The sequence below is a fragment of the Hydrogenovibrio halophilus DSM 15072 genome (genome assembly GCF_000384235.1).
Classification (GTDB): Bacteria; Pseudomonadota; Gammaproteobacteria; order Thiomicrospirales; family Thiomicrospiraceae; genus Hydrogenovibrio; species Hydrogenovibrio halophilus.
Window position 1 is genome coordinate 1,892,625 of the sequence record NZ_KB913033.1, and the last position, 461,373, is coordinate 2,353,997.

At 55.1% G+C, this 461,373-nt stretch carries 419 protein-coding genes, 16 tRNA genes and 1 pseudogene (2 of these 436 running past the window's edge); 226 read left to right on the forward strand and 210 right to left on the reverse strand.

What is annotated here, in order from left to right; all coding sequences use genetic code 11:
- From nuoE to A377_RS0109170, 11 genes are all read left to right on the forward strand, one after another.
- On the forward strand, nt 1–473 hold the 3' portion of the coding sequence (nuoE, locus tag A377_RS0109120) for an NADH-quinone oxidoreductase subunit NuoE (RefSeq protein WP_028485432.1). 22 nt of this gene lie to the left of the window's left edge; only the last 473 of its 495 coding nucleotides appear in the window; its start codon lies off the left edge, out of view; its stop codon occupies nt 471–473.
- A 3-nt stretch (nt 474–476) separates the two neighbouring features.
- Nucleotides 477–1,757, forward strand: a complete 1,281-nt coding sequence (nuoF, locus tag A377_RS0109125) for an NADH-quinone oxidoreductase subunit NuoF (RefSeq protein WP_019896023.1) — start codon at nt 477–479, stop codon at nt 1,755–1,757.
- A 45-nt stretch (nt 1,758–1,802) separates the two neighbouring features.
- Nucleotides 1,803–3,920, forward strand: coding sequence for an NADH-quinone oxidoreductase subunit NuoG (nuoG, locus tag A377_RS0109130; RefSeq protein ID WP_028485433.1), 2,118 nt, complete (start codon nt 1,803–1,805; stop codon nt 3,918–3,920).
- Nucleotides 3,921–3,956: 36 nt separating this feature from the next.
- A complete protein-coding gene (nuoH, locus tag A377_RS0109135) occupies nt 3,957–5,021 on the forward strand; it encodes an NADH-quinone oxidoreductase subunit NuoH (RefSeq protein WP_019896028.1) in 1,065 nt (354 codons plus the stop codon).
- A gap of 12 nt (nt 5,022–5,033) precedes the next feature.
- Entirely contained in the window at nt 5,034–5,525 is a 492-nt protein-coding gene (gene nuoI, locus A377_RS0109140; RefSeq protein ID WP_019896029.1) for an NADH-quinone oxidoreductase subunit NuoI, read from the forward strand.
- Nucleotides 5,526–5,569: 44 nt separating this feature from the next.
- Nucleotides 5,570–6,208: an NADH-quinone oxidoreductase subunit J gene (locus A377_RS0109145; RefSeq protein ID WP_019896030.1), complete on the forward strand. Its 639-nt coding sequence runs from the start codon at nt 5,570–5,572 to the stop codon at nt 6,206–6,208.
- Entirely contained in the window at nt 6,205–6,510 is a 306-nt protein-coding gene (nuoK, locus tag A377_RS0109150; protein WP_019896031.1) for an NADH-quinone oxidoreductase subunit NuoK, read from the forward strand. Before A377_RS0109145 ends, nuoK begins: the two co-directional genes overlap by 4 nt.
- Nucleotides 6,511–6,516: 6 nt before the next feature.
- Nucleotides 6,517–8,493, forward strand: a complete 1,977-nt coding sequence (gene nuoL / locus A377_RS0109155; protein WP_019896033.1) for an NADH-quinone oxidoreductase subunit L — start codon at nt 6,517–6,519, stop codon at nt 8,491–8,493.
- A 77-nt stretch (nt 8,494–8,570) separates the two neighbouring features.
- On the forward strand, nt 8,571–10,085 hold the full coding sequence (locus tag A377_RS0109160; protein ID WP_019896034.1) for an NADH-quinone oxidoreductase subunit M: 1,515 nt from the start codon (nt 8,571–8,573) through the stop codon (nt 10,083–10,085).
- A gap of 58 nt (nt 10,086–10,143) precedes the next feature.
- Nucleotides 10,144–11,580: an NADH-quinone oxidoreductase subunit NuoN gene (gene nuoN / locus A377_RS0109165; RefSeq protein WP_019896036.1), complete on the forward strand. Its 1,437-nt coding sequence runs from the start codon at nt 10,144–10,146 to the stop codon at nt 11,578–11,580.
- A 77-nt stretch (nt 11,581–11,657) separates the two neighbouring features.
- Complete coding sequence (locus A377_RS0109170) at nt 11,658–11,972, forward strand: DUF2818 family protein (protein WP_019896037.1); 315 nt, start codon at nt 11,658–11,660, stop codon at nt 11,970–11,972.
- Nucleotides 11,973–12,032: 60 nt separating this feature from the next.
- On the opposite strand, the gene hrpA is transcribed toward A377_RS0109170, so the two are convergent.
- From hrpA to A377_RS0109185, 3 genes are all read right to left on the reverse strand, one after another.
- A complete protein-coding gene (gene hrpA / locus A377_RS0109175; RefSeq protein ID WP_019896038.1) occupies nt 12,033–16,007 on the reverse strand; it encodes an ATP-dependent RNA helicase HrpA in 3,975 nt (1,324 codons plus the stop codon).
- A gap of 95 nt (nt 16,008–16,102) precedes the next feature.
- Nucleotides 16,103–16,930 carry an OmpA/MotB family protein gene (locus A377_RS0109180; protein WP_019896039.1) on the reverse strand — a complete coding sequence of 276 codons (828 nt, stop codon included), beginning with the start codon at nt 16,928–16,930 and terminating at the stop codon, nt 16,103–16,105.
- Nucleotides 16,931–16,945: 15 nt separating this feature from the next.
- Nucleotides 16,946–17,740, reverse strand: a complete 795-nt coding sequence (locus A377_RS0109185) for a motility protein A (protein ID WP_019896040.1) — start codon at nt 17,738–17,740, stop codon at nt 16,946–16,948.
- Nucleotides 17,741–17,921: 181 nt separating this feature from the next.
- Between A377_RS0109185 and cls the strand changes: the two genes are divergently transcribed.
- From cls to A377_RS0109210, 4 genes are all read left to right on the forward strand, one after another.
- Complete coding sequence (gene cls / locus A377_RS0109190; protein WP_019896041.1) at nt 17,922–19,394, forward strand: cardiolipin synthase; 1,473 nt, start codon at nt 17,922–17,924, stop codon at nt 19,392–19,394.
- Between the two features lie 8 nt (nt 19,395–19,402).
- Nucleotides 19,403–20,170 (forward strand): endonuclease/exonuclease/phosphatase family protein, encoded by a 768-nt coding sequence (locus A377_RS0109195; RefSeq protein WP_019896042.1) that lies wholly within the window; start codon nt 19,403–19,405, stop codon nt 20,168–20,170.
- A gap of 111 nt (nt 20,171–20,281) precedes the next feature.
- Nucleotides 20,282–20,902, forward strand: coding sequence for a biliverdin-producing heme oxygenase (locus tag A377_RS12830; protein ID WP_157760816.1), 621 nt, complete (start codon nt 20,282–20,284; stop codon nt 20,900–20,902).
- Between the two features lie 102 nt (nt 20,903–21,004).
- On the forward strand, nt 21,005–23,719 hold the full coding sequence (locus tag A377_RS0109210) for a diguanylate cyclase (RefSeq protein WP_019896044.1): 2,715 nt from the start codon (nt 21,005–21,007) through the stop codon (nt 23,717–23,719).
- A 6-nt stretch (nt 23,720–23,725) separates the two neighbouring features.
- Here the strand turns inward: A377_RS0109210 and A377_RS0109215 are convergent, their stop codons facing one another.
- Together A377_RS0109215 and A377_RS0109220 are read right to left on the reverse strand one after the other, a co-directional pair.
- On the reverse strand, nt 23,726–24,085 hold the full coding sequence (locus A377_RS0109215) for a hypothetical protein (protein ID WP_019896045.1): 360 nt from the start codon (nt 24,083–24,085) through the stop codon (nt 23,726–23,728).
- A 105-nt stretch (nt 24,086–24,190) separates the two neighbouring features.
- Entirely contained in the window at nt 24,191–26,773 is a 2,583-nt protein-coding gene (locus tag A377_RS0109220) for a methyl-accepting chemotaxis protein (protein ID WP_019896046.1), read from the reverse strand.
- 128 nt (nt 26,774–26,901) lie between these two features.
- Here A377_RS0109220 and A377_RS0109225 point away from each other — a divergent pair, with 128 nt between their 5' ends.
- Entirely contained in the window at nt 26,902–27,741 is an 840-nt protein-coding gene (locus A377_RS0109225; RefSeq protein ID WP_028485436.1) for an MYG1 family protein, read from the forward strand.
- A gap of 67 nt (nt 27,742–27,808) precedes the next feature.
- Nucleotides 27,809–27,899 (forward strand) — tRNA-Ser (locus A377_RS0109230).
- An 89-nt stretch (nt 27,900–27,988) separates the two neighbouring features.
- On the opposite strand, the gene A377_RS0109235 is transcribed toward A377_RS0109230, so the two are convergent.
- The 4 genes from A377_RS0109235 to A377_RS0109250 are packed head-to-tail and all read right to left on the reverse strand — an operon-like array spanning nt 27,989 to nt 32,205.
- Entirely contained in the window at nt 27,989–28,933 is a 945-nt protein-coding gene (locus tag A377_RS0109235) for a DMT family transporter (protein ID WP_019896050.1), read from the reverse strand.
- Nucleotides 28,930–30,096: a hydroxymethylglutaryl-CoA synthase gene (locus tag A377_RS0109240; RefSeq protein WP_019896051.1), complete on the reverse strand. Its 1,167-nt coding sequence runs from the start codon at nt 30,094–30,096 to the stop codon at nt 28,930–28,932. The genes A377_RS0109235 and A377_RS0109240 overlap by 4 nt, the downstream gene beginning before the upstream one ends.
- Entirely contained in the window at nt 30,093–31,139 is a 1,047-nt protein-coding gene (fni, locus tag A377_RS0109245; protein WP_019896052.1) for a type 2 isopentenyl-diphosphate Delta-isomerase, read from the reverse strand. The genes A377_RS0109240 and fni overlap by 4 nt, the downstream gene beginning before the upstream one ends.
- Nucleotides 31,132–32,205 carry a hydroxymethylglutaryl-CoA reductase gene (locus A377_RS0109250; RefSeq protein WP_019896053.1) on the reverse strand — a complete coding sequence of 358 codons (1,074 nt, stop codon included), beginning with the start codon at nt 32,203–32,205 and terminating at the stop codon, nt 31,132–31,134. The genes fni and A377_RS0109250 overlap by 8 nt, the downstream gene beginning before the upstream one ends.
- A 149-nt stretch (nt 32,206–32,354) precedes the next feature.
- On the opposite strand from A377_RS0109250, the gene A377_RS0109255 reads away from it, so the two are divergent.
- The 4 genes from A377_RS0109255 to vapC all read left to right on the forward strand — a co-directional run bounded on the left by A377_RS0109255 (nt 32,355) and on the right by vapC (nt 35,258).
- Complete coding sequence (locus A377_RS0109255) at nt 32,355–32,636, forward strand: peptidylprolyl isomerase (RefSeq protein ID WP_028485437.1); 282 nt, start codon at nt 32,355–32,357, stop codon at nt 32,634–32,636.
- Between the two features lie 110 nt (nt 32,637–32,746).
- On the forward strand, nt 32,747–34,537 hold the full coding sequence (ggt, locus tag A377_RS0109260; RefSeq protein ID WP_019896055.1) for a gamma-glutamyltransferase: 1,791 nt from the start codon (nt 32,747–32,749) through the stop codon (nt 34,535–34,537).
- Nucleotides 34,538–34,623: 86 nt separating this feature from the next.
- Nucleotides 34,624–34,860, forward strand: a complete 237-nt coding sequence (locus A377_RS0109265; RefSeq protein ID WP_019896057.1) for an AbrB/MazE/SpoVT family DNA-binding domain-containing protein — start codon at nt 34,624–34,626, stop codon at nt 34,858–34,860.
- Nucleotides 34,860–35,258 carry a type II toxin-antitoxin system tRNA(fMet)-specific endonuclease VapC gene (gene vapC / locus A377_RS0109270; protein WP_019896058.1) on the forward strand — a complete coding sequence of 133 codons (399 nt, stop codon included), beginning with the start codon at nt 34,860–34,862 and terminating at the stop codon, nt 35,256–35,258. Before A377_RS0109265 ends, vapC begins: the two co-directional genes overlap by 1 nt.
- Before the next feature lie 6 nt (nt 35,259–35,264).
- Here vapC and A377_RS0109275 read toward each other — a convergent pair whose 3' ends face one another.
- Genes A377_RS0109275 through A377_RS0109295 form a run of 5 tightly spaced genes read right to left on the reverse strand, consistent with a single transcriptional unit; the run spans nt 35,265 to nt 39,839 of the window.
- A complete protein-coding gene (locus tag A377_RS0109275; RefSeq protein ID WP_019896059.1) occupies nt 35,265–36,149 on the reverse strand; it encodes a 3'-5' exonuclease in 885 nt (294 codons plus the stop codon).
- Nucleotides 36,146–36,589: an HIRAN domain-containing protein gene (locus tag A377_RS0109280; protein WP_019896060.1), complete on the reverse strand. Its 444-nt coding sequence runs from the start codon at nt 36,587–36,589 to the stop codon at nt 36,146–36,148. Before A377_RS0109280 ends, A377_RS0109275 begins: the two co-directional genes overlap by 4 nt.
- Nucleotides 36,590–36,628: 39 nt before the next feature.
- Nucleotides 36,629–37,168, reverse strand: a complete 540-nt coding sequence (locus A377_RS0109285) for a hypothetical protein (protein WP_019896061.1) — start codon at nt 37,166–37,168, stop codon at nt 36,629–36,631.
- A complete protein-coding gene (locus A377_RS0109290; RefSeq protein WP_019896062.1) occupies nt 37,165–38,058 on the reverse strand; it encodes a 2-oxoacid:ferredoxin oxidoreductase subunit beta in 894 nt (297 codons plus the stop codon). The genes A377_RS0109285 and A377_RS0109290 overlap by 4 nt, the downstream gene beginning before the upstream one ends.
- Entirely contained in the window at nt 38,055–39,839 is a 1,785-nt protein-coding gene (locus A377_RS0109295) for a 2-oxoacid:acceptor oxidoreductase subunit alpha (RefSeq protein ID WP_019896063.1), read from the reverse strand. Before A377_RS0109295 ends, A377_RS0109290 begins: the two co-directional genes overlap by 4 nt.
- A gap of 228 nt (nt 39,840–40,067) precedes the next feature.
- Here A377_RS0109295 and A377_RS0109300 point away from each other — a divergent pair, with 228 nt between their 5' ends.
- The 8 genes from A377_RS0109300 to A377_RS12840 all read left to right on the forward strand — a co-directional run bounded on the left by A377_RS0109300 (nt 40,068) and on the right by A377_RS12840 (nt 44,966).
- Nucleotides 40,068–40,475, forward strand: coding sequence for a hypothetical protein (locus tag A377_RS0109300; protein ID WP_019896064.1), 408 nt, complete (start codon nt 40,068–40,070; stop codon nt 40,473–40,475).
- A gap of 3 nt (nt 40,476–40,478) precedes the next feature.
- Complete coding sequence (locus A377_RS13140; protein WP_019896066.1) at nt 40,479–40,661, forward strand: hypothetical protein; 183 nt, start codon at nt 40,479–40,481, stop codon at nt 40,659–40,661.
- Between the two features lie 37 nt (nt 40,662–40,698).
- Nucleotides 40,699–41,601, forward strand: coding sequence for a M48 family metallopeptidase (locus tag A377_RS12835; RefSeq protein WP_019896067.1), 903 nt, complete (start codon nt 40,699–40,701; stop codon nt 41,599–41,601).
- 169 nt (nt 41,602–41,770) lie between these two features.
- Nucleotides 41,771–42,049, forward strand: a complete 279-nt coding sequence (locus tag A377_RS0109315) for a hypothetical protein (RefSeq protein ID WP_019896068.1) — start codon at nt 41,771–41,773, stop codon at nt 42,047–42,049.
- Nucleotides 42,050–42,313: a hypothetical protein gene (locus A377_RS13145; RefSeq protein WP_157760818.1), complete on the forward strand. Its 264-nt coding sequence runs from the start codon at nt 42,050–42,052 to the stop codon at nt 42,311–42,313.
- A gap of 74 nt (nt 42,314–42,387) precedes the next feature.
- Nucleotides 42,388–43,683, forward strand: a complete 1,296-nt coding sequence (locus A377_RS0109325) for an SIR2 family protein (protein ID WP_245546853.1) — start codon at nt 42,388–42,390, stop codon at nt 43,681–43,683.
- Nucleotides 43,684–43,806: 123 nt separating this feature from the next.
- Entirely contained in the window at nt 43,807–44,301 is a 495-nt protein-coding gene (locus A377_RS0109330) for a hypothetical protein (protein WP_019896071.1), read from the forward strand.
- Nucleotides 44,280–44,966 carry a transglycosylase domain-containing protein gene (locus A377_RS12840; RefSeq protein ID WP_019896072.1) on the forward strand — a complete coding sequence of 229 codons (687 nt, stop codon included), beginning with the start codon at nt 44,280–44,282 and terminating at the stop codon, nt 44,964–44,966. Before A377_RS0109330 ends, A377_RS12840 begins: the two co-directional genes overlap by 22 nt.
- Before the next feature lie 217 nt (nt 44,967–45,183).
- Here the strand turns inward: A377_RS12840 and A377_RS0109345 are convergent, their stop codons facing one another.
- Genes A377_RS0109345 through A377_RS0109365 form a run of 5 tightly spaced genes read right to left on the reverse strand, consistent with a single transcriptional unit; the run spans nt 45,184 to nt 50,424 of the window.
- Complete coding sequence (locus tag A377_RS0109345) at nt 45,184–45,900, reverse strand: c-type cytochrome (protein ID WP_019896074.1); 717 nt, start codon at nt 45,898–45,900, stop codon at nt 45,184–45,186.
- Nucleotides 45,901–45,934: 34 nt separating this feature from the next.
- The gene (locus A377_RS0109350) at nt 45,935–47,266 is read right to left on the reverse strand and encodes an NAD(P)/FAD-dependent oxidoreductase (protein ID WP_019896075.1); all 1,332 of its coding nucleotides are present in this window, start codon (nt 47,264–47,266) and stop codon (nt 45,935–45,937) included.
- Nucleotides 47,263–47,682, reverse strand: a complete 420-nt coding sequence (locus A377_RS12345; protein ID WP_019896076.1) for a c-type cytochrome — start codon at nt 47,680–47,682, stop codon at nt 47,263–47,265. The genes A377_RS0109350 and A377_RS12345 overlap by 4 nt, the downstream gene beginning before the upstream one ends.
- A gap of 13 nt (nt 47,683–47,695) precedes the next feature.
- Nucleotides 47,696–48,943, reverse strand: coding sequence for a hypothetical protein (locus A377_RS0109360; RefSeq protein ID WP_019896078.1), 1,248 nt, complete (start codon nt 48,941–48,943; stop codon nt 47,696–47,698).
- Nucleotides 48,943–50,424 (reverse strand): c-type cytochrome, encoded by a 1,482-nt coding sequence (locus A377_RS0109365; protein ID WP_019896079.1) that lies wholly within the window; start codon nt 50,422–50,424, stop codon nt 48,943–48,945. The genes A377_RS0109360 and A377_RS0109365 overlap by 1 nt, the downstream gene beginning before the upstream one ends.
- Before the next feature lie 239 nt (nt 50,425–50,663).
- On the opposite strand from A377_RS0109365, the gene A377_RS12350 reads away from it, so the two are divergent.
- The 3 genes from A377_RS12350 to chrA all read left to right on the forward strand — a co-directional run bounded on the left by A377_RS12350 (nt 50,664) and on the right by chrA (nt 53,841).
- The gene (locus A377_RS12350) at nt 50,664–51,344 is read left to right on the forward strand and encodes a TetR/AcrR family transcriptional regulator (RefSeq protein WP_019896080.1); all 681 of its coding nucleotides are present in this window, start codon (nt 50,664–50,666) and stop codon (nt 51,342–51,344) included.
- Nucleotides 51,341–52,441, forward strand: a complete 1,101-nt coding sequence (locus tag A377_RS0109375) for an MBL fold metallo-hydrolase (RefSeq protein ID WP_019896081.1) — start codon at nt 51,341–51,343, stop codon at nt 52,439–52,441. The genes A377_RS12350 and A377_RS0109375 overlap by 4 nt, the downstream gene beginning before the upstream one ends.
- A gap of 170 nt (nt 52,442–52,611) precedes the next feature.
- Nucleotides 52,612–53,841, forward strand: a complete 1,230-nt coding sequence (chrA, locus tag A377_RS12355; RefSeq protein ID WP_019896082.1) for a chromate efflux transporter — start codon at nt 52,612–52,614, stop codon at nt 53,839–53,841.
- On the opposite strand, the gene A377_RS0109385 is transcribed toward chrA, so the two are convergent.
- A complete protein-coding gene (locus A377_RS0109385; protein WP_019896083.1) occupies nt 53,836–54,195 on the reverse strand; it encodes a putative quinol monooxygenase in 360 nt (119 codons plus the stop codon). The two genes, chrA and A377_RS0109385, sit on opposite strands and share 6 nt — an antisense overlap.
- 105 nt (nt 54,196–54,300) lie before the next feature.
- Here A377_RS0109385 and A377_RS0109390 point away from each other — a divergent pair, with 105 nt between their 5' ends.
- From A377_RS0109390 to A377_RS0109400, 3 genes are all read left to right on the forward strand, one after another.
- Entirely contained in the window at nt 54,301–57,249 is a 2,949-nt protein-coding gene (locus A377_RS0109390; protein ID WP_019896084.1) for a PD-(D/E)XK nuclease family protein, read from the forward strand.
- Nucleotides 57,246–60,974, forward strand: a complete 3,729-nt coding sequence (locus tag A377_RS12360) for a UvrD-helicase domain-containing protein (protein ID WP_019896085.1) — start codon at nt 57,246–57,248, stop codon at nt 60,972–60,974. The genes A377_RS0109390 and A377_RS12360 overlap by 4 nt, the downstream gene beginning before the upstream one ends.
- A 74-nt stretch (nt 60,975–61,048) precedes the next feature.
- A complete protein-coding gene (locus A377_RS0109400; RefSeq protein ID WP_019896086.1) occupies nt 61,049–61,594 on the forward strand; it encodes a chemotaxis protein CheW in 546 nt (181 codons plus the stop codon).
- 49 nt (nt 61,595–61,643) lie between these two features.
- Here the strand turns inward: A377_RS0109400 and nadB are convergent, their stop codons facing one another.
- Nucleotides 61,644–63,260 carry an L-aspartate oxidase gene (nadB, locus tag A377_RS0109405; RefSeq protein ID WP_019896087.1) on the reverse strand — a complete coding sequence of 539 codons (1,617 nt, stop codon included), beginning with the start codon at nt 63,258–63,260 and terminating at the stop codon, nt 61,644–61,646.
- Between the two features lie 141 nt (nt 63,261–63,401).
- Here nadB and A377_RS12845 point away from each other — a divergent pair, with 141 nt between their 5' ends.
- The 10 genes from A377_RS12845 to htpG all read left to right on the forward strand — a co-directional run bounded on the left by A377_RS12845 (nt 63,402) and on the right by htpG (nt 73,816).
- Nucleotides 63,402–63,890, forward strand: coding sequence for a SoxR reducing system RseC family protein (locus tag A377_RS12845; protein ID WP_157760820.1), 489 nt, complete (start codon nt 63,402–63,404; stop codon nt 63,888–63,890).
- Nucleotides 63,887–65,389 carry a DegQ family serine endoprotease gene (locus tag A377_RS0109415; protein WP_019896090.1) on the forward strand — a complete coding sequence of 501 codons (1,503 nt, stop codon included), beginning with the start codon at nt 63,887–63,889 and terminating at the stop codon, nt 65,387–65,389. The genes A377_RS12845 and A377_RS0109415 overlap by 4 nt, the downstream gene beginning before the upstream one ends.
- A gap of 180 nt (nt 65,390–65,569) precedes the next feature.
- Nucleotides 65,570–67,375: a translation elongation factor 4 gene (lepA, locus tag A377_RS0109420; protein ID WP_019896091.1), complete on the forward strand. Its 1,806-nt coding sequence runs from the start codon at nt 65,570–65,572 to the stop codon at nt 67,373–67,375.
- Between the two features lie 92 nt (nt 67,376–67,467).
- Nucleotides 67,468–68,235 carry a signal peptidase I gene (gene lepB, locus A377_RS0109430; RefSeq protein WP_019896093.1) on the forward strand — a complete coding sequence of 256 codons (768 nt, stop codon included), beginning with the start codon at nt 67,468–67,470 and terminating at the stop codon, nt 68,233–68,235.
- The gene (gene rnc / locus A377_RS0109435; protein WP_019896094.1) at nt 68,235–68,945 is read left to right on the forward strand and encodes a ribonuclease III; all 711 of its coding nucleotides are present in this window, start codon (nt 68,235–68,237) and stop codon (nt 68,943–68,945) included. Before lepB ends, rnc begins: the two co-directional genes overlap by 1 nt.
- The gene (era, locus tag A377_RS0109440; RefSeq protein WP_019896095.1) at nt 68,935–69,843 is read left to right on the forward strand and encodes a GTPase Era; all 909 of its coding nucleotides are present in this window, start codon (nt 68,935–68,937) and stop codon (nt 69,841–69,843) included. The genes rnc and era overlap by 11 nt, the downstream gene beginning before the upstream one ends.
- Before the next feature lie 36 nt (nt 69,844–69,879).
- Complete coding sequence (gene recO, locus A377_RS0109445; RefSeq protein WP_019896097.1) at nt 69,880–70,608, forward strand: DNA repair protein RecO; 729 nt, start codon at nt 69,880–69,882, stop codon at nt 70,606–70,608.
- A 10-nt stretch (nt 70,609–70,618) separates the two neighbouring features.
- Nucleotides 70,619–71,356, forward strand: coding sequence for a pyridoxine 5'-phosphate synthase (pdxJ, locus tag A377_RS0109450; RefSeq protein ID WP_019896098.1), 738 nt, complete (start codon nt 70,619–70,621; stop codon nt 71,354–71,356).
- A gap of 3 nt (nt 71,357–71,359) precedes the next feature.
- Nucleotides 71,360–71,755 (forward strand): holo-ACP synthase, encoded by a 396-nt coding sequence (gene acpS / locus A377_RS0109455; RefSeq protein ID WP_019896099.1) that lies wholly within the window; start codon nt 71,360–71,362, stop codon nt 71,753–71,755.
- A 168-nt stretch (nt 71,756–71,923) separates the two neighbouring features.
- Nucleotides 71,924–73,816 (forward strand): molecular chaperone HtpG, encoded by a 1,893-nt coding sequence (gene htpG, locus A377_RS0109460; protein ID WP_019896100.1) that lies wholly within the window; start codon nt 71,924–71,926, stop codon nt 73,814–73,816.
- A gap of 74 nt (nt 73,817–73,890) precedes the next feature.
- Here the strand turns inward: htpG and A377_RS0109465 are convergent, their stop codons facing one another.
- A complete protein-coding gene (locus A377_RS0109465; RefSeq protein ID WP_028485442.1) occupies nt 73,891–74,172 on the reverse strand; it encodes a hypothetical protein in 282 nt (93 codons plus the stop codon).
- 75 nt (nt 74,173–74,247) lie between these two features.
- Here A377_RS0109465 and A377_RS12550 point away from each other — a divergent pair, with 75 nt between their 5' ends.
- Complete coding sequence (locus A377_RS12550) at nt 74,248–74,520, forward strand: NGG1p interacting factor NIF3 (RefSeq protein WP_322785810.1); 273 nt, start codon at nt 74,248–74,250, stop codon at nt 74,518–74,520.
- A gap of 306 nt (nt 74,521–74,826) precedes the next feature.
- On the opposite strand, the gene A377_RS0109480 is transcribed toward A377_RS12550, so the two are convergent.
- Together A377_RS0109480 and trxB are read right to left on the reverse strand one after the other, a co-directional pair.
- On the reverse strand, nt 74,827–75,534 hold the full coding sequence (locus tag A377_RS0109480; protein ID WP_028485443.1) for an FKBP-type peptidyl-prolyl cis-trans isomerase: 708 nt from the start codon (nt 75,532–75,534) through the stop codon (nt 74,827–74,829).
- A gap of 235 nt (nt 75,535–75,769) precedes the next feature.
- A complete protein-coding gene (gene trxB / locus A377_RS0109485) occupies nt 75,770–76,729 on the reverse strand; it encodes a thioredoxin-disulfide reductase (RefSeq protein ID WP_019896104.1) in 960 nt (319 codons plus the stop codon).
- Between the two features lie 149 nt (nt 76,730–76,878).
- Between trxB and A377_RS0109490 the strand changes: the two genes are divergently transcribed.
- From A377_RS0109490 to A377_RS0109520, 7 genes are all read left to right on the forward strand, one after another.
- Nucleotides 76,879–79,440, forward strand: coding sequence for a DNA translocase FtsK (locus A377_RS0109490; protein ID WP_019896105.1), 2,562 nt, complete (start codon nt 76,879–76,881; stop codon nt 79,438–79,440).
- A gap of 39 nt (nt 79,441–79,479) precedes the next feature.
- Nucleotides 79,480–80,139 (forward strand): outer membrane lipoprotein chaperone LolA, encoded by a 660-nt coding sequence (lolA, locus tag A377_RS0109495; RefSeq protein ID WP_245546812.1) that lies wholly within the window; start codon nt 79,480–79,482, stop codon nt 80,137–80,139.
- Nucleotides 80,140–80,141: 2 nt separating this feature from the next.
- Nucleotides 80,142–81,530, forward strand: a complete 1,389-nt coding sequence (locus tag A377_RS0109500) for a replication-associated recombination protein A (RefSeq protein ID WP_019896107.1) — start codon at nt 80,142–80,144, stop codon at nt 81,528–81,530.
- A complete protein-coding gene (gene crcB, locus A377_RS0109505) occupies nt 81,530–81,934 on the forward strand; it encodes a fluoride efflux transporter CrcB (RefSeq protein ID WP_019896108.1) in 405 nt (134 codons plus the stop codon). Before A377_RS0109500 ends, crcB begins: the two co-directional genes overlap by 1 nt.
- Nucleotides 81,935–82,046: 112 nt before the next feature.
- Nucleotides 82,047–83,333 carry a serine--tRNA ligase gene (serS, locus tag A377_RS0109510; RefSeq protein ID WP_019896109.1) on the forward strand — a complete coding sequence of 429 codons (1,287 nt, stop codon included), beginning with the start codon at nt 82,047–82,049 and terminating at the stop codon, nt 83,331–83,333.
- A gap of 100 nt (nt 83,334–83,433) precedes the next feature.
- Nucleotides 83,434–83,524, forward strand: a tRNA-Ser gene (locus A377_RS0109515).
- 86 nt (nt 83,525–83,610) lie between these two features.
- A tRNA-Arg gene (locus tag A377_RS0109520) sits at nt 83,611–83,687 on the forward strand.
- Nucleotides 83,688–83,852: 165 nt separating this feature from the next.
- Here the strand turns inward: A377_RS0109520 and A377_RS0109525 are convergent.
- Entirely contained in the window at nt 83,853–84,119 is a 267-nt protein-coding gene (locus A377_RS0109525) for a TIGR03643 family protein (RefSeq protein WP_083919145.1), read from the reverse strand.
- Nucleotides 84,120–84,546: 427 nt separating this feature from the next.
- Nucleotides 84,547–85,155 (reverse strand): TetR/AcrR family transcriptional regulator, encoded by a 609-nt coding sequence (locus tag A377_RS0109530; RefSeq protein WP_019896111.1) that lies wholly within the window; start codon nt 85,153–85,155, stop codon nt 84,547–84,549.
- 125 nt (nt 85,156–85,280) lie between these two features.
- On the opposite strand from A377_RS0109530, the gene A377_RS0109535 reads away from it, so the two are divergent.
- The 4 genes and pseudogenes from A377_RS0109535 to A377_RS12375 form a co-directional block, all read left to right on the forward strand.
- A complete protein-coding gene (locus A377_RS0109535) occupies nt 85,281–85,814 on the forward strand; it encodes a carboxymuconolactone decarboxylase family protein (protein WP_019896113.1) in 534 nt (177 codons plus the stop codon).
- A gap of 11 nt (nt 85,815–85,825) precedes the next feature.
- Nucleotides 85,826–86,161 (forward strand): hypothetical protein, encoded by a 336-nt coding sequence (locus tag A377_RS13210; RefSeq protein ID WP_019896115.1) that lies wholly within the window; start codon nt 85,826–85,828, stop codon nt 86,159–86,161.
- A gap of 34 nt (nt 86,162–86,195) precedes the next feature.
- Nucleotides 86,196–87,422 carry an RNA-guided endonuclease InsQ/TnpB family protein gene (locus tag A377_RS0109545; protein WP_019896116.1) on the forward strand — a complete coding sequence of 409 codons (1,227 nt, stop codon included), beginning with the start codon at nt 86,196–86,198 and terminating at the stop codon, nt 87,420–87,422.
- A gap of 46 nt (nt 87,423–87,468) precedes the next feature.
- Nucleotides 87,469–88,509, forward strand: a pseudogene (locus A377_RS12375) (glutamate synthase-related protein); the annotation flags it as partial.
- 203 nt (nt 88,510–88,712) lie between these two features.
- On the opposite strand, the gene A377_RS12380 reads toward A377_RS12375, so the two are convergent.
- From A377_RS12380 to A377_RS0109570, 4 genes are all read right to left on the reverse strand, one after another.
- Nucleotides 88,713–89,552 (reverse strand): HvfC family RiPP maturation protein, encoded by an 840-nt coding sequence (locus A377_RS12380; protein WP_019896118.1) that lies wholly within the window; start codon nt 89,550–89,552, stop codon nt 88,713–88,715.
- A 2-nt stretch (nt 89,553–89,554) separates the two neighbouring features.
- A complete protein-coding gene (locus A377_RS0109560; RefSeq protein ID WP_019896120.1) occupies nt 89,555–90,406 on the reverse strand; it encodes an HvfB family MNIO-type RiPP peptide maturase in 852 nt (283 codons plus the stop codon).
- Between the two features lie 87 nt (nt 90,407–90,493).
- Entirely contained in the window at nt 90,494–90,952 is a 459-nt protein-coding gene (locus tag A377_RS0109565; protein WP_019896122.1) for an HvfA family oxazolone/thioamide-modified RiPP metallophore, read from the reverse strand.
- A 79-nt stretch (nt 90,953–91,031) separates the two neighbouring features.
- Complete coding sequence (locus tag A377_RS0109570) at nt 91,032–91,634, reverse strand: HvfX family Cu-binding RiPP maturation protein (protein ID WP_019896123.1); 603 nt, start codon at nt 91,632–91,634, stop codon at nt 91,032–91,034.
- A gap of 158 nt (nt 91,635–91,792) precedes the next feature.
- Between A377_RS0109570 and A377_RS0109575 the strand changes: the two genes are divergently transcribed.
- Complete coding sequence (locus tag A377_RS0109575) at nt 91,793–92,845, forward strand: NADP(H)-dependent aldo-keto reductase (protein WP_019896124.1); 1,053 nt, start codon at nt 91,793–91,795, stop codon at nt 92,843–92,845.
- Nucleotides 92,846–93,404: 559 nt separating this feature from the next.
- On the opposite strand, the gene A377_RS0109580 is transcribed toward A377_RS0109575, so the two are convergent.
- Together A377_RS0109580 and A377_RS0109585 are read right to left on the reverse strand one after the other, a co-directional pair.
- Complete coding sequence (locus tag A377_RS0109580) at nt 93,405–94,928, reverse strand: class I SAM-dependent methyltransferase (protein WP_019896125.1); 1,524 nt, start codon at nt 94,926–94,928, stop codon at nt 93,405–93,407.
- A gap of 91 nt (nt 94,929–95,019) precedes the next feature.
- Nucleotides 95,020–95,469 carry an acyl-CoA thioesterase gene (locus A377_RS0109585; RefSeq protein WP_019896126.1) on the reverse strand — a complete coding sequence of 150 codons (450 nt, stop codon included), beginning with the start codon at nt 95,467–95,469 and terminating at the stop codon, nt 95,020–95,022.
- Nucleotides 95,470–95,536: 67 nt separating this feature from the next.
- Here A377_RS0109585 and aroC point away from each other — a divergent pair, with 67 nt between their 5' ends.
- The 4 genes from aroC (at nt 95,537) to gloA (ending at nt 99,753) form a co-directional block, all read left to right on the forward strand.
- A complete protein-coding gene (aroC, locus tag A377_RS0109590; protein WP_019896127.1) occupies nt 95,537–96,667 on the forward strand; it encodes a chorismate synthase in 1,131 nt (376 codons plus the stop codon).
- A 16-nt stretch (nt 96,668–96,683) separates the two neighbouring features.
- Nucleotides 96,684–97,862: an MFS transporter gene (locus tag A377_RS0109595; protein ID WP_019896128.1), complete on the forward strand. Its 1,179-nt coding sequence runs from the start codon at nt 96,684–96,686 to the stop codon at nt 97,860–97,862.
- A 144-nt stretch (nt 97,863–98,006) separates the two neighbouring features.
- On the forward strand, nt 98,007–99,278 hold the full coding sequence (locus A377_RS0109600) for an O-acetylhomoserine aminocarboxypropyltransferase/cysteine synthase family protein (RefSeq protein ID WP_028485449.1): 1,272 nt from the start codon (nt 98,007–98,009) through the stop codon (nt 99,276–99,278).
- 79 nt (nt 99,279–99,357) lie between these two features.
- The gene (gene gloA / locus A377_RS0109605) at nt 99,358–99,753 is read left to right on the forward strand and encodes a lactoylglutathione lyase (RefSeq protein WP_019896131.1); all 396 of its coding nucleotides are present in this window, start codon (nt 99,358–99,360) and stop codon (nt 99,751–99,753) included.
- Between the two features lie 239 nt (nt 99,754–99,992).
- On the opposite strand, the gene A377_RS13150 is transcribed toward gloA, so the two are convergent.
- From A377_RS13150 to A377_RS0109620, 3 genes are all read right to left on the reverse strand, one after another.
- Entirely contained in the window at nt 99,993–100,130 is a 138-nt protein-coding gene (locus tag A377_RS13150) for a hypothetical protein (protein WP_019896132.1), read from the reverse strand.
- A 92-nt stretch (nt 100,131–100,222) separates the two neighbouring features.
- Nucleotides 100,223–103,369, reverse strand: a complete 3,147-nt coding sequence (locus A377_RS0109615) for an efflux RND transporter permease subunit (protein WP_019896133.1) — start codon at nt 103,367–103,369, stop codon at nt 100,223–100,225.
- A 31-nt stretch (nt 103,370–103,400) separates the two neighbouring features.
- Nucleotides 103,401–104,552, reverse strand: coding sequence for an efflux RND transporter periplasmic adaptor subunit (locus A377_RS0109620; protein ID WP_019896135.1), 1,152 nt, complete (start codon nt 104,550–104,552; stop codon nt 103,401–103,403).
- Nucleotides 104,553–105,115: 563 nt separating this feature from the next.
- Between A377_RS0109620 and A377_RS0109630 the strand changes: the two genes are divergently transcribed.
- Genes A377_RS0109630 through A377_RS0109650 form a run of 5 tightly spaced genes read left to right on the forward strand, consistent with a single transcriptional unit; the run spans nt 105,116 to nt 112,686 of the window.
- Entirely contained in the window at nt 105,116–106,666 is a 1,551-nt protein-coding gene (locus A377_RS0109630; protein ID WP_019896137.1) for a type I restriction-modification system subunit M, read from the forward strand.
- A complete protein-coding gene (gene fic, locus A377_RS0109635; protein WP_019896139.1) occupies nt 106,663–107,268 on the forward strand; it encodes a protein adenylyltransferase Fic in 606 nt (201 codons plus the stop codon). Before A377_RS0109630 ends, fic begins: the two co-directional genes overlap by 4 nt.
- 1 nt (nt 107,269) lies before the next feature.
- Nucleotides 107,270–108,505: a restriction endonuclease subunit S gene (locus tag A377_RS0109640; protein ID WP_028485450.1), complete on the forward strand. Its 1,236-nt coding sequence runs from the start codon at nt 107,270–107,272 to the stop codon at nt 108,503–108,505.
- On the forward strand, nt 108,506–109,558 hold the full coding sequence (locus tag A377_RS0109645) for a virulence RhuM family protein (RefSeq protein WP_019896141.1): 1,053 nt from the start codon (nt 108,506–108,508) through the stop codon (nt 109,556–109,558).
- Nucleotides 109,555–112,686 (forward strand): type I restriction endonuclease subunit R, encoded by a 3,132-nt coding sequence (locus tag A377_RS0109650; RefSeq protein WP_019896142.1) that lies wholly within the window; start codon nt 109,555–109,557, stop codon nt 112,684–112,686. The genes A377_RS0109645 and A377_RS0109650 overlap by 4 nt, the downstream gene beginning before the upstream one ends.
- A 78-nt stretch (nt 112,687–112,764) precedes the next feature.
- Here A377_RS0109650 and trpS read toward each other — a convergent pair whose 3' ends face one another.
- On the reverse strand, nt 112,765–113,769 hold the full coding sequence (trpS, locus tag A377_RS0109655) for a tryptophan--tRNA ligase (protein WP_019896143.1): 1,005 nt from the start codon (nt 113,767–113,769) through the stop codon (nt 112,765–112,767).
- A gap of 201 nt (nt 113,770–113,970) precedes the next feature.
- Here trpS and pcnB point away from each other — a divergent pair, with 201 nt between their 5' ends.
- The 6 genes from pcnB (at nt 113,971) to A377_RS0109685 (ending at nt 119,318) form a co-directional block, all read left to right on the forward strand.
- Nucleotides 113,971–115,428, forward strand: a complete 1,458-nt coding sequence (gene pcnB / locus A377_RS12385; RefSeq protein WP_019896144.1) for a polynucleotide adenylyltransferase PcnB — start codon at nt 113,971–113,973, stop codon at nt 115,426–115,428.
- Nucleotides 115,415–115,909 carry a 2-amino-4-hydroxy-6-hydroxymethyldihydropteridine diphosphokinase gene (gene folK, locus A377_RS0109665; RefSeq protein ID WP_019896145.1) on the forward strand — a complete coding sequence of 165 codons (495 nt, stop codon included), beginning with the start codon at nt 115,415–115,417 and terminating at the stop codon, nt 115,907–115,909. The genes pcnB and folK overlap by 14 nt, the downstream gene beginning before the upstream one ends.
- Before the next feature lie 19 nt (nt 115,910–115,928).
- The gene (panB, locus tag A377_RS0109670) at nt 115,929–116,702 is read left to right on the forward strand and encodes a 3-methyl-2-oxobutanoate hydroxymethyltransferase (RefSeq protein WP_019896146.1); all 774 of its coding nucleotides are present in this window, start codon (nt 115,929–115,931) and stop codon (nt 116,700–116,702) included.
- 11 nt (nt 116,703–116,713) lie between these two features.
- Entirely contained in the window at nt 116,714–117,601 is an 888-nt protein-coding gene (gene panC, locus A377_RS0109675) for a pantoate--beta-alanine ligase (protein ID WP_019896147.1), read from the forward strand.
- A 90-nt stretch (nt 117,602–117,691) separates the two neighbouring features.
- A complete protein-coding gene (locus A377_RS0109680) occupies nt 117,692–118,459 on the forward strand; it encodes a motility protein A (protein WP_019896148.1) in 768 nt (255 codons plus the stop codon).
- Complete coding sequence (locus A377_RS0109685) at nt 118,452–119,318, forward strand: OmpA/MotB family protein (protein WP_019896149.1); 867 nt, start codon at nt 118,452–118,454, stop codon at nt 119,316–119,318. The genes A377_RS0109680 and A377_RS0109685 overlap by 8 nt, the downstream gene beginning before the upstream one ends.
- A gap of 169 nt (nt 119,319–119,487) precedes the next feature.
- Here the strand turns inward: A377_RS0109685 and panD are convergent, their stop codons facing one another.
- The 5 genes from panD to A377_RS0109715 all read right to left on the reverse strand — a co-directional run bounded on the left by panD (nt 119,488) and on the right by A377_RS0109715 (nt 126,301).
- The gene (panD, locus tag A377_RS0109690) at nt 119,488–119,883 is read right to left on the reverse strand and encodes an aspartate 1-decarboxylase (RefSeq protein WP_028485451.1); all 396 of its coding nucleotides are present in this window, start codon (nt 119,881–119,883) and stop codon (nt 119,488–119,490) included.
- Between the two features lie 96 nt (nt 119,884–119,979).
- Nucleotides 119,980–122,769, reverse strand: a complete 2,790-nt coding sequence (gene ppc / locus A377_RS0109695) for a phosphoenolpyruvate carboxylase (protein WP_019896152.1) — start codon at nt 122,767–122,769, stop codon at nt 119,980–119,982.
- 85 nt (nt 122,770–122,854) lie between these two features.
- Nucleotides 122,855–123,793 (reverse strand): lysophospholipid acyltransferase family protein, encoded by a 939-nt coding sequence (locus A377_RS0109700; protein ID WP_019896153.1) that lies wholly within the window; start codon nt 123,791–123,793, stop codon nt 122,855–122,857.
- On the reverse strand, nt 123,786–125,525 hold the full coding sequence (gene msbA, locus A377_RS0109705; protein WP_019896154.1) for a lipid A export permease/ATP-binding protein MsbA: 1,740 nt from the start codon (nt 125,523–125,525) through the stop codon (nt 123,786–123,788). Before msbA ends, A377_RS0109700 begins: the two co-directional genes overlap by 8 nt.
- 98 nt (nt 125,526–125,623) lie before the next feature.
- Nucleotides 125,624–126,301, reverse strand: a complete 678-nt coding sequence (locus A377_RS0109715; protein WP_019896156.1) for a fused DSP-PTPase phosphatase/NAD kinase-like protein — start codon at nt 126,299–126,301, stop codon at nt 125,624–125,626.
- Nucleotides 126,302–126,421: 120 nt separating this feature from the next.
- Here A377_RS0109715 and rfaD point away from each other — a divergent pair, with 120 nt between their 5' ends.
- On the forward strand, nt 126,422–127,393 hold the full coding sequence (rfaD, locus tag A377_RS0109720) for an ADP-glyceromanno-heptose 6-epimerase (RefSeq protein ID WP_019896157.1): 972 nt from the start codon (nt 126,422–126,424) through the stop codon (nt 127,391–127,393).
- On the opposite strand, the gene A377_RS12390 is transcribed toward rfaD, so the two are convergent.
- Complete coding sequence (locus A377_RS12390; protein ID WP_019896158.1) at nt 127,339–127,794, reverse strand: hypothetical protein; 456 nt, start codon at nt 127,792–127,794, stop codon at nt 127,339–127,341. The two genes, rfaD and A377_RS12390, sit on opposite strands and share 55 nt — an antisense overlap.
- Before the next feature lie 17 nt (nt 127,795–127,811).
- On the opposite strand from A377_RS12390, the gene A377_RS0109730 reads away from it, so the two are divergent.
- Genes A377_RS0109730 through A377_RS0109740 form a run of 3 tightly spaced genes read left to right on the forward strand, consistent with a single transcriptional unit; the run spans nt 127,812 to nt 133,870 of the window.
- A complete protein-coding gene (locus tag A377_RS0109730; protein ID WP_019896159.1) occupies nt 127,812–128,438 on the forward strand; it encodes a Maf family protein in 627 nt (208 codons plus the stop codon).
- Complete coding sequence (rng, locus tag A377_RS0109735; RefSeq protein ID WP_019896160.1) at nt 128,431–129,903, forward strand: ribonuclease G; 1,473 nt, start codon at nt 128,431–128,433, stop codon at nt 129,901–129,903. Before A377_RS0109730 ends, rng begins: the two co-directional genes overlap by 8 nt.
- A 1-nt stretch (nt 129,904) precedes the next feature.
- Nucleotides 129,905–133,870 carry a YhdP family phospholipid transporter gene (locus A377_RS0109740; RefSeq protein ID WP_019896161.1) on the forward strand — a complete coding sequence of 1,322 codons (3,966 nt, stop codon included), beginning with the start codon at nt 129,905–129,907 and terminating at the stop codon, nt 133,868–133,870.
- 58 nt (nt 133,871–133,928) lie between these two features.
- Here the strand turns inward: A377_RS0109740 and A377_RS0109745 are convergent, their stop codons facing one another.
- The 5 genes from A377_RS0109745 to A377_RS0109765 all read right to left on the reverse strand — a co-directional run bounded on the left by A377_RS0109745 (nt 133,929) and on the right by A377_RS0109765 (nt 137,341).
- Nucleotides 133,929–134,711, reverse strand: a complete 783-nt coding sequence (locus tag A377_RS0109745; protein WP_019896162.1) for a prepilin peptidase — start codon at nt 134,709–134,711, stop codon at nt 133,929–133,931.
- A gap of 56 nt (nt 134,712–134,767) precedes the next feature.
- On the reverse strand, nt 134,768–135,058 hold the full coding sequence (locus A377_RS0109750) for an STAS domain-containing protein (protein WP_019896164.1): 291 nt from the start codon (nt 135,056–135,058) through the stop codon (nt 134,768–134,770).
- 95 nt (nt 135,059–135,153) lie between these two features.
- Entirely contained in the window at nt 135,154–135,540 is a 387-nt protein-coding gene (gene queD, locus A377_RS0109755; RefSeq protein WP_019896165.1) for a 6-carboxytetrahydropterin synthase QueD, read from the reverse strand.
- A gap of 277 nt (nt 135,541–135,817) precedes the next feature.
- Nucleotides 135,818–136,726: a polyprenyl synthetase family protein gene (locus A377_RS0109760; RefSeq protein ID WP_028485453.1), complete on the reverse strand. Its 909-nt coding sequence runs from the start codon at nt 136,724–136,726 to the stop codon at nt 135,818–135,820.
- A 12-nt stretch (nt 136,727–136,738) separates the two neighbouring features.
- Nucleotides 136,739–137,341 (reverse strand): peroxiredoxin, encoded by a 603-nt coding sequence (locus tag A377_RS0109765; protein ID WP_019896167.1) that lies wholly within the window; start codon nt 137,339–137,341, stop codon nt 136,739–136,741.
- Nucleotides 137,342–137,477: 136 nt separating this feature from the next.
- On the opposite strand from A377_RS0109765, the gene A377_RS0109770 reads away from it, so the two are divergent.
- The gene (locus A377_RS0109770; protein WP_019896168.1) at nt 137,478–138,113 is read left to right on the forward strand and encodes a CBS domain-containing protein; all 636 of its coding nucleotides are present in this window, start codon (nt 137,478–137,480) and stop codon (nt 138,111–138,113) included.
- 7 nt (nt 138,114–138,120) lie between these two features.
- On the opposite strand, the gene A377_RS0109775 is transcribed toward A377_RS0109770, so the two are convergent.
- The 3 genes from A377_RS0109775 to A377_RS0109785 all read right to left on the reverse strand — a co-directional run bounded on the left by A377_RS0109775 (nt 138,121) and on the right by A377_RS0109785 (nt 140,966).
- Complete coding sequence (locus A377_RS0109775; RefSeq protein WP_019896169.1) at nt 138,121–139,050, reverse strand: DHH family phosphoesterase; 930 nt, start codon at nt 139,048–139,050, stop codon at nt 138,121–138,123.
- Between the two features lie 78 nt (nt 139,051–139,128).
- Nucleotides 139,129–139,512, reverse strand: coding sequence for a thioredoxin (gene trxA / locus A377_RS0109780; RefSeq protein ID WP_019896170.1), 384 nt, complete (start codon nt 139,510–139,512; stop codon nt 139,129–139,131).
- Nucleotides 139,513–139,526: 14 nt separating this feature from the next.
- Complete coding sequence (locus A377_RS0109785) at nt 139,527–140,966, reverse strand: class II fumarate hydratase (protein ID WP_019896171.1); 1,440 nt, start codon at nt 140,964–140,966, stop codon at nt 139,527–139,529.
- Nucleotides 140,967–141,398: 432 nt separating this feature from the next.
- On the opposite strand from A377_RS0109785, the gene A377_RS0109790 reads away from it, so the two are divergent.
- Both A377_RS0109790 and A377_RS0109795 read left to right on the forward strand, forming a co-directional pair.
- A complete protein-coding gene (locus A377_RS0109790) occupies nt 141,399–143,510 on the forward strand; it encodes a hybrid sensor histidine kinase/response regulator (protein WP_083919146.1) in 2,112 nt (703 codons plus the stop codon).
- A gap of 57 nt (nt 143,511–143,567) precedes the next feature.
- The gene (locus A377_RS0109795; protein WP_019896173.1) at nt 143,568–144,266 is read left to right on the forward strand and encodes a response regulator; all 699 of its coding nucleotides are present in this window, start codon (nt 143,568–143,570) and stop codon (nt 144,264–144,266) included.
- Between the two features lie 84 nt (nt 144,267–144,350).
- Here A377_RS0109795 and A377_RS0109800 read toward each other — a convergent pair whose 3' ends face one another.
- Nucleotides 144,351–145,478, reverse strand: a complete 1,128-nt coding sequence (locus A377_RS0109800; protein ID WP_019896174.1) for an NAD(P)/FAD-dependent oxidoreductase — start codon at nt 145,476–145,478, stop codon at nt 144,351–144,353.
- A 115-nt stretch (nt 145,479–145,593) separates the two neighbouring features.
- On the opposite strand from A377_RS0109800, the gene A377_RS12395 reads away from it, so the two are divergent.
- The 5 genes from A377_RS12395 (at nt 145,594) to A377_RS0109825 (ending at nt 148,472) form a co-directional block, all read left to right on the forward strand.
- A complete protein-coding gene (locus A377_RS12395) occupies nt 145,594–145,875 on the forward strand; it encodes a hypothetical protein (RefSeq protein WP_157760822.1) in 282 nt (93 codons plus the stop codon).
- A 115-nt stretch (nt 145,876–145,990) separates the two neighbouring features.
- On the forward strand, nt 145,991–146,299 hold the full coding sequence (locus tag A377_RS0109810) for a hypothetical protein (protein WP_033422863.1): 309 nt from the start codon (nt 145,991–145,993) through the stop codon (nt 146,297–146,299).
- Between the two features lie 20 nt (nt 146,300–146,319).
- Nucleotides 146,320–146,679, forward strand: coding sequence for a hypothetical protein (locus tag A377_RS12400; RefSeq protein WP_019896178.1), 360 nt, complete (start codon nt 146,320–146,322; stop codon nt 146,677–146,679).
- A 7-nt stretch (nt 146,680–146,686) separates the two neighbouring features.
- On the forward strand, nt 146,687–147,937 hold the full coding sequence (locus A377_RS12850; RefSeq protein WP_019896179.1) for a GGDEF domain-containing protein: 1,251 nt from the start codon (nt 146,687–146,689) through the stop codon (nt 147,935–147,937).
- 52 nt (nt 147,938–147,989) lie between these two features.
- Nucleotides 147,990–148,472 (forward strand): FKBP-type peptidyl-prolyl cis-trans isomerase, encoded by a 483-nt coding sequence (locus A377_RS0109825; RefSeq protein WP_019896181.1) that lies wholly within the window; start codon nt 147,990–147,992, stop codon nt 148,470–148,472.
- A gap of 3 nt (nt 148,473–148,475) precedes the next feature.
- Here the strand turns inward: A377_RS0109825 and A377_RS12410 are convergent, their stop codons facing one another.
- Nucleotides 148,476–148,748: a PP0621 family protein gene (locus A377_RS12410; RefSeq protein WP_019896182.1), complete on the reverse strand. Its 273-nt coding sequence runs from the start codon at nt 148,746–148,748 to the stop codon at nt 148,476–148,478.
- Between the two features lie 129 nt (nt 148,749–148,877).
- Here A377_RS12410 and sucC point away from each other — a divergent pair, with 129 nt between their 5' ends.
- The 3 genes from sucC to A377_RS0109845 are packed head-to-tail and all read left to right on the forward strand — an operon-like array spanning nt 148,878 to nt 152,602.
- Nucleotides 148,878–150,047 (forward strand): ADP-forming succinate--CoA ligase subunit beta, encoded by a 1,170-nt coding sequence (gene sucC, locus A377_RS0109835; RefSeq protein WP_019896183.1) that lies wholly within the window; start codon nt 148,878–148,880, stop codon nt 150,045–150,047.
- Entirely contained in the window at nt 150,047–150,934 is an 888-nt protein-coding gene (sucD, locus tag A377_RS0109840; protein ID WP_019896185.1) for a succinate--CoA ligase subunit alpha, read from the forward strand. The genes sucC and sucD overlap by 1 nt, the downstream gene beginning before the upstream one ends.
- A gap of 18 nt (nt 150,935–150,952) precedes the next feature.
- Entirely contained in the window at nt 150,953–152,602 is a 1,650-nt protein-coding gene (locus tag A377_RS0109845; RefSeq protein WP_019896186.1) for an NAD+ synthase, read from the forward strand.
- 320 nt (nt 152,603–152,922) lie between these two features.
- Here the strand turns inward: A377_RS0109845 and A377_RS0109850 are convergent, their stop codons facing one another.
- Nucleotides 152,923–153,795 carry an outer membrane protein assembly factor BamD gene (locus A377_RS0109850; protein WP_019896187.1) on the reverse strand — a complete coding sequence of 291 codons (873 nt, stop codon included), beginning with the start codon at nt 153,793–153,795 and terminating at the stop codon, nt 152,923–152,925.
- A gap of 212 nt (nt 153,796–154,007) precedes the next feature.
- On the opposite strand from A377_RS0109850, the gene rluD reads away from it, so the two are divergent.
- Nucleotides 154,008–155,168, forward strand: a complete 1,161-nt coding sequence (gene rluD, locus A377_RS0109860; RefSeq protein ID WP_019896189.1) for a 23S rRNA pseudouridine(1911/1915/1917) synthase RluD — start codon at nt 154,008–154,010, stop codon at nt 155,166–155,168.
- Nucleotides 155,165–155,953, forward strand: coding sequence for a peptidoglycan editing factor PgeF (gene pgeF, locus A377_RS0109865; protein WP_211209287.1), 789 nt, complete (start codon nt 155,165–155,167; stop codon nt 155,951–155,953). Before rluD ends, pgeF begins: the two co-directional genes overlap by 4 nt.
- On the opposite strand, the gene A377_RS0109870 is transcribed toward pgeF, so the two are convergent.
- Both A377_RS0109870 and nadC read right to left on the reverse strand, forming a co-directional pair.
- Entirely contained in the window at nt 155,954–157,957 is a 2,004-nt protein-coding gene (locus tag A377_RS0109870; protein WP_019896191.1) for a cation:proton antiporter, read from the reverse strand.
- A 15-nt stretch (nt 157,958–157,972) separates the two neighbouring features.
- Nucleotides 157,973–158,851, reverse strand: coding sequence for a carboxylating nicotinate-nucleotide diphosphorylase (nadC, locus tag A377_RS0109875; RefSeq protein WP_019896192.1), 879 nt, complete (start codon nt 158,849–158,851; stop codon nt 157,973–157,975).
- A gap of 121 nt (nt 158,852–158,972) precedes the next feature.
- Here nadC and ampD point away from each other — a divergent pair, with 121 nt between their 5' ends.
- Nucleotides 158,973–159,533 carry a 1,6-anhydro-N-acetylmuramyl-L-alanine amidase AmpD gene (gene ampD / locus A377_RS0109880; protein WP_019896193.1) on the forward strand — a complete coding sequence of 187 codons (561 nt, stop codon included), beginning with the start codon at nt 158,973–158,975 and terminating at the stop codon, nt 159,531–159,533.
- A gap of 35 nt (nt 159,534–159,568) precedes the next feature.
- Here ampD and A377_RS0109885 read toward each other — a convergent pair whose 3' ends face one another.
- Nucleotides 159,569–159,799, reverse strand: a complete 231-nt coding sequence (locus A377_RS0109885; RefSeq protein WP_019896194.1) for a hypothetical protein — start codon at nt 159,797–159,799, stop codon at nt 159,569–159,571.
- Between the two features lie 173 nt (nt 159,800–159,972).
- Between A377_RS0109885 and fldA the strand changes: the two genes are divergently transcribed.
- A complete protein-coding gene (fldA, locus tag A377_RS0109890; RefSeq protein WP_019896195.1) occupies nt 159,973–160,491 on the forward strand; it encodes a flavodoxin FldA in 519 nt (172 codons plus the stop codon).
- Nucleotides 160,492–160,602: 111 nt separating this feature from the next.
- Here fldA and hflD read toward each other — a convergent pair whose 3' ends face one another.
- From hflD to A377_RS0109905, 3 genes are read right to left on the reverse strand one after another with little or no spacing between them, the layout of a single operon-like run.
- The gene (gene hflD / locus A377_RS0109895) at nt 160,603–161,280 is read right to left on the reverse strand and encodes a high frequency lysogenization protein HflD (RefSeq protein WP_019896196.1); all 678 of its coding nucleotides are present in this window, start codon (nt 161,278–161,280) and stop codon (nt 160,603–160,605) included.
- Between the two features lie 26 nt (nt 161,281–161,306).
- Complete coding sequence (mnmA, locus tag A377_RS0109900) at nt 161,307–162,482, reverse strand: tRNA 2-thiouridine(34) synthase MnmA (RefSeq protein WP_019896197.1); 1,176 nt, start codon at nt 162,480–162,482, stop codon at nt 161,307–161,309.
- A 31-nt stretch (nt 162,483–162,513) separates the two neighbouring features.
- On the reverse strand, nt 162,514–163,188 hold the full coding sequence (locus A377_RS0109905; RefSeq protein ID WP_019896199.1) for an rRNA large subunit pseudouridine synthase E: 675 nt from the start codon (nt 163,186–163,188) through the stop codon (nt 162,514–162,516).
- 315 nt (nt 163,189–163,503) lie between these two features.
- On the opposite strand from A377_RS0109905, the gene A377_RS0109910 reads away from it, so the two are divergent.
- Both A377_RS0109910 and A377_RS0109915 read left to right on the forward strand, forming a co-directional pair.
- Nucleotides 163,504–165,738 (forward strand): NADP-dependent isocitrate dehydrogenase, encoded by a 2,235-nt coding sequence (locus A377_RS0109910; protein ID WP_019896201.1) that lies wholly within the window; start codon nt 163,504–163,506, stop codon nt 165,736–165,738.
- Between the two features lie 92 nt (nt 165,739–165,830).
- A complete protein-coding gene (locus tag A377_RS0109915; RefSeq protein WP_019896202.1) occupies nt 165,831–167,507 on the forward strand; it encodes a cation:proton antiporter domain-containing protein in 1,677 nt (558 codons plus the stop codon).
- Between the two features lie 44 nt (nt 167,508–167,551).
- Here A377_RS0109915 and A377_RS0109920 read toward each other — a convergent pair whose 3' ends face one another.
- Nucleotides 167,552–168,271, reverse strand: a complete 720-nt coding sequence (locus A377_RS0109920; RefSeq protein ID WP_028485459.1) for a YebC/PmpR family DNA-binding transcriptional regulator — start codon at nt 168,269–168,271, stop codon at nt 167,552–167,554.
- A gap of 146 nt (nt 168,272–168,417) precedes the next feature.
- Here A377_RS0109920 and A377_RS0109925 point away from each other — a divergent pair, with 146 nt between their 5' ends.
- Nucleotides 168,418–169,761 (forward strand): diguanylate cyclase domain-containing protein, encoded by a 1,344-nt coding sequence (locus A377_RS0109925; protein ID WP_019896204.1) that lies wholly within the window; start codon nt 168,418–168,420, stop codon nt 169,759–169,761.
- 7 nt (nt 169,762–169,768) lie between these two features.
- Here A377_RS0109925 and A377_RS0109930 read toward each other — a convergent pair whose 3' ends face one another.
- The gene (locus tag A377_RS0109930; RefSeq protein ID WP_019896205.1) at nt 169,769–170,392 is read right to left on the reverse strand and encodes an alkylphosphonate utilization protein; all 624 of its coding nucleotides are present in this window, start codon (nt 170,390–170,392) and stop codon (nt 169,769–169,771) included.
- A gap of 366 nt (nt 170,393–170,758) precedes the next feature.
- Here A377_RS0109930 and A377_RS13355 point away from each other — a divergent pair, with 366 nt between their 5' ends.
- From A377_RS13355 to clpA, 3 genes are all read left to right on the forward strand, one after another.
- Complete coding sequence (locus A377_RS13355) at nt 170,759–171,532, forward strand: DnaJ domain-containing protein (protein WP_019896206.1); 774 nt, start codon at nt 170,759–170,761, stop codon at nt 171,530–171,532.
- Between the two features lie 115 nt (nt 171,533–171,647).
- Nucleotides 171,648–171,962, forward strand: a complete 315-nt coding sequence (gene clpS, locus A377_RS0109945; RefSeq protein ID WP_019896207.1) for an ATP-dependent Clp protease adapter ClpS — start codon at nt 171,648–171,650, stop codon at nt 171,960–171,962.
- The gene (gene clpA / locus A377_RS0109950) at nt 171,963–174,230 is read left to right on the forward strand and encodes an ATP-dependent Clp protease ATP-binding subunit ClpA (RefSeq protein ID WP_019896208.1); all 2,268 of its coding nucleotides are present in this window, start codon (nt 171,963–171,965) and stop codon (nt 174,228–174,230) included. It begins immediately after the preceding gene.
- Between the two features lie 110 nt (nt 174,231–174,340).
- Here the strand turns inward: clpA and infA are convergent, their stop codons facing one another.
- Together infA and aat are read right to left on the reverse strand one after the other, a co-directional pair.
- Nucleotides 174,341–174,559 carry a translation initiation factor IF-1 gene (gene infA / locus A377_RS0109955; RefSeq protein WP_019896209.1) on the reverse strand — a complete coding sequence of 73 codons (219 nt, stop codon included), beginning with the start codon at nt 174,557–174,559 and terminating at the stop codon, nt 174,341–174,343.
- 83 nt (nt 174,560–174,642) lie between these two features.
- Nucleotides 174,643–175,410 carry a leucyl/phenylalanyl-tRNA--protein transferase gene (gene aat, locus A377_RS12415; RefSeq protein WP_019896210.1) on the reverse strand — a complete coding sequence of 256 codons (768 nt, stop codon included), beginning with the start codon at nt 175,408–175,410 and terminating at the stop codon, nt 174,643–174,645.
- 171 nt (nt 175,411–175,581) lie between these two features.
- On the opposite strand from aat, the gene dnaE reads away from it, so the two are divergent.
- The 19 genes from dnaE to A377_RS13155 all read left to right on the forward strand — a co-directional run bounded on the left by dnaE (nt 175,582) and on the right by A377_RS13155 (nt 201,158).
- Nucleotides 175,582–179,073: a DNA polymerase III subunit alpha gene (dnaE, locus tag A377_RS0109965; protein ID WP_019896211.1), complete on the forward strand. Its 3,492-nt coding sequence runs from the start codon at nt 175,582–175,584 to the stop codon at nt 179,071–179,073.
- A gap of 146 nt (nt 179,074–179,219) precedes the next feature.
- Entirely contained in the window at nt 179,220–181,184 is a 1,965-nt protein-coding gene (gene acs, locus A377_RS0109975) for an acetate--CoA ligase (protein ID WP_019896213.1), read from the forward strand.
- 214 nt (nt 181,185–181,398) lie between these two features.
- On the forward strand, nt 181,399–181,608 hold the full coding sequence (locus tag A377_RS0109985) for a DUF485 domain-containing protein (RefSeq protein WP_157760824.1): 210 nt from the start codon (nt 181,399–181,401) through the stop codon (nt 181,606–181,608).
- A gap of 4 nt (nt 181,609–181,612) precedes the next feature.
- On the forward strand, nt 181,613–183,229 hold the full coding sequence (locus A377_RS0109990; protein WP_019896219.1) for a sodium/solute symporter: 1,617 nt from the start codon (nt 181,613–181,615) through the stop codon (nt 183,227–183,229).
- 133 nt (nt 183,230–183,362) lie between these two features.
- Complete coding sequence (locus tag A377_RS0109995; protein WP_019896220.1) at nt 183,363–185,192, forward strand: putative nucleotidyltransferase substrate binding domain-containing protein; 1,830 nt, start codon at nt 183,363–183,365, stop codon at nt 185,190–185,192.
- A gap of 2 nt (nt 185,193–185,194) precedes the next feature.
- Nucleotides 185,195–185,848 (forward strand): 3'-5' exonuclease, encoded by a 654-nt coding sequence (locus tag A377_RS12420; protein WP_019896221.1) that lies wholly within the window; start codon nt 185,195–185,197, stop codon nt 185,846–185,848.
- Nucleotides 185,849–186,146: 298 nt separating this feature from the next.
- The gene (rimP, locus tag A377_RS0110005) at nt 186,147–186,605 is read left to right on the forward strand and encodes a ribosome maturation factor RimP (protein WP_019896224.1); all 459 of its coding nucleotides are present in this window, start codon (nt 186,147–186,149) and stop codon (nt 186,603–186,605) included.
- 93 nt (nt 186,606–186,698) lie between these two features.
- Nucleotides 186,699–188,183 (forward strand): transcription termination factor NusA, encoded by a 1,485-nt coding sequence (nusA, locus tag A377_RS0110010; protein WP_028485460.1) that lies wholly within the window; start codon nt 186,699–186,701, stop codon nt 188,181–188,183.
- A 19-nt stretch (nt 188,184–188,202) separates the two neighbouring features.
- Complete coding sequence (infB, locus tag A377_RS0110015; protein WP_019896226.1) at nt 188,203–190,692, forward strand: translation initiation factor IF-2; 2,490 nt, start codon at nt 188,203–188,205, stop codon at nt 190,690–190,692.
- A 2-nt stretch (nt 190,693–190,694) separates the two neighbouring features.
- Nucleotides 190,695–191,069 (forward strand): 30S ribosome-binding factor RbfA, encoded by a 375-nt coding sequence (gene rbfA / locus A377_RS0110020; protein ID WP_019896227.1) that lies wholly within the window; start codon nt 190,695–190,697, stop codon nt 191,067–191,069.
- An 89-nt stretch (nt 191,070–191,158) separates the two neighbouring features.
- Nucleotides 191,159–192,082, forward strand: a complete 924-nt coding sequence (gene truB, locus A377_RS0110025) for a tRNA pseudouridine(55) synthase TruB (protein ID WP_028485462.1) — start codon at nt 191,159–191,161, stop codon at nt 192,080–192,082.
- 82 nt (nt 192,083–192,164) lie between these two features.
- The gene (locus A377_RS12425; protein WP_083919147.1) at nt 192,165–193,070 is read left to right on the forward strand and encodes a methyltransferase domain-containing protein; all 906 of its coding nucleotides are present in this window, start codon (nt 192,165–192,167) and stop codon (nt 193,068–193,070) included.
- Nucleotides 193,071–193,088: 18 nt separating this feature from the next.
- Entirely contained in the window at nt 193,089–193,580 is a 492-nt protein-coding gene (locus A377_RS0110035; RefSeq protein WP_019896231.1) for a Crp/Fnr family transcriptional regulator, read from the forward strand.
- 117 nt (nt 193,581–193,697) lie between these two features.
- A complete protein-coding gene (gene rpsO, locus A377_RS0110040; RefSeq protein WP_019896232.1) occupies nt 193,698–193,964 on the forward strand; it encodes a 30S ribosomal protein S15 in 267 nt (88 codons plus the stop codon).
- A gap of 256 nt (nt 193,965–194,220) precedes the next feature.
- Nucleotides 194,221–196,308 (forward strand): polyribonucleotide nucleotidyltransferase, encoded by a 2,088-nt coding sequence (gene pnp, locus A377_RS0110045; RefSeq protein WP_019896234.1) that lies wholly within the window; start codon nt 194,221–194,223, stop codon nt 196,306–196,308.
- Nucleotides 196,309–196,407: 99 nt separating this feature from the next.
- A complete protein-coding gene (locus A377_RS0110050; RefSeq protein ID WP_019896235.1) occupies nt 196,408–199,320 on the forward strand; it encodes an insulinase family protein in 2,913 nt (970 codons plus the stop codon).
- Between the two features lie 200 nt (nt 199,321–199,520).
- Entirely contained in the window at nt 199,521–199,865 is a 345-nt protein-coding gene (locus A377_RS12430; RefSeq protein WP_019896236.1) for a hypothetical protein, read from the forward strand.
- A gap of 224 nt (nt 199,866–200,089) precedes the next feature.
- On the forward strand, nt 200,090–200,788 hold the full coding sequence (locus tag A377_RS0110060) for a hypothetical protein (RefSeq protein WP_157760826.1): 699 nt from the start codon (nt 200,090–200,092) through the stop codon (nt 200,786–200,788).
- Between the two features lie 115 nt (nt 200,789–200,903).
- Complete coding sequence (locus A377_RS13155) at nt 200,904–201,158, forward strand: hypothetical protein (protein WP_157760828.1); 255 nt, start codon at nt 200,904–200,906, stop codon at nt 201,156–201,158.
- A 192-nt stretch (nt 201,159–201,350) separates the two neighbouring features.
- Here the strand turns inward: A377_RS13155 and A377_RS0110065 are convergent, their stop codons facing one another.
- The 3 genes from A377_RS0110065 to purB form a co-directional block, all read right to left on the reverse strand.
- Nucleotides 201,351–201,782: a DUF2513 domain-containing protein gene (locus A377_RS0110065; RefSeq protein ID WP_019896238.1), complete on the reverse strand. Its 432-nt coding sequence runs from the start codon at nt 201,780–201,782 to the stop codon at nt 201,351–201,353.
- Between the two features lie 124 nt (nt 201,783–201,906).
- Nucleotides 201,907–203,061: a JmjC domain-containing protein gene (locus A377_RS0110070; protein WP_019896239.1), complete on the reverse strand. Its 1,155-nt coding sequence runs from the start codon at nt 203,059–203,061 to the stop codon at nt 201,907–201,909.
- A 241-nt stretch (nt 203,062–203,302) separates the two neighbouring features.
- On the reverse strand, nt 203,303–204,700 hold the full coding sequence (purB, locus tag A377_RS0110075) for an adenylosuccinate lyase (RefSeq protein WP_019896240.1): 1,398 nt from the start codon (nt 204,698–204,700) through the stop codon (nt 203,303–203,305).
- A 105-nt stretch (nt 204,701–204,805) separates the two neighbouring features.
- On the opposite strand from purB, the gene A377_RS0110080 reads away from it, so the two are divergent.
- The 3 genes from A377_RS0110080 (at nt 204,806) to A377_RS0110095 (ending at nt 208,157) form a co-directional block, all read left to right on the forward strand.
- Nucleotides 204,806–205,990, forward strand: coding sequence for a PQQ-dependent sugar dehydrogenase (locus A377_RS0110080; protein WP_019896242.1), 1,185 nt, complete (start codon nt 204,806–204,808; stop codon nt 205,988–205,990).
- A 107-nt stretch (nt 205,991–206,097) separates the two neighbouring features.
- A complete protein-coding gene (locus A377_RS12435; RefSeq protein ID WP_245546816.1) occupies nt 206,098–207,003 on the forward strand; it encodes a Tim44 domain-containing protein in 906 nt (301 codons plus the stop codon).
- A 305-nt stretch (nt 207,004–207,308) separates the two neighbouring features.
- Nucleotides 207,309–208,157 (forward strand): sulfurtransferase, encoded by an 849-nt coding sequence (locus tag A377_RS0110095; RefSeq protein WP_019896247.1) that lies wholly within the window; start codon nt 207,309–207,311, stop codon nt 208,155–208,157.
- Between the two features lie 67 nt (nt 208,158–208,224).
- Here A377_RS0110095 and A377_RS0110100 read toward each other — a convergent pair whose 3' ends face one another.
- The gene (locus A377_RS0110100) at nt 208,225–208,467 is read right to left on the reverse strand and encodes a (2Fe-2S)-binding protein (RefSeq protein ID WP_019896249.1); all 243 of its coding nucleotides are present in this window, start codon (nt 208,465–208,467) and stop codon (nt 208,225–208,227) included.
- Between the two features lie 104 nt (nt 208,468–208,571).
- Between A377_RS0110100 and acnB the strand changes: the two genes are divergently transcribed.
- Nucleotides 208,572–211,154, forward strand: coding sequence for a bifunctional aconitate hydratase 2/2-methylisocitrate dehydratase (gene acnB / locus A377_RS0110105; RefSeq protein ID WP_019896250.1), 2,583 nt, complete (start codon nt 208,572–208,574; stop codon nt 211,152–211,154).
- A 251-nt stretch (nt 211,155–211,405) separates the two neighbouring features.
- Here the strand turns inward: acnB and A377_RS12855 are convergent, their stop codons facing one another.
- From A377_RS12855 to A377_RS0110125, 3 genes are all read right to left on the reverse strand, one after another.
- Nucleotides 211,406–213,037, reverse strand: a complete 1,632-nt coding sequence (locus A377_RS12855) for a sensor domain-containing diguanylate cyclase (RefSeq protein ID WP_083919148.1) — start codon at nt 213,035–213,037, stop codon at nt 211,406–211,408.
- Nucleotides 213,038–213,040: 3 nt separating this feature from the next.
- Nucleotides 213,041–213,907: an HDOD domain-containing protein gene (locus tag A377_RS0110120; RefSeq protein ID WP_019896253.1), complete on the reverse strand. Its 867-nt coding sequence runs from the start codon at nt 213,905–213,907 to the stop codon at nt 213,041–213,043.
- 84 nt (nt 213,908–213,991) lie between these two features.
- Nucleotides 213,992–214,951, reverse strand: a complete 960-nt coding sequence (locus A377_RS0110125) for a S49 family peptidase (protein WP_019896254.1) — start codon at nt 214,949–214,951, stop codon at nt 213,992–213,994.
- Nucleotides 214,952–215,023: 72 nt separating this feature from the next.
- On the opposite strand from A377_RS0110125, the gene uvrC reads away from it, so the two are divergent.
- From uvrC to A377_RS0110205, 15 genes are all read left to right on the forward strand, one after another.
- Nucleotides 215,024–216,910, forward strand: a complete 1,887-nt coding sequence (uvrC, locus tag A377_RS0110130) for an excinuclease ABC subunit UvrC (protein WP_019896255.1) — start codon at nt 215,024–215,026, stop codon at nt 216,908–216,910.
- Nucleotides 216,911–217,018: 108 nt separating this feature from the next.
- Nucleotides 217,019–217,597, forward strand: coding sequence for a CDP-diacylglycerol--glycerol-3-phosphate 3-phosphatidyltransferase (gene pgsA / locus A377_RS0110135; protein WP_033422864.1), 579 nt, complete (start codon nt 217,019–217,021; stop codon nt 217,595–217,597).
- A gap of 138 nt (nt 217,598–217,735) precedes the next feature.
- Nucleotides 217,736–217,810, forward strand: a tRNA-Gly gene (locus A377_RS0110140).
- A gap of 6 nt (nt 217,811–217,816) precedes the next feature.
- Nucleotides 217,817–217,890: transfer RNA gene (locus tag A377_RS0110145), tRNA-Cys, on the forward strand.
- A gap of 138 nt (nt 217,891–218,028) precedes the next feature.
- Nucleotides 218,029–219,141, forward strand: coding sequence for a tyrosine-type recombinase/integrase (locus A377_RS0110150; RefSeq protein ID WP_019896257.1), 1,113 nt, complete (start codon nt 218,029–218,031; stop codon nt 219,139–219,141).
- A 333-nt stretch (nt 219,142–219,474) separates the two neighbouring features.
- Nucleotides 219,475–219,678, forward strand: coding sequence for a hypothetical protein (locus tag A377_RS0110155; protein ID WP_019896258.1), 204 nt, complete (start codon nt 219,475–219,477; stop codon nt 219,676–219,678).
- Between the two features lie 178 nt (nt 219,679–219,856).
- Complete coding sequence (locus tag A377_RS0110160) at nt 219,857–222,277, forward strand: hypothetical protein (RefSeq protein ID WP_019896259.1); 2,421 nt, start codon at nt 219,857–219,859, stop codon at nt 222,275–222,277.
- Nucleotides 222,258–223,435 (forward strand): IS3 family transposase gene (locus tag A377_RS0110170; RefSeq protein ID WP_096777466.1). Its coding sequence is split into 2 segments (ribosomal slippage): nt 222,258–222,555 and nt 222,555–223,435, totalling 1,179 coding nucleotides; the frame shifts between segments, so codons are not numbered across the junction. The genes A377_RS0110160 and A377_RS0110170 overlap by 20 nt, the downstream gene beginning before the upstream one ends.
- Nucleotides 223,436–223,452: 17 nt before the next feature.
- Entirely contained in the window at nt 223,453–223,860 is a 408-nt protein-coding gene (locus A377_RS0110175) for a hypothetical protein (RefSeq protein WP_019896260.1), read from the forward strand.
- Nucleotides 223,861–224,711: 851 nt separating this feature from the next.
- Nucleotides 224,712–225,434, forward strand: a complete 723-nt coding sequence (locus tag A377_RS0110180; protein ID WP_157760830.1) for a hypothetical protein — start codon at nt 224,712–224,714, stop codon at nt 225,432–225,434.
- Nucleotides 225,427–225,816 (forward strand): hypothetical protein, encoded by a 390-nt coding sequence (locus A377_RS0110185; protein WP_019896262.1) that lies wholly within the window; start codon nt 225,427–225,429, stop codon nt 225,814–225,816. Before A377_RS0110180 ends, A377_RS0110185 begins: the two co-directional genes overlap by 8 nt.
- 43 nt (nt 225,817–225,859) lie before the next feature.
- On the forward strand, nt 225,860–225,991 hold the full coding sequence (locus A377_RS13360; RefSeq protein WP_281168808.1) for a hypothetical protein: 132 nt from the start codon (nt 225,860–225,862) through the stop codon (nt 225,989–225,991).
- Between the two features lie 2 nt (nt 225,992–225,993).
- Nucleotides 225,994–226,191 carry a sigma factor-like helix-turn-helix DNA-binding protein gene (locus A377_RS13405; RefSeq protein WP_083919149.1) on the forward strand — a complete coding sequence of 66 codons (198 nt, stop codon included), beginning with the start codon at nt 225,994–225,996 and terminating at the stop codon, nt 226,189–226,191.
- A complete protein-coding gene (locus A377_RS0110195; protein ID WP_019896264.1) occupies nt 226,154–226,423 on the forward strand; it encodes a hypothetical protein in 270 nt (89 codons plus the stop codon). The genes A377_RS13405 and A377_RS0110195 overlap by 38 nt, the downstream gene beginning before the upstream one ends.
- 581 nt (nt 226,424–227,004) lie before the next feature.
- Nucleotides 227,005–227,094 (forward strand) — tRNA-Leu (locus tag A377_RS0110205).
- Between the two features lie 42 nt (nt 227,095–227,136).
- On the opposite strand, the gene A377_RS0110210 is transcribed toward A377_RS0110205, so the two are convergent.
- From A377_RS0110210 to A377_RS12865, 3 genes are all read right to left on the reverse strand, one after another.
- Nucleotides 227,137–228,378 carry a sensor domain-containing diguanylate cyclase gene (locus tag A377_RS0110210; protein ID WP_019896266.1) on the reverse strand — a complete coding sequence of 414 codons (1,242 nt, stop codon included), beginning with the start codon at nt 228,376–228,378 and terminating at the stop codon, nt 227,137–227,139.
- A gap of 166 nt (nt 228,379–228,544) precedes the next feature.
- A complete protein-coding gene (locus A377_RS12860) occupies nt 228,545–229,267 on the reverse strand; it encodes a GGDEF domain-containing protein (RefSeq protein ID WP_019896267.1) in 723 nt (240 codons plus the stop codon).
- A 6-nt stretch (nt 229,268–229,273) separates the two neighbouring features.
- Nucleotides 229,274–229,747 carry an MCP four helix bundle domain-containing protein gene (locus A377_RS12865; RefSeq protein ID WP_019896268.1) on the reverse strand — a complete coding sequence of 158 codons (474 nt, stop codon included), beginning with the start codon at nt 229,745–229,747 and terminating at the stop codon, nt 229,274–229,276.
- A gap of 667 nt (nt 229,748–230,414) precedes the next feature.
- On the opposite strand from A377_RS12865, the gene A377_RS0110225 reads away from it, so the two are divergent.
- Together A377_RS0110225 and A377_RS0110230 are read left to right on the forward strand one after the other, a co-directional pair.
- The gene (locus A377_RS0110225) at nt 230,415–231,938 is read left to right on the forward strand and encodes a multicopper oxidase family protein (protein WP_019896270.1); all 1,524 of its coding nucleotides are present in this window, start codon (nt 230,415–230,417) and stop codon (nt 231,936–231,938) included.
- A gap of 29 nt (nt 231,939–231,967) precedes the next feature.
- Entirely contained in the window at nt 231,968–232,186 is a 219-nt protein-coding gene (locus A377_RS0110230; RefSeq protein ID WP_019896271.1) for an SHOCT domain-containing protein, read from the forward strand.
- 97 nt (nt 232,187–232,283) lie between these two features.
- Here the strand turns inward: A377_RS0110230 and A377_RS0110240 are convergent, their stop codons facing one another.
- The gene (locus A377_RS0110240; protein ID WP_028485465.1) at nt 232,284–232,775 is read right to left on the reverse strand and encodes a DsrE family protein; all 492 of its coding nucleotides are present in this window, start codon (nt 232,773–232,775) and stop codon (nt 232,284–232,286) included.
- A 60-nt stretch (nt 232,776–232,835) separates the two neighbouring features.
- The gene (locus A377_RS0110245) at nt 232,836–233,231 is read right to left on the reverse strand and encodes a hypothetical protein (RefSeq protein ID WP_019896273.1); all 396 of its coding nucleotides are present in this window, start codon (nt 233,229–233,231) and stop codon (nt 232,836–232,838) included.
- Between the two features lie 341 nt (nt 233,232–233,572).
- Here A377_RS0110245 and dbpA point away from each other — a divergent pair, with 341 nt between their 5' ends.
- The gene (dbpA, locus tag A377_RS12560; protein WP_019896274.1) at nt 233,573–234,847 is read left to right on the forward strand and encodes an ATP-dependent RNA helicase DbpA; all 1,275 of its coding nucleotides are present in this window, start codon (nt 233,573–233,575) and stop codon (nt 234,845–234,847) included.
- A 317-nt stretch (nt 234,848–235,164) separates the two neighbouring features.
- On the opposite strand, the gene pxpB is transcribed toward dbpA, so the two are convergent.
- Together pxpB and pxpA are read right to left on the reverse strand one after the other, a co-directional pair.
- Nucleotides 235,165–236,904, reverse strand: coding sequence for a 5-oxoprolinase subunit PxpB (gene pxpB / locus A377_RS0110255; RefSeq protein WP_019896275.1), 1,740 nt, complete (start codon nt 236,902–236,904; stop codon nt 235,165–235,167).
- Nucleotides 236,901–237,614, reverse strand: coding sequence for a 5-oxoprolinase subunit PxpA (pxpA, locus tag A377_RS0110260; RefSeq protein ID WP_019896276.1), 714 nt, complete (start codon nt 237,612–237,614; stop codon nt 236,901–236,903). Before pxpA ends, pxpB begins: the two co-directional genes overlap by 4 nt.
- A 124-nt stretch (nt 237,615–237,738) precedes the next feature.
- On the opposite strand from pxpA, the gene minC reads away from it, so the two are divergent.
- The 3 genes from minC to minE all read left to right on the forward strand — a co-directional run bounded on the left by minC (nt 237,739) and on the right by minE (nt 239,652).
- Entirely contained in the window at nt 237,739–238,437 is a 699-nt protein-coding gene (gene minC, locus A377_RS0110265) for a septum site-determining protein MinC (RefSeq protein ID WP_019896277.1), read from the forward strand.
- 120 nt (nt 238,438–238,557) lie between these two features.
- The gene (minD, locus tag A377_RS0110270) at nt 238,558–239,370 is read left to right on the forward strand and encodes a septum site-determining protein MinD (protein ID WP_028485466.1); all 813 of its coding nucleotides are present in this window, start codon (nt 238,558–238,560) and stop codon (nt 239,368–239,370) included.
- Nucleotides 239,371–239,379: 9 nt separating this feature from the next.
- Nucleotides 239,380–239,652: a cell division topological specificity factor MinE gene (gene minE, locus A377_RS0110275; RefSeq protein ID WP_019896279.1), complete on the forward strand. Its 273-nt coding sequence runs from the start codon at nt 239,380–239,382 to the stop codon at nt 239,650–239,652.
- A gap of 610 nt (nt 239,653–240,262) precedes the next feature.
- On the opposite strand, the gene A377_RS0110280 is transcribed toward minE, so the two are convergent.
- On the reverse strand, nt 240,263–240,934 hold the full coding sequence (locus A377_RS0110280) for a CsiV family protein (RefSeq protein WP_019896280.1): 672 nt from the start codon (nt 240,932–240,934) through the stop codon (nt 240,263–240,265).
- 17 nt (nt 240,935–240,951) lie between these two features.
- The gene (gene mfd / locus A377_RS0110285; RefSeq protein ID WP_019896281.1) at nt 240,952–244,470 is read right to left on the reverse strand and encodes a transcription-repair coupling factor; all 3,519 of its coding nucleotides are present in this window, start codon (nt 244,468–244,470) and stop codon (nt 240,952–240,954) included.
- A 98-nt stretch (nt 244,471–244,568) separates the two neighbouring features.
- Between mfd and A377_RS0110290 the strand changes: the two genes are divergently transcribed.
- From A377_RS0110290 to A377_RS0110315, 6 genes are all read left to right on the forward strand, one after another.
- Nucleotides 244,569–245,891, forward strand: coding sequence for an RND transporter family protein (locus A377_RS0110290; protein WP_157760832.1), 1,323 nt, complete (start codon nt 244,569–244,571; stop codon nt 245,889–245,891).
- 104 nt (nt 245,892–245,995) lie between these two features.
- A complete protein-coding gene (locus tag A377_RS0110295; protein ID WP_019896283.1) occupies nt 245,996–247,297 on the forward strand; it encodes an NAD(P)/FAD-dependent oxidoreductase in 1,302 nt (433 codons plus the stop codon).
- Between the two features lie 135 nt (nt 247,298–247,432).
- Nucleotides 247,433–248,062 carry a trimeric intracellular cation channel family protein gene (locus A377_RS0110300; protein ID WP_019896284.1) on the forward strand — a complete coding sequence of 210 codons (630 nt, stop codon included), beginning with the start codon at nt 247,433–247,435 and terminating at the stop codon, nt 248,060–248,062.
- Between the two features lie 44 nt (nt 248,063–248,106).
- Entirely contained in the window at nt 248,107–249,357 is a 1,251-nt protein-coding gene (locus A377_RS0110305) for a lipoprotein-releasing ABC transporter permease subunit (protein WP_019896285.1), read from the forward strand.
- Nucleotides 249,350–250,039, forward strand: a complete 690-nt coding sequence (locus A377_RS0110310; RefSeq protein WP_019896286.1) for an ABC transporter ATP-binding protein — start codon at nt 249,350–249,352, stop codon at nt 250,037–250,039. Before A377_RS0110305 ends, A377_RS0110310 begins: the two co-directional genes overlap by 8 nt.
- A gap of 1 nt (nt 250,040) precedes the next feature.
- Complete coding sequence (locus tag A377_RS0110315; protein ID WP_019896287.1) at nt 250,041–251,999, forward strand: ABC-F family ATP-binding cassette domain-containing protein; 1,959 nt, start codon at nt 250,041–250,043, stop codon at nt 251,997–251,999.
- 116 nt (nt 252,000–252,115) lie between these two features.
- Here the strand turns inward: A377_RS0110315 and A377_RS0110325 are convergent, their stop codons facing one another.
- Nucleotides 252,116–252,346: a YgaP family membrane protein gene (locus A377_RS0110325; RefSeq protein WP_019896289.1), complete on the reverse strand. Its 231-nt coding sequence runs from the start codon at nt 252,344–252,346 to the stop codon at nt 252,116–252,118.
- A 295-nt stretch (nt 252,347–252,641) separates the two neighbouring features.
- Between A377_RS0110325 and tig the strand changes: the two genes are divergently transcribed.
- From tig to mnmH, 11 genes are all read left to right on the forward strand, one after another.
- Nucleotides 252,642–253,952 carry a trigger factor gene (gene tig / locus A377_RS0110330; RefSeq protein WP_019896290.1) on the forward strand — a complete coding sequence of 437 codons (1,311 nt, stop codon included), beginning with the start codon at nt 252,642–252,644 and terminating at the stop codon, nt 253,950–253,952.
- Between the two features lie 185 nt (nt 253,953–254,137).
- Nucleotides 254,138–254,740: an ATP-dependent Clp endopeptidase proteolytic subunit ClpP gene (gene clpP, locus A377_RS0110335; RefSeq protein ID WP_019896291.1), complete on the forward strand. Its 603-nt coding sequence runs from the start codon at nt 254,138–254,140 to the stop codon at nt 254,738–254,740.
- A 151-nt stretch (nt 254,741–254,891) separates the two neighbouring features.
- Nucleotides 254,892–256,151, forward strand: a complete 1,260-nt coding sequence (gene clpX, locus A377_RS0110340) for an ATP-dependent Clp protease ATP-binding subunit ClpX (RefSeq protein WP_019896292.1) — start codon at nt 254,892–254,894, stop codon at nt 256,149–256,151.
- A gap of 18 nt (nt 256,152–256,169) precedes the next feature.
- Nucleotides 256,170–258,659 (forward strand): endopeptidase La, encoded by a 2,490-nt coding sequence (gene lon, locus A377_RS0110345; protein ID WP_019896293.1) that lies wholly within the window; start codon nt 256,170–256,172, stop codon nt 258,657–258,659.
- 117 nt (nt 258,660–258,776) lie between these two features.
- Nucleotides 258,777–259,049 (forward strand): HU family DNA-binding protein, encoded by a 273-nt coding sequence (locus A377_RS0110350; protein ID WP_019896294.1) that lies wholly within the window; start codon nt 258,777–258,779, stop codon nt 259,047–259,049.
- A gap of 290 nt (nt 259,050–259,339) precedes the next feature.
- Nucleotides 259,340–259,415, forward strand: a tRNA-Val gene (locus A377_RS0110355).
- Between the two features lie 19 nt (nt 259,416–259,434).
- Nucleotides 259,435–259,511: transfer RNA gene (locus tag A377_RS0110360), tRNA-Asp, on the forward strand.
- A gap of 25 nt (nt 259,512–259,536) precedes the next feature.
- Nucleotides 259,537–259,612, forward strand: a tRNA-Val gene (locus tag A377_RS0110365).
- A gap of 14 nt (nt 259,613–259,626) precedes the next feature.
- Nucleotides 259,627–259,703, forward strand: a tRNA-Asp gene (locus A377_RS0110370).
- A 173-nt stretch (nt 259,704–259,876) separates the two neighbouring features.
- Nucleotides 259,877–260,938, forward strand: coding sequence for a selenide, water dikinase SelD (gene selD, locus A377_RS0110375; RefSeq protein ID WP_019896295.1), 1,062 nt, complete (start codon nt 259,877–259,879; stop codon nt 260,936–260,938).
- Nucleotides 260,938–262,035, forward strand: coding sequence for a tRNA 2-selenouridine(34) synthase MnmH (mnmH, locus tag A377_RS0110380; RefSeq protein WP_019896296.1), 1,098 nt, complete (start codon nt 260,938–260,940; stop codon nt 262,033–262,035). The genes selD and mnmH overlap by 1 nt, the downstream gene beginning before the upstream one ends.
- 71 nt (nt 262,036–262,106) lie before the next feature.
- Here mnmH and A377_RS0110385 read toward each other — a convergent pair whose 3' ends face one another.
- Complete coding sequence (locus A377_RS0110385; protein WP_019896297.1) at nt 262,107–262,880, reverse strand: enoyl-ACP reductase FabI; 774 nt, start codon at nt 262,878–262,880, stop codon at nt 262,107–262,109.
- 193 nt (nt 262,881–263,073) lie between these two features.
- On the opposite strand from A377_RS0110385, the gene A377_RS12455 reads away from it, so the two are divergent.
- The 4 genes from A377_RS12455 to A377_RS0110405 are packed head-to-tail and all read left to right on the forward strand — an operon-like array spanning nt 263,074 to nt 269,295.
- Entirely contained in the window at nt 263,074–265,329 is a 2,256-nt protein-coding gene (locus tag A377_RS12455) for an ABC transporter substrate-binding protein (RefSeq protein ID WP_019896298.1), read from the forward strand.
- The gene (locus tag A377_RS0110395; protein WP_019896299.1) at nt 265,323–266,303 is read left to right on the forward strand and encodes an ABC transporter permease; all 981 of its coding nucleotides are present in this window, start codon (nt 265,323–265,325) and stop codon (nt 266,301–266,303) included. Before A377_RS12455 ends, A377_RS0110395 begins: the two co-directional genes overlap by 7 nt.
- Nucleotides 266,300–267,640, forward strand: coding sequence for an ABC transporter permease (locus A377_RS0110400; RefSeq protein WP_028485468.1), 1,341 nt, complete (start codon nt 266,300–266,302; stop codon nt 267,638–267,640). Before A377_RS0110395 ends, A377_RS0110400 begins: the two co-directional genes overlap by 4 nt.
- A 38-nt stretch (nt 267,641–267,678) precedes the next feature.
- Complete coding sequence (locus tag A377_RS0110405; protein WP_019896301.1) at nt 267,679–269,295, forward strand: ABC transporter ATP-binding protein; 1,617 nt, start codon at nt 267,679–267,681, stop codon at nt 269,293–269,295.
- A 19-nt stretch (nt 269,296–269,314) separates the two neighbouring features.
- Here A377_RS0110405 and ppsA read toward each other — a convergent pair whose 3' ends face one another.
- From ppsA to A377_RS0110420, 3 genes are all read right to left on the reverse strand, one after another.
- Nucleotides 269,315–271,741: a phosphoenolpyruvate synthase gene (gene ppsA, locus A377_RS0110410; protein ID WP_019896302.1), complete on the reverse strand. Its 2,427-nt coding sequence runs from the start codon at nt 271,739–271,741 to the stop codon at nt 269,315–269,317.
- A 217-nt stretch (nt 271,742–271,958) separates the two neighbouring features.
- On the reverse strand, nt 271,959–272,198 hold the full coding sequence (locus tag A377_RS0110415; RefSeq protein WP_033422865.1) for a SlyX family protein: 240 nt from the start codon (nt 272,196–272,198) through the stop codon (nt 271,959–271,961).
- Nucleotides 272,174–274,063 carry a M61 family metallopeptidase gene (locus A377_RS0110420; protein ID WP_019896304.1) on the reverse strand — a complete coding sequence of 630 codons (1,890 nt, stop codon included), beginning with the start codon at nt 274,061–274,063 and terminating at the stop codon, nt 272,174–272,176. Before A377_RS0110420 ends, A377_RS0110415 begins: the two co-directional genes overlap by 25 nt.
- Nucleotides 274,064–274,197: 134 nt before the next feature.
- On the opposite strand from A377_RS0110420, the gene gltX reads away from it, so the two are divergent.
- From gltX to pgl, 8 genes are all read left to right on the forward strand, one after another.
- Nucleotides 274,198–275,613 carry a glutamate--tRNA ligase gene (gene gltX / locus A377_RS0110425; RefSeq protein WP_028485470.1) on the forward strand — a complete coding sequence of 472 codons (1,416 nt, stop codon included), beginning with the start codon at nt 274,198–274,200 and terminating at the stop codon, nt 275,611–275,613.
- 155 nt (nt 275,614–275,768) lie between these two features.
- Nucleotides 275,769–275,844, forward strand: a tRNA-Ala gene (locus tag A377_RS0110430).
- Nucleotides 275,845–275,884: 40 nt separating this feature from the next.
- Nucleotides 275,885–275,960, forward strand: a tRNA-Glu gene (locus A377_RS0110435).
- Between the two features lie 2 nt (nt 275,961–275,962).
- A tRNA-Gly gene (locus A377_RS0110440) sits at nt 275,963–276,037 on the forward strand.
- A 120-nt stretch (nt 276,038–276,157) separates the two neighbouring features.
- Nucleotides 276,158–276,233, forward strand: a tRNA-Glu gene (locus tag A377_RS0110445).
- Nucleotides 276,234–276,734: 501 nt separating this feature from the next.
- Nucleotides 276,735–278,189, forward strand: coding sequence for a decarboxylating NADP(+)-dependent phosphogluconate dehydrogenase (gene gnd, locus A377_RS0110450; protein WP_019896306.1), 1,455 nt, complete (start codon nt 276,735–276,737; stop codon nt 278,187–278,189).
- A gap of 3 nt (nt 278,190–278,192) precedes the next feature.
- Entirely contained in the window at nt 278,193–279,671 is a 1,479-nt protein-coding gene (zwf, locus tag A377_RS0110455; protein ID WP_019896307.1) for a glucose-6-phosphate dehydrogenase, read from the forward strand.
- Nucleotides 279,672–279,674: 3 nt separating this feature from the next.
- Nucleotides 279,675–280,409, forward strand: a complete 735-nt coding sequence (pgl, locus tag A377_RS0110460; RefSeq protein ID WP_019896308.1) for a 6-phosphogluconolactonase — start codon at nt 279,675–279,677, stop codon at nt 280,407–280,409.
- On the opposite strand, the gene A377_RS0110465 is transcribed toward pgl, so the two are convergent.
- Nucleotides 280,397–282,598, reverse strand: a complete 2,202-nt coding sequence (locus A377_RS0110465) for a RelA/SpoT family protein (protein WP_019896309.1) — start codon at nt 282,596–282,598, stop codon at nt 280,397–280,399. The two genes, pgl and A377_RS0110465, sit on opposite strands and share 13 nt — an antisense overlap.
- Before the next feature lie 134 nt (nt 282,599–282,732).
- Between A377_RS0110465 and dusA the strand changes: the two genes are divergently transcribed.
- The 3 genes from dusA to xseB all read left to right on the forward strand — a co-directional run bounded on the left by dusA (nt 282,733) and on the right by xseB (nt 285,681).
- Nucleotides 282,733–283,815: a tRNA dihydrouridine(20/20a) synthase DusA gene (dusA, locus tag A377_RS12460; protein ID WP_019896310.1), complete on the forward strand. Its 1,083-nt coding sequence runs from the start codon at nt 282,733–282,735 to the stop codon at nt 283,813–283,815.
- Nucleotides 283,812–285,401 (forward strand): exodeoxyribonuclease VII large subunit, encoded by a 1,590-nt coding sequence (gene xseA, locus A377_RS0110475; protein ID WP_019896311.1) that lies wholly within the window; start codon nt 283,812–283,814, stop codon nt 285,399–285,401. Before dusA ends, xseA begins: the two co-directional genes overlap by 4 nt.
- Before the next feature lie 61 nt (nt 285,402–285,462).
- Nucleotides 285,463–285,681 carry an exodeoxyribonuclease VII small subunit gene (xseB, locus tag A377_RS12465; protein WP_019896312.1) on the forward strand — a complete coding sequence of 73 codons (219 nt, stop codon included), beginning with the start codon at nt 285,463–285,465 and terminating at the stop codon, nt 285,679–285,681.
- 497 nt (nt 285,682–286,178) lie between these two features.
- Here xseB and A377_RS0110485 read toward each other — a convergent pair whose 3' ends face one another.
- Nucleotides 286,179–286,628, reverse strand: a complete 450-nt coding sequence (locus tag A377_RS0110485; protein WP_028485472.1) for a hypothetical protein — start codon at nt 286,626–286,628, stop codon at nt 286,179–286,181.
- A gap of 208 nt (nt 286,629–286,836) precedes the next feature.
- On the opposite strand from A377_RS0110485, the gene rpoN reads away from it, so the two are divergent.
- The 3 genes from rpoN to A377_RS0110500 all read left to right on the forward strand — a co-directional run bounded on the left by rpoN (nt 286,837) and on the right by A377_RS0110500 (nt 290,714).
- Nucleotides 286,837–288,336 (forward strand): RNA polymerase factor sigma-54, encoded by a 1,500-nt coding sequence (gene rpoN, locus A377_RS0110490; RefSeq protein WP_019896314.1) that lies wholly within the window; start codon nt 286,837–286,839, stop codon nt 288,334–288,336.
- Between the two features lie 12 nt (nt 288,337–288,348).
- Nucleotides 288,349–289,050, forward strand: a complete 702-nt coding sequence (locus A377_RS0110495) for a response regulator transcription factor (RefSeq protein ID WP_019896315.1) — start codon at nt 288,349–288,351, stop codon at nt 289,048–289,050.
- Nucleotides 289,051–289,160: 110 nt separating this feature from the next.
- Nucleotides 289,161–290,714 carry an ATP-binding protein gene (locus tag A377_RS0110500; RefSeq protein WP_019896316.1) on the forward strand — a complete coding sequence of 518 codons (1,554 nt, stop codon included), beginning with the start codon at nt 289,161–289,163 and terminating at the stop codon, nt 290,712–290,714.
- A 27-nt stretch (nt 290,715–290,741) separates the two neighbouring features.
- Here A377_RS0110500 and pyrF read toward each other — a convergent pair whose 3' ends face one another.
- From pyrF to gyrA, 11 genes are all read right to left on the reverse strand, one after another.
- On the reverse strand, nt 290,742–291,446 hold the full coding sequence (pyrF, locus tag A377_RS0110505) for an orotidine-5'-phosphate decarboxylase (RefSeq protein WP_019896317.1): 705 nt from the start codon (nt 291,444–291,446) through the stop codon (nt 290,742–290,744).
- 58 nt (nt 291,447–291,504) lie between these two features.
- Nucleotides 291,505–291,906, reverse strand: coding sequence for a LapA family protein (locus A377_RS0110510; RefSeq protein WP_019896318.1), 402 nt, complete (start codon nt 291,904–291,906; stop codon nt 291,505–291,507).
- Between the two features lie 88 nt (nt 291,907–291,994).
- Nucleotides 291,995–292,318 carry an integration host factor subunit beta gene (gene ihfB, locus A377_RS0110515; RefSeq protein WP_281168816.1) on the reverse strand — a complete coding sequence of 108 codons (324 nt, stop codon included), beginning with the start codon at nt 292,316–292,318 and terminating at the stop codon, nt 291,995–291,997.
- A gap of 75 nt (nt 292,319–292,393) precedes the next feature.
- Nucleotides 292,394–294,067, reverse strand: a complete 1,674-nt coding sequence (gene rpsA / locus A377_RS0110520) for a 30S ribosomal protein S1 (RefSeq protein ID WP_028485473.1) — start codon at nt 294,065–294,067, stop codon at nt 292,394–292,396.
- 189 nt (nt 294,068–294,256) lie between these two features.
- On the reverse strand, nt 294,257–294,934 hold the full coding sequence (gene cmk, locus A377_RS0110525; protein WP_019896321.1) for a (d)CMP kinase: 678 nt from the start codon (nt 294,932–294,934) through the stop codon (nt 294,257–294,259).
- Between the two features lie 20 nt (nt 294,935–294,954).
- Entirely contained in the window at nt 294,955–296,280 is a 1,326-nt protein-coding gene (gene aroA, locus A377_RS13215; RefSeq protein ID WP_019896322.1) for a 3-phosphoshikimate 1-carboxyvinyltransferase, read from the reverse strand.
- A 54-nt stretch (nt 296,281–296,334) separates the two neighbouring features.
- Nucleotides 296,335–297,231 (reverse strand): prephenate dehydrogenase, encoded by an 897-nt coding sequence (locus tag A377_RS13220; protein WP_019896323.1) that lies wholly within the window; start codon nt 297,229–297,231, stop codon nt 296,335–296,337.
- Nucleotides 297,228–298,370, reverse strand: coding sequence for a histidinol-phosphate transaminase (hisC, locus tag A377_RS0110540; RefSeq protein WP_019896324.1), 1,143 nt, complete (start codon nt 298,368–298,370; stop codon nt 297,228–297,230). The genes A377_RS13220 and hisC overlap by 4 nt, the downstream gene beginning before the upstream one ends.
- 51 nt (nt 298,371–298,421) lie before the next feature.
- Nucleotides 298,422–299,534 (reverse strand): prephenate dehydratase, encoded by a 1,113-nt coding sequence (gene pheA, locus A377_RS0110545; RefSeq protein ID WP_033423190.1) that lies wholly within the window; start codon nt 299,532–299,534, stop codon nt 298,422–298,424.
- Nucleotides 299,535–299,546: 12 nt separating this feature from the next.
- Nucleotides 299,547–300,611: a 3-phosphoserine/phosphohydroxythreonine transaminase gene (serC, locus tag A377_RS0110550; protein WP_028485474.1), complete on the reverse strand. Its 1,065-nt coding sequence runs from the start codon at nt 300,609–300,611 to the stop codon at nt 299,547–299,549.
- Nucleotides 300,612–300,672: 61 nt separating this feature from the next.
- Nucleotides 300,673–303,270 (reverse strand): DNA gyrase subunit A, encoded by a 2,598-nt coding sequence (gene gyrA / locus A377_RS0110555; protein ID WP_019896327.1) that lies wholly within the window; start codon nt 303,268–303,270, stop codon nt 300,673–300,675.
- A gap of 207 nt (nt 303,271–303,477) precedes the next feature.
- On the opposite strand from gyrA, the gene ubiG reads away from it, so the two are divergent.
- From ubiG to A377_RS0110570, 3 genes are read left to right on the forward strand one after another with little or no spacing between them, the layout of a single operon-like run.
- The gene (gene ubiG / locus A377_RS0110560; RefSeq protein ID WP_019896328.1) at nt 303,478–304,188 is read left to right on the forward strand and encodes a bifunctional 2-polyprenyl-6-hydroxyphenol methylase/3-demethylubiquinol 3-O-methyltransferase UbiG; all 711 of its coding nucleotides are present in this window, start codon (nt 303,478–303,480) and stop codon (nt 304,186–304,188) included.
- A gap of 28 nt (nt 304,189–304,216) precedes the next feature.
- A complete protein-coding gene (locus A377_RS0110565) occupies nt 304,217–304,879 on the forward strand; it encodes an HAD family hydrolase (RefSeq protein ID WP_019896329.1) in 663 nt (220 codons plus the stop codon).
- Complete coding sequence (locus A377_RS0110570) at nt 304,876–305,595, forward strand: SDR family NAD(P)-dependent oxidoreductase (RefSeq protein ID WP_019896330.1); 720 nt, start codon at nt 304,876–304,878, stop codon at nt 305,593–305,595. Before A377_RS0110565 ends, A377_RS0110570 begins: the two co-directional genes overlap by 4 nt.
- 20 nt (nt 305,596–305,615) lie before the next feature.
- Here the strand turns inward: A377_RS0110570 and A377_RS0110575 are convergent, their stop codons facing one another.
- A complete protein-coding gene (locus tag A377_RS0110575; RefSeq protein ID WP_157760834.1) occupies nt 305,616–306,116 on the reverse strand; it encodes a CIA30 family protein in 501 nt (166 codons plus the stop codon).
- Nucleotides 306,117–306,263: 147 nt separating this feature from the next.
- On the opposite strand from A377_RS0110575, the gene A377_RS0110580 reads away from it, so the two are divergent.
- The gene (locus A377_RS0110580) at nt 306,264–307,634 is read left to right on the forward strand and encodes an amidase (protein ID WP_019896332.1); all 1,371 of its coding nucleotides are present in this window, start codon (nt 306,264–306,266) and stop codon (nt 307,632–307,634) included.
- A gap of 208 nt (nt 307,635–307,842) precedes the next feature.
- On the forward strand, nt 307,843–308,766 hold the full coding sequence (locus A377_RS0110585) for a DMT family transporter (RefSeq protein ID WP_019896333.1): 924 nt from the start codon (nt 307,843–307,845) through the stop codon (nt 308,764–308,766).
- Here the strand turns inward: A377_RS0110585 and A377_RS0110590 are convergent.
- The 5 genes from A377_RS0110590 to A377_RS0110610 form a co-directional block, all read right to left on the reverse strand.
- Entirely contained in the window at nt 308,748–309,476 is a 729-nt protein-coding gene (locus A377_RS0110590) for a DUF445 family protein (protein WP_019896334.1), read from the reverse strand. The genes A377_RS0110585 and A377_RS0110590 overlap by 19 nt on opposite strands.
- Nucleotides 309,473–310,339, reverse strand: coding sequence for a 23S rRNA pseudouridine(2605) synthase RluB (rluB, locus tag A377_RS0110595; RefSeq protein WP_019896335.1), 867 nt, complete (start codon nt 310,337–310,339; stop codon nt 309,473–309,475). The genes A377_RS0110590 and rluB overlap by 4 nt, the downstream gene beginning before the upstream one ends.
- A 159-nt stretch (nt 310,340–310,498) precedes the next feature.
- Complete coding sequence (locus tag A377_RS0110600) at nt 310,499–311,158, reverse strand: site-2 protease family protein (protein ID WP_019896336.1); 660 nt, start codon at nt 311,156–311,158, stop codon at nt 310,499–310,501.
- Between the two features lie 58 nt (nt 311,159–311,216).
- Nucleotides 311,217–311,852 (reverse strand): L-threonylcarbamoyladenylate synthase, encoded by a 636-nt coding sequence (locus A377_RS0110605; RefSeq protein ID WP_019896337.1) that lies wholly within the window; start codon nt 311,850–311,852, stop codon nt 311,217–311,219.
- An 80-nt stretch (nt 311,853–311,932) separates the two neighbouring features.
- A complete protein-coding gene (locus A377_RS0110610) occupies nt 311,933–312,811 on the reverse strand; it encodes a PHP domain-containing protein (RefSeq protein WP_019896338.1) in 879 nt (292 codons plus the stop codon).
- A gap of 193 nt (nt 312,812–313,004) precedes the next feature.
- On the opposite strand from A377_RS0110610, the gene A377_RS0110615 reads away from it, so the two are divergent.
- Genes A377_RS0110615 through A377_RS0110640 form a run of 6 tightly spaced genes read left to right on the forward strand, consistent with a single transcriptional unit; the run spans nt 313,005 to nt 316,263 of the window.
- Nucleotides 313,005–313,661 carry a septation protein A gene (locus tag A377_RS0110615; protein ID WP_019896339.1) on the forward strand — a complete coding sequence of 219 codons (657 nt, stop codon included), beginning with the start codon at nt 313,005–313,007 and terminating at the stop codon, nt 313,659–313,661.
- A 27-nt stretch (nt 313,662–313,688) separates the two neighbouring features.
- Nucleotides 313,689–314,003, forward strand: a complete 315-nt coding sequence (locus A377_RS0110620) for a YciI family protein (RefSeq protein WP_019896340.1) — start codon at nt 313,689–313,691, stop codon at nt 314,001–314,003.
- 14 nt (nt 314,004–314,017) lie between these two features.
- Nucleotides 314,018–314,491 (forward strand): transcriptional repressor LexA, encoded by a 474-nt coding sequence (lexA, locus tag A377_RS0110625; protein WP_028485476.1) that lies wholly within the window; start codon nt 314,018–314,020, stop codon nt 314,489–314,491.
- Nucleotides 314,492–314,493: 2 nt separating this feature from the next.
- The gene (locus tag A377_RS0110630; protein ID WP_019896342.1) at nt 314,494–315,012 is read left to right on the forward strand and encodes an asparaginase domain-containing protein; all 519 of its coding nucleotides are present in this window, start codon (nt 314,494–314,496) and stop codon (nt 315,010–315,012) included.
- Nucleotides 315,009–315,920 (forward strand): DMT family transporter, encoded by a 912-nt coding sequence (locus A377_RS0110635; RefSeq protein WP_019896343.1) that lies wholly within the window; start codon nt 315,009–315,011, stop codon nt 315,918–315,920. Before A377_RS0110630 ends, A377_RS0110635 begins: the two co-directional genes overlap by 4 nt.
- Before the next feature lie 28 nt (nt 315,921–315,948).
- A complete protein-coding gene (locus tag A377_RS0110640) occupies nt 315,949–316,263 on the forward strand; it encodes a DUF3817 domain-containing protein (protein WP_019896344.1) in 315 nt (104 codons plus the stop codon).
- Between the two features lie 41 nt (nt 316,264–316,304).
- On the opposite strand, the gene yjgA is transcribed toward A377_RS0110640, so the two are convergent.
- From yjgA to A377_RS0110655, 3 genes are read right to left on the reverse strand one after another with little or no spacing between them, the layout of a single operon-like run.
- Nucleotides 316,305–316,853, reverse strand: coding sequence for a ribosome biogenesis factor YjgA (gene yjgA / locus A377_RS0110645; protein WP_019896345.1), 549 nt, complete (start codon nt 316,851–316,853; stop codon nt 316,305–316,307).
- A gap of 12 nt (nt 316,854–316,865) precedes the next feature.
- On the reverse strand, nt 316,866–318,905 hold the full coding sequence (ligA, locus tag A377_RS0110650) for an NAD-dependent DNA ligase LigA (RefSeq protein ID WP_019896346.1): 2,040 nt from the start codon (nt 318,903–318,905) through the stop codon (nt 316,866–316,868).
- A gap of 8 nt (nt 318,906–318,913) precedes the next feature.
- Nucleotides 318,914–319,834: a cell division protein ZipA gene (locus tag A377_RS0110655; RefSeq protein WP_019896347.1), complete on the reverse strand. Its 921-nt coding sequence runs from the start codon at nt 319,832–319,834 to the stop codon at nt 318,914–318,916.
- A 181-nt stretch (nt 319,835–320,015) separates the two neighbouring features.
- Between A377_RS0110655 and A377_RS0110660 the strand changes: the two genes are divergently transcribed.
- Nucleotides 320,016–321,410: an FGGY-family carbohydrate kinase gene (locus A377_RS0110660; RefSeq protein ID WP_019896348.1), complete on the forward strand. Its 1,395-nt coding sequence runs from the start codon at nt 320,016–320,018 to the stop codon at nt 321,408–321,410.
- Here A377_RS0110660 and A377_RS0110665 read toward each other — a convergent pair.
- Nucleotides 321,407–322,177, reverse strand: coding sequence for an HAD family hydrolase (locus tag A377_RS0110665; RefSeq protein WP_019896349.1), 771 nt, complete (start codon nt 322,175–322,177; stop codon nt 321,407–321,409). The two genes, A377_RS0110660 and A377_RS0110665, sit on opposite strands and share 4 nt — an antisense overlap.
- Nucleotides 322,178–322,591: 414 nt before the next feature.
- Between A377_RS0110665 and dksA the strand changes: the two genes are divergently transcribed.
- The 4 genes from dksA to A377_RS0110690 are packed head-to-tail and all read left to right on the forward strand — an operon-like array spanning nt 322,592 to nt 325,566.
- Complete coding sequence (dksA, locus tag A377_RS0110675) at nt 322,592–323,020, forward strand: RNA polymerase-binding protein DksA (protein WP_019896351.1); 429 nt, start codon at nt 322,592–322,594, stop codon at nt 323,018–323,020.
- Nucleotides 323,021–323,051: 31 nt separating this feature from the next.
- Complete coding sequence (locus A377_RS12470; protein WP_245546820.1) at nt 323,052–324,677, forward strand: bifunctional aminoglycoside phosphotransferase/ATP-binding protein; 1,626 nt, start codon at nt 323,052–323,054, stop codon at nt 324,675–324,677.
- A 30-nt stretch (nt 324,678–324,707) separates the two neighbouring features.
- On the forward strand, nt 324,708–325,310 hold the full coding sequence (locus A377_RS0110685; RefSeq protein ID WP_157760836.1) for a hypothetical protein: 603 nt from the start codon (nt 324,708–324,710) through the stop codon (nt 325,308–325,310).
- Nucleotides 325,311–325,341: 31 nt separating this feature from the next.
- A complete protein-coding gene (locus A377_RS0110690; RefSeq protein ID WP_019896354.1) occupies nt 325,342–325,566 on the forward strand; it encodes a hypothetical protein in 225 nt (74 codons plus the stop codon).
- A gap of 29 nt (nt 325,567–325,595) precedes the next feature.
- On the opposite strand, the gene A377_RS0110695 is transcribed toward A377_RS0110690, so the two are convergent.
- Nucleotides 325,596–326,204 (reverse strand): YqiA/YcfP family alpha/beta fold hydrolase, encoded by a 609-nt coding sequence (locus A377_RS0110695; RefSeq protein ID WP_019896355.1) that lies wholly within the window; start codon nt 326,202–326,204, stop codon nt 325,596–325,598.
- A gap of 15 nt (nt 326,205–326,219) precedes the next feature.
- On the opposite strand from A377_RS0110695, the gene A377_RS0110700 reads away from it, so the two are divergent.
- Nucleotides 326,220–328,100, forward strand: a complete 1,881-nt coding sequence (locus A377_RS0110700; RefSeq protein ID WP_019896356.1) for a single-stranded-DNA-specific exonuclease RecJ — start codon at nt 326,220–326,222, stop codon at nt 328,098–328,100.
- 28 nt (nt 328,101–328,128) lie between these two features.
- Here A377_RS0110700 and thrC read toward each other — a convergent pair whose 3' ends face one another.
- The 4 genes from thrC to alaC are packed head-to-tail and all read right to left on the reverse strand — an operon-like array spanning nt 328,129 to nt 333,310.
- Nucleotides 328,129–329,613 carry a threonine synthase gene (thrC, locus tag A377_RS0110705; protein WP_019896357.1) on the reverse strand — a complete coding sequence of 495 codons (1,485 nt, stop codon included), beginning with the start codon at nt 329,611–329,613 and terminating at the stop codon, nt 328,129–328,131.
- Between the two features lie 55 nt (nt 329,614–329,668).
- Nucleotides 329,669–330,787 (reverse strand): hypothetical protein, encoded by a 1,119-nt coding sequence (locus A377_RS0110710; RefSeq protein WP_019896358.1) that lies wholly within the window; start codon nt 330,785–330,787, stop codon nt 329,669–329,671.
- Nucleotides 330,780–332,099 (reverse strand): homoserine dehydrogenase, encoded by a 1,320-nt coding sequence (locus A377_RS0110715; RefSeq protein ID WP_028485478.1) that lies wholly within the window; start codon nt 332,097–332,099, stop codon nt 330,780–330,782. Before A377_RS0110715 ends, A377_RS0110710 begins: the two co-directional genes overlap by 8 nt.
- Before the next feature lie 23 nt (nt 332,100–332,122).
- On the reverse strand, nt 332,123–333,310 hold the full coding sequence (gene alaC, locus A377_RS0110720; RefSeq protein ID WP_019896360.1) for an alanine transaminase: 1,188 nt from the start codon (nt 333,308–333,310) through the stop codon (nt 332,123–332,125).
- Between the two features lie 202 nt (nt 333,311–333,512).
- Between alaC and A377_RS0110725 the strand changes: the two genes are divergently transcribed.
- Together A377_RS0110725 and A377_RS0110730 are read left to right on the forward strand one after the other, a co-directional pair.
- Nucleotides 333,513–333,887: an Mth938-like domain-containing protein gene (locus A377_RS0110725; RefSeq protein WP_019896361.1), complete on the forward strand. Its 375-nt coding sequence runs from the start codon at nt 333,513–333,515 to the stop codon at nt 333,885–333,887.
- A gap of 71 nt (nt 333,888–333,958) precedes the next feature.
- Nucleotides 333,959–334,468 carry a type 1 glutamine amidotransferase domain-containing protein gene (locus tag A377_RS0110730; protein WP_019896362.1) on the forward strand — a complete coding sequence of 170 codons (510 nt, stop codon included), beginning with the start codon at nt 333,959–333,961 and terminating at the stop codon, nt 334,466–334,468.
- 24 nt (nt 334,469–334,492) lie between these two features.
- Here the strand turns inward: A377_RS0110730 and A377_RS0110735 are convergent, their stop codons facing one another.
- The 8 genes from A377_RS0110735 to surE form a co-directional block, all read right to left on the reverse strand.
- Nucleotides 334,493–336,088 (reverse strand): alpha/beta hydrolase, encoded by a 1,596-nt coding sequence (locus tag A377_RS0110735; RefSeq protein ID WP_019896363.1) that lies wholly within the window; start codon nt 336,086–336,088, stop codon nt 334,493–334,495.
- Nucleotides 336,089–336,489: 401 nt separating this feature from the next.
- Entirely contained in the window at nt 336,490–337,053 is a 564-nt protein-coding gene (locus A377_RS0110740; RefSeq protein WP_157760838.1) for a DUF1643 domain-containing protein, read from the reverse strand.
- Nucleotides 337,054–337,219: 166 nt separating this feature from the next.
- Entirely contained in the window at nt 337,220–338,158 is a 939-nt protein-coding gene (locus tag A377_RS12475) for a hypothetical protein (RefSeq protein WP_157760840.1), read from the reverse strand.
- Nucleotides 338,159–338,629: 471 nt separating this feature from the next.
- Nucleotides 338,630–339,310 (reverse strand): class I SAM-dependent methyltransferase, encoded by a 681-nt coding sequence (locus A377_RS0110755; RefSeq protein WP_028485479.1) that lies wholly within the window; start codon nt 339,308–339,310, stop codon nt 338,630–338,632.
- Between the two features lie 28 nt (nt 339,311–339,338).
- Nucleotides 339,339–339,743 (reverse strand): BrnT family toxin, encoded by a 405-nt coding sequence (locus tag A377_RS0110760; protein WP_019896368.1) that lies wholly within the window; start codon nt 339,741–339,743, stop codon nt 339,339–339,341.
- A gap of 399 nt (nt 339,744–340,142) precedes the next feature.
- On the reverse strand, nt 340,143–340,730 hold the full coding sequence (locus tag A377_RS0110765; RefSeq protein ID WP_028485480.1) for a YqaA family protein: 588 nt from the start codon (nt 340,728–340,730) through the stop codon (nt 340,143–340,145).
- Nucleotides 340,731–340,777: 47 nt separating this feature from the next.
- A complete protein-coding gene (locus A377_RS0110770; RefSeq protein WP_019896370.1) occupies nt 340,778–341,479 on the reverse strand; it encodes a protein-L-isoaspartate(D-aspartate) O-methyltransferase in 702 nt (233 codons plus the stop codon).
- Entirely contained in the window at nt 341,476–342,240 is a 765-nt protein-coding gene (surE, locus tag A377_RS0110775; RefSeq protein WP_019896371.1) for a 5'/3'-nucleotidase SurE, read from the reverse strand. Before surE ends, A377_RS0110770 begins: the two co-directional genes overlap by 4 nt.
- A gap of 78 nt (nt 342,241–342,318) precedes the next feature.
- Here surE and A377_RS12870 point away from each other — a divergent pair, with 78 nt between their 5' ends.
- A complete protein-coding gene (locus A377_RS12870) occupies nt 342,319–342,894 on the forward strand; it encodes a Smr/MutS family protein (RefSeq protein ID WP_019896372.1) in 576 nt (191 codons plus the stop codon).
- 8 nt (nt 342,895–342,902) lie between these two features.
- Here the strand turns inward: A377_RS12870 and A377_RS0110785 are convergent, their stop codons facing one another.
- The 7 genes from A377_RS0110785 to ycaO form a co-directional block, all read right to left on the reverse strand.
- Nucleotides 342,903–343,226: an FtsB family cell division protein gene (locus A377_RS0110785; RefSeq protein WP_157760842.1), complete on the reverse strand. Its 324-nt coding sequence runs from the start codon at nt 343,224–343,226 to the stop codon at nt 342,903–342,905.
- 10 nt (nt 343,227–343,236) lie between these two features.
- Nucleotides 343,237–344,517: a phosphopyruvate hydratase gene (eno, locus tag A377_RS0110790; RefSeq protein ID WP_019896374.1), complete on the reverse strand. Its 1,281-nt coding sequence runs from the start codon at nt 344,515–344,517 to the stop codon at nt 343,237–343,239.
- A 140-nt stretch (nt 344,518–344,657) separates the two neighbouring features.
- The gene (gene kdsA, locus A377_RS0110795; RefSeq protein ID WP_028485481.1) at nt 344,658–345,494 is read right to left on the reverse strand and encodes a 3-deoxy-8-phosphooctulonate synthase; all 837 of its coding nucleotides are present in this window, start codon (nt 345,492–345,494) and stop codon (nt 344,658–344,660) included.
- Nucleotides 345,495–345,514: 20 nt separating this feature from the next.
- Nucleotides 345,515–347,158, reverse strand: a complete 1,644-nt coding sequence (locus tag A377_RS0110800; RefSeq protein ID WP_019896376.1) for a CTP synthase — start codon at nt 347,156–347,158, stop codon at nt 345,515–345,517.
- A gap of 202 nt (nt 347,159–347,360) precedes the next feature.
- Nucleotides 347,361–348,722: a tRNA lysidine(34) synthetase TilS gene (gene tilS, locus A377_RS12875; RefSeq protein WP_019896377.1), complete on the reverse strand. Its 1,362-nt coding sequence runs from the start codon at nt 348,720–348,722 to the stop codon at nt 347,361–347,363.
- Between the two features lie 35 nt (nt 348,723–348,757).
- A complete protein-coding gene (locus A377_RS0110810; RefSeq protein WP_019896378.1) occupies nt 348,758–349,714 on the reverse strand; it encodes an acetyl-CoA carboxylase carboxyltransferase subunit alpha in 957 nt (318 codons plus the stop codon).
- Nucleotides 349,715–349,947: 233 nt separating this feature from the next.
- On the reverse strand, nt 349,948–351,711 hold the full coding sequence (ycaO, locus tag A377_RS0110815) for a 30S ribosomal protein S12 methylthiotransferase accessory factor YcaO (protein WP_019896379.1): 1,764 nt from the start codon (nt 351,709–351,711) through the stop codon (nt 349,948–349,950).
- A 101-nt stretch (nt 351,712–351,812) separates the two neighbouring features.
- Between ycaO and A377_RS0110820 the strand changes: the two genes are divergently transcribed.
- A complete protein-coding gene (locus A377_RS0110820) occupies nt 351,813–352,112 on the forward strand; it encodes a hypothetical protein (RefSeq protein ID WP_019896380.1) in 300 nt (99 codons plus the stop codon).
- Nucleotides 352,113–352,177: 65 nt separating this feature from the next.
- Here the strand turns inward: A377_RS0110820 and A377_RS12490 are convergent, their stop codons facing one another.
- The 3 genes from A377_RS12490 to A377_RS0110835 form a co-directional block, all read right to left on the reverse strand.
- The gene (locus tag A377_RS12490) at nt 352,178–353,038 is read right to left on the reverse strand and encodes a hypothetical protein (RefSeq protein ID WP_019896381.1); all 861 of its coding nucleotides are present in this window, start codon (nt 353,036–353,038) and stop codon (nt 352,178–352,180) included.
- A 94-nt stretch (nt 353,039–353,132) separates the two neighbouring features.
- On the reverse strand, nt 353,133–353,813 hold the full coding sequence (gene tsaB / locus A377_RS0110830; RefSeq protein WP_019896382.1) for a tRNA (adenosine(37)-N6)-threonylcarbamoyltransferase complex dimerization subunit type 1 TsaB: 681 nt from the start codon (nt 353,811–353,813) through the stop codon (nt 353,133–353,135).
- A 32-nt stretch (nt 353,814–353,845) separates the two neighbouring features.
- Nucleotides 353,846–355,807, reverse strand: a complete 1,962-nt coding sequence (locus tag A377_RS0110835) for an ATP-dependent DNA helicase (protein ID WP_245546821.1) — start codon at nt 355,805–355,807, stop codon at nt 353,846–353,848.
- 138 nt (nt 355,808–355,945) lie between these two features.
- Between A377_RS0110835 and ykgO the strand changes: the two genes are divergently transcribed.
- Nucleotides 355,946–356,071 (forward strand): type B 50S ribosomal protein L36, encoded by a 126-nt coding sequence (gene ykgO / locus A377_RS0110845; protein ID WP_019896385.1) that lies wholly within the window; start codon nt 355,946–355,948, stop codon nt 356,069–356,071.
- An 87-nt stretch (nt 356,072–356,158) separates the two neighbouring features.
- On the opposite strand, the gene A377_RS0110850 is transcribed toward ykgO, so the two are convergent.
- The 15 genes from A377_RS0110850 to rpsB all read right to left on the reverse strand — a co-directional run bounded on the left by A377_RS0110850 (nt 356,159) and on the right by rpsB (nt 370,669).
- On the reverse strand, nt 356,159–357,142 hold the full coding sequence (locus A377_RS0110850; protein WP_028485483.1) for a chemotaxis protein: 984 nt from the start codon (nt 357,140–357,142) through the stop codon (nt 356,159–356,161).
- A 157-nt stretch (nt 357,143–357,299) separates the two neighbouring features.
- Complete coding sequence (rnhB, locus tag A377_RS0110855) at nt 357,300–357,923, reverse strand: ribonuclease HII (RefSeq protein WP_019896387.1); 624 nt, start codon at nt 357,921–357,923, stop codon at nt 357,300–357,302.
- A complete protein-coding gene (gene lpxB / locus A377_RS0110860; RefSeq protein WP_245546823.1) occupies nt 357,920–359,119 on the reverse strand; it encodes a lipid-A-disaccharide synthase in 1,200 nt (399 codons plus the stop codon). The genes rnhB and lpxB overlap by 4 nt, the downstream gene beginning before the upstream one ends.
- On the reverse strand, nt 359,103–359,873 hold the full coding sequence (lpxA, locus tag A377_RS0110865; protein WP_019896389.1) for an acyl-ACP--UDP-N-acetylglucosamine O-acyltransferase: 771 nt from the start codon (nt 359,871–359,873) through the stop codon (nt 359,103–359,105). Before lpxA ends, lpxB begins: the two co-directional genes overlap by 17 nt.
- A gap of 45 nt (nt 359,874–359,918) precedes the next feature.
- Nucleotides 359,919–360,359 carry a 3-hydroxyacyl-ACP dehydratase FabZ gene (gene fabZ / locus A377_RS0110870; RefSeq protein WP_019896390.1) on the reverse strand — a complete coding sequence of 147 codons (441 nt, stop codon included), beginning with the start codon at nt 360,357–360,359 and terminating at the stop codon, nt 359,919–359,921.
- The gene (gene lpxD / locus A377_RS0110875; RefSeq protein WP_019896391.1) at nt 360,356–361,402 is read right to left on the reverse strand and encodes a UDP-3-O-(3-hydroxymyristoyl)glucosamine N-acyltransferase; all 1,047 of its coding nucleotides are present in this window, start codon (nt 361,400–361,402) and stop codon (nt 360,356–360,358) included. The genes fabZ and lpxD overlap by 4 nt, the downstream gene beginning before the upstream one ends.
- Before the next feature lie 52 nt (nt 361,403–361,454).
- A complete protein-coding gene (locus A377_RS0110880; RefSeq protein ID WP_019896392.1) occupies nt 361,455–361,991 on the reverse strand; it encodes an OmpH family outer membrane protein in 537 nt (178 codons plus the stop codon).
- 77 nt (nt 361,992–362,068) lie between these two features.
- Nucleotides 362,069–364,363, reverse strand: a complete 2,295-nt coding sequence (gene bamA, locus A377_RS0110885) for an outer membrane protein assembly factor BamA (protein ID WP_019896393.1) — start codon at nt 364,361–364,363, stop codon at nt 362,069–362,071.
- Nucleotides 364,356–365,741, reverse strand: a complete 1,386-nt coding sequence (gene rseP / locus A377_RS0110890) for an RIP metalloprotease RseP (RefSeq protein ID WP_245546825.1) — start codon at nt 365,739–365,741, stop codon at nt 364,356–364,358. Before rseP ends, bamA begins: the two co-directional genes overlap by 8 nt.
- On the reverse strand, nt 365,738–366,586 hold the full coding sequence (locus A377_RS0110895) for a phosphatidate cytidylyltransferase (RefSeq protein ID WP_019896395.1): 849 nt from the start codon (nt 366,584–366,586) through the stop codon (nt 365,738–365,740). The genes rseP and A377_RS0110895 overlap by 4 nt, the downstream gene beginning before the upstream one ends.
- Complete coding sequence (locus tag A377_RS0110900; protein WP_028485486.1) at nt 366,580–367,314, reverse strand: isoprenyl transferase; 735 nt, start codon at nt 367,312–367,314, stop codon at nt 366,580–366,582. Before A377_RS0110900 ends, A377_RS0110895 begins: the two co-directional genes overlap by 7 nt.
- A 136-nt stretch (nt 367,315–367,450) precedes the next feature.
- Nucleotides 367,451–368,008: a ribosome recycling factor gene (gene frr, locus A377_RS0110905; protein WP_019896397.1), complete on the reverse strand. Its 558-nt coding sequence runs from the start codon at nt 368,006–368,008 to the stop codon at nt 367,451–367,453.
- 32 nt (nt 368,009–368,040) lie between these two features.
- Nucleotides 368,041–368,778, reverse strand: coding sequence for a UMP kinase (gene pyrH, locus A377_RS0110910; RefSeq protein ID WP_019896398.1), 738 nt, complete (start codon nt 368,776–368,778; stop codon nt 368,041–368,043).
- A 200-nt stretch (nt 368,779–368,978) separates the two neighbouring features.
- Nucleotides 368,979–369,863 carry a translation elongation factor Ts gene (tsf, locus tag A377_RS0110915; RefSeq protein ID WP_028485487.1) on the reverse strand — a complete coding sequence of 295 codons (885 nt, stop codon included), beginning with the start codon at nt 369,861–369,863 and terminating at the stop codon, nt 368,979–368,981.
- 62 nt (nt 369,864–369,925) lie between these two features.
- The gene (rpsB, locus tag A377_RS0110920) at nt 369,926–370,669 is read right to left on the reverse strand and encodes a 30S ribosomal protein S2 (RefSeq protein WP_019896400.1); all 744 of its coding nucleotides are present in this window, start codon (nt 370,667–370,669) and stop codon (nt 369,926–369,928) included.
- 290 nt (nt 370,670–370,959) lie between these two features.
- Here rpsB and map point away from each other — a divergent pair, with 290 nt between their 5' ends.
- Entirely contained in the window at nt 370,960–371,763 is an 804-nt protein-coding gene (map, locus tag A377_RS0110925) for a type I methionyl aminopeptidase (protein ID WP_019896402.1), read from the forward strand.
- A 62-nt stretch (nt 371,764–371,825) separates the two neighbouring features.
- A complete protein-coding gene (glnD, locus tag A377_RS12495) occupies nt 371,826–374,495 on the forward strand; it encodes a [protein-PII] uridylyltransferase (protein ID WP_019896403.1) in 2,670 nt (889 codons plus the stop codon).
- Here the strand turns inward: glnD and A377_RS0110935 are convergent.
- Complete coding sequence (locus tag A377_RS0110935; RefSeq protein WP_157760979.1) at nt 374,483–374,863, reverse strand: VOC family protein; 381 nt, start codon at nt 374,861–374,863, stop codon at nt 374,483–374,485. The genes glnD and A377_RS0110935 overlap by 13 nt on opposite strands.
- A gap of 174 nt (nt 374,864–375,037) precedes the next feature.
- Between A377_RS0110935 and dapD the strand changes: the two genes are divergently transcribed.
- From dapD to A377_RS0110955, 4 genes are all read left to right on the forward strand, one after another.
- Entirely contained in the window at nt 375,038–375,865 is an 828-nt protein-coding gene (gene dapD, locus A377_RS0110940; RefSeq protein ID WP_019896405.1) for a 2,3,4,5-tetrahydropyridine-2,6-dicarboxylate N-succinyltransferase, read from the forward strand.
- 63 nt (nt 375,866–375,928) lie between these two features.
- Nucleotides 375,929–377,518, forward strand: coding sequence for a succinyl-diaminopimelate desuccinylase (gene dapE, locus A377_RS0110945; protein ID WP_019896406.1), 1,590 nt, complete (start codon nt 375,929–375,931; stop codon nt 377,516–377,518).
- Nucleotides 377,519–377,523: 5 nt separating this feature from the next.
- The gene (locus A377_RS0110950) at nt 377,524–377,739 is read left to right on the forward strand and encodes a hypothetical protein (RefSeq protein WP_019896407.1); all 216 of its coding nucleotides are present in this window, start codon (nt 377,524–377,526) and stop codon (nt 377,737–377,739) included.
- Nucleotides 377,740–377,764: 25 nt separating this feature from the next.
- Nucleotides 377,765–378,253: a Crp/Fnr family transcriptional regulator gene (locus A377_RS0110955; protein WP_019896408.1), complete on the forward strand. Its 489-nt coding sequence runs from the start codon at nt 377,765–377,767 to the stop codon at nt 378,251–378,253.
- A gap of 120 nt (nt 378,254–378,373) precedes the next feature.
- Here the strand turns inward: A377_RS0110955 and A377_RS0110960 are convergent, their stop codons facing one another.
- Nucleotides 378,374–379,729 carry a sodium-dependent transporter gene (locus A377_RS0110960; RefSeq protein ID WP_019896409.1) on the reverse strand — a complete coding sequence of 452 codons (1,356 nt, stop codon included), beginning with the start codon at nt 379,727–379,729 and terminating at the stop codon, nt 378,374–378,376.
- Nucleotides 379,730–379,811: 82 nt separating this feature from the next.
- On the opposite strand from A377_RS0110960, the gene murB reads away from it, so the two are divergent.
- Nucleotides 379,812–380,846, forward strand: coding sequence for a UDP-N-acetylmuramate dehydrogenase (gene murB, locus A377_RS0110965; protein ID WP_019896411.1), 1,035 nt, complete (start codon nt 379,812–379,814; stop codon nt 380,844–380,846).
- Here murB and A377_RS0110970 read toward each other — a convergent pair.
- From A377_RS0110970 to A377_RS0111080, 22 genes are all read right to left on the reverse strand, one after another.
- Nucleotides 380,836–382,068 carry a mechanosensitive ion channel family protein gene (locus A377_RS0110970; protein ID WP_019896413.1) on the reverse strand — a complete coding sequence of 411 codons (1,233 nt, stop codon included), beginning with the start codon at nt 382,066–382,068 and terminating at the stop codon, nt 380,836–380,838. The two genes, murB and A377_RS0110970, sit on opposite strands and share 11 nt — an antisense overlap.
- A 43-nt stretch (nt 382,069–382,111) precedes the next feature.
- Nucleotides 382,112–383,173, reverse strand: coding sequence for a beta-N-acetylhexosaminidase (gene nagZ / locus A377_RS0110975; protein WP_028485489.1), 1,062 nt, complete (start codon nt 383,171–383,173; stop codon nt 382,112–382,114).
- Nucleotides 383,174–383,199: 26 nt separating this feature from the next.
- On the reverse strand, nt 383,200–384,021 hold the full coding sequence (locus A377_RS0110980; RefSeq protein WP_019896415.1) for an ABC transporter permease: 822 nt from the start codon (nt 384,019–384,021) through the stop codon (nt 383,200–383,202).
- Nucleotides 384,021–384,944 (reverse strand): nickel ABC transporter permease, encoded by a 924-nt coding sequence (gene nikB, locus A377_RS0110985; protein ID WP_019896416.1) that lies wholly within the window; start codon nt 384,942–384,944, stop codon nt 384,021–384,023. The genes A377_RS0110980 and nikB overlap by 1 nt, the downstream gene beginning before the upstream one ends.
- Entirely contained in the window at nt 384,941–385,462 is a 522-nt protein-coding gene (locus A377_RS12500) for a L,D-transpeptidase family protein (protein WP_407635290.1), read from the reverse strand. Before A377_RS12500 ends, nikB begins: the two co-directional genes overlap by 4 nt.
- 66 nt (nt 385,463–385,528) lie before the next feature.
- On the reverse strand, nt 385,529–386,086 hold the full coding sequence (locus A377_RS12880) for a TetR/AcrR family transcriptional regulator (protein WP_019896418.1): 558 nt from the start codon (nt 386,084–386,086) through the stop codon (nt 385,529–385,531).
- A 90-nt stretch (nt 386,087–386,176) separates the two neighbouring features.
- Entirely contained in the window at nt 386,177–387,772 is a 1,596-nt protein-coding gene (locus A377_RS0111000; protein WP_019896419.1) for an ABC transporter substrate-binding protein, read from the reverse strand.
- Nucleotides 387,773–387,775: 3 nt separating this feature from the next.
- Nucleotides 387,776–389,176, reverse strand: a complete 1,401-nt coding sequence (locus tag A377_RS0111005; RefSeq protein WP_245546827.1) for a TolC family outer membrane protein — start codon at nt 389,174–389,176, stop codon at nt 387,776–387,778.
- Complete coding sequence (locus A377_RS0111010; RefSeq protein WP_019896421.1) at nt 389,154–389,672, reverse strand: CYTH domain-containing protein; 519 nt, start codon at nt 389,670–389,672, stop codon at nt 389,154–389,156. Before A377_RS0111010 ends, A377_RS0111005 begins: the two co-directional genes overlap by 23 nt.
- Before the next feature lie 28 nt (nt 389,673–389,700).
- Nucleotides 389,701–390,606 carry a cysteine synthase CysM gene (gene cysM, locus A377_RS0111015; RefSeq protein ID WP_019896424.1) on the reverse strand — a complete coding sequence of 302 codons (906 nt, stop codon included), beginning with the start codon at nt 390,604–390,606 and terminating at the stop codon, nt 389,701–389,703.
- Between the two features lie 5 nt (nt 390,607–390,611).
- The gene (locus A377_RS0111020) at nt 390,612–391,532 is read right to left on the reverse strand and encodes a prenyltransferase (protein WP_019896425.1); all 921 of its coding nucleotides are present in this window, start codon (nt 391,530–391,532) and stop codon (nt 390,612–390,614) included.
- Nucleotides 391,533–391,578: 46 nt separating this feature from the next.
- The gene (locus A377_RS0111025) at nt 391,579–392,385 is read right to left on the reverse strand and encodes a hypothetical protein (protein ID WP_157760844.1); all 807 of its coding nucleotides are present in this window, start codon (nt 392,383–392,385) and stop codon (nt 391,579–391,581) included.
- A 53-nt stretch (nt 392,386–392,438) separates the two neighbouring features.
- Nucleotides 392,439–393,113, reverse strand: coding sequence for a glutathione S-transferase family protein (locus A377_RS0111030; RefSeq protein WP_019896427.1), 675 nt, complete (start codon nt 393,111–393,113; stop codon nt 392,439–392,441).
- A 149-nt stretch (nt 393,114–393,262) separates the two neighbouring features.
- A complete protein-coding gene (locus A377_RS0111035; RefSeq protein ID WP_019896428.1) occupies nt 393,263–393,832 on the reverse strand; it encodes a DsrE family protein in 570 nt (189 codons plus the stop codon).
- A gap of 118 nt (nt 393,833–393,950) precedes the next feature.
- Nucleotides 393,951–394,208, reverse strand: a complete 258-nt coding sequence (locus A377_RS0111040; RefSeq protein ID WP_019896429.1) for a YfhL family 4Fe-4S dicluster ferredoxin — start codon at nt 394,206–394,208, stop codon at nt 393,951–393,953.
- A 3-nt stretch (nt 394,209–394,211) separates the two neighbouring features.
- Entirely contained in the window at nt 394,212–395,705 is a 1,494-nt protein-coding gene (gene trhP, locus A377_RS0111045; protein ID WP_019896431.1) for a prephenate-dependent tRNA uridine(34) hydroxylase TrhP, read from the reverse strand.
- A gap of 43 nt (nt 395,706–395,748) precedes the next feature.
- A complete protein-coding gene (locus tag A377_RS0111050; protein ID WP_019896433.1) occupies nt 395,749–396,318 on the reverse strand; it encodes a DNA-deoxyinosine glycosylase in 570 nt (189 codons plus the stop codon).
- Entirely contained in the window at nt 396,302–396,793 is a 492-nt protein-coding gene (locus tag A377_RS12510; protein WP_157760846.1) for a hypothetical protein, read from the reverse strand. Before A377_RS12510 ends, A377_RS0111050 begins: the two co-directional genes overlap by 17 nt.
- 99 nt (nt 396,794–396,892) lie before the next feature.
- Nucleotides 396,893–397,555: a peroxiredoxin gene (locus A377_RS0111060; RefSeq protein WP_019896435.1), complete on the reverse strand. Its 663-nt coding sequence runs from the start codon at nt 397,553–397,555 to the stop codon at nt 396,893–396,895.
- A gap of 338 nt (nt 397,556–397,893) precedes the next feature.
- Nucleotides 397,894–399,264, reverse strand: a complete 1,371-nt coding sequence (gene rimO / locus A377_RS0111070; protein ID WP_019896437.1) for a 30S ribosomal protein S12 methylthiotransferase RimO — start codon at nt 399,262–399,264, stop codon at nt 397,894–397,896.
- Nucleotides 399,265–399,313: 49 nt separating this feature from the next.
- A complete protein-coding gene (locus A377_RS0111075; protein WP_019896438.1) occupies nt 399,314–400,447 on the reverse strand; it encodes a sialidase family protein in 1,134 nt (377 codons plus the stop codon).
- A 1-nt stretch (nt 400,448) separates the two neighbouring features.
- Complete coding sequence (locus A377_RS0111080) at nt 400,449–400,871, reverse strand: CopD family protein (RefSeq protein WP_019896439.1); 423 nt, start codon at nt 400,869–400,871, stop codon at nt 400,449–400,451.
- An 82-nt stretch (nt 400,872–400,953) separates the two neighbouring features.
- On the opposite strand from A377_RS0111080, the gene A377_RS0111085 reads away from it, so the two are divergent.
- Nucleotides 400,954–401,448 carry an FKBP-type peptidyl-prolyl cis-trans isomerase gene (locus A377_RS0111085; protein WP_019896440.1) on the forward strand — a complete coding sequence of 165 codons (495 nt, stop codon included), beginning with the start codon at nt 400,954–400,956 and terminating at the stop codon, nt 401,446–401,448.
- Nucleotides 401,449–401,678: 230 nt separating this feature from the next.
- Here the strand turns inward: A377_RS0111085 and A377_RS0111090 are convergent, their stop codons facing one another.
- Nucleotides 401,679–402,164: a YcgN family cysteine cluster protein gene (locus tag A377_RS0111090; RefSeq protein ID WP_019896441.1), complete on the reverse strand. Its 486-nt coding sequence runs from the start codon at nt 402,162–402,164 to the stop codon at nt 401,679–401,681.
- A 108-nt stretch (nt 402,165–402,272) separates the two neighbouring features.
- Between A377_RS0111090 and A377_RS0111095 the strand changes: the two genes are divergently transcribed.
- The gene (locus tag A377_RS0111095; protein WP_157760850.1) at nt 402,273–402,728 is read left to right on the forward strand and encodes a hypothetical protein; all 456 of its coding nucleotides are present in this window, start codon (nt 402,273–402,275) and stop codon (nt 402,726–402,728) included.
- Between the two features lie 119 nt (nt 402,729–402,847).
- On the opposite strand, the gene secF is transcribed toward A377_RS0111095, so the two are convergent.
- The 5 genes from secF to queA form a co-directional block, all read right to left on the reverse strand.
- Nucleotides 402,848–403,852: a protein translocase subunit SecF gene (gene secF / locus A377_RS0111100; protein WP_019896443.1), complete on the reverse strand. Its 1,005-nt coding sequence runs from the start codon at nt 403,850–403,852 to the stop codon at nt 402,848–402,850.
- Nucleotides 403,853–403,913: 61 nt separating this feature from the next.
- Entirely contained in the window at nt 403,914–405,791 is a 1,878-nt protein-coding gene (secD, locus tag A377_RS0111105; RefSeq protein WP_019896444.1) for a protein translocase subunit SecD, read from the reverse strand.
- Between the two features lie 143 nt (nt 405,792–405,934).
- Nucleotides 405,935–406,270 (reverse strand): preprotein translocase subunit YajC, encoded by a 336-nt coding sequence (gene yajC / locus A377_RS0111110; protein ID WP_019896445.1) that lies wholly within the window; start codon nt 406,268–406,270, stop codon nt 405,935–405,937.
- A gap of 156 nt (nt 406,271–406,426) precedes the next feature.
- A complete protein-coding gene (tgt, locus tag A377_RS0111115; RefSeq protein ID WP_019896446.1) occupies nt 406,427–407,539 on the reverse strand; it encodes a tRNA guanosine(34) transglycosylase Tgt in 1,113 nt (370 codons plus the stop codon).
- Nucleotides 407,536–408,615, reverse strand: a complete 1,080-nt coding sequence (gene queA / locus A377_RS0111120; protein ID WP_019896447.1) for a tRNA preQ1(34) S-adenosylmethionine ribosyltransferase-isomerase QueA — start codon at nt 408,613–408,615, stop codon at nt 407,536–407,538. The genes tgt and queA overlap by 4 nt, the downstream gene beginning before the upstream one ends.
- Before the next feature lie 183 nt (nt 408,616–408,798).
- Here queA and A377_RS0111125 point away from each other — a divergent pair, with 183 nt between their 5' ends.
- Nucleotides 408,799–409,332: a DUF3087 family protein gene (locus A377_RS0111125; protein ID WP_019896448.1), complete on the forward strand. Its 534-nt coding sequence runs from the start codon at nt 408,799–408,801 to the stop codon at nt 409,330–409,332.
- Nucleotides 409,333–409,553: 221 nt separating this feature from the next.
- On the opposite strand, the gene A377_RS0111130 is transcribed toward A377_RS0111125, so the two are convergent.
- From A377_RS0111130 to A377_RS0111140, 3 genes are all read right to left on the reverse strand, one after another.
- Nucleotides 409,554–409,630 (reverse strand) — tRNA-Val (locus tag A377_RS0111130).
- A gap of 4 nt (nt 409,631–409,634) precedes the next feature.
- Nucleotides 409,635–409,721, reverse strand: a tRNA-Leu gene (locus A377_RS0111135).
- An 87-nt stretch (nt 409,722–409,808) separates the two neighbouring features.
- Nucleotides 409,809–411,008 carry an SPOR domain-containing protein gene (locus A377_RS0111140; protein ID WP_019896450.1) on the reverse strand — a complete coding sequence of 400 codons (1,200 nt, stop codon included), beginning with the start codon at nt 411,006–411,008 and terminating at the stop codon, nt 409,809–409,811.
- A gap of 152 nt (nt 411,009–411,160) precedes the next feature.
- Between A377_RS0111140 and A377_RS13180 the strand changes: the two genes are divergently transcribed.
- Nucleotides 411,161–411,298, forward strand: a complete 138-nt coding sequence (locus A377_RS13180) for a hypothetical protein (protein WP_019896452.1) — start codon at nt 411,161–411,163, stop codon at nt 411,296–411,298.
- 1 nt (nt 411,299) lies between these two features.
- Here the strand turns inward: A377_RS13180 and A377_RS0111150 are convergent, their stop codons facing one another.
- The 10 genes from A377_RS0111150 to A377_RS0111195 all read right to left on the reverse strand — a co-directional run bounded on the left by A377_RS0111150 (nt 411,300) and on the right by A377_RS0111195 (nt 420,545).
- Nucleotides 411,300–412,697 carry an MATE family efflux transporter gene (locus tag A377_RS0111150; RefSeq protein ID WP_019896453.1) on the reverse strand — a complete coding sequence of 466 codons (1,398 nt, stop codon included), beginning with the start codon at nt 412,695–412,697 and terminating at the stop codon, nt 411,300–411,302.
- 6 nt (nt 412,698–412,703) lie between these two features.
- A complete protein-coding gene (locus A377_RS0111155) occupies nt 412,704–413,114 on the reverse strand; it encodes a hypothetical protein (protein WP_019896455.1) in 411 nt (136 codons plus the stop codon).
- Between the two features lie 7 nt (nt 413,115–413,121).
- Nucleotides 413,122–413,754: an NUDIX domain-containing protein gene (locus A377_RS0111160; protein ID WP_019896456.1), complete on the reverse strand. Its 633-nt coding sequence runs from the start codon at nt 413,752–413,754 to the stop codon at nt 413,122–413,124.
- On the reverse strand, nt 413,726–414,913 hold the full coding sequence (alr, locus tag A377_RS0111165; protein WP_245546831.1) for an alanine racemase: 1,188 nt from the start codon (nt 414,911–414,913) through the stop codon (nt 413,726–413,728). The genes A377_RS0111160 and alr overlap by 29 nt, the downstream gene beginning before the upstream one ends.
- Nucleotides 414,900–416,342, reverse strand: a complete 1,443-nt coding sequence (dnaB, locus tag A377_RS0111170) for a replicative DNA helicase (RefSeq protein ID WP_019896458.1) — start codon at nt 416,340–416,342, stop codon at nt 414,900–414,902. Before dnaB ends, alr begins: the two co-directional genes overlap by 14 nt.
- A gap of 109 nt (nt 416,343–416,451) precedes the next feature.
- On the reverse strand, nt 416,452–416,901 hold the full coding sequence (gene rplI / locus A377_RS0111175; RefSeq protein ID WP_019896459.1) for a 50S ribosomal protein L9: 450 nt from the start codon (nt 416,899–416,901) through the stop codon (nt 416,452–416,454).
- A 37-nt stretch (nt 416,902–416,938) separates the two neighbouring features.
- Nucleotides 416,939–417,823, reverse strand: coding sequence for a DUF2232 domain-containing protein (locus A377_RS0111180; RefSeq protein ID WP_019896460.1), 885 nt, complete (start codon nt 417,821–417,823; stop codon nt 416,939–416,941).
- Between the two features lie 42 nt (nt 417,824–417,865).
- Nucleotides 417,866–418,093, reverse strand: coding sequence for a 30S ribosomal protein S18 (gene rpsR, locus A377_RS0111185; RefSeq protein WP_019896461.1), 228 nt, complete (start codon nt 418,091–418,093; stop codon nt 417,866–417,868).
- Nucleotides 418,093–418,437, reverse strand: a complete 345-nt coding sequence (rpsF, locus tag A377_RS0111190) for a 30S ribosomal protein S6 (RefSeq protein ID WP_019896462.1) — start codon at nt 418,435–418,437, stop codon at nt 418,093–418,095. Before rpsF ends, rpsR begins: the two co-directional genes overlap by 1 nt.
- A 191-nt stretch (nt 418,438–418,628) precedes the next feature.
- A complete protein-coding gene (locus A377_RS0111195) occupies nt 418,629–420,545 on the reverse strand; it encodes a SurA N-terminal domain-containing protein (protein ID WP_019896463.1) in 1,917 nt (638 codons plus the stop codon).
- A 125-nt stretch (nt 420,546–420,670) separates the two neighbouring features.
- Here A377_RS0111195 and A377_RS0111200 point away from each other — a divergent pair, with 125 nt between their 5' ends.
- The gene (locus A377_RS0111200) at nt 420,671–421,033 is read left to right on the forward strand and encodes a response regulator (protein WP_019896465.1); all 363 of its coding nucleotides are present in this window, start codon (nt 420,671–420,673) and stop codon (nt 421,031–421,033) included.
- Between the two features lie 50 nt (nt 421,034–421,083).
- Here A377_RS0111200 and A377_RS0111205 read toward each other — a convergent pair whose 3' ends face one another.
- The 11 genes from A377_RS0111205 to tsaE form a co-directional block, all read right to left on the reverse strand.
- Nucleotides 421,084–422,403 carry an adenylosuccinate synthase gene (locus A377_RS0111205; RefSeq protein ID WP_019896466.1) on the reverse strand — a complete coding sequence of 440 codons (1,320 nt, stop codon included), beginning with the start codon at nt 422,401–422,403 and terminating at the stop codon, nt 421,084–421,086.
- 102 nt (nt 422,404–422,505) lie between these two features.
- Complete coding sequence (locus A377_RS0111210; protein ID WP_019896467.1) at nt 422,506–423,696, reverse strand: ATP phosphoribosyltransferase regulatory subunit; 1,191 nt, start codon at nt 423,694–423,696, stop codon at nt 422,506–422,508.
- A 50-nt stretch (nt 423,697–423,746) separates the two neighbouring features.
- On the reverse strand, nt 423,747–423,935 hold the full coding sequence (locus A377_RS0111215) for a DUF2065 domain-containing protein (RefSeq protein WP_019896468.1): 189 nt from the start codon (nt 423,933–423,935) through the stop codon (nt 423,747–423,749).
- 90 nt (nt 423,936–424,025) lie between these two features.
- On the reverse strand, nt 424,026–424,880 hold the full coding sequence (gene hflC, locus A377_RS0111220; RefSeq protein ID WP_019896469.1) for a protease modulator HflC: 855 nt from the start codon (nt 424,878–424,880) through the stop codon (nt 424,026–424,028).
- Nucleotide 424,881: 1 nt separating this feature from the next.
- Nucleotides 424,882–426,117 carry an FtsH protease activity modulator HflK gene (gene hflK / locus A377_RS0111225; protein ID WP_019896471.1) on the reverse strand — a complete coding sequence of 412 codons (1,236 nt, stop codon included), beginning with the start codon at nt 426,115–426,117 and terminating at the stop codon, nt 424,882–424,884.
- A gap of 128 nt (nt 426,118–426,245) precedes the next feature.
- Nucleotides 426,246–427,571: a ribosome rescue GTPase HflX gene (hflX, locus tag A377_RS0111235; protein ID WP_019896473.1), complete on the reverse strand. Its 1,326-nt coding sequence runs from the start codon at nt 427,569–427,571 to the stop codon at nt 426,246–426,248.
- A 119-nt stretch (nt 427,572–427,690) separates the two neighbouring features.
- Complete coding sequence (gene hfq, locus A377_RS0111240; protein ID WP_019896474.1) at nt 427,691–427,951, reverse strand: RNA chaperone Hfq; 261 nt, start codon at nt 427,949–427,951, stop codon at nt 427,691–427,693.
- A 184-nt stretch (nt 427,952–428,135) separates the two neighbouring features.
- On the reverse strand, nt 428,136–429,092 hold the full coding sequence (gene miaA / locus A377_RS0111245; RefSeq protein ID WP_028485493.1) for a tRNA (adenosine(37)-N6)-dimethylallyltransferase MiaA: 957 nt from the start codon (nt 429,090–429,092) through the stop codon (nt 428,136–428,138).
- Nucleotides 429,093–429,133: 41 nt separating this feature from the next.
- The gene (gene mutL / locus A377_RS0111250; RefSeq protein ID WP_019896476.1) at nt 429,134–431,020 is read right to left on the reverse strand and encodes a DNA mismatch repair endonuclease MutL; all 1,887 of its coding nucleotides are present in this window, start codon (nt 431,018–431,020) and stop codon (nt 429,134–429,136) included.
- A gap of 120 nt (nt 431,021–431,140) precedes the next feature.
- The gene (locus A377_RS0111255; RefSeq protein WP_019896477.1) at nt 431,141–432,667 is read right to left on the reverse strand and encodes an N-acetylmuramoyl-L-alanine amidase; all 1,527 of its coding nucleotides are present in this window, start codon (nt 432,665–432,667) and stop codon (nt 431,141–431,143) included.
- Nucleotides 432,668–432,756: 89 nt separating this feature from the next.
- Nucleotides 432,757–433,314 (reverse strand): tRNA (adenosine(37)-N6)-threonylcarbamoyltransferase complex ATPase subunit type 1 TsaE, encoded by a 558-nt coding sequence (gene tsaE, locus A377_RS12515; protein ID WP_019896478.1) that lies wholly within the window; start codon nt 433,312–433,314, stop codon nt 432,757–432,759.
- 127 nt (nt 433,315–433,441) lie between these two features.
- Between tsaE and queG the strand changes: the two genes are divergently transcribed.
- A complete protein-coding gene (queG, locus tag A377_RS0111265; protein WP_157760989.1) occupies nt 433,442–434,674 on the forward strand; it encodes a tRNA epoxyqueuosine(34) reductase QueG in 1,233 nt (410 codons plus the stop codon).
- Here the strand turns inward: queG and A377_RS0111270 are convergent.
- Nucleotides 434,647–436,080, reverse strand: a complete 1,434-nt coding sequence (locus A377_RS0111270) for an anti-phage deoxyguanosine triphosphatase (RefSeq protein WP_019896480.1) — start codon at nt 436,078–436,080, stop codon at nt 434,647–434,649. The genes queG and A377_RS0111270 overlap by 28 nt on opposite strands.
- Before the next feature lie 94 nt (nt 436,081–436,174).
- Between A377_RS0111270 and A377_RS0111275 the strand changes: the two genes are divergently transcribed.
- On the forward strand, nt 436,175–437,890 hold the full coding sequence (locus A377_RS0111275) for a proline--tRNA ligase (RefSeq protein WP_019896481.1): 1,716 nt from the start codon (nt 436,175–436,177) through the stop codon (nt 437,888–437,890).
- A gap of 115 nt (nt 437,891–438,005) precedes the next feature.
- Here A377_RS0111275 and A377_RS0111280 read toward each other — a convergent pair whose 3' ends face one another.
- Nucleotides 438,006–439,529, reverse strand: a complete 1,524-nt coding sequence (locus A377_RS0111280) for a diguanylate cyclase domain-containing protein (RefSeq protein WP_157760853.1) — start codon at nt 439,527–439,529, stop codon at nt 438,006–438,008.
- A 37-nt stretch (nt 439,530–439,566) separates the two neighbouring features.
- Between A377_RS0111280 and A377_RS0111285 the strand changes: the two genes are divergently transcribed.
- Together A377_RS0111285 and ylqF are read left to right on the forward strand one after the other, a co-directional pair.
- Nucleotides 439,567–439,809, forward strand: a complete 243-nt coding sequence (locus tag A377_RS0111285) for a hypothetical protein (protein ID WP_019896483.1) — start codon at nt 439,567–439,569, stop codon at nt 439,807–439,809.
- Nucleotides 439,809–440,768, forward strand: a complete 960-nt coding sequence (gene ylqF / locus A377_RS0111290) for a ribosome biogenesis GTPase YlqF (protein ID WP_033422870.1) — start codon at nt 439,809–439,811, stop codon at nt 440,766–440,768. The genes A377_RS0111285 and ylqF overlap by 1 nt, the downstream gene beginning before the upstream one ends.
- Before the next feature lie 19 nt (nt 440,769–440,787).
- Here the strand turns inward: ylqF and A377_RS0111295 are convergent, their stop codons facing one another.
- Genes A377_RS0111295 through A377_RS0111315 form a run of 5 tightly spaced genes read right to left on the reverse strand, consistent with a single transcriptional unit; the run spans nt 440,788 to nt 444,537 of the window.
- Nucleotides 440,788–441,627: a PilZ domain-containing protein gene (locus tag A377_RS0111295; protein WP_019896485.1), complete on the reverse strand. Its 840-nt coding sequence runs from the start codon at nt 441,625–441,627 to the stop codon at nt 440,788–440,790.
- 5 nt (nt 441,628–441,632) lie between these two features.
- The gene (locus A377_RS0111300; RefSeq protein ID WP_019896486.1) at nt 441,633–441,926 is read right to left on the reverse strand and encodes a hypothetical protein; all 294 of its coding nucleotides are present in this window, start codon (nt 441,924–441,926) and stop codon (nt 441,633–441,635) included.
- A 9-nt stretch (nt 441,927–441,935) separates the two neighbouring features.
- Complete coding sequence (locus A377_RS0111305; RefSeq protein ID WP_019896487.1) at nt 441,936–442,430, reverse strand: TlpA disulfide reductase family protein; 495 nt, start codon at nt 442,428–442,430, stop codon at nt 441,936–441,938.
- A 19-nt stretch (nt 442,431–442,449) separates the two neighbouring features.
- Nucleotides 442,450–443,172, reverse strand: a complete 723-nt coding sequence (gene hda / locus A377_RS0111310; RefSeq protein WP_019896489.1) for a DnaA regulatory inactivator Hda — start codon at nt 443,170–443,172, stop codon at nt 442,450–442,452.
- 12 nt (nt 443,173–443,184) lie between these two features.
- A complete protein-coding gene (locus A377_RS0111315; protein WP_157760855.1) occupies nt 443,185–444,537 on the reverse strand; it encodes a DUF2066 domain-containing protein in 1,353 nt (450 codons plus the stop codon).
- Between the two features lie 441 nt (nt 444,538–444,978).
- Between A377_RS0111315 and purM the strand changes: the two genes are divergently transcribed.
- The 5 genes from purM to apbC all read left to right on the forward strand — a co-directional run bounded on the left by purM (nt 444,979) and on the right by apbC (nt 449,343).
- Nucleotides 444,979–446,034: a phosphoribosylformylglycinamidine cyclo-ligase gene (gene purM / locus A377_RS0111320; protein WP_019896491.1), complete on the forward strand. Its 1,056-nt coding sequence runs from the start codon at nt 444,979–444,981 to the stop codon at nt 446,032–446,034.
- Between the two features lie 15 nt (nt 446,035–446,049).
- A complete protein-coding gene (gene purN / locus A377_RS0111325; RefSeq protein ID WP_019896492.1) occupies nt 446,050–446,739 on the forward strand; it encodes a phosphoribosylglycinamide formyltransferase in 690 nt (229 codons plus the stop codon).
- Nucleotides 446,740–446,776: 37 nt separating this feature from the next.
- Nucleotides 446,777–447,487 carry a DUF3108 domain-containing protein gene (locus A377_RS12520; RefSeq protein WP_019896493.1) on the forward strand — a complete coding sequence of 237 codons (711 nt, stop codon included), beginning with the start codon at nt 446,777–446,779 and terminating at the stop codon, nt 447,485–447,487.
- Complete coding sequence (dcd, locus tag A377_RS0111335; protein ID WP_019896494.1) at nt 447,484–448,110, forward strand: dCTP deaminase; 627 nt, start codon at nt 447,484–447,486, stop codon at nt 448,108–448,110. The genes A377_RS12520 and dcd overlap by 4 nt, the downstream gene beginning before the upstream one ends.
- 108 nt (nt 448,111–448,218) lie before the next feature.
- Entirely contained in the window at nt 448,219–449,343 is a 1,125-nt protein-coding gene (gene apbC, locus A377_RS0111340; RefSeq protein WP_019896495.1) for an iron-sulfur cluster carrier protein ApbC, read from the forward strand.
- A gap of 28 nt (nt 449,344–449,371) precedes the next feature.
- Here apbC and A377_RS0111345 read toward each other — a convergent pair whose 3' ends face one another.
- The 4 genes from A377_RS0111345 to A377_RS0111360 are packed head-to-tail and all read right to left on the reverse strand — an operon-like array spanning nt 449,372 to nt 454,283.
- Nucleotides 449,372–450,952 carry an ATP-binding protein gene (locus A377_RS0111345; protein ID WP_019896496.1) on the reverse strand — a complete coding sequence of 527 codons (1,581 nt, stop codon included), beginning with the start codon at nt 450,950–450,952 and terminating at the stop codon, nt 449,372–449,374.
- A gap of 10 nt (nt 450,953–450,962) precedes the next feature.
- Nucleotides 450,963–452,213, reverse strand: a complete 1,251-nt coding sequence (locus A377_RS0111350) for an ATP-binding protein (RefSeq protein WP_019896497.1) — start codon at nt 452,211–452,213, stop codon at nt 450,963–450,965.
- The gene (locus tag A377_RS0111355) at nt 452,197–453,903 is read right to left on the reverse strand and encodes a SpoIIE family protein phosphatase (protein WP_019896498.1); all 1,707 of its coding nucleotides are present in this window, start codon (nt 453,901–453,903) and stop codon (nt 452,197–452,199) included. The genes A377_RS0111350 and A377_RS0111355 overlap by 17 nt, the downstream gene beginning before the upstream one ends.
- Nucleotides 453,904–453,962: 59 nt before the next feature.
- A complete protein-coding gene (locus A377_RS0111360) occupies nt 453,963–454,283 on the reverse strand; it encodes an STAS domain-containing protein (RefSeq protein WP_019896499.1) in 321 nt (106 codons plus the stop codon).
- A 306-nt stretch (nt 454,284–454,589) separates the two neighbouring features.
- Here A377_RS0111360 and metG point away from each other — a divergent pair, with 306 nt between their 5' ends.
- The 6 genes in view from metG to rsxG are tightly spaced (at most 11 nt apart) and all read left to right on the forward strand, a layout consistent with a single transcriptional unit that may run on beyond the window.
- A complete protein-coding gene (metG, locus tag A377_RS0111370) occupies nt 454,590–456,668 on the forward strand; it encodes a methionine--tRNA ligase (protein ID WP_019896502.1) in 2,079 nt (692 codons plus the stop codon).
- Between the two features lie 8 nt (nt 456,669–456,676).
- Complete coding sequence (gene rsxA / locus A377_RS0111375) at nt 456,677–457,252, forward strand: electron transport complex subunit RsxA (RefSeq protein WP_019896503.1); 576 nt, start codon at nt 456,677–456,679, stop codon at nt 457,250–457,252.
- A complete protein-coding gene (rsxB, locus tag A377_RS0111380) occupies nt 457,249–457,803 on the forward strand; it encodes an electron transport complex subunit RsxB (protein WP_019896504.1) in 555 nt (184 codons plus the stop codon). The genes rsxA and rsxB overlap by 4 nt, the downstream gene beginning before the upstream one ends.
- Nucleotides 457,800–459,938 (forward strand): electron transport complex subunit RsxC, encoded by a 2,139-nt coding sequence (gene rsxC, locus A377_RS12525; protein WP_019896505.1) that lies wholly within the window; start codon nt 457,800–457,802, stop codon nt 459,936–459,938. Before rsxB ends, rsxC begins: the two co-directional genes overlap by 4 nt.
- A 3-nt stretch (nt 459,939–459,941) precedes the next feature.
- On the forward strand, nt 459,942–460,970 hold the full coding sequence (locus tag A377_RS0111390; RefSeq protein WP_019896507.1) for an RnfABCDGE type electron transport complex subunit D: 1,029 nt from the start codon (nt 459,942–459,944) through the stop codon (nt 460,968–460,970).
- 11 nt (nt 460,971–460,981) lie between these two features.
- On the forward strand, nt 460,982–461,373 hold the 5' portion of the coding sequence (gene rsxG / locus A377_RS0111395; RefSeq protein WP_019896511.1) for an electron transport complex subunit RsxG. 247 nt of this gene lie beyond the right edge of the window; the window shows 392 of its 639 coding nt (coding positions 1–392); the start codon lies at nt 460,982–460,984; its stop codon lies beyond the right edge, outside the window.

Below are 461,373 nucleotides of genomic sequence, written 5' to 3' on the forward strand. Positions count from 1 at the left end.
TGATTCAGGGCGACGTCCAGAGCCGCATCGACAAGTGGGTGGCACGTTACCCAAGCGACCAGCCCCAGTCAGCGGTGATGGCTGCATTGCGCATTGTTCAGGAAGCCAACGGTGGCCAACTGACAACGGCGCTGATGGACGAAGTCGCAGACTATCTGGGCATGACCCCGATTGCGGTTTACGAAGTGGCCACCTTTTATTCGATGTACGAACATCAACCGGTCGGTCGTCACAAGTTGTGCGTCTGCACCAATATTTCCTGTATGCTCCGTGGCAGTGACGAATTGCTGGACTACATGAAGCAGAAGCTGGATGTGGAAGTCGGACAAGTGACGGCGGACGGCAAGTTTTCCATCAAAACCGTTGAGTGCCTTGGTGCCTGCGGTGGTGCACCCATGATGATGCTAGGCAAAGACTACTACGAGAATCTGGACGAAAAACGCGTCGACGAAATCCTGGATGGTTTGGAGTAAAACATGTTGCCATTAAATGAATGCTGTTATCGCCTCAACCATCTCGATACCCCGTGGGATATTGAGACTTACATCGAAAACGGTGGTTACCAGATCTGGAAACAGGTTTTGGCGGGAGAGTTGTCACCACAGGAAATCATCGATGAAATCAAAACGTCCAATATCCGCGGGCGTGGCGGTGCCGGTTTTCCTACCGGTCTGAAGTGGAGCTTCATGAACCGGGCAGCGCCCGGACCCAAATACATCCTGTGTAATTCCGATGAAGGCGAGCCGGGCACTTTCAAGGACCGTGACATTCTTCGCTACAACCCGCATCAGTTGGTCGAAGGGATGATGATTGCCGGCTACACGATCGGTGCCACAGCGGGGTACAACTATATCCGAGGCGAATTCTGGGAGCCGTACAAACGCTTTCATAATGCGATCGAGCAAGCACGCGAGGCAGGCCTGCTGGGCGAAAACATTCTGGGCTCGGGGTACGATTTTGAGCTGCATGCACATTTGGGAGCAGGGGCTTATATCTGCGGTGAAGAGACCGCGTTGATTGAGTCTCTGGAAGGAAAGAAGGGGCAGCCCCGTTTTAAACCCCCGTTTCCAGCCAGTTACGGTGCCTGGGGCAAGCCCACCACGGTCAACAATACCGAAACCCTGGCCTCAATCCCGGTGATTCTGGCGAAAGGCGGTGAATGGTTCCGTGATCTGGGGGTGGAAAACGCTGGTGGTACCAAGTGTTATGCGGTTTCCGGCCATGTTGAAAAACCCGGAAACTTCGAAGTGCGCATGGGGACGCCATTCAAGGATCTTTTGGAGGCCGCTGGTGGCATCTGGAAAGGGCGGGAACTCAAAGCCGTGATTCCAGGTGGTGCTTCCACGGCGGTTTTGCCAGGAGAGAAGGCATTGGCCATGAACATGGATTACGATTCCATTGCCAAATCCGGTTCCTTCCTGGGAGCGGGATCGGTCATTATCATGGACGATCACACCGATATGGTGAAAGCCTGTGAGCGTCTCTCATGGTTTTACCATGAAGAATCTTGTGGACAATGCACCCCTTGTCGCGAAGGGACAGGCTGGATGTACCGTGTGATTCATCGGATCCGCCAGGGCAAGGGCCGTCCGGAAGACATTGAATTGCTCCGAAATGTGGGCGGAAAAATCATGGGCAAAGTGATCTGTGGCCTGGGTGATGCGGCCGCGACGCCAGTGAGCAGTTTCCTTGAACACTTCGAACACGAGTTCAGACATTACATAGACCACGGTTGCAGTATTTTTGATCGTCAATAAGCCGGACGGTTCAGGCATCGACAGGCATTGAATTAGGTAGTAGTTATGGTGAAGATTGAAATTAACGGACAAGTGGTTGAGGCAAAAGAAGGCTCAATGCTGATTGATGTGGCCGATCAGGCCAACATCGCCATTCCGCGCTTTTGTTACCACAAAAAACTTTCCATCGCCGCGAATTGCCGTATGTGCCTGGTAGAAGTGGAAGGTGCCCCCAAGGCGATGCCGGCTTGCGCCACGCCGGTGACAGACGGTATGAAAGTCCTCACTCAGTCGCAGAAGGCCAAGGGCGCACAAAAAAATGTGATGGAGTTTTTGCTGATCAACCATCCTCTGGATTGCCCGATCTGTGACCAGGGTGGGGAGTGTGAGCTTCAGGATGTGGCACTGGAATATGGGGACGATGTGTCCCACTTCAATGAAGGCAAACGCGTTGTCGCAGACAAAGACATCGGCTCTCTGATTCAGACCGATATGACCCGTTGCATTCACTGCACCCGTTGTGTGCGTTTTGGTCAGGAAGTGGCTGGCATGATGGAACTGGGAGCGACCGGACGCAGTGAATGGATGGAAATCGGCACCTACATTGAAAAGTCCGTGAGTTCGGAAATGTCGGGCAATATGATTGACTTGTGCCCGGTCGGGGCTTTGACCTCGAAACCTTTCCGTTACTCTGCCCGGCCTTGGGAACTGCAGTCTCACCCAACAATTGCGCCGCACGACAGCATTGGTTCCAATATTGTGATCCATGCCAAAGGCAATGAGGTGAAGCGCGTGGTGCCGGCCGAAAACGAATCAGTGAACGAAGTCTGGATTTCGGATCGTGACCGTTTTTCTTACGAAGCCATCCACAGCGAAGACCGTTTGCAAACGCCGATGATCAAAAACAAAGGGCAATGGCAGGACGTTGACTGGGAAACCGCCCTGGCGTTTGTCGCAGACAAATTGAAAGCCTATGCCGAAACCTTCCCGGATCAGGTTGGCGTACTGGCCGCACCCAATGCCACACTGGAAGAATTGCATCTGCTGCAGAAAATGGCCAGAGGTCTGGGAATTGAAAACCTGGATCACCGTTTGCGCCAAAGCGATTTCCGGCTGGATGCGGTTCAACCGCATTCCGAAAAAGCCGTTCAGCCGCATTTGAATCTGAGTTTTGATGGTCTGGAGAACCAGGATCTGGTCTTGCTTGTTGGAAGTTGGCTGCGCAAAGAAATTCCATTGCTCAATCACCGGCTTCGAAAGGCCGGGCAAAAAGGCGCTGGCATTTGGGCCATTAACCCGGAAACCTTTGACTTTAACTATGACATGACCCAGATCGCCTCCGATCAGTGGTTGCTGAAGCTGGCAGGCCTGGTCAAAACGGTGGCTGAAAAAACCGGCCATCAATCGGATTTGCCGCAATGGGTGGCTCAAAGCGAGGTGGACACGGAGGTCGAAACTCTGGCCCAGCAGATGATTGAGGCGGAAAACGTGTCCGTTATGCTGGGTCAGATCGCCCAAACCGATGCCCATTACACGGAATTGGTCCAGTTGAGTGCCTGTCTGGAGGCATGGACGGGCGCCAATCTGAGTATTGTGCCATTGTCAGCCAATACTGTGGGCGCGCAACAGGTCGGTTTTCTGCCTCTCAAAGGCAAGAATGCCGAGCAGATGCTTTCTTCTCGCACCCGTATGTACCTGAATTTTGGGCTGGAACCGGAAAAGGATCTGGCCGATGGTCAGCTGGCACTGAATGCGATGAGACAGGCCGAATTTGTGGTCAATATGACCGCGTTCGATTCCGAAACCCAGCGCGATTACGCGGATGTCCTGCTGCCCATTAGCACCTTTGCCGAGACGGCTGGCAGTTTCGTCAATGCCATGGGGCGTTTGCAGAGCTTTAAAATGGCCATTGAGCCGGTGAATGATGCCAAGCCCGGCTGGAAGGTGTTTCGGGTTCTTGGCAATCTGCTGGGTCTTGACGGATTTGATCAGACCAATGCCGCTCAAGTTCGAAGCGACATCGCATTGACGCCTTTGTCTCCGGATTTTCAATCCCTGGAAGCAGCCAAAGCGCCTGAACAATCAGCCATTGTGACCACAGAACAGATCAATATTTATGCGGTCGATGCGATGGTCAGACGATCGCCATCGCTTCAGGCGACACCGGATGCCAAATCAGCGTGATGCTGGCAAACGGGTAATTAAGCAGAGGAATTAAGTATGTTCGATTCGTTACAGGCCTGGCTTTCAACGTTTCTGTTTGACTGGTTGGCGGTTCTCATCACCTTGCTGATACAGGCAGTGGTCGTTATTTTGCCAGTGATGCTGGCGGTTGCCTGGTTGACGTTTGCCGAGCGAAAAGTCATCGGTTACATGCAGTTACGGATGGGGCCGAACCGGGTGGGGCCCAAAGGCTGGCTTCAGCCGATTGCTGACGCGCTGAAACTGATGTTCAAGGAAATCGTTCGACCCACCGAATCGAACTTCTATCTGTTTGTGGTCGCACCCGTTCTGACCATCGCGCCTGCTGTGGCCGCGTGGGCGGTGATTCCGTTTGATGCAAACGGTGTGGTCGTTGCCGACATCAATGCCGGTGTGCTTTATGTGTTGGCGGTAACGTCCGTCATTGTGTATGGTGTGATCATCTCCGGCTGGGCGTCCAATTCCAAATACGCGTTTCTGGGCGCGATGCGGGCGTCAGCCCAGAAAATCTCCTATGAAATTGCCATGGGGTTTGCCCTGGTGACCGTTCTGATGGTGGCCGGCAGCATGAACCTGACTGAGATTGTCGAGGGGCAGCAAGGCAGCATTGTCCACTGGTACTGGGTGCCTCTGTTGCCGATGTTTGCCGTATTTTTCATTTCAGGCCTGGCGGAAACCAACCGTGCGCCGTTTGATGTGGCCGAAGGCGAGTCAGAGATCGTGGCCGGTTTCCATGTGGAATATTCCGGTATGGCGTTTGCCGTGTTTTTCCTGGCCGAATACGCCATGATGATCCTGATCTCCTTTATGACCGCGGTGATGTTTCTGGGTGGCTGGTTGTCGCCGTTTGAAGGGATTCCCGGTTTGGAAGCGGTATTTGCCTGGGTGCCCGGTTTCATCTGGCTGTTTGTCAAAGTGGCCATTCTGCTGTTTCTGTTTTTATGGTTCCGGGCGACGTTTCCCCGTTATCGATACGACCAGATCATGCGTCTGGGCTGGAAGGTTCTGATCCCTGTGACCATCGTGTGGGTGTTTGTGGTCGGTGTGATGGAATATGTCCAGCTTGGGCCTTGGTTTGATTAAGTGGGGTTGAGCATGATTGCATTTTTAAAACATCAGGTTAAAAGCTTTGGCTTTACCGAACTGTTCAAAGGTCTCGCGGTTACCGGGAAGTATCTGTTCAAGTCAAAGATCACGGTTCGCTACCCGGAAGAAAAGACGCCTTTGTCACCGCGCTTTCGTGGCAAACATGCGCTTAGACGTTATGAAAACGGGGAAGAGCGCTGCATTGCCTGCAAATTGTGTGAAGTCGTCTGTCCGGCCAATGCGATCACGATTGAGTCCGAAGAACGCAAGGACGGCACCAGACGGACCACCCAGTATGACATTGACATGTTCAAATGCATTTATTGCGGTTTCTGTGAAGAAGCCTGTCCGGTCGATGCCATTGTCGAAACTCGCGTGTTTGAGTACGAATTTCATGAAAGAGGCTCTCACATTATGACCAAGGAAGATCTCCTAGCATTTGGTGATGAGCATGAGACGCAGATTGCCGCGGATCGTGCGGCCGATGCAAAATATCGCTGATCATTGATTCCGTTGAGACCGAATAACGCAAGAGTAGGTTACCCATGACATTTTTACAGTTTATCTTTTATTTGCTTGCGGCCATTGCCGTCATCGCCGGTTTGAAAATGATCAGTGTGAAAAACCCGGTTCAGGCGGCGCTCTGGCTGGTTCTGGCTTTTATTTCAACAGCGGGCATCTGGTTGATCGCCGAGGCCGAATTTCTGGGGCTGGCGTTGATACTGGTGTATGTCGGGGCGGTCATGGTGTTGTTCCTGTTTGTGGTGATGATGCTCGACATCAATGTCGCGGAATTCAAGGAAGGGTTTACTCGGTATCTGCCGTTGGGCGTGCTCACAGCGCTTGCCATCTTTGCCTTGATGTATCTGGTTCTGGGGCCTGAACGTTTTGGTCTGGAGCAGGTGGCAGCGCCCGCAGAGACGGCTAGTGCGCAAAGCAATACCCTGGCCCTGGCCGTGCCTTTGTACACAGAGCATGTTTATGCGTTCATTCTTGCTGCGGTCTTGTTGCTGGTCGGGATTGTGGCAGCCATCACCCTGACGTTGCGGCGCCGCCCCAACACCGAAGTGCTCTATCAGGACATTGACAAGCAAATCAAAACCCGTGCCCAGGATCGGTTCGAGATGGTGAAAATGCCAGCGCATGTGGAAAAACCACTGCCTGAAAAGGAGAAAGAAGAATGATCGCTTTATCGGATTATCTTATTTTTGGGGCCATCCTTTTTATGATCAGCATGGCCGGTATTTTCCTGAACCGAAAAAATGTGATTGTGCTGTTGATGTCGATTGAATTGCTTCTGTTGGCCGTCAACACCAACCTGATTGCTTTTTCTCATTATCTGGGTGACGTAACAGGACAGATTTTTGTGTTTTTCATTCTTACGGTCGCCGCGGCAGAAGCCGCCGTCGGCCTGGCGATTATTGTGCTGGTGTTCCGAAACCGCAAGAGCATCAATGTCGACGATCTGGGCACGATAAAAGGGTAATTGGTTATGATGTTAAAGTTTGTTCTTACGCTGATCCTGTTATCGCCCTTGTTCGGTGCCGTGGCAGCAGGGCTCTTTGGCCGGCGTATCGGTCGCAGAGGGGCGCATACCGTGACCATTTTCGGTGTGGCCATCTCCACGATTTTATCTGCGTACGTTTTTTGGCTGTTTGTCTTTCAGGGGCATGCCGTCTATAACGATTCGCTCTATACCTGGATGGTGTCGGATGGACTGCGCTTTGAAATCGGTTTTCTGATCGACAGCCTTTCCGCTACCATGATGCTGGTGGTGACGTTTGTTTCCCTGATGGTGCACATCTATACCATTGGTTACATGGCCCATGACGAAGATTACTCGCCCGATAATCCTTATTATCAGCGTTTCTTCAGCTACATTTCCCTGTTTACTTTCTCCATGTTGTCGCTGGTGATGGCCAACAACTTCCTGCAGCTGTTCTTTGGCTGGGAAGCGGTGGGACTGGTCTCGTATCTGCTGATCGGTTTTTATATGAAACGCGAATCCGCCATTCAGGCCAATCTGAAAGCGTTTCTGGTCAACCGGGTCGGGGATTTCGGCTTCATTCTCGGCATCGCCGTGGTGGTGGTGTATTTCAATACCCTGGATTATCAGGAATTCTTCGATGGCCTCAATGCCCACGTCGGCACGACCATGAGCTTCTTCCCCGGCATGGAATGGTCGGTGATCACGGTGTTGTGTCTGTTGCTGTTCATCGGTGCCATGGGCAAATCCGCTCAAATGCCGTTGCATGTGTGGCTGCCAGAATCCATGGAAGGCCCGACGCCCATTTCCGCCTTGATCCACGCGGCCACCATGGTGACCGCTGGCATCTTTATGGTCGCGCGTTTGTCGCCCGCGTTTGAGTTGTCGGCCGTGGCTTTGAGTACCGTCTTGCTTGTCGGTGCGATTACGGCCTTTATGATGGGGATATTGGGCATTGTCCAAAACGACATCAAACGGGTTGTGGCGTATTCCACCCTGTCGCAGCTGGGCTATATGGTGGCCGCGCTGGGTGCCTCGGCTTATGCCGTCGGCATGTTCCATGTTCTGACCCACGCCTTTTTCAAAGCCCTGCTGTTTCTGGCGGCCGGTTCGGTGATCATTGCGATGCACCACATTCAGGACATCCGTCAGATGGGGGGCATGAAAAAGCACATGCCCATCACCTATTGGTCGATGCTGATCGGGGCTTTGGCTTTGATCGGTTTCCCGGGCTTTTCCGGCTTTTTCTCCAAAGACAGTGTGTTGCTGGCCGTGGGACAAACCGATGCCTATGGCGCAGGGCTGGCTGAAATCCTGCTGTTGATCGGTGTCTTTGTGACCGCTTTCTATACCTTCCGCATGATCTTTCTGGTGTTCCATGGCGAGGAATCCGACTATGTGAAATCGCATCGGATTGTGGAATCGCCCAAGGTGGTGACGGTGCCTTTGATTCTGTTGGCGATTCCGGCTGTGTTCATGGGGCTGCCCATGGTCGGTTCCATCCTTTCAGGTGAATATTTTGCCGATGCGATCACCGTCCTGCCTCAGAACGATGTACTGACCGGCATTTACAACGATTATTTTGATTCGGCGATCGGCATGGCTCTGCACGGCTTTGTGACCGCGCCGGTGATTCTGGCACTGTCCGGGGTTTTCCTGGCCTGGTTGCTCTACATTCAAAAGCCCGATCTACCAGGCAAGCTTCAGGCCATGTGTCCACGTGGTCACAATATGCTGGTCAATGGTTACGGCTTTGATCGTTTCAATGAAGTGGTGTTTGTTCAGGGTGCTCGTCGCCTGGGCGATTTCTTCTGGCGAGCCATTGATGTGAAGATGATTGACACAGGCCTGGTAAAAAACACATTTACTTCGGTGGCGTCCGCGGCCGCAGCCCTTAAGCAGGGACAAACCGGTTTTCTGTATCACTATGCGTTTGTGATGATTTTTGGCCTGCTGGCGATGCTGGTTTGGGTGTTGTGGTAATTTTAGGGTCTTTTTATCTCGCACAGGATGCGTGCTAAGAACTCGATCAAAGAGAAATAACGAAGGGAACATTGTCAATGGTTTTTGGTTTGCCTATTTTAAGTACCCTGATCTGGTTACCGATCCTTGCAGGGGCGCTGATTGTGTTTGGCGGAAGAGACCGACCGGCTTTTGCCAAATGGTTTGCGCTTTTGACGTCAGTTGTGACCTTCCTGGTTTCTTTGCCCTTGTGGTTCCAGTTCGATACCACCACCGCAGCCATGCAGTTTGTGGAAAAATCGCCTTGGATTGATCAGTTCAATATTCATTACCATCTGGGCGTTGACGGCCTGTCGATGCCGTTGGTCCTGTTGACCACCTTCACACAGGTTCTGGTGATTGCTTCCGCCTGGGATGTGATCAGGGAGCGCGTAGAGCAATACATGGGCGCGTTCATGATCATGCAGGGCATGATGATCGGGGTGTTTACGGCGCTTGATTCGATCCTGTTTTATGTGTTCTGGGAAGCGTTGCTGATTCCGATGTTCCTGATCATCGGTAAGTGGGGGGGCAAGGACCGTGTCTATGCGACCCTGAAGTTCTTCCTGTATACGTTCTTTGGTTCAGTCTTCATGCTGGTCGGCTTCCTTTATATGTATTTTCAGTCGGGCAGCTTTGCCATTCTGGACTTCCATATCATGCCGCTTGGCGAGCTGGCCCAGATTCTGATCTTCCTGGCGTTCCTGATTGCGTTTGCGGTCAAGATTCCGATGGTGCCGGTCCACACCTGGCTGCCGGACGCACACGTTCAGGCGCCGACCGCCGGTTCGGTGGTTCTGGCCGCGATCATGCTCAAGATGGGGGGCTACGGTTTTGTCCGCTTCAGTCTGCCGATCACGCCGGATGCCTCCATGATGCTTGACTGGTTGGTGATTGCGTTGTCATTGATTGCCATTTTCTACATCGGTCTGGTCGCGATGATGCAAAAAGACATGAAAAAACTGGTGGCCTATTCTTCCATTTCGCACATGGGCTTTGTCACTTTGGGGATGTTTCTGGTGTATGGCATTGTGGCCAACAGCGGTGATGCTCAGGGCGCGGCTCTGGGGATGCAGGGGGCCATGGTGCAGATGATTTCACACGGCTTTATTTCCGGTGCGATGTTCCTGATGATCGGAGTGCTCTATGACCGTATGCAGACCCGCGAGATTTCGGCTTATGGCGGGGTGGTCAACACCATGCCATGGTTCGGGTTCTTCGCCGTGCTGTTTGCGATGGCCAATGCCGGCTTGCCGGGCACGTCCGGCTTTGTCGGGGAATTCATGGTCATACTGGCCTCTTTCAAAGCCAATGTCTGGTATGGCGTTGTGGCGGCTTCGACGCTGGTGATTGGTGCCGCCTATACTCTGTGGATGGTCAAGCGCGTGTTTTTCGGTCCGGTTGCCAATGATCAGGTCGGCTCTCTGGCCGACCTCAACCGACGCGAATTTGCCATTATGGCCACTCTGGCGGTTGCCGTGATTGTGTTGGGTGTTTACCCGGCCCCACTGATCGAAGTGATGGATGTGTCGGTCGCCAACCTGTTGATTCAGGCGACGACGTCGAAATTATAAGACTCACAGAGTCATAAGAACCACGAAATTAAAAGAACCCATTAAGTGAGTTGATCGTATGAATTTTGTCATCCCAAGTTTTACGCCTGCAATACCTGAGATCGTGTTGCTCACGCTGACCAGTCTGCTACTGGTCGCGGATACGATCTGGTCAAAACGCTATGAGTTTGCCACCTATTATGCGACTCAGGTGATTCTGCTGATTGTGGGAGCCTTGATTGTCACCAGCTTTACCACTGAGACGGTGATGACCTTTGATGGCAGTTTTGTGCGTGATGCCTTTTCTGATGTGCTCAAACTGGCCATCGTTGTGATTTCACTGGGCATGTTCCTTTTTTCAAAAGAATATCTGTTGCAGGCGAAATTCTATCGGGGCGAGTATTTCACACTGGGTCTTTTCTCGATTCTGGGCATGTTTGTCATGGTCTCCGCCCACAACCTGATTACTCTGTATCTGGGTCTGGAGATCATGTCTCTGGCGATTTATACGCTGGTGGCCATGCGCAAGGACCACAGCGCGGCGCTGGAAGCGGCTCTCAAATACTTTGTCCTAGGGGCTCTGGCAACCGGCATGTTGCTGTACGGCTTCTCCATGCTTTATGGCGCCACCGGCAGCATTGCCTTTGATGACATGGCCGCCGTTATTGCCACTGGTCAGGTCGATCATGTGGTGTTGTCATTCGCGGTGGTGTTTGTCGTCATCGGGCTGGCGTTCAAGCTGGGTGCGGTGCCATTTCATATGTGGGTGCCGGATGTGTACCATGGTGCGCCCACAGCGGTGACACTCTTTATCGGTACGGCCCCGAAAATTGCCGCCTTTGCCATCTTCTACCGCCTGCTGGCCGAAGCGCTCCCCGGCGCGGTGGCCGACTGGCAGCCATTGTTGGTCATTCTGTCGGTGTTGTCGCTGATTGTCGGGGCGCTGGTGGCGATTGTTCAGAACAATCTCAAGCGGCTGTTGGCCTATTCCGGCATCGGGCACATCGGGTTTTTGCTGCTGGGGCTGATTGCGGCCAACCCGGACGGTTACGCCAGCGCCATGGTGTATACACTGGTCTATGCGTTTATGGCGCTGGCCGCCTTCGGCATGATTACGGTCCTGGCGCGTACCGGCCACGAATTTGATCGGGTGGACGACTTTAAGGGAATGAATCAACGCAACCCCTGGCTGGCATTGATGATGTTGTTTGTGATGTTTTCCATGGCCGGGATTCCCCCGTTCATCGGTTTCTATGCCAAGGTCGTGGTGATTGAAGAAGTGGTTCAGGCCGGGTTTGTGTGGCTTGCGGTTCTGGCTGTTATCTCAGCGGTCATCAGTGCCTTTTATTATCTGCGTGTGGTCAAGGTCATGTACTTTGATGCCCCAGAGGATGCGTCGAAAGCCGAGCCGGTTGCACGGCATTTGACCTGGGCAATCAGTGTGGTGGCTGCGGCCTTGCTTGTGTTCGGGATTTTCCCATCTTGGGTGATCGATCTGGGCTATCATAGCCTCTGAGTTCATCCAGCCGCATTTTTGGGCCTTTTGATTTCGTACAAGGGCTCTGTTAACCATTTGATAGGAGCACAGGCATTATGACATTGGACACAGCGGTTTGGGTTTTGATCGTAACAGCCATTGTATTGGCCAACGTGCCCTGGTTTTTCGAGAAACGTTTGTTTTTGGTGGTGCCAGTGCGCTCAAAATCGGTCTGGTTGAACCTGGTGGAATGGTTTGTCTATTTCCTTCTGATCGGTTTGCTGGCGTTTTTGCTGGAGAAAAATGCCATGGGTAGCGTTCAACCCCAGGACTGGGAGTTTTACGCGGTCAATGTGTTCATGTTTGCCATTTTCTCATTCCCCGGCTTTATCTATCGCTACAACCTTAAACGTTATGTGCAAAACGGATAACGCCCCGCCTGATTCAGCCCCGTTTTCAATCAAGTCTGGTTTCAAGCGGAAAACAGGCGATTACAACTGCCGTAGCTTCTTTTCGATTCGTTGAATCGACACCGGTTTCAGGGTTTTCAACGGCTGGGAAAACAGCGACAGGCGCAGTTCCTCCAACAGCCAGCGAATTTCGACCAGGCCTGGGTGTTTTTGATAGGCCGGATCACTGGCCATCTGCTCAAAAGCGTTCAGCAGTGGGGTGAGTTGTTTCAACGCGATCTGGTCTTTGGCCGGGTCCAGTTCAATCTTCTCCAGCCGTTTTTCCAATCCCTGCAGGTAGCGCGGCAACTGTCTCAGCCACTGGTTCGGGGTCTCACGAATGAAATCCGCATGAATCAGGGCGTCCAGTTGGGTACGAATATCCTGAACCGACCCCAGTAATCGGGGATTGACCTTGCCTTTGATCCGTTTGGCCAGCTTTTGGTGGCGGCTCAAGACGTCTGACACCATTTCGGCCAATGACTGGGCTTCCTGCAGCCAATTCTGCCGCAGCGTTTCCAGTCCCTGTTCAAATGCCTTCTGAGTCCGAATCTCGGCGGGTTGTTCAATCAGTCTGGTCAGCGCCTGGTCAATGACCTGTTGGGTCAGATCCTTGCAGGAACCGTAAGGCGCAAAGCACAGACAGGCCTGTTTCAGCGGCAGCTGACGCTGCATGTATCGGACTTTGTCATCCAGAACGGTCGCAAACAGGGTCAGAACCCCTTGGGCATGAATGGTTTTGGCGGCATCTGGGTCGGGTAGACGATCAAGGTGGACGGCGTCCTCCTTCACTCTCAGCACCGGGTACACAATCAGTTCGCCGCGTTGGGTTTTGAGGGTTTCCGATTCCGGTAAATCACCAAAATCCCATGCGCTGATCGGTTGACTGGATTGGGTTTCAGGCTGATTGTTTTTCAACGATGCCGTAACCAGGTGCTGGTAATCCTGTTTGAGTTTGTCCAGATCCGCGCTTTCGGCCAACGTTTTTCCCTGCTCATCCTTGAGCACATAAAAGGGCTGACAATGTTCGGGCAGTTCCACGCTGTCAAAGTCCTTCAATGCCACCTTTTTTTGACCGCGCCGATTGAGCGCCCACACCAATTGGGTCAAATAATCCGCCTTGTGACCGTCGATTTTTTTGTCCGGCGTCATCTCTGCCAGTACCAGCTCGGCGGTCTGGGGCGCGGGAATGAATTGCTTTCGCAGCTGCTTGGGCAGCGACTTGATGCAATGTGCGGTTTTTTCGCGCAACAGTCCCGGTGTCAGCCATTCAAAGTCCTGGGCCTGGACCTGGTTGAGTTGCGCCAATGGCAGTTGCACCACCATGCCGTCCCGGGCCTGACCCGGTTCAAAGGTGTAGTCCAGTTTTAACGGCAGACGGTTGCTCAGCGTGATCTGATCGGGAAAGTCGTTTTTCAGACGTTCGGCATCCACCGACTGTTTCAGCAACTGTTCCCGGGTCAGAAACAGGGCGTCGATTTGTTCGGGATGGGTCTGGCGGGTTTTTTTGACCCAGGTTTCCAGCGCCGGTTGGTTGTAGATGTGACGGGGCAGACGCTCGGCATAAAAATCGTACAGTTGTTCGTCGTCTACCAGAAAATCCGGACGACGCAGTTTGGATTCGATCTGTTCGATTTCCCGGATCAGACGCTGGTTGTGTTGAAAGAAATCCAGCCGACAGTGCATCTGACCTTCGACCAGACCATGACGAATGAAAATTTTGTGGGATTCTTCGGGATTGATCGGGCCGTAATTGCAACGCCGTCGGCTGACAATGGGCAGACCATACAAGGTGACGCTTTCAAAGGCCCCGACCTGACCGCGTTTTTTCTGCCAGTGGGGATCGTCGTAGCTGCGCTTGACCAGGTGACCGGCCAGGGACTCGACCCATTTGACGTCAATGGCGGCGTTGTTGCGGGCAAACAGCTTGCTGGTTTCCACCAATTCGGCACTGATCAGCCATTTGGGTTTGCGCTTGAACAGCACCGAACTTGGGTGAATGTGGACTTTGGTGTTGCGGGTGCCCTGATAGCGTTTGTCGTCTTCGCGCACCGCCAAATTGCCCAGCAGCCCACTCATCAGCGCACGATGCACCGCAATGGCATGCACATCCGCGAGCTGTTCCCGCAGTTTGCCGCCTTCGCGCACCTCTTCGTACAGATGCAAGTCCCCGACTTTGATGCCCTGGCGCTTGAGGGACACCTCAATCTGAAAAAACAGGTCGTGCCATTCTTTCATCCGCAGGTAAGACAGGTAATTGGTTTTGCAGAGCTTTCGCAGTTTGTTCTGACTGAGGTGGCGGCGTTTGTCTTCGTAAAAGCGCCACAGATTCAAAAAGAACAGAAAATCCGAACGCGGGTCTTCGAATGTTTTGTGCGCCTGCGCAGCGGCCTGTCGGGTACTTTCGTTCATGTCGCGCGGGTCTTGAATGCTCAGGGCCGTGGCAATGATCAACACTTCCATCAGCACGCCGTTTTTCTGGCCTTCCAGCACCATTCTGGCCATGCGCGGGTCCAGAGGCAAACGGGCCAGACTCTGGCCGGCTTCGGTCAGGCGGCGCTCCTGATCCAGTGCACCCAGTTCGTGCAGTTGTCGATACCCGTCATTCACGGCCTTGTCTTCGGGCGGCTCGATAAACGGGAAGTGCTTGACCTGCCCCAATCGCATCTGGGTCATCTGCAGAATGACCGTGGCCAGAGATGTGCGGTGTATTTCCGGTGGGGTAAATTGAGCCCGGCCCTGAAAATCGTCTTCGTCATAGAGGCGGATGCAAATGCCTTCACTGACCCGTCCACAGCGCCCGGCACGCTGATTGGCCGAGGCCTGGGAGATTTTTTCAATCGGCAGGCGCTGGACTTTGGACCGTACTGAATAGCGGCTGATGCGTACCAGCCCCGGATCGATCACAAACTTGATGCCGGGCACGGTCAGCGAGGTTTCGGCCACATTGGTGGACAGAATCACCCGGCGCTTCTGTGAGGTCTGGAACACTTTGTTCTGTTCTTTCATGCTCAGACGGGCATACAGCGGAATCACTTCCGTGTGCGGCTGTTTCTGTTTGCGCAGGGTTTCGGCGGTTTCCTTGATGTCACGCTCGCCCACCTGAAACACCAGCACATCACCAAACGGGTCTTCCTGGGACAACTCTTCCAGCGCATGGCCGATGGCGGTGGGGATGTCCTGTTCAAATTCCTGGCCGTCGTCATCCTCAAACGTGGCCAAAGGGCGATAGCGTACTTCTACCGGGTAGGTCCGGCCACTGACCTCGATCACCGGAGCTCCGTCAAAATGTTGTGAAAAGCGTTCGGTGTCGATGGTGGCGGAGGTGATGATCAGTTTCAAATCGGGACGCTTGGGCAGCAACTGTTTGAGAATGCCCAGCAGAAAGTCGATGTTGATGCTGCGCTCGTGGGCTTCGTCAATGATGATGGTGTCGTACTGGTTCAGAAAACGGTCCCGTTGGACCTCTGCCAGCAGAATCCCGTCGGTCATGACCTTGATCTGCGAATGCGAACGCACCTGATCGTGAAAACGGACCTGATAGCCCACGGTGTCGCCCAGTTGGGAGTGAAGCTCTTCGGCCAGTCGCTCGGCCACACTGCGGGCGGCGAGGCGGCGTGGCTGGGTGCAGCCGATGCGCCCGAACAGGCCACGCCCGGCGTCCAGACACATTTTGGGAATCTGAGTGGTTTTGCCGGAGCCGGTTTCACCGGCAATGACCACAACCTGATGGTCGGCAATGGTCTGAATGATTTCCTCTCGTCGCGTCGCCACCGGCAGGTCCGGGTAGTCAACGCTGGGGCGGCGGCGACGGGTTTCCTCCACTCGCGCCTGAGATTGCTGCAGACGTTCCAGCCACTTTTGCCAGTCGGGCTGGGACTGGACGTCGGCAAAAGCCTGCGCCGACATGTCTGTCGTGATCTTCAGGCGTTTGAGCTGTTGGCGCAAAGGGTGGCGATCCTTGATCAGGGTTGTGTCAATCGCTTGGATGGCGTCCTGGGCCGTTTGAATCTGCATGCGTTCCTCGAGGTGATTTTGAGACGCAATTGTAGCCGCCTGACCGGTTGAGCGCAAAGCCCATCGGCGTCAGGACCAAAACTGACCAGGCCTGGTTATTTTTGGGTGGTGTTTTTGGGTTGAGGCTGGTTGCCGGTGCCCGACTCGGCTCTTTTGGCATCGGGGTTGCGGGCCACCTTGATTTCCACCCGCCGGTTCTCGGCCTGGTTTTCGGGAATCGGGCGACCGAACTCATCCTCGTTCGGGGCTTTGGGGCGCGTATCGGCATAGCCGATGGCCTTGAGCCGGTGTTTGTCGATGCCGCTTTCAAAAAAGATTTTCAGCACCGAAATGGCACGGCCCGAGGACAAGGCCCAGTTGGAAGGAAAACGGGTGGTGCTGATTGGCACATCATCGGTATGGCCTTCGATTTCGATCAGGTAATTGGGCAGCGGAAAGGCTTTGATTTCATCCGCTACCGACCGCAATAACCGCTGCGATTCCGGCGAAAGATCGGTGGACGCACTTCTGAACAGCAGCTCCCCCGGCAGATCGATCCGCAGTTCGTTCTCGTTGAGGTTCAGCGCTTCTTCGGGCGAGATGTCATGCGTTTCCAGAATTTCCGAAAGATTGGTTTCCAGTTTTTCCAGCGGGTTGACCACTTCTTCTTTTTTCAGCAGTTCGTGCCCCAGACTGGTCTGCAAGGCTTCGAATTTGGTCTGGCTGATTTCAGAGATGGAAAAGATCAGAACAAAAAACGCCAAGATCAAGGTCACGGCATCGGCATAGGTGATCAGCCACTCGTCCTGAGAGTTTTCCCCCAGATTGGCTTTTTGAAAAGTGCGGCAACGCCGCGTGGAATGCGGCCCTGCGGTATTGGGATTGGTTTTCGGGGCTTCCCGGTTTTTGGGTTCCGGCCGCTTGGGCATCTGGACTTCCGGCATAAATCCTCCAGCCGATCAGGCGCGCGTAAACTGATGGCGCGGATCAAGAAAGGCGTTCATAGCGTCTTGAATGTGCATGGGGGACGCCCCTTCAGCCAGCAGGAAAACGCCTTCGGTCAGAATGTGATTGCGATAGGCTTCCAGATCCTGTTTCTGTTCGACCTTTTTGGCGGCCGGTTTGAAAAACAGTTGCGCCATCAGCACCCCGTACAGGGTGGTCATCAGCGCCACGGCCAGACCGCCGCCGATTTGGGACGGGTCGCCTTCCATGTTGTTGAGCATGATGATCAGCCCCACCAGGGTCCCGATCATGCCGAAGGCCGGGGCGGCCGAGGCCATGGTCATCAGCACCTTGGCCTGCGCCATGCGCCGGTCGTACATGGATTGGCGGGTGTGCTCCAGCAGGGTATAGAGTTTTTCGCCCTTGTAGCCGGAAAGCAGATACTCAAACGACTGACCCAGAAAGTTTTCGTCGTCGGCGCGGGAAAGCACCACCGAATTTTCCAGGCGGCGCAGTCCTTCCTTGCGGACCAGTTTGGACCAGTCAATCAGGACCCCGACGTCTTCGTACAGCTTGCGTGGGTTGACTCTGGCCGAGGCCAGGGTCGCACCGATTTCCCGGATGGCCAGCAGCACATTGATGCCTTCAAAGGAAATCATGGCCACGGCCAGCGTGCCCCCCAGAACCATCAGCAGGCTGGAGAGACTGAAAAACATCATGTAGCTGTCGGTGTTGAGAAACACCGCCAGGGAAAATAGCCCGATACCCAGGATAAAACCCAGTAATGCGGTAAAGGAAATGTTCATCATGGTGGTTATGTCCGAATAGAAAGACGGTTTTTCAATTGTGTCGTTGCGGCTACTATAGCAAAATAGACACCATCTTAGGAAAGAGCGCTTTGCGCCAGGTCAAATTTTTGCTCAGACAGGCAGTTTTTTGCCTGGGGCGGATCAGAGGACAAGGCGTCGGAGACGAAAACGGAATGAGGGTGTGACGATCAGCGAATTTTTACAAGACAATCTGTGGCCGCTGGGTCTGTATGCGACCAACATGGTTCTGGTGGTGTTGGTGGTGCTGCACATGCTGTATCAGCGTCGCTCGCCGCAAAATCTGATGGCGTGGTTGTTCGCATTGATTCTGCTGCCCTTGATCGGTGTGCTGGTTTATTGGGTGTTCGGTTCCCGCAAATTGCTCTACAAGAAAAACAAGTCCAATCTGGCGTTTACTCCGTCCGGGAAAGGGACGTTGCCCGGCTCAGGTTCGGTCATGGCCACCGCATTGAAACGCCTGCTCGAACACCATCAATTGCCGACGACCACGGTCGCCAACTGCGTGCATGCCTACAGCGCCGAAACGCTTTGGCCGGCGTTTGAACAGCGTTTGAAACAGGCACGGCACTGCATTTACCTGCAAACCTATATTTTTGAGCTGGATGACACCGGGCAGCGTCTGGCCGATTTGCTGGCGGAAAAAGCCAGAGCCGGGCTGGAGGTCAAGCTGCTTCTGGACAGTGTCGGCAGTTTTGCTTTGTATCGGCGGCGAAAACGCTTGCGCTTTCTGGAGCAGGCCGGGGTCAAGGTGGCGTTTTTTCAGCCGCTGTTCAAAACCTTTTTCAATCAGCAGGTCAATCTTCGCAACCACCGCAAGATCTACCTGATTGATCAGACGACGGTGTTCACCGGGGGAATGAACCTGTCCGACGATTACTTCGGTCCCGACAGAACGGACGCACAGGACGGCGGCAAAGTGCGCTGGGTGGATTGGTTGTTTGAGATCAATGGTCCCAGTGTGGTCACTTACGCTCAGGTGTTTGCCGAGGACTGGTTTTACACCACCGGTGAGATCGTGTTGCCGCTGACCGAAGACGAGAAAAAACAAAACGGCCTCGCCTCGGGCCAGCAGACTGCGAAAGAAAGCGATTTTGACCAGGCCTGGTTGCAGGTACTGCCTTCTGGTCCCGATATGGCTGGCGATGTGCTCTTTGAAAGTTTGCTCTATGCCATTTATCAGGCCAAAGAGCGGATTCAGATTGTTTCGCCGTATTTCATTCCCGACAGCAGCATTATGAGTGCGTTGTTGATTGCGATCAAACGCGGGGTGACGGTGACGTTGCTGACTCCGGCAAAATCCGATCATCTGATTTTTGATCTGGGGCGCAGTTCGTATATGCGTGAACTGGCTGAGGCCGGCGGCGAAGTGTTGCTGTATCCGTCGGGCATGTTGCACGCCAAACTGGTCGTGTTTGATCGGCAGGCGGTGCTTCTGGGAACGGCCAATCTCGATTACCGGTCTTTGTTCATCAATTACGAAATGGCCGCGTTTGCCTACAGTGAAGGGCTGCTGGCGGAACTGGGACCGTTTTTGCAGGCACTTCGCTTGAAAAGCGACCGTTTTGTCCCCAAGACCTCAAAAGGACGCCGTTTGTTTGAGAATCTGACGCGCATTTTTGCGCCAATTTTGTAGCCTTTTCCATGTATCGACCCACGCATACCCCGATTTCGCCGGATTTTTACACCGATCCGAACACCTGCGCCGTGTTGCCCAACCCGTTTGAGCTGGTAGCCTGGAATGTGCAGAAGACCGATTTCACGCCGTATTCACTGACCGAACTCAGTGAGGTGATCCCGGTGCCTCAGGTGGATCTGCTTTCGATGCAGGAGGCGCGAACCCAGGATGGACAGCCCCGGTTTTTCAACCTGCCGTATCTGATGGCCCCCAATTTGCAGCGGGGCGGTCGTCATTATGGGGTCGTGACCGCCAGCCGTGTTCAAATGCAGGCGCAGGCACAATGCCTGACCCAGAGCCGGGAGCTGGGTTGGGCCACGCACAAAACCGCTTTGATTACCCGCCACCCCATGCCCGATGGTCAGTGGTTGACGCACTTGAACATTCATGCGATCAATTTTGTTTCTCATGCTTTGTTCAAGCAGGAGCTTCAGACCATCTGGCGCCACCTGGCCGAACACAGCGGGCCGATGATTTTGAGTGGCGACTTCAATTCCTGGAACCGAACGCGGGCCATGACCCTGCAAAAAGCCACCGACCAACTGGGGCTGAAAAAAGTGGCCTACCCGTCGGACCGGGGCATTCGCCGTCTTAACCGGCAGCCGTTGGACCATGTGTTTTACCGGGGCCTTGAGGTGGTCTCGGCCGAGGTGCTGTCCGTCCCGCATATCTCGGATCACAACCCCTTGAGCGTCTGTTTTGCCATGCTGGATGGATCGGCGGGAAACGCGTGATTTCTTTTCTTTTGTCTGGGGTGATACACTGTGCAGGCAATCAGATAATGAGATTGAACCCGCTTTTTTGACGACTCTTTTGACTTCTCCTTTGATGATATGGATGCCAATGTGAAACCACCCTTGCGTCAACTTCTGCGTGAACAGTTGGCTCCGGCCCATGCCTGGCTGGAGACCAGTCCGATTGTGGCCGCATTGTTTGACGGCGATTTTGACCGTCTGCAGTACCAGCGTTTACTCTGGGGAATGAAAAGCGGATTCTGTCAGATTGAACAGCACTTGCGTTCGTTTCAATCCGATTTTGAACAGGCAGGCCTGGTGGATTTTGCCACTCGCAACCGAAAATGCGAGCGCCTGGACGCCGATCTGAAGCAGCTCAGACAGATGGGTGAGCCTGCGCTGTGTCTCCATTCTGTTCCCGGCTTTGTCACGTTGCGTCATTTTTCCGCCGCCGCCGGTGCGCTGTATGTGCTTGAAGGTTCCACACAGGGCGCAAGGCGAATTGCCCCGCTGCTGGAAAAACGATTGGGAGCGGACTTGCCGCTGACGTTTTACCGGGGCGAGGGCGAGGCCACGGAGGAGATGTGGCAGACATTCTGCCAATGGTTGGATCAGGCCGAAATCGATCCGCATGAAGCGGTTCTGGCAGGCATGGAAGTGTTTGTGCGTTTGCGCCAGCAGCTGGTGCGAGCCGAAACCGAAGCGGTTGAATGTGGTCGTTGCGTATTGTGAATGGCGCGACGCCTTGCAAGCCTTCCCCGGGCGTATGTATCCTGAGCGTTTGATGGCAATGTCAGCGCGCAGAATGGCCATTTCAACATTCAGGAGAATGTTTTGTCCCAATTGACCGATGCCCCGACCCTGACCGAATGCGATAAAGAGCCGATTCACCGCCCAAATGGGATTCAACCGTGCGGCTGGTGGCTGATGATCGACCCGGCCACCTTCACGGTCATGGCCTGGGCGGGCGACGGCCTACAGGCCCAGTCGGGTCAGTCTCTGGCCGAAGTCTGGCCGGCATTGATGCCCTCGGTTGAGCGTTATGCAGCCACTTTGAAGGCGTCACCGGAAAAGACGGTTCTGGCGCATTATGAGCAGGTGACCGATCACACAGGCGATTATGACCTGAGACTGCACCGTCAGGGCGAACAGCTTGTGGTCGAGGTTTCCCCACAGGCCGATCTCTGGTGTGATGACCTGTCCCTGATGCAGTCCGTCTGCGACCTGTTTGATCAGGCCGATTGGGGAGAGGCCGACCTGCACGATCGCCTTTGTGCTTTTGTGGAAAAACTGACCGGTTATGACCGGGTCATGCTCTATCGCTTCGGCGAGAACGGTCATGGCGAGGTCATTGGCGAGGCGAAGAAGGAAAGCCTCTATTCGTATCGGGCCCATCACTTTCCGGCCTCCGACATTCCCAGACAGGCACGGGCGCTGTATGTCACCAACACCGCGCGCTTTATTCATGACACCAATGACACTCCGGTTCCCCTGGCGGGGCAGCAGGATGTGGACATGTCCGGTTCGGCGTTGCGGGCCGTGTCGCCGGTTCACATTGAGTACCTGAAAAACATGGGCGTGCAGGCTTCGATGTCGGTATCGATTGTGGTCGATGGGCGACTTTGGGGGTTGATCGCCTGCCATCATCAAACCCCCAAAACGGTTTCCCTGGGGAACCTTCGCTGTCTCAACCAGCTGAGCCTTCTGGTCAGCCGGGAATACGCGCATTTGGCATCAATTGATTACTACCGGGACAAGGACCAACTGATGTTTGGCCTGGAACGCCTTTTGAACAATGCCCGTCAATGGCTGGTTCAGACAGACAAATCGGCCAGCCACACTCAGCTGTTCCGTTATCTGGCGAACCTGTTTGATTGCGACAATGTGGTGGTGATGGATGGTCAGAACCATTACGAGGCCTGGCCTTTGCCGGACGGGGTGTTGGAAAAACTGAGCCAGTTTTTGCAGGAAGACCGTATTTTTTCGACCCGGCATCTGGGCACCTTTTCATTGGATTGGGAAGCCTGGCGAGAGAGCGTTTCCGGGGCGCTTGGCGTGCGTCTGGATCAGGATGGCAGGCAACAACTGTGGTTGCTGCGGCGTGAAGAGGCGCGCACCCTGGTTTGGGCAGGCAAGCCAGCCAAAGATGCCACCGCAGGGCGCATTTCTCCCCGAGAATCGTTTGAAGCCTGGCAGGATTTGCAACAAGGCCATTCCCGTCCATGGAGCAGGGCGCAACTGGACGTGGTGAGTGTCGAACTGCGTCATCGCTTGAATCAGTGGTTTGTGCCGGGCGACCAAGCCTCGGCGTTTTCTCTGCTGAATGACACCAGCACCTGCATGATTGTCACAGATCCCAACCAGGCCGACAACCCGATTGTGTTCGTCAACAAAGCGTTTACCCAGTTGTTTGAATACCAACCGGAAGAGGCGAAAGGGCGCAACCCGCGCTTTTTGAATCAGGGGCAGATCGATCCCGAGACGGCGCAACGCTTTCATCAGTCGATCAATCAACGCCAGCCTTTCCCAATCATGGTCAAAAATTTCACCAAATCCGGGCGCACCGTCTGGGTCATGGTGTCCATATCACCGCATTATGATCATCAGGGCCGATTGCAATACCTGATTTCCTCGCAGTATGACCTGACTCAGTTCATGGAAAACCGTTCTGAGATGTCCTCGGCCCTGACCCAATCGATTCTGGACACGCAGGACAATCTGGTGGTGGTCATGGAAGGAAACAAACCGGCCTATCTGAATCAGTCTTTTCTGTCGTTTTTTGGTCTGAAAAGCCTGGAAAACTTCCAACAGCGCATTGGTTGTCTCAGTGAACTGTTTGTCGAGGACGAACGCTGTTTTTACCCGCAAAATGCTTCAGGAGAGCCCGTCCTGTGGTTGTCGCAGCTTCTGGCACTGCCCGAGCCTCAGCGGGTCGTGTGCATGCTGTCGAAAACCTTTGAACCGCATATGTTTAATGTGGGCATTGCCGATTTCGGTCCTGATCGATACATTGTGAATTTCACCGACATCTCGGCCACCATGCAGGAGCAGCAGAACCTGCATCACCTGGCCATGACCGACCAGTTGACGGGGACCCGAAACCGTACTTTTTTTGACGAGAAGGTGGCTGAGCGCCTGAATGAGATCCAGCAGTCCGGACAGGTCGCAGGCGTGAGCATCATCGACATCGACTGGTTTAAAGACATCAACGATGCCCATGGACACCTGATCGGCGATGAGGTGCTCAAGGGCCTGGCTGACACCATTGCCGGTCAGGTGAGACAGGAGGATTGGCTGGTTCGTTGGGGCGGAGAGGAGTTTTTACTGCTCACAGGGCTTAAACAGGCGCAGGCGCAGGAAAAAGTGTTGCAGGGGATTCGTCAGAGAGTCTCTTCAAGCGCTTTCGGTTCCAAACGGTTGAACCTGACCGTCAGCATTGGCGGTACCTGCATCCAGCCCGGTGAATCGATTCATCAGGCCATGGAGCGAGCTGACAAGGCTTTGTATCAATCCAAGGAACAGGGTCGAAACCGGGTGACGGTCGTGTGAAACCGGTCAAACCAGTTGACCCAATGCCAGTGCGAGCAAGGCATAGGCAATCACAGTCAGAATAAGAATCCGCTTGAGACTTCCGCTGCCGGAGGATTCAAAATACAAACGCGCCAGTTGTTGTTTTGATGGCTCTTTGCTCCGGCGTTGAGCCCGGCTGTGATTGATGGTTTTGATCACTTTTTTGAACTGTCTTTGCGCTTTGGGCGGCAAATTGACCTGAATTTTGTGCGCTTCCACCGGGCTGCTGTCGGCCATGCGCACGGCCAGTCGCATCACATTATCGGAATCCAGCTTGGCCAGCTCTTCCTGCAGCTCTGCGCCTTCCAGATTTAAAATGTAATAATCGAACTTTTGATTTTCCATGAACCTGCCGCGAATGCGTTACCAATGAGCCTATGCCCGGACTGTTTCGTTGAGGCACTACCTTAGCAAAATTATGGCCAAGATAGCGGGCAGATTGCAAGGAAATCAGTTCGAAGCGGGCAAGGCCTTCAGGGGTGTCTGGCGATAGCTGGCATCGTTGAGCGCCTGCGGCAACTGAAAATCCTGGACTTTGGTTTCCAGTGCCAACACCTGTTCAATGATGGTGTCAGAGGTGGTGGCGACTTCTTCTACCAGCGCCGCGTTTTTCTGAGTGGACTCATCAATGTCGTCCAGCGCCTCGCTGACTTCGCTGATCCCGTGGGTTTGCGCGCTCAGCGAATCGGTCATTTGATTGGCCATGTCCGCAATCTGTTCAATGTGATGGGTGTTGTGTTCAAAGGCCTTGAGGGTGGTCTGCGACAAGGCCATGCCTTGTTCAATGCTTTGCAGATTGCTTTCGGTGACCGACTTGATGCTTTGCGCCGCGTCGGCCGATCTTTGCGCCAGTGAGCGGACTTCGCCGGCGACCACGGCAAATCCTCGGCCTTCCTCTCCGGCTCTGGCGGCTTCCACCGCCGCATTGAGCGCCAACAGATTGGTCTGAAAAGCAATGCTGTCAATCATTTCGGTCATGCCGGCAACTTCCTGGCTGGCCTGCTGTATCCGCTCCATTGCGTCCACCATTTGTGACACCGTCTGCATACCGGATTGGGCATCGGCTTTGACTGTCTGGGTGGCCGAATTGACACGCTGGGAATGCTGCAGGGAAGTGTCAATGTGCTGGGTGATCAGACCCATTTGCGAAGCGGTTTTTTCAATCAATGCGGCCTGGGATTGCACGCGCTGATTCAAGTCCTGATTGCCGGAACTGATTTCCTTGACCCCGTGAACGGCATGGCTAGAGGCTTCGCGCACATCCCCGAGCATGGTGCTGACATTCATGGCCATTGTGCTGATGTGTTCCTTGAGTTCCAGTAATTTGCCCTTGAACTGGCCTTCGATGTTGTGGGAAAAATTGCCCTGGCTGAATGCCAGAAGTGCCTGGGTTTTGGCATTGATTGCGGTTTCAAGGTTGTCGAGTGATTCGTTCAGGTAGCGTTGAAGATTGGCCAGATCCCCCGGCATGGTGGCGGTGATGCGTTGGGAAAAATCGCCCTCACGCATGGCATGGGTCACGTTACGCACCGCATTGATGGCATTGGCCTGTCCCTGCATGGCCTGGGTCAATCCGTCGACCACATCCTGATATTGTCCCTGATAGGTTTGGGCAGGCGTGTTGTTGGAAAATTGCCCGCGCTTCAGGGCCAGGGCGAGGGTTTCAATGTCATTGAAAGTGTGCGAGATCTGTCTGGCGCTCTGGTTGAAACTCTGGGTCAGAGCGTTGAGGTCTCCGCGGTATTGTCCGTCAATGGTGGTGCCCAACTGGCCATTGGCCTGAGCATCGCTGACTTTTCGGATTTCATTCAGTGCCTGTTGAAGTTCGTCAAACAGGGATTTGACGCTTTGGCTCATTTCAACCAATTCGTTCCTGCCTTTCAACACTTTCCAGCGGCCAAAGTTGCCATGCCTGGCCACATCGGCCACTTGACGGCGCATGGTTTGCAGGGGGCCGACGATGGAGCGGATGATCCAGAAGGTCAATGCAATCAGAATCAGGGAGCCGGTCAGACTGGCCCAGGTCAGTGTCTGTGCATTGTCTTGTGCCTGTTGGCTGAACTGCTCAAGCTGGGCAATGCGCTGGTCTTGTAGGTCGTGAATGATCTGGGTCAGTATGCCATTCCCTTCCTGCGTCAATGCGGCCAGAGACTGGTTGTTGTCTTGGGTGGTTTTCATGAAATCCTTGAGGTCGGCAAAGGCGTCCACATACTGGTTACGACTTTCGATCAGTCTGGTTATCGGGGTGGCGTTCTCTTCGTCTTCTGAGACGTCACCAAAAAGTCCGCCATATTGGGTTTCGGTCTCGGTCTCGGCAGGCTGGGCTGCTTGCAGTTGATCCAGCAGCGGTTGCAAATCGGTTCCCAGCCCCATGTTTTCGAATTGCTGCCACAGCGCCATGTCCTGGGTGGCAATCATTTTGGCGGCCATCAGTTGAGAGCGGTTCATCCGGTTTTCGATCTGTTCAAGCTGTGCCAGTGTCTGGGCATCGACTTGCCCCTGTTGCCGAAAGTCTGTCAGAGCCTGTTTCAGTTCTGCGGCGCTTCTTTCCAGTCCGAACTCAATGGTATCGTGAATGCTTTTCTTCAAAAACACGTAAGAATTGGTGGCTTTTTTCAAGTTGATCAAAACCGCATTCAGTGGGTACAGCTGTTCAAGCATGGCCCGGTTGTCTTCAGGCAGATGAGTGAACTCGATAAAGCCGCTGGAATTGGTTTCAATTTCCGCCCCCAACGCCTGCAGCCGATTTGAAAGGGCGTCGATTTGCCGGTCCACACGCTCGTTGAAAACCTTGTTCTGTTCATTGGAAAGAGAAAGCAGGTAATGGTTCATCGCCTGAATGGTGTTCATAAACCCTTCCTGAAACCGGGTGATGTCAGCCGTCTGGGTTTGCTCTTTGTGCGCCAATTGGCTGCTCTGCTGCTGGGTGGTCTGTGTCATCAGATAGCTGAGGCCGAAAGTGCCCACAAACATCAGAATAAACAAGCCAAGATTGGCCCAGAGGCGCTGGCGGATGGACAGGCGATCAATCATAAACAAACCCCGAAAAGACTGCTAAAATGCCGACTAATTATGCAAAAGGCGTTTGACGTCTGGATGAGGCTTTGATGACAGCCTTGTGACAGAATGGCGAAAAAGGCTTAATTAAACAAAGGATGTTTATGATTGTGACCCATTCCGGTCGGTTTCATGCCGATGAGGTGTTTGCGCTGGCCATGCTTCAGCGACTCGAAAGCAAGCCCGTGGTGCGCACCCGTGACCCAGACGTGATCGGGCAAGCCGATCTGGTGCTGGATGTCGGGGCCGAGTACGATCCGGAACGCGGGCGTTTCGACCATCACCAGAACAGTTTTACCCTGGCGCGTGAGGATGGCACGCCTTATGCCACCGCCGGTTTGATCTGGTCCCATTTTGGTTTGCCCATTCTGGAAAAAACCTCTCTCGAAACCGAAGAGCAAAGGCGCTATGCCCGGCAATGGGTCGACAACAAACTGATCAACGACATCGACGCGGTCGACAATGGCCTCTATGCCGACAGCCCCAGGCCTTCGGTTTCCATGATCATTGGCATGATGAACGCCAGTTCCAGTGATGACGAAGCCCAACAGGCCGAAGCGTTTGAGAAAGCCGTCACTCTGGCCGGTGAAATTCTGACCAACTTTATTAACGCCGCCGTCAAGGAAGCCAGCGCACTGCCATCGCTTCAGGCAGCACTTGAAAAGCTCGAAGATGGGGTGATGGTACTGGACGAAGCCTTGCCCTATAAGGATTTTATCCGCCATTACCCCCAGGTCCGCCGTGTGGTGTATCCCAAAGGCGAAGAAGGCTATGGCGTTTATTGCAACCAGGCGCACAATCACCTGCCGGAACGTTTTCGTGGGCTGCGGGGCCAGGACTTGATCGACGCGACCGGATTTGAGGACGCGATCTTTTGCCACAAAACCGGGTTTATGTGCGTCATGGGCGAATTCGACAGCGCCATGGCCATGGCCAAAACGTAAATTTTACGTTTTCCGCGTCGGTCGGCTTGGTTTTGTCGGCCAAAGGGGCTATAATGCGCCGCATCAAAGAGGGGTGTCTGAGCGGTTGAAGGAGCTCGCCTGGAAAGCGAGTATAGGTGAATAACCTATCGAGGGTTCGAATCCCTTCCCCTCTGCCATACACATCAACGTCAGCGGTCGCTGATGTTCGCGAAAGCCCCGGGAGCTGCGCTTCCGGGGCTTTTTTTATGTCTGCTTAGTATCCGACTCAGTCTTCAATCACATCGCGGTGGGGTTTTTCCAGTGCAATATAAAGACCGGAACCGATGATCACGGCGGCACCCACAAAAGTGAGCAGGTCGGGCCATTCCTGAAACAGCCACCAGCCAAAAAAGACCGCGCCCAGAATTTCCAGGTATTGCAAAGGTGCCAGCACGCTGGCGTTGGCGTGTGTGAAGGCCAGTGCAATCAGTACATGAGCAAACGCCGCCAGTAGACCCAGCAGGCCCAATAATCCCCATTGAGTCAGAGTGGGCCAATTAACTTCGGTCAATGTCAGGGATGCATTTTGTCCCACGCTCATAAAGAGCAACATCAAACCTGCGGCGGTCAGACTGATCATCAGCTGTAAACGCACCGATTTTTGCAGTCCATTTGCGGCTTCGGGCCAGTTTTCGGGATCGGGCGCGTTGCTGAATGCGCGGGTTAGGGTGAGATAACCCGCATACGCAGTTGCAGAGATCAATGGCAGAAGCGTGGCCCAGCCATAGGCTTCAATATTGGGACGAATCACAATGAGGGCACCCACCAGTCCAACGGTGACGGCGACCCAGCGTTTGGTGGTGACCGTTTCGCCAAGGAAAATCTTGGAAAATAGCACTAAAATCAAAGGCTCAACAAAGAAGATGGCAATGTTATTCGCCAGTGGTAAATGCATCAGCCCCCAGAACAAAAACAGAATCGAGATGGCGATTAAACTGCCCAGCCACCAGTCTCTCCTTTTAAGTCCTTGCAGCCAGACACCTTGGTGCCGCCACCATAACCATAATGGAAGCAGCAACAGGCACTGAATGACAAATCGTGATGTTGCGATTTGGCCCACTGAAAGGTTTTGTCCCAATAATTTGGCGATGGCATCGGAGGCTGGAATGCTCATGACCGCAATGGTCATCCAGATCAAGCCGCGCCATTGTGACGTGGCCGGGTTGTTCATGAACGGTTCTGGTAACGACGGATGGCGTGCTGGATGCCTGATAGGCGATAGGGGCCGCGATTATTCACGTCGAATGTGACGTTGTCGGGGTCCTGGGTGGCCGGGTAGTAAAAAGTCAGGTATTGCTCGTAGGTGAGCGGGGTTCTTGCCTGGATCTGTTTTTGATGGCTTCCGCGCATCAGCACCTTTTCATAGCCTGGTTGCACAATGCCGGTCAGAAATTCGGCGACGCAACCCGAGCCGTAGCTGAACAGACCAAAGCGTTTGTGGCTCAGGTCGTCGGGTGCGTTGTCCAGAAACGAACAGAAACCGATAAACAGTGAGGCGCTGTAGCTGTTGCCCAGCACCCGGTTGTATATCTGGCCGGGCTGCGTTTGCGTTTGAAAGGTGTTTTTGGATAAGCGAGCGCCGACGGTTTTGCACAGGGCTTTGTGCGCTTTTTCGGTCATGCGTGAAAACGGAATGTGGTAGCAGAAAGCGTCGATCTGTTCAAAAGAACGACCGGTTTCGGACACAAAATGTTGCCAGGCCTGCTTGAGGCTGTTCAGGTACACTTTGGTCGAATACTTGCCGTCAACCAGCGCCGTGGCACGGTGATTGGGACGCCAGAAATCCATCACGTCTTCGGTAAAATAGCCGGAGCCGGGTTCGATCGCCAGAATCCGCGGGTCGGGCGTGATCAGCATCGCCACCGCACCACAGCCTTGCGTTGCTTCCCCGGACGAATCCACATCGTATTTGGCGATGTCGGCGGCAATGACCAGAATGCGTTCTTTGGGGTTGGCCGTAACCAATGCGCAGGCCATTTGCAGGGCGGCGGTGCCGCCATAGCAGGCGTGTTTGAGCTCGACGGTGCGACAGCGGTTTGAAAGCCCCAGCAGTCCGTGCAGGTAGGCCCCGGCGGATTTGGACTGATCCACGCCGGATTCGGTGGCGAAAAGCACATTGGTGATGCTGTTTGGGTCGATCTGATCCAGAATCGGGCGGGCCGCCTTGGCCGCCAGTGTGACAATGTCTTCGTCCGGTGGGGCGATGGACATTTTTTCCTGGCCGATGCCGACGGTGTATTTTTCCAGTTCAGTGCCTTTTTCCCGGGCGAACGTGTCCAGTCCCAAATAGTAATCGGCCGTGGCAAAATGTATTAAATCGATCCCAACTGTCATTCAGTCCGACAACTTTGATTCTGATGCAAGAGCGCATCGTTTAAAAACAGATTGGACACAGTGGACGCCCCCAGTAAAAACTGGGCGGTGCGAAACGCCAGATGAAACTGCTCAATCACTGCCACGCAGGCTTCGGTGGAGGTCATGGCCGGTTGCAATAGCGGGGCCGCCGTGCCGCAAACATGACCGCCCATTATAACCGATTTGACCATGTCGATGCCATTGCGAATGCCGCCGCTGGCAATAAAGTGTGCCCGGTCCTGAAACGCTCTGGCTTCCAAAAGCGCCTGGGGCGTGGTCAGTCCCCAGTCCTGAAAGGTTTCACCCAGATCGGCTCGCGTGCGTTCGCCGCTGCGCTGGGCTTCGATCCGGCTCCAGGAGGTTCCGCCGCGACCGGCCAGATCAAACCAGTCAATGCCCGCATCCAGCCCCAGTTGAATGTCGGCCGCAGACAGGCCGCAGCCAACTTCTTTCAGAATCACGGGCACGTCCAGCGCCTGATTGAGCTGTCCGATGCGTTCGGCCAGTTTGGAAAAATTGCGATCGCCTTCGGGTTGAATCACCTCCTGCAGCGGATTCAGGTGCAGGATCAGGGCATCGGCCTCCAGGGTGTCCACCATGCGCAGGGCCTGATCGGCCCCAAAGCCGTAATTGAGTTGAATCGCACCCATATTGGCCAGCAAGGGCACGCTGGGCGCGTAGCGGCGTAATTGAAAACTGGTGTCGGCACCGGGGTCGGTGATCAGTGCGCGTTGCGATCCGACCGCCATGGCCGTTTGCGTCTGTTCGGCTGCCTGGGCCAAACGCCGGTTGATCTCTGACAGATTGCCAGAGGCCCCGCCGGTCATCGACGAAATCAGAAACGGAAACGACAGGGTGTGTCCCAAAAAAGATTGGCGGGTATCGATCCGGTCGAAATCGCACTCCGGCAGGGCACGATGGGTCAGCTGAATCGCGTCAAACCCGCTTTGATCGCGTTCGATCAATTGGTCTTTCAGCAGCCAGTCAATGTGGTCCTGTTTGCGTTGAGTGATCTCAGTCATGTTTGCCCGTGGCGTCGGTGTGGGTCTGACGTTCGAGTTTCAGGTGCGCGGCCATGAGTTCGCCGGGATTGGTTTGGGCCGCCAGCAGGGAAAGTTCGCCGCAAAAAGCGCAGGCAGCGGCGATGCAGGCCAGCCGACGGGCATTGTCACCAGCAGGGCGGGCATCCAGACAGCCCAGCTGTTCGAGGTTGGTTTGCACGAAATCCAGCCCCTTGCCATTGCCGACGGTGCCCACAATCAGATTGGGCAGAGTGGTGGAAAAATACAGGTCGCCTTCGGCGGTGACTTCGGCGTGGTTGATGGCCTGAGAGCCTTCGACGATATTGGCGGCATCCTGGCCGGTGGCCAGATAAAAGCCCAGCAGCATATTGGCCACGTGCGCGTTGGCGCTGCGCAGGCTGCCGGCCGCAATCGAGCCGATCAGGTCTTTTTTGATGTGCAGATCCACCAGCGCTTCGGGCGTGGTTTTCAAAAAACGCTGGCACAATTTGCGCGAGATGGTAGTTTCACAGACCACATTTTTGCCGCGCCCCAACAGGCCGTTGACCGCCGAAACCTTTTTATCGGTACACAAATTGCCCGAAATCGACACGTAAGAAAGCGCCGGATACTCAGACAGCACCCAGGGAATCAAGCGGTCGGCGGCATTGGTGACCATATTGTGGCCCGAAGCATCGCCGGTAGTGAACGCCAGACGAATGTACAGCAGCTTGCCGATGATCTGAAAATGGGTGTCGATCAGGATCGCATACTGACTGCTTTCACGCACCAGCGATTGCAGGTCTTCGTGACGGGCCTGCAGCGAATGCATCGCTTGCCGGGCCTCGGCCGCATTCGGCGCTTCCAGCACAATGGAACGGGTCATGCGCTCGTCAATCACCGTCACCCGAATGCCGCCTGCGTGATGCGCCACCCGGGCACCGCGCGCCACCGAAGGCCACAAAGGCGTCTCGTAAGTGGCCATCGGAATCATCAGATCATCGGCGACCACATCGCCGATCAATTTCAGCGGGCCAACCGATTGCATCGGAATCTGCGCAAAAGCTGTGTCTGTATTGTTTGCCATAATGCGGTATTATAGGGGATTTACAGCGCAATTGGACAAGGAGTCCTTGCACAAGATCAAAAACGGATGAAAATCACCGGACCGGAAAGGTTCTGGCTGTTACGATCCGTCTTTTGCGCAAAAGATTAACAACAGAAAGGATGACAACCATGGCCATGGCAACCGCACGACACATTTTGGTAGACTCAGAAGAGGAAGCACAGGCACTGAAGCAGGAAATCGAACAGGGCAAAGCCTTTGCCGAAGTCGCTGCCGAACATTCAAAATGCCCATCCGGTCGCCAGGGTGGCGATCTGGGGCAATTTGGTCCGGGCATGATGGTGCCGGAGTTTGACAAAGTGTGTTTCAGTGCCGACGTCGGTTCACTGGAAGGACCGATCAAAACCCAGTTCGGCTTTCACCTGCTTGAAGTGACCGACCGCACCGAATAAGCGCTTTGGTTTTGATGCAAAGCATGACAAAGGCGGGATCAGCAGACGTTGATTTCGCCTTTTTTAATGGGTTTTTAACCAGGCCTGGTAAAAAAGAAGGGTGCCATCGTATGACTCAGCACGCCAATCATTCGCTTTATGCTCTGTTTCGTATCCTGTTGTTGTGTTTGGGACTGATGACCGCATCGGTATCGCAGGCCGAAACCAAACAGGCCGCCGTGTCCATGCCGGACCGACACAGTGCACAAGTGGCCAGACAGATTTTGGCGCAGGGCGGTCATGCAGTGGATGCGGCGGTGGCGGCGGCTTTTACTCTGGCGGTGACCTATCCCGAAGCGGGCAATCTGGGCGGGGGCGGTTTTATGACGCTCTTTGCCAGCGCCCGAGATGAAGCAGATAAATCAGGCGACGCATCGCCGCAAAGCTGGTTTCTGGATTATCGGGAAAAAGCGCCCAAAGCCGCGGACCAGGACATGTATCTGGACGAGGAAAAAGCGGTGATCCCGTTCCAATCGCTGGTCGGATACAAGGCTTCAGGGGTGCCCGGCACGGTCAAAGGCCTGTGGGCGGCGCATCAGCGTTTCGGGCGGCTGCCCTGGAAGGACCTGTTGCAACCCGCGATTGACCTGGCGCGCAACGGTTTTGTGGTGCCCGAATCGCTGGCCACTACCGCCGACTGGTATCAGGGCTGGCTGGAAGAAAAACTGTCTCCCGCCGGTCAGCCATTGTCCGTGGCCGCCGGGTTTAAGGCTTTTGCCGATCCGCTGCAAGCGGGCAAACGCTGGCGGCAACCGGCGCTGGCAAACACCCTGACGTCTCTGGCCGAACAGGGCGAAGCCGCGTTTTATCAAGGCGTCATTGCTGATCAGATGGTAAAAGCCATGCAGGCAGGCGGCGGTTTGATCACCCATCAGGATCTGGCCGAGTATCAGGTGCGCTGGCGGGAACCGATTCGTGCCGACTGGCTGGACTATGAACTGGTCAGTGCGCCACCGCCCAGTTCCGGCGGGATCGCCATTGCCCAGTTGCTGAAGATGAAGCAATTGCGTCAGGCCGATTTTGACAAAGCACGAAACAAGGGTGACCTGCCGGATATGGCTTTGCGCACCCATTTTTATGCCGAACTGGCCAAGCGGGTTTACGCCGACCGGGCCGAATATCTGGGCGATCCGGATTTTGTTGAAGTTCCGGTGGCACGATTGCTCAGCCATGACTATCTGCAAGAACGCGCTCAGGGCATGGATTTTCAGTCCATTTCCAAAACGGAAACCATCCGCCCCGGTCTGGCCGAATCCACCGATACCACCCATTTTTCCATCATCGATGGGGAAGGCAATGCCGTGTCCAATACCTACACGCTCAATATGCCGTTTGGCAGCGGCGTGGTGATTGACGCGGCCGGATTTCTGATGAACAACGAAATGGACGACTTCAGCCAGAAACCCGGTGTGCCCAATGTGTTCGGCGTGATCGGCGGTGAGGCCAATGCCATTGCCCCGGAGAAACGCATGCTTTCTTCCATGTCGCCGACGATCCTGTTACAGACCGATGCAAACGGCCAAACCAACGTGGCCGCCGTGGTGGGCACGCCGGGCGGCTCGTCCATTATCACCAGCGTGTTTCAGGTGCTGGTCAATGTGTTCGAACGCGGTCTGAGCGCCCAACAAGCTGTGGACACCACACGGGTGCACCATCAGCTGTGGCCCAAAAACGAAATCAAATACCATCCGACTCTGTCAGAAGCCACCAAAGACCACTTAACCCTGATGGGCTATCAACTCAAACAACACGGCTATCTGGGCGATGTGCAACTGATTTCACGCCACAACAACCAACTGTCCGCCGCCGCCGACCAGCGAGGCCGGGGCGTGGCCCAGGTCTGGGAAATGCATGCAGATTGAACGCTGCGGTATTGGTGTGACTGACGGAAAGCGTTTATAATGTATATACACTTTGGTTGTTACAATTATAGAAAGGGGAAAGCCAGATGGAAGCCAAGATTTTTCAATCCGGCAACAGCCAGGCGGTCAGAATTCCCAAACAGTTTCGGTTTGATGGCGACGTGGTTGAAATCTTCAAGCGCGGTGATGAGCTGATTTTAAAGCCCAAACCTCAAAATCTGGGGGCGGTGTTTCAGCTGTTGTCCGAGATGCCAGAAGACTTTATGGCAGAGGGCCGCCCGGAAAATGAAGACGACTTGCCTCAGCAAAGAGAGACGTTCTGATGCAGTACCTGCTGGACACCAATATTTGCATTTACATCATCAAACGAAAACCGCTGGCCGTGCTGGAACGTTTTGAGAAAATGCCTATCGGTGCGGCTGGTATTTCGCTGATCACCTACGGTGAGCTTGAATTCGGTGCCTTGAAAAGCCAGCAATCCCAAAAAGCCCTGGGCATTCTGGATGAGTTGGTGGCTTACTTGCCGGTGTTATCGATGGAAAACGAAGTGGCCGCACATTATGCTGACATTCGAGCCAATCTTGAAGCCAGAGGGCGGCCGATTGGCAACAATGATCTGTGGATTGCCGCCCACGCCCGAGCCCTTGACCTCATTCTGGTCAGCAATAACATCAAAGAATTTGAGCGCGTCGAAGACCTTAAACTCGAAAACTGGGTCTGAAACGCCTTAACTCTCTGCCCGTTTGGAGAAGGTGTCGGTGGCTTTTATTTTTTTCAGGTCCGGGCTGGGGACGCCGTTTTCTTTCAGCCAGGTCAGTTCGCGTTCGCTTTCGCTGGCGTTGAGCATTTTCTGCCAGACGCGTTGCGCCGGTTGCCAGCGGTAACCGCGTTGTTTCAGTGCGTCCTTGAGGTCGAAAGGCGCGCCAGTGGCTTTGATCAGCACTTTCTGTTCGCGCACCGCGGTCAACAGCGCCTGAAACACCGGGTAGGGCGGTTCGCCGACCGATTGACTCAGCAACTGAGTCAGGGCCTGAACGTCATCCAGTGCCCGGTGGGCGTCATAGAAAAATCCGCCCAGTTTCCAGCACAGCATTTCCTGACTGCGCGAACCCACGCCGGCCAGCTCCAGCCACTTGATCTGACGCACCGAGCAGCCCCAGACTTTCTGTTTGAAAACGTCGGCGTAGCGTTCCACAATCGGGCGGTCGAACCCGGCGTTGTGTGCCACGCACAGTTGCACGGACTCGATGTCGGCAATGACCTCATCCCACGGAATTTTATGGCCGCGCACGTCCTCATCGGTCAAGTGCGTCACCTGAGTCACTTCCGGCGGAATCGGTTCTTCCGGTTCGTTGAGAAAGTTTTTGGCGCAAAGCACCCGGTAGAACTGACCGTTGGAATCGAATTCGACCACCTGGTAGCCCAGCTCGATCAACTCGCACTGTTCGGTGTCCAGGCCGGTGGTTTCGGTGTCGATGATGCAGACTTTGTGACGTGAGCCAACGCCCGGCACCTCCGGGGTAAAGTCGCTGGCAGGAGCCAGTCGGTGCAGAACCTGAAAGTCCGGTGATTGGGCCAGTTGCTCGGCCATTTCAGAATAGGAAAGGGTCATAAAGTGTCTCGTGTTTTGAGTGTTTGGGTGAATTTAAAACGACGCAATAATGTTAACCAGGCCTGGTAACTTTGCCATCGCAGCCGGACCCAGGGCGTCAGCCAGGTCTGACGGGCACAGATTTCCCAGCGCAGGCCCGGTTGGGTCAAGCCGCGAACGGGCGTCTGACTGAGATGCGTCTGACGGAGGTGACCGTTTTTCATCTGCCAGCCAATCCGCGGTGCCAGCGTTCGCGGCACATAGCCCAGCAACATTCTGGGGCGCAACAGCCATATCTGGATCGCATGATGATCATAACGGTTGTCGGGTTCGCGTACCAGTACCAAAGGCGCGAAAGGCGCCAGCAATCCCGCTTCCCAGGCCAATTGTGCCTGATAATAACGGGTGCCTTTGACCCGAAGCGTCTCGCAGCGGATATTGGATCCTGTCCCCGGCATCATGGTTTTCACCAGGCCTGGTCAATTTTGTCTGTCGGCGTATCAGGCCGGTTCATTGGGCGGATCGTCATCGGTCAGAGGCGGCACGGCGTCGGCCTGATTCATCGCCTGTTGGTTGCGTTGGCGGCATTGCAGGCACAGATTGAGCAGTTGTTTGACCAGCTCGGCGATTTCCGGTTGATGGGTGGCCTCAAGCAAGTGATTGTAAAAACAGGTGTGGGTGCGGATCATGTCGTTGACCAGTTGATGCGCTTCCACTGGCGTCATCAGGTAATGAGTCCGTTCCATCAGATTGGGCGCGGGGTGGTCGTAGTCCAGATGCGGAATTTCCCAGGGCGGAATGCGCGGCAGCTCCACGTTTTTGAGCGCCTGCAGCACGATGTCCAACTCCTCGCTCAGCGCCGGGCTGAAAGCTTCGAACACTTCGGCGGCGGCGACGTTGTGATGCGCGCGCAAGGCATGGGCGAAAGTGTCGCAGTGATACAGGGTTTCTTCGATCATTTCCGAAGCGGTGGCCACCACCCAGGCAAAGTTTTTGTTGGTGGTTTTGACATGCGGGTGCGGGGCGTTGGTCAGGCTCATAACACCAGCTCCTGTTCAATCTCGTCCAGGCTGTGAGTGGCTTCGGATGCCGGCGCATAGACGGGTTGGTCGGCCTGATAAAAAATGCCGGTATCAAAGCCGTCGCTGGCATGAATCGCTTGCGCCGCCTCCAGTTTGTTGGGCGTGGGTTCGATGTTCAGCGGCCGCATCTGTTTCTGCCAGGCCTTTTGTTCGGGGCGGAAGGTCACGCACGGGCTTTTGATTTCGATCACCGAAAAGCCCTTGTGTTCGATGCCGTCGCTGATCAATTTGGTCAAACCTTTGGGATCGCCGGAAAACCCACGGGCGATGAAGCTGGCACCGGCGGCCAGCGCCACGCCCAACGGATTGAAGGCGGTGATGCCGGTGCCGTGCGGGGCCAGTTTGCTGTGCCAGTCAGGATCGCTGGTGGGCGAGGGCTGGCCTTTGGTCATGCCATAGACTTCGTTGTCCATCACCAGATAGGTCATGTCCATATTGCGCCGACAGGCGTGCAGAAAGTGGTTGCCGCCAATGGAGTAGCCATCGCCGTCGCCACCGGCCACCAGCACGGTCAAATCCGGTCGGGCCATTTTCAGCCCCGCCGCAACGGCCAGTGCCCGACCGTGTACGCCGTGAAAGCCGTAACTGCTCAAATAGGCAGGCAGGCGCGAGGAACAGCCAATGCCGGTGATCATGGCCAGTTCTTCCGGCGGCCGATTCAACCAGGCCAGCGCTTTGGTCAGCGCCCGCAGCACAAAGAAATGGCCGCACCCCGGACACCAGACCGGATGATTCTGCGACAGATAATCGTTGGGTTTGGCCGGACGGACTTCGACCGGCGTCTGATCCAGACGTTCCACCGCCTGAGCCTTGTTCATCTGGGTCTTGGTCGCTTCCGTCATGTTCATTTGCCCTCCTTGGTCAGTCGGCGCAAGGTGCTGGCCAGCTCGCCCGGCGTAAACAGAATCGGACCGGAGCGGGCAATGGATTGGCTGGATTTGGGCAGCGCCTGTTCGCTCAGCAGATAATGAAAAAGCTGGCCACTGGCGTTCTGTTCGACCACAAACACCTGTTGGCCTTTGCAGAGTTGGCGCAGAGTGTTGCTTTGCAGTGGCATCAGCAGGCGCAGACCCAGCAGCGAAAACTGCTCGTCTTTTTTGGCTTCGGCATTGTGGCGGGCCACCGCCTGCTTGCAGGCCTCGAACGAGGAACCCCAGGTGATGATCAAGCGTTTGCTTTTGCTCGCTGGCAAGTAAGTGGCCCAGTCATCGCCGTAGTCGAATTCGGTGAGTTTGCGCGCGCGCTTTTCGGTCTGCGCACTGTGGTCGCTGGCCGATGACGACGGCAGCCCGGTTTCGGTGTGCTCCAGTCCGTCGGCGGTATAGGCCCCGTGTTCCATTCCGGGCTGGGTCAAAGGCGAAATCCCCGAATCGGTCAGAGCATAACGGTGATAGTCGGCTGGGTCATTCGGGTGCGCCAGCAGGCGCGTCAGCCCACGGGTTTCGGCCATGTCCTCAAACGGGCTGGGGTCGCAGATCAGGCGTGATTGGCCCAGATGCTGGTCGGTGGCCAGAATCACCAGCGTTTGCAGGCGCTCGGCCAGCCCCAGCGCCCATTGGGTCACAGGCACACTTTCGCTCACATTTAAGGGCGCGACCACAATGTGCGGCGCTTCCCCGTGCAGCCCATACAGAATCTGGTTGAGATCGCTCTGTTCCGATTTGGTGGGAATGCCGGTGGACGGGCCGCCGCGCATCACCGTGATCACCAGCGCCGGGGTTTCGCTGGCCACGGCCAGCCCCATGGCTTCGGTCATCAGTGCCAGACCGGGACCGGAGGTGGCGGTCATCGACGGCTGGCCGCCAAAGGAGCCACCAATCACCATGTTCATGGCCGCCAGTTCGTCTTCGGCAATCAGCACCTGGCCGCCGCGTTTTTCGATGCGCGGCGCCAGATACTCGACAATGTCGGTCGCGGGGGTGATCGGGTAGGCCGCCGCCAGCTTCAAGCCGCCACGCAAAGCGCCGATGGCGCAGGCTTCGTTGCCACTCAGGTGCCAGCGGGGTTTGTCCGTCGGCTGCCAGTTCTGCAAGGGCGACGGTTTGGCCGCTTCCACCAGCGTCTGCCCCAGTCGCACTGTCTCCATCGACAGCCGGACCGCTTCTTCGCCTTTGCGTCCCAGCGTTTTTTGCAGTGCCTGTTCAATGTGGGTGTCGGCCAGCCCCAGGCGCTGAGCAATCACGCCCAACCCCAGCATATTGATCCGCCCACCCTGAATCTGCTTGAGCGTGGTCATCAGCGGCAAGGGGGTGCAATCGGCCCCGGAATCGACCACGCCCTGTGGTGGCTTTTCGCGGCTGTCGTCGTAGAAAATCTGGGTGTCAGAGGTCAGCGGAATTTCATCGGCAAAGCGCATGAAGTTTTTCCAGTCCAGCGCCAGATGCAGATCGGTGGCTTCGGGCAGGGTTTCAATCGGCTGATCGGACAGATTCAGAAACACCGCCGACTCCCCGCCGCGAATCTGCGGACCGAAACTGCGGGTCATCGCGCCGTAAAAACCAGCCTTGCCAAAGGCTTCCAGCAGAATCAGTCCCACTGTGACTGCACCGGCACCCCCGGCCCCGGAAATGGATACGCTCAAACGGTGATCGGCAGGAATGGGGGCGGGAATCAAGGCCGTGGCTGTCATGGAAATCCTTTCTGGAAAGCGTCCGAAAAACTATAGCAAAGTTTGCCTACAAAAAAAACAAAGTGTCACGCTCGTTCATTTCAGGCGTCATGCCTGTGAAAGCCGACATCGTTCACATCCTTGTGTGCTGATCGGTCAGGTCCGTTCGTGACAGTCAGGTGTCATCGGCTTTGACTTGACCTTTTCAGCGCGACCGCTCAGAATGAATCAAAAAAGGAGGATGACAGCATGGGTTCACAGGTATCGGTTCAATCGAAGCAGGGTGGTCTTCTATCCACATTGGGCAAAATCCCCTGGATGTTGCTGGTTGTCGGCTTTCTGATCGCGGCGCATGTGATGCAGATTTCGCTGGAAGGCACGCCCGGTTACGTCTTTATCGGCGTCGCCATTGCGGTTTTGTTTATCGAGATGTTCAAATCCGGCGACATCAGCGCCATGGCTTTTCTGCTGGACCAGTTCTGGGCGGTATTGAACGTAGCGTTGGCCAGTGGTTTGTTGACCTTCTTGTATTTTGTCGAAGGGGTGCAGCCGCATTTTTACCATTGGGCCGGGTTTGCGATCATTCTCGCCGACGCGCTGCTCAATCCGTTCAATGCCTTCCGCATGGCATTGCGTAACTTTGACGTGCAGGGGTAAACCATGTCACGGACCCACTGGATCGTTGGCGGGGCCTTGCTGATGGCGTTGAATCTGACCGGTTGCGCCAGTTACGACGCCGAAAAAGCCAAGGCCGAAGCCGAACGCAAAGCCGCTCAGGAAGAACGGGCCGAACGCTCGCATCGCCAGATGGATCGGGCGTTGGACAAACCCTCTTCTCAATGAGATGGCCCTTTCCACCCCGACAGGAATGACCTGAAGCATGTGGCAGCGTTTCAAACAATCCCTCGGCCCCAAATCGATCCAGGCCACCAGAGCGCCCAAAGGCCGTGGCGGGCCGGTCCTGACTCTGTCGCATCCGCTACCAAATTCGCAAAACTGGCCAGCGCACCCCAGTGTCTGTGCCGAATCGGGTCGGGCGTTTTTTCAGTGCAAACCCACTCGCCGACGCGGATCGGTCGCGCTCAAAGTCACGCCCGAACGCATTACCTTTCTGGTGCCGAATGTTCTAAGCAAAAAACAAATGGCCACCACCTTTGAAAATCACCAGGCCTGGTTGTTTTCCAGTCTGCATCAGCAATTACAGCGCTTGCAGCAACAACGCCAACAAAGCCCGTTTCACCTTCAATGCGACCATCCCTTCGCGTTGCTGGGCGAAGAGTGGACATGGCAACTGACGCCCTGCGACAAGATCCAAGTCCACCCCAAAGCCAGCATCGACTGGACGCAACGCCACTGGAAAGTGCGCGCCACCCCGGCCGATGTCGCCACCATCCAACAAGCCTTGGGCACTGACCCAACCCGCCTGCCCGAGCGCTTGCAAACCGTGTTCAGAAAACTATGTCAGGCCCGCCTGACTCAATGGCTGTCAGAAACCTTGCCAGACAGAGCCGCACAAATCGGCGTGCAACCCACAGACTGGCAAGTTAAACACTACCGCGCCCGATGGGGCAGCTGCGATCACAAAGGCCGCGTCCGCTTCCACTGGGCCATCGCCCTGATGCCGGAATCCGTCGCCGATTATGTACTGGTCCACGAACTCTGTCATCTGATTCACTTTGATCACTCCAGACACTTTTGGCAGCAGGTCGCCCAACACAGCCCAAACTTTCAGGAAGCAGAACGATTTCTAAAACGGGAAGGCGCTGGGTTGATGTGGGTGTGAGGCTGGCATGACTCTAACTCCTGAAACTGAACATTTATTTGTATATGAAAAAAATATTGTTTTAACATTTATTTATATGCGTTGTTATATTTATTAATATAATTAACCAAAAAAAATAACAATAATAAAAAACAAATAATGATAAAAATTAAATTTAAATGAGGTTAAAATGTTAGGGGTTGATTGGGCAAAATTGTTTACTAGTCTGATTTCATCATTAGGTGCTGTTTTTGCTGTATATAAACTTTGGTTTCAACGAAGGCTAGAGGACTACAAAAGAAAGTTAGAAAATAATAGTAAGTTGTTCGAAATAGAGATTGAATTGTTGAAAGAAGTAAGTGTAATCAATATTAAAGCACAGAATCCCCAAATAAACATTCGTGTTCAGCCACCAGTATATGAAGCATTCGCCAGTAAGCATTGCGAATACATTGATGGCCTAAATTGATTGAATGAAAGTTATGCATTTGTTTTGACACTAGAACTGCGCCATAAGCTGCAAGAATTGATTGCTAGGCTTGAGCGTTACACTGGTTTGGTAGAATCTTGTAAATCACGAAACACAACCTACGAAATGGGAAAATATTGTGTTTACGAGAACTTTAGTAAAGAACAGACTCAAGAAACTACATCGGTAATGAACGAGTTTGATGCATTCTTTCAGCTTATTCAGCGAAAGGTGTTCAAAACAGCGGGAAGAAATGAAATTTAAAATGTGGTTAACGGGGCCGCTGCACTGTCCCCATTACCAACGGCGTTATGACTGAGGTGATAAAATTGAGTGAGATGTTTGAAATAGCCTATGCGGCTGCATCGAATAGGCTATGCTTTTTTACGGGAACAGGATTCTCCAAGGCAGCTTCAGATAATTCTGCACCGAGTTGGCAAGGTCTTCTCGAGGAAGTTTGTGAGCTACTTCCAAACGAGGATAGTTTGAAAAACGGTTTGTTCCCAGAAGGGAAGAGCAGCCCCTTGAGCCTAGAAGAGGCTGCTCAGGTGATTTCAATTGAACTAAGTTCGTATGGAAAAAGTATTCACGAAGAGGTTTCTAAAATAATTTCACGAATTAAACTAAAAGGCGACAATGACCATCTGAGTGAATTCTTCTCATCAAGAGCATTTAGGGTTGTTACGACCAATTATGATAAGCTCGCAGAAGAACTAACATCTGATAATGAGTGCCACTCAATAGCCCCTGGGTTGCCAATCCCCAAGTCACCCGCGAGTGTGAAAATCTATCATGTCCACGGATCTATAGATTCTCCGCACAACATGGTTTTAACTTCTGATGACTATTTTAAATTTATCAATAATCATTCTTATTTTTCGAGAAAGTTAAGCACAGTTTTGCACGAGAACACTGTTGTTATATTGGGTTATTCTCTTGGTGATACAAACCTAAAAGCAATAATGAGCGACTATAAAGGTTTCTCAAAAAGCCATGTTGTGGGGGCTAATATTTTTCTCGTAGCAAGGTCTTTAGTGGATCAACATGTAAAAGACTATTATTCTCATTGTTACGGAATAAGGGTCATTGATAACTTGGATATCTATGATTTTTTTCAAGAGTTAAATGAAAAAATTCCACGAGTGGAACGGATTGTTGATAAATCGATAAAGCATATTAGGAAGGTAATTTATGATGAGCGGTCTTTCAAGAAAAGTTATCTTAGTCTTGAAGACTCTTTTTCAAAAATAATTTCTTCGCTATCGGCGGAAGGCTTAAGCTTGGAAAACGAAAGGGTAGTTGAAGTTCTTGGAGAAATTATTGATGCTAAACGGGAACTAACTACTGAGAACAATGCCTGGGAGCAATATGTGCATTTTGCAAAGTGGCTTATTTACTTGGGAACGATTTTTGAGATAGAAGGAACATCTATCGAAAAAATATACTTGAATGCTGTTTTGAGATCAATGCAAACAATGAGCAAGAGTTTAATAATTGGATATTCATGGCATGCCTATAAAGCATGGAATGCTAGATGGCCATCTATAATTTCATCGAATCGCTCGTTGATTCGTAAATATATTGAAGAAAAAACAAATGATGTAGATGCTTTAGCTGTAGTGAATAGTATTTAGGGACCATAAGAAGTGTCATACCAATGCAGGTACGGTGCGCCCTTTACATTGCGTCTGCAGGCTACATTCCAAGAACGCGCATGCTACAAGCGTTAGCTGTCTCTATACTGATGGAGGAATTTCATGAACTTTAACTCTTTTTATGCGGATATTCTAGCCACACTGATTGGTGGTGTGGTCTTGGCTGTTTTATTCTTTTGGTTCAGAGAAAAGGTCGTGCCCTTGCCAAGGATAACTGGGCGCTGGTATTTCGAGATGCGCACAGTTGATACTTCTTACAAGCCCTACGATAACATGATCCTTAGATACGTCACTATCCTCTGGCGCGAAGGTAGCCGAGTTGAAGGAACGGTTGAGAAAACCTATGAAAATTCTTCTACCGGAGAACGAGACTTTGTTGGAACGAATCGTACTCGAGGTAAGGTCGAAGGTTACATGGAAAAAAACTATTTCGGTAAGGATAAAATTTTTTTGCATGTAGTCGAAGATGGTCATGGGCGCGAGTCCACAAACTTCTATGAACTCGTGGTGGATTCAAATTTGGTAATGGAAGGTACATTTAGTTCAATGGTAGCTAACCAATCAGGCACGGTTAAATGGCAAAGAAGCAAGTTCTAAACTTTCTGTTTTGGGTGCTGGTAATCCCCCTAATAGTTATTTCTCGATGGTTTGAGAAAATGTCATCAGAGAGGTTCCGGACTGATCTGGAGCAATGTCTTGATGTCGTAGACCAGTTTAAGGAGTCCGTGCCATACCCGTTTGTTAGAGTATTGATTGAAGCCGAAGATCATCGTAACGCATATCACTTCGGTGTTGACCCAATCGGAGTGCTTCGTGCTGTATGGGTTTGGCTAATTTATGGACATACTCAGGGTGCAAGTACTATTGAGCAGCAGTTTGTTAGGGTAGTGACAGGCCGTTATGAACGTACTGCAGTCCGAAAGTTACGAGAGCAGTTGTTGGCCATAGCCATCGTTAGGCATCGCCCAAAGAAATCAATTGCATCGGCCTATTTGGCAATTGCATTCTTTGGTAGTGGCTGTGTTGGCCTAGATGGGTTGAAGTCCCACTTTGGGCACCGCTTCCATAGTGCTAGTGCAAAGCAGGCGCTTCGCTTTGTAACTCGACTTAAATATCCTCGTCCTCTTCAGCCAAGTGCGCGCTGGCACTCTAAGGTCAATGCGAGGTGTGAGGCTATTTGGTTACGCCGCGATTTAGGGGCTAACAAATCATTACAGCGGACGTTCAAAAAAGATGGGATTTCCTTTTTTGGGACTAATTGAGAGAAGTGCATAATGTTTGGGCGGGTTTTTGAGGGTCCTTCGGCTTTTCTTGGGACGACGGGTTTATTCGCCGGATAGAAAAAACGCGGCTCGATGGCCGCGTTTTGGTTGGTGCTTATCAGATGGAGACCGTGGTCACCATGCTCAGTAACCAGATCAGAAAGATGGAGCCGAAGGTCAGTATGGCTCCCCAGATGATGGCTTTCATTCCGCTCATTTAAGATCCCTCCAGATTGGCATAATACTGGGCCAGCGCTTCGATTTCGGCGTCGGTCAGTGGTTTGGCCAGTTGCGACATGCCCTGGCTGACGTCGTTGTGACGTTCGCCGTCTTTGTAGGCCTGCATGGTGCGTTGGAAATATTCCGGCACCTGTCCGGCCAGCGCCGGGGTGATGCCATTGCCCTGACCGTTCACGCCGTGGCACGAAGAGCAGGGCACCAGCAGCCGCGAGGCGTCGCCTTTTCGTACCAGTTTGTCGGCCATTTTAAAGCGTTCGTCCGACAGGTTCTGCTGAATTTCCCAATCGGACAAAGACTGGTCGGCATAAAACGCGGCCACATCAGCGATTTCCTGATCGCTCATGGCCTGAGCCAGCTTGACCATGATGTTGGCCTGGCCGTAATCTTCCCAGCGGCGGGCGTCGCGATAGTCCAGCATCATTTTCATGGTGTATTCCGGTGTTTGCCCGTTCAGTGAACTGAAATTACGCGAAGGGGACTGGCCGTTTTCGCCGTGACAGGAGGCGCACATCATTTGGGTGTGCACGGTCTGGCCCCGTTCGACATTGCCTTTGGGCATCTCGTTCAGTGTCTGGTTCAGAGACTGATGCGTCCAAGCCTCGGCCTTGAGCTTGTCGCCGTGGCCGCCGGCCAGCGCCAGCGCAGGCACCAGCACACAGGCACTGATGGCTGAGTGGATGGATGTTTTTTTCATAACCTTTTTCCCTTTTGAATCCATGGTTTCCGCCTTAATAGAACACGTCTTTGACGAATTCGCGGTGCCAGTTTTTCTGATAGACCGCTTCCAGAATCGGCTGGGCCGGTTTGTCGGTAATCTCTGACACGCCCGCTGAGTCGCCTTTGGGTTGAATCAGACCGTCGCGGACTTCGTAAATCGCGGCAATGGAGACGCCGTAATTCTGTCCGGCCAGGCTGTAGCAGACATTGGAATAAATGGCTCTGCCCGGCGATTCGCCTTTGAGCGTGTCGGCCACGGCTTTGGCGCAGACCTTGGCCTGCGAGTTGGCCGAGTAGCCGGATTTGGGCATGGCGTCGGCAATGGTGCTGTCGCCCAGCACATACACTTCATCATGGCGCATGGATTCAAAGGTGTGGCGATTGATCGGGCACCAGCCGGACTCGTCGGTCAGATCCAGATTTTGCGCCAGCTTTCCGGCCCGCTGGTTGGGGATGATGTTGATCAAGTCCGCCTGAAAATCTTCGACCACCGCCTGAACCTGATTGGTTTTCGGGTCCAGTCGCGTGACCTGGCCGCCATCGGAACCGGAAACCCACTCAATCAGGCTGTTATCGGTTTTGTAGCCATACAGGCGTTCCCACGCTTTTTTGAAGGGCACGTCTTTGGTGAAACGGTCCTTGGGATCGAGCACAATCACCTTGCCGGTGGGGTTGTGTTTTTTCAGGTATTCGGCAAAGAACGAAATCCGCTCATAAGGCCCCGGCGGACAGCGGAACGGGTTCTGCGGCGGGGCGATGATCGCGGTGCCGCCCTGTGGCAGGTTTTCCAGTTGCTGTTTCAGCTTGAGGGTTTGCGGCCCGGCTTTGTAGGCGTGCGGATGGGTGGTGTCGGCCACCTGTTCGTTGAAGCCTTCGATGTTGTCATAGACGAAATCGATGCCGGGGGAGACCACCAGTTTGTCGTAAGACACGACCTCGCCTTTCTGGGTGCGGACGGTTTTTTGGTCAAAGTCCGCGCCCACCACCCTGTCGATGATCACGTTTACATTGTATTTGGAACGAATCGTGTCCAGATTGAAAGTCAGTTCGTCCAGTGTGTGCATGCCCACCAGCACATCGTTGCTGCGCAGGCAGGTGATGTATTCCGGGTATTGCTCGATAATGGTGATTTTGACGTCCGGGTCGGCAAAGCGCAGGTATTTGGCAAAAGTGGACCCGCCGACGCCACCGCCCAGAATCACCACATGCGCGGCGGATTGGGCGAAGGCCTTGTTGCTGGCCCCGAAAATGCCGGTCGCGGCCACCGCAGAGGCCCCGAACAGTTTGACCAGATCCCGGCGTGTGATTTTGCGATCAAAGGTTTGTTGTTCCAGTCGGCTCATTGTTGACCTCCCATGGCGTTTTTGGCGGCCTCGGATGCCTTGTAGGCTTCCTCCAGCTCGGTGTTTTGCCAGGCTTTGTAGGGTTGTTTTTCAAACCAGATGGCCATGGCGTGGATTTCTTCGTCGGTAAAGCCGCGTGCGACCCGGTCCATGATCACCGCATCGCGCGAGCCGTCCCGATAGGCCAGCATGGCGCGCTCAAAGGTTTCCACCGGCAAACCGGCCAGCGGCGGCATGGCTTCGGTCATGGCCTGTCCGTTGGTGCCGTGACAGGGCGCGCATTGCTGCGCCATGGCTTCGCCCAATTTGGCTGTGATCGATGACGATTTGGCGTCGTCCTGCGCCTGCGCGGGTGTGCCTGCAAACAGGCTTAAGCTCAGGCACAGACCAGAAAGTCTGAGTGTGTTGTTTGTCATTGTTTTGCTCCTTTTACTGTGCCCAGACCCAAAAACCGACGGCAAAGAATTGCACCATCCATAGCAAGAGAATCCAGATGGCGGCGGTGCCCATGCGATCCACGGTGGCGCTGGGGGTATACACGCCTTTGGTCTGGCCGACCTTCCAGGCCACGGTGAGGTAATAGCTCAAAACAGCACCGCCCAATACCGCAAAGGTAATAAAGAACAGCGCGGTCGAGTACCAGTCCATCACCACCTTGTAGTCCATAAAGTCGTAGCCGAAAAAGCCTTCCAGAATGCCGTAGCGCAGCATTTCACGGGTGATGGCGACCACCAGGCCTGCCACCACGGCCATGGGCAAAGCCATGTAGCTGCAGAGGGGCGAATTGTCTTTGAGTCGAACCTTGGCCCAGAGCGCGTAGGCGACCAGTGCCACGCCCCCGGCAATGCCCCAGAAGGAGGTGCCGAAGTCACCGGCGGTGTCGGGCAGGGTCATCATCCAGCCGATGTAAAAGACCAGCGCGATGGCGGAACCGACCGAAATCCATTTTTTGCCTACTGCCGCGGCAAAGTCCAGATAGTCCATGTCGGCGTCTTCACGCACCATTTTGAAACGGCGGTAGGTCACCATCATGGCCCCGGCCACCGGAATCGCCATGCTGATAAAGAAGCCGAAGCGCCACAGGTTGCTGGCATGCAGTTTGGAGCCGGAATAGTCCATCTGTCCGTTTTGCATGTACCAGCTCTGCCACAGTTCCGGGTGCAGCATCTGCTTGGTCAGGTTGTGCATGATGTAGCCCACGACCAACAGCAGGATCACACTCAGAATCATCGACCAGCGCGCTTTGGGCGCGGTGTTTTTGTCCTGTTGCTTGGCGTTCTGGAAGTAATAGAAATACATCGACCAGTAAGCCAGAATCAGAATCAGGATAAAGGCGATGACCCAGTCGGCCGAGAGCACATTGGAGGTGTACCACTGCGGGTCATAGATGACCTGCACAAACAGCAGCGGGGCGACCCCGATCACAATCGCGACCGAAACCGAGACTTTGGCCACCTCGAGCATGGCCGCACTCAGGCGATGCCAGTAGGGGCGATTGCTGAACGCGCCCACCAGGGTGACCCCGGCGGTGCCCAGCATCAGTTGCACAAAGAAAATGTGCAGGGCAAAAGTGAGTACCCCCAGTGTCATAAAGACAATGGGATAGGTCGGAACCCCTGCGGGATTGCGCAGGGCATACATCATGTCGGTGATGTGTTGAACGTTTCCTGCATCCATTAGTTTGCCTCCTGTGAGGTTGCGGTGTTGAGGCTGACGATGGCGGCTTTTTGCTGCTGGCCGTCGCCGGATTCCTGCACCAGTGCTTTCTGTTTGCGCTCGGCAATTTCTTTGTCAATCGCCGCGGTGATCGCCTCTTGTCCGCCTTCGTTGTTGAGCAACAGGTAGGACGCCAGTGCCGTGACCTCTTTTTCGGTCATGGGCATTTTGGGCATGTAGGCGATGGTGCCGGGTTCGATCACGCCGCGAATGTAGTCTTCCATCCGAGCCTGAGTCATGCCCTCGGGGAAGTAGCGGTGCAGCGGACGGATCCCGGTACGGCTGGGCGAGTGGCAGTTGGAGCAATAGGTCATGGTGATGAATTCACCGGCCTGAATATGATTGCCTGCGTTCACCTCGCGCAAATGTTCCGGTGTGAAAGGGTGCGCTTTGAGCAAACCGACTTTCTCCAGCGTTGGCAATTGCGATTCGATGTCCATGCCGGGCACGTCGCGTCCGATCACCTGGTTGGAATAAACGTATTGACCGGCGACCCAGGGCTTGCGCATGGATTCGCGCGCGGTTTCTTCCGGCCACAGACCCGCCACCAGAATGATGATGGTCATGGCACCGGCAAAGCCCTGTACCAGCAAGCGCGGTTGAATCATGGTGACAATGAAATAACCCAAAGTCCCGGCCAGAACCGCCATGATGCTGGGTTCAAAATAATCGGGCAGACGGTTTTCCATCACCAGCAGCGCCTGTTCGGGCACGGAGGTGATGTACCACTGGAATAGGGCCGCGCCGATCAGGGTACTGATGATGCCCAGCCAGCCGAGTTTGCGTGTCATTTCCTTTTTGAAGGCCGCGTCCTTGATGGTGGAGACGACAATGCCCCCGACCACGGCGGTCATGGTGAACATAAAGGCGACCCGCATGCCCATCTGCACAAAGGTGTTGGTGCCGTAAAAGCCGTTGAGGTAACCGCCTTCGGCGAACCACTGTTCTTTGCCGGGCAGCATCATGAACGACAGTATGCCGATGATGATCACCATGGTCGCCAGTGAAGAAATCCCGAAAATCAGGGAAATTTTCATGTGGGTCTTTTTATCAACCTTACCCACCAGGTACACGATCATGTAAACCCCGACCACTTCGATCACAAAGAACACCCATTCGGTGGCCCACTTCCACACAAAGGAGTGAATCAGAGCGCCGATGCCATTGGGGCTGCCCACGGTGGTGGAGTACCAGATGCCGGGCCCGGTGATGGAACCGGCAACATAGGTGAACACCAGTAGAAACAGACCGTAGCGTTTGACGAAGTCCAGATAGTCCGGCCGGTCTTCCTTGTAGGAGCGGTAGGAGAGGTAAGCGAAAAGCATGGCCGCACCAACCGAGGTGTGGGAGGCGAGCACATGGAAGGTCGCAATGATCCCGATCACCCAGCCGGAGCCAAGATTGGGCTCAAACCAGGTGGGGTAGAGGCTGATCAGTTCCATAAGCCAATATCCTTATTTATTAAGTGGGTTTATCCTGAGCAAGGAAAATTTATAGTACGCAGTGAATTTTACGGATGGATGACACAATTGGAACTAGAAATAATTTATGTGGCTCGTGCATAAAAACTAATGATCTGGTCAAAATCGTTATCTATGGGAGGTTGAGAGGGCCTGTGCGTTGCACAATGGTTGCGAAATTTCGGCTTGTGCCGGATTAGAATGTGTATTCTAATAAGGTCATGTCATCCATTCAGCCCATTTCATCCACCAACGAGCCAGCGCCTTGGCCGCGTTCGTTTTTTTACAGTCTGAAGCTGCCGGCTTCACAGAAGAAGGTGTTGGATTCGGCGCTGGTGCTGTTTGACCAGCAGGGGTACTTCAGTACCTCCATTGCCGATCTGGTCACCCATTCCGGGGTCAGTTCCGGTTCGATTTATCATGCGTTTGGCGACAAGGAAACTATCGCCCGGCGTCTGATGCTGGCACTGCTGGAACAGTTGGAACAGGCGCAGACGCGGATCATCGGCGAGCATGACGGCGGCTGGGAGCGTTACCGCCATCTGGTGGACTGGATGATGGGCGAAGCGCAGACCCACCCGCACGCCATGCGCTTTATCCTGCAGGCGCGGCATCAGGAATTTTTGCCGGAGCAACCGCCGGTGTGTGCGCAGCAGCCGTTTGTGACCCTGCGCCGGGTGCTGGTGGAGGCGCAGAACGCCGGGGAAATCGCTTCCATGCCACCGATGCAGGCGGCGGCGCTGGCGTATGGGCCGGTGTTGCGTTGGATTCAGTTTTATTTGGACGGTTTGTTACCAGGCCTGGTCAAAAGTGAATGGCAATCACTGGCGCAACAGGCCTGGCAAAGTCTGGCAAACACATCAGAGCGCAAAGCGCAGAATGCAATCAAGGAGCAAGCATGAAGTTTTCAAAAACGTTATTGGCCTCGGCGATCATGGGGCTGTCAGTGAGCGCGCAGGCCAGTCAGGATCCGTATGTGGCGGGCTTTGATGCCTATGCAAAAGAAATGCAGGCGGCCAATGCCTCCACGGCCAGCTCGTTTGATACCTATGCCAAAGATGTGGCCGGAACCCTGAAAAAAGCCGGTTACATCGGTCCGACTCTGTCTTTGCCTGAGCCGGTCAAGGTGACCGATGGCGTCTACACGGTGGTCGGCAGCCTGATCTGGCACAACCCGACCAATTTCGGCTTGAACAACAACCTGACCTGGATGGAGTTCGAAGACGGCGTGTTTGTGTTCAATGCCGGACCCAACCCGGCTGTGGCCGGTTCGTTTCACCGCATGATCAAGGAACACACCGACAAGCCGGTCAAGTGGGTTGCGGTGGAAAACTCGCAGGGCCACGCTTATCTGGGCAGCAGTTACTGGGTCGATGTGGGGGTGAAAAACCTCTATTCGCATGACGTGGCCAACCAGGATTTTGACCAGAATTTTGATCACATCAAGCAGCATTGGGGCGAGCGGGTTGGTCATGAAATCACCGATTCGGCGCGCAATGTGTCGGATCAATTCACCGAATTCAGCGACAAAATGGTGGTGGACGTCGGTGGCGGCGAAGTGGTCGAGCTGTTGAACTTTGGGCCGGGTCACACGCCTGGGTCAACATTGGTGTATGTGCCGTCGCGCAATCTGCTGCTGACCGGCGATGTGGGCTACAACAGCCGCATGCTGGCGCTGTTTTCCTACACCAACACCCAGCACTGGGTCGAAACCTTTGAGACCATGATGGATTACGTGCCCGAAGACGTGCTGGTGATTCCGGGGCACGGCGCGCCGACCGATATGGCCACAGTGAAGGAAGACACCCACGATTATCTGGTGTACATGCACCAGGAAGTGGAAAAAGTGATTGAAGCGGGCGGCGACGCGACCGCAGCCGAAGGCATTGACCAGTCGATGTATTCCGACCGTTCGGTGTATGAGCAGACCTACAAAAACAACGCCCGCCACATTTTTAAGGAAATGACCGGCGGCGATCTGGGTGAAAATTTTGAATGATGGTTGCCTCCCGTAAAAATTCACACACCGACCCTTTCCAGTCGGTGGCTTGAACCGTTTGCGTTCGTTCTTGGCCTTCTTGCGTCTCTGACCGGAAGGTCTTTTTTTGTCTGTCACATGGCTGTCAGAGTGATCGATTACACTGGTGCTCTGGAAGAGGAGCAGCGAATATGAGACCTGGCAGTTGGGACGTGTTCTGGCGTTTTTTGTGGCTGGGGTGCCATGCCTTTGGCGGTCCGGCGGCGCATGTGGCGTTTTTTCAGCGCACCTTTGTTGAGCGGCTGGGCTGGTTTGAGGCGGCGGCGTTTGAACGCTGGCTGGTCTGGTCGCAGATGTTGCCGGGACCGGCCAGTTCTCAACTGGGCTTTTTGCTGGGGTATCAGCGCGCAGGATGGGGCGGCGCACTGGCGGCTTTTGTTGGGTTTACCTTGCCCACGGCCACCATTCTGGGCGTGTTTGGCTGGCTGGGACAAACCTATTATGCCAGTCTGGCCCCGCTGATGCAGGGCTGGCTTTGGGTGGCCGCTGCGGTGGTCTCACTGGCGGTGGTGCAAATGAGTTCGGCTCTGGGCAAACGCTGGGGTTTGTGGGGCATCGGAGTGTTGAGCGGCGCCCTGTTTTTGTTGACGCCGTTGCCCGTCTGGGGCTTGATTCTGTTTTGGGGCGGCGTGGGGGCCGTCTGGGGCTTTGTGCCTTTGCGGCCACAAGAACCCGTGACAGACGGGATGGCGGATGGCATGTTGCGGGAGCGTCGGCCAAGCCTGTGGCAGAGCCGTTTGCTGCTGTTGACGGCGCTGGCACTGTTTGGGTTGGCGCTTGCGTTACCGCTGGTGCTGACCACCCTCAGTGGCGTGTTTGCGCAATCGGTTCTCACCGGGTTTCAGGTGTTTGGCGGCGGGCATGTGATGTTGCCGTTGCTGGAACAGGACTGGGTTGCGCCCGAAGGCCCCTTGTCTGCCGAGGTGTTTATGGCCGGGTATGGCGCGGTGCAGGCCATGCCGGGGCCGATGTTCGCGTTTGCCAGTTTTCTGGGGATTCAGACGGTCGGTCTGGCCGGGGCGCTGGTGGCCACACTGGCCATTTTTCTGCCGGGGTTTCTGTTGTTGATGGGCGGGTTGCGTTATTACCAGGCCTGGCAGAAACAGCCCCGGATCGCCGGTGGGCTGGCCGCGATCTATGCGGTGGTGGTGGGGTTGCTGGCCGCCGCCTGGCTGAATCCGATTCTGGTGCATGCGTTGTCCCTGACCTCGGTCACACTGTCCGGCGTCACCAGCGGCCCCACTCTGCTCGCTTTGCTGATGCTGGCGATCAATCTGGTCTGGTTGCGCCGACAAGGACCGATTTGGGCGCTGTTGCTGCTCAATCCGCTGGTCGCCGGGTTTATGGCTCAGAGTTTATGAATCAGACTGCTTGAACGGGTGGTCGTAATCGGCCGGTTCGTCCGAGTAGGCGCACACATTCCAGTCCGCGGCCAGCCCGTCTTCGGCCAGACAACAATTCTGGAAAAACGCCTGAATCTCACTGCGCTGGCAATGGGCTTCAAAGCTTTCGATGTCGGCCCAGATTTCATGAAACACAATCGGAAAGCTTTCCCCGTCTGCAAACGGCGTGGTTAAGCGGCGCGTGACCACGTATTGCAGGCAGCCGTCTTCGCGCAAGGTATTGGGCTCCAGCGATTGCAAGGTCTCAAACAGGCGTTTTTCCTGGCCGGGTTTGGGCTGGAACTGGGCAGTGCAATAGACTTTCTTCGACATGAATTTTTCCTGATTTTAAACGAATGACCTGCGCCATTTTACGCGATTCACGGCCAGATTTGATAGACTGTCGTTTTCCTTTGTTACCGACTGACTGATGCCCCAATGATGACTGCCAATCATGTGATGATCGCCGCCAACAGCCGCCTGACCCGGACCCTGATGCAGCAACGGGTCACGGACGGGGTGATCGCCGAATCCCGTACGCGGGAGACGCCGGAGATTCTGACTTGGGAACAGTGGTGGCGTGACTGGGAAGCGCGTCAGGTGATTCAGGGACGACTTTCGGCGCAGACTTTGCCCCAGCGGGTGCTGAGCCCGTTTGAGGCCACGCAGCAATGGGCGCACCTTTTGCACCGGCATCTCAGCGACCAACCGGCGTTTGCCTTGTTTGACGGCCCGGACACGGCACGGGAACTTTACCAGGCCTGGTCGTTATGGCACGAATGCGTTCTGGGATTTGAGGGCGAATCGAGCCCGGTTGTGGCCACCGAAAACGATCTGGCCGCGTTTCTGGCGGAGCACAGTCATTCCGGTGAGGCCCGATTGTGGCACGCTCTGGCGGATCACTATCGCCAGTTTCTGCACCAACACCGTTTTCTGGATGGGCCGACGTATCAACGCTGGCGTTATCACCAGCTCAAAACCCAGGTGGAGGCGGGCGCGGCGGGTCTGCCGGAAACGCTGACTCTGGCCGGTTTTGATGAATGGCCTCCGGCCATGAGGTCGGTGATTGCGCTGATGCGAAATGCCGGGGTCACGGTAAACGAAGACGCCAGCGCCGAAGTCGCCCGACCACAGGTGCAAACCGCGGTGCTGCCCGATGCCCGCAGCGAATGGCACCAGGCGGCTCATTGGGCGGCGCAGACCCTGGCTGAATTGTCGGAGAGCCGCCCACTGGCGCAGATACGGATTGGTCTGGTGGCACCCGACTGGCAGGGCCTGCAACCGCATTTGAAGCGCGCACTGGATGAAGCATTGCATCAGACCTTTGGCCAGCCTTTGTCGGGGTTGTCCGACACCGCCGCATCCACGCCGTCTCTGGTCAATTTTTCCCAGGGCGACGCTCTCAGTCAGTTGCCGATTGTCGACAATGCGCTGCAGACGCTGGATCTGGCTTTGCAGCCGGAAAAACCCCTTTCTTACCAGGTCTGGTCAGATTGGCTCTGTTCGCCTTATACCGCTGGCTTGCGCACTCAGCGACAGGCGCTGGACAAGCGTTTGCGCCGCTGGCAGTGGTCGCAGGTGGTCTGGCCGTCGTTGCTGAAACACCTCAAAACCGAGGCATCGGGCCATGCGCGTCTGCCCACCCGGCTGGCGCGCGGGTTTGAGACGGTGCTGGCACGCGAGGCCGTTTCCCGTGTGAGTGTGGGCGAGTTTGTCGAGCGGGCGCGTCAGCTTCTGGCCGACCTGGCCTGGGCCGATCCGGCGGGTTCTTCCAGCAAAGCCGCCTCAGACGTTTCTTTCGCAGGCGAAAAGACCAGTCTCAGCAGCCGCGAGCAGCAACAGAAACAGGCGTTTCTGGAGGCGCTGGACGCTTTCGCCGGTCTGTCCCTGAGTCCGTGCGAGCAGCGTCCGCATCAGTGGCTGACCCTGTTGCGCCGATTTCTGTCGGAACGGGTGCATCAGCCGGAATCGTTGGCGGAAGCGCCGATTCAGGTGATGGGGATGCTCGAAGCCGGTGGGCAGGCGTTTGATGCGCTCTGGGTGTTGCAATTGACCGATCAGAACTGGCCGCGTCCGCCCAAACCCAATGCGTTTTTGCCGGTGGCGCTTCAGCGCGCGCATGCCTGTCCCCGCAGCAGTGTGGAACGCGAGTTTGATTATGCCCAAGGCGTGACCGAACGTTTGCGTCAGTCCGCGCCACAGAGTGTCTGGTCTTACCCGCGTCTGGATGGCGAGGCCACGGTGCTGCCTTCGCCGCTGATCGAGGCTGTCTTGCTGGCCGACCGGGATCAGGCTTCGCCATCGGCGACGTCGTATGCCGTCGAAGGTGCCCGGCCGGATTTGATTGCCCGACAGGCAGTGGCAGACCCTGTGATCTGGGTGCGGGACGACCGCGCGCCGCCAGTGGAAGCCGGAGAGGAATTGCCCGGCGGTGTGGGCATTCTGACCGCCCAGAGTCAATGCCCGCTGATGGCTTTTATGGACTTCCGCCTCGGGGCCCGTTATGGGCTGGAAGAGGTGGAAGACGGGGTGCCCCGGCACCATCTGGGCACGCTGGTGCACTGGGTGCTGGAACACTTCTGGCGGGCGCAACGCACGCAGGCGCAGTTGCTGGCTCTGTCCGATTCCGAACGCGAAACGCGGGTGGCCGATCTGGTGCAAGAGGGACTGGCGGAACTGGCCGACCGTTATCCCGCCACGCTGCTGAAACTGGAGCAGCGCCGCTTGACCCGGCTGGTACTGGATTGGCTGGCACTGGAAGCGGCCCGTTCGCCGTTTGAGGTGGTGGCGTTTGAGCAGGCGTATCCGATTGAACTGGCGGGCATGCGGCTTCAGATCAAGGTGGATCGGGTGGATGCGCTGGCCGGAACCGCGCCGGAGCAGCGCCATTTGCTGCTGGATTACAAAACCGGCAAAGCCAGCGCCAAAGACCTGTGGCAATGGCCGATCAAAGCGCCCCAGTTGGCCGCTTATCTGTATGCGGTGGACGATGTGGGCGCACTGGGTTATGGCATTCTGCACAGCGACGACGGTGTGCGGGTATCGGCGCTGCTGGCGGATGGCGAAGCGATTGAACTGACCGGCCGCCAGATTGATGTGTCTGCCGAGGCGAAAAAAGACGGGCGGACCGATTTTGACCAGGCCTGGTATGAAGCCTTGCAGACTTTGAAACAACAGGTCTGGCAACTGGCCGAAGGCATTCAGCAGGGGGACGCGGCGATGTGTCTGATGCCCGGTCGCAGCGAAAAGGATCTGGCCTATGCCGCCGCCCAGCTGGCAATGCGACTGCCCGAAGCCCGTTATCAATGGGAAGAAGCCAATCATACCGAGCCCATGACCGATCCCATCACCGACCCCGCCACCGACACTCAGGAGACGCAGGCATGACCCAATCTTCGTTGCCCTTTGACGATGCGGACCACCTGCCCGAAAACGTTTCGCAGGAACATTCGTTACAGGCCGCCGTCTGGCAGACGCTGACGGTGGATGCCGGGATCGACGACGGTCAGGCCCGTTATCAGGCGGTGGACCCGACTCAGTCGTTCATTGTTCAGGCCCCGGCGGGGTCGGGCAAAACCGCGTTGCTGACCCAGCGTTTTCTGAGTTTGTTGTCGGTGGTGGACGCGCCGGAAAACATTGTCGCCATGACCTTTACCAAAAAAGCCGCGGCCGAAATGCGCGAACGGGTGGTCGCGGCCTTGGCCGAAGCCAAAAAGCCCCTGAGCGCCGGAAGCAATGTGTTTGAGCAGAATACCCATCGGCTGGCACAGGCGGCGTTGCAGCGTGATCGCCAATGCGGCTGGCGGCTGGAACACAATCCCGGCCGTCTGCGCATTCGCACCATCGATTCGTTGAACAGCTATCTGGTTCAGCAGATGCCTTATCTGTCGCGTCACGGTATGGCCAGTCAGATTGCCGATCAGCCGGAAGCCTTGTATCGGCAAGCGGCCAACCGGGCCTTGAGCGATTGCGAGGATGCCCAGGCGGAAGCCGCGGTGATGACGCTGCTGCGGCTGGTCAATGGTTCCTATGCTCGCGCCCAGAACCAGTTGGCCGACATGCTGGGCAAACGCGATCAGTGGATGGGCAGTCTGCTGCCGTTTCTGGCGGGCGAAGACGACGCCGAAGCCGATCATGCGGCGCGGGACATGTTGCAGACCGCGCTCAACGATCTGGTGCAGCAGGAAACCCGTGCCGCGTTGGCCCGGTTGACGCCATTGACCCGAATTCTGAACGAGGCGGTGGCTTTGGCGCGTGTGGCCCAGGCCAATGGTGCCAAGGGGCTGGAAGGCGTGGCTCTGCCGGAAGGGCTGGACGCCGGTTCGGATCGGTCGGTCTGGCGGACACTGGCGGACTGGCTGCTCACCGGAAAAGGCGAGTGGCGAAAGAAAATGAACAAGCAGCAGGGCGTTCTGTCGCCCTCCGAGGTCAAGGGCGAAGAAAAAGTTCAGCGCCAACAGTACAAAGAGCAGGTTGAAGCATGCCTGCTCGGCTTGCGTGAGGCCGATGCCGATCAGCAGGCCGCGGCGGCGCTGGCGACTCTGGCCGGACTGCCCGACCCGGCTTACGACGACGAATCCTGGCAAGCGTTGCAGCACCTGCTGCATCTGCTGCGCCGGGCGGCGGCCCATCTGAAACTGGTGTTTCAGCAGCAGGGCGAAAGCGATTACATTGAAATCGCCCAGGCCGCGTCCCGTGCCCTGGGTGAGCCGGATGCGCCCACCGATTTTGCCCAGCAACTGGATTACCGATTGCAGCATTTGCTGATCGATGAGTTTCAGGACACCTCGGTGTCGCAGTTTGCGCTGCTGGAAAAACTGATCGCCGGTTGGTCGCCCGGCGATGGCCACAGTCTGTTTCTGGTCGGCGACCCGATGCAGTCGATTTACCGCTTTCGGGAAGCCGAAGTGGCCAATTTTCTGCAGGCCTGGCACCACGGTTTGGGCCAGTTGGCGCTGACCTCGCTGACCCTGACTGTGAACTTTCGCGCCAGCCGGGGCCTGGTCGATTGGGTCAATCAGGCCTTCGCCACTGTGATGCCGCCCGAAGACGACATGACCACCGGGGCCGTGTGTTTTGCCCCGGCGCAATCGCAAAAGCATGACCCGGCCGAGACGGTTCAGTGTCATGGCGGGTTTGAACCGGAAACCGATCTGGCGCAGGTGGTGGCGCAGGTGCGTCAATGGCAACAGACCCGGCCCGATGGGGCCACGCTCGGCATTCTGGGTCGCAGCCGCAGCCACCTCAAACCGATTGCCCAGGCGCTGAAAGACGCCGACATCGCTTTTCGTGCGGTGGAATTGGAAGCCCTGTCCGAGCGGCAGGAAATTCAGGATTTGCAGGCACTGACGCTGGCGTTGACGCATCTGGAAGACCGCGCCGCCTGGCTGGCGCTGCTGCGCTCGCCGCTGGTGGGCTTGTCTCTTGAGGACCTGTTCGCGTTGCTGGGGGATCGGGCCCGTTTTCATGATGCCGTCTGGTCGGCCCTGACCGATTCGCAACGGGTGCAGACGCTGACCGAGGCAGGGCAGGCGGCGCTGGCACAGGCCATGCCGGTGCTGGCCGATGCCTTGCGGCTGGAGGGCGCGCTGCCGCTGAGCGAGCGGGTGATGCAGGCCTGGTTGCAACTGGGCGGGGCCCGCACCCTGACCACGGAAACGGCCCGCGACAACGCCCGGGTCTGGCAGCGGATGCTGATGGAACTGGAGATGGCCGGTACGTCCGTGTCTGGCCCCACGCTGGCGCAGGCACTGGCCGATCTGTATGCCTTGCCCGATACGTCGCAGGCCGCCGAACAGGTGCAGTTGATGACCATTCACAAGTCCAAGGGGCTGGAGTTTGATACGGTGATTCTGCCGTCTCTGGCCAAAACCGGCCGCAGTGATGACGAGCCTTTGGTGCAGTGGTTGAGTTTCAAACAGGACGACGCGCTGGGACAGACCCAGACCCGCTGGGTGCTGGCCCCGCTGATGCAAAAGGGCAAATCCGCGCGCGCCCAGGCGGACACTCGGCTGAACCAGCTGATCAAAACCTTTGACCAGCGCAAGCAGCGGCATGAATTGTCGCGTCTGCTCTATGTGGCCACCACCCGGGCCAAGCGCTGCCTGCACCTGTTTGTGTCCATGCCGCCGGGCCGCAAGGCGTTTGACGACCCGGAAAACCTGACCCCGCCCAAGGGCAGCTTGCTCGACATTTTGTGGCCGGTGCTGGACACGACCCTGCGGGACCGTTTTGTCCAGTGGGTGGAGCAAGGCGGAGAACCCGAACGCAACGACGACGAGCCCCAGGCCAGTGCGGTTGCCAAGGTGGCGCGCCGCCGCCCGGATGTGCCTGCGTTTGAGCCGTTGACGCCCGGATCGCCAGTGGGACAGGAAAATTACCAGGCCTGGTTAAAACAGCAATCGCAGTGGCAGCGCTATCAACAGCGGCATCAGCCCAGTGCGACTCAGACTTCCGAGTCAGTGGGGGCGGAAATGCCGCAGAGGGAGTCGGCCTCAAAAGCCAACCTCGCCGGTTCGGCAGCCGACAGCGTGTTTGGCAAGACGGTCGGCAATCTGGTGCATCAGGTGCTGCAGCACTGGGCGCTGGCGGAAAACGCTGAGGCGGATCTGGCTCGATTGGAAACCCTGCAGCCCTGGCTGCGTCAGCAATTGGGTGCGGCATTGCCGTCTGCGCAAGTGGCGGCGGCGCTGACGCGGGTGATGGCCTGTCTGCACAATGCCCTGAATCATCAGCGGGTGCGTTGGGCATTGAGTGATGACCACCTGTCTGCCCACTCGGAATGGGCCCTGTCGGAAGTGGTGCCGATGGGGGATCAGGCCCTGGGTTTGCACACAAAGGTTCTGCATACGGTGGTGGACCGCGCACTGGTAGATGAGCGGGGACGGCGCTGGATCATCGACTACAAAACCAATGCCGGACCGACGATGCTGACTGAGGCAGACAAAGCGGCGTTTGTCGAGCAGATGAAACAGGCTTATGCGCCTCAGCTCGGCCGTTACGGTGAGTTGATTGCCCGGCTGGAATCGCGCCCCCAGACGCAGGTGCTGTATCTGTGTGCGCTGGACGCCTGGGTGGTGGTCCGGGAAGAACCGGACGCGCAAGTGGATTGATAATTGCTTGTGCAGAGAGTAATATCTCGCTAACGCATTCGGATGGAGGAAATCTGGTGGCACAAGAATCGAAGATGAAAGAGTTTTTGACCTTTAAATTGGGCAAGGAAGAGTTCGCGGTGGCGATTGACCGCGTTCAGGAAATCCGCGGCTGGGAAAAACCAAGCCCCTTGCCCAATGTGCCCAGTTACGTCAAAGGCGTGGTGGATCTGCGCGGTACGGTGGTGCCGGTGCTGGATCTGCGCGAACGCTTCAAACTGCGCGCGGAAGTGGACGCCACCACGGTGGTGATTGTGGTTCAGATTCTGACCGCTCAGGGCGAGCGGGTGGTGGGTCTGGTGGTGGACGCGGTTTCGGACGTGCATGCGTTCGACATGAATGCGCTGCAACCGCCACCGGACATTTCCAGTTCGGTCGACAACCATTTCATGCAGGGGCTGGCCACGATCAGCGAATCCGGCAAAGCGGTGACCAAGACCCAGGACATCAATCAGAAAGACCCGAATGCCAAAGTCGAAAAAGGGCATATGGTGATCTTGATTGACATTGACCGTCTGGCCACAGACGGTTTGTTGGAACAGGTCGCGAATGTGGACGATGTGCCGCTTCGCAACGGCTAGCATCCTGTCGGATCAAGCCTGCGGAATGACGCGGTTCGACTGCCCGGCATCAATTTGACGGACGTTTTTGGATGGCGTGTCTGGGCGTCAGGCGCGTCGGAGCCGTTGGTTCCACCCGATCCGGGTGGTCCAGATTGAAGTGAAGCCCGCGGCTTTCCTTGCGCTTGATCGCGCTTTTGATCATCAGTTCCGCCACTTCGGTCAGGTTGCGCAGTTCCAGAAAATCGCTGCTGACCGTGTGGTGGCGGTAAAACTCATGGATTTCGTCCTTGAGCATCCGCATCCGTTTCAGCGCCCGCTGCAGCCGCTTGTCGGTGCGGACAATGCCCACATAATCCCACATCACCCGCCGAACCTCATCCCAGTCATGACTGACCAGCACTTTTTCCTTGGGCTGGGTGACCTGACGGTCGTCCCAAACAGGAATTCGACTTTCACACAGCGACAAGGCCGGGTCAAAGCTTTCCAGAATCGATTCGTAAGCGGTTTGCGCAAACACCAGTCCTTCCACCAATGAATTGCTGGCCAGCCGGTTGGCCCCGTGCAGGCCGGTGTAGGCGGTTTCGCCAATGGCATAGAGATGGTCGATCTCGGTCTGGCCGTGCAGGTCGGTGGTGATCCCACCGCAGGTGTAGTGGGCGGCTGGGACCACCGGAATCGGGTCGCGGGTGATGTCGATGCCGACCTTGAGGCAACGCGCATAAATGGTGGGAAAATGGTTGAGGATAAAGGCTTCCGGTCGGTGACTGATGTCGAGGTAGACACAGTCGAGGCCGTGGGTTTTCATTTCCTGATCAATGGCGCGTGCGACCACGTCGCGCGGGGCCAGCTCGGCCCGTGAATCGTAGTTCGCCATAAAGGCGGTGCCGTCCGGGCGTTTTAAAATCCCGCCTTCGCCCCGAACCGCTTCGGAAATCAGAAACGAACGGTCTTTGGGGTGAAACAGACAGGTCGGATGAAACTGGTTGAATTCCATATTGGTGACCGAACAGCCCGCACGCCAGGCCATGGCTATGCCGTCGCCAGTGGAGGTGTCCGGGTTGCTGGTGTACAGATAGGCCTTGGACGCGCCGCCAGTGGCCAGAACGGTTTTCTGGGCCACCAGTGTGGCCACAATCTGGGTGCTCTGGTTCAGAACATAGCTGCCCAGACACTCACGTCGGTCTTCGGACAGAATCAGGTCCACGGTCATGTGATTGGGCATCAGGGTAATATTGGCCGTTTGTTTGACCTGATCCAGCAGGGTTTCGGTCACTGATTTGCCGGTATGGTCGGCGGCGTGAATCACCCGGCGGTGGCTGTGACCGCCTTCCTGGGTCAGATGGTAGCTCTCCGCATCGTGTTTGCTGAAAGGCACGCCCAGATCAATCAGTTCGTAAATGGCTTCGGCCCCTTTTTCCGCCACCAGACGCACGGCTTCGGGGTCGCACAGACCGGCACCGGCTTCGATTGTGTCTTCAATGTGGGATTCCACCGAATCGAACGGGTCCAGCACCGCCGCAATGCCGCCCTGAGCGTAAACCGAACTGCCTTCATTGAGCGAGGCTTTGGCCACCACCATGACCTTGGCGTGTCTGGCCAGTTTCAGGGCGACCGAGAGGCCGGCAATGCCGCTGCCGATTACCAGAATGTCGGTGCAGTATTTGGGGTAAGTCTGTGAGGTCATCTGTCAGCCTGTTGTGTCAGTGAGGCAACGCCGGGTGCCGAAAGCCTTGAAAATCTGCATAATGGTAGCATAAAGCATGGAACACTTAAGCCGTGATGCCAAACGTTGATGGCAGCCACTCTGGCAGCCAAGGAGAGATTTGTGAATCCGACCCACCCGCAAGACCTGACCACGGCGTCAGAACAGATACTGGCCGAAGGCGAGGTGATTGAGCTGGACGGCGATCAGGCGCTGGTGCGCACCCATTCACAGAGTGGCTGCGGGGGCTGTCAAAGCCAGAAAACCTGTGGTACCGGCGTGTTGGCCAACTGGCTGGTGCCGCAGGCACAGAACGAAATCTGGGTCGACAATACCCTGGGCGTGCAGCTCCATGATTCGGTGCGCCTGTCCATGAAAAAGTCAGAATTAATCAAACATTCGCTGATGGGGTATGGGTTACCCTTAATCGGTCTGTTTTCGGGCGGTGCCCTGGCGACCGTGCTCTGGCCGTCTTCGAGCGGTTTTTCAGAAGCCATGACCGCGATTTTCGCGTTTGGCGGTCTGCTGTTGGGCTGGTGGTTGCCCAGAAAAGTCTGGGTGCCCCACAAGCCGGCACTGCATGACGCATTATTAAAGGAGAAACAGGAATGATAAAAAGCAACGCCGCAATGGGGCCGTCTCCAAAGGCCGCACACTTTATCAAGGTCGCGGCCAATGGGTTGGTTTTGCTCCTGGTGCTGATGACCCTCAACCTGGCACAGGCGCAGGCCAAGCCACCAACGGAAGGCACTGCTGCGCAAGGGGCACCCGGCATGATGTTGCCGGATTTTTCAAAGCTGGCGCGTGATCACAGCCCGACGGTGGTCAACATCAGTACCACCCGCGAGGTTGAGCAGCGGGTGCCGCCTCAGTTCCGGGGGCTGCCGGATGAAATGCTGCGGCATTTTTTCGGTATGCCCGGTCAGGGACAGGGCGAAGGCGATGAACGTCCCAGCCGCAAGGAATCCTCTCTGGGGTCCGGCTTTATCATTTCGGAAGACGGCTTTATTGTCACCAATCACCACGTGATCGATGGCGCGGACGACATTGTGGTCAAACTCAGTGATCGCCGGGAAATGGCTGCAGAAGTGGTTGGGTCCGATAAACGCTCGGACATCGCACTGCTCAAAATTGACGCCGAAGGGTTGCCGGTAGCCGACATCGGCACGGCCAAAAATTTGCAGGTCGGTCAGTGGGTGCTGGCCATCGGCGAACCGTTTGGGCTGGATTATTCGGTGACACATGGCATTGTCAGTGCGTTGGGACGCACTTTGCCCAATGACACCTATGTGCCCTTTATTCAGACCGATGTGCCGATCAACCCCGGCAATTCCGGTGGGCCTTTGTTGAACACCGCTGGGGAAGTCGTGGGCGTGAACGCCCAGATATTCAGTAATAGCGGCGGCTCCATGGGACTGTCGTTTTCGATTCCGATCGACATTGCGATGAATGTGGTCAAGCAGCTCAAGGAAAACGGCAAGGTGGTTCGCGGTTTCCTCGGTGTGGGCATTCAGGAAGTCTCGGGCGATCTGGCGGAAAGCTTTGGCATGGAACGGCCGATGGGCGCACTGGTCAACTCGATCTCGCCGGATTCGGCCGCCGAAGCGGCTGGCGTGGAACCGGGCGATGTGATTCTGTCCTTTGCCGGGAAAACCATTGACAAGTCCGGTGACCTGCCTCCGGTCGTCGGGTCGTCTCCGGTGGGCGAACCGTTGCAGATGACCATTCTGCGCAATGGTGAGCGTCAGAAATTGACGGTGGAACTCAAGGCATTGGGTGACATGGCCGTGGCCGAGCGTCGTCAGGCGCCCGAAAGCGAAGGCCCGGATCGCAATGATGCGCTGGGCGTGGCGGTGGAAGCTGTGCCGGAAGAGGCCCTGGCCCAGCGTGATCTGCCGTTCGGCGTGGGCATCAGCGATGTCAAACACGGTGGCCCGGCCTACAATGCCGGCATGAAACCCGGCGACATTCTGGTGACCATCAATTTTCAGCCGGTCAAAACGGTGGCGCAATTCAATCAGCTGATGGAAAACATGCCCAAAGGGCGTTCCATCCCCATACGCATTGTGCGTGGCAAACGCTCGATGTTTTTGCCGGTCGTGCTGGAATAGGAAGGACGACGCGGCAACAAAGATGCGTTTTCCGTTCAGATCACGTAAAATAGCGTCAATTCATTGACCCGCTGAGTGTTTTCGCTCAGCGTTCCCCTTGAAAAGGGGCCAAAAGGGTGACTTGTCACCCTTTTTTTTATTCTTCTGTTTTATTTTGAACCGTTTTTACTTGAGGCAGGCATGGCCACACAGCTCAAACACATACGAAATTTTTCCATTATTGCGCACATTGACCATGGCAAATCCACGCTTTCGGATCAGTTTATCCGTTTGTGTGAGGGCCTGACCGAACGTGAAATGTCCGAGCAGGTTCTGGATTCGATGGACCTGGAAAAAGAGCGGGGCATTACCATCAAGGCGCAGAGTGTCACGCTGAACTACCCGGCGGACGATGGCAATGTCTATCAGCTCAATTTCATCGACACGCCGGGGCATGTGGATTTTTCCTATGAAGTGTCGCGCTCACTGGCCGCCTGCGAAGGCGCTTTGCTGGTGGTGGACGCGTCTCAGGGGGTCGAGGCCCAGACCGTGGCCAACTGTTACACCGCGATTGAGCAGGGACTGGAAGTGTTGCCGGTGCTCAATAAAATCGATCTGCCCGCCGCCGAACCGGAACGGGTGGTGGACGAAATCGAAGAAATCATCGGCATTGAAGCCCATGACGCGGTTCAGGCCAGCGCCAAGTCCGGGATCGGGGTCAAGGAGACGCTGGAAGAAATCGTCAAGAAAATCCCGCCGCCGGAAGGCGATGTGGATGCGCCCTTGAAAGCCCTGATCATCGATTCCTGGTTTGATAACTACCTGGGCGTGGTGTCGCTGGTACGACTGATTGACGGCACCATCGGCAAAAAAACCAAAATGCGCGTCTCCTCCACCGGCGAAGAATACCTGGTGGATCAGGTCGGGGTGTTCAATCCCAAGCGCACCCCGACCAAGTTTTTGCGCGCCGGGGAAGTCGGCTTTGTGATCGCCGGGATTAAGGACATTGATGGCGCGCCGGTCGGGGATACGCTGATGGAGGCCGGGCGCGTGGTGGATCGTCTGCCCGGGTTCAAACCGGCGCAGCCCCGCGTTTTTGCCGGGTTGTTTCCGATCAGCTCCGAAGATTTCGAAGATTTGCGCGAGGCTTTGCGCAAGCTGCGTTTGAACGATGCGGCCCTCTATTTTGAGCCGGAAAGCTCGGACGCGCTTGGGTTCGGGTTCCGTTGCGGTTTCCTGGGCATGTTGCACATGGAGATCATTCAGGAGCGGCTGGAGCGCGAATACGGTCTGGACCTGATCACCACCGCGCCGACGGTGGTGTATGAGGTGGTGACCAAAAAAGGCGAAACCCTGAACATCGACAACCCTTCCAGTCTGCCGGACTTGGCGACGGTGGAAGAAATTCGCGAGCCGATCATTGTGGCCAATATTCTGGTGCCGGAAGAATTTGTGGGCGCGGTGATGAAGCTCTGCATTGAAAAACGCGGGGTTCAGAAAGACATGCAGTATGTGGGCAAACAGGTGTCGCTGACTTACGAAATGCCTTTGAACGAAGTGGTGCTCGACTTTTTTGACCGGCTGAAATCCACTTCACGCGGTTATGCGTCGATGGAATACGAGTTCCGTCGTTTCCAGGCCGACGATCTGGTCAAGCTGGAATTTCTGGTCAACAGTGAGCCGGTGGATGCGCTGGCGGTGATTGTTCACCGTTCCAAATCGGTGCCGCGCGGCAAGATGCTGATCGAAAAACTGCGCAAAATTATTCCGCGTCAGATGTTCGATGTCGCCATTCAGGCCGCAATTGGTGCTAAAATTATCGGCCGGACCAATGTGAAAGCCTTACGTAAAAATGTGACCGCCAAATGCTATGGCGGCGATGTTTCGCGTAAAAAGAAACTGCTGCAGAAGCAGAAGGAAGGCAAAAAGCGCATGAAGTCCATCGGCAGTGTGGAACTGCCACAGGAAGCGTTTCTGGCCGTGCTCGATACGTCGGAAGACGACTGAATTTTTACCAGGCCTGGTCAATTTTGTCATGAATTGCCCGGCCAAAGCCTTGGATTTTGAAAGGCGCAGACACAGCAAAGTGAGCCAATAGCATGAGTTTTGAACTGATTCTGGTGATTGTCACCGCCATCACCGGCGTGATTGTCTATGTGGATAAGGCGGTGTGGGCACCCAAGCGGGCTCGATCGGTCACCGGCGATAAACAGCCGGTGGTGGTCGAGTACGCCCGCTCACTGTTTCCGGTGTTTCTGATTGTGCTGGTGTTGCGCTCCTTTGTGATCGAGCCCTTTCGGATTCCGTCCGGCTCCATGTACCCGACCCTGCAAATCGGGGATTTTATTGTGGTCAATAAGTTCGCCTACGGAATCAAGCTGCCGGTGACCCAGACCAAACTGATCGACACCGGCGAACCCGAACGCGGGGACGTGGCCGTGTTCAAATACCCCAAGGACCCGGATGTGGATTACATCAAGCGCATTGTGGGTTTGCCGGGGGATGAGATTTCCTATATTGAGCGCACCTTGTTTGTGAACGGACGCTCGGCGATGCAGCATTCGCTGGGGGACTACGATGGTAACGGAGCCGGGGATGTGATGGACGGCACGGCGCTGATACTGGAAACCCTGGGAGACCGCCAGCACCGGATTCTGCTTGATCATGCCAAATCCAGTCAGGATCTGGTGTCGGTGACCGTCCCGGACGGGCATTATTTTGTGATGGGCGATAACCGCGATCACAGTAACGACAGCCGTTTCTGGGGCTTTGTACCGGAAAAGAATCTCAAAGGGGAGGCTTTCGGCATCTGGATGAACTGGGACGATGGCATTGATTTCAACCGCATCGGCAAGGGCATTGACTGATGGGCGCAGAAACCGAACAGGAAAAACGCTTGGGCCAGCTTTCGGCCAAGTTGGGCTACACGTTTAAAGACCCGTCGTTTCTGGTGCGGGCCCTGACGCATCGGAGCATGGGCGCCAAAAACAATGAACGGCTGGAATTTCTGGGCGACAGCCTGGTCAATTTCATGATTGCCGATGCCTTGTTCCATCAGTTTGGTGGCATTTCAGAAGGCGATCTGAGCCGGGTCCGGGCCCATCTGGTCAAGGGCGAAACCCTGGCCAAAATCGGCCGCGAATACGACCTTTCCGATTATCTGATGCTGGGGCCCGGTGAGTTGAAAAGTGGCGGTTACCGCCGGTCGTCGATCATTGCCGATGCGGTCGAAGCGATCATCGCGGCGGTGTACGAAGACGGCGGGCTGGACGCCTGTCGGGACTTCGTCACCCGCATTTATCAGGGGCGGATGGCCGATCTGGACCCGGACAAGGTGGGCAAAGACCCCAAAACCCGTTTGCAGGAAATTCTGCAGGCACGACAGGCCGACCTGCCCGAGTATTCGGTGATCAGTGTCAATGGCCCGGCCCACGCGCAGGAATTTACCATCAGTTGTTTTGTCGGGACAATGGATCGTAAATTTGAAGCCGTGGCCACCAGCCGCCGCAAGGCCGAGCAATTGGCGGCCGAAGAAGCATTGCAAGTATTGGAAAAAGGGAATGACGATGACGGATAGCGCCTATCGCGCCGGGTTTGTGGCCGTCGTGGGTCGCCCCAATGTGGGCAAGTCCACACTGATGAACTGCCTGATCGGACAAAAACTCAGCATCACTTCGCCCAAGCCGCAGACCACGCGCCATCGCATTCATGGCGTGGTCACCAACGACCAGGCGCAGATTGTGTATGTGGACACCCCCGGGATGCATCTGGGGGCGGAGAAATCCCTCAACCGCATTATGAACCGTACCGCCAGTGGCGCGCTTTCGGGCGTGGATGTGATTGTGATGGTGGTGGAAGCCGGCCGCTGGTCGCGTGAAGACGAAGCGGTGGCTCAGAAATGCGCCCAGCAGTCGATTCCGTTGATCATTGCCATCAACAAAATCGATCTGTTCAAAGACAAATATTCGCTGTTGCCTTACCTGGAAAAGGTCGGCAAGAAAGTGGCCTACGACGAGATCATTCCGCTGTCGGCCTACAACCAGTCGGGCATCAAAACCCTGCAGGAAGCGCTGGTGTCCCGGTTGCCCGAGCAACCGATGATTTTCCCGGAAGAGACGCTCACCGACCGTTCCACCCGCTTTCTGGCATCGGAAATCATTCGTGAAAAACTGATGCGTTTGCTGGGGGCCGAGGTGCCTTATGGGGTTACGGTGGAAATCGAACGCTTTGACTGGGACGAGGCCGCCAATCGCTGGGAAGTGCACGGGCTGATTCTGGTGGAACGCCCCGGGCAGAAAATGATTGTGATCGGCAAAAAAGGTCAGTTGCTCAAACAGGTGGGCATTCAGGCCCGTCGGGACTTGATCCAGCTGATGGACGCGCGGGTGCATCTGGAACTTTGGGTCAAAGTGAAGGAAAACTGGTCCGACGACGACCGGGCGCTGGCCAGCTTGGGCTATGATCCGAACATTTGACGCCGCAATACCGTCACACACGGCGATGCGCCGCTGATGGCACTGGAAATCAGCCAGCCCGGCTATGTTCTGCACCAGCGTGCCTATCGCGAAACCAGTGCGCTGGTCACCTTTCTGACCCCGCAACAGGGCAAGGTCACCGCGGTGGTTCGCGGATTGCGTTCGGGTCGAAAAAACGGGGCCGGTCGGCGTGCTCTGTGTCAGCCGTTTCAGCCATTGCATCTGAGTTGGCGCGAAGGCCGACGGGATCTGGTGAATCTGGCCGGGATGGAAGCCGCAGGCATCCGCTTTCCCCTGTTTGGCGAAGCCGGGTTCTGCGGGCTCTATGTCAATGAGCTGATTTATCGGCTTTTGTATCCGGGCGTGGCGGTCGATCCGTTTTTTCAGGCTTACGAACAAACCCTGTATCAGCTGGCCGATGCCGAAAACCGCGCCGACCAGGCCTGGCAATTGCGTCAGTTTGAATGGGTACTGCTCGATACTTTGGGCGTGCGCATCAACTTTACCGAAACCGTGGATGCGGAGCCGATCAGCGCCAGCGGGCATTATGCTTTCCGGGCCGGGGTCGGGTTTGCGCCCGTGGATCAGACCAGCGCCGAACGGGCTTTGCCCGGTCGGTGCCTGCAAGCGTTTTCACAGGGTCAGTATGATCCGCAGTGTCTGAGCGTGTGGCGTTTTGTCTTTCGACAGGCGATTGATCAGGCATTGGGCGGCCAGCCAATTCAGGCCAGAGCCTTGTTTACACCAAACTCATACCAAGATTGAGAGGAAACCGATGAAACCGATTTTTCTGGGCGTTAACATTGATCACGTTGCCACCTTGCGCCAGGCACGGGGCACCCGCTACCCGGACCCGGTCAAGGCCGCTCTGGATGCCGAGATGGCCGGCGCAGACAGCATTACCCTGCATTTGCGGGAAGACCGCCGTCACATTCAGGACGCCGATCTGCACCACTTGGTTGAGATGCGTCAGACCAAAGTCAATCTGGAAATGGCGGCCACCGACGAAATGCTAAAAATCGCCCTGAAAACCAAGCCCGAAGACGTCTGTCTGGTGCCGGAACGGCGTCAGGAACTGACCACCGAAGGCGGTTTGGACGTGGCCGGTCAGGTGAAGTCGCTGACGCCTTTGTGTCAGAAACTGGCCGAACAGGGCACGCGTGTGAGCCTGTTCATCGACGCCGAGGAAGCGCAGATCCGGGCCGCGGCGGAAATCGGCGTACCGGTGATCGAACTGCACACTGGGGTGTACGCGGAATTGAACGACCCGAAAGCGATTGAGCAGGAACTGGTGCGTTTGCAGGCCGCGACCGATCTGGCCGTGTCGCTGGGGCTGACGGTCAATGCCGGACATGGCCTGCATTATCATAATGTGGCGGCCATTGCCGCGATCAAAGACATCGAAGAACTCAATATCGGTCATGCCATCATTGCCCAGGCCGTGTTCTGTGGATTGCCCACCGCCGTGTCCGACATGAAGCGGATGATGGTCGAAGCCAGAAAGATCGCCTGAGCCATGATTACCGGCATTGGCACCGATCTGGTCGAGATCGCACGGATTGAACAGTTGTTGTCCCGCCGTGGGCAGGCGTTTGTTCAGCGGGTTCTGACGGAATCCGAACAAAGTGAATGCGCCCGCTGCGATTTTCCCGAGCGCTTTCTGGCCAAACGCTGGGCCGCCAAGGAAGCGGTGGTCAAAGCGATGGGCACCGGCTTTACTCAGGGCGTTTCCTTCCAGGGCATCGAAATTGGCCATACCCAGACCGGTCAGCCGCTGGTGCAGTTATCCGGTGCGACCCTGGCGCAGGCCGAATTGCTGGGGATCGAACGCTGGGCCCTGAGCCTCAGTGACGAACGCCATTATGCGGTCGCCTTTGTGGTGGCCGAAGGCGGCGGCATGGCCATGCTCTGAGCCTTTTCGACCCGTTTTTTACCAGGCCTGGTAAATTTTGGGTCCCACCCTTGAATAATCCCAACCTGCCCTCATATCTCAGTCATCGTTTTTTGTTTTTTCATTTGCTTTTTATTTGATCTGACCGGTCGTTGACCCGGTCAGCGAACCTTTACCAGGAGACAGAGTATGAGTCAGACCGAAACCCATGCGTTTCAGACCGAAGTCAATCAACTGCTCAAGTTGATGATCCATGCCCTTTACAGCAACAAGGAAATCTTTCTGCGCGAGCTGATTTCCAATGCGTCCGACGCCCTGGACAAGCTGCGTTTCGAAGCCGTGTCCAATGACAAACTGTCCGAAGGCGAGTCCGACCTGCAGATCATCGTCGGCGCAGACAAGGACGCACGGACCGTGTCCATTGTCGACAACGGCATTGGCATGACCCGTGACGAAGTGGTGGAAAACATCGGCACCATCGCCAATTCCGGCACCAAAAAATTCCTGGAAAATCTGACCGGCGATCAGGCCAAAGACAGCCATCTGATCGGTCAGTTCGGGGTGGGCTTTTACTCGTCGTTTATTGTGGCCGACAAGGTCACCCTGACCACCCGCAAAGCCGGTGAAGATCAGAATACGGCGACCCGCTGGGAGTCCACCGGCGAAGGCGAATACACGCTGGAAACCGTGGAAAAAGCGGAAAAAGGCACTGAGATCGTTCTGCACCTGAAAGAGGACATGGACGAATTCCTGGAGCCGCAGCGTCTGAAGCACGTGATCACCACCTATTCCGATCACATCAACTTCCCGATCAAAATGTGGGAAGCGCAAACAGACGACGAAGGCAAAGAAACCGAAGAGAAAACCCTGGAGCAGGTCAACAAAGCCACGGCGATCTGGACCCAGCCCAAGTCGGAGTTGTCGGACGAGGATTACAATAACTTCTACCAGACCATTTCCCACGACTTTGAAGCGCCTCTGGCGCACATGCACAACAAGGTCGAAGGCACGCTGGAATACACCTCACTGCTTTACCTTCCCAAACGCGCGCCGTTTGACCTGTATGACCGCGACCGCCGTTATGGTCTGAAGCTGTATGTGAAGCGTGTGTTCATCATGGACGACGCCGAGCACCTGATGCCGACCTATCTGCGCTTTGTGCGTGGGGTGATTGACTCCAACGATCTGCCGCTGAATGTGTCGCGTGAAATTCTGCAGAGCAACAAGGTGGTCGACAAAATCCGTGCGGCCTCGGTCAAGCGAGTGCTGGACCAGTTGGGCAAACTGGCCAAAGCCGACGACCCGAGCGATTACCACACCTTTTGGGATCAGTTCGGCAATGTGATGAAAGAAGGCATCATCGAAGATTTTGCCAACAAAGACAAAATCGCCAGTCTGCTGCGTTTTGCCTCCACTCACGACACCTCGGTCACCGAACAGCGGGTGTCCTTGGCCGATTACATCGATCGCATGAGCGACGATCAGGAAGCGATTTACTACCTGACCGCGGAAACCCACGCCGCCGCACTGGGCAGCCCGCATCTGGAAATGTTCCGTAAAAAGGGCATTGAGGTGTTGTTGCTGACCGACCGCATTGACGAGTGGGTGGTGTCGCACCTGACCGAATTTGAAGGCAAGCCTTTGAAGTCCGTGGCCGCCGCCGATCTGAAAGAGTTGGACGACGATGCGGACAAGGACTTGACCGAAGAAGACAAAAAAGCCCGTGAAGAACTGACCGAAAAGGTGAAAAAGGCGATTGAAGATCAGGTGGCCGACGTCAAAATCACCCACCGCCTGACCGATTCACCCGCTTGTGTGGTGCCAGCCGAAGGCGACATGACGCCGCAGATGATCCGGATGATGGAACAGATGGGGCAGCCTGTGCCCAAACAGAAGCCGGTGTTGGAGCTGAACCCCGATCACGCGCTGGTGAAAAAACTGGAAGCATTGGAAGACGAAGCCAAGCTCAAAGAGTGGTCTTTGTTCATGCTGGAGCAGGCGCAACTGGCCGAAGGCGATACGCTGGAAAGCCCGGGGGCGTTTATCAAGCGGATGAACACGCTGTTGAGCGAAGTGATCTGATCAGCCATCTGGCCTTCAGGCATAAAAAAACCGGCTGCGGCCGGTTTTTTTGTGCCCGTCTAAAAGCAAAAATCTCAGACCATCCGCCCCATGTGGCTGTTCCAGAGGCTGCCGAAAATCAAGCTGAACACAATGCCGGTGATGAATACAATGTACCAATAGCGGCGCATCTTTTTGCTTTGAGTCCGTTCTTCTTCGGTCATGGCGCTTTCATCGGGCCGGTCCTTGAAAAACACCAGCATCAAACCGATGGCACCAATGAACCCGGCGACGTTGGCCAGATAATGGACTCCGGAAAGCATTGAACCGATGCCCAGCGCCAGAATGATTGAATACATTATCAGTAGATTTCGCATAACACCTCTTTGTTTCATGCAGGGAGAAAACGTTGTGGAGCTTGTTCGAGTATTCTAAAAAAATGGAGGCGGAATATGTATAAATTATGCTTTTATGTGCCAAAGGTTTACGCAGAAACGGTCAAAACAGCGGTTTTTGATGCAGGCGGCGGGCAAATCGGCAATTATGACCGCTGCAGCTGGCAGGTGGACGGCAGCGGACAGTTCCGTCCCCTGGCTGGCAGTCAGCCGTTTCTGGGCCAGGCCGATCAGGTTGAAACCACTGAGGAGACGCGTGTGGAAATGGTGGTGGCAAAAGACAAAAATCAAAGCCGTGATCATCGCGCTGAAGGAAGCGCATCCGTTTGAAACCCCAGCGTATGACGTGATGGAAGTGCTTGATTTTTAAAACAATAGGCGTTTTTACGGAAAGGCTGAGTCGTTTATAAGGGATTATAAAATTTATCTATTAGTATAGGTGGTTTTTATATTAGGAAATCGTGATATTGTTTGATAGAATCAAATCGTTGAAGCAATTTTTCAACATCCTCCTCGATTATCGCTTCGCTTATCGGGTCGGACTTTTGACCGATCTGGTGGCTTGGAAGCAGACCCCGCAACGCATTGCGTCGTTGGCGGGGTTTTTTTTGCCTGAAATCTGATCAGGGTGACGGTTTAACGCTTTGGCGCCTGATCGTCCACCTTGATCAACTGAATGGTGAAAATCAGGGTTTCATTGGGGCCGATGACTTCACCGGCGCCTTTGGAGCCGTAGCCCAAAGCAGGGGGCACAAAAATTTCCCATTGCGCGCCGGTCTTCATCATTTTCAGGGCTTCGCCCCAGCCTTTGATCACGTCGCTCAGCTGAAACTCAATCGGCGTGCCGCGTTCAAACGAACTGTCAAAGACGGTGCCGTCAATCAGGCGGCCTTCGTAATGCGCGGTAATGTAATCGTCCTCGGTGGGCGAGCGGCCATCGCCGGACTCAATCACGCGGTACTGCAAACCGCTGTTGGTGACTTTGACGCCGTCCTTGTTTTTGTTTTCGGCCAGAAACGCACTGCCTTCCTGCGCATTGGTCTGCCCCTGTTGTTTGCGGGCTTCTTTCTGGCGATCCAGCACCTGTTGCTTGATTTCATCAATGGCGCTTTGCATTTCGCTTTCACTCAGGCGCGGGTCCTGTCCGGCAAACACGTCTTCCATGCCCTGAACCAGCGCCGGAATGTCGATGTCGATGCCTTGCTGTTCAAAGTTTTTGGCGATGTCGGAGCCGAGCGTATAGCTGGCTTTCTGTTTGGTGGATTCGAGCTTGGCTTCGGCCTGCGCCAGAGTGGTGCTCATGGCCAGCAGGATGCCAGCCGAAAGTTGGGTCAATCGTTTCATAAAAGTTGGTTTCCATATGAAAAACCACCAGGCCTGGTGGTTTTTGGGTTGAAGGTTGAATAAACCCGGAAAATTCATAAATGATGCACCATCTCGCTTGCCCCTTGATTCCACAAGAAATATTTCTTCAGTCGGTCGTAATCGTTGATACGACACTCCTTCAGAAATTTCCTTGTGAAAACAATTGCCTTCGCGATATTGGCGCAAATTTATGAAATTTCCGGGTTAAATCGGGTTATTTTTTGGCTTCCAGCTTGTCCAGATATTTTTCCGCATCCAGCGCGGCCATGCAACCGGCACCGGCAGAGGTGATCGCCTGCTTGTAAACCTGGTCCATCACATCGCCTGCGGCAAACACACCTTCGATGGAGGTCTGGGTGGCATTGCCCTGAAGACCGCTCTGCACTTTGATGTAGCCGTTGTTCATGTCCAGCTGGTCATTGAAAATGTCGGTATTGGGCTGATGGCCAATGGCGATGAACACGCCGGACACGTCGATTTCTTTGGTGTCACCGCTTTCACGGTTTTTCAGGCGCAGGCCGGTCACGCCCATTTTGTCGCCCAGCACTTCGTCGAGTTCGCTGTGGAATTCGATTTTGATGTTGCCGTTTTCCGCTTTTTCATGCAGTTGATCCGCCAGAATCTTTTCGCTGGAAAAATGATCGCGGCGGTGGACAATGGTCACTTCTGCGGCGATATTGGACAGGTACAGCGCTTCTTCCACCGCGGTATTGCCACCGCCGATGACGGCGACTTTCTGGTTTTTGTAGAAAAAGCCGTCACAGGTGGCGCAGGCGGAAACGCCTTTGCCTTTGAACGCTTCTTCCGACTCCAGCCCCAGGTATTTGGCGGAAGCCCCGGTGGCCACAATCAGCGCGTCGCAGGTGTATTCGCCCGAATCGCCTTTCAATCGGAAAGGGCGCTCTTTCAGGTCTGCCGTATGAATGTGGTCAAACAGAATTTCGGTGCCAAAACGTTCGGCATGCTGCTGCATACGCACCATCAGATCGGGGCCGGTCAGGTCCTTGGGATCGCCGGGCCAGTTGTCGACTTCGGTGGTGGTGGTCAGCTGACCGCCTTGTTGCATGCCGGTGACGATCACGGGATCCAGATTGGCACGGGCGGCATAAACGGCCGCGGTGTAACCGGCCGGACCGGATCCCAGAATCAGTAGCTTGCAATGTTTTGTGCTCATAATGACCTCTTTGTGAAAAGTTCGGGTTTGAAACGCGCCAGGCCTGAGTCCTGGGCCAAATTATGCTAAAATTCTAACGTTTTTCATCCTTCCCTGCATTGAAAATAATGTGCAGCTAACGTGATTGGTCAATAAGGTTCAGGTCAGGCATGGCGTTCAAACCAGCGGGTTTCAAAAAAGACAAAGCGCACTCAGAAGACGCCGATCTGGCAGTCAATGAGCCGATGAGTGTCCACTGGCTGGTCAAGGACACCATTTTTCTGGTGTGTTCGGCGCTGGCGCTGTTTATGTTTGCCGTGCTCTTTACCTATCACCCCGGTGACCCGGCGTTTGATACGGTCGAATCCATCACCGGGATCGATAACGTCGGCGGCTACACCGGGGCCTGGCTGTCGTCGTTCATGCTCTATTTTCTGGGCGTTTTTGCGTTTCTGATTCCGGTGGGACTGCTGATTTCGGCGGTGGTGACCCTGAAAATCCGCGTGGGCCGTGAAGTCAATCTCAACCGCTTTTTCGCCAGTCTGTTCGGGCTGGTGCTGATGGTGATTGCCGGTTCCGGGCTGTCAACGCTCTATCTGGAGCCCGATCTGGGGTGGGTGGCGCTGCCGTTTTCTGGCGGCGGGGTGCTGGGCTATGAGCTGTCCAGCTGGTTGATTGCCCAGGTCGATCTGCTGGGGACCACGCTGGTGCTTCTGACCGTGTTTGTGATCGCCTTCAGCCTGTTTACCAGTTATTCGTGGATGACCATTATGGATCACACCGGGCAACTGGCCAGATGGCTTTTTGACCAGGCCTGGCAATTTGGCCAGTCCGGAATGGCCTGGGGCCGTGAACAGTGGGCTCAGCATGGTGAACCGATGCAGGCCACCGCCAGTGCGGCTTCCGAACGGGAGACAGACGGGTCTTCCCGTTCCGGCCCGGCGATCATTCTGCCGTCGGAAACCGACGAAAAAGGCAAACGCACCAAACCCCGAGTCATTGCCGCGCTGGCCAAAAAAGTCAAAGCCAAAACGCCCAAATTACAGGCCGACGAAGCGGCTCAGCGCGATGTGGATGAGCAGCACAAAGACGGCCCTGATCTGACGCCCAAAGCGAAATCCACTGGCAAAGGCGCAGGCAAGGGGGCCGACAAGAATGGCGATCAAACACCTGAATCCAGCGCTTCCGGGGTCACGGTCAAAAAACGGGCTTCGGCCAGTGAAACCGTGCCTGACCAGTCCAGCGGCGAGTTGCCGGGCGTGGACCTGCTCAGCCCGGTGCCGGATTACGACGAAGGCTTCAGCGAAGCCGAACTCAAGTCGTTGTCGGCCCAGCTGGAAGAGCGTCTGAAAGAGTTCGGGGTGACGGTGCAGGTGGAAGCGGTGCAACCCGGCCCGGTGGTGACGCGGTTTGAAGTCCTGCCTGCGCCCGGCGTCAAAGTGAACCAGATCAACAATCTGTCCAAGGATCTGGCGCGGGTGCTGTCGGTCAAATCGGTGCGGGTAGTGGACGTGATTCCCGGCAAATCGGTGGTGGGGATTGAAATCCCCAACGACGAGCGCGAGGTGGTCAGCTTTCGCGAGATGATCGCGTCGGAGACCTTTCAGAATGCCAAATCGCCGCTGACCGTGGCGCTGGGCAAAGACATCGCCGGCAAGCCGGTGGTGGCCGACATTTCCAAAATGCCGCACCTGCTGGTGGCCGGGACCACCGGCTCGGGCAAATCGGTCGGGGTCAACAGCATGATTCTGAGCATGCTCTACAAAAGCACGCCGGACGAAGTGCGCATGATCATGGTCGATCCCAAAATGCTGGAACTGTCGGTGTACGAAGACATTCCGCACCTGCTGACCCCGGTGGTGACCGACATGTCTGAAGCGGCCAACGCCCTGCGCTGGAGCGTGTTTGAAATGGATCGGCGTTATCAGTTGATGGCCAAGCTCGGGGTGCGCAACATCGCCGGGTTCAATGCCAAGGTGCAGGGCGCGATCGACAAGGGCGAACCCATTGTGGACCCGCTGTACAAACAGAGCGCCAATTTCGGCATGGAGACTTCGGAGCCGCCGCCGACGCTGGAACCTTTGCCCTACATCGTGGTGGTGGTGGACGAATTCGCCGACATGATCATGGTGGTGGGCAAAGAGGTGGAACAGCTGATCTCGCGCATTGCCCAGAAGGCGCGGGCAGCGGGCATCCACCTGATACTGGCGACCCAGCGACCTTCCGTGAATGTGATCACCGGCCTGATCAAGGCCAATATTCCGACCCGAATGTCGTTTATGGTCAACACCAAAATCGATTCGCGCACCATTCTGGATCAGGGTGGGGCCGAAGAGCTGCTGGGCATGGGCGACAGTCTGTACATGCCACCCGGCACCGGTTCGCCCAAGCGGGTGCATGGCGCGTTTGTGTCGGATGAGGAAGTGCATGCGGTGGCCGATTTTGTCAAATCCCAGGGCGCGCCCCAGTATCTGGAGTCGGTCACGCAGGGACCGCAGGCCGATGGCAACGACACTCTGGAAAAAGACGCCGAACAGGATGCGCTCTACGATCAGGTGGTGGCGTTTGTGGTCGACAACCAGAAGGTCTCGGTGTCTTCGGTGCAGCGCCATTTCAAAATTGGCTATAATCGGTCGGCCCGCATTGTCGAGGCCATGGAAAAAGCCGGCATCGTCTCGCCGATGAAAGGCAATGGCAACCGCGACGTACTGGTGCCGAAATCACACGAATAAAAGTCCCGGTTGAGCGGGCTCATACGAAAAGGAATGCGAATGCCGACATGGATCAGGAAAAACACAGCCGGGCGGACAGGCCAATGGGTTCTGACGCTGGGTATGTGGCTGTTTGCGTCCACGTCCGTTTGGGCGGAGCGCGCCGACATTGCTCACCTGGATGCGTTTCTGGATTCGCTGGAAACCTATCAGGCTGATTTTGTGCAGACGCAGCCGGACGAATCGACGTTTTCCCAGAATCGCTCGGAAGGGCATTTTGTGCTGGAGCGTCCCGGTCTGCTGAAATGGGTGTACCAGTCGCCCACGTCCCAGACCATTGTGGTGGACGGGCAGAACGTGTGGATATGGGATCAGGACTTGGATCAGGTTACGGTGCAGAATCTGAACGAACTGGAACGCGATTTTCCACTGAGTTGGCTGCTGTATGACGCACCGCTGACCGAACGTTTTACCATCATCGCCGGGTCGGTCAAAGACGGGGTGCACTGGTTCAATCTGCAGCCTCGCGAAGGCACGTTTTTTCAGAGTCTGGAAGTGGCGCTGGATGAAAACGGGCGGCTGGTTCAGTTGTGGATGTATCAATCTTCGGACAACATCACCAAGGTGCGTTTTGAAAACATCCAACAGAATGCACCGGTTGCGATGGACCAGTTCCGTTTTCAACCCCCGAAAGGGGTGGACGTGATCGGGCTGGAGTAAGCATGGAGTTTCAAGCCTACCAGCCCTTGTCCGACCGTCTGCGCCCCAGCACCCTGGCCGATTACGTGGGTCAGGGGCATCTGCTGGGGCCGGGTCGGGCGTTATCGCGCATGTTTGACAGTGGTCGCCTGCATTCGATGATTTTCTGGGGGCCGCCGGGCACCGGCAAAACCACCCTGGCGCGTTTGATTGCGCACCAGTCCGATTTGCAGTTTCTGAACCTGTCGGCGGTGCTGGACGGGGTCAAGGAAGTGCGTCAGGCGGTGGTGCAGGCGCAGAAACAGCGCGACCAGTTCGGGCAGGGCACGCTGCTGTTTGTGGACGAAGTGCATCGGTTCAACAAGGCGCAGCAGGACGCGTTTTTGCCGTATGTGGAAGACGGCACCTTTGTGTTCATCGGTGCCACCACCGAAAATCCGTCGTTTGAACTCAATAACGCCTTGCTTTCCCGGGCGCGGGTGTATGTGCTGCGCTCGCTGGAACGGGACGATCTGGCGCAGGTGCTGAACCGGGCGCTGACATTGCTCAGCGACGATCTGGGGCATCCGCTGGCGGTGACCGAAGAAGCGCAAAAAGCCCTGATTGATTACGCCGATGGCGACGCACGACGTCTGCTCAACGTGCTGGAACAATCGGTGGATTTTGCCGAGCCTTTTGCGACGCTGGAGACGGACGAAACCCTGCCGCCATCAATCCAAAACCCAACCCAAAACTTACCAGGCCTGGTGGTTTTGACCCTGAACCATTGCACCGAGGTGCTTCAGGGCGGGGTGCGGCGTTTTGACAAGGGCGGCGAAGCGTTTTACGACCAGATTTCGGCCCTGCACAAAAGCGTGCGCGGCTCGGCCCCCGACGCGGCGCTGTACTGGCTGACCCGAATGCTGGACGGTGGCGTGGACGCGCGCTATCTGGCGCGGCGTCTGATCCGCATGGCCAGCGAAGAAATCGGCAATGCCGACCTCAAGGCGCTTGGGGTGGCGGTGGACGCCGCCGAAGCCTACGAACGCCTGGGGTCGCCCGAAGGCGATCTGGCACTGGCACAGGCCGCGGTCTATCTGGCGGTGGCTCCCAAATCCAATGCGGTCTACAGCGCCTACAAAACCGCGCTGAAAGACGTGAAAACGCATGGTTCGGAGGAAGTGCCGTTGCATCTGCGCAATGCCCCGACCAAGCTGATGAAGCAGCTGGATTACGGCGAAGGCTATCGCTACGCCCACGATGAGCCGGAGGCGTATGCGGCCGGCGAAACCTATTTTCCGGAGACCATGCCCGAGCGCCGCTATTATCAGCCGGTGCCCAGAGGGCTGGAAATCAAAATCATGGATAAAATGCAGCGACTGGCACAGATGGATCAGGCCTCCAACCGGCAACGTCGCAAAAAGGACGCATGATGGGATTGCACTGGACACAGTTGATGATGGTGGCCTTCGGCGGGGCCCTGGGGGCAATGAGCCGCTTTGCGCTTTCCCACTGGGTGTATGCCTGGTTGGGGCGCGGTTTTCCCTGGGGCACGCTGGCGGTCAATGTGCTGGGGGCGTTTGCCCTGGGCATGCTGGTGATGGCGTTCATGTCCAAATGGCCGACCTCGGTCGAGGTCAAAACCTTTTGGGTGGTGGGCTTTCTGGGCGCGTTTACCACCTTTTCCACGTTTTCGCTGGAAACCTATCAGTTGCTGCAAACCGCGCACTGGTGGAAGGCCGGGGCCAATATTGCCCTGAATGTGGTCGTGACATTGCTCGCCATCGGTGCCGGTCTGGCGCTGGGGCGCTGGTTGTTTGGCTCCTCAGCGGGCTGAAACACAGAAGAATCAAGTAAGAACCAAAAACACCGAATTTTGTCATGAGCCTTTTGTCTGTGATCAGAGAGCTCGTCATATCAAATGAAAACACTGAACGGGGAAATAACCAATGCTGGACCCAAAACGATTCCGAACCGATTTGCACGCCCTGGCCGAACAACTGGCCAGCCGGGGCTTTGAACTGGATGTGCAGGCCATCGAAACCCTGGAAGCCAAGCGCAAGGCGCTGCAGATTCAAACTCAGGATTTGCAGGCCGAGCGCAATGCCCGCTCCAAAAACATCGGCAAAGCCAAGGCTGCGGGCGAAGACATTCAACCGCTGCTGGACGAAGTCGCTCAGTTGGGCGAGCAACTGGACGATGCCAAAGCCGCCAACGATGTGGTGATTCAGGAGCTCGACGCCATCTATGCGGCGGTGCCCAATCTGCCGCACGCCAGTGTGCCGGTGGGCGACAGCGAAGACGACAATGTGGAACTGCGTCGTTGGGGCCAGTTGCCGCAATTCGATTTTGAGGTCAAAGACCATGTGGCTCTGGCCGAAGACCGAGGCTGGTACGACAACGAGGCCGCGGTCAAACTGACGGCGGCGCGTTTTGCGGTGATGCGCGGGGCCATGGCCAAGTTGCACCGGGCGTTGTTGCAATTCATGCTCGATTGCCACGAAAAGGCCGACTACGAAGAAGTCTATGTGCCGTTTATCGTCAATCAGGACAGTCTGTTCGGCACCGGGCAACTGCCCAAGTTTGAAGCCGATCTGTACCAGCTTGCCAAGCACGACGAACACGACACCACTGACCGCGATCTGTATCTGATTCCGACCGGCGAAGTGCCGGTGACCAACCTGTATCGCGACGAGATCATCGAGACCGACCAGTTGCCGCTGAAATTCACCGCACACACGCCGTGTTTCCGTTCCGAGGCCGGCACCTACGGCAAAGACACCCGCGGCCTGATTCGCCAGCACCAGTTTGAAAAAGTCGAACTGGTGCAGTTCGTCAAGCCGGAAGAATCCTACGAAGCACTGGAAGCCCTGACCGCACAGGCCGAAAGCGTGTTGCAGGCCCTGAAACTGCCGTACCGGGTGCTGAATCTGTGCACCGGCGACATCGGCTTTTCCGCAGCCAAAACCTATGATCTGGAAGTCTGGTTGCCCGGGCAACAGGCCTATCGGGAAATCTCGTCCTGTTCCAATTTTGAGGATTTTCAGGCCCGCCGGATGCAGGTCCGTCACCGCAGCGGACAGGACAAACCGCAGCTGGTGCACACTCTCAACGGCTCCGGTCTCGCGGTCGGGCGCACCCTGGTGGCGGTGCTGGAAAACTATCAGTTGGCCGACGGTCGCATTCAGGTGCCCGAAGTGCTGCAGCCTTATCTGGGCGGTGCCGAGACCCTGTAATGGTCCGGTCACAACCTGGCCATAAAACCGAAATTTTTTGATAAAACCGGGCGCTGACGGTTGCAATTTCGGGTCAGCGCCCTATAATATCCACCCATCAGGAGGACTGGCTGAGCGGTCGAAAGCGACGGTCTTGAAAACCGTTGTAGGTTAGTAGCCTACCTGGGGTTCGAATCCCTAGTCCTCCACCAAATTTGATGTGTTGGTCGTCACAAAAAACCGGCACAATGGCATTGACAGCACCAACGTCAATCACTACAATACGTTTTCTTTTCAAGCGCCCGTAGCTCAATTGGATAGAGTACTCGGCTACGAACCGAGCGGTTGGGGGTTCGACTCCTCCCGGGCGCGCCACTATTGCGAAACCCCGTTTGGTCATTGGATCAAACGGGGTTTTTTTATGTCTGGCCGTTCTGTTAAGTCAATCGGCTGGATATGGCAGAAGAGACAGACCTGTCGTCTTGAGCGAAGCCGAAGGACCTTTTCCGACAGGCACAGCCATGAAGTGCCCGTGTTAGGCTAACGATGCTTGTATTGAGTCGGGCAATAGCCTCTGAGCACCTCTTTGCTGCGCAAGGCATTGTGCTTGGTTTTGCGACCACTCACGCGCTTGCGCCAGCGACGAAAAGACGCAGGTTTCAATTGCCGTCGCATCAACGGAATCACATCCTTTTCCTTCAGCCCAAACTGGCTTTCAATCGCCTCAAAAGGCGTGCGATCCTCCCAAGCCATTTCAATGATTCTGGCGGTATCGCTTTCAGTCAACTCACAAGATATTTTATTCATACATAAACTATACATAAATGTATAAAAAATAACCAGGCCTGGTAAGTTTTGGACAGGATTGTTCCTCCTGTCATGCAAATCGTATCTCAAATCATCACGACCGCACCGCCTGTCATGACGATAGAACCCCTTGTCATGCCGACCCATTCCCCTTGTCATGCCGACCAAAGCGGAGGCATCTTTCAAAGGATGGCACGGCAGTCAGGAGGTCCTTCGACTGCGCTCAGGACGACAGTGCTGTGTTATGGCTATCATACTACCCGTCCCCCTTGTCATGCCGACCGAAGCGGAGGCATCTTTCAAAGGATGGCACGGTAGTCAGGAGGTCCTTCGACTGCGCTCAGGACGACAATGCTGGTTCACGGCGAGCTTATCTCACCCAAAACGAAGTAAATAACACGCTTTTGGCAAGAACTACCAGGCCTGGTTATTTTTCGGGGGGATCACAATGGATTTCCGTCGGCATACACAGCAACATGGCAAGCAATCGCTCAGGCAGGGCTGCCAGTTGGTCGGGCCGGTATTTGGCAAAGCCGCGCAAGCCATAAATGTGGGTCATCACAATTTTGGCGAGCATGTCCGGGTCTTGGCTGACCAGCGGCACCTTTTCGGCCACCGCTTTTTCAAAAAACGTTTTCAGGCGCTGCTCCATCTGTGCAAACAACCCCTGAATGTGGGTCAATTGTTCCTGATCGTCGATGTCTGCGTCAAACAGGGCGTTGACCATAAAGCAGCCCTGCGGCGTATCAACGCAGAAATTCAAAAAGAAGGCGTAAAACGCTTCCAGTGTTTCCAGCGCTGGGCGTTCCTGCGTCAGCACTTCGTCAAGCTGGGTGACCATCTGCTCGGCATAGGCCTCCAGCGTTTTGCGATAAAAGGTGCGTTTGTTGCCAAAGGCCCCATACAGGCTGCCGGGTTTGAGCCCGGTGGCGTCCACCAGATTGGTCATGGAGGTGGCGTCAAAGCCTTTGTGCCAGAAGGTTTCCATGCCGTTTTTCAGGGCGGTGTCCGGGTTGTATTGTTTGGGTCGGGCCATGGTGGTTCCTGTCTGAATCGTGAAACTCTATTTTAATTGTTATTGAATGACTGTTCAAATTTTGCCAGAATGCTGAATGAGTATTTAAAAATAACGCCAGAATCATTTCTGGCAGGAGCCGATGTATGCGATTTTTGCCCGTCTCAACCGAGACCGGAAATCAGGAAGCCGTTGCGGTGCTGAATCAATCCAAACAGGTGTTTGGCATGGTGCCCAATCTGCTGCGTTATATGGCGATTGAACCCAGACTGGCGGATGCCTATTTGCATGTGACCCAGATTTTTGCCGCCAGCAGTCTGTCGGAAAAAGAACAGAATCTGGTGTTGCTGACCGCCAGCGCAGTGCAGCAATGTCGTTATTGTCTGGCCGCTTATACCATGCTGGGCAAGCAGGCGGGTTTGACCGATGCACAGATCGACCGGATCAAACAGGGGCAGCCGCTGGACGATCCGAAGCTGGAAGCCTTGCGTGGCCTGACTGTCAACCTGATTGACACCCGCGGGCAGGCCGATTCGGCTGTTCTGGTGGCGGTTGAGCAGGCCGGTTACGGACCCGAACAGGTGCTGGCCGTGGTATTGGGCATCAGCCTGAAGGTGATGAGCAATTACACCAACCATCTGGCGGGCACGCCGATTGATGACGCGTTTCAGCCCCAATAAGGAGTTCGTGTATGCGAACCACGCGCGATATTTTTACGGTTTCGGGCGTGGCTGGCACCACGTTGTTGGTCACAGCCAATCTGTATGTTCCCTGGACCGTGTATCTGTGGTTGTTGTGGGCCCCTTATCTGGGGCTGGGCATTTACGATATGACCCAGCCGCGTCATACCATTTTGCGGCTTTACCCGGTGATCGGGCACTTGCGCTATCTGTTTGAAGCCATTCGCCCGGAAATTCAGCAGTATTTCGTGGAAGACGATACCAGCGGGATGCCGGTCAGCCGGGAATTTCGTTCGCTGATTTATCATGTAGCGCGTAAAACCCCGTCGTTCACGGCGGGGATATAAGCGCTTAAACTTGAAATGTGTTACAATACTTTGTATGAAACAAGTCATTCGCAAAGCTTTTAAATTCAAACTCATGCCAAATTCTGACCAAGTACAGAAGATGATTGAGTTTGCCGGTGCGAATCGGTTTGTTTGGAACAAGGCTTTGGCAAAAAATCTGACTTTGCTTGAAGATAAAAAGCCTTTGCTCTGGTATCAGGAAATGAACTTTTGGCTTGGATTCTGGAAGAAATCGAATGAATACGGCTTTCTGAAACAGGCGCACTCCCAGTCACTTCAGCAAACGTTAAAACAACTGGAGAGAGCGTTTAAAAATGGGTTTGATAAAAAGCAACCTCTGAAGCGTATACCAAGATTTAAACGCAAAGGGCAAAAGGATTCATTCAGTTATCCGCAAGGATTTAAACTGGATGGAAATAGCGTTTTCCTACCTAAAATCGGCTGGGTGAAATATCGAAGTAGCCGAAAGGTTGTCGGTGAATTGAAAAATTGCACGGTTTCACGGCGTGGAAAACATTGGTATGTGTCTGTTCAAGTCGAGTATGAAGCGGAGATACCGCGCCATAGCGCTAATTCAATCATCGGTCTTGATTTGGGTGTAAAACGCTTCATTACTTTGTCTGACGGCTCATATATTGAGCCGATAAACAGCTTCAAGATACTGGAAAAGAAGTTGGCTTTTGCTCAGAGCAGGCTGAGTAAAAAAGTCAAGTTCTCTTCCAACTGGAAGAAGCAAAAACAACGCATTGCACGTCTGCATGAGAAGATCGCCAATGCGCGTTTGGATTTCCTTCATAAAACCTCAACCAGCATCAGCAAAAACCACGCAATGATTGTTGTTGAGGATTTAAAGGTAAGAAATATGTCCAAATCCGCCAAAGGCAATATCGACAAACCTGGCAAGAACGTCAAAGCCAAGTCCGGTCTGAACAAATCCATTCTGGATCAAGGATGGGGCATGTTCATTCAAATGCTTGAGTACAAGCAAAACTGGCTTGGCGGTGATGTTTTGAGAGTTGATCCAAGGCACACCTCACAAACCTGTCCAAAATGCCAGAATATCAGTCGTGCGAATCGCAAAACCCAAAGTGCTTTTGCGTGTACAGAATGTGGATTTAAAGCCAATGCCGACTTGGTAGGGGCTTTGAATGTGCTTGCCCGAGGGCATCGGGTGTTAGCCTGTGGAGTTGAAACGTTGGTTTCGACGTTGAAGCAGGAACCTGTGGGTAGTATTGATACACGCCCACTCTTAACGGCTTAACGCTGTTAGGAATCCCCGTCCTTTAGGGCGGGGAGGATGTCAACACAATACCGGGGAAGGCGGTTTGAGTCCGTACCATCTGGAAGAAGGCGGGGATCTGGTCTGGCAGATCGGCACCGGCTATTTTTCCTGCCGAACGCCGGAAGGCGATTTCGACTCCGAATCCTTCGCACGCAAAGCACAGCATCCAGCGGTCAAAATGATTGAAATCAAGCTCTCGCAAGGCGCGAAACCGGCCCACGGGGGCATTCTGCCCGCCGCCAAAGTCACGCAGGAAATCGCCGAAATCCGGGAGGTGCCGCTGGCCAAAGACATACTGTCGCCACCGGCGCACACGGCGTTCCGCAATCCGACCGAATTGCTGCAATTTATCACGCGTCTGCGCGAACTGTCCGGTGGCAAGCCGGTGGGGATCAAGCTCAGTGTGGGTAAGGAATCGGAGTTTTTGAGCCTGTGCAAAGCCATGCTGGACACGCAACGGATGCCGGATTTCATTACCGTGGATGGGGCCGAAGGCGGCACCGGCGCGGCTCCGATTGAGTTTACCAATTCGGTGGGCACGCCCTTGCGCGACGCCTTGCATTTTGTGCATTCGGTTCTGATCGGGTGTGGCCTGCGTGATCAGGTGCATGTGATCGCTTCGGGCAAAGCTTTTTCCGCATTCCATGTGTTTCGTTTGCTGGCGCTGGGCGCCGATCTGGTCAATTCGGCACGTGGGATGATGTTTGCCCTGGGCTGCATTCAGTCGCGCCAGTGCCATTCCGATACCTGTCCGACCGGCGTGGCCACTCAGGACCCGACCCGTTATCGCCATCTAGACGTCAGCGACAAAGCCAAACGGGTGGCCAATTATCAGGTCTCGGTGATTCATCATTTGATGGAATTGGTGGCGGCGACCGGCATGCACTGCCCCAGTCAAATTCAGCCCTGTCACATAAAGCGCCGGATCAGCCCGACTCAGGTCTGTACTTATGAAACCATTTACCCCTTGCTGGAAAACGGTCAGTTGCTGGACGCGTCCCGCCGACCGGATGAATGGGAACAGTGGTGGCAACAGGCCAATCCCAAAGACTGGCCGGAGAGTTAATCTGTGACTCCCTTTGAGCCGGAGAGCACTTTTATGGCGCAGTACGGTCTCTGCAAGACCCTTCGGCTTCGCTCAGGGTGACGGGGGATTTGTCATCCCGACCGAAGCGGAGGGATCTTTTAAGGGTTTGTACGGTATTAGGAAGCGTCTTCGGTTTCGCTCAAGCATTTGTCACCAGGCCTGGTTAAAAACCAGTCTGGTTTCTATGCGGTGCCTGATTGCAGGCTTTCGCTGTGATCAATCGGGTGGGGGTTTCCTGTGGGTGTGGCCACCAGCCACTGGTTTTCCAGCCATTGCGGGATCAGGGCGGCGGCGGCTTCGATCACTTGATCGGCACTGAGACCGGGTTGGGTGCCCAGTTGATCCGCCAGATTTTCAACCACTTCGGAAACCGGTTTTTCGGCCCCGGCAAAGCGGTGCATCAGCGCAAACACCGGCGCCGTGATTTCGGCAAAATGCACCTGATCGTCGGCGTCACGAGACACCAGCAACCAGGTCTCGGCCGGTTGGATGGCTTGCGGGTCGGCATCGGCCGCAATCCGGTGAACCGGCCAGTCATAACGCAACGGCCACACCAGTGGCGACAATTGCAGGACCGGGTCCTGATCGATTCGAACGCGGCTGAAAGGCGATGGATCAAACGGTTCGATTGACACCGCCAATTCCACCCATTCGTAGTGGGCCAGCGCCTGCAGAAACGGAAATCCGCTTTTCTCTTCTCCGACTTCGGGTTCGGTTTGCAGAAATCTCAGCCACTCCTGCCCCAGTTGGTGAAAATAAGGCGTGCGTGCGCCGTGGTGCTGCATAAAACGGCGCACCAGTCGTGCCCAGTGCTCCGGTCCGACCAGCCGTTGCATCACCGGAAACATGTTGCTCAGCAAGCTGTCGAAGTTGTTGAAAAACAGCGATTCGTAGATGGCCAGCCGTCGCGGCTCGATGGCCTCGCCGTCAACGGCCTGGGGGTCATAGCGCTTTTCGGGATCGCGCAGGTGCTGGGCAAAATGCTGTTGCAGCGTTTGAAAAGAGCGGGTATCACGGGACATGATTAACTGGCCTTTTGTTGGCGGCTGGCACGCAGTCGGTTCTGACGGGCACGGATTTGGTCGACTTCTTCCATCAGCTCCGGGAAGGGCGGAATGTTGAAGTCACGCTCCAGCAAGGTGGGTTTCAATCCGTGGGTCTGATAGGTAAAGTCCAGCAGCTCCCAGACTTCGGCCTGAATGTCCTGACCGTGGGTGTCCACTTTCAGGTCTTCGGCCTCGTCAAAATGCCCGGCCATGTGCAGGTACATGATGCGATCACCCGGCATGGCTTCAATGAAAGTCTGTGGGTCATAGCGATGATTGGTGGCGTTGACAAAGGTGTTGTTCACATCCAGCAACAGGCCGCAGTCGGCTTCGTCAATGACCGCGTTCACAAACTCGGCTTCGGTCATGTCGGATTGGGTCTGGGCGTAAAACGAGATGTTTTCAATCCCGATTTTCTGTTCCAGTGTGTCCTGAACCTGACGGATGCGCTCGGCCACATAATGCACCGCTTCTTCGGTAAACGGCATTGGCATCAAGTCATACAGCAGGCCCTGTTCGTCGCCGCAGTAGCTCAAATGCTCGGTGTAGCAGTGAATGTCGTGGCTGCGGAAAAACTGTTTCAGTTGCTGAAGGTAGTCGGTGTCCAGTGGGCGCGGTCCACCCAAATCCAGCGACAGGCCATGACAGGTAAAGGGAAACCGTTCGGTCAGTCGGCGCAGACGTTTGCCAAAAGCGCCGCCCAGGCCAATCCAGTTTTCAGGGGCGATTTCAAAAAAATCGATGACGGCGTCATCGGGCACGTCGTGGATAAAATCCCGCCGCAGCCCCAGGCCAACGCCATCGATCGGTTTGCGTCCGGTGTAAGCCATGCGCTTTCCTTTTTTTAAAACAAACAAAAACGCCCACAATCATTGCGCATTGCGGGCGTTGTCGTTATCGCGTTTTAGCGATGGAAATCAACGACCGCCGCACTTGCCTTCGCCACATTTACCTTCCATGCCTTTTCCCATGCCTTTGGAATGCTCGGGACGACGGCCTTCACCGCATTTACCTTCCATGCCTTTCTTGGCACCGTTGCCGCATTTGCCTTCACCGCACTTGCCTTCGCCGCATTTTCCTTCCATGCCCTTGCCTTTGGCGTGCTCGGGACGACGGCCTTCACCGCAGCGGCCTTCCATGTCTTTCTGGCCGCCGCCGCACTTGCCTTCGCCACATTTGCCTTCCATGCCTTTGCCTTGTTCGGGGCCTCTGCCACCACCGCACTTGCCTTCGGCCAGGTGGGTGTTTTCATAGCCCTGTTCCATTTCCTTGATCCCAAATGGGCTGTCGGAGGCAATGGCTTTGCCGGTAAAGGCAGCGGCGGTCGCTGCGCCAGCCATTTTCAGAAAATCGCGACGGGTGTTTGATTCGCTCATGGAATGCTCCTTCCTTTGATTGACAGTTCTGTAGTTTGCAAACCGCATAAAATTTGTTGTTTTTCATGCGTTTGTTGCATTATCTTTGTTTCATCATACGCCGTTGAATCCAGTAATCCAAGCTCAAATAACGACCGCCGCCCAAAAACAGCAATGCCAGTAACATCAGCAGGTAGGTCACGGCCCATTCCACGCCGTTGTTGCTGATCACAAAGCTTCCGGTTTCGGTCAGCCAGTCATAGTGACCGTGTTCTTGTAGCAGGTTTCTGGCGGCGTCCAGGCGCTCCATCGCCCCTTCCAGATTGGCACTGGGCCAGGGAGACATGGGGTCGTGAATGGCTTGCCAGCCGTTTTTCCAGTGCACCGACACGGCGGCCACAATCATGGTCACAATCAATGGCAAGGTCGCCCAACGCGTGGCCAGTCCTAACAACAGCAATACGGCCCCACCGACTTCGGCGGCAATCGCCAGACTGGCCATCACTTCCGGGAAGGGCATGCCCAGCCCCCAGTCCGGGTTGCCAAACCATTGCACCGTGCCTTCGAACCCGGCGATTTTGTTGGTGCCCGCCACCCAGAAAACGGCGGCCAGATAAATCCGCAGTGGCAGAGTCGCCAGAAAGTCCAGGTGCTGAAGGCCCTGCATCAGCCGGGTATGAATCTGAGTGAGTTGGTTCAACATCGGCACATTTCCTTTATTGAATGATCGTTCATTAAAAATCTAGCAGATGCAGAGACAGGATGCAAGTAAAAGTGCGCCGCATGATGACCAGGCCTGGTAAAAATTGGTCTCCCGGCGAAGGCTTTGATAGGATGAAAGGAATCAAAAGGAGTCAAATCATGCGTTATAACTTTCTGGGACACACCAATATCAAAGTCAGTGAAATTTGCCTTGGCACCATGACCTGGGGCGAGCAGAACACGCAGGCCGAAGCATTTGAGCAGATGGACTATGCGCTGGCGCAGGGCGTGAACTTCTGGGACACGGCCGAGCTTTATCCGGTGCCACCGAAGGCGGAGACCTATACCCGCACCGAAACCATCATCGGCAACTGGCTGGCTCAGAGCGGTCGGCGCGACGAAGTGGTGCTGGCAACCAAAATGGCCGGGCCGGGCGAGTTTGTGGAACACATTCGGGGCGGTGACAGTCGCTATACCGAAAAACAGGTTGATCAGGCGCTGGATGGGTCTTTGCAACGCTTGCAGACCGATTACGTGGATTTGTACCAGTTGCACTGGCCTGAACGACCGACCAATTTTTTCGGGCAATTGGGTTACAAGCCGCCGTCTGCGGAGGAAAAGCCCGATGATCTGACCCTGTTCAGCGAGACGCTGGAGGCCTTAAGCTGCCAGGTGAAAGCGGGCAAGATCCGCACCATTGGTCTGTCCAATGAAACGGCCTGGGGCACCATGAAGATGCTGCAGATTGCCCGTGAAATGGGGCTGGAAAAAATCGTGTCGGTGCAGAATCCGTATAACTTGCTCAATCGCAGTTTTGAGGTGGGGTTGGCGGAAATCGGCTACGAAGAACAGGTGGGGTTGCTGGCCTATTCGCCGTTGGCGTTCGGGGTGCTGACCGGAAAATACTTGAATGATGCCCGGCCTGAAAACGCTCGTATCACGCTTTTCCCACGATTTGACCGTTATCTGAACGAGCAGGCCACACTGGCGACGGAAGCTTACGCCCAATTGGCGCAGGAAAACGGTTTGTCGCTGGCACAAATGGCATTGAGTTACATCAATTCACGTCCGTTTGTGACCGCCAACATCATCGGCGCGACCAATATGACGCAGCTGAAGGAAAATATTGCCAGCATCGATGTGACCCTCAATGACGAGGTGCTGGCCGGGATTGAAGCGATTCACCATCGCTATACCTACCCTAGTCCTTGAGGTTGTTGGTCAAATCGGGTCACCCCAGTCTGCATTCTGTCACCCCGACCGAGGTGGAGGGATCTTCTCCGTCTCGCCCACACTCAAAAGCCCCTTCGGCTTCGCTCAGGGTGACAGGGCGTTTGTCATCCCGACCGGAGCGGAGGGATCTTCTTCGTCTTGCTCTCACTCAAAAGACCCTTCGGCTTCGTTCAGGGTGACAGGGCGTTTGTCATCCCGACCGGCGCGGAGGGATCTTCTCCGTCTCGCTCTCACTTAAAAGACCCTTCGGCTTCGCTCAGGGTGACAGGGCGTTTGTCATCCCGGCCGAGGTGGAGGGATCTTCTCCTTCTCGCTCTCACTCAAAAGACCCTTCGGCTTCGCTCAGGGTGACAAGGCGTTTGTCATCCCGACCGAGGCGGAGAGATCTTCTCCGTCTAGCTCCCACTCAAAAGACCCTTCGGCTTCGCTCAGGGCGACAAGGCGTTTGTCATCCCGACCGGCGCGGAGGGATCTTTTTCGTCTTGCCTGATTGAAAAATCGTTGAAGTGCGCTTGGAAAACAGATCAATACGTCGGTTTCAAAGGATTTTGTGGCCTTGCAAAAAGGGCACGAACCGTTGCACAAACCCGTCGGCGGTTTCCAGCGCCGTGGCTTGATCCTGGCCTTCCCGGAAAGGGCCGTCGGCCAGTTGTTGCATCAGGGTCTCGGCCAGCGCCGCGATTTCGCGTTCGCCTTCCAGCCAGGCCAGGGTCAGGACCTTTTCCTGCGGCGTGACTTGAATGCCGCCGCCGGTGACCGGGCTGGCCAGATGCAGCAATTTGTCCTTGTCCGCATGCGCGGTGAGCAGATGGCGGTTGAGGGCGTCGCAACCAGGCCTGGTCATTTCCTGGTCGGCTTCGGACTGGGCACTGTGCCATTCACCTCGGTGAGCAAAAATGAAGGCGGCCTGTACCAGGGTCATCAAATCCATGCCTTCGATCTGATTGAGGCGGTCGGCCATTTCCCCCAGCGAATGCGGTTGGTAATCGCTCATCAAATCCAGAATCGGGTCGTAAATCTGTGGGCTCAGGTCCATCACGCCCAATACGCCTTCGACCACCAGTGAAATGCGACCGCGCGGTTTGGTCAGTATCACCCGTTCCTGGCGGAAAGACGCGGCCATTTGCGCGGCGCTCAGTGGCTGCGCGCCCTTGTGCCAATAGTCCTTGCGAAAGGCCTTGTCGACACAGAAGTCGCGGGCGGTTTCCCTCAAGGCCGTGTCGGGAATCCGGTCGAGCAGCGTCTGCTGCGCTTCGGTCAGGTTCAACGGGTCAATCAGGTCCAGATAATGCGCGCTGCTGGCAAAGGTCAATTTGGCCGAATGCAGTTGGTCGGCCAGATCGGCAAAATCCATCGGCGCCCAGTCACGGTTGAAATATTCATGCGCCAGATAATGCGGGTCCTGAGCCAACAGTTCCTGCAGTTTGTTGGCCGCAGCGGGATGACTGCGGGCGTGGGCCGGCGCGGTATCAAACAGTTGTTTGGCAAAGGCCAGCGCCTCGCGAATGTTTCTGGCGCTGCCAGCGCCCGCTGCGCCCAGCCGATCGACATGCCGGGTCAAGAGTTTGCGCAATGGCATCATTTGCGCCCAGCCGACTTGGGTGTTGTAGCTCAGGTACACCACGCCGCCGACTTTGAGGTGACGCCGCAAAAATTCGATAATCACCGCCCGGTTGTCGCTCGAGACCCAGGTCCAGACGCCATGCAGGGCAATGAAGTCAAACTGGGGCAGGTCGTCCCGCTCTAAAAACGTCGCAAAATCGTCGTCGTAAAAATGGGCCTGAGCCCCGGAGACCTGCACCAGATTCTGCGCGAAACCGGCCTGTTGCGGCAGAAAATCGGTGCCCCACCACTGAACGGGGCTGGCGCTGGCATGCATGGCGCAGCTCAGCCCTTGTCCAAATCCCAGTTCGCAGGCGGTGGTGTCGGCATCGAGTTGCGGCGGTTGCAGCCCGGCATTAAAAAACGCCAGCCGCATCGCCAGTGGATTGAGTTCCTTGAAGTAGCCATAGGTGTAGCCAATGTCAGAAGTGTAGCCCTCGGTCCAGTCGGTGGTCTGCATAAGTGTTCCGTTGTGTCAGCCTTGGTGTCAGAATGGGTGCCAGAATGGGTATGAGTGTAATCAAAAAAACGAGGTTGGCAAGGTCAAACCATTATGCCTGCTGAGCATAGGGCACAATGAAACCCGCGGGAATCGGGCGCGGCCGGTGCTGGGTCAGGTCAATGCAGACATAGACGCTGGTCGCTTCAAACACGCATTGGCCATCGGTTTCACGCACAAAGGCAAAGTGTCGCTCGCGTCGGCAACAGCCGATTGGCTTGCCCAGCCAGGTGTGCAGGATCAGGCCATCGTTTTTTCGGCATTCTTTCAGATAGCGCATCCGGTGTTCGTGCACCACCATAATCCGGTTCAGGGTTTTCTGGGTGTCGGCATCAATGCCGACCGCATTGGCATGGGCCCAGGCCACGGTCTCCATCCAGCTAAGATACTGTTTGTTGTTGACGTGCCCCAGAAAGTCGAGTTCCTCTGTGGCGACCCGGTGGCGCTGTGAAAACCGAGCATTGGCTGAAACAGGTGTTTGAGTGTCGGGGATGGCGGGCATTGTTCTGATGCGGCTTTTTGGTTTTTGCTAAAATAGGCCCATTTTACAGAATTGATTGGACAAACGTATGGCAGGAAACAGCCTCGGACAGAATTTTCGCGTCACCACTTTTGGCGAAAGCCACGGCCCCGCTTTGGGGTGCATCGTTGATGGGTGCCCACCGGGCCTAGCTTTGGACGCCAGTGACATTCAAAAGGAACTGGACCGGCGCAAGCCCGGTCAGATCAAGCACGCGACCGCCCGGCGCGAGGCGGACGAGGTCGAGATTCTGTCCGGCGTGTTTGAAGGCAAAACCACCGGCACGCCCATCGGCCTGCTGATTCACAACACCGATCAGCGTTCCAAGGACTATTCCAAAGTGGCGGAAACCTTCCGTCCGGCCCACGCCGATTACACCTATACCCAAAAGTATGGGTTTCGCGATTATCGCGGCGGCGGTCGTTCGTCGGCGCGTGAAACCGCGATGCGCGTGGCGGCGGGGGCGATTGCAAAAAAGTATTTGCAACAACGGCTTGGGGTGGAGATCAAAGGCTATCTGTCACAACTTGGGCCGATAGAGATCGCCGATGTGCCCTGGCCGTTTGACAACGACAATGCCTATTTCTGTCCCAACGGGGCCAGGCAAGCTGAGATCAGCGCTTACATGGACGAGCTGATGAAGCAGAAGGATTCGGTGGGGGCCAAAATCACCATTCTGGCGCATCAGGTGCCGGTGGGGCTGGGCGAACCGGTGTTTGACCGTCTGGACGCCGATCTGGCCCACGCGCTGATGAGCATCAATGCGGTCAAGGGCGTGGAAATCGGTGACGGTTTTGCGGTGGCCGCGCAAAAGGGCACCGAACACCGGGACGAGCTGAACCCGGACGGCTTTGCTTCCAATCACGCGGGCGGCATTGTCGGCGGCATTGCCACCGGCCAGGACATTGTGGCGCGCATTGCCCTCAAGCCCACGTCCAGCATTATGACGCCGGGCAAAAGCGTGAACACGCGCAATGAGTCGGTCGATATGGTCACCAAAGGCCGACACGATCCCTGTGTCGGTCTGCGGGCCACGCCGATTGCGGAAGCGCAAATGGCGATTGTGATTTTGGATCATTATCTGCGCCACCGGGCGCAGAACGCGGACGTGGTTCCACCCATGCCCGATCTGGCGCGTATAGACGAAGCCAGCGATACCGACGTCGCTTCTCAGCCATGAGATCGAATGATTTAACATGAGCCAGGCGGCGCCGTTTTACCGACAAGCCTACCCCAAACTCTCGGCCTTTTATCTGGTCTATTTCATGCTGTTTGGGGCCTTGATTCCCTACATTTCGCTTTACTATCAATCGCTGTCTTTCAGCGCCATTGAAATCGGCCAACTGATGGCGGTGTTCATCGGCACCAAAATCGTGGCCCCCAATCTGCTTGGCTGGCTGGCGGACAAAATGTATGGTCCGGTTGTCTGGTTGCGTATCTGCGGCCTGCTCACGGCCCTGTTCAGTCTGGGCTGGTTGGTCACGCAGAGTTACTGGGGCCTGCTGTTGACGGTGTTTGGGTTCAGTTTCTTTTTTCATGCCGCCTTGCCGTTGTTCGAAGCCTATACCTTCAGTGTGCTGCATGGCCAGAAAGCGCTTTACGGTCGGGTGCGTCTGTGGGGCTCTATCGGCTTTATTCTGGCGGTGCTCTGGGGCGGCTGGCAGCTGGACTGGCTGAGCGAGGCGTCTTTGCCCTGGCTGCTGGTGGGATTGGCCTGGCTGATCTGGCTGGTGACCTTCTGGGTCAGGGCTGACCACGCGGTGCCGCAGTCGCACCATGTCACTGAGGGCTTTGTGCGGGTGCTGAAACGTCCCTGGGTCTGGAGTCTGCTGCTGGTCAGCGGCCTGATTCAGTTTTCGCATGGCACCTATTACGGTTTTTACAGCATTTTCCTGACCGATTTTGGTTACAGCAAAACCTTTGTGGCCTGGCTTTGGGCGATTGGGGTGATCGCGGAAATTGCGGTGTTTTTCTGGATGGTGCCGATGTTTGAGCGTTATTCGGTGCGTTTTCTGCTGTTGCTTAGCCTTGTGCTGACCGCGGTGCGCTGGGGCATGATTCCGCTGGTGCCGGAGTCGTTGCCACTGCTGATTGTGGCGCAAACGCTGCATGCCGCCAGTTACGGCCTGTTTCACGCCGCCGCCATTTACCTGATTGACCATTATTTCATCGGACCCAATCAAAGCAAGGGTCAGGCGCTGTATGCGTCGTTCAGTCACGGGCTGGGTGGGGCACTGGGCATGCTGGTGGCTGGTTACGCCTGGGCCTGGGGCGGGGCGGACGTGAGCTTTGCCATCAGTCTGGTCGCGGTGGTGATCGCCATGGGCATCGCCTGGCGCTGGGTGCGAGAACCGATTATGACCAGGCCTGGTTAAACAGGATGGTTTGACCTTGACGGGTTGGTGCTTCCGTATGAATTTTCTGCATGCATGGATTAAAAAGATGAGATTGACAGCCTGTCAGCAAACGGTCAGAATCCGATGCATCTGTTTTGCAAATAACCCCATTGAGGAGAGATGATGAAACTGGAATCCATTGCCCTGCACCATGGTTACGAATCCGAAGCCACCACCAAATCGGCGGCGGTGCCGATTTATCAGACCACGTCTTACACTTTCGACAACACCCAGCACGGGGCCGATCTGTTTGATTTGAAGGTGCCGGGCAATATTTACAGCCGCATTATGAACCCGACTTGCGATGTGCTGGAAAAGCGCGTGGCGGAAATGGAAGGCGGCATTGCCGGTCTGGCGGTGGCGTCGGGCATGACCGCGATCACCTATGCCATTCAGACCATTGCCCAGGCCGGTGACAACATTGTTTCCACCAGCCAGCTGTATGGCGGCACCTACAATCTGTTTGCGCATACCTTGCCGCGTCAGGGCATTGAAGTGCGCATGGTCAAGGCCGATGACTACGACGGTTTTGCGGCCGCCATCGACGACAAGACCAAAGCCATTTTCTGTGAATCCATCGGCAACCCGGCCGGCAATGTGGTGGACGTGGCGCGTCTGGCCGAGATTGCCAATGCTCACGGCATTCCGCTGATGGTCGACAACACCGTGGCCACGCCGTATCTGTGCCGTCCGATTGAGCTGGGGGCGGACATTGTGATCCATGCCCTGACCAAGTTCATTGGCGGGCATGGCACCACCATCGGCGGTTTGATTGTGGATTCCGGCAAATTCGACTGGGCCGCGGACCCGGAAAAGTTCTCGCTGCTGAACGAACCCGATCCGTCTTACCACGGGGTCAGCTACACCCGCGATGTGGGCGAAGCCGCTTTTATTACCCGCGCACGTGTGGTGCCGCTGCGCAACACTGGCGGGGCGCTGTCGGCGCACAGTGCGTTCCTGCTGTTGCAGGGGCTGGAAACCCTGGGACTGCGAATGGAGCGCCATTGTGAAAACACCCTGGCCGTGGCCAAACATCTGCAACAGCATCCGAAAGTGGATTGGGTCAATTACGCGGCACTGGAAGGGGACCGTTATTACGACGTCTGCCAGAAAACCACCGGCGGTTATGGCTCCGGGATTTTGAGTTTTGGCGTGAAAGGCGGTCGTTCCGCAGGCGCGCGTTTCATTGATGCGCTGCAGATGATTCTGCGACTGGTCAATATTGGCGACGCCAAATCCCTGGCCTGTCACCCGGCGACCACCACCCACCGTCAGCTGAGCCCGGAAGAACTGGAAAAAGCCGGGGTGTCCGAAGATCTGGTGCGTCTGGCCATCGGCATTGAACACATTGACGACATTCTGGCCGATGTGGATCAGGCGCTGGAACACGTTTAAGACGTGTTGAAGCTCAAAAACTACCAGGCCTGGTGAAAACCGGGTCGAATTAAACGAATTGAATGTAAAAGGAGGCTCTATGCGTATCCTGCACACGATGCTGCGCGTTGGCGATCTGCAAAAGTCGATTGATTTCTATCAGAATGTCCTGGGCATGAAATTGTTGCGCCAGAAAGACTATCCCAAAGGCGAATTTACCCTGGCCTTTCTGGGCTATGGTTCGGAAGAGGAAGAAGCGGTGCTGGAACTGACCTACAACTGGGATCAGTCCGAGTACGATTTGGGCGACGGCTATGGCCACATTGCGATCGAAGTACCGGATGTGTACGAAGCGGCGGAGAATGTGAAAAAAGCCGGCGGCAAGGTGATCCGGGAAGCCGGTCCCATGAACGCAGGCAGCACCATCATCGCCTTCGTCGAAGACCCGGACGGCTACCAGATTGAGTTCATCGGGGAAGACCACGTTCGAAGCTAAAGCGGGGAGAAATTCGAAATTACTGCAATGTTGTCAGCCGTGCTGGTTACGTTGAGCCTGGTCTTGATTAACCGGAAAATACTTCGAAAAATTGACCAGTTAGAGAGGATGTAATCATGGATATTCTACTTGTTCTGGCCGCTTTCATTGTGATCGGCGGTATTTTATTTGCCGTATACGAAGCCATTACGCACAAATCTTCCTGACGAAGGATAAAAATTCCTGGTTGATATCAGCCGTCAAGCATCCTCTGCTTTTTTCGATGCGGCGCGTTTTTTGCGCTTCTGATATTTGAAGTAGGCGTGCAATCCCAGGTGGGCGAGCACCAGCAGTACCACCACGCCGATCATGATCTCACCGATGTAATGAATCCACATTGTGTTTGTCCTTTTTCTTGGCTTCGCTCAAGCTGACCGGGCCTTTGGGGTATTTTAACCCAAAGGGCTGATCCGCGCAGGCGGTTGCGTCTTCAGTCCTTGATCGGTTTGACCGATTTGAACCACTGCTGCATCAGCACAAAGAAGACCGGCACCAGGAAAATGCCCAGCGTGGTCGCACTGATGACGCCACCCAGAATCACATTGCCGATGGCGTTGTGCGCGCCGGAACCGGCACCGCTGCTCATGGCCAGTGGCACCACCCCAAACCCAAACGCCAGAGACGTCATCAGAATCGGACGCAGACGCATTTTGGCGGCTTCGATGGTGGCCGAAATCGCATCCAGTCCGTCTTCCACCAGTTCTTTGGAGAACTCCACAATCAGGATCGCGTTTTTGGTTGCCAGCCCCACAATGGTCAGCAGCCCGACCTGAAAGTAGATGTCACTGGGTTTGCCGGTCAGGTGCGCGGCCGCCAATGCCCCGAGAATGCCCAGCGGCACAATCAGCATCACCGACACCGGCAGAGACCAGCTTTCATAAAGCGCGGCCAGCGCCAGAAACACCACCAGCACCGAAAGCACATAAAGCAATAACACCTTGTCACCGGCTTTCTGTTCTTCAAAAGACATGCCGGTCCATTCCATGCTGATGCCGGGCGGCAATTGCGCCACCAGATCTTCCACGGTCTGCATCGCCCGGCCGGAACTGACGTCGGGGGCGGGCATGCCCATGACCTGCAGTGCCGCAGAACCATTGTAACGCTCGTATTTGGGCGACTCCTTGCTCCAGTCAAAGTCGATCAGGCTGGCGGCGGAAATCATTTCGCCGTCTTTGTTGCGCAGATACCAGTCATTGAAGTTTTCCGGGGTGGAGCGGAATTCGCCTTCGCCCTGAACGTAAATCTTTTTGACCTTTTCCTGCTTGATGAAATCGTCCACGTAGGCGCTGCCCCAGGCAATCGACAGGGCCTGATTGATGTCGGCAATGGTCAGCCCCATGGCCTGCGCCTTTTCCTTGTCAATATTGGCGTTCAGCACGGGCGCGGGGTCCTGACCATTGGGACGCACCCGCATCAGGTCCGGGTGCTGGTTGGCCATGCCCAGAAACTGATTGCGGGCGTCATACAATGCTTGACGTCCCACACCGGCACTGTCTTTCAGGTAAAAGTCAAAACCAGTGGCATTGCCCAGCTCCATCACCGGGGGCGGGGCGAAGGCAAAGACCTGAGCTTCGGTGATCTGGCTGAACCGGCCCATGGCACGACCAACAATCGCATCGACGCTTTGTTCGGGTTCGGTGCGCTCAGACCAGTCCTTGAGGTTCACAAACGCAATCGCGGTGTTCTGACCGGTGCCGGAAAAGTTGAAGCCGAGCACGGTAATGAATTCTTCGATGTTGTCGGCTTCGTTTTCCAGATAATGCGTTTCAATCTGTTTGACCACGTCCAGCGTGTCTTCACGGGTGGAACCGGCGGGCAGATTGATCTGGGTGAAAAACAGGCCCTGATCTTCCTGAGGCAAAAAGCCGGAAGGGGTTTTGGTGTAAAGCACCGCCACTCCGGCGACGATCAGCAGGTACACCACCAGGAAACTGTGTTTGAAGCGCAATATCCCGCCGAGACTGCGTTTGTAGCCCTGGGTCATGCCTTCGAATTTGCGGTTGAACCAGCCGAAGAACCCTCTGGATTCGGCTTCCCGGTCTACTGGCTTGAGAAAGGTGGCGCACAAGGCCGGGGTGAGAATGAAGGCCGCCAGCACCGACAGAATCATGGCCGACGCAATGGTGACCGCAAACTGTTCGTAAATGACCCCGGCGGACCCCGGAAAAAACGCCATCGGCAGAAACACCGCAGACAAAACCAGCCCGATGCCGATCAAAGCCCCGGAAATCTGGTTCATGGAGCGGAAGGTGGCTTCTTTGGCGGGCAGGTCTTCCTCGTGCATCACCCGTTCGACGTTTTCGACCACAATGATGGCGTCGTCCACCAGCAACCCGATGGCCAGCACCATCGCAAACATGGTCAGGGTGTTGATCGAGTAGCCGAAATAAGCCAGCACCCCAAACGTGCCCAGCAACACCACCGGCACGGTAATGGAAGGGATGATGGTGGCGCGCAGATTGCCCAGAAACAGGAACATGATCAGCACCACCAGCACCACCGCTTCGATCAGGGTCATGACCACGTTTTCAATCGACAAGCTGATAAACGGCGTCATGTCGTAGGGAATGCGGTAATCCATGTCGCTGGGGAAAAAGTCGCGCAATTCCTCTAGGCGGTCGATCACACGCCCATGCGTTTCCAGTGCGTTGGCACCGGGCGCCACCTTGACCGCAAACCCGGCCACCGGCACGCCTTTGTAACGGGCGATTTTGCTGTAGTTGTCGGCCCCGATTTCCACCCGGCCCAGGTCGCCAACGGTGATGTTGGAGCCGTCCTGCGCGGTCTTGACCACGACCTTTTCAAACTCGGCCACGTTTTTCAGGCGGCCCTGCAGATTGACCGTGACATTGATCGGTTGTTCGCTTTTGGTGGGCAGTCCGCCCAGCTGACCGGCGGTAATCACCTGATTGTTGGCACGAATGGCACTGACCACATCGGTGGCGACCAGGTTGTATTGGGTCAGCTTGTAAGGGTCGAGCCACACCCGCATCGCATGTTCGGCACTGAATTGCACCGTTTCGCCCACACCCTGCACCCGGTTGACCTGATCGATGATGTGGGTGGCCAGATAATCCCCCAGATCGTATTGGTTGTGGGTGCCCTCGGGGGAAATGAAGGTGATCACCATCAAAAAGTTCCGCGCCGACTTTTTGACTTCGATCCCCTGGCGCTGGACCGCCTCGGGTAGGGAACTCATGGCCGTCTGCAGTTTGTTTTGAATCTGCATCTGGGCGATGTCGGGGTCGGTGCCGGTGGCAAACGTCAGATCCACCGCCGCCTGACCGGTGGACTCACTGCTGCTGGACATGTACATCAGGTTGTCCAGCCCCTTCATTTCACTTTCAATCACCTGAGTGACGGTCTGTTCCAGAATTTTGGCCGACGCCCCCGGATAAGCCGCCGACACCGAAATGGTCGGCGGTGCAATGGATGGGAATTGCGACACCGGCAAGGACACCACCGACAGAGCGCCGCCAAGCATGACCAGAAACGCCAGGACCCAGGCGAATACCGGCTTGTTGATGAAAAAGGTGGCAAAGCTTTTGCGGGCCTTGGATGCATGCTGTGGCTGCATAAAACGTTCCTTGGGTTGTCAGGCGGTAGAGTTATTTTTTGCCGTTATCGGCCAGTTGAACCTGGATGCCGGGGCGCAGCATTTGCAGGCCTTCGGTCACCACCTTGTCATCGGTTTTCAGGCCATCCTTGATCACCCAGCTCTCCTGATGAAGCCGTTCGGGCACCACAGGCCGGGCCTGAACCTGCTGGTTTTCGTCCAGAACATAGACAAACGGCTTGCCGACCGGGTCGCGCTGCAAAGCCACTGCGGGCACCAGAAAACGGTTTTCGGAGACGCCGTTTTCCACCCGGCCATGAATGAACATGCCCGGCAGCAAATGGTGATCGGGGTTGGCGAACTGGGCACGGATCACCACCGAATCGGTCGTGGGATCGACTTCAAATTCGGACAGAATGATCTCGCCCTGATGCGGGTAGGGTTTGGCGTTATGGAGCAAAAGTGTCACCGGCATCGGCGAGTCCGCAGCCTGCAGATTGGCTTTCAAGGACATGGCCTTGGCACTGGGCACGCTGAAATCCACATAAATGGGGGCCAGTTGCTGCAGTGTGGCCAGCGCCTGCGGCTGGTTGGCGGACACCAATGCCCCTTCGGTGATGGTGGAGCGGCCAATGACGCCGTCAATCGGTGCCTTGATCTGCGTGCGTTCCAGATTGATGCTCGCCGATTTCAATGCGGCCTTGTTGGCGGCCAGATTGGCCAGGGCTTCGCGTTCGGCCGCCAGCGCATCGTCCAGCACCTGCTCGCTCACGGCATTGATTTTGACCAGTCGCCGGTTGCGCTTGACCTTGAGCTGAGCGTTGGTCAGTACCGCTTCAGATTGCGCCACCGCCGCGCTGGCGTTGTCATAAATGGCCTGATAGCTGGCGTCGTCAATCTGATAGAGCACGTCGCCCTTGGCCACGGTCGCGCCTTCGGTGAAAAGCCTTGCTTCGATGATGCCTTCCACCTGAGGGCGGATTTCCGCCACCGTGTGCGCCCGGGTGCGGCCGGTCATGTCCAACAGACGGGGCACGGATTGCGGTTCTACCTCAATAATGGACACCTTGGGCATCTGTTGCTGAGGCCCTTTTTGTTCCGGGCCTTTGTCGCCGCAGGCCGTCAGCAGGCCAAACAGGGCCAGAAACCCCGTGTAAGCAAAATACCGTTGGTTGAAAACCGCCATCAGAGCAGAATAACGCATGACAATCGTGCCTTTTGAAAATGAGAGTTACACAATTGTAACAATTTTTGGCGCAATTGCGAGGCCAGCAACATTTTTTGCAAGATTGCTTTCACATTTCTTTAGGCGGGGCGTCATCCCGACCGTAGCGGAGGGATCTTTTGAGAGGGAGCAGAGACGAGGAAGATCCTTCGGCTTCGCTCAGGATGACAAAACCGAGACCCTGTGTCCTTATGCATGGACCGCAGAAACGCTTGTCATCCCGACCGCAGCGGAGGGATCTTTTGAGAGGGAGCACAGACGTACAAGGTCCTTCGGCTTCGCTCAGGACGACATGAATGATATGTTTCGGATTCGTTCAGACAGCCAACCCTTTCTTTGAGTCAGCGGAGAGGCAGTGCAAAAACCACCAGGCCTGGTGGTTTTTGGTTTTTGTGAGTAAAGTACCTTAATAAATAATAGTAGTGAGGCGTTGAAAATGTCTGGCGCACTGGCAACGCACACAGTTTCGATTAAGATGCCTTAAGCTCGTATAATACTCGGCTAAAATTCGAGAAAATGGCTATTTAAAACAGGGAAGCAGAATGACAAGTACCCAGCAACGCGCAGCCTTGCAACGTCAAATCTGGCAAATTGCGAACGATGTCAGAGGGTCTGTTGATGGATGGGATTTTAAGCACTATGTGCTCGGCACCTTGTTCTATCGCTTTATCAGCGAAAACTTTGCTGACTACATCGAAGGCGGTGATGAAAGCATTCATTATGCTGAGCTTGGCGATGACATCATCACCGACGAAATCAAGGATGATGCGATCAAAACCAAGGGGTATTTTATCTACCCCAGTCAGCTTTTTGTCAACATCGCCGCCAAAGCCAAGACCAACGAAAATTTGAACACCGACCTGGCCACCATTTTCTCTGACATTGAAAACTCGGCCAACGGCTATCCGTCCGAGTCGGATATCAAAGGGTTGTTTGCCGATTTTGATACCACCAGCAACCGTCTTGGGCGCACGGTGGCTGACAAAAATCACCGTTTGGCCGCCGTGCTGAAAGGTGTGGCAAAACTGGATTTCGGGGACTTTGCCGGCAGTCAGATCGACCTGTTCGGCGATGCTTATGAATTTCTGATCTCCAATTATGCGGCCAATGCCGGTAAATCCGGCGGCGAGTTTTTTACGCCCCAGCATGTGTCCAGGCTGATTGCCCAACTGGTCATGCACGGCCAAGCCAGCGTCAATAAAATTTATGACCCAGCCGCCGGATCCGGCTCTCTGTTACTTCAGGCCAAAAAACACTTTGACGAACATATTATTGAAGAGGGGTTTTACGGTCAGGAGATCAACCACACCACTTACAACCTGGCGCGCATGAACATGTTCCTGCACAATATCAACTACGATAAGTTTGATATACAGCTGGGCAATACCTTGACCGAGCCGCATTTTGGGGACGAAAAGCCTTTTGATGCCATTGTTTCCAATCCCCCGTATTCTGTGAAATGGATCGGTTCAGACGATCCAACCCTGATCAACGATGAGCGCTTTGCCCCCGCAGGTGTGTTGGCGCCCAAATCCAAAGCCGATTTTGCTTTTGTGCTGCACGCGCTCAGTTATCTGTCCAGCAAAGGTCGCGCCGCGATTGTCTGCTTCCCCGGTATTTTTTACCGTGGCGGCGCGGAAAAGAAAATCCGCCAATATCTGGTGGACAACAACTATGTCGAAACCGTGATTTCCCTCGCACCCAATCTGTTTTACGGCACCACCATTGCGGTCACGATTCTGGTTCTTAGCAAACACAAAACCGATACCACCACCCAGTTTGTTGATGCCAGCGGCCTGTTTAAAAAAGAGATCAATAACAATATTCTTACGGATGAGCATATCGATCGGATTATGGCGGTGTTCGACAGCAAGGAAAACGTGACCTACCTTGCTCAGTCCGTGCCTTATGAACAAGTCGCCGCCAACGACTACAACCTGTCGGTGAGCAGCTATGTCGAAGCGGAAGACACCCGTGAAGTGATTGATATTACCAAGCTCAATGCCGAACTGAAAACCACCGTCGCCAGGATCGACCAGCTGCGTTCCGAGATTGATGTCATTGTGGCGGAAATAGAAGGAGGCGAGACATGATTCTGGAAAACAAACTCGGTATCAGCGACCAAATCGAACTGGCCAAAGCCGAAGAAAAAATCAGTAAGCAAAAAGCCAAGAAGCTGTTTGATACAGGTGATATTGAAAACGCAGAAATCGGAACCTTTAAAGGGTTGGCTTACATTCACCATTATTTGTTCAGTGATGTTTATGCCTTTGCAGGCAAGCCGCGTGAGGTCAATATTGCCAAGGGCAATTTTCGCTTTGCGCCGGTGATTTACTTGGAACAGGCCCTGAAACAAATCGACAAAATGCCGCAAAGCCACTTTTCACAGATCATCGAAAAGTACGTTGAAATGAATGTGGCTCACCCTTTTTGCGAGGGCAATGGCCGCGCGACCCGCATCTGGTTGGATCGGATTCTGAAAACGGAACGGCAGCAGGTCATCGACTGGAATCAAGTGGACAAAGAAGCCTATTTGAGCGCCATGCAACGCAGTCCGGTCGATGACACAGAGATCAAACAACGCCTTGAAAAAGCCTTGACCGATCACATTCACGACCGCGAACTCTTTATGAAGGGCATTGATGTGAGCTACTTTTACGAAGGCTACAGCGAATTCAAAACCGAGGAGCTGTAGCATGAGCAGATTACGTTTTATGGACAAGCTGCTGGGTAGAGTTGAGGTTGAGTGGAAGGCGCTTGAGGATGTAACGGAATATTCACCTACAAGAGTTGATGTCGATGTGCTTGATAAGGACTCTTTCGTTGGTGTTGATAATCTTGTAGCCGAAAAAGGTGGACGTGTCGATGCAAATTATTTGCCGAAAACTGCCCGTTTAACGGCATACAAACCAGGCGATATCCTCATTGGTAATATTCGTCCGTACTTGAAGAAGGTATGGAGAGCAACAAATTCAGGTGGCTGTAGTGGCGACGTGCTTGCTGTGCGCATTCAAGAGAAGAGCGAGCCATTCGTAGACTCAGAATTTCTTTACTATATTTTGTCATCTGACGATTTCTTCTCGTACAACATGCAGCACGCGAAAGGCGCAAAGATGCCTCGTGGGGATAAATCCGCGATTTTGAAATATCAAATCCCCATCCCCTGTCCAGATAAACCAGAAAAGTCGCTTGAGATTCAGGGCGAAATCGTTCGCATCCTCGACACCTTTACCGAGCTGACCGCCGAGCTGACCGCCGAGCTGACCGCCCGAAAAAAACAATACAACTACTACCGCGACCAGTTGTTGAGTTTTGAAGAAGGCGAAGTCGAGTGGAAGACGTTGGGGGAGATTGGTCAAGTTCGTATGTGTAAGCGGATTTTAAAATCACAGACGTTGCCCGATGGTGATATTCCTTTCTATAAAATTGGGACTTTTGGTAAGACCCCAAATGCTTATATTTCTAAAGCTCTGTTTGAAGAGTACAAATCAAAATACAGCTATCCTAGGATTGGTGAGGTTCTGATTTCTGCAAGCGGAACTATTGGGCGTACAGTTATATTTGATGGCCGAGATTCATATTTTCAGGATAGCAATATTGTCTGGATTGAGAATGATGAAGAAATCGTATTAAACAAGTTTTTATTTTATTTCTACCAGATTGCAAACTGGGGCGTATCTGAGGGAGGAACAATAAAGCGGCTTTATAATGATAATTTACGGAAGCTTCCTATCCCAATACCCTACCCAAATGCCCCTCAAAAATCGCTTGAAGAGCAAGCTCGTATTGTCGCCATTCTCGACAAATTCGACACCTTAACCCACTCCATCACCGAAGGCTTACCGCGCGAAATCGAGTTGCGTCAGAAGCAATACGAATACTACCGCGATCTGCTGCTCAGCTTCCCCAGACCAAAAGATGAGGTGGCCTGAATGAGCCGCACAAAAAACGCGCCGCCGACCATTCGTTCCTCCGCCGCAGAATACCTGACGTTTATTGCTGCCACGGGCGATGGCGGTGTCGAGGCGATTTATGCCGATGAAGAAATATGGCTCAGTCAGAAAATGATGGGGGTGCTTTATGATGTCGAAACCCACACCATCAATTACCACCTGAAAAAAGTGTTTTCTGACAGCGAGTTAGAGGAAGACGCAGTTATTCGAGATTTTCGAATCACTGCCAGTGATGGCAAAAACTACAACACCAAACATTATAAGTTGGCCGCAACGATTGCCGTCGGTTACAAAGTCAATTCCGAGCGAGCCGTGCAGTTTCGCAAGTGGGCCACGGGCATTATCCATGAGTACACCCTTAAAGGGTTTGCCATGGACGATGAACGTCTTAAAAACGATGGCACGATACTGGGTAAAAAATACTTTGAAGAGCAGCTGCAACGCATTCGTGAGATACGGCTGAGCGAACGCAAGTTCTATCAAAAGATTACCGACATCTATGCCACGGCCATTGATTACGATGTTACGGCAAGCGCCACCAAGCGTTTTTTTGCCACGGTACAGAATAAATTGCACTGGGCAATCCACGGACAGACGGCGGCAGAAGTGGTTTATCATCGTGCCGATGCGCAACAGGAAAATATGGGCTTAACGTCATGGAAAGACGCGCCTGATGGCAAAATCCATAAGTTTGATGTGAGTGTTGCGAAAAATTATCTGACGGATCATGAATTGGTGCAGTTGCAAAGGCTGGTGAATGCTTATCTTGATGTCGCCGAAGATATGGCCTTGCGGCAAATTCCCATGACCATGGCCGATTGGGAGCAACGTCTTAATCGCTTTATTGAAGCAACTGACCGGGACGTTCTGCAAGATGCGGGTCAGGTGTCGGCTGAAATTGCGAGAGCGCATGCCGAAAGCGAGTTTGAAAAATACCGCATCGTACAGGATCGCCTCTACCAATCAGACTTTGATAGAGCGATAAAAAATCTGGCACGGCAAGGCGAAAACAAACAGGGTATCGATGAATGACGGATTACAAAACCATCGCCGAATCAAAGAACTTTATTGTTCTTGACCAATACAGCAGAGAATTGCAGGTCAACGAATGTTACCAAAGCGAATACGATCTGGAACAGGAGCTGATTGATGATCTGCGAAACCAGGGCTATGAGTTTTTAACAAATATTACCAGGCCTGGTGATTTGTTGGCCAATGTGCGCACGCAGTTGCAGACATTGAATTCGGTGGCGTTTTCAGACGGCGAATGGCAACGTTTTGTGGAAACCTATCTGGATAAGCCCAGTGATTCCATCGTCGATAAAACCCGCAAAATCCATGATGACTATATCCACGACTTTGTGTTTGACGATGGCCGAATCCAGAACATTTATCTGGTCGATAAAAAGAACATCGCTCGCAACAAGGTGCAGGTGATCAAGCAGTTTGAGCAAAGCGGCAGCCATGCCAATCGCTATGATGTGACCGTTCTGGTGAATGGCTTGCCGCTGGTTCAGGTTGAACTGAAAAAACGCGGTGTGGCCATTCGCGAAGCCTTTAACCAGGTTCATCGCTACAGTAAAGAGAGCTTTAACAGTGAGCATTCGCTCTATCGGTATTTGCAGCTGTTTGTGATTTCCAATGGGACGGACACGCGCTACTTTGCCAATACGGTCAAGCGCAATAAAAACAGCTTTGATTTCACCATGAACTGGGCGAAGTCCGACAACGCCCTGATTAAGGACTTAAAGGATTTTACGGCCACGTTCTTTCAGAAAAATACGCTGCTCAAGGTGTTGTTGCATTATTCGGTGTTCGATGTCAGTGATACGTTGCTGGTCATGCGCCCGTATCAGATCGCGGCCACGGAGCGCATTTTATGGAAAGTGAAAAGTGCCTATGAAACAAAGAACTGGGCCAAGCCGGAAAGTGGCGGGTATGTGTGGCATACCACCGGTTCGGGCAAGACGCTCACCAGTTTCAAGGCGGCACGTCTGGCGACCGAATTGGCGTTTATTGACAAGGTGTTTTTTGTGGTGGATCGAAAAGATCTGGATTACCAGACCATGAAAGAGTACCAGCGCTTTTCACCGGACAGTGTGAACGGGTCTGACAGCACGGCAGGGCTTAAGCGCAATTTGGACAAGGATGACAATAAAATCATTGTCACGACGATTCAGAAACTCAATAACCTGATGAAAAGTGAAGGCGATCTGCCGGTGTACAACCAGCAGGTGGTGTTTATATTTGATGAAGCCCACCGCAGTCAATTTGGTGAGGCGCAGAAAAACCTGAAGAAGAAGTTCAAAAAGTTTTATCAGTTTGGGTTTACCGGAACTCCGATATTTCCGCAAAATGCGCTGGGTGCTGAGACCACGGCCAGTGTGTTTGGCCGTGAGCTGCATTCTTATGTGATTACCGACGCCATTCGGGATGAAAAGGTATTGAAATTCAAGGTGGACTACAACGATGTGCGCCCGCAGTTTAAAGCCATTGAAACCGAAACCGATGAGAAAAAACTCAATGCCGCAGAAAACAAGCAAGCCCTGTTGCACCCTGAGCGCATCCATGAGGTATCGCAATATATTCTCAAAAGCTTTCGCCAGAAGACCCATCGTCTGCAAGCAGGCAGCCATGGATTTAATGCCATGTTCGCCGTGAGCAGCGTGGATGCCGCCAAACTGTACTATGAATCGTTTGGACAATTGCAGAAAGACGCTGTTAACCCGCTTAAAGTCGCTACCATTTTTTCGTTTGCGGCCAATGAAGAGCAGGATGCTGTGGGCGAAATTCTGGACGAAAGCTTTGATGTGTCTGCCATGAACAGCAGCGCGAAAGAATTTCTGACTGCGGCCATTGATGAGTATAACGCCACGTTTAAAACCCGTTTTTCTGTCGAAAGTAAATCATTTGAAAACTATTACCGTGATTTGGCCAAACGAGTAAAGGGCGAAGATGGCAATGGCGTGAAATTGCCTGCAGAAGAAAGGGTCGATTTGTTGATTGTGGTGGGCATGTTCCTCACCGGGTTTGATGCGCCCGCTCTCAATACGTTGTTTGTGGATAAAAACCTGCGTTATCACGGTTTGATCCAAGCGTATTCACGCACAAACCGTATTTATGATGCCACCAAAACCTTTGGCAACATTGTCACTTTTCGTGATTTGGAGAAGCCCACGGTGGATGCCATCACACTTTTTGGTGATCGAAACACCAAAAATGTGGTGTTGGAAAAAAGTTATCAGGCCTATATGGAAGGCTTTACCGATTTGGTCACCGGTGAAGCTAGACGTGGTTTTATGGAGGTGGTCAGTGAATTGGAACAACGCTTCCCCAAACCGGATGAGATTGTGAAAGAGCAGGACAAAAAGGACTTCGCCAAGCTTTTTGGTGAATATCTCCGGGTTGAAAATATTCTGCAGAACTACGATGAGTTTGCCAGTTTGAAAGCCTTGCAAAGCATTGATGTCCATGATTCAGAGGCAGTGGAAAGCTTCAAGGCTGAGCATTATTTAACCGATGAAGAATTGTCTGCGCTGCAAACGATTAGAGTGCCCTCCGAGCGAATCGTTCAGGATTACCGCTCAACCTATAACGATATTCGTGATTGGCAACGGCGAGAGAGAGCGGCAGAAGCCAAAGATGCTTCCACAGTTGATTGGGATGATGTGGTTTTTGAAGTGGATTTGCTGAAATCGCAGGAAATCAATCTGGATTACATTCTGGAATTGATTTTTGAGCACAACAGGAAAAACAAGACAAAGACAGAGCTGATTGAAGAGGTGCGGCGTCTGATACGTGCGAGTTTGGGAAATCGCGCAAAAGAGAGTTTGATGGTTGAGTTTATCGAACAAACCGACCTGGATGAGATCGGTGATAAAGCCACGATCATTGACGAGTTCTTTCAGTTTGCACAGGCAGAGCAAGCACGTGAAGCAGAAGCACTGATACGTTCGGAGGGGTTAAATAAAGAGGCGGCCAAACGGTATATGACGGCATCCTTAAAACGGGAATACGCCAGTGAGAACGGGACAGAACTTAACGCAACGCTGCCTAAAATGAGCCCGCTTAACCCGCAATACAAAACCAAAAAGCAAAGCGTGTTTCAGAAAATATCTGCGTTTGTTGAAAAGTTCAAAGGCGTTGGTGGGAAGATTTAGTTTGGTTTGTAAGGCGTTGATACAAAAACCACCAGGCCTGGTGGTTTTTGTATCTCGCATAGCAAGGCAAAAGACCGTTTAAGGCAAAACAAACCCAAAGGCTTGTTTGACCTTGTCCAGTGTGGGTTGGGCCTGTTCGCTGGCGCGGTCAGCTCCCTGTTTCAGGATGGCTTTGAGTTCGGCTTCGTCCTGACGTAGCCGATGGTAGCGTTCCTGTATCGGACGCAGGTATTCGACCACCAGTTCGCCCAGTTCCACTTTGAGGTGGCCGTACATTTTGCCTTCGAAGTGTTGTTCGATTTCGGCGATGAGCTTGCCGCTGATCACCGAATAGATGGTCAGCAGGTTGGACACGCCCGGTTTGTTTTCGAGGTCGTAAATGATCTCAGTGCCGGAATCGGTCTGGGCTTTTTTGAACTTTTTGAGAATGGTTTTGGGCTCATCCAGCAGTCCGATCAGGTTGTTTTTGTTGTCGTCGGATTTGGACATTTTCTGGGTCGGTTCCTGCAGGCTCATAATGCGGCCACCGGACTGGGCTTCGGGAATGAAGGGTTCGGGTACTTTGAACAGTTCGCGCTCAAAACGGTGGTTGACCCGGGTGGCGATGTCGCGGGTCAGCTCCAGATGCTGTTTCTGGTCGGCTCCGACCGGCACCAGTTCGGTTTGGTACAGCAGAATGTCGGCGGCCATCAACACCGGGTAGTCAAACAGTCCCACATTGATGTTCTGGGCGTGTTTCTGGGACTTGTCCTTGAACTGGGTCATGCGATTGAGTTCGCCCATGTAGGCGGCGCAATTGAGAATCCAGGCCAGTTCGGCGTGCGCTGGCACATGCGACTGAATGAACACGGTGCTTTTGTCCGGGTCAATGCCGCAGGCCAGGTACAGGGCGACAAAATCCAGACTGCGTCGCGCCAGATCGGCCGGGTCCTGTTCGACCGTAATCGCGTGCATATTGACCAGCGAATATAGGCACTGGTAGTCGTTCTGCAACTGAACCCAGTTCTTGAGCGAACCGATGTAGTTGCCCAGCATCAGATCGCCGGAGGGTTGAATGCCACTGAAAAGGGTTGGCTGATTCATGCGTTTGTCTTCTCCCGAAACATCGAAATGGGCGCTATTTTCGCACTTTTGAGCGCTAAATGCGAGGTATTGGCTCCGACTGAATGCGCATTGGTTGGCACTGAGTGCAAAAGCCGCTAAAATGACTGATTTTTGCAGACCATTTCTTTGAGATCTCTCAGCAGGAAGTGGCCAATCAGGAACCGATTCCACAGTATGCCTATGCAGCGATTTATTCAGCGTCTTGTTAAGAAACTCTCTCCCAAACGTCTGAGCCAGCCCTCTCCATCGGGTCCGACAAGCAAGCAGATTCTTTCGCGTGACCAGCACGGCGTTTCCCGCTCTCAAATCGACAAGCATGCGCTGGATGTGCTTTACGGACTGAAACGCGCCGGTTACGAAGCCTATCTGGTCGGCGGCGGTGTGCGCGATCTGTTGCTGGGGCTGGAACCCAAGGATTTTGACGTGGTCACCAACGCCGAACCCGAGGCAGTGAAAGCGGTGTTCAAAAACAAATGCCGTCTGATCGGTCGTCGTTTCCGGCTGGCGCATGTGCGTTTCGGGCGTCAGATCATCGAGGTGGCGACGTTTCGCGGCGACAGTGAAGCCAGCGAAGTGGCGGACAAGCCCAAAGGGCGCGGTCGTCTAAACCATACCCGCGCGGTGGACGGTCAGGGACGATTGTTGCGCGACAACGTCTATGGCGGCATGGACGAGGATGTGTGGCGACGCGATTTTACCGTCAACAGCCTCTACTACAATATCCGCGACTTCAGTGTGGCCGATTACACCGGCGGTCTGGATGACATCAAAGCCGGTGTGATCCGTTTGATCGGCGACCCGGAAACCCGTTACCGCGAAGACCCGGTGCGCATGATCCGGGCGGTGCGTTTTGCGGCCAAGCTGGGCTTTGAAATCGAACCGGGCACCCGCGATCCCATTTACGATCTGGCCCCTTTGCTCAAGGATGTGTCGCACGCACGCATGTTTGAAGAGGTGCTCAAACTGTTTCACAGCGGCGTGGCGGTGCAGGTGTTTGAAAAACTGCGCCACTTTGGTCTGTTTGCTTATCTGTTTCCACAGACCGAACAGATGCTGGCCGAACAGGCCGATGGCTTTCCCCGAATGCTGGTGATTGAGGCGCTCAAAAGCACCGACGACCGGATTCGGCATGGCAAAGGCGTCAATCCGGCGTTTTTGTTTGCGGCGATGCTGTGGGAGCCGATGGTGGCACGACGTGAACAGCTTCTGACCGAGGGGCTGAAGCCACAGGACGCGACCTTTGCGGCCGCCTCGGATGTGCTGGAATGGCAGCGTCCGGCCACGGCCGTGCCGCGGCGCTTTATCGGGCAGGTCAAGGACATCTGGAACCTGCAGTACCGTTTGCCGCGATATCAGGGCGACAAGGCTCAGAAAATCGTGTCGCATCCGCGTTTTCGGGCGGCTTATGATTTTCTGGGGGTTCGGGTCTCGGCCGGGGCCGAAGAACTCAAAGAGGTGTTTGACTGGTGGACCCATTACCAGACGCTGGACGGGGTCGAGCAGGTGGCCTACGCCAATCAGGTGAAAAAACCTGGCTCACGCCGCCGTCGCCCCAGACGCAACCGCAACCCTTATCGCAAACGCGCCAATCCGGCACCGGGCAAGGAATCCCCAGCGACACCGAATGAGCAGGACTGACGAACACACTGTTTATGTGGGGCTGGGCAGCAATCTGCACCGGCCAGCGCATCAGGTGCGTCAGGCGTTGACCGCGCTGGGTCAGTTGGAGCAAACGCGGTTGAATGCCTCATCCCAGCTGTACGCGTCGCGTCCGCAGGGGCCACAGGATCAGCCGGACTTCGTCAATGCCGTGGCCTGCCTGTCCACCCGTTTGTCGCCTGAGGCTTTGCTGAGCGCGTTGCAGAATCTGGAACGCCAGCAGGGCAAAGTCAAAAACCGGCATTGGGGCGAAAGGGTGATTGATCTGGATCTGTTGTTGTATTCGGACTGGCTGATCGACACCAGAGCGTTAACGGTGCCGCATCCGCAGATTCAGCAACGCGATTTCGTGCTGGTTCCATTGCTGGAACTGGCACCCGAATTGCGCTGTCCCCGCACGGGCGAACCTTATCAGAAAATGCTGGCAAAATTGCCCGAACACTTTCTCACACCGTCCTGAATCGTTCAAGGAGCCGTACATGATTCGCTTGAAAGACTTGCATGCCCTGAAAGCGGCGGGCGAAAAAATGGTCTGCCTGACGGCCTATGATGCCACCCAGTCTTACTGGGCAGCGCAAAACGAGGTCGAGATTCTGCTGGTCGGCGATTCGCTGGGCATGGTGGTGCAGGGACATGACACCACTTTGCCGGTGAGCATGGATGAGATGATTTACCACACGCAAATGGTGCAGCGCCGAAATCACCAGGCCTGGTGCATGGTGGACATGCCGTTTATGAGCGATGCCACGCTGGAAACGGGCGTCCACAATGCCGGTCGTCTGATGAAAGAAGGCGGGGCCAATATGGTCAAGCTGGAAGGGCGCACCGAGTTTCATCGGCAATTGGTGAGCGCCCTCTCCGAGCAGGGCATTCCGGTGTGCGCGCATTTGGGGCTGTTGCCGCAATCGGTCCACAAAACCGGTTATCGCATGGTCGGAAAAGACGCGGCCGAAGCCGAACACCTTTTGGCCGATGCCCAGCGGTTTGAAGCCGCCGGGGCCGACATGCTGCTGCTTGAATGCGTGTCACCTTCGATCGCAAAAGTCATCACCGAGGCCCTGACGATTCCGGTCATCGGCATCGGGGCCGGGCCGGATACCGATGCCCAGGTGCTGGTCTGGCACGATGTGATGGGCCTGACCATCGGTGGCGCGCCGTCTTTCAGTCGCAATTTCCTGGCCGACACGGGCAGCGTCGGTTCGGCGATACAAGCCTATGTCAAGGCGGTGAAAACCGGCGATTTTCCTGAATAAACGAGGTGTGTGTGCAAACGGTTTCCGATCCGCAGTCGCTGCGCGAACAGGTGCAGGCCTGGCAAAAAAACGGGTTGACGGTGGCGCTGGTGCCCACCATGGGCAATCTGCATGCCGGGCATTTGAGTCTGATTGATCGAGCGCGTGAAGCGGCCGACAGGGTGGTGGTGTCGGTGTTTGTCAATCCGCTGCAATTTGGTCCGAATGAGGATTTTGACGACTATCCCCGAACCCTGACCGACGATGAACGCCAGTGTCGGCAGCAGGGCGCGGACCTGCTGTTTGCGCCCGGTGTGGCCGTGATGTATCCGGGCTACCGGCACGGTCAACCCTACTTGGCCACGCGCCTTCAGGCCGACCCGCGGTTGGCCCAAACTTTTGAAGGCGCAGACCGGCCCGGTCATTTTGACGGCGTGGTAACGGTGGTGGCCAAACTGTTCCATCTGGTGCAGCCGGATGTGGCCGTATTCGGTCAGAAAGACCTGCAGCAGTATGCGGTGCTTGAAAAAATGGTGACCGATCTGGCGATGCCGGTGCGATTGATCCGCACGCCCATTGTGCGTGAAACCGACGGATTGGCGCTGAGTTCGCGCAACCAATATTTGAATTCAGCAGAACGTGCACTGGCCCCTTCTCTGGCGCAGACCCTGCAGTCGGTCTGTGTGCGCATACAGGATGCGCCCGCCAAAAGTGCATCGATCTTGCAGCAGGCCAGTCAGGACTTGCAAGCTCTGGGGTTTCAGGTGCATTATTTCTCGCTGGTGGCGCTGCCCACCCTGCAAGCGGTCATCGATCCGCAGATGCCGTGCCGAGACGATGGCTCGGAATTTGCTGTGGTGGTCGCGGCCACTCTGGGCCAGACACGCTTGTTGGATAACCGGATCCTGCGCTTGAGCTGATGGATTTTGACCAGGCCTGGTGATTGTCAGAACCGGATTGTCTGAGTCGTTGGCCTTGCGCCAGAAACGCCCTATTTTTAAAAGGATGCCATGAGTTTTTCCACTTTTATCGGTTTGTTTGCCGGGATTGCGATCATTATTGCGGCCATGGCCATCGGTTCGTCGATTTGGATCTTTGTCAATATCCCCGGGATCATGATCGTGGTCGGCGGCACCACTGCGGCGACCATGATCCGTTACTCCTTTCGCGAAGCCCTGCATGCGATCAAGGTCTCGTTTCAGGTGGTGATGCCCAGCAAGGACATCAAAGACAAAAACGAATTGCTGGATCTGACCGAAGACTTGCTGCGTACCTCACGCATGAAGGGCATGCTGGCGCTGGAGAATGTGGAAATTCGCCACGAATTCTATCAGCGTGGGGTGCGCATGCTGGTCGATGGCTATTCCAAGGAACTGGTGTTACAGAACCTGAAGGAAGAAAATCAGTTGTTCAATGAACGGGCCGAGACCAGCGCTGGGGTCTTTGGTTCCATTGGCGCCGCTGCTCCGGCCTTTGGCATGATCGGGACCCTGGTGGGGTTGATTCAGATGTTGTCCGATCTGTCAGACCCCTCGACGATTGGCCCGGCCATGGCTGTGGCGATGCTGACCACGCTTTATGGGGCCATGATTGCCAACCTGTTCGCTCTGCCGATGGCGGACAAAATCTCGGTCTGGGGTGAAGAGGAGTCGCAGCGCCAGCAGATGATCATCGAAGGCCTGACCGCGATCATGGAAGGCCAGAATCCGAATGTGATGCGTGATCTGCTGGCCCCGTTCCTGGAACCGGAACAGAAGGCACAGCGAGAAGATGGCTAAAAAGTGCGACAAATCCCAAAGCTGGCTGGCGACCTTTGCCGACCTGATGTCGCTGTTGATGGCGATTTTTGTGCTGTTGTTTTCCATGTCCACACTGGATGCCGACAAGTACGAAGCCATTGTCAAATCCCTGACCAAAACCCTCGGCCACGGTCAGGATATGACTCAGACCCAGGTGGAATACTTCAAGAAAGTCAAAGAAGAGCAGGAATCCAATCTGGAGAAAAAGGGCGAGACCACGCTGGATGACCTCAAACCCCTTTATGAAAGCCTGATTGACACCTATTCCGACAGCAACGAAACCGCTCAGGAAAACAACATCGACGTCACCATCGAACCCGAAGAAAAACAGATCAAGATTTCCTTTCCCGAACGCATCTCCTTTCCGTCCGGCCGGGCGACGCTCAAGCCGGACTTTGTGGTCGAACTGAGAAAATTACGGGTTCATATCGGTCAAAACGATCAGGTCAAGGCGGTCGGCCATTCCGACAAGCGCCCAGTCACTGGCGGGCGCTTTCGCTCCAACTGGGAACTCTCCAGTGCCCGTGCGGCGGCCGTGATCGAACAGTTGATCGATGATCAGGTCGCCCGACCGGAACAGTGCCAGGTAGTCGGGGTCGGCCCGACCGAACCCCTGGTGGACGAAGACACCCCTCAGGCCTACACCAAAAATCGACGGGTGGAAATCATTATCAGACCGGCACCGAAAATCACACTGGAAGAACAGGTACTGGGCGTTCGCCCCTCCAAATCGGCGCTGGAAAAGGCGTCCGAATCTTTTGCGCCGCCAACGGGTGAGGAGGAGCCTAAAGAGTCTGAAGCAGATTCGAAAAACCAGCCTCCACCCTTTACCGACTGACAGACCCGAAATTCTCAACACTCCCTCTGTCATGCTGAGCGAAGCCGAAGCATCTGGTTCGTTTGTACACAGCTTTCAAAGCGTGTGTGAGCGGATCAATATGACCAGGAAGATGATGGCAGATAGCGAGGCAAAGGCCTGATTTTTACCAGGCCTGGTTAAAAACCGGTCAGGCGCCGACGGCGGTTTGCATCTGTTTGGGGATGGTGTTGCGGGTATGGGTGATTTGGTTGTGTTCGTCGAAATACACCATCACCGGCTTGAACTGGTCGGCCTGAGCTTCGTCCATGCTGGCGTAGGTGGCGATGATCAACAGATCGCCCGGATTGGCCTTGTGTGCGGCCGCGCCATTGACTGAGATGATGCCTGTGGCTTCTTCGGCACGAATGGCGTAAGTGGTAAAGCGTTCGCCATTGGCAATATTGTAGATTTGAATCTGTTCGTATTCACGAATCCCTGCCACATCCATCAGATTGCCGTCGATGGCGCATGAGCCTTCGTAGTCCAATTCGGCATGGGTGGTGGTGACACGATGCAGTTTTGATTTCAGCATTGTAATGTGCATGCTTGACCTCATCCCTTTTGGGGTTTGCAAAGGTTCGGTTGCCACGCGGGTAGTTGTGGCAAACCGTGGTTCGATCGATTTAAGTCTGACATGCGGCTAGCCGGTATTACGCATTCCGGCGGCAATGGCGTTGATGCTGTTGAGCAAAGGTGTCAGCCATTTTTCGCGTTCTTCTTCCGGCAGTGACTCGTCCTTGTAACGCTTGAGAACCGCTACCTGGATGTTGTTCAGAGGTTCCAGGTAAGGTGTGCGGCGTTTCAGTGACAAGGACACAATCGGGGTGTCCGCCATCAGGTAGTCATTTCCGCTGATCTCGAGGCAATGCTCGACGGCCCGGACGTGCTCCTTGGCAATCATCTGATAAATTTTCTCAGACGTCTCCGGGTCCTGCCCCAGTTTGGCATAGTCATGGCCGATGACCAAGTCGGTTTTGAACAGCGACATCTGAATGTTGCTGAGCAATGCCCGGAAAAACGGCCACTTTTCATACATCTCCAGCAGCTTGTCTTCGCCTTCGGACTGAATCCAGTTTTCCAGGGCGGCCCCGGTGCCATACCAGGCGGGGAACGTCAGACGGGCCTGGGCCCAGCCGAAAATCCACGGAATCGCCCGGATCGAGGATTTGGACAGGTTGTTCTTTTTGCGGTGAGACGGTCGCGAGCCGATGTTCAGCAATCCGATTTCATTGACCGGTGTGGCTTCGTAGAAGAACTTGAAGAAGTCTGCAGTGTCATCGGTCAGTTCACGGAAAGCCGCTTCACCCTGTTTGGACAACTTCTGCATGATCTCCAGATGCGTCGGATCGTCTTTCTGATTCGGCTGCACCAGACATTTGCTGGCCTTCATCAGGCCGGTAATGCCCATCGACAATTCATAGGTGGCGGTTTCGGCATTGGAATACTTGAACGACAATACCTCACCCTGTTCGGTGAACTTGATCTGGCCACGTACGGTGCCGGTCGGCTGCGACAGGATCGCGCTGTGGGTTGGTCCGCCCCCACGTCCGATGGTGCCGCCACGTCCGTGGAACAGACGGCAATCCACGCCGTAATCGTCGGCCAGTGCCATGATCTGCTGCTGGGCCTGGTACAGAGTCCAGGACGAAGACAGGTTGCCGCCGTCCTTGGCCGAGTCGGAATAACCGAGCATGATTTCCTGCTGGTTGCCGGAGGCTTTGAGCAGGGCGTGATAAGTTGGGTTGTCAAACAGCGCCGAGGTGACCGGCACAATGTGCTCCAGATCCTGAATGGTTTCAAACAGGGGCGCGACATGAATCTTGCAGTAGGGTTCGCCTGCGTTGTACCCGGCCAGACCGGCCTGGTGCGCCAGGAACAGCACTTCCATCACGTGACTGGCTTCGTGGGTCATGGAGATCACGTAGTTGTTGAACGCCTTTTCACTGATCTCATCACGCATGCGCCGCATCACATGAAAGACTTCCAGCACTTCGCGGGTCATTTTCTTCAGATCCAGATGCTGGGTATCGATGATGGTGGGCGACGCAATCTGTTGGGCCAGCACATCCAGACGCTCGGCTTCGGACAAGGCCGGGTAGTCGATGCCAAGATGGTTGAGCAGGTCGGTCACCGCATCGGTGTGCACGGTCGATTCCTGGCGAATGTCCAGACGCATCAGATAAAAACCGAAGGTCTGCACCAGACGGATCAGGTCTTTGAGTTCGGCATCGGCGACTTCGTGGTCTCCGTGGCTGCAGAGGGATTCGTAAATCAGCTCCAGATCGGCCAGGAATTCGTTTTCGCTTTTGTAGGCAAAACGCGGTGGATCAATGATTTCATCATTGAGCTGTGCTTCGACGTAATTCAGGTTTTCCTGCAGACGGCCGTGAATCAGATACAGGAAGCGGCGATAGGGCTCATCCTTGAAGCGGTCCGAGCGTTTGTGGAACACCTGTTCCTGCAGGTCGGCATCAATGATGGTCGCGCGGTTGATCACTTCCTGTTTGATTTCGGTGATATAGCGTGACTGGGTCAGTTGCGCACTGAGCAGATGCACGCGGCGCTGATATTCGTACAGCGCGGCGCGGCTTTGCATGTAAAGCGCATTGACGGTGGTCTGGTGAGTGACGAAGGGGTTGCCGTCCCGATCGCCGCCGATCCAGGAACCGAACGTCAGAAAGTTGGGCGTTTCGAGTTCTGCTTCCGGGTAATGACGCGCCAGGGCGCGTTCCATGAAGCGGTACACCGTGGGCACGGCCTTGAACAGCGACTGGCGGAAATAGTAGATCCCGTTGCGGATTTCGTCTTCCACCGTTGGCTTGATCCGACGGACTTCATCGGTTTTCCAGAGCACCTGAATCTGGTAGCGCAAACGACGGATCACTTCTTCCTGAGTATAAGGGTTTTTGTAGGCTTCGGCCTCGTTCAACTCGCCCAGAGTCAGGAAGATGCGGCGCAAGTTTTCCATGACCGCACGGCGTTTGGACTCGGTCGGGTGCGCGGTAAACACCGGAATGTAGTTCAACTGGCCGATCAGGGTTTTGACTTCTTCGGCACTCAGTCCCTGTTCCTTGAATTCACTGATGGTGTTCAGAACCGAACCGGTCCAGAGCGGGCCGTCGGATTTCAGCTGGCTCTGGCGCTGATGAAACTGGTGTTCTTCTTCGGCCAGGTTCACTAGGCTGAAATAGAGGTTGAACGCACGGATGATCAGAATCAGTTCCTGTGGCGTCTGGGCTTCGATAAAGGCCTTGAGCTCGGTGCGCAGAGCCGGATCGTCCTGCTCGTGAAGCTTGATGTAGCCTTTGCGCAGTTTTTCAATGGCGTCCAGGGTGTCTTTTCCGACCTGGGTTTCAATGACTTCCCCCAACAGCGAGCCAAGCAGTTTGACGCGTGAGCGGAGTTGTTTGTCACTCAGTTCTTTAGCCATAAAATGTCTCAATGTGTCCGTTCGTTGAAAAATTTGGCGGCATTATATCATGAAGCAGAGTCAGAGGTTAAAAACCCGCTTTGCCTCAGTAGTCGCGTGGGCGTTTAAGGTTCCAGCGATTGTGCGTCCAGAGATATTGGGCCGGGTTTTGTTGGATTTCTTGCTCGTAGAGCCGGTGCAATCGGATCAGGTCGGCCTGCGGGTCTTCGCCGGGAAAGTCGGTCAGTGCCGGGCGAATGAAGCAGTGATAGTCGCCGTCCTTACGTCGGGTAAAGACCGGCAGTACCCGGGCATGTCCCATTTTGGCCAGTTTTGACAGCCCCGGATGGCTCATGGCATTGTGCCCAAAAAATGGGGCTGAGATTTTGCCGCGTCTGCGGTAGCGCTGGTCGGGCAAAATCATGACGTTTCCGCCCTGTCGCAACACCCTGACAATGGCCCGGGTGTCACTGTTGGGCAAGGGTTGGCTGGCATGGGCCTGGGTCACAGGGTCAGGACCGTCACTGGTGCGGCTGGCGGTAATCAGGCAATCCATCAGTGCATTGTCATGGGGCCGGTAAATGAAATGCAGTGGCATCAACTGATTCAGCATTAGCCCGGTGGCTTCAATGGTGGTGAAGTGCGGCACGACCAGCAGGGTGCCCTGATTGGTGGGATTTTTCAGGTGATTCAGGCCGTGATAATGAAACCTGTGCGATTCGTGCTTTGGGTGGCTGGGCGGATGGGAGCGGTGGATGCCCCAAAGGTTGGTAGCGGTTTCGGCCAGACCCATGCCCAGGGAGGCAAAATGCGCCCGAATCATTTTTTGCCGTTGGGGGGAAGACCAGTGGGGGAACGCCAGAGAGGCATTGGCAAGTGCCAGTTTGCGCCGGGCAGGGGCCAGCCAATACAAGCCTTGCCCCAGTACTTGTCCGGTTTTTAATCGCCATGACCAGGGCAGGAAGGCCAACAGGCGAAGCAGCCCAACGCCCAGCCAGATGCCCCAGTATTTGGGGTTTTTGAAACCGGAACAGGCTTTAAGCATGGTTTGTGGCTTGTTGTTGAAGTCGGTAATAATGGCCGTTTTGTTGCATCAGAGTGCTGTGGGTGCCTTGTTCCACGATGTTTCCCTGATCCAGCACCACAATCTGGTCGGCCTGTTCAATCGTGCTCAGACGGTGGGCAATCACAATCACAGTGCGGTCTTTGGTCAGGGTTTGCATGGCCTGCTGAATGCTGCGTTCGCTCTGGTTGTCCAGAGCCGACGTGGCTTCGTCCAGAATCAGGATGGGCGCATTTTTCAGAAACGCCCGAGCAATCGCCAGACGTTGCCGCTGGCCGCCGGATAGACGGGCCCCGTTGTCGCCGATGGGAGTGTCGAGCCCTTGAGGCAGCTTTTGAATGAATTCCCAGGCCTGGGCCTGTTGTGCGGCATCGATGATGGCGGCTTCGTCCACACTGTTTTGGCCATAGGCAATGTTGGCCCGAACCGTGTCATTGAACAGCACCACCTGCTGACTGACAAAGGCCAGCTGCTCGCGCAGGGTGTGCAGAGACAGATCGTTAATGGGCGTGCCGTCCAGCAGAATGCGACCGCTTTGGGGCTGGTAAAAACGGGCGATCAGGCTGACCAGTGTGCTTTTGCCGCTGCCGGATTCGCCCACCAGAGCGGTGGTTTTGCGGGCAGGGATGCTCAGGTTGAAGTCGTCAAATGTGGCGGTTTCGGCGTGCGGGTAGTGAAAGCCGACTGCGTCAAAGCGCAGTTCGCCCTGCACGGAATTCAGCGATGCCTGGCCTTGATCCGGTTCTTCTTCCCGGTCCAGCAGCTCAAAAATGCTCTGGGCCGCGGCCATCCCTTTTTGAATGGTGATGTTGATGTTGGTCAAACGGCGGATGGGTTCAAACGTCAGGGCCATGGCGGTGATGTAAGAAAGCAGTTCACCGGGGGTAAAAGCGCCTTCGGCCGACATCTGCATGGCGATGTAAACCACAATCGACAGGGCGATGGCGGCCAAAACCTGTACCAATGGCACATTCAGAGCCGAGACTTTGATCACATCCATGGTGTGGTGCATCAGGTCCTGAGCGGTCTGATGAAAACGGGATTGTTCGTAGGCTTCGGCGTGATACAACTTGATGTCGCGGTGGCCCACGAGGCCTTCTTCCAGTTGGTGGGTCATGCGCCCCATATTGTGTTGCATTTCGGTACTGGAATGGCGCATCAGTTTGCTGGCCCGGTCGATGATAAAGGCCACGACCGGCCCGATCAGCATCATCATCAGGGTCAGTTCCCAGGAGATATAGAGCATGTAACCGAACAGGGCGATCACAATCATCGTGTCGCGAATCAGGACGATCCAGGCTTCGGACAGTGCGCGACCGGTCTGGGCCACATCGTAGGTGATTTTCGACATCCATTCGCCGGTGGAGCTTTGCTGAAAGGTCGCCATGGGCAGAAACTGCAGTTTGCGGAACATTTCATCACGAATGGTCAGAATTGCTTTCTGGGCAATCCATTGGCTGGCCACTTTGCTGAAATATTCGGCCACCCCTTTGACGATGAACACCCCGGCCAGCAGCAGAGGCAGCACCACAAAACTGTCCGGGTCTTTTTTGATCAGACTGTCATCGACCAGATCCTTGAGGATGGCGGCCGTCGCCGGTTCCATCGCGGCGATGATCACCAGAGTCAGCAAGGTGATGGCGATCATCAGCTTGTAAGGCGCAATGTAACGCAACAGGCGGCGATACAGATGTCGGGTATTGGCATCAAACATAGCGAAAATTATACTCGTTTGCTGGGCGGAACCCAATTGGCAGATGACGGACTGCAGAAACAGCCTGGCCGAGGCAAAAATGACCAGGCCTGGTGAGATTATTCCCGGTGCAGGATTTTATTGACCACAATATTGGCCCAACCAGAAGCATGAAACGTCTGGTTGAGTTGGTCGCGGTCATAATGCTGCTGAACCCATTGATGAAAGCTGACTTCGGGGTGGTCTGTCTGAAACCGTTCGAACTCATCGAACAGGTAGTCGAGCTTGCCGGTGTCGGCCCAGCGGAAATGCCCGTATTTCATGCTCAGTTGCTTGCGGGCTTCGGCAATGGGCTCGCCCTGTACAAAGTGTTTGAACAGCACACTGACCAGACCGGCACGGTCGGCACCGGATTTGCAGTGGATCAACAGCGGATAGTCCAGCGATTGGAGCAGAGTGATCACCTGTTCCAGTTTGTCTTTTTTGGGAAAGTTGCGCGATGAGATCGGGACATTGATCAATTCAATGCCCAGCTGGTCACAGGCTTCTTTTTCCAGCAGATATTGGCCGGTCTGGTTGGCCGCACGCAGGCTTAAAACCGTTTTGAGGCCAAAGCGCTGCTTGAGTTTGCGCAAAAACCGGGGAGAAGGGTGGTTGCTGCGAAATGCCAGGGTGTCGCTGTGACGGGGGGCGAGCCGGTAAAAGTTGCGAAACCAGATCCTGAGGATCTCGTGGTCGATCAACCAGGCTTCCAGATGGGCGAGCAGCCGCCCGCGTTTTGAATGCAGTTTGCTCATGTGTGGAGGGTTTCAAGCCAAATTTCAAAACAAGCATTTTACCTTTTTTGTGATCACTGAAGGCATGAAATGCTAGAATTAAGCGCATATTTGAAGGTTTTAAAACACAAAGGCGAGCGGATGATAGTCGTAACAGGCGGTGCCGGTTTTATTGGGTCCAATCTGGTCAAAGCCCTGAACAAGCAGGGACGTGATGACATTCTGGTGGTGGATGACCTGAAAAAGGGTAAAAAATTCATCAATTTGGTCGATTGCGATTTTGCCGATTACCTGGACAAGGAAGATTTTCAGTCACGGATTTTTGCCGAAGAAGGCCTGCCGGAAATCGATTGTGTGTTGCATCAGGGTGCCTGCTCGGCGACCACTGAGTGGGATGCCGCCTATTTGATGGAAAACAATTATGAGTATTCCAAAGACCTGCTGCATTTTTGCATGAACCACGAAATTCCGTTTCTGTATGCGTCTTCCGCCGCCGTCTATGGTGATGGCCCGGTGTTTGTGGAAGACCGCCGTTATGAACAACCGCTCAATGCCTACGGCTTTTCCAAGTTTCAGTTTGACCAGTATGTGCGGCGGGTGCTGCCGCAGGCCAACAGCCAGATCGCCGGCTTTCGTTATTTTAATGTCTATGGTCCGCGTGAGCAGCACAAGGGCGACATGGCCAGTGTGGCCTACAAACTGCACCGTCAATTGCTGGCTGGGGAAAATCCGAAATTGTTCGGTGCCTACGATGGCTATGAACCCGGCATGCAAAGCCGGGATTTTGTGTCGGTGGAAGACGTGACCGCAGTCAATTTGTGGTTTATGGACCACCCTGAAGCATCGGGCATTTTCAATTTGGGACCGGGCAAGGCCGAGCCTTTCAAACACATTGCCGAGGCGGTGATTGCGCATCATGGCCAGGGTCAGATTGAGTACATGGATTTCCCGGACCACCTGAAAGGGGCCTATCAGAGTTTTACCCAGGCAGACAACACCGCCTTGCGCCAGGCCGGTTACGAGCGTCCGTTTTATTCGGTGAAAGAGGGGGTTGCGCGTTATCTTGAGTGGTTGTCTGCGCACCCGGAACGATTGGATTTCGCTTGTGACTGAGTGCTCAGAAACCGGCGGACTGTTTCTTTGCGCCGGGCCTTTTCCTGGGACGTAGCGGCCTGCAGGGAGCGACCCCAGATGGGATGCGGCCAGCATTCGTCACCCGGTTCCCGCATCACCAGATGCAGATGACAATAAGGCAATTGGTTGCCGATTTTGGCCAGATTGTCATGCTGGCCCAGCCCCTGGTCTTTCAGCCACTGCGACAGTTGAGTCAACTGAGCGTAGATGGGCCCGGCGGTCTCAGGCGTGAGCGGCTGTTTGGGAACGCAGACCAGCCACAAAATGGCCGTGGGCTTTAACAGCAGTGAATAATCGGGTTGTTCAGCCACCCACTCGGCCTCAAACAGCCGTGTCAGGTTTTCTGGGCGGTGGTCGCCAATGATTTGATCGAATGCCATAAACGAATGCCGGAGCCATGACGGATAAAAACGCCATTATAAACGACAATTCGCAAGAACCCGATACGGATCTGTATCTGGCTTCCACATCGCCTCGACGCGGCGAGTTGCTGCACCAGCTGGGATTGCGTTACCGCAAGGTGAATGCCCCGGTGGAAGAAGTGGCCCTGCCCGGCGAATCGCCGCCTTCGTTTGTCCGGCGTATGGCGGTGGAAAAAGCCTTGAACGGCTTCCAGAAAGTGCCGGGCGCACAGGTGTGGGTCGTTGGCGGGGACACGCTGATTCATGTCGACGGCAAGGTGCTGGGCAAGCCGCGTCACAGGCAGGAAGGCCTGGCCATGCTCAGGCGGCTGTCCGGGCGTGCGCACGATGTCTACAGTGCGGTGGCCGTGGTGCACGATGGGGCGGTGTTTTCCGCTCTGAACCACACCCGTGTCTGGTTTCGTGCGCTCAGCGAGCAGGAGTCTCAGGCCTATTGGGACACGGGGGAGCCGCAAGGTAAGGCCGGCAGCTACGCGATTCAGGGGCGTGGTGCCGGATTTGTTGAGCGCCTGGACGGCAGTTATTCGGCGGTGATGGGGTTGCCTTTGTTTGAATTGGATCGGCTTTTGAACGAGTCCGGTTTCTGGAGTAAGCATGTTTAACGAAGAAAAAGTTCTGGTCAATGTGACCCCGACTGAAACCCGTGTTGCCTGGGTGGAAAACGGGGTTTTGCAGGAGGTTTGGGTGGAACGGGCCAAACGCCGCGGGCTGGTGGGCAACATTTACATCGGCAAGGTGGACCGGGTCTTGCCCGGGATGCAGGCGGCCTTTGTTGACATCGGTCTGGAGCGCACCGGGTTTCTGCATGTTTCGGACGTCAATGCGCAGGCGCTCAACCTGGCCGAAGACGCCAAAAGCGATGACATCGCCGCTTATCTGCGCCCGGGTCAGAAAGTGATGGTGCAGGTGGTCAAGGATCCGATCAGTTCCAAGGGCGCGCGTCTGACCATGCAGGTAACCATTCCTTCCCGTCTGCTGGTGTTCATGCCGCAGGAGCCGACTTTGGGCGTGTCACAGAAAATTGAAACCCAGCAGGAACGCGACCGTTTACGCGAATTGATCAAATCGATTCCCGAAGCGGACCATACGCTGGGCGGGCTGATTGTGCGCACGGTGGCCGAAGGGGCCGACTTTCATGAGCTGCGAGCCGATCTGATGTATCTGCAACGGCTCTGGCAGGACATTCAGCAAAAGGCCAAGGCGGCCCGCAAAGCCAGTCTGATTTACGAAGACCTGCCTCTCTATCTGCATGTGTTGCGTGACATCCCGATCGAACGCATTGAAACCATTCGGGTCGATTCCACCGAGACCTACAAGAAAATGCTCGACTTTGCCGCCAACTATGTGATGGATCTGTCGGACAAATTGAGTCTATACACGGGTGAACGCCCGATTTTTGATCTTTACAATGTGGAAGACGAAATTCAGAAGGCGCTGGAAAAACGGGTCACCCTCAAGTCCGGCGGTTATCTGGTGATCGACCAGACCGAAGCCATGACCACGATCGATGTCAATACCGGCGGTTTTGTCGGGCACAAAAATCTGGAAGAAACCATTTACCGGACCAACCTGGAAGCCACTCAGGCCATTGCCCGCCAATTGCGCCTGCGTAACCTGGGCGGCATTATCATTCTGGATCTGATCGACATGGACGATGCTTCGCACCGTGACGCCGTGTATGCGGCCTTGCAGAAAGCGCTGGAAAAAGATCGGATCAAGACGGTGATTACCGAAATTTCACGGCTGGGACTGGTTGAGATGACGCGCAAACGCACCCGTGAAAGTCTGGAGCGGGTGTTGTGCGAACCCTGTCTGATGTGTCAGGGGCGCGGCACCGTCAAAACCGCTGAAACCGTCGCCTTTGAGGTGTTTCGTGAAATCACGCGGATGGACAAATCGTTTGATGCCCGTTTTTACCGGGTGATTGCGTCGGAGTCGGTGGTGTCTTACATACTGGATGAAGCCTCGGGCAGTGTGGCAGAATTGGAAACCTTTCTGGGCAAAAGCATGAGTTTTCAGGCCGAAAGTGGTTATTTTGTTGAGCAATTTGATGTGGTGATTTCCTGACGTGCGTCGTCTTCTGCGTCGTTTCATTTATCTGTTTTTTGGGCTGTTACTGCTCTACTGGCTGCTGGTTCGGGGTGCCATTACCTTGATCCAGATGCAGCCGGAGCGTTTTCTGGGTTGGACCGAGTCCGGTCTGGGATTGAGCGTCCAGGTCGCCGAGTTAAAAGTTGACCAGACCTGGTTGGGCGCCGCGTTTACTTTTAGAGAACTGGCCTTTGCATCCGGTGAGGGCAAAGAAACCTCCGGTGTTGAGCCCCGTGTTCGGGGTCAGGTGGCCGAGCTGTCTCTGGATGTCAATGTGTTTGCGCCGCTTCTGGGCTGGCATCACTGGGGTGAGCGGTTAACGGTCCGGGATGGACGGGTGGCGGTGTCGGGCACCGATACCCAAAAAGAGCGCACGGTTTCGCTTCAGCCATTGACCCGGTTGCCGCAATTTCTGCATTGGAAACGGGTGTCGTTGAAGTCAGTGGTACTGCAACAGGGTCGACAGGATGGGCAGACCGATCGGCTGGTCTTGCATTCGGTGCAGACCTTTCAGGGGGCGCGTCAGACGCTTCAGGGGCAGATGACCTGGCAGCGTGGCGATACCGACGTCGGACTGACTCTGGAAGGGACCTTTGACCTGAACCCGGCTGGCTGGTTGAGCGATGGGGATGCCTCTGTCCGGCTGTCGCAGCCTTTGTCTCTGAAGCACGTTTATGCGCTGATGCCGGGGCAGGTGGATGCCTGGCAGGCATTGCCCCAAGGACAACTGCAAGCCAGAATCCATATGCAGTGGCAGCAGCGACAGTTGCGGGACATCCGTCTGCAAGGGCAGGCCTCGGAACTGGACTGGCAAAACACCGAATCGAAAGACTTGCCGAAAACCATCGGCTTTGAGGCCCACTGGCTGACTCAGGGACAGGCTGGCGCACTGGACAACTGGGTGTTGATGGTGGATCGGCTGGCTCTGGACCACACTTACCTTTCAAGCATTTCTCCGATTCGGGTGGCGTTGACCCAGCGCGATCAGTTGCGTTTTTCCGTGGCTCAATTGGGATTGGAATCGCTCAAGCCGTTTTATCATTATGCGTTGGCCCAGGTGGAAGAGAGTAATGCCATTGACCGGGTCAAAGCCCTGTCGGTCAAAAGCGTGTCCGGGCTGTTTGATTTGTCACAACTGCGCCTGTTGTCCTTGCGGGCAAACATTGCGCAGCTTCATCTGGTTGAAAAATCGGGGTGGCCGGGCTTGCAGGTCAAAGACTGGGCGTTGAATTATGAAGAGGGGCAAGGACGCCTGGAGGCGAAGTCGCCGCTGACCGTTCAGACGTCGTCGCTTGAAACAGGGCCGGTGGCCTTGTCAATGGCGCAGCCGCTGCGCTGGCAGGCCGACCACCAGGCCTGGCAGATTCTGCCTTTTGCCTTGTCGGTGGACGACCGGTTTGAGCTGCGTCTGTCGGCTTCGGGTCAGAGCGATGGGCAGGTGGCGTTGGACGCAGACACCGAAATCAAAGCGTTGGCGACGTTGAAGCGTTATCTGCCTTATGCCGTGATGGATGAGGAGCTGGAAACCTGGCTGAAAACCGCGCTGGTGAAAGGGGAAAACGTTCGGGCTTCAGCCCATCTTTCCGGGCATTGGCAGGATTTTCCGTTTCTGGAACAACGGGGAAAGTTTGAGGTGCTTGCCAGCGTGGATCAGGCACAGTTGAAGTTTGACCCGGACTGGCCGATGCTCACGGACTTTGAAGCCCGGCTTCGTTATGTGCCGCACAACCTGACGATTGAAACGCCCAGTGCCAGAACATTGGGGGCCAGCGGAAAGAACATTGCGGTCCGTATTGCCGGGCTGGATCAAAAGGACATCGCAGTGGAAATATCGGGCGAGGTGGAGGCCGATGCCGCCGATGCCAAGCGCTATTTGCTGGCCTCGCCCCTTGCCCGCAATATTGGAATGGAAACGTTTCTGGCCGAACAGGTGTCACTGAGTGGGCCGGTGCGTGTGGATTTGTCCGAAATCTGGGTGCCGGTGGATGGTCACAAAGGTCTGTCGGAAACCGTCCGTGGTCGGGTGCGTCTTCAGGGCGTGAGGTTGCGGTTGTTTGATCAGCTGGCGTGGCAGGATGCGCGGGGTGCCATCGACTTTACCGAAAAAGGCATTCAGGCCGATGAGGTCAAAGCCTTGTGGGGACAGACGCCCCTGACCATTCAGGCGCGCACGGATGAATCAAATGTGGCAATGACCATTCAAGGCACCCATTCTGTGACCCTGCCGGATGCGAGTGGTGAACTTCCCTGGCGAACCGAACTGACGATTCCATTTGATCCGGAGGCGGAGACCGGATCCATGACCGAAACCCAGCGCCCGATTCGCCTGTCCGGTGAAGCCGATCTCACCGGTTTGACTCTGGCGATGCCTGCGCCTTTGAATGAGAAAGTCTTGGCTGCCGGGCAGTCACGTCCAGACAAAGCCCTCTGGCAGGCGACGATTCGTTCGGATCAGGTGGATTTGTCGGCCTGGCTGCCCGATCTGATTCATGCGCAGGGTCAGTGGCGACCGGATTCGGATCAGTCCCTGGCTTTGCACCGTCTGGGGGTGAATCTGGGCAGCAGTCAACCGCTTTCAGGCGATGTCAGTCAGGCTGGCGTGGAAGTCGGCGGTCATCTGGACGAGCTGGCGCTGGAGGCGTGGCTGGATTACTGGCCCCGGTTTGAAGACTGGTCTCAGGGTTTGGCGGCCTTGTCGCCCAGTAAAGAGGTGGACAAGGACGAAGACGCGTCAGGTGTGGCGTGGATGCGTCAGAGAAAGTGGCTGCCCTCGCATGTGACCATCGACCGATTGGGTTACGCTCAGACACCGTTTCATCAGGTGAAACTGACCTGGCTTGGGTTGCCCGCCAAAGCGGGCGAAGCGGATTCGCCCAGAGTGGTATATGCCGCCATGGCCGACGAATGGGCCTTTCAGGCGTTGCAAACCCAGCAGGACCGTTTCAAGGTGGATTTGGCACGGTTGGATGTGACGTTGTCTGACGATTTTGCGGAAAAAAATCTGGCCGCGAAAACCGACTGCCAACCGCCGGATATGCTGGAAGATTTGACCAAAGACATTGCCTTTTCCGGGCGCAATATCCGCATCAATGACCGAGCGGTTTCCAGTGTGGCCTTCCGCTGGCTGGAAACGCCCCAATCCAGTCGTTTTGAAGACCTGAAAATTCGGATCGATGAGGTGCAGGGACGGTTTCAGGGTGCGTTTGCTTACGACAAAACGGCGAACCGAAGCCAGCTGAAAGGCACCTTGCGAGCCAGGGACGTCGCTGATATGACCACCTGGCTGGGCATCAAAAAAGGGTTTGAAGGCGAAAAAGGGCAGGTGGACATGGACTTGACCTGGCCGGGCGATCTGACCTGTGTCACGCTTGAAAGACTGGCCGGGTCCGCCGACTTTCGCTTTGATGACGGGGTCATCAAGGACGCAGAACCGGGGCTGGCAAGGGTGTTGGGCTTGTTGAGCGTGGACTCACTGATGCGTCGTCTGCGGTTGGACATTCGCGATGTCACCGACGCCGGTCTGCTTTACAGCGTCATCGAAGGGGAAGGGCGGTTTGACAAGGGGCATTATCGTCTGTCGCAATTGCGCATGAGCGCGCCTTCGGCAAAAGCCGAGGTGTCGGGAGACATTGATCTGGTGAAAGAAACCCTGAATCTTGACGCCCGTGTGACACCGGCCATTGGAGGGTCTCTCCCCACCATCGCAGCGCTCAGTGGTCTGGTGACACCGGTGGTTGGGGTGGCGGCTTACGCGATCAGCAAATTGCTGCCCGGATTAAATCAGGATCTGGTGACCTATCAATACAAGATCACGGGGTCTCTGGATAAAATTGCGGTCAGTGACGGCAAGATGGGGGTTGAGCTGATCAAGAAACAGACGTCCGGGAAAGAAAAATCGGGTGCGACAGAACCGGAAGGGTTTGATCCGCTGAACTGGGAATAAAGCGGTGAAAAAATCGTTTTTTACCAGGCCTGGTAAAAAATGTGTTGTGCGATGGACCTTAAACGGGCCAGAACACCACGGACAGGCCGCCCATAGCCAGATAGGGGCCAAACGGTGTGGGTGAGCGTAAAGACAGGCGTTTCAGCGCCCAAAGCCCCAGCGTGATCACCAGGCTGGCGAGTGAAGCGACCAGAATGATCTGCGGTAAGGCGCTCCAGCCGAACCAGGCGCCCAGTGCCGCCAACAGCTTGAAATCGCCATAGCCCATGCCTTCCTTGCCGGTAAAAATCAAAAACAGTTGATACAGGCTCCATAGCAGCAGATAGCCAATGGCGGCACCCCAGACCGCCGATTCAAGCGGCACAATCCCGTTTTGCGTGTTGATCAGTAAGCCCAGCCACAACAGGGGCAAGGTCAGTTGATCCAGCAATAGCTGGTGTTCCAGATCAATGACGGTCATTGCGATCAGAAACCAGGCAAACAAAGTGAAATACAGTGTGGCCAGGCTGGCACCGAACTGCCAGGCCATGGCAACGGTGAGCGCGGCTGTGGTCAGTTCAATCAGGGGGTAACGCGGTGAGATCGTCGCACGGCAATGATGGCAGCGGCCTTTTTGTTGCACCCAACTGAGCACGGGAATCAGTCGGTACCAGGGGAGGGATGTCTGGCATTTGGGGCAGGCCGAACGTCCATTGATCAGTGACAGAAAATGCACATCGGCCTGATCTTCCGCTGCCTGCCCCATTCGCCAGGTCAGCATGGAAAGAAAACTGCCGATCACCAGCCCCAGCAGTGCGGCCAGAGGCAGGTAAAGACCGGGCGATGCAAGCAGCTGGGTCATGGGGAAACCGGAAAGACCGAAGCCGGAAGTGCCGGAAAACGCATCAAATCCGTCATTCAGGCCATGTTGAACAGTTGTTCAAAGTTCACCACTTCAAAGACTTTGAGGATGTGGTCAGACAGTCCGACCAAGGTGATTTTGGAGCTGTCTTCGCCCAAATGGGTGCGCAGTTGCAGCAGCATGCCCAGTCCGCCACTGTCAATGTGCTGGGTCTGGCTGAAGTCAATGACCACATGATCGTATTCATTGCTCATGTAGGCATTTTGAAAATCGGAAAATGAGTCAATGCTGAATTTTTCTTTGACGTAGATATACAGGGTGTTGTCTTTGACTTCATGGGTAATCATTGGGGCTTGTCCTTTTTGTTTTGGATTATTGTACGCCATTGTGCCCGTAGATCAAATCCTGATGACCGGGAAAAACTGATTGAGCCAAAAAACGGTCAGTCATCGGTTTCCTGATAAATAACGCTGTTGCGGTCGTTTTCCCACAGGGTAATGCGGTGCATGCGCACCTGGTCCGATTCGATCCGCTCGACCAGTGACTGGTAAAGAAACCGGGCAATGTTTTCAGCCGTTGGATTGGCCGTCTTGAACGCCGGGTGGTCGTTCAGGTAAGTGTGGTCCAGCTCGTCAATAATGGCTTTGGCTTCGCGCTTGATCGCTTTGAAATCCATGACCATGCCAATGTCATTGAGCTGTTGCCCTTTGACGGTGACTTCCACTTTCCAGTTGTGGCCATGCAGGTTGGCGCAGTCACCCGGATAACCATGCAAGCGGTGGGCCGATGCAAACTCCAGCAGGGTGTTGAGAAAATAGGTTTGGGCCATAGCCGATGTCACCGTTGATTCGATTAAAGCGTTATTATAGCAATCCCTTCTCACGGTTGCAGTGGCAGTCCGCGCCTGTCATAAAAAATTCTCGTTAGCCCGAATGTTTCATGAATTTGTGCTGAAATCGCGCAGGAACTTGTTTTCACAGGGTAATTTTCGAAGAAGCGCCGTATTGGCGATTACGGACGACTGAGAAAATATGCCTTGTGGAATCAAGGGGCAAGCGAGGTCGGTGCAAATTCATGAAACATTCGGGTTAGCTGTGCCCGTTGTTTCAAGATGTGCGGCGGCGCACAAAATCGGTCAAGTCTGTCAAAAACGGGCTCTGAAAGGGCAGTTCGCTCAAAGCCGCCTGCGCCTGCTGAATGAACTGGTCCCGGTAACGTTTTGCTCCGTCAAGGCCCATTAATTTGACGAAAGTGGCCTTGTCGCTGCGACAATCACTGCCTTGCGGCTTGCCCAGAGTAGCGCTGTCGCCTTCGATGTCCAGAATGTCGTCCTGCACCTGAAAGGCCAGGCCCAGTGCTTCGCCGTAGCGTCGCAAAATCGGTGACAGGCGTTCATGGTCTGTGTGCCCGATGGCACCAGCCAGGCAGGCGGTCACAAACAGAGCCCCGGTCTTCATTTGATGCAGTTGTGTCAGTTGCTGCAGCGTTAATGTTTGGCCTTCGGCGGTCAAATCCCGCGCCTGGCCGCCAACCATGCCATTGAGGCCGCTGCTTTGAGCAAAAAGTCGGATCCGCTTTCGGGTCGTTTCTGCAGAGCCGTGGTCAAGGTGGGTCAGGGTTTCAAAGGCCAGCGTTTGCAGCGCATCCCCGACCAGAATCGCGGTGGCGTCATCAAACTGCTTGTGTACGGTCAATTGTCCGCGTCGATAGTTGTCATCGTCCATTGCTGGCAAATCATCGTGCACCAGAGAATAGGCGTGAATCATTTCAATCGCGACGGCCAGTTTGTCCAGGTCCTGAGCGGGTTGATCAAGCGCCTCCCCAATGGCAAAAATCAGTGCCGCCCTCAGGCGTTTTCCTGGCGCATTCAGTGCATAAGCAAGCGCCGAGCGCAAATGCTCCGGGCAACTTTGTGGCCCATTTACCGAGTGTTCTGGAGAGTGGAACGCCGATTCAAGCGTTTGTTCCAGTGAACGGTTGACCCGCTGCTGGCAGGTTGTCAGAAAGTCAGACAAAGCCGGGGCCGCTCAGAGTTCGTCGGCGTGCTTGCGCAGATAGTCCGCAACCCCTTCGGGCGAGTCTTCCATTCCGTCGTCACCGGATTGCCAGCCAGCCGGGCAGACTTCGCCGTGCGCTTCGTGAAATTGCAGGGCGTCCAGAGTGCGCAGCATCTCATCCACATTGCGTCCGAGCGGCAGGTCATTGACCACCTGGTGGCGCACAATGCCCTGCTTGTCAATCAGGAACGAAGCGCGCAAGGCCACTTTGTCGGGATGCTCAATGCCGTAATCGCGCATGATCTTGCCGCCGAGATCGGCAATCAAAGGGAAGTTGACTGGCCCCAGACCCCCTTCTTCCACCGGGGTGTTGCGCCAGGCATTGTGGGTGAACTGAGAATCAATGGAAATGCCGATCACCTCGGTGTCTCGCTCCTTGAATGCGCCAATGCGGTGATGAAAAGCAATGATTTCTGAGGGGCAGACAAAGGTGAAGTCCAGCGGGTAGAAAAACACCACGGCATAGCGGTTCTGAATGTGCTTGGACAGACAGAAATTGTCGACGATGCTGCCATCGGCCAGAACGGCGGCGGCCTGAAAATCGGGGGCGGGCTGGGTGACGAGAACGGACATGATATGGCTTCCCTTGAAAATCGTGTTGGCTGGCCGATTACTATAGTATAGTGTTTAAAAAGATTGCAAGGGCATTGCAAGCAAAAATCCTGTCAAGTCTTGTTAAAGAGCAGGAAGGGGTAAATGGGAGGCACCGATGTTTATTGTCTACTCGCCGGAAGGGCGCAATCGTATCGGCCAGCCGGATCCGGCCAGACAACCCTTGCGGGTGGATCGCACCAAGGCGTCTGATGCCGTTGAGGAATCGCCGGAATTTCCGATGGAACGGCTTCCGCACGCTCGCCCCACGGAAGGGGCCCAGGCAGCGGCGCATTATGCTTCCGTGCAGGAAGATCATGCCCGCAAAGTGGTGGTCAAAATCGGAGAGATTATGTCTTCGCCGGTTGTGACGGCCACGCCGGACATGCCTTTGGTCGAGGCCTGGAAACGACTGCAGGACAGCAAGATTCATCATTTGCCTGTGGTGAACGAGGTCACTCAGGGATTGGTGGGGCTGGTCTCGACGCATTTGATACTGATGCATGCCATTGTCGATGCCGACAATCAGTTGTTGCTGGAGGAATCGGTCTCCACGGTGGAAAACGTCATGGAAACCGCGGTTCTGACCACACGGGCCGAGACGGATTTAAGACGGGCAGCTCAAGCCATGAGCCTGTATGACATCGGTTGTCTGCCGATCATGGACGATCAGGAAAGGCTGACGGGGATTGTCACCCTTTCGGACATTGTCAGACGGCTGGGGGAAGAGCCCCCCCTTGAAATTTACGCCTAGCCGGTGGCTAACCGTCGTAATTGATTTTTTCGATCAATTCCTGCAGAACGTCTTTGGCCTGATCGTGATCAATCTGACAGGTTCCGGCCGCTTCGTGGCCGCCACCGCCGTATGACAGGCACAGATGCCCGACGTTGGTTTTGGAAGTGCGGTTGAGAATGGATTTGCCCAGCGCAAACACGGTATTCTGTTTTTTGAAGCCCCACATGACATGAATCGAAATATTGCAGTCGGGGTAAAGCGCATAGACCATAAAGCGGTTGGTCGGGTGGATTACCTCTTCATCACGGAAATCCAATACCACCAGATTGTGGTACACGGTGGCACAACGCTTGATCTGTTCAATCGCCGCCGGTTCGTGTTCGAAGTAGAGTTCCACCCGTTCTTTGACGTCGGGCAGTTCCAGAATTTCCTCAATGGTGTGGTCCCGACAATAGTCAATCAGTTCCATCATCAGGTTGTAGTTGGAAATGCGAAATTCCCGGAAACGCCCCAGTCCGGTGCGGGCATCCATCAGATAGTTCAGCAGGGCCCAGCCAGAGGGGTGCAGGATTTCCTCACGGTCGAACTGGGCCGAATCGGCTTTGTCTACCGCGGTCATCATGTCGTCACCAACGCGCGGAAACGCTTCTTTGCCACCATAGTAATCATAGACCACGCGGGCCGCTGAGGGCGCATCGGGATCAATGATGTGGTTGTCGACCTTTTCGTTGCGCAGGGCTTCACTGGCGTGATGGTCAAAGGCCAGATAGCAGCCGGGCACATAAGGCAGGTTCGTGGTGATGTCACGCGAAGTGATTTCGATTTTCTGATCCTGCATGTCTTTGGGGTGAACAAAGACAATGTCATCAATCAGATCCATTTCCTTGAGCAGCACGGCGCAGACCAGACCATCAAAATCGCTGCGGGTGACCAGGCGGTATTTTTGTTCAGACATTGGCGTATTCCTTGATTCGAAGTCAATCTTGGCAGGCGTCTGTGAAAATGCACTTGCAGAACGCCCGGGGACTGTCTCTTAACTTTGGTTCTGTTCCTGCTCAGCCTGGGCATTTTCCAGGTCCTGGCGCACTTTTTCCATGTCCAGTTCTTTCAACTGTTTAATGCCTTCTTCAAAATTGCTTTCCGGGATCACGCCAGGGTTGGAGAAAACCACGATTTTTTCACGCATGAACACCAGAGTGGGAATGGATCTTACCTGAAACATGCCCGCTAACTCTTGTTGTTCTTCCACATTGACTTTGGCGAAGACAATGTCGGAGTGGTTTTCTGAAACTTTTTCGTATGTGGGCGCAAATTGTTTGCAGGGGCCACACCATTCTGCCCAGAAGTCGATGATGACAATCTCGTTGTTTTCAATGGTTTCTTCAAACGTGTCCTGTGTGAGGTCGATGACAGACATACAATTCCTTATGGTTAATCCGAAGTGTGTTTCGGCGTGTGAAAATCTTCCGGCAAACCGCCATGAGTCAGTTTTTTCGGGTCCAGATAATGGGCCAGTGACTGGCGGTCCAGTGAGGTCATCTCTTCGGCCACGTCCAGCACCGGTCGTCCGCTGCGGTAGGCTTCCTTGGCAATGGCCGCGCCGGTTTCATAGCCGACCAGTGCGTTCAGGGCTGTGACCAGTATCGGGTTGACAGCCAGCGTCTGTGACAGGTTCTGTTCGTTGACCTGAAAGCCATCAATCGCCTTGGTGGCCAGGGTGGTCAACGCGTTGGCCGACAGGTTCAGGCTTTCCAGTAACCGTGTCGCCACCAGGGGCAACATCACATTGAGTTGGAAATTACCAGACTGACCGGCCAGGGTCAAGGCGGTGTGGTTGCCCATGATCTGGGCACCGACCATGGCCACGGCCTCCGGAATCACCGGATTGATTTTGCCCGGCATGATGGAGCTGCCCGGTTGCAGGGCCGGCAATTGGATTTCTCCCAGCCCGGCCAGTGGTCCTGAGTTCATCCAGCGCAGGTCGTTGGCGATTTTGACCAGGCCTGCTGCCAGGGTGTTGAGCTGACCACTGAGTTCCAGAGCGGTGTCCTGTGAACTCAAGCCCACAAATGGATTGGGCATGGGGCTGAAATCCAAGTGTTTTAAAGCGTTTTCCTGCTGACACTGTTGAGTGAGGCATTTGCAGAAGACCTTTCCGAAACCGGCCGGCGCATTGATGCCTGTGCCCACGGCGGTACCGCCCTGAGGCAACTGGTGCAACCGTGTTTTGACCGATTGCAGCCGATCGGCGTTGTCGGCCAATTGCTGATGCCAGGTGTCGAGTTCCTGATCCAGTCGCACCGGCATGGCATCCATCAGATGGGTGCGACCGGTTTTGACCAGACCCTGAACGGCCCTGGCCTTGTTCTGCAAAATGGTTTGGGCCTGTGCCAGTGCCGGCAACAGCTGGGTTTCCAGAGCCAGGGCAGCGCTGAGATGGATCGCGGTGGGGATGACGTCATTGGAGCTCTGGCTCATATTGACGTCGTCATTGGGGTGAATGGATTCGCCGCTTTGTTGCGAGGCCAGATGGGCGATCACTTCGTTGGCATTCATATTGGTGCTGGTGCCGGATCCCGTTTGAAACACGTCCACCGGAAACTGATCCAGATACCGACCTTCCATGATCTCTGTGGCGGCCTGCACAATGGCGTCGGCCTTGGACTGCGAAAGCCGTCCCAGAGTTTGGTTGGCTCGGGCGCAGGCCGCCTTGATACGGGCAACGGCCTGAATAAACGGCGCCGGCATGGGGGTGCCGCTGATGGGGAAGTTCTCTACCGCTCTCTGGGTTTGCGCGCCCCACAAGGCGTCTGCAGGCACCGAGAGTGGCCCGAGGCTGTCATGTTCTGTGCGGGTGGTCTGACTGGTCATAAAAGCGTTAATGTCTGTTAAAATTATGATCATTCTACCGTATCGATCCGATGCCGGAAACCCTTTGTGTCCGAACGGGGAAAGACGGCCCGGTCACCAACGAAGGTGTCGGAGTCTGAACCGGGTGTTTTCTGGGGCATGTTGCCGGGTTTGGGGGTCGGCTGCGATGCGGTTTTGCATGCGTTCGTATTTACGTATTCTTAACCCGAATATTTTATAAATTTGTGCTGAGGTCGCGCAGGAACTTGTTTTCACAAGGTAATTTTCGAAGGAGTGTCGTATCGGCGATTACGGCCGACTGAGGAAATATGCCTTGTGGAATCAAGGGGCAAGCGAGATCGGTGCAAATTTGTGAAATATTCGGGTTAGTTAAGTTATGCTAAACTGATTCGCGTTTTTGTCACCAGTGAAGCCAAGCCAACCCGTGTGTTTATGAGCCAATCCCCGTTTTCAATCAGCCCGATGGTCGCCCAAACCGTTTTGGATCAGGGGCTCTGGTGGTGTTCAACCCGAAAGAAAAGCGCGCCTTTTCATGTGGGCTTTTATGTGTCCGAGGCCTTTCGAAAACGTTTGCCCGAATCGCTTGGGCAAAAAACGGCCTTGCGCTTTGATGAATTTGTATCCTGCTTGAAGGAAGAAAGTCAGACTGTACTGGCCCAGCGTATGAAAGCTCTTCGTCAGGACCCGGAACTGGAGCAGCGCTTTTTGATCGGTCTGGAACTGGCGCATGGCACCGTCTGGTTGATGGCGCAGCTTCACTGGCAGGCCACGTCCGAGCAGGAATACATTTGCGCCAATTGCGTGGAAGTGTCCGAATTGCATGCGCTGGAAGAAGAACTGGTGGCTTCCAACAGCCGGCTGATGATTGAGCGTTTGCGCGAACGCGAACAAATGGCGAAAAAAGAAGCCGATTTGCTGGAGTCACAATATCGCGCTCAGACACAGTTTCTGGCGATGCTCAGCCATGAATTGCGTTCGCCGCTGATGGGCATGAACGGACTGATTGATCTGGTCAAGCAGCATTATCTGGATGGCAAGCCGATTGGGGAGCAGCTTCAGGTCATGCGTCTGACCATCGATCAACTCAACTTTCTGATCAATGACATTCTCACTTTTTCCCAAACCCAGTCGGATCAGATTCGCTTGCAGAACTCCGTGTTCAATCTGGATGAAATGATTCACTATCTGCGCCACCTGACCAAATCCATCGCCTCGGAGAAGGGACTGAGTGTGAGTGTGGAGGTCGCGGCAGACCATGCCTGTTTTTATGGCGATTTGGTGCGCACTTCTCAGGTCTTGCTGAATTTGCTGGTCAACGCGATCAAGTTTACCGAACAGGGTGGAGTTCGGTTGTCGGTCGATGAACGCCAGACCGACAACAGCGCCGGGCTGGTGGTGCGGGTGTGTGACAGCGGTCCGGGGATCGATGAAGAGGATCTGCGCTTTATTTTTGATCCCTTCAAACAGCTGGATGCCAAGGGGCGCAAACAGTATGTGGGATCGGGTCTGGGACTGGCCATTGTCAAAACCCTGGTCGAATTGATGGGGGGGGATGTGCAAGTCCGTTCGCAGCTGGGAGAGGGGACCTGTTTCGAAGTCTGGCTGCCTTTTCCCGGTCGGGATTGCGACAGTGCCGAGCAGGTCGAGTGGACGGGGACGGAGACGGAGAAAAAAACCGATCAGGCCCTTTTTGCCACCCAGGTCTCACCGGAGCATTCGCGCGCCGGCCTGTCGTCTTGCCGTGTGTTGATTGCCGATGATTCGATGATCAATCTTCGAGTGCTGGAAACGTTTTTGTTGGAAGCCGGCTGTCAGGTGGATCAAGCCAGTGATGGCGACCAGGCCTGGTCAAAATTCACTCAGAACCGTTATGATTTCGTGTTTCTGGACATTCAAATGCCGGGGCTTAACGGCATGCAAGTCTGTGAGAAAATTCGCGCTTTGCCCAAAGCCGAGTGCCCCGCGCTCAAAGGCGTGTTTGCCCTGACCGCAGCGCACACAGCGGCCGAAGAAGCCGAATCGGGGATGACGCTCAACAAAGACCTGTTTGATCAGTGGCTGGAAAAACCGGTGTCGCAGGACAAGGTGATTCACCTGATCGAGTGTTTTTACCAGGGCAACCCGGAGGGTTGCTCGGCTGACTCACGTTTGTCTGAGGCGCGGACGGCGAAAAACCATGAAAACCAGTCGGTAGCCCCTTTGACCGATTGTCTTCAGGCGGCAGAGAGTGCCATGGCAACCTTTGCGCTGGATCGGGTGTTGGATGACGCCTTGCTAGCGATGAAACCGCAGCTGATTCAGGCACTTCATGAAGAGTGCGACGCACTCGCTCTGGCAATGAAAGCACGGGATCTGTCAGAGTTTTCGGCCGTGTTGCATCGCCTGAAAGGCAATCTGATGATGTTTCAGGTGACACCGATTTTGGAACTGGTTCAATGCCTGCAGCAACAGAAGGCCGACTGCCAGGCCGATCCGGCCGAATTCTGGCCGATTGCCGATCACGGCGTCAAGGCCCTTGAAAACTTAATCCGGCGTCTCCATTAGACTATCACTGAATAATGCTTATAATATAACACTGAACACGCAAAAAGGAATGTTGGAATGGCAAAGGCAAAAGCGAGAGTGCTTCTGGCAGAAGATCACGATCTGGTCCGGGCCGGTTTTAAGTCAATATTGGATACCGATGGCACGGTCAAGGTCTCTGCCGAAGCTCAGGATGGCGAGACCGCCATGTCGATCATCGAGCAGGATTCGCCGGATATTCTGATTATTGATTTGTCCATGCCCAAGCTGAGTGGCATGGCCGTGATTACCCAGCTCAGAAAGCAGAAAAACCCCATCAAAATCATCGTGTTGACGGCGGCCGAAGCCCCTAACGTCTGGAAAGAAGTGATGGACCTGGGGGTGAACGGTCTGGCATTGAAGTCGGTATCGAAAGCCGAATTGATCAAGGGGATCAAAGAGGTCCTGGACGACGAATTGTTCATCCATTCGGCGATCGAACCCGGTCTGGAAACCTATACCGCGGAAGTGGAAGCCAAGCGGGCTGAGGCGGTGTCGGAAAGCGACAAACCCAAAAAGCCCAGAAAATTGTCGATTCGCGAAAAGCAGGTGATCAAACTGGTGGCCGAAGGTTACAAAACCAAAGACATCGCCGACCTGCTGGGCATCAGTGATCGCACGGTTTCCAAGCATCGTGAGAACATTATGACCAAACTAGGGTTGACGGCCTCGGCAGAATTGGTGAATTACGCCAGCCACATTGGCTTGTTGAAAGTCGGGTTGGACGAAATCCGATAACCGTCACTCGCACTGAAAAGCGGGATACGAAAAAGGCGCTTTAAAAAGCGCCTTTTTTGTTTCCGCCAGGTTGTTACACGCGGTTTATCGGTACTGTCGCAAATACCACTTTTCGAAGAAGCGTTTGGCAAAATGCATCAGGCGACAGGGTGGCAGCAGCAGCGTGCCTTTTTCGGTGCGCCGGATCAAGACGCCGTGGCTCAAGGTGTCGATGATGCAGACCAGTTCATGCTTGATGCGCTCAAAGTCGTTTTGTCCATTGAGTTCTTTGGCTAGGTTTCGGCTGGCAGTCACCGCTTGCAGGTCGGCCGCATGCGCTTGTTTGGCTTGCCATTCGGGTCCGGGGAAACTGCCGGAGTCACCCGCAACATACGTTTTTTCCAGACCTTCGACCTGACAGTGTTCATTGGCTTTGATCAAGCCGCCCTCGGATTTGACCATGTCCGAATCGGCGACCCAGTCGGGTCCGGTCATGCCGGGCATGAATAAAATCATGTCGGCCTCGATTTCACCGCCTTCGGTCAACACTTTGTTGGCTTCAAAACCGGTCATTTTGTGGCCAAGATGGGTTTTGATGCCGCGTTTTTCCATCATTTTCACCACCTTGTCCGGGACCTTGTCGCCCAAGCGTTTGCCGGGTTTGGGCGCCGGGTTGAAAAAGACCAACTCAAACTGATGGCGTCGGCCCTGTCGGCGCAACAGTGTGTCGATGCCGAACAGAAATTCAAACATGGGACCGCCGCGCATCGCTGACGGTTCTTTGGGGTTGCCGCCGAAACCGATGGCAATGGTGCCCCCAGCCAGCGTATCAAGCCGTTGCTGGATCGCTTCGGCCGCTGCAATGCCTTCGCAAGGGGTGATGGTGTGCTCGATGCCGGGCAGTTTTTTTATGAATCGCCCGCCCGTGGCAATGATCAGGCCGTCATTGGAATGGTCCCCTGCATCGGTGTGAACCAGGCGGCCTTTTTCCGAGACACCGGTGACACGAGCCTGAATGTATTCCACTGTCTGGCGGTTGAAGTAGTTGGTCAGGTCCACTTTTAAGTCATCACTTTGGCGCAAGCGCGATGGCAGCCAGATCAGACTTGGCAAATACACCATTTGCTTGGAAGGGGCGATCACGGTGATTTTGGCGTTGGGCAATTGTTTACGGGTTTCTTTGATGGCGGTCAGGGCGGCAAAGCCGGTCCCCAGAATGGTGATGTTTTCCATGGTGCGTCCTTGGAGATTGGGTTTGAACGTTTTGTTTGGATTATACTCGTTAAGCAAAGCAGGTAAAATCAGTAAAAGTGATTTCCATTCATGAATGACAGTTGAGGGTAAATAAGTGAAAAAGCAAACGTGTGTGTGGGCTGCTCTGATCGTGTTGAATGGCCTTTTTTGGATGCCCGGCGCTTATGCCGGAGACACCAGTGAAGAGGCCAAGGAGGATGCAAAGTCGGCTTGGGAGAAAACCAAGGAAACAGCCAAAGGGGTGGGGCAGGATGTCAAAGAAGCCTGGGGTGAGGCCAAATCAACCAGTTGGGAGGAAATTGAATCTTCGGCCGAAAAACAAGGCACCGACCCAGTCAAGCCCGAAGAAGACGAAGCCGGTATTCCAGTGGAATGAGAAGTGAGCGGTCTTTTTGATGGAATCAAAGCGTTTTCCAATCATCCGTGACAGAGAATGGATTGAAATAGGCAGAACTGGCATAATAGTGCCTTTGAAACTGAGTCGGTGAAACATGGCAAAACATTTTAAAGTACTCGGAATCGCTGTTCTGCCTTTGGCAATGTTGGTGGGTTGTGAAAAAATCTCCAACTCTGCGAAAAACCTTCAGTCGGATTGGGTGGGGTTGGACCGTAAGATTGAAATTTATACCTGTCATACCGGGGAATTGATCAAGTCCTATCAGGGCAGTGTGCGCATCAACCCCGATGATCAATTGTCTGAAGGCACGTCGTTTCTGGTGGATGGCAAAAAACTGCACACCAATATGTGCTATGTGGTCACAGAGCTGGGCATTACCGAACAATCGATTTCCGGGCAGTAAAACAAAAGAATGGATAACGCATGAGACAAACAGTCTTTACAAATTATGTTAGAGGGATTCTGGCCGGTGTGATGGCCGCTTCCCTGTTTTTGACCGGGTGCGCGTCAGTGACCTCGCAGGAGCTGGGTGAAAACGAGTTTCTGTTGACCGCTTATTACGACGAGCCGCCCAGAGATTTGCACAGCCGCGCATTGGCCAGCCAGGCGGAAGACTTGTGCCCGGTGGGCGTGTCCGTCCGCTCGCGTCATGCCACCAAGGCCGCAGAACTGGGCAAGAACGATCTGGCCTGTGTGTCGGGGGACTGCCGTTATCGCTTGACCTGGCGAGTAGTGTGTACCGAAATCGAACCGCAGGAATCCTCGTGGTTTGGCGATACCTGATCGCTGAATGAGTTTGCGGGTTCATCTGCTCTGGTTGCTGGGGTTGGTTGCCTTGGGCTTCTGGGGCCAGCCAAACCGAGTCGACTGGCCTGATCTGGCCGAACAGTCAGTGCTCTGGCTGCCTTTCATTCTGGTGTTTCTGACAGGGTTTATCAGCCTGTTTCTTAACCGTTTCCAGCCAATTGCTGTGATCGTTACGCTTTGTGCCTATTATGCCCTGTCGTGGGCTGTGTTGCCGCAGAGGGTGGCAGGGGCGCAGCTTCTGCTGCCACTGTTGGCATTGAGTCTGCCTGTGCATCTGATGGTGTGGCGTCTGCTGCCGGAAAAAGGGTTCCATCATTTGGGCTGGGTCGTTTTGCAGGCGGTGCTGTGGTGGCTGCCATTTGTGCTGATTCTCTGGGGAATGATGAGCTTGCCTGCGCCGGGTTGGGGCTGGGTTTTCTGGCCGGTGCCGACTGAGTGGATTCATGTGCCATGGAGTGGACTGGCCTTGTCGGTCATGGTGTTGCTTTTGTGGCTGGCATGGATGGCGTTTTCGCGTCACACCCAGGTGTTGGATTTGGCCATGCCTGTGGTGTTGGTGATGGCGGTTCTGGCGATGAATGCCTTTGGTCAGCCAACGACCCTGGCCTGGTGGGTTTCGTTGGCGCTGCTGGCGGTTTTGTTGGCGGTGGTGTTTGAAGCGCATCATCTGGCCTACACCGACACCCTGACTGGCCTGAAAGGACGACGTGCTCTGTTTGAAAGTTTTGCCGGATTGGGTCGGCGTTATGCGATTGCGATGATGGACATCGATCATTTCAAACAGTTCAATGATCGTTACGGTCATGAGACCGGTGATAGGGTGCTGCAGGTTGTGGCCAGACATCTGAAGCAGTCGGGGATTGGGCGGGTTTACCGTTATGGGGGTGAAGAATTTACCCTGGTGTTTCCCGGCCAGTCGGCTGCCGCGTCGCAACCGGCTTTGGATGCGCTGAGAGAACGCATTGCTTCGACCCCTTTGCTGGTGGTGGACCCAAAAACCGGTGAGGAAAAGCCGGTGAGCTTGACTGCCAGTTTTGGGGTGGCCGAACGCGATGCCAGGCAGGCAAACCCCGAAGCGGTGATGCAGGCCGCCGATGCGTTTTTGTATCAGGCCAAAAAGGCCGGGCGCAATCGGGTAAAAGGTCCCGGTTCGCCCCGGAAAAAACCGGCCGCACGAAAAAGAACGCCCAAAATAACCAGGCCTGGTAAAACAACCAGGCCTGGTAAAAAATGAACCGCGTTTTCGGTGAAATCCTCAATCAGTGCACACCTCAAGGAGTTGGAACATGACAGAATCTGACAAGGCGCAAGCGGAATCGCTGCCCAGAGTGACGGAAAATTCGCAATTGGGCATCGCCTTTGTTTTGACTCTGGCGGGGGATGGCGAAGTGGTTGAGGCGACCGAGGACAACGAAGTGTTTCGGTTTCAAATCGGTGACGGCCAGTTGTTTTCGGCGCTGGAAAACTGGTTGATCGGCCTGGAACTGGGCACGCGGGTTCAGCTGGGTTTGTCGCCTGCGCAGGCGTTCGGAGAACCGGATCCCGGCAATGTGCATCGCATGGACCGCCGCGATTTCCCGGAAGAGATGGTTCTGGAACCCGGTTATGTGGTGGGCCTGAATACGCCCACAGGCGAAGAAGTGCCAGCGACCGTTCTGGCTCTGGAGGCCGATTCGGTGCTATTGGATTTCAACCATCCGTTGGCCGGAAAGCCCTTGAATTTCGACGCGACCATCAAAGAGATCGACGGTCAGACGCAGCCGGACTAGCGTTCAGGACTGGCGTGCCTGATCGCGGTGCGCTTCGCTGCAGTAATAGTGACAGCCGTCGTTTTGCTGGACGCTCACCGCTTCGTTTTCTGGCAGGTGCAGGCCGCAGACTTCACAGGCCACCATCTTGTCGGTCTGGTCGGCTTTGGGGTCATTGTCGCTGGTCGAATCAAAGGTGTCACTGAGCGTCTGGCGAAATTGACGAACCCGGCTGTGCACAAACAAAACCAGAAAAAACACCGCCAGAATCAGAAAAAAATAAAACAAGGCCCGCATAGGACTCCCAGGAAAGAATGATTGTGGCCAATATTATAGCGTTTTTTGTGTCGTGCCTGAACGCACACTCGTAAAGCCCGACCAAAAGCCTTAAAATACCACTTTTGAATTTCAGTGGCTGAGTCAGGCATGAATTTACACGAATATCAGGCAAAATCTCTTTTTCGAGCTTATCGGATACCGGTGCCGACCGGTCAGGTGATCAGGCATCAGAGCGAATTGGCAGACGCTTTGAACGCCACTGGAACGGATCAGTGGGTGATCAAAGCGCAGATTCACGCCGGTGCCCGCGGCAAAGCTGGCGGTGTCAAACTGGTAAAAAGTGCCTCCGAAGCCGAAACACTGGCTCGGGCCTTGCTGGGAACCGAATTGGCAACGCCACAGACGGCTGGCAAGGCCCTTCCTGTGAAGGCCTTGCTGGTGGAAGAAACGTTGGCGATTGAAGAAGAACTGTATCTGAGTCTGTTGATCGATCGGGCCTCCAGACGTCATACCTTTATTGTTTCCGCGGCCGGGGGCATGGACATCGAAGCCGTGGCGGCGGAAACGCCCGAGCGCATTCATCGGGTGACGGTGAATCCGGCCGTTGGACTGATGCCATATCAGTGTCGCGAAGTGGGGTTTGCGCTCAATCTGACCGGGCAGGCATTCAAACAGTTGGGACAGATCATGCAGGCCGCCTATCGTCTGGCGCTGGACAAGGACGTTTCTCTGCTCGAAATCAATCCACTGATCAAAACCGCCGACAATGCGCTGGTGGCACTGGACGCCAAAGTCAGCCTCGATCCCAATGCGCTTTACCGCCAGAAAGAACTGGCAGAAATGCGCGACCCGTCACAGGAAGATGAGCGCGAGGCGCGTGCCGCCGATCATCAACTCAACTACATTGCGCTGGATGGCAACATCGGTTGCATGGTCAATGGTGCCGGTCTGGCCATGGCGACCATGGATCTGATTCAGTTGCATGGCGGGGAACCCGCCAATTTTCTGGACGTTGGCGGCGGTGCGACCGCAGACAGAGTGGCCGAAGCCTTTAAATTGATTCTTTCTTCCGATCAGGTCGAGTCGATTCTGGTGAATATTTTTGGCGGCATTGTGCGTTGCGACCTGATTGCCGATGGCATTATTCAGGCGGTGAAAGAAGTCGGTCTGACGCTGCCGGTGGTGGTGCGACTGGAAGGGACCAATGCGGCACAGGGTCGAGCCCGTCTGGCGGAAAGTGAATTGCAGATTGTGACCGCTGAAACCCTGTCTGAAGCCGCCGAGCAAGCCGTGAAACTGGCCGGGGAGGCACGATAATGAGTATTTTGGTTCATGCACAGACAAAAGTGATCTGCCAGGGTCTGACCGGCAAACAGGGCAGTTTTCATTCCGAGCAGGCGCTGGCTTACGGCACCTGTCTGGTCGGAGGGGTCACGCCTGGAAAAGGCGGAACCACGCATCTTGGCCTGCCGGTGTTCAATACCGTTGCCGAGGCAGTGGCGCGCACTGGTGCGGAAGCCTCCATGATTTATGTGCCCCCTGCGTTTGCGGCCGATTCCATTATTGAAGCGATTGCCGCAGGCATCAAGGTCATTACCTGTATCACCGAAGGCATTCCGGTCAACGACATGCTCAAGGTCAGGGCGGTGCTGGATCAGAGCGACGCCCATCTGATCGGGCCCAACTGTCCGGGGCTGATCACGCCCGGCGAGGCGGGTAAGGGCTGCAAAATCGGCATCATGCCCGGCCACATTCATCAACCCGGTCGCATTGGCATTGTCTCGCGTTCGGGCACCCTCACTTACGAAGCGGTGCATCAGACCACTCAGGCCAATCTGGGCCAAACCACCTGTGTGGGCATCGGCGGCGACCCGATTCAGGGCATGAGCTTTGTCGATTGCCTGCAGATGTTTGAGCAGGACCCGGCCACAGAGGGCGTGATCATGGTGGGAGAAATCGGCGGCCAGGCCGAAGAAGACGCGGCCCAGTATATCCAGGCGTCCATGTCCAAACCGGTGGTGGCCTACATTGCCGGAATGACCGCACCGCCAGGCAAACGCATGGGTCATGCCGGGGCCATTGTCAGTGGCGGTCAGGGCACGGCTCAAGCCAAAATCGACTCACTGAAGCAAGCCGGTGTCACGGTGGTGGATTCGCCCACAGAAATGGGGCAGGCCATGCTGGCTTGCCTCTCGCAAAGCTGAAAGGCTCAAGGAAGCGTTATGTCTGAACAAATTCGCCTGTGTATGGCTCAGATCAACCCGATTGTGGGCGACATTGCGGCCAATGTCGAGGCCATCATCGCCGCCGCCGAGCAGGCGCAGGAGCAGCATCAGGCGGAAATTGTGGTTTTCCCGGAAATGACATTGACCGGCTACCCGCCGGAAGACCTGTTATTTCGCCCCGCTTTGTATGAACAGGTGGATCAGGGGTTGAGCCGATTATGCGAGGCCGCACAGGATGTGGCTCTGGTGGTCGGCTATCCGATGATGGACGACCTGGGCGAGCGATTCAATATGGCCGCCTGGCTTGCTGAGGGCCAGATTCAGGCCAGCTACATCAAGCAAAACCTGCCCAATTACAGCGTGTTTGATGAGAAACGCTATTTTTCCCAGGACAACCGACCCTGTGTTGTGCAGTACAAGGGCGTTGGTTTTGGGTTGTTGATCTGTGAAGATATCTGGAAGTTCACCCCCGCTTCGCAGGCGGTGGAAGCCGGTGCTGATATCCTGCTTAACTTGAACGCCTCGCCGTTTTCGCAGGAAAAACATCAGGACCGGATTGAGGTGGTGCGGCGTCGGGTCGCCGAAGTCAAGCGTCCGGTCGTGTACGTCAATCAGGTTGGCGGCCAGGACGAACTGGTGTTCGATGGGGGCTCGTTTGCGACCTGTGCCGAAGGCGAAGTGCAGGTTCAGGCCCCCGAATTTGTTGAAGCCATTACCCCGCTAACGGTGTTGAAGCAGGGCGGGGCGGTGGCCATTGCCCCGGGCGAACAGGCCGCTCTCTATCATGACGAAGCCCGGATTTATCGGGCGTTGATGCTGGGCGTGCGCGATTACGTGCACAAAAACGGCTTCAAAGGCGTGTTGCTTGGGTTGTCAGGCGGCATTGATTCGGCATTGACGCTGGCCGTGGCGGTGGATGCTCTGGGTGCGGAACAGGTGGAAGCGGTGATGATGCCGTTTTATTACACCGCCAAAATCAGTGAAGAGGATGCGGCCACCCAGGCAAGCCGTCTGGGAACGCGGTTTCAGTCGCTGCCCATTGAATCGCTTTATGCCGGTTTTGAGCAACTGCTGGCCCCGCGCTTTGAGGGCTGTGGCGTGGACACCACCGAAGAAAATTTGCAGGCCCGGATTCGCGCCGTGTTATTAATGGCGTTATCCAACAAACTGGGCAAGGTGGTATTGGCCACCAGCAACAAATCCGAAGTGGCCGTGGGCTACTCGACCCTCTATGGTGACATGGTCGGAGGTTTTTCGCCGCTCAAGGACGTTTCCAAAACCTGGGTTTATCGCCTGGCTCGTTATCGTAACAGCCTGGAAGACGCCGTTGATGAGCCGGTCATTCCGCATCGGGTCATTGAACGAGCACCTTCTGCGGAGTTACGTCCGGATCAGACCGATCAGGATACCTTGCCAGACTATGATGTGCTGGACCCTGTCATCGAAGCACTGGTCGGGCGCGACCTGTCTCCGCAAACCATTGCAACGCAGTTGTCGCTGGAGCCAGCACTGGTTCAACGTATTGCGAACATGATTCAGCGCAATGAATACAAGCGTCGCCAATCCGCTCCCGGTGTCAAAATTTCTCCCCGCGCCTTCGGCCGAGACCGCCGCTACCCAATCACGTCCGGCTATCAGGAAGATTGAAGTCAGTATTGACCAGGCCTGGTGGCCAATACCTGAGAACTTTTTACTGAGAGAAACTGAAAGAAAGCATGGCTGGTAAAATATTGATGTCAGCTTAGCAATGGAGCTGGTATCGAACCCTATTATTTCACAAACTTGCACCGACCCTGCTGCTTTTACCTCTTGATATCAAAGAAAAGGTTTCTTCAGTCGGTCATGTTTATGGATACGACGTTTTTTAGAAATTAAGAACCCGATGTCCGAAGGGGGAAAGTCGAGATTATTCCCTTGTGAAACCAAGTTGCTTTGCCACCTAAAAACGAACAGATCAAGTCGTCAGGTTAAAACCAGTCGCCGACCGAATCGAGCATGTTGTCCCACCAGCTTTTTTCGGATTTCTGCCAGCGTTTGTTGCTGGGTGGCTGCTGGCCGTTTTCCCATTCGTCGGTTTCGGCATCCTCTGTCTGGGCCTGTGCCTGGAATTTTTCCAGGTTGTGGTCGATGACGGTTTGGGTGTCTTCGGCGTTTTGGGTCATGCCCAGCTGTTGGTAGGCATCGCGCATCAGTGCCAACGCAGGCATGACCGTCTGCGCATTGGGGTAGTTTTCAATCAGGGCTTTGACCCGTGTGGTGGCAGCCAGGTAGGCTTGCCGCTTGAAATAGTATTTGGCGACCTGAAATTCGTGCCGGGCCAGGCGGTTCTGCAACACAATGATGCGTTCCCGCGCTTTGGCGGCATAGGGACTGTCAGGGTATTTGGACAGCAGCTCGAAATAGGACTGGAACGCTTCGCGGGTTGAGGCCATGTCGCGTTTGGCCGGGTCGGTGATCCAGTCGTCCAGCCAGCTTTCATTGATGGCGTCTGTGGCCAGCGCTTTCAGATAGTAGGCATAGGGCAGAGCGCGGTGTTTGGGAAACAGGCGAATGAACTCCTGCAATTCGCGCTGAGCCGATTCGGGTTCTTCGTAGCGATAATAGGCATACGCCAGTTCCAGATAGGACTGCTCGGCGTATTTGCCATAAGGGTAATAGGCTTTGAGGTTTTCGTAGTTTTCAATGGCCGTGTCCCATTGGCCGCTGTTAAACGCGTCTTTGGCCGCCGCATAAAATTCTTTGACGGTTTTGTCTTCGTTGTCCTTGGCCACCAGGGACGAACAACCGCTTAAGGTCAGGGCGCTTAAAAGCAGGAACAGGGAAATCAGCGAGTGCTTCATAATCTTTGATAAACTATTGTTATGCCATGGCGCAGAGCAAACCGTTTCGACAGCCGTTGGTGCCGTTGTCCGATCTGATCCCGCTGCAATGGTTCGAAAACTACGGCGCTGGGTCGGCCTTTGGAGCCACCGAGCGACGCTGAAATTGAAATAATCAAAGTCCGGATGATAGCATATTTTGATTCGTCCGGATACACAATCCCAACTCTTCGATGCCGGTCGGACTGAAATTCAACCGGTGTCACCAACACAAAAAGAAAGGAACGTTTTTGTCGACTCATTCTCAGGATGCCAACGCCCCCACTTCCAACATTGTGCGCTTGCAGGCCAGTGTGCCTGACGACGCCCTTGGACAGCGTCTGGATGCGGTGGTGGCCACCCTGTTTTCAGACTATTCGCGCAGTCAGTTGCAAAGCTGGATCAAGGAAGGTGCGCTGACTGTGAACGCAGATGTGGTGACCAAACCCAACACCAAAGTGGTGGGCGGGGAAGCACTGCGGCTGGAGGCGGTGCCGGAAGATCGCACCGAAGTGATGCCCCAGGCGATTGATCTGGAAGTGGTGTATGAAGACGAGGCGCTGGTGGTGATCAACAAACCACCAGGCCTGGTGGTGCATCCCGGGGCCGGCAACCCGGACGCGACTCTGATGAACGCGCTTTTGTACCATTATCCGGCCCTGCAACAGGTGCCGCGGGCCGGGATTGTGCATCGACTGGATAAGGACACGTCGGGTCTGATGGTGGTCGCCAAAACCCTGACCGCCCAGGCGCATCTGGTGGATCAGTTGCAACGCCACGAAGTCGAGCGGGTGTACGATGCGGTGTTGGTGGGGCGGATGATTGCCGGGGGCACGGTGGACAAGCCCATCGGTCGCCATCCGCGCGACCGGAAACGCATGGCGGTGTTGGCGGTCGGCGGCAAACCGGCGGTGTCGCATTATCGGGTGAAAGAGCGCTTTCGCGGTCATACCTATGTGCGGGTGTCGCTGGAAACCGGGCGCACTCACCAGATTCGGGTGCATATGGCGCATTTGGGCTTTCCGCTGGTGGGCGATCCGGTCTATGGCGGCCGTCTGAAAATTCCCAAAAAAATGCTGCCAGAGTTTGTGGCGTTTGTGCGGGCCTTTCCACGTCAGGCGTTGCATGCCGGGGTATTGAGTCTGGTTCACCCGGTCACCCGCAAAACCATCAAGTGGAAAGCCCCGGTACCGGACGACATGCTGGCACTGATGGACGTTCTGCGCGATGACATGGCCGATTACGATGCCCAGATGAATCAGCAATGGGACGGCGGCTATGACGAATTCGATCCCGATCACGGCGTGGAAGTGGAATGGGTGACCGATGCCGACATTCCGGAAGAAAATCAATGACAGCCCCTAGTTCGGATCAACAACGTGAGTGGCAGCCCGCGATCAAAGCAATGACGCCCGACTGGACGCTTCCGGCAGGGGTTCGGGCCTGTTTTACCACTCGTGAAAACGGCGACAGTGTCGGGCCCTGGGCGGCTGGAAACCTGGCCGACCATGTCGGGGACGACCCTCAGGCCGTGTTGCGCAACCGCCAGGCTCTGCAATCGCAACTGGGCGCAGGGGTGACACCGGCCTGGTTGAGCCAGACCCACTCCACGCATTGTCAGACCCTGCAATCTACATTGCCCGCCGAACCGCCTCAGGCGGATGCAAGTTGGACTCGTGAAAAAGGGTTGGCCTGTGCGGTATTGACCGCCGATTGCGCGCCCATTCTCTTGACCGACGAAGCGGGCACAATGGTGGCGGCGATCCATGCGGGGTGGCGTGGGCTTGCGAACGGCATTGTCGCCGAGACACTGAAAAACATGCCGGTCCCGGCAGGGGCCCTGCGGGCATGGGTTGGCCCCACGATTGGCCCTGCGCATTTTGAAGTCGGCCCGGAGGTGTTGGCGCAGTTCAAAGCGAGGTTTGCGCAAGCCGATGCGTTTTTTCAACCAAACCGCTCAGGTCAGGAATCGCATTACCTTGCCAATTTACCAGGCCTGGTCAAAATCGCCTTGTTGCATGAAGGGGTGCGGGATGTGACCTTGAGCGGGTTGTGCACTTATGCCGATGCCGAGCGCTTTTACTCTTATCGACGGGACGGTCAGACCGGGCGTCAGGCCAGTCTGATCTGGTTGACCTGATCAGTGTTTGCCGGTGTTGAGCACCGCTTCGAATTTTTCCAGTGATTCCGGCAGGCCCTGAGCGATGAGTACGTCTCGCGCCCGCAAACGGGTGCTCGAAGCCGGCTCGTCGCCACGCACACTGCCACGTTTGATTGACTTGACCACAATGCCCAGCGATTGCGTCGGCAGGTCAGCGAGGGTTTTGCCGACGGCGTGTGCGCCTTCGTCCAGTTCAAAGGGTTGAATCACCTGTCCGATCTGAGCATGATCAAACGGCACGGCATCGGTTTCGCCCAAGTACAGACCTGATAGCAAACTGTAACGATCCTGCCGAGCCTCGCGCGTCAGGCGTAACACCTGGCTTGGCGGTTTGCCCAACATCATCAGAAGATGGGAAGAGAGCATGATGCTGGCTTCGAAGGTGTCCGGGACCACTTCGGTGGCACCCGCTTCCAACAGTTCTTCCAGATGGCTTTCGTCTTGGGTGCGCACCAGTACCGGCAGATCCGGCGCAATCGCGGTCAGGGTTTTGAGGGTTTTCATTGCAGCATGGTGGTCGTGGTGGGTGATGATCGCCACCTTGGCCCGGTGAATGTTGGTCGCTTCGATCAGGCTTTGCTTGGACGAGTCCCCGAAAAACACCGGCTCGCCACTCTGCTGAGCTTCTTTGACCCGTTTGATGTCCATGTCCAGCGCCACATAAGGCACATGCGCCTGTTTCAGAAACTTGGCGGTGGTCTGACCGACTCGCCCAAACCCGGTCAGCACCACATGATTGGACAGAAACTGACTTTCTTCCTTCAGTTCATGCGCCAGTTCGGCAAAATCGGTCTGATAGCTTTTCTTGAAAATGAACTGGGCAAAACGGCCGTTGTATTTGATCATCACCGGCGTCACCATCATGCTTAGCACGGTCACAGTCAGCAAAATCTGCCCCAGTGTTTCCGACAGCAACTGGTCACTGATGGCAATCGTCAGGATCACCAGGCCGAACTCCCCGACCTGAGCCAGTGAAAAGGCGGTACGCGCATTGACGCCGGCCGGGCGTTTGAATAGGGTCATGACGCCAAAAATCAAAAAGCCTTTCATTAGCATGATGCCCAGTGTGACCCCCAGTATGATCCACAAGTGGGATTCAAGGATGCTCGGTGAAATCATCATCCCGACGGTAATGAAAAACAGCCCCAGCAAGATGTCCTGAAACGGACGGATGTCGGCTTCAATCTGGTGGCGGTATTCGGTTTCACCCAGCATCATCCCCGCCATAAACGCGCCGAGCGTCATGGAAATGCCCAGTTCTTCGGTAAAGGCGGCCGAGGCCAGCACCACCGTCAGCACCGTCAGGGTGAACAGTTCCTGTGATTTGGCCATGGCCACCTCGTGAAACAGCGGACGCAGCAGATAACGTCCGGCCAGCAGCATCACCACCACCACTATGAGACCTTTGGCAAAGGCCCAACCCAACTCGGTGGCCAATGATTCCGCCGCACTTTCCGGTTGTGCCAGCGCCATGCCCAGTGCCGGAATCAGAATCAGCAGTGGGATGGCCATGATGTCTTGAAAAATCAGAATGCCGACCGTGGCCCGTCCGTGGCGGGTGTGAATCTCGGATTGTTCGGTCAGTTGCTTGATCACAATGGCGGTGGAGGAAAGCGCAAACGCCCCGGCAATGACCACCGAGGTTTCAAAGTTGAAGTCCAGCAATCGACTGAGGACATAAACGATCACAGCTGTCAGCCCCACCTGCAGGGCACCGTAACCAAATACCATGCGTCGCATCGCCACCATTTGCGACAGGGAAAACTCCAGCCCGATTGCAAACAGCAGAAACACGATGCCGAATTCGGCCAGAAAGTGAATGCTGTCTTCGTTGGCGATCAACTCCAGGCCGTAAGGACCGACGATGGCCCCGACGAGGATGTAGTTGAGGATCGGGGGTAAATGGACGCGCCGAGACACCGATACCAGTCCGACGGTGATGATCAGCAGAAAAACGATATTGAAAAGAATGTGATCAAACATGATGGGGTTCGCTTCTTAACGGATGGGGGTGTCAGGCAGTTCAAACCGCATGGAGTAGTCAATCGCTTGAAGATGCTTGGTGATGGCACCGGTGGACACAAAATCCACGCCCGTCTGACCCAATTGAGGGCATTGCGACAGGGTAACATTGCCCGAAGCTTCCAGCTTGGGTGGCGTCGGGCGCTTGGTCTGGGCCTGCACCCAGTTCACCGCTTCTTTGATCTGCACCAGAGAAAAGTTGTCGAGCATGATGGTGTCGGCCCCGCTTTCATAAGCTTCGGCCAGTTCCGCCATGGTTTCGGTTTCCACTTCCACCATCACTTCCGGGTGTTGCTGTCGGGCCTGTCTGGCCGCCTGGGCAATGCCGCCTGCGGCCATAATGTGGTTTTCCTTGATCAGAATGGCGTCATACAGGCCCACCCGGTGGTTTTGTCCGCCGCCGGTTTTGACGGCGTATTTCTGAGCCAGGCGCAGCCCCGGCAGGGTCTTGCGCGTGTCCAGCAGGCGGGTGTGGTCACTGTCGAGCGCCTCAACATATCGGCGGGTGACACTGGCGGTACCGGACAGGGTCTGCAGAAAGTTCAATGCGGTGCGTTCGCCGGTCAATAACGACGCCGCCTCTCCCCGCAAGCGGCAGATGATCGTGTCCGCCGACACGCAATCGCCTTCTTCACAGGCCCAGTCAATGCGCACGCTCGGGTCCAGCTGGGCAAACACCTGATCAAACCAGGGACGGCCACAGACCACGGCCGCCTCCTTGGCTGTGACCGTGGCGGTGGCCGGGCCGGCGGGTACCAGTGCGGCGGTAAGATCGCCCTGACCGATGTCTTCGTTCAAAGCATTGGCCACGTCTGCTGACAAGCTGTGGAAATAATCGATGTTGCGTTGACCCATAATCCGGCGCTTTCTTTCCGTGAAAACCGCCATTATACTATGGCGGATACGGTTTGCGGGGCGAGCACCGCTTCCCGGCAAAAAATTCACACCAATTATAAAGATTTTCTGTAGCGGTTTTATGCCCCAGGCACACACAGCCATCGAAATTGATTCCCGGACCCACTGTCTGAACGAGGCGCGGTTTATCCCCAGCCCCAATGCCGATGATCGACCGGACGCGTCAGACATCTCTCTGGTGGTGATTCACGGGATCAGCCTGCCGCCCGGACAGTTTCAGACCGAAGGCGTTACCCAGCTGTTTACCAATGCGCTGGACCCGTGGGAGCATCCTTATTACGCCGAAATTCAGGATTTGAAAGTGTCTTCGCATCTGTTTATTCGTCGAGATGGCGAATTGATTCAGTATGTGCCGTTCAACCGGCGGGCCTGGCATGCAGGGCAGTCGCAATGGCAAGGACGAACGGGCTGCAATGATTTTGCCATTGGCATCGAACTGGAGGGCACCGATACCCTGGCCTATGATCCGCGCCAATACCGTCAGTTGAATCGAGTGCTGGCCGCGCTCGGTCGAGCTTACCCGCGCTTGTCGAATCGGTGTCTGGTCGGACACAGCGATATTGCCCCGGGACGCAAAACCGATCCGGGCGAGGCGTTTGACTGGTCGCAGGTGACTTTCTGATTGTGATCGATTTTTTTTGATCTGCTTGGGAGACCTCAGGCAATCCAGCCTTTTTTGGGCTTGTTGGACTGGTAGCGCCGCTTGGGCAGGAATTTCAGACAGGGCCGACCGGAAGACTCCAGCACCACGGCGCTGGGCATTTGCGTGGTTTTGAACCCGAACGCTTTGCAGCCACGTGGGTTGCTTTCGTCCCAGGTAATGTAAAAATGCTGGCATTGAAAGCAGTCAATCAGCTTGGCGCGCTCGGCATCATTGGTCTGACTCATTGGACCTCATTAATCTTTTTTCTCTGGAAAGGGTGTGTCAGATGATAAAATCCATGCCCATAAAGTCAAGGGCAACATTCCGGACCAGCTGCATGGATTGCAACCTGTCCCGGTGATCCGTATGATAATTGTACAAGCAAATTGACCCATAAAATCAAACAAAAGGAAGCAGCATGAGTAAAGTCGGATTGTTTTATGGCACCGATACAGGCAACACCGAACGAGTGGCCGATATGATCAAGGACAAGCTGGGCGCAGACATGGTCGAGGTCCACGACATTGCCACAGCCTCCCCGGACGATTTTGCTCAATACGATAAAATCATTTTGGGACAGCCCACATGGTATTACGGTGAGCTTCAGTCCAGCTGGGACGATTTCTGGGACGAATTCAAGACGGTCGACTTTACCGGAAAAACCGTGGCCTGTTTTGGTCTGGGCGATCAGGCGGATTACGCCGAATACTTTCTCGATGCCATGGGCTTTATGCACGATATCGCGGTGGAAAACGGTGCCACCCCGGCTGGCTATTGGTCCACAGACGGCTATGAATTCGATGAGTCCAAGGCGGTCACCGAAGACGAGGAATTTTTCGTGGGGCTGGCCATTGACGAAGATCAGCAACCGGAACTGACCGCAGGACGGATTGATGCCTGGGTGGATCAGATCAAGGAAGAAATGGCACTGAGCTAAGTCTCGACGTTTTCAGAAAATGCCATAACAACGGCCCGGAAATTCCGGGCCGTTTTGTTTTGTGAGTCTGAAAAAAGCAAAAACCACCAGGCCTGGTGGTTTGGATGGTTGTCAGTGGGTTGGCCCATCGTCAGGCGATGGGCGTTCCGGTGTTTCGCGGGGGCGGTGCAGAGCCTGAATGGCCTGCAGGTATTTTTTGCGGCTGAGCAACAGTCCCCAGCGGGTACCGCCGACCTGTCGCCACAGCAGGGCGGCGCGAAGCCCGGCCAGCAGCAGCGCCCGGATTTTGTTGGCGGTTTTCGGGTTCTGCAGGTGGCCGTGCTGACCGTTGACCATGATCCGCGGGTTGATCTGACTGATGTTGTCGCTGTAAGCCCGCGCCAGCGTCGCAATCACGTTTTCATGGTAGTCGCCAAAGTGGCTGCGCTGACCGCGCGACGATTCAATGGTATGACTGACCTTTTCCAGCACGCCTTGCTTGGACACGTTTTTTTCCAGAATCATCAGACTGAGCACGTACTTGGTGACTTCAATATTGCGGTTGCTGGCCGTCTGAGCCCCGCGCATCTGATTGAGCAGGGTTTCCACCCCCAGCTGAATATTGGCCACATCGCCGCCAAACACATCCAGCGTCTGTTCCGGGTTGTCGCAATAAAGCGAATCGATGGTGGCCTGATAGGCATGGGACGGTGCCTGACCGGTGGTGGCCAGTTCAAACACCAGTTGGGCCGCCTGGTAAATGCCGCTCAGGGCAATGGCTTTGTCGTGAAAGGTGTAAGCGTTGCTCATATTAAGGCCTTTGAATCAAAATTGGGTCACTGTGGAGGAATGGCGTCATACTGGGTTTTCGCCTGTGTCAGCTCATGGTGGCGCGAATCAATGATCGCGCCGCCCAGACAGTCATTGCCCTGATAAAACACTATCGATTGACCGGGGGTGATGGCGGTTTGCGGCGCATCAAATTCCACCAGCAGGCGGTCGGCTTTCTGCTCAATAATCCGGCAGGGTTGCTGCGGCTGGCGATAGCGGATTTTGGCTTCCAGCGGTTGATCGGTCTGCGGGGGCTGACCGCTGACCCAGTCGGTTTGCACGGCGGTCAGATAACGGTGGTTGAGCAAAGGGTGGTCGTCGCCCTGAACCGCAATCAACCGGTTTTGGCGAAGGTCCTTATCGGCGGCAAACCAGGGCAGATTGCCTTCTCCGTGACCGCCGCCGATGCCCAGGCCTTTGCGCTGACCGAACGTGTAATACATCAACCCCTGATGCTGTCCCAGGTGTTCGCCTTCCGGGCTGACAATCTCGCCGGGCTGGGCTGGCAGGTACTGTTGCAGAAAGTCGCGGAAATTGCGCTCGCCAATAAAGCAGATGCCGGTGCTGTCTTTTTTGTTGTGGGTGATCAGGTCGGCCTCGGCGGCGATTTCACGCACACGGGATTTGGGCAGTTCGCCCAGCGGAAACAGGGATTTGGCCAGCTGCGCCTGCCCGAGCGTGTACAGAAAATAACTCTGGTCTTTGTTTTGATCCAGCCCCTGAAGCAAGTGGAATTGACCGTCGGCGTCCCGATGTCGGATCGCATAATGCCCGGTCGCGATGAAGTCCGCTCCCAGTGACAGCGCATGGTTGAGGAAGGCTTTGAACTTGACTTCCTTGTTGCAGAGGATGTCCGGGTTGGGGGTGCGTCCGGCCTCGTATTCCTTGAGAAAATGCGCAAATACCCGATCCCAGTATTCCCGGGAAAAGTTTTCCACATGCAACGGTATGTCCAGCGTTTCGCAGATGGCCAGCACGTCCTTGAGGTCTTCCGCTGCCGGGCAGTAGTCTTCGGTGTCGTCGCCTTCCCAGTTTTTCATGAACAGGCCTTCCACCTGATAGCCCTGCTGCTTGAGCAGCAGCGCCGCAACCGAGGAATCGACGCCACCGGAAAGGCCCACAATCACTTTGGTGGCGGCGGGATCGGCGGGCGTGGCGTTGGTAAGAGGGGAAAGCGACATAGGCAATCGAATCAGTGTCTCTGAAAAACCGTTATTTTAACATATCCTTTGCCTGAACCCGCGTCCACTGTCCGGGCATCAGGTTTTGCAAGGCCCAGGGGCCGATGCGAATCCGGATCAGGCGCAAAGTGGGAAAGCCGACGTGGGCGGTCATGCGCCGGACCTGACGGTTACGGCCTTCGGTGAGGGTCAATTCCAGCCAGCTGGTGGGAATGGCTTTGCGTTCGCGCACCGGTGGCTGTCGCGGCCAGAGCCAGTCGGGTTCCGCAACTTTTTGTGCCTGGGCCGGCAGGGTGGCACCGTCTTTCAGGGTCACACCCGTGGACAATTGCTGGATGGCGGCGTCGGTGATCTCGCCTTCGACCTGGACCAGATAGGTTTTGGACTGTTTGTGTTTGGGGTGCGATAACCGATGTTGGGTCGGACCGTGGTCGGTCAGCAGGATCAGCCCTTCCGAATCACGATCCAGCCGACCGGCGGGGTAGACATCGGGCACCTCAATGTAGTCTGCCAGTGTGGCCCGGGGCGTGTCACTCTGTTCGCTGAACTGCGACAGCACATTATAGGGTTTGTTGAACAAAATCAGCGTGGGGGCACCGGTTGGGGCAGGGCGACGTTTGTCGGACCCGGACGATTTGGACGGTTTGGGCTGCTTTAATAACGATTTGGTTTTTCGGGTTTTGTTGGCACGGTGTTTTTGTGACATCAGCGAGGTCGGCCTTTGCGCTTATTTGCCGGAGTGGTTAGAATAGCGCTTATTCTAACCCGAATATTTCACAAATTTGCACCGATCTCGCTTGCCCCTTGATTCCACAAGCAATATTTTCTCAGTCGATCGTAATCGTTTGATACGACACTTCTTCGAAAATTTCCTTGTGAAAACAAGTTTCTGCGCGACCTCGGCACAAATTCATGAAACATTCGGGTTGACACTGGCTAGGACCGAATGGCAGGCGTCCGCTCCTGGCCTGTGTTTGCCCTTTTTTGCTACAGATCCAATTGACAGATTCAAGGATAATTTATGTCTCAGAATACTTCGGCCGATATTGTTTATACCCTGACCGATGAAGCGCCAGCACTGGCAACGTTTTCATTTTTACCGATTGTGCAGGCGTTTACCAAAGCGGCCGATGTGACCGTGGAAACCCGTGACATTTCGCTGGCTGCGCGGATTCTGGCGCATTTTCCGGACTGTCTCACGGCTGAGCAGCGTCAGGCAGACGCGCTGGCCGAGCTGGGCGAACTGGCCAAGACCCCGCAGGCCAATATCATCAAATTGCCCAATATCAGCGCTTCGATTCCGCAGTTGACCCGGGCCATTGCCGAGTTGCAGTCTCAAGGCTTTGCGGTGCCGGATTACCCATCCGACCCCAAAAACGAACAGGAAGCCGCGATCAAGGCCACTTATGCCAAGGTGCTGGGCAGTGCGGTCAATCCGGTGTTGCGTGAAGGCAACTCCGACCGTCGTGCGCCCACCGCCGTCAAGAATTTTGCCCGCAAACACCCGCACCGCATGGGTCAGTGGCCGTCCGATTCCAAAACCCGCGTGGCACACATGGAGTCGGGCGATTTTTACGGTTCCGAAACCTCGGTCACCCTTGAGGACGCCACCCGGTTTCAGATTGTGTTTCAGCCCAGTGACGGCGAGCCACAGGTGCTGAAAGACTGGTCGCCATTGCAGGCCGGAGAAATCGTTGATTCGGCGATAATGAGCCAGAAAGCGCTCAATCGTTTTCTCAAACAGGCAATGGTCGAAGCCAAGGCCGAAGGGGTGTTGTTTTCTCTGCACCTGAAGGCCACGATGATGAAAGTGTCCGACCCGATCATTTTCGGCGAAGCGGTCAAGGCCTTTTTCGAACCGGTGTTTGCCGAGCATGGCGAAGCTCTGACCGAGGCGGGCGTGGATGCGGCCTATGGTCTGGGCGATCTGTTGAATCAGATTGCGGCCCTGCCTGGTGAAACGCGTCAGGCCATTGAAAACGGCATTGAGACCTGTCTGAACGAACAGGCCGATCTGGCCATGGTGGATTCGGACAAAGGCATTACCAACTTGCATGTGCCCAGTGATGTGATCATTGATGCGTCCATGCCTGCGATGATCCGTGGCGGCGGCAAAATGTGGAACGCCGAAGGCGCCGAGCAGGATACCTTGGCGGTGATCCCGGATCGCTGTTACGCCGGGGTCTATCAGGAAACCATTGCCTTCTGCCAGCGTCACGGGGCGTTTGATCCCACCACCATGGGGACGGTGCCCAATGTGGGGCTGATGGCCCAGAAAGCCGAAGAATATGGCTCGCACGATAAAACCTTCCGTATGACGCAGTCGGGTGTGGTCTCGGTCGTGGCTGAGTCGGGCGAAACCCTGATGCAACAGTCGGTGGAAAGCGGTGACATCTTCCGCATGTGTCAGGTCAAGGATGCCCCCATTCAGGACTGGGTCAAGCTGGCGGTCAATCGGGCCAGAGCCACCGGGATGCCCGCGGTGTTCTGGCTGGACACCGAGCGGGCGCACGACCACGAACTGATCCAGAAAGTGACCCACTACCTGGCCGATCACGACACCACCGGCCTGGAAATTCATATCATGCCGCCTGCCGAAGCCACCCGTTTCACCCTGCGTCATGTCAAGGATGGCAAGGACGTGATTTCGGTGACCGGCAATGTGCTGCGCGATTATCTGACCGATCTGTTTCCGATTCTGGAACTGGGCACGTCGGCCAAAATGCTGTCGATTGTGCCATTGATGAATGGCGGCGGATTGTTTGAGACCGGCGCTGGCGGCTCGGCCCCCAAGCATGTGCAGCAACTGCTGGAAGAAAACCATCTGCGCTGGGATTCGCTGGGTGAGTTTCTGGCGCTGGCGGTGTCACTGGAGCATCTGGCCGATTTTGCCAACAACCCCAAAGCCGCTGTGCTGGCCAGAACGCTGGACCAGGCCACGGAAAAACTGCTGGAAAGCGGGCGTTCTCCTTCCCGCAAAACGGGTGAAATCGACAATCGCGGCAGCCATTATTATCTGGCCGTTTATTGGGCTCAGGCACTGGCGGAGCAGAGCGACGACGCCGAATTGAAAAAACGCTTCGCCGGGCTGGCCAAAGCGCTGTCCGAGCAGGAAGCCAGCATCGTTCAGGAGCTGAATGGCGTTCAGGGCAAAGCGGTGGAGGTCGGCGGTTATTACCGACCTGATTTTGATCTGGCCGCTGCGGTCATGCGCCCCAGTGACACGCTCAACCGGATCATTGACCAGGCCTGGTAAGAAACCACCGGCCAGGATGGCCAAGGGGACGCCAAAGGACCCGATACGGAGATGTCTGAGACCATGAATGCCACTCTGCTTGGGAAAGCCGCATGCTGCTGATCTTTACGTTGATTCTGGTGGTGGTGTTGCTTTCCCGCATTCTGGAAGAGCGGCTGAACTGGCCGTTTGCCTTGTCTGCGATCACGCTGGCCTATCTGGGCAACCACTTTTTTCATCTGGACCCGTTGGGCGAAGCCTTTCCTGAAATCGTCTATCTGATGTTGCCCATCATTCTGATTCCGGATGTTCTGGGCGTCTCGCGCACGGAGCTGCGACAGAATCTCGGCAGTATCATCTATCTGTCGGTGGTGGCGGTGGGCATCGCCATTGCGCTGGCCATGGGGCTGACCCACTGGCTGGCGCCGCACTATCAGTTTACCCTCGGCATGTTGCTGGCCCTGTTTGCGCCGTTGATGGCGACGGATGTGGTGTCGGTGTCGTCGATTTTTTCCCGCTTTAAATTGCCCGAACGGCTCAAGCTCTATGCCGAAGGCGAAAGCCTGTTCAACGACATCACGGCGATGATTCTGTTTTTCTTTGTGGCCTTGCCGCTGATTGAGGGCAGTGATGTGGTCTGGTCCGAGCTGCAGTGGTCACTGGGGTCGATGGTGCTGGAATCGGTATTCGTCGGCGTGATCATCGGTTTGATCGGTTATTACCTGTTCAAGTATTTTTCCGACAGCATCGAGCAGTTTCTCACCATTTACCTGATGGCGACCATGGCGTTTCTGGTGGCCGAACATTTTCAGCTGTCCGGCATCCTTGGCGTGGTGGTGACCATCCTTTTGTTCAAGTATCTGTTTGACAAGGAAGGGCACTACAAAAAGTTTAACCTGTCCGCGCTTTATCAGTCTCTGAACCGGGAGAGCACGCCGGAAAACAGTTTTCGGGCCTATCGAAAAGAAGCGGCCTATCTGGGGATGTTTGCCAATGGCGTGATTTTTGTGGCCATCGCCAGCATTGTGGAGCTGTCGTTGCTGTGGCAGTACAAGCTGGAAATTCTGTATGCGTTTGTCCTGACCACGGTGCTGAGGGCCTTGCTGCTGGTGCCGCTGGTGGCGATCAAAAAACACCCCTGGCGCTGGAGCGGGGCCCTGACCTTTGCCGGGATGAAAGGCGGGCTGGCGATCATTATGGTGTTTTCGCTGCCGGCGAGCTTTGAATACAAAGAGCTGTTTCTGTCCGTGGTGGTCGGGGTGGTGATTCTGTCGATGTTTGTCAACACGCTGTTGCTCAAGGTCTTTCTGTTGTGGCAGGCGGAAGGGTTTGCGTTGGACAAAGCCAACGACCATCAGTCGATGGGGGAAGTGCAGGCGGCGAGAGAAACGCTGAAGCAGCTATTGGAAAAAGACACCGTCACCAGTGCCTACAACCCGCTGGTGTTTGAGGACGTGATTGAAAAGGAGATGGCACGGGCACAGCGTTATCAGGAGCCCTTTGCCTTGCTGGCGTTCGAGCATGACGATGCGAATTTTGTTGGCAATGAACTGGCGCCCTTGCTGCGAAAGTCAGACTATTTCGGCAAACTCGGCCCCCAGCGCTACGCGATACTGGCCACGCATTCCAACATTGATGCGGCCCTGATTGTGGCGCAGAAACTGCACGAAAGGTTGGAGAAACTGCCGATTGCGGTCACGGTCTTTGCCACCGGGGACACTCTGTCGATGCTGTATGAAAAGCTCGAGCAGGCGCTGTCGCGCAATAACCCGATTGATGTGGAGCTGTAGAGAAGACGCTCAAAAAACGTTCAGAGAGCAGCCTTCAAGCCTATTTAGGCATCGATGTCGTGATAAACGTTCTGCACATCGTCCACGTCATCCAGCATGCCCAGAAATTTTTCAAATAAGGCCCGGTCGTCTTCCGAATCGATGGTTTTGGTCATTTTGGGCACAAACTGAATTTCATCGATCTCGAATTCAATGCCTTCCAGATTATCCAGCAACGCCTGTTTGGCCTTGGCGTATTCGGTGTGGGGGGCAAACACGCTGATGTTTCCGTCTTCCGCTTCGATGTCGGTGACGTCCACGTCGGCCATCAGAAGGGCTTCCAGTACCGTTTCCTCATCGTCCCCTGCAAACACCAGAATCGCACTGTGATCAAACATGTGGCTGACGCTGCCCGGTGTTCCGATCTTGCATTTGGTTTTGGTGAAGCAATTACGCACATCGCCAAAAGTGCGGTTGGGGTTGTCGGTCAAACACTCAATGATCACCATGGCACTGCCCGGCCCAAAGCCTTCGTAGCGGGCCAGTTCAAAATCTTCGCCGCCACCGCCCTGGGCTTTTTCCAGTGCCTTGTCGATCACGTGTCCGGGCACCTGGTCTTTCTTGGCTCGTTCGATCAGGCCGCTCAGGGCCAGATTGCTTTCCAGTTCCGCGCCGCCGGATTTGGCACAGACATAGATTTCGCGGCTGTATTTGCTGTAGACCTTGGCCTTCTGGTCGGAGGTTTTGGCCATGGATTCTTTTCGGTTTTGGTAAGCGCGTCCCATTCAGTGTCCCCGTCCGTCGCAAAAGCGCAATTTTACACCATTTTGCAGGAAAAGTGATGCGGCAATCCCCGTTCACAAATTCGGGTCGTAATGGGTTAGAATGCGGGGGCTGGCAGCTTTTTCAAAGTGGGTGCAAAGAGGTTCTGATGGAAATACTGGTGGTCGATCCGTCCAAAAGTTACCGCAAACTGGTGCGGGACATTCTGTCCACGGAAAAAGTGGGCATCGTGGAAACCCAGTCCGGGGGCGAGGCGTTTGAATACTTGAAAAAAGCCACCCCGGATGCGATCAGTATCGCGCATGAACTGGGCGACGTCGACAGCTTCAAGTTCCTCAAAAAAATCAACCTCAATACCCGGGTCGCCAACATTCCCAAGTTTCTGCTGACCTCCCGCAACACCCAGGAATTCAAGCGTGAAGCGTACGATGCCGGGTTCACCGAAATTTTCCTCAAATCGGATTTTGCGACCCTGAAACGGGCGCTGAAAAGCCTGATGCTGTATGCCACCACCCACATTCATGCCAAAGTGCTGTATGTGGAGGACACCCAAAGTACCGCCGACTACACCAGCTACATCATGCAGCAGGCCGGTTGGGAAGTGACGCACGTCAAAAGCGGCGAAGCCGCCGCCGCGCTATTGGATCTGAAACCCACCCATTTCGATCTGGTGGTGACCGATCTGGTGCTGGAAGGCAGCGTCAGCGGCATCGGCCTGATCAACCTGATTCGTCAGTCGGAAGAAGGGTTGCGCGACATGCCGATTCTGGCGGTGTCGGGTTGGAACGATCTGCTGCGTCAGGTGTATGTGCTCAAGCACGGGGCCGGGGATTTCATCGCCAAGCCCTTTCATGAAACCGATTTTCTGGCCCGTGCCATCAATCTGATTCACAGTCACCGTGAGTTGCTGGATGCCCGGGCCGCGCAGAAGGCCCTCTACCAGAAAGCCAACCTTGATAGCGTGACCGGTCTGAACAACCGGCATTACATCGAAGAGTTCGGTGAGCGTCTGGTGCAGAAAGCGGTGAGCCGCCATCATTCGGTGGCGGTGGCGGTGATCGACATTGATTATTTCAAAGCCATCAACGATGAACAGGGGCATCTGATCGGGGATCAGGTGTTGCAAAGTGTGGCCCGGCTGGTTCGCTCCCATGGACGGTCACAGGATGTGGTCGCCCGTTATGGGGGTGACGAACTGGTGATGCTGATTCAGGAACGCACCCAGGACGAAGTCACCGAATTGCTGCAGACCCTGACCCGGCAGGTCGCCGATCTGCATCCGGCCGGGGTGTCGGTCAGTATCAGCATCGGCGCAGGCTGTCATGACAGCGCCCGCATTCCGGCACTGGTTTCGATGCTGGAAAACGCCGATCTCAGTCAGAACGATGCGGCGGCCGAAACCACCTACGAAACCTTGTTTGCCCAAGCCGACAAGGCGCTGTATGAAGCCAAGGCCCAGGGACGAAATCAGGCGGTGGTGAAAGGGGTCTGATCCTGGTTCAGGCCTTTTTCACAAACGCGGCGACCAGAACGATCTGGGTCCCGTTGACCTTGCCTTCAATGTGTTTGGGGTTGTCGGTCAGATGAATGTTCTTGACCAGAGTGCCTCGTTTGGCGGTGAATCCCGTGCCTTTGACATCCAGATCCTTGACCAGAGTGACCGAGTCGCCTTCGCTTAACTGGGTGCCGTTGGCGTCTTTGATGGTGACCGCGTCGCTGTCAGAGGCATTATTGACCAGGCCTGCCATTGAGCCTTTTTCAGCCCATTCGCGCGTTGTGTCTTCCATGTACATCATGTCCAGCAAAGGCTGAGGCCAGCCCTGATCACGCATTCGTTCCAGCAATCGCCAGGCCGTGACCTGAACGGCTGGTTCAGGCGACCAGATGCTGTCGTTGAGGCAGCGCCAGTGGTGGGCGTCCAGCTCCGCATCGGGATCGTTTTCCGCCAGTTCCAGTTGCGTCAGTGACTGTGGGCTGACCAGAATGCAATGCGCCAAATCGGGTTCGTCCGAATCGCCGGTGACAAACCAGGCGTGCTCGCCCGGTTCGCCCGAGAGTTCGCAACGATTCTGGGCGCGTTGTTTCAGGGCTTCGATCAGTGAGGGTGTTTGAATTTCTGGCATAAGTAAAACGATCCTGTGAGTCCTTTGCATGAGTCATGGACGAGATAAAAATGAGAGAAAGTTTTGCTGATCAAGGCGGGAAATGCAGGCCATGGCAAGGTCCTGGTCAAATTTTCCAACGCAGAACAGCGAAATTTTAGCCATTTTTAGCCGTTTTTGATCTCGTGCAAAGGATTTTCTATAAAAAAACGCTTATTATCGTGTTTATGCCGAGGTTTGCAAGAATGATTGCGAAAGTCGGAGAGTAGGAAAGCGCTTTTTTTTCCTGAAAGAAGGCGTTAGAATCATTCCGTACAACGCAATCGTTGAGCTTTAATACGAACGCGTTTTCTTTTTTGATACGCCAAAGACGGGTAGCCGCAACGGATGCAACCGCCGCATTACGACGCCAACATCGATTATTTTGCCCTGTTGGGCATTCACCCGCAGGCGGGCGAAGACGTCATCAAAAAAGCCTATCGCAAAATGGCCCGGCGTTACCATCCGGACGTGTCGACCATTCACAATGCCAAAGAAAAATTTCAGGAAATTGCCGAGGCGTATGAGGTGTTGAGCAAACACCGTGATGCCTATTGGCGTGATTTCTGCCGACGCCAATCCCGATTCTGTCAGAGCATGCAAGCCAATCGCCGGCCCCGTCCAAACCGTCCGACCGCAGGAGGGTTCCAGTCCGCCCGTCAGGAACCGATTGACGGTCGGGACCGTGAAATCACTTATCCCCTGACTTTGCGCTATGCGATCCGTCTGCTCAAGCTGGGGTATTTTTACATTCCCGGTCTCAAGGTGCGGATGAAGTTTACCCGCGAAGCCTTTATGGACAAAACCTTCCGTCTCAAAGGCAAAGGCTACAAAGGGCTGTTTGGCGGTCGTGACGGCGATTACCTGGTGCGTTTTGAGTTGCGCCTGCATTCCATGAACTGGCGACTGGAAGGCAGCGATCTTTATGGCACCATTGAGGTGCCGAAAGCGCTGCTGGTGCCGGGCACCGAGCTGACTTTGCAGTCGCCTTCCGGGCGTATGCAGGTGACGGTGCCGGAGGGGTATTCGCCAGAGGACTACATCAAAGTCTGTGACATGGGGCTGCCCGGAGACGAACGTTTTCAACCGGGCGATCTCTATGCCCGGTTGATTGCGGCGTAATCTCTTTCTTTCCTGCGATTCATTCCTGTCTTGTCTCCGGTAGCGGGGCGAATTTCGTTATAATGCTTCCTATGAGTTCTCTTTATCTGACAACAGTAAGTGATAGGGTTTCTGAATGAGTCGACACGCACAGCAGGATGGTGGCGCTGTTCTGGAGCCGGTCCGGGCCAAAGTCAAACCGCCGAAACGTTACAAGGTGGTCTTGTTGAATGACGATTTCACCCCCATGGAGTTTGTGGTGGACGTTTTGATGCGCTTTTTTCAAATCGACAGTCAGAAAGCACAAAGCATCATGATGACGGTGCACACACAGGGAAAAGCCACATGTGGCGTTTATTCCAGAGAGGTGGCAGAAATGAAAGTGACGCAGGTAAAACATTATGCGCGGGAACATCAACACCCGTTGGAATGCGATCTGGAGGTGGCCTGAATGTTGAGTAAAGAATTGCAGTTGACCCTGAGTAACGCCTTCAGTCTGGCCAATGAGTACGAGCACGAATACGTTACCCTGGAGCATTTGTTGCTGGAATTGTTGGGATTGCCTCTGGTGCGAGAGGCCGTGATGGCCTGCGGTGCGCAGGTTCAACCGATTGAACTGGCGTTGGAGGAATATCTGGAAACCGACCAGGCCGCTCCGGTCCGGCACCCGGACACGGAGGAGTTGTTGCCCACCATGGCGTTTCAGCGAGTGATCGAACGGGCGATATACCTGGTGCAGAGCAATGGTTACAAGGAAGTGACCGGCCTGCATGTGCTGGGATCCCTGTTTTCCGAACAGGATTCCCAGGCGGTTTTCATTCTGATGTCGCACGGTGTGGAACGGGTGGACGTGCTCAGCTATATTTCCCATGGCGTGACCGCGCAACAGCAGGAAGATTTTCTGTCCGACGACCATGACGCCGCACCTTCGCAAACCGAAGGCGGTGAGGCCGAGGCCGAATCGGATCCGGTGGCGCAGTACACTACCCATCTGAATGCCGAAGTCCAGGCCGGTCGCATTGACCCGATCATCGGGCGCGACTGGGAGTTGATGCGGACGCTGGAGGTGTTGAGCCGACGGCGCAAAAACAACCCGCTGCTGGTGGGGGAACCGGGCGTCGGCAAAACCGCCGTGGCCGAGGGCCTCGCCTGGAAAGTGGAGCATCAGCTGGTACCGGAGCGTTTGGCCTCGGCTCAGGTTTACAGCCTGGACATGGGCGCATTGCTGGCCGGTACCCGCTACCGCGGGGATTTTGAAAAGCGTTTCAAGGCCTTGCTCAAAGCGCTGGAACAGAACGAAAATGCGATTCTGTTCATTGATGAAATTCATACCATCATCGGAGCCGGGGCCGTTCAGGGTGGGGCGCTGGATGCGTCCAATCTGATGAAACCAGCGCTGGCCAATGGTCGGTTGCATTGCATCGGTGCCACCACCTACGAAGAGTACCGTGGTATTTTTGAAAAAGACCGGGCACTGGCTCGGCGTTTTCAGAAAATCGATGTGGCCGAGCCGACCCAGAACGAGGCTTATGAGATTCTGAAAGGCCTGAAATCCAAATTTGAAAGCCACCATCAGGTGAAGTACACCTTGCCGGCCTTGAAATCCGCCGTGGAATTGTCGGCGCGCTACATCAATGAACGCCATTTGCCGGACAAGGCGATTGATGTGATCGACGAAGCCGGAGCCAAGCAGGCCCTACGCCCCAAATCCAAGCGCAAAAAGCAGATTTCGGTCGCCGAAATCCAGCAGATTGTGGCGCACATGGCCCGGATTCCGGTGGCGCAGATCTCGCAGAAAGAAAAAGAAGCGGTACTGGATCTGGAAGCCAACCTGAAACGCGTGGTGTTTGGCCAGGACGAGGCGGTGCACCAGGTCGCCACGGCGATCAAGCTGTCGCGTTCCGGCTTGCAGGAAGGCAATCGTCCGACCGGGGCCTTTCTGTTTGCGGGGCCGACCGGGGTGGGCAAGACCGAATTGACCCGGCAGTTGGCCGAACATCTGGGCATTGAACTGTTGCGCTATGACATGTCGGAATACATGGAACGCCATTCGGTATCGCGTCTGATCGGGGCACCGCCGGGATATGTGGGCTTTGATCAGGGCGGTCTGTTGACCGAAGCGGTCAACAAGCACCCGCATTCGGTGGTGTTGCTGGACGAAATTGAAAAGGCGCACCCGGATGTGTTCAATCTGTTGCTGCAGGTCATGGACCATGGCACCCTGACCGACAACAATGGGCGCAAGGCCGACTTTCGCAATGTGGTGCTGGTCATGACCTCCAATGCGGGCGCGGAAATGGCGAGTCGAACCAGCATCGGTTTCACCGAACAGGATCACACGCTGGACATCGACAGCGAGTTGAAAAAGGTGTTCACACCGGAATTCCGCAACCGACTGGATGCCGTGGTGCAGTTTCATCGCCTGTCTTCACAGGTCATGCACAAGGTGGTCGACAAATTCGTTTACGAGCTGGAAACCACCTTGTCCAATCGCAAAATTGGCTTGACCCTGACTCCGTCTGCCCGTGACTGGCTGGCGAAAGAGGGCTATGATCCGATTATGGGCGCTCGGCCCATGCGTCGACTGGTGCAGGAAAAAATCAAGAAACCGCTGGCGGATTTGCTGCTGAAAGACGCCGTCAGAGCGGGTGAGACCCTGGTGATTGATGCAGAAGGTTCTTCTCTGGCTTTGTCGGTTCGGGCAGAAGCGGAAGTCTGACTGCTGCATAGGACGCGGACATAAAAAAACCGCTGGGCCTGATTCTCGCAGTTCAAAGCGGGTTCAGGCTGTCAGCGGTTTTTTGCAGGGGGGTTCAGACTCGCGGCGGCTTATTTGCCTCGGTAGGTGATGCGACCTTTGGTCAGATCGTAAGGCGTCAATTCCACCTTGACCTTGTCACCGGCCAGAATCCGAATGTAGTTTTTGCGCATGCGTCCGGAAATGTGGGCCAGAATTTCATGGCCATTTTCCAATCGGACTTTAAACATGGTATTTGGAAGGGTTTCAAGCACTTCCCCTTCAAATTCAATCACATCTTGCTTAGACATAGACTTTAGCGTTCGCCCCTGATTTTACGAAAAGCGGAATTATAGACGCTTTCTACTATAAATTCAAATAGATAAAATGGACGTCATGATGACGGGGCAGCCGAATGCGCCTCGGCAAAGGTCAGGGCCTGCTTTTCCCAGCCTTCGGCCAGTTGCCAGTCGGTCGGGCCAGACTGATGAATCTGCTCGTCCAGCAGGGTTTCGAAATGTTCGCGGCTGACCAGTCTGGCGCCCAGACGTTGCAGATGATCGGTGGCGACCTGGGTGTCGATCAGGCGAAAGCCCCATTGGCGCAATTGGGTGCACAATGCCACCAGTGCCATTTTGGACGCATCATTGTGGCGGCTGAACATGGACTCCCCGTAGAACATGCTCCCGATGGCCACGCCATAAAGGCCGCCGACCAGTTTCTCCTGCTCCCAGACTTCGACCGAATGGGCATGCCCCTGTTGAAACAGCCGTTCATAGGCCTGGATCATTTCCGGCAGAATCCAGGTGCCGTCCTGATCGGGCCGTGGGGTGTGGGCACACGCGCTCATGACCTGTGTGAAGTCTTGATCGAAGGTGACCCGGTAACGCTGTTGGCGCAGGCGTTTGCGCAAGGACTTGCTAAGGTGGATCGCATCGGTAAACAGGACCGATCGGGGATTGGGGGTCCACCATAAAATCGGGTCATCGTGGGCATACCAGGGAAAAATCCCTTTCTGGTAGGCGCTGAGCAGCCATTCACTGGTCAGGTCGCCGCCAATCGCGAGCAGGCCGTCGGGTTCGTTCAGGGCCAGATGGGTTGGCGGAAAAGCCACCGGGTGCGGATCAAGCCAAAAAGGCGCGCTGAGAGGTTTTGTGTGCATACAGTTTAAGCTCGGTCAGTGGCGGCGTTGTCTGTTCAAGTTGCATGGAATCGCATAGAATGTGCTTTATTCTAAACCAGTTCGCCCGTTTGCTTCGAGCGGCGGCTTGATCCAGATCAAGAAGCCATTGAAAGCCGGTCGATGCGCACGATTTGAAAGGACGACCCACGCATGGCGCCATTTGTACACCTGCATACCCATTCCGAGTATTCGATTGTGGACGCCACCTTGCGTGTCAAAGAGGCCATTTCTCTGGCGGCGGAGGACGGGCAGCCCGCATTGGCCCTGACCGATCAGATGAACATGTTTGCATTGGTCAAGTTTTATTCTGCGGCCCAGGCCGCGGGGGTCAAGCCCCTGATCGGTGCCGATCTGTGGGTGGAAAACGGCGAAGACGACCCCTTTCGGATCACCTGTCTCTGTCAGAACAATCAGGGCTACCTCAATCTGTCGCACCTGATTTCGCTGGCCTGGCTCAAAAACCAGAAGCTGGTCGAGCATGACGAGGTGGCCGTGGTGTCGCAGGACTGGCTGGGGCGTTACAACGAAGGCCTGATCGTGTTGTCCGGGCACCAGCACGGGGATGTGGGGCGGGCGATCATGGCGCAGAAACCCCATCTGATGGCCAAGCGTCTGCAGTGGTGGCAGCAAACTTTTCCGGACCGGTTTTATCTGGAGCTGGTGCGAACGGGTCGCCCGGGGCAAGACGTTTACATTGCCTCCGCGCTGGAAGCGGCCCAGCGTTACGATCTGCCGGTGGTGGCCACCAACGACGTGCGTTTTGCCCGGTCCGAGGATTTTGATGCGCACGAAGTCCGGGTCTGTATCAACGAAGGGGTGGTGCTGGAAGACCCCAACCGTTCAAACCGCTATTCCGATGAGCAGTATTTCCGCACCAGTGAGGAAATGCAACAGCTGTTTGCCGACATTCCTGAAGCGATTGAAAATACGGTGGAAATCGCCCGGCGCTGTACGGTCACCCTGACGCTTGACACCTACTTCCTGCCGGATTTTCCGGTTCCGGAAGGCATGACCATGGACGAATATTTCATCGCCGAGTCCCGCAAAGGCTTGGACGAACGTCTGGCGTTTCTGTTCCCGGATTTGACGCCCGAGGCGCTGGCTGAGCGGCGCAAGCCCTATGACGAACGCCTCAAGTTCGAACTCGATATCATTTTGCAGATGGGCTTTCCCGGCTATTTCTTTATCGTTGCCGACTTCATTCAGTGGGGCAAGGATCATGGCGTGCCGGTCGGGCCAGGGCGCGGCTCCGGGGCCGGTTCTCTGGTCGCGTATGCGCTGAAAATCACCGATCTGGACCCATTGCAGTACGACCTGCTGTTTGAACGTTTCCTCAACCCGGAACGGGTTTCCATGCCCGACTTCGACGTCGACTTCTGTATGGAGCGCCGCGATGAGGTGATCGAGTATGTGGCCCGTCAATACGGACAGGACCATGTGTCGCAGATTGTGACCTTCGGCACCATGGCCGCCAAGGCGGTTATTCGCGATGTGGGTCGGGTGCTGGGGCACAGTTACGGCATGGTCGACAGCATTGCCAAAATGGTGCCCAACGATCTGGGGATCAAGCTTCAGGCCGCGCTGGATCAGGAAAAAGACCTGCAGAACCGCTATCAGCAGGACGAAGACGTCCGAACCCTGCTGGACTTGGCCCTGAAGCTGGAAGGCACGGTGCGCAACACCGGCAAACACGCCGGGGGCGTGGTGATCGGGCCCAAGCCGCTGGACCAGTTCTGTCCGTTGCTGTCCGAGCCGGACGGCACCGGAGTGATGACGCAGCTGGACAAAAACGATGTGGAAACAGCAGGCCTGGTCAAATTTGACTTTTTGGGCCTGCGTACCCTGACCATCATCGACTGGGCCCTGCATTTCATCAACGAAGGCAAGCAACCCGGCGACGAAGGCTTTGTCGACATCAACGCCATTCCCATGACCGACCAGCCCACCTTCGATATGATCAAAACCGGCAAAACCACCGGCGTGTTTCAGTTGGAATCGTCGGGCATGCAGAACCTGATCGTGCGTCTCAAACCCGACTGCTTCGAAGACATCATCGCTCTGGTGGCCCTGTTCCGTCCGGGGCCGCTGGAATCGGGCATGGTGGACAACTTTATCAACCGGAAACACGGCAAGGAAAAAGTCGCCTACCCCGACCCCAATTATCAGCACGAACTGCTCAAACCCATTCTGGAACCCACTTACGGGGTGATTCTGTATCAGGAGCAGGTGATGCAGATTGCGCAGGTACTGGCGGGCTACTCGCTGGGCAAAGCGGACATGCTGCGTCGGGCGATGGGCAAGAAAAAGCCAGAGGAAATGGCCAAGCAGCGCTCGGTGTTCAAGGAAGGGGCCGAAGCCAACGGCATCGATGGCGATCTGGCCATGAAAATTTTCGATCTGGTGGAAAAGTTTGCCGGCTACGGCTTCAACAAATCACACTCCGCCGCCTACGCGTTGGTCTCGTATCAATCGGCCTGGCTCAAAAAGCATTATCCGGCCGAATTCATGGCCGCGCAGATTTCCTCCGACATGGACAACACCGACAAGGTTGTGCACATGGTCAACGAATGTCAGGCCATGGGCATCGAAGTCATGCAGCCGGACATCAACCTGGGTGAAATCCATTTCAAGGCCGTGCGCGGTGAAATGACGGTCCGTTATGGACTGGGCGCGATCAAGGGCGTGGGCGAAGCGGCGCTGGAAGGCGTGATCGCCGAGCGCGAGGCCAATGGTCCCTACACGGGTCTGTTTGATCTGTGCGCCCGCTCCAACCGCAAACTCAATCGGCGGGTGCTGGAGGCTTTGATTTTGAGTGGCGCACTGGATGGTCTGCATGACAATCGTCAGGCCATGCTGGAGACGGTGCCGAATGCGCTGCAGAAAGCCGAACAGAAACAAAAAGACGAAGAAGCCGGTCAAAGTGATTTGTTTGGCGATGCCCTGTCGTTTGAAGCGGAAAACGCCGACGAACTGGTTTCCGTGGTCGAAATGTCGCAAAAGGCGCGCCTGAAAGGCGAAAAGGACACCCTGGGGCTGTACATGACTGGCCACCCCATTGAAATCTATCGCAAAGAGCTGGCCGATCTGGTGGATCAGGACCTCAAGTCCCTGCGTCCCGAAAAATGGAAAAAAGTCTGGGTCGCCGGTCTGGTGGTCGTGGCCCGCAGCAAGGTCACCCGCTCCGGCAGTCGTATGGGCTTTGCCGCCATCGACGACCAGACCGCGCGGGTGGAAGTGGTGCTGCGTCCCAATGTGTTTGAAGCCTGCCGGGACATTCTGGTGCCGGACGCGGTGGTGATGATTCATGGCGAAGTCAGCGAAGACACCTTCAACGGGGGCATCAAAATTGACGCCGAGCAGGTGGTCACCCTGGCCGAGTCAAGGCAGGAACGCGCCAAAGGCATTAAGATCCAGCCGTCCATGCCTCTGACCGGGCAAACGGTGCACGAACTGGCGACCGTGCTGGCGCATTATCAGCGGGAAGACGACACTGAGCAGAGCCGCGGTTTGCCGGTGGTGATCGACTATGAAAATGACCAGGCCTGGGTGCAACTGAAGTCGCAGGGGCGTTATGCCCCTGATGACGCCCTGATCGAATGGCTGGATGCCAGTGGCTGGCAGCCGAAAGTGGTCATCAAATAAAAGAATTTTATTCCTAATGCGTCAGTTTAACCATTAGAATAGTGCCCATTTATGGGCCGGCTTTTCGTTTGATTGGTTTTTCGTTAGACCATTTGATTTTAGAGTTGGTTTTTTCCCATTCCAGAAACGCAAAACAGGAGACCTCCATGTCGAACAATATCGAATCCATCCTGAAAGAAGAACGGGTATTCAAACCCACAGAAGCCTTCAAACAGCAGGCCAATGTGGACGAAGCGACCTATCAGGCGCTGAAAAAGAAAGCCGATGAAGATTACGAAGGCTTCTGGTGCGATCTGGCAAAGGAAAAACTGGACTGGGCCAAGCCCTTTACTCAGGGTCTGGATGACAGCAACCCGCCGTTTTACAAATGGTTTGCCGATGGCGAACTTAATGCATCCTATAACTGCATCGACCGTCATCTGGCCGAGAAAGAAGACAAACTGGCCATCATCTTTGAAACCGATGACGGCCACGTAGACCAATACACTTACAAGGAACTGCATGACCAGGTTTCCCGTTTTGCCAATGCCCTGACCGCTCAAGGCATTGAAAAAGGCGATCGCGTGGTGATCTACATGCCCATGATTCCTCAAGCCGTGTTTGCAATGCAGGCCTGTGCCCGCATCGGCGCGGTGCATTCGGTGGTGTTTGGCGGCTTTTCCGCCGAAGCCTTGCGCGACCGGATCGAAGACGCCAACGCCCGCATGGTGATCACCGCCAATGCCAGTGTGCGTGGCGGCAAGGAACTGCCTTTGAAGAAAGCGGTCGACGACGCGCTGGAAAAAGGCGGCGATTCGGTGCGCAAAGTGATTGTGTATGAGCGCACCGACACCCAGGTGCCGATGAAAGCCGACCGGGACATCACCTGGCACGATGCGGTGGCCGGCATGAGCAACTACCACGATCCGGTGATGGTCGATTCCGAGCACCCCCTGTTTTTGTTGTACACCTCCGGTTCCACCGGCAAGCCCAAGGGCATTCAGCACAGCACCGCTGGTTATCTGCTCAACGCCCACATTACCAATGAATGGGTGTTTGACCTGAAAGACGACGACGTTTTCTGGTGTACCGCCGATGTGGGCTGGATCACCGGTCACACCTATGTGGCTTATGGTCCTTTGTCAGTGGGCGCCACCCAGGTGATGTTCGAAGGCGTGCCCACCTATCCGGATGCCGGACGTTTCTGGCAGGTGTGTCAGGACCACGGTGTCTCGGTGTTCTACACCGCACCGACGGCGATCCGCGCCTTAATGAAATTCGGCAAGGATCTGCCAGAGCAATATGATCTGAGCCGCCTGCGCCTGCTGGGCACGGTGGGCGAACCCATCAACCCCGAAGCCTGGATGTGGTACCACGATGTGATCGGTCGCGGAGAATGCCCGATTGTGGACACCTGGTGGCAGACCGAAACCGGTGCCAATATGATCGCACCTCTGCCGGGCGTGACCGATCTCAAACCCGGCTCCTGCACCAAGCCTTTGCCGGGCATTGATGCGCACATTGTGGACGAAGCCGGAGTGGAGCTGACGCATGGCGAGGGTGGTTATCTGGTGATCCGCAAGCCTTGGCCGTCGATGCTGCGCACCATCTGGGGCGACGATCAGCGCTTTGTCGATACCTACTTTGCGATGTTTGATAACAAATATTATGTGGTGGGCGACAGCGCGCACCTGGACGAGGATGGCAATTTCTGGATCATGGGGCGCATTGACGATGTGCTCAATGTGTCCGGTCACCGTCTGGGGACCATGGAAATCGAATCGGCACTGGTGTCGCATTCGCACATCGCCGAAGCCGCTGTGGTTGGCAAGCCGCACGATGTCAAAGGCGAATCGGTGTTTGCGTTTGCGGTCCTCGACATGGACATTCCCCAGGAAGGCGAAGCCCGTCAGGAGTTGGTTCAGGAGCTGCGCAATCACGTGGCCAAGGAAATCGGCCCCATTGCCAAGCCTGATGACATCCGTTTTGGCAGCAACCTGCCCAAAACCCGTTCCGGCAAAATCATGCGCCGCCTGCTGCGCTCCATTGCCAAGGACGAAGAGATTCATTCCGATGTGTCTACGTTGGAAGACCCAAGCATTCTAGATGAGTTTATGCAGTCCCATAAATAATTAATACGCAATCGGCATAAAATTGTCTACCATGTTCCAAATTAACCAGGCCTGGTAAAAACCGGGCCGGTTGGTTTCTAAATAGAGCCCTTTGAAGGGCTTTTTGCTAACGATGAGAGGAGGATTGGATGTATTCCAGCCAATATCTGAAAACTGCGGCCGCCAGCGTAGGCGGTTGTGTGCCAAGCCGACCCCGGCATGAAGGAGGTGTGAAATGAGCGCGACACGATTTGCGATGATTATGCTGGCCATTTACACCGTGCTGTATTTTGGGGTGGCGTTGATGACGTCAGCCACCTTTAAAGACATTGCTGCGGCCGAAGTATTGGGCTTGCCTTTGGCGATTTGGGGCGGTTTGGTGATCATTATCTCCGGAGTGGTCATTACCCGTTTGTATTTGAACAAAATGACCGAGGAGCAATGAAAACATGGAAAACCTAACCGCTTTGATTGTGGTGATCCTGGGGATCGCTCTGTCGTTATTTATCAGTTATTATCACCGGCGTTCGACCCGTTCGACCGCCAATTTTTATGTGGCCGGTGGCGGCATTTCGCCTCGAGTCAACGGCATGGCCATGTTTGGTGACTATGCCAGTGCGGCCAGTTTCCTCGGTGTGGCCGGTGCGGTTGCCCTGATGGGGATCGATGGCTGGTGGCTGGCAATCGGCTTTTTTGCGGCCTGGATTGTGGTGCTGCTGATCATCGCCGGACCTTTGAAGAACGTGGGCAAATTCACCGTGGCCGACGTGCTGATTTCACGCTATGACAGCGCCGAGCGCAATATTCGTATTGTGGCGATGTTGTCCACCGTGACGCTGGCGGTCATGTACCTGATCCCGCAAATGGTGGGTGCCGGGCATCTGTTCAGCCTGCTGCTGGATCTGCCTTACACCCTGACGGTGCTGGTGGCCGGTCTGCTGATGGCGGTTTTCGTGATCATGGGCGGCATGAAGGGCACCAGTTACAACCAGGCTGTACAGGGCGCGATTCTGTTTGTGGCCATGCTGTTCCTGCTGGTGTTTGGCACCATCCTGCTGTTTGGCGGCAACCCAATTGAAATTGTGACCCACGGCAAGGAAATGGTGCCACCACACTTGGCCGCCGGTTCACCGGAAGCGGTCAGTGCGATTGCAGGCATGACCACGGCCGAAAGTGGCCAGGCTGTCGACATCGTGCGTGGCATTATGCCGGATGCGGCCAGTGCGATCACTCCGGGTGTGCAACTGCGCAGCCTGATGGACAACGCCAGTCTGGTATTGGCTTTGTTCCTGGGGGTGTTGGGTCTGCCGCACATTCTGATCCGTTTCTATACCGTTTCCAACGCCAAGAGTGCGCGTAAGTCGGCTGAGATCACCATTTGGGGTCTGGCGATTTTCTACGGCAGCATCTTCTTCGTTGGTGTGATTGCCATGTATGCATTGTATCCGGAACTGGTTGCTCTGCTGGCCGACGGCAAAGCCGGTGTGGCCAAAAACATGACCATGCCGATGCTGGGCGACATGATTGGCGGGCAGATTCTGCTGGGCGTGATTGCCGCCGGTGCCATGGCTGCAATGCTAAGTACCTCAGCCGGTCTGTTGATGGCCGCGACCACCAGTTTGTCGCATGACTTGTACGCGGGTGTGATCAACCCGGGCAGCTCCGATGAACAGCGTGTGCGTTTTGCCAAGCTGGGCGCCGGTGTGCTGGCCGTGATGGCGATTCTGATGTCACTGTGGTTGCGTGAACAGAACGTGGCCATGCTGGTTGCGATGTGTTTCGGCATTGCTGCGTCCACCTTTGCTCCGGCACTGGTGTTTGCGGTCTGGTGGAAAGGTCTGACCAGTCAGGCCGTCGTCATCGGTATGGCCGTAGGCCTGGTCGCGTCACTGATCCTGACCTTTGCCCGTTTCTTCGGCTTGAGCGACGTGGCGGGTATCCCGGTATTGGTGAACCCGGCGCTGTTCTCGGTGCCGCTGGCGATTGTGGTCACGGTTGTGGTCGCGATGATGACCAGTGACCGAGGTCGCACCGAAGAATTCATGCAGCAGGCGCACGGCAAATAAGCGTGTCCGTTTGGATGAATGATTGATCGATCGATAAAAGGGGCTTTCGGGCCCCTTTTTTTGTTTTTTTGGTGTGGGCGTTTCATGAAACCGTTTTCGGAAATGCGGACACCAAAACGACAAGGAGATGACTATGGCCGATGACGATACCCTGGCCTATTTGAATCAGGTGTTGCCGTTTGACCGTTTGAGCGATGAACAACGGGCAAAAGCCGCCGACGCATTGGATGTGGTGTATTTTCCAAAGGACGCCACGATCCCGCTGGATCGCTACGAATCGGCCTATCTCTATCTGGTGATCAAAGGCCGGGTCTCTGAGTGCCATGCCGATGACGACACGGCACAATGCGGGCTTTATGGCGTGCATGCGGCCTTTGGTGCGGCCAATCTGCTGGACCGCAATGCTCAGTTGACCTATCACGCATTGGAGGAAACGGTGGCCTACCGCCTGCCGTTTTCGGTGTTTGAGCAGTTACTGCAAAGCAGTCAGGCGTTTGAGGCGTTTTACTTTCATGACATTACCCAGAAACTGAGTCAGTTTCATCAGCAGTTGCAGGAAGAGTCTTCCAGTGAAGCGATGATGGACGCGGTCAGTATTGCGCCTTTGCACGCGTTGATTGAAGTGGATGGCGAGACCGGACTCAAAACCTGTGTCGAAAACATGCACTCGGCTCAGAGCGACGCCTGTGTGGTCCATCATCAAGGTCAGATCGGGATTGTGACCTCATCGGATTTGTTACGTGGGCTGGCCCTGGAAAATTTTGATCTGCAGAGTCCGGTCGGAGAGTTGGCCACTTTTCCGGTGATTACGATTGATCAGAGCGATTTTCTGTTCAATGCGCTGCTGAAAATGACCCGTTTTGGCATCGACCGGCTGGTGGTGCGTGACGGTCAGGCCTTGCGTGGCATCCTGCATCAGAAGGAATTGATGAGTCTGTTTGCCAATCAGTCCGGTCTGGTGATGCTCACGCTTGAACGCGCCGAGAATCTGGACGATTTAAAAAAGGTGGCGGGTCAGATCGACCAACTGGTGGCCGGGCTCAGCAACAAAGGGGTCAAAACCCATTACATTGCCAAACTCGTCAACGAGTTGCACCGGAAATTGCAAGCCAAGCTCTGGGACTTGCTGGACACGGAAAAGCGTTTTGATCAGGTCACCTATCTGGTGATGGGCAGCGAAGGTCGTTCGGAACAGGTCGTGCGCACCGATCAGGACAATGCGGTGATTTACCCGGATGACCAGCCAATGGATGGTCTGATGGCGTTTTGTCAGCAATATAATCGGAAGCTGATTGAGATCGGCTTTCCGCCGTGTCCGGGCAACATCATGCTTTCCAATCCCCAGTGGTGTCTGAGCGAACAGCAGTGGCGGGCACAGTTGGATAAATGGTTTGAACAGCCCGACCAGGAAGGGTTTATGGCGTTGGCCATTCTGTTTGATGCTCAGGTGGTCAAGGGCGATACCGCTCCGCTGGATCGGCTGAAAGACGATTTGTGGGCGCAGGTTCGCAAACGGCAGATGTTTCTGCCGCATTTTGCGCTGAGCGTGTCCCAGTTTGACACCCCGATTGGTCTGTTCGGGCGTCTGATTACCCAAAAGGACGCGGGCCACAGCATCGACATCAAAAAAGGCGGCATTTTTCCGATTGTGCATGGCATCCGCTGTCTGGCGCTGGAGCAGGAAATCGAACCGACCAACACCCACTGGCGCATCCGCAAGCTGATGGATTTGAACGTCTTCAGCGAGGACTTCGGGATTGAACTGGGGGAAACACTGAACTTTCTCAACACCCTGCGCCTGCAGTCGATGCTGCAAAAAGGCGCGCATGGCAAAACCGTGGACAACCGCATTGAAACCGACGAACTGACCCATTTTCAGCAGGACCTGCTTAAAGAAGCGTTTGGTGTGGTCAATCAGTTCAAAAAAGTGATCGAGCAACACTTCAAATTGGAAAGCTATTGACCATGTGGCAGCGATTTTACCAGGCCTGGTTAAAAAAGCGGCTCAAGGACCCGGAGTATGGCTTTCTGTTTGAACCGCCCGAGGACGACGCGGTGGTTTGCTTTGATTGCGAGACTACCGGGCTGGACCCGAAGCGCGACAGCATCATTTCCCTGAGCGCGATCAAAATCCGGGGCGCTGACATTCTGACCAGCGAGAGCCTGAATCTGACATTTCAGCCGCAGCAGACGGTGGAAGGCGACAGCATCGTGATCCATCGGCTACGTAACATGGATTTGTCCGAAGGGCTGGCACCGCAGGAGGCCGCCCGACGTTTTCTCCAATTCATCGGCAGTCGCCCGCTGATTGGCTACTATCTGGAATTTGATGTGGCCATGGTCAATCGGCTGATCAAACCGCTTCTGGGGATTCCTCTGCCCAACACGCAGACCGACATTGCCGAACTTTACAGCGACCTGTTTTACCAGCCCTGGTTTCAGCCCGAACACGAAGTGTTTGACCTGAGTTTTCAGGGCATTCGCACGAGGTTGGAATTGCCGGGACTGGGACAGCACGATGCGTTTAACGATGCGTTGATGACGGCGATGATGTATGTCAAATTGCGCCACCTGCAGGAAACCAAGCACACTTCGGCAACCCGCAGTTCGACCACCTGACGCGTGATTTGACGCAGGTGGCTTGAAGTGGCGGTCAGGGGTTTGCTAAACTTTTGTCCTGCTGACGATGTGCGGGGAGATCGGTTGGCGCCCGGAGCCGATGGAAGCAACAGGTCAGGCTTGACAGCTCCAGCCTTCGTGACTATAATCGCGTCAGTTTTTTAAATCATTCTAAGTCACGTTACTTAAATGATGGCATCGTCACCGATGCATCAGACGTGGCTTTTGTTTAAAAACCCCGTTTTTACGGGGTTTTTTGTTTTTCAGAGCCGATAAAACCGCAATCCGAGGGAGAAAGGTGTCACTGGAACAGAAAATGACCGAACTGGTCACCCCCACCATTGAAATGCTGGGGTTCGAACTTTGGGGGCTGGAATACATTCCGGCCGGCAAGCAATCGACGTTGCGCATATACATTGACCGTCCCGGTGACGAAGGCGTCAATGTCAGCGACTGCGGTCAGGTCAGTCACCAGATCAGCGCATTGCTGGATGTGGAAGACCCGATCCAGAGTGCGTACATGCTGGAGATTTCGTCTCCCGGCATGGATCGCCCGCTGTTTCAGCCGGCGCAGTTTGCAGCCTATCAGGGTGAAACCGTTCAGGTGCGGGCCTCGGGTGAGATTCTGGGGCGCAAGCGTTTCAAAGGCAAAATGACGGAAGTGAACGAGCAGGGCATCGTGGTGGAAGTGGATAACGAGGCCTATGACATTCCGTTTGAGATGATTGACAAGGCCAATGTGGTACCGATTTTCTGACAGCCAGTCTGGTCATGAAAGGTTCCCTGGATTCACAGATTAAGGTATGAACGAATCGACCCGGATGTCGGTTCCCGTTTTGAGGATGCGATAATGAGTAAGGAAGTTTTAGCCGTCGTTGAAATCATGTCCAATGAAAAGGGCGTGGACGAGGAAATCATTTTTGACGCCATTGAGGCCGCGCTGGCCACCGCCACGCGCAAAAGCCACGATGATGAAATCGATGTGCGAGTGGCCATTGACCGTGAAACCGGCGATTACGATACGTTCCGTCGCTGGGAAGTGATCGAGGACGACGTGGCGATCGAAGACCACGTCGGCTGGTATCTGCGCCACATGGACGCGGTGGACATTGAACCGCACATTGAACCCGGGCAGTTTATTGAGGAACCGATTGAGTCGATTGAATTTGGCCGCATTGGTGCCCAGACCGCCAAACAGGTGATCATCCAGAAAGTCCGTGAAGCCGAGCGCAAAAAAATCGTGGAAGACTACGAACGACGCGTGGGCGAGATTCTGACCGGTCAGGTCAAGCGTATGGACCGTGGCGATGTGATTCTGGACCTTGGCGATAACGTCGATGCCATCATCCCGCGCAGCGCACTGATCAATCGCGAAAGTTTCAAAATGGGTGAGCGGGTTCGGGCCTATGTGCAGGAAGTGTCCTACAAAACCCGTGGCCCTCAGATCGTGATGTCACGTGCCTGTAAAGAAATGCTGATTGAATTGTTCAAGATCGAAGTGCCGGAAATCGGTGACGATCTGATCGACATCATGAGTGCGGCACGGGATGTTGGGCTGCGCGCCAAAGTGGCGGTCCGCGCCAATGACCCACGACTGGACCCGATCGGGGCCTGTGTGGGCATGCGCGGTGGCCGGGTTCAGGCGGTGACCAACGAACTCCACGGCGAGCGCATTGACATTGTGCTTTGGGACGCCAACGACGCCCAGTTTGTGATCAATGCAATGGCACCGGCCGAAGTCACGTCCATTATGGTGGACGAAGACCGCCATACCATGGATCTGGCGGTGGATGACGAGCAGTTGTCCCAGGCCATCGGCAAAAACGGGCAGAACATCCGCCTGGCCACCGAATTGACCGGTTGGGAATTGAACGTCATGACCGAATCGGACATGGCTGAAAAACACGAAACCGAATCGGAAACGTTGAAGACTCTGTTCGTCAACGCTTTGGAAGTGGACGAAGAACTGGCCGAAGTGCTGGTGGACGAAGGCTTCACCAATCTGGACGAGGTGGCATACATTCCGTCCGAAGAAATGCTGGAAATCGATGGCTTTGACGAAGAGTTGGTTTCGGAATTGAAAAGTCGGGCCCAGGATGCGTTGTTGACTCAGGCGATCGTCGGCGAAGAGGCTGGAGAGGCCGAGCCGGCGGAAGACCTGAAAAACCTCGAAGGCATGACCGATGAGCTGGCACAGCAGCTGGCAGGTCAAGGCGTCATCACACAGGAAGACCTGGCTGAGCTGGGTGTGGATGAGTTATTGGAAATAGTCGAAATGGATGCCGAGGCCGCGAGTGAGCTGATTATGAAAGCCCGCGCTCCCTGGTTCGAATAATGTAGGAGGACACCAGCGTATGTCTCAAGTATCAATCAAGCAATTTGCTGAAACACTGAAAGTATCGCCAGAGAAACTGTTGGCTCAGCTCGAAGAAGCAGGGGTGTCCGGAAAAACCGCGGATGATTCTTTGTCGGACAAGGAAAAAATGACCTTGTTGAACCATGTGAAAAGTCGCAAGGGTGGCAGCGTCGAGGCACCGGAAAAAGTGACCCTCAAGCGCAAGCAGGTCAAGAAAATGAACGTGTCGTCTGGCGGAAGCAAGCGCACGGTCAATGTCGAAGTCCGTAAAAAACGGACTTTCGTCAAGAAACCGGAAGACGCCCAGCCGGAACTGGTGGATGAGAAGCCGATGAACCGTCAGGAAGCGTCGCACGCCGACGCCAATCCGACCACGGCCGGACCTCAGTCCATTCAAGCCCAGGCCGCGGCCTACCAGAAAAACCCAAAACCGCGCAAAGCCAAAGAGCCAACGCCGGAAGAAGCCGCTGCGGCCATGGCCAAAGCCGAAGAAGCCGCTCAGCCCAAAGCCTCTGATGCCGCTGACAAGCGCAACAAGGACAAGAAAAAGACCGGCAAAACCGAAGTGGAAGAGCCCAAGGGCAAAAAAGGCAAGCCGCAACCCAAACAGAAACAGGGCCGCAAGAATCTGGCGCTGGATGACGATCGTCCACGTGGCCGTCGTCGTCACAAAGGCATGCACAAAAAAGCGCATCATGACAACGAGCACGGTTTCCAGAAACCGGTCGAGAAACAAGTGCGCGAAGTGCCGCTGGGCGAAACCATCAAGGTCTCCGATCTGGCCGACAAAATGGCGGTCAAGGCCGCCGAAGTCATCAAACTGATGATGTCGATGGGCAACATGGTCACCATCAACCAGGTGCTGGATCAGGAAACCGCCGAACTGGTGGTGGAAGAAATGGGTCACAAGCCGGTGCTGGTGAACGAAAACCAGCTGGAAGACGACGTCGTCAACCAGGAGCACGAAGGCGAAACCGTGACCCGTTCACCAGTGGTGACCATTATGGGCCACGTTGACCACGGTAAAACCTCTCTGCTGGATCACATCCGTAAAGCCAAAGTGGCTCACGGCGAATCCGGCGGGATCACTCAGCATATCGGGGCCTACCATGTCGAAACCGGCCACGGTGGTGTGACCTTTATCGATACCCCGGGTCACGAAGCCTTTACGGCGATGCGTGCCCGTGGGGCCAAAGTGACCGATGTGGTCATCATCGTGGTCGCCGCCGACGACGGTGTGATGCCTCAGACCAAAGAAGCGATTCAGCACGCCAAGGCCGCTGGATTGGGCATGGTCGTGGCCATCAACAAAATGGACAAGGAAGGCGCCAACCCGGACCGGGTCAAACAGGAACTGGTCAGCGAAGAAGTGGTGCCGGAAGACTGGGGCGGGGACGTGCAGTTTGTGCCCGTCTCGGCCAAAACCGGTGACGGCATCGATGCCTTGCTGGATGCGGTTCTGTTGCAGTCGGAAATTCTGGAACTGGAAGCACCGGTTGACGGCCCGGCCAAAGGCGTGGTGGTGGAATCGCGTCTGGACAAAGGGCGTGGGCCAGTGGCCACGGTACTGGTTCAGGCCGGTACCCTGAAAAAAGGCGACATCGCCCTCTGTGGCATGGAATACGGCCGGGTCCGTGCGCTGACCAACGAAACGGGTCAGCAGGTTAAGGACGCTGGACCATCCATGCCGGTAGAAATTCTGGGTCTGTCCGGCGTGCCGGTGGCCGGTGACGACATGATCACGGTGGAAAGCGAGCGTAAAGCGCGTGAAGTCGCCATGTTCCGTCAGAGCAAACACAAAGAGAAGAAGATTGCCCGTCAGCAGAAATCCAAGTTGGACAACATGTTCAACCGGATGGAAGAAGGCGAAGTGCAGAATGTGAACATCATTCTCAAAGCCGACGTGCAGGGCTCGATCGAAGCCATTGTCGACGCGCTTGTGAAACTGTCCACCGACGAAGTCAAGGTATCGGTGATTTCGTCCGGTGTGGGCGGCATTTCCGAGACCGATGCCAACCTGGCACTGGCCTCCGACGCTCTGATCTTCGGCTTCAACGTCCGTGCGGACGCCAAGGCCAAGCGCGTGATCGAGAACGAGGGCATTTTCCTCAAGTATTACAGCGTCATCTACGAAATTGTGGACGAAGTCAAACGCGCCATCGAAGGCAAAATGGCACCGGAATTCCGTGAAGACATTGTGGGCGTGGCCGATGTGCGTGATGTGTTCAAGGCACCGAAAATCGGCATGATCGCCGGGTGTATGGTCACCGAAGGCGTGGTCAAGCGCAACAATCCGATCCGGGTATTGCGCGACAACGTGGTGATCTACGAAGGTGCGCTGGAATCCCTGCGACGTTACAAGGACGACGTGATGGAAGTGCGTCAGGGCATCGAGTGCGGTATCGGCGTCAAAGACTACAACGATGTCAAAGTCGGTGACCAGATCGAAGTCTATGAGCGTGTCGAAGTCAAACGGACACTGGATTGAGCATGAAGCAAGCGCAGCAGGGCGTCAATCGTCCGCAACGGGTCGCGGGTGAAATCCGCAAGACCCTCAGTCAAATCCTGACTCAGGAAACCAAGGACCCGCGTCTGCAACAGGTGACCCTGACCGAATGCAAAGTCTCGCGGGATCTGGCGATTGTCACGGTGTATTACACCTTGATCGGAGTCAATCAGGACGAACCGGCGGCGCAGGAGGCTGAAAAGGCCCTGGAAAAAGCCAAAGGGTTTTTCCGCTCCGAAATCGGCAAGCGCATGAAATTGCGTCTGACGCCAGAGGTACGGTTTTTCTATGACACCGTGGCCGAAAACGCCAGTCACATTGAAGCGCTGATTCAAAAAGCCCTGCACGGCGGTTCATAGCGAACCGTCAGTCAAGCGGGTGTCGGGTCGGTTTTCACCAGGCCTGGTTGTTTTTGGGTTTCGCGGACTTTTGATCATTCTGGAGAACTATGTCTGAAAGGTCTCGTCGTCATGTGCATGGAGTGGTGTTGGTCGATAAACCGGCCGGCATCACCTCCAATGCCGTTCTGCAGCAGGTCAAACGTCTGTTTTCCGCCAAAAAAGGCGGTCACACCGGTGCGCTGGACCCATTTGCCACTGGCCTGCTGCCGATCTGTCTGGGCGAAGCCACCAAGTTTTCCGGTTTTCTGCTCAACGCCAAAAAGGGTTACATCGCCACCCTCCAACTCGGGCAGGCCACCGATTCCGGGGATTGCAACGGTCAGCCGACCGAAACCGCTCCGGTGCCGGAACTGACCACCGAAACCGTGGTGGGCGTGCTCAATACCTTTCTGGGTACCTCGCTCCAGATTCCTCCCATGTACTCGGCCCTGAAGCATCAGGGACGTCCTTTGTACGAATACGCCCGTCAGGGCATTGAGATTGAGCGCCCACCCCGGGAAATCACTCTGGATCGGATTGTGCTGAAAGGCATTGACGCCGATCAGATCCGCTTTGAAGTGCTCTGCAGCAAAGGCACCTACGTCCGCACTCTGGGCGAGGACATTGCCAAAGAACTGGGCACAGTCGGGCATTTGATCGGCCTGCATCGCACCCAGAGCGGCGCTTTGACCGCCGAAAACATGCACACGCTGGAAACGATTGAAGCCGACCCCGAAGCAACGCTATTGCCGATGGACACCCCGCTGGGTCATTTGCCTGCCATGGCGCTGAACGCGGAAGACACACAAACCATTCTCCGCGGCGGCAAGCTTGCTGTCGACCGGCCCGAAACCGATCTGGTGCGATTTTACGATGACCAGGGGCGTTTCATCGGCGTAGGCGAATGGCAGGTGGAAAAAAGCCGGCTCAAGCCCAAACGTCTGGTTCAGGTGGACTTGCTGACGCAAGAGGTGCAACCCTCGGCGACATGAACGAGTAAGCCCAGGTTTTTGCCATGCGCGCTGTCGTTCGAGCGACGTCGAATCATCTTTGGAAAGCCGTACCGGATCGAAAATGTCGATAACTTCCCAGCCTGAGCAACCCTCACCGCATCAACCCTCACCGCATCAGCCCTTGCTTGACTTGCGTCGCCGCGAGGCCTATTTCAGCGCGCATTGGCCGGGTGCGACCCATCTGCACTGGCCGTCTTTGCCACAACGTCTCAACGAACTGCCATCGCGTCCAGCCGATCTGCAACTGGTCGGGGACGATCCGGTGGCGTTGCGCCAGGCCAGCGAATTACTTCAGGCCAAAGGCTACCGCATCCATGCCGCGTTCGATTGGGCGCGGCTGATGACAACCGACACACCAGGCCTGGTCAAAAACAGTGCCGAATCCAGACGACTGTGGCAGCCTTCCCACAGTGTGACCGAGTTTGTTCAGATGTGTGAGGAGGCCCTTACCCCGTTTGACCGCTCGAATGCGCCCTCTGCTTTGGATGTGGGTTGTGGCGGCGGTCGGGACAGCGTGTTTCTGGCCGCGCATGGCTGGTCGGTGACCGCGGTGGAACAGCAACAGCGGGTGCTGACCCGTGCCAGAGCGCTGGAAGTCCACTGGGCCGCAACGCTGGACACGCCGCCCGATCCCATTGACTGGCGATGTGACGACGTGACCCGGCCTGTGACCGGTTTCTGGCAAAAGGGTTACGATGCGATTCTGGCGGTACGCTTTCTCAATCGCTCGCTCTGGCCGCAAATGCGTCAGGCTTTGCGTCCGGGCGGTTATCTGCTGTTTGAAACCTTTGTACAGGGTGCGGAAAAACACGGTGGCCCTAAAAATCCCAATCATCTTCTGCAACCGGGCGAGTTGGCACAAACCTTTGCGGAATTTCGTATCATAACTGATAAAATAGCGCCATTAGCAGACGGTCGCCCAGTGAATCGGTTTCTCGCACAAAAGCCGACCGACCCGATGAATTGACCAGTAAGGAACCCTCGTATGAAAGAAATGACCAGCGATCAATTGTTTGACTATTTTCAGAAAAACGCCATCTGCGAATCTCTGACCCGTCAGGATGTGGAAGTCATGTCGCATTTTTTGCAGGAAAAAACCTTCAAACGCGGCGAAATCATCAATGACATGGGCGATGTGGGCGATTCCATGTATTTCATTGTCAGTGGCCGGGTGGCGTTTTCGTCTTCGGACGGGCAGGACGAAGCCGAAGTCGGGATACAGAGTCCGGGCAATCTGATCGGTGAAATGTCGTTTTTTGACCGCAAGCCGCGGATGCTGCGGATGAAAGCGGCGAGCAAAGAAGTGTTTATGCTGGAAATCACCCGCCCCATGTACGACCGGCTCAAGGTCGAGCACCCTTATATCGCAGTGAATCTGGTGGAAAACGCGGTGGTCAGTCTGGACCATCTTATTCGGGCGCTCAGCAGCGATCTGTCCCAGTTTGAGCACTACATGCACGGCTTCGGTCGCCACTGATTTGCCGTCCGGCACAAACCGCTGGACAAACCGAATCGTTTGCGTATAATACGCGCTTCTCTGCCATCGGTTGCGGAGCAAGTAAATTTTTTATAAACCGATTGAAAAGGAATGATTATGCTGACACCCGAAGACAAACAGAACATCGTAAAAGAGTACGCCCAGAAGTCAGGCGACACCGGTTCGCCGGAAGTTCAGGTTGCGTTGTTGACACACCGCATCACCTACCTGACCGAGCACTTTAAGGATCACAAGCAGGACAACCATTCACGTACCGGTTTGTTGCGCCTGGTTGGCCGTCGTCGTAAGTTGCTGGATTACCTGCACCGTAAAAACGCCGACCGTTATTTTGCTCTGATCAAGAAGCTGGGTCTGCGTAAGTAACCCCTTTTGCGATCGACCAGAAAACCCGCGATGCCCATACTGGGCCGCGGGTTTTTTTGTGCCCGTTTGACCGAACCCCATCTCCATGCTTTTCTGGCCAGAGCAGTTACGTTAAAATGGCCAATTCCGATGCATCCGGCAGGAAACCGAGTTAAGCCTGAATCTGAAAGCGATGTCGACGCCGTCGATTGCGCTTTCCGATTCAGGTTTCAAAGGTCCGGGCATCACCTTCAGATTATTTACAAGGACCTGAACCATGTCGAAAATTACCAAAACGTTTGAATACGGCCAGCACACGGTGCGGCTGGAAACCGGCGAAATTGCCCGCCAGGCCGATGGTGCCGTGATGGTTGCCATGGGCGACACCCAGTTGCTGGTCACCGTTGTGGCCGCCAAGGAACCCAAAGCGGGCCAGGACTTTTTCCCGCTGATGGTGCAGTATCAGGAAAAATCCTATGCCGCCGGTCGCATTCCCGGCGGTTTTCTCAAGCGTGAAGGGCGTCCTTCGGAAAAGGAAACCCTGACTTCGCGCCTGATCGACCGTCCGATCCGTCCGCTGTTCCCCAAAGGCTTTATGAACGAAGTCCAGGTCATTGCCACCGTGGTGTCTCTGGACCCGGAAGTCGGCACCGAAGTCCCGGCCATGCTGGGCACCTCAGCCGCTTTGGCGATTTCAGGGATTCCCTTTGCCGGGCCCATCGGTGCGGCCGTCGTGGGCTACACCGAAGACGACGGTTACCTGCTGAACCCATCGGACGAGCAGTTGCTGACCTCCGATCTGGAGCTGAGTGTGGCCGGGACCGCTGACGCGGTATTGATGGTGGAATCCGAAGCCTCGGAACTGCCCGAAGACGTGATGCTGGGCGCGGTGATGTACGGTCATGAGCAGATGCAGGTGGCGATTTCGGCGATCAAGGCGTTTCAGGAAGAAGCCGGCAAACCGGCCTGGGACTGGACGCCTCCGGCGGACAACACCGATCTGCAGAGCGCGGTCGAATCGAAGGCCAAAGCCGATGTGGAAGCGGCCTATTCCATTGCCGACAAAATGCAGCGTTATGACGCACTGAATGCGGCCAAAGCGAAGTTGATGGAAAGCCTGGCCGTTTCCGAAGACAACCCGGACGGGTTCGAAGCCGGTGACATCGAAAAAGCCTTTGGCCGTTTGCAGAAAACGATTGTGCGTGGACGCATCATTGCCGGTGAACCGCGCATTGATGGACGTGACACCCAAACCATCCGACCGATTGACTGTCAGGTGGGCGTGCTGCCCAAAGTACACGGTTCGGCGCTGTTTACCCGTGGTGAAACCCAGGCGCTGGTGGTCACCACGCTGGGCACCGAAAAAGACTCGAAGCTGGTGGACGAGCTGACCGGCTCCTATTCCGACCGCTTTATGCTGCATTACAACTTCCCTCCGTTTTCGGTGGGCGAATGCGGACGATTCGGCACGCCCGGGCGTCGTGAAATCGGTCATGGCATGTTGGCGCGCCGTGGCGTGGCCGCGTTGCTGCCGACCGAAGACGAGTTTCCCTACACCATCCGTGTGGTCTCGGAAATCACCGAATCCAACGGTTCCTCTTCCATGGCCACCGTCTGTGGTACCTCCATGTCATTGATGCACGCCGGGGTGCCGGTGGCGTCTCCGATTGCCGGGATTGCCATGGGGCTGGTCAAGGAAGACAGCGGTTTTGCGGTTCTGTCCGACATTCTGGGCGACGAAGATCACCTGGGCGACATGGACTTCAAGGTGGCCGGGACTGAGCAGGGCGTGACCGCCTTGCAGATGGACATCAAAATCACCGGCATTACCCGTGAGATCATGGAAATCGCGCTGGATCAGGCCAAATCCGGGCGTTTGCACATTCTCAAGGAAATGGACAAGGCGATTCAGGCTTCCAATGCGTCGGTGGCTTCGACCGCACCGCGCTTTTTCAATGTGAAGGTCAAGCCGGAAAAAGTCCGTGAAATCATCGGCAAAGGCGGCGCGACCATTCGTGCCATCACCGAAGAAACCGGCGTCACCATTGAAATCGACGACAGCGGCGTCGTGAAAATCGCGGCGGTGGACGATGCGTCGGCCGAAGCGGCCAAGCTCCGAATTGCGGAAATCACCGCGGAACCGGAAATCGGCAAAGTCTATCCGGCCAAAGTGGTCAAGATCGTCGATTTCGGTGCCTTTGTGTCCTACATGCCCGGTCGTGAAGGCCTGGTGCACGTTTCGCAAATCGCTGATGAGCGGGTCGAAGACGTCAACGAATACCTGAAAGAAGGCGAAGAAATCGAAGTGCGCCTGATCGACGTTGACAAGCAGGGACGCGTCAAGCTCTCGATCAAAGAGGTGTAACAATCACCAGGCCTGGTGGTTTTGACACCAGCCCGTTTTCAAAGAAGCCGTTTTATGCGGCTTTTTTTTGTCTTACCCAATTCATTAAGGAAATTCTGCATGACGAATCATCAAGCGTTTTCACTGATTCACCGCCAGAGCATCGATTCACTGAACCTCGACGTGGAGCATTATCGTCACAAGGTCACCGGTGCCGATCATTACCATCTGGCCTGTGACGACCCGCAGAATGTGTTTATGGTGGCGTTGCGCACCGTGCCCATGGATTCCACCGGGGTCGCGCACATTCTGGAACACACCGTTTTGTGCGGCAGTGAAAAATACCCGGTACGCGACCCGTTTTTCATGATGATTCGTCGCTCGCTCAACACCTTTATGAACGCCCTGACCGCCAGTGACTGGACGGCGTATCCGTTTGCCACCGAAAACCGAAAGGACTTTGACAATCTGTTGCAAGTCTATCTGGATGCGGTGTTTTTCCCTCAGATCGATCCGCTGGATTTTGCTCAGGAAGGGCACCGACTGGAATTTGAAACCATTGATGATCCCAAGTCGGATCTGACCTACAAAGGCGTGGTGTTCAACGAAATGAAAGGCGCGATGAGTTCGCCCGTGGCCACCTTGTTCCAGAAGGTGACCGAAGAGTTGTATCCGACCGGTACCTATCATTACAACTCCGGTGGCGATCCGGCGGAAATTCCAAAGCTGACGCACGCGCAGATGAAAGCGTTTCACCAGACCCATTATCACCCGTCCAACTCGGTGTTTCTGACCTATGGCGACATTCCGGCCGTCGAACATCAGACCCGAATGGAAGAACTGGCCTTGTCCCGCTTTGACGATTCGATCGGCAAAACGTTGGTCGACAACACCGAGCGTCTGTCCGCGCCCAAAACCGTGGAAACCACTTACGCGCTGAACGAAGACGATCTGTCGAAAAAAACGCACGTCGTATTGAGCTGGTTGCTGGGCGAAAATCAGGACCCGATGGTGGTGCTCAAAGGCCATCTGCTCAGCTCGGTGCTGCTGGACAACAGCGCTTCGCCATTGCGTCAGGCGCTGGAAGAGTGCGAGTTTGCGACCGCGCCATCGCCTTTGTGCGGGTTTGAAGACGGCAACAAGGAAATGGCCTTTGCCGCCGGCGTTCAGGGCTCCGAGCCGGAACACGCCCAGGCGGTGGAAGACCTGATTATGACCACGCTGCAAAACGTGGCCAAAGACGGCGTGCCTCAGGAAGACGTGGAAGCGATGCTGCACCAGTTGGAATTCGGTCAGCGCGAAGTCGGCGGCGACGGCTTTCCTTATGGTTTGCAGTTGATCATGCAGGCCTTGCCCGGCGCGCTGCACGAAGGCGATCCGATTGCGTTGCTGGACGTGGATGAGGCCTTGTTGCAACTGCGACAGGACATTCAGGACCCACGTTTTATTCCCGAACTGGTTCAAAGCTGGATTCTGGACAACCCGCACCGTGTGCGCCTGACCATGACGCCCGATCCCGAGCAGGCCGAGCGTGAAGCGGCCGCCGAAAAAGCGCGGCTGGAAGCCACTCAAGCCAACCTGACCGAGGCCGAAAAAACCGCCATCATCGAACAGGCTCAGGCATTGCAGGCGCGTCAGGACGAAGACGACGATCCGTCCATGCTGCCGGAAGTCACCAAGGACGATGTGCCCGAGACGTTAAAGCAGATCCAGCCGGCGCATCGTGCCAGCCGTGAAGTGCCGTATCAGACCTATGAAGCGGGCACCAATGGCCTGACTTACTTGCAGATGGTGCTGGACCTGCCGGAACTGAGCGAGTCCGAGCGCGAACTGATGCCGCTGTTTAACACCTGCCTGAGCGAAGTCGGGGCCGCCGGACGCGATTATCTGCAGAATCAGGCGCTGCAGGCGGCGGTCACAGGCGGGCTGGGAGCCAATTCCACCCTCAAGGCCGATCTGAACGATGCCTCCGGCTTTCACAGCCATTTTGTGATTTCGGGCAAAGCGTTGAACGCCAATCAGCAGGCCTTGAGCGATCTGATGTTTGAAACACTGGAACAGCCGCGTTTTGACGAAGAAGACCGGATCAAGGACCTGATCGGACAAATCCGCGCTTCGGTCGAACACTCGGTCACCAATAACGGTCATGCGCTGGCGATGATGGCGGCCAACCAGAATCATTCCGCTGTCGCCAACTGGCAGTTCCAGCGTTCCGGTTTTGCCGGGATTCAGACCATCAAGCGCCTGAGCGACGGTCTGGCGGATGAGGCCGCACTGGGCCGGATTCAGGAAGGGTTTGCCGACATTCAGCACAAACTGATGCAAACCGCCAAACAGGCGTTGATCATCAGCGATGCCGACGGTCTGCCATCGGCCTTGTCGGCCACACAGGGCTGGGACACCTTGTTTGAACAGAAACACCCGGCGCGAGGGCTCTCACTGGACGTGGAAAACAGCCAAATTCACCAGGCCTGGGTCACCAGCACCCAGGTCAATTTCTGCGCCCAGTCGTATCCGGCGGTGATGGCCGGTCACGCCGATGCACCGGCGCTGTCGGTGCTGGGCGCGATGCTGCGCAATGGCTTTCTGCATACCGCTGTGCGTGAAAAAGGCGGGGCCTATGGCGGCGGGGCGACCTACAATCCGGAAGCGGGCAGCTTTGCCTTCTTCTCCTACCGTGATCCCAGAGTGCTGGCCACGTTTGCCGATTTTGAGCATTCACTGGACTGGGTACTGGGGGAACAGGCCACGCAAAGCAAAGTGGACGAAGCGATCCTGAATGTGATCAGCGCCATCGACAAACCCGGTTCGCCAGCCGGCGAGGCGCGCAAAGCGTTCTACTACGAACTCTATGGCCGCAGTCACGAAATTCGCACCGCGTACCGCCAGGCGATTCTGGACACAACGCTGGACGACGTACGCCGCGTCGCAGAGTCTTACCTCAAACCCGAAAACGCCTCACGCGCCGTGCTCACCAACGCCGAAAACGGCCAGATGCTGACCGAACACGGCTTTAAAATGCATCAGCTTTAAAAGTCTGTAACACTTCAAATGGCAAGCAAAAGCCCGGCGCGTTAGTCGGGCCGGACAAAGGTTTGTCATAGAGGTTTGTCATGAACGCTCATATTGATTGACCTGAGAAAAATAAACCCATAAGATTTAATATGTTGACGGAAAATCATGGGCGTATATTTGGTTGTTAATGAAGCCGTTGCTTTATTTGGGAGACAAACATGCCGGGCAAGTTGAAGCCGATTAGAATTTTTGGGTACCGAGAAGGCGATGTGTGGCAGGCATACTGCATCGACTTTAATCTGGCCGCGCAGGCTGATACGGCAGAAGACGTCAGATCCGTCATGCTCGAAATGGTCAAAACCTACGTTGATGACGCCTTAGAAGGGCAAGACAAGGCACATGCCGATGTCTTTTTGAACCGAAAAGCGCCATTGTCAATTCGTTTGAAATATTACTGGGTGCTTGCAAAACATGCCGTTTACCAGCTTCGTAGAAAGCTTGATTTTGCCTTCACCGATATGCTCGATATCGACACCCTGCAAAACAACCACCGCCCTGCCTGATGGGGCGTTGGCTGCTCAAAAAATGCCCACCTCTGACCTATCGTGATGTTCATTTATAGTTAGATTTGGGAAAAAATATGGTGGGATACGCAAAAAACCTGAGGAAGAGAGTTCAAAACAAGGGTCACAAGGTTGGGTTTTGCGTTATCTGCGGAGATAAGGGGCCTCTCTCTAGGGATCATGTTCCGCCAAAGGGGTGCAACAACCTCAATGACGTGGAGATCATGGCTCTCCTTCCGTCAGAAAACTCCGCCAAAGTTGGCACTACATCTCAAGGCGGAACCCATTACCGGACATTATGTGGGGAATGCAATAATACCCGGCTTGGGATCCACTACGACCCTGCGCTTATCAACCTGTCTAACGCAATCACTGCCTTAGCTTTGGGGGCGAAGAGACAAAAAATTGCCCTACCTCGAACCATTTACCCGTTCATCAAACCACAACGAATAGCTAGAGCCGTTGTTGGTCATGTTTTGGCTGGTCTGGCGGTAGAAGAAACAAACCAAGGTTTGCTATCGAGTCCAATCAGTGACTCGTTGAGAAGTTATTTCCTAGATGAGACAGCAGACTTCCCTGAGAATCTGGAAATTTACTATTGGCTGTATCCCTCCAGAAGGCAGGTACTGATTAAAAACGTTGGGAAATCGTTAATCAATAGTGCTGGTAAGAGAGAGGTGGTCTTCGGCCATATTTTTAAATTTCTTCCGCTTGGATTCTGGCTGGTGTTCAACGGTACAAATCAGGAATCGGATTTGGTGAAATCCCTTATCAAGGATAAAACAATGGCCTTAGATGGCGTAGATCAGGTTGAAATTGATTTGCATCGAGTTCCTCCATTGGATTTTCCTGAGGGACCAAAGGGAAATGAGTTTATTGCACTCAACAGTGATTATGCTGCACACACACGGGATAAAATCTAACAATCGGCTGCACGGCGACCGATTTTCCGCCGCTTTGCGGCTCCAAACCGGCGCGTGAGCCGGGCGTTGTGCCTCTAGAGCATAATCTAAAGTATTAAATTAAAAAGGTAAGCATATGACAACTTATACCGAAACCAGTATGGTTAAGCCAGAACATATCAGGATAATTGATGAACAATTAAAAGACTTAGGTTCAAAAGTTCAGGATAGTTGTTTAGATGGTCAGGAACACTCATTAGCAAATGTTTTACATCTTGCATGTGGAGGAGGAAGTTTTGAAGTATCTTCGTTGGAAACTCTTAATGGCATAGGAAATAGTCATTTTAGTATTCAATGTACCTGTCAAAACTCAGTTACAAGAGCTAGATAAAATTACTGCACAACAATACACTCAAGCCGACTGCGCTAACGCGCAGCCGCTTAGCTTAATCGTTAAACGTGCTTAATTCCTCTATCTCTGTGCATGAAGACTTATAACGTTCGCAGCACGCGCGGCTTTGTAATGGTGGAGGCGCAGCCGGAATGAAAAGCCGTCGCTGTCCCTGCGATAGTTATACACAGCTCACTCCAATAGCTCATCGAGCTTTTTCTTTAAGAAATGCTCTAACAGCTTCTGACTGCCATCGAAAAGAACTCTGAATGGAGCGCCTTTCAATTCTGACCGAAGCCTCACCAAAACCTCTTTGTTTTTTAATGCATTGGCGAAATCATGACCTGACTGCGTCAGCCGTATGGGGGTAGATACGAGGGTAACCCCATCTCCGGCTCCAATCGTAATGCCAAGTGACTTTAGGCCGTTTACCTGAAGATCTCGGTTACTGATCAAGCCATTTTCCGCAGCCAACTGAAAATGGAAAAGAAACTTTTCATCCAAGCCATCGTTCCCGGCAATCTGTATACCAGAGCGCTCAATTTCGGGAACTGAAATATGGGCAGTATCTGCTTCTAGGAAGACATCTAGCAGCTGGGCCATGTAGTCAAGATCAATTCGCATTTCATCCCCTATAGGTGCGGACTAAGGTTTGAAAAAGGGACGTTACCCTTTATTGGACCTAGAAACTATCAGATATCTTGCATTAAGATTAAGTAGTATTCAATACTGTTGTAGGTCAGCTTCTTTACTCGCTGAACGTCAAATACTGCAATTGCCAAAGATCATGCAGCAGTTTGTGGCCGCTTTCATCGGCGCAGTCTTTAGCGGTGAGTTGATCTTGGTTGGCCAGGGTACGTATCAGTTGGTCGCTGGCGCCTTGGGTGTCCCATTGGGTGCCGTTGATAAAGAGTTTGACGGGCGTGCCATCGACGAAGGCGAAGCGACAGACCGGGTCTTTGACCAGGCCTGGTGATTGTTGCAGGGCGTCGACAAAATCTGCCAGATCGGCTTTTTCGGTTTCGTCCAGCGGTTCGGGCAGTTGCTGTGCGCCGCTTTGATCGAGCTGGGTGGCGAAACGGCCCATCCAGGTTTGCAGCAGGGCGTCGTCCTGGAGCAGGTTCTGCATCAGTGCTTTGGCTTGTTGTGCGGCTCCTGGCGGCACTTCGCCGGGGTTCAGGTTGCTGGACCACTTGGGATCGCGATACAAGTCTTGAAACGACTGGGTTTCGGCCAGGTGATCGCCCAATGAATCCCACATTTCCTGCCCGCGATAGGTGCGGTAGCCAATGGAAAAGGTCATGCAGTCGTCGTCCAGCGCGACGCCGTGATGGCCCCATTTGGGCGGCACGTAAAGCACATCGCCGGGGCTGAGCACGTAATCGTCTTCCACCTCAAAACGTTGCATCAGACGCAGATCGACGCCGGGCAGGTAGTTGTCTTCAGTGCAATCCTGTGCGGTCAATTGCCAGCGACGCTGTCCGGCGGCCTGCAATAGAAACACGTCGTAGTGATCGAAATGCGGCCCCACATTGCCGCCGGTGGTGGCGTAGCTCGCCATGATGTCGTCAATGCGCCAGCGTGGCAGAAAATCAAACTGTTCCAGCAGCGCGTGCATTTCCGGTAATAGCCGATCCATGCCCTGAACCAGCAGGGTCCAGTTTTTTTTCGGCAACTTGGTGTAGGTGTTGTGGTCAAACGGTCCCTGACGCAGTTCGTAATCGGTGTCGCCATGTTGCAACACCATCCGGCTTTCGACCTCGGGTTCCAGTGACAGACCGGCCATTTCTTCGGGTGTGATCGGCGCTTCAAAATCGGGCAGGGCGTTTTTGAGCAGCACCGGTTTCTGTTGCCAGTAGTCGCTTAAAAAGGTTTGGAGATCAATGTCTTGAAACTGAATCATAAGAGCGGCTTTAAAGTCAAAGTAGAGAAATGAATGGGCGCAAAAATAGGGCACCCTTTGTGCGTGTCAAGAGCGAGATAAAAATGAGAAAAAATCTTGTTGAGCAAGGCGGGAAATGCAGGCCATAGCAACGCTATGGTCAAATTTTCCAACGCAGGTCAGCGGGATTTTAGCCATTTTTAGCCGTTATTGACGCGCACGAAGGGTGCCTCTTACCAGGCCTGGTTAAAAATACAGGCGTTTAACGCCCTTTGATCATGGTCAGTGCCAGTTCGATGTTTTTGGCCTGTTGTGCCGCGTTGCCGATGTAGCTGGCCGGGGTCATGGCCTTGAGTTGTTCCTTGGCTTCGGGCGGCATATCCAGTCCGTCCACAAAGGCCTGCATGCCGGCCTGATCGACGCGGGTGCCACGGGTCAGGTCTTTGAGCTTCTCGTAAGGCTTTTCAATGCCGTAACGACGCATCACGGTTTGAATGGCTTCGGCCAGAATTTCCCAGTTGTTGTCGAGGTCGCGGGCCATTTCGTCGGCGTTGACTTCCAGCTTGCTCAGACCTTTCAAGGTGGCTTGCAGGGAAATGACGGTGTGCGCCACGCCTACGCCCAGATTGCGCAACACGGTGGAGTCGGTCAGGTCACGCTGCCAGCGCGAGATCGGCAGTTTCTGACCCAGGTGATCAAAAATCGCATTGGCGATGCCCAGATTGCCTTCGGAGTTTTCGAAGTCAATCGGATTGACCTTGTGCGGCATGGTGGACGAACCAATCTCACCGGCGACGGTTTTCTGCTTGAAGAAGTTATTGGAAATGTAGGCCCAGATGTCGCGGTCAAAATCGATCAGAATCGTGTTGTAACGCTGCAGTGTGTGGAAGTATTCGGCAATGTAATCATGCGGTTCGATCTGAATGGTGTAGGGATTCCACAGCAGACCAAGACTCTGCACAAACTGTTCGGTGAGTTCGTACCAGTTGATCGCCGGATACGCCGCCAAGTGCGCATTGTAGTTGCCGGTCGCGCCATTGATTTTGCCCATGATCGACACATTCATCAGTTGTTTGACCTGACGCTGAAGACGATAGGCCACATTGGCGAATTCCTTGCCGGCGGTGGTAGGTGAAGCGGGTTGGCCGTGGGTGCGTGACAGCATCGGAATCTCGGCCATGTCTTCGGCCATGGTTGCCATTTTGTCGATCACTTCCTGCATTTGCGGCACCAGCACTTTGGCGCGCGCGTCCTTCAGCATCAGGGCATAAGCCAGATTGTTGATGTCTTCGGAGGTGCAGGCAAAATGCACGAATTCGCTGATGGCATTGAGTTCTTCGTTGTCGCCGAAATGTTCCTTGATCAGGTATTCGACCGCTTTCACATCGTGGTTGGTGGTGCGCTCGATCTCTTTGACGCGCTGGGCCATGTCCAGAGAGAATTCATCCACCAGTTTCAACAGATGGTTTTGCGCGGCGTCGCTTAAAGCCGGCACTTCGGGAATGCCCGGATGATTGGCCAGCATGCGCAGCCAGGCGACTTCGACCCGCACCCGGTTTTTGATCAGGCCGTATTCACTGAAAATTTCCTTAAGTGGGGAAAGTCGAGCGCCATAGCGGCCATCAATCGGGGAAATCGCGGTCAATTCGGACAGTTGCATGCGTAAAAACCTTTTTTAAATGATTTGGGATGCGCCTATTATAAAGGAAGTGCGCCTTTATTTTGGCAGTTCATACTGGAATTCAGGGATTGAAAAGGAGACACGATGCGTCATGGCAATCACACGACCCGGTTTTTCGATCACACCGCTTTGCGGCGTTTGCCGTCAAAAAGTCACAGGCAAAAGCATTGGCTTTGGGGATTGTTGAGCGCCTTTCTCTGGCTGGCGACGCCGCTTCAGAGCCTGGCCGACAGCGAAAATCCGACACTGGAAACGGTTGCCGAAGACCTGGGCATCACCTGGGGCATGGCATTTCTGGATGATCAGCGCCTGATCCTGACCCAGCGGGAAGGACGTGCGGGGATTCTGGATTTGAGCACGCAGAAAATCGTCTGGTTGGACGGCGTGCCCGATGTGCTGGCGGTGGGCCAGGGCGGTTTGCTGGATGTGAAACTGTCGCCCGACTACGCGCAATCCGGCTGGGTGTATTTTACTTACAGCAAACCCAAAGGCACAAGCGGGGTCACGACGCTGGCGCGTGCCAAGCTAAACGGGCAACGTCTGAGCGACTGGCAGGATCTGCTGGTCACAAAATCCGATTCCTATCGCAATATCCATTTTGGCAGCCGCATTGCCTTTGACCATCAGGGGCATGTCTTTTTTACCGTGGGCGATCGGGGCCAGCGTGAGAATGCGCAGGATTTGAGCAACCATGCCGGCACGGTGATTCGGCTGAATCTGGACGGTTCCGTGCCCGATGACAATCCGTTTGTGTCCGACCCGGACGCACTGGATGACATCTGGAGTTACGGTCACCGCAATCCGCAGGGGCTGATGTTTGATCGCGAGACAAACCGTTTGTGGGAAATCGAACATGGCCCGCAAGGCGGGGACGAAATCAATGTGATCGAAAAAGGCCAGAACTATGGCTGGCCGCAGGTGTCCCAGGGCAAGGAATATGTGCTGGGCACTGAGATCGGGGTGGATCACAAAGCGGGCATGGTCGATCCGGTCAAAGTCTATACGCCGTCGATTGCGCCCAGTGATTTGCTGATTTATCGGGGGCAGAAGCTGGCGGCCTGGCAGGGCGATCTGTTTACCGGCGCTCTGGCCCTGACCCATCTGAACCGGGTGGTGCTGGGTGCCGATCAGACGGTTGAGGACGAAAAACGTTATCTGGACGACAAAGATGAACGGGTGCGCAGTCTGGCCGAAGGCCCGGACGGTTTCCTCTACCTGGCCACCGATGCCGGGAAGATTTATCGGATCAGCACGGTGCCATCGGATTAAATGGCGTGACACTTTACGCTGAGGCGGGCGATACCCTATGGCTTGTGTTCTTTTCAGAATCAGGTAAAGTTCATCGGTTCAAAAAACAGGAAATGGAGCGTGTGACAGTGAAGCGATTACTAACGGTTTTGACCGGTGTTGTGTTTATGTTGGGTCTGGTTGCCCCTCAGGCAGCCGAAGCCAAGCGTTTTGGCGGTGGCGGCAGTTTTGGCAAAAAATATTCTGCGCCGACTCAGCAACGCCAGCAACCTTCCAAACAGCAACAACAGGCTCAGCGCCAGCAGACGATCGCCAATTCCGGTACCTCGCGCTTTCTGGGGCCTTTGGCGGGGCTGGCTGCGGGTGGGCTGTTGGCCTGGATGTTTTTTGGCGATGGGTTTGATGGCCTGCAGATCATGGACCTGTTGCTGTTTGCACTGATCGCATTCGGACTGTTTGCATTGTTTAAACGCTTTGCGGCGTCTCAGATGACGGCCAGACAGGGCGGGCAAGGACAGGACGCACAGGCCGGCCCGTTCGACCTTAATCAGCAACGCACGAATCCCTCCGCGGATTTGGAAACGGCCAGTCCGGGCGGAGAGGGTTCGATCATCGGCTCCGGTCTGGGTTTGAATGCGTTGCATCGGGCGACCGCGCCCGAATGGTTCCGCGCCGACAGTTTTGAACAAAGTGCCAGAGCGCATTTTGTGGCGGTGCAAAAAGCCTGGGATGATGGCGATGCCAGCGAAATCGAAAGCTATTGCACCCCCGAGCTTTATCAGGCGTTGCAGGACTTGATGCGCGAAGTGGTGCCCGGCGAAAACCATACCGAAGTGGACACCCTTTACACGGAAATCGTCGATCAGATATTTGATGAGGATTATTTTGTGGTCAGTGTGCGTTTTCATGGTTTCATCAAAGAAGACAAAGCCGGTTCGGCGCATGCGTTTGATGAAATCTGGCACATTCGCCGTTTGAGCAAAGGCGAAGGCAACTGGCAGATTGCCGGGATTCAGCAAACCCACGAAGTCTGAATCCTCGGCCTGGTAACAACGGTTTCGGCGGTAAGGCCGGTTATCTGAACGCCTGGCACAATTGGGGCCAGTTCGATGGCCTGTTTCCTGTTTCTTGCACACAGGTCCGTGTCTGACATTGTCATGATTTGTTGCGGTTTGGCCGCCTTTGTCGGGTCGCTTTCTTCAGTGTTCACTTTCATAGTATTCTCCAAGTGCTTCAATCTGTTGTGGCTCCGGTTGTTTGGCCTGTTTGCTGCAAAGGCAATGGCGTGAAACAGACATTGCCTGTCGCCAGTATGGCGACCCACTCAGGAGAAACCGTTATGACCAGTCCTTTAATCAATGCAGAACGACTCAATGACATGATTTTGAGCAAGTTGCCCGTCGTCGTCATTGATACCCGCTCGCCGGAAGACTACTCAAAGGGACACATTCCCGGAGCGGTGAACATCCATTCGATTTTCACATTTCTGGCGACCTCAACGCCGGAAGGGATCAGTGAACTCAAGGAAAATTTCGCCAAAACCTTTGGCGATGCCGGGATTTCGGGCGAAGAAACGGTGGTTCTGTACGAAGATTCGATGGATACCGGGTTTGGCCAATCCTGTCGGGGCTATTTTTTGCTCAAATACCTGGGGTACGAATCGGTCTACATCCTTCATGGTGGTTACCAGGCCTGGGTTTCCGGTGTTTATCCCGTCAGCCTGGAAACACCAGAGCCTGAACAGAAAACCTTTCCGATCAAAGACACTGGTGAGGCTTACATGATTGATAAAGAGGCGGTGCTCAATGCGCTTGACAGCGACATCAAGCTGCTGGATGTCCGGGACGTGGACGAGTGGATAGCAGAAAGTTCGTCGCCCTATGGTAAGGATTTCTGCCCGAGAAAGGGACGTTTGCCTGGCTCTGTGTGGATTGAATGGTATCGGATGATGAAACCCGGTGAAACGGCGTTATTCAAATCCCCGGATGAAATACTGGCCGAATGCCAGAGTGTTGGCATCGATCAGGATTCCGAGGTTTATCTGTATTGTTTCAAAGGCGCTCGCGCCTCCAATACCTATGTGGCGCTGAAATCGGCCGGGATTGACAATGTTAAGCTCTATTTCGGTTCCTGGAACGAATGGTCCAGAAATGAGGCGTTGCCAATCGAAACCGGCCGACCCTTCTGATTGACCGTGGTGGAGTGAGCGTGGATAAAACGCTCGCCGGTCACGCCTGATTATTCCGTTATCAGGGTCAGGCGTGACCGTCCTTTTGATGAACACACTCGATCAGCCGCAACACTTGGCGTCTGCAGCAGCCATTGCCATCGCTGGCACAGGTGGTTTGCTGCACTTTCTCTCGCGTGTCCGCGCCCTCGGCGATGGCACGAATCACCTCGATTTTCGGCACTTCGTTGCACATGCACAGGTTTTCCTGCAAGTCTTTCTTCAGAATGTCCGGCAATCTGGCCAGTGCCTGTTCGGTCGCGTCGGTCATGAATTCCTGTTGCCCATCTTTGCTACGCCTTAAGACTGGGGCATCGGTGTGGTAAAATATAGCTATTCTAGTTTAATAACAATTCAAACCAAAAGGAATCCTGCATGTTAAAAGCTTATCGTGAGCATGTTGCCGAGCGCGAGGCGCAAAACATTCCCCCTTTGCCGATGGATGCCCAGCAGACGGCGGAACTGGTGGAGTACATCAAAAACCCAAGCCAGTTGTCGGATGCCGAAAAAGACATGGTCATGGATTTGTTTGTCAATCGCGTTCCGCCGGGCGTGGACGATGCCTCTTATGTGAAAGCCGGTTTTCTGGCCGATGTGGCCGCTGAAAAAGTCAGCGTGGACGCAATCACGCCAGTCAAAGCGGTGTTTTACCTGGGCACCATGCTGGGTGGCTACAATGTGCAGCCACTGGTCGATTTGCTGGAAAGCCCCAATGACGCGGTCGCAGCAGAAGCAGTGAAAGCGCTGTCGCAGACCCTGTTGGTGTATGACGCTTACAACGACGTGCTGGAAAAATCCAAAACCAATGCCAACGCCAAAAAGGTGCTGGAATCCTGGGCCGAGGCCGAATGGTTCAAAGCCAAGCCCAAAATGCCGGAACAGATCACGGTCACCGTGTTCAAGGTGGATGGCGAAACCAATACCGACGATCTGTCGCCCGCGACAGCGGCCTGGTCGCGTCCGGACATTCCGTTGCACGCCAAGGAAATGCTGAAGACGCGCCTGGATGATCTGGACGCCACCATTGCCGAGCTGGAAGCCAAAGGTCATCCGGTCGCGTACGTGGGCGATGTGGTCGGCACCGGCTCCTCGCGCAAATCGGCGATGAACTCGGTGATGTGGTTTTTCGGTGACGACATTCCTTACGTGCCCAACAAGCGCAAAGGCGGTGTGGTGCTGGGCGGCAAGATTGCGCCGATTTTCTTTAACACCGCCGAAGATTCCGGTTCCATGCCGATCGAGTGCGATGTGGAAAAGCTGGAAATGGGCGATGTGATCACGATTTACCCTTATGATGGCAAAATCGTCAATGAGCAGGGCGAAACCGTTTCCACATTCGAATTGGCACCGGACACCATGCCCGACGAAGTCCGTGCCGGTGGCCGTGTGCCACTGATCATCGGTCGGGGCTTGACCGACAAATCGCGTGAAGCCCTGGGTCTGGAGCCCTCAGACGTGTTCATTCGCCCGCAGGACAAATCCCAGGCCGATCACGGCTATACCCTGGCGCAGAAAATGGTGGGCAAGGCCTGTGGCGTGGCCGGTGTGCGCCCCGGCATGTATTGCGAGCCACGCATGACCACCGTGGGCTCGCAGGACACCACCGGCGCGATGACGCGTGATGAAATGAAAGAATTGGCCTGTCTGGGCTTTAACGCCGATCTGGTGATGCAGTCGTTCTGTCATACCGCCGCTTATCCCAAACCGGTGGACGTTAAACTTCAGCACACGCTGCCGGAGTTTTTTACCAGTCGCGGTGGCGTGTCCCTGCGTCCGGGTGACGGGGTGATTCACTCCTGGCTTAACCGTTTGCTGCTGCCTGATACCGTGGGCACGGGCGGCGATTCGCACACACGTTTCCCGATTGGCATTTCCTTCCCGGCCGGCTCCGGTCTGGTGGCGTTTGGCGCAACCCTAGGCGTGATGCCGTTGAATATGCCCGAATCGGTACTGGTGCGTTTCAAAGGCGAAATGCAGCCGGGCGTTACCTTGCGTGATCTGGTGAATGCGATTCCGTATCAGGCGATTCAGGATGGGTTGCTGACCGTTGAGAAGAAAGGCAAGCAAAACGTGTTTAACGGCCGCGTACTGGAAATCGAAGGTCTGGAACACCTGAAAGTGGAGCAGGCCTTTGAATTGTCGGACGCCTCGGCCGAGCGCTCGGCCAACGGCTGTGTGGTCAAACTGGGTCAGGAACCGATCATCGAGTATCTGAAATCCAATATGGCTCTGATCGACTGGATGGTCGAAAATGGTTATCAGGACGCGCGCACGCTGTTGCGTCGTCGCGATGCCATGCAGGCCTGGATCGACAACCCGGAACTGATGGAAGCCGATGCCGATGCCAACTACAAAGAAGTGATTGAGATTGACCTGAACACCATCAAAGAGCCGATTGTGGCCTGCCCCAATGACCCGGACGATGTGAAGTTGATGTCCGAAGTCGAAGGCACCCAGATCGATGAAGTGTTCATCGGTTCCTGTATGACCAATATCGGTCATTACCGTGCCGCCGGCAAGGTACTGGAGCAGATGGGCACGGTGCCAACGCGCCTGTGGGTGGCACCGCCGACCAAAATGGACGAGCGCCAGCTGATCGAAGAAGGCTATTACAGCATCTTTGGCAAGGTGGGCGCGCGCACCGAAATGCCGGGCTGCTCATTGTGCATGGGCAACCAGGCACGTGTGGCTGACGGGGCGACGGTGTTCTCCACCTCGACCCGTAATTTCCCCAACCGTTTGGGCAATGGCGCCAATGTGTACCTGGGCTCGGCCGAACTGGCCGCGGTCTGTTCGGTGCTGGGACGCATTCCGACCCAGGCCGAGTACATGGATGCGGTGTCGATGCTCAACACCATGTCGAGCGAGGTCTACCGTTACCTGCAGTTTGATCAGATGGCGGACTACAAAGTGGAATCGCCCAAGCAGCTCTCGGATATCGGGGTGGCTGTGGCCTAAACGGCCACGTTGACTCTGCAGCTCTGCTGCACAGACAAAAAACCGGCACTCGGAATCACCGAATGCCGGTTTTTTTGTGTCCGCATTTCAGTAGGATCGGGTCAAACCCTTTTCTTACCAGGCCTGGTGAAAAAGGCTAAGCGCTCACGAGGATCGGGCTTGGCCTGATCGTTTTGCAAGTGCTTGAAAGATTCCTGCTTTCGCAGGAATGACAAGGTTGGGGTCAGGACCTGACCCGAATGCGGTGATTTTCAGTCTTCCTTGCTGACCACCACGCAATTGCGTCCGCGGTTTTTGGCCTGATAGAGCAGGGCGTCGGCTTTTTGCATGAAGGTTTCGATGGTGTCGTCTTCCTGCAGGCCGTGAACGCCGAAACTGGCGGTCACGTCAAACGGAAAACTCCGGTCGGCGGCCAGAGTCTGGCGCAGGCGCTCGGCGACCTTGTAGGCATCGATCCGTCGGGTGTCGGGCAGCAGAATCGCAAATTCTTCACCGCCCCAGCGGGCAATGATGTCTTTGCGGGTCAGGCCTTCGGTGATCAGATCACTGGTGTGTTTTAGCACCTGATCACCGAGCAGATGGCCATGTTCGTCATTGATTTGCTTGAAGTGGTCCAGATCAAAAAAGATCACGCTCAACGGGCTTCTTTCCACTCTGGCCTGAGCAATGCTGTCGTACAAAAGCCGTTTGAACCCGGTGCGGTTGTATACGCCGGTCAGGCTGTCGGTGCGCGCCTGCCAGGCCAACTGCTTCTGACGACGCACCAGTTTGCGCAGGTAAAAATACCCCAGCCAGCTCAATAGCAGCAACAGCACCTGATTGGTCAGCAGGTGCTTCCAGAAATCCTGGCGCATTTGTGCCAGCTCCTGGTTGCGCTGATGGTTGACAATGTAGCCGACAAACTGACCGGCAATGTCGTACAGAGGCAGGTAGTGGATCAGGTAATCCTCCTGGTCCAGAGAAACCACCATATGATGGAGACGCGGCTGGCTCAGATCCGGTCCCTGCTTTTGGGCAAACTGCGCACTGACTTTGGCGTGCAGCCGGGTCATGATCTCGTCGCTCAAGCGTTTGGGCGCTTCCTGATGAAAATTGTTGGGGATGACGGACTGACCACTTCCCGTTTGCGTAAAATGCAGGCGCTTGTCGACCAGAAACTGGTCGGAAACCTCGGATGGCTGGTAGTTGTCGCGTTCATCCGGTCTGACTTTTTTCTCAATGTGGCTTTTTTTCAGCAGGAGATTGAAATACTCGGCATGATTGTGGCTGATGCTGTTGAACAGGGCGTCCATCGCAAACGAGATTTCCACCGTGCCCACAAAATCGGACTGATACATGATGGGAAAAACGTGACGCAAGCCGTTGAAAATACGACCTTCTTCAAACCCACTGATCGGGCGAAGGGTGTCGTTGACGTAGTTGATGCTGTGACGAAAAGGCGACAGGTCATCGCCGTGCATGCTCGGTCGATGAAAACGCAAAAAACTGATGCTGCCGGGCAGGTGGAAATGCAGCTGGCGCAAATAATCGGCCGAAAGCAATTTGTAGGTGGGCAACAGACGCTGATAGAGGTTTTGTCGAAGCGGCGTTTTTTCGGCCTCGGTGCCGTGATGGGCTTGAGCCATCAGTCGAAACACCGAATCCTTGAGCAGGCTGGATTTGTAAATGGTCAGGGCATGCAGGCTCAGTGCGCGCAGACTCGAGTCCAGGCTGGACTGTTCCTGGCTGGCGGAATAATGCAGGAAATTGCGTTTTTGCGATTGGTAGCTGTCAAGATTCAGCCAGAAACTGAGCAGACTCAACACCACCAGCAGCACCAGCGTCAGCAGCAGAGCGGTGCGGTGAGTGGTGGCTTGCGTTGTCTGGACACGTGACATAGGCATGGCTCAGAGCAATCCGGTGTCTTTGGCTTCCTGAAGGGCCTGGTGAGTGGCATCGACAAAGGTTTCTTCGCTGATGCCCTGTCGTTTCAAAAAGCCTTTGGTGGTGTCAGTCAGTAGGTCGGGCGCGTCTTCGACCAGTCCATTGCCGTACCCTAGATAAAAGGCCCCGGCCTGAGCCAGAGCGGTCAGACGCGCTGCGGCCTGGAACTCGCGCGGAACCAGTGCTGGGTTCTGGTGGCCGAGAATGCCCATGACCACCCGTTTCGGTTGTTGCCAGCGATTGACCATGCGCGCGCCGACATGGGCGTGAGTGGTGGCAAACAATTTCTTTTCGGCGGATTCGTGTCGTCCGGCTTTGCCTTGCGTGGTCTCGCGCAGTTCGGCCACGGTTTCGGGCGCATAAAGCGCCAGCAGATAAACCCCGAGGTCGTGAAGCAGTCCCATGGAAAATCCCTGATCCGCATCGATTTTGCACAGAGGTGCCAGTCGTTTGCCGATGAATCCGGCGACCATCGAATGGCTCAGATACGCCGCCTGATCCAGTTCGGTCGTCTGGCGAAACATGGTGTAGAAATTCCAGGTCACGATCAGCATGCGAACGTCATTGTTGCCCATCAGGGATATGGCTTCGCCCAGATCGGTTACCTGTTTGCTGCCGGGGTTGAAACGGGCGCTGTTGGCCGACTTGAGCAATCCGGTGGAAATGCGCGGGTCGGCGTGCAACAGGGTGACCACGTTTTTCAGATGCGACCCTTTAGGACTGGCCATCAGCGCGTCGTATTCTCCCAGCAGACCGGAGAAAGTGGGCAGGTTTTTCAGACTGTCCAGTCGGTCGATGACCTCGGTACTGGTAATGCGGTGTTGGCTCATGAATGTGACCGGAACGTTTGGGCCAGACGATCATAGGAATCACCAGGCCTGGTAAAAAAGACGTTCCCCGAACGGATCAGGGGCTTATTTCAGGGTGCTGAAGTATTGGGTCAGCTGGGCGGCGGTTTCGGCTCCGATGTTGCCCATCAGCCGTTCCATCAGGGATTTTTCGGTTTCGTAGATTCGGGTATTGGGTTCCTCCACCACCGAACGCGCCACATGGCCGACATCGCCCAGTGCGTCGATCAGTCCGTTTTCGGTGGCTTCGTCGCCCAGCCACACCAGGCCGGTAAAGGTGTTTTCGGTTTCTTTCAGGCGGTCGCCACGGCCTTCGCGTACTGTTTTAATGAACTGCTGGTGGGTGCGTTCCAGCACATGTTCCTTGAAAAAGGCGCGTCCGGCCTCGTCTTTGGGGCTGAAGGGGTCGATAAAGGCTTTGTGGTCACCGGCGTGCATGGAGCGGTTTTCGATGCCCAGTTTTTCCATCATCTCGGTCAGGCCGAACGAATCCATACGCACCCCGATGGAGCCGACGATGGAGCCTTTGTTGGCGTAGATGCGATCGGCCGCCACGGCAATGTAATAGCAACCGGAGGCACAGATGTCTTCGATCACCACATACACGGGTTTGTTGTGTTTCTGTTTCAGGCGCGTGATTTCGTCATTGATCAGAGCCGACTGCACTGGACTGCCGCCGGGCGAATTGGCTCGGATCACCACCGCTTTGGATTGCTCGGAACGGAAGGCCTCACGCAATAGGGGGTTGAAAAATTCCGCGCTGTTGAGGCTGTCGGGCATAATCGCGCCGTTGAGGTTGACAATCGCCGTGTGCGTTTTGCTCATGGCAATGTCTTCCGAGGGCGCAAACTGTTTGCCAAGCATCACCAAAGTGAACACAATGTAGGCGATCACGGCCAGTTTCAACAGGTTGGTCCAGCGTCGTGACCAGCGTTCCTGTTTGATGAACGTCTCCGCTGCCGAAGCCAGACGAGTCATGCCATCCGGCTGTTCATTCTTCGCTGGTTTGTCCTGCGCATCCCACATGCCAAATCCTTTATAATACAATCGATTTATTTGATCTATTATAAGCCAATTCGAACCAATATTGCGTGCCCGATGCCTAAAACTGAAACACCCGAGCAAAAAAAATTCGACATCGATGCCTATCTGAAGCACCTGACCGAGCGCCCCGGTGTTTACCGGATGCTGGATGCCGACGATGACATCCTTTATGTTGGCAAGGCCAAAAATCTCAAGCGCCGGGTTTCGAGCTATTTCAAGAAACAGCACGATGAAATCAAAACCCGCGCCATGGTCGCCCAGATTGCCCGGGTGGAAGTGACGGTGACCGACACCGAGTCCGAAGCGCTGATTCTTGAAAACACCTTGATCAAACGCTACAAACCCCGCTACAACATTCTGTTTCGGGACGACAAATCCTATCCCTATGTGTTTGTGTCCACGACCAAAACCTATCCGTCACTGAGCTATCACCGCGGAGCCAAACGTCGGCGCGGACGCTATTTCGGGCCTTTTCCCAATGCTTCGGCGGTGCATCAGACCCTGCATGCGCTGCAGAAAATCTTTCCGGTGCGCCAATGCGCGGAAAGCGTGTTTCAGAACCGCTCGCGGCCGTGCCTTCAATACCAGATCAAACGCTGTTCCGGGCCTTGCATCGAAGGTCTGGTGACCAAGGAACAATACGACGAAGACGTGGCGCACACCATGGCGTTTCTGGAAGGCAAAAGCTTTGAGGTGATCGAATCGCTGGGCCGGAAAATGGAAGCGGCGGCCGAAGCGCTGGAATTTGAAAAGGCCGGGGACTATCGGGACAAGATTCAGGCCTTGCGCGCAATTCAAAGCCAGCATCTGATCAATCAGCCCGGAGCCAAAGACACGGATGTGGTGGCGTTGGCGCTGCAGGGCAACCTGGTGTGTGTGACCGTGATGATGTACCGCGGCGGCAGCCTTTGGGGCAGTGAGCACCATTTTCCCAAGGCCTATCGCCCCAAAGCGAACGACGATGCCAGCGAAAAATCGTCTGTGGACACACTGGCCGAAGAAGTGCTCTCGGCATTTTTGCTGCAGCATTATCTGACCTTTCCAGCACCGAAAAAAATCCTGTTGTCGTGTGCGGTGGATGAAAAAGACGGGCTGGAAGCGCTGTTGGCCGAAAAAACCAAACACAAGGTGCAACTGAAAAAGCCGGTGTCACAAAACGACAAAGGGCTGATGCAACTGGCACAGACCAATGCCGACAGCGGTCTGAAACAGCGTCTGACCCAGCGAGCCTCGCAGCAGGAACGCCTGAGCGCGCTGCAGGAGGTGCTGGGGCTGGCAGGGCCTCCCAATCACATGGAGTGTTTTGACATCAGTCACACTCAGGGGCAGCAAACGGTGGCCAGTTGCGTGGTGTTCAAAGAGGGCGTGCCCGAACCCAGCGCCTATCGCAAATTCAACATCGAAGGCATTCAGGGCGGCGACGATTACGCGGCCATGCATCAGGCGCTGACCCGGCGCTACAAACGGGTGCTTTCAGAAAACCAGCCTTTGCCCAACCTGATTGTGATCGATGGCGGAAAAGGCCAGCTCAATCAGGCGATTGACGTGTTTAAAACCATGGATATGGACACAAAAAGATTGGTGTCGGTGGCCAAAGGCGAAGGCCGCAAAGCGGGGCTGGAAATTCTGTATACGCCGCTCAACAGCGAAGGCATTGATCTGGAATCCGATGACATGGCGTTGCATTTGATCAATTACATTCGTGACGAAGCGCACCGGTTTGCGATCACCAGTCATCGTCGCCGACGCCAGAAAGCGCAAACCCAATCCCAGTTGCAGGATATCCCCGGTGTGGGCGCCAAAAGCCGCCAGAAACTGCTGACCCACTTTGGCGGGCTGCAAGAGGTGAAAAACGCGGCCATGTCCGAATTGCAGAAGGTGCCGGGCATCAGCGCCAAAATGGCGCAAAGCATTTACGATTTTTTTCACGGCGAAATCTGACCGTGTGCCGCGCCAGCCTATTCGCTCTGCGAACGCTGTCTTGTCGCAATGGCTGTGATAAACTAGTGCCATTCATTTCAGACAAACTCTAATTCAAAGAAATCGTTCATGTTCCGTTTACAAGCTTTGCCCATGTGGATGACCTGGTCTCGTGTGATTCTGATTCCGGTCTTTATTGTTTTGTATTATTCGCCTCTGGAAGACGCGCGTCTTTGGGCCGGTTGGCTGTTTTTGATCGCGGCGATCACCGACTGGTTTGATGGGTACTTTGCCCGCAAATTCGGCAGTACCTCACCATTGGGGGCGTTTTTGGACCCGGTGGCCGACAAACTGATTGTGGCCGCTGCGCTGGTGATCGTGGCGGTGGAGTACCAAAACCTGTGGGTGACGCTGTCGGCGATTGTGATTCTGATGCGTGAAGTCAGCATTTCCGCCCTGCGTGAATGGATGGCGGAAAACAATGCCCGCGACGTGGTGGCTGTGTCCGGTCTGGGCAAAATCAAAACCGCTTCGCAAATGGCCGCGGTCACCTGGCTGATTTACGGCGGCACGCTGTGGGGGATCAACTGGGGCGCGCTCGGCTTTCCGATGCTGTATATCGCCGCCATCCTGACTTTGTATACCTGGGTGCAATACACCCTCGCCGCGCTGCCGGTGATTTTGGAAACCGATCGCAAGGGCAAATGACGGCTCAATGCCAAAATTGACCAGGCCTGGTGAAAAAGGCCCGATTCGGCCTGACATGACCTTTTTCAGGCAAATTTGAACGATATTTTTGCTTGTAATTTGTGTTTCATTCCCTATAATACTGCCTCATTACGACAAGCGGGAATAGCTCAGCGGTAGAGCACAACCTTGCCAAGGTTGGGGTCGCGAGTTCGAACCTCGTTTCCCGCTCCAAAATATGGCGGAATGGCAGAGTGGCTATGCAGCGGATTGCAAATCCGTGTACCTCGGTTCGACTCCGGGTTCCGCCTCCATATTTAAGTTGCTGATTTTTAAACGTTTTTTAGGTTGTTTGTAGTAGCACATAAACACTTATAAAAAACGCGGTTAAAGCAGAAAATGCACTAGAAATGCACTTAGCTTTTTTGCCGCCCTGAAAAAGGGATGAAATCATGCAAAAAAAATCAGGCACAATCACGCCCGTTAAAGTCAAAAACGGCACGCGCTTCAATGCCCAAAAGCAATATAAGGGCGTTCGCTACTCTCAACGATTCCAGACCCGTGAGGATGCACAGGAATGGCTGGACGATCTAGCCTATCTGGGTGCAACCGATTCCAACGGCAACCCAACACGCAAAGCAAAAGCCGCTCAACTCATTATTGATGAGATCGACCAACAGCGGGAACGCAACACCACCCCCACGCTCAAAGAGTGCATCAATCTGTTTTCTAGTCAGTCAGATCTCAAAAGCGCGTTTGAGTATGTTAAGCAATTAAACCGCTTCTTAGGGCTTCTTGATAAACCAGTAAACGAGATCGGGCGGCTGGATTTTGAGCTTGAACTTGATCGAATCCAAGAAGATCGGGGCATGACCGATTCCACCCGCAACCGCTATCAGGCAGCGTTTTCAAGCCTGTTTAAGTGGCTGGCACGGCACAAAGACTTCAAGCAATACCAACTCATAAACCCGACCATTCACACCCCGCGCGGCAAAGAGGGTGCAGGGTGTATGCTGTTTTTATCCAAAGATGAACAGGTGCGCTTGCTGGAAGCGTGCAAGGCCAGCAAATGGGATGGGCTTTATTTGCTCGTTTATTTGCTTTTGCTGACAGGTTCACGCCGCAATGAGATTGCTCAACTACGTTGGGAAAACGTGGACTTGAGCGAGGGCATTCTCTACCTTGTTAAAACGAAAAATGGTAGCGACCACGCCGTTAAATTGCCAAAGCAGGCCACCGCCTTGCTTAAAGAGTGGAAAATCAGCCAGCCGCTTTCAAATTGGGTTTTTCAGCATAGACGCGACCCACGCCGTGCAATGGTGAACTTTAATGGGTATTGGGAAAAAGCAAAAAGCGCGGCTAACCTACCAGCAGAACTAAGAGTGCATGATTTAAGGCATACAACGGCAAGCACCATGCTTGCAGATGGTTACAGCCTTGAGCAGATAAAAGAGACGCTTAATCATAAAAGCGTGATGATGACAAACCGCTATGCTCATGCTTTGGGCATAAAAGAGACGGTAGCAAGCCGTGACACCGATTTTTTAAGCCAAGCTGGGGGTTAGCGGCCACAAAGCCAGACGATCCCACCAAGCCCCTTAAATGGGGCTTTTTTGTGTCTAACAGCCCTGAATTAGTTAAAAGCTATCAACATCCATAATCCAATAGAAATAAATCATCAAAAAAGGCTGAGTAACGTATTCATGGGCTTTGCGCGGCATAAGTAGTTTCACTATTGAAACAAAGGTTTCAGAGTTGCAACGGGTTTTAATTGTTTCCCCCAAGTTGTTGATAAACGTTCTTTTTTAGAATTGTTCAAAACGTTTTTTGCTTGCTATGATTTACTCGCTACTACAGGAAACGACCTAAAAAACATTTGATAACAGGGAGGGCATATCATGCCAACAATCGACAACCTTAAACCAATTAAAGACTTTGCGGAATCGTATGCAGACAAATTTGGCGTAAAGCCTAAAAGCTTAATTATTCAGATCGACCGCAACCAGAAAGAATTGATCGAAGCTGGAGCCGTGTACAAGACGCGCGGCAAAAGCCGAATGATTGATGCAGATGCGTTTCTTAGATGGTACTTGTGCCACTAATGGATGCTTAATCCCTTAGCCATGCGGTAGTGGCGGGATGAGCGCAATTGCAATGCGTTTTAAATTGCAAAACACACCCATTCAAAACGCTAAAAATCAAAGGAGTAAAAATGGGGAATACAAAAGAAAACCCGAACGAGCGTGGCGGCTTGATCGGGCTGAGACATAAGGATTTGTCATGGATAAGTATAACCGATATGACGACCAAAAACACGCTATTTTCAACAAGTTAGAGTTTTGCAGCGGCTTTGGGCAACATCACACCAATAAACCTAAAGCTGAATTTGGGAAGCCTTATAAGGCCATTGGCTGGGATGATATAAGAGAGCTGTTAGCAAACCCCAACAGCACGGACAAAAAGAAAGCCCAATGGGTGATCTTTTCAGACCAGACGGGGGAACATGGGCGCAACCTTGCGTTTTTGCGTGATAACGCCTTATACGGCGCGCTATGGGCCGACATTGACGAAACAGGCTTCACAATTGGCCAGATGGAAGCATTCATTGAAACATTGGGCGTTTATGGCTTTGTCTATACAACGACAGGCGCGACCAAACAGGCGCAAAAATTCCGCTTGATTTTTCCCCTAGCCGAGCAGTTAGGTGCGAATGACTTTGAACGCTTGCAAAAGATCCTAAATAGAAAGCTTATTAATTCAAGCATTACACCCGACAGAGCAACCGAGAGGGCTAATCAGGTTTGTTATTTGCCCAACCGTGGCGAATATTATGATTATCGCATCGTGGAAACTGATTCATTCACGGATGAGCCACTACCCTATGCCAGCGCGGCCATGTTCAAAGCGGATCTTGATGCAATGCTTGAAGCTGAGCAGGTCGAGAAAGAGCAACAGGCAGAGCAGAGAAAGCAAAGCCAGATCAAAGCGGCCCAGCGAATGGCAAGCGGCCAATCAAGCCCAGTTGATGCGTTTAATGCTGAATTTGGGATTGAGTTAATGCTCACCACGTACGGCTATGCAAAGGACGGGAAAAGATACCTTTCACCCAACAGCGGAAGCGGTAGCCCTGGGGTTGAGATCAAGAACGGCAAATGGCTTTCAAGCCACGAAAGTGACGCCGCGTTAGGCATTGGCAGAGAAACCAACGGTGGTTGCATGGGTGATGCGTTTGATCTTTATGTTCATTATGAGCATGGGGGTGACTATGACGCAGCCGTTAAAGCCGCTGGGGCCATGTTCACCACGCCAGACGGGCAAACGATCACCAAAGCCAATCAGCGGGCTTATATGGAAGCACAAAACCAGCAGGAAGCGGCCGCGATGTTTGAGAACGCCCCGCAATGGGCCAAAGAATTGAGCAAAAACGGCGGCCAATCGCAACCAGAAACGCAACCAAGCGGCCAGCCCACGGCCAATACTGGATCGGTGGGGGATAAGCTATCCCCTGAGCAAAAAGCGGCTGCAAGCTTGGTTGATGAAATTGAGCAAAGCCTTAAAAAGAAACTCAAACAGGACGGCCTTAGAGAAAAGCTGAATATAGATCCAAACGTGATCTTGAAAATGATTAGCGGTTCATTTTGGAGTGGTCAGAAATCAAAGCTTTTTTTGCTGGGTTATCATGGCGGCCTTGTGCAGTATTCAGAAAAAGACGGGTGGAAATTTCTAGCAAAGAACTTTGGGAAAGCACTTGATTCTGAAAAGCTAAACGAACTTGCGACCGTCAAAGCTGAGAGCATGGAAAAAGGCGCGCAAAAGGCATTTATTGGCCTTGTGAACTCAATCCCCAAAACGGCCATAATGGACTATATCAAGTTTCATAATCAGCGGGATTCTATCGAGATGCGTGTCGATATGTTCACGGGCAATAATGGCTACGTGAAAATCATGGACGAAAAAGCGCGCGTGGTTTATCCGCATATACCTTTTGAAAAGCCATTGCCGCAATATGACAACGCCGTGATTGAGGATTACAAACAGCATTTTAAGCGGCTGGATGAGTTTTTAGAGTTGGTCGTTATGGCCCGATTCGCACGCGATAGAAAGAAAGCTTATCTTTGGATGCTTGCGCACAGTGATTGGGGCAAAGGTTTTTTGTTGGGTGTGTTCAAGCAGATGGGCCTAGTTGTGGATCTGAGCATAAAGGAGATTGAATCCATATTTGAGGGCAAACCAGTAGGCCGTTCAATGCAGGACTTCAAACGCGCATTTATTTTGGCCGTGGATGAGTTTAAGGCGGTAAAGTCTGAGATCAAACAATTGCAAAGTGAAATCAGCCTTGCGCCAAAGAATCAACTTAGCCAATCGGTGGAGGTTTTTCTCAAACTGTTTTTATCGGCTGAGAGCGTTGCATCATTGGTGGGTGAATACGGGGTTGAAGATCAGTTTGCAAACCGCTTTTCAATTTTTGACGAAAAGGGCACGCTGGAAGATCGGCCAATGTTTCACCAAGTAGGCAAGGCCGCCTATTTTGACAACGTGCAAACATACGTGGCCAGCGTGTTAAACAATCGCATTGATGAGATGGTCAACAAGGGCAAACAGCAGGCCGAAAAAGAATGTAATGGTCTAATAAAGTTGGAAGTTGTGATAGCCTTCCCAAACTGTTATTCAGGAGACCACAATGTCAAAAACAGGATCTAAACGCAAAGGACGACTCAACATCAGTCCAAAACAAAAACTGGAATATGCCAAGCTCATGATCGAGGATGGTTATACCAACAAACAGATCATGGAATTGTCCGGTGCCTGTGCCTCGGCGGTGACTCGCTGGAAACGACAATACCGTCAGGAGCTTAACGGCGAGATCCCTGAAGGCAAAACCGCGCTGACCGAAGAGCATCGACGCATTCAGGAGTTGGAACAGCAACTGGCTGACGCCAAGCGGGACAATGCCCTGTTAAAAAAGGCCACCGCCTTTTTCATTCGCGACAATCCAGCATTACAGTGATTGGGCAGATGAAAAAGGCAGACCCAAAACTGACCACTCACCAGCTGTGCAGGCTGTTTGACGTGGCGATCTCGACCTACTATTACCAGATGCAAACGAAACCCGCCAACCGATCAGATCAAGAGGTCATCCAAGCGATGCACAGGCTTCATGAACAGACCCATGGCACCTATGGTCGCCGACGCATGAAAATCGCTCTGGCGCTGGACGGGATGCAGGTGGGGCACTTTAAAATCAGTCGGTTGATGAAAGAACAGGGACTGGTTGCCAAGGCACCTAAAAAGCCCCATTACTACCGCGGCGGCAATGCACACCCGACGACCGCCAACCTTTTAGACCGTCAATTTAATCCCGGCACCGTGAACACCCACTGGGTTGGTGACATCACCTACATTCGAACGCATCAAGGCTGGAGTTACCTGGCTACTGTGATGGATCTGGGCAGCAGAGAAGTTGTCGGTCACGCTCTGTCGACAACGCCAGATGCTCATCTGGCCAAACAGGCATTGACGGATGCCATTACCCGAATACAGCCTAATACCAGAAACCTGATGTTTCACTCAGATCAGGGCGTGCAATACAGCGCCACAATCTTTACCAATGCTTTGGCATGGCACGAAATTACCCCCAGCATGAGCCGACGGGGCAACTGTTGGGATAATGCCGTTCAGGAACGATTCTTTCGCAACCTGAAAACCGAGCGTTTAAACGATCTGAGTTTTATCAACCACCAATCTGTCGTGACGGCTGTTGAGCAATACATTCGATTTTACAACTATCGCAGATTAAATTCCGCCATAGGTTACTTGACGCCAAACATGAAGCGGCAGGAAATGGCCAATGCGGCTTAGAACGCTTCCAAAAAAACTTGACCATTACAGAAGCGGACGCATGGTTAAACGGGTTTATCAAAAAGCATGGCCTGGGCACGGTTTACGAGCGTTTTAGCGATTCTTTGCCGCATACTGCAAGCGAGTTTGTGGATTGGGTGATTGAAAACTACAACGCCGCCAATCAAGGCCCATTCGCAAATCTGGGGAACATCTCAAATATTGTATTTGACAGCGTTTTAGAGCATGACGGCCAGTATCATCTGCTAAAGCCTGACATTGTGCTAGATCAGTGGATTGACACAAATTTGAGCATTTCAGAACGCGCGGCCATGCGCAAAAAGAAGCCAGAATTGCGGGAACTCATTTCAGGAGACGGAAAAGGCACTACTGTCAGAACTATAAACGGAAAAACAAGGCGCACGGTTCTTTTAAAAACGGCCTGAGCAAACCCACTAGACTGACCCCCGCAATGGGGGTTTTTTGTGTCTGAATTACATATCCCAATCAAAATTACATGCCAATTACATGGCAGACGTAATTCTCTAGCCCTTGCTGGTGGCGGGTTTCAAGCGAAAATTACATATTTACATGGAAAACCGCAATTCCCACTTCTTTTTTTCTTTTCTCTTAATTTTTTTATTTTTCACAAATTTAGAAAATTGATGTAAATATGTAATTTCAGCCTGAAAGCCCCATCTGGAGCGGGTTTCAAAATTACATGGGGCACGTAATTTAGACGTAATTGATGTAATTGATGTAATTTCACAACCAACGCACGGCTAGACCAAAACCCCCAGATCCAACCACCCCGACCAGATCCCGCTATATGGCCCTGAATCGAGATGCACCCCCAGAGTGGGCCTGAGTTTATTGGTTCAATATGCACCGTAATAAATAATTCAGACCAGAAAGCAATCATTGTGCCAGCGTGTAAATACTTGTTTATGTTAGCTTATGTGACATTGGCACAAGTAATGCTTGCGCACCATAATAGACAAGCGCCCCACGCCTGAGACCGCCGCAAAGCCCCATATTGGCGTTATTTGAGAGGGTGGCCCAATTAGACAACACGCAGGCCCATTCTGCAAAAGGGATCTAAAATCCCGCACCAAGCCCACCACAGCGCCCACGGTCAAACCAGTTGCGTTTGCAGATGCATAAAACCCCATAAATCGACAGCGAAAAAACTCAATAAATTGTTGATTTTACTCGGTTTTTGCTTGTTTTTTGTGTCTGTCTATGTACAATAGTAAGTGTAAGCTATTGATTTAATTCATTTATTGGAGACATGGACATGAAACAAGAAACCGTACAACCAGCAGCAATAAGCCACCCAGCGATCACAGACCGCTATGCTGACACCATCGGCAATACGCCCGAATTTATGGAAAATAAACGAGCAATAAAAACCGGTTGGGAATCATTGCAGTCACTGAATAAGCTGATTGAGCAGCCTAATCCAAGTTTGCCAGCAGGCCAGCGCCTTGAGACGATCCAGACGCGCGCCAAGCAGATTGAGCAGGCCACGGGCCTAGGATTGGAGAGAGCAGTTAAGAACGGTAAAAGCTTGCGCGACAAAGTGGAATCAGAGATCAACGAATCTTTGGACATTAAGCCACGCGGAACCGATTCCGAGACACGGGCCGCCTTGCGCGAAATGTCAGAAACTGAACGAGAAAAGGCTATTGCAAATGCAATCGAAGCGGCTGATTCTGAGATCTTGGGCGCAATCATTCAGGGCAACATGCTCACCACTGGATTGGATGACGCGAACAGAGATAACGTGCGTACTCGTTTTTTGATGAAGAAGAACCCAGACTTGCTGCAAAAGCAGCGCGACGCAGCAGCCGCGAGCGATAAAGCCGAATCCGCCCTGATGGAACTTTACAGCACTGCAAAGAGAGCGCAAGACACCGAGACGCTGGCCAGAGCAAGGGCGGCGCAAGATAAATGGGCAAAAATTGATCAGCAAATTAAAGACGCAGGCTTAACAGGTTGGGGGCAAGAGAATGGCTAGACCTAAAGGAAGCATTAATGCAGCAAACGCAGACCAGCGCGCCCTCAAGAGCTTAAAGTCTTCCGGCGTGATAATCGCCACAAGCGTAATTGAACAGGCCCGTGCTGGATGCGTACAGAGCCAGAAAATGGTCATGGACAAGCTTTTGCCTAATCTGAAAGCTGAATCCAGACCGATTAATTTTGAACTGGACAACAGCGGCAGTCTAAGCCAGCAGGCCCGCGACATTCTAAAGGCGTGTTCAGATGGACACATCTCCCACGAAGCCGCCGCCAGTTTAATCGGTTCATTGTCTGGGATTTTGAAAATTCGGGAAATCGAAGAACTGGAAGCGCGGCTAGATCAACTGGAAACGAGGTTGGCAGAAAATGAAAAAGTCTAATGATGAAGTGGACTATGTCCAAACGACTAACGGAAAACTCACTATGGCGATGATCGGACATTGGCTTGTATTCCGGCAGGATCACGAATCCGAGGAGGGATTCAAGGCCCGTGTTCATCTGGAGCAGGTGGAACTGTCCAAGTTTGATGAGCCATCCGAATTGAACGGCATGTAGTGATGACTGGATCCACTGGCGGACATTCACGACAAGAGGTGGCCGAGGAATTGGGCCTTACCCCTCAACGGATCCGGCAAATTGAAGCAGAGGCCTTGCGTAAACTTGCAAACTATTGCGAGCGCCGAGGAATCCAGCCCGCCGACTTAATGGAGGCATCAGATGAGCCAACTCACAAAAAAACGACTAGCCGCGCTTGATCGTCGGATCGTCGCAAAGAAAGATCGACGGTTGTTTGTGTATTTAACGGACAATCCCGAAGAAGAAGCGACCATTGCCGCCCATAATGAAGCCTTGCAGCTAAATTGGCAACGTGGGGAAAATGAGCCAGTTGGTGATTTTACAGCGCGCATCGAAGCGGATTGCGTCGAGCAGAACCCCGAAGCTATCTTATTTACAATCGAAACGGAGACACGACAATGCGAAAACTAGCAGCACTTGAAAAGCGAATAGCGTTTATGGAACAGACAAACGACAGCGGAATCCGAATATTCAAGTACGATCCAGAGAGTGAACTCACACCGAACGAGCAACTAGATCAGGCTAAAGAGTCAGAACCCAACCGCTGGCCGAACGCTGGGCTTGTGGTCCTGACTTGTGCAGATCGTGACTAGGATGGGTTTTTGTGTCCAAATCTGGCGCTTTCTGAATGCTTTTATATTAGCCGCGCTTGGTTGGTATCAAAGCCAAATTAAACAGCGACAGCGGCAAAGCATGGAGCGATTAGAGCCACTTTAATGAATGCACTATGAATGCAATCGCGCTTGTAAGTTGTTGATTTTTGGTTGCTGAAAATTGCACCCCCTGATCCTACCGAATGCACACCCAATGCAGTTTTTCCCTTGAAATATCCGACATAGATGCTTGCATTTCAAACTACAACGGAATAAAATGCAGACACTTCAAACAACGGAAGCGCTTAAAGAATCAGGATTGCAAATCCGTGTACCTCGGTTCGACTCCGGGTTCCGCCTCCATATTTACTTGTTCCATCCTCTTCATACCCAATCCCGGCCCAGGTGGCGAAATTGGTAGACGCAAGGGACTTAAAATCCCTCGGAGTTAATAACTCCGTGCCGGTTCGATCCCGGCCCTGGGCACCACTTATCCCTCATCACATCTTAAGCTTTCTTTTACAAGTTCCTTTAAAAAGCGACCACACAGTTTCGGCCTTTGTTTTTGGCTTGATAGAGATTGTTGTCGACACGTTCAATGAGGGCATCGATGGGTTCCTGTTGTTGATAGGCGGTGACGCCGAGGGAACAGTGAACCTCAATCTCCTTGCCGTTTTTGTCCAAACACAACTCTGCCGTTCTTGTGCGAATGCTCTCGGCAATCCGAGCGGCTTGCGGTAACGAACGTTGCGGAAGCACGATCATGAACTCCTCTCCGCCCCAACGCACACACATGTCCTCCTGGTGCGTGACTTGCCGAAGCAAATGGGCCAGGGCTTTTAAAACCTCATCGCCAAACAGGTGACCATAGGTGTCGTTAAGGTCCTTGAAATGGTCTATGTCAATCATGATCAATGCCGTGTCCGGGTTTTCCTGCAAAATACGATGCAGTTTGTCCTTCAGGAAACGGCGATTATCGAGTGAGGTTAGCGGGTCTTTGTGCGACAGCATTTGATCGGTGATGTCATGACGGATTGCGATGAATTCGATTAAGGCTCCGTCTTCATCGTAATAGGGAAGGATCTCGGTTTTGGCGATGAATTCACCGCCATATTTGGTACGATTTTTTATGATGCCATTCCATTGATGCGCTTCGTTCAGTTGCTGCCACATCTGCGCAAAAAACGCATCGGTCATTTCTTCATGACGAAGAATGGCATGGGTTTTGCCAATCAACTCGTCAGGTCGATAACCGCTCAGGTCGCAATAAGCGTCCGTGACGTAAGTGATGATGCCTTCCGGGTCGGTTTTGCTGAGCGCCAAATGCTCTTCAATTAATTTTGCATGAAAGTGAAACCGTTTATCCTGTAGCATTTTTTGGTGGCTGTAGAGTTTGATCATTTCATACAGATTCTGGTCCATGATCGTTGCCACGGTTTGTACTTCTTTATGGACGACGTGTTGGCTGTAAAGCGTGTGAATGATGATGTTTTTCAAGGTCGTACAATTCAGAAACACATCTTCGGCGTGCATGTCAGAATCCAGAAAGGTCTCTACCAGTTTGCGCATCGCCGGACAGTCGGGTTTTTTGGTTTGGGTTAGCAGCATTTCGGACAGGTAGTCGAATACCGGTTCTGCGACTTGCGTTTGATAGTGGCTCTTTTCAATGCCGAGGGTATTCAAAATCAGACCCAAAGGTTCCGATTCAACCCAGTTCGACAGAATTTCATGGCGTGATGAATCAAGGGTTTGGTGCGCATTGGCAAGGCTCACAATAGGCTCCTTTTAAGCGCGCTAGTCTTGTCATTCTGACATTTTTCGACCGGAATCACCATGAAAAGGTAAGGGAATTGAGCACCATAAAAGAAAACTGTGTGTGCCAAGGCGTGTCAACGGCTGCTAGGTGGCAGGTTTTTCGTTTGTTTTTCTAACAGCTGCGTTAAACGCCGGTTTTTGTTTTGTTGGCATACATCCGCAGGTCAGCTTGGTGCAACAGGGTTTCGATGGTGGCGCCATCCTCCGGGTAAACGGCGATGCCCTGACTCAAACTGGGAGTGAAAGGTTGGTTTTGGACAGTAATCGGCTCGCTGACGGCATGGTGAATTCTGTCAGACAAACAGGTTATATCGTCTGCTTCAGTGAGCTGGAACAGTATGACAAACTCATCACCGCCCAAACGTGCGACCGCATCGGCCCCTTGTAAATGATGTTTTATGCGCAATGAAACATGGGTGAGCAGTTGATCGCCGACGTTATGGCCATAGGTGTCATTGATGGTTTTGAAATTGTTCAGGTCAATGTAAGCCAACACCAGTTTACGGTGGTTGCGCCGTGCCTGTGACATGGCGGATGCCAGATGTTGAAAAAAAGCACGTCGGTTGAGTAAGCCCGTCAGTTCATCGTGACTGGCCTGGTGTTCCAGTTTTTCACTGAGTTGTTCCAGCTTTGACGCTTTATCATGCAATTGACGGCTCAGTTTCTGCAATGCGCGCGCGGTCAGCCAAGCCATCAGCAGCGCCAATAGAACAATGATGCCACCCAAGCTCAGTGTCAGAGTTTGGCTCCTGTCTGCAACCTTGTGCGCCCGTTCTGAAGCGAGTGCCATCCCTTCGCGTTCATAGCGGCGCAGTGCCTCGATACGCTGGTCAAATTTTCGATCCAAATCAAATCATTCCTGGCTGATGATCTTTTGAGCCGGTTCTACTTCTTCGTTTGCCAACAAGGTCACCACCTTGTTCTGCAATTCGACAATCCGCGGGATTAACGCATCTTGTTTCGCCATCATCGTCAACTCGGTTGGATCATCCAAATGCGCTCTTAACTCGCGCCGTATGCTACCGACTCGATTTCCCCATTTGTCAAATTGCTGGCGGATGGCATCGCGTTCGAATGGGTCGTCGGTAAGCAGTTGGTTGATCAAGCTTTGGTGGCGATTGTAGGCGGCTTCCAGCAAGTCGGTTGACAGTTGAATACGCTGAGCACGTTCATCGGTGATGTGTTCGAGTTCCTGGATGAGTCGTTGATTTTGCCAAAGGCTGTTGCCGATCACCACAAAAAGAGCGATCAACAACAGGGTCATGACGACCAATAGCCGGGTGCCGGTGTGGTTGGTGGCATGATTCAGAAACTGGGTTAAGTGCATTGAACTGATACTCGATCATTTTTATAGGGCCCTTTGCACGAGATCAAAAGACGGCTAAAAATGGGCCTTCAAAAAAGTGGCAAAACAGGTCAACCCCATTCACTTGTCTCGCATTGTCACGAATGTTATGTAAATTAACATATGAAAGTCTCAGCAAAATCTCAAAACAAAAAAAACTCATGAGCGTTTTGTATGGCTGACCCACTTCTTTTCGCCAAATCGAATCTCGCATTCTCTTCCGAATTTCGGGCATCCCAAACCCGTAGGCCTTGATTTCAAGGTCTTTGAATGACCAGTTGCAGAGCCCGCCCTTAATTGGCATGGTCGGCTTCAGCACCGACTTGTACAAAGGTACTCATATGTTTTGTCAACTTTAGATAAATCACAAACCCTGAATCGTCTTATGTAAAAATCAACAGCTTATGAAACCTTTTGGCGTTGCCTTTAACATGAAGAAAGGCACCAAGTCGTTTTAAAAACAAGGCGTTATAAGGGCCTTTTCCTTTACATTGGCGGCTTTTGCAGGCACTGTTGACGCAGAAGCTTTTTCAAAACCATCATCGCGTTGGGCTCAGATCTGAGTTGGCGCACCGTGTTACGGGGGTGACCCCGTTCAGTCGATGCTCTGGCCGCAGTCACGGTGTATTCGCGCTAAAGGATTTCAAAAATGAAAAGACGTGATTTTTTGAGGCAAGGGTTGGGGCTGACTTCCGGTCTGATCACGGCGGCGCATGCGCCTTTTGCCCTTGCGCAAACAGACAGCCAAGCCGCATTTTCAGGCCGTTCTGTTCCACTCAATGATTTTAATTTGCCCGCACTGGAAGAAGGCCAGTCCATTCAAGGCAAACAGGTGTTTACACTGAGTTTGCAGCAGGGCGAAGCGCAAATATTAGGTGACAGGCGCACCGAAACCATCGGCATCAACCAGGGGTTTCTGGCCCCGGTGTTAAGAATGAAAAAAGGTCAGCAGGTCAGGATGGAAGTGCGTAATCGCTTGAATGAAACCGCTGCGATTCACTGGCATGGCATGGTTTTACCGGCCACAGAAGACGGCGGTCCCCATCAGGCGATTGCGCCAAATGACACCTGGGTGGCAGAGTGGAAAATACTCAATGAGCCGTCCACCTTGTTTTATCACTCGCATACGCATAACCAAACGGGCCAACAGGTTTGGCGTGGTCTGGGCGGTCAGATGCAGATTGTGGACGAAGATCGGGATGCCGACCTGGGGATTCCGCATCAATATGGCGTAGACGATTACCCGGTGATCGTGATGGACAGAGCCTTTGATGATTCCGGCCAATTCTATTACAACAACACGCGCATGGGTAAAATGCGCGGTATGCACGGCGATGTGATGTTGGTTAATGGCGTCGCCCACTCCTTGCTCAAACCCGGAAAGACGCTGGTTCGACTGCGTTTGCACAATGCTTCAAACGCCCGTTTTTATCACCTGGCGTTTTCGGACAACCGACCGTTTCAGCTCATTGCCTCGGACGGTGGGATGCTGGAAAACCCAACGACGCTACGCCAAATCCGCCTGGCACCATCCGAACGCGCCGAAATACTGGTCGATCTTTCCGACCGGAAACCCATCACCTTGAAACATTTGAAAGGCTATGGCAACTTGTCCATGGGCATGATGGGAATGGGGATGATGGGTGGAAACGGTTCCGACGATCTCGACCGGGATTTTGATTTGTTGCATATTGACCCGGCCCAGTCCGAGCGTGTGCCAGGGTTTCAAGCCAAACCGTTGGCAACCTTGCCGGACTGGTCTGGCGTAGCGATCGCGACAACCCGGCAAATGAATCTGGAAATGCAGATGGGGCCACAGATGATGTTCGGTTCCGGTGGTTTCACCATCAATGGACAGGCCATGGACATGGACGTCATCAATGAGGTGGTTCAAGCCAATACTTTTGAGATATGGGAGCTGACAAACCCGTCGATGATGCACCACCCATTTCATGTACACAATACGCAATTCAGGGTTCTGGATCGCGACGGTAAAGCGCCTTACCCCTGGGAAAACGGGTATAAGGACGTGGTCACGGTTCACAAAGACGAAACCGTGAGAATTTTGTTTCCAACCGGTCCCTATCGCAATGAGTCCGTGCCTTATATGTACCACTGTCACATTCTGGAACACGAAGATGCGGGCATGATGGGGCAATTTACTGTGGTTTAACCGCACCTGAAAGTGTAGGAGAGAACGTTATGAACTGGGAATTTGGATCGATGCATGGATTTGGCGGAGGCGGTATGTGGTTTTTCTGGCTGATATTATTGGTCGTGATCGTTTTTCTGATTAAGGCATTTATGAATCAGTCAGGTGACAGTCAGACACCGATGCAGATACTGGAAAAACGCTTCGCAAAAGGCGAAATCACCCAAGAGCAATTTGAAGAACAGAAAAGAATTCTGCAATCGAATTGAGATTTGTAAAAGTCGCCGAACTGGGCTTTTTCGCGATCAAATCCTACAAAACCACTCGGCGGCGCGAAAAAGACTGAGTCAGTACACCTGAATCCGGCTAATCAATCCGAATGGTGGCAAAGCCCTGGTTTTCGTATCCCATGATGGACAGGAAGGTGTTGCCGACCAGGGTGATGCCGGTTAATAAATCTCTTTGTACCAGATCAAAACGTCGTGTCGCAATCGAGCAGGCTTCCATGTGTGTGCCGTCGAGTTGTTGGATGTCTGCAATCCGGTCATGCAGCCTTTCTATTTTGGCCGCTCGATCCATGTCCAGCTGGCCCGTATCTTTTGCGATCAATCCAGCCGCGCCCCCGCGAAAGGCAAACACCATTTTCGGTTTCAGGCCCTGGCGAACCATGTCCTGATGGGTTTCTTCAATCACCTCCAGTCGTGCGATCAAGCGCTCAGGGTCGGCAATGGTCACGTCCCAAAGGATTTTCCCAGTGTCCATGCCGGTTATGGCACGGGCATCGTTGGGTTTGTCGCCCAGAGCTAGGGTCGGTACCAGGGCGATGAGCAGCATCAGGCGCGTCAAAATGGCTGTCATGGTCTCCTCCTTGTGGAAGTTGTCATATTTCAGCATAGCAAAATTGTGCGGATGAGATGATCAGGCTTTGGGTTTTTGTTTGAGCCGGGTCTGGTCAAACTCGCTCAACAGATCGTACACAAACAGATTGCGCTTGCGGTGACGCCCGACGTCGCGTTTACGCGGATAAGGCTTGGGACTGTGACAAGCTGGGTGACGGGTCCAGGCGGGAGAGCCAAGTGCCAAGCATTCACACAGTTCATCCACTAAGGCGGCAAACAGTGCAAGGCTGGTAGGGTGGCGCTGTCTGGCTGCATTGACCTTGAAGTCGTTCAAATTTTTTTCAATCTGCGCCCGCGTAGCCATTAACAGCAAGCCGTTGAGGTATTCCCGGTTGGCTGATGGCGCATTGATGGGGTCCGTTTCCAGAAGATCAATGTACTGGTCAAAAGTGTGTTCCAGGCTTTGAATGTGCATGAGGGAGACTATATCAAAAACCGGCTCAAAGCAGCACAAAATAAAAAAATATTGGGTGAAATACCCATTGTAAGCAATTGAAATGAAAGATTAAAAAATGCTGTTTTTACTCTGCTTTGACCGTTTTAAAACGCTACAATAGCCCACAGTTTAACCCCATTACTTTTCAGCCTGTGTTCCCCTTTTGTGTGGCGCACGTCAGCACAAAGGACATTTCTTGAATTCGCTTACCTTTTCAGCGCTGGGTTTGCACTCTGACCTGCTTAATAACTTAGACACATTGGGCTATCACCAACCTACCGAGATTCAGGCACAAAGCCTGCCGAAGCCTGCCGCCCATTTTGGCTGGAAAAGATGTAATTGCGCAGGGTAAAACCGGCTCAGGCAAAACTGCCGCGTTTGGTTTGGGATTACTGCAAACGCTCGATCCCAAACGCTTTCAGGTGCAGGCTTTGGTGCTTTGCCCAACCCGCGAACTGGCCGATCAGGTTGCCGAAGAAATTCGCCGTCTGGCGAGGCGTTTGACCAATATCAAAGTGCTGACGCTATGCGGCGGCCAGTCCATCGGCGTGCAATTGAGCTCGTTGCAACAGGGTGCGCACATTATTGTCGGCACGCCGGGACGGATCGAAGAGCATTTGCGCAAACAGACGCTCAAATTCGATCAACTGAAAACGCTGGTGCTGGACGAAGCCGATCGCATGCTCGACATGGGCTTTCAACCTTCGATTGACGCGATTATGCAACAGGTGCCCAGCCCACGCCAGACGCTGTTGTTCAGCGCCACCTTTCCCAAAGAGATCAAACGGATCAGCGAACGCCTGATGCAAGCCGCGGTGCGCGTTCAGGTCGAATCCAAACACGATCACGCCAGCATTGCCCAGCATTTTTACCGGGTTAACAGCGACGATCAACGCCTGACCGCACTGCGTTTGCTGCTGTTGCAAACCCACCCCGAATCCAGCGTGGTGTTTTGCAACACCAAAAAAGACGCGCAAATGGTCGCCGATGCACTGCGAGAAGCGGGATTCAGTGCGCAGGCATTGCATGGCGATATCGAACAGCGCGACCGCGATCAAACCCTGATACAGTTTGCCAATAAAAGCATTGCCGTTCTGGTTGCCACCGATGTGGCTGCACGAGGACTGGACATTGATGCGCTGGATGCGGTGATCAACTTTCACCTTGCTCACGATCCGGAAGTGCATGTGCATCGGATTGGGCGCACCGGACGCGCCGGAAGCAAAGGCCTCGCCGCCAGCCTGATCAGTGACAAAGAAAGCTATAAAGTCGCGGTGTTGGCCGACTATCTGGGTCAGGCCATCGAGCCGGAACCACTGCCGAATTCAAGCCTGCTCAAACAAACGCCTTTGCCCGCCAGGATGCTCACCATCCAGATCGATGGCGGCAAAAAACAAAAGCTTCGCCCCGGCGATATTCTCGGCGCGCTCACGGCCAACCAGCAACTGACGGGCGAGCAAATCGGCAAAATCAAAATCACCAGCGTTCGCGCCTACGTTGCTGTGGATCGCCAGATCGCCAAACATGCGCTCAAACAAATCAGCGCCGGTAAGCTCAAAGGCAAAAACTTCCGCGCCCGCATCCTGAGCCGCTAGGTCCCCCAAAACCATCGCCCGGCGGCGCGGTGTCAGAGTGCTGCCTGTTTTTCTGTTTTTTTCACGCTGCCAGCCAGTTAGCTCACGGTCCGATAAAAAGCTCATTACGGTGTTTCTGATCTCGTGCAAAGGGCGCCATAAAAAGTTGGCCGGGGGAGAAAAAACCAGCGCACCAAAGTGGCTAAGGAAGGAAGGTATGGCTGTGCGCTGGGAACACTTGAAATGAAGCAACAACTTCATACGATTTTTATTTTACGGTTTTTTGTTTCTTGTACAAGTGTTGTATATGAAAAAGATCGAGTTTTGACCAGGCCTGGTCAAAAATAAGATTTGTTGGCCCAGAAACTGAGCCAGTGGTGTTGTTTCAGTTCGGCGGCCCGAGCGCTGATCGGTTGGAGTTGAATGCGGGTGCCGGGTTGCGCCTGGGCCAGTCGGTACAGGTCTTGTGGCAGGACCGTGCCGATTTTGGGGTAGCCACCGATGGTAGGACGGTCGGCCTGCATCACAATCGGTTCGCCGTTGGGCGGGATTTGAATGCTGCCATCGGCCATGGGCTCGGACAGCAATTTTTGATAGGGCACCTCAATCGGCTGTTCGGGTTTCAGGCGGGTCGCAATGCGGTTGCTCTGTGACGACACCCGAACGTTTTGCTGTAACAGGCTCTGTTGCGACGATTTTGAAAAGTCCTGCCATTGAAACGCGGGCACAAAGCGCAGAGTCAGCTCGGAGGACGGCAGGGTCATCAGGCTGGCAGGCAGTTGGCGCTCTGGCCATGTCTGACTGGGAGGTACTTGATTGGACAGAAGCGGCAGTCTGTCCTTGAGTTGCAACGGTTGGCCCAGGTTTTCCCGTCCATTGAACGAACGGCTTTGAAAAAACACCGGCGTTTGCCAGCCGCCGCTGACCGCAAAATAGGCGAACAGGCCCTGTCTGGGTCTGTGCCAGTGCAAGCGGTCGCCGGGGTGGATGGCAAATGCCTGGTATCGCGGCTGGGGATGGCCATTCACGCGAAGATCCAAATCGGCTCCGGTGACCACGCCAAACGTGCTGGCTTTCGCCTCCAGCTCACAGCCACCCATTGGGATTTCCAGCACGGCACAGTCCAGCGGTTGATTCAGCAGCCAATTGGCCGCAAACAGGGCGGTCTTGTCGAGCGCGCCACTGGGTGCCAGCCCTTGGTGTTGCAACCCGATGCGTCCGTCATCCTGAATGCTGGCACCGAAGGCATTGCGCTTCACCCTAAACCCGTTTGTTGTGTCCTTGATTCTGGTTGGCGTGGCGGCCTCGGTTTTCATAGGTTGTTCGGATTGAATCCGATCAAATGTGGCCCGGTCGATGGGCTGAAAACGCACCCGGTCGCCCACCTGAAACCGGTCCAGATTGTCAGGGTTGTTCAGGCTGAAATCCAAAGGGGTGCGCCCAATGATCTGCCAACCCGCCGGGGTGTCGATGGGATAAACCGCGGTTTGGCGGTCGGCGATGGCGACGGAACCGGCGGGAACCGTCAGCCGTGGTTCGGCGTGGCGCGGCGCGGCCAGGTCTTCCGGCAATTGGCCCAGATAGGCAAAGCCGGGGCTGAAGCCAATGGCATGGACCTGATAGGTCTGCTCGGCATGGCGTTGCGCCAGTGCTTGCGGTGTGGTGTTCTTGGCGTCGGCCAGCGCTTTCAGGTCAAAGCCGAAGGCCGGGTCGTAACAGACGGGCAGTTCAATCAGGCGGCCGTTGTCAGGATTCTCGTTTTCAAGGATTTCGTGATCATAAACAGGTGCTTGCAGCAGAGAGTCAAGACGGTGTGTGATGGAGGCAAGCGTGGTTTGCGTCAGGTCGCACTGCAACCACAGGCTGGCGTAAGCGGGCACCAGATTGACAAACGTGCCCGCTGGAAACGCCTGTTGCAAGCGCTGGCGAAACGCTCGGATGCGTTGCGGAAGCGCCTCCTCCATCATCGGCCGGGCCTGCGGTTGTGGCCGCCAGGTCAGCAAAAGGCTGTCGGCGGACACCGTTTGCCAGTCGATCTGCCAGTCAGTTCGATGATTCTGCGGGTCGGTTTGGCTCATGCGCGTCCTTGACCGGTGTCATTGAGTTGAACCAGCGCCGCCACCGAGGCCGGGTTGTCGGAATGAAAACACAGGCTTTGCGCCTGCATCGGATGGTTTGGGTCCCGGGTCTGCTGATGAAACAACCAGGCCTGGTCAATAATGGTTTGGGGCGCGTCATAGAGACTGTGGGCTTCGCTTCTGGGTGCGAGTTGGCCGTCTGTCTGATAGCGCCGGTCGGCAAAGGCTTCCCAGATCAGCGGAATCGCCTTACGTTGGGCAATGGTTTCAAACGCCTCGGATTCGGGCAGCCATTGCACCATCAGCGCCACCCCGGGAAAACGCGCGCTCACCCAGTCGGTCAGTCGTTCAAACAGGGCTTCGGAGCGCATCATGTCCAGATAGAGCGCGCCGTGGGGCTTGATGTGATGCAAGGGCTGGTCATGGGCCTCGGCCAGCCGGAGCAGACAGCTGACCTGCTCGGTCAGGGTCTGTTCCAGTTCCGGCCACGGAAGGGGCAAAGAGCGGCGGCCAAAATGGGTTTTGTCGGGATAGCTGGGGTGGGCGCCAATCGCCACCTGGTGCTCCGCTGCCAGCTTGAGCGTGCGTTCGATGGTTTCGACGTCGCCTGCGTGACCGCCGCAGGCAATATTGGCCAGATCAATGTGAGCCATCACTGCAGCATCGATGCGGGCGTCGGCGTGTTCGCCCAGATCGCAATTTTTCAGCATGGCGATTGCCTCGTCCTTGGGTGGGGTGGGTTGAACCGCTTGGGGCCTTATTGGGTCTTTACTGTCAACGCCCGCTCAAGTAATATGGCCGTTTTTCAGCCAACTGCGAGCAAACGCCTATTCTATGAGCAAAATAATCGATTTGAAAGGGTCCATTTTGTCGTTGACGGTGTTGAAGCTGTACGACGACCGGTTTGAGGTCACGCGCGATGCCCTGGAACAGAAGGTGGCGCAGGCCCCGGATTTTTTTGTGGGCATTCCGGTGGTGCTGGAGCCGCAGGTGGCGCTGGCGGATGCGACCTTTTTGGCGTTGCTGGTGGAGTTTCTGCATCAGAAGCGGATGATTCCGATTGGGGTTCGGACCGAAGACGAGCAGATCAAGGAACAGGCCGAATACGCGGGGCTGGCGATTTTCCCCAATACGCCGGACAAACCGGCCCGTCCGGAAAAACCCCGGGCCGCATCGAGCGAAGACGAAGCCGGATTGAAATCGGCGTTGATGATTGCAGGCTCGGTCCGGTCGGGGCAGCAGGTATACGCCAAAGATCGCGATGTGGTGGTGATGGGCTCGGTCAATCCGGGTGCCGAAGTGGTCGCAGATGGCCACGTGCATGTGATGGGCACGGTCATGGGCAAGGTGTTTGCCGGTTCGTCCGGAGAAACCGGCGCGCGGATTTTTGCCAATCGCCTGAACCCGGAACTGGTCTGCATCGCCGGAATGTATCAGTTGGCCGAAGACATTGACGATCAGTTCAAGAACGGGTTTATGGAAGTGCGGCTGGAAAACGACAAGCTGGTTTTCAACCCGGATTGTTTGAATTAAGGCGAACTGAAACCGTTATAATAACGTCCAAATTAGGATAATACGCGCCTTTCGCAGAGCTCAGAAACGCTTTCTGGGTTTCGCGGGCAAGGCGCCTGAAATCGAACAGGAGAATGGAAGGTGTCACGAGTCATTGTTGTTACCTCGGGGAAAGGCGGTGTGGGCAAAACCACCACCAGCGCAAGTTTGGCGGCCGGACTGGCCAAAAAAGGCTACAAGGTCGCCGTCATCGACTTTGATGTGGGGTTGCGCAACCTGGATCTGATCATGGGCTGTGAGCGCCGTGTGGTCTACGACTTTGTCAATGTGGTGCAGGGCGAAGCCAATCTGAAGCAGGCTCTGATCCGGGACAAGCGGGTCGACAACCTGTACATTCTGGCGGCGTCTCAGACGCGCGACAAAGACGCCTTGACCGAAGAAGGCGTGGGCAAGGTCATTGACGATCTGAAAGCCGACGGCTTTGATTTCATTGTCTGTGATTCGCCGGCCGGGATCGAGAAGGGCGCGCAACTGGCACTGTATTATGCCGACGAAGCCATTGTGGTGACCAACCCCGAAGTGTCTTCCGTGCGTGACTCGGACCGGATTCTGGGCATTCTCCAGGCCAAATCGCGTCGTGCCGAATCGGGCGATGCGCCGATCAGTGAGCATCTGGTACTGACCCGTTACAACCCGGAACGCGTCGACAGCGGCGACATGCTGGCCGTGGACGATGTGGTGGATCTGCTGAAGGTGCCGCTGTTGGGCGTGGTGCCGGAATCGCAACAGGTGCTGAACGCGTCCAACGCCGGGGAACCGGTGATTCTGGACGAAGAATCCGACGCGGCACAGGCCTACATGGATGTGGTGGACCGTTTTCTGGGCGAAGAAAAGGAACACCGCTTTCTGACCGCCGAGAAAAAAGGCCTTTTCTCGAAATTTTTTGGGAAATAGGGGGCGGACATGGCATTATTAGACTATCTGTTGGGACAGAAAAAGCAAAAATCCGCGAGCATGGCCAAAGACCGCCTGCAAATTCTGCTGGCGCATGAGCGTGGGGATCGACGTGCGCCGGAATACCTTCCGCAGATGCGCGAAGAGATCATGCAGGTGATCGCCAAGTATGTGACCGTTGATCAGGAGCAATTGCAGATTTCGATTGACGAAGCCAATGGTTTTGAAGTGCTGGAACTGAACCTGGTGTTGCCGGACGAGCAGAAATCCGCCAAATCATAAATATGATTGGCGGGGCGCAGGCCCGAAACCCACAAAACTGACCAGGCCTGGTGAAAACCGGTCGCAGAAAAACAAAAACCGCCTATGCAAACGCATCAGGCGGTTTTTTTATGTCTTTTAAAGGTCATGCAAACGCTTGGCAAGCTGTCCCGTCGGCAAAAGTCTCTTCGGCTTCGCTCAGGGTGACAGTGTATTTTGACCAGGCCTGGTGGTTTTGTTGATGATTCAGCCAAGTTGATTGTTGTGCTCGCTCTTTTTTACAGCGCAAGAGCAGAGATGTTCATTTTTTACTTGTGTAAAAAACGAACCAAAAAAACACACCCAGCACACGCTTTCTGTGCGTTCTAGGCCTTGCCACAGGGCCCTTGCGAACTCGCTTCGCTCGGACAGCGCAAGGAACATTTCCTGTGGCAAGGCCAAGAAGCACAACGAAATCTTTGTGATGGGACCCTGACAACCCCAGCAGTTGATCACCGGTTTTTTTCGGTTGGTATTGGGTTTTGGTATCGCGACCGAAGAGGAGGAATCTTTTAGAGGGCGTACGCTGATCGGGCAATCTTTCGGTTTCGAGTGAATGCTTGGGCAGATTGGGCATTTCGTCCAAACAGACTCATTCGCCGAGATACTGAATCTGCACCAGTGCGCCGAAGATGGGGTGGTCGAAGTAATGCAGTTCGCCCGATTTGATTTTGCGCGCTTCTTTCAGCTGGAAATGCCAGTAATCGGGCAGAAGCTCAAGCTCGGTTTGCTGCTGCTCGGCAAAGGCTTCCCGCACTCGGCTGGGAATGCGGCGTTCCAGCCCCAGGTTCAGGCGAACATGTGCATAGCGCGATTTGTAAAAGGTGATTTTGCCGAACAGTCGCGATTGATAGGCATTGCCTGGCAACACTTCGATTTTAAAGGGTTCGCTTTGATCCTCCGGTTCGCCCGTGATCACCCAGGCCTGGTGAAAAAGCTTGTTATAGCCTTTTTCCCGGGTCATTTTTTGGGCTTCCTCATCCAGGCGGTGCACTTTGGGGTTGAGCGGGGTGGGCATGGAACGCAGCTTCGGCCAGTTGGGCAGAATGTCTTCGGCGGTTTTCCGGGGCCAGTATTCTTCGGTCCAGCCTTTCAGTGCCAGGGTTTCAAACACAATGATTTCCACATGGTATCGCGGCAACTTTTCTGCGGCGTGGCTCTGGCTGACCATCAGAAAGGCGGCCAGCAAAGCGGACAGCCCGGCCACCATCATTTGGCGAAAACGCTGATCTCCCCGCGCGGACAGTCGTGTGAACAATGGCATAGTCGGTTCCTTGTCGGTTATCGGTTGTCTGCCGGGCGCAAACTGGCGGCAATGGTTTCAATCGCGGCAATGCGTTCGTCCACTTCCGGCATCTCTGCAAAATATTTTAATTCACTCTGGCCTTTGAGTTGGTAATACTTTGGGTGCGCCTGAATCAATTGAATCAACGCCGTCGGGTCGATATTGGGGTGCGCGCCGAATTGAAAGCGAATCAGGCTGTCGTGGGCTTCGACCTTCTGCAGATTCAGCGGGGCCAGTTTCAGCTTGAGCGCGGTGGCTTCCAGCAGGTGGTAAACCTGAGTAGGGAGCAGGCCGAAGCGGTCAATCATTTCCACTTTGAGTTCGTTCAGGGCGGCTTCGGTTTCGGCGCTGGCAATGCGTTTGTAAAACACCAGCCGTGTGTGGATGTCGGGCAGATAGTCTTCCGGAATCAGCGTGGGCACGCCCAGGGTGACTTCCACGCCGGCATTCTGAGCCTGATCCAGACTCAGCGTCTGACCCGATTTGAGCGCCTTGACCGCCCGCTCCAGCAATTCGGAATAAAGGGTGAAACCGACTTCCTGAATCTGGCCGGATTGGCCGTCGCCCAGCAGTTCGCCTGCGCCCCGAATTTCCAGATCGTGACTGGCGAGCATGAACCCGGCCCCAAGGGTGTCGTGTTTGGCAATCGCTTCCAGACGCTTGCGTGCATCGTCGGTGATGGCGCGCGCGCCGGGCGTGAACATGTAAGCGTAGGCCTTGTGGTGCGAGCGTCCGACGCGACCGCGCAGCTGGTGCAACTGGGCCAGCCCGAATTTGTCGGCACGGTGAATCAGAATGGTGTTGGCGGTGGGAATGTCGATCCCGGTTTCGATGATGGTGGAGCACACCAGTATCTGGAAACGACGATGATAAAAATCCTGCATCACCCGTTCCAGTTCGGTTTCGTGCATTTGCCCGTGTGCGGTGCGGACCCGGACTTCGGGCAGCAGCGTTTGCATGTCTTCGGCCATGGCTTCGATTTTGTCGACTTCGTTGAAGAGCACATACACCTGGCCCCCGCGCCGGATTTCACGCAGACAGGCTTCGCGTACCACGTCCCGGTTCCATTCCTGGACAAAGGTCTGCACCGCCAGGCGCTTGGCAGGGGCGGTGGCAATGATCGACAGATCGCGCAGGTCGTTCATGGCCATGTTCAGAGTGCGTGGAATCGGGGTGGCGGTCATGTTCAAAACATCGACCGAGGCGCGCAGCTTTTTGAGCTGTTCTTTCTGGCGCACGCCAAAACGGTGTTCTTCGTCGATGATGATCAGTCCCAGGTTTTTAAACGCCATGGTTTTCTGGATCAGTTTGTGGGTCCCGATCAGAATGTCGACGTCGCCCTTTGAGACGGCTTCCATAATCGATTTGGTTTCCTTGGCGCTCTGAAAACGCGACAGGCCTTCAATCCGCATCGGCCAGTCGGCAAAGCGATCGCGAAAGCTTTCCATGTGTTGTTGCGCCAGCAGAGTGGTCGGCACCAGAATCGCCACCTGTTTGCCGCTGTAGGCGGCAATGAATGCGGCGCGCATGGCCACTTCGGTTTTGCCGAAACCGACGTCGCCGCAGACCAGACGGTCCATCGGGCGTTCGGCCTGCATGTCGGCCTCGACGGCCTCAATCGCCGCTTCCTGATCCGGGGTTTCTTCAAACGGAAAGGCGGCGGCAAAACGGGTGTAGGCGTCTTCGTCGGTTTCAAAAGCGTGGCCTTTGCGCGCTTCGCGCTGGGCGTAGATGTCCAGCAGTTCGGCGGCGACATCGCGTACCTTTTCGGCGGCTTTTTTCTTGGCTTTTTCCCACTTGTCGGAGCCCAGTTTGTGCAGCGGGGCGGTGTCGGCGTTGGCGCCGGTATAACGGCTGATCAGGTGCAGCGAGGTCACCGGCACATACAATTTGGCTTCGCCCGCGTATTCGATCATCAGAAATTCCTGATCTTCGCCCTGAATCGACATGGTTTCCAGCCCCAGATAGCGGCCGACACCGTGGTCGTAGTGCACCACCGGCTGGCCGATGTCGAGTTCGATCAGGTTGGCGACCGCCTGGTCGAATTCGCTGTGTTTGCGTCGGCGGCGACGCTTCTGGATCACCGTCTGCCCGAAAATGTCGGCTTCGGCAATCAGGGCCAGATCGGGCGTGACCAGCGAATGTTCCACCGGCCCGATCACCACCCGGTAAGGTGCGGTATCGGCCAGGGCCTGGTCCCAGTTCTTCGGTTGGCTGAGTTCGCCGGACGCCACCAGTTTGTGACGTTTGAGCAACGTGACCAGCGTTTCGCGGCGCCCGGCCGATTCGGCAATGAAAATCACCGGCGCATGATGGTCCTGTCGGTATTGGTCCAGAAACGCATTGAGCCGCGCCAAAGGGTAGTCGCTGTCGGACTGGATCTGCAGCGGCGGCACGGTCAGCCATTGAAATTCGGCTCGGTGCTTGCGCGCTTTGGTGGACGCCGTTTCGTCGGAAACCAGCTGTACACGGGGTCTGGCAGCCAGTTCGCGCATCAGGGCGTCTTCGCGCAGAATCAGCTCCTGCGGCGGCAAAACCGGGTAATCGGGGTTGTGGCGGGCAATGTCGTAGCGTTCCTGAAAATCGGCCCAGTTGAGTTCGATCGCATGGGTCAGGTCGCCGGTCATGACCACTCGGCTGGATTGCGGCAGGTAATCAAACAAGGTGGCGGTCTGTTCGAAAAACAGGGGCAGGTAGTATTCCAGCCCATCCAGCGTCTGGCCGTTTTTGACGGTCTGATATAGCTGGCTGTCGCGGGCGTTGTCGCCGAAATGGGTCAGGCATTGCTGGCGGAAATGGGCCCGGCCGGTGGCGCCGAGGTCGTATTCCTTGGCAGGCAGTAGCTCGATTCGTTCAACCTGATCGGTGCTGCGCTGGGTTTCCGGGTCAAAACAGCGGATGGTTTCGATTTCGTCGTCAAACAAGTCGAGACGATAGGGCCGTTCCGCGCCCATGGGAAACAGGTCGATCAAGGCACCGCGAATCGCAAATTCGCCATGCTCCATCACCTGGGTCACCCGCTGATAGCCGCTCATTTCCAGTTGCTGGATCAGGGCGTCGATGTCCAGCGTCTGTTCGGTTTCCAGCAGAAAGGTGTATTGCTCGATGAAATCCGACGGCACCACTCGCTGCATCAGAGTGTTGACGGGCAACACCAGAATGCCCTGTTTGAGTCGTGGCAGTTGGTAAAGCGTTTTCAGACGCTGGGAGATGATGTCCTGATGCGGCGAAAACTGATCGTAGGGCAGGGTTTCCCACTCAGGGAAGCCGATCACCGGCAACGAATCCGGGGCAAAGAAGCGCAACAGACGCGTCATCTGGTCGGCCCCGGTCATGTCCTGGGTCAGCAAAACCACCAGGCCTGGTGATTTTTGTGCCAGTGCGGTCACGGCCAGCGCCTGTTCGGGCGGATGGGGCAGATGCCACCATTGCTGGGTATGGTCGTCTGCCGGATTGGGCAGGTCGGACTGGATCAGTGAATGAGCGGTTTGTGACTTTTGCGGCTTTTGTGGCATATGGGCGCTGGAACTTTTATAAAATGGGCGCCATTCTACCAAAAGGCCGGTTGCAGACGCATGAAAACTTGCGTCCGTGCCGGCAAAGCGAGGCTACGATGTCGTCACAAGGAATAGGCAATTGGGTATTTGTGCTCTGGCATTACCAGTGCTGGGCCACACGCGGGTTTGCTGTGGTTGCCGTGGGATTGCTTCTGGGGCTGGGGCATCTGCTGGACAGCCACAGTCCCTGGCTTTCGCTGTGGCAAAGTCCGCACTGGGGCTGGGGGCTGGCGGTGTTTGGGGTCACTTTTGCGGTCAGTGCCTGGTCACTCGATTCTTGGAAGGCGGCAACGCTGCTGTTCGGGATCACTTTGCTGGTGATGCTGACCACCCTGGTCGGCGTCGGACTGCTGGTGCCGGACTTGTCAACGCAGGCACCAATGGGTCTGCAAACGCAGGATCTGTCGGCGATGCTGGCAATGTTGGCCTGGGTGGTGGTCTGGATGATGGCGCTCAGCAATGGGTTGCACATTATCATGACCTGGCTGCGCGAAATGGCGCGGGGTCTGTATCAGCACGATGCGCTGGCCGAAGCGCTGAAACTGACCATCGGCCCGGTCGCCCTGTCGAATCTGACCACCGCACTGGGGTTTGCCGCCGCGGCCTGGGTGGCACCAACGCTTTCGGATATGGCCTGGGCCGTGGGGCTGGCGGCGGCGGTGTCGGTGCTGCTGTATCTGATCCTGTTCCCGTGGTGGGGCATGCGCGGGCAAATGCCATTTCGAGTGGGTCATACCGCCGACCGCCATGGACTGGTTCGCCTCACTCGCTGGATGCAGGCCTGGCCGCGGGTGTTTTACTGGCTGGGCTGGGGCGTCTGGGGGATGAGTCTGTTCTGGGTCGTCTGGCTGTTTGAGGCTTTGTTTGCGTTGACCGCCGTCTGGGGCCTGCTGCTGGCCAGCGGGCTGCTGTTATGGGCGTATTGGCAGAGTCTGCGGCTGAGTCTGCAGGTGGTGGCAACGGTGGCGGTGTCTTTGGTGTGGGTGCTGGCGGCTGTGACCGGCTGGCAGGCGTGGCAGGGCAGTAATTTGGGTCTGCCGCTGGCTTTGCTGTTTGTGATCCCGATGGGCATGATTCTGGACGATGCGGTGCATTATTACACCCGTTATCGTCGCGCCCAACAGACAACGCTGCTGAACACCGCAGAAGCCTGTCATCGCTATGCGCTCAGCTCGGTGGGACGCCCCATCTGGGTCACGTCGCTGGTGCTGGCCAGCGGGCTGGGCGTGCTGGCTCTGACCGGTGACCCCGTGATGGTGTCTCTGGCTCTGGTGACCGTCAGCGGACTGGTGATCACAGCGTATCAATTGTTGCTGTGGCAACCGGCACAAGCCATGGCACGCAACCCTAAGCACAATCCCAGTGATCCGGCAAATTGAAAATCGTTTATGCGGGTCATTGGTTTTTTTGATTTCTCATTGTGCCGGGACTGGGTATGATGAGATGTTCAGAAATTGATTTTAAATGCGTAGGAAGTGAGTATATGTCGACAATTGTGATTGTAGGGTCCAGCACCGGCGGTCTGCCGATGGCGTATGACGTGCGCAAGCATTTGGGAAAAGAACACACGGTAAAGGTCGTGAACGCGATTGATGAATTTCAGTTTGTGCCTTCCAACCCCTGGGTGGCGGTCGGCTGGCGCAAGCCCGAAGACATTTCGTTCAAGCTGGAACCGCATCTGACTCGCAAGGGGATTGAGTTTTTTCACCAGACCGTGACCGCGATGGATCCCGACAAGAACACCTTGACGCTGGACGACGGTCAGGAAATGGAATACGACTATCTGATTCTGGCCACCGGCCCTTCGTTGGCGTTTCACGAAGTCGAAGGCATGGGTCCCAAGAGTCACGGCGGCAATACGGTGTCGGTCTGTACCACGGCACACGCCACCGAAGCCTTCGAAGAGTGGGAAGCATTCTGCGAAAACCCGGGACCGATCGTGGTGGGTGCGGTGCAGGGCGCTTCCTGTTATGGTCCGGCTTATGAGTTTGCGATGATCATGGAAACCGATCTGCGCAAGCGCAAAATCCGCGATCAGGTGCCGATGACCTATGTCACGTCCGAACCGTACATCGGTCATTTGGGTCTGGGCGGTGTCGGCGATTCCAAAGGTTTGTTGGAAGCGGAAATGCGCAACCGTCATATCAACTGGATTTGCAACGCCAAGGTCACCAAAATCGAAAACGGCATCATGTATGTGGACGAGCACAACAACCGTGGCGAAGTGATTGACCAGCACGAACTGCCATACAAATATTCGATGATGCTGCCGGCGTTCAAAGGGACGCAATTCCTTCAGGATCAGGCGCAGGGCGATGACGGTGGTCCGCTGGTCAACCCACGTGGTTTTGTGAAGGTGGACAATCTCAGTCGCAACCCGACTTACCATAATATCTATGCGCTGGGTGTGGGCATTGCCATTCCGCCGGTGGAAAAAACCCCGGTGCCGGTGGGCACGCCCAAAACCGGTCTGATGATCGAGTCGATGGTCACGGCCATCTGTCACAACATCGAAGACAGTCTCAGCGGCAAGGAACCCACTTCGGAACCGACCTGGAACACCGTCTGTCTGGCCGACATGGGCGATACGGGGGCGGCGTTTGTGGCCTTGCCGCAGATTCCACCGCGTAATTTGACCTGGGCCAAGCGCGGTAAATGGGTGCATCTGGCCAAGATTGCCTTTGAAAAATACTTTATCCGCAATATGAAATCGGGCAATTCCGAACCGATTTACCAGAAGTACATAATGAAAATGCTGGGCATCAACCGCTTGAAAGACAAGTAAACGCAAGACGTTCGCCTGTTTATGTGATGACGACCCCGCTACGGCGGGGTTTTTTGTCTCTGACAATCGCTTTATGACCAGGCCTGGTCAAAAGTCCATCTGGCGTTGCGCACCCAAGCCCTTTATAATGCCGTCATGACCTTGGCCATCACGTTACATTACCTCGATTTTCTCGGCACTGTGGCGTTTGCCATGACCGGATTGCTGGCGGCCAATCGCAAGCAGCTGGATCTGTTCGGGGCGATTGTGATTGCCATGGTCACGGCCGTTGGCGGCGGTACCTTGCGCGATTTGATTCTGGATCAGCCCGTTTTCTGGGTGGGGGAAAACCTTTACATCTACGTGGTGGTGGTGACCACTCTGCTGATGTTCGCCTATGCCCGCCTGCGACCCATGCCGATGCGCTGGCTGATGTATCTGGATGCGCTGGGCCTGGCGACGTTCAGTGTGATCGGGGCTCAGAAGGCGATGGTCTTGGGGCATTCTGACCCGATTGTGATTATGGCGGGGATCATGAGTGGCGTGGTCGGTGGCATGATCCGCGATGTTCTGATGGGCGAAGTGCCATTGATTCTGCGTAAAGAAATCTACGCCACGGCTTCTTTTCTGGGGTTGAGTCTGCTATTGTTGCTGATCGATTTCGGGTTGCCCCAGGATTGGGCTCTGGTGGTCAGTGTGCTGACCATTCTGGCGTTGCGGGTGATCGGGTTGGTGTTCAATATCGGGTTGCCGGTCTTCCGATTTGCGCCTCACGCAGACAAATAGGCCGTTGCGCCAAACGGTTTCAAAACAAAAGTCGATAAAACACAATGTTTCAACTTCCTTATGAATTGCTCCTGGGGCTTCGCTATACTCGGGCCAAACGCCGTAATGGCTTCATCTCCTTTATTTCCTTCTCGTCCATGATCGGGATCGCCCTGGGCGTGACCGCACTGATTGTGGTGCTGTCGATCATGAACGGGTTTCAGAAAGAATTGCGTGACCGGATTCTGGACATGACCCCGCATATGACCCTGGCTGAACAGGGCGAACGCTTGTCCGACTGGCCATCACTCTATGCTCAGGTGCAGACTTTGCCGCATGTGACCGGGGCTGCGCCCAATGTGTCCGGTCAGGGCATGTTGAGCCTGAATGGTCGGGTCAAAGGGGTGATGGTCAAGGGGATTCTGCCTGAGTTCGAGCCCGAGGTGGCCAGTCTGTCGGAAAAAATGGTGACCGGCGACATGGACACTCTGGCGGATCGGGATTACAACATGATCATCGGCATGGAGCTGGCCAATGCGCTGGGCGTCAGCATCGGTGACAAGATCACGCTGGTGGCTCCTCAGGGCTCGGTGTCGCCGCTGGGCATGATGCCACGGTTGAAACGCTTTACCATCAGCGGCCTGTTTGAAGTGGGCATGCACGAATACGATGCCGGACTGGCTTTTGTGCATATGGCCGACGCCCAGCGGGTGTTCAAACTGGGCGAACAGGTGTCGGCCCTGCAGTTGCGGCTGGACGACATGTTTCTGGTCAACCGGGTGCGCCAAAGCGTGGGCGTGAATGTGCCCAAAACGCTCTATGTGCGCGACTGGACCCAGCAGCATGCCAATTTTTTCCGCGCCATTGAAATGGAAAAACGCATGATGTTCATCGTGCTGGCGCTGATTATTATGGTGGCGGCCTTCAATATCGTCTCGACCATGGTGATGGTGGTCACCGACAAACAAAAAGACATTGCGGTGCTGCGCACGCTGGGGGCCAGCCCCAACAGCATTTCCATGATTTTTATGATTCAAGGTCTGGTCATTGGCGTGATTGGTGCCTTGCTGGGCGTGGCAGGGGGCGTTGCCCTGTCGTGGAACATCGATGTCATCATCCCGTTTATCGAAGGGGTGTTCGGTTTTGAATTCTTCCCGCCGGATGTGTATTACATTTCCAGCATTCCTTCGGACTTGCATTGGGACGATGTGTATACCGTGGCGGGCGTGGCTTTTGTCCTGACGCTGCTGGCAACACTGTATCCGGCCAGACGGGCGGCCAAAACCCGACCTGTGGAGGCATTGCGTTATGACTGATCGAATTCTGGAAGCCCACGGACTGAGCAAAACCTATCAGGACGGGGAGCACCGCACCACCGTACTGCAACCGCTGGATTTTTATCTGCAGCCCCGGGAAAAGGTCGCCATTGTCGGTGCATCCGGTTCGGGCAAAAGCACCCTGTTGCATTTGCTGGCCGGTCTGGATGCGCCGACAGAAGGGGAGATTGCTTTGATGGGCCAGCCGTTTTCGGCCAGGAGCGAAGCCCGCCGGGGCCGCATGCGCAATCAGTACATGGGGTTTGTGTATCAGTTTCATTTTCTGCTACCGGAACTCACCGCACTGGAAAACGTGATGCTGCCGCTGCGCATTCGTCGTACCGACACCGCCAAAAGTCGTCAAAAGGCGTTGACGCTGCTGGATCAGGTGGGGTTGGCGCATCGAAGCGCGCACAAACCTTCCGAACTGTCTGGCGGCGAACGTCAGAGAGTGGCGATTGCACGGGCCTTGATCACCGAACCGGCCTGCATTCTGGCGGACGAACCCACCGGCAATCTGGACGACACCTCGGCGGCACAGATATTCGATTTGATGCTTTCCCTGAATGCGTCGCATCAGACCGCTCTGGTGACCGTCACCCACGATTTATCCCTGGCCACACGCATGGATCGGATTTACCGATTGCACGACGGCCACATCACCTTATCTGAGTCGGAGTAATATGCTGCAACTGACGGACGTCTCCCTTCGGGTCGGACCGGAACCACTGATTGAAAATGCGTCTCTGACGGTGCATCCCGGTCAGAAAATCGGCTTGATCGGGGCCAACGGCAGCGGCAAATCCACTTTGTTCAAAGCGATTTCCGGCCAGCATTCGCTGGACGCGGGTGAGATCACCCAGCCGCCGGGCTGGCAAATGGGGCAGGTGGAGCAGGAATTGCCGCCCACCGACGAACCCATGCTGGATTTTGTGATGCGCGGGGACGCGCTCTATGCCGAGGCGTCGGATCAGATTGCCGAGGCGCAATCCCGTTCGGATGACGATGCGCTGGCCCAGGCCTGGGACCGGATGGACCAGATCGATGGCTACCGGGTCGAACCCCAGGCCAAACAGATGCTGATGGGGTTGGGATTCACAACCGATGATCTGGCTCGCCCGGTCCGAAACTTCTCCGGGGGCTGGCAGGTGCGCCTGAAACTGGCACGCGCCTTGATGCAGCGATCGGATCTGCTGTTGCTGGATGAGCCCACCAACCATCTGGACATTGAGGCCGTTGCCTGGCTGATTCCGTGGTTGCAGGGATTTTCCGGTGCTTTGCTGGTGATTTCGCACGATCGGCATTTTCTGGACGAGGTGGTTGAAGGGATTGCGCATCTGCAAAACCGGCGTTTGTATTATTACCGGGGCAACTTTGCCGCCTTTGAGCGGCAGCGACACGAACAGTTGATGCAGCAACAGGCGTTGCACGAAAAACAAAAGCAGCAGATGCAACATTTGCAGGGCTTTATTGACCGCTTTCGGGCCCAGGCGACCAAGGCCAAACAGGCACAAAGCCGGATCAAAGCCCTGGAGCGGATGGAAACGGTGGCGGCGGTTCAGGCCAGCAACCCGTTCCGATTTGAATTTTTTGCGCCGGCTCAGTTGCCGGACCCAATGTTGACCGTGTCGGAATTGCGGTTTGCCTATCAGGCTTCCGAGCCGCCCATTATTGACGGCGTCGATTTGACCTTGCGTGCCGGAGATCGCATTGGGCTGGTCGGGGTCAACGGGTCCGGCAAAAGCACGCTGCTGAAATGTCTGGTCGGCGATCTGATCCCGCAACAGGGCAAGGTCACCGAAGCCAGAGGCCTGAAAACGGCCTATTTTGCTCAGCATCAGCTGGAGGCGCTGCAGCTGGATCATACGCCGATGGCGCACCTGCAACAACTCAGGCATGAGGACGGTTCGCGGGTGACCGATCAGGAAGCGCGGAATTTTCTGGGGCAGTTCGGGTTCACCGGCGACAAGGCTCTGGGGCGGGTCAAAACCTTTTCCGGCGGTGAAAAGGCGCGTCTGTCGCTGGCGTTGATGGTGTTTCAGAAACCCAATCTGCTGATTTTGGACGAACCCACCAACCACTTGGACATGGAAACCCGGGACGCGTTGGACATGGCGCTGCAGGCGTTTTCCGGGGCCTTGATTCTGGTCACGCACGATCAACATCTGTTAAGCAGTCTGGTCGATCAGTTCTGGTGGGTGCATCACGGCAAAGTGAAGCCGTTTCACGGCGGTTTGGACGCTTATCTGCAACAACGATTGCAGGCTCTGAAAGCGCCGGCCGGGTCCGTCAGCGCAGAAGGCAAAAACGAGGGCAAAACCAAAGCCCCTTCGCAATCCAGAAAAGCCGGTCGGCAGCAAGCCGCACAAAAACGTCAGGCCATTCAAAAACAACTGGCCCCCATCAAAAAACGTTTGTCCAAGCTGGAAGCCACGTTGCAACAATGTGAGCAGGCACTGGAACAGCTGCATCAGGAGATGGCCGATCCAGAACTCTATCAGGCCGAAAACAGTGCGCTTCTGCAAACGCAGTTGAAAAAAGAAGCCGAGTGGAAAAGCAAGCAGGAAAAAGCTGAAGAAGACTGGCTGTCAGAACAGGACGTGTTTGAGCAGACCAAAGCCGAACTGGAACAGGCCGGTTGAGAAAGTGTGAGCAGAGCCAAATTTGACCAGGCCTGGTCAAAACATGGTCACAAATTGGTCACGAAAGTCTTTGACGCGGCCATTCGGCCGCGGGAATTTCGATTGACTGAGGCCGATTAACCGATCTGGTTTTCGGCGTTGCAGCCACGGAAAGCACAGCCGTGCTTCAGGCCCAGCTTGCGCAGAATCAGCACCATCGGACAGAAGCCGGTAAAGCCGGAAATCAGCAGGTTCAGGCCGATGAAAGCGGTCAGCAACAACCAAAGCGGCGAGAAGTAATAAGCCAGTACCGCCGACAGCAATACCATGGTTCCAACAATCAACATCATGACTTTTTCAATACTCATAGAACATCCTTTTGCGGTGAGTTTCTGATCAATCCCGACAATCTTAATCAGGCTGGCGAAAATTGCAATCACCACATGGCAAAAATGACCAGGCCTGGTGATCTTCCTGTCTCTTACCGGCGTTGTCTTTTCATTGCGCAGTAAAAACAGTATAATTTGCGGCTAATTTGAATTTTGTCGCAAACCGTTGATCTTTTGACGCTGTTTCGCGGCCGAGCAGGGGCTGGTCGTCTCGGTATCGGGTTTGGGCAAAGCGAACGAACAACACTTTTTAACCAATTTGAGATGGACGCCAATGCAAGTATCAGTCGAAAAACCTCAGGAAGGTCTGGAACACACGATGAATGTCACGCTGCCGGCAGAAAGCCTGGACAGCAAAGTGGACAAGAAACTGGCCCAGATGCGCCGCAATGTGAAAATGGACGGTTTCCGTCCGGGCAAAGTGCCCATGAAAATCGTCAAGCAGCGTTATGGTCAGCAGGTTTTTCAGGAAATGATGGGCGAAGCGGTCCAGGAGTCTTTCCAGGAAGCGATTCAGAAGGAGGACCTGAACATTGCCGGTCAGCCCCAGATTGATGAACTGGATCACAAGGACGGACAGATTGTCTACACCGCACGCTTTGAAGTGTTTCCGGAAGTGACCCTGCCGGACTTCGCCAAGCTGAAGGTTGAAAAGATCGCGTCCGAAATCACCGACAAGGATGTCGATAAGATGATTGACAAACTGCGTGAGCAGCAGGCTGCCTGGAAACCCGCCAACGGCAACAAAAAGGCGCGTGAAGGCGATCAGGTCATCATGGATTTCGTCGGCAAAAAAGATGGCGAACCGTTTGAAGGCGGTTCCGCCGAAGACGTGCCGCTGGAGCTGGGTTCCGGTCGAATGATCCCCGGTTTTGAGGACGGCATTGTCGGCATGAAAAAGGGCGAAGAAAAAACCATTGAAGTGACCTTTCCCGACGATTACCAGTCCGAAGAATTGAAAGGCCAGACCGTCACCTTTGACATCACCGTGCATTCGGTGCAGACCAAACAAATGCCGGAAGTGGACGAAGAGTTTGTTAAGTCATTCGGTGTGGAAGAAGGCACCGAAGAAGCGCTACGCAAAGAAATCCGTGACAACATGGAAAAAGAATTGCAGCGCACGGTGGACAACAAAAACCGCAGCGCGGTGATGGACGCGCTGGCCGAAGCGGTCGACCTGACCGTGCCGCAATCGCTGATCGATCAGGAAGCACAGAGCCTGATGCAGCAGCAGATGCAGCAGTTTCAGCAGCAAGGCCTCAAGCCGGAAGATCTGGGCATGACGCCAGAAACGTTTAAGCCAGACGCCGAAAAACGCGTCAAAATCGGCCTGGTTCTGGGCGATGTGATCAAAGAGCACAAGCTGCAGGCCAGCGACGAAGACCGTCGTGCCTACATCGAAGAACAGGCCGCGTCGTACGAAGACCCACAGGAAGTGATTGGCTGGTACGCCAAGAACCCGAACGCGCAGAAAGAAGTGGACGCGATTCTGGTGGAAAAACAGATCATGCAGATGGTGCTTGATCAGGCCAAGGCCAAAGAAGTGAAAAAGAGCTTTGACGAGGTCGTGGCACCGGGCGCCTAAACCCGTTCTCACGCTGCGCTGAAAGCGAAAGCCAATCCGCGTAATGGTCTGGTACTGTTGCGCGGATTTTTTTTGCCGCATTTATTTTTGTGCGGATAGCCGCTAAGATAAGCGCAAGACAGCGCGAATGCTGCAAACCGATTTTAATTTCGATTTAATGTCACAACACGCAAAGGAACCGATACATGTCATCCATGCCGATTCAAGATGCCCTGATCCCAATGGTGATCGAACAGACCAGCCGTGGCGAACGCTCGTTCGACATCTATTCCCGTCTTTTGAAAGAACGGGTGATTTTTCTGGTGGGACAGGTGGAAGATCAGATGGCCAATCTGATCGTGGCACAGTTGTTGTTCCTGGAATCGGAAAACCCGGACAAGGACATCCACCTTTACATTAATTCGCCTGGGGGCAGTGTTTCTGCGGGCATGGCCATTTATGACACCATGCGTTTTATCAAGCCGGATGTCAGCACCATGTGCATTGGCCAGGCGGCCAGCATGGGCTCGTTTTTGCTGTCGGCCGGAGCCAAAGACAAGCGCTTTTCCCTGCCCAATTCCCGCATCATGATTCACCAGCCTCTGGGCGGGTTTCAGGGGCAGGCTTCGGACATTGAGATTCATGCCAAGGAAATCATTCAGGTCAAAAGCCGCTTGAACAAGGCTCTGGCCGAACACACCGGCCAGCCACTGGACGTGATTGAGCGCGACACGGACCGAGACAACTTTATGAACGCCGAAGAAGCCTGCGAATATGGTCTGGTGGACAAGGTGATCACCCAGCGCTGAGGTTGAATTCGGCCAAAAACCCCCCAATATTACAGAAGAAGCAGTCTGGTGCGAGTGTGAAAAGCCGGTTGAAAAATGAGGCACGTTTTATTGTTTTCAACCGTTTCAGCGCCAAAGCACCGGACTCCAAGAATTGAAAAAGGCAGTCTGAATGAGTGGAAAAACCCTGTATTGTTCCTTTTGCGGCAAAGCCCAGGACGAAGTCAAAAAACTGATCGCCGGTCCTTCCGTCTATATCTGCGACGAGTGTGTTGAATTGTGCAACGACATTCTCCAGGAAGAGTTCGGTGAAGAAGCCGACGCCTCCGGTCTGGGATTTGAACTGACCGACCTGCCCACGCCGCAGGAAATCAGTCACATTCTCGGCGATTATGTGATCGGCCAGAATCAGGCGAAAAAAGTGCTGTCGGTGGCCGTTTACAATCACTATCGTCGATTACAGCAGGGCCACAAAAAAGACGATGTGGAACTGGATAAAAGCAACATTCTGCTGATCGGTCCGACCGGTTCCGGCAAAACCCTGCTGGCCCAGACATTGGCCCGACTGCTGGATGTGCCTTTTGCTATTGCCGATGCCACCACCTTGACCGAAGCCGGTTATGTGGGCGAAGACGTGGAAAGCATCTTGCTGAAGCTGTTGCAGCGTTGCGACAATGACCCGGAAAAGGCCGAGCGCGGGATCATCTACATCGATGAAATCGATAAAATCACTCGGAAATCGGAAAACCCTTCGATCACACGGGACGTGTCGGGCGAAGGGGTTCAGCAGGCTCTGCTCAAACTGATCGAAGGCACTGTGGCCAGCATTCCGCCACAGGGCGGTCGCAAGCACCCGAATCAGGACATGATTCAAGTCGATACGTCCAAGATTCTGTTTATTGTGGGCGGGGCTTTTGAAGGCCTGCAGAAAATCATTGAACAGCGCACGGAAAAAAATGCCGGGATTGGCTTTTCCGCCGAGGTGAAAACCAAAGAGCAGAAAAGCAAGCCATCCGAGGCACTGCGCCAGATCGAACCGGAAGACTTGAACAAGTTCGGTCTGATCCCGGAATTTGTCGGGCGTCTGCCTGTGGTGGCGTCTCTGGAAGAACTGGATGAAAAAGCGCTGATCGAAATTTTGACCCAACCCAAAAACGCGCTGATCAAACAGTACGAAAAAATGTTTGAACTGGAAGGGGTGGAATTGCAGTTCCGTAAGGACGCCCTGACTGAAATTGCCAAGTTGGCGATTGAACGCAAAACCGGTGCCCGAGGCCTGCGCTCCATTTTGGAGAAAACCTTGCTAGACACCATGTACGAATTGCCCAGCCTGCAGAACCTGGAAAAGGTGGTGGTCAACAAAGGGGTGATTCAAGGTAAGAAAAAACCGGTATTGATGTATGCCGAATCCGCCAAAAAGGCTTCCAGTTAAAATCAAAGCGAGACCTTCATGGACATAGAACAGATCGATTACAAAAACAATGTGTTTGTGCTGGCATTGAGAGACGTGGTGGTGTTTCCCGGCATGGTTGTGCCACTGTTTGTGGGCCGGGAAAAATCCATGAATGCGTTGAACGCAGCCATGAAGGCCGACAAACAGATTTTTCTGGTGACCCAGAAAGACGCAGGGGAATCGACCCCCGAACTGCAGAACCTTTACCAGACCGGGGTGATGGCCAACATCCTGCAGTTGCTGAAATTGCCCGATGGCACCATCAAAGTGCTGGTGGAGGGCATCAAGCGTTTCAAACTGCTGGGGTTGGAAGACAGCGGCGATTTCCTGACTGGCGAAGTCTCTGAGGTGGTTTCCGACGAAACCCTTGATCATGAAGTCGAGGCGCTGGTGCGCACCATTCAGACGCGGTTTGAAGAATACGCCGGGCTGAAACGGAAGATTCCGAGTGAGGTCAAAAAAACGGTTCAGAAAACCACCGATCCCAACCGTCTGGTGGACACCATTTCAGCGCACCTGAAACTGGGCATTGAAGAAAAGCAGGGGCTGCTGGAAATTCTATCGGTTCAGGCCCGGTTGGAGCACATTCTGTCCACGCTGGAAGTGGAAATCGACCTGCTGGAATCGGAAAACCGCATCAATCAGCGCGTCAAAAAGAAGATGGATCAGACCCAGCGCAATTTTTACCTGAACACCAAATTACAGGCGATTCACGAAGAATTGGGCGACGAATCCGAAGACGGCAAGACCGAAATGGCGCGCCTGCAGGAAAAAGTCGAACAGTCTGATATGAGTCAGGGGGCCCGGGATGCGGCCAAGGAAGAGCTGCGCAAACTCAAGATGATGCAGCCGCAGTCGCCGGAAGCCAATATTATCCGCACCTACATTGACTGGTTGCTGGCCTTGCCGTGGAAAAAGCGTTCACGGATTTCCAAGGATCTGACCAAAGCCGAAGCCCTGCTGGATCAGGAACATTACGGGCTGGAAAAGGTCAAGGAACGGATCGTCGAGTATCTGGCTGTGCAAAAACGGGTCAATAAAATCAAGGGGCCGATTTTGTGTCTGGTGGGACCGCCGGGCGTGGGCAAAACCTCGCTGGCGCGTTCCATTGCCGGAGCCACCCGGCGCAAGTTTGTGCGCATGTCTCTGGGCGGCGTCCGGGATGAAGCTGAAATTCGCGGGCACCGCAAAACCTATCTCGGGGCCATGCCCGGACGTATTATCCAGAAAATGAAAAATGCGGGCACTCGCAACCCGTTGTTTTTGCTGGATGAAATCGACAAGATGGGGCGTGATCACCGCGGTGACCCCGCCAGTGCCTTGCTGGAAGTCCTGGACCCGGAACAGAACGGTCGCTTCAATGATCATTATCTGGAGGTGGATTACGACCTGTCGGATGTGATGTTTGTGGCCACCTCCAATTCCATGGACATTCCCGAACCCCTGTTGGATCGGATGGAAATCATCAATCTGTCCGGTTACACCGAAAATGAAAAAGCCCACATTGCCCGGGAGCACTTGCTGCCCAAGGCGATGAAAGACCATGGCGTCAAAGACGGCGAATTGTCGGTCACAGACGGCGCCATCAACGAAATCATCCGAAAATACACCCGCGAAGCCGGGGTGCGTCTGTTGGATCAGCAGTTGGCCAAAATCTGCCGAAAGGCCATCACCCGGCTGGTGACAGACAAGGCGCAGGCGCCGATTTCTGGGGATGTGGAAGCGCTCAACGATTATCTGGGGATTCCCAAATACCGCATCGGACTGGCCGATGAGCAAAACCGCATCGGTCAGGTCGCCGGTCTGGCCTGGACGCGTGTGGGCGGTGACCTGTTACGCATCGAAGCCACAGCGATGCCGGGCAAAGGCACCCACACCTCCACCGGGCAGTTGGGCAGCGTGATGGAGGAGTCCACCAAAACGGCCATGAGCGTGATTCGCAGCCGCTACAAGGAACTGGGGCTGGACCCCGACTTTTATGAAAAACAGGACGTGCATCTGCACTTTCCGGAAGGGGCGACCAAAAAAGACGGGCCCAGTGCGGGAATTGCCATCTGCACCGCCATTGCTTCGGTGTTGACTCACATTCCGGTACGCCGCGATGTGGCCATGACCGGTGAAATCACGCTGCGAGGCGAAGTATTGCCCATTGGCGGTCTGAAAGAAAAATTGCTGGCAGCCGGTCGCGGTGGCATCAAAACGGTGCTGATCCCTTACGAGAACGTCCGTGACTTGAGCGAGATTTCGGAGGAGGTCAAAGCCGGTTTGGACATTCACCCGGTGCAGTGGATTGACGAAGTGTTTGCGATTGCGCTGGCGGATCTGCCGGAGGCATTCAGTGCTTATGCAGAAGCCGAAAATCCGGCTTTGCACGATCTCAGAGGGCTTTCTCTGGAAGGCCGTCTGCACGAAGCCGATGTCGGGTCCGCCGTCGCCAACCGCGATTTGAGCAAGGTTTCAGGCAAAAAAGAGCGCAAACACCACTGAAAACAGCGGTTTTCGTGCATTGGCGCTTGACAGTAAATGTTTAACGCTGATATAACTACCTTCAAGCCTGATCGAGGGTGGACAGAATACTTAAAAACTTATGGAGAAACTTGAATCATGAATAAGACTGAACTAGTGAGTGCCATTGCAGACGAAGCCGGTTTGACCAAAGCAGATGCCGCCAAAGCCCTGGATGCCACCGTAAACAATGTCACCAAGGCGTTGACTTCTGGCGATTCGGTTGCGATTATCGGGTTTGGTACCTTTAAAGTGGGCGAACGTTCTGCGCGCACAGGCCGCAACCCTCAGACTGGTGCGGAAATGAAAATCCCAGCTGCCAAAGTACCAAAATTCACCCCTGGTAAGGCTTTGAAAGAAGCCGTTAACTGATCCGAATTTCCGTTGTATCGGAGCGTTCCGTTCACAGCGAGCACCCGTCTGAAATGGCTTGTCAAATGCGGTCATATCGACGGGTTTTTTTATGGGCGCTTTCCTCGCTCAAAGCCCCGTTTTCTTGCCTTTTCAGGCAGTCAAAAAAATGTAAAAAAAGCCGCAAAAGGGTTTGACAACCGGGGCTGGAACCTTATAATACGCCCATCTGTTGAGCGAGGCATTCAAAAGATTCCAAGCGAGACACGAGCGCTTTTCGGTACTCGGAAAAGCATGCGATTTGACAGAATGGGTGATTAGCTCAGTTGGGAGAGCATCGCCCTTACAAGGCGAGGGTCGCTGGTTCGAGCCCAGCATCACCCACCATTCTTTTGAATTGCAATACGGAGTGGTAGTTCAGTTGGTTAGAATACCTGCCTGTCACGCAGGGGGTCGCGGGTTCGAGTCCCGTCCACTCCGCCATTTTATTTCGGATGTTGATTCATTCGGGTGATTAGCTCAGTTGGGAGAGCATCGCCCTTACAAGGCGAGGGTCGCTGGTTCGAGCCCAGCATCACCCACCATACAGTTTCTCTACGGAGTGGTAGTTCAGTTGGTTAGAATACCTGCCTGTCACGCAGGGGGTCGCGGGTTCGAGTCCCGTCCACTCCGCCATCATTTTTTGTCTTTTCCCTTTTAAATTCTTTTTCCTTTATAAATCAATACGTCTGCGTTCTTTTTTGATGCCGTTTCTCACTCAAGTCTCTTGTGAAACCTCTATTTTTACCAGGCCTGATTGTAACCCTCTTAAAATCGATTAAAATGTCGTGATTTACCCAGGCGAACCTATGACCCAGACACCCGGCGCCCATTCCCCGATTCAGTTGACCGAATACAGCCACGGTGCCGGCTGCGGCTGCAAAATCTCCCCACAGCTGTTGGACCGGATGCTGGCGACACAGCAACCCCCGATCGCACACCCAAATCTCTTGGTCGGCAATGATGCCCGCGACGATGCGGCGGCTTACGATCTGGGGGATGGCACGTCGGTGCTGAGCACCACCGATTTCTTTATGCCGATTGTGGACGACCCCTATACCTTCGGGCGGATTGCCGCCACCAATGCCCTCAGCGATGTCTATGCCATGGGCGGTCGCCCGTTGATGGCGATTGCGATTTTTGGCTGGCCAGTGGACGCGTTGCCGCCTGAGGCCGGTCAGCAGGTGATCGAAGGCGGGCGGGCCGCTTGCGAAGACGCAGGCATCCCTCTGGCGGGCGGGCACTCGATTGACACCCCCGAACCGATTTTCGGTCTGGCCTTGACCGGTCAGGTGGAGAACCGTTACCTCAAGCGCAATACCGACGCCGAAGCCGGTTGTGAGCTGTTTCTGACCAAGCCGCTGGGCATCGGCGTGCTCACCACCGCGCAAAAGCAAAAGAAAATCCAGCCAGCGCACATGCAGATGGCGATTGAGACCATGACCACCTTGAATCGGATCGGCACCGATCTGGCCAGAATGGAAGGGGTGACCTGTCTGACCGATGTGACCGGTTTTGGTTTGCTGGGGCATCTGCTCGAAATCTGTGAAGGCAGTGACATTGGCGCACGGATTGATTTCGACCAGGTGCCGGTGCTGCCGTCTGTGCAGGACTATTTGGCTCAGGGCTGTGTCCCCGGCGGTACTTTGCGCAATTTTGAAAGTTACGGCCATCAGATCGGCTCGGTTCTGAGCGACGATCACAAACATTTGCTTTGCGATCCGCAGACGTCCGGCGGGCTGCTTGCCGTGGTGCGGCCCGAAGCCGTGGAGGCCTTCAAGGCCTGCGCCGCTTCTCACGGACTGACCCTTGCTTCCATTGGGCAGACACTGGCCCATGAGGCCGGTACGCCGCGGATTGAGGTGGAGTGATGACGGAACGGCTCCTGCCCACCAGTGACGACTTCCAGTCGATGGTATTGAATCAGACACCGCTGATCGATGTGCGTGCGCCGGTCGAATTTGCCCAGGGTGCGTTCGAACACAGTGTGAATCTGCCGTTGATGAACGATGAGGAACGGGAAAAAGTCGGTCGTTGCTATAAACAGCACGGTCAGACGGAAGCCATCAGGCTGGGCCATGAACTGGTCAATGACGCCGTACGCCAGCCTCGCATTCAGGCCTGGCAGGCATTTATGCAGGCGCACCCTCAGGCATTGCTGTATTGCTTTCGTGGTGGCTTGCGTTCAAAAATCGCTCAGCAGTGGCTGGCCGAGCAGGGCAGCTCGATTGTGCGTGTCAAAGGCGGCTACAAAGCGTTTCGTCGCTATTTGTTTGATTATCTGCAACGTCTGCCGGAAACGTTGGCAGAGCAGGGTACGCAGGTATGGGTAATCGCCGGACGCACCGGCTGCGGAAAAACGCGGTTGCTGGACCGCCTGCCTCATACCGTCGATCTGGAAGGGCTGGCACATCACCGCGGGTCGGCTTTCGGGCGTCACGCCACGCCGCAGCCCAGCCAGATCGACTTTGAAAACCGTCTGGCGGCGGCCCTGATACGGCAATTGCACGCTTTTCCCGGGCGGCTGGTGGTGGAAGACGAAGCGGCGCACATCGGTTCGGTCAATCTGCCGCACTCGGTGCATCAGGCGTTTCAGGCCGGTGAGCGGGTGCGACTGGAAACCCCATTGGCGACGCGGATAGAAAACACCTTTGAAGAGTATGTGCTACAAGCCCAGCAGGAATACCCGGATCTGGCGGCCTGGACCGATTTCATGCGCCAGGCCTTTTTCCGCATCCGCAAACGACTGGGCGGGGAGCGTTATCAAAGGGTCATGGCCGCCTTTGATCAGGCACAGCAGACACAGGCGCAGCAGGGCGATCCCGGCGGACACCGAAGCTGGATTGAGATTCTGCTGACCGAATATTACGACCCCATGTACGATTATCAGATGAAAAAACACCCGCAGACGTTTCGTTTTCAGGGAGACATGGACGACTTGCAGGCGTTTATGACGTCGGAAACGTAAAGAAAAGGGAATGGAGAGAAGGAAAAAATCGTTTAAGGCCTGGTTTTTACCAGGCCTGGTGGTTTTTGCCTTCAGCCTGCGGTGATGTTGTAGCCGCCGTCGACGTATGTGATTTCGCCGGTGATGCCGGAAGCCAAGTCAGAGCACAGGAAGGCGGCGGTATTGCCGACTTCTTCGATGCTGACATTGCGACGCAAAGGCGTGGACTCGGCGGCTTTGTCGAGCATGCTGCGGAAATCCTTGATCCCGGAAGCCGCCAGCGTGCGGATCGGACCGGCGGACACCGCATTGACCCGAATGTTTTCCTGTCCCAGATCCGCTGCCAGATAGCGCACAGTGGCTTCGAGCGAGGCTTTGGCAATGCCCATCACATTGTAGTTGGGCACGGCTTTTTCGGCCCCCAGATAAGACAGGGTGACAATCGAGCCTTGATTGGTTTTGAGCATGTCGTGACCGGCTTTGGCCAGGGCCGTCAGGCTGTAGGCGGAAATGTCATGCGCCATCGAGAAGCCTTCGCGTGTGGAGGCATCAATCATGCGGCCTTCCAGTTCGGCACGGGGGGCAAAGGCGACCGAATGCACCAGAATGTCCAGGCCGTCCCAGTGTGTTTTCAAATCGGCAAACACCTGGTCGATCTGCTCGTCGGAGGCCACATCCAGTGGGAACACCAGATCACTGCCCAGTTCCGTGGCAATCTTTTCCACCCGGCCTTTGAGCTTGTCGTTCTGATAGGTCAGAGCGATTTCAGCGCCCTGCTCGTGCATTTGTTTGGCAATGCCGTAAGCAATCGACTTGTTATTGGCCACGCCAACGATCAGTGCTTTTTTACCTGAGAGAAATCCCATGCGGTCTCCTTTTGTCTTTGAATTGGATGGCCGCTATTATACTCGCATTGGCCGCTTGGCTGAAAGTTTGCCATTTGAGCACGACAGGGCTAAACTTGGTGTTTTGCTGAAAGGCCGGTTTCAAGGCCTTTCAAAAGGCGTTCCCAACCACTTCAAATCTTGAAAGGCGGCTGTGTTGTCAAGACCGGGTAGATTGCAAACATTCTCTGTCAAAGGGGTCTTCTGGCTGCTGTTGGCGCTCACCCTGCTCACTCTGACAGGCTGTTCCGAAGACGGCGTCTGGAACCGGCCTTATTCCGATGAGCAGGCCCGGACCAACACGCTTTTCAGCAATTTTGCCACACCGCCCAAGCATCTGGACCCAGTGCGTTCCTACAGCGCCAATGAGTGGGCGATTATCTCTCAGGTGTACGAACCCCCTCTGCAGTACCATTATTTCAAACGGCCCTATACGCTGGAGCCGCTGACCCTCACCCAGATGCCGCAACAGCGGTTTCTGGATGCGCAGGGGCGTGAGCGCGAGGCGACTTCCGAAGACGTCGCCATGACCGAATACCACTTTCATCTCCGCGACGACATTCGCTATCATCCCCATGCCGCGTTTGCCCGGGACGCTCAGGGGCGGTTTTTATACCATGCCCTGAGTGAACAACAGCTTGATCGGATCAAACGCCCGGCGGACCTGCCGGAATCGGGCACACGCCGGTTGAAAGCCCAAGATTATACCTTGGCGATCAAACGCATGGCCATCACGGCCAACCATTCGCCGATCCTGGGCACCATGCGTGAACTGATTGTCGGGCTGGCGGACTATTCGGATCGGGTATCGAAAAAACCATTGACCATCAAACAGTTGCGTGAATCCAGTGTGAAAGGGGTTGAGGTGCATTCGGACACCCATTTTTCGATTCGTATTCATGGGCGTTACCCGCAATTTCTGTATTGGTTGAGCATGAACTTTTTTGCGCCCATTCCCTGGGAAGCGCTGGCGTTTTACCGCCAACCAGGCCTGGTCAAAAAGAACCTGAGCCTGGACACCTACCCGGTGGGTACTGGCGCTTACCAACTGCTGGACAACAATCCCAACCGGCAAATGCGCCTGGTGCGCAACCCCCATTATCAGCACGGAACCTATCCTACAGAAGGGTTGCCGGATGAAGCCGATCCCGATTTGCTGGCCGATGGGGGCAAGCCGCTGCCGCTGATTGACGAGGTGGTGTATCTGCTGGAAAAAGAAAGCGTGCCATTGTGGAACAAGTTTCTGCAAGGCTATTACGATGCGTCAGGGGTAAGCTCCGACAGCTTTGATCAGGCCATTTCGGTGTCGTCGCAAGGGGATTTGAGCCTGACCAGCGAGATGCAGCAAAAGGGCATCCAGTTTCTCAGTGCGGTGGAACCGACCGTGTTTTATCTGGGCTTTAATATGGACGATCCGGTCGTAGGCGGGTACGACAAAACGGCGCGCAAGCTGCGTCAGGCCATCAGCATCGCGGTGGACATGGAAGAATACATTTCCATTTTTCTGAACGGGCGGGGTGTGGCCGCACAGGGACCGATTCCTCCGGGCATTTATGGTTACGAACGCAACCGTGACCATTTCAATGATGTGATCTATCAGTGGAGCGACCATGGACCGGTTCGCCGACCACTGGACGAGGCCCGCCAGCTTCTGGCGGAAGCCGGCTACCCGGATGGCAAAACGCCGGAAGGAGAGCCGTTGACCCTGTATTACGACACGCCTGCCACCGGTCCGGACGCCAAGTCCCAATTGAACTGGTACCGCAAACAGCTGGCCAAACTGGGCATCGAGTTGGTGATCCGTGCCACCGACTACAACCGCTTTCAGGAAAAAGTGCGAGGGGCCAAAGTGCAGTTGTTTTCCTGGGGTTGGAACGCCGATTACCCGGACCCGGAAAATTTCCTGTTCCTGCTCAGTGGGGACCAGGCCGTCATCAACAGCAATGGCAGTGGGGTCAACGCGTCCAACTACGATCGGCCTCAATTCAATCAATGGTTCCAACAGGTCAAGCGCATGCCCAATGGGCCTGAACGTCAGGCCCTGATCCGCAAAATGGTCAAGCTCGTGCAGGAGGACGCGCCCTGGGTCTGGGGACTGCACCCCAAAAGCGTGTCGCTGTTTCATGACTGGTATCGCAATGTCTGGGCCAATCCCATGGCCAACAATACCCTAAAATACCATCGCCTGGAGGCGGCCAAGCGGGTCGAGAAACAGCAGGCATGGAACCAGCCTGTGGTCTGGCCGCTTTGGGTGCTGGCTCTGTTGATCATGGCTTCGGTTTACCCGCTGGTGAGCGCCTACCGGCGTCGACAGCGCCAGACCCTGGTGGGGAACACGGCTCAGAATGCCGTTCAAAACAGGGCGGCCGATGAGTCAAAAGCCGCGCCATCCACCAGCAGCCGGAAATCTGGGGAGGGACCGTCATGTTAGCCTATATGGTGCGTCGATTGATCTATGCCGTGCCCATTCTGATTGGGGTCAATCTGATCACGTTTGCCCTGTTTTTTATGGTCAACACGCCCGACGATATGGCGCGGGCACAACTGGAGGCCAAGCAGACCACCCCGGAAATGATCCAGGCCTGGAAACAGTCGCATGGCTATGACAAGCCGTTGTTTGTCAACAATGAGTCAAGCGGACTGGACACCGTGACCGAGACCCTGTTTGTGCAGGAATCGCTCAAGCTGTTCATGCTGGATTTCGGTCAGGCCGACAACGGCCGTCAGATCAGCGAAGACATTCAGGAACGCATGTGGCCGTCGCTGGCCATTGCGTTGCCGACGTTTCTGATCGGGCTGGTTACCAACATTGCGCTGGCATTGCTGATCGTGCTGTTTCGGGGATCGGTGCTGGACACCGCAACCATGATCGTGGCGGTGGCCATCATGTCGATTTCGGGGCTGTTTTACATCATTGCCGGGCAGGTGCTGTTCAGCAAAATGCTGCACTGGGTGCCGATTTCGGGCTACGAATCGGGCTGGGAAATGTGGCGTTTTCTGATATTGCCGGTGGCCATCGGCGTGTTTGCCGGTCTGGGGGCCGGGGTGCGCTGGTACCGCAGTATTTTTCTGGAAGAAATCAATAAGGACTACATTCGCACCGCCCGGGCCAAAGGCCTGTCGGAAATCCGCTTGCTGTTCGGGCACCTGCTCCAGAACGGGTTGCTGCCGATTCTGACCGGGGTGGTGGTGATCATTCCGACCCTGTTCATGGGCAGCCTGATCATGGAATCGTTTTTCGGAATTCCGGGTCTGGGCAGTTACACCATCGATGCGATCAATGCGCAGGACTTTGGCATCGTCAAGGCCATGGTGTTTCTGGGCGCTTTGCTCTACATCATCGGCCTGATCCTGACCGATCTGTCCTACGCCTTTTTTGACCCGAGAGTGAGGTTTGATCAATGATGGCCCCGCTTTGGAGCGATTACATGATCTGGTTGCTGGTGGTCGCCCTGTGGGGTTGGGGCCTGATTTTGCGGCGCTCCCCCCAGGTCAGGGAACAGTGGATTCAGATTTTTCAGTCCCGGATTGCGATGGTGTCGGCGATTATCCTGCTGGCCTACGCCTCGGTGGCTTTGCTGGACTCGGTGCGGTTTGACACAGCCCAGAAGGGCCAGATCACTCTGTTGGACATGGCCTTTGAGTCCATTGCCACCCAGTCCGAACGCACTTATTCCGCGCCGTTTGCCGATAGGGAATACAATCAGAGTCTGGTGACCCGCGACAACGGCGATGTGGAGCAGCAATACCTGCCATTGAAGTGGGTGCAGGCCGAGGTGTCCATTGGCTGGGCGACGCTTCAGGTGCTGTTGAGTGCGGCCTTGCTGACAGCGCTGCTGGTGGGGTTGCATCTGGCGTGGCGCGCCCGAGTGCACAAACTCGGATTGGCCGAGTATGGGCGCAACGTCTGGCGGGATCAGACCCGTCTGCCCTGGCGCACCGCTTATGTGACGGTGTTGCTGATGCTGTTTGTCTGGGGCTGGCTGGGGTATCTGAGCCAGTTTTATCATGTGCTCGGGACTGACAAGGTAGGACAGGATGTGCTTTACACCGCGATCAAAAGCATCCGTACCGGGGTGTTGATCGGGGTGTTGACCACACTGGTGATGCTGCCGCTGGCCCTGTTTCTCGGGATCAGTGCCGGGCTGTTCAAAGGCTGGGTCGACGATGCCATTCAGTATCTCTATACCACCCTCAATTCGATCCCAGGGGTTCTGTTGATTGCGGCGGCGGTGCTGGTGATGCAGACCATTCTCAATAACAACCCCCAGTGGTTTGGTTCGACCGAAGAACGGGCCGATCTGCGCCTGCTGTTTTTGGTGTTTATTCTGGGGATGACCAGTTGGACCGGCCTTTGTCGTTTGTTGCGGGCCGAAACTCTGAAACTGTCTCAAGTGGACTTTGTCACCTCGGCTCGTGCATTTGGGGTCAGCCGCCTGACCATCATTGTGCGCCACATCATGCCCAATGTGATGCACATTGTGCTGATTGCGGTGGTGCTGGATTTCAGCGGACTGGTTCTGGCCGAAGCGGTGCTTTCCTATGTGGGCGTGGGCGTGGACCCGACCACGCACAGCTGGGGCAATATGATCAATCAGGCCCGACTGGAAATGGCACGTGAACCCATGGTCTGGTGGTCGCTGTTTTCCGCCTTTGTGTTTATGTTTCTGTTGGTGCTGGCGGCCAACTTGTTTTCCGATCGGGTCCAGAAAGTGCTGGACCCGCGCACTCAAACGCGTTAAAAGCCTGGTTGACGGGCTAACTCAAGGATTGTTTATTTATGACGGCTGTGTTGGATCTCCGACAATTGACTTTGCAGGCAGGCTCCGAAGTTCTGGTGGACTCGGTCAGTTTTGCGATCGAACCCGGTGAAATCTTTGCGCTGGTGGGCGAATCCGGCAGCGGCAAATCCCTGACCGCGATGGCGATTATGCGACTCTTGCCGGACGCCTTGAGTGTGACCGCCGGGGAAGCGCATCTGCACGGACAGAATCTGTTTGCCCTGCCCGAAATGGCCATGCAGAAGGTGCGCGGCAAAAAAATCGCAATGATATTTCAGGAACCCATGACCTCGCTCAATCCGGTGATGACCATCGGCGCGCAGGTGAGCGAGGTATTGCGGCTGCATCTGTCGCTTTCCGGACGGGCGGCCAGACAAACCACCATTGACCTGTTTGAAGAAGTCGGCATTCCCAACCCGCATGAACGCTATGGCTGGTACCCGCACCAGCTTTCCGGCGGGCAGAAACAACGGGTGATGATTGCGATGGCGCTGGCCTGCGAGCCGGATTTGCTGATCGCGGACGAACCCACCACGGCTTTGGATGTGACCATTCAAGCACAGGTACTGTCGCTCCTGAAACGTTTGCGTGACAGGCATGGTTTGTCGATTTTATTTATCACCCACGACATGGGCGTGGTATATGAAATGGCCGACCGGGTGGCCGTGATGCAGAAGGGGCGTGTGATTGAGCAGGCCAAAACGCAGCATTTTTTCGACCATCCGACCGAGCCTTACACCCAAAAACTGCTGGCCGATGCGGTGCCGGTGTCCGAATTCAAGCCGGTGCTTGAGCGCCCGCCTTTGTTGGAGGTGACCGATCTCAAGGTGCATTTCCCAATCAAAAAAGGCATTCTGCAGCGCACGGTGGATCACGTTCGTGCAGTCGATGGGGTGAGCTTGTCGATTGGCAAAGGCGAAACCCTGGCGTTGGTGGGCGAGTCCGGCAGTGGCAAGAGCACCATTGGCCAGGCCATTCTGAAACTGGTCAAAGCCACCCATGGTCGCGTGGTGTTTCAACAGAACGCACAATCGCATGAGCTGGTGGCCTTGAAAGAGAAGCAAATGAAGCCGTTACGCCAGAAACTGCAAGTCATTTTTCAGGACCCGTTTTCGGCGCTGAACCCTCGAATGTCGGTGGGCGAGATCATTCGCGAAGGCATGCAAAGCCTGAAAGTCGGTCCCAGAGACAAGGCCGGACAACAGAAACGGGTCAGCGAACTGCTGGAGCAGGTCGGCCTGTTGCCGGAGCACGCACAACGCTATCCGCACGAATTTTCCGGCGGTCAGCGCCAGCGCATCGGCATCGCTCGGGCTCTGGCGGTGGAGCCCGAGTTGATCATCTGCGATGAGCCGACCAGTGCGCTGGATGTGTCGGTGCGGGCTCAGGTATTGTCGTTGCTGAATCATCTGCAACGCCAGTACCAGCTGTCGTTTTTGTTTATCACCCACGACTTGTCGATCATCCCGGCCGTTGCCCACAAGGTGGCCGTGATGCAGGCGGGCAAAATTGTAGAGCAGGGCGAGGTCGAACAGGTGATGACCCAGCCACAGCACCCTTACACTCGCCAGTTACTCGACAGCGCGCCCAGCCTGATTCGCAAGCGCTTGGCTTGATCGTTTAAAAGCCGCCCCGTCAGGAGTCCTTTTCCAGCTTCAGCAATTGTTGCTGGGTTTTGAGCAGTGAATCGGGGTTAAGGCTGATGCTGTCGATGCCCAGTTCCATCAGAAAAGCGGCCATCTCGGGGTAGTCGGACGGTGCCTGACCGCAAAACCCGGTGTGCAGACCGCATTTTCTGGCTTTTTCGATCGCCATCCGAATCATCTGTTTGACGCCGTCCTGGCGTTCGTCAAAACGCCCGGCGACCTGCCCCGAATCCCGGTCAATGCCCAGCACCAGCTGGGTCAGATCGTTGGAACCGATGGAAATGCCATCAAAGTGGGGCGCGAACTGCTCCATCACCAACACATTGTTGGGGATTTCGCACATCATATAGACTTCCAGCCCGTTATGGTGGCGGGTCAATCCGTTTTTGGCCATCACGGCAAGCGCGTCTTCCGCTTCCTCCACGGTGCGCACAAACGGCAACATCACTTTGAGATTGTTCAGGCCAAAGTCTTCGCGTACGGCTTTGATCGCCGCGCATTCCATGGCAAAGGCCGGGGCAAAGCTTTCGGATATATAGCGCGCCGCGCCGCGAAAACCGAGCATCGGGTTTTCTTCATGGGGTTCAAAAAAGCGCCCACCCAGCAGAGAGCGATATTCATTGGATTTGAAGTCGGACAGCCGCAAAATGACCGGCCGCGGATAAAACGCCGCACACAAAGTGGCAATGCCTTCGCTGAGACGCTGAATGAAAAATGCCTCGCCCTGGTCCGAGGCAAACCCGGCCTGCTTGAGCAAGGAGTGGATTTGTTCGCGGGTGTCGGGATCGGTCACGGATTCCGGGTGACACAACGCCAACGGGTGAATTTTGATCGATTCGTTGATCATGAATTCCATGCGCGCCAGCCCCACGCCCGCGCTGGGCAGAAACTGATGGGCAAAGGCCATGTCCGGGTTGGCCAGATTCAGCATCAGGTCGGTCTGGGTGGTTTCCAAATCGCTCAGATCGGTTTGCGTTTTTTCATAAGGCTGTTCTCCAGCATAGACTTTGCCGGTGTCGCCCTCCACGCAGGACACGGTCACTTTCTGCTCATCCAGGCCCATCAGATCGGTGGTCGCCTTGCCACAGCCGACGATGGCCGGAATCCCCAGCTCACGCGCGATGATCGCGGCATGGCAGGTGCGTCCACCGCGATTGGTGACAATGGCGGCCGCTTTTTTCATAATCGGTTCCCAATCGGGCGTGGTCATGTCGGTGACCAGAATGTTGCCCGGTTCGAACCGTTCGATTTCGGCGACGTCTTCAATGATTTTAACCCGGCCCTGAGCCAGACGATCGCCGACAGCGCGGCCCGTCGTCAGCACTTTGGCGTCCGGCTCGGGGTGAATCTGGAACTGGGTCAGGCAGTGGCGGTTTTGCTGGGAACGCACGGTTTCCGGGCGTGCTTGAACGATGTAGAGCTGACCGTCAATGCCGTCCTTGGCCCATTCAATGTCCATGGCCTTGGTCTCATCCTGGTCGGTGCTGTAGTGCTGCTCAATGCGCATCGCAAAATCGGTCAATCGCAACACTTCTGCGTCATCGAGGCAATATTGCTGGCGTTCCTCGACCGTGGTCTGAATGTTTTTGACCGGCGATTTTTTCAGCCCGCTGGTGTCGTAAATCATTTTCAGTTTTTTCGCCCCCAGGTGGCGGCGCAGTACTTGACGGTAGCCCTGTTCAAACGTGGGTTTGTGCACATAAAATTCGTCCGGGTCCACGGCACCCTGCACTACGTTTTCCCCCAGCCCCCAGGCGCCGGTGACAAACACCACCTGATCAAACCCGTTTTCGGTGTCGAGCGTGAACATGACTCCGGAGCTGGCCAGATCGGAGCGCACCATTTTCTGCACGCCAATCGACAGACCGACCTGAAAATGGTCAAAGCCTTTGTCGATGCGGTAATGGGTGGCCCGGTCGGTAAACAGTGAGGCAAAACAGCGTTTGCAGGCTTCCAACAGGGCATCAAACCCTTCGATGTTGAGGTAGGTTTCTTGCTGGCCGGCAAAGCTGGCATCGGGCAGGTCTTCGGCTGTGGCCGAACTGCGCACCGCCAGAGTGATGTCGCCTTCAAAGCGTTGATTGAGTTCCAACCAGGCCTGGTGAATTTCGGATTGAATCGTGCGCGGCATCTCTGCGTGATAAATGGCTTCGCGAATGGCCTGGGTGCGTTTGCCCAGGTCGGCCACATTGTCGGCGTCCAGCGGGTCCAGCTGCTCATGCAGAAAGTCCCACAAGTCGTTGTCCGTCAGCAATTGGCGATAGGCTTCGGCAGTGACGGCAAACCCGTCCGGCACCGGGATGCCTTTGGGCGTCAACGCCTGAAACATTTCCCCCAGCGACGCGTTTTTGCCGCCGACCAGGGGGATGTCATCAATGCCGATTTCATTAAAAAAACGAATGTAGCGCATGCCCATCTCCTTTTAGCACGGAAATTTCATAAATTTGCGCCAAGATCGCTCAGGAACTTGTTTTCACAAGGAAATTTCTGAAGGAGTGTCGTATCAACGATTACGACCGACTGAAGAAATATTTCTTGTGGAATCAAGGGGCAAGCGAGATGGTGCATAATTTTATGAATTTTCCGGGTTAGTACAAATAAACACCAGGCCTGGTCAATTTTGCAGACCAGCGTCAGTAGTGTGGTGGTGGCGTTTCCTCGCTGACGGGTTTGATGCCGCTTTGCTCTGATCTTAACGCTTTGAACGCATCCGAGAGAATATTGATTTGTTTTTGCAACAATTGCAATTGCTGATGTTGCTGACCCACGGTGCGATTGAGGGTGTCAATCGTGTCCTGCTGATAGGCGCAGGTCATTTCCAGCTGTTCCAGACGTTGCTGGCCATCGCTCAGTTGCGTGATCTCATTGGCCATGGGGTCCATTCCTCTGATGGTTGATCGTTTGAATCATGATAACGCAGACTGACCCGATCCTGTGGCGGAGGCATCAATGTCAAGTCGGTGGTGTGCAGTTCATCACGCCGGAAATAGTGGCAACTCAGGGTGTCGCCCGGTTGATGGCGTGACAGATAGGTTTCCAACCGGCTCAACGACTCGATTTTGAAGCCATTGAGCGCAATCAGTTCATCGTTGGGGGCCAGTCCGGCGTTGACCGCGGCCTGTTCCTGCCAGATGTGGCGCACTTTCAGTGTGTGGTGTTCGGTTTGAACAAAGTTGGCACCCAACACCAGTGGGGCTTCAAATGGGGCTTCCAGATCGTCCTCGTCTCCCAGATGACCGCCCATGTCTTTCAGATGACTGGGCGCGCGCAGGCGAAACTCGATGCCAACGCTGGCAAACAGGGCTTCAAACGGCAAATCTTCTGTCCCATCAAGATAGCGGGCAAAAAAGTCGGACAGGTCCAGGCCGCTGACGCGTTCGCACACCTGTTCAATTTCGCCTTCGCCCAGACCAGCCCCGGTGCGACCGTAATCGCGCCACAGGGCAAGCAGAACGTCGTCCAGACTGAGTTTGCCTTGGGTGTCGCGACGCAGGGTCAAATCCAGTCCCAATGCGATCAACGCGCCTTTGGTGTAGTAGTTGACGATGGCATTGGGCGCGTTTTCATCCTGCTGATAAAACTTGGTCCAGGTCAGGACGCTGGATTCGGCCACACTTTGCTGAAAGCGGCCGGGCAGGCGATACACCTTGGTCATTTCCTTACTCAAACGCGTCAGGTATTGTTCGGCTGACAGGATGCCGGCGCGCCAGAGAATGTTCAGGTCATAAAACGAGGTGATGCCTTCAAACCACCAGAGCTGGCGGGTGTAAACCGGTTCGGTCAGGCTGGGGCGCTGGTAAACCTGCGGTTGGATGCGTTTGACGTTCCAGGTATGAAAATACTCATGCGAACACAGCTCCAGAAAATTCAGGTAGGCGTCCGGGTAAACGGTTTTTCTTCCCAGATAAGGCAGGTCGTCGCGGCTGATCATCAAGGCGGTGGAATCCAGATGTTCCAGCCCGCCGTAATCACTGGCGGTGACCATGACCTGGAACAGGTAGCGCTCAATCGGCCAGGGCGTGCCGAACAACGTGAGTTCGGTCTCGCAAATGCGGGTCAGATCGGCCTTCAATTGCTCGGTGTCGACACGGTCCCATTCGATCTTTCCGGTAAACACGGCCTGATGGGCAATGCCGCAGGCTTCGAATTCCAGGCACTGGAAAGTGCCGATTTCGACCGGGTACTCAATCAGATCCCAGTAGTTTCGGGCCTGGAAACGCCCGAAGCCCTGTGCATTGGTGGCCAGAGCGGGCAGGGTGGTGGCCACTTGCCAGTCAGACTGAAACGCCTGTTGGCCCGGTTCCAGTATCACCTCTACCGGTTGGTCGCGCTGACCTTCCACCGCCAGAAACACACTGGTGCCATTGAAAAAGGCATGGGTCGCGTCGAAATGGGCACCGCGCACCGACAAATCCCAGGCATAGACCTGATAACGGACCTCGACCGGCCCCTCGGTGGGTTCGATCTGCCAATGGGCGGCGTCCAGCGGTGTGATCGCAAGTGGACGGGCATCGTGTGTCCGGGCGGACAGTCGATTGAGGTGTTTGGCAAAATCCCGGATCAGGTAACTGCCGGGAATCCACTTGGGCAAGGCAAGTGTCTGACCGGCCGGGTCGGGACGCTCAATGGTCAGCGTCACCTCAAACACATGGGCATGCGGGTCGGTCAGCTTGACCCGGTATTGGATTGAAAACGCATCGGCGATGGCCGCTTGAGGACGTGAGGCAAATAAGGTCATGGAAAAGCGATTTCCTCCGGTTTCAGTGGTCACTCACGGGAAGCGAGTGGAATTGGTTATAATGTCCCCCATTTTACGCCATTTGCCTGCGCAAATGGTATCGGACTCATGAGTTTACGATGAAGGAGACGCTTGTGGTAAAAACGCGATTCGCCCCCAGCCCGACTGGCTTTCTGCATATCGGTGGTGTGCGCACTGCCTTGTTTTCCTGGCTGTATGCCCGCCAGCAGAAAGGGCAGTTTGTGCTGCGTATCGAAGACACCGACCGCGAACGCTCGACCCAGGCGTCGGTCGATGCGATCATGGATGGCATGCATTGGCTGGGACTGGATTATGACGAAGGTCCGATTTATCAGACCCAGCGTTTTGATCGTTACAAAGCCGTGATCGATCAGCTTCTGGCCGAGGGCAAAGCCTATTACTGTTACGCCAGTCAGGAAGAACTGGACCAGATGCGTGAGGCGCAGCGCGAACGGGGCGAAAAACCGCGCTATGACGGCCGTTATCGTGACTTTACCGGCACACCGCCGCAAGGGGTCAAGCCGGTCATTCGCTTCAAAAACCCGCAGGAAGGCAGTGTGGTGATCGAGGATCTGGTCAAAGGGCCGATCACCGTGGCCAACAGCGAACTGGATGACCTGATCATTGCCCGGTCGGATGGCACGCCCACCTACAACCTGACCGTGGTGGTCGATGACTGGGACATGGGCATGACCCATGTGATTCGCGGCGATGACCACATCAACAACACCCCACGTCAGATCAATCTGTATCAGGCACTGAATGCGCCCGTGCCAAAGTTTGCCCACATTCCGATGGTTCTGGGCAGTGACGGGGCGCGCTTGTCCAAGCGTCACGGCGCGGTGTCGGTGCTGCAATACAAGGAAGAAGGGTTTTTGCCCGAAGCCTTGTTGAATTATCTGGTCCGGCTGGGCTGGTCACATGGCGATCAGGAAATCTTCACACTGGAAGAGATGGTGGCGCATTTTTCACTGGAAGCGGTCAATACGGCGCCGTCCACGTTCAACGAAGAAAAACTGCTGTGGATCAATCAGCAACACATCCAGACCACGCCCCTGAGCAACTTAACCGCCAACCTGAAGCCGTTCATGGACGAGCGAGGCCTGGATACCGAACAGGGCCCATCGCTGGCAGCGGTGGCCGATCTGTTGCGCGAACGGGCGCGCACACTGGTGGAAATGGCCGACTCAGCGCGTTATTTTTACAGTGAGTTTGACGAGTTTGATCCCGTCGCCACCAAAAAGCACCTGCGTCCAGTTGCGGAAACCCCGTTGCACACCCTTCGCGACAAACTGGCCCGGCTTGAAGACTGGTCGGCCAAACCGATTCATGAATGCGTTCAGACCACAGCGGCGGAGCTGGAAGTGGGCATGGGCAAGGTGGGCATGCCATTCCGGGTGGCGATCACAGGCGGGGGACAGTCGCCGTCGATTGACGCCACCGCGGAACTGATTGGCCAGTCGCGCTGTCTGGCGCGCATGGATCGGGCTCTGGCCGTGATTGAGGTGCGCAAGTCGCAGAACGGCTGAAAGGGCCTGGCATTTTGTGCGCATCGGGAAGGGGGTGAAACCGTAAGCATTTTTGGTTGCGTCAGACCCAGCGCACAGGATTCATTGTTAAAAAATTGTAAAAATGGCTTGACCGCCGCAGTCAGTTCCTTATAATACGCACCCATCAGCTCAGGGGGGCTATAGCTCAGCTGGGAGAGCGCAACACTGGCAGTGTTGAGGTCAGCGGTTCGATCCCGCTTAGCTCCACCATTTTACTTAGGCCAAATGGTTATTCGAGTTGATATTTTGTGTCCCGTTCGTCTAGAGGCCTAGGACACCGCCCTTTCACGGCGGTAACAGGGGTTCGACTCCCCTACGGGACGCCATTGCGGGAATAGCTCAGCGGTAGAGCACAACCTTGCCAAGGTTGGGGTCGCGAGTTCGAACCTCGTTTCCCGCTCCAGATTCAAGATTGTTTGATCGCCTTCCTCTAGGCCGGATATCAAGCCTTCAAACAATCGCCTGCTTCGGCAGGCATTTTTTTTGTCTGAATGATTTTTTTGTTTTGGCAAATCGCGACAACGTCCCGTTCGTCTAGAGGCCTAGGACACTGCCCTTTCACGGCGGCAACAGGGGTTCGACTCCCCTACGGGACGCCACATTATCAACCCGCCAAACGCGTTTGTGTCTGGCGGGTTTTTTCTTTCTGCTTCCCTGACGTGCACGCTTTTTTACCAGGCCTGGTAAGTTTTGGTGCCCCGACCGACCTGTGGCGAATATTTTTACAGAGAAATTGCAGCAAATGGGTGTTGTCATGTGTGTTTTCCAAACAGGCGCTATCCTTGCTTTATGGCTGGCATGCCGGTGTCATCTCTATGCCATCTGTGGCTGGCATGATACCCTGTGCAACAAACAAAACACTCAGCGAACGCTTGATGCAAGCGGCAAGCTTTGCTTTAGCCCGGAAATTTCATAAATTTGCGCCAATATCGCGCAGGCAATTGGTTTCACAAGGAAATTTCTGAAGGAGTGTCGTATCAACGATTACGACCGACTGAAGAAATATTTCTTGTGGAATCAAGGGGCAAGCGAGATGGTGCATAATTTTTATGAATTTTTCGGGTTAGAATAGGCTTTTACTTTTCAACAGGAGCAGACAGATGTCTCAGGCAGAGATAGGCGTCATCGGACTGGCCGTCATGGGCCAGAATCTGGTATTGAACATGGCCGATCACGGTTTCAAGGTCGCGGTATATAACCGTTCTTACGACAAAACCGATGCCTTTGTCCGGCAGCGGGTGGAAGACCGCCCAATTGTCGGCGCTCAGTCTTTGACGGAACTGGTGGATCAACTGGCCAGACCGCGCAAAATCATGCTGATGGTCAAGGCCGGGGACGTGGTGGATCGATTGATCGATGACCTGATCCCGCTGCTGTCTGAAGGCGACATCATCATCGATGGTGGCAACTCGCTCTATACCGATTCCACCCGCCGCACCCAGCGTTTGAAAGCCGAGGGCCTGCATTTTATCGGCACCGGCGTGTCCGGTGGCGAAGAAGGGGCGCGAACCGGTCCTTCGATCATGCCGGGCGGAGACGTCGCGGCTTGGCCGGCGGTCAAACCCATTTTTCAAGCGATTTCTGCGAAATCCGATGGTCAGCCTTGCTGTGACTGGGTAGGGCCGGAAGGCGCTGGTCATTACGTCAAAATGGTGCACAACGGCATTGAGTATGGCGACATGCAATTGATCGCCGAGGCGTATCATTTGATGCGTCAGGGACTGGGGCTGTCGGTGGATGCGATTCAGGCGGTGTTTGCCGACTGGAACCAAGGCGTTCTGGACTCTTATTTGATTGAAATCACCGCTGAGCTGCTGACCTTTAAAGATGACGACGGCGAGCCGCTGGTGGACAAAATTCTGGACGCGGCCGGGCAGAAGGGCACGGGCAAATGGACCGGCATCAGTTCGCTGGAATTGGGGGTGCCGGTGACATTGATCACCGAGTCGGTGTATGCCCGTTGCCTGTCGGCTCTGAAATCGGAACGCGAAGAGGCGGCTCAGCGCTATCCGGCCAGTGAGGTGCCTCCGTTGAGCGAATCGGAAACCCGGGCCATGATTGCGGCGCTGCATGACGCGCTCTATGCGTCCAAGATCATGTCTTATGCTCAGGGTTATATGCTGATGCGCGAAGCGGCCAGCGAGTTTGACTGGGACCTGAACTACGGCGGCATTGCGCTGATGTGGCGGGGCGGGTGCATCATTCGCAGCCGTTTTCTGGAAAACATCAAACAGGCTTACGATCAGAACCCGAGTTTGAACAACCTGTTGCAGGCCGAATTTTTCGAGCAGGCGGTCAAGCAGTCCGAATCCAACTGGCGCAAAGCCGTGGCCTTTGCGGTCACGCAGGGACTGCCGGTGCCGGCCATGAGCTCGGCGCTGGCCTTTTTTGATGGCTATCGCAGTGCGCGCCTGCCAGCCAACCTGTTGCAGGCCCAGCGCGATTATTTCGGGGCCCACACCTATGAGCGCATCGATGCGCCCAGAGGGGAACGTTTTCATACCGACTGGATTCATTCGGGCGGTCATGCCCAATCCGGCAGTTACGAGGTGTAAATCATGGCTCAGGCCTGTACTTATGTGGTGTTCGGTGCCACCGGCAATTTGTCATTGACCAAACTGATGCCCAGTTTTTACCATCTGGAGCAGATGGGGCGGCTGGATGACAACATGCACATTCTGGCCATCGGACGCCGGGACTGGTCACGTCAGGACTGGATTGATACCGTGCACTCGCATCTGTCGCCCAAAGCTCGTGGCGGTCTGGACGAGGCGGTGTTTGACCGGTTTGTGCAACGGTTGGATTATTTCTGTATGGATATCAATGAGGCCGCTGCCTACGAGCAGTTGGGGCAGAAAATCCAGTCGGCCGGCTGGTCGGACAATGTGGCTTTTTATCTGTCGCTGGCTCCAGACTTTTTTGCCGAAGTGGTACGGCATCTGAGTAAGGCCGACCTGTTGCTGGAGCAGACCGGCTGGAAACGGGTGGTGCTGGAAAAGCCTTTCGGCTATGACTTAAACAGCGCCAAACACCTGCAGCGCGAACTCAACAAATACCTCAGGGAAACGCAAACTTACCGCATTGACCACTATCTGGGCAAAGGCATGGTGCAGAACATCATGGTGTTCCGCTTTGCCAACCTGCTGATGGAACCGCTGTGGAACCGCAATTTCATCGAGCATGTGCAGATCACCCACGCCGAGGACCGGCCCATTGGCACCCGTGCCGGTTATTACGACACCAGCGGGGCCATGCGCGACATGATCCAGAGTCATCTGCTGCAATTGCTGGCACTGGTGGCCATGGAGCCGCCGGCGTCGATGGAGGCCGAAGACCTGCGTGACGAAAAGGTGAAACTGCTCAAATCGATCCGTCCGATCCAGAAAAAGAACGTGTCGGCCCAGGCCTATCGTGCCCAGTACACGGCCGGAACCGTGCATGGCCAGTCGGTACCGGGTTATCTCGAAGAGCCGGGCGTGTCCCCGGACAGTGTGACCGAGACCTATGCGGCGATGAAGCTGTATGTCGACAACTGGCGCTGGGCCGGGGTGCCGTTTTATGTGCAGACGGGCAAAAATCTGCCCAAAAACAAAACCCTGGTGTCGGTCTGTTTCAAACACCCGCCCAAGCAGTTTTTCCGCGATTCGCAGATCGAGAAAATGGAACCCAACTGGATCATTTTCGGGATCCAGCCCGATGAGTCGATCAAGGTGGAAATGATGGCCAAACAGCCGGGGCTGGAGATCAATACCCAGCAGATCAGTCTGGACGCCGCGCTCAGGCCAGAAGAAGAGGACGCGTACGACGCCTATGAGGAATTGTTGCTGGACGTGATCAAAGGCGACCGTTCGCTGTTTTTGCGTTACGACGAAGTCAAAGCGGCCTGGAATGTGGTCGATCCGGTGATTGAGGCCTGGAGCACCCAGACCACCTACATCGATACCTACGAATCGGGAACCTGGGGCCCACAGGGCGCGAACAAACTGTTTGATTCGCCCGAGCAGAGCTGGCGCTATCACACTCATCCGGAGCATTGAATCATGACCGAAATCAACAGCCTGCCCGACAATTGGGTGGTATTCGATCAGGCCGAAGAACTGTCAGAGGCCTTGTGTCAGAGACTGCTGACACTCGCTGAGGACGCCATCCGTCAGCGCGGAACCTTTCATCTGGTACTGGCTGGCGGCACCACGCCCTTGCAGACCTACCGCCGACTGGCGCAGGCAAAAGCCGACTGGTCACACTGGTATGTGTATCTGGGGGATGAACGGGTTCTGCCGGTGGACGATCCGGAACGCAACAGTGTGCAAATTGACCAGGCCTGGTTGTCCCGCGTACCGATTCCATCCCGACAGATTCATTGGATTCCGACAGAACTGGGTCTGACCCTGGCTCAGAAGGCCTATCAGCATTCGATGGATCGTTTGCTGGCGACGCAGCCGTTTGACGTGGTGTTGCTGGGCATGGGCGAAGACGGCCATACGGCCAGCCTGTTTCCCGGACACACGCATGATCCGGATCAGAAGGTGGTTACCGAGTCCCATTCTCCCAAGCCGCCTTCGGAACGGGTCAGCCTCAACGACTGTGCCTTGGCGCAAACGCGTCACTTGTTCAAGATCGTCACAGGTGCCAGCAAGCGTGATGCGGTGGCGGAATGGCTGGAAGGCGTTTCTCTGCCGATCAGCCGTATTAAGGCGGAACCTGTACGCCAGAGCAACTGGCACGACGACTGTCAGGGCGAGACTCAGGTCTGGATCGATTCTCAGGCACTTTGATCGCGGGCGTCGGTTCCGACGTCAATCGAACTGGAGACCACATTCTGGACTTGCTCCAGCTGATCCAGCAATTCGCCCAATTGAATGCGTTGGTCCAGCTCCACCTGAAGGGTCATGCTGACCGAACCGTCCTCACGGTCGGTTTTGGTGTCGGACGACAGCAGGTTGATGTCCGCCTGTGTCAACAACGTCATCACATCTCGTAACAGGCCTTTTCGGTCGAACGCCAGCAATTGAATGTCCGCCTGTGTCGGCCGGGCGGCGGACGCCGGTTCGGAACCGGCCCAGGCGACTTCCAGTAAGCGTTTCTGCTCTTCGAATGTCAGATTCAGGATGTTGCCGCAATCCTGCCGATGCACGGTCACCCCGCGTCCGCGGGTCACATAGCCAATGATCTCATCACCCGTTTCCGGCTCACAGCAGGGGGCCAGATGAGTCCCGACCTGCGGGGCACCCACCACATAGACCCCGCTTTCCGGCACACCCGCTTCCGGCCAGTCCGGTTTTTCGGTCTGAGCAGGGCGCTCGCTGCGCTTTGGTTCATTCTGGCGGAGGGGTTGCAGCCAGCGTTGAATGGCATCGGTCAGCTGGCGTTCATTGATCTGGCCTTTGCCCAGATCCTCAAACAAGGCTTCGGCCGAGGGCAGACGAAAACGCTCGGCCAAGTTCAGGGCGCTGATGTCGGCATTGAGGCGTTTGCATTCTTTCTGAAACAATGCCTGTCCGGCTTCGATGTTGGCTTCTTTGTTCTGCTGATTGAACCAATGCCGTACTTTGGTGCGGGCGCGACTGGTGCCGAGATAATGCAGGTTGGGGTTGAGCCAGTTGCGGTTGGGCCCGCCGTTTTTGACCGACAGAATTTCAACCTTGTCCCCGGTTCTGAGCTGGTAGGTCAGCGGTCGGATTTTGCCGTTGATTTTTGCGCCCCGGCAGCTGTGGCCGAGATTGGTGTGAATCTGATAGGCAAAATCCAGTGCCGTCGCGCCCTGTGACAGGGTGATGACTTCGTTGTCCGGGGTCATCACATAAATCTGTTCACTGAGCAGCTCGGTACTGATTTCATTGAGCAGGTCGGGATTGTCATTGTATTCCAGCATCTGGCGCACCAGGTTGATGCTTTTTTCCAATCGCTCATCCAGCCGTTTGCCGCCTTCCTTGTAGCGCCAGTGGGCGGCCACACCGTATTCGGCGTGGTAATGCATCTCGTGGGTACGAATCTGAATTTCCACTGGTTTGCTGCCATCGCCCAGTACCACCGTGTGAATCGACTGGTAGCCATTGTCTTTGGGGCTGGCGATGTAGTCGTCAAACTCGGTTTTGATGTAGTTCCAACGGCTGTGAATGATGCCCAGCGCTTCGTAACATTCGGACACGGAATTGACGTAAATCCGCACCGCTCTCAGGTCATACAGTTCCTCAATGCCCAAATGCTTCTGGGTCATTTTTTTCCAGATGCTGAAAATGTGTTTGGGTCGGCCGCTGATCTGACATTCGATGCGCGAATCGGCAAACAGTTCGCGCAGCCGCGCCATAAAGCTTTCGATGTAGCATTCGCGCTGATCGCGTCGGGCATCCAGTTGGCGGGCAATGTCTTTGTAGGTGTCGGGCATCAGATAGCGGAATGACAGGTCTTCCAGCTCCCATTTCAATTGAGCGATGCCCAGACGGTTGGCCAGAGGCGCAAAGATCAGCTGGGTTTCCTGTGCGATTCGGTAGCGGGCCTCTTCGGGCGCGTCTTTGAGCTGGCGCAGTCGAATGACCCGATAGCCCAGCTTGACGATCATGATACGAATGTCGGAAATCATGGCCAGCAACATCTGACGCAGACGCTCGGTCTGCTCTTCGTTGGTCACGGCCACCGTTTGCAGCTCTTTGAACTGGTTCAGTCGGCGGATGCCTTTGACCAGTGCGGCCACGGTTTCGCCATAACGGGTTGTCAGTTCGCCATCGGGCAGGCGCGCTTCCAGTGACGGATCACTGAGCAGGGTGGCGATCAGGGTTTCCCGATCCAGTTTGAGCTGGGCCAGAGCGCAGGCCACGTCGGCGCTGCGAACCGGAAATTCGTCGGACGTTGTCCTCGGCGCCGAAAGCGCCCAGTCGCAGGCTTCGTGTGCCAGTGCATCCGGGCTCTGGCCATCCAGATGTTTGAATATTTGTCTGTAGAGTCTGTCGCTGTCTTGTGCGCTCATAAGCCACCATTCTATCTCGTAAGGAACGATTTTAGACGATCGCCGCTCAGGGGTTAAGCTCAAAGTGTGAATTCCTTATGGATTCCATTGCGCTGTCCCGTGCGAATTGTCGGCGGGTCGGGTAAAATGACGTCATGTTGAATTCCCAATACCGTCCCGTGGATCAGGCCCGTAACAGTGCCCAGGCTTTCAGTGTGGCGCCCATGCTGGACTGGACCAATGCCCATTGCCGGGTGTTCCACCGCATGCTTTCTGACCAGGCCTGGTTGTATACCGAGATGGTGACCACCGGGGCCATACTCTATGGCGACAATCTGCCGCGCTTTCTGGGGCATGATCCCAGTGATGCCCCTTGCAGTCTGCAATTGGGCGGCAGCGACCCGAAAGAACTGGCCCAATGTGCGCGCCTGGGCGAAGCCTGGGGCTATCAGGAAATCAACCTCAATGTCGGCTGTCCCTCTGACCGGGTGCAAAACAATCTGATCGGGGCCTGCCTGATGGCGCACCCTCAGCGCGTGGCGGAAGCGGTCTCGGCCATGAAAGCCGCAGTGACCCATATTCCGGTGACGGTCAAATGCCGCATCGGCATCGACGACCAGGAAGACTTTGAGACCTTTGCCGCCTTCATCGAGGCGCAAGTGGGAGCCGGTGTGGATGGCGTGATCGTGCATGCGCGCAAAGCCTGGTTGCAGGGGCTTTCGCCCAAACAGAACCGTGACATTCCCCCTTTGCGCTACGACTGGGTGCGCCGCCTCAAAGCCGCCTACCCGGATTTGTCGATTGCGGTCAATGGCGGCATCGTTTCGCCCGATGCGGGACGGGATTTTCTGACGCCCGATCCCGACACGTCTTTGCCAGGCCTGGATGGGGTCATGATCGGGCGTGCAGTGTATGAAAAACCGTTTCTGCTCACTCAGTTGAATCCGCCGAACCGCGGGATCTCACGTGCGCAGGTGGTGGAAAAAATGGCCCCTTACATTGAGGCGCATCTGGAACAGGGCGGCAAACTCAACCAGGTCACCCGACACATGCTGGGCCTTTATGCCGGCTTGCCGGGCGGGCGCAAGTGGCGACGCTTTCTTTCCGAACAGGCGTTCAAACCCGAAGCCGATCTGTCCACCCTGTTTGAAGCGCGTCGCCTAGTGGAAGCCGAAATCGAGCGGATGCAGGAACGCGATCCCGACAAGACCCAACAGATGCTGGAGGCCGCGACATGATCCCATTGCAGGTGCCGTTTGCAGAAAAAGACGAGGCCAAGGCGCTGGGCGCACGCTGGAACCCGGCTCAGAAAATCTGGTACATTCCAGAGCATCTGGCCGATCAGACCGAACAATTCGGTCGCTGGTTGCCGAGTGAACAGGGCGAGCAGGGTGATGTCAGCACCATCGCCGCTTCGCCGCTGAGTGAATCGGCGGTGCCGGCCAATGATCAGGAAAAGGGCATCTCGCTCAGTCAGTTGATGTTTCAGGTGCAGTCGGCTCTGCGCCAACAGTTTCAGGGCGGCATCTGGGTCCGGGCCGAAATCGCCAATCTGAATGAACGCCGCGGGCATTTGTATCTGGAATTGTCCGAAACCGCCGAATCGGGGCAGCCGATCGCCACCAGTCGCGCCATGATCTGGCAGTCACAGGCCGGGCGTTTGCTCAGCCAGTTTGAGTCGGTCACCGGCGTGGCGCTGCAGCCGGGGCAAACGGTGCTGTTGCTAGTGGAGGTGAATTTTCATGAAAAATTCGGGTTTTCACTGGTGGTGCAGGACATTGATCCCAGTTTTACTCTGGGCGAGATCGAAGCCAATCTGAATAAAATTCGCCAGCAGTTGAAGCAGGAAGGGTTGCTGGAACACAACAAGCGCTTTGCGCTGCCGATGGATTTTATGCGTCTGGCCGTGGTTGCGCCGCCCAATGCCGCCGGTCTGGGCGATTTCAAGGCCGACGCCGACCGTTTGCATCAGTTGGGCCTGTGTGAGTTTTTGTACTTTTATGCCAGCTTTCAGGGCGACAAAACCGAAACCGAAATGGGGCTGGCGTTCGATAATGTGATGGCTCTGCACAGTGAAAAACCGTTCGACGCCATGATTGTGATCCGTGGCGGCGGGGCCAAATTGGACCTGAATCCGCTCAACTGCTACGCCCTGGCCAAACATATCGCCGAGGCCCCCTTGCCAGTGTTGACCGGCATCGGACATGAACGTGACAACACCATTCTGGACGAAGTCGCCGCGGTGCGCTTTGATACGCCCAGTAAAGTCATTGCCGCCGTTCGCCATCAGATTGTGACCAGTGCGCAAACCGCCCGTCAACACTGGGAGCAGGTACAGCACCTCAGCCGCCGTTTTCTGGATCGGCAGAAACAGCAGCTGCAAACGGCCGAACACAGCATTCAGCAACAGGCGCTGGTCTGGGTTCACCGACACCAATCCGTGCTGACGCCCTGGATGCAGACCGTCCATGAACAGGCCAGAGCCAAAGTGCGTCATCAGGCCTATGAATTGGCTCAGCGCCACCAGTTGGTTCAAACCCAGACCCGGCATCGGCTGGCCATGCACCAGCAAAGTCTGAGGCAATACTGGGAACGGTTGCATCAGGCACCGGAACAAATTCTGCAGCGAGCCAAAAAACACAACAAACAAATGATCGGCTACATTCTCAGCGCCGGGCCCAAAACCCAGCTGAGTCGCGGCTTTGCACTGGTGCGCGATGCCCATGGCCAGCCGGTCACCCGAGCCGAACAGGCACGTCATCAATCCCAGCTGGCGATACAATTCCGGGACGGCACGGTGAAAGCTTTGCCATTGGACGAATGAGTTCTCACTGGCAAATCATCCGTCAAAAGTCATTAGCGACACATTAGCGAAAGGCAACATCATGAGCGAAAAAACCATCGAAAGTTATCAGAAGAATTATCAGACGCTGCAGCAGATCGCACAGAAACTGTCCCAGACCGACGACATTGATATCGATGAGCTGGTGCCGATGGTGGACGAAGCCACCAAAGCCTATCAAATCTGTCAGTCACGGATTGAAGCGGTCGAAAAAGCACTGAATCAACGGCTGGGAAACGACGCGGAAACCGCGGCCGACTGAAATCTGGCGTCTTACTCCTGCGAAAAAGATTGCCAATCAACCGTTAAGAGATGATCGGTTCCATCGGATCAAACGATCCTGCGCGGACGATTGAGTGAATATCACGACGGGTCACAGTGACCCGGCTCACAGGCAAGACCATAAACGGACCAGGCCTGGTCAAAAAGCCTTTTTCGAATCTCAGACTTAAAATTATGAGTGCGGAATCCAGGTTCCGGGAAAACCGGAGACAGGGCAGTGATTGCAACGACGTGCAGATGGTCAAATATTGAATTTAACATAATATACATTATGCGAAGGTATTGCGGCAGCAAAACGGGGACGGAAACCTCTTGGTTGGCCTTGTTTTGTGTCTTATTGGTGTTCGATATGGCCGTGTTTTGGGGGCTGATCGGTTGGTTCGCGTTTGGGGTTGATGTGACTGGCTGAATTCAGATTATGCACTTAACCTAACCGGGTTTTTAAACCCGGTCAAAACAATCTTTAACCAGGCCTGGTTAAAAATAAGCAAATTGCTCGTTGAGGACCATCAGCATCGGTCCCATGGAGACCACCGCCATCAGAATCGGGACCCAGGCTTTTCGCTGTCGATTTTTCAAGCCAATGGCGCCTGCCACCACAGCCACCGGTGCAGCGATCCAGGAAATGGGCGGGAACACAAAGGCGAAAAAGATGGCAATGATACCGGCGACCATGCCGGTTGTGACGGCGTTCCCAGGCCGGTAGTCACGGGTATTGCGCATGTCATCCGGCACGGCTCTGGCCGAGTGCAGGCGTGCCATAATGGCAGCCACATCGTCATCGGTCAAAGTGGACTTGGAAAGCTCCAGATCGGTCATGCCCAGGGTGATTTTCTTGTTTAAATACAGTGCCTTGACCAGGTCGTTCCAGTCGGCATTGTCTGGCAACTCTGCCAGAATTCTCTGTGCTTCCTCTTTGACAGACACGATGCGCGCTCCTCTCATTCGTTGATTCAGGTGAAATCATACCGTTTTCGGCGTTTTTTCGTTATTATATAGCCAAAAGCCGTCACTTGAAATATTACTGACAAGAGAGACCTTGCTCAAAAACAATAAGCCGGCCACAGGCGCCGGGAAATAAAAACGGTAAAAAAGGTCTCAAACAGAACAAACGTTTTACGAGGAGCACCTTTTTATGGCGCTGATGCCAGGTTTGCAATTGAATATGGGGCAACAACTCAAGTTGACCCCCCAACTGCAACAGTCGATCAAAATTTTGCAATATTCGGCGCTGGAAGTTCAACAGACCATTGCCACCACGCTCGAAACCAATTTCATGTTGGATTTGGACGATGAGTTTGCCGAGCAGTCTCTGGACGACGAGCCATTGAGCGACGGCGAAGACGACGAAGTCGAAAAGGAAGTGGACCTGGAAACGGCCGACAAGCTGGACGACGACATGCAGGTCGATTGCGAATGGGAAGAAGTTTATACCGACATTCCGGTCGCCACCCGTTCAACTTCCCTCGACAGCGACTACACCGCCCCGGAAAACTACACCGCGGCCGAATTGTCGCTGACCGAAAAGCTCTACTGGCAGGCCGACACTTATCAGTGGCCCAACCCGGACAACAAGGAAGTGCCGGATCAGGCCCTTCTGGCCAATTATCTGATTGACGAAATTGACGAAGAAGGCTATCTGAAAACCCCACTCGAAGACATTGTCGAGTCGGTCAAAGCGCATGAGCCGGAGGTCGAAGTCAACATCGCCCTGCTGGAACAGGTGCTGGAAGTGATTTGGGAATTTGAACCCACCGGTGTTGGCGCCCGCGACCTCAGCGAATGTCTGCTGCTGCAGCTGAAGCCCCTGGCACAGACGCCTTATGTGGTCACCGCCCGCAAAATCATCGAAGACCATTTTGATCTGCTCAGTGTTCGCGACCACAAACGCCTGAAGAAAATCTATCTGCTGGACGACGACGAACTGATGGAAGTGATTCAGGTGATCCAGTCCCTGAGTCCGCGTCCGGGACGGGCCTATGCCTCCACCCAGAACGAGCTGGTGATTCCGGATTTGCGTTTGCACCGCACCGCCAGCGGCTACATGGTCGAGCTGAATCAGGAAGCGTTTCCGCGTCTGTCGATCAATCGCGCCTATGTGGACATGGCCAACAATCTTCAGAGCCAGTCGGGCGAATCCAAACAGATCAAAGAGCAATTGTTTGAAGCCAAAAGTCTGATCAAAAGCATTCAAAGCCGGGGCGAAACGCTGTTGCGCGTCGGTCGCTACATTGTGGAAAGACAAGCCCGTTTTTTCGAAGAAGGCGAACAGGCGATGCAGCCCATGGTTCTGCGTGACCTGGCCGAAGAATTGGAGTTGCACGAATCGACCATTTCCCGGGCCACGAATCAGAAATACATGCAGACCCCTCGGGGCACCTACGAACTCAAATATTTCTTTTCCACCGGGGTGTCGCAATACGGCAGTGACGATCAGTCTGCCATTGCGATCAAATCCCACATCAAGCAGTTGATCGAGTCCGAGGACCCGAAAAAACCCTTGAGTGACAACAAGCTGATGCAGTTATTGGAAGACAAGGACATTTCCGTGGCCCGGCGTACCATTGCCAAATACCGCGAAGCCATGCACATCCCCTCTTCCAGTGAACGCAAACGCATGAATCAATATCGCTAAAAGGTCAAGCGAATGCTGAATCACGATTATCACATTGCCGTCATTGAAGACGATCCGGTTCAATTGGAATCCCTGGAAACCGCCCTGCAGGAGCAAGGGTTCAAGGTACAGGGTTTCGCCGACCGGGTTTCCGCCGAAGCCGGCTTTGATGACACCCTGCCGGATCTGGTGATTTCCGACATCATACTGGGAGACGAAGTCGATGGCGGTTTCGAACTGGCCAAACACCTGCTCAGTTATGAGCGGGCGATTCCGGTCATTTTCCTGTCTGAACGGCAATCGGAATTTGATATTTACACCGGCCATGCGCTCGGTGCCATCGATTACCTGCCCAAACCGATCACGCTGGCGGTCCTGATGGCCAAGGTCAAAAACCTGCTGCGCATCACTTCGTCCTCGCATGCTGGCGAACCCAAAGTGTCCAAAATCGAAGGCCTGGAATTGAAAGAACCTCAGTTCAAAGCCTACTGGCATGACCAGCCGCTGGATCTGACTGCGACCGAGTTTGAAATGCTCAAGCAGTTTGCTCTGGCTGGCGAGCGTGGCGTGGTCAGTTATGAGACACTTCAGGCGGCGACCCAGGGCGTGGTTGAGCGTAACACCATCAATACCCATATCTGCCGGATACGCTCAGCCTTTCGCGCCGTGGACCCGGACTTCAATCTGATTCACAATGAATACGGACGGGGTTACAGCTGGTATCAGAAAAGTTGAATAAGCAACGGACTCATCGCGTGGCATTCATTGCGTTTTTGGGTTTTGTGATACGGTTTTGACCAGGCCTGGTCAAAACGCCCTTTTCATCAAGCAACACAGGCTTTTCTATGCGCCTTTCAGCCCGGCCTTTACGGCTCTCGATCCGTACCCGTTTTTTCATTCTGCTGCTGATCCTGACCATTCTGCCCTTTCTGGCGTACAAATTTGCGGTGGATCTGCACCGGCTTTTGTTGAAAAATCAGGCGATCATTCAGCAGCAGACGGTGGTCAACCTGTCCTACATTCTGGAAAACCGTCCCGATCTCTGGGCCCTGCAAATCCAGGCGGGCAATCCGACCAGTCAGTTGGCACACCTGAATCTGGACCGATCCGTCCTATGGATTGTCAACGAAGTCGGTCAGGCGACCTATGTGGTGGGCCGTCTGGCCAATTACGATTCCAAAGCCTATCAGGACCCTTTTACCACTCTGGGGCATTTCACCATCAAGGGCTTGTCCAAGCTCATCCCCTATTCGCTGCCCTACCCGTTTCCACAAAGCCTGACCCCGGAAGTGGCTTTGATCAATCAGGCCGTGCATGGGCGCACCTTTCAGCAATACCGAATGAACCGCGACAACAAGCCGGTTTCATTGATGTCGGCCACGCCCTTGAAGATCAAGGATCAGATTGTGGGCGCGATCATTCTGGAACAGACCATGGACAGTCTGCTGACCGAGTCCCTGAGCATGTTTTATCGCCTGATCGGGATTGGTGGCATAGTGTTTTTGCTGGTGATTGGCGGCGCGGTCTTCTACACCGCCTCCCTGTCCAACCGGATTCTGCGTCTGGACCGAGACGTACGCCAGACCTTTGACCCTTATGGCCGGGCGCACCAGCTGGATTTTCAGGATCAGGCCAAACGGGGCTATCGTGATGAACTGTCGGATCTGCGCCATCATATTTATGAAATGCTCAGCCAGTTATCAGGCTATGAACGCTACCTGAAACAACTGCCACGCGCCCTGCGTCATGAAATTCACAATCCGCTGAATCGGCTGTCGATGTCGTTGTCTTTGCTGGAAAAAGAAGTGGCGCACAAGCAACTGAACTATGCCAAACGCGCTCTGGAACAGCTCAAACAGATCATTGCCTCCATGTCGGAAGCCTCCAGCATCGAAGACAGTCTGCAATCCCATCCGCCCGAGCCTTTTGCGATCGGAGACATGCTGTCGCATTATTTTGACAGCGTGACTTCGGCCGAGGCCGAGCGCTTTCAGGTGATGCAAAACCTACCAGGCGAGATTGAGGTGCTGGGCGATGGCTTTATGCTGGAACAGCTGTTGGACAAACTGATCAGCAACGCCAAAGACTTTGACAATGGTGCCTGCCCGATCACCCTGAAAGCCGAAAAACACGGCGGCAAGTGGGTTGAGATCCGGGTTCAGAATTGTGGGCCAGGCTTGCCTGAAGGGCACGAAAAACAGATTTTTGATGGCATGCTGTCGATCCGTCGATTCAATCAGGACGATCAGGCGCATCTGGGGCTGGGGTTGTACATTGCCCGTTTGATTGCCAATTTCCATCAGGGCACTTTGGAAGCCGAAAATTGGTCATCGGCCGATCAGAAAAGCGATCAGGCAGGCGTGGTGTTTGTGTTGCGCTTACCGATTCATTCCGATTAGCCAAGAAAAATCGGGGGAAAAGCCGGATCAGCGCAAACTGTCGGCAATGGCTTTCAACGCCGCCTGTGGGTCGGCGGCCTGAGTGATCGGACGGCCGATGACCAGGTAACTGGCCCCTGCTTGGACCGCTTCGACCGGAGTCATGACCCGTTTCTGATCATTTTGATCTGCTTCGGCCGGACGAATGCCCGGTGTCACCAAGGCAAAATCCTCACCACATTGCTGGCGCAACATGGCTGCTTCGCGAGCGGAGCAGACCACCCCATCCAAACCACAGTCCTGCGCGAGCGTCGCCAGACGTTTGACATTGTCACCAGGCGAACCCGACAGACCGATTTCTGTCAGATCCGATTGGGTGTGACTGGTCAGAATCGTGACCGCAATCAACAAGGGCGGTTCGGGCAGATCCGCCATTGCTGCTTTGGCCGCTTCCAGCATCTTGCGTCCGCCCAGTGCATGCACATTCAGCATCCACACCCCCAGTTCCGCCGCCGCCCGACAGGCTTTGGCCACCGTGGTCGGAATGTCATGGTATTTCAAATCCAGAAACACATCGAACTGGCGTGCAACCAAAGCCCGAACCAGGTTCGGGCCACCGGCGGCAAACAACTCTTTGCCCACTTTCAGGCGGCAATCAGCGGGATTGAGTTGATCAACCAGGGTCAAGGCCGATTCGGGCTGGTCATAATCCAGTGCCACGACAATTCGGGGGGAGCAGAGCGTCTCTGACATAGGCATCCTTTTGGCTTGATGAACGGGCGATGTAAACGGGTTAAAGGCCTGAAAAGGTTCAGTGCGGTTTTTCCGGATCGGACGTGGCCGAGGCTGGAAGCGTTGGCGCAGACGAAACGGGTTCTTTGGCGTCTTCCAGAGCCTGATGAATGTGCTGGCGCGTGATCTGCTTGCGGTCAGACTGCTGCTGGGTCTGCCATTGCAGTCGTTCACGTCCCTGCTGCTGAAGTTGGTGGGTCAGGCGTTGGTTGGTCCAGCGTAAACGGGCAATGCCCAGCCACATATACAGGGCAGACAGCAATGCGCCAAGGACGAAAGACAATGCCAGCAATACCGACAAAGGCCATTCGGTGGTGGTCACAAAAAACTGGAAAGGCACCGATTGCGGATTGCTGATGCCCAGCAGAAAACCGGCGGCCAAAAACAACACAATCAGTAAAACAGAAAATAAACGGTGCATAAAAAAAGGGTTACAACGTTAAAAACAACATTGTAACCCTTTTGATAATCGGAATCTGGAAAATTCCATTCACGACCCAGGTCGATGCCTAGGTAATGATATCTGTGGTCTCTCGTGACGCATTCACGCGGTCCCGTAACGCCTTGCCGGGTTTGAAATGTGGCACACGCTTTTCGCTCAGGGCCACTTTCTCTCCGGTTTTGGGGTTACGCCCCATGCGTGCTTTGCGATAATGAAGACTGAAACTTCCAAAGCCACGAATCTCAATTCGGTCGCCTTCGGACAGGGATTCAATCATCGAGTCCAGTATCTGGTTGACAGCGAGTTCCACATCCTTTTGGCTGAATTGGGTTTGTTTTCGAGCAATGCGCTCGATCAACTCTGACTTGGTCATTCGACTGTCTCTTTGGATTGATTAAAAGAAGATTTCAGGCAACCCGGCAAAGCACCGAATCGCCTGAAGACTTTTCGAATCCGTCAGGACAGATCAGTCTTCTGATGAAAGCTGATCTTTCAGCAGATCGCCAAGCGTATTCTGTGCTTGAGGCTGGTTGGCCGAATAGCTCTTGACCGCATTCGCCTCTTCCTGAATCGCTTTGGCTTTTTCTGACAAAGACAGATTACGGTTTTTGCGATCGACATTGACGATCTTCGCTTCCACCGTATCACCCTCATTCAGCACGGAGCTGGCGTCACGGGTATTGGCTTCCAGTTCGGAGGCACGAATGTACCCTTCCACGTCGTCGGCCAAATCAATCACGGCGCCTTTCTCATCCACCGATTTCACGGTACCGGTCACAATGGAGTTCTTGCCGTGTTCGGCCACATACTCACCAAATGGATCCTGTTCCAACTGCTTGAGGCCCAGAGAAATACGTTCACGATCCGGGTCAATGGACAAAATGACGGTTTCCAGTTCGTCGCCCTTCTTGAACTCACGTACCGCTTCTTCGCCCGGCTGTGACCAGGAGATGTCGGTCAGGTGGACCAGACCATCGATGTTGCCTTCCAGACCGATAAAGATCCCGAAGTCGGTAATGGACTTGATTTTGCCAGTGATTTTGTCGCCTTTGGTGTGGGTCGCAGCAAACGCTTCCCAAGGGTTGACGGTGCACTGTTTGATCGACAGAGAAATACGACGGCGTTCCTGATCCACATCCAGAATCTTGACCTTGACTTCTTCGCCTAGGTGCACCACTTTGGATGGGTGGATATTGCGGTTGGTCCAATCCAGTTCGGATGTGTGTACCAGCCCTTCAATGCCTTCTTCGATTTCAATGAACGCGCCATAATCGGTGATGTTGGCCACTTTGCCCATGATCTCGGAGCCGATCGGGTAACGTGCGACCATGTCGTTCCAAGGATCTTCCTGCAGCTGTTTCATGCCCAGAGACACTCGGCTGCGTTCACGATCGAACTTCAGAACTTTCACTTCCACTTCGTCACCGACATTGATGACTTCGGATGGGTGATTGACACGACGCCATGCCATGTCGGTAATGTGCAACAGACCGTCAATGCCGCCCAGATCGATAAAGGCACCGTAATCGGTCAGGTTCTTAACGATCCCTTCCAGAATGGCCCCTTCTTCCATATTGGCCAGCAGAGCTTCACGCTCAACCGAGTTTTCGGCTTCGATCACGGCGCGACGCGACACAACCACGTTGTTGCGCTTGCGATCCAGTTTGACCAGCTTCAACTCGACTTCTTTGCCTTCAAGGAAGCTGAAATCACGGATCGGACGCACATCCACAAGTGAACCGGGCAAGAAACCACGCACACCGTCAATGTCTACGGTCAGGCCGCCTTTGACTTTGCCAGTGACAAAGCCTTTGACGGTTTCGTTGTCGTCCATCGCCGATTCAAGGCGATCCCAGGTTTTCGCACGCTTGGCTTTTTCACGCGACAGGCGTGTTTCACCAAAGCCGTCTTCCAGTGTTTCAAGGTAAACTTCAACCTCGTCCCCGACTTCGACTTCCAGTTCGCCTTCGGCGTTTTCAAACTGGTACTTGGGAATGCTGGATTCCGACTTCATTCCGGCATCAACCAAAACGGTTTCCTTGTCGATGCCAACGACGGTTCCGAGAATCAGGGAACCGGTCTGAAATTTTTCTTGTTCTAGGGATTGCTCAAATAGTTCAGCGAAAGATAATTCACTCATGAATAAAATACCAAAGTTGTTGTTCAAACCGGCAGAAGCTGTCAAATTGGGGTTTTCAGGAATCTGCCGGGTCAATGATCAATCGCCGATTTCCCAAACAATCGGCGGTGGATAAAAAAACAAAATCCCTGCTCAATAAAACAGCAGGGATCTGGTTATGCCTGTCAAAACAACTGGTTAGAAAAAGTTCTAAGCCGGTTGGATGCCGGAACGATCGCACAGGCGAATGGCCTGCTGGCAAACCTCGTCAATCGACAAGGCCGTGGTGTCAATCTCTACGGCGTCTTGCGCGGGGATCAAAGGCGACGACACACGACTGCGGTCACGCGCGTCTCTTTGTTCAATGTCCCACGTAATTTGGGCAATATTAGCATCAACCCCTTGATTTTTCAACTGAATAACCCGTCTTTTTGCTCTTTCTTCCGCCGAGGCGGTCAAAAACAGCTTGACCGGTGCGTCCGCAAACACCACCGTGCCCATGTCGCGCCCGTCAGCAACCAGGCCTGGTGGTTTGGCAAAGTCACGCTGGCGTTGCAGCAAGGCTTCCCGTACCGGCTGGATGGCGGCGATCTGAGAAGCCACCGCCGCCACCGTTTCGGTTCGGATGGCGGAGGTGATCACCTGCTCACCGTAATACACCTGCCCGCCTTCAAAGGAAACCGGCAGCTGCCGGGCCAGGCTGACAATGGCGTCTTCGTTTTCCACGTCCAGGTCGCTGTGGGTGACACCATAGGCCAGGGTGCGGTAAATGGCGCCACTGTCGAGGAGATGAAAGCCATAGTGCTCGCACAAAAACTGCGCCAGCGTGCCTTTGCCAACGCCGCTGGGCCCGTCAATGGCAATGATTGGAATGCTCGGGTTTGTCATATCAAGTCCTTGAAGCGCGGTTACAAATCAATTTTCAGGCCCACCTGGTTCATCAAAGGCACAAAGGTTGGGAAAGAGGTGTTCACATTGGCACAGTCGTCGATCACCAGTGCCTGCGGGGCGCGAATCGCCGCCACGGCCATGGCCATGGAAATACGGTGGTCGTGGTGTGAGTGAATCGGAGCCGATTGGGCCGACTGCTGTCCGCCCTGAATCACCATGCCATCGGGCGTGGGCCGGGCATCAATCCCCACGGCCTGAAGGGCGTCGGCCATCACTTGAATCCGGTCACACTCTTTGACCCGCAATTCTTCGGCACCGGTCAAAACGGTCTGGCCTTCTGCGGCGGAGGCTGCGACAAACAACACCGGAAATTCATCAATGGCCAGCGGCACCAGATGCTCGGGAACCTGAATGCCTTTCAGATTGGAGCTGCGCACACGCACATCGGCCACCGGTTCGCCGCCGACTTCGGCTTCGTTTTCCAGGGTAATGTCCGCGCCCATCAGCTTGAGGATGTCAATCACACCGGTGCGCGTCGGGTTCAATCCCACATGCTCAATCACCAGGTCGCTGTCGTCACTGATTGCGGCGGCCACCATAAAAAACGCCGCCGAGGAGATGTCACTGGGCACATCAATGGCACAGGCGTTCAGTCGACCGCCCCCTTCCAAAGACACCTGGGTGCGGAATGCGTCCAGTCTGGTGACGGTCAAAGGGTAACCGAAACCTTTGAGCATGCGTTCGGTGTGATCACGGGTCGGAGCCGGTTCGATGACGCTGGTGCGTCCTTCTGCAAACAGACCGGCCAAGAGCAGGCAAGACTTGACCTGGGCGCTGGCCATGGGCAGAGTGTAGTCAATGCCGGAGAGTTGTTTGCTGGGCGAAATGCGCAATGGCGGCGTACCGCCCTCGTCCGTTTCCACTCTGGCCCCCATTGCTTTCAGCGGATCGGTGACCCGTTTCATCGGGCGTTTGTTGAGCGATGCATCGCCCACCAGACGCGATTCAAAGTCCTGTCCGGCCAGAATGCCCGCCATCAGGCGCATTGCCGTGCCGGAGTTGCCCATGTCCATATCTTCTTTGGGCTGGGTCAGTCCACGCAGTCCCACGCCTTTTACGGTCACCCGGCCTTGATCCGGCTCGGAAATTTCCACGCCCATGGCCTGAAACGCGCGCAAAGTCGCCAGAGCGTCTTCGCCCTCAAGAAAACCGCTGATTTCCGTGGTGCCTTCGGCCAGCGCGCCCAGCATAATGCTGCGGTGGGAGATGGATTTGTCGCCCGGCACTCTGACCCGCCCATGCAGGCGACGGGTGGGCGAAACGGTAAATTGCACATTTTGCATGGTCACTTCCTTCTGTGTTCGCGGTGACGCGTCAAATCATTCAGTGGGTGTTCGTCATTCATTGGGAGAGGCATTGGTCTTGCCCAGAATATGGTGGTCACGGGCTTGCTTGGCCCGATCAAACCGACCGTAAAGGCCGTCCCAGTCACGGGTTTCGAGCTGGTCGATTAGCTGCTCGATCTCATCGCGGTAATGTTTCAGCCATTTGGCGATGGTCGGCCCATTGTGTTTGCCAATGTCGCGCCACATGGTCGGGTCGCTCGAGGCAATGCGGGTAAAGTCCCGAAAGCCTCCGGCGGTGTACTGAAAAACGTTGCCCAGTTCCTCGTGTTCGTTGAGCAGATCCACCAGCGCGTACGCGAGGAAATGCGGCAAATGACTGGTCGCGGCAAACACATTGTCGTGGAATGCGGCAGGCATTTCGCACACTTGCGCGCCCAGTGCCTGCCAGGTGGTGGTCACCGTTTCCAATGCCGCCGGGCTGGTCTGCTGAGTCGGGGTCAGAACCACTCGATGATTCTGGTACAGGTCGGCGCATGCCGCGGCCGGTCCGCTTTGCTCCTTGCCGGCGATCGGGTGCCCCGGCACAAAATTGGCCAGGCCATCGGGGCCATAAACCGCTTCGACCTCGGCCACCACCGACTGTTTGGTGCTGCCTGCATCCGTTACCAGCGTGGTGGCGGACAAGTGCGGCTGCATTGCTCGCAACACACCGACAAACGCATCCATGGGGACGCTGATCAGTACCAGATCGGCCCTGTCTAGCGCCTGAGCCATGTCGTCTGTGGCCTGATCAATCAGGCCGCGTTCCAGCGCCAGCGCCAATCGGTCTTGTTGGCGGGCATAGCCAGTGACGGTTTTAACCAGGCCTGCCTGTTTGAGCCCCAGCGCAAACGAGCCGCCGATCAGGCCCACGCCGATCACGGTCACACGGTCAAACACCTGACTCATGATTTGTGGGTCCGCAGGATTTTGGTCAATGCCTGCATAAAGTGGCGGTTTTCACTGAAGGTGCCGATGGACACCCGCAGAAACGGCGACAAAGGCCCGTCCGCGGCCAGCGGTCGCACAATCACCCCTTCTTTCAGCAGGGCTTCGTTCATCGCCTGCGCTTGATCACCGAAGTCGACGCAGACAAAGTTGGCACTGGATGGAATAAAGCTCAATTGATTTTCCTTCAAAAAGCTTTCCAGTTGCTGCATGCCCTGATGATTGGTTTCAATGCTTTTCTGGACAAACACCGGGTCTTTCAGTGCCGCCGTGGCCGAAACCTGTGCTAGGTGATTGACGTTAAAAGGCTCACGCAAGCGATTGATATAGTGGACGATGTCGGGATGCGCCACCGCATAGCCGACCCGAAGCGCGGCCAGGCCATAGGCTTTGGAAAAGGTTCGGGTCACGATCAGATTGGGGTAACGGTTCAGGTAGTGCAGCCCATTAAAGGCATCGTCGCGTGACTGCGCATATTCAAAATAAGCTTCGTCCAGCACCACCACCACATCCGATGGCACTTTGGCGATAAAACTTTCCCATTCGCGTTTGCCAAATCGGGTGCCGGTGGGATTGTTGGGGTTGGCCAGATACACCAGTCGGGTCTGTTCGGTGATGGCATTGGCCATGGCACTGAGGTCGTGGCCCCAGTTTCTGGCGGGCACAACCACCGCATTGGCGCCAACGGCCTGAGTGCTGATGGCGTAGACCGCGAACGCATGTTCGCTGTAAACAACGTCGTCTCCCGGCCCGGCAAACAGACGCGCCACCAGCTCCAGCAATTCATTGGAGCCGTTGCCGATGGCAATGCCCTCTTCCGGCTGATTCAGATGATCCGACAACGCCTGTTTCAAATAAAAGCCGTGTCCGTCCGGGTAACGTCCCAGGTCCTTGAGCGCATTCTGAATAGCCTGAGTGGCTTTGTGGCTGCTGCCCAGCGGGTTTTCATTGGACGCGAGCTTGGAAATCCGGGTCAAATGGTGTTCGCGTTGCAACTCATCGATCGGCTTGCCGGGCTGATAAGGCTGGATGCCCTTGACCGAGTCTTTGACCTGTGCCGCAACCGGACAGGGCTCGTTGGCTGAAGTATGATCGCTCATAAAATCCTTGTTCGTTTTGTGAAGCCGTGACGGGTGCAAACGGGTCTGGGGTTAATCCAGCGGCGACACCGGATAAGACCCCAGAAGCTTGAAATAGCTGCATTGCGCCTGCACTTCTGTCAGGGCCTCAGCCACTTCCGGCTGCTCCCGGTGTCCGAGAATGTCGATGTAGAAAATGTAATCCCAGCGGGTTTCGGTGGACGGCACGGAAATGATCCGGGTCATGCTGATGCGCCGCCTGGCAAAGCTGTCGAGCACCCGGATCAGCGAACCGGCCTGATTGGGCACCGACAAAATCATCGCGGTTTTGTCCTGGCCACTGGGGCCGGCCGCTTCCTGACCCAATACCCAGAATTTGGTGGTATTGTTTTTCTGGTCTTCGATGCGGGTTTCCAGAATCTTCAGGCCATAAAGTCGGGCGGCCTCTTCCGAGGCGATGGCCCCCACATTGGGATCGGCTTCCGCCATTTGTGCGGCCACCGCATTCGAGTCGACCTCTTCTGTTACCAGGCCTGGTAAGTTTTGACTCAGCCATTGCTCACATTGGCCCAGAGCCTGAGGGTGCGCGACGATTTTTTTCAGCGCATGCGGGTCCGGGTTCTGGGCCAGCAGGCAGTGGTGAATCGCCAGGTCCACTTCGCCGGTCACCTTCAAGGCGGTGTCCATCAATGCCTTTTGTGTCTGTTTGACCACGCCTTCACTGGAGTTTTCCACCGGCACCACGCCGTACTGCACGTGTTTTTTCTCCACTGCGGCAAACACGGCGTCAATGCTGGGGACCGCATAGGGATGCACTGAGGTTCCGAACTGTTTGAGCACGCAAGCATGACTGTAACTGCCCTCCGGTCCCAGATACGCCACCTTGACAGGTTGCTCCAGGGCCAGACACACCGACATGATTTCGCGAAACAGCCGCGCCATGTCTTCATTGGGTATCAGGCTGTGGTTGCGTGCCTTGACCGCACGCAGTACCTGTGCTTCGCGTTCTGGCCGGTAAAACACCGCTTCCACCTGTCCGCCGCGGGTTTTGATGTCCGCCACTTTTTGCGCGCATTCGGCGCGGCGGCCAATCAGGGTCTGGATGTCGGCGTCAATGGCATCGATCTCTTCGCGAATCGCATTGAGTTCGATCTGTTCCGTGTCTGAGGGTGTGTGCTTGGTCATGCGTTCCATCCCTCAGGTGTGACGTTGCTCAAAAGCCTGCATGAAATCAACCAGCGCATCGACGCCGGCTTCGGGCATGGCGTTGTAGATGCTGGCTCGCATCCCGCCGTAGGTTTTGTGCCCGCGCAGACTCAGCAGCCCGGCTTCGCGGGATTCGGTCAGAAACGCCTGATTGAGCGTTTCGTCCTTCAGTTTGAAAGTGACGTTCATCCAGGAACGCACCGAAGGCGCCACTTCGTTGTAGTACAACCCGGACCGGTCAATCAGTGTGTACAGCTTCTGCGCCTTGCGTTCATTCAGTGTGGCCATGGCGTCCAGCCCGCCCTGAGCTTTGAGCCACTTGAATACCTTGCCCGCCAGATACCAGGCAAAAGTGGCCGGGGTATTGAACATGGATTCAAACTGGTCGTACGTCTGCCAGTTCATCAAGGTCGGCGTGGTCTCGCGGGCGTGCCCGATCAGGTCTTCGCGCACAATCACAATCGCCAGTCCGGCTGGGCCGATGTTCTTTTGGGCTCCGGCGTAAATCAGGCCGTAATCGGCCACATTGATCGGCCGCGACAGAATCGTGGACGAAAAATCGGCAATGATCGGCTTGTCGGTGTCCGGCAATGACTGAAATTCGACCCCGGTAATGGTTTCGTTCTGACAGATGTGCAGATATTTGGCGTTGTCGGAGAGCTGCCACTGATCGAAATCCGGGATCGTGGTTTCGGCTTTGGCCACTTCATTGACCTGAACAAAGCGGGACGCTTCCTTGATCGCCTTGGCCGACCAGACACCGGTGTTGCAGTAGTCTACCGTATCGCCCGGCTGGGTCAGATTGAACGGGATGCCGGCAAACTGCAGCGACGCCCCTCCGTGCGTAAACAACACCTTGTAATCGTCTGGAATGGCCATCAACTCGCGCAGGTCGGCTTCCATTTCATGCGCCACAGACATGAATTCGGGGCTGCGGTGACTCATTTCCATCACCGACATGCCGGTGTTCTGCCAGTCCAGAAATTCGGCCTGGGCTTCCTGCATCACCGCTTCCGGCAGCATCGCCGGACCGGCGCTGAAGTTAAATGCTCTCATGTGTTTGTTCTGTCTTTTGAATTGAAAGGTTGTTCGGGTCCTTCATGTCGCGCAAAGAACCCTATTCGTTGCCGTCGTCCGTTTCCGTGATCGTTGCTTCGGAGTCGATGACCTCATCCGGTAACTCTTCGGCCTGAACGTCCACAACGGCCAGCCCAACGACTTTTTCGCCCTTGCCGACATTGATCAGCTTCACACCCTGGGTGTTGCGGCCTACTACGGAAACGCCTTCGACCTGGGTGCGCACCAGCGTGCCTTTGTTGGTAATTAGCACCACTTCCTGATCCGGTTTGACGGCCAGAGATTTGACCACCTTGCCATTGCGATCGGACTGTTTGATCGAAATCACGCCCTGACCGCCACGGTTGATGGTGGAATAATCGTCCACCGGCGTACACTTGCCGAACCCATGCTCGGTCGCGGTCAGAATCAATGTATCCGGCTGGGCCACCTGCATGCTGACAATGTGCATGCCGTTCTGCAGTTTCATTCCGCGGACACCGCGGGCCTGACGCCCCATCACCCGCACATCGGTTTCGCGGAAGCGAATCGCCTTGCCCACATTGGAAAACAGCATGATGTCCTGTTCGCCATCGGTCAGGGCCGTGCCCACCAGCGCATCATCGTCCAGCAGGTCCACCGCAATAATGCCGTTGGTGCGGGGACGGGAGAAGTCGGTCAACGCCACCCGTTTGACGGTGGATTGACGCGTGGCCATAAACACATAATAGCCCTCGGCAAATTCCGACACGGGCAGGATAGAGGTGATGAACTCGTTTTTCTCCAGCGGCAGCACATTCACAATCGGCTTGCCTTTGGCGCCACGACTGGCCAGTGGTAACTGCCAGGTTTTCTGCCAGTAGAGTTTGCCGCGATTGGAGAAGCACAACAGCATGTCGTGCGTGTTGGCGACCAGAATCTGATCCACTTCGTCGTCTTCTTTCATCTGAGTGGCCGACTTGCCACGACCGCCACGACGCTGGGCCTGATAATCCGACAAAGGCTGGGTTTTGATGTAACCGTCCTGAGACAGGGTCACAATCCGGTCCTCGCAGGCAATCAGGTCTTCGGCTTCCAGATTCTGGTAGGTGTGGTCGATTTCAGTGCGCCGGGCATCGCCAAAGTCATCAATCACCTGCAGCAATTCCTCGCGCACCACTTCGGTCAGACGATCGGGGTTGCGCAGGATTTCCAGATACTCGGCGATGCGTTCAATCAACTCCCGATACTCTTCTAGAATTTTGTCCTGCTCCAGCCCGGTCAGCTTGTGCAGACGCATTTCCAGAATCGCCTGGGCCTGAACCGGAGACAATTTGTAGGTGTTCTCGTCAACAGCACCGAAGCCATCCGGCAGATCTTCCGGCCGAATGTCGTCCAGCTCGACTCTGTCCAGAAGCTCGCTGACGTGACCGATCTTCCAGTCACGAGACAGCATGCGCTCTTTGGCGACGGCCGGTGTGGGCGAGTCCTTGATCAGCGCAATCATTTCATCGATGTTGGTCAGCGCCAGCGCCAGACCTTCCAGCAGGTGGGCTTTTTCCCGCGCCTTGCGCAGGTCGTAGATGGTACGGCGGGTCACCACTTCGCGGCGGTGTTTGATGAAGGCTTCCAGAATCTGCTTGAGATTGAGCAGTTTGGGCTGGCCGTCGATCAGCGCCACCATATTGATGCCAAACACCGTCTGCATCGACGTCTGCTTGTAAAGGTTGTTGATCAGCACTTCCGGCACTTCGCCACGACGCACTTCGATCACAATGCGCATGCCTTCCTTGTCCGACTCATCGCGCAGGGCACTGATGCCTTCGATTTTTTTGTCCTTGACCAGTTCGGCAATGCGTTCGATCAGTTTGGCTTTGTTCACCATGTAGGGAATTTCATCGACGATGATCGATGCCTTGCCTTTGGCATCGGTTTCCACATGGGTGCGGGCACGCATGTGCACCCGTCCACGTCCGGTTTCATAGGCTTCACGAATGCCTTTGGTGCCGTTGATGATGCCATAGGTCGGGAAATCCGGCCCCGGCAGATATTCCATCAATTCGTCGATGCTCGTTTCCGGTCGGTCAACCAGTGCCACACAGGCCTGAATGGTTTCATTGATGTTGTGCGGCGGAATGTTGGTGGCCATGCCCACGGCAATGCCGGAAGACCCATTGATCAGCAGGTTGGGGATGCGGGTCGGCAACACCACCGGTTCGTGTTCCGATTCGTCATAGTTGGGATTGAAATCGACCGTTTCTTTTTCCAGATCGGCCAGCAGATCGTGTGCGATCTTGGCCATGCGCACTTCGGTGTAACGCATTGCCGCCGGCGCATCGCCGTCGATGGAACCGAAGTTGCCCTGCCCGTCCACTAGCATGTAACGCAATGAAAACGGTTGCGCCATGCGGACGATGGTGTCGTACACCGCGCTGTCACCATGCGGATGGTATTTACCGATGACATCACCCACGATCCGCGCGGATTTTTTGTAAGGGCGGTTCCAGCCGTTGCTCAGTTCGTTCATCGCATACAGAACCCGCCGGTGCACAGGCTTGAGCCCGTCACGTACATCCGGCAAGGCCCGTCCCACAATCACGCTCATGGCATAACTGAGATAGGACTGCTCCATCTCGTCTTCAAGGGAGATCGGCAGAATTTCTCTGGCAAAATCTGACATAGGCATTTCTTCTCTGATTATTATTTGCCGGTCATGGCCGCTTGTTGTGTCTGACCGGGTTCGGCTCGAACGAAATCGTCCTCATTCGACGCTAAAAATTTGGCGTATTATACCTTAAAATGGGCGAAGAAAGCGAATATGACAGGCCGACAGCATTGGCCTGGATTTGCTATACTTATTCGTTCATTGCAACTTGTTGGACTGTCCATGACCCGCGCTGAAAACAATGTCGATCCGGCCGAGCTGAACCGCTTCAATGCCAAAGCCCAAACATGGTGGGATCTGGATGGCGAATTCAAGGCCCTTCACGCCATCAACCCGCTTCGGTTGCAGTTTATGCAAACGCACGTTCCGCTGGCCAATCAACGCATCCTCGATATTGGTTGCGGCGGCGGGATTCTGTCTGAAGCCCTGGCCAAAGCCGATGCCAGCGTGACCGGCATTGATCTGGCCGAAGACGTGCTCACTGTGGCCCGTCTGCATGCGATGGAATCCGGGGTCTCGCTTGATTACGAAACCATCAGTGCCGAACAGAAGGCCGCCGACTGCCCACAAGCGTTCGATCTCGTGACCTGCATGGAAATGCTTGAACACGTGCCCGATCCGGCCAGTGTGATTGCCGCCGCCAGTCAGGCCCTCAAGCCCGGCGGCTGGTTGTTTGTCTCCACCATCAACCGTCATCCCAAAGCCTATGCACTGGCCATTGTCACTGCCGAACGCCTGCTGAATCTGGTGCCGCCCGGCACCCATCAGTACGACAAGCTGCTCAAGCCTTCGGAGCTGGATGCGATGGCTCGTCACAACGGCCTGACCTTGCAAGCCAGTGCCGGCATTGACTATAACCCGCTTCTCAAACGCTGCCGACTCAGTAACGACCTGCGCGTCAACTACCTGCTGGCGTTTCAAAAAGATGCCTGATTTTTATTAATAATGATTAAGTGACCGAATGATGTCGATTGATTGTGTGCTGTTTGATCTGGACGGAACCCTGCTGGACACGTCCTACGATTTTGCCTACGCCTTGAACCAGACCTGTCGCCATTACGGCGTGCAACCCCTGCACTACCAGACCATCCGCAAAACGGTGTCGCAAGGCGGATTGGCGATGACCGAGCTGGCCTTTCCCAACCTCTCCGATGCCGAGATTCAGGAAAGACGCGAGCATTTTCTGGACGTGTATCACCGCCATATTGCCTGCCATACCCAATTGTTTCCGGGGCTGGAAGCCGGGCTGAAACATCTGGCCGACAAGCGCGTTCCCTGGGGCATCGTCACCAACAAACCCACCTGGCTGACCGAAAAACTGCTGTCGATTATCAAATTTCCAAGTGAACCGCTCGGGCTGGTCTGCGGCGACACACTGGCAATCAAAAAGCCGCACCCCGAACCCATGTGGCTCGCCGCCGAACAATGCGGCGCCATGCCCAAAAACTGCCTGTATCTGGGCGATCACCCGCGCGACATCGAAGCCGGGGTGAACGCGGGCATGCAAACCGGCGCCGCGCTGTTTGGCTATCTGCCCGAAGGGGCCGGTGACGATGCCTGGCCAGCGGACTTTCATTTTGAAACCCCGATTGAAATCACCCACTTTCTGCAGGAGCGCTTATGAGTGTCACCTTGATCACGGGCGCCGCTCAGGGACTGGGGCGCAGCCTGGCGCTCACACAGGCCCAGACGGCCACGCATCACATTGACTTGGTATTGCTGGACAAGGATCAGGCCGCGCTGAATCGGCTCTATGACGACATTGTCGGCCTGGAGCAGCATCAGGTCGAACCGGCGTTGTTTCCCATGGATTTGAGCGGAGCGGAACCGCGGCATTTTCAGCAACTCAGTCAGGCGCTGACGGATCTGGGCGGCGTGGACAATGTCTGGCTCAATGCGGCCGAACTGCCCGCCTTTACCCCGATTGCGCACTTTGATGAAGCCCAGTGGCTGCAGCTGATCCAGACCAATCTGACCGCCAATTTCTACCTGCTCAAGGCCCTGTTGCCAGCATTGAATGAGAAAGCAGACATTGTGGCGATACTGGACCGACAGCCAGGCAAAAGCCCGGCCTATTACGGTGCTTATGGCGTGGCCAAAGCCGGGCTGGCACAACTCATTGCCACGGTCGCAGCCGAACACACTGACAGGAATTGGCATTTTTACCAGGCCTGGTTGCCGCCTTTTCAATCCAACACCCGTTCCCGGCAATTCCCTTCAGAAAACCCGGCCACACTGCCCCATCACGAACAAATGGCCGAGCAATTGATGGCCGCTTTGCAAAGCGAACAATCCCCCGACTGGTGGGTACCGTTGCAAGCGCCCGAACAAACGGATTGAGTTTGCCCCTTAACACCTTCTTAACGATAAAAGCCCATTTCACCAACTGTAAGACGGACATCGGCGGCCTCGCCGCCGACCAGAATCGAAAATTTGGTCAGATGCGTCAGTTTCAGCGGCGTTCGGGTCCGATAGGGTGAAAACGCCGAAAAAGGCAAATAAACCCTGTCCCAGTCTTCCCTGATTGTGGCGTTCTGGCGGTAGGATTGCCAGGGCAGCCAAAGCTGTGACGTTTTCAGCAACAAGGCCAGGGACTGCTCCTTGCTGGCACGCCAGTCAAGATAAATGCCTTCAAATTCCTGCGGTTGCAGGTTTTTGGTCAGAATCGTTTCCAAGGGAAATTGCAGCTGTACAAACCCCCCGTTGTTTTCCAAACTGACTTGCCCGCAAAGCTGCACCCCTTCACGGGTCTCATCCATCCGGGCATGGGATTTTCCGCCCATGACCTGGTCACTGACCACCTGCCACTGTGAAGACGGTGATTGAGTGTCATCGGCTGTATAGAGGACAATATGCGTCATCATTTTCTCCGTTTTTGATCTCGTGCGGGGACTGGTCCAGCTGTTTCATCCGTTTGGGCTAGAATAACACGGTCTGTGTTGTGCCTGAACAGAGCGAATGAGCCTACGGCGATTCTACGAAGAACAAACTGGCAAAGGACATCATTCATGGAACACAATCGCTTGACCGACCTCTCAGAATCGTTGTGCACCGGCCTGCGCACACCGACAGAGTTGATTTCGGAAGTGTGGACAAACATTGCGCGCTGTGAGGCCAGAAAACGGATTTTCACGGTCGAAATGGAGGCCGATTCGCGCAAAAAAGCGGAAGCCTCTTTTTTCAGATACCGCTCAGGAAAACCGTTATCGCCACTGGACGGCCTCCCCATCGCGATCAAAGACAACATGGACGTCCGCGGCTACCCAACCTCAAACGGTTTGAAAACGGCCGCTGAACCGGCATCGCATTCCGCCGAGATTGTGCTCAAACTGGAACAACTGGGCATGATCGTTGTCGGTAAAACCAACCTGTCTGAAATCGCCTTTACCGGGTTGGGCGTGAACCCCCATTACGGCACTCCGCCCAATACCGTGGACGCGGCCAAAGTGCCGGGCGGCTCCACATCCGGCGGAGCCGCTGCCGTTGGACTGGGGCTTGTGCCCGTCGCGCTGGGCACAGACACGGGCGGATCGATCCGAACGCCAGCCGCATGGAACAACCTCTATGGCATCAAATACACCCAAAACGCTTTTTCGTCCAGAGGCGTGACCCCACTCAGTCCCTTCCTGGATGCCATCGGCTTTTTGGCCAGGCATTTGGACGACCTGGCGCTGGTTGACGCCGCCCTGCAAGCCAGCGATAAGACACGGGACGCCGAGCCATCCGATTCGCCCCTGACCATACTGATCCCCAGTCATTATTTTTTTGATGGCATGTCACCGGATTTCAAAGAGGATTTTGATCAACTGACAAAAGAAATGGCGCAACAGGGTGCCACAGTCATCCGGCAGAACCTGCCTGAGATCGATGCCATCGCCCGCGTTCTGGGTCAATATGGCAATCCGGTCGGTTACGAAGCCGCCGCCAACTTCCCCGCTCTGATCGATGACGAAAACGGTTTGTCCAGAGCGGTTTCGGACAGGCTGGCGTCAGGCCGGGCCATCCGCGATGCGTCCTACCAGCATGCGATCGAGGAAATCGATCGGATACGAACACGTTTTCTCGCCTATTTCGATGAGGTTTCCTGTGTGTTAACGCCCACGGTGCTTTCCGTTCCCCCTTCTCTCACCAGCGTGCAAACGGATCTGGCAACCTACCAGCAAGAAAACGCCCGATCTTTGCACAACACCCGGATGTTCAATCTGCTGAACCTGCCCACCCTGGCCATGCCGGTTCCAAACAAATCGCATTTTTCGCTGTCCATCAGCACCAGACCTTTTTCAGAGACCGCTCTGTTTTCACAGGCCAAAAAACTCGAAGCCTTGATTTCGCAATGCCCGATCACGCAAAAGCCGCCGAACGGCCCCACAAACGGCTAAAAATAGCTAAAAGCGGCCATCCAGAATGACACAGCCCGTGATCGCATCGATCGGCCCCTGAGAGGCGGGTAAAAATCGCTTTCATTGTCGCCAGCCGCAATGTTAGGGTTGAAAGTGCAAGTCGATCTGGTTCCGATAATGGAAAGACTTTGGTGTTCGATTGAGCGATGGTTGAGGCGTTGTCCATGCACAGCAAAGGCACACTCAGATGAATTGGGTTTCATCACACACTCTGATCCGCTTCAGCCCGCTGTTTGTGGTGCTGGCCGCGTTTTTCTGGGGACTGGCAGGCGGCATCGGCGGGATGCTGATGGCCATTGGCTGGGACCCGCTTCTGGTTTCGTTTTATCGCGGCACCATCGGGCTATTGTTTGTGGCCGTGTGGTTGGCGATCAGCTCGCGCGGCAGCGGGCTCAGCGATCACCGTTTGTGGTTCTGGTCGGTGATTGCCGGCCTGGGCGTTGCAGGCAACTTCAGCTTCTATTTTCTGAGCATTGCCGAGGGCAGTGTCGCGGTGGCGGCCACGCTGATGTATTGCGCCCCGGTGTTTGTGTATCTGGTGTCCTTCGCCCTTGGACTGGAAAGGCCGACGCTGATAAAGTGGCTCGCGATTGCTCTGGTCGTAGTGGGGATTCTGCTGCTGACAGGCCTATATAAAATCGGCGCCAGCGACGTGACACTGATCGGTGTCGGAGCCGGGCTGCTGGCCGGGCTGTCGTATGCGATATTCATTTTCGGCTTTAAGTATGCGGCCCCACACGGCAGTCCCCAGGCGGTGCTGGTGATCGCTTTCACCACCTTCGTCGCCATTCTGGTCTGGTTAATTCAGGTCGATCAGGCTGTGGCGGTACTGAGTTCGAGCCGCTGGCCTCTGTTTGTCACCATCGGCGTGTTGGGCGCGGGGGTGTCGTTCATTCTCTATGTCGTTGGTCTAAACCAGACCGCTCCGGCGGTGGCCTCGATTGTGGCCATGGTCGAGCCGGTCACGGCGTCGCTGTTAGGGGTGTGGGTTTTGGACGAGCGTTTGGCCGCCCTACAACTGGCGGGCATGGGATTGATTCTGGTCACGGTCACGGCATTGAGTCTTTATGCCAGTGCCCGCTTCCCCGTCCGTCAGGGCGCCACAGACTGAGCGACCAACGCCGAGGCCAGACCGATCAGGCCACCGAGTACGCCGCCCCAGACCACCAGCCAGCTCAGGTGTTCTCTGATCAATGTCTGAACAATGCTTTTGACGGTGTCCGGGGTCAGCTCGGACAGTCGGGCTTCGATGATGGCGGACACGTCCGCTTGCAGGGTGGCCACCACTTCCGGTCGATCCAGCTGTTGCTGCCATTGTTCGTGCAAAGTCTTTTGAAATTCAGGGGATTCGGTCACTTCCTGCAACGCCGTTTTGAGCTTGTCCAGAAACGGCTGTTTGAGACTCTGTAACGCTTTTTCACCGCCAAACATACTCAATGCCCCACCAAACTTTGAGGCCAGAACCACTTCGCTCAGCCGGTCATACGCCGGGGTCAGATCGGACTGATCGATCAGCGGGGTCAGATTCAGCGCCTGCGATTCCGTTTCATTGTGCAGAAAACGTTCGATGTTGTCCCGGGTAAAGAACTGGGTCATCATCAGGCGGTGCAATGCCTGAGTGACCTCGTCAAAACGTGCGGCGATTACCCCGGAACCTGCCAGGCCTGGTACTTTTTCAAACAGCATGTGTATGGCCAGTGCATTGGTCAGCGCGCCGGAGAGGGCAAAGCCACCGGCCCAGAAAGCCAATTGCAGATCAAACACCAGACCGGCCAGCAAAAGCGTGGCCGCCACAAAATACACCAGCAGGGTCGGGTTCATCGGCGCTTGCTTCCTTTCCTGGCCCCCGATTGTGAGCCGGGTTGGCTTTTCAGGCGTTTGCGCGTGGCATCACTTTGCGGCAAATTGGCTTTGTCCGGGCGTGGATCGGGTGGCAGAGACACGCTGGCCAACAGTTCATTAACCTGCTTCCAGGTCAGTTCACGCGTTTTGCCCTGACGCAAATCTCTGGGCAGGGGCATGTCGCCGTAGCGGGTACGGATCAGGCGATTGACTTGCAGTCCCACCGCTTCAAATAGACGGCGCACTTCCCGATTGCGCCCTTCTTTTAGCGACACCTTCAGCCATTGGTTGGCCACATCGCTTTCCTGTTGCGGCAAGCGCGAAATCTGGTCAAACGAGGCCCGGCCGTCTTCCAGTTCCACCCCTTTCTTCAGTTGGGCGATTTTGGCGTCATCCAGCTTGCCGTAAACCCGCACCGAATACACGCGGCTCAATTCCTCGGACGGATGCATCAGACGGCTGGCCAGTTCGCCGTTATTGGTAAACAACAACAGTCCGGAAGTGTTCAGATCTAACCGGCCCACACTGATCCAGCGGCTGTTGATGATGCGCGGCAAGGCGGCAAACACGGTCGGACGGTTCTGTTCATCGTCGCGGGTACAGACTTCGCCTTCGGGTTTGTTGTAAAGCAGCACCCGCGTCAATTGTGGGGCCAGACGTGTGGCCTTGATGCGCTGGCCGTCCACCTCAATGGCATCGTGCACACTGGCCCGATCGCCCAGCTTGGCCGGTTTGCCATTGACCGACACACGGCCCTGCTCAATCAGTTTTTCCACACCACGGCGGGAGCCGACGCCACCGCGTGCCAGGATTTTCTGCAGTTTTTCGCTCTCGGCAGCCATGGTGGCCTGAGAGGTCGCGCCAGAAGTCGCTTGAGATCGGTCTTTGTGGGACGATCGATGGTTTGACGGTTTTCTCATGTAATGTGTGTCCTTAAAATTGGGTCGGATCAGATCACGTTGATTGTACTGGGGCTAACTAGGGTCGTGTCCTAAGCCAGATCACAGCCAGGCAAACATCCATTGGCGCAGCCACAGAAACGGCCCGGTAATCAAAGGCCCGAGGATGCCCAGAAACAACAGGCCCAGCAGTATAAAAATGCCATAGGGTTCCAGCCGGTAATACTGCCAGACCCATCTGGGCGGCAGAAACGCGGCCAGCACCCGACTGCCATCCAGCGGCGGCAGCGGCAAAAGATTCAGAATCATCAGAACCAAATTGATGGTGACCCCGGCCACCCCGGCGTAAAGCAGAAACTGGACGCTGCCGGTGCCGCCGCTTTCAAAGGTCGCGCCCATCGACATGGCCACTTTGATCAATGCCAGCCAGCCCAGCGCCATCACCAGATTCGCCGCTGGTCCGGCAATCGCCACCCACGCCATATCACGTTGTGGCCGGCGGAAATTGCGCTGGGAAATCGGCACCGCTTTGGCCCAGCCAAACACAAATCCTCCCAATACCAGCAGCGCGATGGGAACCAGTATCGTGCCGATAGGATCAATGTGTTTGAATGGATTCAGGGTGACCCGTCCCAGCATCAGAGCGGTTTTGTCGCCCAGCTTTGCCGCCACCCAGCCATGGGCCGCCTCGTGGAGGGTAATCGCAAACAGGACGGGCAAGGCCCAGACGGCAATGGTTTGCATGGTGCTCAATTCAAACACGCGGACAGACTCCTGTTATTCAGCGTTCTTCGGTTCGGGCATTTCGTGTGCACGGGACTCACTCATTCGGATCGGTAAAGGGACCTTGCCCCTGCCGGATCAATTCGGGCACATCGTCGGTAAAATCAATGATGGTGGTCGGTTCGAAGCCGCAATGGCCGCCATCGACCACCACATCGAGTGCATGACCGAGCACCTCCTGTATCTCCCAGGGATCGGTCATGGGCAGGGTCTCGCCCGGCAGAATCAGAGACACGGTAATCAGCGGTTTTTCAAAGTTTTCCAGTATGGCCCGTGCCACCACATTGGGGGTCACACGCAGACCGATGAATTTCTTTTTGGGGCTTTGCAGTCGCCTTGGGACTTCCCGGCTGGCAGGCAGAATAAAGGTATAAGGCCCCGGCAGACTGGCTTTCAGGTAACGGAACTGGGTATTTCCGACCTTGGCATAGGACGAAAGATGGCTGAGATCGTGGCACATCAGCGCAAACGGGTGTTTGGGGTCAAGCTGGCGGATTTCACGAATGCGGTCGGTGCCTTCCTTGTTGTCCAACAGACAGCCCAGTGCATAGCCTGATTCGGTCGGATAAGCCATAATGCCGTCCTGTTCCAGTATCCTGACAACCTGATCAAGCAATCTAGGTTGCGGGGTTTCCGGGTGGATGGCGATGTATTCACATGCGCTTTTGGCCATTGGGTTCTTATCCTTTTAACGTTTGTGTCTAGGTCATTGTGGCATTTTTACCAGGCTTGGTAGAAAACAGGCTGCTAGCATTATACGTTAGTTGTGGGCGTGGCGCAGTCAGCCTGCCACTGACCGGAATGCGCCTGCAGCCATTCCCAAATCGGGCGGCAGGTACCCGGCAACGGATGAAGCCAGCCCAGATTGCGCCAGTGCTGTTCCGGTCGATGAAAATCCGATCCCATGGAGGCATAGAGTCCGAACTTTCTGGCGCGTTGGGCCATGCCGAATTGCTCACTGCAAACACGGGGCTGGTTGACCACTTCCAGCCCTTCGCCTCCTGCTTCCACAAATTCCGTCAACATCTGATTGAGTTTGTTGGAGGTCAGTTTGTACAAGTGCGGGTGCGCTACCACCGCAATGCCGCCCGCCGTGGTGATCCAGCGTGTGATCTCGGCCAGTGACGGCCATGCCACGTCCACAAACATCGGTTTGCCTTTTTTCAGAAAACGGTCAAAGGCCTGTTTCTGGGTACTGACATGGCCTTTTTTGACCAGCATCTGAGCAAAATGGTTGCGCCCGATCATGCCCTGACCCACTTCGGGCAGGATATCCGGCAGCAGTGACCAATCTTTTTTATGACGAAAGCGGTCTTCGATCGCCAGCGCCCGTTTCCAGCGCAACACCCGGTTATACTGCAGCCCCTGTTGCAGAGTCGCATTGCTCACGTCCACGCCCAGCCCGACCACATGAATGGTGTGACCGCGCCACTGACAGGAAATTTCGGTGCCGGTTACCAGACAGAGATTCTTTTCGTCGGCATAAACACGGGCCTGATCATAGCCTGCGGTGGTGTCATGATCGGTGATCGCCAGATGGGTCACCGACTGCGCCAGAGCGCGGTCAATCAGTTCGGTCGGTGTTAAACTGCCATCGGAGGCAGAGGTGTGGCAATGAAAATCGGGCTTCACGTTGCTCCTGGTATTGAGAATGATCGTCTTTGCGGCCCTTTCTTTCGTGCTCAAAGGCCGCTAAAATGCTGCAACGAGTCCTGTCATCAGACTCTGTATATTGATAGTTTACCAGACGCCGTGCGGATGGGTTAAGCAAGCCCACCCTGTTTTCTGACGCTCTAAAGGTCACCCATGAGGTGTATGAGGTTGTATGAAGCTTTTATTTGATTTGTTCCCCGTGATTTTGTTTTTTATTGCCTTCAAAATGTATGGCATTTACATCGCCACGGCGGTGGCCATTGTCGCTTCCATTGCGCAGGTGGCATTCGTGTATGCCAAAAATCGCAAAGTGGAAAAAATGCACCTGATCACTTTGGCGTTGATTGTGATTCTGGGGGGCGCCACTCTGATCTTCCAGGACGAAGACTTCATCAAATGGAAGCCCACTGTGGTCAACTGGGGCTTTGCGCTGGTGTTTGTGGCCAGTCACTTTATCGGCAAAAAACCGATCATTGAACGCATGATGGATCAGGCGATCACCCTGCCCAAGCAGGCCTGGTTAAGATTGAGCCAGATGTGGGTGGCGTTTTTCGTTTTTTCCGGGGTGGCCAATATTTACGTCGCTTACCAGTACAGCACCGACACCTGGGTCAATTTCAAGCTGTTTGGTCTGATGGGACTGACCTTCGCCTTTATCGTGCTGCAGGGGCTTTATATCGCCCGTTATGTCAAACAGGATGAGCGTGAAGAGGCCGAATCCGACGTGCTGGACCGTTCCATGGAAACCCTGGGCGACGCTGAGTTTGATTCGGGGGCCGTGCACCAGAAAAACAGCGATTCCGGCACCAGTGCCGATACCAAGCGTTAACACAAACGTTAAAACGGAGACGCGGATATGTACTATGCCATTTATGCCGAAGACGTTGAAAACAGCCTGCCACTCAGAGCCCAGGCCCGTGAAGGCCATATTGCCCGGCTCAAGGAAATGGAAGCCGCCGGTCGCCTGATGCTGGCCGGGCCTTTTCCGGCAGTGGATTCCGAGGCACCGGGCGACGCCGGATTCACCGGCAGCCTGATTGTGGCGCAGTTTGATTCGCTGGAGGCCGCCAGAGAATGGGCCGAAGCCGATCCCTACAATGCCGCCGGGGTCTATCAAACGGTCACTGTCAAACCGTTCAAACCGGTGCTGCCGGCTTCCATGGCTCAATAATGACGGAGACTGTCATGCCCAATGTTGCTTACCTGATTCCCAAACGCCAGCTCAAAAGCCAGCGTCCCGATGTCACCGCGGACGATCCGGTTGAGTTGATTGACATCGAACTAGTGGAAGTGCCCCTTCTGGGCTGGACTTCGGCCGGTGACCCAATTCAGATGGAAATGGATTACGACACCGTTTCCGTGCCTCAGTCCATGGTGCGCAAGGAAACCTTTGCCCTGCGGGTCAAGGGCGATTCCATGATTGAAGAGAGCATTCACGATGGCGACATTGTGATCATCGAACGCCGTGCCAGTGCAGAGAACGGGGAATCGGTGGTGGTGCGGATCAATCAGGAAGAAGTTACCATGAAAAAATTCTACATCGAAAAACAAGGCATTCGTCTGCAACCGGCCAATGCGGCGCTGGAACCGATATACATCACCAATGACCAGATTGAGATTCTGGGCATTGTCACCGGCATTTTGCGCCAGCCGGACTGAGCATGACCACCCTTTTGATTACCGGTGGCACCCTCGACAAGGACTACCAGCCGTTGAGCGGCGAACTGGAATTTGAGCAGACCCATCTGTCTGCGATGCTGAAACAAAACCGCGTTCAGCCTTTTCCCACCATGAAAACGCTCATGCTCAAAGACAGTCTGGCCATGACTCAAGCTGACCGCCAAACCATTCTGGACGCCTGTCTCAATCAGGCTAGTCAACGGATTGTCATCACCCACGGCACCGATACCATGGTGGAAACCGCCCGGTTTCTGCTGGCGGCCTCCGACCCCGATTTGCCCGCCAAAACGATTGTTCTGACCGGGGCCATGCGTCCCTGGGCGCTGGGTCGTTCGGACGCCGATTTCAATCTGGGCGCCGCCCTGATGGCGGCGCAATGCCTGACGCCCGGGGTGTATGTCTGCATGAACGGTCAGGTGTTTCCCGCTGACCGGGTCGAAAAAAACCGGGCCAGCGGTCGGTTCGAACGGTTGTCTTCGCCCCACTCCTCTCATTCATGAAACTGGCTTTGTCCTATCTGGGCGTGGTCTTTATCTGGGCCACCACCCCGCTGGCGATTCAGTGGAGCGGTCAGGACGACTGGTTTCTGGGTGTGGCCGGACGCATTCTGATCAGCGCGCTGCTGATCATTCCCATTCTGTTCTGGGTCACCCGTCGTCCGGTGACGCTTCAGGCTTCGGCGCTGAAAGTGTATGCCGCTGCCGCACTGGGCATGTTGGGCGGGATGACGCCCATGTATTACGCCGCCCAGACCATGCCCTCCGGCTGGATTTCCCTGATTTTTGGCCTGACCCCGATGTTGATCGGGCTGTTTGCGGCCTACCTGCTCAACGACAACGCCATGACCCTGAAAAAATGGACCGGAATTGTGGTCAGTTTCAGCGGTCTGGCACTGGTGCTCGCGCCCCAGTGGACCATGCAATTTCACCCGCATTTGGGCATCGGCGTCGCATTGGCACTGCTGGCCGCCGCCAGCCATTCTATGAGCACGGTGCTGGTCAAGCGTTTCAACCGTTCTTTGCAGTTGCCCAACACCCACATTGTGGCTGCCGCAGTCTGGTTGACCAGTCTGGTGTATCTGCTGATCGCGCCGGACTTTGTGACCCAGTTGCCGCAGCTTTCGCCTCAATCTCTGGGGGCCATCGTTTATCTGGGCGTTCTCGGCTCTCTGCTTGGGTTTATTTTGTACTATTACGTGCTGCACCATCTGGATGCGGTACGCATCGGTCTGATCCCGCTGATCACACCGGTGATGGCGCTGTTGCTGGGCTATTTTCTCAACAACGAACCCCTCACGCCGACCATCGCCGCCGGTGCGGCTCTGGTGGTGTTTGGGCTGCTGGTTTTTGAATTCGGACAGCATTTGTCGCCCAGAACGTTGCGACTGCTGGCATCACGTTGGTTTTGAAGTATTCGGTTACAAAAGGATAATAAGTATGCGATACACGTTTTTGAAATGGATGGCTCTGTTTGAAGGCACGTCATTGTTGCTGTTGCTGGGCGTGGCGATGCCGCTGAAATACGTCTGGGGGCATGCGGAAGTGGTCAGTGTGGTCGGCATGGCGCACGGGTTGCTGTTTATCGCGTTCAACCTGGTGCTGCTGTATTACGCGGTGCGCAGCCCCATGACCGAAATGCAGGCGTTCAAAGGCTTTATCGCGTCCCTGATCCCAACGGGCACCTTTGTGTACAAGGCCACGGTGTTGAAACGGCTGAGCGAACAAGCAGCCAACAAACCAAGCGCCCGGTAAATGGGCTTTTTCACCAGGCCTGGTTAAAATCAGGGTTCGGTTCAGACGAATTCGAGTTCTTTCAGATATTGGAAGATCTGGCGACTGGCCTTGGGCGGCTTTTCGGCACTGGCTTCGCGCTGCGCATTGCGAATCAGCTGACGCAAATGCGAACGGTCCAGTTGCGGTGCCTGCTCAATCAGCTCCGACAGAGCCGCATCGCCTTCTGCTACCAAACGGTCGCGCCAGAGTTCCAGTTTGTGCAGTTGCGCATTCTGGCGCTTGGCCGACTGCTCCATTTCCATGAAACGTTGCTTGATCGCTGGCAGCAAATCCTCGTTCTGGCGTAGTAACTTGCCCACAAACTGACGCTGGCGTTTGATCGCCGGGCCTTTTTTGAGCTTTTTCAGTTCCAGCACCGCATTGTGCACCTCGTCGGGCAGGTGAAACCGCTTGAGTCTGTCCGGGCTCAGTTCGGCCAGCTGGAGACCCAGATCGGTCACGGCCTGCGCCGCTTTTTTGATGTCGGTGCGGCTTTCAAACGCTTCCTGTTCCCAGTCGGGCGTGGTTTTTTCAATGGTTTGTCGATTAACGTTTCGGGCGCGTACCATAAAATGATGTCCTCAAGATTTGATGCCGGCTTTGTCCAGGGCTTCCAGCAGTGCGGCTTCGTCCAGTACCGTGATCCCCAGAGATTCGGCTTTGGTCAGTTTGCTGCCAGCGTTTTCCCCGGCAATCAGAAAATCGGTTTTGCTCGAAACACTCCCAGTGACTTTGGCGCCCAGTTGACGTAAGGCGTCTTTGGCCTCGTCCCGGGTCATTTGGCTCAAGGTGCCGGTGACCACCACCGTCGCCTCATTGAACGGCGACTCCACTGTTTTGGTTTCGGCGGCAGCCGGTTCAGGCCGGGGCCAGGTCACTCCGGCTTCGACCAGGCCCTGAATCACCGCCTGGTTGTGTGCTTCATTCAAAAACTGGTGGACTTTTTCTGCCACGACTTCGCCAATGTCCGACAAGGTCACCAGCTCTTCGACCTCCGCTTCCTGCAGCGCTTCAAGCGTCCGGTAATGACTGGCGAGGGTGTTGGCCGTGACTTCGCCCACTTCGGAAATGCCAAGGCTGTAGACAAAACGGGCAAAGGTGGTGTGTCGGGCTTTTTCAATCGCCTTGATCACCTTGTCGGCCGATTTTTTGCCCATTCGCGGCAGTGATTGAAGTTGTCCCGCCTGCAAGTGGAACAGATCGTCGGGTCGCTTCACCCAGCCCTGATCCACCAGTTGATCAATCAGTTTATCACCCAAACCGTCGATATCCAGTGCTTTGCGCGAAACAAAATGGTGCAGGGCGCGTTTGCGCTGTGCGGGGCAGACCAGACCGCCTGTGCAGCGATACGCTGCCTTGTCGGGTTCCCGTACCACTTCGGAACCGCATTCGGGGCAGGTATCGGGCATTTCAAACACTTGAGTCTGTTCCGGGCGCTGCGACAGCACCGGGCCCAGAATTTCGGGGATTACGTCCCCGGCGCGGCGCACCACCACCGTGTCCCCCACGCGCACATCCTTGCGGTGAATTTCATCCAGATTGTGCAAAGTGGCGTTGGACACCACCACCCCGCCCACCTGAACCGGCTCCAGACGTCCCACCGGGGTCAGGGTGCCGGTGCGCCCCACCTGAATGTCAATCGCGGTGAGGGTGGTCCAGACTTCCTGTGCCGGAAACTTGCGGGCAATGGCCCATCTGGGCGCCCGCGCGGTAAATCCCAGGGTTTGCTGCTGCGACAGGTCATCGACCTTGTAGACAATGCCGTCGATTTCGTAATCCAGACGGTCACGTTTGGCGCTCAGGCGTTCGAAATATTCCTGCATCCCACTGAAACCGGTCACGGTTTCGGAACAGGGGTTCAGCGGCAGCCCCCAATCCTGCAACTGCTGCATTCTGGCCGAATAGGTCTCCGGCCAGGGAAAATCGGGATCAAGCTCGCCCCAACCATAGGCAAAAAAGGCCAGCTCACGTTGTGCTGCAATCCGGGGGTCCAGTTGGCGCAAGGTCCCGGCAGCGGCGTTTCTGGGGTTGGCAAACGGTTTTTTGTCGGCGTTTTTCTGGGCCTGGTTCAGGGCATCAAACGCCGCGCGGGGCATAAACACTTCGCCCCGCACTTCCAGCACCTTCGGCGGTTGCTCGGCGAACAATTTCAACGGAATCGCCCGAATGGGACGCACATTCTGAGTGACGTCCTCACCCACTTCGCCATCGCCGCGCGTGGTGGCCTGAACCATCTGACCTGACTCATAGCGCAGATTGATCGCCAGTCCGTCCATTTTGGGTTCGGCCGCAAACGCCATGGACTCCGTGTCCAGATCCAGACGTTCGCCGATGCGTTGCACAAACCGAGCCAGTTCGTCGTCGTCGAAGGCATTGGCCAGCGACACCATGGGCACGCGATGGCGCACGGTCTCAAATGCCTCGAGCGGGGCATCGCCAACGCGCTGGGTCGGGGATTCGGGTAGTATCCAGTCGGGGTGGTCGGCTTCGATTTTCTGGAGTTCGGCGTACGCGGCGTCGTATTGCGCGTCACTGATCTGGGGGTCGTCAAGAACGTAATACTGATGGCTGTGGTGGTTGAGCGCGTCCACCCGTCTGCGGTAATCCTGAAAATCGGTCATGATGGCATTCAGACGGCGGTCGACTCATAGGCAACGGCGGCGTCACGCATGGCCTGAAGGTCGGATTCCTTGATCAGATGGCGGTGTTGGTCATACAGACGGCCATTGAGTCTTTGCGAGATTTTCCGGGCCATCATGATCATGTCGTGCATCACCGCGGGCGCTTTGACCGTGGTCGGCAGTTCCACAATCAACACGATCCCGGCTGTGGTGTGGGCGTCGTTGGTCGGCTCGTCAATCGGAAAGGTGCCAGGCTCCAGCAGACTGGCCACACGAATGATTTCATTGCCCAGAGTGTCTTTTTTGACAAAAATGCCTTTTTCATTCGGCACCAGCCCCACGCCCTGAAGGGTCTGATTGACGCGTGGCCAAACAAAATCGTCGGTGCCCATCACGATCAGCGCAAACAGTTGTGGCGGAGGTTCGGCTTTGGTCTGTGCTTTTTCTTCGCCTTGGTGGCGTGGATTCTGTTCGCCCTGATGGCCGTTTTGGGGAATGCCGAAATCGGGTTCGGAATCGATGGCCGCGCCGGGACCGGTTTCTTCGTGCACCGAACGCAGTTCTTCGTCTTCGATCACCAGATGTTTGGGTTTGCGCGGGGCCTTTTCCGCGTCGGCGGTTTTTCCGGCTGCTGTCTGCTTTGGCACCGGGCCCAATCCATCCAACGCCAATTGAGAATCGGGAATGTCTTCCGGGTGCAACGCGTCCGGGTCGTCATCCCATTGAGACAAGCGTTCCTGAGTCCGTTCCGACACCGGTATGTGTGCGTCCCCCAATTCGTTCAGAGCACTGGAGGCGGTTTTTTTCGCGGTTTCTTCCGGGCCCAGCGTCTTGCCAAACAGGTTTTTTTTCTTGACCGCGTTAAGCAACAGCAACCCGATGATGACCAGAGCCGCAAACCCCAGTAATATCCATTGCAATTCGTTCATCCGGTATTCCTTTGATTGGGATGGCACAAGCGAGCAAGGCCGATCTGACAGGCATTGGCGCTTATTATTAGATAGGAGGATTTTACTTTAAATGCGCAGCAAAAAAAAGCACTCCGGCTGGCCGCGAGCCGCAATCAGACGCTAAAATGGCAGGCAGACTGATAAAAAATGGAGAAAATCCGTGCGCGAAGCCAGCCAAAAGCCCGTTCAAGCCGACGCACCCAGCATTCTGGGGGTGGATTTGGGAACGTCCGGTGTGCGTCTCTGTCTTTACGATCGCCATGAGCGGACGGCCCTGGCTTTGGTCGAATCCGGTTTCGATCCGGACATCGGTGATCCGAACCGGCCCGAAGTCTGGTCGGACGCCCTGTCGCGGACCTTGACCCAGCTTCAACACTCCCATCCGCTTTGGTTGGGTCGGGTCGATGCGGTGATCGCCGACGCCACCTCCTCCAGCGTGTGTCTCAGTCAGCCAAATGCGGGGCCAGTCACGGATTTTCTGATGTACAACGACAAGCGTGCGCGCATTCAGGCCGAACGCTACGCCCTTACCGTTCCCAAAGACACCGCCGCACACGGAGCCACCAGCACTCTGGCCAAGTGCCTTTGGCTGATCGAACAGGCTCTGAGCAAACCGATTCTGGGCGAACGCTCGAACCCGCAATCCACCTTTGCGATCACCCATCAAATCGATTGGCTCAACCAGTGGCTGACCGGCCAGAACGACCTGCCGACCGACAGCAACAACGCCCTGAAGCTGGGAGTGGACCCGAAAACCAACCAATGGCCTGACTGGGTGCGGAACGAAATCCAGGCGTCCTTGCAGCGGTCCGATCTCAACGTGACTCTGAACCTGCCGCAGGTGGTCGCTCCCACTACCGCGCTGGCCCCCATTGCGCCAGCACTGGCCCAACGCTTTGGTTTGAAGCCGACAGCCACCGTCCACGCGGGCACCACCGACAGCATTGCCGGTTTTTTTTCCACAGGCGCCCGTCAGGCTGGCGAAGCGGTCTCGTCTCTGGGATCGACACTGGCACTGAAATTACTGAGCCAGACCCCGGTGTTTGCGCCGCAATACGGGGTTTACAGCCACAAAGTCGGTCCTTGGTGGCTGGCTGGGGGGGCGTCCAATACAGGCGGACAGGTGTTGCTGGGGCGCTATGGTCTGACTCAACTCCAACAATGGAGCAAATCGTCGCTGACAGCGACCGAAATGCAGCAGCACATCGGGGCGCTCGATTATTATCCATTGCTTGAGGTGGGGGAACGCTTTCCAATTCAGGACCCGGACAAACGCCCAAATTTTGAACCCCAGGCGCCGGATGCCTTCACCGAATTTCTGGCGGTTCTGGCCGGACTGGTCAAGATCGAAGCGCTGGGTTATCAGCAGCTGCAACAATTGGGGGCCACACCAGTGCACAGCATACACAGCGTGGGCGGTGGCCTGAAAAACCCTTTGTGGCAGCGCTTACGCCAGAGCCAGCTGCCTCTGACCACCACCCCGCCGCTGAGTGAACAGGCGGCCTACGGCGTGGCGCGTCTGCTGCATCTGGCCGAAAATCGCTTCGAAGATTAAGCCGTCACCAGCTGTCTGATCAAAGCCAGATCCACGTACGTCTGATCGCTTGCGACCGAAGCACGCTGGCCGCCCAGAACCGTGTAAGGCTGTCCCGGTTCGCCCAGGTCGGTCAAAGTGAGCAGGGCCTTGGAAAAGTCGTCATCGCGAGTGTAGTCATTGACCGTGACCAGAGTGGGCACACCCGCACTCAGCGATGAGCGGATGCCGTTGTCCGAATCTTCCAGTGCCAGACACTGTTCCGGTGCAAGGTCCATGTTTTCCAGCGTCCAGTGATAAATGTCCGGCGCCGGTTTTTTGGCGGGCACAATATCGCCGGCGGCGATCACTTCAAACCAGGTTTCCGAATCCGGGCCCAGCGTGTGGGTCAGCAAGGCCGTCACATTGGCCGGTGTGGTGGTGGTCACCACCGCCAGGCGCATTCCGGTCGCTCTGGCTTCGTGGATCAGACGTTCCACCCCCGGGCGCAGCGGAATTTTGCCCTCGCTGAGCAGCTGAGTGTAAAACCGGGTTTTGGCCGCATGCAGTCCTTTGACAAAACCGTCAAAATCACCAGGCCTGGTAAATTCGGTATTGAAACGTTCCAGATAATAACGAATCCGCTCCTTGCCGCCGGTCACAGCCAGCAACTGACCGTAAAGCGCTTCGTCCCAATGCCAGTCCAGCCCCGCTTCGTCAAACGCCAGGTTAAAAGCGACCCGGTGCCCGTCTTTTTCGGTATCGGCCAGCGTGCCGTCCACATCAAACAATAAAGCTTCCAGCGCCATTCTTTTCTCCTTTGAATCATCCGAGTCCTTTGCACGAGCTGGAGACACGGATAAAAATGGTTAAAATTTCCCATATTTTCGTTGAGAAACTTCCGAATAGCCAGCTATTCGCTGCGTTTCCCGCCTCAAACGAAGAACTCGACGCCCGAAGGGGTAAGTCGAGAATCTGGAAAATTTTCTCTCATTTTTCCCTCGCGTTCCACTCGTACAAATGACTCTCCATTTCTGTCGCGTATTAAAGCGGATTCCGGACAATTTACAAGAGCCATCGAACAAAAAGACACCACTTTTCCTGACAAATTGGCGGGGTTTTCAGCGAATATATGTTGTCACTGTCTGCAAAACTTGGTATAAAACGCAGTTAATTTCAAACAGAGCCTCAACGAGCAGGCGCGTCAAGCTAAGGAAATCATTATGGGTGATTCAAGCGATTTTATTGAAAATTATCCGGCCTATCAGCCAAAACCGGGCGAAGAGTACATGAGCCCGGAAATGCTGGCCCATTTTCGGGAAAAGCTGCTGGCCTGGCGTCGTCAACTGGTGCATGAAGCCACCACCACCGTCAGCCATCTGCGTTCCGACTCCTCCACTCCGGCCGATCCCAGTGACCGTGCTTCTCAGGAAGAGGAATTCGCTCTGGAACTGCGTACCCGTGACCGCGAACGCAAGCTGATTTCAAAAATCGACAAATCCCTCAAGGACATCGAAACCGGGGATTACGGTTACTGCAAAATCAGCGGCGACGAAATCGGCCTGGCCCGGATGGAAGCCCGTCCGACCGCGACCATGACCGTGGAAATGAAAACCAAACAGGAAATGCGCGAAAAGCAAGGCATTGCCTGAACTGCTAACCTTTTAATCTCTGGATGGGCGTGTGCCGGATCCATGTCCCTCGCTGGAACAAAAAGTTGATCGGTTGACCGATCCTTCCGTCTACCCGCATCCGGTCTCAATGGTCACCACCATTGAGACCCACATCTCCATCGTTTTTCTGACCGGCGACTATGCTTACAAGCTAAAAAAGCCGGTCGATTTCGGCTTTCTGGATTTCGCCACGCTGCCCCGACGCCAGCATTTCTGCGAGATGGAACTCACTCTGAACCGACGCACCGCGCCCCAGCTTTATCTGGACGTATGCCCGCTTTATGCCACAAAAGACGGCCTGAGCTTCAGCGCAGAGGCGGACAGCCCGGTTTGCGAATATCTAGTCAAGATGCGTCAGTTTGACCCCAACCAGGTCTTAAGCAAACAATTGTCGCCCCAACAGCCGTTAAGCGACGCCCAGACCCGCCAACTGGCGCAGACCATCGCCGAGCTGCACGACCAGGCCGAACCCTGCGAGGCGTCGGAGCCCTATGGGCATCCCGATGATCTGATCCATCCGATGCTCGACAATTTTCCCACCCTGCTTCAGGCACTGGACCACCCGGAAGACCAATACCGCTTGCGCCAGCTGGCTGAATGGACCCGTCACCGGCAGAGAACGCTTTGGGACGCCCTGATGCAACGCAAGCACGGTGGCTGGATTCGCGCCTGTCATGGCGATCTGCATCTGGACAACATTACGCTGTTTGACCAGACCCCCGTGTTGTTTGACGGCATCGAGTTCAATGAACAGTTCCGCTGGATCGACCCGATCAACGATCTGGCGTTTCTGATGACCGACCTGATTTTCCGTCGCCAATGGCCCATGAAAAACGCCCTGCTCAGTGACTATCTGCAACACACCGGGGATTACGCAGGCGCGGCACTGCTCCGGTTTTATCAGGCCTACCGGGCGCTGGTGCGTGCCAAAATCACCCTGCTTCGTCGTATGCAACTGCCCGACGATCAGATCGATCAGCGCGACCAGTTGACCCGCAAAGCACAAGACTACGTCCGTCAGGCCGAAAACGATGCCTATGACGTGTCCCCGCCGCAACTGATTCTGATGCAAGGGGTCAGTGGCAGCGGCAAGAGCACGCTTGCCAGAGAGGCGCTGTCGCATTTCGGCCCGGCACCCGCGGTGGTGATCAGTTCCGATGTCGAACGCAAACGCCTGTTCGGCATTGCCCCGCAAACCCGGGTCGGCGAGGAACAGAAAACCGAACTTTACGGCGCGGACATGAATCGCCGGACCTACGAGCGGCTTCACCGGCTGGCCGAACAGTTACTGGCCGGCGGCGTGAATGTGATCGTGGATGCGACCAATCTGAAAGCCGCTTACCGTCAGAGTTTTCAGCGTCTGGCCCAAAACCAGCAGGCCTGGTACAAAGTCTGTTGTCTGCAAACCGATGCGCCCGAGGATCTCAACCGGTTGCGCCAGCGATTGCAGGCACGCGCCCGCCACAATCAGGACCCATCCGATGCCGACGAAACGGTGATGCAACAGCAGCTGGCGCAGTTTGAACCGCCCGGTGCGGACGAAGCCGCATTGACCCTGCCGCTGGCGCAAGTCGACACCATCCGGCATTCACCGGCCTTTTCCGACTGGTTGCAGGCCGCCCCGACACACGCTTAAGTCTGACCGAATTCGGCCGTTACAGAGTGTATGAGAATCCATGACGTTTTTAGCCTACGCCTGTTTCGGACGCTGATGGTCGCCGCCATCAGTGGCATGGCATTGGCCACCTACGCGGCCGAAAACCCGGAACAGGTCGATAAAGTCAAACTGGTCGGCATCAATCTGGCCGAGGCCGATGTCGACACGGTGCGCCAGCATTTGTGGCAAATCGGCGGCTTTACACTGGCCCGAAAATCCAACGGCCACAACTTCGACAAATTTTTTACCCGCAGCCGCCTGGAAGACAGTTATTACCTGAGATTCCGCTATGACCCTCAGGGCAAGGTCACTTCGGCCTATCGCCTGTTCCGCCCGCAAAGCACACACCAAAGCAATCAGCGTGGCCCTATCCAGACGCGGGATGTGGCCCGTGAGCTGATCCGGGAGATCGGCCAGCCCAGCCGCACCGAATACAAAACCTGGTCGGGCATGCCGGGCTACCACGCCTACACCTGGGAAGGCGACGCCCTGACCATACGCGTTGACCGGGTCGGCAGCGATCCGCTGGGGCCGGTGTTCATCGAATACACCCTCGACCGCGATCCGTACGAGGTGGATCCCGCGCTTGCCTTGCGGCAACCACAGGGATAGAATGGAATAGCGCTTTCAGAGGAAAAACGTTATGGAAATCAATGGACAGAATGCGGCTTATCAAGCGATGCAAGGCATGAACGATGGGTTCCAGCGACTCAATCAGAACGCTCAGGTACTGGCCACGCCAGCGCATCCGGATCAAGCTGAATCACTGGTGAACCTCAATCAGAACGAAACCCAGGTTCAGAGCAGCGCCAAAGCCCTGAAAGCCCATGACGACATGCTGGGCACTCTGATCGATATCATGGCCTGACCCCAGCGATCCAAGCCCGTCTTTTCGGGTCAACACTCCACGCTGAGCCCCACCCCGTTTTCCAGCCAGAACGCCGCCACGTTTGACCAGGCCTGGTCACAATGCTGGAACGCATGATCGCCGCCATCAAACCACACCACTTCTGCCTGAGGAATGCCCTGATAAGCCAGGCGCGTCCGGTTCGAATCAATGATTTCATCGTCGCCGTCCAGCAGAATCAGGGATGGTCCAATCGCCTCGGCTGAGACTTCGTAGCCTTTCAACGCCTGCAGGTAATCCTGATCAACGCAAATCGCCTCGCCTGTGTGCGGATGGGTGTAATCGCCGAAATAAGGGGCAAACACCGAATCCAGAGCCAGTGCCGGATTGATCCACACCGACGGCAGCCCATAACGCGCACCCAGCCATCTGGCCCAGAAACCGCCCAATGACGACCCCATCACGCCCTGAATTGGCGTCCGGTCGGCCTGTGCGGACGCAAACAGGGACTGAAAAAACGCGGCACTCTGATCCGGGGCACTTTGAGGCCAGGTGGGCCGACTGAACGGGACCGACAGACAGGCCTGGGTTTTGTGGTCGAACCACTGTGCCTTGGCGCTTTCGCCACTGCTTAAAAAGCCATGCAAATACAAAATCATGATAGGATACCGTTCATGTTAAATGCCTCTCCCCAACCTGTTACCAACGACCCCAATCCGTCCTCTGAACCCGCTGACGCCCCAACCGAAGAGCGGGCACTGGTCGAACGCGCCTACGAGCCATCGATCTATCAGGCCGCCCTGTCATTGGGACTGACCCCGCTTCAGGCGCATCTGGCCGGATGCCGGTTGACGCTGGCGGATTTGCCGCCTCAGTCTGCGGACAATGCACAGACACTGGTTGAGGCGATTCAACCCATTGTACGGCCCCGTTTGCAGCACCTGCAACCGCCCACCTCACTGCATCAGGCCAGACAGGCGGGCCAATTGATTGCCGACGCGGTACAGAGCCAAGGCAAAATCGTACTGGCGACCGATTATGACACCGACGGCGTCACCTCGGCCAGCATTGCCGCCCGGGCGCTGATGGATTTTTTCGGCGTCGGCGCAGAGCGCATTGTCCCCGTGATCAGTGAGCGCCAGCATGGCTATGGCATCAACGACGACACCGTCGAACGCATTCTGGCGATTGAACCGCCGGTGGCGCTGGTGCTTTCCGCCGATCAGGGCTCCAGCGACGAACCCAGAATCGCGCGTCTCAAACAGGCCGGATTGCGAGTGTGCGTGACCGACCATCACCAGATTCCGTCCGACGGGCCGCCTGCCAGTGCCGACTGCGTGGTCAACCCCCAACATCCCGAGTGCGACTACGACACCCGCGTTGCCGGATGTTACGTGATCTTTCTGGTAATGAGTCAGGCCCGACAGGAATTGATTGACCGGGGTCATCTGCCGGCCGACACGCCCTCGCTCAAGCCATTGCTGGATCTGGTGGCACTGGGCACGGTGGCCGACAGCGTCAGCCTGAAAAGCGCCAATAATCGGGCGGTGGTCAGCGCGGGTCTCAAAGCCATTAACCAGGCCATCCATCAGAACCGACACCCGGTCTGGCAGGCTCTGGCGCAATTTCAATCTTTTAAGGACGCGCCCGTGGATGCGGAATACCTGGGTTTTCAGGTGGCCACGCGCATCAATGCGGCCAGCCGTGTCAGCGATGTCAACACCGCGTTCGCGTTTCTCAATGCCGTTGACACGCCCAGTGCGCTGACCGCTCTGCAAAGACTCGATGCCGACAACCACGAAAGACGCGCGCAACAGGCCGAGATGCTGCAAAAAGCCGAAGCCTATGCCCAGAGCATCTATCACCCCGGCAAGTTTTCCCTGTGCCTGCCCCTGCAGGGCAATGCGGGCATTCAAGGCATCATTGCCACCCGCATCGGCGAAAGCTATTATCGCCCCACCCTGGCCATGACCGATCTGAACGACGGCACTCTGGCCGGAAGCGGCCGCGCCATCGTCCCCGAAGTGAATCTGAAGCAGGCGTTTGAAACCATTGCCGAAGCCAACCCCGGGCTGTTCCGCTCATTGGGCGGGCACAGTGCGGCGGCGGGCTGCATGATCGAGAAATCCGGGTTTGAAGTATTTGCTCAGGCTTTTGAGGAAGAAGTGGCCCGACAGCTTGACCATCAGCGCCCCATTCCAAAATTGGATACAGACGGCCATCTCGCGCCACAGCAACTGACGTTGCAGACGGTCAATGAAATCGAACAACTGGCGCCTTTCGGGCGCGAATGGCCCAAACCGCATTTTTATGGGGATTTCATCGTGGCCCAGCATCGCTGGATCGGTCAAACCCGAACCCATGCGGTGCTGCAGTTACAGGCCCCGGACGGCAAACGGCACGAAGCCATCTGGTTCAATGCCATTGCCAAAGCGGGCGAGCCCTTTCCTTTCGCCCTCAACAGCGTGGTGCGCTGTGTGTACGAGCTGACCTGCAAACGCTTCCGCGGTCGTGAAAGCCTGCAGCTCAAGATCGTTCACATGAATCTGCCCTGAGCGTTACAAACGTTAGGCGTTGCCTTTCTTACTGCCCTTTCAAAAAAGCCAGAATCGTCGGTTCGATCTCGGCCTTGTCGATGATGGTTTTCTGGGTCACGGGCAACTCAAACAAACGACTGATCTGAGACGAAATCGCCGCACCACTGAGTTCGGACACGGCTTTAAGCGCATCGACATCATGCTGGTAATGCTCACCAGTCAATGCTTCGGCGATGATGGTCGAGAATTTGGTCCATTCTGCAGTGGAATAGGCGATGGTCACCAGTGACGGATCCTGTCTCTGGGTCTGATACGGCTTCAAACAGGTGGCGGTATGTGGACACATCAGGTAGCCCTTCTGCTCAAACGCTTGCTTGATGTAGGCTTTGCCCTCGCTGTCCGAACAGTAATCCGCCGCAAAAATCGCCTGCACTTGCGCCAGTTCCGCATCGCTCAATTGATAATGGTCTTCCCGATCCAGTTGCTCCATCAGCTCACGGGTGCGTTCCGGCCCGAACAGATCAAACAGAATGCGTTCGATGTTCGACGACTTGAGAATGTCCATCGCCGGGGAGGTGGTGGGGATCACATCGCGATTGCGCAGATCGTAACAACCGGTCTCAATAAAGCGCGTCAACACATTGTTTTGATTAGAGGCAATGTGAATCTGTTCGACCGGTAGCCCCATCTTGTAGGCGTAATAGCCTCCCAAGGCATTGCCGAAATTGCCACTGGGCACATTCAGATACACCTTTTCGCCCATGGTGATCGCGTTCTGGCGCACCAGCGCCAGATAGCTGTAGAGGTGGTAAATGGTCTGGAAAATGATCCGACCGAAGTTCACCGAGTTGGCCGCTGACAGATAAATGTCCTGATCTTCCAGCGTCTGGCGGAAAGTGTCGGAGGTCAGCAGCTTTTTCAACGCGGTCTGGGCATCGTCGAAATCGCCCTTGATGCCGATCACTTTCAGGTTGTCTGCGGCTTCGGTCACCATTTGCAGGCGCTGAACGTCGGACGTGCCGCCGTCCGGGTACAGACAGGCCACTTGCACATGGCTACGCGCCTTGAAGGTTTCCAGCGCCGCCGGTCCGGTGTCGCCACTGGTGGCCGCCAGAATCAGAAATTTCTCCTGACGCTGCTCCGCCACCGCCGACAGCACCTGACCGAAGGGCTGCAGCGCCATGTCCTTGAACGCACGCGTGGGGCCATGAAACAGTTCACTGACATAAAGGTCGTCGTACAGCTTGACCACCGGCACCGGGTTGGTGGGCTCGTCAAAATCGTTGTAGCGACCAACGGCCTGCGCAATCACATCCGGGTCAATGTCGACTTCAAAGGCGTCCAGAATCGCGGTGGCCAGAGTCTGGTAATCGGACTGAATATGCGCCTGCAGAAACGGCAAGCCCAGATCGGGCAGACTTTCCGGCGAATAAAGCCCGCCGAAAGACGACATCGGGCTGAGAATGGCCTGCGAAAACGTAAACTTGGGCGGGCGTTGCCCATCATTGCCCCGGGTTTCAATGAAATTCATGCAAAGTTCCTGTCAATGGATCTTAATAAAATAGCTTAATAAAATCTGGCAAATATTATAGCGCATACCAATGGCGGAGTGAGCGTCGAAAACGCCAGAAACGACGGGCGGCACTGGGCGTCAGATAAAAGCGCCCCAGCGTCCCGAGGTCGATGAACACCGAATCCAACGCCCCGGATTTCAAGGCGTTTGCGATGGGCACAAACCAGTCCGTTTCCAGCGACTGCCACACCGAATGGCCCTGCGCCGGATCGGTCAGACTGCCCAGTTCGGGCAGGGCGTCGCTCAAATGAATCAGGGTGTGACGGCATGGTGGATGGGTTTGCGCCCTTTTCCACCAGGCCTGGTAAGTTTTGCATGGTGGCAGCCACTGGCTGTTGCTCAGATCGGCCAGTGCTTTCAGATACAGGGACTCGCCGGCAATCGCGGCCTCCGGGCGGGAACGCACTTCGCCCAGCGTGCCTTCGCCCCACAGCCAGATGCCGTTGATTTCCGGTTGTCCGACCTCTCGGCGCTGTTCGTTGACCGCCTGTTGATGAAACAGCATCTGCGCTTCATTCATCAGGCTGTGCCAGTGACTGGCCGCGTTGCCGGTGGGCAAAATCGCATCCACCGACTGGTTGGCTGCCTGGGCCAGCGGCGTGGTCTGCAGGGAAATCGCCTGCGGCATGCCCAATAACCACAGGGTCGGCGACAGCCAGTGCAACCGCACCCCATCCGCTTTGAAATGCTGATTGAAGGCGTCAAACAGCGCCTCCGCTTCCTGCGGTTGAATCGCCAGATTGTCAGGTGGGAACAAACGCAAGGTATCACGGTCCGGCACCAGCTGTACCGGGGACACGATCACCCAGAAAGGGTTGTGTGCCAGCAGGGAAGGCGCATCGGCCAGCAAATGCGCCAGCACAGGCGCTTCGGCCAGCGTTTGCGGCTGATGAAACAGGTACGATGCCTGCGCCGCCAGGCCGGTTTTCTGTGAACGGTAATGATTGGCTCTGGCCAGAAGGCGGCGGCCATTTGGCCAGGCCCGGTCCAGCTTTTTCAGGGCGTCGGATCGTGAGGCGGCCGAATCATCCTGGTACAGCGCCGAAAACCAGTCTCCGGCTTCGGGCCACCACAATGTCAGGGCCTTGGGGGCAGAGTTGCCCTGCGTGTCCGCATCGCCCTGTTCAGGCATCCAGAGCCCCGACCCGAATGCGCATGATTTTGCCGTCGATCTCTTCCATCGCCTGCAGGGATTTCACCGCTCGGTTCATGGCCTTTTCCGGCACCACATTGGTCAACATCACCAGCGTGGCGTCGTTCGGGTTCACCGCCGACGGTTCCTGATGCAGCAATTCGATGTTGATGTCGAATTCGGCCAGAATCGTGGAGACTTTGGCCAGCACCCCGGAATTGTCGTGGGCGAAGAACCTCAGGTAATAGGCGGTTTCAATTTCTTCCACCGGCGCAACCGACTGAGTGCTGAGGCTGTTGGCCGCAAAGCCAAGCGCCGGAACGCGGTCGGCCGCAGGCTGGTGGCGCCAGCGAATCACATCAATCAGATCGGCCACCACCGCGCTGGCGGTCGGGCCACCACCGGCACCGGGACCGTAATAAAGCGTGGGCCCGACATGGTTGCCCTTGACCATCACCGCGTTCATCACGCCGTTGATCTGCGACAGCAATACCGATTCCGGCACCAGTGTCGGATGCACGCGCAGGGAAAAGCCGTCGTCGGTGCGGCTGGCAATGCCCAGATGCTTGACCTGATAGCCCAGTTTCTGCGCGAACTGAATGTCTTCGGCGGTGATTTCGCTGATGCCTTCGGTGTAGACCTTGTCAAACTGCAACTCAATCCCGAAAGCGATGGACGCCATAATGGTCAGTTTGTGCGCCGCGTCCGTGCCTTCCACGTCAAAAGTCGGATCGGCTTCGGCATAGCCCAGTTCCTGCGCCGTGCGCAATACCTGATAAAAATCCGCTTCCGGATCGTTCATCTCGGTCAGAATGTAGTTGCCGGTGCCGTTGATGATGCCCGCCACCCACTCGATCCGATTGGCAGACAGTCCTTCCCGCAGCGCCTTGATAATGGGAATGCCACCGGCCACGGCCGCTTCATAAGCGATCATGACCTGATGTTGTTCGGCCAGAGCAAACAGTTCGTTGCCGTGTTCGGCAATCAGTGCCTTGTTGGCGGTGACAATGTGCTTGCCTGCTTTGATCGCCGCTTCCAGACACTCTTTGGCCAGCGTGGTGCCGCCCATCAGTTCGATCACAATGTCCACATCCGGGTGCCCGGCCACGGCCTTGGGGTCGTCGGTCAGCACCAGTGAGTCTGTGTTCAAGCCACGGGCACGCTCCAGATCGCGAACGGCGGCATGCGTGACCTCAATGGTGGTCTGGCCACCCAGGCGTCGCTCGATCTCCGTCAGGGTATCCCGCAGGATGGTCAGGGTGCCACCACCAACCGTGCCCAGCCCGAGTAATCCGACTTTGATTTTTTCCACACTCACTCCAATTGTTTTCCGTTTTACAGTAATCCGTCTTTGCGGAACATGTCTCGAATCCCGCGAATCGCCTGACGCGTGCGGTGCTCGTTTTCAATCAGACCAAAACGCACAAAATCGTCGCCATAATCGCCAAAGCCGATGCCCGGTGACACCGCCACCTTGGCTTCGCTCAGCAGTTTTTTGGAAAATTCCAGCGACCCCATCTCTTTGTAGGCTTCGGGAATCGGCGCCCACACAAACATGGTCGCTTTGGGCGGCGTCACGTCCCAGCCCAGACCATTCAGACCCTGACAAAGCACGTCGCGGCGCGACAGGTACATGTCGCAGATTTCCTGAACGCAGTCCTGCGGCCCTTCCAGCGCCGCAATCGCCGCCACCTGAATCGGGGTAAAAGTGCCGTAATCCAGATAGGACTTCATGCGCTTGAGCGCGTGCACCAATTCCGGGTTGCCCACCATAAAGCCGACCCGCCAGCCGGGCATGTTGTAGCTTTTCGACAGCGTGAAAAACTCCACCGCAATGTCTTTGGCGCCCGGCACCTCCATGATCGACGGCGCTTTGTAGCCGTCAAACACAATGTCGGCATAGGCCAGATCGTGAATCACCCAGATGTCGTGTTCTTTGGCAATGGCAATCACTTTTTCAAAAAAATCCAGATCCACGGTTTGCGTGGTCGGATTGCCGGGGAAATTCAGCACCAGCATTTTCGGGGTCGGCCAGGATTCCTTGATCGCTTTTTTCAATTCTTCAAAGAAATCCACATCCGGGGTCAGGCGCACGTGACGGATGTCGGCCCCGGCGATCACAAACCCATACGGGTGGATCGGATAAGCCGGATTGGGCACCAGCACCGTATCGCCCTTGTCGACCGTCGCCAAAGCCAGATGCGCCAGCCCTTCCTTGGAACCGATGGTGACCACCGCTTCCGTGTCCGGGTCCATGTCCACCTCGTAACGGCGCTGGTACCAGTCGCAAATGGCCTTGCGCAAACGGGGAATGCCCTGGGACACGCTGTAGCGGTGGGTGCCTTCGCGCTGCACCACTTCCACCAGCTTTTCGACAATGTGCGACGGGGTGTCCTGATCGGGGTTGCCCATGCCAAAGTCGATGATGTCTTCGCCACGACGACGTGCGGCCGCTTTCAGCTCACCGACAATATTGAACACATAAGGAGGTAATCGATGAATCCGTTGAAACTCGTCCGTCACGCCTGCAACCCTTGAATAAGCCAATGAATGAGCCGTCTCTGGTTATGGCGAACCCGAGACGGTTCTGCGTCTGAAAATAAACTGTAAATGATACAGAAACGAAACGGTTCGTCAATGAAAACTGCGCCCCATCAAGGCTGAGCGCATTTTTGTTAAACTATGTAAAATACGATGCAAACCGCCAATAACCTTGAGACGCCCCATGAAATTCACCGAACACCGTGACAGCCAAGTCTACACCATCAAGCAATATCAACCAGGCCTGGTCAAAATCAATGATTTCACCCTGAATCAAAGCTGTGCGATCAGCCAGCACGAGATCAAAGAGGACTGGAATTGCACCGACATTGCCTCGCTCACGCCAGACCATCTCGACGCCCTGCTGGCCTTCTCGCCCGAGGTGATTCTGCTGGGCACCGGCGAAACCCAGCATTTTCCCGACCCCGCCCTGCTCGCCCATTGCGCCGCCCAGGGCGTGGGCGTGGAAGTCATGACCAATATGGCCGCCTGCCGAACCTACAACGTCCTCACCACCGAAGACCGGCAGGTGGTGCTGGCGTTGATCCTTGAAGACTGACTCGACAGGCATTGACACATCCGGTTACCCACTGGCAAGGTGAAAAGCGTCAACAAAACAAGGAGGTCTACATGTTGAAAGCCGCCGTATTGATCGAAGACATGGTCGAGGATGTGGAGTTTTTATACCCCTACTACCGTTTTCTGGAAGCGGGGTACGAAGTCGATGTGATCTCGCAAAGCCAAAAAGCGGTCAGTGGCAAAAAAGGCGGCGAGTTCACAGCCAACAAGGCCATTGAGGATGTCCGAAGCGAGGATTACGATCTCGTTTTTGTTCCCGGCGGCTATGCGCCCGACAAACTCCGCACCAATAAACACATCACCGACTTCGTCAAACAGATGGACGACAGCCGGAAACTGGTGGCCGCCATCTGCCACGGTCCCTGGGTACTGATCTCTGCGGGCGTGTGTCAGGGCCGAAAAATGACCTCTTTTCCGTCAATCAAAGACGACATTGTCAATGCCGGTGGCGTGCATACCGCCAACCCGGTGAGCGTGGACGCCAATCTGATCACCGCCACCGATCCCTCCGCCATGCCGGAAATGTTTCAGGCCATCATGACCGCACTCGAAAAGCGTTGATCTGCCACCGGCAAGCTGGTGTGTTCATGGCTGCCGTATTTCACGGAAATGCGCACGCAAGCGCGCCAATTCAGCGTCATTCCAACCCTCTGGCTCGGCCAGTGCCAGCCAGGCATCAAAATAATGCTCTGCGGCATACTCGTGACCGTACCCCGGTGGCGCTTTGCCCACCGCCATGTCCGCCGCCAGTTGCAACATGGTGATAATCGGGAACCAGCGCAATTCCGACGACACATCCGGGCCGCGTGGCGGTTCTAGCCAGGCAGGTTTCTGATAAAAGGAACCCGGTGAAAAAAAGGTGATCGGGTCGCTGGCGTACTGCAAAAACGCAATCCGAAAATCGCCCCAGGGCGCCTGACCTTGATCCAGTCCGCCTGACTGATTGGCAAAGCGAATCACCGAATCGTCGCGAAAACGCGGCAACCACTGCGGCGAATCGGGTCGACGCCGCTGAGTCGCCTCGCGCCAGGTGTCCATCCGAAACGGCGGCCCCACCCACAGAGCGCCATCAAAGGGCGCATCAATGATGTCGAAAAAATCAAACGAGCGATCCAGATTCATCGCGCCCAGACTCAACCCAAACAGGTAAAGCGCCGGGCGCCCTTTTTCCGGCAACTCACGCCAACGCCCGTAAACCGACTGAAACAAAGCGCGGGTGTTTTCCACCGCATAATCGCCATCGGCCATCACCGACACCGGACTCGGCAGATAACTGTACTGGGCCGCCACACTGGCGACATCGCCCTTGAGCAGATACTCCAATGTGTCCATCCCGGACGGATCAATCCAGCCAGTGCCAGTGGGCACAATCAAAACCAGTGTCGAACGCTCGAAACCGCCCACCCGCTCCAGCTCCGCCAGAGCCAGTTCGGCCCGTGCTTCCGGCGTACCAGCCGAGTTGAGACCGGCGTAAACCCGCAAAGGGGGCTGCGTCGGCGCTTGGGTGAATTCGGCGATCTCCGCCGCTGTGGGCGCACTGGCCAGATAACGCCGTCCCTGACGGCCCAGGGTTTTCCAGGGTATCAAGGATTGCGGACCGCCCGCACGCTGAAGCGCCTGAGGCTTTGGCTGTTCCGCATCCATCAGGGCATCCACCTGCTGATAGGAATAATCCACCTTCTCCAGCAACGTGGCAAACAACACCCCGTCCACCACTGCCCAGAACAGAGAAAACGACAGCAGCAATCCGGTGACCACCGAGACCCGGTGCGGCACCACCCGACGCAAATGGCGCGAAAAGAAATTCCAGAGGGCGACAAACAGCTTTCCCAATCCCAGCGCAACCAGAAACACCAGCCCGGCCACCAAGCCGACCCAGAGCGCCCGAACGCCCTCGACCTTCTCCATACCCATCAGTGCCCGCACCGTGTTCTGCCATTCGCTGGCCTGCAGCAGAAAGCTGATCGCCAACAGACCGCACAACACGGCCACCACAATTTTTACCACGCGCTGCCAACGGATCGGCGGAAAAGGCAGCTCAAAATAGCGCCATAACCACCATCCAAACACACCGACCAAATACCCGGCCGCCATCGACAAACCGGAAACCACGCCCTGAACCGTCTCACCACGAGGCACCAGACTCGGCGTCAACGAAAGCGCAAAAAACGAAGTGCCCACAATCAGGCCAATAATGGAGAAATGTCGTCCTATACGAATATGATTAAGCCTTTGTATGCGTTACGGGGAAGTTTGAAATATGCTTTCGTGCTAGATTAAGGTGCCGTTCGTATAAGGTCACGCCGCTCATTAACGGTCTTAAGTTATTGATATCTGGTACGGCCTGAGTTCGCTAGCCACTTTTTTGTTTCCTAAAATACTATTTCCAAAGTCAGCCAGTAAACTACGGATGCCCGAAGATGTAAAACGATTAGGATACGCCATACATTTATCCATTTTTTCCTACTTGAATTCAAGCTACTTTATTAGTGTTGGAGCCGTGCTTGATATAGACAGCTAACACTAAAGATCAGCCGACGCCGAACCCCTTCAGCGATTTGGCGGTCGGCTGGAGCGCCCTGTTAGGCATTCAACAGCTCCAACATTTGAGCGACCCACTGTTCTTTCTGACGCTGAAGAGGAGGAAGCGGATGAAAGTATTTATTATCCTGTCCCGGCTTAGCCAAACCCATGACCCCTTGCTCTTCAGCCAGTGCATTGGTAGCCCTTTCGATCAAAGGGTTGAGGCCTTCACTAACACCCCAAGCGAGAATGATAGGAGCACCGGGCTTTCGAGATAGATTCCGCTTTAGCTGGACCGAGCGTTCCGCCGAAAACAAGGAGTGAACCCAAGTACCCGATTCCTGTTCGAGCTGGACATACCTTTGTGCAAAGGAACCACATTGTGGATCGCGCAGGTCAGAAAGGTTTATGACACGGACATACCGCCAGTGCTTGTAATGCATAACTCGCATGACCTGATATTGTGTCCTGTCTGGGACAGTAGGGACAAGCTCAACTGTCATCTCAGCCACTTGGTTTGAGCTGATAAGCTGATTCGTTTTCTCAACAGGGCGAGATGAACCTGGGTTCATCATTACAAACACGGCATCAGCTACCGGGTTGTTTTCCGTAGTTGTTGCCATGATTTCGACAACGCTCCTGCATTTTTGTGGCTTCGCAGCCAGAAGCTGGAGCGTATAGAAGTGACCGAGCACATTATACTTACACTTCAGGTCACCTGAGGGGATAAAAGAAACATTCATTTTTTTCTAACGCTAAAATAAACGTCTTGTCCGACGCATTGCTTTATTAAACTTCATGGTCGTCACAGTTTATAAGAACAGTTGCCGGTGGCTCTCGCATAAAATCTTCTTCCTGATCAGATTGAAGGTACTCCAGTAACTCTCTCGCTATAATCGAGTTATTATTAGTCATTTCGAGATGACTAAAAAGTATTGATCTAATCCACCCTCGAAAAGAATTTCGATAGAGATCATCTTTGACATCAATAGTATTATCTTTTTCGATAGGAGTACCAATTTTTAGGTTAAATAAAGCTGTTGAAAACATAAAAATATTGCAAGCAAAAACACATTCTTCATAGCCTTTAATTTTTCTAATGACATTTCCAGATTTAGTCTTCAACTTTGCATGCTTTTGTGTGGGAGACCCCAATGGCTCTGCCATATCGGCAGACATGTAGAAAAAATCGTAGTGGTTCTTTTTCAACTTATGAAACACACCAATAGATCCAACAGACGGCAAAATTGCTCCACTCAAAATATCAGGTTTACATTTAAATGGTGGATACGGGAGTACGTCAGGGCGTCTTGACAGCAAATCCCATTGTTCTAAATTAGCTTTAAAATTAGTCTGAACAATGTATTTACAGAGACCATGGCAAATTGAGAAAAGGCTAGGGCAAATAGGGCAAAAACCCGAATGTTTGTCATTAGATTTTTTAGCCTGTAGTAACGTAACTCTAGCTTCGAATTTAGGCTTTGTTTTATAAGATACAATCAAAAGATCAGAAATTTCACACCTTGCCGAGGGTCGCCCCCAACTTCCTTTACCATTGAATAAAACTTGATGCTTCATGCCGTGAAACTCTTCGAGTTTAAAAAGACCAGTCAGAGAGTTAAAGCTTCGCATCAATGCGCGAAACTGCTGAACCTCTGAAAAATTTGATTTTGATGACTCTGCTCTCCATGCATTTGATAAAGCAGCAGCAAAATGTCTACTTATCACTTTGATCTCCCTGTGAATTTAACTCCTAACCCGAATGTTCCATAAATTTGTGCTGAGGTCGTGCAGGAATTTGTTTTCACAAGGGAATTTCCGAAGGAGTGGCATATCAGCGTTTACGGACGACTGAGGAAATATGCCTTGTGGAATCAATGGGCAAACGAGATCAGTGCATGTTTGTGAAATATTCGGGCTAAACAGGCGACGTTGTAGGCATCGCCTAGATTTACTTGTTACTTCTTTTTGTTGCTTGTAAAAATGGCACTAACAGCTTTTTTTCTTTCTAAATTCGGCCTATTTTATTTCCTTAATGATATCTGGCATCCATTCAAGAAATTTACCAGGATTAATTGGAATCAGAGTAAAGCTATATATCTAATTTTTTGTACATTTTAACAGCTTGAAAATTTAATTTTACTCTGGCCCCAATTATTTAGCGACGTAGCTTTTGGCTCGCCGAATGGATTTGCCTTGTTATACACTTTTGGCCACCAACATTTTTGTGGCACCTCTTTGAAACTCATACTGTACTGAAACCAAATAAACATCAATCCCGTGTTTTTCCAGCTCCGTCATAACTATTTCAAGGTGGGGAGATTCTTTGTTATTGTCAATAGACAGTAGCGGATAAACGCGTACCTCTTTAGCAACACGGCAGAGTTCTTTCATGGAAAATATGTGCTGTTCTAAGCTCACATGCTCGCTATATAGAAACAAATAATGTGAACATAAGGCTAAATCAAACTCAGATCCTTCAAAAGGCAGGTTTGGTAAGGATGCATCGATATATCTCTCTGATTCTTGATGTTTTTTGTAATCCTTTAGGAAGGTATTCATCGCATCCATTCTTACTCTTCCAAGCTCTTCAACATTACGTATATTTTTCCAGACGTAATCATTCTTGTTTTTTGAAACTTGTTCCATTATTTTGGGATAAATCTCTTTAATTCTTGAGAGAATCTGTCCGGCATTAAACCGATAGATTGGATCTATTGATGTGACATTGCCACCCTCGGCAGACAACTCAGCATTAAAACATGCCGGACCATCTCCACAGCCAAGAATTTTCTTTCCCAGATCGCCATCTGTAAGGGAGAACATCTTTTTGTACTCACGTAACGATCTGCCCCAAGGTACGACTTCTGATAACTCCACGATGTTTCCTGTTGTGTATAACTATTTACTAGAATCCACCGCGCGTTAGCTCGTTCAGGTTGAGTGAATTGTTATAATCAATGTTTTGGTAAAATATCTTACACTCTGATTTTCTAGCGCGTCGGAACGATATTACTCTTACGGTTTCTTCTTCTCGCATTGTTGTGACAAAAAGGACAACATTTCCACTGTCATCTATGCCCATGTGCATATGACGAACTTCACCATTCTCAATAAAAGCATCACTAGTCATAAATGGAGAATGTTTTATTGGAAGCAATAGCTGCTCAAAATAGTGAACTGCACTTTCTAACGAATATCCATGTTTTTTACGGTTACTCATTTCTTTGCTTTTGTCATAATCAATTTGAGTACCCCCGATTATTAATCTAAATTCGTATTCTGGAATTTCCATTTTTGTCAGAATATCCATAATTAACTCAAAAGGTTATTAAATCAGCAGAAGGCACTTTTGCTTTGAAGTGGTTTTCAAGCGATTATGTCTTTGTATTGGCTATAACCGATCATTCAGACAAGTTATACAACATTATCCAGATTTTCAGTCATAAGTAAAAAAACACTTATTACGGATAATACATCAAAGAAATCATCATTACTAGATCAAATGCGTGGCCAATTACGCTGGGAGAGCTATGCTTATTTCACTGAAAACAGTTGTTGCGGCTGGGTAAAGCAGTTTGTGAAGTTCCATGGTTTTCAGGGGCTTGAGACGATGCTGAATGACTCTGCGGTTATGGTGAAACCGTTTTTAACCAGGCCTGGTAAAAACCGGTGGTGTTGTTCTCCTTTTGCCGGTTTGTGCTTTATTGCTTTACGCTGCACCCAGCCAGCGGTAGGCGATGTAGCCTGCGATGAGTGCGACGACCAGCCAGCCCAGTAGGTCGACGCTGGCGCGTATTCGGGTTTCAAATTTTTGGCCGCCCCACTTCATTAATCCGGCGACCAGAAAAAATCTGGCACCGCGTCCGACGAAGGAGGCCAGCAGGAATGGCAGTAAGGCCATGTGCGCGGCTCCGGCGGCGATGGTGAAGACCTTGTAGGGAATGGGACTGAAACCGGCGATAAAGACGACCCAGACGCCGTATTCGTCAAAAAACGCGGCGGCGCGATCAAAGGTGGCGTCATGGCCGGTGGCTTCCAGCCAGGGCCAGACCACGTCCAGCAGCGTGTAGCCGATGGCATAGCCCAGCAGACCGCCGAGCACGGAAAACACGGTGGTGAGCCAGGCGTAATAAAACGCCTTTTCGGGCTTGGCCAGACTCATTGGCATCAGCATCACGTCAGGCGGAATCGGAAAAAACGAGGATTCGGCAAAGCTCAGGCCACTGAGGTAATGTGGCGCTTTGGGGTGTCTGGACCAGCGAAGTACCTGGTCATACAATGGGGTAAAGAGTTTCAAAGCCGTCCTTTTTCAACGCATTCTAAGACAAAAATATGTCGGTTCGCTTAATCATGCGAGATCGAATCGACCCCGGCGAGCATGGGCACAAACCGCACCGCGCCCAGATCGGTTTCGACCCAGCCGGAGGCGGTGCGGGTCCAGCCTTGCAGTGTTTGGGTCTCCATTCCCACCGGGGCCACCAGTCGACCGTTGACGGCGACCTGATCCAGCAGACGATCGGGCAAGGCTTCGGGCGCGGCGGCGGACACGATGGCATCAAACGGGGCCTGCTCGGGCAAGCCTTCGAACCCATCCGCCAATTTGACGTGGACGTTGTCGAGTTCCAACTGAGCAATGGCCTTTTTGGCCCGAAGGTAAAGCGGTTTGATTCGTTCCAGCGTCCAGACCTGCTCGGCCAGCAATCCCAGCAAAGCAGCCTGATAGCCGGAGCCGGTGCCGATTTCCATCACCCGGTGCAAGGGTTCCGTGCGATCACGCAGAATGAAATCCAGCATGACCGCCACCACCTGCGGCTGGGAAATGGTCTGGGCGTGACCGATTGGCAAGGCGCTGTCTTCGTAAGCGCGGGAGGCCATGGCTTCGTCCATGAACAGGTGACGCGGGGTCACGCGCATGGCGGTCACAACATCGGGATGCAACGACAGGGTTTGTTCCAGACGGTCTATCAGACGATCACGTGTTCGCTGTGAGGTCATGCCCACGCCCTGCAAACGTTCAAATTGTGCGTTGGGATAGGTGAGTTTCATGGTTGCAGCGTGGCCTCCTGTGACAACCAGTCGTTAAGCTGGGCCTGCATGTCATAGTGGGTCAGGTCGATTTTCAGGGGTGTGATTGAGACATAACCGGACGCCACCGCATGAAAATCGGTGCCATCGGAGGCGTCTTCCGCCTCGCCCGCCGGGCCGACCCAGTAAATGGGCTTGCCGCGCGGATCGGTGGTGGCGACCACTTTTTCCGAAGCGTGACGTTTGCCCAGCCGGGTGATGCGAACGCCTTTGATCGCGTCATAAGGTCGGTCTGGAATATTGATGTTTAATATGGTGTTGGGGTCGAGCAGCAGTTTGGGCAAATGCCCGAGCAAACGCTGCATCATCCGGGCGGCGGTGTCGAAATGTTCGTCCCCACAGAGTGAGACGGCGATGGAAGGTTTTCCCAGAAAGCGCCCTTCTGTCGCCGCCGCCACGGTGCCGGAATAAAGCACGTCGTCGCCCATATTGGCCCCGGCGTTTATGCCGGAAATGACCATGTCCGGCTGCGGCTCCAGCGCCCCATTGACCGCCAGATGCACGCAGTCAGTGGGGGTGCCGTCCACACTGTAGACATTGGGCGACTGTTCGGTCATGCGCAACGGGGCCATCAGGGTCAGCGCATTGCTGGCGGCGCTGCGGTTGCGCTCCGGTGCCACCAGCACCCGGTTTTCACACCAGGTGAGTTCGCCCAGCACATCCCACAGTGCCCGGATGCCCGGGGCCTGATAACCATCGTCGTTGGATAAAAGCACATTCATGGTCGAATCACTCTGTTGCGGTTTGAAGTTGGAGTCAATCTGGTATGATTTGCCTCACCTCAATACTTAAATGAAACGATGAGCCAATTGACCCCTGAAGATCGCCAAGCGTTTGAAAAAGCCATGTCCGATGTCACGCCGATGTCGCAAGGACACGAACGCCAGCCGCTACACGAAACCCGCCTGAAAAAAGCCGCCGCCGCCAAACGCAAAACCATGCGCCGACTGCGCCAGGGGCCTTCGATGCATGCAGACGATGGCTTTGCGCTGGATTCGGGCGGCCTTACCTCAACCCGACCGGTCACGCGCGAATGCACGTTGCAATTCAAGCGCCCGCAATGCGACCCCAAAACCTGGAAAAAGCTTCGTCAGGGGGCATTCCCGGTGGACGCCACGCTGGACCTGCATGGCATGACCGTGGCCGAAGCGGAAAAAGCGGTGTTGCAATGCCTGCAGGAAGCGCTGTTTCACCGGGAAAAACAGTTGTTGATCATCCACGGCAAGGGCTACAACGCCGAGGACACACGCCCCAAACTGAAAAACCTGATTCATCAGCTTTTGCCCACCTGTCCGCCGGTCATGGCGTTTTGCAGTGCCCAACCCAAAGACGGCGGACTGGGCAGTGTCTACGTTCGCCTGTCACTGCCCCGCTGAATACCCTGTCACGGTTCCCGAGCGGGTTCCGTTTTCTGGTTGCTGTCAGACTCTTTGGCGGGCAGTTCAATCACTTTGACAAACACTTCGTCCTCACCAATCATGCCCAGTTTTTGCCGGGCAATGGTTTCAATGGCCTGAGTGTCGGTCTGCAAGTCGATGATTTCACGCTTGAGCAGCGTGTTCTGCGCCGACAGTTCATCCAGCCGGGCCTGTTTCGCTTCCAGTTCGTGGTTGAGCGACATCACCTGAACCAGGCCGCCATCCGATGAGAGCAAACGCATCAGGATGACGACCAGTGCCAGCCCGAGACCGCCCAGCAACCACTTCACCAATCCGACCTTACTTCAGGTTGTAAAATGCGTTCATCCCCGGATAGACGGCCTCGTCACCCAGCGCTTCTTCGATGCGCAGCAACTGGTTGTATTTGGCCACCCGATCCGTGCGTGACATGGAGCCGGTTTTGATCTGTCCAGCCCCGGTGGCCACAGCGATGTCGGCAATCACGGTGTCTTCGGTTTCGCCCGAGCGGTGAGACACCACAGCGGTGTAACCGGCTTTCTTGGCCATGGCAATGGCTTCAAACGTTTCGGTCAAGGTGCCGATCTGGTTGATTTTGATCAGAATCGAGTTGGCAATGCCCTTGTCGATCCCTTCCTGCAGGATTTTGGGGTTGGTCACAAACAGGTCGTCGCCGACGATCTGCAGACGGTGACCGTCTTTTTCGGTCTGATACTTGAAACCGTCCCAGTCGGATTCGTCCAACCCGTCTTCGATCGACAGGATCGGATAGCGATCGACCCAATCGGACAGCAGATCGACCATTTCATTGGAAGACAGGGTTTTGTTTTCGGAAGCCAGGGTGTACTGACCGTCCTTGTACAACTCGGACGAGGCTGCGTCCATCGCGATCATAATGTCGCTGCCGGCTTTGTAACCCGCGGCGTCAATCGCTTCCAGGATGACCTGCAGCGCTTCTTCGTTGGACTTGAGATCCGGGGCAAAACCGCCTTCGTCACCCACGGCGGTGTTGTAGCCTTTCTGTGACAGCACTTTTTTCAGCGCATGGAACACTTCCGCGCCGTAGCGAATCGCTTCGGCCATGCTGGGCGCACCGACCGGCATGATCATGAATTCCTGAAAATCCACTGAGTTGTCGGCGTGCTCGCCGCCATTGATGATGTTCATCATCGGCACCGGCATCTGATAGGTGTCGGTTTTCAGGTAAGCGTAGAGCGGCAGATTTTTGGAAGCCGCCGCGGCCTGCGCTGTGGCAATCGACACGGCCAGAATCGCGTTTGCGCCCAGACGTGCTTTGTTTTCGGTGCCGTCCAGGTCGATCATTGCCTTGTCGATGGCTTCCTGGTTGGTGGCTTCCTGCCCGATCAGCGCATCGCGGATTTCGCCTTTGATGTTGTTCACCGCCTGGAGCACGCCTTTGCCACCATAGCGACTGTTGTCGCCGTCACGCAGTTCAATCGCTTCGCGGGAACCGGTGGAGGCGCCGGAAGGCGAAATGCCTCGCCCTCGGCTGCCGTCTTCCAGAATCACATCCGCTTCAACGGTTGGATTACCACGGGAATCGATCACTTGTCTCGCTTTGATGTCTTTGATTAAAGGCATGGTTTCATTCCTGTTTTATTTTGAATTCTTTTTGATGTTATCAATCGCAATTGTCAGCCAGATGACAAAGCCGCCAAGGTCCCTTTTTTACCAGGCCTGGTAAAAAAGCAGGGTTTCGATCCGGCTTTGCCCGTCCGGGTTTACAGCAACGGGTTTTCAATAAACCCCTGCCCTTTGACGGTGTCGTCCAATTGTTTCAGTGTGCGCAGCAAAGGCGCCATCTGGTCCAGCGGCCACATATTGGGCCCGTCGGACAGGGCGTTTTCCGGGTCTGGGTGGGTTTCCATAAACACACCGGAAATGCCTGCGGCCACCGCGGCTCTGGCCAGAACCGGCACCATGGAGCGCTGACCGCCCGAGGTGGTGCCCTGCCCACCCGGCTGCTGTACCGAATGGGTGGCATCGAACACGACGGGGGCCTGCGTCTGGCGCATCATGGCCAGACCGCGCATGTCGGAAATCAGTGTGTTGTAACCGAACGAGGTGCCGCGGTCACAGACCATGACCTGATCGTTGCCGACTTCGCGGGCCTTGTTGACCACCTGTTGCATGTCCCAGGGCGCTTGAAACTGGCCTTTTTTGATGTTGACCGGCAGGCCCTGACGGCACACATTCTGAATAAAGTTGGTCTGACGCACCAGAAACGCCGGGGTCTGCATCACGTCCACCACGCTGGCGACTTCCGACAGCGGCGTGTCTTCGTGCACATCGGTCAGAACTGGCACGCCCAGTTCGTCCTTGACCCGTTGCAGGATACGCAGGCCTTCTTCAATGCCCGGTCCCCGGTAACTCTGGGTCGAGGAACGGTTGGCCTTGTCGTAAGAGGCTTTGAAAATAAACGGCATCTCCAGCTCGTCGGTCAGTTCTTTCAACCGCTCGGCAATGGTCATGATCTGGGTTTCCGATTCGATCACACAAGGTCCGGCGATCAGGAAAAGCGGCTGAGTCAGGCCGACGTCATAACCGCAGAGTTTCATGGTCTGATTGAATGCATCGCTCATGATGTGGCACCTTCCGATTTGGCATGATGGGCGTTGGCGGCCTCGATGAAGCTGCGGAACAACGGATGACCGTTGCGGGGGGTCGAGGTGAATTCCGGATGGAACTGACAACCGATGAACCAGGGATGGTCTTCGATTTCCACCGTTTCCACCAGATTGCCGTCTTCGGAGCGTCCGGAAATCACCAGGCCTGCCTGTTCCAAACGTTCTATGTAACCGTCATTGACTTCGTAACGATGGCGATGGCGTTCCCGAATGGTGGTCTGGCCATAGATGTCGGCGATGCGGCTGTTGTCCTTGAGCAGACACGCTTGCCCGCCCAGACGCATGGTGCCGCCCAGATCGGTGGCTTCGTCACGCTCTTCAATGCAGCCGTCTTCGCCGGTCCATTCGGTGATCAGGGCGACCACCGGGTGTTTGGTTTTCTTGTCCAGTTCGGTGCTGTGGGCGTCTTCCATCCCGGCCATATGGCGGGCGTATTCCACCACCGCCATTTGCATGCCCAGACAAATGCCCAGATACGGCACTTTGTTTTCACGGGCAAAACGAATCGCGGAAATTTTGCCTTCGACCCCGCGCTCACCGAAACCGCCCGGCACCAGAATCGCGTCCATGTCCGCCAGACAGTCGGTGCCGGAGCGTTCGATTTCTTCGGCGTCCAGATAGTTGATGTCCACTTTGGTGTGGGTCTGAATGCCACCGTGAATCAGGGATTCGATCAATGATTTGTAGGCTTCGGTCAAGTCCACGTATTTGCCGACCATGCCGATGCGCACCGTCTGCTGAGGGCTCAGCTGCGCTTCCACCACCTGATCCCAATCGCTCAGATCGGGTTGCGGCACGTCCAGGCGGAACCGGTTGGTGACCAATTGATCCAGCCCCTGCTCGTGCAACATGCGCGGCACTTCGTAAATGGTGCGCGCGTCCAGTGAGCTGATCACCGCCGGTTCTTCCACATTGGTGAACAAGGCGATTTTGCGTTTTTCCGCCGGTTCCAGCGGCCGTTCGGAACGGCAGATCAGCACATCCGGCTGAATCCCGATGGAGCGCAGTTCCTTGACCGAGTGCTGGGTGGGTTTGGTTTTGACTTCGCCCGCCACCGCAATGTAGGGCAGCAGCGTCAGGTGCATGAACAACGCGCGGTCGCGCCCCACCTCGACGCCCAGCTGACGAATCGCTTCCAGAAACGGCAGGGATTCGATGTCGCCCACCGTGCCCCCGACTTCCACCAACGCCACATCGGCGCCGGCAGCGGCCCGTTTGATCCGGTTTTTGATTTCGTCGGTAATGTGCGGAATCACCTGCACCGTGCCGCCCAGATAATCGCCACGGCGCTCATTGCGAATGACCTTGTCGTAGACCTGCCCGGTGGAGAAACTGTTGCGCTGGGTGAAATGGCGCTGCACGAACCGCTCGTAGTGACCCAGATCCAGGTCGGTTTCGGCCCCGTCGTCGGTGACAAAGACTTCGCCATGCTGAAAGGGGCTCATGGTGCCGGGGTCCACATTGATGTAAGGATCCATCTTGAGCATGCTGACCTTCAGGCCTCTTGCCTCAAGCAAGGCCCCGAGTGAAGCCGCAGCAATGCCTTTGCCCAGAGAAGAAACCACGCCGCCTGTTACAAAAATAAATTTAGTCATGCCACCACTTTGGTTAAACGTTAATGTCGTTGATCGATGAATGCATCACCGGGGTTGAGCGAAACCACTGATTGAGATGAAAGCCTGTTGGCGTGCCCGCTGGCATTGTCCCGGAAAAATCGATTTCTATGACGTCCGCAAGCCAGTTACCCGCCTTGTGAGTACGATCAGAATGGATTCGTATTATAGACATTTTACCGAATCAGGGCAAATTGGATAACGGATCGTAGCCCAACAGGACACCATGCTCCGCTGGCGTGTCCGCTGAATAGACCACAGGCCAGACGCGTCTCTGCCACCAGGGAATTTGCTGTTGGCGGAACCATTTTTTGATCCGCCCGCGATCCTGACGCCGACCCAGAAAGCCCGTCGGCATGGTGCAGACGCGCGGTTCCTCCCCGGTTTGACGCCATGCGTGAAGCGCAGACGGCAAGCCGTCCGCCTCCAGTTGCCATGCCAGAGGGTCGAATTGCGACAGCGGCTGATCGTAAGCACGGTCTGGGTCCTGCAAAAAATAAATGCGCCCCTGATCGATGCGCACAAGCTGCGGGACAGGTCGGTCGCTCAGCCGCCACTGGGGATGGGCTTCGGGATTGGGGTTTTGCAACTGGGCCAGACACCAGTCCAGCAGTCTGGCATTGGGCTGGATGGGCCAGGTCTTCCGGGCCCACAACCGGATCACATTTTTCACCCGGGCCTGTTGGGCGGATGGCCAATCCCTCCCCTGCAGAAACGGGCGCAAATCCAGACGGAACTGGGTGAACGAAAGCTCGGCCAGATCGGATTCGGCCAATTGGTTCAGCAGTTCGTCCGCTTCCTGCAAGCGTTCCGTGGTCTGGTACAAAGTGCGCTCAAACTGCGGCCAGATCGCTTTCAAGGCGGGCATCACTTCGTGACGGACCCGATTGCGCTGAAAGGCCGTGGACTGGTTGGATGGGTCTTCCACCCAGGACAGGCCTTCACGACTGGCGTAAGCTTCCAACACCGCTCGTGGCTGATCCAGTAACGGACGCAAATGGTCAAAACGCCGGGAGGAGCCGACCAGAGGCGCGTGCATTTTCATGCTGCCAAGACCGGTCAGCCCTGCACCCCGCCCGAGGCGCTGCAGAAAGGTTTCGGCCTGATCCGTAGCGTGATGGGCAGTAAGCAGGTAAAACGCCGGAGAAGCCTTCCAACCGTTGGCCTCAGCGATTCCGTCGCTGCTCAGCCGGTTTTTCCATTCCGCCAGACTTTGGTTCAAAGCCTGATAACGGGCCGTTCTGGCCGCGGCTTCGGGGCCATCACCTGGTTCGACCGTCATCGTTTTCGATTGAAAAGGCAGCGACCAACTCTGACACAACTGTTGGCAGAACGCCTGCCAGTCTGCGGACTGCGGCTGCAATTGATGATCAATGTACACCGCCAGCAAACGCTCTTTGGGCACCGCTTGCGCCAGCAGATGCAAAAGCACCACGGAATCGAGTCCGCCGCTGAGCGCCAACAGATAACAGGGAAGGTGGTTCGGGTCAGTCAGTGCATCCAGACGCTGTTTGAACGCCTTGTCCGGCTTCTCACTCAGATTCATCCGGTTCTCCTGACTGGCTGAGCCAATGAACGCGGTCAGCCTTCGAAATTGCCGTACTGCATGTAACGCTGATAACGGGCTTCCAGCAAATCTTCCATCGACTGATTCTTGAGCGCATCCAACTGATGCAGCAAGGCTTCTTTCAGGGCCGCCGCCGCTTTTTCCGGCTGACGGTGCGCGCCGCCCAACGGCTCGGTCACAATCTGTTCCACCAGTCCCAGTTCTTTCAGGCGCGGTGCGGTGATCCCCAGCGCTTCGGCCGCATCCGCGGCATTGGCGGCGTCTTTCCACAGAATGGAAGCACAGCCTTCGGGCGAGATCACCGAATAGGTGCTGTATTGCATCATCATGGTGGTGTCACCAACGCCGATGGCCAGAGCGCCACCGGAACCGCCTTCGCCAATCACGGTGCAGATGATCGGCACCGACAATTGCGACATTTCAATCAGATTGCGGGCAATCGCTTCCGACTGGCCGCGTTCTTCGGCGTTGATGCCCGGATAGGCGCCGGGCGTGTCGATAAAGGTCAAAACCGGCAGGCGGAAGGTTTCGGCGGTTCGCATCAAACGCAAGGCTTTGCGATAGCCTTCGGGTCTGGGCATGCCGAAATTGCGGTGGATTTTTTCTTTGGTGTCGCGCCCTTTCTGCTGACCGATCACCATCACCGCCTGACCGTCGATGCGCGCCAGACCGCCAATGATGGCCGGGTCGTCCGCAAACGCCCGGTCGCCGTGCATTTCCTTGAAATCGGTGAAAATATGGCGGATGTAATCCAATGTGTAGGGTCTTTGCGGGTGGCGCGCCAACTGGGCCACCTGCACATCGGAAAGCTTATTGAAAATCGACTGGGTCACATTGCGGCTTTTTTCTTCCAGCGCCGAGACTTCCTTGAGCAAATCCATGTCGTCCGACCCATCCAGGTGGCGCAGCTCATCAATCTTCGCTTCCAGCTCCGCAATCGGCTTTTCAAAATCCAAAAATTCCAATTTCATTGTCATGTCCGTTGTTGTCCCCGGTGTGTGGTTGTTGAACCGCTTGCAAAAACAGGTGTTTGACCTGTTATGCGCAGACTCCAGTCTCAACCCCTGCCCGGTTTTTCTTGAAAAATCTGTGCGTATTCTAGCAAACTGCGCTCAATTGTGCCGAACGCAATATAGCCCGAATATTTACCTTCGGGATAGATTGTGGTGCGATGCCTTTTTTACCAGGCCTGGTGAAAAAAGGGTTAAGGCTTTGGCATGGCCTCCGCCTTGGCCGGACGCAAGCGCTCATGAACGGCACACAATGCCTGATGCGCCTGGCTCTGGGCAAACATGGCCTCGCCAATCGGCGCATCGAACAGAAATTGGGTGCCATCCAGATGCGCCCAGACTTCGTCCACCCGTTGCTGACCGAACAGGGTCGCCTGCAGGGCTTTCTGGTTGACGCCGGCGCGGGGTTCAAGCTGCGCTTCCAGCGCAAACGCCAAGGCCTGATAAAATCGTTGCCAGTCAGGGTCCTGCTGATAAATGCTGGCGATTTCCACGGCTTCCAGCGCTTCTTCCACCGCCTGCAACTTGAGCAGCAAAAACACCCGTAAATCCGAAATGGTCATTTTTTTCCAGATTGTGTCCGGGTCCGGCAACAGCCCGACCAGATTCGCCACGCCCTGATGATCGGCAAACGCCAGACTCTCAAGTTCATGATAACACTGTGCATAATCCTGGGTGTCGGCCAGATCGAACAGGGCTTCGCGCAATTGTCGGCCTCGGTTCTGGTTGTTGTCCAGCAATTCGGTCAGCGGAAACACTTCGGAAACGCCCGGCACCACAATCCGGCACGCAGGCAATCCGGCAAACTGGTAACGGGCAATAAAGACCTCGGCCGACAGTTCCTTTTCGATCAGATCAATCAATCCGGCGCGTTGCGCGGCAGAGGTGCTGACGTCTTCCAGTCGCGGCATGGCCTGGGTGACCTGCCAGTACACAAAGTCAAAATCGGGTTGATGACTGATGAAACGGGCGTGCAGCCAGCCACTGGAGTCAATAAAGTGGTTTTCAATGTTTTCGTCGGACGCCACCAGCGTTTCGTCAAAAATCGGCAGATCAAACCCGTCAAGATCGTTCAGGCTGCGCCCCTGCAAGGCCTCGGTCATGGAACGCTCCAGTGCGACTTCAAACAGAGGGTGCGCCCCGAATGAGGCGAAACAGCGACCGTTTTTCTGGTCAAACAGGGTCACATTGATCACCGGAAAACGCCCGCCCAGCGAAGCATCGCGCACCGACACCGCCACGCCCTGCTCGCGCATGGCCGCCAGCGCTCGGGCCACCACCGGGTATTCTTCCAATACCGTCTCAGGCACCTCCGGCAGACAGAGATTTTCGCGCAGTATCCGTGCCTTGACCCAGCGTTCCAGCACTTCGGACAAGCCCTGGGTTTCGGCTTCTTCAAAACTGTTGCCGGCGCTGAGACCATTGCTGGCGTAAAAATTACTCAACAGGTTTGCCGGAAAATACACGGTTTTCTGACGGGAAACGGCCTGCAATGGCAGGCATCGAATCGCGTCCGCCTGATCATTCAGGCTCAGCAGGTCTTCGCCGACAAGCTCATCTTCCGGGTCGTACAGCGCCCATAGCTCCGGGGTCAGAGTGTCGCGAAACGCCTCCAGCGGAAACCGTTTTTCATCGGGAAAATACAGCCAATCGCTGGCCGTGGGGGCCGTTTTGTGAGCACACAGAAAGTAATCCGAGAAGAAATAATTGGTCTGCAGACGCTCCAGGTATTCGCCCAGCGCACTGGCCAGCGTGGCCTTGCGGCTGGCACCCTTGCCATTGGTAAACAACGCCGGACAGAACCGATCCCTGATGTGCAACCAATAGACATTGTCCACCGGGTTGGCCGCTTTGGCCTGATCGATGTCAAAGCCCAACTCGGTCAGGGACGATTGCATCCGGGCAATGGAATCTTCCAGGCAGGCGTCCTTGCCAATAATTTGCGTGCGTTCTGTCATAATTTTTCCTGCTGTAAGGCTTAAAAATATTGATACGGTAAAGGGTATGAAAATCAGTAGAATGAAAGTGCGACTTCATAACCCATATAAGGAGAAAGACCATGAACACCAAAGCATTCACCACCTCTCTGCTGGCTGGCGCTGTGTTTTTCGGCGCACAGGCACAGGCCTCAAGCCCGCACCCTGGAAAAGTCCTGCACGACGACGCCAACTGCATGAAATGCCATGCGGACATGGGCTACAACAAACCCTCTCTGAAAAAGATGGGCGTGGAGTCCTGGTCCGACCTGAAAAGTGCGATTTCCTATTGTGAAAGCAACCTCAATGTCGGCTGGTTTCCGGAAGAACAGGAGCAGGTGGCGGATTACCTGAATCAGGAATATTACCATTTCGACAAATAAGGTCGTGCCCGAGCCTGTTGTCCCGAGTATCACCAGAACCTGTTTCTAACCTGACTGGGACATCCTCAGGCGCGGTCGTAAAGCCGGTCCAGACGCTGCTGCATCCGTTGACGCACTTCTGGATCGGCTTTTTCCTTGTCCGCATCCTGCAACGCCCCTTCTGCATCCCGAACCGCCTTGTCCATCGCTTCGATCATGAAATACAGATACATGGACTCTTCCAGACGTTTCCATTGCCGCTTTTCGGCAAACCAGTGTTGGCGCAATTCCGGCTCTTCGCTCAGGCGCTGCTCAATCGAGGCCAGCATCTCATCCAGATACGGCAGGGCATCATGAGGCCAGCGCGGCGCACCGGTATCGGTGTCGTAAAAACTCCGGCGGTGGGCAATCGCGACCTCAAAAGCCGGAATCATGGGCGTCAGGTCCAGTGCAGGCGCCCGATCCACCGCCCGTTGCAAAAGCTCTACCGACAGAACCGGGGCATCGGACAGCCAGCGTGAAAAACGGGTATGCAGGTTGTTGCGGTCGATAAAGTAGTGCTTGCCTGTGGCCAGTTCCATCGCGTTTTCACGGGGGACAATGTACTGCAAACCGTCACGACTCAAGCGTTTGGTGTCTTCCCATAACTCCCAGCCGGACTCATCGGTGGTTTCACCGGCCGAATTGACCGCGATGGGTTCGCAGGACAAGCCGTAATCGTGCCCGACCACGTAATCGTTGACCCGGATCTGATAATCGCCGTCGTCGCTGATTCGAGTCACAATGCCGGTGATAAACGCATCGTCCTGAATGGTGTTGGACGGAAACGCCACCAGTATGGAGTCGCCCTTGTCAAAAGAAGCGGCCATGGCCTGGGGGACAAACCCGGCCAGCAGTGTGACCAGAACCCAACCGAAGATAATTTGAGGGAAACCTGTTTTGCGCATGATCGACACCTTTCTTTAAGTCAGATAACAATCATAACCGTTCTGGGATCGGGATGACATTCTCTCGCTCTCGTTGTCAGAAAATGGTCAGGATTCAGCTGGTCACCTGGTTGCGCAGATATATCGGTTGCGGCAATGACTCGGTCACCAGACGCGCCTGATCCAGTCTTTGTGCCGCCACGGCCGCCACATCCCCGGCCCGAGGGTAAGCCGGGACAAACACGGAAAAGGCGTCTTCCCATTCCGGCAACGCCCAGACCAGATCGCCAATGCCCAGTGTCTGTTCGGTCGCGGCTTGATCGGCCACGCGCGCGCTGGCCGCCTCCAACCCGAGCATTTCGGCCGGTTGGGACACCAGCTGGCCGGTTTGCGAACGATGACCGGATTGCCAGTAGACTTCCTGCATCCGTGCGTCCAGACAGCCGACCCAGGTCTGGTCGGCCAGATCCGGGCGTTTTGACCAGGCCTGGTGAATCAGCGCTTCCAGCGTCGAAACCCCAATGACCGGTTTCTGCCAGCCAAAACCCAGCCCCTGAATCACGCCAGCGGCAATGCGCACGCCGGTAAACGCGCCCGGTCCGTTGGCGTAGGCGAGACAATCCAGATCTTGCGCTGAGCACCCGCCTTGCGCCAGCACCTCCATTACCATGGGCAAAATGCGGTCGGCGTGTTTCTGTGGCGCCAGCTCAAACACCTCAAACGTTTCGCCCTGTGTCAGCAATGCGGCCGAACAGGCTTTGGTTGAGGTTTCAATGGCAAGAATGGTTGGGGACATAAGGTCAAACCTTTGCAAAGTTGGGATTTATTTCAAACATTCAGCAAGCGATCCAGCGCATCCTGAGCCGATTCGGGCGTGTAAACCCAGGGACAGTCAGGCAGATTCTGAATAAACTGACGGCCATAACCCTTTGTTTTCAATCGCGGATCGCACAAAACCAACAGCCCTTTGTCGGACGCATCCCGAATCAAACGCCCACTGCCCTGCTTCATCGTAATCAAGGCTTCCGGCAGCTGGAAATGAAAAAAGCTGCTGAGCCCTTTCTGTTTCAGGTCGGCTTCACGCGCCTCGACAATGGGATCGTCCGGCGGCATGAACGGCAATCGATCAATCATCACCAGCACCAACGCTTCGCCTTTGATGTCGACCCCTTCCCAGAAACTGCCGGTGCCCAAAAGCAAGGCCTGATCTTCCTTGCGAAATCGCTCGATCAAGGCGGACCTTGGCCCTTCGCCCTGCACCACCAGACTTCCGCTCCAGTGATCACGCAGAATGTCCGCCGCCTTTTTCACACCGCTGTGACTGGTAAACAACAGAAAGGCCCGCCCTTTTGTTTTCTGCAGCAACGGCCATACCGCGCGCAGACAGATGCGAAGATAGTCGGGGTCATTGGGCGAAGGCAGTCCCACCGGATGATAAATGGCGGCCTGACTGGCAAAGTCAAACGGGCTGGTCCAGATCGCTGTTTGCGGCTCGACCAGGCCCAGTTTGTGGCTGAAATAGTCAAACGACGCATTGACGCTGAGCGTGGCCGAAGTAAAGACCCAGCTGCCGCCGAGTTTTTCCTGTTGTCGTGCAAACGGACCGGCCACACTCAGCGGGGTCAAATGCAAACTGAAACGCCCCTGCGAGGATTCCAGCCAGCGCACCTGATTTTCGGATTTCTGATCCAGCCACTGGTTCAGTTCCGAGGCCAGCGTCTGCACCCGTTGATACAACGCAGCCAGACGTTTGCCCCGATCCGTCAGCGGTTTGAGGCCATCGGCCAGATACTCGAGACGGTTGCGTAGGGTTTTCAGTGCCTGGACCGAAACCGTCGATTCCTGAAACTTCTGCCAGTTCCAGCGTTTTTCGAACTTGCCCAAAACCTGATTGAACTCGCTGATCGCCTCTGCCACCGAGCGCGCCTGATCCATTAACCATTGCGTGTCCGGCGCTTCCTTGGCGTAAGCCTCTTTCAGATCCCGAACGAATTCATCCAGTTGGTAACGACTCAGGCGGAACCCCAGAAACTGCGCGGCCACGTCCGGCAGTTGGTGGGCTTCGTCAAAAATATACAGATCGGCTTTGGGCAGGAGGTCACCGAACCCCTGCTCTTTCAAAGCCAGATCGGCGCAGAAAAGGTGGTGATTGACGATCAGAATCTCGGCTTCGGTCGCGGTCTTTTTGACCTGCGGATAAAAACACTGGCTTTGGGCGGCCTGACCGCACTCATTCGCCTGGCAGAATTCCATGCGGGCGCAAACCTGCGACCAGACAGGATCGGATTCGTCCACTTCGGACAGTTCGGCCTTGTCGCCATCGCGCGTGGTCTGACTCCATTGTTCGATCCGGTTAAGTTTTGACCAGGCCTGGTCAGAATGGGCCTGCGCACTCTGGGCGATGGCCAGACGCTGGGGACAGAGGTAGTTTTCCCGGCCTTTGAGCAAGCGGACCCGGCCTGTGAATTGGGTCGCTTTTTTGATGTAGGGCACATCCTTGCGCAACAGCTGTTCTTGCAGGGTTTTGGTGGCGGTAGAAATGATTACTTTCTTGCCGGAAAGCATCGCCGGAACCAGATAGGCAAAGGTTTTGCCGGTGCCCGTTCCCGCTTCGGCCAGAAGCGTGTCCGACTGTTCAATGATTTCCGCCACGGCCTTGGCCATGGATTGCTGCGAATCCCGATGGCAAAAGGCCTGGTCGAATTCGGTCAGCCGACCGTTTTCGCAAAAATAGGCATCCATGTTCTCTGAAAGTGACAAGTCGAACGCTTCCTCAGTGCAGCGTTTCAAACCGCACAATCCTGAAAAAGCGAAATTCTACCAAAAAACTGGACAAGACTGGGCTTTGTCAGTACAATTCGCCGTTCAAATTTGAACCCGTTGTTAAGTTCGCTTTAACAACCAAGCGTAAACTATTGGATGTCTGATATGAAAATTCTATCTTCTTTGAAGTCGGCGAAAAAACGCCATAAAGATTGCCAGATCGTTCGTCGTCGTGGCAAGGTCTATGTGATCAACAAAACCAACCCTCGCTTTAAAGCCCGTCAGCGTTAAACAACGCTTAACGGCTTTAAGCCGGTTGGCACAAAAAAGGCACCTGATCAGTGCCTTTTTTTATGTCTGAAAGAAACCACGCCTTTGTCAGGCGCTGTCTTTTCGATAGTACTTCTGCTCGACTTTCTTGATGGTGTCCACGATCAGCCCGGTGTCGACCTTGCCGACAAAATAATCCGCGCCCATGGCCAGAACCTCGCGGGTGTTGTTGTCACTGGTCATGGACGTGTGCACCACGATCGGGATATGCGCCGATTTTTTGTTTTTGCGCAATTCCTGAATGACCGTGTGCCCGGACGCGACCGGCATTTCCAGATCGGTAAACACCATGGACACATCGTCCAGACTGTCCAATTCGGCCACATAATCCAGCAGCAAACGCCCGTTTTCAAATCCGCGATGGCGCAACCCCAACTGATCAAACACCATGCCCATGTATTTCTGGATGGATTTGCTGTCCTCGGCAAACAGAATTTCGCCTTCTTTGACCTTTTGCGTGAAGTTGTAATCGGTTTTTTTCACTTCTTCGGCCGAATCGAAAATCTTGCGCGCCATCTGCGGCATGGCTTCGATCAACATCTTTTCAATATCGAGGATGAAACAAAGCGTGTCGCTCTTGTCGAGATAAGTGTGGTTGACCACCTGGTTGGTGTTGACGTCCACGTTGTAGTTGGTGGCGGGCTTGATGTCGGCCCAGTCTTTTTCTTCGACGCCGTGAATGTGGGCCACACGCATGCCGATGAAGTTCTGGCTGAAATCGGACACAATGATGATGGATTTTTCTTTCTGCTCCGGCGTCATCTCAAAGCCCATCCACTTGGGCACATCGATCACCGGCAGATACACGCCGCGCAGCTCGATCATGCCTTCAATCAACGGATTGGCATCCGGCATTTCCGACACGTCATAAGCGCGGCCTTCCAATACTTCACGCACCTTGAACACATTCATGCCGTAAAAAGGCGGATCGTAATCCTCGGTGGGGAACTGAACCTGAAACACCATCAAACTCATTTGATTGTTTTTGCTCAGCTGAGCCGTTTTTTCAACTTGCTCCAGAGTGGTGGTCATAACGCTTTCCCGTTGATTGTTTTCAAAATTGATCGCTTTATTCTGCACGGCCCCTTGCGCATTGTAAAGACAGACGCCCAAGCTTTCATGCGCTGTGGCTCCGAAGGGAGCCAACGACAGCCATAACTGCGTTCAGCAAAAAAAAGGCCAAATGCGCCTACAAGTCAGCCTCGGGCATCAATAACCGTTTGACCGGCTTGAAAGAACAGCGATAATGCGCGTCCAGCAAACCGTGTTGCTGTATCGCCTGCAAATGTGCCTGGGTGGGATACCCTTTGTGCCGATCAAAGCCATATTGCGGGTAAGCCTGATGCAATGCCTGCATCTGCCGGTCACGGGTCACTTTGGCCAGGATCGATGCCGCACTGATCGTGGCGATCTTGGTGTCTCCCTTGATCACCGCCTCGCTCGGGTACACCCAATCCGGGCAACGATGGCCGTCTACCCAGACTTTTCTGACCGGCACATTCATCGCCTCAACCGCCCTTTGCATCGCCAGAAAGGTCGCCTGAAGAATGTTCAAACGGTCGATTTCCTGCGGTGTGGCTTCGCCAATCCCCCAGGCCAACGCCTGCTCCTGAATTCCGACGAACAGCTGTTCGCGTTTTCTGGGCGACAGCTTTTTGGAATCGGTCAGCGCCAGAGAGATGTTGTCAGGCAGCGCCACGGCGGCCGCCACCACATTTCCGACCAGTGGGCCGCGCCCGACTTCGTCGACACCGACGTCCAAAGCCGTCGGTGATGACGCATCCGGATCAAACAAACCCAGTTGCGCCGTCATGAATCGCCCTGAGCTGACGCACGCAAACCCGGCAACCAGTCCATCAGGGTTTCGGCCACCAGATCGGACGAAGCCAAATCCAGCTGATCGCGCTGCCGGGCAAAGTGCGCACATTGTTGCGCCCGAACTTCGGCGTCGTCGATGAGCGGCGTCAACGCCCGGACCAGATTGGCCGCTGTGGCTTCCTGCTGAATCAATTCCGGCACCACCGTCTGCTGCGCCAGCACATTGGGCAGTCCCACCCAGTCGGTGGTCGCCAGCCGCTTCATCAGCCAGTAGCTGACAGGATGCACTTTGATCGCCAGCACAAACGGGCGTTGCATCAGGGCCGTTTGCAGGGTGGCTGTTCCCGAAGTCACCATCAATTGATCGCTGGCCGCAATGGCCGTTTCCACCTGTCCGGTCCGAACCTGAAAATGCTCTCGCTGTTGGGCGGACAGATTGGCCAGCAGCCCTTCAATGCGGCTTTGTGCCTGAGCATGAACCGCCGGGATCACAAATTGCATGGTCGGATACTTTGCCAGCAGCAGGGTCGCAGCCTGCAGGTAAATCGGCATCATGGTCGCAATTTCAGACGCGCGGGATCCGGGCAGCAAACCGGTGACAGCAATCGACTCCGGCAATTGCCACTCAACCCGTGCCGCCGCTTTTGACGGGGCATTTCGGGTTTCGGCGGCCATGTAGTGCCCGACGTATTTGGCACGAATGCCATAATGCCAATACAAGGGCGGCTCAAACGGAAACAGCACAAAAACGCCATCGACCTGTTCACGGATTTTTTTCAATCGCTGTTCGCGCCAGGCCCAGACGGAGGGACCCACATAATGAAAGGCCGGGATATTGTGTGATTTGAGTTTTTCTTCGACCGTGAAATTGAAATCCGGTGCATCGATGCCAATAAAGGCGGTGGGGTTGAGTTCGATCAGCTGCCGGATCAGTCGTTTTCTGATTTTGACCAGGCCTGGTAAATGTTTGAGGACCTCGAACAGTCCCATGACCGAAAGCCGGGACATGGGGTACCAGCTTTCCATGCCCTGAGCCATCATGGCCGGGCCACCGATGCCAACAAACCGAGCGTGGGGAAAACGTTGCTTGAGCGCGGCAATCACACCCGCACCCAGTTGGTCGCCGGAGGTTTCACCGGCCACCAGGGCAAACACCGGAGAAGGGGACGTCAATTCAGCGGACAATGCCACGATGGGTCGACGATAAAAAGGTCAGAAGCGTGTCCAGCGTACCCTGGTCATCATTGAGCGCATCGATTTCGACAATGGCTTCTTCCAGGCGATAACCGGTGCGATAGAGGGCCCGATAGGCTTTTTTGACCAGATTGATTTGGGTGCGATCAAAGCCCCGACGTTTCAGGCCTTCCAGATTCAGCCCGCGGGGACCGGCCAGATTACCGGAAACGGTAATAAAATTGGGCACATCCTGATTGATCACACTGCCCATTCCACAAAACGCGTGTTCGCCGATATTGCAAAACTGGTGTACCAGTGTATAACCACCGAGAATCGCCCAGTCATCAACCCGGACATGACCGGCCAGAGCGGAGGCATTGGCAAAAATGGTGTGATCCCCCACCACGCAGTCGTGTGCGATGTGTACGCCAGCCATCACCCAATTGTCATTACCAATGGTGGTTTCCCCCCGATCCTGGGCGGTGCCGCGGTTCAGGGTGACGTTTTCGCGAAAGGTGTTGTCGTGCCCGATGCGCAAACGGGTGGGTTCGTCATTGTATTTTTTGTCCTGCGGAGCCGCGCCAATGGAACCAAACTGAAAAAACCGGTTATTGCGACCGATTTCGGTGGGGCCGGAAATGACCACATGCGGGCCAACCACGGTGTTTTCGTCAATGCACACATGGCCTTCAATCACCGAATAGGGGCCAACTTCGACCGATTCGGCCAGCTCCGCTTTGGGATCAATGATGGCAGTCGGATGAATCACAACAGGTTCCTTGCATCCAGATAGTGGGAAAACAGCGCATAACCGCTACACATTGCGCTCGGCGCACATCATATCACAGGCGGCGATCACCTTGCCGTCCACCCGGGTTTCACACTGAAACTTCCAGATGCCCTTTTTATTGGTCAGGGCTTTGACTTCGAATTCCAGCTTGTCTCCCGGAATGGCCGGTTTGCGAAAACGGCAATTGTCCACCGCCGCCAGGTAATACATGGTCTGGCCATCCGGCTTCACGCCCTGACTTTTAAACGCCAGAATCCCGGTACACTGCGCCATGGCTTCGATGATCATCACCCCTGGCATAATCGGGTTATCGGGAAAATGCCCGGTAAACTGGGGTTCGTTGTAAGTGACATTCTTGTAGGCTTTCAAAGAAACGCCGGCTTCAAACTCGGTCACACGGTCCACCAGCAAAAACGGGTAGCGGTGAGGCAGGTAATCAAAAATTTCTTTCACATCCAAAATCATACGTCTTTATCCAAGTCATGTTTCAGGGCCGACAATGCTTTTTCCAGCGCTTTAATCCGGCTGGCCATTTTATCAAGGGTTTTCACGCGCACCATGTTTTTTTGCCACTGGGACGCTTCAATCGCCGGAAAACCGGCATAAGCGCCGGACTGTTTGAGCGAATGCGTCACACCGGCCTTGCCCGCCACAAAGACGTGATCGGTGATCGTCAAGTGGCCGGAAACGCCTGACTGACCGCCAAACTGACAATGCGCTCCAACCTGAGTGCTGCCGGCAAACCCGGACTGGGCGGCCACGGCAACGCCTTTGTCGAGGCGCACGTTATGCGCCACCTGCACCTGAGCGTCAATAATGCAATCGTCGGCGATAACGGTGTCATCCAAAGCACCACGATGAACGGTGGCATTGTTGCCGATGAACACCCGATCGCCAATCACCACCCGCCCGATCTGTGGAATACGCTGCCATCGGCCTTCGTGCGGCGCAAACCCAAAACCGTGCCCGCCAATCACGCATCCGGCATCGAGATACGCTTCCCGGCCAATCACGACCTTGTCAGCGATCGTGACATTCGGAGCCAGATAGGCATCGGCACCAAGGGAGACGCCGGACTGAATCACGGTTCCGGCCTCAATCACACACCCTTTAGCAATCGAGGTGCCCGCTCCGACCACAACATTCGGCCCGATGAAAACGTCGTCCGCAATCTGCGCCGTTTCATCAAGCTGCGCACTGGGATGGATATGACAAGGGAAAACACGCTGATTGAGTTTTTGAGCCACCAACGCATACACGTAATAAGGATTCTGAACGATCAGCTTCGGCCCCTGAATCAGGACCGAATCGTCCGGCTTGAGTATCACACATCCGGCTTGTGTCTGGGCCAACTCATCCTTTCGTTTGGGATCATTATAAAAAGCCAGGTTGGATTTTCCTGCCTGTCGGAGGCTGGCGACCTGTTGGATTTCAAGGGTCAATGCCCCGGTATGGTCGCATTCAATGCCCCGTTCCGACAAAAAATTCAGGATCTGTTCAAGCGTCAAAAAAAGTCTCTCTCTGTGGTCTCAGGGCGGATAGCGCCGGGCAAAGGCACAATCACTGATTGAAGCTGGAGCGTTTTGCCTGGTGGGATTCTTTCAGAAACTCCAACACCTTCTGGGTGATATCAAGCCGGTCACTGGTATAGGCAATCCCTTCATACAAAATCAGATCGTAAGACGACTCCTTGCCAATGCTCTTGATCGCATCGTTCACGGTTTCCTGAATCTTTGAGAGTTCTTCATTGCGACGGATGTTCACCAATTCCTGAATGTCATTGCGTTTTCGCTGAATATCCCGGGACAGCATGGTCATTTCACGTTCTGAAGCGGCCTTTTGTGCGTCCGTCATCACAGCCTGATTTTTCTGGAACGTCTGCTGTTTCTTTTCCAGTTGCTGCGCCATGTTTTCCAGTTCGGCCTGCTGTGGCTCGAACTCTTTTTCCAGATTCGCACCCGCCGCCTGGGCTTGCGGTGCCTGTTCCAGCAACAACCCCACATTGACCACAGCGATGTTCGCCGGTTGCTGTGCCCAGGCCGTTGCTGTCAGCATCCAGGCCAACCATCCGACTAAAAACAATCTGTGAATGCTCATGTTTTTGTTCCCGTAATAAAACTGTTTAAACGCGTATTATAGCGAAAAGGCACAAAGGTTTTAAGACGCTTTGCCCATCACATCGGAATGCCCAGATTGAACTGAAACGCCTGGAGCTCGTCTTCGTCTTCACTGTTGAGTGGGCGAGCAAAACTGAATGCCAGTGGTCCGACTGGCGTAATCCAGGAAACCCCGACCCCATAGGCACTGCGCAAGGTGCTGAATTCCACATTATCGTAAGATTCATACACATTACCGGCATCCACAAAAAGGCTGACCCGCAGATTTTCCGAATCCTCGATCAAAGGCATGGGGAAAATGATCTGGGCATTGGTCACGATCCGGAAACTGCCCCCTTTGGGATCGTCAGACACCGCATCATTGCTGTCATAACGCGGCCCCAGAGAGTTGGGCTCAAACCCTCGAACCGAACCGATGCCACCCGCGTAAAAATTCTCGAAGAATGGGAGGTTTCCAGGATTGTTGCCATAACCTTCGCCATAGGCCACATCCCCTTTCAGTTTCAGCGTAAAGTCATCGCTCAAAGGGAAATAAGCGTTTTCTTCCAAAAACAGTTTGTAGAAAGCCAGGTCGCTGTTGGTAGGGACAACGACTTCGGTGCTGATACTGGTGTCATGCCCATCTGTGGGAAAATAAAAGGAATTTTTGGTGTCATAGGTCCAGCCTGCAGTCACTCGAACTGACTGGAAATCTTCGCCCATGTCTGCCACAAACGCATCGCAGGCATCAAAATCAGTAATACACCCGATGGATTGGTTGTCAAATTTCAAACCATAATTCAAGCGACTGTATTCGCTGGTCGGATAGCCGATACTGGTTCGCACACCCATGGTGTCTACCTTGTAGTTGGACACGTTCAATTCTTCGGCATCAATGCTGCGGAAATAAAACCCGCCGCCCAAAGACATCCCATCCTCGGTGAAATACGGATTGGTCAAACTGATATTGGAAGATTTTACTGAGGCACTGTAATTGACATCAACATTGGCCCGGTAACCCGAACCAATCACATTTCGTTCGGAAACACCGACCTGAAAACTGACCCCATCCAGCTGAGAATAGCCCACCCCGGCATTAAAGGAACCGGTGGATTCTTCTTCGACTTTCACAATCAGATCCACCTGGTCTTCAGACACCCGATCGGTTTCGATGTCGGCACGAGTGAAATACCCCAATTGATTCAGACGGGTTTTGGAGCGTTTGACGGCCTGCAATGAATAAGGGGCGCTTTCCAATTGACGCAATTCACGCCGGATCACATGATCCTGCGTGCGGGTGTTGCCTTCCACATTGATTCGACGCACATAAACACGACTCTTGGGTTCAATGCGAAAATCCAGTGATACGGTACGATTTTCTTCATCCAACTCGGTGATTGGCTCGATTTCAGCAAAAGCGTAGCCTTCTTCACTCAAGCGATTACGAAAAGCCTCCACCGACGCCACCAACTTGGATCTTGAAAAAAGCGCGCCCTGTTCGATTTCCTTGAGTGCGTCCAGTTCCGTTTCTGAGACAATGGTCTCACCGGAATAACGAATATCCGAAATGCGGTATTGATCGCCTTCGTCCAGATTGACGGTAATAAACACCTGGGTTTTGTCCGGCGACAGACTGACCTGAGAAGAGCGCACATCAAACTGGGCAAAGCCCCGATCAAGGTAATAAGAGCGGATGGTTTCCAGATCAGACTGAAGTTTGGGTTTGGCATACTTATCGGAATCGCCAAACATGGCGGATTCTGTCAACAACATGCGGCGTTTCAACAGATCATCACCAAACGCATGATTGCCGACAAACTGAATCTGGCCGATGCTGGCCGGTTCGTTTTCTTCGATTTCAACCGAAAGCGCCACCCGGTTACGTGGCAAAGACTCAACGTTTACCACCACTTCGGCCGCATAGTAGCCCTGATTCTGATAACGGCGCTTAAGATCCAGAACAATCCGTTCCATCTGCGCATCATTAAAGATGCGACCCTGCTTGATGCCCAGGGTTTCCATTGCCTGTTCCATGTCTTCGCTTTTGATCAGTTCATTGCCTTCAAAACGAACCTGAGCAATGGAGGGCCTTTCTTTGACCTCGATCTGCAAAATGCCCTGTTGATCAATGGACACCACGATGTCCTGAAAAAAGTCCGTCGCATAGAGTTTGCGGATGCTCTCCTGAACGGCTTCCTGGGTCAGGGCGTCGCCTTTATCCAGCGTCAGGTAACTGCGCACCGTTTCCAGGCTGACCCGTTCATTGCCCTCAACGTTCACGCCCTGAACATTGCCAGGCAGTTGACCCAAGGCGACGCTCTGCACACTCAAAGCCGTCGACAACCCAATAATCTGAATGATTTTTTTAGCCATTTGTCAGTCTTACCACATCGTTAAACAACGCAAAAAAGGTCAACCCCAGAATCAGAAACATTCCGATTTTCTGCGCCCCTGCCTCAATCCCTTCGCTGACCGGTGTTCCTTTCAACATTTCAATCAGATAAAACACCAGATGCCCACCATCAAGCAAAGGGATTGGCAAAAGATTCAAAATTCCCAGACTCAGACTCAAAAGTCCCAACAACCCCAAAAAGGTTACCCAGCCTGATTGCATGGCCTTGCCAGAAAACTCTGCAATACTAACAGGTCCGGACAGATTCGACCAGTTTACATCGCCCACAAACATACGTTTTATCAGGGTCAGACTCATTTCAATCCAATTGAGATTATGGTGCCAGCCCATTTCCAAAGCATCCACAGGCCCCACATCCAGCTGAGCCTGGTAACGCTCACGCAAAGACGGTGGGAACTGCACACTGGCTCCCATAAAGCCAATGTCGCCCGCATCGGTGCTTTGACGATCCAGAGTGATCTCACGTTGCAACGAACGGCCTTCCCGCTCGACCGTCAAGGTCAGTGTTTCGCCCGGATGACGCCGTATCTCTTCTGTCAATGCCTGCCAGGAAGCCACCGGCTGACCTGCCACTGAAAGGATACGGTCACCGGCCACCAATCCAGCACGCTCTGCCGGACTCTCAGGAGAGGTGTTCGCCAACACGGGGGCCAGATCGGGACCGGAAGGGACAACCCCCAGCTTCCGCCACCAGTTGGACTTGGGCTGATTCACCGACAGGGCGTCAATGGGCAAGGTCGAGGTGTGACTTTCCCCGCCTGCCTCCGTGTCGGAAGCGGCGGAAAATGCCCGATACCTCAACGTCACCTGATTTTTCTCATTGACGACGGACGTCAGCAGAATTTGCTGAGCCTGCTGCCAGGTTTGCACCGACTTGTCATTCATGTGGGTCAAAAGCCATTGCTCAGAAGTTTTCCCTGCAAACGGGGTACTGGCCGAATCCCACACAAACACCGGTTTCAGACCTGAAACCCCGGAAGCAAACATCACAGCAAACACCCACCAGGCAAAGAGCAGATTGATCAAAGGCCCGGCGGCCACCACCGCAAAGCGTTTGTACACCGACTGACGATTAAATGCCCGGGACCGATCTTCCGGCGCGACCGGCTCCACTCGTTCGTCAGCAAAACGCACATAACCGCCAAGTGGAATCGCGGCGATTTGAAACCGGGTTTCGCGGCCCTGTCGGGACCATAACGGCTTGCCAAAACCAATGGAAAAATGGGTGACCTTGATCTTGAACAGGCGTGCGACCGCATAGTGCCCCCATTCATGCACGGTGACCAATATCCCGATGGCCACCACAAACCCCAGCAAGGACCAGAGAAGGGTCATCATGACACCGTCAGCCAGAAGAAAAAGAGCCAGGGGACGGCAAGCAGCAAGCTGTCAATGCGATCAAGCAAACCGCCATGACCGGGCAAAAGCCGCCCACTGTCCTTTCGATGATGAAGGCGCTTAAGCAGACTTTCAAATAAGTCGCCAAATACCGACAGCAAACCGATTGCTGTCAGGCCCAGCGCCAGAAATGGCAACGAAGCATTCAATCCGGGGACAAACATCTGATCCAGCCAGGCCAGGCCGATCCATGCCACCACAAACGCGAACAGACCGCCTCCAAGCACCCCTTCCCAGGTTTTTCCAGGGCTGACATACACGGCAAGCTTGGTTCGTCCGAATTGACGACCGCTGAAATAAGCCCCGGTGTCCACGGCCCAGATCACAAACAGACTCAGCAACAAGATCACCGGCCCGAAACCGTGGAGCAGCAACCAGGTCGTCACATGAAACAGCACGATCAGCATGGCACCGATCAGCAAAGACCACCAGGCCTGGTAAGTTTTCCCCAACACAGAATCGAGCGAAACCTGCCCTTGCTGTTTCTGGTACCACCAGACCGACCCGACCATCCAAAAGGTCAACACAACCGTCAGTGCCAACCAGAAGCCGAGCGGAATCGTCGCCAGCCACGGCAAAGCCGCCACCATCGCTGCGACCGCGGACGCGTAAGCAATGCGGCCATTCTGCGTTTGCTCGGAAAAGGCCAGTCCGAACCATTCTCGCGCCGCCAGGAAGGCCGACAGCGTCAGCATCACCAGCCACCCTGTCGACCCGCCCCAGAACAAGACCATCAAAAGCGCGGCAAACAACGCACTCGCTGTCAGAATCCGTTGTTTTAACATGACGATACCTGTTCGCTGGTCTGACCAAAGCGTCTTTCTCTTTGCTGATAGGAAGCCACGGCCAGGTCGACCTGAACCTCGTCAAAATCCGGCCACAGAGTCGGAGTGAAATAGTATTCGGTATAGGCCATCTGCCAGATCATAAAATTGCTCACACGCTGCTCGCCTCCAGTGCGTATCAGCAAATCCGGGTCACACTGATCGCTCAACGCCAGAAACGGCGTCAATACCTCGGGGGTCAACGCTTCAATGCTTTCTTCCGGATGGGCCTTCTGCCAGGATTTGACGGCCTGAACAATGTCCGCCCGACCACCATAATTGGCCGCAACATTCAGATTCAAGCGCCGATTGTCGGCCGTCAGGGCTTCCGCCCGGGCAATGTGCGCCTGAATGGCCTCGCTGAACGCACTGCGATCACCAATCACCCGCAGCCGCACGCCGTTTTCATGCAGTTTGGACACTTCATTCTGCAACGCTTCCAGAAACAACCCCATCAACTTGTTCACCTCTTCCTGAGGGCGCTTCCAGTTTTCGGTACTGAAAGCAAACAGGGTCAAGGAGGCCACCCCCAATTCGCCACAGCGGGTGATAACGCGTTTGAGCGCGTTCACGCCTTTTTTGTGGCCGACAAAACGGGGCAACATGCGTTTTCTGGCCCAGCGACCATTCCCGTCCATAATGATGGCAATGTGTCGTGGGATGGGGGAATCGTTTGATGACTCAGACAAATAGCATCCTTTGCAGTGTGAATGACGGTCAACTCTCACGGAGTGTCATGAAACTTGTCACATGAATGGCGATTGGGTGACAGGCACCGCGAACATCGCCATTCGGCCAAAAATAAAGCGAGAGGCCCAAAGAAGCCTAGACTTCCATCAAAGACGTTTCTTTGGCAGACAAAATGGCTTCGATGCGCTGAACATGCTCATCGGTCATTTTCTGAATACGCTCTTCGGATTCGCGCAACTCATCGTCTGTGACTTCTTTTTCCTTGTTCAGCGCTTTGAAATCGGCATTGGCATCCCTACGGATATTACGTACTGCCACCCGGGCATTTTCCGCTTCGGAGCGGGCCAGCTTAATAAATTCCTTACGGCGCTCTTCGGTGAGCGGCGGCATGGGAATGCGCATCACACTGCCGTGGGTCACCGGGTTGATGCCCAGTTCCGACGTCATAATGGCTTTTTCGATGGTTGGGATCATTGGCGGCTCCCATGGCTGAACCGTCAGCGTCCGAGCGTCTTCCACATTGACATTGGCCACCTGCGAAACCGGCACCATCGACCCATAGTAGTCGACCTTGACCGAATCCAAGATGCTTGGGTGGGCCCGACCGGTGCGGATTTTTGCCAACCCCGACTCCAGGCTCTCAACCGACTTGTCCATACGCTCATTGGCGTCACTGAAAATTTCATCCAACATGACTGTGTGTCCTCCAGACTGATTTTTGATTCTTATTCGTTACGATTCTGTTCGGCATCGCCATGAACAAGGGTCCCTTCGTCCTCCCCCTGCACAATGCGGATCACCGCATCGGGTTTGAACATGTCAAACACCCGAATGGGCATGCGATGTTCACGGCAGAGCACAAACGCGGTCATATCCATGACCTGCAAATTCTGTTCGATCACCTGCTCATAACTCAGCTCGGAATATCGGGCCGCACTGGGCGTCGTCACCGGGTCGGCATTGTAAATGCCGTCCACCTTGGTCGCCTTCAGAACAATGTCGGCGTCGATTTCAATGCCCCGCAGCGCGGCGGCCGTGTCCGTGGTAAAAAACGGACTGCCGGTCCCCGCGGCGAAAATGGCGATGTCGCCTTTGGCCAACGATTTTTTCACATGATTGGCATGAAAGCCATGGGAAACGCCTTCGATCGACATCGCCGAATACACCACCGCATGCATGTCCATGTCTTCAATCACATCGCGTATCGCCAGGGCATTGATCACCGTGGCCATCATCCCCATCTGATCCGCGGTGGTCCGCTCAATGCCGGACCCCTGGATCTGGGCACCGCGAAAAATGTTGCCTCCGCCGACCACCAAGCCGACTTCCACACCCAGATCGTGCAGTGTTTTGACTTCTGCCACCACATTGCGCAACGTCTCGGCATCCAGACCGAAGCTGTTCTGCCCCATCAGCGCTTCGCCGCTGAATTTCAACAATACCCGAGAATATTTCAATGCCATGTCTCTGTCCTTTCAACCTATTTCAAACCAGTGTTTTATTGCGTGAAGAATAGCATAAACCACAGGTTTGAAATAAACTGTGTGTTCAAAACGGCTATTTCGTTTCGCACAAAACAGCTCATTCTAAAAAAATCCCATAAAAAAAGCCATGACAAACGCAACGTTCGTCATGGCCTTCACACAAAATCAAATCCTTGGGATCAGGACTTGGCTGCTTCCGCTGCCGCTGCCACTTCGTCCGCAAAGTTGGTTTCTTCGATTTCGATGCCTTCGCCCACTTCCAGACGCACAAAACTGGAAACCGATGCGTCTTCGGATTTCAGCAGTTTTTCCACTGTCTGGTCCGGGTCCTTGACAAAAAGCTGGCCCATCAGCGTAATTTCCTGCAGGAACTTGCGCATGCGACCTTCGATCATTTTTTCGATGATCTCAGCCGGCTTGCCGGATTCTTTTGCCTGTTCGATCTGGAATTGACGTTCTTTTTCCACCATCTCGGCATCGACATCGTCCGCAGACACAGCCGCAGGCTTGGACGCCGCCACATGCATGGCCACATCGCGCAGCAAGGCGTCATTGCCGCCTTCCATCGCCACGACCACACCGATTTTTTCGCCATGCTGATACTGGCCGATCTGACCACTGGTCTCGATCACTTCGGTGCGACGGATCGTCATATTCTCACCAATGCGACCGACCATTTCACGACGACGTTCGTCGATGGTCTGACCGTTTTCCAGTTTTTCGTTCATCAGTGCGTCCACATCAGTCACACCGGTTTTCAGAATCACCGCCGCCACTTCGTCAGCAAAGCCTTTGAATTCATCGCCCTTGGCCACGAAATCGGTTTCGCAATTGACTTCGACGATCGCCGCTTTTTTCTTGTCGTCGGAGATTGCCACCGCAATCACGCCTTCCGCTGCGGTACGACCGGCTTTCTTGTCTGCGCCGGCCATGCCTTTCTTACGCAGGAACTCGACCGCTTCGTCCATATTGCCGTCGGTCTCGCCCAGTGCTTTTTTGCAATCCATCATGCCTGCGCCGGTCATCTCGCGCAATTGTTTGACCATTGATGCTGTCACTGCCATCTTCAATCAACCTCTCAATTCGTTTGAATTCAGGCCCGTTTTTTACCAGGCCTGGTAAAAAATCAGGCCTGGGCGGTTTTTTCCGCTGGCGCTTCTTCTTCGGCTGCGGCTGGCGCAGTGGTAATGCTGCCTTTGCCTTCCAGAATGGCATCCGCCACTGTGGACAGATACAAGGAAACCGCACGCACCGCATCGTCGTTACCCGGAATCACGTAATCGATGTCGGCCGGATCATTATTGGTATCCACAATGCCCACAACCGGAATGCCCAGTTTCTTGGCTTCGCTGACCGCCAGGTTTTCGCTGCCGGTATCGATCACAAAAATCGCATCGGGCATGGCGCGCATGTCCTTGATCCCACCCAGAGACAAATCCAGCTTGGTCTTCTGACGGGTGCGCATCAGTGCTTCTTTTTTGGTGATCTTCTCAAAGGTACCGTCCTGTTCCTGAGTTTCCAGGTCTTTCAGGTTCTTGATTGACTGTTTGATGGTCTTGAAGTTGGTCAGCATCCCGCCCAACCAGCGGTGATTGATGTAAGGCATGCCACAACGAGCGGCTTCCTGTTTGACCAGATCACTGGCAGCACGTTTGGTGCCGACAAACAATACCGTGCCTTTGTTGGCCGCAATGCCGCTCAAAAAGTTCAGCGCATCGTTGAACAGTGGCAGGGTTTTTTCAAGGTTGACAATATGAATCTTGTTGCGGGCACCGAAAATGTACTCGCTCATTTTCGGATTCCAGTAACGTGTCTGGTGACCGAAATGGACACCCGCTTCCAACATTTCACGCATCGTGACTTTCGCCATAATTCTTCTCCAGTATTGGGTTAAGCCTCCGCCTGCCCCAACCACGAACCTGAAGCGCCAAGCGTTTGACTTGAGCGGTTCAGGCACCCCGTGGATTGTGTCGGCAGGCGTGTGGATTATTTGTTAAAATGCATTTTTTTCAGCTGCCACGGCTGGCAGTGATCAAAAAGCGACGCATTTATACCACAACAGCCTTGTGGCCGCAACGAAAACCACAAAAACCTTTTATGAAAGTCCTTTGCACAGGCGCAACAGGACCCTACTTGAAACAGGACCCTTCTTTCGACGTTATGGCGATCATCATCAAAACACAAAAAGACTTGGAAAAATTGCGTGTCGCCGGCCAACTGGCCGCCGAGGTACTGGTGGAAATAGCCCCCTTTGTCAAAGCCGGCGTCACCACTGGCGAACTCAATGCGCGCATGGCCGAACACATGCGTCAACAGGGAACCACTTCGGCGACGCTGGGGTATCACGGATTTCCGGCCGAAAGCTGCATTTCGGTCAATGACGTCGTCTGCCACGGCATTCCTGACGACGGCAAAAAGCTCAAAAACGGCGACATCGTCAACATTGATGTCACTGTGATCAAAGACGGTTACCATGGCGACAACAGCATGATGTTTGAGGTCGGCAAGGTCAAACCCTTTGCCCACCGACTCTGCCGAGTCGCGCACGAATGCCTCTGGCTGGGCATCGAAGCGGTCAAACCCGAGGCAACCTTGTACGACATTGCCCAGGCCATCGAAACCCATGCCCACAACAACGATTTCTCCGTGGTCGAGGAGTACTGCGGGCATGGCATCGGCCAGGCCTTTCATGAAGAACCGCAGGTGGTCCATTGCACCCAGCCGGATCTGAAGAACACGGTGCTCAAAGAAGGCATGGTCTTTACAATCGAACCGATGATCAATCAGGGCGCCGCCGCCATCAAAACCCTGGGGCCCAACAAAAAACACCCGGACAACACCATTTTTCCGGTCAAAACGGTTGACCGAAAACTGTCCGCCCAATGGGAACACACCATTGCCGTCACCGCCGACGGCTACGAAGTGCTGACGCTCAGACCCGGCGAAACACCGGTTCTCCCCTGATCGGCCTGCGACCATCTGCCATCTGAGCGGGCACGGACACGCTCCAACAAAAGGCGTTCACCATGTCTGATACGAACCCGGCACGGAATTTCTACCACACTTTGAACCACCAGTCCCGGCGCGATTCACTGAGCGCCGGGCGCCATCTGCTCAAGGAATTCAACCAGCAGCAGTTCGATCAGTTTGATCAAGGCCAACCGATTGAGACCCTGATCAAGGAACGCACGTCGTTCATTGACCAGATGCTCAAAAAAATCTGGGGCCATTTCTTTCCCCAGGACGCAGACCAATCCGATCTGTCATTGATTGCGGTGGGCGGTTACGGCCGGGGCGAACTGCAGCCCTATTCCGACATTGACCTGTTGATACTGGGTGACAACAAACACCAGCACACCGACACCATCGGCGACTTCATCACCTACCTTTGGGACCTGGGATTCGAGGTCGGTCATGCCGTGCGCGATCTGGAAGAGTGCATCACCGCCGGCAAAGCGGACGTGACCACCGCCACCAATCTGCTGGAAGCCCGGTGGCTCAGCGGCAACTACGAAGCGTTCATCTCTTTGCAAAACCTGTTCAACTTGAAGCAGTTCTGGCCCAGTCAGGCGTTTTTTCAGGCCAAACTGGCCGAACAGGCCCAGCGCCACAAGCGCTACCACAACACCCTGTACCAGCTGGAACCGAACATCAAGGAAAGCCCGGGCGGACTCAGAGACATCCAAACCATTCTCTGGGTCGCCAAACGCCACTTCGGGGCCAGTTCGATTGAAGAGCTGATGCAACACAATTTCATTACCCTGAACGAATACAAGGAAATCCGGGCCGCTTACCTCTATTTGAACCGGATTCGCTTTGCACTGCACCGCCTGCGTCAGCGCCACGAAGACCGACTGTTGTTCGACAATCAACAGAGCCTGGCCGCCAGCATGAACCCGGAACCGATCGAAGAGGTTTCCAAAGCGGTGGAAGCCTTTATGAAGCCGTATTATCAGAATGTGCATGTGGTCGCCCGTCTGAACGAAATTCTTTTGCAGCACTTTCGAGAAGAGATTTTCGATACCGGCGAGGAACGGATCGAACAGATCAACCCGCGTTTTCGTCTGGTGGACGATTACCTGGATGTGATCCGACCCAATCTGTTTGAGAAAAACCCGACGGCGTTGCTGGAAATCTTCATCATCCTGGAAAACTACGACCACCTGGTCCAGGGCATTCGGTCACGCACCATTCGCCTGATTCGGGACAACCTGCATCGCATTGACGATCAGTTTCGTGCCGACCCGATCAATAAAGCCCTGTTCATGGAAATCTTCCGTCAGCCCAAAGGCGTCAATGCCGCGCTCAGCCGCATGTATTTCTATGGCATTCTGGCCGCCTACCTGCCTGCTTTTGCGCGCATTACAGGCTTGATGCAGTTCAACATCTTTCACGCCTACACGGTGGACGAGCACACCATGCTGGTGATTCGCAATCTGCGCCGCTTTTATCTGGACGATTACGCTTACGAATTCCCCACCGCGCATCAGGTCGCCAAACAGATTTGCAAGCCCGAAATTCTGCTGTTGGCGGGTCTGTTTCACGACATAGCCAAAGGCCAGAAAGGCGACCATGAAAAACTGGGGGCCATCGACGCCAAGGAATTCAGTTTCCGGCACAATCTCAACCAGCGCGATGCGCACCTTTTGAGCTGGCTGGTACGTCACCATCTGGAATTTTCCTATGTGGCCCAGAAAAAAGACCTGTCCGACCCAGAAATCATCGCACAATTCGCGGCCAAAATGGGCACCCAGGAACGTCTGGACTACCTGTACCTTCTGACCCTCGCCGATGTGTGTGCTACCTCGGACGACGTCTGGAACGACTGGAAAAACCAGCTGTTTCTGCAACTGTACCACTCCACCACCCAGGCACTGGATGCGTCACAGACCTTGCCGCAGGATCGGGCCAAACAAGCGATTTTCCACAAGGAAAAAGCCAGCGAACTGCTCAAACAGTACGGTCTGGCCTCCTCGGCCTTTCAGCCCTTCTGGAAAACGTTTGAAAACACCGACTTCTTCAGCCGCCAGACCCCCTCGGAAATTGCCCGCATCACCCGCAACCTGTATCAGTGCGACCCCAATGACATCAACCTGCGAATGCAAAGCCGGACCAATCGTGGTGCCACGGAACTGATCATTTACATGCATGACCGGGAATACCTGTTTTCGCAATTTACCCAGGCCCTGGACCACTTCAGTCTCAACATTGTCGAGGCCAAGATTTATTCCGGCGAAAACAATATGACACTGGTCATCATCTACCTGCTGGATCACGATCACTGCCCCATTACCGATGCCAACACGCTGGAACGCACTCAAACCGCCCTGCTGACCGAACTGGAACACCCGCCTCAGGACAGGCCGCTGACGCACTCATTGCCGCCGCGCCGCATTCGCGTGTTTGAAACGCCGACCGAAATCCATTTTCACCCGATCAACGACGAATTGACCGAACTGAGCATCACCACCAAGGACATTCCCGGCCTGCTGGCCAAAATCGGACAGGGATTCAAACAGTGTCAGATCAAGGTGCATGACGCCAAAATCAACACCATCGGCGAACGCGCCGAGGATGTTTTTCAGATCAGCACACTCAATGACGACGGTCTGACCCGATCCGAAAGCAAGGAGCGACTGGCCCAGAGCCTGCTGGATCTGATTGAACCATCAGGTCAAGACACTCACTCCGGCTGAAAAAACTCCAGTGCATGATGATCCGGGTCCCGGCAGAAAAGCGCCGCACGCCCGGAACGGCTTTCGGTGTAGGTCACTCCGGCCTCATCCAGACGCTGTTTGATCCAGCCCAGGTCCGATACTCTGAGCGCAAAATGCTGGTCCCGCCCACCATGAGCCGGCAGTTCCGTTGCTGGCACAATCGCTCTGGGGTCAGGCAAAGCCAGCAAGTGCAATGCCTGTCCGTTTGCGCCCAGTGCCAGCCACGCGCCTGAAAACCCCAAATCCGGACGCGCCAGTCTGGCCAGCCCCAGTGTCTGCTCATAAAAGGCCAGCGAACGCGCCAGGTCCGATACCAGCAGACTCACATGATCCACGCCATTTATCACATTCAATTGTCCAATCCTCTAGTGTGGTGCCCCAAACGGGTTTGGCGTTCAATTTTCCACCGCGCCATTCGTGATTCGAGCCCAGATAATGCTATAATTTGCCAAATTTTTAAACCGCCGGCCCTTTAAAACCGGCTCAATTTTCGATTTTGACCCAATTAGATAGGAATTTTCATGTCGGACAAACTGAAAAACATCATTGAAACCGCTTTTGAACAGCGCGCAGAGATCACTCCGAAAACCGTGGACGCCGAAACCAAAGCGGCCATTGATGAGACCATCGGCCTGCTGGATTCGGGCGAAATGCGTGTGGCCGAACAAAAAGGCGTTGGCGACTGGCAGGTGAACGAATGGCTGAAAAAGGCCGTGCTACTGTCTTTCCGCACCCAGGACAATCAGGTTATGAACAGCTCTGAAACCCGTTACTTCGACAAGGTGCCTTCCAAATTTGTCGACTGGTCGCAGGCCGATTTTGAACAGGCCGGCATTCGCGTTGTGCCGCCCGCTGCGGCCCGCCGCGGCTCCTACCTGGCACCCAGCACGGTAATGATGCCGTCTTACGTCAACATCGGCGCTTACGTCGACTCCGGCACCATGGTGGATACCTGGGCCACGGTCGGCTCCTGTGCCCAGATCGGCAAAAACGTGCACTTGTCCGGCGGCGTCGGCATTGGCGGGGTCCTGGAACCCCTGCAGGCCGCGCCGACCATCATCGAAGACAACTGCTTTATCGGTGCCCGTTCCGAAGTGGTCGAAGGGGTCATTGTGGAAGAAGGTTCGGTGATTTCCATGGGCGTCTACATTGGGCAATCCACCCGCATTTACGATCGCGAAACCGGTGAAATCCATTATGGCCGCGTGCCCGCCGGTTCGGTCGTGGTCTCTGGCAACCTGCCTTCCAAGGACGGCAGCTACAGCTTGTACTGCGCCGTGATTGTGAAAAAGGTGGACGCCAAAACACGCAGCAAAGTCGGCATCAACGAACTGCTTCGTGCCATCTGAACCCGGACCCACTCGTGATCGCCAGTCACAAAAGCTGGCGATGAAACAGGCAAAAGGAACCCTATGACTGTGCGTTTGTACGGCTTGAGCAACTGCGACCAGGTGCGCAAAGCCCGAAAATGGCTGGAAGCCGAAGGCATTGCTTTCGATTTCATTGATTTTCGAAAAGCGGCTTTTCAGCCTCAGGCGATTCAACAGTGGCTGACACAGACGGAGCGTAACGCCATCGTCAATCCGGCAAGCAAGGGTTGGAAAGCCCTGTCGGAATCCGAGCAAGCGGCCTTGATGGCACAAACCGATTCCGATTTTTCCATGGCCTTGCACCAGCAGCCCACTCTGATCAAACGCCCGGTACTGGAAACCGAAAAAGGTTTGGTATTTCGTTTCAAACCAGAGGCATACGCCGATGTTCTGAAGTCGATTCCCACGACTTGGCAGCGCCTGCACGGTCTGCTTTTTCCGTCAGGAGACAGACCGATGACCGCTGCAACACTGTCCGACCACCCTGCACTGGCGCTGGCTCAGAAACTGATCCGAATCGATTCGGTCACACCGGATGACAAGGGCGCACAGCCATTGATTCAATCGGAACTCGCCGAACTGGGGTTTAAGGCGGAAACGCTGCAATACCAAGAGGTCACCAACCTCTGGACGGTGCACTCGGCCAGTGGTGCGTCAGACGATGCGCCGGTGTTTGTGTTTGCCGGCCACACCGATGTGGTGCCCACCGGTCCGATTGATCAATGGGAACACGACCCCTTCAGTGGCTTGATTGACGCTCAGGGCTGGTTGCATGGGCGCGGCTCGGCCGACATGAAAAGTTCCGTCGCGGCTTTTGTGGTGGCCTGTCGCCGTTTTATTCAGAACTTTCCTGACTATGGCGGCCACATCGCCCTCCTGATTACCAGTGACGAAGAAGGACCGGCCATACACGGCACCAAAGCCGTGGTCGAAACGTTGCAACAGCGCGGTCAGCGCTTGGATTACTGTCTGGTGGGCGAACCCACCTGCAGCCAGCAATTGGGCGATGTGATCAAAAACGGCCGTCGCGGTTCCATGACCGGCGAGGTTCGAATCAACGGCATTCAGGGGCATATTGCCTACCCGCATTTGGCCAGAAATCCGGTGCATGAACTGGCACCGGCCCTGTCCGAACTGGTCGGCACCGAATGGGATCAGGGCAACGCCAATTTTCCGCCCACCTCGTTTCAGGTTTCCAATCTGCATGCGGGCACGGGTGCCACCAACGTCATTCCGGGCCATTGCGATTTGATGTTCAATTTCCGTTTCAGCACCGAGCAGACACCGCAAACCCTGCAGGAACAGGTAACCAAAATACTGGACCGTCACGGTCTGGATTACGATGTGGACTGGACGGTTTCCGGCCTGCCATTTGAAACCCCGAAAAATGGGGAATTGGTGCAAGCGGTCAGTCAAGCGATTGAAACGCACACAGGCCATCAGCCGGAGCACAACACCGGCGGCGGCACTTCCGACGGACGTTTTATTGCCCAGACCGGCGCGCAGGTATTGGAATTTGGTCCTTTGAACGCCACCATTCACAAAATTGACGAACGCGTGGCCGCACAGGATATCATTGATCTCACGGAGATCTACTACCAGACACTCCGAAACCTGTTTATCGGGAGGTGACCGCTATGAGCACAACCATTTCAGTGGTATTACAGATTCTGGCCGTGGTGCTTCTGCTGTTTCTGATCTGGCCGCACATCAAAAATGAAAAATGGAAAGAAAAATTCATCGACAACAAACAGGCCCGCTCGGTCCTGATTGTGTTTATTCTGGTACTGGCTTTGGTGGTCGGCGTATCCTGGCTGATGGATGCACTGATTCCGCTGGAACGCCTTGATTGATTTGATTGGATAGGAGAGCTTTTTCATGGCCGAACACGCCGACACCCAACGCATTGCCGATTCGCTTCTGGGCACCGATCTGACCCGTGAGGACTGCGAACGCCTTGCCACCATTGTCAAACAAAAAACATTGCAGCCGGAAGAAGTGCTGTTTGAGCCAGACACCATTGATGGCAACCTGTACATCGTGGTCGAGGGCAAGCTCGACATTCTCAAAGTGGTCGGCCCGCACAAAACCCTTCACATCAACACCATCAAACAAGGTACGCTGGTGGGTGAATTGAGCTTTATTGACGGCATTGCCCACACCATGCGGCTGCAGGCACGCAAAGAAGCCACCGTCCTGATGCTGCAACGCGATGAATTTGAAAAACTGGGCGAACAGCACCCACAGGTCGTGATGCACGTGATGCGCTCGATTCTGCGTTTTTCGCATCAGCTTCAACGCAAAATGCTTCAGGAAAACCTGGAAATGCACCGCATCATTCAAAACGAATACATGACGCAGTACTGACCAAAACCACAAACCCTCTGTCGGAGGTGGCTTTGACCAGGCCTGGTTAAAACCACCATCCAACGGCTTGCCACCAAGACATCCTTTCCTGTTCAAGCCAAACCCGGCATCCTCTATCTTCTAAGCAATCAAGTTGTTCACAAACACAATGGCCACCAGAATCGGTGCGATCCAACGGATCACCAGCGTGTAGACGCCGGACCAGCTTGGTGGCATTCCGGTTTGCTGATCCCGCTGTTGGCGGCTCCAGACCCACCCCACAAACAAGGCTGTGAACAAACCGCCCAGCGGCAGCATCAGATTAGACGTCAGGAAGTCCATGGATTCAAAAATATCGCGTTCGCCAATCAGGGTCACGTCCTGCCACAGGTTGAAGGCCAACGCACTGCCCAGCCCCAGAAACCAGACACCGCCGCCCAGCCACCAGGCCCCTTTGGCCCGAGCAATGCCCCAATTCTGTTCCAGCCAGCTCAAGCCAGGTTCAATCATGGAAATGGCGGAGCTCAAGGCCGCCAGCACCACCATGGCAAAAAACAAAGTGCCCAGCAGCCAACCGAATTGCATCTGACTGAATGCCACCGGCAAGGTCTGGAACAACAGCCCCGGTCCGGCTCCGGGCGTCAGACCATTGTCAAACACAATGGAAAAAATCACCAGGCCTGCCAGCAAGGCAATCACGGTATCGGCCACCACGATCCAGAGTGTGGCACGGATAATGGAAAAGGATTTGGGCAGATAAGACCCATACACCATCATGGTGCCGAACCCGAGACTCAGAGTGAAAAAGGCGTGGCCCAGTGCCACCAGAATCGAGTTGGCGGTCAGCTTGGAAAAATCGGGCTGGAACAGAAAATCAAAGCTCTGAGAGAACGCCGGCATGGTCATGGCATAGCCGAACAGAATCAACAGAATCACCAGCAGGCCCGGCATCATAATGTTAATGGCCCGCTCAATTCCGCTGCGCACCCCCTTGATCACAATCAGGACCGTGGCCACCATGATCAGACTGTGCCAGAAAACCAAGCCGCCCGGACTGGCGACAAACTGATCAAAATAGTTCTGCGCGCCCTGGGCATCCATTCCCACAAAATTGCCCTGCAGGCTTTGCAGAAAATACGCCAGCCCCCAACCGGCAATGACCGAATAAAAAGACAGGATCAGCAACCCGCCCAATACGCCATTGATGCCCAGAAACACCCACAGCCGACTGCCGCCAACTTTGCGCACAATATTGGCCATCGCCTGCGGCGGACTGGCCTGCCCGGCCCGGCCCAGTGTGATTTCGGCAATCAGAATCGGCAGCCCCACGGCCAGAATGCAAAGCAGATACACCAGCACAAAGGCGGCCCCGCCATTTTCCCCGGTAATATAGGGAAACTTCCACAGGTTTCCCAGCCCGACGGCCGAGCCGACGGCGGCCAGCACAAAAATGGTCTGGGAACTCCAGGTGGCGTGCAAATTCTTTGACTGTGCCATAGGCCAATCCTTTATAATTACGGGACATTCATGGCACCAAGGCCACACGTTTGCGCTTCAATTGTGCAAAATTATATCAGATATGCATATTTACGCGAATTACTCCCTAAAAGAACGCAACACCTTTGATATCGATGTCCAGGGGCGCTATTTTGTCGAGATTGGCAAACAGTCCGACATCCCGGCTCTGCGTTCCGATGTCAAACTGGCTTCCCTGCCCTGGGTGATTTTCGGTGGCGGCAGCAATCTGTTGCTGACCCGCGATCTGGAAAAGGTGATTGTGACCTGCCAATACGACAAGATCCGGGTAATGAAAGAAGACAAGGACCATGTCTGGCTCTCAGCCGGGGCTGGCCTGAACTGGCATGAATTTGTGCGCCATACGGTGGAAAAGGGCTACTGGGGGCTGGAAAATCTGGCGCACATCCCTGGTACCGTCGGAGCCGCCCCGGTGCAGAATGTCGGCGCATACGGCGCCGAAGCCCGCGACACCATTACCCGGGTGCAGACACTCAATCTGTATACGGGCGAACGGGTCGAGTTTCGCAACGCCGAATGCGAATTCGGCTACCGCACCAGTGTGTTCAAACAATCCTATAAAAACCGTTTACTGGTACATCGGGTCACCTTTCGCCTGCGCAAAGCCCACGCCGGGCAACCCAATCTGGTGTATGACCCCCTGAAAGACTGGCTCAAGGCGCGCTACCCCAAGGATCATGTCTTTACTTCGGAAGACATTTTTCAGTCCATCATCAAATTGCGGGAACAGAAAATTCCCGACCCGCGGATTCAGGGCAATGCGGGCAGCTTCTTTAAGAACCCGCTGATCAGCGAAGACTATTATCAGGAATTGACACGGCTTCACGGCGAAGTGCCGCACCACAAAACCGTGAACAACGAATACAAAATCCCCGCTGCCTGGCTGATCGAAAAGGCCGGATGGCAGAAAGGCCGACGCCTGAACCGGGCCGGTGTGTCAGAAAAACACTCTCTGGTACTGGTCAACCTGGGGAATGCCAAAGGCCCGGACGTCCTGGCGCTGGCACACGCCATTCAGGAAGACGTGGACCACAAATTCGGTATTCACCTGGAACGCGAAGTCATTATTATCCGCTAGATTTCCCGCCAGTTTGAGCGTCTGCCGGTTTGGACGCCGGTTCCGATGGCAGGTTCATACCACTGACCTGCACCGTGTCTTCCAGATACAACGTTCTGGTTGGAAACGCCATTTCCGCCCCGGCTTCGGCCACGATTTCCGACACTTTCAGCAGCACATCTTCCTTGACGGCATGAAACTTCACCCACTCACGCGTGTGGGTGAAGGTGTAGATCATGATGTCGAGTGTCGACTGATTGAACAGATTGAAATTCACAATCAGAGTCTGGGATTCATCAATCTCTGGGTGCTGCTCCAGCATCTGCCGAATCTGGCCGGTGATCCCGGCCATTTTGCCGACATCGCAATAACGCACCCCTACCGTCTCATAAATGCGTCGATGGGTCATCCGCGACGGGTTCTCAAGCCCGATGCTGGAAAAGGTGCCGTTGGGAATGTACAAAGGCCGTTTATCAAAGGTCTGGATTTCGGTAATGCGCCAGCCGATCTTTTGCACCACGCCTTCGATGTTCCGATCCGGGGAGCGCACCCAGTCGCCCGGCGCAAACGGTTTGTCCATGTACAGCATCATACCGCCCAACACATTGCCCAGAATGTCCTTGGCAGCAAAACCGACCGCAATCCCGCCGAAACCACCAAACGCAATCAAACCAGTCAGATCCACGTCAAAGGCACTGAGAACCACCATCCCGGTAAACACAAACACCGTGATCTTCAAAACTTTGGCCACTGCCTCAACCGTGATCGAATCCCAACGGCTGTCCACTTCGGCCATGGCTTTCAGGTGCGACTCCATCCGCCGCAACCAGCGGAAGGCAAACCAGGCCAGAATCAACATGTTCAGGGAAAAGCGTGCGCCTTCAATCGGTTCGACCCAACGGGTGAACAGATCAAAATGCCCGATCAGCGTAACCAGGGTAATACTCACCCCGCCCAGCCAGATATACACCGAAAGCGGGCTTTGTATGGCTTCGGTCAGGCTCTTGGGGAAATGCTGATTTTTGCGTTTAAAACGCCGGTCAAAACGGCTGACAACCAAACGGAAGAACACATCGATGACAAAAGTCAGCCCCAGCAACAACGTCACCAGCAGCAACCATTCCTGACCGGCAAAGACCAGAATCAGCCCCTGCCAGAATTCCGGGAACAGCGAAATCAACGATTCCAGCCCACCCATGACGAATTCGGTTTCCACTGACTTGTCGGATTCTGCTTGACTCATCTCTCTTACCTCTGTTGTATGCTGGGTTAAGTCCGACAGCCTGCTATAGTAACGATTGCTGGTTTTGCCGGTCGGAAAAGGCATCCAGACGCTGACGGGCCGCCTGCCATCTGGGGTCCTGATGCAATTTTGACCAGGCCTGGTCAAAATCGTAATCGCCATGCCCGTGCAAACCGATCAGACGGGCCTGTGAAACCGGGTCTTCTTCCACTTTCGGGCTCTGCTCACACACCGACTGCACCGCCTCCGGATCATTGCACAACAGAGTCAGATCGCAACCGGCGTTTCGGGCCAGTTCCACCCGCGCCAGAGGTGACCCATACGTCGCCGCCGCATGCATCGTCAGATCGTCACTGACAATCGCGCCCTGAAAATGGCACTGAGCGCGCAAAATCTTCTGCAACCAGACCTCAGAAAAACCGGCCGGCAAGGCATCGACCTTGGGGTAACGCACATGCGCCGGCATCACCGCTTTCACACCGGCTTCGATCAAACCCAGAAACGGTTGCAGATCGGCCAGACGAATCTGATCAAAAGGCCGCTCGTCCGTGGCCACTTCGTGATGGGTGTCGGCCTGAATGAAACCGTGTCCGGGAAAATGTTTGGCCACCGCGGCCATTCCGGCCCGGTGCATCCCTGCCATCACGGCCCTGGTCAATTCAGAAACCCGCATCGGGTCGCGTTCAAACGCCCGGTCGCCAATCACATGACTGTCACCGTAATCCAAATCCGCCACCGGAGCAAAACTGAAATCCACGCCTGCGGCCAGACATTCGCTCGCCATCAGCCAGCCAATGTCTTGGGCCAGCGCCAGCCCCTCTTGGGGCGATGCACGGTAACAGTGGCCCACTTCGCCCATCGCCGGCAGCCGGGTAAAACCGTCCCGAAACCGCTGGACCCGGCCGCCTTCCTGATCCACCGCAATCAACAACCGCGGTTGGCGCAACTGACGAATCTCATGAGTCAAATGGCGCAGCTGCTCCGGTGACTCGAAATTGCGGGCAAACAGCACCACCCCGGCGATGACCGGATGCATCAGCATGGCTTTTTCCCCGGGCAGCAATTCGGTGCCGGCCAGATCCATCATCACATGCCCCAACGGCATTTTTTTTCCTGGATTGTTTTTAAACATTAAAACGCTTTGTCCTTTGTTTCTGAATGACGCACATCCAGTCGATCCCGCCAGTGATCGCCCAAAAGATTGACCGCCAGCACCACACTCATCAAAATCAGTCCCGGCGCCAGAACCAGATGCGGTGCCACCAGCAGGTAACGCGTGCCTTCGCGGATCATACTGCCCCAGGACGCATCCGGGGCCTGCACCCCCAGCCCCAGAAACGACAGACCCGCCTCCGACAACACCGCGCCGGCAATGCCAAAGGTGGCTTCCACGCCCAAAGGCGCCAGCATCAATGGGATCAGATGCCGAAACACAATGCGACGATCCGACACCCCCATGGCTCTGGCCGCCATCACATGATCACGCCGACGCAGACTCAGCGTCTGGGCCCGAGCCAGACGGGCAAACCCGACCCAGCCGACCACCACCAGAGCCAATACCACGTTTTCAATGCCCGGCCCCAGTACCGCGGCCAACGCAATCGCCAGCAGCAGTCCGGGAAACGCCAGAAACACGTCCACAATTTTGAGAAACACCCGATCCACCCAACCACCGAGATAGGCGCTCCAGACGCCGAGACTGGTGCCGATCAGTGCCGAAAACCCCACCACCCAGATGGCCACCCAGAAGGAGGTTTGCGCCCCCTGAATCACCCGATCCCAAAGCGGCCGGCCCAGTTGGTCGTAGCCCAGCCAGCTTTGCCAGTCCGCGCCGTAAAAAAACCGGTCCAGCCGCACCTGGATCGCGGCCTCACCCAGAAACGGCGCACCGACGGCCATCAGAAGCCAGGCCAGGATGATCGCATAAGACAGATAAACCCAACGCCAGCGCATCAGCGACCCACCCGTATCCGTGGGTCCAGCCAGCCGTAAACCACTTCGGTCAAACCATTGATGCTGATGTAAGCCACGCTGATAATCAGAATACAGGCCTGAACCACCGGGTAGTCGCGTCGCTGAATCGACTCCACCAGCAACTGCCCCAATCCGGGCCAGTCAAACACCACCTCGGTGATCACCGCGCCGCCCAGCAGAGTGCCCAACTGCAGGCCCAGCAGAGTCACCACTGGCAGCAGTGCATTGGCCAGCGCATGGCGCCCATACACCTGAAACCCGTTCAACCCCTTGGCGCGGGCGGTGCGGATGAAATCTTCGTGCAGCACTTCCAGCATCGAGGCCCGCAGCATTCGGGCCAGAATCGCGGCCAGAGCCGTCCCCAGAGTCACCGCAGGCAACACCCAGGAAAGCCCCTGTTCGGCCCCACTGACAGGGAACCACGCCAACCACAGCGCAAACACCAGAATCAGCATCGGCCCCAGCCAGAAATTGGGGATGGAAACGCCCAGCATGGAAACGGTCATCGACACATAATCCGGCCAGCGACCGGCGCGCAGTGCGGCCCAGATGCCAAGCGGAAACGCAATCAGCACCGCAATCAGCATCGCCATCAATGCCAGTTGCACCGTGTAGGGAAAGCGTTCAGCGATCAGTTCCGAGACCGGCATCTGATAAAACAGGGATTGGCCCAGATCGGCCTGAAGCAGGCCACCCAGAAAAGTGAGATATTGATGCCAGATGGGTTGATCCAGTCCCAGCTGGCGGCGCAAGGCTTCTTCGTCCGTCGCACTGGCCCAGTCACCCAGCATGACCGCCACTGGATCGCCGGGCACCAGGTGCAACAGAAAGAACACCAACGTCGACACCACCCAGGCCGTCAACACCACACTGAGACTCAAACGCAAAAGATAACCGCTCATGGACGAATCAATACCTTGGTGCCTGCACCGACCCGATCAAACAACGCCAGGATGTCGGCATTGTGCAGGCGAATGCAACCATGGGATCGGGCCACGCCCATCGGCTCCGAATCGGGCGTGCCGTGAAAATAAATGAACCGCTGCATGCTGTCACAGTCCCCCAGACGATTGACGCCCGGCTCCAATCCAGACAACCAGAGAATCCGGGTCAGAATCCAGTCCCGATCCGGGTACCGGGACGCCAGCTGTGGCGAATGGATTTCGCCCGTCGGTCGACGCCCCTTAAACACGGTATTGACCGGAGCACCGGCACCGATTTTTGCCCGGATCTGATGCCAGCCCAGCGGCGTCTGCCCCGAGTTCTTACGCTGACCCACGCCCTTTTCGCCTGTGCTGACATCACAAAACCACCAGGCCTGGTGATGTAACTGCGCCAGCGTCAACGCCTCCGGTGCCAGGTCTGAATCCGAATCGGATGTCACCGGCAAATGCCAAAGGCGCTGTTGTGAAATGGACACACAGATCCAGCCTTGATCAGGAACATGGGCAGAGACGGCTTCGGTCATGATGTCACCCACATGGATTCATGACAGTGGGGATTCGACAAACACCGCCGAACGATAAGCCTGCCAGACCGCGTCCGACAAAGGCATGCCCAATGCTCCGGGCTTGTGTTTCATCCGGTGGCTGGCTTTGATCACACCTTCGACCAGCGCGTGTGCCCACTCGGCCGTCATGCCCGGCTTGACCCAGCCATCGGTGGCCAGCTCCTCAAACAGCACGGAAAAGCGCTGCTCCCAATGCTCTATCTGGTCGCGACAGGCCTGCGGGTGGCCACTTTGCTCAAACACATCCAGCAAAAACGTGTGGGCTTCCACCACATTCAAAGTCCGACGCAGCAATTGCTCCATGCGGGTCATCACAGGCAACTGCATGGCTTCGATGTCGTCATAGACCGACATGATTCGTTGCATGAATGCCTGCAGAATGGCTTCCAGCAATGCCTCGCGCCCGTCAAAATGGCGGTGCAGGGTCATGCGGCTGACTCCGGCGGTTTCGGCAATGTCTTTCAGAGGCGCAGCGGGATTCTCATTCCAGACCTGGGTCGCCGCCGATAAAATTTTACGTGTGGTGTCTTTCACAATGTCACCTTACATTTCCCGCCAGATCTCAAAAAGGGTGATTGTAGCCGAGCCTCAGCTCCCTGCCAACTCTGCGCCAGAATGACAACGTCAAGCGTCGGTGACTCTGGCGGTTTTGGTCACCTTCAACAACCCATCCAGCCGTCCGTCTGCATACAGGCGGTAGCCCTTTATTTCCGGTCGGTGAACCACATATTGATCCTCATACCAGAGCGGCATCACCGCCAGGGTCGATTGCAGGTGGCGTTGCAGGCGTCGATACAATTGGGCCTGTGTTCTCAGATCCGTCGCGGCCACCGCTTGATCAATCAATTCATCGGCAAGGGGATCGACATAACGCCCACGGTTTGCGCCTTTGGGCGGCAGGGCCTGGCTGTGAAACACATACTCGAAAATATCCGGACTTTTCACGCCCACCCAAGCCAGACTGTAGAGCTGAAAGCGCCCCTGCTTGATGTCATTGTAAAAGGTGCCCCAGTCATAACTCTGCACCGACAGATCAATGCCGATGGCTTTCAGTTGAGACTGGTATACCGTGGCCAGACGGATGCGGGTGGCATCGGACGAAGTCTTGAAACTCAATGGCAGTTGACCGTCGGCATCAAACCATTCCGGGTGGCGCCGACGCAAGGTGGCCAAGTGACGTCGGGCGCGATCCGGCTGGTAGGTCACTTGCTCAAGGTCCTTGACCCCAGCCCAGTGCTGAGGCACCAGCAACCCGCCCGCCAGTTTGGCCCGTCCCTGAAACACCGCGTCCACAATCGCCTGACGGTCGATGCCCATGGCAATGGCTTCGCGCAATTCCGGTGCGGCCAATCGTTCATCGGAAAAATTGAAGCCAATGTAACCGAAGCCGGTGCCCGCCGCCCAGTCGACCCTCAGATCAGGGTGGTTCTGGCAGTAGGTGGCCAGCTCCGGTGACAGATCATTCTGAACCAAATCCAGTTCGCCCTTGCGAAGCTTCAACACCCTGACGGTGGCGTCCTTGACCGGCCGAAACACCAACGCCACCCCATCGGCACGGCGCAAGACCAACTTCTGCTCGCTGGCTGAAACAAACTCACAGGGGCCGGCTCCAATGGGACGATCCTGAAAACGGTGCCCACGTTTGAGCAGCGCAGCCGGCAGTATGCCCAACACCAGTCGCCCGACAAACAAAGGGTCCGATTCAGAAAGGAAAAAATCCACCGTGGACTCCGAAAGCGCCGTCACTTCCTGTAGATGTTTGAGGGCCCCACGATGTGGCGAACCGGTCGCTGGATCCAGCACCGAACGATAGGTTGCTGCCACATCGTAGGCATTCAGGCGCGTGGCATCGGTTGATTCATATGCATGAAAGCGGGGAAAGGTCTGCAAGGTAAAACGGTAATGCGTGGGCGACAACCGCTCCCAGTCGGCCAGATCCGGTATCGGTTCAAAAGCGTCATTGAAATCAATCAACTGGCGATACAGCAAACGGTTGATCCGGCTGGAAAGCGCATCGGTGGCAAAGCGTGGGTCCAGCATACGCGGGCGGCTGGTCACGCCCATTTGAATGACCTGGGTCTCCGGTATTTCCGGCTGAGACGAACCGCAGGCAGACAGACCGACGCCGCTCGCCACCAGCGCGGCTGAGCGTGTCAGAAAAGCCCTGCGTCCCGCGTCGCCGGGTTCAGCATCGGAGGCGTGACCCCAACCGGAACCCATCAATCAGGTTGCGTCCGCGTCCGGCATCACATCCGGCACGGTTTCTTCGCGCGGTTCCGAAAGCAGACGTTCAAAACGCTGCAATGTCTCCGGGGTCAGAGTACCGGCCGCCGATTCGAGTCTCAGACGACTGAGAACCACATTGTGCAGGGATTCGGCCAGGTTGCGCCGTGCCTGGAACATGTTGGTCCGGGCGGTCAGCACTTCAAGCAGATTGCGAAGGCCCACATTGTAGCCTTCTTCCGCGGCTTCCAGAAACGCGTCGTTAGAGACCACGGCCGCACGGTTGGCGCGAACCAGCTCCAGCCCTCTCTCAAGGTTGCGAGCCTGAATGCGCGCATTCAGGCGGGCCGATTCCCGCGCGTTGCGCAGGGACTGATTGGCCGCCTGATAACTGGCCCGTGCCTGAGCCACTTTGGCCGAAGTGCCGCCGCCGGAATACAGGGGCAGGCTGGCGTAAACGCCCAGATTCAGCCCGTTGGCGTCATTGTAATTCATCGCATAGGCATCGTCGTAGCCGGAATAACTCTGGTGCTGATACTGCGCCCGCACGTCGACACTGACCCAGTGGCCGGACTTCTCCACTTCGATCGTTTTGGATGCCACGGCGGCCGCTTCCTGTGACTGCAATACCGCCAAATTGCGGGATTCGGCTTTTTCTTCCCAGGTCAGCACATTCACAGGCTGCATGCTCAACTGCGTGTCCAGACGGATTTCCTTCAAATCCGTCACTGGCTGACCGGTCAATTTCATCAACTCTTCTCTGGCCACATCCAGATCGTTTTCCGCAGAAATACGCTGCGATTTGGACAGATCAAAGCTGGACTTGGACTGCAGCACATCGGTTTTGCTGGCCAGCCCCACATCCGCGGAGGCCTGAGCGCGTTCCCACTGGGTTCTGTCAGAATTTTCCCGGGCCTTGGCCAGACGCACGTCTTCCAGCGCCAGCAACACTTTGAAATAGGCATCGGTCACCCGTTCGATCACACTCTGCTCGGCTTCCCGCAACGCGTATTCGGCCTGCTGCCGCTGGAATTCGGCCTGATCGTAACGCGCAAACTGGTCCTTGCGATACAGAGTCTGGGTCAAGCTGACCCCGGCCTGACGCCGGGTATTGTCACGCCCATCCTGATCCGATTCCTGCCGGGTCATGTCCGCATCGACGGAAATCTGCGGCAAAAGCGGTGCACGATTGATCTCGAGCACCTGTTTATCGGCTTCGTATTGGGCACGGGCCTGGGCCAACTGCGCATCGTGCGTGACCGCCATCTGGTACACGTCCATCAGCCCGGCCGAGGCCAGCGCCTGCCCCATCCATCCGGTCAGCCCCAAAGCCACGACCAGCTTTTTCCAGTCTGTGCGCCCAACGCGCCGCGTTGTATCAGAATTCGAGCAGTTTTTCATCGTCACTCCATTGGCAATAGGGTTTCTGGCTGAGACTGATATTATAGAATCTGGGCAGTTCGGTCACTTCTTTTGTGACCCAGTCCGGCAGCGCTACCTGATCGTCTTCCGTGGCCATCTCCACTTCGGCCACAATCAAACCGTCATTGTCACCGAGAAAGACGTCCACCTCCCACACATGTGACTTGAATGTAACATAATGACGATTTTTTTCAATCACCGGTCCCACTGTCAGAGTGGATAACATGGTTTTTGCATCATTCAGATCGATCGGGTATTCGTATTCATCCCGGCTCAATCCGATTTCCAGGCTTTTGATATTGATGTTGGCCTGATCGTCTTCCACCCGGATGCGCACCGAACTTTTGGCCCCAGGCTGGGTCATGTCATTCAGGTAGCCCTGAGCGAAATGTTTCACCTGATGCGCGTCTTTCACCGCCGCTTCCTGCCACTTGGCCGCATCCACCAAAAATTTGCGTTCAATCTCTCTTGCCATATTTCTCTGTGCCTTTTGCTTTGATCGTTTAACGCAGTTCACTGGCGTGAAGGACATTCCCGTCCAGGTAGACGCCGGTTGACAGATATCGATCACCCCGATCGCAAACAATGGTCACCACCACCGAATTGGGCACCTCACGGGCAATCTGCAAGGCACCGGCCAAAGCCCCGCCCGAGGAAACCCCGGCAAAAATGCCTTCGGTCGCCGCCAGTTTTCGCATGGTGGTTTCCGCACGCTCCTGCGGCATGTCAATGATTCGATCCACCCGGCGATCATCGTAAATATCGGGCAGATAGGCCTGCGACCAGCGCCGGATACCGGGAATGGCCGCCCCTTCTTCGGGCTGAAGTCCGACGATTTCAATGTCGGGGTTTTGTTCCTTCAGATACATGGAGGTGCCCATAATGGTGCCGGTGGTGCCCATGGCACTGACGAAATGGGTGATTTTCCGGTCGCTCTGCTGCCAGATTTCGGGGCCGGTGGAGTGGTAATGCGCCATCGGATTGTCCGGGTTGGCGAACTGGTCCAGCACCCGTCCCTGTCCCTCTCGCGCCAGTCGTGCGGCCAGGTCTCTGGCTCCTTCCATGCCTTCGTCCTGCGACACCAGAATCAATTCGGCGCCATAAGCGGTCATGGCCGCCCGACGTTCCTGAGACATATTGGCCGGCATGATCAGGCGCATCCGATACCCCAGCATGGCCGCGACCATCGCCAACGCAATGCCGGTATTGCCACTGGTGGCTTCGATCAGGGTGTCGCCTGGCTGGATCTCGCCGCGTTTCTGGGCTTGCAGAATCATATTCAAGGCGGGCCGGTCCTTGACCGACCCGGCCGGATTGTTGCCTTCCAGTTTGGCCAGGACCACCGACCCGTTATCGAAGTCGACCATCCGTTGCAATCGCACCAAAGGCGTGTGCCCGACCGTGTCCATCAATGTCATTGCATTCCTCCCATCCAGATGCCGGTGGCGACCAGTGCCGGGGTCAGAAGCACCACCGCCACATTCCAGCCCAGAATCGGGCGCAGTCGCGACAGATTACAGTGATCACGCAACACCCGCCAGCTCAGTGGCAAGGCCAGCAACAGTGTGACAAACCCCAGAGCCGCCAGTAATGGCAACTCACCCAGCAAAATCGCCACCGCAAGAGACGCATAGCTCAGCCCCAGAAACTGCACAAAGACGGTGCCACTGGCCGCCGTACCCAACCACATTGGCAGACTGACCCGCCCCACTCGGGCATCGGCCGCCGCATCCGGGAACTGATTGAGCAGCAGCAAATTGTTCACCAGAAAAAACACCATCAACGAGAGCATCACCATGGTCCATGACACCCTCCCGGTCAGAAGCAGCTCGGTGCCCAGCATCATGACCGGACCAAATGCCAGCCCGGGAGCGATGAGCATCACAAAAGGCCGATGGGTCAGGTAACGGGTGTAAAACACCACCAGCCCCAGACCGACCAGCCCGAACCAGAAGAGCGCACCCTGTTGAGACACGACCAGAAACAGCCCGGCGACGGCAATCATGCCGACCAGAAACCAGGCCACACGTGCGACCAGACCGGCGGCCTCAGGACATGCCTGCAGAGCGCCGCTGCCGCCACTGAAAGGCGTTCTCGCCGTCATCTCATCCAGACCGGACAAGGCGTCGTCGTATTCATTGAGCAGATTCACACTGACATGGGCCGCCAGCGCCAGCCACAACACCAAAACCCAGTAACTGCTGTTCGCGCTCATCATGGCCTGATCCACCACGGCAAACGTCAACGCCATCACCGCCAGCGTCAGTAACAGAAACGGTGGCCGTGCGGCCTGCCAGACGGCTTTAAGCTGTGAACAGGTCGCCTTGGACGCCATCCGGGAAAATGCTCCTTGTCTTGTTTTGACCATTATAACGCATCTGTTATGGCACATCCTTCTCAAGGGCCCGATAGCCATCCAGTCGTTGAAACCACCCTTCCAGCCAGCGTTGCTCATTTTTTTCCGGCGGCGCCAACTGAGTGCGCTGTTTCAGCACCGATCTGGCGGCCCGGACAAACCCGTCCAGCCATTCCGCGGAGCTGAGTTGTGAGTCAAACAACGTGTTCGGCATGGCCTGCAACACATCCAACAGACCCCAGCCCTGTCCCTGATAGCGCTCTCTCGGATTGGCGCCGATGCCTTTGAAATTGGCATAGTCCAACAGGGCCAGCACCCCGGCTTCAAACTGAAAAAAAGGCGCAAGCCGCTGGCGCAAGGCCCTGGCAACAGGGTCGGGCAATTCGGACAACTGCGTTTTCAGACGGGATTGAAAGCGTTGCACAATGAACGCGGCCTGATGCGGTTTGGTCGCCATCAACCAATCACGCAGGCTTTCCAGCTCCTCAGAAGACCAGGCCTGGTAAAAATGGGAACGGTCGCGCCAGGGAAAGGGCAAATCGGGTTGGCGCAACCAGTCCGGCGCCGGCACCCGGGCATCGACAAAACGCACCATCGCCGGAAAAGTCGGTTCAAACGGCACGGCCACCCCGGGCGGCACCCAGATAAAATGGCCAATGCCAAAGGAGGGAAAAGGCTCGTTGGGACTCCAGTAGGTCAGAAAACGTGCCTGACCGCCAGTCTCATTCTGCTCAATGATGTCAGCGAGCCGCTCGGTGTCCAGACCCGTCAGCCGGATCGAATCCGCTCGAAGGTCGGTGCTCCCCACGGCCAACAGCATGACCAGCAACATGGCCAATATCAGGCCACGCAACACCTTACCAACCCGGCCTGTCGTATTCGGGTTTATTGACAGCGCCCGGCCAGATAACCGCCGTCCACATTGCGCAGCATGCCCAGATACATTTGCGGCAATTCGGGCACCACCGAGGTTTGCACACACTCTTCGGCCAGCAGTTTTTCCGACCACTTCCGCATTTTGGGCAGATCGGTCAGGAAGTTCAAATCGCAGGCTTCCGCCAAATAGCCCAATCGCATGAAAAACGGCGCAAACGCCGCGTCGATCAGACAGAAATCCTTGCCATTGAAAAAGGACTTTCCGGAATGGACGTCTTCCAGCTTGTGCAAACGCCCGATCATCTGGTCGCGCACTGCATTGAAATCGTCTTCACTGGTCGCATGCGCCAGTTTGAACAGGTCCACATTCAAGTCGCCACCAAAACTGATCCAGGCGCGGTTTTTGGCCTTGATCAGGGCATCCTGCGGGTGCAGGGATGGCGGCGTGACTTCGTCCACATACTCCTGAATCACCGAGGACTCGAACAGCACCTCTTTGCCGACTTTCAACACAGGCACTTTGCCCAGCGGCGAAACCTGCTCAAACCATTCCGGCGGGTTGCTCAAATCGATGTAGGTGATGTCAAAATCCACCTGCTTCTTTTTGAGTACAATCACCGCTCTTTGCACAAACGGACAGAGTTTAAAGCTGATCAGTTCCATTTTTTTCGCCTTGTTGGACATGGGCCGGTTCCTCAATTGCTTCTGTGCCCTTTGCATGCATCAGAGCGGGTAAAAAACGGTCAAAACGTTTCCCATTCTGATGGTGCAAGGGCGCTCTTCAAAGCCTACATGATACAAACTCAGACGCTGGCGTCAAATCGAGACGACATTCACTCCGCAAAATAGCGTGTCGGCGAATCAAACAATGCCTTACGCTCTTGCTCATTGAGAGAATGAATGGTGATCACGTCGTACCCCAACGCTTTGTAGTCGTTCAGCTGAGCCATGCCCGAGGGCGAAAAGGTCACAAATTCCGGGAAATCGGAGGCCTCCAGCCCTTTCAGACCAGCAACCGCGCCGCAAACGTGCATCGACACTCCTTGATCCTCCACCAGTCTGGAAAAGGTGTCATGCAGCTCGGACGCGTCGTTTGCGGCCTGTTTTGAAAGCGCCTGCTCTTCGGCCCCATGAGAAATCACGGCGATGTCTGCGTCCGGGTACTGTGCCTGCACATGCCCGATCTGACGGCTGACGTAATCGGCCAGACCGGGCAGCGCTTGCGCGTCCAGCGTTTCAATGTCAAACACCACGCCAAAAGGCGCTCTGTCACCGGCGATCAGCTGCGCCACTTGCGGATGCGGGTCGGGCAGTGATTCGGCGTAAGCCCCCCACGGCAGCATAGGCAGCGAACACACCAGCATCAGTACCAACCATTTAAAGCCATCATGAAAGCGTTGCATTGCCCCCTCCCGTGCTCAGCACATTGTTTTTTTACCAGGCCTGGTTACTTCTGACCTTCGTTTCAATTATGCGCCTGATCCACAAGTGGTGCCAATGGATTAGCATCTGCTGAACCAATCAGATCTTATCGTTCAACACCAAAGCCTCAAACTTTTTGAGCAGGGTCTGATGGTCCTCCTCACGTTCCGGGTCGGTGATGATGCAATCCACCGGACACACACTGACACAGGTGGGGGTGTCGTAAAAGCCCACGCACTCGGTACACAGATCCGGGTCGATCTCGTAGATTTTTTCGCCGTAATAAATGGCTTCGTTGGGGCATTCGGGCTCGCACATGTCGCAATTGGTGCAGGCCTCCAGTATTTTCAGTGCCATGCCCTATCCCGAAGCCGTTGATTTGGCGGCGTTCAGCGCGGCGGAATCCCGAGTGGCATCGCCGCCCCAGGCTTCATTGCGCATCAACAGCCCAAAACGCAGCACCTCTTCGTCAATGCCTTTGAACGGGTTGGGAATGAACACCACCCAGCCCGAGCCCAGAGCGCACTCTACCGGCTGGTATTTTTTGTCCAACAACGCATCCAGATGCCAGGTCACGTTGCCCGTCGGCGACATCAGTTCAATCGAATCATTGAGGCAGAACTTGTTTTTGACATCAATCTGCAACCAGCTGCGTCCGTCGTGCTCGACCACCGCCTGCACTTCGCCCACAAAACGCTGGCGGTCGGACTTGGACACGCCGTAATCGTAATTCTGATATTGCGAATGCACATGACGGCGCAAAAACCCTTCGGTGTAACCGCGGCTGGCCAGCCCTTCCAGTTCGGTGAGCAGATTGGTGTCAAACGGCTTTCCGGCCGCCGCATCATCAATCGCCTTGCGGTAGGCCTGAGCGGTACGGGCCACATAATAATGCGATTTGGTTCGCCCTTCGATTTTGAGGGAGTCCACCTGCATTTCGACCATTTCCGGGATCAGTTCCACCGCCCGCAAGTCTTTGGAATTCATGATGTAGGTGCCATGTTCGTCTTCAAAGGCCGGCATCAGTTCACCCGGTCGTCCGGCTTCCTCCAACAACACAGGCTCACTGACCACCGGTCCTTCGCCCAATGTCGGCTCTGGCTCGCTGCTGGACGGTTCGGTCAAATCCTGGATCTGCCCCACCGACTCGACGGGCACGCCCACCAGATCGCCGGCATCGTTTTCTTCGCCCTTGTAGGTGTTGTAGTGCCAGCGACAGGCATTGGTGCAGGTGCCCTGATTGGCATCGCGTTTGTTGATGTACCCCGAAAGCAGACAACGCCCGGAATAAGCAATGCACAGCGCGCCATGCACAAACACTTCCAGTTCCATCCCCGGCACGGCTTCACCGATCTCTTTGATCTCTTTCATCGACAGTTCACGCGACAACACCACCCGGGTGATGCCCTGATCCTGCCAGAACTTGACCGTGGCCCAGTTGACCGCATTCGACTGCACCGACAGATGAATTTCCTGCTCCGGGTATTCGGCACGAACCATCGCAATCAGACCCGGATCGGACATGATCAGCGCATCGGGCTGCATCGCAATGATCGGCGCGATGTCGCGCATATAGGTTTTGATCTTGGCATTGTGCGCCTGGATGTTGCTGACCACGTAAAACTTTTTGCCCAGCTCGTGGGCGCGCTGAATGCCTTTTTCCAGCGTGGCTTCGTCGAATTCGTTGTTGCGCACACGCAGACTGTAACGTGGCTGACCCGCATAGACCGCATCGGCCCCGTAGGCAAACGCGTATTCCATGTTTTTGTAGGTCCCGGCAGGCGACAGCAACTCGGGTTTGAACCCGGCTGGTTTGCGGCGAGGGTTGGGACGGGGTGTGTTTTCTGCTTCCAAGGCAAAATCCTTCCGTTTTATCAAATTGACCGGCTATTTTACTTTATTTTCCAAGCACTTTCGTCAGGGTTTGACACCAGAAATCCCGTTTCTTTTCAAAGGGTAATCGGGCATTGGCCGGGCTGGTTGAGGGCAGTGCGTGATAGGTCAGACAGGATGGAAGCGTTTGTTGCGCCAGCACCTGTCGGCGAAACAACTGTTCGGCCTTGCGCCCATTGAACAGAATATGGCGAATGCCCGGCTCAGCGGCCAACAGGGTTTCAAAATCATTGGGTTCTGCCGCAGTAATGGCCGAATCCAGACTGCCGGGCCGCTCGCAGGCCGCGAGCACATCCCATAAAGCCATATGATGCGCATTCAAAAACCGAATTTTTTCCGGCACAGAGGCCTGGGCCAAGTCGGCACGAAGAAGATCGGCCTGACCCAGACACTGCCCGAGAATGGGCCAGAAGGCATTGCGCGGATGCGCATAATAAAACGCCTCTGCCAGAGAACGCACGCTGGGCATGGTGCCCAGAATCAACAGTCTGTCGGAACCCGACCGAATCGGAGCAAAGCCCTGACAGTAGTTGGCACCGACCGACTCGGCATCGGCTTTATCCTCCCCCGTCATTGAGCACCTTCATACTCAGAAACACCTGCAGTGCCTCACGGCTGTCAAACCGATGCGCGGCCACAATCCGACCCTGCTTCAACTGATAGACCGAAACCTGTTCGTCGGCTTTGGGCCAGTCCTGCAGACGGCTTTGTTCCCGTACCAGAGCGATGGGGAAGGCATAGTCCTGCATTTCGGGGATCGCCAGCCATTTGGAGACCAGCGACGGCATACCAGAAATGTCGGCCACATAGAGCAGATGTTGCGCCGACAGATCCGACAGTTTCAGTTGATCAAACGCGCCTTTGACCCAATCATTGCCATCCATGTGATGCGAATACACCACCCACTGGGTCGACTCGTCCAGCACTTGGGCTTTACCCCACTGGTCATCAAAGCTCTGAGCTGGCAAAGTCTGGGCCTGAACAACGCTGGCAAACAACCAGAGCATCAACCCGAACCCGAGCGAAATCATACGGTAAACAGACGTCATACAGCATTCCTTTATCACAGAAAAAACCCGGCCAATAAAACCGGGTTGTCATATAATTCAAAAAGTTAAGACGAGGTCTTAACCGTATTTTGAAACATTTTACAGAGACTTCTTGCAGAAGTAGAAATCCACACAATCGTATTCGTCCGAGTTCAGACGTTTTTTGGCTTCGTCAATGTCGGAAGGCGGTGGCACAATCACCTGATCTCCAGGCTGCCAGCCTTCCGGCGTGGCCACACCATGCTCATCGGTGGTTTGCAGCGCCTTCACAACACGCACAAACTCGTCCATGGAACGGCCATTGCTCATGGGGTAATACATCATCGCACGCAGAACCCCGTCCGGGTCAATGATAAAGGTCGCTCGCACCGCAGACGTGTCGGCCGCACCCGGGTGAATCATGCCGTAAGCCTGAGCCACTTTCATGTCCAGATCGGCGATGATGGGGAACTCGATGTCCACACCGAATTTTTCCTTGATGTTGAGCACCCAGGCGTTATGCGAATGATGCGAATCAATCGACAAGCCCAGCAATTCACAGTTCAACTCGTCAAACTGAGGCTTGCGCGCCTGAAACGCCATAAATTCGGTGGTGCAGACCGGGGTAAAATCCGCCGGATGCGAAAACAGAATCAACCACTTGCCTTTGTAATCGCTCAGGGATTTGGGGCCATGCGTGGTCACCGCATTAAACGCCGGTGCGGGTTCGTTCAAACGTGGCAAAGCAACGGTTTGGGCTTGTTGGATGTCTTGGTTTTCCATGATGCGCTCCTTTCTGGTTGTCGAAACATTCATGTCACAAACCCGAAAAATTCATAAAATTATGCACCATCTCGCTTGCCCCTTGATTCCACAAGAAATATTTCTTCAGTCGGCCGTAATCGTTGATACGACACTCCTTCAGAAATTTCCTTGTGAAACCAAGTTCCTGCGTGATATTGGCGCAAATTCATGAAATTTCCGGGCTAAAGAACTAGCATAAACTCACTTTATTCAAGAGCAAGCTCAGCTAATGTGAGTGTTACTTTAGCAAGGCTCTTCAATTAATTCTAATGAAACATTTTTTAAACCTTAATAGCCATTAACTATCAAGCCATCGTTCATACCAGAGCGTGATAGGCGGTGGCCTGCGTCTTCGGCCCTTCCACCACCTCGCCCCACAGGTCATAGGCATCGGCGGCGGTAATGCGGGCCTGAACAAAATCCCCCGGTTCCAGATCAAACGCTTCCGGCAGAAATACCAGGCCATCAATTTCCGGGGCATCGGCTTGAGAGCGGGCAATCGCGCCCTCCTCGTCCACTTCGTCCACCAGCACTTGAAGCGTCTGGCCGACTTTTTCCTGCATCTTCTCAGCACTGATGCGCTGTTGCAACTGCATAAAACGGTCAAAGCGTTCCTGTTTGATCTCGTCCGGCACCGGCTCGGCCAGGTCATTGGCCACCGCACCGTCCACCGGCGAATACTGAAAACAACCGACCCGATCCAGACGCGCTTTTTCAATAAAATCCAACAGGTTCTGAAATTGGGCTTCGGTCTCGCCCGGAAACCCGACAATGAACGTGGAGCGAATCACCAGTTCCGGCACTTTTTCGCGCCAGCGCTCGATCCGTTCCAGCATTTTGTCCATATTGCCCGGCCGTTTCATGGCCTTGAGAAGGTCCGGGTCGGCATGCTGCAACGGCATGTCCAGATACGGCAGAATTCTGCCCTCGGCCATCAGCGGCAGCACGTCCTCGACATTGGGGTAGGGATACACATAATGCAGCCGCACCCACACTTCGTCGGTGCCGCCCAGTTCGCCCAGTGCCTCGCTCAGGCCGAGCATGGAACTTTTGGTGGGCCGCCCTTCGGCAAAATCGGTTTTGTGCTTCACGTCCACGCCATAGGCAGCGGTGTCCTGAGACACCACCAGAATTTCTTTGACCCCGGCGTCTTTCAGGCGTCGTGCTTCGGACAACACTTCGGCCACCGGTCGGCTGACCAGATCGCCGCGCATGGACGGAATGATGCAGAAGGTGCAACGGTGGTTGCAGCCTTCGGAAATTTTCAGATAGGCAAAGTGTCTGGGGGTCAGTTTGATGCCCTGCGGCGGCACCAGATCCAGATACGGATTGTGTTCGGGCGGTGCCACCGCCTGATGCACCGCATCCACCACCTGCTCATACGCCGCCGGGCCCGACACCGCCAGCACATCCGGGTGCACCGCTTCGATCACGCCGTCCTTGGCTCCCAGACAGCCGGTGACAATCACCTTGCCGTTTTCAACCAAGGCATCGCCAATGGTATTGAGCGATTCTTCCACCGCCGCGTCGATGAACCCGCAGGTATTCACAATCACCGCGTCCGCGCCTTCGTAATCGTTGGTCAGGTGATAACCTTCGCTGCGCAACTGGGTCAGAATCCGCTCCGAATCCACAGTCGCCTTGGGGCAACCCAAACTGACAATACCGATGGTCGGTTGGTGTGTCATAAATGTCCTTTCTTTACGTCTGTCAAAGTGCCTTTTTTACCAGGCCTGGTTATTTTTGCAGCAGCATGGCTTCGTCCAGAGTCAGTTTGAGGCCGCTTTGCATGGTGTCGATCCAGATGTGGCCGGGACGCTGTTCAAACGCGCGTGGATAGGCGAGCCAGGCACCGCGGCAATAGGCCAGCGTCACCGGATCGGTCCAGCTCTGGCCGTCGTCTTCGCTCAGGCGCGCCACCAGTTCGGCCCGATACCAGGACGCCGCCGATTTTGAAAACTGCCCGGCCCGGCGCGCCACCATCTGATCATCCTGATCATTGGTCGGAAACAGCGGGTTGTACAGCATCAGAATCCGCCCGCTTTGCAGACGGGTCAGATAAGCGGGCGAACTGCTGGCGGTGATACCGGGTTGCGTTCGGGTCCAGGTCTGGCCTTCGTCCTCGGACCAGGCGTTGTAAAACCAATCGAAATTGGTGCGCAAACAATACCAGACGCGACCGTCGCTCAATGGCAGCAAGCAGCCCTCGTACACGCCGTCGTGATGTCCCTGTCCGCCCAGATCGATCCAGTTGCTGGCTTGCCAGCTCTGGCCGTCGTCGTCGGAGACGTGGCTGAGACTGTAATGACGCCCCTGCTGATAATCCAGATTTTGCGCCGCCAGCACCAACCGCCCGCTTTGGGCCTGAACCAGGCTGAAACTGGCCCCGCAATAACCTTCCTGAATGGTCTGGGGTCGCTCCCAGGTTTCGCCGTGGTCATGGCTGCGGGTCACACACAACGGCAAACGTGTGTTGCGGGTGGGCCGGTTTTTGTTTTTCAGCCAGCGAAAATGGTAGTCGGCCATGTTCAGAAACGCCAGCACAATGGTGCCGGAATCGGTGACCATCAGACTGTGGGTTTGCTGGGCAGAAAAGCCTTTACCCGCCGTATCAGGATCGGAATCGGAAAACAGCGGCACCGACCGCCAACTGATGCCCTCATCGGCAGACAAAAATGCTGACTGGTCGTTGACCCGCACCAGGTCACCGTTGTGAGCGCGCACATAATGGCCGCTGCCTTCAACCGACAGCACCGACGTGTCCGGGTGCCGATACACCGGCGCATCCGTTTTGGGGGCCAGCGAAAAATCCAGAACGATGGCATCGTCCCGGAGCAGATGCGGCAAGGCGGTTAAAACGGAATCGCTCATATCAGAATGGCTTGATTTCGACCAGAATCAGAATCACAACGGTCAGCAGCAACGGAATTTCGTTGGCCCAACGGTAATAAATGCCCGAATGGTCCAGATGCCCTTCCTGCATTTCCTTCATGCGGCGCTTGGACCACAAATGGTACACCAGCATCAGAATCACAAAGACGATCTTGGCGTGCAACCAGCCCATGCCTTCGGCCATCGGAAAGTAGGCCAGCCACAGCCAAATGCCGGTACCGATGGCGATCATCATCATAATGGTCATAAACTTATACAGCTTCTTCGCCATGATCGCCAGACGACGCACGTCTTCACCGGCGGCCTGACCTTCCACATAGTGCACAAAAATGCGCGGCAGATAAAAAATCCCGGCCATCCAGGCCATCACAAACAGAATATGAAACGTTTTCAACCAAAGCATTGAGATGAGACTCCCTCGTTATACATCGTCATTGAGAACCTGTATGATACCTGCTCCATTGATAAAAAGAAGGACCTGCAACATGAAAATTGCACAAGACACCGTCGGACAGATTCATTATTCGCTGACGGACGCCGAAGGCAACGTGATCGACAAATCTCAGGGCGAGCCGTTGGCGTACCTGCACGGCCATTCCAATCTGATTCCCGGTCTGGAAAAAGAGCTGGAAGGCAAAGCCGCAGGCGATGAGTTCAGCGCCACCATTCCCGCAGCGGATGCCTATGGCGACGTCATGGACGAAATGATCCAGGCCGGTGTCCCCAAGAACCTGTTTCAGGGCGTGGAAAACCTGGAAGTCGGCATGCGTTTTGAAGCCCAGACCGAACAGGGTCCGCAGTCCGTGGCCATCGCCTCGATTGAAGACGACACCGTCACCGTCGATGCCAACCACCCACTGGCAGGCAAAGACCTGACCTTCGAAATCGAAGTCGTCGATGTGCGCCCAGCCAAAGACGAAGAAATCGAACACGGCCACGCGCACGGCGCAGGCGGCGTTCAGCACGAAGAAGAAGCCTAATCTTCTGACGTTTGCCTTTCATGGCTTTTTGACGGGCAGCCTTTCGGTCTTAAATAATCGAAGCGAAAAGATTCTGATTTGAGGCAGTTTTTGTTCAATTTTGAGGCGAATAGCCTCGCTATTTAACGAAAAATTGGACAAAAAATGGCCATAGCAGGATTTTTGCAGCCGATTGGCTTAAGTCCGACAGGCTGCCAACAAGCCTGGTTAAAAAGCCATTCCCTACCGATCTAATCCGGGTCCGGAATCACATAATCCTCGTAATCCAGCCCGGGTTGATCCACCACCAGCCGAATCCCATGCAATCCCTGATGCCTCTGTTTCACCGAACGGCGATCCCCGCTTTTCAACGGATGCCAATCCGCCAGATCCCGGCCCTGATGCACCCGACGGTAACCGCACGTGTCCGGCAACCAGTCAAACTCGGCCACACGTTCCGGCGTCAAGGCCACACACCCTGGCACATTGACCGAACGGTTGGCGTAATCCGAACAGGCCGCGGTCTCGGGATCCGACCATTCACACACCACGCGGGTATAAACCAACTCGCCCGTGTCCTCATCCTCCAGTTTGGTCAGACAGCACAAGCCACAGCCATCACACAGCGATTCCCACTGCGACGCACTCATCTCTGACAACGACAAACACAACCAGAAAGGTTTTTTTGACGGTTCAGCCGGAGAACCTTCTGAAAAGGTTTTGTTTTTATCATTCATTTTCAAACACTTAAGTTATATTTCTGTTTTGGCACGCTTATTGATCTATTGACTGTGAAAAGCCCAATTCTGTCAAAGATTTGACACAGTACACACAAGGAGCGTTTTATGGGTAAGACAACAATGGATACTTCTCAAAAAGTCGTGACCTGTCTGGACTACATTGATCAGAGACTGGAAGACACGTCCGAACAGACCATTCAGATTGCGGAAATGATCATTGACGACATCAAGGAGCTGACCGCCGGCTACCCTCAGGCGCTCAGAGACAACAGTCTTCAAGCGCATGCCGACAAAGTCCGAGATACGCAAATGAAATGGGTCAATCAGTTGCAGGACATCATTCTGGAGCAGGCGCAACGCGACCTGAACGGTCAGGTGATTCAGGCCCTGCAGAAGTTCGCACAAAACCTGAATGACAAACAGAACAAGCATCTGGACTTTGAATTGCCGAGCGTGGTGCAACGCCGGGATGCCAATCTGGCGCATGAGTACCTGACACAGGAGGAAATCGAGTTACTGATGGCCTCTGACGCCTTGCCAGCGAATCAGGTGCATCACTGAGCCAATCAGAGGAAACTCAGAGGTCCATCAGAACCAGATCACACCGACTGTCAATCCGGCAGTCGGATGCCATTTTTACCAGGCCTGGTAAAAACCAGATTCCATTTTTATTTTTTGTTTTATTTTTTGGCCGCCGCCTGCGCTTCGCGCGCCTCACGCTTGGCTTCTTCTTCCAGAAAAATTCGATGCAACTCTTCTTCCTGAGCCGAATCGTCCTCGCCTTCCTTGACCGGCTTCATCAGGTCTTCTTTGGACACGCCCAACGCCAACGCAATGGAACTGGCCACAAACATGGATGAATAGGTCCCGACGACAACGCCGACAATCAATGCCAGTGCAAAGCCGTAAATCACTTCGCCGCCAATCGCGATCAGCGCTGCCAACACCAGCAAAGTCGTCACAGAGGTCATAATGGTTCGCGCCAGCATCTGGTTGACGGCGAGGTTGGTCACATCCACGGGGGTGCCATCGCGCACGGTGCGGAAGTTTTCCCGCACCCGGTCAAAGACCACAATGGTGTCGTTCAGCGAGTAACCGATCACCGCCAGAATCGCCGCCAGCACGGTCAGATCAAATTGCACCTGGGTCCAGGCAAACACACCGATGGTGATGGTCACATCGTGTACCAGTGCGGCCACCGCGCCCAGTGAAAAGCGGAATTCGAAACGCAGGGCCACATAAATCAACACCCCGATCAGCGCATAGATCAGAGACAAAGCCCCGTCTTCGGTCAGTTCATCACCGACTTGCGGGCCGACAAACTCGACCCGGCGCAATTCAAACGCCTCGTTATGCTGGTTCGCCAACATGTCCATCACCTGATTGGAAATCTGGGCCGAACTTTCCTGCGGTCGCGGCGCAATGCGGATCAAGACCTCTTCGGCCGAGCCGAAATTCTGCACGGAAGCCCGCTCATAACCATTGTCCAGCAAGGCCGTGCGAATGGCGTCCACGTCCGCTGGCTCGTCATAAGCCAGCTCAATGATGGTGCCACCGGTAAAATCGATGCCGAAATTCAGGCCCTTTATGGCCAGACCGGCGACGGAGGCGGCCAGCAAAAGCAGCGACAGGATCATGGCCTGTCCGCGAAACCGCATAAAATTGTAACGTTGCTCGTTTTGCACGGATCAATTCCTTTTCATCTTCCACAAAACCCGCTCACCGAACACGTCGGTGAGACAGAGTTTAAATCGACAGTTTCTGTACCGGTTTGTTGCCATAAATCAGGTTGATCACTGCACGCGTACCCACAATCGCGGTAAACATGGAGGTCAGAATCCCGATGCTGAGGGTGATCGCAAAGCCTTTGATCGGTCCAGTACCGAAACTGAACAGCACCACCGCTGCCAACAGCGTGGTGATATTGGCGTCGGCAATGGTCACAAAGGCTTTTTCATAACCGGCATGAATCGCAGTCTGAATCGACGAATGGCGCATCTCCTCACGAATGCGTTCGAAAATCAACACATTGGCGTCCACGGCCATCCCCACGGTCAGAACGATCCCGGCAATGCCCGGCAGCGTCAGGGTCGCCTGCAACAGCGACAGCACCGCCACAATGATCACCAGATTCAGGGTCAGCGCCACATTGGCCACCATGCCAAACACTTTGTAGCGGAAAGCCATCACCACCAATACCAGAGCAAAGCCGACGATCACCGACAAAAAGCCCTGATTGATGTTGTCCTGACCCATGCTGGGGCCAATGGTGCGTTCTTCCACAATTTCCATCGGTGCGGCCAGGGCCCCGGCACGCAACAGCAAGGCCAGATCCTGCGCTTCCTGCGGGCTGTCCAGCCCGGTGATCTGGAAACGGTTGGCAAACTGACCCCGGATCACGGCGGCGTTGATCACATCTTTGGTGGTGGTGCGTTTTTTGACAACTTCGCCATCTTTTTCAATGGTGTCGACCCGGTTTTCAATGAACACCACTGCCATGCGGTTGCCGACGTTTTCTTTGGTGGTGGCCAGCATCTTGCGGCCACCGGCACCGTCCAGCGTCACGGAAACCTGCGGCGAACCGGCTTCCGAGTCGATGCCGGATTTGGCATCGATCACATTGTCGCCGCTGACGATGATGCTGCGTTTCAGCAGAATCGGACGCCCGTCACGGAATTGATACAGACGCGCCCCATTGGGCGCATAACCGGTGCGTTCGGCCCGAACCGGGTCACCTTTTTCTTCCACCAGACGGAATTCCAGTGTGGCGGTCGCCCCCAGAATTTCCTTGGCCTTGGCCGTGTCCTGCACCCCGGGCAATTGCACCACGATGCGACGATCGCCCTGCTGCTGAATCAGCGGCTCGGCCACACCCAGCTCATTGATACGGTTGCGCAGGGTGGTGATGTTCTGTTTCAAAGCGTATTTGCGGGTCTCAGACTTTACCTGTGCCAGCAGGGGCAGGGAAATTTCCCCGTTTTCCTGATCCGGCTTCGGTTCAAACGTCTGCGGGAATTCGGCATTGACGACGCTCAAAGTCTTTTCCATCTCGCTGGCATCGCGCAAACGCAACAACAGTTCGTCGTCTTCGTGGGTGAGGCCCAGATAGCGAATCCGTTCTTCGCGCAACACCGCTTTGAGCTCGTCCACATAACGCTCATAGGTTTTGGCAATCGCCGCTTCCATGTCCACGTCCATCAGGAAATGGACCCCGCCGCGCAAATCCAGCCCCAGATACATGGGTTGGGCTCCGACCGAGCGCAGCAGTTCCGGCGTGGCCGGTGCCAGGTTCAACGCCACCACGGCCTGACGGCCCATGGCTTCTTTCAGCAGGCTTCGCGCCTCCAACTGGTCGTCGCTGGAGTGAAAGCGCAACAGAAACTGCTCCTGATGGCGCTCAAACTGTTTGGGTTCGATCCCGGCTTCCGCCAGAGTGGTGCGAATCCGGTCGGCGGTCTGCTGGTCGAATTCAACGGTTTTGACCGGTGAAATCTGAACCGCCGGATCGTCGCCAAACAAATTGGGGGCGGCATAAGTGACACTGAGCACAATCGCCACCGCCAGCAGCAGGTATTTCCACAGCGGGTAGGTGTTACTGATGATTTTCTGTCTGGATTCAAACATCTTGGCTTACCATTGCCTGCCTGAGCAGGTTACACACAATTGCGTTCCTTAAAACCGGAACATGGAAGAATATCTCTGAAACAAAAAAGGGCCGGACACGGTTTGACCATGCCCTGACCCTTTTTATCGCCCATCGAATCGGCTTACTCGGCCTGACCTTTCAGCGTGCCTTTGGGCAGCTCACGCGCCACGTTCTGGCGTTCGACTTTGACTGTGACATTGGGCGCAATTTCCAGATCGATGAAGCTGTCGTCCATCTCACGGATTTTGCCGGCCAGTCCGCCGTATGTGACCACTTCCGCCCCTTTGGACAAGGCTTCGACCAGTTTTTTGTGTTCTTTGACTTTCTTCTGCTGGGGACGAATCAACAGAAAATAAAACACCACAAACAACAGAATCAATGGAATCAATGCTTCAAAGCCACTGCCTGAAGCCGCTGCACCGTTTTCTGCCATGGCATCGGAAATAAAAAAGCTCATAGTTTTGCCTCTCCTTGTAAAAGTTCGCAATATTGTGGCACAAAGCGCCCGCAAATTCTAAAAAATTGTCAGCCACAGCGGAATAATCAGAAAAATATCGCCGTTCCATCCCATGCAAAGGTCAAAATTGACCAGGCCTGGTGGTTTTCAGAGTTTTTACACCGTCGGCCCAGTTTCGCCACGCTGATGGTAGAAGTCCGCCACAAATACCTCCAGCGTGTCACTGGCGATGGCGTCACGCAGCCCCTGCATCAGGCTCTGGTAATAATGCAGATTGTGCAGGGTGTTCAACCGTGCGCCCTGAATTTCACCGCATTTGTCCAGATGATGCAAATAGGCGCGGCTGTAATGGCGACAGGTATAGCAGTCACACTGCGGGTCCAACGGGCCGGTATCGGTTTTGTGGGCCGCATTGCGAATTTTGACCACGCCCTGATGGGTAAACAAAAAGCCATTGCGGGCATTGCGGGTCGGAATCACGCAATCAAACATGTCCACGCCCCGACGCACCGCTTCGACAATGTCCTCGGGCTTGCCCACGCCCATCATGTAACGCGGCTTGTCTGTGGGCATGTGCGGTTCGGTAAAATCCAGCGTACCCATCATTTCCTCTTTGGGCTCGCCCACTGACAAACCACCGATGGCGTAACCATCAAAGCCGATGTCGACCAGTCCGGCAATCGATTCCTGGCGCAAGTCTTCGAACATACCGCCCTGAACAATGCCAAACAAGGCCGCCGGATTGTCTCCGTGCGCTTGCTTGGAACGCTCGGCCCAGCGCAGCGACAAACGCATTGAATCGGCGGCCTGCTCATGCGTGGCCGGATAAGGGGTGCATTCATCAAAAATCATCACCACGTCGGCACCCAGCTCGCGCTGGATCTGCATCGATTCTTCCGGTCCCATAAAAATCTTGTCGCCGTTGACCGGACTGCGAAAGGTGACGCCCTCTTCGGTGATCTTGCGCATCTTGCCCAGACTGAACACCTGAAAGCCACCGGAATCGGTCAGAATGGGGCCGGGCCAGTTCATAAAGTCATGCAAATCGCCATGCTGCTGAATGATGTCGGTGCCCGGACGCAGCGACAGATGAAAGGTGTTGCCCAGCAGAATCCGCGCGCCTGTGTCAGCGATTTCTTCCGGGAACATGCCTTTGACACTGCCATAAGTACCCACCGGCATAAACGCCGGGGTGTCCACCTGACCGCGTTCAAAGCGCAGCACGCCCCGTCTGGCCCGTCCATCCTGATGCAATAATTCAAACTTCATAAATTTCTCTCATTTTGGGCTTTGGCCGTTTCGTCGTTTTCCGGCAGCACCAGCATGGCATCGCCGTAACTGAAAAACCGGTATTGGGCGTCGACCGCGTGGCGATAGGCGGCCATGGTGTTGTCGTAACCGCCCAGTGCCGACACCAGCATGATCAACGTCGATTCGGGCAAATGAAAATTGGTGACCAGCGCATCCACCACCTGAAAGCGGTAGCCGGGTGTGATGAAAATGTCGGTTTCGCCCTGAAAAGGGGCCAGACGTTCTGTTTCAGAGAATTTGGCCGCGCTTTCCAGCGCCCGGATGCAGGTGGTGCCCACCGCGATCACGCGCCCGCCCCGCTCATGAGTGCGTTCAATCAGATTCACGGTCTCGGCGGGCACCTCAATCACTTCCGCATGCATGGTGTGTTCGGCAATGTCGTCCACCTGCACCGGTTTGAACGTGCCTGCGCCCACATGCAGGGTCACAAATCCGGTAGCAATGCCGCGCTCGGCCAGAGCTTCCAGCAAAGGTTCATCAAAATGCAATCCGGCGGTGGGCGCGGCCACCGCACCGGGCCGGGACGCATACACCGTCTGATAGCGCTCTTGATCGGCGTCATCGTCTTCGCGCTCGATGTAAGGCGGTAAAGGTATGTGGCCAAAGGCTTCAATCACCTCCAGCGCCGTGACATGGCCGGTAGCTGGCGGATCAAACACCAGTTCGAACAAGGCGCCTTCACGCCCAGTCACCGTGACCGGGATTTGTTGTTCCAACGTCAATTCGGTACCGGCTGTGGGCGCACGACTGGCGCGCACATGCGCCCAGACCCGTGTGTCGCCGAGAATGCGTTCCACCAGCACTTCCACCTTGCCGCCACTGGCCTTGTGACCATGCAATCGGGCCGGGATCACTCGGGTGTTGTTAAAAATCAGGCAGTCTTCCGGTCGCAGATACCCCAGCAAGTCGCCGAAAGCCGCGTCCGTCAACTGCTCGCCCTGCATCACCAGCAGACGACTGGCCGAACGCTGCGCGACCGGGTGCTGTGCGATCAGTGTCTGCGGCAGATCAAAATAAAAATCCTGGCGTCGCAATGCGAATCCCCCAATACGAATCCACTAAGGCATGGTTTAAAATGGCGGCATTATACCGCAAACCGTTCAATCCGACAGCCGAGCGGCCAGCCGGTCGATGCAAAAACAACCAGGCCTGGTCAAACTTTGGTCGGAACTTGCTAAAATGGCGGCAAAAACACCATCATCATTTGAGGAGACAAGATGTTTGTTCTGGAAGAAATGGACCCGTCGGCCTATCGGCGCAAAACCCGCAACGCCACCCTGATCATCATGGCGATGTTCATCGTGATTGGCATGATCACCGCCACCACCTTTGTCAAATACCTGAGCCCCTACAATAACAACATGATTGTGCTCAACCTTTTGGGCGCGCTACTGGGGCTGGTGATCACGTTTTTTATCGTCAAATGGTTTTTTGCCGACAAACCCTGGATGCACGAGACCATGTATGCCTGGCGCTTGAAACGCAATCTGATGAAAATCTCCAACGCCCATGAACCCCTGCTGAAAGCGGTGGAGGAGCAGGATCCGGAAGCCATGAAAATCCTGCGGTTCTACCATCTGGGGCTGACCCAGATGCACACACTGGAAAACAATTACCACGCCCTGACCGACCTCAAAGCCGAAAAAGAACAGCTGGAAACGCAGATGCAGGCCCAGAACCTGTCTCTGGAACAGGACGGTTTTGATCCGAAACAACTGGCACCTTATGAATCAGACAGGTCAGCGTCTTAACCCGAAGGGAAACATTCGGGTTAAATGTCGTCAAACCAGCGCAGTTTGGTGGCGTTTCTGGGTAATTCGCACGACTCTCTGAGTACAGATCTTTGGAATACGAACCCCGATTGCAACAAATTGCCAGAGAACAAAACAAAAAATCACGCTGGGATAAAAATCAGGAATAACGAAGCTATTCGCAATCAACAGGAAAATTCGGGAAGAACAGAAAAAAGAAATGGTACGACTGAGTGGATTCGAACCACCGACCTCCACCATGTCAAGGTGGCGCTCTAACCAACTGAGCTACAGTCGTATTTTGGTACCAGTGGGCGGACTCGAACCGCCACGCCGATTAAGGCATCGGATTTTGAATCCGACGTGTCTACCAATTTCACCACACTGGCCTGGAACAACATTCCGTTTAAAGAATGCGCGCATTATAGGGACACAAAACCGCCAAGTCAACCGTTTCTGCGCTTTTTTGAAAGGGGTCACTCCAACTTGGAACGGATGTCCTGAACCCGGCGGACCCACGGTGAAATATCAAACTGTTGTTTGTAGCGCTCGGCGGCCTGATCGGCGTCATCCCGACTGGCATAACGCCCGCTGAGTAACACAAAATAACGTTCGCCGTTGCGGGTCAGGGGGATAACTTTGGCCCCTTCCAGCCCTTTCTGCTCGACAATGCGTTTGACCGAACGCTGGTCAGACATGCTTGCCAGTTGCAATGTGTAGTTTTCCGCCGGCGCGTCTTTCAGCCAACGAATCGGCTCCGGCAGATCGGATTGATTGGTCTGAGCCTGCTCCTTTTTCGGTGCTTGCGGCTTTTTGGGACTGGATGGGTCTCCGATCAGGCGGATCACGGGTTGGTTCAACCGCGACACTTCCGGACTGGCGGGTTCGGCAATGGTGGCCTCATCTTCGGAGGCCGTTTCTGCAGACGCATCGGTGTTGGCGCCTGCCGCCTCTTCGGCTTGTCCATCCGACTGAGCGGCCAGTCGGGTGATCAGCGTTTCCAGCTTGCTTTCAATTCCCCGGCTGTGTTCACGCAGTTTTTGCTCCAGAATGTCGATCGTCACCACCTGACTGCCTGTCTGCGCCGAAGCGCTTCCGTCAGAGGAGTTGAACTGGGTCAGGGTATTCGCCTGATCGGTGACCGAATGATCCAGTGCCTGTTGTGCGGCTTTCAGATTGGCCACTTCTTCTTCCAGCGTGGCCACCTGCTGTTGCAGTTGAGTAAACACCTCGGACTGACCGCCTGTGGCCGCGGCTTTTTCCACATCCGCCACTTTGACTTCCAGCGCCGCCAGCCGATCGCGTGAACCGTCCACCGATTCGACCACTTTCTGCAGTTCGTTATGAATGCTGGTGTAACCGATGTAGAGCACCCCCAGAATGGTAAACAGCAGTGAGAGCATGATGATCACACCAAAAAAGGACACCTTCTGGCTTTTGGTGCGTTGACTGGCTCTGGACGGGGCGGATTGGGGTTTCTTTTCTCGGGCTGGCATAACATCCTCTGCGGCTTGAAGCCAATCGCTTAGTGAGTGTTCTGAGCGGGCATCGGTCGACTCCTCGGAACCCGGCGTCAACGCCGGCCCACGTTCGGAAGAGCGCTGCTGAGCCTGGTCTTCGATGGCTTTGAGCAGTTCGGCCCGTTCTTTTTCAAATTCGGAAATGGTTTGCGCCATGCTTTGTGCTCAGGTCATGCGAATCAGGGGTAACAAAAACAGCCAAACATCGACCGGCTCCAGCTTGATCAGCCTTGAAGGCAACGTCTGCCTTCCAGTTATTGTAGAATGTTGTTGGATAATTGCAAAGCGAAGTTTACAGGAATCGAGATATGCATAACATTGGCTTGGAAGAAGTGGGCTCTGCCCTGTTACTGACCCTGGGATTTGTCGGCATCAGCATACTGGTGGTCGCTTTGGTACTATGGGGACTTTACAAGGCCTTCAAAAACCGCGACCGATCTTCCTGACCTAGCGAAGCGCCCCATTTTTGACCAGGCCTGCTTTCAGGTGCCACAATTTCCACTGCAACAGAAAAGCGGCCAGAATCAATCCGAAGACAATCCCCAGCCAAAAGCCGCCCACACCTTGCGCAGGCATCCACCAATCGGTAAACGCCATAATATAACCGCCTCCCATGCCCAGAACCCAGTAACTGATAAAAGTGACCACCATGGTGGTGCGGGTGTGGTGCAAACCTCTCAGTATGCCAGCCGACGTCACCTGCACCGCATCAAACACCTGATAGGCGGCGGCCAGCAACAACAGCCACACAGCAATGGCAATCACCGCCGGGTCGGAGGTATAAAACTCGGCGATGAGGTCGCGCGCGCTGAACGTGATCAGGGCCACCACCGCGCTGAACGCAACGGCCACCGCCAGCCCGGTGCGCACGCTGAGACGCATCGCGGTCAGGCTGCCCTGACCGTAAGCCGTGCCCACCCGCACTGTGACCGCCAACGACAGACTCAAGGGAATCATAAAGGCCATGGAGGTGTAACTCATCACCACCTGGTTGGCAGCAATCACTTCGGTGCCCAGTTTGGCAATGAATACGGCAATCAGACTGAACAGAGTCACTTCAAACAGCAGCGCCAGCATATTGGGCACGCCCAATGACAGGATGTCGGCCAGGCCCTGACGCCATCGCATGCGAAACCACGTTCCTTTCGGCCACACTGTCAGAGACCGGGTCTGGGGATAACGGCGCACAAACCAGATCCCGGCCCCGAGCATGGCCCACATGACCATCGCCGAGGCAATGCCGCACCCGGCGGCACCAAAAGCCGGCACCGGGCCCCAGCCGTATATAAACAAGGCATTGAGTGGCACATTGACCAACAAGGCCAACACACTGATCACCATCGTCGGCCAGGTCAAAGACAGGCCTTCCCAGAAAAAACGCAAGGCCAGATACAGGGCCAGACCGGGAATGCCCAGCCCGACAAAAGCCAGGTAATCTTCGGTCAATTGATACACATTCGGCGAAAGCGAAAGCTGATCCAACACCCATTGCGGGAACATCAGCACCGCCAGTGCCAACAGCCCCAGCGGCACGGAAAGCCACAATCCCTGCTGAAGATAGCGCGCAATCGCTTCGGAGTCTTTCTGGCCGAAACGCCTGGACACGAGAGGCGTCAAGGCCAGCAAAATCCCCATAGGCACCATCAGCACCGGAAACATCAGGCTCGACCCCAGACCGATGGCGGCCAGATCGTCGGTGCCGACATGGCCAGACATAACGGTATCGATCACACCCAAACCGGTGATGGCCAGCTGCGCCACCAGAATGGGCAAGGCCAGTTTGAGCAGCACACGCGCCTCCAGCCAATAGCCGGAGAGAGTCAGCTTGGGCGTTTCAGATACCACGTATGATCAGTCTTTGTTGTCGCTACGGGATTTGTCCGGGTGAGAAGCGGTTTGGTCCGCGTCTGAATCGGTGTCTGCCTCCGTTTTCTGCCAGGCCTGGTCCAATTCGGGGGGCATTTCTTCGGACAGCTGTTCAGACCCATCCGGCAGCTGTTCAATCGCCTGCGGCCACAAGAAAATCAGCGACAGCTTCAATACCCAATAAATCATGGCATAGATCACCACCGCAAAAATCAATACCACCGGCAGCCCCAGCAGCAGATCCACAAACAACGCCTGTCCGGTCAGAACGGTCTGCCAGAAGGCCTTTTGAATGAAGGCAAAATGCAACCAATAGCCGACCCCGGACAAACTGGCGATCAATACCCAAATGTGCCAGGGAGGCAGGATGCGACTGTTACGAAACAAACAAAACATGGTTTCCCTAAAGGCGCGATGCCGGTTCGGTCAAACGTTGAAAAAACAGCCACTGCAAGGCCACGATGGTGCTGGCCACATTGAACCGTCCGGCTCTGAGGCGATTCTCCGCCTCATCAAACGACAATGGGACCAGACGGATGTCTTCGTGTTCTTCCTCGGCACCGGCAAAAGCCGGTAAATCAGACACACAGATTTCGGCCGCATACAGGTGCAAAATCTCATCACTGCCACCCGGACTGGGGTAAAACTGACAGACGTATTCAAAATCCTGCACGGCGATCCCCGCTTCCTCCTGAGTCTCACGCGCACAGGCCTGCTGCGCCGACTCATCGGGGTCGATCATCCCGGCCACCGGCTCCAGCAACCAGGCCTGGTTGTTTTGATAACGGGCATGCATCAACGCCCCGGCCCGGCACTGCTCGACCAACACCACCTGACGGGCCTGACAGTCATAAAGCAGTACCAACACGGCCTGACCACGACCGAACAACTCCCGTTCCAGCAGCGGCGACCAGCCGCCCTGAAACAACTGGTGTTGAAAACGTACCCGATCAATGCGAAAAAAGCCTTCAAACGCCGGTTCGACCGAGTCGATCCGAAGGCGATAATCAAACGCCGGTTGAGGTGTGTCCGTCATCGTCACTCCTGTTGTGCCAAACATGCGCTTTTTCGGCCTGATCGGCCTCCAGTCGGGGCACCCTGGGGGTGACCCCACATAACAATTCGTAACCAATGGTGCCACAGTAATCGGCCACCTCGTCCACGTCCAGCCCCTGCCCCCATAAAATCACCGGATCGCCCACCGACACCTGAGAAGACAGATCGGTCACATCCACCGTGATCAGATCCATGGACACCCGCCCCACCAGAGGCACCTTGCGCCCCTGAATCAGTACCGGCGTGCCTGAAGGCGCGTGACGCGGATAGCCATCGCCATAACCAATCGACACCACCGCCAGCAGCGTCGGCCGTTGTGCCCGCCATCTCTGACCGTAGCCGACGGCTTCGCCCGGCGCAATCCAGCGCAGCCGCGTGACCGCCGCCATCAGGGTCATGGCCGGGACCAGATCGGTGCCGGACCGGGCACTGGCCCCATAAAGCATGATCCCCGGGCGCACCCAATCATAATGGGTTTGCGGGTAACTCTGCACACCGGCCGAATTAGCCAGACTGCGCTGACCGGACATGGATTCTGTCAGACCTTCAAAAACGGCGCACTGCTGTTCGGTGACCGCCTGACCATCGGCCTCATCGGCACAGGCCAGATGCGACATCCAGTGCCAGTCAATCTCGGCCGGCAACCGCTGCAATGACGCCACCACATGCGAGGCTTCATCTGGCTCGAATCCCAGTCGATGCATGCCGGTGTCGAACTTGAGCCAGACCGTCAATTCAGGCCGCGCCTGATCGGCATCCATGTGATGGTTCAACCAGTGTTCCAGCCACAAAAGCTGATCGTGGCTGTGGACCACGCACTGCAATCGGTGCTGCCAGACCAGGGCCCATTCCCGCAGCGAAAAGACGCCTTCCAGCACCACCAAAGGTTGGTGAAACCCGGCCTCCCGCAAGCGCAAAGCCTCGTCCAGGCAGGCCACGCCCAAACCGTCCGCCTCGCTCAGAAAGCGGGCCGCCCGCGCCAGACCATGACCGTAGCCGTCGGCTTTGACCACCGCCCAGATTCTGGCGTTGCCCACCTTTTCTTTTACCCGTTTCAGATTCCGGGCAAAGGCCGCCGGGTGGATCACGGCGCAGACGGGACGGAACATGGCCGGAGACACGGTCTCAGTAATACTCATCCGCCTGATCGCCCATATCAATGAAATTCTCAAATCGGGTGTAATGCCCCAGAAACGTCAGCGGAATATTGGCCAGGGCCCCGTTACGGTGCTTACCGAGAATGATTTCGGCTTTGCCCTTATCGGCCGAATCCGGGTTGTACACCTCATCACGGTAAATAAAAATGATCAAATCCGCGTCCTGCTCAATCGCCCCGGATTCGCGCAAATCGGCCATTTTGGGACGCTTATCGGGCCGTTGTTCCAGATTACGGCTCAATTGCGACAAGGCCACCACCGGCACACTGATTTCCTTGGCAATGGCCTTGAGGCCCCGTGAAATCTCGGAAATTTCGTTGACCCGGTTATCGGTCTGGATCGAACCGCGCATCAATTGCAGGTAATCGACCACAATCATGCCCAGACCGGTCACAAATTCGTGCGGCTCACGGGAACCGTCCAATACCTGAGGGTGCTTCTCGGCCTCTTTCAACTGCTGGTCGCGCACATCCTTGTCCATGCGACGCGCACGGGCCCGCAAGTCATTGATCATCAGCGCCGGGGTGTCATCAATGAAAATTTTGGACTGCGAAATCTGATTCATGGCCAAAGTAATTTTGCCCCAGTCTTCTTCTTCCAGCGCGTTGCCTTTACGAATTTTTTCGGCATCGACCCGCCCCACCGAGCTGAACATCCGCATCACCAGTTGCTCGCCCGGCATTTCCATACTGAACACAGCCACCGGCGCTTTTTCCTTGATCGCAATATTTTCCGCCATATTCATACAGAAAGAGGTTTTCCCCATGGACGGCCGCCCAGCCACAATCACCAGATCGCCCTTCTGCAAGCCGGAAGTGACTTCGTCAAACTCATTCCAGCTGGTGGCAAGCCCGGTGATGCCGTCGCTTTCCATGCGTTGCTGCAAAGTCATCAGCGCATCATTGAGCAGGTGGTTGATGGTGTGGTAATCCCGCTGATTGCCAGTGCCCTGTTCGGCGATTTTCAGAATTCGGCTCTCGGCCGCATCCAAAATGGCGGTGACCTCTTTGCCCTGCGGGAAATAACTCTGTTCGCTGATCTCATTGGTCGCCTGAATCAGCGCGCGCAGTATTGCCTTGTCGCGCACGACCTGGGCATAAAAAGCAATGTTGGCCGCACCGGGCGTGTTGTCCACCAGCTCCATCAGGTACGTTTTTCCGCCAACGGATTCCAGTTGACCGGACGCATCCAGCTGGGCAATGACTGTGATCAGGTCAAACGGCTTTTCGGCCTGACTCAAAGCCAGAAGGCTTTCAAACAAAGTCTGATGCTGTTGGGTGTAAAAATCGGACGGCGCAAGGATGCCACTGACATCGGTCAGTTTGTCATTGTCCAATAACAGGCCACCGATCACCGATTGTTCGGCATCAATGGAATGGGGAGGGGTTTTGAATTCGGGCGACTGACTCATAATCGGTCATTATAACCAGTCCATCAAGCGCTTGCTTGATCAAAAAGCGATCGGACACAAAAAAGCGAGGCTGGGCCTCGCTCAATCGAACGTGCGTTTGGCGACCGAATTATTCGGCGGCTTTCACATCCACGGTAATCGACGCGGTCACATCGGAATGCAAATCCACATCGAACTCAAAGGTGCCGACAAAACGCACCGGGCCTTCCGGCATACGGATCTGTTTTCTTTCCACCTCAAAACCGGCTTTGTTCAACGCATCGGCGATGTCTGCCGTGCCCACAGAACCAAACAGCTTGCCTTCGTCACCGGCAACCATTTCGATGGTCACGACCGTGCCATTCATTTCTTCGTAACTCTTCTGAGCCGCTGCCAAAACTTCTGCAGCCTGTTTTTCCAATTCCGCGCGACGTGCTTCAAACTCGGCAAGGTTTTCCTTGGTTGCCGGTTTGGCTTTGCCCTGCGGAATCAAACAGTTGCGGGCATACCCGGCCTTCACCGAGACTTGATCGCCCAGCGTGCCCAGGTTTTGTATTTTTTCCAATAAAATCACATTCATGGCTAAAAACCTCTAATCTAAAAGTTACCAGGCCTAGTCAGGCCTGCGTCCAACGGTTGCGGATATCCATCCAGGTATCCACCAGTCCAACCGTGGCCAAAATCAATATCACTTGAGGAAACAGCATTAACATTATGTACAGACCGATCAACCAACCCTTGCTCATCTCTTTGAGATAGATGGCATGATGAATCACAGACAAGCCCTGAAACATCAGCCCGATCATCAGGACCGCCGCCAGATCCTGCAGAATCAGCGATTGGGTAAACAAGCTGCCAACCGCGGCCACAGCCGCTAAAATCGCCAGCGAGAGCGGCAAGCGGATCTGGTAAAAGTCCTCCCGAAACTTGCCGGGAAAATAGAGCGCACTCTGCCACCACCTGGCCAACAGAATCATCACCACCCATAGCATGACCAGAAACATCGCCAGCAGCATGGTCGCCACCTGCGAAATCTGCTCAATGGTGGCACGAGGCAAGTCGGCTCCCGCCTGGGTCATCAATGGGGCGAGATAATTTTCCATGACCGCTTGCCACCAGGTCACGGTGTCTCCTACTATCAGATGAAACGCCAGGACCGATCCGGCCGCCAGCATCACCGCCAGGTGAATCGGCGTGGCCAGCTTCTGGGTCTGGCGCAAAGCCCAGGCCAGCAACCAAACCGGCAGCATGTACTCCATCACCGCCACCAGGCCTGGCCATAACTGCCCCATCGTCAACTGATGCAGGGCCAGTGTGGCCAGGACGGCAATCGCCAGAACTTTCAGGCCGTCCGTTTCGCTGACACGCAATGTCACCAGCGCAATGACGGCCCCCAACAGCAGGCCAAGCGGTGCCAGCCAGACGGTCAAAACGGCCAGAATCAGCGTGGCAATCCACGCCTGCATCGGGCCTCGCATGACATAATTGGCTAGACTGAGCATGGGCGTCCTTTAATCGGGCTGTCTGTTAATGCCGAATCTCACTCACTTATGCTGATCAGAATAAGGCAGCAACGCCAAGTAACGCGCTCGTTTGATCGCACGCGACAGCTGACGCTGATACTTTGCACTGGTCCCGGTGATACGACTTGGCACAATCTTACCGGTTTCGGTAACGTAACTTCTCAGCGTATCCAGGTCCTTGTAGTCGATTTCTTTCACACCTTCAACGGTGAAACGACAAAATTTCTTTCTTCCGAATCCTCTGGCCATTACTTGCCTCCTCGACGCTTGTCATCTCTTTCGCTCATCATCGGCGACGGTTCAGTCACTGCTTCCTTGCGCTTGAGCGTCATGTTGCGCAGCACCGCATCGTTGTAGTAGAAAAGGTTTTCCAATTCGGCCAAAGTGTCGGCATCACACTCGATGTTCATCAGAATGTAATGGGCTTTGTGAACCTTGTTGATCAAATAGGCCATCTGACGACGACCCCAGTCTTCCAGACGGTGGATCGCGCCTTGATTTTCTTCGATCAGAGCGCGATAACGCTCGACCATGGCAGGCACCTGTTCGCTTTGATCAGGGTGTACCATAAATACGACTTCGTAATGACGCATTCGTGTTCTCCTTATGGATAAAAAAAGCCTCCTCAAACGAGATTGAGTGAAGCAAGGAAATTCAGCTGAGCTGAGCGCCCGACACAAAATCGGCCACCAGTCAACGGCTGAAAGCGGGGATTATAGCGTTTTTGCGAAAAAGTGCAAGCAGGCGTCGTTCGGTACACGCCCCCCACCGGCACGGAAACGCTTTACTGACGGGGTTTCAGCGTTTTGTAGTTGTCTTTGCGCCGAACCTCGGCTTTTGACAGCATCGCCGACAGACGGGCCTGAACTTCGGCAGTGGCGGAAAGGTTGGTCAAAGCCGTGGTCAGCTGCTCCCGCGTCTTGTCGACCTCCGGCATCTCGCCCGTGCGCACGCCCAGCACTTCGATCACAACCGAATCACCCGTCGGCAACGCATAGGTGCTGTAACTGGCTTGATCGGACGTCGGTTTGGGCGCTTTGAAAATGGCTTCAACCAAAGGCGGCAGCATTTGCGGGTAATCACGTCCCATCCAGCCCACCGGATGGTACTCCACCACATCCGACTCCAGATCCGCGGTCACGGCTTCGCCTTCACGCAATGAAGCCAGCAATTCGGCCGCTTTGTCTTCTGAGGCCTGGCGGGCCTTTTCGGCAATCAATTGCTGACGGATGCCGGTCTTGACCTCTTCCAGTGGTTTCTGTGCTTCGGGAATCACATCATCAACCCGCAGCACCACCGCTTCGGATTCGCTCAACTGAATCGATTCACTGTTAAGCCCTTCGTTTTTGACTTCGTCCGAAAACGCGGTATTGATCACTTTCGAATGGCCCAGCACGTCGCCTTCCGCCCCGTCTCGGGAAACCGGTTCCGTGGTCACAATCTCAAGATTCAGTGCATCGGCGGCGGGGGCCAGCGTATCCGGCTGCTCATACGCCAGCGTGTTAAGGGTTTCGAGCTGTTCGTAATAACGCTGCTCGGCCTGCATATCACGATAGGTTTTTTCCACTTCGTCGCGAATGCGGTCAAAAGCAGGCGTCTCGCTGGGGGCAATGTCGGTCACCTTGATCAGGTGGTAGCCGAATTCGGTTTTGACCGGTTCGGAAAGCGCGCCTTTGTCCAGAGAAAAGACCGCCTGATCAAATTCAGGCACCATCAAACCCTGCTGAAAACGCCCCAGATCGCCGCCGGCATCGGCCGACCCGGGGTCTTCAGAATGTTCTTTGGCCAGTTCGGCAAAATCGGCCCCTTCCTGAAGCTGCTGCTGCAACGTCTGGATTTCCTCCAGGGCGGCGTCTTGTGAACGCTCTTCATTGACCTGAATCAGAATATGACTGGCCTGGCGCTCTTCCGGCTGGGTAAACAGATCCTGATTGTTCTGGTAGTAGGTTTCGAGTGCCTGAGCTTCCACCTCCAGACTTTCCGCGATCTGGTCCTGACTGAGACGCACATAGGAAATGCTCACCTGCTCCGGCTGGACAAAGGCTTCACGGTTGGACTGATAATAATCCTGAATTTCCTGATCGGTCACCTTGACCTGTTCCATCAAGGGGCGATGATCCACGCGCAGGTAGTTCACATCCCGTTCCTGTGCCTGCAGCGTCATCAAGGCCTCAACCTGGGCATCCGAAATCAATGCCGAACTCATCGTCAACTGGCGATTTTGGGTTTCAATCAGATGCTGACGCTGCTGTTGTTCAAAGCGGGCCACGTTCAAGCCATTGCGCATCAGAATGTTCTGGTACGTCTGCTGATCAAACTGCCCGTCTTTCTGAAACACTTCGGCCGACTGAATGGTTGCCGACAATTGCTGATCGGAAACAATCATATTGTGATCCTGTGCCCACTGACGCACCACCACCGACTCGATCAGGGCATCCATCACCTGTTCGCGCAATTCGTCATCGTCCACAACCTGATCGTACATGTCACCGAACTGGTTTTTCAGACGGGCTTTCTGCTGCTGATACAGGGTCAGAAACTCACGCGCGCTCACGTCCTCGCCATTGACTTCGGCCACAGTGACAATCTTGTCGCCTTTGGCATACTGATCAATGCCGAACAGGGCAAAGGTTAAAATAATCAAACCAACAATGACCCAGGCGATCCAACCCTGAGCATGATCCCGAATGCTTTGCAACATATTCAATACCGACCTTAAACCATGACAAGGACGGCCCGCGACCGCCCTGAAAATTTTTCAATTATTTTGAGAATGTTCCTCAAACAGCGTATTGTATCGTAATCTTTTTTTATTTTGGAAAACCCATGGCCCTACCCAAAATTCTTTACATCGATGACGCCCCTTCCATGCGAAAACTGATCCAGCTTGTCATGGAAAAAACCTGTGACCTCACCCTGGCCGAAAACGGTCAGGAAGGTCTGGATGCACTGGATCAGGCTCGATTTGATCTGATCATCAGCGACATCAATATGCCGGTCATGGACGGCCTGACCTTTCTGGAAAACGCCCGAAGCCGAAAAGACACCCAGTTCACCCCGATTCTGATGATGACCACCGAAACCAGTGCGGACATGAAAGCCAAAGGCCGCGCTCTGGGCGCTACCGGCTGGCTGGTCAAACCCTTTGATCCACAGACACTGCCTCAACTGATCCAAAAACTTCTGTAGGTCACACTGGCCGCTCAGGCCGGCCCGGCATCGTCCAACATGAAAGCCTTTCAGGCAAACGGATCGTCCAGAACCAGGGTTTCATTGCGATCCGGCCCCGTCGACAGAATCGCAACCGGCTTGCCAACCTGCTTTTCCAGAAACCGTATATAGGCCTGAGCCGCCTCAGGCAACTTTTCCCAGGCATCCGCGCCCACCGTGCTGGTCTGCCAGCCGGGCAAGGTTTGATAAACCGGCTGCATCTGTTCGTAATCGTCGGCACTGCACGGCGGCATATCAAAGCGCTTGCCGTCTTTTTCATAGGCCACACAGACCTGAATCTCCGGCAATGTATCGAGCACGTCCAGTTTGGTCAGACAGATGCCGGTCATCCCATTCACCTGAGAGGCACGACGCAACGCGACCGCATCGAACCAGCCACAACGACGCTGACGTCCGGTGGTCGCACCGAACTCATGCCCGCGGGTGCCCAGTACTTTGCCGGTTTCGTCGCCCTGATCGTTGGCCACATCATACACCAGTTCGGTCGGAAAAGGCCCACCGCCGACACGGGTGGCATAGGCCTTGGTGATCCCCAGAACATAATCCAGTTCACAGGGGCCGATCCCGCTGCCTGATGCCGCGCCGCCCGCCGTGGTATTGGACGAGGTCACATACGGGTAGGTGCCGTGATCGATATCGAGCAATGTGCCTTGCGCGCCTTCGAACATCAGACTGTGACCGGCTTCATTATGGGCCTGGATCTGCTGAGGGATATCGGCCAGCATCGGCACGATCAATTCGGCATACGCTTTGCAGCGTTCAAAAAGCGGCTCAAATTCAACCGGTGCCACCTTGTAATAGTCCGTCAGCATGAAGTTATGGTATTCCAGCGTCTGACGCAGAACTTCGGCAAAACGGTCCAGGTTGCGCAAATCGCCAGCACGCAAGCCACGACGCGCTACCTTGTCTTCATAAGCCGGACCGATCCCACGCCCGGTGGTGCCGATGGCTTTTTTGCCGCGCGCGATTTCACGCGCCTGATCGATCGCGATGTGATAATCCAGGATCAAAGGACAGGCTTCGCTGATTTTCAGTCGGCTTTTCACCTCCAGACCGGTGGCTTCAAGCTGATCCACCTCTTTCTGCAAGGCATCCGGAGACACCACCACGCCATTGCCGATCAGACAATCGACCGATTCCCGCAGGATCCCGGAAGGAATCAAATGCAGAACCGTCTTCTGACCGTCAATCACCAGCGTATGCCCGGCATTGTGTCCGCCCTGAAAGCGCACCACAGCTGCGACGCGATCGGTCAGCAAATCCACGATTTTGCCTTTGCCTTCATCACCCCACTGGGTACCCACCACAACAATGTTCTTTTTTGCCATCTTTGTCTCTTTGTTGGTTTTTTGGTTCGATTGCCTGGTTTGTCCCGACCAGGCCAAGCAGCCGATTGACGTTAGTCCGACAGGCTGCTGGTCATGTTTGTTTCAGGCGCTGCGTTGCCACTTGCCCGCTTCGCACACCAGCTGTTCGGCCTCCGCCGGCAAGTCACTGGCCTCGTAAAAACGCTTGACCACAACACCATCGGCACGCAACTCGTCCACGGCCTGAGTCAAGGCCGGATCGGAAGCCAGCGGCGCATACACCACCGGACGGGTCAGGGAAGTCGGTTCTGGCAGCCAGTCCAGTGCGCTGCGCAAATCCAGACTGAATCCCGTTGCGGGTTTGCAGGCACCAAACACCGAACCGATGTCGTCATAGCGCCCGCCCCGTGCAATCGGAATCAATTTCTGTCGGGCCAGATAGGCCGTAAAAATCAAGCCGGTATGGTATTGATAGCCACGCAGATCGGACAGATCCATGTGCAATTGGACACCCGGCACGGCCTCAAAGTGGGTCACCACGGCGGCCAGACGCTCAAAATGCGACGTCAGCGAAGGACAGAAACCGGCCAGCTCATCGGCCTGTGTCAGCACATCCGCGGCCTCACCCATCAGTGACGGCAACTGTTCGAACGCCCGTTGCCAGGAACCAGACAACCCCAGGCTTGACACAAATGCCTCGTATTCCGGCAAGGCTTTGCGCAACAGTATCTCGACCATTTCGTTCTTCTGATCGCTGTCCAGCCCGGCTTCGGCCATCAGCGTATCCACCACCGACACATGGCCAAGACTCAACGTGACCGACTGATCGGTCAGGGAGCGCAAGGCATTGAGCATCAACTCGATCACTTCGATGTCGCTGGCCACACCGGCATGGCCGAACAGCTCGGCACCCACTTCAATCGGACTACGCGACCCCTTGGCTTTGTTATTGCGGGTTTTGAGCACTTCGCCCACATAGCACAGCCGCGACACTGACGCGTCTTTCAGTCGGTTGGTCGCAATCCGCGCGACCTGTGGTGTCATGTCCGCACGGACCCCCATCATCTTTCCGCTTTCCTGATCGGTAAACCGGCAGGTGTCCACCGCCAAATGTTCGCCCTTGCCGGTGAGCAGAGAGTCGGTAAATTCGGCAATCGGTGGCAACACCAGGTCGTACCCGCTCATCTCGAAAAGATCCAGCAGTTGACGACGGTAATGTTCCAGCTTTCTGGCGGAATCGGGCAATAAATCTTCGATGCCTTCCGGCGTGAACCAAGTAGCTTGTTTTGACACGGCTGTTGTTTCCTGTTTCATTCTGAGACCCTCAAAAAAAGGTCCCTTCAAGTTTTACCAGGCCTGGTGATTCAGGCAAAAAACCAAAGCAGCAGCAGACCGATGCTCAGGCTGGCAAGTCCCATCAAGCGCAACTTGCCATTATCCAGAGTGACCAGTTCCGCCATGGTTCGTCGCCAGACACTGGGGGCCACAAACGGCAAAAGGCCTTCCAGGATCAGCACCAGCGCCAGAGCACTGAGCAACAACGACACATCCATGAACCTTTACTCCCGCTGAAAACCGGCCCGATACGCTGGGACACTGACAAAAAAAAGGTGGCCGAAACCACCTGTTGAACTGCCTGAAGATTATTCAGGCTGCTTGAAGAACTTAAAGAAGTCCGACTGCGGATCCACAATCATCACATCTGACTTGTCTTTAAACGACTTCCGATAAGCGTCCAGACTGTGATAGAAAGAATAGAATTCCGCGTCTTCCTGATAGGCCTTGGCATAAATCTCAGTCGTCTGAGCATCGCCCTTACCGCGAAGAATTTCGGCTTCACGGAAGGCATCGGCCAGAATCACGGTTCTCTGACGATCGGCATCCGCCCGGATTCGCTCAGCCGCTTCCGCCCCTTGCGAACGCAAATCCTTGGCGACCCGGTTCCGTTCGGCTTCCATCCGTCGGAACACCGACTCACTCACATCCTGTGGCAGGTCAACACGCTTGATCCGCACATCGGCAATCGCGATCCCGAATTCACTGACCGAGTTGGCGGTCTGTTCGGTGATGTCGCGCACGATCACTTTACGGTCCTGGGAAATCACTTCCTGCACCGTGCGCTCACTGAACTGCGAACGCAAGCCGTCTTTGATGATCTGGGCCAAACGCATATTCGCCAGATTGAAGTCCCCGTTCATCGAGGTATAAAACTTTTCAGCGTCTTCCACACGCCATTTGACAAACGAATCCACCAGCAGGTTTTTCTTCTCGCTGGTCAGATAACGTTCGGGATTGGCGTCCAGTGTCTGCAAACGCGCATCAAACTTGCGCACATTGTTCACAAAAGGGGTCTTGAAATGCAAACCGGGTTCAATGTCCGCCTTGATGATCTCACCAAAACGGAACATCAGGGCCGTTTGCCCCTCCTGAACCGTATACAGGGCGTTGGCCCCGACAAACAGCACCGCGGCCACAAAAATGGATAGTATCGATTTCATCTTAACGAAGCTCCCTGGTTCTTAGGATGTCGCGAATATTGCTTCGCTGGGACGAGTTGTTGCGCGACTGATCCTGATTGCCGCCGTTGGAACGTCCTGAGTCACTTTGGTTCCGACTCTGATCGCCACCCTGAGGTGAACGGAAAGGCACGCTGGCCTGATTGCCCATCATTTTATCCAGAGGCAGGTAAAGCAGATTGGTACCGCTTTCGGCTCCGACAAACACTTTGGAAGTCTGGCCCAATACATCGGCAATCGCGTCTATGTACAAACGCTGACGGGTGACTACCGGTGCTTTCTGGTATTCGGTCTGCACACTGGCAAAACGGCTGGCCTTACCTGTGGCCTCAGCAATCACTCTGTCATAGTAAGCGCGTGATTCTTCCAGCAGACGAGCGGCCTGGCCTCGTGCTTCCGGCAAAATGCCATTGGCGTAGGTTTCGGCTTCGTTGATCAGTCGCTCGCGATCCTCTCGGGCCTTGACCACATCCGAGAAAGCGTCCTGAACCTGCTCAGGCGGCTGTGCATCCTGCAAGTTCAATGAGGTGATCATCAAACCGGCCTGATAATCATCCAGCTTCTCCTGCGCCAGTGTCTGCACGCGTGAAACGACTTCATTTCGACCTTCTGTCAACACAAAATCCATATTGTTGCGCCCGACCACTTCACGCAAGGCGCTTTCGACCATGTCTTTCAGTGAGCTGTCGGGATCAGAAACCATGTAAAGGTATTTCTGCGCATCGGCCACACGGTATTGCACCGCAATCCGAATATCGACAATGTTTTCGTCTTTGGTGAGCATCAGCGCTTCGCTGGGAACCGTGCCATTTCGATTGGCCGCATCCGAGCGATAACCGATTTCCACCGTGCGGATGCGATCCACATTGACAACCGTGACCGTTTCAATCGGCCAGGGAAGATGCCAGTGCAGCCCCGGCATGGTCTGTTCCTTGTAGGCGCCAAACTGCTTGACGACCCCGCGCTGTGGCGAGTCGACCGTGTAAAGCCCGCTGAGAAGCCAGATCACGGCCACAACCAGTACGCCCAAAACAATCATTTTGGGGCTGAACTGACCACCGCCGCCGGAATTGAAGGATTCAAGCACCTGCTTGATCTTTTCGACTGGGTCGGAATCGTTATCTGGGCGATTCGGCCCATTGGGCCGATTGCCGTTGCCGGATCCATTGGGATTCCCCCACGGATCCTGACCAGGTTTTCCCGGCTCATTCCACGCCATGCTCTTCTCCAGTATTTGAAATCAGTGAATCATTTTAAATTTTATCGGGGCAAATGTCATCCACATTTCGCCCTTTCCCGCCTGACGATCAAACTCATTGCGGCCGTTCATAGGATTATGCTGCGAACTCATTCTCCTGAGGCATCGTTTTCCTGGGAACTCACGACCTGATAATCGAGAATTTCCGGCCAGCTTTGAATCTGCTGGGCCTCCTGATCGGTCACATGCATGCGAAAACAGCTGTTGCCAGCCTTGTCGAAGGACTCGTCCAGAATGGTTCCCAATTGATACAACTCACTGCGACGTTTGCCGGCTCCCACATCCAGGGTCAGCGCCACCGTTCGGTAACGACCGTGAAAATGAGCACCAATGGCATCGCTAAGCAATGACAGGCCGGTTTCACAGGCGGCCGACAACCAGATTTCGCTGGGCAGACCGTCTTCATCGTATCGCACTTTGGGTTGATTTCCGGGAGGCGCCAATCGGTCGATCTTATTGAACACCGTCAGCTGAGGCACCTCGGAGGCACCCACTTCTTCAATCACTTCCGCGACGTCAGCCATTTTCTCAGCCCGGTGCGGATCGGCCACATCCACCAGATGAATCAGCAAATCGGCCTCGCTGGTTTCTTCCAGCGTGGAACGAAAGGCGGCCACCAGGTCGTGCGGAATGTGACGAATAAAGCCCACCGTGTCGGCAAAAATCACCGGCCCGGCCCCTGGTAGATGCACTTTGCGCAGCGTCGAATCCAGGGTCGCAAACAGGCGATCCTCGGCATAGACGTGTGCCTGGGTCAACCAGTTGAACAGTGTGGACTTGCCCGCATTGGTATAACCCACAATCGCCACCGTGGGCAAATCCGATTTTTTCCGCGACTTGCGCCCCATCTGACGCTGTTTGCGCACCTTCTCGATCCGGGCTTCCAACTGCTTAATTTTACCCTGAACCAGACGACGATCGGTTTCCAGCTGGGTTTCCCCCGGGCCGCGCGCGCCGATGCCGCCTTGGCGATCCAGGTGGGTCCAGCCTTTGACCAGACGGGTCGCCATGCGCTTGAGTTGCGCCAGTTCGACCTGAAGCTTGCCTTCGTGCGAGCGGGCACGCTGGGCAAAAATGTCCAGAATCAACCCCACTCGATCCAATACCTGAATATTCAGACTGTCGCTGAGATTGCGTTCCTGAGCCGGACTGAGTGCATGATTGACAATCACCACATCGGCGTCGGTGGCTGCCACCGCCGCCTTGACTTCGTCAACCTTGCCTTTGCCGATAAAGTGTTTCGGATCGGGTTTGTCACGTTTGGTGGTGATCAGCGTCTGAATGTCCGCCCCGGCCGAATCCACCAACTCATAAAACTCGTCCAGCTCCTCCCGATCGGCGTCGTGATAAAAATCCACATGCACCAGTACCGCACGTTCCAGCTGCTGACGTTCGAGTTTTCCGAATAATTCCATGAATCAGCGATGACACCTGTAAAAAGAAGCAAGTAAGAAGCAGAACACGGTCAATCCGTGTCGAGAAGGCAACGCCAGACCGTCGGCCTGACGTGGTAATGACAAGTTGAACAGAACGATCAGGCCTCTTCGGAAGACGACGTATCCTGCTCATAGGCTTTGGGTTCGCGAGAGGGCACGATGGTGGAGATCGCGTGCTTGTAGACCATCTGGGTCACATTGCTGCGCAACAGCACCACAAATTGATCAAACGAATCCACACGCCCCTGCAGCTTCACGCCATTGACCAGATAAATCGCAATATTGATGCGCTCTTTACGCAAGGCGTTCAGATACGGGTCTTGAATCGGCAAAGCTTTGGCTGGCTTCTTATTATCCATGTTACTTTCCTGTTAGATTGTTTTTATGTCAGATTGCCCGGTCACGGTTGGTCACAAACGGTTGGTTACAACGCGTCGCGGACAATAATCTGAAGATGATACCACAGTCACTTTCCCGGAAAAAATGAAAGATGAGCCGATGACCCAATCGCCGGAGGATGCGGGTGGTCACGAGTTCACGACACTATGACAGACAGCGCTTCTCCAACCAGCTTATTGTCCGGGAAACCTGACTGGGCAAAGCCTGTTCAAACGGGTCCAGTTTCAGCATGTCTTCTTCTTTGCGTAACCAGGTCAGCTGACGTTTGGCCAGTTGCCGGGTCGCGGTTTTGGCATTGGCCACAAAGGTGTCGTAATCGATCTCGCCATGACAGTAGGACCAGGCCTGGCGATAGCCCACACTGCGAATCGAAGGCAGATCGGCATGCAAGCCCGGTTGGGCAAACAGCGCTTGCGCCTCTCTGACAAACCCGGCGTCAAGCATCTGTTCAAAGCGCTGCTCAATCACCGTGTGCAAACGCTTGCGGTCACCCGGAATCAAACCGACCTTGATCAACTGCCATTGTTCGCTGGCGTGATTTTGGGCGGTCTGCTGATGCACGCTCAGCGGTGTGCCAGTCAGCTCATACACTTCCAGCGCCCGTACCAGCCGCTGCGCATCATTGGCATGAATGCGGGCTGCCACCACCGGGTCTACCACCATCAGCCGAGCGTGCAGAGCATGAGGGTCTTTCTGCCAGGCCTGGTAAAGCCGTTCCCGCAACGCCGGGTCCGCCTGAGGCAGATCGGCCAGCCCGTTTTGCATGGCATGAAAATACATCATGGTGCCGCCGACCAGAACCGGCAAACGGCCATTGGCCCAGATATGCTCCACCGCCTGAGACACATCCTCCAAAAACTCCGAGACCGAATAAGGCTGTGCCGGTGGCAGGATGTCAATCAGATGATGCGCGACCTGAGTGCGCTCGGACTGAGTGGGCTTGGCGGTGCCAATGTCCATGCCCTGATAAATCAGCGCCGAGTCCACACTGACCAGCTCCACTGGCAACTGTTCGGCCACTGCCATCGACAGGGCGCTTTTGCCGGAAGCCGTAGGGCCCATGATCGCCAGCACACAACGTTTGGCCAGCAGCTGATCCAACCTGTCTGAGTGCCTGGGACCGCCCAACAAATCGCCGACCATCACTGACCTCTCATAAACAGACGGTCGAGTTCGCCCATGCTCAACTGCACCCAGGTCGGGCGCCCGTGATTGCATTGGGCCGAGCGTTCGGTCTGTTCCATATCCCGAAGCAACGCATTCATTTCTTCCAGCGTCAAATGGCGGTTGGCACGCACCGATCCATGGCAGGCCATGGTGCTTAGCATGTGATTGACCAGGGTTTCGGACACGTCCGTCTGCCCCTGTTCGGCAAAATCGGCCAGCATATCCACAAACAACTGGGCCACATCGGTCTGCGCCAGCAGACTGGGCACTTCGGTCAGCTTCACCTGTTCAGGACCAAACGCTTCGGCATAAAATCCGAACCGGGCAAACTCCGCCTGAAACTGCTCCCAGACACGCACATCGGAGGCCTCCAACCGCACCACCACCGGCACCAGCAAGGGCTGGGTCACCAGCCTTGCCTCAGCCCACTGCCGCTTCAGCCTTTCATAAACAATGCGCTCGTGAGCGGCATGCATGTCGACCAGCACCATGCCCTGCTCGTTTTCAGCCAGAATGAAAACCCCATGAATCTGTGCCTTGGCAAAGCCCAGATAGGGATGATCGGCTGTGGAATCCACCTGCTCCGACCGGCCGATGTGATCTTCAGGCCGAGGCAACTGATCGGGCGATGGCGCAATCTGATAGTGGGCCAGCGATTCATGAACCCCTGACGGAAAACCGGGCTGAGTAGACGACGAAAACGAAGACGGCTGCTGAAAAGCCATGGACGCCTGATGCCCCTGCTGGCCTGTCTCAGCCGTTTGAAATCCGGGCGCGGAAGCGCTGCCTGACGTGGTTCCCGACCTCTCTCGCTGCAACGATTCGGAGCGGTCACTCTGGGATGCCGATCCCACCAGCGGTTGCGACACCGCGTCACGCACGGTTCGGCGCAGAAAATCATACACCCGACGCCCGTCGGCAAAGCGCACTTCGTACTTGGCCGGATGCACGTTCACATCCACGCTTTCCGGCGGAATCTGCAGAAACAGCACATAGGCCGGATGGCGTCCGTGATACATCACATCCGCATAGGCCTGTTTGACCGCATAAGACAACAGGCGGTCACGCACAATGCGGCCATTGACAAACAGATACTGCATGTCCGCCTGCGCACGATGAAAGCTGGGCTGGGCCACCCAACCGGTCAGACGCGATTCCTGTGCCGAAAAATCCAGCTTCAAGGCATTGTCCACAAACGGCGCGCCCATCAGATGGCTCAAGCGCTGGCGCTCGCTGTCTTCATCGGTGACTGGCGTGACCTGACGTACGGTTTTCTGATTGTGGACCAGCTTGACAGCCACATCCGGTCGGGAGAGCATGATCCGGCGGACCAGCTGTTCGATCTGACTGAACTCCGTGCGTTCCTGACGCAGGAACTTTTTTCGGGCCGGGGTATTGTAAAACAGATCGCGGACTTCCACCCGCGTGCCCACCGGATGCGCCACCGGCTCAGGCGGCGTCCACTGGCCGTCGCTTTGCACCTGAATTTTCCAGGCCGCCGTCTGCGAGGGCGTGCGACTGGTGAGCGAACAGCGGGAGACGGAGCTGATACTGGCCAGGGCTTCGCCACGAAAGCCCAGTGTGGCCACGCCAACCAAGTCCTGAGGGGTGTGAATTTTACTGGTGGCATGGCGACTGACCGCCAGCGACAATTGCTCTTTGGGAATGCCGGAACCGTTGTCCGTGACCTGAATGGCTTTGTGACCGCCCGCCTCGATCGCCACGCTGACCTGTGTGGCCCCTGAATCGAGGGCGTTTTCGAGCAGCTCTTTGACCACCGAGGCCGGGCGCTCCACCACCTCTCCGGCCGCAATCTGGTCGGCCAGATGCGACGGCAGCACGGCGATGTCAGCCGCGGACAAACGAGCAGCCTTTTCGGCCTTTTGGGCGTCTGGTTCGTTCAAGTTCAAGAGTGGTGTGCGCAAGAATCAGTCATGGGGGCGATTATACGACGCCCCCAAACAGGTTTCAAAGAGATTGGTTTAAAGTGACGCCAGAACGGTGTCGGAAACCGGAATTTTCAACCGTTTGCCCACATACAGACGGTCGGCTTTTTGAATGTGGTTGATTTTTTTGAGCTGATGCGTCGTCAACTGATAGTTGGCCGCGATCTGAGACAGGGTATCGCCCGGGCGCACCCGATACTGCACATAAAGCTGTTCGCCCCAGCGCGGCTGATCCCCATGCTGGGAAACAAATCGTTGCAACCCTCTGACCAGTGCGTCGCCCATCTGGTTGTGGAACCAGGGCGATTGCAGGTTTTTCAAATCCTTGGCATTGGAAATAAACGCCGTTTCCAGCAAAATCGAAGGCATGTCAATGGATTTCAGCACAGCAAAATCGGCTGTCTGCACCTGACGTTTGTGCATGTGGACACGCACCCCCAGCTCACTCAACAAGGCATTGGCCAGCTTGCGACTGGCCCGGATGTTGGCCGCCCGGCTCAGACCCGTCAGCACATAGGCCCGATCCGCCCGGGTTTTCAGGCGCACATCCTGCAGGGTGTTGCCGCCATGGGTTTTGAGCAGAGACGACACTCTGGCACCTGCACCACGCGCCGCCAGAATGTAGGCCGAGCCCCCGCGCACCCGCTCGTCCCCAAACGCATCGGCATGCAGGGAAATAAAAATGTCCGCGTCCTGCTTCTGCGCCAGCCGCACCCGTTCCTTGAGCGGCAAAAAACGATCGCTGGTTCGGGTCAGCACCGCGCGCATGCCCGGGGCCGCATCAATGCGCTTTTTGATGCGCTTGGCCATCGAAAGAATCACATGTTTTTCGTAAACCCCATTGCGGGCAATGGCACCGGTATCAAAACCGCCATGCCCAGGGTCCAGCGCCACCACCAGTTCACGGGGCGACTCAGAGACCTCCTTGAGCAGCTTGCGGGTGGCTTGCGGCTCAGGCTCGGGCTGAGTTGACGCCGCGTTTTCCAGTTTTGATCGGGAAGCCGTACGAGTCTGCGCCGGTTTTGCTTTTGGCGTGTCTGCTTTTTTGGCGGCAGGCTTTTTAGTGGCCGTCAACTGTTTGGGCGCATCCTGACGGTTCATGGCCACAACCGGGTATTTCAGATCCACCACCACACGCTCGTCCATTCCTTTTCGGGCGGCCAGCGTGAAATACTCATAAAACAACGCGTCTTTCAGGTCCAGCACCACGCGGGTACGATTGGTCTGGTTTTTGACCCGGATTCGCTGGAGCCGCTTGTCATCCAGATTGCGCCGCTCAAATCCCAGACCGTTGTCGGCCCCGTAAAAATCCAACACAATCCGGGCCGGATTGTCCAGCGTCCAGACTTTGAACGTCTGATTCTGTTTGATCTCAAAAACCACCCGGGTATGATCGGGGCCCTGTCCGAAACGCACCTTGGTCAGCGTGGTGTCGGCCATGACCTGAGAAGACAGAGACAGCAGCCCCACCAACGCCATCAACACCACCAGCCATCGTTTCAGTCGACCGCTGCTGCGATTCGGGCGCGCCGAACCAGCGTGTAAAAACAGATTGTTTTGCATAACCTCACCTGCCTGGTTTGTTATGTTTGAAATAAGACGAACTTCAGACAAACAAACTTTGTGCCAGGTTTGGATAAAATGGGAAATATTCACGTTTTCATGCCCGGATTTTTCAGTGCCAACCCCGCCAGCAACCGTCGTCCCGCCTCGGTTCTGGCTTCCACAGCCAGATGCCGACCGGCTTCGAGCTGATTGGGGTCGGCCAAAGTCAGCCGACAAATCAAATCCGGCGATGGCAGAACCCCTTCGCCTTTCTGCGGCCATTCCACCAGTGCCAATGACGGCGCTTTCAACAGGTCTCGTACCCCCAGAAACTCCAGCTCCTCCGGGTCGCCCAGACGATAACAGTCGAAATGCACAATCTGGGAAGACACAGGATCACCCTGCGCCCCAGACAGTTCGACCGGATAAGTTTCCACCAGGGTAAAGGTCGGACTTTTCACCTTTTGCTCAGGCAGAAACCGCTGCACCAGTGCCCGGGCAAACGTGGATTTTCCGGCCCCCAGATCACCATACAAGGACACCGAAAGCGCGGCCAACTCAGCCTGAGGCGTCGCCAGCAGCCAGTCGGCATAGGCGTCCGCCAACCACTGGGCGCATTGCCGGGTTTGCGACTCATCTTTTAACCAGGCCTGGTAAGTTTTCATGTTTCATTTCACCCATTATTCAGCAAACACACAGGAGACGTCCTCCCCTTTGCCCAAAAGACTCTGGTAGAATTCTGAGCCATCCACTCATCAATGTCCAATCGCCTTGCACTCTATGCCTAAAACCATGCCTTCCTCCATCGACAACCGCTATCAGACACTTGGTCACCAGATCAAAGCCGCGGCCTTGCGTCTGGGATTTGCCGATCTGGGCATTACCGACACCGATCTGTCGGAGTGGGAACCGCATTTTCTGGATTGGCTTCGCCGCGAGCATCACGGTGAGATGAGCTATATGGCCCGACACGGACACAAACGCACACGGCCGCAGGCACTGGTACCGGGCACCCTGCGCATCCTCAGCGTGCGCATGAACTATTATGACACCGGCGCCGCCGACCCGGTTGACACCCTGCAAACCCAGACCCGGGCGTATGTGTCGCGCTATGCGCTCAACCGTGATTACCACAAGCTGATGCGCAAACGTCTGAACCAACTGGCGCAGGAGATCGAACAACTGATCGCCGAAGCCGGTTTGAGCGACGACTTTCCTGATCCGCAATGGCGGCCTTTTTGCGATTCGGCGCCGGTGCTGGAACGCCCGCTGGCGCAAAAAGCCGGACTGGGGTTTACCGGCAAAAACAGCCTCTTGATCCATCCCCGCGCCGGTTCCTGGTTTTTTCTGGGCGAACTTTACACCAACCTGCCATTACCGCTGGACGAACCGGTTCAAAAACAAGGTTGTGGTCCCTGTCAGGCCTGTCTACAGGAGTGCCCGACCGGCGCCATTGTCGGCAATGGGGTGGTGGACGCCCGGCGCTGTGTGTCGTATCTGACCATCGAATACGATGGCGTGATTCCGGAGCCGTTGCGCGCACAAATGGGCAACCGCATTTACGGCTGTGACGACTGTCAGCTGGTCTGTCCCTGGAACCGGTTCAGTGTCAAAACAGAGGAACCGGCCTTTTCACCCCGTTCGCCACTGGACGCACCCGACCTGCTCGACCTCTGGAAATGGTCGTCCGACAGCTTTTACCGGTTTTTTGAAGGCTCGCCCATCCGACGCATCGGCTATGACAAATGGCGTCGCAACCTGTGCGTGGCGTTGGGCAATGCGCTGGAAGACACTGACACGTCCTGCGAGATTCTGCAGGCGCTGGAACAGACCCGCGATGTCACCGACCTGCTGGCACCGCACTTGAACTGGGCCAAAGCCCGTCATCAGGCGGTCGTGACCGGCACGCTCTGCCCCACGCCCGTTTTTCGTCACAAGGGGCATCCGGCTCAGGTCCGGCGTTACGTGCTTCCGCCACGCATTCCGGTGCGCGCCGCTCACAACCGATCGAAAATCGAGCCCTGAGTGGCGCTGAAAAATTTGTTATACAGTCGCGAAGCGTAGGTGTTGGTCATGCCGGCGATGTAGTCACAGATCACTCGTTGCTGCGCCCGTTCCGACCCGGCGCGTTCGTACTTGGCAAAGGTGTTGCGCGGCAACAGTGCCTGCGGATTGGCCCGCAACGACTTGAACAGTTCCAGCACAATCAACTGCCCTTTGTATTCCATCCCTTTCACTTCGGGCAAAGTGATCACGTATCGGTACACAAACCGTTTCAGCAATTCCAGCACCGCCATCTCACCTTCGCCCAATCGTGCCTGATAACGCAACAACGGATGCTCGAAATCCGGATGTTCGTCAATGCGGATGCTTTCGATCATAATGCCGACCATGTGACTGATCGCATGTTTGCGATCCTTGGAGCGCGGGCTGAACAAGCGCTCGGTCATGGTGTCATCCCAGAGCGGGTGCGCCTGAAACACCTCACTGTGAATGACCTCGTCACACCACAGTTCTTTGGGCACCATGCCCATCGCCACCGCATCCTCCAGGTCATGAATGCCGTAAGCAATGTCATCCGCCAGTTCCATAATGGTGGTGTCCAACCCTGTGTGGCCGGTGCGGTCAAATCCGTCCTTAACCGGGGTCAGCCGGGTAAACGCTTGGCGGTCTGTGTCACTGAAAGGGGCCAACACCCACTCAAACACGTGCGCCTCATCCCGATAAAGGCTTTTGGGCGGATGCCACTGGCGCATGCTCAGAGTCCGAAAGTCACTGACTTCGGGCTCGTCGCAACGCGACAGATAATCGGGCCAGGTGTGAATCACATCGTCATAAATCGCCGGATACTTGAGCACCCCCAAGGTGGCTCGACGCGACAGATCAATGCCATTTTTGGCGGTGTATTCGCCCAGCTTGGCCAGAATCCGCAGGGTCTGGGCATTGCCTTCAAAACCGCCATACTGGCGCATCATGTAATTCAGTGCGGTTTCACCGCCATGACCGTAAGGCGGGTGCCCCAGGTCATGGGCCAGACAGATGGCTTCGATCAGATAAAACGACGGCAACCAATCCAGCCACGGCGGCGTTGGTCCCTGAGTCTCTTTTTCCAGGGCCACGGTCACCAACTGTTCGACCAGCCCCGAACCAATCTGAGCCACCTCCATGGAATGGGTGAGGCGGGTCCGGTAAAAATCCGATTCGTTCAGGCCGAAAATCTGGGTTTTGGCCTGCAGACGCCGAAAGGACGCCGAATGAATCACTCTGGCCCGGTCGCGCTGGTACACAATCCGGGGTGATCGCGCCGGTTTTTCTGCCAACCAATCGGTGTAACGCTCGGTCCAAACCCGCATTTCCTGATCCACTTGTGACGATTGCACCCTGACTCCCTGTTTGTTCATGATTTTGTACAGTTTAGCGGTTGTCTGCATCAAAGTCAGCCGCTGAATGGCTGATGACAGCGCCGAGACATGATAAAATCACAGGATTATTTGAAACGTCACTCTACAGGATGCACTCCCCGTTATGAAAACCTCTGCTCTTTTGCTTGCCACAACCCGTGAAACCCCAGCCGATGCGGTGGTGATCAGCCATCAGTTAATGCTTCGTGCCGGTCTGATTCGGCCACTGGCCGGCGGGCTCTATAACTGGTTGCCATTGGGTCTGAGAGTCTTGCGCAAAGTCGAGCGCATTGTCCGGGAGGAAATGGACCGGGCCGACGCACAGGAATTGCTGATGCCGGTGGTCCAGCCGATGGAACTCTGGGACGAATCCGGTCGCGGCCCCGATTACGGGCCTGAATTGCTGCGTTTCAAGGACCGCCACCAGCGCGATTTTGTGCTGGGACCCACGCACGAAGAAATCATCACCGATCTGGTGCGCAAGGAAATTCGAAGCTACAAGCAACTGCCCGCCAACTTTTACCAGATTCAGACCAAATTCCGCGATGAAATCCGTCCGCGCTTCGGGGTCATGCGCGCCCGCGAATTCACGATGAAAGACGCCTATTCGTTTCATATGGACACCGAGTGTCTGCAAAAAACCTATGAGGTGATGTTCGACACCTACAGCCGAATCTTCGCCCGTCTGGGACTGGATTTTCGGGCGGTTCAGGCCGACACCGGTGCCATTGGCGGCGAAGGATCGCACGAATTTCATGTATTGGCCGACTCGGGCGAAGACGCCATCGCCTTTTCCGATCAGTCGGACTTTGCGGCCAATGTGGAGCTGGCCGAAGCGGTCGCCCCCAACCGGGCACGTCCGGCCCCGTCGGTCGATCTGGAAAAAATTGCCACCCCGGATCGGCACAGCATTGAAGACGTCTGCGGTTTCCTGCAGATCAAAAAGAAACAGGTTGTCAAAACCCTGATTGTGGAAGGCGCGGATGAGGCCCGTCCACTGGTCGCGCTGGTTTTGCGCGGCGATCACGCCCTCAATGAACTCAAAGCGGAAAAACACCCGCTGATCAAAGCACCCCTGACCTTTGCCGACGACGCCCGGATACGCCAGGCGCTTGCCTGCTCTCCCGGTTCCATCGGGCCGATCAATCTGGACATGCCGGTTCTGGTGGATCGCAGTGCCGAAAAAATGGCCGATTTTGTCTGCGGTGCCAACGAAGAAGGTCACCATTTTAGCGGCGCGAACTGGGAGCGAGACGCCCAGTTTGACGAAATCGTGGACCTGCGCAATGTGGTCAAAGGCGATCCCAGCCCGGATGGACACGGCAAACTCAACATCGCACGCGGCATTGAAGTCGGCCACATCTTCCAGCTGGGCAACAAGTATTCCGAAGCCCTCAATGCCACGGTGCTCAATGAACATTCACGTGCTCAGGTGCTGGAAATGGGCTGCTACGGCATCGGCGTCAGCCGTGTGGTCGCGGCCGCCATCGAACAGAATCACGACGACAAAGGCATTGTCTGGCCCGAACCCATTGCCCCGTTTGAGGTGTGCATTGTACCCATGCAGATGCACAAGTCGCCCCGCGTGGAAGCGGCCGCCAACAAGCTCTATCAGACACTGAAAGACAAAGGGGTGGAGGTTTTGTTTGACAACCGCAAGGAGCGTCCCGGCGTCATGTTCAACGACATGGAGCTGATCGGCATCCCCCACCGCATCGTCATTGGCGAGCGCGGCCTGGACAAGGACATGATCGAATACAAGCATCGCCGTGATGACCAGCCTCAGGACGTACCGGCCGAAACCTTCGTCGAGTTCCTGCTGGACCGATTGCAACGCTGATGGCGCTTTCAGCCCGGCCCGGGACAAGCATTGGCAGGCTCTGAAAAACACGGGAAAAGCATGATCAAAAGGCCTTTTTAACCAGGCCTGGTTAAAAACAGGTCGAAATCCCGTTTCAGCCTGAACAGACGGTGTCCCGCCCACTGTCCTTGGCAGTGTAAAGCAATCGATCCACCCGTGCCTGCAGGGTTTCGAGGTCGTCGTCCGGTTTTAACAGCGTCACCCCGAAACTCAGCGTCATCTCAACCTCTCCCGGCCAGGTGCGGGCTTTCACTCCCTGGCGAAGTTTCTCGGCCACGTCGGTGGCCTCGGTCAAATCCACCTCTTCCAGAACCAGCGCGAACTCTTCGCCGCCCCATCGGATCAGTGCATCGTGGTCCCGCACATGCCGGTTCACAAATTGCGCCAACTCGATCAGAATATCATCCCCCACCAAATGCCCTTTCTGATCATTGATCCGTTTGAAGTGATCAATGTCAAAAAACAACAGAGCATGCGAAGCATCCGGCCCTCCCCGAGCCAGGAGACGACGCAGACATTTGTTGAAAAACCGGCGATTGAAACAGCCGGTCAGCTCATCGCGTTCATTGCTTTCCTGAAAGGCCCGGTTCTGAGAACGTAGATGGCGGAGCTGACGCTCGCTGCGGATCGAGGCCAGCTGAAACCGCCGCAACAAGATGTGCAGCAGGGTCAGCATCAAAATCAAAGCCAGCACATTCAGCCCCACCTGCACAAACAGTTGGTGGTAATGCCGATCGTAGCGTTCGGTGATGTCTTTGAGCACCTGTACCTTGACCACACCCTGACCACGGTAATCCGGCAAGGTGAGATCGGAAACAAAGGCATAGGTCTGGCCGTGGTGATGCAACAGACGTGCCTGCGCTTCATGCCCCACCTGCAACAAATCAAATTCCGGATCGGCGGTCATGGCCCGATAGCGCCCGACCGAATCAAAGCGGACCTCTCGGGTCAAATGGGTCAGTTTGGCCTCCGGTACCAGCAGCCGCGTGGCCACATCGTATTGCTCTGACAGGTCGGCAGTAAAGTAATCCGGTTCAATCCCGAATTCCAGCACCCCCAAAGCTTGACCAGAGGACGTTTTCAACGGCACACTGACCCGATAGGTAATGCCGTTTTTGCCCGCTTCAAACCCTTTCTGCACGTCCCCGGTACGATTGGCCGCGGCCATCATCGGCCGGATTTCAGTCAGGTCATCGCCCCAGGACTCGGGTTTGTGCAGACGCAACTGCGTCACATTGTGCGAATCCACCAAATGCATCACATACAGTTGCGGCATCTGTTCACGAAAGTCCTGATAATCGGCCTTCAGATACTTGTAGAGGCTCTGGGGATCGCCCGCCTGCATCCGTTTCACAAACGCAGGTTGATTCTGGTAAATCCGGGCAATTTGAACGTAGCGTCCCTGCAGGGTTTTCTGCGCATCGGCAAAACGATGGTGTACCTGCTGGGAAAGGGTGTCGAGCTCCAAGCGAAACATTTCCTGAGTCAAACGCAATGTCTGCGTCAGATGCAATACCAGCGCCAAGGCTCCAATCAGAGCAATGGGCCAGAAGAAACGGCGATACACCTGTTTCAAGTTTTTTGAGAGCGAAGGCGTCATGGCTTTATAATACGCCAACCGCCTTCATACGCCAAGGAACAAAAAGGAACACCTTATGGACATCTGGCAAAAACTCTTTCTCTATCTGGGCGCGGCCAATGCGGCCGTCATTTTACTGGTGGTGCTGATCGTCCTCTCCAATGCCGAAGATGGCATGTTGACCGTCGAAGGCGTCTCCCACCTGCAACCACAGATGGAGTCCTTCTACGCCATTTTCAAATGGTTCGTCTATGTGTGGCTGATCAGCGCTGCCGTGGTGTTTGTGCGCTTTCTGATGCGCCTGTTTGGACGTCGCTGATGCAGAATCCCATCCAGTGGTACCCGGGGCACATGCACAAAGCCCAAAAAGAAGTGCGGGAGCAGTTGCCTGAAATCGATCTGATCATCGAAGTGCTGGACGCACGCATTCCCTATAGCAGTCAGAACCCGATGCTGGCACAGTTTTATGGTGATCGGCCGGTGATCAAACTGTTTAACAAATCGGACCTGGCCGACCCGGCGCTGACCCGTCTGTGGCAGACCCATTACCAATCCCAGACATCGGTCGGCACCCTCAGTGTCAACAGCCGGGACACGCATGTGCGTGCGCGCCTGCTGGAACAAATCGAAGCCCTTTTGCCTTTGCCCGAAGACACCGTCCGAAAACGGCGTCTGCTGATTCTGGGCATTCCCAATGTGGGCAAATCCACCCTGATCAACACCCTGAGCGAGCGCAAGATTGCCAAAACCGGCAACGAACCGGCCGTGACCAAGTTGATTCAACGGATCAAACTGGATGAACGCAACACCTTGTTTGACTCGCCCGGCATGCTCTGGCCCAACATCGAAAACGCCCATTCCGGCTATCGACTGGCCATCACTGGCGGCATCAAAGAAACCGCATTCGAACTGCCCGACATCGCCACTTATGCCTGCGAATACCTGCTCGAGCACTATCCCGAACGACTGAAAGACCGGTTCCACCTGTCGACCCTGCCGCAAAACACGCCCTATCCAGACCTGGAAATGCTGGAGCTGATCGGACGGCAGCGCGGCTGCCTGGTCAGTGGCGGTCAAGTCGACCTGGACAAGGCTTCCCGGATTTTAATCAGTGAATTGCGAGAAGGCGTTCTGGGGCCCATCACTTGGGAAACCCCGCAAATGATGGGCAAAGAATTGTTGGAAGTGGAACGGGTGCGGGAAGAAAAAGCCGAGAAGAAAGCCGCCCGCCAGGCCGCGCGCGAGGCACGCAAACGCCAAACCAAAAGGAATCGTTAAGCGTGACACCAAAACCGGATCAAACCTCGTCCGACGAGGACGAAACCCGCGCCTGTTGCGCCCTTTTCAGGGCATCCCGGGCGCTGTGACCTTGATGCATCAGATCATAGGCCATCTGTTGGGTCTCGGTCAGAAACCGCCCCTCAAAATCGGCAATCAGCCGCTGCCAGTCGGCCTGATCGGCACGGGAACTGGGCGAATGCGCCAGTAATTTGGCCAGTGTGCTCCAACTGCGGGCCTGCTGAGTCAATTCCTGCCAGGCCTGCTTGAGCGAATCGATTTCCTGCCGGGTTTCCAGCAGTTGCTGATCAGCCCCCAAGCGGCTCTGCCAGATCTGATTCAGCCGCTCAAACACCTGCTCGACCCACTGCTGGTTCTGTTCGGCTTCGGCCACCGCCAGACTCAACGCCATGCTGGCTTCCTGAAAATCGGCCGTGTCCTGAGACAAGGGCGACGCGGTCTCGTCGAAATCAAACTCACTCAATTTGGCCACCGCCATTGAAGATTCTGCCGTGGCCCCATCGGTCATGACCAGACGATGGTGTGCCAGCAGCTGTTCACTGGTCACCTGGGTAATGTGGCAACCGCAAAGCCAGTCGTCGCCTGAGCCGGGATGCAGGTGGACCACCTTGACCCCTTCCAATTCAAACGCTTCACCGTTCAACTCATTGAGCACCTTCAGGCTCAGGGTCTGCCCGGGCAAAAACCAATCGGCCTCGGGCAAACAAAAACTCAGGCCGGTCAGATTGACATCCACCCCACGAAAGGCCTGATCAAAACCGACCTCTTCCAGCGTGGCCACCTTGAAAGGCCGGGCAAAACGCACCGATTGGCGCTGCTCCAAGTTCAGCTGCTCCATCCCGTTCACCGACTGTCAGTGCGTTTTTTTGACACACGGGCAATCTGCTCGGCAAACCCCATGGCTTCACAGTCGGCCTGTGGCACCCAGCCCAGACAGCTTCGCACCTTCATCGACTGGTAGTTACGCCAGATCGGCACAACCGTCACAATGGCCCACAATCGCTGCAGCCCATGCCACCCGATGGGCGAAGGTTGCGTTACCCACCAGCGGTTGTTGACCCCGAAATGCTTGGTCTTGAAAATCAGGTGAATGGCCAATCGCCAATAACGTTTGCCATACTGCCATTGTTGACGCATATTCACCTCCTAGCGCTCGCCGTATTTTTCCAGAAACGCATTGAGCATGGCTTCATCCACCTGCCCGGTCCGCGCAGCCACCACCTTGCCCTGGGGCGAAATCATATACGTCGTTGGCAGGCCGCGCAAAGGTCCGAATGGCGTGGTTTTGTTGTCAATGGGATCGGGCAGCCGCACAATCGGAAAGCGAATGTTTTCCTGCTTCAGATACTCGCGCACCTTTTCGATGGGGGCGTCTTCGTAATTCACGCCCAATACCACCGCATTCTTGTCTTTGTGTTCTTCATGGAAAAAGCCCAGTTCCGGCATTTCTTCCCGACATGGCGGACACCAGGTGGCCCAGAAATTCACCACGACCCATTTGCCTTTGTAATCCGACAAGGCCACCGGATTGCCATCCAGATCTTCAAACTGCACGTCCAGCTCGGCTCTGGCCGGCAGGGTCATCAGACCGATCAGACAAAAAACAAACACAATCAACGGATTTTTCTTGATCAAGTACATGGGGCATTGGTTCCTTATGTTATGACTTGGCGGGTGCTGATTCGGTCAGCACCTGTTTGACAAATGGCAGCGTCACCCGGCGTTTTTCCATGACACTGGCCTGTTCCAGTATTTTCATCACCGACATCAATTCCTGCAAATCGCGTGAAAACTGACGCACCAGATAATTGCCCACATCCAGCGGCAATTCAAACCCCAGTTTGCCAGCCTGTTTTTGCAAAGCCTGCACCAGCGACCTGGGGTCGGTCAGCGCCGGAATCGAAATCGGCAAAACCGACATCAAGGATTGCGACAGCTCCGAACGTTGCGTCGGCCATTGCGACAAATCGGCCTCACCAGACAGCACCACAGAATGCCCCAGCGAGCGGGCGCGACTGAGCAAACGGGTCAATGCCTGATCCCAGTCCGCGTCTCCCACCACCTGTTCGACATCGTCCAGACAGATCAGATGGGTTTTTTCCAACCCGTGCAACACATCTGCAATCAAAGGCAGTTCCGGGTCAGCCAAAGGCAGATACACACTCTGTTGCTGCTGTTCGCTCATCAGACGGCAGGCCGCCTGCAACAGATGGGTTTTTCCGGCCCCTTTGGGCCCCTGCAAATAAAATGTCTCGCCCCGGCTTTTCTGCAATGAGGTCTGAAAACGGGCCAGCGCCAGTTCGGTCTGGGTGTCCGGAGACACAAAGGTGTCAAAACTGACCGCCTCACGCAACCCCATTTTCAAAGGCAGTTGAATAAACATCTCAGCCACCACTCATTCGCTGTCGAGGTCCGTCGGCACCGATTCACCCATAAACGGGCGCATGGCCGGTGACTGGCGCTGGCCCGGCTCATCAACCGACGGTGCTTCTGTCGTCTCAGGGCGGGAAGAATCCCCGCCCTCTGATGTGTCCGAAGGCAACGCCCGCTCAGCCTCCATCGACTCCAATGCATCCAGATCCTGGTCGAGCGCCTGGCGATGCCAACGGACCACAATGACACCGCTGAGAGCATCGTTTGACACCATATCAACCGAGGTCATGCCTCGCAAATAGGCCAGCAAAGACTCATAGGTTCCCTGATAAATCAGTTCAAACTCGGCCTTGTCCTCATTGGTTTCAATCAAACGGCTGTCATGGATCACGGGCTTGAGCGATTTCAAAGCGGTTTCGATTTTCAGCAGCTGCGACACAGACGCCAACGCCTCAACTTTGAGCGCCACACTGCCAATAAACTGGGCCTGATCCCGATAAGGCCGGGAATAAAAGGCGGTCAGTGCCGCCATCATGTCCCGAAACATGCTCGACAAAGCCTCCGGCGAACGATCTTCGGCCTGGTGGCGCTGCTCAAGCACCACCTGTCCGTCCCGGTCAAACAATTGCCAGATCAACTCGGCCGGTCGCTCAGCGTACTGCCTGAGTTGATAGCTGAGCAGATAGTCGTTTTGCCCGGTCTGCAGACGGTCCGCCACCAGCGCCGAGGCACTTCGGTCAAAGTTCGGGTACACCCACAGCGCGTCGGCATCCGACTCCGAACCCAGTCGCTGGCTTTCGGCCAGCGTCATCGGCAGGGCCATTTCCGCGACCAGATTGTGCCAGTCCAGTTGTGGCAGATACTGCAGTGAACCGGCGTCCAGCTTCAACAATTCTCCGGCCCGGTTCTGCGATCCATACACCAGCGTGGACGGACGGGCTTCCAATGGCCACAACACCAGCCCTTCCTGCTCAAAGGCATCATAAAGCTTGCTGTCATCGAAGGTAAAAATCAGTTTTTGACCGACGGTGACCCCATCCTGTCGGTAGGCTTCAAAGCGATATTGGCGCAACCAGCTGCGGGCGGATTGCAGAAATGTGTCCGCCTGATCCGATGCCAGAAACCCTGCGTCCCCCGTCAGGCGGACCAGTTCGATTTTCAGGGCCGTTTTCAGATAAGGCGTGATGGACGAAGGAGACACGTCATCGCCTCGCAGGATCACCGACACATCAAACAGGTTCTGACGAAAGTCTTCGACCGACTGTTCTGTACCTGCCTCGGCAGAAGAAGAGGACGTGTCTTCCTGAGCCTGGGCATTGAACGACATGCCCGCGGCCAGACTGGCTGCGGCCAGCCATGCAAATTTCTTCGCCAATCTCCCCGCCATCAGATTGACGACGGCGCACATTTTCCTGCCCAAACCCTGCCATCGGTGCTGGAGACCGGCCTGGCCAAAACGTTTTGCAAAACTTCTCATAATCTGTCCGTGATTTTTGGTTACAATATGGTAAATCATTTCCGCAGGCTTAGCGGCAAAAAATCCCTAGCCCGAATATTTTATGGATTTGTGCTGAGGTCGCGCAGGAGCTTGTTTTCACAAGGAAATTTTCTCGACTTACCCCTTTGGGCGTCGAGTTCTTTGTTTCGAAGAAGTGTCGTACCCGATGATTACGACCGACTGAAACGAAGAACTCGGCTGCAGAGCCGAGAAAAAATATTGCTTGTGGAATCAAGGGGCAAGCGAGATCGGTGCAAATTTGTAAAATATTCGGGCTAGCTGCGGCAAACCCAATCAACGCATTAACGACACCACTATATGACCAAACAATCCCCCAAGACGCCCTCCCCGATCAGCTACAAAGACGCTGGCGTGGACATTGACGCCGGCAATGCGCTGGTTGACGCCATCAAACCCATCGCCAAAGCCACCAGTCGCCCGGAAGTCACCGCGTCACTGGGCGGCTTCGGCGCCTTGTTCGAGCTGCCGATTGACCGCTACAAACGCCCCATGCTGGTTTCCGGCACCGACGGCGTCGGCACCAAACTGATGCTGGCCATTGAGAGCGGCAAACACGACCAGGTCGGCATTGACCTGGTGGCCATGTGCGTCAATGATCTGATCGTACAGGGCGCAGAGCCATTGTTCTTTCTGGATTATTACGCAACCGGAAAGCTGGACCTTGACACCGCCCGCGACGTTGTCCAGGGCATTGGCGAAGGGTGCCAACAGGCTGGCTGCGCACTGATCGGCGGCGAAACCGCCGAAATGCCTGGCATGTATCCCCAGGGCGACTACGATCTGGCCGGATTCTGCGTCGGCATTGTGGAAAAAGACAACCTGATTGACGGCTCCAAGGTTCAGGCCGGTGATGTGTTGCTGGGGCTTGGCGCTTCCGGTCCTCACTCCAACGGCTATTCCCTGATCCGCAAAATCATTGAGGTTTCAGGCGCCGAACTGAACGAAGATTGTAACGGCCAACCCTTGATTGATGCGCTGATGACACCGACCCGAATCTATGTCAAATCCGTTCTGGCGTTGCTGGAACAGGTCAAGGTGCACGCCATCTCACACATCACGGGTGGCGGTCTGCTGGAAAACCTGCCCAGAGTCATGCCCGAACACACTCAGGCACAAGTCAACACCCAAAGCTGGTCCCGACCCGCGGTCTTCGACTGGCTGGCAGACAAGGGTCAGGTCGATTTCCATGAAATGCACCGCACTTTCAACTGCGGCATTGGCATGGTGATTGTGGTGCGTGCGCAGGATCAGGACCGGGCCACCGAAATTCTGCAGCGTTGTGGCGAAAGCGTCACCACCATTGGCCAGATTGAACGCAGTGATGATGCGACCCCATCCGTTATTTTGCACTAAGTCCAAGGAGACACTGTGGCCGATTCCGAAAAATTTCCCATTGCGGTTCTGATTTCCGGACGGGGCACCAACCTCAAAGCATTGATCGACTATCAAGACCACTCCCTGTACCAGATCGCGGTCGTGGTCAGCAACAACCCGGATGCGGAAGGGCTGGAAGTGGCCCAATTTGCAGGCATTGCCACCGAAGTGCTGGACAGCAAAGGTTTCGATGACCGCGAAGCCTACGATCAGGCGCTGGTCAAAACGTTGGCACCCTACTCGGTCAAGGCCGTGATCATGGCGGGCTTTATGCGCATTCTGACCAAGGCCTTCATCAATGAGTTCGAGGGGCGCATGCTCAACATCCATCCCTCTCTGCTGCCCAAATACCCCGGCCTGCACACGCACGAACGCACGCTCGAAGCCGGTGATGCCGAACATGGCCTGAGCATTCATTTTGTCACCGAAGAGCTGGACGCCGGGCCTTTGCTGCTTCAGGCCACCCTGGACATTGAAGACGACGACACGGCGGACACTTTGAAATCCCGCGTACAGAAAATGGAACACGAAGCTTACCCCCTTGCGGTCAACCTGCTGGCCAGAGGCGACTTCGCCTACCAGAATCACCAGGCCTGCTTTCGCGGCCAGCCGCTCAAAGGCCCGATCATGCTCAACAAGCTGCAGGCATTAATGCAACAGCATCACGCCAGCGATGCGCACTGAACGACGGAGGTTCTGGCTGAGCTGCCGATGGCACCTGATGCTCGGCCTGATCGGACTGATGATGGCCTCTCAGGCCAGCGCCCAGCCCTGGCCCAATTTTTCCGCCACCTTTGACGTCAAAGTCATGGGTTTCACCATTGGCGAAGCCCACCAATCCTTCTACTGTGTGGAGCAGGACTGCCACCTGACATCCAAAGCCATTCCGCCGGACTGGGCCAAAGCCTTTATCAATGAAGAAACGGTGGAAAAAATCCATTTGACCTACGACGCTCAGACACTGACCTGGCAGAGTTACCGTCAGAACCTGACCCGATTCTATGACGACCGGATTCTCAAGCGCACCACCCGGATGATGCGTCAGGACAATCCGCCACGCATTCTCTCTCCGGACAAGGACAAAGTTTTTCCCGCCAAGCCCTATGCGTTCGACCAGATTTCTCTGGCGTACGGTCTGGCCTTTTACGCACGCCAGAGCGATCAGACCGACCGCACTCTGCCCCCATTTGTATTGCAGCGCGACCAAAAACAGACGCCGATTCAAATGCACAAAGCCTTTGAACGGAAAACCATTGACCTGCCGTTTGCCGATAACGTCTCAACCCTGTATTTTGCCCTGCTTAGTGATAAAATCCGCATTGACCTGTGGCTGATGCCCGCACTGGACCATTTTCCGGTCAAAGTCCGTCTCAATGACGCCGAAAAAGACCGAACCATTGAATTACTGCTTAATAAGTCTCCCAAACTATGAAACTCAGCGACCGCGACATTTTGCAACACCTCAAAATCGGTAAAATCGGTATTGACCCCATGCCGGCTCCGGAAAAAATCAAAGGCATCAGCGTGGATTTGCGACTGGCCAGCAAATTCCGGGTGTTCAATGACCACACAGCCCCCTACATTGATTTGAGCGGACAAAGCGAAGACCGCCAGACCATTCTCGACAAAATCATGGGCGAAGAAATTGTGATTGATGAGGGTCAGGCGTTTTTCCTGCATCCGGGCGAACTGGCACTGGCTTCCACCCAGGAATCGGTCAGCATTCCCGACGACCTGGTCGGCTGGCTTGATGGCCGCTCCAGTCTGGCCAGACTGGGCCTGATGGTGCATGTCACCGCCCACCGCATCGACCCCGGCTGGGAAGGCCAGATTGTGCTGGAAATTTTCAACAGCGGCAAATTGCCTCTGGCATTGCGCCCGGGCATGGACATCTGCGCCATCAACTTTGAGACTCTGTCCAGCGCCGCGATCAAACCCTACAACAAACGGGAAGACGCCAAATACCGCAATCAACAAGGCCCAACCGCCAGCCGCATCACACAGGACAAGCAGGAAAAACCCCGCGACGAGCGGCAGCTTGATTTATTGTCCTGACAGGCTTACCCTCACTGTATCAACACTCAATCAACCCAGATCGACCGGCCGGATGAACCACATTTTCACCAGGCCTGGTCAAAACGCTTTCCAACGGAGTCATTTGGCATGAACATATTGAAAAAGCTCTTCGGTGACGGCATTGACGAAACGATGCAAACCGACATTGCCAAAGCCCTGAATCAGGTTCGACTGGACGACCTTCCGGCTTCCACCGTGCACGAAGGCTTGCTCAAAGAAGCCCAGTTCAAAAAAGGCAACCTGACCCTGACCGTCACACTGCCTTTTGCCGGGCGCAGTCTCTGGGATGCCATCGCCCAACAAATCCGTCATCACCTGCAAGCGTTGGATTCGGTCAAAACCGTGACCTGCCAGTTTGAAACCGACATCAAAGCACACGAAACCGGCGGCAACAAGACCCCGCTGGCTGGCGTGAAAAACATCATCGCAGTGGCCTCCGGCAAAGGCGGCGTGGGCAAGTCCACCACCAGCGTCAATCTGGCGCTGGCGCTGCAACAGGAAGGCGCTCGGGTCGGTCTGCTGGATGCCGACATCTACGGCCCCAGCATTCCGACCATGCTGGGCGTTCACGACAAGCCGGAAACCAAAGACGGCAAACAGATGGAACCGATTCTGGCGTATGACCTGCAAGTGATGTCCATCGGCTTTCTGATCAAACCCGAAGACCCCATGATCTGGCGTGGTCCGATTGTGACCTCCACATTGATGCAACTGCTCAATGAAACCCGCTGGCAAGACCTGGATGTTCTGGTGATTGACCTGCCACCCGGCACTGGCGATGTGCAATTGACCATGGCGCAACAGATTCCGGTGACCGGTGGTTTGATCGTCACCACTCCTCAGGAAGTGGCCCTGATTGACGCACGCAAAGGCCTGCGCATGTTTGAAAAAGTCAACATTCCCATTCTGGGCGTGATTGAGAACATGAGCACTCATATCTGTGAAAACTGCGGTCACGAGGAAGCGATTTTTGGCGAAGGCGGTGGCAAATCGCTTGCCAAGAGCGCCGATGTGACGTATCTGGGGGGATTGCCGCTGGCACGTCACATTCGCGAAGAAGCCGATCAGGGGCACCCGACAGTGGTGGAATCCCCTACCAGCCCCATCGCACAAAAATACCGCCACATCGTGCATCAGATCGGCACGCATCTGGCCCAGCAAAAGCGCAGTTACGCCCACGCCTTTCCCAGCATTCAGGTGGAGAACACCTGAACAGGAAAGTCGCTTTTCGAAAGGTGGGTTACCCCGAGCAGTTGGTGATGATTTTTGCCGGCAGGATCACCCGAAAAGTGGTCCCGGTTTCATAACTGCTTTGCACCTCAATCCGCCCCTGATGGGCATTGACAAAGTTCGCGACCGAAGGCAGCCCCTGCCCGGTGCCTTTGGGTTTGGTGGTAAAGCCATCATTGTATATTTGATTGAGATAGGCCCGCGGGATGCCTTCTGCGGTATCCTGCACCTCGATCACATAGCGGCCTTCCCGATCAAAGTAGATTTTCAACCGAATGGTTTTGTCTGTTTTATGGCTGATTTCCAAGGCTTCCGTCGCATTCTTTACCAAATTCATTAACGCCTGATAAAGTTGACTGCGCGATATCTGCAGAAAACAGGCCTTATCCGTGTCGTTGGCATAAACGTGCATGCGAATGCCCATGGCATCCAGCATGGCCTGGCATGACTGACGTAAATTCTGAACGATACTGTAAACATTGACCGTCTCATCCATGTCTGCCGAAGTACCGGCCCGACTGATATCAGTCTGTTTTTCGTTCAGTGTTTCAATCAATCCGGCCAGATCGGTGGCCAGGGCCCGGTTGGTCTTTTCAAAATATTGCGACAAGGTTTCCTGTAACGTGGCCTGAAGCGCTCGCAAGAATTCCACGGCGGCCCCGCTTTCCGAATGTTCGCCCACCGCCGACTTTTCCGACTTCAGCAACCACTGACCGATCAGATGCAAGGTTTCCTGCAACTGATCAACGCCCTGATTCAAGGCGGAACGGGTCGCATTCATACTGTTCAGGGTGTTGCCCAAATCGTGCACCAGTTCTTTTTTGGCACGCGACAACCCTTCCTGAAAATGGGCATACTCCCCCACAAACACCTGTTTTTTCTGTTCGGTAATGTCTTTCGCCACCCAAAAATAATGCGTCTCCCCCTCCGCATTGGTTTTGGCCCGAACCTGCGCCAGCGCCCAACGCTGTTCACCGGAAGCGTTAAAATAGCGGGTTTCGCCTTCAAAATTGGCAAAATACTGGGTCACCCCTGTGCGATCATTGCTCCAAAGCACCACTTCGTTGATGGACCGCCCGATCAACTGCGACGCTTCCCAGCCAGTTTCAATCGTGGTGTGAGGGTTCACAGAAACAATTTTCTGATCGGCGTCAAATTGAATCACACAAAACAGAGCATGTAGCAGATCTGCGCCACAGTGACAAACTTCATTGGCCTGTCTGACCGCTTCCTGTTCCGACAGAATGGCTTGGGCCTGATCAAGCCACTGCTGCATTTCCAATGGCGTTGGCAATCGCGATAGCCATAGCACGCGGCCTGGAGGCAGAGCCTGCCTGAACGCTTCGATCTCGGCTTCATCCAGTTCGGGGGTCCACACCAGACAGAACAACTGAGGCTGCGCTTTTTGCCAGTCCTGCAGGCGCTGCAAAACGTGAGAAGGTGCTTCTCTGGTGGCAAACAACAGAACGTCGGTCGCATTGAGCTGGGGTGTCGTCAGTTCGGACACGACGCCATAATCCGCCTGAGGGCAGGACTGTTGGCACAGATGACTGAACGCTTCCAGCTGACTCAACACGCGAATAGTCGCCATAGCTACTCCCCTATTGATGAAAATTCAAAGGAAAGCGCAGTTGCGCGCGCATCCCCCTGTTTTCCCCCGGGCTGTCCAGAGAAATGTGCCCGCCAACCTTTTCCACAAACTGGGCCACCATGGTCAGTCCCATCCCGGCATGTCCTGGCTTTTGAGTAAAACCGGGTTGAAAGAATAATTTGGTATCAACGGATTGACATCCGTTGCCGTTATCTACCACCGTCAAAGTAGCTCCATGCTCATCAGTCGCTAATTGGATGCGTATCAGACCATCAAACCCTTTTGTTTTCTGGCAACGGTTATACAAAGCTTCTTCGGCGTTCTTAAGCAATGCTGCTACAGCCAAAATCAATTTGGAAAAATAGGAATGAAAGGTCGTATACTCTGGCACATTCAACTCCCATCGGACCCTGATACATTCGTGCTCTGACGCTAATGCCGGGATCAGTACTTGAAGTTCACTGATTAGGTCGCGCACCGAAAATACCGAAACCTGATCACTTTCCACCGACAATTTCTGCAAGGCTTTTACTAGCTGAGATAATTGACGGGATTCGTCCAAAACCGTTCCGGTCACATGTTCAAAACTAGGTTTTTGTTCGGCTTCCACTTTGAATTGAGTCGAAAGGTAAGTTAACAAGCCAGATTGGGCATTGATTTTATCAGCCATGTCTGCCAGCACCCCTTGAGTCACTTCATACAGTGCCGCTTCATACAGATTGCACTCGGCATTCTGTTCCAACTGGGCCTTCAGGCGTGTCAGTTCCCGGTCTCTGGCCCAGGCCTGGCAGAAATTACGGGCAATCTGCATCACCTCTTCGGCCTGAAACGGCTTGCGGACAAACAGAACGTCTTCCTGCAACACCTCCGAAATGTTGGTCATGTCCACATCGGTATAGGCGGTCACAATCACAATGTAAACACAAGAGTCGAGTTCCCGCAGTTTTTCAGCGGTTTGCAGGCCATTCATGCCAGGTGGCATGCGCATATCAATGAAGGCCACACGCACCGGTTGATTGGTTTTAAGCGATACAGCGAACACCGCCACGGCCTCATCCCCCTGTTGAGCGGTCAGCAACGAAAAAGTGGGCGGCGGATTGGCGTTTTCTGCCTGGGGTTTTGCATCAACCAATTGTGCCAGGGTGGACAGGGCCGCCCCCGTCTCAGCCTGCGGTGAAAACAGACTTTGATACGCTGAGATCTGACGCGGGTCATCGTCCACCACCAGAATCGCTGGCGTCGGGTCAATGAGATTTGACATTGGGGCGCTCCCATCGATAAATGGCCGTCACTTTGCGGCCCTGTTCTTCAAAGGTGAATGCCCGGCACAGGGATCGCACCAGCTTGATGCCACGCCCGGCATAACGATGCGCCTCCGCATCCGGTTGAGCCTGCGGAGCGTCACTGACACCCCGACCGGTATGGGTGACGGTGATACAGACATCGGCCTGCGCCTCGGAAACCGGCAATTGCCTGACCTCGATACCAATGGTCCCGGTGTGCAAATCCGCCAGACGTCTGGCTTTTTGCTGAGCATAATACAAAAAACCATTCGTAAGTTGTTTTGTCTCGGAATCGAGGCACAAAAGGCCGTGTTCCAGCGCATTCATGTAGAGTTCGGTGATCACCATAAACAAGTCGTCTTTAAACGGAACCAGGGGCTGAATGCCACTGATGGCATCCACCACGGCTTCGACCGGCTTCTCTGCCTGACGAAGCTGATCGGCTTCAAACTCAAACGTCAGCTTCCAGCCGGAAGGCACAAGCAACTGCTCTGACAGAACCCGTGCGGTAATCATTTCGTTTTTTTCTATGACGCGGCCAATGTCCAGCTTCACAATGCTGACATCGTCATCGAATTCACTGTTGCCGCAAAACGCCTGGGCCTCACTGACCAGACTCGACAGGTCCAGCTTCTGGGTCTGAAGGCTGTCAACCAATCGTTCCAGGCCAAACATCTCCCCCTGCTCGTTGGCCGCCTCCACTACCCCGTCGGTGTAGAACACAAATTGCTCATGCCCTTCCAGCATCAGCGATTCCAGTTCCAGGTGCAGCTGCTCATTGTCAACCACCCCCAAGGGCAGTGAGGTCGATGCCAGACGGCGCACATGTCGGGTGATGCCATCGAACAGCAGAATCGGCTGCATGCCCCCGTTAAACACATGCGCCTTGCGCTTTCTGGGGCTGACTTCCACCACCAGACAACTGAAAAAAATGTGGTCCGGAAGGATGCTTTTGAGCTTCTGGTTGATTTCCAGCAGAATTTCTTTGGTATTGCGGCCATGGGCCAGCATGGTGTAGAACACTTCCGCCACCGGAATCGCACCGATCGCTGCGGGCAGCCCATGACCGGTAAAATCGCCCAACAGCGTTACCACATGCCCGGACGGCGTGACCGAAGAAAAAAACACATCGCCATTAAAAATGGACGCTGCGGAGATGTGCACAGTCAAGCCGGGAACCGATTGGCGCGGACCATAAACAAACTTGTCAAAAATCCGTTGCGCCGATTGGTGTTCCCAGGCCAGATTGGCATGCAGTTGCGCCAGCAACTCCTTGGACTTTCTCAAGTCATTGTAAAACGCGAGGTTGCGCAGCAACGAATCGACTTTGGCCAGAAACAATTCTTCCACAAACGGCTTTTGCAGAAAATCGTCCGCACCGGCCTGAAGAATGCCTTGCACCCGTTGAGCGCCCACCACAGCGGTGATCACAAAAACAGGGTGGAACTGGTCGCCACTGTGGGCTTTGATGTGCTGAACCAGTTCGGCACCGGAAAGATCGGGCAAGGTGATTTCGGTGATAATGAGTTGCGGGGCGCAATCGTCGAACAGACGCATGGCTTCCTGACCGGTCTGGGCCTGCAGAACGTCATAACCGTGCATTTCCAGCAGCAGTTTAAGGTAAAGCCGGTTGGAATTGGAGGGATCGGCAATCAGGATGGTGGCCATAAATCAATCAACCAGGTTCCGCTTCATGCCCGGAACGTTCAGGCCCGGAACGCTTGCCATCAACTCACTTGGCGTGCTTGGGCGTTGATCGCAAAGAGTTGATCGAATTTCGCGAACCGGAAGAGTTCCATCAGTGACTCATTGACGTTTTCAAACGCCACTTTGACCGAACGGTCACTCAGTTTTTCACGCAACAGCAGCAACATGCCCAGAGCAGAACTGTCCAGATGACGTGCATGGGAAAAATCGACGATGATACAGGCCGCACTGTCCAGATGTTCGATCAGAACCTGACTAAACCGATCATAACAACCGATGTCAAAATGCTCTTCGACCACCAAACGAACTTCGCCGGCTGATACGTTTGTCGATAAACCCATAACTCTCTGCTCCTTCCTCATCCAGTCACGTTTACAGTGTTTGCAGTGTTCAACGTGCGGAAATTTTGATCCGATTGTATCATCCTTTTCTGATTAACGGGCCCTAGGGCCGAAATCAGACCGATAAAATTTTTATATGCTGGAACAGACGGTTTTGTCCTGTGCATGGCTCTTTATTGACCGGGGCCGTAAAAGTTCGGACTTTCTGCCGGGTCACCTGCCCATGAACACCGCGATCTATCGAAGTAACACCCAAAAACGTTTATAATATCGGCCTTTGTTTTCCATCAACGTATTCAGGTCACTATGACGGCACCCACACAGACTTTATCCACCCAATCGAGCAGAAAAATTCTGGTCACCAGCGCACTGCCCTACGCCAACGGTCCCATTCACCTCGGGCATCTGGTCGAATACATCCAGACCGACATCTGGGCCAGGTTTCAGCGTCAGCGCGGACATGAATGCTACTACGTCTGTGCCGACGACGCGCATGGCACCCCGATCATGCTGCGGGCCCAGGCCGAGGGCATCAGTCCGGAAGCGCTGATTGCGCGGGTCAGTGAGGAACACCAGACCGATTTTGCCGGGTTCAACATTGCCTTTGATCATTACCACAGCACCAACTCGCCGGAAAATGAGCATTTCGCCAGCCACATTTATGAGCAACTCAAGGCACAGGGACATATCAGTCGTCGCGTGATCGAACAATACTACGACCCGGAAAAAGCCATGTTTCTGCCGGATCGCTTTATCAAGGGCACCTGCCCCAAATGCGGTGCCGATGACCAGTATGGCGACAACTGTGAAGCCTGTGGGGCCACTTATTCCCCCGAGGAACTGAAAAACCCGGTGTCGGTGGTGTCCGGGGCCACTCCGATCAAAAAGGAAACCGAACACCTGTTTTTTGAGCTGCCACACTTTGAAACCATGCTCAAAGACTGGACTCACAAAGGCCACCTCCAGACCCAGATTGCCAACAAGCTGGATGAGTGGTTCGAATCCGGCCTTCGCGCCTGGGACATCTCGCGTGATGCACCCTATTTTGGCTTCAAAATCCCAGGAGAAACCGACAAATTCTTTTATGTCTGGCTGGACGCCCCGGTGGGGTATATGGCCAGTTTCAAAGCCCTTTGTGAAAAGAAACAACTGGATTTTGATGCTTTCTGGGCTCAGGACGCTCAGGCCGAGTTGTATCATTTCATCGGCAAGGACATCGTGTATTTTCATGCCCTGTTCTGGCCGGCGATGCTTTCCGGCGCCGGATTCCGCACGCCGGATGCGATTTTCTCGCACGGTTTTCTGACCGTGGACGGTCAGAAAATGTCCAAGTCCCGCGGCACCTTTATTATGGCCAAAACCTATCTGGATCATTTGAACCCGGAATACCTGCGCTATTATTTTGCCGCCAAGCTGTCCAGCCGGATTGATGACATTGACCTGAGTCTGGCCGATTTCACTCAGCGGGTGAATTCGGACCTGGTCGGCAAGGTGGTCAACATTGCCAGCCGCTGTGCCGGGTTCGTGGTCAAGAAATTCGATCGCAAACTCAACCAGGCCTGGTCAAAACCGGCTCAGGACCTGTACCAGCAATTTCTGGATCAGAGCGAACCCATTGCCGAACTGTACGAAAAACGCGAATTTGCTCAGGCCATGCGTGAGATCATGCATCTGGCCGATCTGGCCAATGAATACATTGACCAGACCGCGCCCTGGGTACTGGCCAAGGAAGACGGCAAGGAAGCCGAGCTACACGAATCCGTCAGCCTGGGGATCAATCTGTTCCGGGTGCTGATCACGTATCTGACCCCGGTCCTGCCCGAAACCGCCGACAAGGCCAAGGCGTTTTTGCAACTGGAGCATCTGAACTGGTCTGCGATCAACGAACCTTTGATGGGCCATGAGATCGTCAAGTTCAAACCCATGCTGACCCGAATCGACCCGGCACAAATCGAAAAAATGCTGGCCGCGTCCAAGGACGATACCGCCGCCCAGAAAGCGATGCAGCAGGCACCGGATCAAAACAAGGAAACACCGACAGACATGGAACCCATCGCCGACGAAATTGCCTTTGACGACTTTGCTAAAATCGACCTGCGGGTGGTGCGCATTGCCAAAGCGGAAAGCGTGCCCGAAGCCAACAAGCTGCTCAAGCTCACCCTGGATCTGGGCGAAGGGCAGAAACAGGTGTTTGCCGGCATCAAATCGGCGTATGATCCCGCAGAGATCGAAGGCAAACTGACGGTCATGGTCGCCAATCTCAAACCCCGTAAAATGCGCTTCGGTGTGTCCGAAGGCATGGTGTTGGCAGCAGGCCCTGGCGGCAAGGACTTGTTCATTCTGGAACCTGACGAAGGCGCGCAGCCAGGCATGCGCGTCAAATAAGGGACGACATGGAATACCTACTCATCCTGATCAGCACGGTTTTGGTCAATAATTTTGTCCTGGTAAAATTTCTGGGGTTGTGCCCGTTTATGGGCTCTTCCCAGAAAGTGGATGCGGCCCTTGGCATGGGCATGGCCACCACCTTCGTGATGACGTTGAGTGCGGTGATCAGCTATTTGATCAACCATTACCTGCTGATCCCGTTTGAGCTGGATTTCCTGCGCACCATCGGCTTTATCATTTCCATCGCCGTTGTGGTCAGCTTTACCGAAATGGCCATTCACAAAACCAGTCCGGTGCTCTACCAGACGCTGGGCATCTATATTCCTTTAATGACCACCAATTGCGCCGTACTGGGCATGGCTCTGCTCAATGTGCAACAGGATCACGGGTTTCTGGAATCGGCGATTTACGGGTTTGGCGCAGCGGCCGGGTTCACCCTGGTGCTGGTGCTGTTTGCCTCCATGCGTGAGCGCATTGAATACGCCGATGTGCCGGCCCCGTTCCGCGGTGCACCGATTGCACTGATCACAGCCGGATTGATGTCGGTGGCCTTTATGGGCTTTGGCGGGTTGGTCGCATGATCGAAGCGTTACTGGTCTTTCTGGTTCTGGCCCTGTTTTTCGGTATGTTGCTGGGCTACGCCAAAATCAAATTCAAAGTGGAAGGCAATCCGGTGGCCGACCAGATTGACAGCATCCTGCCGCAGACCCAATGCGGTCAATGCGGCTTTCCGGGTTGTCGTCCCTATGCCGAAGCCCTGGCGGAAGGCAACTCCGAAGTCAATCTGTGCGTTCCCGGCGGTCACGAAGTGATGATTCAGATTTCAGAAATCACGCATCGGGAACCCAAGGAGATGGATGCCTCCAACCCGCCTCCGGAAGAACCGATGGTCGCCGTGATCGATGAAGACATCTGCATCGGTTGTGTGCACTGCATCAAAGCCTGTCCGGTGGATGCCATTGTCGGGACCACCAAAATGATGCACACCGTGATTGAAAAAGAATGCACCGGTTGCGAACTCTGTGTGCCCGTATGCCCGGTCGACTGCATTGACATGGTTCCCCTGATGAAAACCCCGCAAACCTGGCACTGGCCGGAACCGAACGCCAACAGTCTGGAGAATCGCTCTTGAGCCATCTGGTCGAACACAAACCGCTCAAACACCGTTTCATCGAGTGGCTGGGGCGCTTCTACCCCATGGCCAAGCGTCTGCTGTACCATTTTCACGGCGGGGTGTTTCCCAAATACCACAAATCCTTATCCAATCGCTACCCTCTGGTTGAAGACTTTATCCCTGAGCTACTGACTTTGCCGTTACAGCAGCACCTGGGCGTGGCCACCGAACCGCTGGTCAGCGTGGGCGACCGGGTATTGAAATACCAGCGCATCGCCGACACCGACAAGGGCTTGTCTGCGCCCATACACGCGCCCACGTCTGGTACGGTCATCGCCATTGAACCGCGGATACTGCCACATCCCTCCGGCCTGCCGGGGCTGTGCATTCTGCTTGAGCCGGATGGCAGGGACGAAGCCCAGGCGCTTACCCTGCCGGAAACACCCACCTCCCCACAATCCCTGAAGACACTTGTGCACGAAGCCGGGATTGTGGGGCTGGGCGGTGCCGGATTTCCGACCTTTGCCAAAATCCCGGATCAGCGGGGCTGCATTGACCACCTGATCATCAACGGTGCCGAATGCGAACCCTTTATCACCTGCGATGACCAACTGATGAAACAGCGGCCCGAAGCCATCTGGCGTGGTGCCGAACTTGTCGCCCAGGCACTGGGCATCCCCAGAGTGCTCTGCGGTATTGAAGACAACAAAACCGAAGCGATCAAGACCATGACTCAGGCCGCAGACGGACTGCCTGCCGCCGCTCAGACGCACACGGATTTTCAAGTCCGCCCTGTGGCCACGGTCTACCCCATGGGTGGGCAGGAACAACTGACTCAGGAGCTGATTGATCTGGAAATTCCATCCGACAAACATGCGATCGAAGTCGGTGTCCTGATGATGAACGTGGCCACACTGGCAGCCATTGCCGATGCCGCCGATGAAGGCAAACCGCTGATTTCCCGCTATGTGACCGTTTCCGGCATGGGCCTGAATGCCCCGTTCAATGCCCACGCACTGCTAGGTACCTCTTTCAAGGCGCTGGCGGAAAAAGCCGATCCCAAAACCCCGCTGACCTACCCGCTGATCAAAGGCGGTCCCATGATGGGCATCTCCATGCACAGCAATGAGGTTCCGGTGATCAAAACCACCAACTGTGTGTTGGCGAACCCGCCCGAAGACGTGGAACCGGCCATGCCTTGCATCCGCTGCGGGGAATGCATGGATGCCTGCCCGATTCAGTTGTTGCCGCAACAGCTTTATTGGCACAGTCGCAGCCACGAATACGACAAAGTCAAAGACTTGAAGGTGTTCGATTGCATCGAATGCGGTTGTTGCAGCTTTGTCTGCCCCAGCCACATTCCACTGGTGCAATATTACCGTCACGCCAAATCCGAAATCGTGCGCATAGAGAAAGAGGAAGAAGCCGCTGAACTGGCCAAACAACGCCACGAATTCAGGCTGGCGCGGCTCGAAAAGGCGGAAAAAGCCAAGAAAGCCCGCCTGAAAGCGAAAAAAGACGCGGTCAAAAAACAGGCGGCTCAGACAACCCGACAATCGGGTGATGCCAGTGCAGCCGCAGCGAAAGCCGCCGCCGCGGCCAAAAAAGCGGCCGCAGCCAAGTCGCCCCAAACGGATCAAACAACCGATTCCAGCGCACCCAAAACGGCCAGAGAAAAAGCGATTGAAGCCGCCAAGGCCCGAGCGCAAAAAGCGGCCAAAAAAGCCGACGACTCGCCCACAGACAATCCGGCGGCACCGGAAGACCGTGCCCAGGTCAAACCCGCAGACAAACGCAAAGCCGCCATGGAAGCGGCTCAGAAACGCGCGCAAGCACAGAAGAACGCAAGCGCCGATTCTGCCTCCGACAAAGCGGCCAGACCTGCAGCCACGGAAACCGAGTCAAAGCGTGACAAGCGCCAGGCGGCCATGGCGGCCGCGCAAAAGGCAGCCAGAAAACGTCAGCAATCCTCTGATAATGCCAGCGAAAACACGGACCAATCGAGCCGCGTTGACAGCAAAATCCCAGCCGCTTCACCAAAAGACAAACGCCAGGCCGCCATGGCTGCGGCCAAAAAACGCGCGCTGAAAGCGCAGCAAAAAGCTCAGGCTCAAAAAGACACGCAAGCCCCATCACCGGACACAGAGGATTAACCCATGTCTTTGCCCTATTCCTCTCCCTACATTCACAATGCCAGCAGCGTCCGGCGCACCATGCTGCAAGTGCAGATCGCCGCATTTCCGGCACTGTTGGCGCATATTTATTTTTTCGGGTTCGGCATCACCATCCAGTGGGCACTCGCCGTCGTTGCCTGGCTGGTGGTCGAAACCCTGTTATTAAAACTGCGCCACCGACCGGTCAAACCCTTTATCTCCGACATGAGCGGACTGATCACCGTCACCGGCATTGTTTTCTGCATCCCGCCCGAATCCCCCTGGTGGGTGGTGGTCAGCGCGGTCATTTTTGCTCTGGTGTTTGGCAAGCATCTGTATGGCGGCTTGGGCTACAACCCTTTCAATCCGGCGATGCTGGGCTATGCGTTTGTGTTGATTTCCTTCCCGGCCGAAGTCACCCAGTGGACCCTGCCGGCCGGCATTTCCGGTCATCATTTGTCGCTGTGGGAATCGGCCCAGATCATATTCACCGGGCAATTTCCACCAGGCCTGGTGCATTTAACCGGGGCCACCCCTTTGAATGAACTGCAAACCGCGTTGGTCAATGGCGCCAGCGCAGCCGAAACCTGGGCAGGATCGCGCTTCAATGATCCAAACTTGATTAATGGCTGGTTTTGGGTGAATGTGGCCTTTCTGATCGGCGGAATCTGGATGTTGTACAGCCGAGCCATTCGCTGGCAATACCCGGTCGGATTTCTGAGCGCACTGGCCTTGATGGCGGCTCTTTTTCATGCCATTGACCCAGACACCTATGCGCCTGTCAGCTTTCACCTGTTCAGCGGTGGTGTGATGTTGGCCGCTTTTTTCATCATCACCGACCCAGTCTCTTCCAGCACCACTCCAATGGGACGTCTGTTTTACGCCATCGGCATCGGCGTGCTCGTGTATGTGATCCGTAACTGGGGCAGTTTCCCCGACGGGATCGCCTTTGCCGTATTACTGATGAACCTGTTTGTCCCCCTGCTGGATCAATACACTCAACCGCGCGTCATGGGTCACAAAGGACGATAAAAGGACAGATTATGCTTCAGAAATCCCGTCCACAAGCTTCGCTGCTCACCCAGATGGTCCAGACAGCCCTCAAGTTGAGTCTGTTTGTGTTCATTGCGGTCAGTCTTCTGACCGCCGTCTGGTTACTGACAGACGAACCGATCAAGCAAGCCGAACAGCGCGCCCTGATTCAAACACTGCAGCAGGTCATGCCTGCCTCCCATTACGACAACGACCTCCTGGCAGACACACGCACCATCGTGGCCCCGGAAGCATTGGGCACCAACGAGCCCGTGACCGTTTACCGGGCCCGCAAAGACAATCAGCCCGTGGGTCTGGTGATTCAGGCCAAAACCCAACAGGGCTACAGCCCCAATATGCAGATACTGGTCGGGGTCAACGTCCAAGGCAAGGTACTGGGCGT

Coding starts and splice junctions, on each gene's coding strand:
- lepA (WP_019896091.1), top strand. CDS start 65,570: ATGGCCACACAGCTCAAACACATACGAAATTTTTCCATTATTGCGCAC.
- A377_RS0111000 (WP_019896419.1), bottom strand. CDS start 387,772: ATGGGTTCCGGTTGGGGTCACGCCTCCGATGCTGAACCCGGCGACGCG.
- nikB (WP_019896416.1), bottom strand. CDS start 384,944: ATGAGCGGTTATCTTTTGCGTTTGAGTCTCAGTGTGGTGTTGACGGCC.
- ppc (WP_019896152.1), bottom strand. CDS start 122,769: ATGGCTAAAGAACTGAGTGACAAACAACTCCGCTCACGCGTCAAACTG.
- A377_RS0109585 (WP_019896126.1), bottom strand. CDS start 95,469: ATGCCCGCCATCCCCGACACTCAAACACCTGTTTCAGCCAATGCTCGG.
- A377_RS0109600 (WP_028485449.1), top strand. CDS start 98,007: ATGAAACTGGAATCCATTGCCCTGCACCATGGTTACGAATCCGAAGCC.
- fic (WP_019896139.1), top strand. CDS start 106,663: ATGATTCTGGAAAACAAACTCGGTATCAGCGACCAAATCGAACTGGCC.
- pdxJ (WP_019896098.1), top strand. CDS start 70,619: ATGAAACCGATTTTTCTGGGCGTTAACATTGATCACGTTGCCACCTTG.
- A377_RS0111295 (WP_019896485.1), bottom strand. CDS start 441,627: ATGGAGCAGCTGAACTTGGAGCAGCGCCAATCGGTGCGTTTTGCCCGG.
- A377_RS0109775 (WP_019896169.1), bottom strand. CDS start 139,050: ATGTCTGAACAAAAATACCGCCTGGTCACCCGCAGCGATTTTGATGGT.
- A377_RS0109850 (WP_019896187.1), bottom strand. CDS start 153,795: ATGAAGCACTCGCTGATTTCCCTGTTCCTGCTTTTAAGCGCCCTGACC.
- A377_RS0111270 (WP_019896480.1), bottom strand. CDS start 436,080: ATGCAGACAACCGCTAAACTGTACAAAATCATGAACAAACAGGGAGTC.
- A377_RS0109785 (WP_019896171.1), bottom strand. CDS start 140,966: ATGACCAGTCAGACCACCCGCACAGAACATGACAGCCTCGGGCCACTC.
- A377_RS0109275 (WP_019896059.1), bottom strand. CDS start 36,149: ATGACCCTTTCCTATTCTGAAATGGCCGAGCAACTGGCCCAATCACCG.
- ylqF (WP_033422870.1), top strand. CDS start 439,809: ATGCAGAATCCCATCCAGTGGTACCCGGGGCACATGCACAAAGCCCAA.
- serC (WP_028485474.1), bottom strand. CDS start 300,611: ATGAGAGCATTTAACTTCAGCGCCGGTCCGGCGATGCTGCCGGAAGCG.
- A377_RS0110325 (WP_019896289.1), bottom strand. CDS start 252,346: ATGAGTATTGAAAAAGTCATGATGTTGATTGTTGGAACCATGGTATTG.
- gloA (WP_019896131.1), top strand. CDS start 99,358: ATGCGTATCCTGCACACGATGCTGCGCGTTGGCGATCTGCAAAAGTCG.
- A377_RS0110300 (WP_019896284.1), top strand. CDS start 247,433: ATGACCTTGGCCATCACGTTACATTACCTCGATTTTCTCGGCACTGTG.
- A377_RS0110195 (WP_019896264.1), top strand. CDS start 226,154: ATGAGCCAACTCACAAAAAAACGACTAGCCGCGCTTGATCGTCGGATC.
- pyrH (WP_019896398.1), bottom strand. CDS start 368,778: ATGGCATTGAAATATTCTCGGGTATTGTTGAAATTCAGCGGCGAAGCG.
- A377_RS0110305 (WP_019896285.1), top strand. CDS start 248,107: ATGTTTCAACTTCCTTATGAATTGCTCCTGGGGCTTCGCTATACTCGG.
- A377_RS0109285 (WP_019896061.1), bottom strand. CDS start 37,168: ATGAGCCTGACCAACGCCCCGCACCCGCATGTCAAAACCACCAACAAA.
- A377_RS0109545 (WP_019896116.1), top strand. CDS start 86,196: ATGAAACAAGTCATTCGCAAAGCTTTTAAATTCAAACTCATGCCAAAT.
- clpP (WP_019896291.1), top strand. CDS start 254,138: ATGTCATCCATGCCGATTCAAGATGCCCTGATCCCAATGGTGATCGAA.
- map (WP_019896402.1), top strand. CDS start 370,960: ATGGCGATCATCATCAAAACACAAAAAGACTTGGAAAAATTGCGTGTC.
- purM (WP_019896491.1), top strand. CDS start 444,979: ATGACCAAACAATCCCCCAAGACGCCCTCCCCGATCAGCTACAAAGAC.
- A377_RS0109235 (WP_019896050.1), bottom strand. CDS start 28,933: ATGAACAACCCGGCCACGTCACAATGGCGCGGCTTGATCTGGATGACC.
- rsxB (WP_019896504.1), top strand. CDS start 457,249: ATGATCGAAGCGTTACTGGTCTTTCTGGTTCTGGCCCTGTTTTTCGGT.
- gyrA (WP_019896327.1), bottom strand. CDS start 303,270: ATGTCAGATTTTGCCAGAGAAATTCTGCCGATCTCCCTTGAAGACGAG.
- A377_RS0111215 (WP_019896468.1), bottom strand. CDS start 423,935: ATGGATGTGTCGTTGTTGCTCAGTGCTCTGGCGCTGGTGCTGATCCTG.
- A377_RS0110605 (WP_019896337.1), bottom strand. CDS start 311,852: ATGGCCAAAAGCGCATGTGAATACATCGCCATCCACCCGGAAACCCCG.
- A377_RS0109630 (WP_019896137.1), top strand. CDS start 105,116: ATGACAAGTACCCAGCAACGCGCAGCCTTGCAACGTCAAATCTGGCAA.
- A377_RS0110350 (WP_019896294.1), top strand. CDS start 258,777: ATGAATAAGACTGAACTAGTGAGTGCCATTGCAGACGAAGCCGGTTTG.
- A377_RS13140 (WP_019896066.1), top strand. CDS start 40,479: ATGTCACGGACCCACTGGATCGTTGGCGGGGCCTTGCTGATGGCGTTG.
- A377_RS0109715 (WP_019896156.1), bottom strand. CDS start 126,301: ATGAGCAAACTGCATTCAAAACGCGGGCGGCTGCTCGCCCATCTGGAA.
- A377_RS0109490 (WP_019896105.1), top strand. CDS start 76,879: ATGGCGTTCAAACCAGCGGGTTTCAAAAAAGACAAAGCGCACTCAGAA.
- A377_RS0109255 (WP_028485437.1), top strand. CDS start 32,355: ATGGCCATGGCAACCGCACGACACATTTTGGTAGACTCAGAAGAGGAA.
- A377_RS0111180 (WP_019896460.1), bottom strand. CDS start 417,823: ATGCTCAGTCTAGCCAATTATGTCATGCGAGGCCCGATGCAGGCGTGG.
- nuoL (WP_019896033.1), top strand. CDS start 6,517: ATGATGTTAAAGTTTGTTCTTACGCTGATCCTGTTATCGCCCTTGTTC.
- A377_RS0110095 (WP_019896247.1), top strand. CDS start 207,309: ATGACCAGTCCTTTAATCAATGCAGAACGACTCAATGACATGATTTTG.
- dusA (WP_019896310.1), top strand. CDS start 282,733: ATGTTGAATTCCCAATACCGTCCCGTGGATCAGGCCCGTAACAGTGCC.
- A377_RS12490 (WP_019896381.1), bottom strand. CDS start 353,038: ATGCGCAAAACAGGTTTCCCTCAAATTATCTTCGGTTGGGTTCTGGTC.
- A377_RS0110420 (WP_019896304.1), bottom strand. CDS start 274,063: ATGACCTTATTTGCCTCACGTCCTCAAGCGGCCATCGCCGATGCGTTT.
- rpsB (WP_019896400.1), bottom strand. CDS start 370,669: ATGGCGAAAGTCACGATGCGTGAAATGTTGGAAGCGGGTGTCCATTTC.
- A377_RS12360 (WP_019896085.1), top strand. CDS start 57,246: ATGACCCAATCTTCGTTGCCCTTTGACGATGCGGACCACCTGCCCGAA.
- A377_RS0111030 (WP_019896427.1), bottom strand. CDS start 393,113: ATGTCCAACAAGGCGAAAAAAATGGAACTGATCAGCTTTAAACTCTGT.
- A377_RS0111200 (WP_019896465.1), top strand. CDS start 420,671: ATGGCCCTACCCAAAATTCTTTACATCGATGACGCCCCTTCCATGCGA.
- A377_RS0109800 (WP_019896174.1), bottom strand. CDS start 145,478: ATGGAAAACATCACCATTCTGGGGACCGGCTTTGCCGCCCTGACCGCC.
- A377_RS0110810 (WP_019896378.1), bottom strand. CDS start 349,714: ATGAAATTGGAATTTTTGGATTTTGAAAAGCCGATTGCGGAGCTGGAA.
- A377_RS0111205 (WP_019896466.1), bottom strand. CDS start 422,403: ATGGCAAAAAAGAACATTGTTGTGGTGGGTACCCAGTGGGGTGATGAA.
- A377_RS0110960 (WP_019896409.1), bottom strand. CDS start 379,729: ATGGCACAGTCAAAGAATTTGCACGCCACCTGGAGTTCCCAGACCATT.
- A377_RS0110590 (WP_019896334.1), bottom strand. CDS start 309,476: ATGAACCCGACCCTGCTGGTGTATTTTGTGGCGGCCACGCTTTTGCTG.
- A377_RS0110695 (WP_019896355.1), bottom strand. CDS start 326,204: ATGATTTTGTATTTGCATGGCTTTTTAAGCAGTGGCGAAAGCGCCAAG.
- minC (WP_019896277.1), top strand. CDS start 237,739: ATGAGCAAAATAATCGATTTGAAAGGGTCCATTTTGTCGTTGACGGTG.
- A377_RS0110950 (WP_019896407.1), top strand. CDS start 377,524: ATGAGCACAACCATTTCAGTGGTATTACAGATTCTGGCCGTGGTGCTT.
- A377_RS0109570 (WP_019896123.1), bottom strand. CDS start 91,634: ATGTTGAACCAACTCACTCAGATTCATACCCGGCTGATGCAGGGCCTT.
- yajC (WP_019896445.1), bottom strand. CDS start 406,270: ATGAGCTTTTTTATTTCCGATGCCATGGCAGAAAACGGTGCAGCGGCT.
- rpsA (WP_028485473.1), bottom strand. CDS start 294,067: ATGAGTGAATTATCTTTCGCTGAACTATTTGAGCAATCCCTAGAACAA.
- A377_RS0109280 (WP_019896060.1), bottom strand. CDS start 36,589: ATGATGCCGGGGACAGGATCCAATATCCGCTGCGAGACGCTTCGGGTC.
- rluD (WP_019896189.1), top strand. CDS start 154,008: ATGCCGGTCGGACTGAAATTCAACCGGTGTCACCAACACAAAAAGAAA.
- eno (WP_019896374.1), bottom strand. CDS start 344,517: ATGCCTTTAATCAAAGACATCAAAGCGAGACAAGTGATCGATTCCCGT.
- A377_RS0109465 (WP_028485442.1), bottom strand. CDS start 74,172: ATGCGAAATCTACTGATAATGTATTCAATCATTCTGGCGCTGGGCATC.
- A377_RS0110080 (WP_019896242.1), top strand. CDS start 204,806: ATGCGTCATGGCAATCACACGACCCGGTTTTTCGATCACACCGCTTTG.
- A377_RS0109535 (WP_019896113.1), top strand. CDS start 85,281: ATGCGATTTTTGCCCGTCTCAACCGAGACCGGAAATCAGGAAGCCGTT.
- A377_RS12410 (WP_019896182.1), bottom strand. CDS start 148,748: ATGCGGGCCTTGTTTTATTTTTTTCTGATTCTGGCGGTGTTTTTTCTG.
- A377_RS0110295 (WP_019896283.1), top strand. CDS start 245,996: ATGTCGACAATTGTGATTGTAGGGTCCAGCACCGGCGGTCTGCCGATG.
- A377_RS13360 (WP_281168808.1), top strand. CDS start 225,860: ATGGCGATGATCGGACATTGGCTTGTATTCCGGCAGGATCACGAATCC.
- A377_RS0110820 (WP_019896380.1), top strand. CDS start 351,813: ATGAACACCAAAGCATTCACCACCTCTCTGCTGGCTGGCGCTGTGTTT.
- A377_RS0109685 (WP_019896149.1), top strand. CDS start 118,452: ATGGCTAAAAAGTGCGACAAATCCCAAAGCTGGCTGGCGACCTTTGCC.
- A377_RS0109330 (WP_019896071.1), top strand. CDS start 43,807: ATGAACTTTAACTCTTTTTATGCGGATATTCTAGCCACACTGATTGGT.
- A377_RS0109615 (WP_019896133.1), bottom strand. CDS start 103,369: ATGCAGCCACAGCATGCATCCAAGGCCCGCAAAAGCTTTGCCACCTTT.
- A377_RS0110035 (WP_019896231.1), top strand. CDS start 193,089: ATGAAAGAAATGACCAGCGATCAATTGTTTGACTATTTTCAGAAAAAC.
- A377_RS0110120 (WP_019896253.1), bottom strand. CDS start 213,907: ATGAGCCAACACCGCATTACCAGTACCGAGGTCATCGACCGACTGGAC.
- A377_RS0110180 (WP_157760830.1), top strand. CDS start 224,712: ATGAAACAAGAAACCGTACAACCAGCAGCAATAAGCCACCCAGCGATC.
- A377_RS12425 (WP_083919147.1), top strand. CDS start 192,165: ATGTCGATAACTTCCCAGCCTGAGCAACCCTCACCGCATCAACCCTCA.
- A377_RS0109360 (WP_019896078.1), bottom strand. CDS start 48,943: ATGGATGCAGGAAACGTTCAACACATCACCGACATGATGTATGCCCTG.
- folK (WP_019896145.1), top strand. CDS start 115,415: ATGAGCAGGACTGACGAACACACTGTTTATGTGGGGCTGGGCAGCAAT.
- A377_RS0110700 (WP_019896356.1), top strand. CDS start 326,220: ATGTTAAATGCCTCTCCCCAACCTGTTACCAACGACCCCAATCCGTCC.
- A377_RS0110970 (WP_019896413.1), bottom strand. CDS start 382,068: ATGAGTCAAGCAGAATCCGACAAGTCAGTGGAAACCGAATTCGTCATG.
- rng (WP_019896160.1), top strand. CDS start 128,431: ATGTTTAACGAAGAAAAAGTTCTGGTCAATGTGACCCCGACTGAAACC.
- A377_RS12520 (WP_019896493.1), top strand. CDS start 446,777: ATGCTCGGCCTGATCGGACTGATGATGGCCTCTCAGGCCAGCGCCCAG.
- purB (WP_019896240.1), bottom strand. CDS start 204,700: ATGCAACTGTCCGAATTGACCGCGATTTCCCCGATTGATGGCCGCTAT.
- A377_RS0111285 (WP_019896483.1), top strand. CDS start 439,567: ATGGACATCTGGCAAAAACTCTTTCTCTATCTGGGCGCGGCCAATGCG.
- A377_RS0110225 (WP_019896270.1), top strand. CDS start 230,415: ATGAAAAGACGTGATTTTTTGAGGCAAGGGTTGGGGCTGACTTCCGGT.
- A377_RS0110685 (WP_157760836.1), top strand. CDS start 324,708: ATGAGAATCCATGACGTTTTTAGCCTACGCCTGTTTCGGACGCTGATG.
- rplI (WP_019896459.1), bottom strand. CDS start 416,901: ATGAATGTGATTTTATTGGAAAAAATACAAAACCTGGGCACGCTGGGC.
- A377_RS0109750 (WP_019896164.1), bottom strand. CDS start 135,058: ATGATTACCCATGAAGTCAAAGACAACACCCTGTATATCTACGTCAAA.
- acpS (WP_019896099.1), top strand. CDS start 71,360: ATGATTACCGGCATTGGCACCGATCTGGTCGAGATCGCACGGATTGAA.
- A377_RS0109920 (WP_028485459.1), bottom strand. CDS start 168,271: ATGGGACGCGCTTACCAAAACCGAAAAGAATCCATGGCCAAAACCTCC.
- A377_RS0109400 (WP_019896086.1), top strand. CDS start 61,049: ATGAAAGAGTTTTTGACCTTTAAATTGGGCAAGGAAGAGTTCGCGGTG.
- A377_RS0109250 (WP_019896053.1), bottom strand. CDS start 32,205: ATGGCAAACAATACAGACACAGCTTTTGCGCAGATTCCGATGCAATCG.
- trxB (WP_019896104.1), bottom strand. CDS start 76,729: ATGAGCACAAAACATTGCAAGCTACTGATTCTGGGATCCGGTCCGGCC.
- A377_RS0109215 (WP_019896045.1), bottom strand. CDS start 24,085: ATGGAAAATCAAAAGTTCGATTATTACATTTTAAATCTGGAAGGCGCA.
- A377_RS0109180 (WP_019896039.1), bottom strand. CDS start 16,930: ATGCCGGAAGTCCAGATGCCCAAGCGGCCGGAACCCAAAAACCGGGAA.
- A377_RS0110580 (WP_019896332.1), top strand. CDS start 306,264: ATGGAACACAATCGCTTGACCGACCTCTCAGAATCGTTGTGCACCGGC.
- ampD (WP_019896193.1), top strand. CDS start 158,973: ATGCCCCAGGCACACACAGCCATCGAAATTGATTCCCGGACCCACTGT.
- hflC (WP_019896469.1), bottom strand. CDS start 424,880: ATGAAATCGATACTATCCATTTTTGTGGCCGCGGTGCTGTTTGTCGGG.
- hflK (WP_019896471.1), bottom strand. CDS start 426,117: ATGGCGTGGAATGAGCCGGGAAAACCTGGTCAGGATCCGTGGGGGAAT.
- A377_RS0110665 (WP_019896349.1), bottom strand. CDS start 322,177: ATGGCGCTGGAAGCTTTATTGTTTGATGTGGACGGCACGCTGGCCGAT.
- pnp (WP_019896234.1), top strand. CDS start 194,221: ATGTCGAAAATTACCAAAACGTTTGAATACGGCCAGCACACGGTGCGG.
- A377_RS0109565 (WP_019896122.1), bottom strand. CDS start 90,952: ATGAGCGAATCAAACACCCGTCGCGATTTTCTGAAAATGGCTGGCGCA.
- tsaE (WP_019896478.1), bottom strand. CDS start 433,314: ATGAAAACTTACCAGGCCTGGTTAAAAGATGAGTCGCAAACCCGGCAA.
- A377_RS12430 (WP_019896236.1), top strand. CDS start 199,521: ATGCCGGGCAAGTTGAAGCCGATTAGAATTTTTGGGTACCGAGAAGGC.
- nuoF (WP_019896023.1), top strand. CDS start 477: ATGTTGCCATTAAATGAATGCTGTTATCGCCTCAACCATCTCGATACC.
- hrpA (WP_019896038.1), bottom strand. CDS start 16,007: ATGCAGATTCAAACGGCCCAGGACGCCATCCAAGCGATTGACACAACC.
- A377_RS0109770 (WP_019896168.1), top strand. CDS start 137,478: ATGTTTATTGTCTACTCGCCGGAAGGGCGCAATCGTATCGGCCAGCCG.
- A377_RS0109265 (WP_019896057.1), top strand. CDS start 34,624: ATGGAAGCCAAGATTTTTCAATCCGGCAACAGCCAGGCGGTCAGAATT.
- A377_RS0111360 (WP_019896499.1), bottom strand. CDS start 454,283: ATGGGTTTATCGACAAACGTATCAGCCGGCGAAGTTCGTTTGGTGGTC.
- A377_RS0110640 (WP_019896344.1), top strand. CDS start 315,949: ATGCGATACACGTTTTTGAAATGGATGGCTCTGTTTGAAGGCACGTCA.
- tsf (WP_028485487.1), bottom strand. CDS start 369,863: ATGGCAGTGACAGCATCAATGGTCAAACAATTGCGCGAGATGACCGGC.
- dcd (WP_019896494.1), top strand. CDS start 447,484: ATGAAACTCAGCGACCGCGACATTTTGCAACACCTCAAAATCGGTAAA.
- secD (WP_019896444.1), bottom strand. CDS start 405,791: ATGTTTGAATCCAGACAGAAAATCATCAGTAACACCTACCCGCTGTGG.
- A377_RS12350 (WP_019896080.1), top strand. CDS start 50,664: ATGTCATCCATTCAGCCCATTTCATCCACCAACGAGCCAGCGCCTTGG.
- xseB (WP_019896312.1), top strand. CDS start 285,463: ATGAGCGAAAAAACCATCGAAAGTTATCAGAAGAATTATCAGACGCTG.
- crcB (WP_019896108.1), top strand. CDS start 81,530: ATGGGATTGCACTGGACACAGTTGATGATGGTGGCCTTCGGCGGGGCC.
- A377_RS0110955 (WP_019896408.1), top strand. CDS start 377,765: ATGGCCGAACACGCCGACACCCAACGCATTGCCGATTCGCTTCTGGGC.
- clpX (WP_019896292.1), top strand. CDS start 254,892: ATGAGTGGAAAAACCCTGTATTGTTCCTTTTGCGGCAAAGCCCAGGAC.
- A377_RS0111140 (WP_019896450.1), bottom strand. CDS start 411,008: ATGGCGCAAACCATTTCCGAATTTGAAAAAGAACGGGCCGAACTGCTC.
- A377_RS0111210 (WP_019896467.1), bottom strand. CDS start 423,696: ATGAAACAGGAAACAACAGCCGTGTCAAAACAAGCTACTTGGTTCACG.
- trpS (WP_019896143.1), bottom strand. CDS start 113,769: ATGAATCAGCCAACCCTTTTCAGTGGCATTCAACCCTCCGGCGATCTG.
- A377_RS0109985 (WP_157760824.1), top strand. CDS start 181,399: ATGAGCGCGACACGATTTGCGATGATTATGCTGGCCATTTACACCGTG.
- hisC (WP_019896324.1), bottom strand. CDS start 298,370: ATGAGCGATCATACTTCAGCCAACGAGCCCTGTCCGGTTGCGGCACAG.
- cmk (WP_019896321.1), bottom strand. CDS start 294,934: ATGACAAACCCGAGCATTCCAATCATTGCCATTGACGGGCCCAGCGGC.
- A377_RS13180 (WP_019896452.1), top strand. CDS start 411,161: ATGCATAACATTGGCTTGGAAGAAGTGGGCTCTGCCCTGTTACTGACC.
- A377_RS12390 (WP_019896158.1), bottom strand. CDS start 127,794: ATGGCATTCGATCAAATCATTGGCGACCACCGCCCAGAAAACCTGACA.
- A377_RS0111060 (WP_019896435.1), bottom strand. CDS start 397,555: ATGGAAAACCAAGACATCCAACAAGCCCAAACCGTTGCTTTGCCACGT.
- nuoI (WP_019896029.1), top strand. CDS start 5,034: ATGATTGCATTTTTAAAACATCAGGTTAAAAGCTTTGGCTTTACCGAA.
- A377_RS0109170 (WP_019896037.1), top strand. CDS start 11,658: ATGACATTGGACACAGCGGTTTGGGTTTTGATCGTAACAGCCATTGTA.
- panD (WP_028485451.1), bottom strand. CDS start 119,883: ATGCACATTACAATGCTGAAATCAAAACTGCATCGTGTCACCACCACC.
- A377_RS0109640 (WP_028485450.1), top strand. CDS start 107,270: ATGAGCAGATTACGTTTTATGGACAAGCTGCTGGGTAGAGTTGAGGTT.
- A377_RS0111050 (WP_019896433.1), bottom strand. CDS start 396,318: ATGACGGGGGAGGATAAAGCCGATGCCGAGTCGGTCGGTGCCAACTAC.
- lexA (WP_028485476.1), top strand. CDS start 314,018: ATGCCCAATGTTGCTTACCTGATTCCCAAACGCCAGCTCAAAAGCCAG.
- A377_RS0110100 (WP_019896249.1), bottom strand. CDS start 208,467: ATGACCGACGCGACCGAACAGGCACTGGCCAGATTGCCGGACATTCTG.
- lolA (WP_245546812.1), top strand. CDS start 79,480: ATGCCGACATGGATCAGGAAAAACACAGCCGGGCGGACAGGCCAATGG.
- A377_RS0109530 (WP_019896111.1), bottom strand. CDS start 85,155: ATGGCCCGACCCAAACAATACAACCCGGACACCGCCCTGAAAAACGGC.
- A377_RS0109595 (WP_019896128.1), top strand. CDS start 96,684: ATGAGCCAGGCGGCGCCGTTTTACCGACAAGCCTACCCCAAACTCTCG.
- A377_RS0111085 (WP_019896440.1), top strand. CDS start 400,954: ATGAAAATTGCACAAGACACCGTCGGACAGATTCATTATTCGCTGACG.
- pgsA (WP_033422864.1), top strand. CDS start 217,019: ATGTTCCGTTTACAAGCTTTGCCCATGTGGATGACCTGGTCTCGTGTG.
- A377_RS0109560 (WP_019896120.1), bottom strand. CDS start 90,406: ATGGCTTACACCGGACGCAAACCGATCGATGGCGTTGGCCTGGGGCTG.
- A377_RS0109620 (WP_019896135.1), bottom strand. CDS start 104,552: ATGCGTTATTCTGCTCTGATGGCGGTTTTCAACCAACGGTATTTTGCT.
- A377_RS0109365 (WP_019896079.1), bottom strand. CDS start 50,424: ATGGAACTGATCAGCCTCTACCCCACCTGGTTTGAGCCCAATCTTGGC.
- A377_RS0111355 (WP_019896498.1), bottom strand. CDS start 453,903: ATGGCCACCATCCTGATTGCCGATCCCTCCAATTCCAACCGGCTTTAC.
- pcnB (WP_019896144.1), top strand. CDS start 113,971: ATGCAGCGATTTATTCAGCGTCTTGTTAAGAAACTCTCTCCCAAACGT.
- A377_RS0110065 (WP_019896238.1), bottom strand. CDS start 201,782: ATGCGAATTGATCTTGACTACATGGCCCAGCTGCTAGATGTCTTCCTA.
- A377_RS0110565 (WP_019896329.1), top strand. CDS start 304,217: ATGATGTCGATTGATTGTGTGCTGTTTGATCTGGACGGAACCCTGCTG.
- nadC (WP_019896192.1), bottom strand. CDS start 158,851: ATGGGTCAACGCAACATCGATTATTTCCACAGCTTGTCAGCAGACGTG.
- A377_RS0110980 (WP_019896415.1), bottom strand. CDS start 384,021: ATGCGCTGGCGTTGGGTTTATCTGTCTTATGCGATCATCCTGGCCTGG.
- A377_RS0110290 (WP_157760832.1), top strand. CDS start 244,569: ATGTCGTCACAAGGAATAGGCAATTGGGTATTTGTGCTCTGGCATTAC.
- A377_RS0110060 (WP_157760826.1), top strand. CDS start 200,090: ATGGCTCTCCTTCCGTCAGAAAACTCCGCCAAAGTTGGCACTACATCT.
- A377_RS0111305 (WP_019896487.1), bottom strand. CDS start 442,430: ATGTACTTGATCAAGAAAAATCCGTTGATTGTGTTTGTTTTTTGTCTG.
- nadB (WP_019896087.1), bottom strand. CDS start 63,260: ATGACCTCACAGACTTACCCCAAATACTGCACCGACATTCTGGTAATC.
- A377_RS0109700 (WP_019896153.1), bottom strand. CDS start 123,793: ATGCTTAAAGCCTGTTCCGGTTTCAAAAACCCCAAATACTGGGGCATC.
- A377_RS0110155 (WP_019896258.1), top strand. CDS start 219,475: ATGCCAACAATCGACAACCTTAAACCAATTAAAGACTTTGCGGAATCG.
- A377_RS0109325 (WP_245546853.1), top strand. CDS start 42,388: ATGTTTGAAATAGCCTATGCGGCTGCATCGAATAGGCTATGCTTTTTT.
- A377_RS0111160 (WP_019896456.1), bottom strand. CDS start 413,754: ATGACGGACACACCTCAACCGGCGTTTGATTATCGCCTTCGGATCGAC.
- A377_RS0111010 (WP_019896421.1), bottom strand. CDS start 389,672: ATGGCAAGAGAGATTGAACGCAAATTTTTGGTGGATGCGGCCAAGTGG.
- A377_RS0111025 (WP_157760844.1), bottom strand. CDS start 392,385: ATGTTGCTGGTCATGCTGTTGGCCGTGGGGAGCACCGACCTTCGAGCG.
- acs (WP_019896213.1), top strand. CDS start 179,220: ATGTCGAACAATATCGAATCCATCCTGAAAGAAGAACGGGTATTCAAA.
- A377_RS0109925 (WP_019896204.1), top strand. CDS start 168,418: ATGGAAATACTGGTGGTCGATCCGTCCAAAAGTTACCGCAAACTGGTG.
- A377_RS0110125 (WP_019896254.1), bottom strand. CDS start 214,951: ATGTGGGATGCGCAGGACAAACCAGCGAAGAATGAACAGCCGGATGGC.
- tilS (WP_019896377.1), bottom strand. CDS start 348,722: ATGAATCTGAGTGAGAAGCCGGACAAGGCGTTCAAACAGCGTCTGGAT.
- bamA (WP_019896393.1), bottom strand. CDS start 364,363: ATGGCTAAAAAAATCATTCAGATTATTGGGTTGTCGACGGCTTTGAGT.
- A377_RS0111345 (WP_019896496.1), bottom strand. CDS start 450,952: ATGGCGACTATTCGCGTGTTGAGTCAGCTGGAAGCGTTCAGTCATCTG.
- A377_RS0109575 (WP_019896124.1), top strand. CDS start 91,793: ATGCGTTATAACTTTCTGGGACACACCAATATCAAAGTCAGTGAAATT.
- yjgA (WP_019896345.1), bottom strand. CDS start 316,853: ATGGTACGCGCCCGAAACGTTAATCGACAAACCATTGAAAAAACCACG.
- glnD (WP_019896403.1), top strand. CDS start 371,826: ATGTCTGATACGAACCCGGCACGGAATTTCTACCACACTTTGAACCAC.
- dnaB (WP_019896458.1), bottom strand. CDS start 416,342: ATGAGTCAGTCGCCCGAATTCAAAACCCCTCCCCATTCCATTGATGCC.
- A377_RS0110510 (WP_019896318.1), bottom strand. CDS start 291,906: ATGCACCGTTTATTTTCTGTTTTACTGATTGTGTTGTTTTTGGCCGCC.
- A377_RS0111195 (WP_019896463.1), bottom strand. CDS start 420,545: ATGTTGCAAAGCATTCGGGATCATGCTCAGGGTTGGATCGCCTGGGTC.
- A377_RS0110850 (WP_028485483.1), bottom strand. CDS start 357,142: ATGACCACCACTCTGGAGCAAGTTGAAAAAACGGCTCAGCTGAGCAAA.
- panB (WP_019896146.1), top strand. CDS start 115,929: ATGATTCGCTTGAAAGACTTGCATGCCCTGAAAGCGGCGGGCGAAAAA.
- A377_RS13210 (WP_019896115.1), top strand. CDS start 85,826: ATGCGAACCACGCGCGATATTTTTACGGTTTCGGGCGTGGCTGGCACC.
- A377_RS0110760 (WP_019896368.1), bottom strand. CDS start 339,743: ATGGATATTCTGACAAAAATGGAAATTCCAGAATACGAATTTAGATTA.
- A377_RS0109930 (WP_019896205.1), bottom strand. CDS start 170,392: ATGCCAGAAATTCAAACACCCTCACTGATCGAAGCCCTGAAACAACGC.
- A377_RS0110620 (WP_019896340.1), top strand. CDS start 313,689: ATGTACTATGCCATTTATGCCGAAGACGTTGAAAACAGCCTGCCACTC.
- A377_RS0109185 (WP_019896040.1), bottom strand. CDS start 17,740: ATGATGAACATTTCCTTTACCGCATTACTGGGTTTTATCCTGGGTATC.
- ycaO (WP_019896379.1), bottom strand. CDS start 351,711: ATGACAGAACGCACGCAAATTATTGGCAAGGACGCCTGCCTGGAAGAT.
- vapC (WP_019896058.1), top strand. CDS start 34,860: ATGCAGTACCTGCTGGACACCAATATTTGCATTTACATCATCAAACGA.
- hfq (WP_019896474.1), bottom strand. CDS start 427,951: ATGGATAATAAGAAGCCAGCCAAAGCTTTGCCGATTCAAGACCCGTAT.
- ggt (WP_019896055.1), top strand. CDS start 32,747: ATGACTCAGCACGCCAATCATTCGCTTTATGCTCTGTTTCGTATCCTG.
- infB (WP_019896226.1), top strand. CDS start 188,203: ATGTCTCAAGTATCAATCAAGCAATTTGCTGAAACACTGAAAGTATCG.
- A377_RS12870 (WP_019896372.1), top strand. CDS start 342,319: ATGAGCCAATTGACCCCTGAAGATCGCCAAGCGTTTGAAAAAGCCATG.
- A377_RS0110630 (WP_019896342.1), top strand. CDS start 314,494: ATGACCACCCTTTTGATTACCGGTGGCACCCTCGACAAGGACTACCAG.
- A377_RS0109645 (WP_019896141.1), top strand. CDS start 108,506: ATGAGCCGCACAAAAAACGCGCCGCCGACCATTCGTTCCTCCGCCGCA.
- dapE (WP_019896406.1), top strand. CDS start 375,929: ATGACTGTGCGTTTGTACGGCTTGAGCAACTGCGACCAGGTGCGCAAA.
- A377_RS0109765 (WP_019896167.1), bottom strand. CDS start 137,341: ATGTCCGTTCTCGTCACCCAGCCCGCCCCCGATTTTCAGGCCGCCGCC.
- A377_RS0109825 (WP_019896181.1), top strand. CDS start 147,990: ATGACAGAATCTGACAAGGCGCAAGCGGAATCGCTGCCCAGAGTGACG.
- fni (WP_019896052.1), bottom strand. CDS start 31,139: ATGACTGAGATCACTCAACGCAAACAGGACCACATTGACTGGCTGCTG.
- A377_RS0110725 (WP_019896361.1), top strand. CDS start 333,513: ATGAAATTCACCGAACACCGTGACAGCCAAGTCTACACCATCAAGCAA.
- chrA (WP_019896082.1), top strand. CDS start 52,612: ATGAGACCTGGCAGTTGGGACGTGTTCTGGCGTTTTTTGTGGCTGGGG.
- A377_RS0109480 (WP_028485443.1), bottom strand. CDS start 75,534: ATGAAACGATTGACCCAACTTTCGGCTGGCATCCTGCTGGCCATGAGC.
- fldA (WP_019896195.1), top strand. CDS start 159,973: ATGAGTAAAGTCGGATTGTTTTATGGCACCGATACAGGCAACACCGAA.
- A377_RS0111035 (WP_019896428.1), bottom strand. CDS start 393,832: ATGCAACGCTTTCATGATGGCTTTAAATGGTTGGTACTGATGCTGGTG.
- rimO (WP_019896437.1), bottom strand. CDS start 399,264: ATGACACACCAACCGACCATCGGTATTGTCAGTTTGGGTTGCCCCAAG.
- rpsO (WP_019896232.1), top strand. CDS start 193,698: ATGCTGACACCCGAAGACAAACAGAACATCGTAAAAGAGTACGCCCAG.
- A377_RS0109650 (WP_019896142.1), top strand. CDS start 109,555: ATGACGGATTACAAAACCATCGCCGAATCAAAGAACTTTATTGTTCTT.
- A377_RS0109500 (WP_019896107.1), top strand. CDS start 80,142: ATGGAGTTTCAAGCCTACCAGCCCTTGTCCGACCGTCTGCGCCCCAGC.
- metG (WP_019896502.1), top strand. CDS start 454,590: ATGACGGCACCCACACAGACTTTATCCACCCAATCGAGCAGAAAAATT.
- A377_RS0109795 (WP_019896173.1), top strand. CDS start 143,568: ATGGCAAAGGCAAAAGCGAGAGTGCTTCTGGCAGAAGATCACGATCTG.
- A377_RS0111005 (WP_245546827.1), bottom strand. CDS start 389,176: ATGAAAAACTGCTCGAATTCTGATACAACGCGGCGCGTTGGGCGCACA.
- A377_RS0109240 (WP_019896051.1), bottom strand. CDS start 30,096: ATGACAGTTGGGATCGATTTAATACATTTTGCCACGGCCGATTACTAT.
- A377_RS13155 (WP_157760828.1), top strand. CDS start 200,904: ATGACAACTTATACCGAAACCAGTATGGTTAAGCCAGAACATATCAGG.
- queG (WP_157760989.1), top strand. CDS start 433,442: ATGCCTTCCTCCATCGACAACCGCTATCAGACACTTGGTCACCAGATC.
- A377_RS0110895 (WP_019896395.1), bottom strand. CDS start 366,586: ATGTTAAAACAACGGATTCTGACAGCGAGTGCGTTGTTTGCCGCGCTT.
- A377_RS0110395 (WP_019896299.1), top strand. CDS start 265,323: ATGTTAGCCTATATGGTGCGTCGATTGATCTATGCCGTGCCCATTCTG.
- msbA (WP_019896154.1), bottom strand. CDS start 125,525: ATGTTTGATGCCAATACCCGACATCTGTATCGCCGCCTGTTGCGTTAC.
- A377_RS0109580 (WP_019896125.1), bottom strand. CDS start 94,928: ATGCAGACCACCGACTGGACCGAGGGCTACACTTCTGACATTGGCTAC.
- aat (WP_019896210.1), bottom strand. CDS start 175,410: ATGCACACAAAACCTCTCAGCGCGCCTTTTTGGCTTGATCCGCACCCG.
- recO (WP_019896097.1), top strand. CDS start 69,880: ATGGCACTGGAAATCAGCCAGCCCGGCTATGTTCTGCACCAGCGTGCC.
- lon (WP_019896293.1), top strand. CDS start 256,170: ATGGACATAGAACAGATCGATTACAAAAACAATGTGTTTGTGCTGGCA.
- A377_RS0109315 (WP_019896068.1), top strand. CDS start 41,771: ATGTTAGGGGTTGATTGGGCAAAATTGTTTACTAGTCTGATTTCATCA.
- A377_RS0111020 (WP_019896425.1), bottom strand. CDS start 391,532: ATGGCGTCCAAGGCGACCTGTTCACAGCTTAAAGCCGTCTGGCAGGCC.
- rseP (WP_245546825.1), bottom strand. CDS start 365,741: ATGATGACCCTTCTCTGGTCCTTGCTGGGGTTTGTGGTGGCCATCGGG.
- clpS (WP_019896207.1), top strand. CDS start 171,648: ATGAGTCGACACGCACAGCAGGATGGTGGCGCTGTTCTGGAGCCGGTC.
- clpA (WP_019896208.1), top strand. CDS start 171,963: ATGTTGAGTAAAGAATTGCAGTTGACCCTGAGTAACGCCTTCAGTCTG.
- A377_RS0109350 (WP_019896075.1), bottom strand. CDS start 47,266: ATGAGCCGACTGGAACAACAAACCTTTGATCGCAAAATCACACGCCGG.
- A377_RS0110500 (WP_019896316.1), top strand. CDS start 289,161: ATGCGCCTTTCAGCCCGGCCTTTACGGCTCTCGATCCGTACCCGTTTT.
- truB (WP_028485462.1), top strand. CDS start 191,159: ATGTCTGAAAGGTCTCGTCGTCATGTGCATGGAGTGGTGTTGGTCGAT.
- A377_RS0110310 (WP_019896286.1), top strand. CDS start 249,350: ATGACTGATCGAATTCTGGAAGCCCACGGACTGAGCAAAACCTATCAG.
- A377_RS0109995 (WP_019896220.1), top strand. CDS start 183,363: ATGGCCGATGACGATACCCTGGCCTATTTGAATCAGGTGTTGCCGTTT.
- ligA (WP_019896346.1), bottom strand. CDS start 318,905: ATGACCGATTTTCAGGATTACCGCAGACGGGTGGACGCGCTCAACCAC.
- A377_RS0110405 (WP_019896301.1), top strand. CDS start 267,679: ATGACGGCTGTGTTGGATCTCCGACAATTGACTTTGCAGGCAGGCTCC.
- A377_RS0110495 (WP_019896315.1), top strand. CDS start 288,349: ATGCTGAATCACGATTATCACATTGCCGTCATTGAAGACGATCCGGTT.
- A377_RS0109160 (WP_019896034.1), top strand. CDS start 8,571: ATGGTTTTTGGTTTGCCTATTTTAAGTACCCTGATCTGGTTACCGATC.
- A377_RS0111300 (WP_019896486.1), bottom strand. CDS start 441,926: ATGCGTCAACAATGGCAGTATGGCAAACGTTATTGGCGATTGGCCATT.
- A377_RS0110880 (WP_019896392.1), bottom strand. CDS start 361,991: ATGAGCATTCACAGATTGTTTTTAGTCGGATGGTTGGCCTGGATGCTG.
- A377_RS12345 (WP_019896076.1), bottom strand. CDS start 47,682: ATGACAAACAACACACTCAGACTTTCTGGTCTGTGCCTGAGCTTAAGC.
- A377_RS0110400 (WP_028485468.1), top strand. CDS start 266,300: ATGATGGCCCCGCTTTGGAGCGATTACATGATCTGGTTGCTGGTGGTC.
- A377_RS0109390 (WP_019896084.1), top strand. CDS start 54,301: ATGATGACTGCCAATCATGTGATGATCGCCGCCAACAGCCGCCTGACC.
- A377_RS0109910 (WP_019896201.1), top strand. CDS start 163,504: ATGTCTCAGAATACTTCGGCCGATATTGTTTATACCCTGACCGATGAA.
- A377_RS0109745 (WP_019896162.1), bottom strand. CDS start 134,711: ATGACCCAGCTGCTTGCATCGCCCGGTCTTTACCTGCCTCTGGCCGCA.
- era (WP_019896095.1), top strand. CDS start 68,935: ATGACGGATAGCGCCTATCGCGCCGGGTTTGTGGCCGTCGTGGGTCGC.
- pxpB (WP_019896275.1), bottom strand. CDS start 236,904: ATGAGCCAAACCGACCCGCAGAATCATCGAACTGACTGGCAGATCGAC.
- A377_RS12835 (WP_019896067.1), top strand. CDS start 40,699: ATGTGGCAGCGTTTCAAACAATCCCTCGGCCCCAAATCGATCCAGGCC.
- zwf (WP_019896307.1), top strand. CDS start 278,193: ATGGCTCAGGCCTGTACTTATGTGGTGTTCGGTGCCACCGGCAATTTG.
- A377_RS0111090 (WP_019896441.1), bottom strand. CDS start 402,164: ATGAATGATAAAAACAAAACCTTTTCAGAAGGTTCTCCGGCTGAACCG.
- pxpA (WP_019896276.1), bottom strand. CDS start 237,614: ATGCTGAAAAATTGCGATCTGGGCGAACACGCCGACGCCCGCATCGAT.
- A377_RS0110415 (WP_033422865.1), bottom strand. CDS start 272,198: ATGGCCAATGAGATCACGCAACTGAGCGATGGCCAGCAACGTCTGGAA.
- rsxA (WP_019896503.1), top strand. CDS start 456,677: ATGGAATACCTACTCATCCTGATCAGCACGGTTTTGGTCAATAATTTT.
- A377_RS0111255 (WP_019896477.1), bottom strand. CDS start 432,667: ATGCAAAACAATCTGTTTTTACACGCTGGTTCGGCGCGCCCGAATCGC.
- A377_RS0109915 (WP_019896202.1), top strand. CDS start 165,831: ATGCTGCTGATCTTTACGTTGATTCTGGTGGTGGTGTTGCTTTCCCGC.
- A377_RS12400 (WP_019896178.1), top strand. CDS start 146,320: ATGAGACAAACAGTCTTTACAAATTATGTTAGAGGGATTCTGGCCGGT.
- A377_RS0111075 (WP_019896438.1), bottom strand. CDS start 400,447: ATGAGCGATTCCGTTTTAACCGCCTTGCCGCATCTGCTCCGGGACGAT.
- A377_RS0109845 (WP_019896186.1), top strand. CDS start 150,953: ATGTCTGAACAAATTCGCCTGTGTATGGCTCAGATCAACCCGATTGTG.
- A377_RS0111095 (WP_157760850.1), top strand. CDS start 402,273: ATGGGTAAGACAACAATGGATACTTCTCAAAAAGTCGTGACCTGTCTG.
- infA (WP_019896209.1), bottom strand. CDS start 174,559: ATGTCTAAGCAAGATGTGATTGAATTTGAAGGGGAAGTGCTTGAAACC.
- A377_RS0110690 (WP_019896354.1), top strand. CDS start 325,342: ATGGAAATCAATGGACAGAATGCGGCTTATCAAGCGATGCAAGGCATG.
- A377_RS12550 (WP_322785810.1), top strand. CDS start 74,248: ATGTATAAATTATGCTTTTATGTGCCAAAGGTTTACGCAGAAACGGTC.
- rnhB (WP_019896387.1), bottom strand. CDS start 357,923: ATGACGGCGCAACTGGGTTTGTTTGATCCGGATGCGTCATCACCGACG.
- A377_RS0110770 (WP_019896370.1), bottom strand. CDS start 341,479: ATGAAACTCACCTATCCCAACGCACAATTTGAACGTTTGCAGGGCGTG.
- sucC (WP_019896183.1), top strand. CDS start 148,878: ATGAATTTACACGAATATCAGGCAAAATCTCTTTTTCGAGCTTATCGG.
- mnmA (WP_019896197.1), bottom strand. CDS start 162,482: ATGTCGCTTTCCCCTCTTACCAACGCCACGCCCGCCGATCCCGCCGCC.
- A377_RS0111125 (WP_019896448.1), top strand. CDS start 408,799: ATGTTTGTTCTGGAAGAAATGGACCCGTCGGCCTATCGGCGCAAAACC.
- mnmH (WP_019896296.1), top strand. CDS start 260,938: ATGACGGAACGGCTCCTGCCCACCAGTGACGACTTCCAGTCGATGGTA.
- A377_RS0110575 (WP_157760834.1), bottom strand. CDS start 306,116: ATGACGCATATTGTCCTCTATACAGCCGATGACACTCAATCACCGTCT.
- A377_RS0110570 (WP_019896330.1), top strand. CDS start 304,876: ATGAGTGTCACCTTGATCACGGGCGCCGCTCAGGGACTGGGGCGCAGC.
- rfaD (WP_019896157.1), top strand. CDS start 126,422: ATGATAGTCGTAACAGGCGGTGCCGGTTTTATTGGGTCCAATCTGGTC.
- ubiG (WP_019896328.1), top strand. CDS start 303,478: ATGACCCGCGCTGAAAACAATGTCGATCCGGCCGAGCTGAACCGCTTC.
- A377_RS0109730 (WP_019896159.1), top strand. CDS start 127,812: ATGACGGATAAAAACGCCATTATAAACGACAATTCGCAAGAACCCGAT.
- A377_RS12420 (WP_019896221.1), top strand. CDS start 185,195: ATGTGGCAGCGATTTTACCAGGCCTGGTTAAAAAAGCGGCTCAAGGAC.
- A377_RS0109870 (WP_019896191.1), bottom strand. CDS start 157,957: ATGTTTGATCACATTCTTTTCAATATCGTTTTTCTGCTGATCATCACC.
- rluB (WP_019896335.1), bottom strand. CDS start 310,339: ATGGCTGCCGAGAGCGAAAAACTGCAGAAAATCCTGGCACGCGGTGGC.
- A377_RS0110240 (WP_028485465.1), bottom strand. CDS start 232,775: ATGACAGCCATTTTGACGCGCCTGATGCTGCTCATCGCCCTGGTACCG.
- queD (WP_019896165.1), bottom strand. CDS start 135,540: ATGGCCCAAACCTATTTTCTCAACACCCTGCTGGAGTTTGCATCGGCC.
- A377_RS0109415 (WP_019896090.1), top strand. CDS start 63,887: ATGATAAAAAGCAACGCCGCAATGGGGCCGTCTCCAAAGGCCGCACAC.
- A377_RS0109385 (WP_019896083.1), bottom strand. CDS start 54,195: ATGTCGAAGAAAGTCTATTGCACTGCCCAGTTCCAGCCCAAACCCGGC.
- A377_RS0110150 (WP_019896257.1), top strand. CDS start 218,029: ATGCAAAAAAAATCAGGCACAATCACGCCCGTTAAAGTCAAAAACGGC.
- pheA (WP_033423190.1), bottom strand. CDS start 299,534: ATGACCAAGCACACACCCTCAGACACGGAACAGATCGAACTCAATGCG.
- hflX (WP_019896473.1), bottom strand. CDS start 427,571: ATGGAATTATTCGGAAAACTCGAACGTCAGCAGCTGGAACGTGCGGTA.
- trxA (WP_019896170.1), bottom strand. CDS start 139,512: ATGTCTGTCATCGACCTCACACAGGACACGTTTGAAGAAACCATTGAA.
- A377_RS12855 (WP_083919148.1), bottom strand. CDS start 213,037: ATGCCTATGTCACGTGTCCAGACAACGCAAGCCACCACTCACCGCACC.
- acnB (WP_019896250.1), top strand. CDS start 208,572: ATGTTAAAAGCTTATCGTGAGCATGTTGCCGAGCGCGAGGCGCAAAAC.
- nagZ (WP_028485489.1), bottom strand. CDS start 383,173: ATGCCGTTGGGGCATGTGATGATGGATCTGGCCGGCACCGAATTGCTG.
- A377_RS0111080 (WP_019896439.1), bottom strand. CDS start 400,871: ATGCTTTGGTTGAAAACGTTTCATATTCTGTTTGTGATGGCCTGGATG.
- gnd (WP_019896306.1), top strand. CDS start 276,735: ATGTCTCAGGCAGAGATAGGCGTCATCGGACTGGCCGTCATGGGCCAG.
- A377_RS0109295 (WP_019896063.1), bottom strand. CDS start 39,839: ATGACAGCCACGGCCTTGATTCCCGCCCCCATTCCTGCCGATCACCGT.
- A377_RS0110655 (WP_019896347.1), bottom strand. CDS start 319,834: ATGAACGAATTGCAATGGATATTACTGGGGTTTGCGGCTCTGGTCATC.
- rpsR (WP_019896461.1), bottom strand. CDS start 418,093: ATGGCCAGAGGATTCGGAAGAAAGAAATTTTGTCGTTTCACCGTTGAA.
- nuoG (WP_028485433.1), top strand. CDS start 1,803: ATGGTGAAGATTGAAATTAACGGACAAGTGGTTGAGGCAAAAGAAGGC.
- tig (WP_019896290.1), top strand. CDS start 252,642: ATGCAAGTATCAGTCGAAAAACCTCAGGAAGGTCTGGAACACACGATG.
- A377_RS0110800 (WP_019896376.1), bottom strand. CDS start 347,158: ATGACTAAATTTATTTTTGTAACAGGCGGCGTGGTTTCTTCTCTGGGC.
- pgeF (WP_211209287.1), top strand. CDS start 155,165: ATGACAGCCCCTAGTTCGGATCAACAACGTGAGTGGCAGCCCGCGATC.
- mfd (WP_019896281.1), bottom strand. CDS start 244,470: ATGCCACAAAAGCCGCAAAAGTCACAAACCGCTCATTCACTGATCCAG.
- A377_RS12840 (WP_019896072.1), top strand. CDS start 44,280: ATGGCAAAGAAGCAAGTTCTAAACTTTCTGTTTTGGGTGCTGGTAATC.
- A377_RS13405 (WP_083919149.1), top strand. CDS start 225,994: ATGACTGGATCCACTGGCGGACATTCACGACAAGAGGTGGCCGAGGAA.
- xseA (WP_019896311.1), top strand. CDS start 283,812: ATGATCCCATTGCAGGTGCCGTTTGCAGAAAAAGACGAGGCCAAGGCG.
- A377_RS0109790 (WP_083919146.1), top strand. CDS start 141,399: ATGAGCCAATCCCCGTTTTCAATCAGCCCGATGGTCGCCCAAACCGTT.
- sucD (WP_019896185.1), top strand. CDS start 150,047: ATGAGTATTTTGGTTCATGCACAGACAAAAGTGATCTGCCAGGGTCTG.
- A377_RS12865 (WP_019896268.1), bottom strand. CDS start 229,747: ATGCACTTAACCCAGTTTCTGAATCATGCCACCAACCACACCGGCACC.
- hflD (WP_019896196.1), bottom strand. CDS start 161,280: ATGAGCAACGCTTACACCTTTCACGACAAAGCCATTGCCCTGAGCGGC.
- A377_RS0109145 (WP_019896030.1), top strand. CDS start 5,570: ATGACATTTTTACAGTTTATCTTTTATTTGCTTGCGGCCATTGCCGTC.
- rbfA (WP_019896227.1), top strand. CDS start 190,695: ATGAAGCAAGCGCAGCAGGGCGTCAATCGTCCGCAACGGGTCGCGGGT.
- A377_RS0110385 (WP_019896297.1), bottom strand. CDS start 262,880: ATGGGATTTCTCTCAGGTAAAAAAGCACTGATCGTTGGCGTGGCCAAT.
- A377_RS0111040 (WP_019896429.1), bottom strand. CDS start 394,208: ATGGCACTGAAAATACTGGAGGCCTGCACCAATTGCGACATGTGCGAG.
- A377_RS0109195 (WP_019896042.1), top strand. CDS start 19,403: ATGTATCGACCCACGCATACCCCGATTTCGCCGGATTTTTACACCGAT.
- A377_RS0111155 (WP_019896455.1), bottom strand. CDS start 413,114: ATGTTTTGTTTGTTTCGTAACAGTCGCATCCTGCCTCCCTGGCACATT.
- frr (WP_019896397.1), bottom strand. CDS start 368,008: ATGTTGGATGAAATTTTCAGTGACGCCAATGAGCGTATGGACAAGTCG.
- cysM (WP_019896424.1), bottom strand. CDS start 390,606: ATGGACACGGTCGGGCACACGCCTTTGGTGCGATTGCAACGGATGGTC.
- rpoN (WP_019896314.1), top strand. CDS start 286,837: ATGGCGCTGATGCCAGGTTTGCAATTGAATATGGGGCAACAACTCAAG.
- serS (WP_019896109.1), top strand. CDS start 82,047: ATGCTGGACCCAAAACGATTCCGAACCGATTTGCACGCCCTGGCCGAA.
- A377_RS0110315 (WP_019896287.1), top strand. CDS start 250,041: ATGCTGCAACTGACGGACGTCTCCCTTCGGGTCGGACCGGAACCACTG.
- A377_RS0110050 (WP_019896235.1), top strand. CDS start 196,408: ATGACGAATCATCAAGCGTTTTCACTGATTCACCGCCAGAGCATCGAT.
- A377_RS0111390 (WP_019896507.1), top strand. CDS start 459,942: ATGTCTTTGCCCTATTCCTCTCCCTACATTCACAATGCCAGCAGCGTC.
- murB (WP_019896411.1), top strand. CDS start 379,812: ATGCATATTTACGCGAATTACTCCCTAAAAGAACGCAACACCTTTGAT.
- tgt (WP_019896446.1), bottom strand. CDS start 407,539: ATGAAGTTTGAATTATTGCATCAGGATGGACGGGCCAGACGGGGCGTG.
- A377_RS0109680 (WP_019896148.1), top strand. CDS start 117,692: ATGAGTTTTTCCACTTTTATCGGTTTGTTTGCCGGGATTGCGATCATT.
- A377_RS0110465 (WP_019896309.1), bottom strand. CDS start 282,598: ATGAGCGCACAAGACAGCGACAGACTCTACAGACAAATATTCAAACAT.
- dnaE (WP_019896211.1), top strand. CDS start 175,582: ATGGCGCCATTTGTACACCTGCATACCCATTCCGAGTATTCGATTGTG.
- A377_RS13150 (WP_019896132.1), bottom strand. CDS start 100,130: ATGTGGATTCATTACATCGGTGAGATCATGATCGGCGTGGTGGTACTG.
- A377_RS0110070 (WP_019896239.1), bottom strand. CDS start 203,061: ATGATTCAGTTTCAAGACATTGATCTCCAAACCTTTTTAAGCGACTAC.
- A377_RS0111275 (WP_019896481.1), top strand. CDS start 436,175: ATGAAAACCTCTGCTCTTTTGCTTGCCACAACCCGTGAAACCCCAGCC.
- A377_RS0110160 (WP_019896259.1), top strand. CDS start 219,857: ATGGATAAGTATAACCGATATGACGACCAAAAACACGCTATTTTCAAC.
- A377_RS0110585 (WP_019896333.1), top strand. CDS start 307,843: ATGAATTGGGTTTCATCACACACTCTGATCCGCTTCAGCCCGCTGTTT.
- A377_RS0109810 (WP_033422863.1), top strand. CDS start 145,991: ATGGCAAAACATTTTAAAGTACTCGGAATCGCTGTTCTGCCTTTGGCA.
- apbC (WP_019896495.1), top strand. CDS start 448,219: ATGAACATATTGAAAAAGCTCTTCGGTGACGGCATTGACGAAACGATG.
- hda (WP_019896489.1), bottom strand. CDS start 443,172: ATGTTTATTCAACTGCCTTTGAAAATGGGGTTGCGTGAGGCGGTCAGT.
- A377_RS0110185 (WP_019896262.1), top strand. CDS start 225,427: ATGGCTAGACCTAAAGGAAGCATTAATGCAGCAAACGCAGACCAGCGC.
- A377_RS0109290 (WP_019896062.1), bottom strand. CDS start 38,058: ATGAACATGACGGAAGCGACCAAGACCCAGATGAACAAGGCTCAGGCG.
- A377_RS0110635 (WP_019896343.1), top strand. CDS start 315,009: ATGAAACTGGCTTTGTCCTATCTGGGCGTGGTCTTTATCTGGGCCACC.
- A377_RS0111350 (WP_019896497.1), bottom strand. CDS start 452,213: ATGTCAAATCTCATTGACCCGACGCCAGCGATTCTGGTGGTGGACGAT.
- dapD (WP_019896405.1), top strand. CDS start 375,038: ATGTCGGACAAACTGAAAAACATCATTGAAACCGCTTTTGAACAGCGC.
- A377_RS0110280 (WP_019896280.1), bottom strand. CDS start 240,934: ATGCCATTGTTCACACGACTGTCCGCGCGGGGAGATCAGCGTTTTCGC.
- A377_RS0110710 (WP_019896358.1), bottom strand. CDS start 330,787: ATGCCTGAACAGGGCGATGCGGACACGCAGGGCAACTCTGCCCCCAAG.
- pyrF (WP_019896317.1), bottom strand. CDS start 291,446: ATGTCAGAGACGCTCTGCTCCCCCCGAATTGTCGTGGCACTGGATTAT.
- A377_RS13220 (WP_019896323.1), bottom strand. CDS start 297,231: ATGAGTCAGGTGTTTGACCGTGTGACCGTGATCGGCGTGGGCCTGATC.
- ppsA (WP_019896302.1), bottom strand. CDS start 271,741: ATGGGCATGCGCTACATTCGTTTTTTTAATGAAATCGGCATTGATGAC.
- kdsA (WP_028485481.1), bottom strand. CDS start 345,494: ATGAAACTCTGCGGTTATGACGTCGGCCTGACTCAGCCGCTTTTCCTG.
- rnc (WP_019896094.1), top strand. CDS start 68,235: ATGGGCGCAGAAACCGAACAGGAAAAACGCTTGGGCCAGCTTTCGGCC.
- uvrC (WP_019896255.1), top strand. CDS start 215,024: ATGCCTAAAACTGAAACACCCGAGCAAAAAAAATTCGACATCGATGCC.
- tsaB (WP_019896382.1), bottom strand. CDS start 353,813: ATGTCCCCAACCATTCTTGCCATTGAAACCTCAACCAAAGCCTGTTCG.
- A377_RS0109300 (WP_019896064.1), top strand. CDS start 40,068: ATGGGTTCACAGGTATCGGTTCAATCGAAGCAGGGTGGTCTTCTATCC.
- thrC (WP_019896357.1), bottom strand. CDS start 329,613: ATGAATTTCATTGAAACCCGGGGCAATGATGGGCAACGCCCGCCCAAG.
- A377_RS0110615 (WP_019896339.1), top strand. CDS start 313,005: ATGAAGCTTTTATTTGATTTGTTCCCCGTGATTTTGTTTTTTATTGCC.
- rpsF (WP_019896462.1), bottom strand. CDS start 418,437: ATGCGTCATTACGAAGTCGTATTTATGGTACACCCTGATCAAAGCGAA.
- A377_RS0109905 (WP_019896199.1), bottom strand. CDS start 163,188: ATGTCACAAAAACACCGTGCCAACAAAACCCGAAAAACCAAATCGTTA.
- A377_RS13355 (WP_019896206.1), top strand. CDS start 170,759: ATGCAACCGCCGCATTACGACGCCAACATCGATTATTTTGCCCTGTTG.
- A377_RS0110730 (WP_019896362.1), top strand. CDS start 333,959: ATGTTGAAAGCCGCCGTATTGATCGAAGACATGGTCGAGGATGTGGAG.
- fabZ (WP_019896390.1), bottom strand. CDS start 360,359: ATGATTTTGGATGTGAAAGAAATTTTTGATTACCTGCCTCACCGCTAC.
- A377_RS0110230 (WP_019896271.1), top strand. CDS start 231,968: ATGAACTGGGAATTTGGATCGATGCATGGATTTGGCGGAGGCGGTATG.
- aroC (WP_019896127.1), top strand. CDS start 95,537: ATGGCAGGAAACAGCCTCGGACAGAATTTTCGCGTCACCACTTTTGGC.
- lepB (WP_019896093.1), top strand. CDS start 67,468: ATGAGTTTTGAACTGATTCTGGTGATTGTCACCGCCATCACCGGCGTG.
- A377_RS12380 (WP_019896118.1), bottom strand. CDS start 89,552: ATGTCCCGTGATACCCGCTCTTTTCAAACGCTGCAACAGCATTTTGCC.
- ykgO (WP_019896385.1), top strand. CDS start 355,946: ATGAAAATTCTATCTTCTTTGAAGTCGGCGAAAAAACGCCATAAAGAT.
- A377_RS0109885 (WP_019896194.1), bottom strand. CDS start 159,799: ATGAGTCAGACCAATGATGCCGAGCGCGCCAAGCTGATTGACTGCTTT.
- htpG (WP_019896100.1), top strand. CDS start 71,924: ATGAGTCAGACCGAAACCCATGCGTTTCAGACCGAAGTCAATCAACTG.
- A377_RS0110740 (WP_157760838.1), bottom strand. CDS start 337,053: ATGGCAACAACTACGGAAAACAACCCGGTAGCTGATGCCGTGTTTGTA.
- selD (WP_019896295.1), top strand. CDS start 259,877: ATGACCCAGACACCCGGCGCCCATTCCCCGATTCAGTTGACCGAATAC.
- nuoH (WP_019896028.1), top strand. CDS start 3,957: ATGTTCGATTCGTTACAGGCCTGGCTTTCAACGTTTCTGTTTGACTGG.
- nusA (WP_028485460.1), top strand. CDS start 186,699: ATGAGTAAGGAAGTTTTAGCCGTCGTTGAAATCATGTCCAATGAAAAG.
- aroA (WP_019896322.1), bottom strand. CDS start 296,280: ATGCAAAATGTGCAATTTACCGTTTCGCCCACCCGTCGCCTGCATGGG.
- A377_RS0109990 (WP_019896219.1), top strand. CDS start 181,613: ATGGAAAACCTAACCGCTTTGATTGTGGTGATCCTGGGGATCGCTCTG.
- A377_RS0109225 (WP_028485436.1), top strand. CDS start 26,902: ATGATTGTGACCCATTCCGGTCGGTTTCATGCCGATGAGGTGTTTGCG.
- surE (WP_019896371.1), bottom strand. CDS start 342,240: ATGAATGTGCTTTTATCCAACGACGATGGTTATCAGGCCCCGGGCATC.
- pgl (WP_019896308.1), top strand. CDS start 279,675: ATGACCGAAATCAACAGCCTGCCCGACAATTGGGTGGTATTCGATCAG.
- nuoK (WP_019896031.1), top strand. CDS start 6,205: ATGATCGCTTTATCGGATTATCTTATTTTTGGGGCCATCCTTTTTATG.
- nuoN (WP_019896036.1), top strand. CDS start 10,144: ATGAATTTTGTCATCCCAAGTTTTACGCCTGCAATACCTGAGATCGTG.
- A377_RS0109525 (WP_083919145.1), bottom strand. CDS start 84,119: ATGAATAAAATATCTTGTGAGTTGACTGAAAGCGATACCGCCAGAATC.
- A377_RS12510 (WP_157760846.1), bottom strand. CDS start 396,793: ATGACGTCTGTTTACCGTATGATTTCGCTCGGGTTCGGGTTGATGCTC.
- dksA (WP_019896351.1), top strand. CDS start 322,592: ATGGGTGATTCAAGCGATTTTATTGAAAATTATCCGGCCTATCAGCCA.
- A377_RS0109345 (WP_019896074.1), bottom strand. CDS start 45,900: ATGAAAAAAACATCCATCCACTCAGCCATCAGTGCCTGTGTGCTGGTG.
- A377_RS0110245 (WP_019896273.1), bottom strand. CDS start 233,231: ATGCACATTCAAAGCCTGGAACACACTTTTGACCAGTACATTGATCTT.
- A377_RS12850 (WP_019896179.1), top strand. CDS start 146,687: ATGAGTTTGCGGGTTCATCTGCTCTGGTTGCTGGGGTTGGTTGCCTTG.
- A377_RS0109375 (WP_019896081.1), top strand. CDS start 51,341: ATGAAGTTTTCAAAAACGTTATTGGCCTCGGCGATCATGGGGCTGTCA.
- A377_RS0109220 (WP_019896046.1), bottom strand. CDS start 26,773: ATGATTGATCGCCTGTCCATCCGCCAGCGCCTCTGGGCCAATCTTGGC.
- alr (WP_245546831.1), bottom strand. CDS start 414,913: ATGAGTATTACTGAGACCGTGTCTCCGGCCATGTTCCGTCCCGTCTGC.
- minE (WP_019896279.1), top strand. CDS start 239,380: ATGGCATTATTAGACTATCTGTTGGGACAGAAAAAGCAAAAATCCGCG.